The 354,241-nt window shown below is 60.8% G+C and carries 320 protein-coding genes, 2 tRNA genes, 1 other RNA gene, 2 pseudogenes and 1 riboswitch (1 of these 326 only partly in view); of the genes and pseudogenes, 182 read left to right on the top strand and 143 right to left on the bottom strand.

Annotated features, from left to right (window positions below; translation table 11 throughout):
* Positions 1-497 precede the first annotated feature (497 nt).
* The 5 genes from LJD17_RS16100 to LJD17_RS16080 all read left to right on the top strand — a co-directional run bounded on the left by LJD17_RS16100 (position 498) and on the right by LJD17_RS16080 (position 4,730).
* On the top strand, positions 498-1,238 hold the full coding sequence (locus LJD17_RS16100; protein ID WP_227385194.1) for a hypothetical protein: 741 nt from the start codon (positions 498-500) through the stop codon (positions 1,236-1,238).
* A 64-nt stretch (positions 1,239-1,302) separates the two neighbouring features.
* The gene (locus LJD17_RS16095) at positions 1,303-1,710 is read left to right on the top strand and encodes a PilZ domain-containing protein (protein WP_227385193.1); all 408 of its coding nucleotides are present in this window, start codon (positions 1,303-1,305) and stop codon (positions 1,708-1,710) included.
* A 355-nt stretch (positions 1,711-2,065) separates the two neighbouring features.
* The gene (recA, locus tag LJD17_RS16090; RefSeq protein ID WP_227385192.1) at positions 2,066-3,109 is read left to right on the top strand and encodes a recombinase RecA; all 1,044 of its coding nucleotides are present in this window, start codon (positions 2,066-2,068) and stop codon (positions 3,107-3,109) included.
* Positions 3,110-3,534: 425 nt separating this feature from the next.
* Positions 3,535-3,920, top strand: a transfer-messenger RNA (tmRNA) gene (gene ssrA / locus LJD17_RS16085).
* A gap of 39 nt (positions 3,921-3,959) precedes the next feature.
* The gene (locus LJD17_RS16080) at positions 3,960-4,730 is read left to right on the top strand and encodes a hypothetical protein (RefSeq protein ID WP_227385191.1); all 771 of its coding nucleotides are present in this window, start codon (positions 3,960-3,962) and stop codon (positions 4,728-4,730) included.
* Between the two features lie 111 nt (positions 4,731-4,841).
* Here the strand turns inward: LJD17_RS16080 and LJD17_RS16075 are convergent, their stop codons facing one another.
* Together LJD17_RS16075 and LJD17_RS16070 are read right to left on the bottom strand one after the other, a co-directional pair.
* Positions 4,842-5,081, bottom strand: a complete 240-nt coding sequence (locus LJD17_RS16075; RefSeq protein ID WP_227385190.1) for a BrnA antitoxin family protein — start codon at positions 5,079-5,081, stop codon at positions 4,842-4,844.
* A 236-nt stretch (positions 5,082-5,317) separates the two neighbouring features.
* Positions 5,318-5,998 (bottom strand): spermidine synthase, encoded by a 681-nt coding sequence (locus tag LJD17_RS16070; RefSeq protein ID WP_227385221.1) that lies wholly within the window; start codon positions 5,996-5,998, stop codon positions 5,318-5,320.
* Between the two features lie 347 nt (positions 5,999-6,345).
* Between LJD17_RS16070 and LJD17_RS16065 the strand changes: the two genes are divergently transcribed.
* The 3 genes from LJD17_RS16065 to LJD17_RS16055 all read left to right on the top strand — a co-directional run bounded on the left by LJD17_RS16065 (position 6,346) and on the right by LJD17_RS16055 (position 9,285).
* Positions 6,346-6,765: a CopG family transcriptional regulator gene (locus LJD17_RS16065; RefSeq protein ID WP_227385189.1), complete on the top strand. Its 420-nt coding sequence runs from the start codon at positions 6,346-6,348 to the stop codon at positions 6,763-6,765.
* Positions 6,766-6,867: 102 nt separating this feature from the next.
* A complete protein-coding gene (locus LJD17_RS16060) occupies positions 6,868-8,109 on the top strand; it encodes an extracellular catalytic domain type 1 short-chain-length polyhydroxyalkanoate depolymerase (RefSeq protein ID WP_227385188.1) in 1,242 nt (413 codons plus the stop codon).
* A 513-nt stretch (positions 8,110-8,622) separates the two neighbouring features.
* Positions 8,623-9,285: a DUF6766 family protein gene (locus LJD17_RS16055; RefSeq protein WP_227385187.1), complete on the top strand. Its 663-nt coding sequence runs from the start codon at positions 8,623-8,625 to the stop codon at positions 9,283-9,285.
* Positions 9,286-9,489: 204 nt separating this feature from the next.
* Here LJD17_RS16055 and LJD17_RS16050 read toward each other — a convergent pair whose 3' ends face one another.
* A complete protein-coding gene (locus LJD17_RS16050) occupies positions 9,490-10,383 on the bottom strand; it encodes an SUMF1/EgtB/PvdO family nonheme iron enzyme (RefSeq protein WP_227385186.1) in 894 nt (297 codons plus the stop codon).
* 62 nt (positions 10,384-10,445) lie between these two features.
* On the bottom strand, positions 10,446-11,570 hold the full coding sequence (gene nirK / locus LJD17_RS16045) for a copper-containing nitrite reductase (RefSeq protein ID WP_227385185.1): 1,125 nt from the start codon (positions 11,568-11,570) through the stop codon (positions 10,446-10,448).
* Positions 11,571-12,640: 1,070 nt separating this feature from the next.
* Between nirK and LJD17_RS16040 the strand changes: the two genes are divergently transcribed.
* From LJD17_RS16040 to LJD17_RS15995, 10 genes are all read left to right on the top strand, one after another.
* On the top strand, positions 12,641-13,597 hold the full coding sequence (locus LJD17_RS16040) for an ATP-grasp domain-containing protein (protein WP_227385184.1): 957 nt from the start codon (positions 12,641-12,643) through the stop codon (positions 13,595-13,597).
* Between the two features lie 154 nt (positions 13,598-13,751).
* On the top strand, positions 13,752-14,564 hold the full coding sequence (locus LJD17_RS16035; protein ID WP_227385183.1) for a GntR family transcriptional regulator: 813 nt from the start codon (positions 13,752-13,754) through the stop codon (positions 14,562-14,564).
* Between the two features lies 1 nt (position 14,565).
* Positions 14,566-16,068: an ABC transporter substrate-binding protein gene (locus LJD17_RS16030; protein WP_227385182.1), complete on the top strand. Its 1,503-nt coding sequence runs from the start codon at positions 14,566-14,568 to the stop codon at positions 16,066-16,068.
* A gap of 20 nt (positions 16,069-16,088) precedes the next feature.
* Complete coding sequence (locus tag LJD17_RS16025) at positions 16,089-17,018, top strand: ABC transporter permease (RefSeq protein ID WP_227385181.1); 930 nt, start codon at positions 16,089-16,091, stop codon at positions 17,016-17,018.
* Entirely contained in the window at positions 17,015-17,881 is an 867-nt protein-coding gene (locus tag LJD17_RS16020; RefSeq protein ID WP_227385180.1) for an ABC transporter permease, read from the top strand. The genes LJD17_RS16025 and LJD17_RS16020 overlap by 4 nt, the downstream gene beginning before the upstream one ends.
* A 7-nt stretch (positions 17,882-17,888) precedes the next feature.
* A complete protein-coding gene (locus tag LJD17_RS16015) occupies positions 17,889-18,680 on the top strand; it encodes an SDR family NAD(P)-dependent oxidoreductase (RefSeq protein WP_227385179.1) in 792 nt (263 codons plus the stop codon).
* Positions 18,677-19,585: a polysaccharide deacetylase family protein gene (locus LJD17_RS16010; RefSeq protein ID WP_227385178.1), complete on the top strand. Its 909-nt coding sequence runs from the start codon at positions 18,677-18,679 to the stop codon at positions 19,583-19,585. The genes LJD17_RS16015 and LJD17_RS16010 overlap by 4 nt, the downstream gene beginning before the upstream one ends.
* Positions 19,585-21,141 carry a gamma-glutamyltransferase gene (locus LJD17_RS16005; protein WP_227385177.1) on the top strand — a complete coding sequence of 519 codons (1,557 nt, stop codon included), beginning with the start codon at positions 19,585-19,587 and terminating at the stop codon, positions 21,139-21,141. The genes LJD17_RS16010 and LJD17_RS16005 overlap by 1 nt, the downstream gene beginning before the upstream one ends.
* A complete protein-coding gene (locus LJD17_RS16000) occupies positions 21,131-22,132 on the top strand; it encodes an ABC transporter ATP-binding protein (RefSeq protein ID WP_227385176.1) in 1,002 nt (333 codons plus the stop codon). The genes LJD17_RS16005 and LJD17_RS16000 overlap by 11 nt, the downstream gene beginning before the upstream one ends.
* A complete protein-coding gene (locus LJD17_RS15995) occupies positions 22,129-23,115 on the top strand; it encodes an ABC transporter ATP-binding protein (RefSeq protein WP_227385175.1) in 987 nt (328 codons plus the stop codon). Before LJD17_RS16000 ends, LJD17_RS15995 begins: the two co-directional genes overlap by 4 nt.
* 554 nt (positions 23,116-23,669) lie before the next feature.
* Here the strand turns inward: LJD17_RS15995 and LJD17_RS15990 are convergent.
* Positions 23,670-24,680, bottom strand: coding sequence for a LacI family DNA-binding transcriptional regulator (locus LJD17_RS15990; protein ID WP_227385174.1), 1,011 nt, complete (start codon positions 24,678-24,680; stop codon positions 23,670-23,672).
* Positions 24,681-25,026: 346 nt separating this feature from the next.
* Between LJD17_RS15990 and LJD17_RS15985 the strand changes: the two genes are divergently transcribed.
* The 6 genes from LJD17_RS15985 (at position 25,027) to uxuA (ending at position 33,200) form a co-directional block, all read left to right on the top strand.
* On the top strand, positions 25,027-26,307 hold the full coding sequence (locus LJD17_RS15985; RefSeq protein ID WP_227385173.1) for an ABC transporter substrate-binding protein: 1,281 nt from the start codon (positions 25,027-25,029) through the stop codon (positions 26,305-26,307).
* Between the two features lie 66 nt (positions 26,308-26,373).
* Positions 26,374-27,411: a carbohydrate ABC transporter permease gene (locus tag LJD17_RS15980; protein ID WP_406600822.1), complete on the top strand. Its 1,038-nt coding sequence runs from the start codon at positions 26,374-26,376 to the stop codon at positions 27,409-27,411.
* Positions 27,412-27,418: 7 nt separating this feature from the next.
* Positions 27,419-28,468: a carbohydrate ABC transporter permease gene (locus LJD17_RS15975; protein WP_227385171.1), complete on the top strand. Its 1,050-nt coding sequence runs from the start codon at positions 27,419-27,421 to the stop codon at positions 28,466-28,468.
* A 13-nt stretch (positions 28,469-28,481) separates the two neighbouring features.
* Entirely contained in the window at positions 28,482-29,558 is a 1,077-nt protein-coding gene (locus tag LJD17_RS15970; RefSeq protein ID WP_406600825.1) for an ABC transporter ATP-binding protein, read from the top strand.
* Between the two features lie 22 nt (positions 29,559-29,580).
* Positions 29,581-31,959, top strand: a complete 2,379-nt coding sequence (locus tag LJD17_RS15965) for a glycoside hydrolase family 31 protein (protein WP_227385169.1) — start codon at positions 29,581-29,583, stop codon at positions 31,957-31,959.
* 41 nt (positions 31,960-32,000) lie between these two features.
* The gene (uxuA, locus tag LJD17_RS15960) at positions 32,001-33,200 is read left to right on the top strand and encodes a mannonate dehydratase (protein ID WP_227385168.1); all 1,200 of its coding nucleotides are present in this window, start codon (positions 32,001-32,003) and stop codon (positions 33,198-33,200) included.
* 186 nt (positions 33,201-33,386) lie between these two features.
* Here uxuA and yut read toward each other — a convergent pair whose 3' ends face one another.
* From yut to LJD17_RS15920, 8 genes are read right to left on the bottom strand one after another with little or no spacing between them, the layout of a single operon-like run.
* A complete protein-coding gene (gene yut / locus LJD17_RS15955; protein WP_227385167.1) occupies positions 33,387-34,403 on the bottom strand; it encodes an urea transporter in 1,017 nt (338 codons plus the stop codon).
* Between the two features lie 60 nt (positions 34,404-34,463).
* Positions 34,464-35,414 carry an urease accessory protein UreD gene (locus LJD17_RS15950; RefSeq protein WP_227385166.1) on the bottom strand — a complete coding sequence of 317 codons (951 nt, stop codon included), beginning with the start codon at positions 35,412-35,414 and terminating at the stop codon, positions 34,464-34,466.
* Entirely contained in the window at positions 35,411-36,055 is a 645-nt protein-coding gene (gene ureG, locus LJD17_RS15945; protein WP_227385165.1) for an urease accessory protein UreG, read from the bottom strand. The genes LJD17_RS15950 and ureG overlap by 4 nt, the downstream gene beginning before the upstream one ends.
* Positions 36,056-36,067: 12 nt before the next feature.
* On the bottom strand, positions 36,068-36,796 hold the full coding sequence (locus tag LJD17_RS15940) for an urease accessory protein UreF (protein WP_227385164.1): 729 nt from the start codon (positions 36,794-36,796) through the stop codon (positions 36,068-36,070).
* Positions 36,768-37,367 (bottom strand): urease accessory protein UreE, encoded by a 600-nt coding sequence (gene ureE, locus LJD17_RS15935; RefSeq protein ID WP_227385163.1) that lies wholly within the window; start codon positions 37,365-37,367, stop codon positions 36,768-36,770. The genes LJD17_RS15940 and ureE overlap by 29 nt, the downstream gene beginning before the upstream one ends.
* 12 nt (positions 37,368-37,379) lie before the next feature.
* Entirely contained in the window at positions 37,380-39,101 is a 1,722-nt protein-coding gene (locus tag LJD17_RS15930) for an urease subunit alpha (protein WP_227385162.1), read from the bottom strand.
* 51 nt (positions 39,102-39,152) lie between these two features.
* On the bottom strand, positions 39,153-39,602 hold the full coding sequence (locus LJD17_RS15925) for an urease subunit beta (protein ID WP_227385161.1): 450 nt from the start codon (positions 39,600-39,602) through the stop codon (positions 39,153-39,155).
* Positions 39,603-39,635: 33 nt separating this feature from the next.
* Positions 39,636-39,938 carry an urease subunit gamma gene (locus LJD17_RS15920; protein ID WP_227385160.1) on the bottom strand — a complete coding sequence of 101 codons (303 nt, stop codon included), beginning with the start codon at positions 39,936-39,938 and terminating at the stop codon, positions 39,636-39,638.
* 479 nt (positions 39,939-40,417) lie between these two features.
* Between LJD17_RS15920 and LJD17_RS15915 the strand changes: the two genes are divergently transcribed.
* Positions 40,418-41,014, top strand: coding sequence for a HupE/UreJ family protein (locus LJD17_RS15915; RefSeq protein ID WP_227385159.1), 597 nt, complete (start codon positions 40,418-40,420; stop codon positions 41,012-41,014).
* 273 nt (positions 41,015-41,287) lie between these two features.
* Positions 41,288-42,730, top strand: a complete 1,443-nt coding sequence (locus tag LJD17_RS15910; protein ID WP_227385158.1) for a GntP family permease — start codon at positions 41,288-41,290, stop codon at positions 42,728-42,730.
* 277 nt (positions 42,731-43,007) lie between these two features.
* On the opposite strand, the gene LJD17_RS15905 is transcribed toward LJD17_RS15910, so the two are convergent.
* Entirely contained in the window at positions 43,008-43,910 is a 903-nt protein-coding gene (locus LJD17_RS15905; RefSeq protein WP_227385157.1) for a hypothetical protein, read from the bottom strand.
* 777 nt (positions 43,911-44,687) lie between these two features.
* Positions 44,688-45,065: a hypothetical protein gene (locus LJD17_RS15900; protein ID WP_227385156.1), complete on the bottom strand. Its 378-nt coding sequence runs from the start codon at positions 45,063-45,065 to the stop codon at positions 44,688-44,690.
* A gap of 320 nt (positions 45,066-45,385) precedes the next feature.
* Here LJD17_RS15900 and LJD17_RS15895 point away from each other — a divergent pair, with 320 nt between their 5' ends.
* Positions 45,386-45,979: a DUF3611 family protein gene (locus LJD17_RS15895; protein ID WP_227385155.1), complete on the top strand. Its 594-nt coding sequence runs from the start codon at positions 45,386-45,388 to the stop codon at positions 45,977-45,979.
* Between the two features lie 29 nt (positions 45,980-46,008).
* On the top strand, positions 46,009-46,131 hold the full coding sequence (locus tag LJD17_RS24100) for a hypothetical protein (RefSeq protein ID WP_264478420.1): 123 nt from the start codon (positions 46,009-46,011) through the stop codon (positions 46,129-46,131).
* Between the two features lie 37 nt (positions 46,132-46,168).
* Here LJD17_RS24100 and LJD17_RS15890 read toward each other — a convergent pair whose 3' ends face one another.
* Positions 46,169-46,801, bottom strand: a complete 633-nt coding sequence (locus tag LJD17_RS15890) for a response regulator (protein ID WP_227385154.1) — start codon at positions 46,799-46,801, stop codon at positions 46,169-46,171.
* A 352-nt stretch (positions 46,802-47,153) separates the two neighbouring features.
* On the opposite strand from LJD17_RS15890, the gene LJD17_RS15885 reads away from it, so the two are divergent.
* From LJD17_RS15885 to LJD17_RS15850, 8 genes are read left to right on the top strand one after another with little or no spacing between them, the layout of a single operon-like run.
* Entirely contained in the window at positions 47,154-47,723 is a 570-nt protein-coding gene (locus LJD17_RS15885) for a DUF1269 domain-containing protein (protein WP_227385153.1), read from the top strand.
* Between the two features lie 35 nt (positions 47,724-47,758).
* Positions 47,759-48,031, top strand: a complete 273-nt coding sequence (locus tag LJD17_RS15880) for a hypothetical protein (RefSeq protein ID WP_227385152.1) — start codon at positions 47,759-47,761, stop codon at positions 48,029-48,031.
* Between the two features lie 48 nt (positions 48,032-48,079).
* Positions 48,080-48,304, top strand: coding sequence for a hypothetical protein (locus tag LJD17_RS15875; RefSeq protein WP_227385151.1), 225 nt, complete (start codon positions 48,080-48,082; stop codon positions 48,302-48,304).
* A gap of 19 nt (positions 48,305-48,323) precedes the next feature.
* A complete protein-coding gene (locus LJD17_RS15870) occupies positions 48,324-49,490 on the top strand; it encodes an efflux RND transporter periplasmic adaptor subunit (RefSeq protein WP_227385150.1) in 1,167 nt (388 codons plus the stop codon).
* Complete coding sequence (locus LJD17_RS15865; protein ID WP_227385149.1) at positions 49,487-52,654, top strand: efflux RND transporter permease subunit; 3,168 nt, start codon at positions 49,487-49,489, stop codon at positions 52,652-52,654. Before LJD17_RS15870 ends, LJD17_RS15865 begins: the two co-directional genes overlap by 4 nt.
* A gap of 36 nt (positions 52,655-52,690) precedes the next feature.
* Entirely contained in the window at positions 52,691-52,894 is a 204-nt protein-coding gene (locus tag LJD17_RS24095; RefSeq protein WP_319799703.1) for a universal stress protein, read from the top strand.
* Positions 52,887-53,555 carry a universal stress protein gene (locus tag LJD17_RS15855; RefSeq protein ID WP_264478419.1) on the top strand — a complete coding sequence of 223 codons (669 nt, stop codon included), beginning with the start codon at positions 52,887-52,889 and terminating at the stop codon, positions 53,553-53,555. Before LJD17_RS24095 ends, LJD17_RS15855 begins: the two co-directional genes overlap by 8 nt.
* Before the next feature lie 45 nt (positions 53,556-53,600).
* A complete protein-coding gene (locus LJD17_RS15850; RefSeq protein WP_227385148.1) occupies positions 53,601-53,987 on the top strand; it encodes a DUF1622 domain-containing protein in 387 nt (128 codons plus the stop codon).
* Between the two features lie 461 nt (positions 53,988-54,448).
* Here the strand turns inward: LJD17_RS15850 and LJD17_RS15845 are convergent, their stop codons facing one another.
* Together LJD17_RS15845 and LJD17_RS15840 are read right to left on the bottom strand one after the other, a co-directional pair.
* Positions 54,449-55,366, bottom strand: a complete 918-nt coding sequence (locus LJD17_RS15845) for a carbon-nitrogen hydrolase family protein (protein WP_227385147.1) — start codon at positions 55,364-55,366, stop codon at positions 54,449-54,451.
* Positions 55,367-55,440: 74 nt separating this feature from the next.
* Entirely contained in the window at positions 55,441-56,184 is a 744-nt protein-coding gene (locus LJD17_RS15840) for an SDR family NAD(P)-dependent oxidoreductase (RefSeq protein ID WP_227385146.1), read from the bottom strand.
* Positions 56,185-56,308: 124 nt separating this feature from the next.
* On the opposite strand from LJD17_RS15840, the gene LJD17_RS15835 reads away from it, so the two are divergent.
* The 7 genes from LJD17_RS15835 to LJD17_RS15805 all read left to right on the top strand — a co-directional run bounded on the left by LJD17_RS15835 (position 56,309) and on the right by LJD17_RS15805 (position 65,497).
* Positions 56,309-57,118: a FadR/GntR family transcriptional regulator gene (locus tag LJD17_RS15835; RefSeq protein WP_227385145.1), complete on the top strand. Its 810-nt coding sequence runs from the start codon at positions 56,309-56,311 to the stop codon at positions 57,116-57,118.
* A 257-nt stretch (positions 57,119-57,375) separates the two neighbouring features.
* Positions 57,376-58,839 carry an ABC transporter substrate-binding protein gene (locus tag LJD17_RS15830; protein WP_227385144.1) on the top strand — a complete coding sequence of 488 codons (1,464 nt, stop codon included), beginning with the start codon at positions 57,376-57,378 and terminating at the stop codon, positions 58,837-58,839.
* A 25-nt stretch (positions 58,840-58,864) separates the two neighbouring features.
* Entirely contained in the window at positions 58,865-59,806 is a 942-nt protein-coding gene (locus tag LJD17_RS15825) for an ABC transporter permease (RefSeq protein ID WP_227385143.1), read from the top strand.
* On the top strand, positions 59,806-60,690 hold the full coding sequence (locus LJD17_RS15820) for an ABC transporter permease (protein ID WP_227385142.1): 885 nt from the start codon (positions 59,806-59,808) through the stop codon (positions 60,688-60,690). The genes LJD17_RS15825 and LJD17_RS15820 overlap by 1 nt, the downstream gene beginning before the upstream one ends.
* A 4-nt stretch (positions 60,691-60,694) precedes the next feature.
* Entirely contained in the window at positions 60,695-62,527 is a 1,833-nt protein-coding gene (locus LJD17_RS15815) for an ABC transporter ATP-binding protein (RefSeq protein ID WP_227385141.1), read from the top strand.
* A gap of 583 nt (positions 62,528-63,110) precedes the next feature.
* The gene (locus LJD17_RS15810) at positions 63,111-64,436 is read left to right on the top strand and encodes an alanine racemase (protein ID WP_227385140.1); all 1,326 of its coding nucleotides are present in this window, start codon (positions 63,111-63,113) and stop codon (positions 64,434-64,436) included.
* A 470-nt stretch (positions 64,437-64,906) separates the two neighbouring features.
* The gene (locus LJD17_RS15805) at positions 64,907-65,497 is read left to right on the top strand and encodes a TetR/AcrR family transcriptional regulator (RefSeq protein ID WP_227385139.1); all 591 of its coding nucleotides are present in this window, start codon (positions 64,907-64,909) and stop codon (positions 65,495-65,497) included.
* Positions 65,498-65,520: 23 nt separating this feature from the next.
* Here LJD17_RS15805 and LJD17_RS15800 read toward each other — a convergent pair whose 3' ends face one another.
* The 3 genes from LJD17_RS15800 to LJD17_RS15790 all read right to left on the bottom strand — a co-directional run bounded on the left by LJD17_RS15800 (position 65,521) and on the right by LJD17_RS15790 (position 70,499).
* A complete protein-coding gene (locus tag LJD17_RS15800; protein ID WP_227385138.1) occupies positions 65,521-65,985 on the bottom strand; it encodes a hypothetical protein in 465 nt (154 codons plus the stop codon).
* Positions 65,986-66,053: 68 nt separating this feature from the next.
* Complete coding sequence (locus LJD17_RS15795; protein WP_227385137.1) at positions 66,054-69,260, bottom strand: efflux RND transporter permease subunit; 3,207 nt, start codon at positions 69,258-69,260, stop codon at positions 66,054-66,056.
* A gap of 30 nt (positions 69,261-69,290) precedes the next feature.
* Positions 69,291-70,499, bottom strand: coding sequence for an efflux RND transporter periplasmic adaptor subunit (locus LJD17_RS15790; protein ID WP_227385136.1), 1,209 nt, complete (start codon positions 70,497-70,499; stop codon positions 69,291-69,293).
* A 798-nt stretch (positions 70,500-71,297) separates the two neighbouring features.
* Here LJD17_RS15790 and LJD17_RS15785 point away from each other — a divergent pair.
* Genes LJD17_RS15785 through LJD17_RS15755 form a run of 7 tightly spaced genes read left to right on the top strand, consistent with a single transcriptional unit; the run spans position 71,298 to position 78,199 of the window.
* Positions 71,298-71,789 (top strand): GNAT family N-acetyltransferase, encoded by a 492-nt coding sequence (locus LJD17_RS15785; RefSeq protein WP_227385135.1) that lies wholly within the window; start codon positions 71,298-71,300, stop codon positions 71,787-71,789.
* A gap of 44 nt (positions 71,790-71,833) precedes the next feature.
* Complete coding sequence (locus LJD17_RS15780; RefSeq protein ID WP_227385134.1) at positions 71,834-72,856, top strand: glycoside hydrolase family 3 N-terminal domain-containing protein; 1,023 nt, start codon at positions 71,834-71,836, stop codon at positions 72,854-72,856.
* Positions 72,857-72,904: 48 nt separating this feature from the next.
* Positions 72,905-74,557: an ABC transporter substrate-binding protein gene (locus LJD17_RS15775; RefSeq protein ID WP_406600821.1), complete on the top strand. Its 1,653-nt coding sequence runs from the start codon at positions 72,905-72,907 to the stop codon at positions 74,555-74,557.
* Positions 74,558-74,606: 49 nt separating this feature from the next.
* A complete protein-coding gene (locus tag LJD17_RS15770; RefSeq protein WP_227385133.1) occupies positions 74,607-75,584 on the top strand; it encodes an ABC transporter permease in 978 nt (325 codons plus the stop codon).
* Between the two features lies 1 nt (position 75,585).
* Entirely contained in the window at positions 75,586-76,476 is an 891-nt protein-coding gene (locus LJD17_RS15765) for an ABC transporter permease (RefSeq protein WP_406600820.1), read from the top strand.
* Positions 76,473-77,294 carry an ABC transporter ATP-binding protein gene (locus LJD17_RS15760; RefSeq protein ID WP_227385132.1) on the top strand — a complete coding sequence of 274 codons (822 nt, stop codon included), beginning with the start codon at positions 76,473-76,475 and terminating at the stop codon, positions 77,292-77,294. Before LJD17_RS15765 ends, LJD17_RS15760 begins: the two co-directional genes overlap by 4 nt.
* Positions 77,294-78,199: an ABC transporter ATP-binding protein gene (locus LJD17_RS15755; RefSeq protein WP_227385131.1), complete on the top strand. Its 906-nt coding sequence runs from the start codon at positions 77,294-77,296 to the stop codon at positions 78,197-78,199. Before LJD17_RS15760 ends, LJD17_RS15755 begins: the two co-directional genes overlap by 1 nt.
* A gap of 92 nt (positions 78,200-78,291) precedes the next feature.
* On the opposite strand, the gene LJD17_RS15750 is transcribed toward LJD17_RS15755, so the two are convergent.
* The 3 genes from LJD17_RS15750 to LJD17_RS15740 all read right to left on the bottom strand — a co-directional run bounded on the left by LJD17_RS15750 (position 78,292) and on the right by LJD17_RS15740 (position 80,468).
* Entirely contained in the window at positions 78,292-78,636 is a 345-nt protein-coding gene (locus LJD17_RS15750) for a hypothetical protein (RefSeq protein WP_227385130.1), read from the bottom strand.
* A gap of 87 nt (positions 78,637-78,723) precedes the next feature.
* On the bottom strand, positions 78,724-79,677 hold the full coding sequence (locus LJD17_RS15745; protein ID WP_227385129.1) for a phosphoribosylaminoimidazolesuccinocarboxamide synthase: 954 nt from the start codon (positions 79,675-79,677) through the stop codon (positions 78,724-78,726).
* A gap of 614 nt (positions 79,678-80,291) precedes the next feature.
* Positions 80,292-80,468 carry a hypothetical protein gene (locus LJD17_RS15740; RefSeq protein ID WP_227385128.1) on the bottom strand — a complete coding sequence of 59 codons (177 nt, stop codon included), beginning with the start codon at positions 80,466-80,468 and terminating at the stop codon, positions 80,292-80,294.
* Positions 80,469-80,859: 391 nt separating this feature from the next.
* Between LJD17_RS15740 and LJD17_RS15735 the strand changes: the two genes are divergently transcribed.
* From LJD17_RS15735 to LJD17_RS15680, 12 genes are all read left to right on the top strand, one after another.
* Positions 80,860-81,891, top strand: a complete 1,032-nt coding sequence (locus LJD17_RS15735; RefSeq protein ID WP_227385127.1) for an amino acid ABC transporter substrate-binding protein — start codon at positions 80,860-80,862, stop codon at positions 81,889-81,891.
* Positions 81,892-81,913: 22 nt separating this feature from the next.
* The gene (locus LJD17_RS15730; RefSeq protein ID WP_227385126.1) at positions 81,914-84,079 is read left to right on the top strand and encodes an ABC transporter permease subunit; all 2,166 of its coding nucleotides are present in this window, start codon (positions 81,914-81,916) and stop codon (positions 84,077-84,079) included.
* A gap of 20 nt (positions 84,080-84,099) precedes the next feature.
* Complete coding sequence (locus tag LJD17_RS15725; RefSeq protein WP_227385125.1) at positions 84,100-84,948, top strand: HpcH/HpaI aldolase/citrate lyase family protein; 849 nt, start codon at positions 84,100-84,102, stop codon at positions 84,946-84,948.
* Between the two features lie 47 nt (positions 84,949-84,995).
* A complete protein-coding gene (locus LJD17_RS15720) occupies positions 84,996-86,198 on the top strand; it encodes a pyridoxal phosphate-dependent aminotransferase (protein ID WP_227385124.1) in 1,203 nt (400 codons plus the stop codon).
* A 528-nt stretch (positions 86,199-86,726) separates the two neighbouring features.
* A complete protein-coding gene (locus LJD17_RS15715) occupies positions 86,727-87,359 on the top strand; it encodes a response regulator (RefSeq protein ID WP_227385123.1) in 633 nt (210 codons plus the stop codon).
* A 153-nt stretch (positions 87,360-87,512) separates the two neighbouring features.
* A complete protein-coding gene (locus LJD17_RS15710; protein ID WP_227385122.1) occupies positions 87,513-87,932 on the top strand; it encodes a hypothetical protein in 420 nt (139 codons plus the stop codon).
* A 467-nt stretch (positions 87,933-88,399) separates the two neighbouring features.
* On the top strand, positions 88,400-90,043 hold the full coding sequence (locus LJD17_RS15705) for an arylsulfatase (protein WP_227385121.1): 1,644 nt from the start codon (positions 88,400-88,402) through the stop codon (positions 90,041-90,043).
* A 62-nt stretch (positions 90,044-90,105) separates the two neighbouring features.
* Positions 90,106-92,661, top strand: a complete 2,556-nt coding sequence (locus LJD17_RS15700; RefSeq protein ID WP_227385120.1) for a spermine/spermidine synthase domain-containing protein — start codon at positions 90,106-90,108, stop codon at positions 92,659-92,661.
* Between the two features lie 56 nt (positions 92,662-92,717).
* Positions 92,718-93,989: a hypothetical protein gene (locus LJD17_RS15695; protein WP_227385119.1), complete on the top strand. Its 1,272-nt coding sequence runs from the start codon at positions 92,718-92,720 to the stop codon at positions 93,987-93,989.
* Between the two features lies 1 nt (position 93,990).
* Positions 93,991-95,004, top strand: coding sequence for an HAD family hydrolase (locus LJD17_RS15690; RefSeq protein WP_227385118.1), 1,014 nt, complete (start codon positions 93,991-93,993; stop codon positions 95,002-95,004).
* Between the two features lie 51 nt (positions 95,005-95,055).
* Positions 95,056-96,717, top strand: coding sequence for an arylsulfatase (locus LJD17_RS15685; RefSeq protein WP_227385117.1), 1,662 nt, complete (start codon positions 95,056-95,058; stop codon positions 96,715-96,717).
* Between the two features lie 69 nt (positions 96,718-96,786).
* Positions 96,787-97,857, top strand: a complete 1,071-nt coding sequence (locus tag LJD17_RS15680) for a SphA family protein (RefSeq protein WP_227385116.1) — start codon at positions 96,787-96,789, stop codon at positions 97,855-97,857.
* Between the two features lie 63 nt (positions 97,858-97,920).
* Here LJD17_RS15680 and LJD17_RS15675 read toward each other — a convergent pair whose 3' ends face one another.
* From LJD17_RS15675 to LJD17_RS15645, 7 genes are read right to left on the bottom strand one after another with little or no spacing between them, the layout of a single operon-like run.
* Positions 97,921-98,895 carry a formylglycine-generating enzyme family protein gene (locus LJD17_RS15675; RefSeq protein WP_227385115.1) on the bottom strand — a complete coding sequence of 325 codons (975 nt, stop codon included), beginning with the start codon at positions 98,893-98,895 and terminating at the stop codon, positions 97,921-97,923.
* Positions 98,892-99,590 (bottom strand): tetratricopeptide repeat protein, encoded by a 699-nt coding sequence (locus LJD17_RS15670; RefSeq protein ID WP_227385114.1) that lies wholly within the window; start codon positions 99,588-99,590, stop codon positions 98,892-98,894. Before LJD17_RS15670 ends, LJD17_RS15675 begins: the two co-directional genes overlap by 4 nt.
* A 4-nt stretch (positions 99,591-99,594) precedes the next feature.
* Entirely contained in the window at positions 99,595-100,533 is a 939-nt protein-coding gene (locus LJD17_RS15665; RefSeq protein ID WP_227385113.1) for a vWA domain-containing protein, read from the bottom strand.
* Entirely contained in the window at positions 100,530-101,537 is a 1,008-nt protein-coding gene (locus LJD17_RS15660) for a VWA domain-containing protein (RefSeq protein WP_227385112.1), read from the bottom strand. Before LJD17_RS15660 ends, LJD17_RS15665 begins: the two co-directional genes overlap by 4 nt.
* 1 nt (position 101,538) lies before the next feature.
* Positions 101,539-102,000: a DUF4381 domain-containing protein gene (locus LJD17_RS15655; protein ID WP_227385111.1), complete on the bottom strand. Its 462-nt coding sequence runs from the start codon at positions 101,998-102,000 to the stop codon at positions 101,539-101,541.
* Positions 101,997-102,992, bottom strand: a complete 996-nt coding sequence (locus LJD17_RS15650) for a DUF58 domain-containing protein (RefSeq protein WP_227385110.1) — start codon at positions 102,990-102,992, stop codon at positions 101,997-101,999. Before LJD17_RS15650 ends, LJD17_RS15655 begins: the two co-directional genes overlap by 4 nt.
* A gap of 19 nt (positions 102,993-103,011) precedes the next feature.
* Positions 103,012-103,986: an AAA family ATPase gene (locus LJD17_RS15645; protein ID WP_227385217.1), complete on the bottom strand. Its 975-nt coding sequence runs from the start codon at positions 103,984-103,986 to the stop codon at positions 103,012-103,014.
* Between the two features lie 1,625 nt (positions 103,987-105,611).
* On the opposite strand from LJD17_RS15645, the gene LJD17_RS15640 reads away from it, so the two are divergent.
* Complete coding sequence (locus LJD17_RS15640; RefSeq protein ID WP_227385109.1) at positions 105,612-106,181, top strand: hypothetical protein; 570 nt, start codon at positions 105,612-105,614, stop codon at positions 106,179-106,181.
* A 93-nt stretch (positions 106,182-106,274) separates the two neighbouring features.
* Here the strand turns inward: LJD17_RS15640 and LJD17_RS15635 are convergent.
* Positions 106,275-106,457: pseudogene (locus tag LJD17_RS15635) on the bottom strand (IS5/IS1182 family transposase); the annotation flags it as partial.
* A gap of 96 nt (positions 106,458-106,553) precedes the next feature.
* Between LJD17_RS15635 and LJD17_RS15630 the strand changes: the two are divergent.
* A complete protein-coding gene (locus LJD17_RS15630; protein ID WP_227385108.1) occupies positions 106,554-107,183 on the top strand; it encodes a hypothetical protein in 630 nt (209 codons plus the stop codon).
* Between the two features lie 69 nt (positions 107,184-107,252).
* On the opposite strand, the gene LJD17_RS15625 is transcribed toward LJD17_RS15630, so the two are convergent.
* From LJD17_RS15625 to LJD17_RS15615, 3 genes are all read right to left on the bottom strand, one after another.
* The gene (locus LJD17_RS15625; RefSeq protein ID WP_227385107.1) at positions 107,253-108,956 is read right to left on the bottom strand and encodes an FAD-dependent oxidoreductase; all 1,704 of its coding nucleotides are present in this window, start codon (positions 108,954-108,956) and stop codon (positions 107,253-107,255) included.
* A gap of 70 nt (positions 108,957-109,026) precedes the next feature.
* Positions 109,027-109,515 (bottom strand): phosphate-starvation-inducible PsiE family protein, encoded by a 489-nt coding sequence (locus LJD17_RS15620; RefSeq protein ID WP_227385106.1) that lies wholly within the window; start codon positions 109,513-109,515, stop codon positions 109,027-109,029.
* A 154-nt stretch (positions 109,516-109,669) separates the two neighbouring features.
* Complete coding sequence (locus LJD17_RS15615; RefSeq protein WP_264478418.1) at positions 109,670-112,534, bottom strand: ATP-dependent Clp protease ATP-binding subunit; 2,865 nt, start codon at positions 112,532-112,534, stop codon at positions 109,670-109,672.
* A 502-nt stretch (positions 112,535-113,036) separates the two neighbouring features.
* Here LJD17_RS15615 and LJD17_RS15610 point away from each other — a divergent pair.
* The 5 genes from LJD17_RS15610 (at position 113,037) to LJD17_RS15590 (ending at position 118,419) form a co-directional block, all read left to right on the top strand.
* Entirely contained in the window at positions 113,037-113,441 is a 405-nt protein-coding gene (locus LJD17_RS15610; RefSeq protein WP_227385105.1) for an Hsp20/alpha crystallin family protein, read from the top strand.
* 12 nt (positions 113,442-113,453) lie between these two features.
* Positions 113,454-115,865: an endopeptidase La gene (lon, locus tag LJD17_RS15605; protein WP_227385104.1), complete on the top strand. Its 2,412-nt coding sequence runs from the start codon at positions 113,454-113,456 to the stop codon at positions 115,863-115,865.
* 62 nt (positions 115,866-115,927) lie between these two features.
* Positions 115,928-116,305, top strand: a complete 378-nt coding sequence (locus LJD17_RS15600; RefSeq protein WP_227385103.1) for a hypothetical protein — start codon at positions 115,928-115,930, stop codon at positions 116,303-116,305.
* Positions 116,305-117,135 (top strand): SDR family NAD(P)-dependent oxidoreductase, encoded by an 831-nt coding sequence (locus LJD17_RS15595; protein WP_227385102.1) that lies wholly within the window; start codon positions 116,305-116,307, stop codon positions 117,133-117,135. Before LJD17_RS15600 ends, LJD17_RS15595 begins: the two co-directional genes overlap by 1 nt.
* A gap of 186 nt (positions 117,136-117,321) precedes the next feature.
* On the top strand, positions 117,322-118,419 hold the full coding sequence (locus LJD17_RS15590) for an NADH:flavin oxidoreductase (RefSeq protein WP_227385101.1): 1,098 nt from the start codon (positions 117,322-117,324) through the stop codon (positions 118,417-118,419).
* A 189-nt stretch (positions 118,420-118,608) separates the two neighbouring features.
* Here LJD17_RS15590 and LJD17_RS15585 read toward each other — a convergent pair whose 3' ends face one another.
* A complete protein-coding gene (locus LJD17_RS15585; RefSeq protein ID WP_227385100.1) occupies positions 118,609-118,977 on the bottom strand; it encodes a type 1 glutamine amidotransferase family protein in 369 nt (122 codons plus the stop codon).
* Entirely contained in the window at positions 118,958-119,197 is a 240-nt protein-coding gene (locus LJD17_RS15580; protein WP_227385099.1) for a type 1 glutamine amidotransferase family protein, read from the bottom strand. Before LJD17_RS15580 ends, LJD17_RS15585 begins: the two co-directional genes overlap by 20 nt.
* 364 nt (positions 119,198-119,561) lie before the next feature.
* Here LJD17_RS15580 and LJD17_RS15575 point away from each other — a divergent pair, with 364 nt between their 5' ends.
* Complete coding sequence (locus LJD17_RS15575; RefSeq protein WP_227385098.1) at positions 119,562-120,503, top strand: NADPH-dependent F420 reductase; 942 nt, start codon at positions 119,562-119,564, stop codon at positions 120,501-120,503.
* A gap of 77 nt (positions 120,504-120,580) precedes the next feature.
* Here LJD17_RS15575 and LJD17_RS15570 read toward each other — a convergent pair whose 3' ends face one another.
* The gene (locus LJD17_RS15570; protein WP_227385097.1) at positions 120,581-120,781 is read right to left on the bottom strand and encodes a hypothetical protein; all 201 of its coding nucleotides are present in this window, start codon (positions 120,779-120,781) and stop codon (positions 120,581-120,583) included.
* A gap of 785 nt (positions 120,782-121,566) precedes the next feature.
* On the opposite strand from LJD17_RS15570, the gene LJD17_RS15565 reads away from it, so the two are divergent.
* The 12 genes and pseudogenes from LJD17_RS15565 (at position 121,567) to LJD17_RS15510 (ending at position 135,377) form a co-directional block, all read left to right on the top strand.
* A complete protein-coding gene (locus tag LJD17_RS15565) occupies positions 121,567-123,630 on the top strand; it encodes an NAD-dependent epimerase/dehydratase family protein (RefSeq protein ID WP_227385096.1) in 2,064 nt (687 codons plus the stop codon).
* 55 nt (positions 123,631-123,685) lie between these two features.
* The gene (locus tag LJD17_RS15560; RefSeq protein WP_227385095.1) at positions 123,686-124,438 is read left to right on the top strand and encodes a TIGR04290 family methyltransferase; all 753 of its coding nucleotides are present in this window, start codon (positions 123,686-123,688) and stop codon (positions 124,436-124,438) included.
* Positions 124,439-124,713: 275 nt separating this feature from the next.
* Positions 124,714-125,827, top strand: a pseudogene (locus LJD17_RS15555) (NAD-dependent epimerase/dehydratase family protein).
* The gene (locus LJD17_RS15550) at positions 125,824-126,939 is read left to right on the top strand and encodes an SDR family NAD(P)-dependent oxidoreductase (RefSeq protein ID WP_227385094.1); all 1,116 of its coding nucleotides are present in this window, start codon (positions 125,824-125,826) and stop codon (positions 126,937-126,939) included. The pseudogene LJD17_RS15555 and the gene LJD17_RS15550 overlap by 4 nt, the downstream one beginning before the upstream one ends.
* Positions 126,940-126,991: 52 nt before the next feature.
* Positions 126,992-128,107 (top strand): glycosyltransferase family 4 protein, encoded by a 1,116-nt coding sequence (locus LJD17_RS15545; RefSeq protein ID WP_227385093.1) that lies wholly within the window; start codon positions 126,992-126,994, stop codon positions 128,105-128,107.
* The gene (locus LJD17_RS15540; RefSeq protein WP_227385092.1) at positions 128,104-129,216 is read left to right on the top strand and encodes a CgeB family protein; all 1,113 of its coding nucleotides are present in this window, start codon (positions 128,104-128,106) and stop codon (positions 129,214-129,216) included. The genes LJD17_RS15545 and LJD17_RS15540 overlap by 4 nt, the downstream gene beginning before the upstream one ends.
* Positions 129,213-130,307 carry a CgeB family protein gene (locus LJD17_RS15535; RefSeq protein ID WP_227385091.1) on the top strand — a complete coding sequence of 365 codons (1,095 nt, stop codon included), beginning with the start codon at positions 129,213-129,215 and terminating at the stop codon, positions 130,305-130,307. The genes LJD17_RS15540 and LJD17_RS15535 overlap by 4 nt, the downstream gene beginning before the upstream one ends.
* On the top strand, positions 130,304-131,422 hold the full coding sequence (locus LJD17_RS15530) for a CgeB family protein (protein WP_227385090.1): 1,119 nt from the start codon (positions 130,304-130,306) through the stop codon (positions 131,420-131,422). Before LJD17_RS15535 ends, LJD17_RS15530 begins: the two co-directional genes overlap by 4 nt.
* 98 nt (positions 131,423-131,520) lie before the next feature.
* The gene (locus tag LJD17_RS15525) at positions 131,521-132,555 is read left to right on the top strand and encodes a UDP-glucuronic acid decarboxylase family protein (protein WP_227385089.1); all 1,035 of its coding nucleotides are present in this window, start codon (positions 131,521-131,523) and stop codon (positions 132,553-132,555) included.
* Positions 132,556-132,690: 135 nt separating this feature from the next.
* Positions 132,691-133,608, top strand: coding sequence for an MDR/zinc-dependent alcohol dehydrogenase-like family protein (locus LJD17_RS15520; protein ID WP_227385216.1), 918 nt, complete (start codon positions 132,691-132,693; stop codon positions 133,606-133,608).
* Positions 133,605-134,630 carry a Gfo/Idh/MocA family protein gene (locus LJD17_RS15515; RefSeq protein WP_227385088.1) on the top strand — a complete coding sequence of 342 codons (1,026 nt, stop codon included), beginning with the start codon at positions 133,605-133,607 and terminating at the stop codon, positions 134,628-134,630. Before LJD17_RS15520 ends, LJD17_RS15515 begins: the two co-directional genes overlap by 4 nt.
* 138 nt (positions 134,631-134,768) lie before the next feature.
* The gene (locus LJD17_RS15510; protein ID WP_227385087.1) at positions 134,769-135,377 is read left to right on the top strand and encodes a DUF1003 domain-containing protein; all 609 of its coding nucleotides are present in this window, start codon (positions 134,769-134,771) and stop codon (positions 135,375-135,377) included.
* A gap of 369 nt (positions 135,378-135,746) precedes the next feature.
* Here the strand turns inward: LJD17_RS15510 and LJD17_RS15505 are convergent, their stop codons facing one another.
* The 6 genes from LJD17_RS15505 to LJD17_RS15480 form a co-directional block, all read right to left on the bottom strand.
* A complete protein-coding gene (locus tag LJD17_RS15505; protein WP_227385086.1) occupies positions 135,747-137,399 on the bottom strand; it encodes an ABC transporter ATP-binding protein in 1,653 nt (550 codons plus the stop codon).
* Positions 137,392-138,924 (bottom strand): Sapep family Mn(2+)-dependent dipeptidase, encoded by a 1,533-nt coding sequence (locus LJD17_RS15500; protein WP_227385085.1) that lies wholly within the window; start codon positions 138,922-138,924, stop codon positions 137,392-137,394. The genes LJD17_RS15505 and LJD17_RS15500 overlap by 8 nt, the downstream gene beginning before the upstream one ends.
* Positions 138,903-139,844: an ABC transporter permease gene (locus tag LJD17_RS15495; protein ID WP_227385084.1), complete on the bottom strand. Its 942-nt coding sequence runs from the start codon at positions 139,842-139,844 to the stop codon at positions 138,903-138,905. Before LJD17_RS15495 ends, LJD17_RS15500 begins: the two co-directional genes overlap by 22 nt.
* A gap of 1 nt (position 139,845) precedes the next feature.
* Positions 139,846-140,811 carry an ABC transporter permease gene (locus LJD17_RS15490; protein WP_227385083.1) on the bottom strand — a complete coding sequence of 322 codons (966 nt, stop codon included), beginning with the start codon at positions 140,809-140,811 and terminating at the stop codon, positions 139,846-139,848.
* A 56-nt stretch (positions 140,812-140,867) separates the two neighbouring features.
* On the bottom strand, positions 140,868-142,469 hold the full coding sequence (locus LJD17_RS15485; RefSeq protein WP_227385082.1) for an ABC transporter substrate-binding protein: 1,602 nt from the start codon (positions 142,467-142,469) through the stop codon (positions 140,868-140,870).
* Positions 142,470-143,667: 1,198 nt separating this feature from the next.
* Entirely contained in the window at positions 143,668-144,510 is an 843-nt protein-coding gene (locus LJD17_RS15480) for a VOC family protein (protein WP_227385081.1), read from the bottom strand.
* Between the two features lie 510 nt (positions 144,511-145,020).
* Here LJD17_RS15480 and LJD17_RS15475 point away from each other — a divergent pair.
* From LJD17_RS15475 to LJD17_RS15450, 6 genes are read left to right on the top strand one after another with little or no spacing between them, the layout of a single operon-like run.
* Positions 145,021-146,622, top strand: coding sequence for an ABC transporter substrate-binding protein (locus tag LJD17_RS15475; RefSeq protein ID WP_227385080.1), 1,602 nt, complete (start codon positions 145,021-145,023; stop codon positions 146,620-146,622).
* Between the two features lie 2 nt (positions 146,623-146,624).
* Positions 146,625-147,596: an ABC transporter permease gene (locus LJD17_RS15470; protein ID WP_227385079.1), complete on the top strand. Its 972-nt coding sequence runs from the start codon at positions 146,625-146,627 to the stop codon at positions 147,594-147,596.
* Positions 147,597-147,604: 8 nt separating this feature from the next.
* On the top strand, positions 147,605-148,435 hold the full coding sequence (locus tag LJD17_RS15465) for an ABC transporter permease (RefSeq protein WP_227385078.1): 831 nt from the start codon (positions 147,605-147,607) through the stop codon (positions 148,433-148,435).
* The gene (locus LJD17_RS15460) at positions 148,432-150,066 is read left to right on the top strand and encodes an ABC transporter ATP-binding protein (protein WP_227385077.1); all 1,635 of its coding nucleotides are present in this window, start codon (positions 148,432-148,434) and stop codon (positions 150,064-150,066) included. The genes LJD17_RS15465 and LJD17_RS15460 overlap by 4 nt, the downstream gene beginning before the upstream one ends.
* 53 nt (positions 150,067-150,119) lie before the next feature.
* On the top strand, positions 150,120-150,599 hold the full coding sequence (locus LJD17_RS15455) for an L-2-amino-thiazoline-4-carboxylic acid hydrolase (protein WP_227385076.1): 480 nt from the start codon (positions 150,120-150,122) through the stop codon (positions 150,597-150,599).
* A gap of 9 nt (positions 150,600-150,608) precedes the next feature.
* Entirely contained in the window at positions 150,609-152,120 is a 1,512-nt protein-coding gene (locus tag LJD17_RS15450; protein ID WP_227385075.1) for an NAD(P)-binding domain-containing protein, read from the top strand.
* A 424-nt stretch (positions 152,121-152,544) separates the two neighbouring features.
* On the opposite strand, the gene LJD17_RS15445 is transcribed toward LJD17_RS15450, so the two are convergent.
* Positions 152,545-152,856, bottom strand: a complete 312-nt coding sequence (locus LJD17_RS15445) for a hypothetical protein (RefSeq protein ID WP_227385074.1) — start codon at positions 152,854-152,856, stop codon at positions 152,545-152,547.
* Positions 152,857-152,954: 98 nt separating this feature from the next.
* On the opposite strand from LJD17_RS15445, the gene LJD17_RS15440 reads away from it, so the two are divergent.
* The 7 genes from LJD17_RS15440 to LJD17_RS15410 all read left to right on the top strand — a co-directional run bounded on the left by LJD17_RS15440 (position 152,955) and on the right by LJD17_RS15410 (position 160,210).
* Positions 152,955-154,586, top strand: coding sequence for a peptide ABC transporter substrate-binding protein (locus LJD17_RS15440; RefSeq protein ID WP_227385073.1), 1,632 nt, complete (start codon positions 152,955-152,957; stop codon positions 154,584-154,586).
* On the top strand, positions 154,576-155,592 hold the full coding sequence (locus tag LJD17_RS15435) for an ABC transporter ATP-binding protein (RefSeq protein ID WP_264478416.1): 1,017 nt from the start codon (positions 154,576-154,578) through the stop codon (positions 155,590-155,592). The genes LJD17_RS15440 and LJD17_RS15435 overlap by 11 nt, the downstream gene beginning before the upstream one ends.
* Entirely contained in the window at positions 155,589-156,569 is a 981-nt protein-coding gene (locus LJD17_RS15430; protein WP_227385071.1) for an ABC transporter ATP-binding protein, read from the top strand. Before LJD17_RS15435 ends, LJD17_RS15430 begins: the two co-directional genes overlap by 4 nt.
* On the top strand, positions 156,566-157,519 hold the full coding sequence (locus tag LJD17_RS15425; RefSeq protein WP_227385070.1) for an ABC transporter permease: 954 nt from the start codon (positions 156,566-156,568) through the stop codon (positions 157,517-157,519). Before LJD17_RS15430 ends, LJD17_RS15425 begins: the two co-directional genes overlap by 4 nt.
* Complete coding sequence (locus tag LJD17_RS15420) at positions 157,516-158,430, top strand: ABC transporter permease (RefSeq protein ID WP_227385069.1); 915 nt, start codon at positions 157,516-157,518, stop codon at positions 158,428-158,430. Before LJD17_RS15425 ends, LJD17_RS15420 begins: the two co-directional genes overlap by 4 nt.
* Positions 158,431-158,432: 2 nt before the next feature.
* The gene (gene pip / locus LJD17_RS15415) at positions 158,433-159,425 is read left to right on the top strand and encodes a prolyl aminopeptidase (RefSeq protein WP_227385068.1); all 993 of its coding nucleotides are present in this window, start codon (positions 158,433-158,435) and stop codon (positions 159,423-159,425) included.
* 182 nt (positions 159,426-159,607) lie between these two features.
* Entirely contained in the window at positions 159,608-160,210 is a 603-nt protein-coding gene (locus tag LJD17_RS15410) for an RBBP9/YdeN family alpha/beta hydrolase (RefSeq protein WP_227385067.1), read from the top strand.
* Here the strand turns inward: LJD17_RS15410 and LJD17_RS24370 are convergent.
* The 7 genes from LJD17_RS24370 to LJD17_RS15375 all read right to left on the bottom strand — a co-directional run bounded on the left by LJD17_RS24370 (position 160,116) and on the right by LJD17_RS15375 (position 168,195).
* Positions 160,116-160,487, bottom strand: coding sequence for a hypothetical protein (locus tag LJD17_RS24370; protein ID WP_227385066.1), 372 nt, complete (start codon positions 160,485-160,487; stop codon positions 160,116-160,118). The two genes, LJD17_RS15410 and LJD17_RS24370, sit on opposite strands and share 95 nt — an antisense overlap.
* A gap of 54 nt (positions 160,488-160,541) precedes the next feature.
* A complete protein-coding gene (locus tag LJD17_RS24365) occupies positions 160,542-160,766 on the bottom strand; it encodes a hypothetical protein (protein WP_406600819.1) in 225 nt (74 codons plus the stop codon).
* 617 nt (positions 160,767-161,383) lie between these two features.
* Positions 161,384-162,634, bottom strand: coding sequence for an RWP-RK domain-containing protein (locus tag LJD17_RS15395; RefSeq protein WP_227385064.1), 1,251 nt, complete (start codon positions 162,632-162,634; stop codon positions 161,384-161,386).
* 712 nt (positions 162,635-163,346) lie between these two features.
* On the bottom strand, positions 163,347-163,898 hold the full coding sequence (locus LJD17_RS15390) for a hypothetical protein (protein WP_227385063.1): 552 nt from the start codon (positions 163,896-163,898) through the stop codon (positions 163,347-163,349).
* 48 nt (positions 163,899-163,946) lie between these two features.
* Positions 163,947-165,314: an HD domain-containing protein gene (locus LJD17_RS15385; protein ID WP_227385062.1), complete on the bottom strand. Its 1,368-nt coding sequence runs from the start codon at positions 165,312-165,314 to the stop codon at positions 163,947-163,949.
* 327 nt (positions 165,315-165,641) lie between these two features.
* The gene (locus LJD17_RS15380) at positions 165,642-167,603 is read right to left on the bottom strand and encodes an AAA family ATPase (protein ID WP_227385061.1); all 1,962 of its coding nucleotides are present in this window, start codon (positions 167,601-167,603) and stop codon (positions 165,642-165,644) included.
* Between the two features lie 46 nt (positions 167,604-167,649).
* Positions 167,650-168,195, bottom strand: a complete 546-nt coding sequence (locus LJD17_RS15375; RefSeq protein WP_227385060.1) for a GIY-YIG nuclease family protein — start codon at positions 168,193-168,195, stop codon at positions 167,650-167,652.
* Positions 168,196-168,322: 127 nt separating this feature from the next.
* Between LJD17_RS15375 and LJD17_RS15370 the strand changes: the two genes are divergently transcribed.
* Entirely contained in the window at positions 168,323-168,730 is a 408-nt protein-coding gene (locus LJD17_RS15370; RefSeq protein WP_227385059.1) for a hypothetical protein, read from the top strand.
* A gap of 550 nt (positions 168,731-169,280) precedes the next feature.
* On the top strand, positions 169,281-170,108 hold the full coding sequence (locus tag LJD17_RS15365) for a hypothetical protein (protein WP_227385058.1): 828 nt from the start codon (positions 169,281-169,283) through the stop codon (positions 170,106-170,108).
* A gap of 7 nt (positions 170,109-170,115) precedes the next feature.
* On the opposite strand, the gene LJD17_RS15360 is transcribed toward LJD17_RS15365, so the two are convergent.
* Positions 170,116-171,465, bottom strand: coding sequence for a DNA cytosine methyltransferase (locus LJD17_RS15360; protein ID WP_227385057.1), 1,350 nt, complete (start codon positions 171,463-171,465; stop codon positions 170,116-170,118).
* Positions 171,466-171,651: 186 nt separating this feature from the next.
* Between LJD17_RS15360 and LJD17_RS15355 the strand changes: the two genes are divergently transcribed.
* The 4 genes from LJD17_RS15355 (at position 171,652) to LJD17_RS15340 (ending at position 175,594) form a co-directional block, all read left to right on the top strand.
* Positions 171,652-172,881, top strand: coding sequence for a ParB N-terminal domain-containing protein (locus LJD17_RS15355; RefSeq protein WP_227385056.1), 1,230 nt, complete (start codon positions 171,652-171,654; stop codon positions 172,879-172,881).
* Entirely contained in the window at positions 172,881-174,302 is a 1,422-nt protein-coding gene (locus tag LJD17_RS15350) for a DEAD/DEAH box helicase (protein ID WP_227385055.1), read from the top strand. The genes LJD17_RS15355 and LJD17_RS15350 overlap by 1 nt, the downstream gene beginning before the upstream one ends.
* Before the next feature lie 9 nt (positions 174,303-174,311).
* On the top strand, positions 174,312-174,746 hold the full coding sequence (locus LJD17_RS15345; protein ID WP_227385054.1) for a very short patch repair endonuclease: 435 nt from the start codon (positions 174,312-174,314) through the stop codon (positions 174,744-174,746).
* Between the two features lie 176 nt (positions 174,747-174,922).
* Positions 174,923-175,594: a hypothetical protein gene (locus tag LJD17_RS15340; RefSeq protein ID WP_227385053.1), complete on the top strand. Its 672-nt coding sequence runs from the start codon at positions 174,923-174,925 to the stop codon at positions 175,592-175,594.
* A 197-nt stretch (positions 175,595-175,791) separates the two neighbouring features.
* On the opposite strand, the gene LJD17_RS15335 is transcribed toward LJD17_RS15340, so the two are convergent.
* Both LJD17_RS15335 and LJD17_RS15330 read right to left on the bottom strand, forming a co-directional pair.
* Positions 175,792-177,552: a site-specific integrase gene (locus LJD17_RS15335; RefSeq protein WP_227385052.1), complete on the bottom strand. Its 1,761-nt coding sequence runs from the start codon at positions 177,550-177,552 to the stop codon at positions 175,792-175,794.
* Positions 177,553-177,620: 68 nt separating this feature from the next.
* Positions 177,621-177,710: transfer RNA gene (locus tag LJD17_RS15330), tRNA-Ser, on the bottom strand.
* 201 nt (positions 177,711-177,911) lie between these two features.
* Between LJD17_RS15330 and LJD17_RS15325 the strand changes: the two genes are divergently transcribed.
* Positions 177,912-178,235 (top strand): PetM family of cytochrome b6f complex subunit 7, encoded by a 324-nt coding sequence (locus tag LJD17_RS15325; protein WP_227385051.1) that lies wholly within the window; start codon positions 177,912-177,914, stop codon positions 178,233-178,235.
* 84 nt (positions 178,236-178,319) lie between these two features.
* Positions 178,320-178,979: a peptide-methionine (S)-S-oxide reductase MsrA gene (gene msrA / locus LJD17_RS15320; protein ID WP_227385050.1), complete on the top strand. Its 660-nt coding sequence runs from the start codon at positions 178,320-178,322 to the stop codon at positions 178,977-178,979.
* A 35-nt stretch (positions 178,980-179,014) separates the two neighbouring features.
* Here msrA and mepA read toward each other — a convergent pair whose 3' ends face one another.
* Positions 179,015-179,926 (bottom strand): penicillin-insensitive murein endopeptidase, encoded by a 912-nt coding sequence (mepA, locus tag LJD17_RS15315; protein WP_227385049.1) that lies wholly within the window; start codon positions 179,924-179,926, stop codon positions 179,015-179,017.
* Positions 179,927-180,001: 75 nt separating this feature from the next.
* Positions 180,002-181,156: an SDR family oxidoreductase gene (locus LJD17_RS15310; RefSeq protein WP_227385048.1), complete on the bottom strand. Its 1,155-nt coding sequence runs from the start codon at positions 181,154-181,156 to the stop codon at positions 180,002-180,004.
* Positions 181,157-181,350: 194 nt separating this feature from the next.
* Between LJD17_RS15310 and LJD17_RS15305 the strand changes: the two genes are divergently transcribed.
* The 10 genes from LJD17_RS15305 to LJD17_RS15260 all read left to right on the top strand — a co-directional run bounded on the left by LJD17_RS15305 (position 181,351) and on the right by LJD17_RS15260 (position 189,764).
* The gene (locus LJD17_RS15305; protein WP_227385047.1) at positions 181,351-181,761 is read left to right on the top strand and encodes a PRC-barrel domain-containing protein; all 411 of its coding nucleotides are present in this window, start codon (positions 181,351-181,353) and stop codon (positions 181,759-181,761) included.
* Positions 181,762-181,967: 206 nt separating this feature from the next.
* Complete coding sequence (locus LJD17_RS15300) at positions 181,968-182,894, top strand: hypothetical protein (protein WP_227385046.1); 927 nt, start codon at positions 181,968-181,970, stop codon at positions 182,892-182,894.
* 280 nt (positions 182,895-183,174) lie between these two features.
* Positions 183,175-183,333 carry a hypothetical protein gene (locus tag LJD17_RS15295; RefSeq protein ID WP_227385045.1) on the top strand — a complete coding sequence of 53 codons (159 nt, stop codon included), beginning with the start codon at positions 183,175-183,177 and terminating at the stop codon, positions 183,331-183,333.
* 111 nt (positions 183,334-183,444) lie between these two features.
* Entirely contained in the window at positions 183,445-184,311 is an 867-nt protein-coding gene (locus LJD17_RS15290; RefSeq protein ID WP_227385044.1) for a DMT family transporter, read from the top strand.
* The gene (locus tag LJD17_RS15285) at positions 184,308-185,399 is read left to right on the top strand and encodes an ATP-dependent DNA helicase (RefSeq protein WP_227385043.1); all 1,092 of its coding nucleotides are present in this window, start codon (positions 184,308-184,310) and stop codon (positions 185,397-185,399) included. Before LJD17_RS15290 ends, LJD17_RS15285 begins: the two co-directional genes overlap by 4 nt.
* 120 nt (positions 185,400-185,519) lie before the next feature.
* Positions 185,520-186,311, top strand: coding sequence for a sensor histidine kinase (locus LJD17_RS15280; protein ID WP_227385042.1), 792 nt, complete (start codon positions 185,520-185,522; stop codon positions 186,309-186,311).
* 22 nt (positions 186,312-186,333) lie between these two features.
* Positions 186,334-187,851 (top strand): RAD55 family ATPase, encoded by a 1,518-nt coding sequence (locus tag LJD17_RS24260; RefSeq protein WP_227385041.1) that lies wholly within the window; start codon positions 186,334-186,336, stop codon positions 187,849-187,851.
* Positions 187,848-188,204, top strand: coding sequence for a response regulator (locus LJD17_RS15270; RefSeq protein WP_227385040.1), 357 nt, complete (start codon positions 187,848-187,850; stop codon positions 188,202-188,204). The genes LJD17_RS24260 and LJD17_RS15270 overlap by 4 nt, the downstream gene beginning before the upstream one ends.
* Positions 188,205-188,303: 99 nt before the next feature.
* Positions 188,304-188,477 carry a DUF1328 domain-containing protein gene (locus tag LJD17_RS15265; protein WP_227385039.1) on the top strand — a complete coding sequence of 58 codons (174 nt, stop codon included), beginning with the start codon at positions 188,304-188,306 and terminating at the stop codon, positions 188,475-188,477.
* 198 nt (positions 188,478-188,675) lie between these two features.
* A complete protein-coding gene (locus LJD17_RS15260; protein WP_227385038.1) occupies positions 188,676-189,764 on the top strand; it encodes a TRAP transporter substrate-binding protein in 1,089 nt (362 codons plus the stop codon).
* A 48-nt stretch (positions 189,765-189,812) separates the two neighbouring features.
* Here LJD17_RS15260 and LJD17_RS15255 read toward each other — a convergent pair whose 3' ends face one another.
* On the bottom strand, positions 189,813-190,649 hold the full coding sequence (locus LJD17_RS15255; protein ID WP_406600818.1) for a lytic murein transglycosylase: 837 nt from the start codon (positions 190,647-190,649) through the stop codon (positions 189,813-189,815).
* Positions 190,650-190,808: 159 nt separating this feature from the next.
* On the opposite strand from LJD17_RS15255, the gene LJD17_RS15250 reads away from it, so the two are divergent.
* From LJD17_RS15250 to LJD17_RS15240, 3 genes are all read left to right on the top strand, one after another.
* Positions 190,809-191,459 carry a hypothetical protein gene (locus LJD17_RS15250; protein ID WP_227385037.1) on the top strand — a complete coding sequence of 217 codons (651 nt, stop codon included), beginning with the start codon at positions 190,809-190,811 and terminating at the stop codon, positions 191,457-191,459.
* Positions 191,460-191,536: 77 nt separating this feature from the next.
* Positions 191,537-191,965 (top strand): arsenate reductase (glutaredoxin), encoded by a 429-nt coding sequence (gene arsC / locus LJD17_RS15245; RefSeq protein ID WP_227385036.1) that lies wholly within the window; start codon positions 191,537-191,539, stop codon positions 191,963-191,965.
* Between the two features lie 52 nt (positions 191,966-192,017).
* Positions 192,018-192,800: an SDR family oxidoreductase gene (locus LJD17_RS15240; RefSeq protein ID WP_227385035.1), complete on the top strand. Its 783-nt coding sequence runs from the start codon at positions 192,018-192,020 to the stop codon at positions 192,798-192,800.
* A gap of 5 nt (positions 192,801-192,805) precedes the next feature.
* Here the strand turns inward: LJD17_RS15240 and LJD17_RS15235 are convergent, their stop codons facing one another.
* A complete protein-coding gene (locus LJD17_RS15235; RefSeq protein WP_227385034.1) occupies positions 192,806-194,044 on the bottom strand; it encodes an MFS transporter in 1,239 nt (412 codons plus the stop codon).
* A 353-nt stretch (positions 194,045-194,397) separates the two neighbouring features.
* Between LJD17_RS15235 and LJD17_RS15230 the strand changes: the two genes are divergently transcribed.
* Both LJD17_RS15230 and LJD17_RS15225 read left to right on the top strand, forming a co-directional pair.
* Complete coding sequence (locus LJD17_RS15230; protein WP_227385033.1) at positions 194,398-194,562, top strand: hypothetical protein; 165 nt, start codon at positions 194,398-194,400, stop codon at positions 194,560-194,562.
* A 40-nt stretch (positions 194,563-194,602) separates the two neighbouring features.
* Positions 194,603-194,875, top strand: a complete 273-nt coding sequence (locus tag LJD17_RS15225; protein WP_227385032.1) for a DUF6894 family protein — start codon at positions 194,603-194,605, stop codon at positions 194,873-194,875.
* Positions 194,876-194,884: 9 nt separating this feature from the next.
* On the opposite strand, the gene LJD17_RS15220 is transcribed toward LJD17_RS15225, so the two are convergent.
* Together LJD17_RS15220 and lepA are read right to left on the bottom strand one after the other, a co-directional pair.
* Positions 194,885-195,835: a homocysteine S-methyltransferase family protein gene (locus LJD17_RS15220; protein ID WP_227385031.1), complete on the bottom strand. Its 951-nt coding sequence runs from the start codon at positions 195,833-195,835 to the stop codon at positions 194,885-194,887.
* An 89-nt stretch (positions 195,836-195,924) separates the two neighbouring features.
* A complete protein-coding gene (gene lepA, locus LJD17_RS15215) occupies positions 195,925-197,730 on the bottom strand; it encodes a translation elongation factor 4 (protein ID WP_227385030.1) in 1,806 nt (601 codons plus the stop codon).
* 619 nt (positions 197,731-198,349) lie between these two features.
* Between lepA and LJD17_RS15210 the strand changes: the two genes are divergently transcribed.
* Positions 198,350-198,886: a Dps family protein gene (locus tag LJD17_RS15210; RefSeq protein WP_227385029.1), complete on the top strand. Its 537-nt coding sequence runs from the start codon at positions 198,350-198,352 to the stop codon at positions 198,884-198,886.
* Between the two features lie 32 nt (positions 198,887-198,918).
* Here the strand turns inward: LJD17_RS15210 and hrcA are convergent, their stop codons facing one another.
* Entirely contained in the window at positions 198,919-200,010 is a 1,092-nt protein-coding gene (hrcA, locus tag LJD17_RS15205; protein WP_227385028.1) for a heat-inducible transcriptional repressor HrcA, read from the bottom strand.
* Positions 200,011-200,187: 177 nt separating this feature from the next.
* Here hrcA and rph point away from each other — a divergent pair, with 177 nt between their 5' ends.
* From rph to LJD17_RS15190, 3 genes are read left to right on the top strand one after another with little or no spacing between them, the layout of a single operon-like run.
* A complete protein-coding gene (gene rph / locus LJD17_RS15200) occupies positions 200,188-200,904 on the top strand; it encodes a ribonuclease PH (protein WP_227385027.1) in 717 nt (238 codons plus the stop codon).
* 60 nt (positions 200,905-200,964) lie between these two features.
* On the top strand, positions 200,965-201,960 hold the full coding sequence (locus LJD17_RS15195) for a dienelactone hydrolase family protein (RefSeq protein ID WP_227385026.1): 996 nt from the start codon (positions 200,965-200,967) through the stop codon (positions 201,958-201,960).
* 2 nt (positions 201,961-201,962) lie between these two features.
* Entirely contained in the window at positions 201,963-202,607 is a 645-nt protein-coding gene (locus LJD17_RS15190) for a non-canonical purine NTP pyrophosphatase (RefSeq protein ID WP_227385025.1), read from the top strand.
* A 73-nt stretch (positions 202,608-202,680) separates the two neighbouring features.
* On the opposite strand, the gene LJD17_RS15185 is transcribed toward LJD17_RS15190, so the two are convergent.
* The gene (locus tag LJD17_RS15185) at positions 202,681-203,196 is read right to left on the bottom strand and encodes a DUF2852 domain-containing protein (RefSeq protein ID WP_227385024.1); all 516 of its coding nucleotides are present in this window, start codon (positions 203,194-203,196) and stop codon (positions 202,681-202,683) included.
* Positions 203,197-203,278: 82 nt separating this feature from the next.
* The gene (locus LJD17_RS15180; protein WP_227385023.1) at positions 203,279-203,983 is read right to left on the bottom strand and encodes a TetR/AcrR family transcriptional regulator; all 705 of its coding nucleotides are present in this window, start codon (positions 203,981-203,983) and stop codon (positions 203,279-203,281) included.
* 167 nt (positions 203,984-204,150) lie between these two features.
* On the opposite strand from LJD17_RS15180, the gene hemW reads away from it, so the two are divergent.
* Entirely contained in the window at positions 204,151-205,311 is a 1,161-nt protein-coding gene (gene hemW / locus LJD17_RS15175) for a radical SAM family heme chaperone HemW (RefSeq protein WP_227385022.1), read from the top strand.
* Positions 205,312-205,418: 107 nt separating this feature from the next.
* Here the strand turns inward: hemW and gshB are convergent, their stop codons facing one another.
* Positions 205,419-206,366 (bottom strand): glutathione synthase, encoded by a 948-nt coding sequence (gene gshB / locus LJD17_RS15170; RefSeq protein WP_227385021.1) that lies wholly within the window; start codon positions 206,364-206,366, stop codon positions 205,419-205,421.
* A 170-nt stretch (positions 206,367-206,536) separates the two neighbouring features.
* Here gshB and LJD17_RS15165 point away from each other — a divergent pair, with 170 nt between their 5' ends.
* A complete protein-coding gene (locus LJD17_RS15165; protein WP_227385020.1) occupies positions 206,537-207,406 on the top strand; it encodes a lipid kinase in 870 nt (289 codons plus the stop codon).
* Between the two features lie 11 nt (positions 207,407-207,417).
* Here the strand turns inward: LJD17_RS15165 and LJD17_RS15160 are convergent, their stop codons facing one another.
* Complete coding sequence (locus LJD17_RS15160) at positions 207,418-207,711, bottom strand: DUF1127 domain-containing protein (RefSeq protein WP_227385019.1); 294 nt, start codon at positions 207,709-207,711, stop codon at positions 207,418-207,420.
* 216 nt (positions 207,712-207,927) lie between these two features.
* Here LJD17_RS15160 and LJD17_RS15155 point away from each other — a divergent pair, with 216 nt between their 5' ends.
* Entirely contained in the window at positions 207,928-208,800 is an 873-nt protein-coding gene (locus tag LJD17_RS15155) for a LysR substrate-binding domain-containing protein (protein ID WP_227385018.1), read from the top strand.
* Here the strand turns inward: LJD17_RS15155 and LJD17_RS15150 are convergent.
* The gene (locus tag LJD17_RS15150) at positions 208,797-209,174 is read right to left on the bottom strand and encodes a YraN family protein (protein WP_227385017.1); all 378 of its coding nucleotides are present in this window, start codon (positions 209,172-209,174) and stop codon (positions 208,797-208,799) included. The two genes, LJD17_RS15155 and LJD17_RS15150, sit on opposite strands and share 4 nt — an antisense overlap.
* On the bottom strand, positions 209,171-210,109 hold the full coding sequence (gene rsmI / locus LJD17_RS15145) for a 16S rRNA (cytidine(1402)-2'-O)-methyltransferase (RefSeq protein ID WP_227385016.1): 939 nt from the start codon (positions 210,107-210,109) through the stop codon (positions 209,171-209,173). Before rsmI ends, LJD17_RS15150 begins: the two co-directional genes overlap by 4 nt.
* 135 nt (positions 210,110-210,244) lie before the next feature.
* Here rsmI and LJD17_RS15140 point away from each other — a divergent pair, with 135 nt between their 5' ends.
* Complete coding sequence (locus LJD17_RS15140; protein WP_227385015.1) at positions 210,245-211,558, top strand: penicillin-binding protein activator; 1,314 nt, start codon at positions 210,245-210,247, stop codon at positions 211,556-211,558.
* 12 nt (positions 211,559-211,570) lie between these two features.
* Here LJD17_RS15140 and LJD17_RS15135 read toward each other — a convergent pair whose 3' ends face one another.
* The 4 genes from LJD17_RS15135 to LJD17_RS15120 are packed head-to-tail and all read right to left on the bottom strand — an operon-like array spanning position 211,571 to position 214,751.
* Positions 211,571-212,083 (bottom strand): OsmC family protein, encoded by a 513-nt coding sequence (locus LJD17_RS15135; protein ID WP_227385014.1) that lies wholly within the window; start codon positions 212,081-212,083, stop codon positions 211,571-211,573.
* A 29-nt stretch (positions 212,084-212,112) separates the two neighbouring features.
* Positions 212,113-212,901 (bottom strand): ABC transporter ATP-binding protein, encoded by a 789-nt coding sequence (locus LJD17_RS15130; protein WP_227385013.1) that lies wholly within the window; start codon positions 212,899-212,901, stop codon positions 212,113-212,115.
* The gene (locus tag LJD17_RS15125; RefSeq protein WP_406600817.1) at positions 212,901-213,767 is read right to left on the bottom strand and encodes an ABC transporter permease; all 867 of its coding nucleotides are present in this window, start codon (positions 213,765-213,767) and stop codon (positions 212,901-212,903) included. Before LJD17_RS15125 ends, LJD17_RS15130 begins: the two co-directional genes overlap by 1 nt.
* 24 nt (positions 213,768-213,791) lie before the next feature.
* The gene (locus LJD17_RS15120) at positions 213,792-214,751 is read right to left on the bottom strand and encodes an aliphatic sulfonate ABC transporter substrate-binding protein (RefSeq protein WP_227385012.1); all 960 of its coding nucleotides are present in this window, start codon (positions 214,749-214,751) and stop codon (positions 213,792-213,794) included.
* A 28-nt stretch (positions 214,752-214,779) separates the two neighbouring features.
* A riboswitch (SAM riboswitch) is annotated at positions 214,780-214,857 on the bottom strand.
* A gap of 144 nt (positions 214,858-215,001) precedes the next feature.
* On the opposite strand from LJD17_RS15120, the gene LJD17_RS15115 reads away from it, so the two are divergent.
* From LJD17_RS15115 to LJD17_RS15105, 3 genes are all read left to right on the top strand, one after another.
* Positions 215,002-217,752 (top strand): [protein-PII] uridylyltransferase, encoded by a 2,751-nt coding sequence (locus tag LJD17_RS15115; protein WP_227385011.1) that lies wholly within the window; start codon positions 215,002-215,004, stop codon positions 217,750-217,752.
* A gap of 62 nt (positions 217,753-217,814) precedes the next feature.
* Positions 217,815-218,435 (top strand): nucleotide exchange factor GrpE, encoded by a 621-nt coding sequence (gene grpE / locus LJD17_RS15110; RefSeq protein ID WP_227385010.1) that lies wholly within the window; start codon positions 217,815-217,817, stop codon positions 218,433-218,435.
* Positions 218,436-218,577: 142 nt separating this feature from the next.
* Positions 218,578-219,222, top strand: coding sequence for a trimeric intracellular cation channel family protein (locus LJD17_RS15105; RefSeq protein WP_227385009.1), 645 nt, complete (start codon positions 218,578-218,580; stop codon positions 219,220-219,222).
* Positions 219,223-219,245: 23 nt separating this feature from the next.
* Here LJD17_RS15105 and LJD17_RS15100 read toward each other — a convergent pair whose 3' ends face one another.
* The 13 genes from LJD17_RS15100 to dnaK all read right to left on the bottom strand — a co-directional run bounded on the left by LJD17_RS15100 (position 219,246) and on the right by dnaK (position 229,051).
* A complete protein-coding gene (locus LJD17_RS15100) occupies positions 219,246-220,181 on the bottom strand; it encodes a discoidin domain-containing protein (protein WP_227385008.1) in 936 nt (311 codons plus the stop codon).
* Between the two features lie 85 nt (positions 220,182-220,266).
* Positions 220,267-220,836: a hypothetical protein gene (locus LJD17_RS15095; protein WP_227385007.1), complete on the bottom strand. Its 570-nt coding sequence runs from the start codon at positions 220,834-220,836 to the stop codon at positions 220,267-220,269.
* 24 nt (positions 220,837-220,860) lie between these two features.
* On the bottom strand, positions 220,861-221,487 hold the full coding sequence (locus tag LJD17_RS15090; protein WP_227385006.1) for an alpha-ketoglutarate-dependent dioxygenase AlkB family protein: 627 nt from the start codon (positions 221,485-221,487) through the stop codon (positions 220,861-220,863).
* 105 nt (positions 221,488-221,592) lie between these two features.
* The gene (locus tag LJD17_RS15085; RefSeq protein ID WP_227385005.1) at positions 221,593-222,213 is read right to left on the bottom strand and encodes a 2,3-bisphosphoglycerate-dependent phosphoglycerate mutase; all 621 of its coding nucleotides are present in this window, start codon (positions 222,211-222,213) and stop codon (positions 221,593-221,595) included.
* 32 nt (positions 222,214-222,245) lie between these two features.
* Positions 222,246-223,055: a 4-hydroxy-tetrahydrodipicolinate reductase gene (dapB, locus tag LJD17_RS15080; RefSeq protein ID WP_227385213.1), complete on the bottom strand. Its 810-nt coding sequence runs from the start codon at positions 223,053-223,055 to the stop codon at positions 222,246-222,248.
* 5 nt (positions 223,056-223,060) lie between these two features.
* On the bottom strand, positions 223,061-223,642 hold the full coding sequence (locus tag LJD17_RS15075) for a GNAT family N-acetyltransferase (RefSeq protein ID WP_227385004.1): 582 nt from the start codon (positions 223,640-223,642) through the stop codon (positions 223,061-223,063).
* Positions 223,639-223,944, bottom strand: coding sequence for a DUF1330 domain-containing protein (locus LJD17_RS15070; protein ID WP_227385003.1), 306 nt, complete (start codon positions 223,942-223,944; stop codon positions 223,639-223,641). Before LJD17_RS15070 ends, LJD17_RS15075 begins: the two co-directional genes overlap by 4 nt.
* A complete protein-coding gene (locus LJD17_RS15065; RefSeq protein WP_227385002.1) occupies positions 223,944-224,234 on the bottom strand; it encodes a DUF1330 domain-containing protein in 291 nt (96 codons plus the stop codon). Before LJD17_RS15065 ends, LJD17_RS15070 begins: the two co-directional genes overlap by 1 nt.
* 52 nt (positions 224,235-224,286) lie before the next feature.
* Positions 224,287-225,018, bottom strand: a complete 732-nt coding sequence (gene pyrF, locus LJD17_RS15060) for an orotidine-5'-phosphate decarboxylase (RefSeq protein ID WP_227385001.1) — start codon at positions 225,016-225,018, stop codon at positions 224,287-224,289.
* Positions 225,019-225,026: 8 nt separating this feature from the next.
* Positions 225,027-225,650 carry a class I SAM-dependent methyltransferase gene (locus LJD17_RS15055; protein WP_227385000.1) on the bottom strand — a complete coding sequence of 208 codons (624 nt, stop codon included), beginning with the start codon at positions 225,648-225,650 and terminating at the stop codon, positions 225,027-225,029.
* Between the two features lie 65 nt (positions 225,651-225,715).
* On the bottom strand, positions 225,716-226,855 hold the full coding sequence (gene dnaJ / locus LJD17_RS15050) for a molecular chaperone DnaJ (protein WP_227384999.1): 1,140 nt from the start codon (positions 226,853-226,855) through the stop codon (positions 225,716-225,718).
* A gap of 1 nt (position 226,856) precedes the next feature.
* Entirely contained in the window at positions 226,857-227,048 is a 192-nt protein-coding gene (locus tag LJD17_RS15045; RefSeq protein WP_227384998.1) for a YdeI/OmpD-associated family protein, read from the bottom strand.
* A gap of 89 nt (positions 227,049-227,137) precedes the next feature.
* Positions 227,138-229,051 carry a molecular chaperone DnaK gene (dnaK, locus tag LJD17_RS15040; RefSeq protein ID WP_227384997.1) on the bottom strand — a complete coding sequence of 638 codons (1,914 nt, stop codon included), beginning with the start codon at positions 229,049-229,051 and terminating at the stop codon, positions 227,138-227,140.
* Positions 229,052-229,405: 354 nt separating this feature from the next.
* On the opposite strand from dnaK, the gene LJD17_RS15035 reads away from it, so the two are divergent.
* Positions 229,406-229,750 (top strand): DUF3088 domain-containing protein, encoded by a 345-nt coding sequence (locus tag LJD17_RS15035; protein ID WP_227384996.1) that lies wholly within the window; start codon positions 229,406-229,408, stop codon positions 229,748-229,750.
* A 93-nt stretch (positions 229,751-229,843) separates the two neighbouring features.
* Here the strand turns inward: LJD17_RS15035 and LJD17_RS15030 are convergent, their stop codons facing one another.
* Entirely contained in the window at positions 229,844-230,752 is a 909-nt protein-coding gene (locus LJD17_RS15030; RefSeq protein WP_227384995.1) for a methylated-DNA--[protein]-cysteine S-methyltransferase, read from the bottom strand.
* 724 nt (positions 230,753-231,476) lie between these two features.
* Positions 231,477-231,986 carry a DUF2244 domain-containing protein gene (locus LJD17_RS15025; protein WP_227384994.1) on the bottom strand — a complete coding sequence of 170 codons (510 nt, stop codon included), beginning with the start codon at positions 231,984-231,986 and terminating at the stop codon, positions 231,477-231,479.
* A 20-nt stretch (positions 231,987-232,006) separates the two neighbouring features.
* Between LJD17_RS15025 and nth the strand changes: the two genes are divergently transcribed.
* Positions 232,007-232,777 carry an endonuclease III gene (gene nth, locus LJD17_RS15020; RefSeq protein WP_227384993.1) on the top strand — a complete coding sequence of 257 codons (771 nt, stop codon included), beginning with the start codon at positions 232,007-232,009 and terminating at the stop codon, positions 232,775-232,777.
* Between the two features lie 12 nt (positions 232,778-232,789).
* On the opposite strand, the gene LJD17_RS15015 is transcribed toward nth, so the two are convergent.
* Both LJD17_RS15015 and LJD17_RS15010 read right to left on the bottom strand, forming a co-directional pair.
* Positions 232,790-233,023 carry a hypothetical protein gene (locus tag LJD17_RS15015; RefSeq protein WP_227384992.1) on the bottom strand — a complete coding sequence of 78 codons (234 nt, stop codon included), beginning with the start codon at positions 233,021-233,023 and terminating at the stop codon, positions 232,790-232,792.
* A 7-nt stretch (positions 233,024-233,030) separates the two neighbouring features.
* Positions 233,031-233,834 (bottom strand): undecaprenyl-diphosphate phosphatase, encoded by an 804-nt coding sequence (locus LJD17_RS15010; protein ID WP_406600824.1) that lies wholly within the window; start codon positions 233,832-233,834, stop codon positions 233,031-233,033.
* Between the two features lie 171 nt (positions 233,835-234,005).
* Here LJD17_RS15010 and LJD17_RS15005 point away from each other — a divergent pair, with 171 nt between their 5' ends.
* From LJD17_RS15005 to LJD17_RS14995, 3 genes are read left to right on the top strand one after another with little or no spacing between them, the layout of a single operon-like run.
* Positions 234,006-234,698: a glutathione S-transferase family protein gene (locus LJD17_RS15005; protein WP_227384990.1), complete on the top strand. Its 693-nt coding sequence runs from the start codon at positions 234,006-234,008 to the stop codon at positions 234,696-234,698.
* Entirely contained in the window at positions 234,668-235,837 is a 1,170-nt protein-coding gene (gene queG / locus LJD17_RS15000) for a tRNA epoxyqueuosine(34) reductase QueG (protein ID WP_227384989.1), read from the top strand. The genes LJD17_RS15005 and queG overlap by 31 nt, the downstream gene beginning before the upstream one ends.
* Positions 235,834-236,697, top strand: coding sequence for an SDR family oxidoreductase (locus tag LJD17_RS14995; protein ID WP_227384988.1), 864 nt, complete (start codon positions 235,834-235,836; stop codon positions 236,695-236,697). Before queG ends, LJD17_RS14995 begins: the two co-directional genes overlap by 4 nt.
* Here LJD17_RS14995 and LJD17_RS14990 read toward each other — a convergent pair.
* Both LJD17_RS14990 and LJD17_RS14985 read right to left on the bottom strand, forming a co-directional pair.
* Positions 236,694-237,560 (bottom strand): GNAT family N-acetyltransferase, encoded by an 867-nt coding sequence (locus LJD17_RS14990; protein ID WP_227385212.1) that lies wholly within the window; start codon positions 237,558-237,560, stop codon positions 236,694-236,696. The two genes, LJD17_RS14995 and LJD17_RS14990, sit on opposite strands and share 4 nt — an antisense overlap.
* 279 nt (positions 237,561-237,839) lie before the next feature.
* Positions 237,840-239,384: a YifB family Mg chelatase-like AAA ATPase gene (locus LJD17_RS14985; protein ID WP_227384987.1), complete on the bottom strand. Its 1,545-nt coding sequence runs from the start codon at positions 239,382-239,384 to the stop codon at positions 237,840-237,842.
* Positions 239,385-239,821: 437 nt separating this feature from the next.
* On the opposite strand from LJD17_RS14985, the gene LJD17_RS14980 reads away from it, so the two are divergent.
* On the top strand, positions 239,822-240,274 hold the full coding sequence (locus LJD17_RS14980; protein ID WP_227384986.1) for a response regulator: 453 nt from the start codon (positions 239,822-239,824) through the stop codon (positions 240,272-240,274).
* A 19-nt stretch (positions 240,275-240,293) separates the two neighbouring features.
* Here the strand turns inward: LJD17_RS14980 and mutS are convergent, their stop codons facing one another.
* Complete coding sequence (gene mutS, locus LJD17_RS14975) at positions 240,294-243,032, bottom strand: DNA mismatch repair protein MutS (RefSeq protein WP_227384985.1); 2,739 nt, start codon at positions 243,030-243,032, stop codon at positions 240,294-240,296.
* A gap of 154 nt (positions 243,033-243,186) precedes the next feature.
* On the opposite strand from mutS, the gene LJD17_RS14970 reads away from it, so the two are divergent.
* A complete protein-coding gene (locus LJD17_RS14970; RefSeq protein ID WP_227384984.1) occupies positions 243,187-245,475 on the top strand; it encodes an NADP-dependent malic enzyme in 2,289 nt (762 codons plus the stop codon).
* A gap of 13 nt (positions 245,476-245,488) precedes the next feature.
* On the opposite strand, the gene LJD17_RS14965 is transcribed toward LJD17_RS14970, so the two are convergent.
* Together LJD17_RS14965 and LJD17_RS14960 are read right to left on the bottom strand one after the other, a co-directional pair.
* Positions 245,489-246,232, bottom strand: coding sequence for a sulfite exporter TauE/SafE family protein (locus LJD17_RS14965; RefSeq protein WP_227384983.1), 744 nt, complete (start codon positions 246,230-246,232; stop codon positions 245,489-245,491).
* The gene (locus tag LJD17_RS14960; protein ID WP_227384982.1) at positions 246,217-247,419 is read right to left on the bottom strand and encodes a DUF305 domain-containing protein; all 1,203 of its coding nucleotides are present in this window, start codon (positions 247,417-247,419) and stop codon (positions 246,217-246,219) included. The genes LJD17_RS14965 and LJD17_RS14960 overlap by 16 nt, the downstream gene beginning before the upstream one ends.
* 194 nt (positions 247,420-247,613) lie before the next feature.
* Between LJD17_RS14960 and LJD17_RS14955 the strand changes: the two genes are divergently transcribed.
* Entirely contained in the window at positions 247,614-248,231 is a 618-nt protein-coding gene (locus tag LJD17_RS14955) for an HAD family hydrolase (protein WP_227384981.1), read from the top strand.
* A gap of 42 nt (positions 248,232-248,273) precedes the next feature.
* Positions 248,274-250,742 carry an ATP-dependent helicase HrpB gene (hrpB, locus tag LJD17_RS14950; protein WP_227384980.1) on the top strand — a complete coding sequence of 823 codons (2,469 nt, stop codon included), beginning with the start codon at positions 248,274-248,276 and terminating at the stop codon, positions 250,740-250,742.
* Between the two features lie 7 nt (positions 250,743-250,749).
* Here the strand turns inward: hrpB and LJD17_RS14945 are convergent, their stop codons facing one another.
* From LJD17_RS14945 to aroA, 4 genes are all read right to left on the bottom strand, one after another.
* Positions 250,750-251,127: a methylglyoxal synthase gene (locus LJD17_RS14945; RefSeq protein ID WP_227384979.1), complete on the bottom strand. Its 378-nt coding sequence runs from the start codon at positions 251,125-251,127 to the stop codon at positions 250,750-250,752.
* A gap of 11 nt (positions 251,128-251,138) precedes the next feature.
* Complete coding sequence (locus LJD17_RS14940; protein WP_227384978.1) at positions 251,139-251,942, bottom strand: DUF1194 domain-containing protein; 804 nt, start codon at positions 251,940-251,942, stop codon at positions 251,139-251,141.
* A 67-nt stretch (positions 251,943-252,009) separates the two neighbouring features.
* Entirely contained in the window at positions 252,010-252,639 is a 630-nt protein-coding gene (cmk, locus tag LJD17_RS14935; protein WP_227384977.1) for a (d)CMP kinase, read from the bottom strand.
* A 7-nt stretch (positions 252,640-252,646) separates the two neighbouring features.
* Positions 252,647-253,996, bottom strand: a complete 1,350-nt coding sequence (gene aroA, locus LJD17_RS14930; protein WP_227384976.1) for a 3-phosphoshikimate 1-carboxyvinyltransferase — start codon at positions 253,994-253,996, stop codon at positions 252,647-252,649.
* A 165-nt stretch (positions 253,997-254,161) separates the two neighbouring features.
* Here aroA and LJD17_RS14925 point away from each other — a divergent pair, with 165 nt between their 5' ends.
* From LJD17_RS14925 to LJD17_RS14910, 4 genes are all read left to right on the top strand, one after another.
* A complete protein-coding gene (locus LJD17_RS14925) occupies positions 254,162-254,542 on the top strand; it encodes a TIGR02300 family protein (protein WP_227384975.1) in 381 nt (126 codons plus the stop codon).
* Between the two features lie 84 nt (positions 254,543-254,626).
* Positions 254,627-254,702, top strand: a tRNA-Ala gene (locus tag LJD17_RS14920).
* A 234-nt stretch (positions 254,703-254,936) separates the two neighbouring features.
* A complete protein-coding gene (locus tag LJD17_RS14915) occupies positions 254,937-255,227 on the top strand; it encodes a DUF2218 domain-containing protein (protein WP_227384974.1) in 291 nt (96 codons plus the stop codon).
* A gap of 57 nt (positions 255,228-255,284) precedes the next feature.
* Positions 255,285-256,301 carry an NADP-dependent oxidoreductase gene (locus LJD17_RS14910; protein ID WP_227384973.1) on the top strand — a complete coding sequence of 339 codons (1,017 nt, stop codon included), beginning with the start codon at positions 255,285-255,287 and terminating at the stop codon, positions 256,299-256,301.
* Positions 256,302-257,137: 836 nt separating this feature from the next.
* Here the strand turns inward: LJD17_RS14910 and LJD17_RS14905 are convergent.
* The 4 genes from LJD17_RS14905 to LJD17_RS14890 all read right to left on the bottom strand — a co-directional run bounded on the left by LJD17_RS14905 (position 257,138) and on the right by LJD17_RS14890 (position 262,846).
* A complete protein-coding gene (locus tag LJD17_RS14905; protein ID WP_227384972.1) occupies positions 257,138-258,583 on the bottom strand; it encodes a metal-dependent hydrolase family protein in 1,446 nt (481 codons plus the stop codon).
* 294 nt (positions 258,584-258,877) lie between these two features.
* Positions 258,878-259,960 (bottom strand): DUF2218 domain-containing protein, encoded by a 1,083-nt coding sequence (locus tag LJD17_RS14900; protein ID WP_227384971.1) that lies wholly within the window; start codon positions 259,958-259,960, stop codon positions 258,878-258,880.
* Between the two features lie 20 nt (positions 259,961-259,980).
* Positions 259,981-261,951: a Fe(3+)-hydroxamate ABC transporter permease FhuB gene (gene fhuB / locus LJD17_RS14895; RefSeq protein WP_227384970.1), complete on the bottom strand. Its 1,971-nt coding sequence runs from the start codon at positions 261,949-261,951 to the stop codon at positions 259,981-259,983.
* Positions 261,944-262,846, bottom strand: a complete 903-nt coding sequence (locus LJD17_RS14890) for an ABC transporter substrate-binding protein (protein WP_227384969.1) — start codon at positions 262,844-262,846, stop codon at positions 261,944-261,946. Before LJD17_RS14890 ends, fhuB begins: the two co-directional genes overlap by 8 nt.
* A 515-nt stretch (positions 262,847-263,361) precedes the next feature.
* Between LJD17_RS14890 and LJD17_RS14885 the strand changes: the two genes are divergently transcribed.
* The 9 genes from LJD17_RS14885 to LJD17_RS14845 all read left to right on the top strand — a co-directional run bounded on the left by LJD17_RS14885 (position 263,362) and on the right by LJD17_RS14845 (position 274,334).
* Entirely contained in the window at positions 263,362-265,542 is a 2,181-nt protein-coding gene (locus LJD17_RS14885) for a TonB-dependent siderophore receptor (protein ID WP_227384968.1), read from the top strand.
* Positions 265,543-265,582: 40 nt separating this feature from the next.
* Complete coding sequence (locus tag LJD17_RS14880; protein WP_227385211.1) at positions 265,583-266,398, top strand: ATP-binding cassette domain-containing protein; 816 nt, start codon at positions 265,583-265,585, stop codon at positions 266,396-266,398.
* 116 nt (positions 266,399-266,514) lie between these two features.
* The gene (locus tag LJD17_RS14875; protein ID WP_227385210.1) at positions 266,515-268,227 is read left to right on the top strand and encodes an ABC transporter ATP-binding protein; all 1,713 of its coding nucleotides are present in this window, start codon (positions 266,515-266,517) and stop codon (positions 268,225-268,227) included.
* A gap of 333 nt (positions 268,228-268,560) precedes the next feature.
* Positions 268,561-269,550, top strand: a complete 990-nt coding sequence (gene exbB, locus LJD17_RS14870) for a tonB-system energizer ExbB (protein ID WP_406600816.1) — start codon at positions 268,561-268,563, stop codon at positions 269,548-269,550.
* A gap of 4 nt (positions 269,551-269,554) precedes the next feature.
* The gene (exbD, locus tag LJD17_RS14865) at positions 269,555-270,007 is read left to right on the top strand and encodes a TonB system transport protein ExbD (RefSeq protein ID WP_227384967.1); all 453 of its coding nucleotides are present in this window, start codon (positions 269,555-269,557) and stop codon (positions 270,005-270,007) included.
* Positions 270,004-270,906 (top strand): energy transducer TonB, encoded by a 903-nt coding sequence (locus LJD17_RS14860; RefSeq protein WP_227384966.1) that lies wholly within the window; start codon positions 270,004-270,006, stop codon positions 270,904-270,906. Before exbD ends, LJD17_RS14860 begins: the two co-directional genes overlap by 4 nt.
* Before the next feature lie 369 nt (positions 270,907-271,275).
* Complete coding sequence (locus LJD17_RS14855; protein ID WP_406600823.1) at positions 271,276-272,262, top strand: sialic acid TRAP transporter substrate-binding protein SiaP; 987 nt, start codon at positions 271,276-271,278, stop codon at positions 272,260-272,262.
* A 78-nt stretch (positions 272,263-272,340) separates the two neighbouring features.
* Positions 272,341-272,928: a TRAP transporter small permease gene (locus tag LJD17_RS14850; protein WP_227384964.1), complete on the top strand. Its 588-nt coding sequence runs from the start codon at positions 272,341-272,343 to the stop codon at positions 272,926-272,928.
* Positions 272,928-274,334, top strand: a complete 1,407-nt coding sequence (locus LJD17_RS14845; protein ID WP_227384963.1) for a TRAP transporter large permease — start codon at positions 272,928-272,930, stop codon at positions 274,332-274,334. The genes LJD17_RS14850 and LJD17_RS14845 overlap by 1 nt, the downstream gene beginning before the upstream one ends.
* 49 nt (positions 274,335-274,383) lie before the next feature.
* On the opposite strand, the gene LJD17_RS14840 is transcribed toward LJD17_RS14845, so the two are convergent.
* The gene (locus tag LJD17_RS14840) at positions 274,384-275,058 is read right to left on the bottom strand and encodes a GntR family transcriptional regulator (protein ID WP_227385208.1); all 675 of its coding nucleotides are present in this window, start codon (positions 275,056-275,058) and stop codon (positions 274,384-274,386) included.
* A 203-nt stretch (positions 275,059-275,261) separates the two neighbouring features.
* Between LJD17_RS14840 and LJD17_RS14835 the strand changes: the two genes are divergently transcribed.
* From LJD17_RS14835 to LJD17_RS14815, 5 genes are all read left to right on the top strand, one after another.
* Positions 275,262-276,236 carry a TRAP transporter substrate-binding protein gene (locus LJD17_RS14835; RefSeq protein ID WP_227384962.1) on the top strand — a complete coding sequence of 325 codons (975 nt, stop codon included), beginning with the start codon at positions 275,262-275,264 and terminating at the stop codon, positions 276,234-276,236.
* Between the two features lie 69 nt (positions 276,237-276,305).
* Positions 276,306-276,845 carry a TRAP transporter small permease gene (locus tag LJD17_RS14830; RefSeq protein WP_227384961.1) on the top strand — a complete coding sequence of 180 codons (540 nt, stop codon included), beginning with the start codon at positions 276,306-276,308 and terminating at the stop codon, positions 276,843-276,845.
* A 4-nt stretch (positions 276,846-276,849) separates the two neighbouring features.
* Complete coding sequence (locus tag LJD17_RS14825) at positions 276,850-278,130, top strand: TRAP transporter large permease (RefSeq protein ID WP_227384960.1); 1,281 nt, start codon at positions 276,850-276,852, stop codon at positions 278,128-278,130.
* 28 nt (positions 278,131-278,158) lie between these two features.
* A complete protein-coding gene (gene kduI, locus LJD17_RS14820) occupies positions 278,159-278,995 on the top strand; it encodes a 5-dehydro-4-deoxy-D-glucuronate isomerase (protein ID WP_227384959.1) in 837 nt (278 codons plus the stop codon).
* A gap of 29 nt (positions 278,996-279,024) precedes the next feature.
* Positions 279,025-279,369 (top strand): cupin domain-containing protein, encoded by a 345-nt coding sequence (locus LJD17_RS14815; protein WP_227384958.1) that lies wholly within the window; start codon positions 279,025-279,027, stop codon positions 279,367-279,369.
* Between the two features lie 72 nt (positions 279,370-279,441).
* Here LJD17_RS14815 and LJD17_RS14810 read toward each other — a convergent pair whose 3' ends face one another.
* The 7 genes from LJD17_RS14810 to LJD17_RS14780 all read right to left on the bottom strand — a co-directional run bounded on the left by LJD17_RS14810 (position 279,442) and on the right by LJD17_RS14780 (position 286,349).
* On the bottom strand, positions 279,442-280,092 hold the full coding sequence (locus tag LJD17_RS14810; RefSeq protein WP_227384957.1) for a ThuA domain-containing protein: 651 nt from the start codon (positions 280,090-280,092) through the stop codon (positions 279,442-279,444).
* Between the two features lie 22 nt (positions 280,093-280,114).
* Positions 280,115-281,290, bottom strand: coding sequence for a Gfo/Idh/MocA family protein (locus LJD17_RS14805; RefSeq protein WP_227384956.1), 1,176 nt, complete (start codon positions 281,288-281,290; stop codon positions 280,115-280,117).
* Between the two features lie 5 nt (positions 281,291-281,295).
* The gene (locus tag LJD17_RS14800; RefSeq protein ID WP_227384955.1) at positions 281,296-282,063 is read right to left on the bottom strand and encodes a sugar phosphate isomerase/epimerase family protein; all 768 of its coding nucleotides are present in this window, start codon (positions 282,061-282,063) and stop codon (positions 281,296-281,298) included.
* 61 nt (positions 282,064-282,124) lie between these two features.
* The gene (locus tag LJD17_RS14795; RefSeq protein ID WP_227384954.1) at positions 282,125-283,204 is read right to left on the bottom strand and encodes an ABC transporter ATP-binding protein; all 1,080 of its coding nucleotides are present in this window, start codon (positions 283,202-283,204) and stop codon (positions 282,125-282,127) included.
* Positions 283,205-283,207: 3 nt separating this feature from the next.
* Positions 283,208-284,092 carry a carbohydrate ABC transporter permease gene (locus LJD17_RS14790; RefSeq protein WP_227384953.1) on the bottom strand — a complete coding sequence of 295 codons (885 nt, stop codon included), beginning with the start codon at positions 284,090-284,092 and terminating at the stop codon, positions 283,208-283,210.
* On the bottom strand, positions 284,089-285,024 hold the full coding sequence (locus LJD17_RS14785; RefSeq protein WP_227384952.1) for a carbohydrate ABC transporter permease: 936 nt from the start codon (positions 285,022-285,024) through the stop codon (positions 284,089-284,091). The genes LJD17_RS14790 and LJD17_RS14785 overlap by 4 nt, the downstream gene beginning before the upstream one ends.
* 80 nt (positions 285,025-285,104) lie before the next feature.
* Positions 285,105-286,349, bottom strand: a complete 1,245-nt coding sequence (locus LJD17_RS14780) for an ABC transporter substrate-binding protein (RefSeq protein WP_227384951.1) — start codon at positions 286,347-286,349, stop codon at positions 285,105-285,107.
* 159 nt (positions 286,350-286,508) lie between these two features.
* On the opposite strand from LJD17_RS14780, the gene LJD17_RS14775 reads away from it, so the two are divergent.
* Together LJD17_RS14775 and LJD17_RS14770 are read left to right on the top strand one after the other, a co-directional pair.
* The gene (locus LJD17_RS14775) at positions 286,509-287,576 is read left to right on the top strand and encodes a LacI family DNA-binding transcriptional regulator (protein ID WP_227384950.1); all 1,068 of its coding nucleotides are present in this window, start codon (positions 286,509-286,511) and stop codon (positions 287,574-287,576) included.
* A gap of 23 nt (positions 287,577-287,599) precedes the next feature.
* The gene (locus LJD17_RS14770) at positions 287,600-288,595 is read left to right on the top strand and encodes a Gfo/Idh/MocA family protein (protein WP_227384949.1); all 996 of its coding nucleotides are present in this window, start codon (positions 287,600-287,602) and stop codon (positions 288,593-288,595) included.
* Here the strand turns inward: LJD17_RS14770 and LJD17_RS14765 are convergent.
* Positions 288,554-289,999, bottom strand: coding sequence for an aminotransferase-like domain-containing protein (locus tag LJD17_RS14765; RefSeq protein WP_227384948.1), 1,446 nt, complete (start codon positions 289,997-289,999; stop codon positions 288,554-288,556). The two genes, LJD17_RS14770 and LJD17_RS14765, sit on opposite strands and share 42 nt — an antisense overlap.
* Positions 290,000-290,113: 114 nt before the next feature.
* Here LJD17_RS14765 and LJD17_RS14760 point away from each other — a divergent pair, with 114 nt between their 5' ends.
* Together LJD17_RS14760 and LJD17_RS14755 are read left to right on the top strand one after the other, a co-directional pair.
* Positions 290,114-290,977, top strand: a complete 864-nt coding sequence (locus LJD17_RS14760) for a DMT family transporter (RefSeq protein ID WP_227384947.1) — start codon at positions 290,114-290,116, stop codon at positions 290,975-290,977.
* 317 nt (positions 290,978-291,294) lie between these two features.
* On the top strand, positions 291,295-291,762 hold the full coding sequence (locus LJD17_RS14755; RefSeq protein WP_227384946.1) for an RNA polymerase subunit sigma-70: 468 nt from the start codon (positions 291,295-291,297) through the stop codon (positions 291,760-291,762).
* Positions 291,763-291,810: 48 nt separating this feature from the next.
* On the opposite strand, the gene LJD17_RS14750 is transcribed toward LJD17_RS14755, so the two are convergent.
* Positions 291,811-292,305, bottom strand: a complete 495-nt coding sequence (locus tag LJD17_RS14750) for a shikimate kinase (protein ID WP_227384945.1) — start codon at positions 292,303-292,305, stop codon at positions 291,811-291,813.
* A 180-nt stretch (positions 292,306-292,485) separates the two neighbouring features.
* Here LJD17_RS14750 and LJD17_RS14745 point away from each other — a divergent pair, with 180 nt between their 5' ends.
* Entirely contained in the window at positions 292,486-292,743 is a 258-nt protein-coding gene (locus tag LJD17_RS14745; protein WP_227384944.1) for a hypothetical protein, read from the top strand.
* Positions 292,744-292,764: 21 nt separating this feature from the next.
* Here LJD17_RS14745 and LJD17_RS14740 read toward each other — a convergent pair whose 3' ends face one another.
* The 16 genes from LJD17_RS14740 to LJD17_RS14665 all read right to left on the bottom strand — a co-directional run bounded on the left by LJD17_RS14740 (position 292,765) and on the right by LJD17_RS14665 (position 307,344).
* Positions 292,765-293,331, bottom strand: a complete 567-nt coding sequence (locus tag LJD17_RS14740; RefSeq protein WP_319799702.1) for a c-type cytochrome — start codon at positions 293,329-293,331, stop codon at positions 292,765-292,767.
* The gene (locus LJD17_RS14735; RefSeq protein WP_227384943.1) at positions 293,312-294,220 is read right to left on the bottom strand and encodes a cytochrome c oxidase assembly protein; all 909 of its coding nucleotides are present in this window, start codon (positions 294,218-294,220) and stop codon (positions 293,312-293,314) included. The genes LJD17_RS14740 and LJD17_RS14735 overlap by 20 nt, the downstream gene beginning before the upstream one ends.
* Positions 294,217-294,567 (bottom strand): hypothetical protein, encoded by a 351-nt coding sequence (locus LJD17_RS14730; RefSeq protein ID WP_227384942.1) that lies wholly within the window; start codon positions 294,565-294,567, stop codon positions 294,217-294,219. The genes LJD17_RS14735 and LJD17_RS14730 overlap by 4 nt, the downstream gene beginning before the upstream one ends.
* A gap of 7 nt (positions 294,568-294,574) precedes the next feature.
* A complete protein-coding gene (locus tag LJD17_RS14725) occupies positions 294,575-295,174 on the bottom strand; it encodes a cytochrome c oxidase subunit 3 (RefSeq protein ID WP_227384941.1) in 600 nt (199 codons plus the stop codon).
* Complete coding sequence (ctaD, locus tag LJD17_RS14720) at positions 295,171-297,093, bottom strand: cytochrome c oxidase subunit I (RefSeq protein WP_227384940.1); 1,923 nt, start codon at positions 297,091-297,093, stop codon at positions 295,171-295,173. The genes LJD17_RS14725 and ctaD overlap by 4 nt, the downstream gene beginning before the upstream one ends.
* Entirely contained in the window at positions 297,090-298,091 is a 1,002-nt protein-coding gene (gene coxB / locus LJD17_RS14715; protein ID WP_227384939.1) for a cytochrome c oxidase subunit II, read from the bottom strand. Before coxB ends, ctaD begins: the two co-directional genes overlap by 4 nt.
* 8 nt (positions 298,092-298,099) lie before the next feature.
* Positions 298,100-298,660: a c-type cytochrome gene (locus LJD17_RS14710; protein ID WP_227384938.1), complete on the bottom strand. Its 561-nt coding sequence runs from the start codon at positions 298,658-298,660 to the stop codon at positions 298,100-298,102.
* Positions 298,657-299,478: a quinoprotein dehydrogenase-associated putative ABC transporter substrate-binding protein gene (locus LJD17_RS14705; protein WP_227384937.1), complete on the bottom strand. Its 822-nt coding sequence runs from the start codon at positions 299,476-299,478 to the stop codon at positions 298,657-298,659. The genes LJD17_RS14710 and LJD17_RS14705 overlap by 4 nt, the downstream gene beginning before the upstream one ends.
* Positions 299,459-301,261: a methanol/ethanol family PQQ-dependent dehydrogenase gene (locus LJD17_RS14700; RefSeq protein ID WP_227384936.1), complete on the bottom strand. Its 1,803-nt coding sequence runs from the start codon at positions 301,259-301,261 to the stop codon at positions 299,459-299,461. The genes LJD17_RS14705 and LJD17_RS14700 overlap by 20 nt, the downstream gene beginning before the upstream one ends.
* 79 nt (positions 301,262-301,340) lie before the next feature.
* Positions 301,341-302,144 (bottom strand): ABC transporter permease, encoded by an 804-nt coding sequence (locus LJD17_RS14695; RefSeq protein WP_227384935.1) that lies wholly within the window; start codon positions 302,142-302,144, stop codon positions 301,341-301,343.
* The gene (locus tag LJD17_RS14690; protein ID WP_227384934.1) at positions 302,141-302,863 is read right to left on the bottom strand and encodes an ABC transporter ATP-binding protein; all 723 of its coding nucleotides are present in this window, start codon (positions 302,861-302,863) and stop codon (positions 302,141-302,143) included. The genes LJD17_RS14695 and LJD17_RS14690 overlap by 4 nt, the downstream gene beginning before the upstream one ends.
* Positions 302,860-303,774: a PQQ-dependent catabolism-associated beta-propeller protein gene (locus tag LJD17_RS14685; protein WP_227384933.1), complete on the bottom strand. Its 915-nt coding sequence runs from the start codon at positions 303,772-303,774 to the stop codon at positions 302,860-302,862. Before LJD17_RS14685 ends, LJD17_RS14690 begins: the two co-directional genes overlap by 4 nt.
* A gap of 38 nt (positions 303,775-303,812) precedes the next feature.
* Positions 303,813-304,985, bottom strand: a complete 1,173-nt coding sequence (locus LJD17_RS14680; RefSeq protein WP_227384932.1) for an ABC transporter substrate-binding protein — start codon at positions 304,983-304,985, stop codon at positions 303,813-303,815.
* Entirely contained in the window at positions 304,982-305,605 is a 624-nt protein-coding gene (locus LJD17_RS14675) for an ABC transporter ATP-binding protein (protein ID WP_227385206.1), read from the bottom strand. The genes LJD17_RS14680 and LJD17_RS14675 overlap by 4 nt, the downstream gene beginning before the upstream one ends.
* A 2-nt stretch (positions 305,606-305,607) precedes the next feature.
* Positions 305,608-306,357 (bottom strand): ABC transporter permease, encoded by a 750-nt coding sequence (locus LJD17_RS14670; RefSeq protein ID WP_227384931.1) that lies wholly within the window; start codon positions 306,355-306,357, stop codon positions 305,608-305,610.
* 12 nt (positions 306,358-306,369) lie between these two features.
* Positions 306,370-307,344 (bottom strand): ABC transporter substrate-binding protein, encoded by a 975-nt coding sequence (locus LJD17_RS14665; RefSeq protein WP_227384930.1) that lies wholly within the window; start codon positions 307,342-307,344, stop codon positions 306,370-306,372.
* Between the two features lie 255 nt (positions 307,345-307,599).
* Here LJD17_RS14665 and LJD17_RS14660 point away from each other — a divergent pair, with 255 nt between their 5' ends.
* The 4 genes from LJD17_RS14660 to lpdA are packed head-to-tail and all read left to right on the top strand — an operon-like array spanning position 307,600 to position 312,581.
* Positions 307,600-308,832, top strand: a complete 1,233-nt coding sequence (locus tag LJD17_RS14660) for a 3-methyl-2-oxobutanoate dehydrogenase (2-methylpropanoyl-transferring) subunit alpha (protein WP_227384929.1) — start codon at positions 307,600-307,602, stop codon at positions 308,830-308,832.
* 2 nt (positions 308,833-308,834) lie between these two features.
* Positions 308,835-309,848 carry an alpha-ketoacid dehydrogenase subunit beta gene (locus tag LJD17_RS14655; protein ID WP_227384928.1) on the top strand — a complete coding sequence of 338 codons (1,014 nt, stop codon included), beginning with the start codon at positions 308,835-308,837 and terminating at the stop codon, positions 309,846-309,848.
* Positions 309,849-309,850: 2 nt separating this feature from the next.
* A complete protein-coding gene (locus tag LJD17_RS14650; protein WP_227384927.1) occupies positions 309,851-311,179 on the top strand; it encodes a dihydrolipoamide acetyltransferase family protein in 1,329 nt (442 codons plus the stop codon).
* A gap of 4 nt (positions 311,180-311,183) precedes the next feature.
* Complete coding sequence (gene lpdA, locus LJD17_RS14645; RefSeq protein ID WP_227384926.1) at positions 311,184-312,581, top strand: dihydrolipoyl dehydrogenase; 1,398 nt, start codon at positions 311,184-311,186, stop codon at positions 312,579-312,581.
* Positions 312,582-312,608: 27 nt separating this feature from the next.
* Here lpdA and LJD17_RS14640 read toward each other — a convergent pair whose 3' ends face one another.
* From LJD17_RS14640 to trhO, 3 genes are read right to left on the bottom strand one after another with little or no spacing between them, the layout of a single operon-like run.
* On the bottom strand, positions 312,609-313,058 hold the full coding sequence (locus LJD17_RS14640; RefSeq protein ID WP_227384925.1) for a DMT family transporter: 450 nt from the start codon (positions 313,056-313,058) through the stop codon (positions 312,609-312,611).
* A gap of 56 nt (positions 313,059-313,114) precedes the next feature.
* Positions 313,115-313,336, bottom strand: a complete 222-nt coding sequence (locus LJD17_RS14635) for a SlyX family protein (protein WP_227384924.1) — start codon at positions 313,334-313,336, stop codon at positions 313,115-313,117.
* Positions 313,329-314,099 (bottom strand): oxygen-dependent tRNA uridine(34) hydroxylase TrhO, encoded by a 771-nt coding sequence (gene trhO, locus LJD17_RS14630; protein ID WP_227384923.1) that lies wholly within the window; start codon positions 314,097-314,099, stop codon positions 313,329-313,331. Before trhO ends, LJD17_RS14635 begins: the two co-directional genes overlap by 8 nt.
* A 337-nt stretch (positions 314,100-314,436) precedes the next feature.
* On the opposite strand from trhO, the gene LJD17_RS14625 reads away from it, so the two are divergent.
* The 3 genes from LJD17_RS14625 (at position 314,437) to LJD17_RS14615 (ending at position 320,654) form a co-directional block, all read left to right on the top strand.
* The gene (locus LJD17_RS14625) at positions 314,437-315,195 is read left to right on the top strand and encodes a 4'-phosphopantetheinyl transferase family protein (protein ID WP_227384922.1); all 759 of its coding nucleotides are present in this window, start codon (positions 314,437-314,439) and stop codon (positions 315,193-315,195) included.
* Between the two features lie 18 nt (positions 315,196-315,213).
* On the top strand, positions 315,214-319,221 hold the full coding sequence (locus LJD17_RS14620; protein WP_227384921.1) for a Pls/PosA family non-ribosomal peptide synthetase: 4,008 nt from the start codon (positions 315,214-315,216) through the stop codon (positions 319,219-319,221).
* 128 nt (positions 319,222-319,349) lie between these two features.
* On the top strand, positions 319,350-320,654 hold the full coding sequence (locus LJD17_RS14615; protein ID WP_227384920.1) for an NRAMP family divalent metal transporter: 1,305 nt from the start codon (positions 319,350-319,352) through the stop codon (positions 320,652-320,654).
* A gap of 100 nt (positions 320,655-320,754) precedes the next feature.
* On the opposite strand, the gene LJD17_RS14610 is transcribed toward LJD17_RS14615, so the two are convergent.
* The 5 genes from LJD17_RS14610 to LJD17_RS14590 all read right to left on the bottom strand — a co-directional run bounded on the left by LJD17_RS14610 (position 320,755) and on the right by LJD17_RS14590 (position 330,544).
* Complete coding sequence (locus tag LJD17_RS14610; RefSeq protein ID WP_227384919.1) at positions 320,755-321,645, bottom strand: LysR family transcriptional regulator; 891 nt, start codon at positions 321,643-321,645, stop codon at positions 320,755-320,757.
* Positions 321,646-321,766: 121 nt separating this feature from the next.
* Positions 321,767-326,050 carry a translocation/assembly module TamB domain-containing protein gene (locus LJD17_RS14605; protein ID WP_227384918.1) on the bottom strand — a complete coding sequence of 1,428 codons (4,284 nt, stop codon included), beginning with the start codon at positions 326,048-326,050 and terminating at the stop codon, positions 321,767-321,769.
* Between the two features lie 8 nt (positions 326,051-326,058).
* On the bottom strand, positions 326,059-328,044 hold the full coding sequence (locus LJD17_RS14600; protein ID WP_227384917.1) for an autotransporter assembly complex protein TamA: 1,986 nt from the start codon (positions 328,042-328,044) through the stop codon (positions 326,059-326,061).
* A gap of 238 nt (positions 328,045-328,282) precedes the next feature.
* A complete protein-coding gene (locus LJD17_RS14595) occupies positions 328,283-329,815 on the bottom strand; it encodes a UxaA family hydrolase (protein ID WP_227384916.1) in 1,533 nt (510 codons plus the stop codon).
* Positions 329,816-329,863: 48 nt separating this feature from the next.
* On the bottom strand, positions 329,864-330,544 hold the full coding sequence (locus LJD17_RS14590) for a GntR family transcriptional regulator (protein ID WP_227384915.1): 681 nt from the start codon (positions 330,542-330,544) through the stop codon (positions 329,864-329,866).
* Between the two features lie 166 nt (positions 330,545-330,710).
* Between LJD17_RS14590 and uxaC the strand changes: the two genes are divergently transcribed.
* The 9 genes from uxaC to LJD17_RS14545 all read left to right on the top strand — a co-directional run bounded on the left by uxaC (position 330,711) and on the right by LJD17_RS14545 (position 342,937).
* Positions 330,711-332,114: a glucuronate isomerase gene (gene uxaC, locus LJD17_RS14585; RefSeq protein ID WP_227384914.1), complete on the top strand. Its 1,404-nt coding sequence runs from the start codon at positions 330,711-330,713 to the stop codon at positions 332,112-332,114.
* A 50-nt stretch (positions 332,115-332,164) separates the two neighbouring features.
* A complete protein-coding gene (locus LJD17_RS14580) occupies positions 332,165-333,352 on the top strand; it encodes an ABC transporter substrate-binding protein (protein WP_227384913.1) in 1,188 nt (395 codons plus the stop codon).
* Positions 333,353-333,373: 21 nt separating this feature from the next.
* On the top strand, positions 333,374-334,447 hold the full coding sequence (locus LJD17_RS14575) for an ABC transporter ATP-binding protein (protein WP_227384912.1): 1,074 nt from the start codon (positions 333,374-333,376) through the stop codon (positions 334,445-334,447).
* 12 nt (positions 334,448-334,459) lie between these two features.
* Positions 334,460-335,362, top strand: coding sequence for an ABC transporter permease (locus tag LJD17_RS14570; protein WP_227384911.1), 903 nt, complete (start codon positions 334,460-334,462; stop codon positions 335,360-335,362).
* A gap of 6 nt (positions 335,363-335,368) precedes the next feature.
* Positions 335,369-336,211: an ABC transporter permease gene (locus tag LJD17_RS14565; protein ID WP_227384910.1), complete on the top strand. Its 843-nt coding sequence runs from the start codon at positions 335,369-335,371 to the stop codon at positions 336,209-336,211.
* A gap of 7 nt (positions 336,212-336,218) precedes the next feature.
* A complete protein-coding gene (locus LJD17_RS14560) occupies positions 336,219-337,703 on the top strand; it encodes a mannitol dehydrogenase family protein (protein ID WP_227384909.1) in 1,485 nt (494 codons plus the stop codon).
* Positions 337,704-337,721: 18 nt separating this feature from the next.
* Positions 337,722-338,930 (top strand): D-mannonate dehydratase ManD, encoded by a 1,209-nt coding sequence (gene manD / locus LJD17_RS14555; RefSeq protein ID WP_227384908.1) that lies wholly within the window; start codon positions 337,722-337,724, stop codon positions 338,928-338,930.
* A gap of 141 nt (positions 338,931-339,071) precedes the next feature.
* The gene (locus tag LJD17_RS14550) at positions 339,072-340,574 is read left to right on the top strand and encodes a sensor domain-containing diguanylate cyclase (protein ID WP_227384907.1); all 1,503 of its coding nucleotides are present in this window, start codon (positions 339,072-339,074) and stop codon (positions 340,572-340,574) included.
* Between the two features lie 161 nt (positions 340,575-340,735).
* A complete protein-coding gene (locus LJD17_RS14545) occupies positions 340,736-342,937 on the top strand; it encodes a malate synthase G (RefSeq protein ID WP_227385205.1) in 2,202 nt (733 codons plus the stop codon).
* 31 nt (positions 342,938-342,968) lie between these two features.
* Here the strand turns inward: LJD17_RS14545 and LJD17_RS14540 are convergent, their stop codons facing one another.
* The gene (locus LJD17_RS14540; protein ID WP_227384906.1) at positions 342,969-344,018 is read right to left on the bottom strand and encodes a 5-oxoprolinase subunit C family protein; all 1,050 of its coding nucleotides are present in this window, start codon (positions 344,016-344,018) and stop codon (positions 342,969-342,971) included.
* Positions 344,015-344,734 carry a 5-oxoprolinase subunit PxpB gene (gene pxpB, locus LJD17_RS14535; protein ID WP_406600815.1) on the bottom strand — a complete coding sequence of 240 codons (720 nt, stop codon included), beginning with the start codon at positions 344,732-344,734 and terminating at the stop codon, positions 344,015-344,017. The genes LJD17_RS14540 and pxpB overlap by 4 nt, the downstream gene beginning before the upstream one ends.
* 224 nt (positions 344,735-344,958) lie before the next feature.
* On the opposite strand from pxpB, the gene LJD17_RS14530 reads away from it, so the two are divergent.
* On the top strand, positions 344,959-345,744 hold the full coding sequence (locus LJD17_RS14530; RefSeq protein ID WP_227384904.1) for a 3-hydroxybutyrate dehydrogenase: 786 nt from the start codon (positions 344,959-344,961) through the stop codon (positions 345,742-345,744).
* Between the two features lie 27 nt (positions 345,745-345,771).
* Here LJD17_RS14530 and pip (LJD17_RS14525) read toward each other — a convergent pair whose 3' ends face one another.
* Positions 345,772-346,722: a prolyl aminopeptidase gene (gene pip / locus LJD17_RS14525; RefSeq protein ID WP_227384903.1), complete on the bottom strand. Its 951-nt coding sequence runs from the start codon at positions 346,720-346,722 to the stop codon at positions 345,772-345,774.
* A 180-nt stretch (positions 346,723-346,902) separates the two neighbouring features.
* Between pip (LJD17_RS14525) and LJD17_RS14520 the strand changes: the two genes are divergently transcribed.
* The 4 genes from LJD17_RS14520 to LJD17_RS14505 are packed head-to-tail and all read left to right on the top strand — an operon-like array spanning position 346,903 to position 350,819.
* Entirely contained in the window at positions 346,903-347,979 is a 1,077-nt protein-coding gene (locus LJD17_RS14520; protein ID WP_227384902.1) for an extracellular solute-binding protein, read from the top strand.
* A 51-nt stretch (positions 347,980-348,030) separates the two neighbouring features.
* Entirely contained in the window at positions 348,031-349,116 is a 1,086-nt protein-coding gene (locus tag LJD17_RS14515) for an ABC transporter ATP-binding protein (protein WP_406600814.1), read from the top strand.
* Positions 349,113-349,976: an ABC transporter permease gene (locus LJD17_RS14510; protein ID WP_227384901.1), complete on the top strand. Its 864-nt coding sequence runs from the start codon at positions 349,113-349,115 to the stop codon at positions 349,974-349,976. The genes LJD17_RS14515 and LJD17_RS14510 overlap by 4 nt, the downstream gene beginning before the upstream one ends.
* 3 nt (positions 349,977-349,979) lie before the next feature.
* Positions 349,980-350,819, top strand: a complete 840-nt coding sequence (locus LJD17_RS14505; RefSeq protein WP_227384900.1) for an ABC transporter permease — start codon at positions 349,980-349,982, stop codon at positions 350,817-350,819.
* A 7-nt stretch (positions 350,820-350,826) separates the two neighbouring features.
* Here the strand turns inward: LJD17_RS14505 and LJD17_RS14500 are convergent, their stop codons facing one another.
* The 4 genes in view from LJD17_RS14500 to nikC are tightly spaced (at most 29 nt apart) and all read right to left on the bottom strand, a layout consistent with a single transcriptional unit that may run on beyond the window.
* On the bottom strand, positions 350,827-351,894 hold the full coding sequence (locus LJD17_RS14500) for a dipeptidase (RefSeq protein ID WP_227384899.1): 1,068 nt from the start codon (positions 351,892-351,894) through the stop codon (positions 350,827-350,829).
* A gap of 29 nt (positions 351,895-351,923) precedes the next feature.
* A complete protein-coding gene (locus tag LJD17_RS14495; RefSeq protein ID WP_227384898.1) occupies positions 351,924-352,700 on the bottom strand; it encodes an ABC transporter ATP-binding protein in 777 nt (258 codons plus the stop codon).
* 7 nt (positions 352,701-352,707) lie between these two features.
* Positions 352,708-353,547, bottom strand: a complete 840-nt coding sequence (locus LJD17_RS14490) for an ABC transporter ATP-binding protein (protein ID WP_227384897.1) — start codon at positions 353,545-353,547, stop codon at positions 352,708-352,710.
* Positions 353,544-354,241, bottom strand: the 3' portion of a protein-coding gene (gene nikC / locus LJD17_RS14485) for a nickel transporter permease (RefSeq protein WP_227384896.1). 235 nt of this gene lie beyond the right edge of the window; only the last 698 of its 933 coding nucleotides appear in the window; the start codon falls outside the window, past its right edge; its stop codon occupies positions 353,544-353,546. The genes LJD17_RS14490 and nikC overlap by 4 nt, the downstream gene beginning before the upstream one ends.

Below are 354,241 nucleotides of genomic sequence, written 5' to 3'. Positions count from 1 at the left end.
TCAGTAGGTTTATTCATAAATGCCGGGCGAACGTCGTTGCGTCAACGGCAAACGCAAACGGCGCGACTCCGACCCGGTCCTTGTCCAAAGGTGTTGCCCGCTTGCCATACATCAAAACCAGAAATCGGTGAGGGTGCAGAGGCAGTGACGACTCGTGCTTTCTCGGCGACGCCCATCGGGTGTTCAGGGTAGATTGCCGCCGAATGATCATTCGGACGCAAGCTGCAGAATCCGAAAAGGGAGGGCGCGAAGATGGACATTGTGAACGATGTTGAAATGTCATTCTATTTCATGTTTTGGTAATTCTTGTTTCATAGTATCAGTTGGCGAGGCGCTTGGAGCTTTATCGCTCCCTTAAGAGTTAACCTGTCGACTACCTTTCCGACTTAAAGGCGCTTAATCCATTTGCCGATTCAGGATTCGAACTCTAGGTAAGGCGAAGAGTTGTGCTTTCGCCGAGGAGTTTTTGCCAAATGGTTTCAACAAGACGCTTTCTGATGGCTTCTTCTCTGGCACGCCTCATCCGCAAGGAGCGGGGTGGTACACGCGTAACCGAAGGGCATTTTCCCAATCAAACAGACCGCAGTTCATACGTTCACATAGAAGGCGATCAGGGCAGTCTGGTTCTCATCACCAGCGGTCCCGGTGCGCCGGTTGAAGAACGCACGGCGGTTCCTCGTTCGCACGCAGAAGCGCTTCTCGACGTGACTCCCGGTAAAGTCGATTACGTACGGACTGACTTATCGATCGGAACAAGAGAAGTTCAGGTCAGTCGTTTCGTCACTCCAGGTCCTTTGGACCTGATTGTTGTCGAGTTCGAAGATGCCAACGACGCCAAAGATTTTAGGCCGCTGCCGTGGTTTGGACCGGAAGTGACGGCTGAAGCGGTTTATCAGAATCGGTCTATTGCCTTGAACGGCCTTCCGCCGGCACTTGACGTGCCGCTTTCAAATGCGGCCCTGAATAGCTTGCTCGATACGATCGAGAACAGATTCAGCTCATCAAGACAATTTTCTTACGCTCAGCCAATGCCGAGCCACGCAGATGAGGGGCGCCGTCGCCCGGCCAACGCTTCGGAAAGATCTGCGGCTCCCTCTCCGGCCTCGCCATCGGTTAAGCAAAGCCAAACGTCCGCTCATCCTTCGGATGGACCAAACACGAACGATGACCTAAACCTTGATATAGAAGATAGCGTCATTCGGGAATTGGCACGCTCTCTGCGACCTCAGCAGAGGTAAGAGGGCAAAGTTCGCTCAATCTTGCTTGAGCTGATACGCCAATCGCCTAAGAGGGATGATTGTCATGGTTTACTGGCTTGATCAGCGTTGCTTGGACAACCAATTCCGGTCAATGATCCAGGGGCAGGTCATCCTTGACTCGTCCTATTCGCCCATTGCTTGCTCCATAACGGGGCTTTCAGCATCGGGCGCAAGGATTGAGATTTCCGAGCCCCTTAATGTCTCGTCTGAACTGGAGCTCATCGTACCGGCGAAGTTCAACGTGAGGGCGAAAGTGGCATGGTCCGAAGGATCAGATCACGGCCTGACTTTCCTGAAGAGCCTGGAGAACGACATTTCAGCGCTGCCAGAGACATCGGAAATTGCTCAGTTCATCGTCCAGGAAGCCCTGGATGAGGCCCGGCGGAAAATCGCCGCAGCGCTCAATTCTCCCGTGAGCACAATTGCGCTTACGTTTGAAACAGTTCTTTAAAGGGCAGCGCCGCCGTACTGGTCCGAGACACGGACGCTAGACCCTCTCCTTCCGCGAACTGTGTTCACATGACAGATCAAGGGCCGTCTCTGCACCTTGGGAAAGGTGGGGGTTGGCAGATTCATGGTACTGATCAGAATGAAAGCGACCTAATAAGCCCGTGATCTTATGTGGCTTCAACGAAGACAGGCCTTGGCTGGGCGTGAGCCAGGAGCTCGACCATTGTTCACATCATGTGGATGAAAGCTTAGCCTTAGACAGGCTACTCAACTCATCTATGTTCTTATTTTGTTCTGGTATTTAGAGCAGATGTGAGGTAGAGTTAATACTCAGAAATCACAGAAGCGGAGCCGTAATGAGCACGGACAAAAGCAAGGCTATCGAAACAGCGGTAGCCCAAATCGAGCGTGCCTTTGGCAAAGGCTCAATCATGCGCCTTGGCGGCAATCAGGTCGTTGAAGTAGAGGCGATTTCAACCGGCTCTCTGGGGCTCGACATCGCCCTGGGTGTGGGTGGCCTGCCGCGCGGTCGTATCGTTGAGGTCTACGGGCCGGAATCGTCGGGCAAGACGACGCTGGCGCTCCAAACCGTTGCAGAAGCCCAGAAGAAGGGCGGCGTCTGCGGTTTTATCGATGCGGAGCATGCGCTTGATCCGGTTTATGCCCGCAAGCTCGGGGTCAACCTCGACGACCTGCTGATCTCGCAGCCAGACAATGGCGAGCAGGCGCTTGAGATTGCCGATACTCTGATCCGCTCGGGCTCTGTCGATGTGCTGGTCATCGACTCGGTGGCGGCGCTGACCCCCAAGGCCGAGATCGAAGGCGAGATGGGGGAAAGCCGTCCCGGCCTTCAGGCCCGCTTGATGAGCCAGGCCCTGCGCAAGCTCACCGGTTCGATCTCGCGGACCAACACGATGGTGATCTTCATCAACCAGATCCGCATGAAGATCGGCGTCATGTACGGCTCGCCGGAAACGACGACGGGCGGCAACGCGCTCAAGTTCTATGCCTCTGTGCGCCTGGACATCCGCCGCACTTCGACCCTGAAGGACCGTGATGAGCCGATCGGCAATCAGGTGCGCGTCAAGGTGGTCAAGAACAAGGTCGCTCCGCCTTTCAAGCAGGTCGAGTTCGACATCATGTTCGGTGAGGGTATCTCCAAGATGGGCGAGCTGATCGATCTCGGGGTAAAAGCCAACGTAGTGGAGAAGTCCGGTGCCTGGTTCTCCTATGACAGCCAGCGTCTCGGCCAAGGCCGCGAGAACGCCAAGACTTTCCTAAAGGAAAACGCTGAAATCGCAGCTGAGATCGAGGCAAGAATTCGTCAGAATGCTGGCCTGCTGATCGATGCGTTGCAAGCCAACGATACCGCAGATGCTTCGGCGGATGATGCTGCATAAATCTGAATGAGGAACGCCGGTCTTCTAGGCCGGCGTTTCTCATAGCTGCCTCATATCGGCCGTCCTGGTGAAATCGAAGCTGCTCCATATCAGGCGTCGCAGGAGAGACCACTTTCGCGCTTCCCGTCCGGATGGACGTCGAACCAAGCGGCAACGGCCTGGGAAGAACGAGGCAGTGGGGCTGATGTGCCTCATGTATCTGACCAGTCCGAGATCAGGAGAAAGGGTTGGTCAAATGCATTTGGATAGGCATCTCGCGCCCTTCGCCAATAGATTTTCAGCAAATCAACATGCTTTGCCCAAGACGTGTGTGATCGGGTAATAGCTTAGCTCTCGGCATGAGCCAGGTGCGACCTCTCGCGAGAGTATGGTTTGCCGCATATGACAACCCATTTCAGCCTCGACAGGCGTAATTATGGATCCTGAGCCTAGCAATCAGGTCAGCTATCGCTTATATCAAAGGCGTCAGGTTTGCCTGACTATGATCGTAGAGGCAGAGTAGAATAGGCGTTTAGGACGCGGGTTCGATTCCCGCCGCCTCCACCATGAACACATCGGTTGTCCAAGGGCAGCAAGACAGGTTGTCGAGCGGCTGGCCTTTCGTTGAGGCCGGGTAACCATCCTGGTGTGTTCCTGACGGGGGCGACATGGGTTCGACTGGGCGCAATAAAGGCTAGGCTGCGATTAGGCTGAGCTACGGCCTTAATAGTGCAAATTCACAAATGCCAACGACAACGTTGACATGGGTGCGGTGCGCCTCGCGGCGTAACCATCCGGGGCTCGGGAAAGCCTAGCAACAGAAACGGCACCTTCGGGTGCCGTTCCCATTTTCAAATTATCTGTGAAATTCTTGCAGAAGCGCTGGTTTAAACGAAAGAAAGACCCAATCGAGATGTCGGAGATCCAAGTAAATGGCTACGTCCGAGTTCCAAAAGGAACGATGGTTTACCCGACAGGCGATGGGTTAGAGAGACCGTCTACCCGTGATCAGGTGGTCAAGGTCGCCAAAATCCTCGACGTGGACGTCAAGAGCGATAATTTTTACCTGCTTCTACCCGACGAGATGCGGTTGCGCTATTTTGAGGCCAGCGGTGGCAAGCGTCCCATTGATCAGGACATTTTGACGTTTACGGATCGCCTTACGAAAGGTGATTATCGCGCTGTGATGTGGTCGAGCAAGTGGGCGCTGATCGCCAATGTTCAGGCTGCAGAGGCCCCAGCCCGCGCCAAGACTGCAAAGAAAGTCGAGAAGCCGGTCACCAAGCAGCAGCAGGTCGTGGTGGGTTCGGTGTGGCGCTTCACTCAGGATGCGGAACTTCGCTACAAGGTTCGTAATCCTGCATATGCTGCCATGCGCGATGACATCGAGAACGGCCTCCGTCAACTGCCGTCACACGCCCGGACACAAATCGTGGATGCCAAGCTGAGCGAACTCGGAATGACGGATCATCTTGATGAAGCTTGGGGCCATGTGACGGCAGGCGAGACCTTTACGGTCCGCAGCAAACTGACGTCTGGTTTCGCAGGCGAACAGGATGTGCCGATGCTGTTCCGGGGTGAGAAATTCACCTTGCCCTATGCTAGTCTCGAGCCGTTCATTGAGTTGGTCACGGGGCCCTAGAGCATAGGGGCGACTTCAAGATTACTGAGCAGGAGCACTGAAACAGATGCGCATGCCGATGAACCAGCGGCGCATCTCTACTGCGACTGGTCCAACCGCTATTGGGGCGGGTTATTTCCCGGCAGCTTTTCTCAAAGCGTCGTTGATCCTCTCCTGCCAACCCGGCCCATCTTCCTGAAAGTGGTCGAGGACATCCCGATCGATGCGCAAGGTTACACTTTCTTTTGCGCCGGGAATGGAGGGTTTCTTCGGCCGCTCCTCCGCTGCCACAGTGGTCACCTTCTTGAAGGCAGCCTCGGCTGCCTTCCACGGATCACCACTCCCGCGAATTCTATTGGGCGGCTTTGACATAAGGTCTTCTCCTGCAGCATTGGCTTGATCTAGGGCGACCGGGTTCCTCGTACTCGAGTCTCCACTCCAAGTCTGGTGCGACGGTTCGAGGTTCTTATTGATGAGTGCTCTATTCTGATCACGCTTCGGCAGAAAAGTCATCAAAGCAGACAATCCGGCATGGAGCCTCGTGTGACATCCCGGATAGGGCTGGAATCCACGTCGGTTGCCGCTCTCGCCCTGCACATGCGGTGTGGTTAGCCACGTCGCTTGGTCGCAATCCAGATTGTGTGTCTTGCGCCGCCACGTGTTCCGTTGGCTCGCACGCCAACCTCATCCACGCCAAAACCTGCCTTGCGCAGTCGCTGCGTGAAGGCTTTATTGGGTGTCGATGACCAAACGGCGAGGACGCCGCCGGGAGATAAGGCTGTTTGGGCGGCGCTCAGCCCTGACAGGTCGTAGAGACCATCGTTCGCTTTTCGCGTCAGGCCTTCTGGTCCGTTGTCCACATCGAGCAAGATCGCATCATAACTCGAATGACCGGATTTGATCAGACGCCCGACATCCCCTTCATGAATACTGACGCGCGGATCCGTAAGGCTGCCACTGAACACCTCAGCCATGGGGCCTTTGGCCCAAGCCACAACAGCCGGCACTAGCTCGGCCACGGTGATCCGAGCATCGGGCCCGAGTTCGGTCAGCGCAGCGCGAAGCGTAAACCCCATTCCCAACCCGCCGATAAGGATCCGTGGTTGCTCGTGGTCTCGAAGTCTCAGGCAGGACAGTCGGGCAAGCGCCTCTTCGGAGCCGCTGAGGCGGCTGTTCATCAGCTCGTTGCTGCCCAACATGATGGAGAATTCGGCTCCACGCTGCTTAAGGCGCAATTCGCCTGCATCGTTCGGGATTTTTGCCGTGTCGACTAAGACCCAAGGTATCATGAATAGCTCTTCAGACGGTATCATCTATTTCGTGGGACTATGCGCAGTAAAAGACGCCGATTGGAAAGGCCATCCGATATAGTCGCACGCTCATCTAGGCCTTTGGACCAAATGTCATGCTTCCTGTTGCGAGGTGCTCGGGCAGATATGCTGGAAAGTGGGCGCTATAGCCTCCCGCCCGATCGGACCTCACGACAAGATTGGCAGTTTCGCTAAGGACAAGGGCTCCGTTAACACAGGTGCCGAGCAACCATGCTGGAGTTTTAGCGAAACACAAGAGCAGGCCTTGAATGTACCGAACCTCCCATCCATATACCATCCAACGGGATGGTATATGGATGGGAGCCATGGTCAGTAATCTCCATGAATTGCGGCCTAAGGTTACGGATAGCGAGAAGATCACCATCAACCTCGGCTATGTCGACCTGGGCCATATCGATCTGCTCGTCCAGGAGGGCTTTTACTCCAACCGGACCGATTTCATCCGCACCGCCATTCGCAATCAGCTCGACCGACATAACGATGCGGTTACCAAATCCGTTTCACGACACCAGCTCGATCTTGGTCTCCGCCATTACAGCCGCCAGGACCTTGAGGCTGCGCAAAAGGCGGGCGAGGTGTTGCATATCCAAGTGCTCGGACTTGCGAGTATAGCCAACGATGTCACGCCCGAGCTGGCGCGCCAGACAATCGGCTCCCTTCATGTTCTTGGCGCCTTACACGCCAGTCAAGCCGTGAAGGAGGCGCTGAGGGACCGCATTCGCTAACCGCCGGGTTCAGGCCCAGCTCCCCGTCTTCAGGCTGTTCCACTCTCTTCCGGCAGGAAGGGCAGGATCTGCTTTGCCCCACCTTACAACAGGACAGAACCTATGAATGCGGCCCCGAACATCGATATGGTCGAAGTGACTCGCCTCACCCGCGAAGGCCGGCTCGCGGAAGCCATGGCGCTTCTTCGAGATGGGCTTAACGGGTCGAGCCCATCCACGACCTTGCGTGGCACCGACGGAGGTGCAAGCCAGGATTCGGTTGGGCCTGTCGCGCGGATCGCCGCTATGGTGCCGCCGTCAGGAGGAGGGGCTGGGACCAAACCGAATTTCAACCTCCAAAACCATGCCGCGGGCGCTTTCAAGGGCCCTGCTGGAGGTTTGGACCAGCAACGAACGCCAAAAGTGCTGCGGGACTTTCTCGACCGTATGGATCCTGGTTTAGCTCCTGGCCTGGATGGATTGGTTGGACTTGGTCAGGCCCGCAGCTCGGCTCCGCTGCCGGAGGGGGGGCGCTTCGAGGAAAAAAACTTTACCAATGAAGCGGGAAGCCGCGCTTACAAGCTTTACATCCCAAGCGGCTACACGGGTGAGCCGGTGCCGCTCGTGGTGATGCTGCACGGTTGCACCCAATCGCCGGACGACTTTGCCGCCGGCACACGCATGAACGAGCTGGCCGAGGAGCAGACTTTTCTTGTTGCTTACCCGGCCCAGGCCCAGTCAGCCAATGTCTCAAAATGCTGGAACTGGTTCAATGCAGCCGATCAGGAGCGTGATCGGGGCGAACCCTCACTCATCGCCGGCATCACCCGTCAGATCATGCGTGATCTTTCTGTTGCCCCGGGACGGGTCTATGTTGCCGGACTTTCCGCCGGTGGGGCAGCGGCGGCAATCATGGGCTCCGCTTACCCGGATATCTATGCGGCCGTGGGGGTCCATTCCGGGCTGGCATGTGGGGCTGCTCGCGACATGCCATCGGCATTCGCTGCCATGCGACAAGGGGGAACGCCTCATTACGGCGATGCCAAGCGGCCCGTGCCGACCATCGTGTTCCATGGCGATCGGGACACGACCGTAAATGCCGTCAATGGTGACCAAGTCGTTGTTCAGTCGAGGGCGGGTTTGGATCTCCGGACGACGGTCAGCCGCGGGCAGGCTCCTGGCGGGATTCACTACACTCGTACGGTCGAGAGCGACGACAGCGGACATCCCATGCTCGAGCATTGGGTCCTTCATGGGGCGGGCCACGCGTGGTCAGGTGGAAGTCCGAATGGTTCTTACACCGCGCCAAATGGGCCCGATGCCAGCCGCGAGATGATACGGTTCTTCCTTGAACACCCGAAATAGGCAGCCGTATCTCGAGCAGGCACAAGAGCCGACGGTCCTCGTGGCGGTCTGGCGGGTTCTAAGCCGATGTCTGCCCGACCTACCAGACGCGGCTGCAATCGGATTGCGAGGCTGTCCGGCTCTGCAAGCCGGCAAGGAAAGACTGAGAGAGCATCGGTGGCACCCAAGCAATCCACTTATGGATGAGCGGGTCATTTCTCCGACTAAACCTTCATGGGACGCATACTCTCTCGCTTCCGGCCTTAGATTGTCGTCATAGAAGCAATTCACCTCTGGAAATGCGACTCCGCGAAACTCTCTCCTCCAGTCGCGAATGGCGAGCAGATGACAGTTCAATGTGAGAGATAATAGGCTCTCGGAGCGTCTCCCAAGGGCTTATTCCGGACTTAAACAGAATATCGCCTTGGGGTGAGGGCGTCGGATTGCCTGAAAAATGAATGTCTATTGTCCGAAACCAACATTCTCATCCTGCGTTACCCAACCGTAACAGTTTGAATGCGTGAGGTCAGGCGTATGCGGCGGTTCCTGCGTGACAACGGTCTTTCTATAGCGTTGTTTGCTCTCTTCCTGCTATCGCTTATCGGCCAAGCGCTGACCGGATGGCGCGCCCATGCCGAAGAGCTCCGTCTCCACGAACAGGCCTCCATCAGCTTCCTTAGTTACCTGGGCAGCGGTCATTTTATATCCGCGGTATTCGAGAACTGGGAAAGCGAGTTCCTCCAGATGGCAGCGTACGTGCTGCTGACCGTCTTCCTCTTCCAGAAAGGCGCCTCCGAGTCCAAGAAGCCGGATGAGGACAATCCCGAGGATGAAGCTCCGTCCGCTCATCGCAAGGATCCGAAGGCACCTTGGCCCGTTCACCGTGGTGGACTGTTGCTGAAGCTCTATTCGCACTCACTCAGTCTTGCGCTGGTCACGCTGTTCCTCGCCTCGTTCGTGCTCCATCTGGCGGGAAGTACCCGTCGGATGAACGAGGAAGCGCTTCAACACGGGCAACCGCAACAGACGATGATCGGGACCTTGGCAGAGCCGGAATTCTGGTATGAAAGCTTCCAGAACTGGCAGAGCGAATTCCTGTCCATCGGGGTGCTTTTGATTTTGGGCGTTTACCTGCGCGAGCGAGGCTCGCCGGAGTCGAAGCCGGTCGCGGCCCCGCATGCGATGACCGGACACTGACCGACCGGATGACCTGGAAGGTGATCGCGATCCGCCGCGCTCCTACCGTCAGATTCCAGTCGGTTCAGAATACGCAATTGGCTGGACTCAACGATGCCCGGCGCATGGCGTTATGCCAACGGTGGCTGTCCACAAACCGGTGAAGCAAGGAATCGTCCGCCGTGAACAGGAAGCGGCGGCGGTTCTTCTTCTCGCGTGTCGAAGCTATCGAAAGCCGCCGGGCACCAGCTGGAGGAGCCGAAACGTCAGCCGGTCGCGCCAATGAGGCTCCTTGACGAGTCGGAAGCCGAGATTGTCGGGTGGAGTTCCGACTGAGCAACCGCCGCTCTTCGGGTTGCGAATGAAGAATGGCATCATCGTGCGATGCTGACCTTCGATTACATAGATGCCGCAAGTGCTGGTCTCGCTGACGGTGCTGCCATCAGAGCCGAGCGTGACACGGCGCTGGCAACTTTGCGTCCATTCCCAGATATTGCCGGCAACGTCGTAGACGCCATGCTCATTGGCCCCGAAACTGCCGACTGGGCGCGGATTGGGGTCACTCGCCGCCTTTCTGGCAGCCTCGCGCTCATAATCGGCAAGCCAGCGACGGGCAGGGTTCGCTTCTTCCGGATCAAGGCCCCGCGCATCGTCAATGAAACGGGACCCTGCCGCGTGAGCCCATTCCTGATCGGTCGGCAGGCGCCAGACTGCGCCGGTTTCACGCGAGAACCAGGTCGCATAGTCAGTAGCATCGGTGTAGCTGACGCCGACGGCCGGCAGGTCGCCGCGCATTGGCGAAGCATCGGCTTGCTTGCAGGCGCCCGCCGCGACACAGAGAGCATAATCGGCAGCCGTAACCTGGTAGCGCATGACCTCAAGGGGTTGGTGGATCCGCACCGCGACGCGGGGAGCATCGACCGGTTTGCCGGCGCGGTTATAGTCGCCATCAAGCCGGTGCATCAGGGTTGTGGGTGGAATTATCGAGGTCGGTGGCTGAGGAAAGGCCGGTGTCGGCCTGTGCATATGGACAGCAGCGATGAGCGCAGCTGCGCCCGCCATGCAAAGACCGAGAGTGGTCAGCACCCTCTCAGGCGAAAGAACGAGTGTCGTCGCCATAAGGATCGTCCTGTCTTGAAAGAGAATGCCTCCTCGTCAGGACGAGGAGGCGAGGTGGCATGTCACATGCCGACCGGCGCCTGGATCTGCTTCATGAGGTCATCATTCCATTCGCCCTCGACCTTGAAGTGGCCCGCTGCACCGAGTTCAAAAGCCTCAATCAGGTTGTGATTGACGTAGGCGTAGATGCCTGGCTGCAGGAAGGTATAGAGGGCCGCGCCGGCGCACCCGCCGGGAATGAACCAAGTCTCAAGGTCGCGCTCCGGCGGGTTGCGGAACTTGCCGGTGGCCCAGACATAATCGCCATGCCCGCCGATCAGATGAGGACGGGTGTCGCGGTTGGCCTGGGAGTGGATGATCAGCACTGTCTCACCGACCTTGGCGGTCATCGCATTCTTGCCGGTCAAGCCTCCAACCTTGCCATTGAAGACAATGTGGCTGGGTGTCAGGGTGCGCATCGCCTTTTGGGTGTCTTCATACGCTTCGCCGGGACTGGCGTAGCGTTTGAACTTGCCGTGTTCGTCGCGGGGCACGTAGAAATCCTGCTCGCCGACATAGTAGACGCGATCATACTTCAAGGGCTTGCCCTGCTGGTCTTTAAGCCCATCGCGCGGCAGTACCATGAGGGCGCCGTTCATGCCCGCTGTGACGTGCCAAGGAACCATTCCGGGAGGCGCACAGTGATAAACGAAGACGCCAGGGCGGGTCGCCTTCCAGCGCAGCACGACCTTCTCGCCCGGATTGACTTCCGTCAGAGCCCCGCCGCCCAGAGCGCCCGTCGACGCATGGAAGTCGATGTTGTGCATCATCTCGTTCGTAGCGGCGTTGATCAGCGTGAGCTCGACATAGTCGCCCTCATGGACGACCATCAGCGGTCCGGGTACGGTGCCGTTGAAGGTGAAGGCGAAGGTCTCAGTGCCAGCATCATCAAGGACGATCTTCTTCTCTTGAATCGTCATCTCGAATGCGACGACCTTCGGTCCGCCAGCGGCAATCTGCTCATGCGCATGCACGAATGGGGGATTGACCAGGTCGACCTTAACCCGCGGTAGCTTGGCGACATCCGCTGCCGACACCTTGCTCATGGCGGCCTGAGCCGACGCAGGCGCTGTTGCCTGCACGAATGCTCCGCTGGCCGCTGCTCCCACCAGAATGCTGCGGCGGGTCAGTTTGAGGTCTTCACCCATGGTTTGCTTCCTTACTCCGTGACCGAAGGTCATCGGTCTTGAGGAGCTTAACAGGAGGAAGGAACTGCTCTTTGTCGTAGCGCAAATAACTAATTCAGATAGGCGCGCTGGTGGCTGTCGTCTCTGTTTAAGCCCCGCTCATTGCGCTCTCGCTTGTCATCGCCCTTCTTGCGGCTATGCCCTCTTTTTCCGGCGGCCGGTCGATGAGGGCAAAGCCGTCGGCCAAAAGTTCACATTCAACCTGCATTGCGAACTCATCCACAGCGGCTAAGAGAACCCGACGTGGCGTGTGGCTGTGGTGGAAGACCGTCGGCCGGGGCATGTCTGGTCTCGGCACCACGCAGTTCTATGTCCGCCAGAACTTGTTCAGCAATCGCGTCCAGTCCCTGTGTCCAGTACACGATGGGCAATCTCTTCGCGCCCGACTTCGTCAATCCTCATCCGTTCTTTGAAGATAACCGGCAGTTCTTCAATCAAGCTTTCACGACCGGCCGACCGTTCCTGTCCCGCTCAGGGGGGCCGGCCTTGTCGGAGCTGTGTATCCGGCCGACGGTGGGGTCTGCGTGAAGGCCGGCATGCCACGACCAAGAAGATGATCCCGGCAGGAGGTCGTGAGTCCTAGAAGGGGCATCTCACTTTCCAGGATCAAGCCGCGCACATGTTCATGTTACTTCCGACCTGCCGCCAGCCTCAACAATCCGTTGTCGAGGTTGCGTTCCTATAACTGGCAATCTCACCGTTCATCCCGCGTCCTCCGTCCTTGATCGGACGACGCCTTTCTCATCTCGAAGAGATCTGTCCAGCGCGGTGGGGCAAGACTCCATTGGCCCTAGCCCTATCCAATTCCCAGGTCTCCGTTAGGAAGGCCACGCGGGTGAGGGCTGGCGATCCTGGCCGCGACCAGCGTCACGAGCGCTGAGACTCCAGATGAGGATATCGCTCCAACGGTGACTTGCTGTTAGAATTAGCAGATACTTAATGTGATATAAATTTTCAGTTTTAATTTTGATGTTATTTGTGATTGGGTGGGCTAAGGTGGATGTAGAATCCGACAAACCGAGATGCACGCCATGTCCAAGGTCTTTATCATTCATGAAAACAGCACGTGGGTCGAACCGCTGAGACTGGCGTTCGATGAACTGGGAACGCCTTTCGAGGAATGGTTCCTGGATCAAGGGGTGCTGGATCTTCGCTCGCCCCCACCGGAAGGCGTGTTCTACAACCGTATGAGCGCCTCATCGCATACACGCGATCACCGCTATGCAGCGGAATACACGGGCGCCACGCTGGCGTGGCTGGAGCGTCATGGACGCAAGATCGTGAACAATAGCCGTGCTCTTCGGCTTGAGATCAGCAAGGTCGCCCAATACGAAGCCCTGGCGACATTCGGAATCGAAACGCCTGAGACTTTGGCTGTGGTAGGCAAGGGCAACATCGTTCCGGCGGCTGAGCAACTTGGGTTCCCGCTCATTCTGAAGCACAACCGAGGAGGCAAGGGACTAGGGGTGCGTCTGTTTCTCAGTCGCGCCGCGCTCGATGAGCATCTGGCATCGCCGGATTTCGAGGAACCGGTCGACGGCATCACCCTTGTTCAGCGTTATATTCAGGCCCCAGAGCCCTACATCACGCGGCTCGAATTCGTTGGCGGACGCTTCCTCTATGCGGTCCGGGTCGACACAAGCCAGGGTTTCGAGCTCTGTCCGGCGGATGCATGCCAAGTCGATGCAACCGCCATCGGATCGGCCGCCTGTCCGGCGGTCGCGCCGTCGGAAAAATTCCAGGTCATCGAGGGTTATCGGAACCCGTTGATCCCGACCTATGAGCGGTTCCTCGCAGAGAATGGCATTGGTATTGCGGGTATTGAGGTCATCGTCGATGGCACCGGCAGAGCCTTCACTTACGACGTCAATACCAACACCAACTACAATCCGGATGCGGAAGCACGTGCTGGAGTGTTCGGCATGAAGAGCATTGCCCGCCACCTCGATGGATTGCTGAAGCAGAAGTGGGCCGCTCGCGCGGCCTGACGCTTCTGGGCCCACCCCAAACAATAGCCCTCAAATGATCTTCGATCGGCGCCGGCATTCCTGCCGGCGCCTTGGGCAGGCTGCTGAAAACTTGGTCGCGTGAGATGTCACAAATCGTCTTGTGCAATCTTACGAACCATGCTGACCTAACGAAATGTACGACCAGTCCTCGCCCTTCGCCTCGCCTCAACCACCCGGACCGACCGCCAAGAGCGCGATGGCCATCCAGGTCCTGCGGCACGCCATCCTGAGCTGTGAACTGACCCCCGGAGGGGCCTTCTCCGAGATCGAAATCGAAACCCGGTACCGGTTGGCACGCGCCGGCATCCGGTCCGCCTTGCAGGCCCTCGCAGCCGAAGGACTGGTCACGCCGGTTCCCCGGCAAGGCTGGCGGACCCGGCCGATCACCGGAGTCTTCATCAGCGACCTCATCGCCGCGCGCCGGCATATCGAACCAGCCCTTGCGCACGTAAAGATGGGTCCCGCCGAGTGCGAGCGCCTCCAAACCCTTGCGGCGCTCGCCACAACACTTGCGGGACGGCGAGACCCTCAGGCGATCGTCACGGCCCGGGTGACCGACCGGCAGTTCCTCGCCCTTCTCGCCGATCGCGTAGACGGATTCCATAAGAAGTGGCTGCACGAGCTCTGGGATCACTCCCAGCGCGTACTGAACTTTCTTGAGCGCGGCGAGGCTCAGTACCAATCCCCAAGCCGGGAAGATCTTCTGATCGCGCTGAAAGCGTCGGATGTCACAGGAGCGACGGAACAGATTTCTCGTGAGGTCGTCCGTTTCGAGACTTACGTCACACGGGCATGGCTGCGTCATCCGGATGTTCTGAGCGCCCCGGCGCATCAACGAACCGCCCGCCGGTATCGGCCGCAGGGGCAAGCCTCACAGGGGGCGCCGGGTGAGCAGCGCTCCCCATCGATCCATGATGCTCAAGCACGGCAACTGAAGGAGAACTGACATGTTGAGGCGAGGAAGAGGGTGGGCGGCGGCTCTGCTGGGGCTGAGCCTGACGATGGCGCCGGGCGCTTTGATGGCCAAGGACAAGCTGACGGTCGATTTGGTCAACGAGCCGTCATCGCTGGATCCGCAAGTGCAGTGGAACCCGGACAGCTACTATGTCTACCGCAACATCTTCGACAATCTCGTGACCCGCGATGACAAGGGCGAGATCATTCCGCAGATCGCGACTGCTTGGAAACAAACGTCCGAGACCGAGGTCGAATTCACGATCCGCGAGGACGTGACTTTCCACGACGGCCAAAAGCTCAAGGCCGATGACGTGGTTTTTAGTGTGCAACGGATCACCGATCCAAAGTTTGCCAGCCCGCAGCTGGGACAGTTCAACAAGATCGTCAAGGCCGAGGCGACCAGCCCGACAACCGTGAAGCTGACTACCGACGGGCCTTATCCGGCTCTGCTAAGCCAGCTAGTGAAGTTGTCGATCGTGCCTAAGCATGTGGTCGAGGCAGTGGGCAAGGACGCGTTCAACCTGAAGCCGGTAGGCAGCGGGCCGTACAAGTTCGACAGCTGGCAGCGGGGCGTTCAGGTGACGTTGTCGGCCTATGACCGGTATTGGGGCCCCAAGGGCCCGTTTGCGACGGCAGTGTTCCGGGCGGTGCCGGATGCGGCGACGCGGGTGGCGAACCTGCAGGCGGGCACGAGCGACCTTGCGGTGACGCTGGACTCGGATCTGGCGGCGCAGCTGAAGTCCTCGCCCAAGGCCAAGGTGCTGTCCGTCCTCACCGAGCGCGTCGCCTATCTGCGCCTGAACCCGGCAAAGCCACCCTTCGACAACATAAAAGTCCGTCAGGCTGTCGCCTATGCGATCGACAAGGGCGCCATGGTCGACGGGATTCTGGGCGGATACGACCAGCCGGTCCCGGAAATGCTGACCCCGGCTCATGAGGGTTGGGTCGCCGACATTGCGGCGCCGAGCTACGATCTCACGAAGGCGCAGGCTCTGGTGAAGGAAGCGGGTGAGGGTGGCAAGGCCGAGATCGAACTCGCCACGTCGCCGGTCTTCGACCAGCGGATCGTACAGGCGATCCAGCAGATGCTGACAGAGGCCGGACTGAATGTGAAGATCAACATGTCCGACATGGCGAGCTATCTCAAGCGCGCGCAGGGCGGCATCGACGCGACGCCTGCCTTGAGCTTCGGGCGCTGGTCGTGCTCGTGCCAGGACGCGGACGGCGTGCTCTTTCCCCTGCTGCACAAGAGCAGTTCTTGGTCGGTCTACCGCAATCCAAAGGCTGACGAGTTGCTGGAGAAAGCCCGTCAGTCTCTCGATGAGAAGGTCCGGCTCGAGGCCTATCGCGGAGTTCATGAGATCGTCGCACAGGATGTTCCGCTCGTTCCGCTGTACCAGAGCGCGGCCATCTACGGCGCTGCAAAGGGGTTGCAGTGGCAGCCGTCGCCGAGTGAGAGCATGTTCTTGAACCGCATGGCCTGGAAAGACTGAACGGACTCGACGGATCATTCATGCGACGCTTTTTCCTCCGGCGGATCGGGCAGGTCATCGGCACCGTTTTCGGTGTCGTGACGCTGATCTTCTTCCTTCAGCGGCTCACGGGTGATCCAACCTACCTGCTCGTTCCTGAAACTGCGACCCAGGCGGACATCGATGCGATGCGCGCGGCGCTCGGATTCGACCGCCCGCTCTTCGTGCAATACCTGGCCTTCCTGAAGCAGATCGCCAGCTTCGACCTGGGTCGCTCCGTTATTCAGAACATCCCGGTCTGGGATATCATAGCCTCACGCCTGCCCTACACTCTACAGCTGGCCGGCGGCGCCCTATTGGTCGCGTGCGGCCTGGGAATCCCGGTCGGCGTTGTCCTCGCTCTTTATCGCGATCACCCGGCGTCACGGCTTCTCGCAAGCATTGTGCTGGCCGCCCAGAGCATGCCGACCTTCTGGAGCGGCATCATCCTGATTATGATCTTCGCGGTGACGCTCGGCTGGCTCCCCCCATCGTCGACCGGCGGCATCGAACACCTGATCATGCCGTCGCTTGCGCTCGGACTTCTAAGCATGGCGACCTTCGCGCGCATCACCCGCACCTCGCTGCTGGACGAATTGTCCAAGGATTATGTCCGGACGGCCCGCTCCCGCGGTGTGCCGATGACGTTGCTTCTGCGCCGCCACCTGGCACGCAATGCCTCCATTCCGGTGATTACCGTCGCGGCCCTGGAAATCTCCAATCTTCTGGCAGGCGCCGTCATCGTCGAGACCGTCTTCGCTTGGCCCGGTCTCGGTCAAGTTACCGTGCAGTCAATCCTCGCTCGTGATTTTCTGGTGGTGCAGGGGATCGTCATTCTAGGCGCCTTCGTGACGGTTGCTCTCAATCTCGCTGCTGATTTGCTCTACAGCGCAGTCGATCCCCGCATCCGGCTCGACGGAACTCGCCGATGACGTCCGCTGCGGTTTCGGCTTCCCCGCGGCGGAAGAGCCGTGTGCGCCTTTCGCTCGCGCGCTGGGCCCCCATCGCTTTGATCATCGCCTTCATTCTGGCTGCCATCTTCGCACCGCTGATCGCACCTTACGACCCCAATGCTCAGAACCTCCTCGGCCGGATGAAGTCCCCCGGAACGCTATCCCGCAGCTTTCACTATCTGCTCGGCAGCGACGAACTCGGCCGCGACCTGCTCTCACGGCTCATCTATGGGGCGCGGGTGTCGCTCTTCGTTGCCTTCTCGTCGGTCATTCTGTCCGGCGTGGTCGGCGTATTGGTCGGGATGCTGGCAGGCTATCTTCGCGGCTTGGTCGAGGTGATCATCATGCGCCTCGTAGACGTGTTCCTGTCCATTCCGGCGATCCTTCTTGCGATCATCACGGTTGCGGTTCTCGGTCCGGGTCTGATGAACGTAATCGTCGTCCTCGCACTGACGCGTTGGCCACGCTATGCCCGGATTGCCTATGGTCAGACGCTGAGCGTCGCCAACATGCCGTTCGTGCGGTTGGCCGCTTTTATGGGAGCCTCGGCGCCGCGAATCCTTCTTCGTCACATCCTGCCCAACATCATTGGGGCGGTGACGGTGGTAGCAACGCTGGAATTCGGCCTCATGGTCCTGTTCGAGGCCGGCCTGTCGTTCCTCGGCCTTGGCGTCCAGCCGCCCACCGCGAGCTGGGGAGCGATGCTCAGCTCGGGCCGGAATTATCTCGCAACGGCCTGGTGGATCGCCACCTTCCCAGGTCTCTGTCTCTTCCTGCTGGTGCTCGCCGTCAATCTCATCGGCGATGACCTGCGCGATCGCTTCGATCCCCGCTCACATTGAGGTTGCAATGGATTTCTTCTCCGATCTTTCCGGAAAACGAGTGGTCGTCACAGGGGCCTGCGGCGTCGTCGGACGTTGGATCGTCGACGCATTCGTCGCGGCCGGTGCAAGCCTATGCCTCACGGACGCACAGGCTGACGCACTCGATGCCCATGCCGGAAGCGTTGCCCTTGGCCCCGACGGCTTTTCCTACGCGGCGGACCTGACCGAGGAGCGTTCGATCGACGGACTCATCAGCGAAATTGCCGGTCGTTGGGGTGCTGCCGACGTTCTCGTCAACAACGCCGGCATCTACCCGAGCGGCTTCCTGCTCGACATTCCAACCGAAGAGTTCGACAGGATCTTCTCAGTGAACCTCCGAGCTCCCTTCATCCTGACACGCGGGATTGCACGTCAGATGATAGAAACGGGCGTCAAGGGCTCGGTTATCAACATTTCCTCCGGCGCTTCGCGCAAGATGCGGCGCACGGTCGTACCTTACTGCACCTCCAAGACCGCCCTCGATCGTTTGACCAAGGGCTTCGCCATCGAGCTTGCGGAGTTCGGCATTCGCGTGAATGCCCTGGAGCCTGGCTTCGCGGCCGGCAGCTCGGTAAGTTCCCTGACGGACGAACACATCAGCAATACCATTGCGGCTATTCCTCTGGGCCGGCCATCATCGCCGGCGGATGTGGCTAACGGGCTGCTTTATCTTGCGAGCGATGCGTCCGCTTATGTAACCGGAGCCACCCTGACCATCGATGGCGGCAATTCGATCGGGTCTCTCGCCGTCCATCAAGCGAAGAAACATCCCTTATGAATGATATGACTGCGAACCCAATTCCCGGCAAGCCCTATGAATGGCCCGAGAACAAGACAAGCGCGTTCTGCTTCACGGTCGATGTTGACGCAGAAGCTCCTCTCCTCTGGAACCTGAAAGGCGAGACCACGTCCCGCTTCCTCGGACAGATGGAGCAGCGATTGTTCGGCCCGCGGGTCGGCATCTGGCGTATCCTCGATCTCCTGGACCGGTTCGGCATCAAGGGCAGTTTCTATGTTCCCGGGGTGGTGGCAAAGAACCATCCAGATCTCCTTCCGGCTTTCGTCGAGCGCGGACACGAGATCGGCCTTCACGGCTATTTCCACGAGATCGTCACGCAGGTGTCAGACGAGGAGTTCACCGGTGCGCTTGAGGCCTCGCTCGAGGTCTTTCGTGCGCAGGTTGGAATTGTGCCAAAGGGTTTCCGATCCCCAGCATGGGAAATGACCCCGCATATGCTGGGCGAGCTGAAGAAGCGCGGCCTGTACGACAGTTCCCTTTCCGGCTTCGATCATCCCTACACGATCGACGGTGTGACCGAAGTGCCGGTCCAGTGGGCGATCGATGACGCCGTCTATTTCAAATTCGTGGGCGGCGGAGCGGATTCCTGGCCGCCATCGGCGACCGGGCCGATTCTGGACAGCTGGTTGGATGAATGGACGATGCTCCATAAGGAAGGCGGCCTCCTGATGCTCACCATCCACGATTGGATCTCAGGCCGCGCTCATCGCATCCTGATGCTCGAGCGGCTGCTCGAGCGCGTAACGGCCGAGCCGGGAGCCTGGATTGCAACGGTGGGAGAAGTTGCTGCCCATCATGCAGCCTCTGCCAATGCGGACCGGCACAAGGTTCCTGTGAGCGCCCCACAGCTCATTGCCGAGGCCCGTTTCGGAAGGGTACGCTGATGCAGACCTTCACGCTTCGCAAGCCGGAAGTACGCTCCCGTTACGGCCTCGTCGCGGCACAGAATCGCCACGCTGCGGAAGCGGGCGCCGCAGTCTTGGCAAATGGAGGCAATGCAATGGACGCCGCCATCGTGACGGCGCTCGTCCTCAGCGTAGTGGAACCGTGGCTCTCCGGCGTCGGAGGTGGTGGGTTCCTCCTCCATGCGGACGGCATGACCGGTGCCGTAAACACGCTCGATTTCAACGTTACGTCCCCGCAGGGCCTGGATCCTGCCGACTATCCGCTCGCAGGCGCAAAGACCGGAAACTGGTTCGACTGGCCGTCCGTCGAAGGTGATCGCAATATTTCGGGCTATAGCTCCATCTGCGTCCCTGGGGCGGTCGCCGGCTTTGCCGAAGCCCTCGCACGCTTCGGTACGATCTCCTGGGCCGATGCGCTCCAACCGGCCATCGAGCATGCGGAACGGGGCCTTGAGGTGGATTGGTTCACCTCACTGTGCTTGGCGGTCGAGGCTGCTGCGCTGTCGAAACATCCGGCGACTGCAGAAATCTTTCTCGATAACGGCCGAGCCCCGCGGGCCGGCGACCGGGATGGCGCCCAGTATCGACCCATGCCCAACAAGGCAAAGCTCCTCAGGCGGCTTGCCGCAGCAGGCGCACGCGACTTCTACGAAGGCGAGACGGCGCGGGTTCTGGTCGAGGACCTCCGGGCGGGCGGCTCCCGGATCGATGGGAGCGATCTTGCTGCCTATCGGCCGCAATGGCGCGAGCCTCTCATTGCCGCTTACCGCGACCTCGAGATCAACGCGATTCCAGGCTTGAGCGGAGGTCCAACCTTCGTCGACGCTTGCACCCAGCTTGAGGCCTACGACGTTTCGGCAGACGTAGCCATGGCGGATGCGGCTCTCGCCTATGCCACGGTGATCCGCGACGCTTATGAGAAACGCCTGACGATGATGGGGCATGCCGCAACACGGGAGGCAGGTTGCACCACTCACCTCAGTGTTGTGGATTCTACCGGCACGATGGTGTCGCTTACCAACACGCTCTTGTCGCGGTTCGGCTCCAAGGTCGTTCTGCCCAAGGCCGGCATCCTGATGAACAACGGCGTCATGTGGTTTGACCCACGTCCAAACCAGCCGAACTCCATCAAGGGAGGCGTTAAGCCACTAGCCAACATGTGTCCCTTGATCGTCAAGAAGGGCGGCAGCCCAATGCTGGCCATCGGGGCCGCTGGCGGACGAACGATCTTTCCGACGGTGCTGCAGATCATCTCCTATATTGCGGATCGCGGTCTCTCCCTGGAGGAGGCCTTTCACGTGCCGCGCATCGACGCGAGCACGCCGACGATTCGCATTGATGCAAAGGCGGATCCGGCCGTCTCGGCGACCGTCGGGATGCGGTACCCGGTCGAGATCGTCGAAGATACGCTTTATCCGGTAAATTTCGCGATTCCGTCCGCCGTCATGCGGACTGGGGCGGAAAACATCGGCATGGCCCATCCCACCAGCCCTTGGGCTGCGGTCGCGATTGGAACCCTCGCAGATGGTCACTGAAGGCGGGCAGCAGGGACACGACGAGCCGGTCCTCGCAATTAAGGATCTGCGGATCCAGATTGATGGCATCGATGTCGTCGATGGTGTCTCGTTTTCAGCGCATAGGGGGCGCATTCTCGCCATCGTTGGCGAGAGCGGCTGCGGAAAGAGCCTAACCGCCCTGTCGATTCTCCGGCTCCTGCCGAAGGCCGCCAGAATTGTCGATGGCCGGGTCGAACTGGGCGGGATCGATCTCGCGCATCTGCCCGAGAAGGATCTGGAAGACATAAGGGGCAATAAGGCCTCGATCATTTTCCAGGAACCGATCGCGTCCTTAAATCCGTTGATGCGCGTGGGACTGCAGGTGGAGGAGGCGCTTCGCCTTCATCGCGGCCTGTCCCATGCAGAAGCGCAGCGTGAGGCGATTGCGATGCTCTCGAGCGTTGGCATTCCGGATCCTCAAAAGCGGGCCAAGCAATATCCGTTTGAACTCTCCGGCGGCATGTGCCAGCGCGTCATGATCGCGGCGGCGCTGATCTGCCGTCCGCGCCTTCTGATTGCCGACGAACCGACGACTGCGCTCGACGTGACCATCCAGGCGCAGATTCTCGATCTGATGAAACGTTTGCGTGATGAGGTCGCCACGTCCATCATCATCATCACGCATGACATGGGCGTCGTGGCCGAGATGGCTGACGACGTCGCCGTGATGTATGGCGGCAGGGTGGTCGAGCAGGGGCCTGTCGAGACCATCTTTGCAGCTCCGGCCCATCCCTACACCCACCTCTTGCTGGCCACGGTGCCGCGCCTGGACGGGCATCGCAAAAGTGTGCTTCGGACGATCGAGGGCGTCGTTCCGAGTGTCGACCAGTGGCCACAGGGCTGCCGGTTTCGCAGCCGCTGCCCCCTGGCGACGGATCTTTGTGCGCAGCGTCCGCCTCTGGCGCCGGTCGATGCGGCCGGACATGACGCTGCCTGTTGGCATACGGACCGCCTGATGGAGCTTGCATGACCGAACCGGCTTCACCTCTCCTTGGCGTGCGCGACCTCAGGATTCACTTCCCCGTCCGCGGGTCCGACGGCGGCGTGGTCAAAGCTGTCGATGGCATCTCCTTCGATATTCCAGTCGGCCGTACAGTCGCGCTGGTGGGCGAGAGCGGTTGCGGGAAGTCGACGACTGCGTACGGCATCATTGGCCTTGAACAGGTCACCTCAGGATCGATCGCGTTCAACGGGCTTGAGATCTCCCACCTGGGCAAACGTGCTCGCCGTGACCTTGCGACCGATATTCAGATCGTCTTCCAGGACCCGAGTGCGGCGCTCAATCCGAAGATGACGATCGGTGACAGCATCAGCGAACCGCTTGCCATTCAGGGCTGGTCCAGGGACGAAAGACGGCGGCGTGTCGGTGAGCTCCTCGATCGTGTCGGATTGCCCGCGACCTATGCGGAGCGGACGCCCAACGCGCTGTCCGGCGGCCAGCGTCAGCGCGTGGTGATCGCCAGAGCCCTTGCGCTGTCGCCGAAGCTCCTCATCCTTGACGAGCCGGTTTCGGCGCTCGACGTTTCGATCCGCTCCCAGATCCTCAATCTTCTCATGGAGTTGCAGAAGGAGCTTGGCCTTTCCTATCTGTTCATCTCTCATGACTTGTCGGTGGTACGGCATTTGGCCGACGAGGTCGTCGTCATGTATCTTGGGACGGTGGTTGAACAGGGTAAGACCGAGACGTTGTTCGATGCACCTGTGCACCCTTACACGCAGGCGCTGATCTCGGCGATACCACTGCCGGATCCACAAGCTCAGCGCTCGCGGGAGCGCATCATCCTTAAGGGAGATCTCCCAAGTCCCCTCAATCCGCCGGTCGGGTGCCCGTTTGTCGGCCGGTGTCCGATTCGGATCGATCCATGCCGCACCATTCGCCCATCGCTGCAGCCTGTGGCGTGTGGTGCTCATGTGGCATGCCTTGTCCGCGCACCTGCTCCATTGGCAGCTTGACTGGAGATGTCGCAAAGCGCTGGGCAATTGAATTCGGCATGTGCCTTTGGCACGCTCAGAGGTGGAGCAGCCTCAGAAATGCTGCCATTTCAAGGGCTTGACAATCCTGCTCTGGATATCTCCGCCACGATCAAAGGATTGGCGTGATGTGGACGATCCACTGTGAATGCCGCAACCTCCAGCAGTCATTCCCTGGGATCGGACAGAGAAGACTACGCGAGAGTCAACATCACTAGACGATTGCCAGCCGGACCGATCTTAACGCAACCACCTGACATGGCTCCAGCGGCTTTCTGAAGCAATTGCCAACGCTTGTAACCTTTAGCAGAACGCCGGTTTTACCGTCACATCCAGCGTCAACGTCGGCTCACCCGCCATTAATCGGATCTGGCTGAGGACCAAAGCGTGTGCAGGTGAAACCCGCTGGCGCTGGCTGCCCAAACGGTCCGCCGAAATTCTGTGTCGCCATTCAGGGCCGTGAGCGAGTTCGCTGGAAATCCTCGACGAATCCAAGTTAGGGCGAGGTATGGAGAGCGCTTTACTATCAGCCTTCGCTAGCGAACGATGAGTTCGTGCGGCAGAAGTTGTTCGGATCCCGGCTCCCCGGCCCACAAGACCTGCAATTGCTCCACAACTCGATCGCCAAAATCTCCATATGGGATGCGAACCGATGTCAGCCAGGGTGCGATCCAGGCGTTGAGTGTGTTATCGTCGACGCCGATAATACTGCATTCCTTTGGGACCTGAACCTGGTGCTCGGACGCCAAGCGATATGCCCCATAGGCCATGAGATCACTTGGGCAGAATAGCGCCTGAGGCCATGGTCGCCCATCAACCAGGCTCTTGGCCGCCGCATAGCCGACCTCCAGATGCGAAAGGCCTGATGCCCCTGCCTGCCTTACTGCATTCCGGGTCAATCCAAGTTGCTCAAGTCTGGCAATGAAGCCGCCAACCCTATCACGCGTTGCCGATGAGCCTTGTAAGGGGTAAGTGACTGCAAGTTCCCTGAACCCGCGCGACCACAGATGGTCTGCCGCATCTATTCCGGCGCGCCAATTGTCGATCCCGACAAAAGAGCCACCTCCATCGGGATTGCGCCGGCCGACGAACACGATGGGATCTCCCCGGGCTACCGCGGCAGATAGTCCATCACTTTGTACCGCGTTCACGACGACATATCCCTGAACCACCTGCGATCGCATCGCGTGCAGATACTCGTCCTGAAGATCCGCGCGGTCATGTGTGTCGCACAGGATCATCACATAACCCGCGGAGCGCAGCGCCGTCTCCACTGATGCTGCAATCCCCGCCATGGCAGGGTTGTCGAGATTAGGCGACAGCATGGCAACGATCCGGCTTTCTCGGCGACGCAGGGTTCGACCGACGTGATTGGGCCGGTAGCCCAGGGTCGAAATCAGCTTCTGCACCCTCTCGACGGTTTCCGGAGAGGCTCGGCGGGTTTCACCGTTCACGATACGCGACACTGTTGCGATGGACACGCCAGCCTGGGCGGCAACCGTTGCCAGTGAAACCGGCTCCTTCCCGAGCCATCGTTGCTTTGTCATGCCACCTTGTTCGCCAATTTTCCCTATTCTGTCGAGCCCTATAGATGCTCTCCCGGCGGCTATAGTCTAAAGGATGATAGACAGTTTAGGCAAACGTTTGCCAAGTTCCCTTTCGAATGATGGACTTCGTGGGGAATTGGTGCTGGAAGCTGCATAAAAAAAAGCTCTCCGGCTTGTGACGTATGTCCTTGAAAACAAGGCAGAGAGGTCAGTCGCTTCAACATAAAGAGACGTCTGATCGTGCTTTTTGAGGTCCTCCGTGCGGAGGATGCTGCTGAAGCCCTTGTGGTGCCACAGATCCAAGTAAATCTCGACCTTAGAGCGAGAAGACAAGACGGAGGAAACGATGAAGACGACAAAGATGCTCCTGGGCTGCGCACTGTTCGCAGTCGGCTTGGGAATGAGCCAAGCGTATGCCCAAACCACCCTGCGGATGACCTGGTACTCGGACGGCAATGAGGGCGAGGTCATGACCGATCTGCTGCGTCGCTTCGAGGAGCAGAACAAGGATATCAAGGTTGTTCTCGATCAGGTGCCATTCAAAGCCATCAATGAGAACTTGCCGGTTCAGCTTGCAGCAGGGCAGGGGCCTGACCTTGCACGTGTTGCAGACCTTGGCGGTGTGGCGCGGTATATGCTCGACCTCCGCCCCCATCTGAAAGACCCGGCCTATTTCGAAACCAATTTCGGCCCTTTTCTTGAGTGGATGCGTCTTCCCGGCGATTCATCATCCATCCCAGGCTATATGACCCAGCTCACTCTCACGGGTCCTTTCGTCAACAAGACGCTATTCGAGCAGGCGAACGTCCAGATGCCGGGGCCTAAAGCGACTTGGGAAGAGTGGGCGACCGCAGCCAAGAATGTGGCCGCAAAGGTGCAAGCTCCGTTCCCGATCGCCATTGACCGTTCCGGTCACCGGTTCTTCAGCCTTGCGATCACGCAGGGAGCAAAGCTGTTCGACGACAAGGGTGAGCCCGCAGTCGTGGACGAGGGCTTCAAGAGAGGCGCGCAGCTGGTCTTCGATTGGCACAAGAACGGCGTTATGTCGAAGGAGCTTTGGGGCTCCGTGGCGGGCTCAGCCTATCGGGGCGCTAACGACGAGTTCAAGAACGCACAGGTCGTTCTGTATGAGTCTGGCTCTTGGCAGATCGGACAGTTCGACAAAACCATTGGAGACGCTTTCGATTGGGTCGCTGTCCCGACACCGTGCGGGCCGGCTAACTGCTCCGGAATGCCTGGGGGTGCAGCACTCGTCGGCATCAAGACAACGCAGCATCCCAAGGAAGTCGCGCGCCTGATCGAGTATCTCGCCAGCGAGAATGTTGCTGCGGAGTTCTATGAGCGCTCGCTGTTCGTGCCTGGTCATCTTGGCCTTGCCAAGAAAGGTCTGGAGTACAAGAGCGCCTCGCCACAAGGCAAGGCGGCACTCAAGGTGTTCAGCGAAGGCGTGTCGCAACTCTCGCCGGTCGCCAACAAGCTTCAAGGTTACGTCCACAACCGGGTGATCTTCAACGCAGTCATCAGCCGGCTCGGACAGGCTATCGCGGGCGAGTCCTCGCTCGACGAAGCTTACAAGCGCATCGAGGCGGACGTGCAGCAGCAGATCGCTGAACGTACCAAGAAGTAAGTAAATCTTCCGAAACCTGTCCCAGGGCGCAATCCCTGGGGCATCTCCGCTTCGGCTGAACGCAGCATGACCCTTACGTCAAAGACCTCCCCGGCGACATCGCCCGAGCCAGCAGGTGGACACGCCGCATCTCGTAAGACAGGCGCTTCGCTGCGATCAGTGACGCGGATTGTCGACTGGCCCATGTCAAGGCTGCAACGTCTGATTGGCGAGAGGAGGATGCCTTATATCTTCCTACTGCCGAACCTCCTGTTCTTCGGTCTGTTCGTCTTCGTGCCGATCGCGATCAATTTCGTCTACTCGATCACTGGTGGCCCCGCGCTGTTTCCCTCAGATCGCCCTTATGTCGGCGCGGGTCAATATACCTACCTCTTCGAATGTGGATCCTATGTGGATCCAAGCACCTGTCGCGAGGATCATTTCTGGCGCGGCGTCTACAATACACTCTTCTTCACGTTCTTTCAGGTCGCCACGATGGTGGGGCTGTCGCTTCTGACCGCCATCGTGCTGAACATGAAAATCCGCGGGCGTGGTTTCTTTCGAGCAGTCTACTTCTTCCCGGTTCTGCTGTCCCCGGTGGTTGTCGCCTTAATCTGGAAGTGGATTCTACAGCGCGACGGACTTCTGAACGCTGCCATTACCGGGCTCGGCAGCGACAGGATCCTGTTCCTGGCGGAACCAGGCTGGGCCATGTTCTGGGCCATCTTCGTATCGGTCTGGGCGCATATGGGATTCTACACGCTGATTCTTCTGGCGGGTCTCCAGGCCATCCCATCGGATATATACGAGGCGGCCGAAATGGATGCGACACCGCGGTGGCGTGTCTTCTGGCGCTTAACCCTGCCGTTGCTGTGGCCCAACCTGATCGTCGTGGTCGTTCTGTCGCTCATCCGCGCCGTGCAGACCTTCGACGAAGTGTTCGTGCTGACCGGAGGCGGGCCGGGTACGTCCACCCTCATGGTGGTCCAGTATATTTACGAGACCGCTTTCTCGAACCAAGTTCAGAATTTCGGTCTCGCGGCGGCGGCGTCCTTGGTGCTCGGCATCGTGCTCTTCGCTCTGACGCTGGCGCAGCTCGCCTTCACGCAACGCAAGTCCTCGTGAGGCCGTCATGAATCTTTCTCGCCTGGTCACAGCCCGTCGCAATCCCAAAGGTTGGCATTGGACCGATGTTGCAGCCTATGCTTATCTGCTGCTTGGCGTTGTCTTGATGTTCGGCCCGGTGCTGTGGCTCGTTCTATCCTCGTTTAAAACGCAGGCCAGTCTGCTCGAGTTTCCACCCAGCCTTCTGCCTTTGTCGCAGAAGGAGGTCACCGTGCCCGGTTATCCTCAGCCTCTGCTGCTCTTCAAGGTGACCATGGAGGACGGGACGACCCGCGAGCTTGCCCAGATTCGGCGCGTTGGCGTCCAGGCGCAAATGATCAACCCAGCCGACCCAAGCCAGCAGTTCAGAGTCGCCATCGACAAGCGGACGCCTGTGCGCGAGTTCTCTCTGGCGACAAAGAACTATACCGAACCGTTAGAGCGCTTCGCTTTCCCGCGCTTTCTTGCCAATTCCGTCATCGTGACCGTAGTCGCCACCCTGATCACACTTCTGATCAACTCCATGGCGGCCTATGCCCTGTCAATCTACGAGTTCAAGGGAAAGAATGCCGCCATGCTGATGGTGATCGGCACGCTCATGATCCCGATCACCATTATTCTGGTTCCAGTCTATCTGGTCGTCACCAAGCTCGGGCTGGTGAATTCGCTGTGGGCCGTCATTCTGCCGGGTGCGGCGACACCGACAGGTGTGTTTCTCCTGCGCCAATACATGCTGACCCTGCCGCGGGATCTTATCGAGGCTGCGCGGATGGATAAGGCCTCGGAGTGGCAGATCTATTGGCGCATCGTGATGCCTCTGACACTGCCTGCGCTTGCGGTTTTGACGATTTTCTCAATCATGTGGCGCTGGAACGAATTTCTCTGGCCGCTCGCCGTTTTGACGAAGACCGAAGTCTACACCCTGCAGATCGGCCTCAATGCCTTCCAAGGGGAATTACAGACCCAGTGGCAGTATCTCCTCGCAATGACTGTCATGACCCTGACTCCGGTTGCCGTGGTTTTTGTATTCCTGCAACGCTTCATCACTACCGGTATTGCCAATACCGGGATGAAATAATCCGTTTGGTTTAATCATGGCCGATCTCAAGCTCATCGACATCAAGAAGTCCTACGGCGCAGCGGCGATCATTCATGGCGTCGACCTCGCGATCGAAGACGGGGAGTTCGTCGTTTTCGTTGGACCATCCGGGTGTGGAAAATCGACTCTCCTGCGCATCATCGCCGGCCTAGAGCAGGTTAGTGGTGGCGAAATCCAGATCGATGGGCAGAGCGTTACGAATGTTCCAGCCTCCGACAGAGGGCTCGCCATGGTGTTCCAATCATATGCGCTCTACCCGCATATGAGCGTCTATAAGAATATGGCTTTCGCGCTGGAGAACATGGGACTCGGCCGGAACGACATCGATCAGCGCGTGCGCCGCGCTGCTCAGATGCTGCGCCTGACCGACTATCTTGACCGTAAGCCAAAAGCCTTATCGGGCGGCCAGCGCCAGCGCGTTGCTATTGGACGTGCCATCGTCCGGGATCCCAAGATCTTCCTGTTCGACGAACCGCTGTCGAATCTTGATGCCGAGCTTCGTGTCGCCACCCGCAAGGAACTTGCGGCGCTCCACGGAGAGATCGGTGGAACGATGATCTATGTCACCCATGATCAAGTCGAGGCTATGACTCTCGCAGATCGTATCGTGGTTCTGCGCTCCGGGCGGATCGAGCAGGTAGGAACGCCGCTGGAGGTCTACAATCGTCCGGTCAACCTGTTTGTGGCGGGCTTCATCGGCTCGCCCCGGATGAACCTGCTCCCCGGACGCACGACGAGCGCTGGCCGGATCGAGATAGGCGATCAGGCGCTGCCTATTGAAATTCCATCGATGGGGCAAGCAGCCGGTTCCGAGATCACCCTTGGCGTACGCCCTGAGTGTATCGACGTCGTCGATGAGGCGCAGGCTGATCTTGTGATCACGCTCGATCTGATCGAGCAGCTCGGCGGTGAAACCTACCTTTATGGGTCGGCCCCGGCCTTGCCGCAGATAACAGTGCGCCAGGACGGACAAGCGCGATATGAGCGCAACCAGCGCATCGGCCTGCACCTGAAACGCGAGACGCTTCACTTTTTCGATGCGGACGGAAACGCAATCCGCATTCGCTGATATCGCTGAGGAGATAATTTCAATGAAAGCTTTGACCGAGGCCCGCTATCGCGGCCGCGACGGAATTTGGGCCGTGTTCGATCTCAGCTGGAACACGCAGGTGCGCGTCGGCATTCTAGAGCACGATATCGGCCGTGTCGTCATGAGGCGCGACGGCGGCTATCGGCTCGACCGTGGTTGGAGTATCGCACCCGGCGGCTTGGAGCCCTCGTTCGAGGGGCGCTTGCGCGACTCCACGGAAGGTTTCTCCTGCCCTGAAGCATCCGTCCTGGAGCAGGACGGCACCATAAGGCTGGAATCTGCAGGCCTTACGGCGGTGGTGTCGCTATCGCCTTTCGGCATCGCGTGGCATCGGCCCGGAGAAAACGGCCCGTTCCTGCAGGATCGGACGACACAGGCCTATCTCGTATCGCGTAAGACTGGAGCGCTCCAGCATTTCATGGCACGTCACGAGAAGGAGCGCCACTATGGAGTCGGCGATAAGGCGGGCCCGCTCGACCACACGGGTCGCCGCTTCAAGATCGACGCGGTAGATCCATGCGGGTTCGATGCAGAGCTGAGCGATCCTCTCTATAAAATGATCCCGTTCGTCCTCGTCGATGGACCCGCAGGTGCGCACGGGATCTTCTATGACAATCTCGCCGTTGGCGAGATGGATCTCGGCTGCACGATCGACAACTACCATGGGCTGTTTCGCTCTTACAGTGCGCAAAGTGGTGATCTCGACTTCTATGTTCTCGCTGGCCCTGGCGTTCCAGACGTGGTCCGACGTTTCTCATGGCTGACCGGCGGTCAGGCGTTCGCACCCAAGTGGTCGCTCGGGTTCGCTACGACATCGATGACGATCGCGGATGCGCCTGACGCGGATGCACGCATTACCGACTATATCGAGAAGTGCCGTCATTATCGGATTCCATGCGACAGCTTCCATTTTGGCTCCGGTTATACGTCGATCGGCCACCGCCGCTACGCGTTCAATTGGAATCGTGAAAAGTTTCCCGACCCCGCGGCTACGATGGCCCGCCTGAAGGAAGCAGGCATGCAGCCTGTCACTAATCTCAAGCCATGTCTCCTTGATGACCATCCACGGTTGGACGAGGCGAAGGAGCAGAACGTCCTCGTGATGGATAGTCAAAACGGCCAGCCTGCCGTCGCACAATTCTGGGATGGGTTGGGCTTCCATGTTGATTTTACGAGCCCACAAGGCAGAAACTGGTGGCGTAACGGCATTCAGACAGCACTGCTCGACTATGGCGTCACTTCAGTCTGGAACGACAACAACGAATATGAGATCTGGGATGAGGACGCCGTATGCGCTGGTGACGGGCACCCGTTTCCTCAGGTGCTGGCGCGTGCGGCTCAACCGCTTCTCATGACCAAACTCTCGTTCGAGGCGCAGGCGGCACACGCTCCTGGCAAACGTCCTTATGCAATCACCCGTGGTGGGGCGGCAGGCATCTGGCGCTATGCTCAGACCTGGTCCGGAGACAATGAGACTTCCTGGAAGTCCCTCCGGTTCAACTTGACCCAGGGACTCAACATGAGCTTGTCCGGAATGTACAACATTGGACATGACGTTGGTGGCTTCCACGGGCCGAGTCCAAATCCCGAGCTATTCTGTCGTTTCGTCGAATTTTGCTCGCTCTGGCCACGCTTTGTGATGAATTCCTGGAAGGACAATGGGGTCGTCAATCTTCCTTGGATGCACGAAAATGTCATTTCCGAGGTTCGCGACGCAATCACACTGCGCTATAGGTTGATGCCATATATCTACACGCAATTGTGGCGAGCTTCACATGAGAACGAGCCGATGGTGCGTCCTCTGTTCTACGATTTCCTCAACGACCTCTCGGCTCTCGATGTGCAGGACAGCTTCATGCTAGGTCCAGACATCCTGGTCGCTCCCGTCTTGGAAGAGGGGGCCACGAACCGAAAGGTCTATCTGCCGGAGCATTCTGGAGGTTGGTTTGATTTCCACGACGGACGCCAGTTTGAAGGCGGCCGGACAATCACCATCGAGGCTCCCCTCGGCCGTCTTCCCATCTTTGTTCGGTGCGGCGCCATGATCCCCTTGACTCGCCAAACTGACGGGATCGATCCACGCACTGACGCTCTTCGTGAGCTTATCGTCTTTGGTGCTCCTCATGACGGTTCGGAGGCGTACCTCTATGAGGACAACGGAGATACGTCAGACTGGAACGGCGATAGCCGGTTGGAAATTCGCTTCCAATTGCGCCGAAGTGGCAAGGGTCTTGAGCTTTTCCACACATTCGCAGGCTCCTATCGGCCAGCTTTCGACTCTGTAACGGTTCGCCCGGTCGCCATCGAAGGACAAATCCGAATTCAGGAGACGTCGGAGGCCATCAAGGTTATGCAAGGCACCTCGGCGTTCCAAGGTTGAGAACGGCTACGTTGCGGCTGGACAAAGGAAAGATATAAGCCATGAGACAGGCTTGGCGGTGGTTTGGACCTAACGATCCCGTGGCGCTGGACGATATCCGTCAGGCCGGGGCTACGGATATCGTGTCCGCACTCCATCATATCCCCCCAGGCGAGGCGTGGACGCTCCGCGATGTCGAGCGCCACCGCAACCTGATTGAAGACACCCCCTCCGGGCGCACTCCTCTGAAATGGTCGGTAATCGAGAGTATTCCGGTTGCTGACGACATCAAGCGGCATGGTGGTGGCGCGGAGCAGTCCATTGCGGCTTGGATTGCCAGCCTTGAAGCGGCCGCTCAGGGCGGCCTCAAGATCATCTGTTACAACTTCATGCCTGTGGTGGATTGGACCCGGACGGATCTCGATTGGCCGCTTCCAACTGGAGCCACGGCTCTCCGGTTCGACCAGGATGCATTTGCTGCATTCGACCTCTATATTCTCGAACGACCGGGGGCGGAGCTTTCTTACGATCCAGATGCGCGTTCTCGCGCTAAGGCAGTCGCTGACGCACTTGATGACGATGGAGTTGAGCGTTTGACGAGAACCATCGCCGCGGGCCTCCCTGGATCGACGACGGATGCACTGAGTCTTGAGGCATTTCGCGACCGTCTCGCTGCCTACCAGGGAATTGATGCGCAAAAACTGCGCAAGCACCTGATCGAATTTCTTGAGCGAGTAACGCCAGTTGCGGAGAAACTCTCGGTCAAGCTCACCCTTCATCCGGATGATCCACCAAGGCCTCTCTTTGGTCTTCCTCGTGTTGCATCGACGGAAGTAGATTATGCTGCGTTGTTTGATGCTGTGCCGTCACAGGCCAACGGAATGTGTTTCTGCACCGGCAGCCTCGGTGTGCGGCGGGACAATGACCTTCCTGCCATCGCGAGACGTTTTGCATCCCGTATTCATTTCGCTCACTTGAGAGCAACACGACGGGAACAGGACGAATTGAGCTTCTATGAAGCTGATCATCTTGAAGGCGACGTCGACATGGTGGCTGTCCTGGATGTTCTCCTGAAAGAGGACCGCAAGAGGGCCGAAAGCGATAAGATCCCGTTTCGCCCTGATCATGGACATCGGATGCTTGACGATTTGTCCTCAAATCGTCGGATCAATCCAGGGTATACGGCAATCGGGCGCTTGAAAGGACTGGCGGAGCTGCGCGGTGTCATAAAGGCGCTAGATAGTCGGTTCGCTATCAACTGAAATGTAATTGCTCATCAACGCAGTCGCACGCGCACCTAGCCGCCCTGCCACAACTCTCAGCTGTGGTGTTCTAAGTCGGAAAGCGGAGGCAGAGCCACGGCGCTAAGGAGCCTCTTTAGTGTCCAGAACACGTCCGTCAGCGGCAGAAAGGCGACGGCTATACTGTACAGAAAGTTAAAGCGCGCATCACGGCGGGCCGACGTCCATGGCATCCGAGATTGCCGAGGAACCCGACTCGACATAGCTTCGCGGAAGGAAGAACAGCCACGTTACAAGCACGAAAGGCGCAGTAAGGGCTGGGATAGCGAATGGAGTCAAAGCTACGTTCAGGGCAGATTGTGCGATGACCGTGAAGACAGTGCCTATTATCGTGTAAATGACGACACGCCCGCTCGGTTGATAGAATACCGTTCCAAGCGTGACGGCGGTCAGAACCGGGCTGAAACCCAGGAGGCCCCCAGTAATTAATTCGCTCTCAGCTCCAAACAGATGAGCTGTTGCAACCGCGAGTACGGCGCCCATGACAGCGAACACCGCCGCCGCTAGTGAATTCACCGCGAGTCCGGCGAGCAAGATTAAGGCAGCCACACCGCTGGCCTTTAGGAAGACCTGTGAGATGCTCTGGAGAACGCCTCCCGCGAGGTCTATCAGGTGGAGGGGGCTTGCTTGATACGGCTGGAATGGCGCGACAACGCTGCCGGTTGGAAGCGATGTGGCCGTGAGCCCGGAAAAGCTATAGGTCGCCAGCAGCAGAAGCCACGTCACAACAACGAACGGGAATGTCAACGCCGATACACCCCAGGGCTTCAAGGCGATGGCGATTCCGCACATCGCGATGACAGAAACTGCGGCCCCCAGTACGACGTAAGCCCATAGAAATGGCCCAGGTGCGAGAAAGGTCCCTAGCGCGAGTCCCACAAGGACACCATTGTACCCGTAAAGCCCAGCGGCCAGCGACGCTTGATCAAGATGCAGCCAGTATGCCGTCAAGGTCGCAACAACGACGGCCACCAAACCCGCGAGCGCCACGTGCGGAACACCGGACGTATACGAGCCCCAGCCGATAGCCGCCAGAAAGAGTAATCCAGTCAGTGGATTATCTTGCAGCATCACCTGTGCAACGCCACGCAGATTGATATCTACAAAGCGCAAGACGCCGGAGGATTTGCACAGGCTGTTCCAGCTTGCCAGAAGTTTCTGCATTGCCACCTCCACGAAACTGCTGGTCTCCACAATGGGAGATCCCCTGCGAGGTTGGCCGTCTCATCGCCATAGGAATGGAGGCGGAAGGTCGGCGCCGGTAACCTCTTTGCGTACAATTCTCCAGAATTCTCGCACCTTCGCCTTTACCTGCGCCGTATCACGGCCGAGCACTTTGTAGATCAGACCGGCTCCATTCGGCAGCCGACACACTCCAAACGCTACGCCATCAGTCAGCCGAATGTCGGAATCCACCTGCTCGAAGATCCGATCCGCCTTGTCGGGGGGCGTGCAAAGGATCACGTTGCCGAGCACATCATATGTATTCATTACGCCCGTCTGCCGCATCGCAAATCGCTCAGGTTCGATTACGAGCTTCTCCCTGAATAATATACGGCTATCGGGGCGGGCAGCTGCGACCGACAACGATACGATAGTTGCCCCAAAGCACTCGTCAGGATGATGGTGCTTCCGGCCGGGCCGCAGGATCTCTGACAAGAGCAAAGTGGCCGACGGCGCAACACAGATTTGTGTGTTGCTGACAAAGCGGGCATGCCGATGAGGGATGATAGGATCGGGAATAAACTCAAGATAGGCGTCCTCGGCCAGCGTAATAGCCTGGGTCTGGGCTGCGTAATTGGTGTCCATTCCATGAATTTTGGTAGCCGATTGCGAAGTGACGTGCGCCTGCGCTCCTCGGCCGAGCTGTATATCAAGAGCGAGCCGGTCTCCCTGCAGAAGGCAACCCGTCGTAGTGATAAGAAAAATCGAGGCCAAGCCTGGCATTTCCTGATCGCAGTAGAGCGCACGCTGGGCTAGATACGGAACTCGCCGCTCAAGGATCGCCAGGATCGTCCGGCTACCACGGGTTTCGAATCCCAGCCGCAGGTAACCTGTCTTGCCGACAGTGCCGCTCTTCATCTGAGGCGGCTCGTCCTGAAACGCAGCCAGTTCCGGAACAGACGTGCCAAGGGCTTCAGCCGCAGCCCAGGGCGACGAGCCCGTCACAATCATGCCGGCGCCCTCTCAGTCACGTCGATGTCAAACAAGAACTCTCGTTCGATCATTTCGACCAACTCAGGAATCCCCTCTTCCGTCTTGCAGTTGGTGAACAGAAAGGGCTTGTCGCCGCGCATCAGAAGCGAGTCGTTCCGCATCACTTCGAGGCTCGCGCCGACATAAGGGGCCAGATCGGTCTTGTTGATGACCAGGATGTCGGAATGCGTGATGCCGGGTCCGTTCTTCCGCGGGATCTTGTCTCCTGCCGCAACGTCGATGACGTAAATGAAGTAGTCGACAAGCGCTGGCGAAAAAGTGAGGGTTAGGTTGTCGCCTCCACTTTCGATCAGCATCACGTCGCTGTCCGGAAAACGCTCCTCCATGTCCTCGACGGCGGCGAGGTTCATGCTTGGATCCTCACGGACAGCCGTGTGAGGACATGCGCCAGTCTCCACCCCGAGGATACGTTCCTGCAAAAGGACGCCCTTGAGGGAGCGCTGAACGTGTTTTGCATCCTCGGTCGTGACCACGTCGTTAGTGATGATGAGAACCTTGATGCCACGCTCAAGCAAACGTGGGGTAATCGCCTCCACGATCGCTGTTTTTCCCGACCCGACGGGGCCGCCGATACCGATCCGCGTAATTTTCTTGGCCATCGACCTCTCCCATCAATTCATGAACAGGCGTACGTGCGCCTTGATGTGAACCGCGGCCAAGATATCCATGAGAGGCGCGTAGCCGGACATGTCCATCAGGCGAGTCTTAGCGGCCCGCTCATAGGCCGCGTCGAGGTCTTCGCTCAATTCGTAGAGGATCTTCTGCGTATCGAGATGGCTTACCTTCATCAGTCGCAGCGCTGCGCCGAGAATGGGTGCTGCAACCCCGTATTGGTGCACGGCAAAGGTGTGATGCTCGGACAGGTCCTGAACGGCAAAGTTGACCGCCAGGGCGACAGGGTAACATCCAGGTCCTTGCCCCGTCAGAATACAGTCGCGCCACGCGTGAAGCAACGGAGCGCCAAGGACGTGCACGCCCATTTCGGCGAACTTCTTGCCCATACGCACCGACATGGTCCGTGCCTCGTCCGAGAGCTTACGAGCATAAACTGACTCGTCGATGCAAATCAGTTCTTTAACGTCGCCAACCATCGCCGCGCGGTGAGCCGCGATCACGGCAATCCCGTCTCCGCGAGCAGCCTGTTCCGTCGCCGTCCGAGTGAACGCCAACAGGGTCGATACGTCGGTGACAACTCCCTTCTGGACCGCTGATTCCAGCCCGGACGAAAAGGAGAACCCGCCGATTGGAAACATCGAGTCGCCGAATTGCAGCATGCGGGCAAGCGCTGCCACCCGGTCTTTCGTGACAGCATCATCCATGGTGAGGCTCTCGGTGGACATGTGCCGATCGTTCATGTTCATGGACATGCGAATGAACCGGGCCCTCAGCTCCACCGAAGAGCCGACGTGACTCGTGAGGAGTGAGATACGAGATAACCTCCGTCCCAGGTGCGAATTCGAAGTGAATGTGCTCGAAGGCGTGCGTTCTCATCACTGATTCCATCACCTTGCGATCGACCGTCAGCGGCACGTAGACGACATGCCCCTTGACCAGAGCCGGCCAATGCTGGTTGCCCATTGCGTGGCCAAGTTCGATGCAGGTCCGCATAGCCACCTCGGGGGTAGCGTGCATAAGGGCATCTAAATGCACGATCATGACATCGCGCAACTCAATCCTAGCAATGACGGCTAAGGACAGCTGCGGATCCCACAGCATCACATCGCCGTCGCGGATATGAGTGTCCCGGCTGAGAGAAACCGCCAACACCGATCCTTTTCTGGTCGTCTTGCGGAACCGGCTTTTCTGCGCCTCCCATTGATCAAGGTGCAGCACGTCGATTTCGGCATTCTCCAAACGGGTTGCCCATTCCGGATCACAGATATTGCCCAAAACCGTTTCGATGATGACCATGCGACGATCCTGTCAGCTAAAGAAGTATTTCTGGTTCAGGGAGACGGACTTTAGTGGCGGCACGGTTGCATGTTTACCGTCGACGGTGACGGCGAATGTCTCCGGGTTCACTTCGATATTTGGGGTTCCAGTATTGCGAATCATGTCAAGTTTGCTGATCTTGCGCACATTCTTGATCGCATGAACTTGCCGCCTTAACCCCAATCGCTCCTTGATCCCAGCGGCGTGGGCAGCGCCGGACACGAAGGTAATGCATGTCTCGGTCAGAGCATTGCCGAAAGCACCAAACATCGGCCTGTAGTAAACTGGTTGCGGTGTCGGCAGTGATGCGTTCGGATCGCCCATGGCCGACCAGCTGATGAACCCGCCTTTGATGACCATCTTCGGCTTCGCCCCGAAAAATGCGGGCTCCCACAAGACGAGATCCGCAATCTTGCCGACTTCAATGGACCCGAGAATGTCGGCGATGCCATGGGTAATGGCTGGATTGATGGTGATCTTCGCTACATATCGCAGAACCCGATAATTGTCGTTGCCCGCAGCATCCTCCGGCAGTTTTCCGCGCTGCGTTTTCATGGCGTCCGCAGTTTGAATGCACCGCAACCAGCATTCGCCGATCCGACCCATCGCCTGCGAGTCGCTCGAGAACATCGAAATCACACCCATGTCTTGCAGGACGTTCTCCGCCGCGATGGTTTCAGCTCGGATGCGGCTTTCGGTGAAGGCCACGTCAGAGGGAATGTCAGGGCTGAGGTGATGACACACCATGATCATGTCGTATAGCTCAGCCTGAGAGTTGATTCCGTACGGAAGAGTGGGATTCGTCGAGGACGGCAATACGTTGGGGAGGCCGGCGATCTTAATGATGTCCGGGGCGTGGCCGCCTCCCGACCCCTCGGTATGGAAGGAATGTACGGCGCGGCCCTCGAATGCTGCGATCGATTCATCGACGAACCCGGATTCATTGAGTGTGTCAGTATGGATGCACACCTGAATGTCCATTTCGTCCGCGACCGTGAGCGCCGATCGCAAAACCGCTGGTGTGGTTCCCCAGTCCTCATGACACTTGAAGCCGACGGCACCGGCCTCGATCTGTTCGACCAGGGCGGCCTTGCCATGCCCGTGGCCTTTACCGAGAATGCCGACATTGATCGGCCAGTTCTCAAAAGCATGCAGCATCATCGTAATATTTCCGGGCCCCGACGTGACCGTGGTGGCATTTGAGCCGTCTGACGGACCAGTGCCGCCACCTATCAATGTGGTGGTGCCGTTCGAGAGCGCCGCGTGCGCCTGCTGCGGGGAAATAAAATGAATGTGAGAGTCGACCCCACCTGCCGTCAGGATGAGATGCGAGCCTGAAATCGCATCGGTGGCGAGACCGATCTCAAGACCTGGCGTAATGCGGTCCATCGTTTGGGGATTGCCGGACTTGCCAATGGCGCAGATGCGGCCATCCTTTACGCCCACGTCGGCTTTCACCACGCCGAGAACCGCGTCAATAATAGTCACATTGGTGATCACGAGATCGGGGGCCCCGCCCGGACGCGTTACCTGATTGTCGATTCCCATGCCTTCACGCATGCTCTTGCCGCCGCCGAAGACGATCTCGTCACCGTACCCGCCACGGAGATCCTGTTCGATCTCGACGAAAAGGCCCGTATCCCCAAGGCGGATTCGGTCGCCAGTTGTTGGACCGAAAAGTCCGACATACTCTTGTCGCGAGATGGTTGGCATGGGTGTCTCCAGGCAAGAAGAGCGGTGCGAAATCTTGACCGATACGCCGCGTCATGTTTTTCGCGGTGACGACCGGAAACCCCGTTGCTCCGCGAGTGCGACAGCCTTGGACTTGCGGTTCGCAGCGTCCTCGCCGTCCGTCGGGCCGTCGACAAGGTTGTTGAACCCATAGACAGCGCGCTTGCCGCCGTAGGCAACCAGTTGTACTTCGCGCTCATCGCCGGGCTCGAAGCGTGTCGCTGTCGATGATGGAATATTGAGATGTAGACCAAAGGCCGCGGGTCGGTCGAATTCCAAGGCAGGATTGACCTCAAAAAAGTGAAAATGCGACCCGACTTGGATGGGGCGATCGCCAGTGTTGCGCACCTTAAGTGTCGTAACCGGCCTGTCGTCGTCGAAAGTGATCGGTGCCGGGCTGCAAACGTAGCCGCCGACGGGTACGTCGAATGTCGCTGGGTCCACATCGGCTGCAACTGCCGGTCCTGTCTTCAGCCCGCCCATCGCGCCACCTCCACGTTGAACGAAATTTCCTCGTTACTGAATTGGTCTGTGCACGGTTACGAGCCGGCTCCCGTCGGTGAAGATGGCTTCGACCTGTACCATGGGAATGAGATCGGGGACGCCGTCCATGACATCGGCTGCCGTCAATACCCCGCTGGCGTCCTTGGTCACATCCTCAATCGTCTTGCCGGATCGGGCCCCGTCGAGCGCAACAGCGGATATGATTGCGACGGCCTCAGGATAATTGAGTTTCAAGCCCTTGGCTTTCCGTTTCAAGGCGACATCAGCCATCATGTAGATGAGGAGTTTGTCGAATTCTCGAGGGGTGAGCAGCATCGCTTCCTCCAGGCCTTAGACTCCAGGTCACGGACGCTGGGTCACAGGAATCGATGACTGACGTCCGTCTCGCGCTGCATTGTCGCTGGCCAAGAGAGTATCCGGCGGGAGCCGTCCGTCCATCGGGTGTAACCCTGAGCCCGCGTGGGAAATATCCTGAGACGCGCCCTAGAAAATCGGATGTCGTTGATAGAATGCTGTGCGCGTGCGAACGAGAACATGCCGTGCCAGCGGAGCCTGCATTCAACACGAGCCGACTTTCACATAGGCCTTGCTCCGTATTGTCCCTGCGCGATCCAAGGGTTTCTCCTAATAGTCATGTGCCCCGGGAGGCGGGAAGATGCGCCCGCTGCGCAGGACCAATTCGATCACCGGAGATCCGACGTAGGGTCTATCACGGTACATCTGGTCCCCGGTTAGTTCAGTGGGGCAGGGTAGCAGAGGCCACCAAAGTCGTTCTCGGGTGGAAGGAGAAAGTCATGAATCGACCTATCATTGCGGTGCTAGCCGCGGCGTTCATGTTGGCTTCTAACACTACGCTTGCACATACCGGGCACGGCGATACGGCAGGGTTCATGCATGGTGTCGCTCATCCCATCAGCGGGATCGACCATGTCCTGGCTATGGTTGCCGTCGGTGCATTGGCTGCGAGGATTGGCGGGAGATCCTTGTGGTTGCTGCCGTTGACGTTCATTTCCGTCATGGCGTGCGCGGCCGTTCTTGGAATGACTGGGGTCAACCTCCCGTCCTTCGACATTTGGATCGCCGGTTCCATGGTCGCATTCGGCCTTGCTGTCGCTTACCCGTCCTATTTGTCGTCCCTGACGGGCGCAGGCCTCATTGCCCTGTTTGCTGTATTCCACGGTTATGCCCATGGAGCCGAAATGCCCGATGGTGTGCCCGTTCTCACATATGCCGCGGGTTTCCTCACGGGGACGACCCTTCTGATCGGTCTTGGTGCCGGCAGCGCATTGCTGGTCGGCCGCATGGGAGGTCAGATCGGGCATCGTACTGTCCAAATGGGAGGAGCTGCGATCGGACTCTATGGCTTGGTAATTCTGTCGACAATTATCTGAGCAGTACAGTGTGATCACAGGCGGATGCGCTGTCAACGTCGCACGGCAAGGAGCTTCTACGGCGGAACCAGCGATTAAGGATTCTGGAGAGGCCGGAGGATCCAGATCATGGTCCTGGAAAGGTGGAATGGAGACCTCTCCCTTGGGGCGAGCCACTTCGTTGGGGCGATGGCGTGGGCGCCGGCGGCGCGGTGATCGCCTAGCCGACCCGGGTCAGCAGATATGGTGTAGCAGCTCGAACGCCGCAAGCCCGCTTTAGAGGGACGGTAGACCATGGGATTGCTCGGAATACTCGTCGCACTCGGACTGCTCATGTGGCTGGCCTATCGGGGGTGGAGCGTGCTTCTGGTCGCCCCAGCTGCAGCGCTTCTGGCTGCCTTGATCTCTGGTGAGCCGCTGCTTGCGCACTGGACGCAGACCTTCATGGGCGGGGCCGCGCGTTTCGTCGCGCAATGGTTTCCTATGTTCCTGCTTGGCGGATTGTTTGGCAAGCTCATGGATGACAGTGGGTCGATCACTGCGATTGCGCGCTTCCTGACCAAACGGTTGGGAGTGCATCGAACGATCCTTTCCGTCGTGCTGGCCTCGGCCGTCGTCACTTATGGAGGGGTCAGCGTCTTTGTCGCCTTCTTCGTTCTCGTACCAATGGCGCGGGAGATGTTTAAGGCTGCGAACCTCCCGGCCCGATTGATGCCGGCCACCATCGGTCTCGGTGCGTTCACATTCACCATGTCGGTAATGCCGGGAACTCCCTCGGTGAACAACGCCATTCCAATGCCTTACTTCGGAACGACAACCTTCGCGGCTCCCGGGCTAAGTATCATCGCGTCAGCGATTATCTTCGCCTTCGGCATGTGGTGGCTCGGTCGGGCTGAGGCAGCCGCCCGCAAGGCTGGAGAGGGTTATGTTGAGGCGCGAACGGCTTCTGTCGTTGACGAGAAGATTCGTGAGCAGGCGGCGCCGGCGGGCGACTTCGACCCGGCCGAGTTGCCGCATGGCAAGCGAGCCGAGAACGCGCCTCCTTTCTCCCTGGCTGTCCTGCCCCTCGTCGTCGTAATCGTGACGAATTTCTTGATGTCGCTGGTCGTATTTCCACGCCTCGACTTTTCGTTTCTGTCGGATGCTCGGTGGGGCGGCACTACAATCGGGGCCGTGGCCGGTGTTTGGTCGGTCATCGTGGCTCTTGCAGCTGCAAACTTGACCGTTATTCTCGTCAATTTTAGACGCCTGCCATCTCCTCGCGAAAGTCTGGACGCCGGTGCCAATTCCGCAGCCCTCCCGATGCTGATGATCGCTAGTCTGGTCGGCTTCGGCGCGGTAGTTGCCGCATTGCCGGCGTTTGCGATGGTTCGCGATGCGGTATTCTCAATTCAAGGAGGGCCGCTGGTCTCACTGTCCGTCGCCATGAACGTGTTAGCGGGGCTGACTGGTACAGCTTCCGGCGGGATGGCAATCGTGCTCAATGCTTTCGGCGGTGACTTCATGGATCTTGCCAAAGAGCATCACATCGATCCCGAATTGATGCATCGGATCACGACGATGAGTGCGGGGACCTTCGACGCTCTTCCCCATAACGGCACAGTGTTGCTGCTCCTCCAAATCAGTGGCCTGACGCATGGCGAGAGCTATTTGGACATGGTGATGACTGTGATCGTCAGCTGCATTATCGCACTTGTTGCCGTCCTGATACTGGGTTCGATTTTTGGCTCGTTCTGACGGCCGGGTTATCGTGACCGTGGGGAGACCAGCCATGGTGGTAGTACTAGAACGAATCAAAAGGCGCATTTCCGGGCGGGTGTGCCTGTTTGGCTTATGCGTGCTCCCTGTTCTTCCGGCGCCGGAACCATAATGCCAGCACTGTTTGCATAACGTCTTGATGTTCAAGGTTAACGTCAGTGCGACATCCTCCTTCGTGAAGAACCGGCTGTCGGCATATCAGCGTTGAAGCGCGTACCCATTCCTGCCAATGACCTCGGGATTGAGGAATTGTCGATCACTTCAAATGAATGGCTCCCAATCCGAAGCCTGTAGTGCCGCGGGTGAGCCAAATCTCTCCGTCCCCGAGCATCATCCCCTTGTCTCGAACGAAAAGCGTTTCGAAGGTTGATTGGGCGACGATATTCCGAGCGCGGGGATCCATGACCACTTTCTCGGCCGCGATGAATTGGTCGCGATTGCGGATGGTCCGTCTGGACCTTCCCGTGACGGTCAGGGGATAGTGGGTGACGTCGGCGAGGAGTTCGACGTCGCCGGACCGGAAAGCGGCTTTAACACGCCTGAAACCGTAATAGGCCTCTAAGGGATCGAAGTTCTGGGCGCGGTAGTCGGCCTCGATCTCGGGCGTCAGCTTGGGGCGGGAGAAGCCCGTTTCAGGCGGCTTTCCCGGCAGGTCCATGGACCGCCGCAGCTCCCGCGCAAGGAGGTTCAGAGCCCTGTGACGGTCGTAGAGCTGCTGCAGCTCCGGTGAACGGCTTTGCTCAACTCCGGATGCGAGCGATCCCGTGATCTCCGGCATGCTTGCCTTGCCGCCTTCTGTCGACCATCCTTTGCTGGAAGCTGTCGTCTTCTCCAGCTCGTCTTCGAGCTTGCGATGTACGATCCAGATTCGCTCCTCGACCTCGGCGAGGACTTGCGTGTGAGACGGCTTGAAGCCAGGGCTTCTCGCCAGATCAGAGGGCAGCGCTTTCATAGCCTCCTGCGGCTTCGGTCCCTGGGGCTCATTGGACGGATACCGAGGATCGACCTTATAGGTTCTCCCGTAAACCGTGACGAAGAAGGGATCTGCATGAGTCGGCATGGTGCTGATGACAGCCAGCAGGCAGGCGGACATCCCGAGGGCCCAGCGGTGAAGTCGGCCGATGCCACCTCTTGTTCCAAGGGAGACCAGGGGACTCATTTTACCCTCCACGTCCGAGACTGAAAAGCGGCCCGAGGGTGTCAAGGCGATAGGGCGGCTAGCGACTAAGACGATTGGAAAGCTGCCATGGGATCTACTCGATTTGATCGTCCTTTGATCCATTCGGTTAGGCGCAGGACGGTCTTTCAAACCCTCGCTTCGCCGTACCCAAGGCGGCCACGCCTGTAAAGGGCGACCATCGGCGCGTCAGAGCCACATGCCTGTCGGGATATCGAACCTGTCGGTCGCAAGATCAGCCATGGGAAGTTCTCCCCAAGCAGCGGCAATGCTGGATCCCAGCAAGTCATGAGAATACTTGCTCCGGGTTGCGAGACCATCGGGTGTAACCAGGAACTCGCATGACAAATCCTATATATTTGCACCCAAAAATCAACCGGTTGCCGCCATGACTAGACTGCCCGCAAGTAGGATGGACAGCTCTCAATGAGTTCTGGCTGACATGCCGACCGACGTCACGAAAGCGTAACCTCGGCAATAGCGGTGCCCTTTGGTCGCGTGGGCGTAATGGCGGAAACGGCTCAGTTCGGACTGTGCCGGCTACCTGCTTTCTGTGCGCCGTTTAGCCGCCAAGTCGCTATACCGGATTATCGTTTCACGGATCGTCTCGAGTTGTTGAATGAGCAAGCAACGCTCATGATTATGTTGATCGTGAAAGCTGCCTGGAATCTGCACGGACTGAGTGAGAATGACATTACGAAAGATATTTCGCTCGCGCAGCCCGAAGTTCACCTGCAAGTACTTCTCCACCTTCTCATGTCAGTCCGCTCGTCGCCGTTGCCATTCCTCAAAATCGGCATCGCTCTCGACAACGGCGTTGAAGACTTGAGAAATTCCCTCATCAAAGTATGAGGATAGATCGTCCAACGCCCTTTCGATAGCTACGATGCCCTTGAGCTCTGACCTGCCGTTCGCAGCGTAATCCAGCAACCACCACATGATCATGGCGCCGGCCATTGCGACAGCGATGACGAAAGGCAGATATGCGAAAGGACCGTCCGCATCAATCAGGATACCCAGCTTAATCATGCCAACGTCCAGCAGGGCGCCAGCGGCCAGTGTCAAGGACGGTAAGACATAGCGGCGGTGCCCAATGGCGGCGGAGAAGGCGGCCGTGAGTTCCTTAAGCGGTGCCATTCGATCTGTTCCCACAGTGAGGCTATGGAAGAGAGCTCGCCGAATTTCGTGCCATGCACCCCATTTTTTACATTTGCTGCTTGAGAGGCAATTCCTCATGCGCTCATTCTGAACCTCGTTGGTCCATATCATCGTGCCACCCCAGGAGCTGACAGGGGTTGACCAGGGCATTTCTCGCGATGGATCAGGGATTCCCCCGATTGAAAATACGCGCAGGACACGCAAACTCCCTTTCATTCGCAGCGGTGCCGGCCTGATTCAGCTTCCTGCTCAAGCACGTCGGCAACTCCCGAATGTCCCGGAATGAAGGATGTTGCAGGATGAGCGCTCTTGCGAAGGCATTCTTGCGGACGGGCCGGGTTGGCTTCTGGGCGCAGGTCGGCGTCGGCTCCCTATCTGTCGCTGTGGCCATCTCCGCTTTTATCGTGGATCGCAGGACAAGTCTCGGAACACGTGGTACCTTTGTGTTGATCCAGTACCTCACCATTGCAAGTCTGCTCGGGTTGGCGTTCACGACGATCTGGTCTTACCGGTACATCTTGCTGGCGGAGCGCATTGCCGATCCGGCACGCTACCCGTCTATGGCATCGCTGCGTCAAATCGTATGGACGGGCGTCGCGGCGAGTACGCTGAGCCTCATTTTCTCGATGCTCATCATACTGTTCGAGGCTGTGCAATTGTTCATGTATTTTCTCCGTGTGCCGCAAGCCGGCGTTAACGTCATCCAGACAACCGGCGGGCCGGCCACGTGGGTCTCGGCAGGCGATATTCTCAACTTGACGGTTATCATTCTCGCGACCTTCGTTGAGGTTTTCGTGCTCGCACTTGGCCTTTGGCTGCTGTTCACAACAACAGCATACTCAGCCGAAGGTGCTTCTTCCCAGAGCTCAGATGACGAGGTTCTGTTGCGGTAACCCGGACTGACCATGATGAGCCCAGCCGAATGGATTGCCAAGCCATTGCGGAGAACGTCGACAACCTGGCGCTCGCGCATCTCCGCCGGGGGGCCGAGCAGGGTCACGCCAACGGCGTTCTCGATCCCGAGTTCGGACCGGGAATGTCATGAGATGGGTGAAAGGCACCGGGTGACGGGAGGTCGTCGGCTACGGTTCGACCAGCTTATTGCGGATCGCGTAGCGGATGAGATTAGTCGACGAGGTCGCTTTGATCTTGCGCATGGCGGCAGCCCGATGCGTCTCTACTGTTTTAAGGTTGATGCCGAGGAGCTGGGCCGCTTCCTTGTTCGTGCGTCCCTCCGCGATGAGTTGCACCACGCCGCGCTCGCAATGGGTCAGATCATCGCCTCTTGATGGAACATTGGAGAGATACGCGTTCAGCAGAGCCTCCGACACGCGTCCGGTGAAAAAGGGTTCATGGCGGGCCAGGGCCTCAACCGCGGCGATCAGGAAGCGTCGGGCATCCGACTTGAGCAGATAGCCTCTGGCGCCCGCCTCGAGAAGCTCGCGGATCAGAAGCTCGCTTTCGTGCGCAGTGAAGATAAGCACCTCGGTTTGAGGCTGGAGCGCCCGGATCTCGCGGGTCGCAGCAATGCCGTTCATGATAGGAAGCTGGTAGTCGAGAATGGCGACATCTGGCTGCGTCTCGGCCGCCAGCTCGACGGCATGCTTACCGTCCTTGGCCTCGGCGACCACTTCCCATCCCGGCTGGCTGTTCAGGATAGCGTGGAGGCCGGAGCGGACGACGTTATGGTCATCGGCGATCATGAGGCGGATCATGGTCGGGATCGTGCCGTTCGCGGCGATTTTCCTTCATACCCCCGAAGGCCTCCCGTGACACTCGGGTAAAACCCCGAAACCGCCCGGGACGAAGTGCGAACCCGGACTGTTTCAACCGTGTCCTGCAGCATGGCGATGGAACTGCAGGGACCGAAACCCAGCCGGGACACATCCATCACGACGTCCTCGCACTTTGATTGGAGCAATCGGCGCAGGAGCATGGGCGAAATTTTGGTGCGGTCTCAAGACATCCCTCGGTCTGTCTCAGGGTTGTACCCGATAGCCACGCCGCCTGCGGTCGATACTCTCATGGCGTACCCATGCGACCCCGACCGTTTGAGGAGATCGTCCCATGGCTGAGCTGGTGGTCGTCGGGTTCGAAAACCCGACCGATGCGGATCGCGTCCTGACCGAACTGACGCGGCTGCAAAAAGAATACCTGATCGATCTTGAGGATGCGGTTGTAGCCATCCGTAGCCCGGATGGATCCGTACGCATCAAGCAGAGTGTCAACTTGGTGAGCCTTGGGGCCGCGTCCGGCGGATTGCGAGGAGCCCTGTGGGGCAGCCTCATCGGTCTTTTGTTCCTCAATCCGCTGGCCGGCTTTGCCATCGGCGGTGCCGTCGGTGCGGGATCGGGAGCCTTATCCGGCAACATGATCGACTATGGCATCAACGACGACTTCATCAGGTCGATCGGTGACACCCTTAAGCCCGAGACCTCCGCCCTGTTCCTGCTGATCCGAAAGTCGCAGCCCGAAAAGGTTATGGCCGAGCTGTCCGGTTTCAAGGGCCGGGTGATCCGCTCTTCACTGTCACCGGAGCAGGAAGCCAAGCTTCAGGCTGCCCTGTCGCGCGCGCATCCCCCAAGCCCGAGCGATGGTCTTGAGGCGGCGGGCGAGATGGCGCCGCCCGTGAGCTGATAATCCGGTCCCTTCGCGTGTCACGACGGTTGTTCATGAACTGGTTGGTTGGCGCGGCGGTAGCTGCAAGTGTTGGAACCTCGACGACCACAGAGGCAGAGGCCCAGCCGAGCCGTTCGGATTGGCCCAACCGCCCGGGAAGGCCCGGACATCCCGGGCGTCGGCCTCCGGCTCCTCGACCCCGGTTCGAGCGAAGGCCACGCCCCCGTCCAGGCTTTGTGTGGGTGCCCGGACGATGGGTGTGGAGTGGGCGTCGCGGACGCTGGGTCTGGGTGTCGGGATACTGGCGCCGGCGTCGTCGCTGGTAGCGCAGGGCACTGACCGGCCGAAGGAGGGGACTTATGCGGGAGTGACCGATGCGCCTGCGTCTGGGAATGAACGTTTCGGCTCCGCTCCTGTACGGCTTGAGCTGGTTCTTGATAGGCGTCTCGGTCCTGATGGTTGCGCTCGCGGTTGCAACGGCCCTCGGTGTGGAGTCGCTGCCCGCAGCGGCCGGGACGGATGTAATCGCGGCGGCGATCTGCTCTCTGCTTGCTCTTGTCTTTCTTTCACTGGCTCGCAGGCTCGATCACAGGACCTAGCGCCATGGGAAATGCGCCAATGCTCCGTGATCTCGTCATCGCTGCTCTCTTATCGGCGGGAACGGCGGCTCTGGCCCAGGCTCCGTTGCCGGCCGTCGGCATCGCGCCCGTGCAGGTAAAAGATGTCTCTCCGTCATCCGAGTTCGTCGGGCGTGTCGAAGCGGTCAATGCTGTCGACATCCGGGCACGGGTCGAGGGGTTCGTCGAGGCGCGACTCTTCGAGGAGGGCCAGGAGGTTCGGGAAGGGCAGGAGCTCTTCGCCATCGAGAAGGCGGCGTATGAGGCAACCCTCATGGCTGCACGAGCCAGCCTCGCGGGTGCACAGGCGGCCCTGCGGGATGCGGAGGGACGCCTGCAACGGAACCAGGAGCTGCGCCGGACGCAGTCCGTGTCACAGGCTGCCCTCGAGGAGATCCAGGCTGCCCGTGATACGGCGCAGGCCAACGTGATGGCGGCGGAAGCAAGCGTGCGCCAAGCAGAGCTGAACCTGAGCTACACCCGCATCATGGCACCGATTGCAGGACGCATCGGTGTCGCCGCGTTCGCCGTGGGGAGTTTCGTCGGTCCTTTGTCAGGCGCATTGGCCCGCGTGGTGCAGGTCGATCCGATCCGCGTGGTCTTCTCCGTCAGCGACCGCGCTATCCTCAACTTCCGGGGAGCGGCAGGTGATGCCAGCAAAGAGGAGCTTGCCAGGGGATTTGTGCCGACCTTGCGCCTCTCAAACGGCCGCGACTACCTGACCAAGGGCGAGATCGAGTTCGCCGGCAACGAGATCGACCCGGCCACCGGCACGCTCCCGGTCAGAGCCCGCTTTCCAAACCCGGATGCATTGCTGGTGCCTGGCCAGTTCGTGACCGTCGTCATACGTCCCTCGGCTCCGCAACGCCGTCCCGTCGTCCCGATCGGCGCCGTACAGCTCGATCGGGAAGGCCGGTTCGTTCTACTTCTGGATGAGAATGACAAGGTCATGGTGAGGCGCATCCGGACGGGATCGCAACTCGGCCAGGACTGGGTTGTGGACGAAGGCCTGGAGGGTGGAGAGAAGCTGATCGTGCAGGGTCTTCAGAATGCGCGTCCAGGTACTGTCGTTCGGGTCATATCGATGCAGGAACCCGCGCCCGTCGGAGGTGATGCACCAGGACAGATCCCTGCACCTGCAATCGCCAACGGAACAAGCCCGCGATGATCTCCACCTTCTTCATCGACCGACCTCGTTTCGCCATGGTGATCGCGGTGGTCATGACCCTCGCAGGGCTGTTGGCATTGACACAGATCCCAGTGGCGCAGTTCCCTCCGATCACTCCGCCTGAGGTTCAGGTCAATGCCAGCTATCCTGGTGCTAACGCCGAAGTGGTCATGGACAGCATCGGAGCGCCGATCGAGGATCAGGTCAACGGCGTCGAAGATATGCTCTACATGTCCTCGGCGAGCACCAACAATGGCGGCTATTCGCTCACGGTCACTTTCGCGGTCGGCACCGATCCTGCCATTGCTCAGGTGAATGTCCAGAACCGCGTGGCTCTGGCGGTCCCACGGTTGCCGCCCGCCGTTACCCAGACGGGAGTTTCGGTGCGTAGCCGCTCGACCAGCATGCTGATGGGAATTGCGATCTATTCGCCAAAGGGATCGCGAAGCGAGATCTTCCTGAGTAATTACGCGTCGATCAACGTCCGCGATGCCCTCGCCCGGGTGCCTGGCGTAGGTGAAGCCGGGATTTTCGGACCGGTCTACAGTATGCGTGTCTGGATGAATCCCGACCGGATGCAGGCCCTCGGCGTCACGGCTTCGGACCTGATGACCGCGATCCAGGGACAGAACGCCCAGGCCTCGGCCGGCCTGATCGGATCCGCACCATCACAGCCGGGCCAACAGATTCAAATGACCGTCATGGCGCGCGGACGCCTCGCAAGCGCGGAAGAGTTCGCCGATATCGTGGTGCGCACCAACCCCGATGGAGCCATCGTCCGCCTGCGAGACCTGGCGCGGGTTGAGCTCGGGGCCCAATCCTACGATACCGCGTCCAAATTCAATGGGCAGCCCGGTGCGACCGTGGTCGTCTATCAATCGCCGAACGCCAACGCGCTCTCCGTGTCTAACGCCGTGCAGGCGGAACTCGAACGGTTGGCGACCCAGTTTCCAGAAGACCTTGCCTACACGGTGGTGTTCGATACGACCGACTTCGTAACAGAGACGATCCGCGAGATCGTCATCACGCTCATGATTACCTTCGTGCTGGTAGTCCTTGTGACTTACCTATTTCTCCAGGACTGGCGCGCCACTCTCATTCCTACCCTGACAATCCCGGTCTCGCTTATCGGCGGCTTCGCAGTTCTATACCTGCTCGGATACTCCGCCAACACGATCACGCTGTTCGCGATTGTGCTCGCCATCAGTCTCGTCGTCGATGATGCCATCATCGTGGTCGAGAATGTGCAGCGCGTGATGACAGAAGACAAAGTGCTTGTCGCCGAAGCAACCCGCCGGACGATGGGACAGGTCACAGGTCCCATCGTTGCCACAACCCTCGTGCTCGCGGCCTTGTTCGTGCCGATAGCCTTCCTGGCGGGGATCACCGGCCAGCTCTACCGGCAGTTTGCCGTGACGATCCTGATCACCATTACGTTCTCCACCATCAACGCACTCACACTCAGCCCGGCGCTGTGTGCCATGATGCTGCGCGCGCCGCAGGAGGACCGTGGCCGCGTCTTCGGCGTCGTCAATGGCGCGCTGGATAAGTCGCGGTCGTGGTATCTGACCCTGGTGCAACGGCTCGGGCGGCGTCTGGCGCTGGCCCTGGTGGTGCTAATGGCGATCTTTGGCGGAATCTACGGATTGTTTCGCGTGCTGCCGACCGGGTTCATCCCTTCTGAGGACATCGGCTACCTTTTCGTGAATGTCCAGTTGCCGAATGCCGCCTCACTCGAACGCACGAACGCGACCCTCGACGAGGTGGCCAGCATCGTGCGTCAGACGCCGGGCGTCGCCAACGTCATCGGCATTGCGGGCATGAGCATCATCGGCGGTGGCGGTTCCGAGGCAGGCATGGTCATTGTTGCCCTGAAGCCGTGGCAGGAGCGCAGGGACTCAACGGAAAGTATCGACGGGATCCTGACCCATCTGCGCCGGCAATTCGCCGGACTTCCCGCCGCCACCATCGTACCGTTCAACCCCCCGGCGATCCCGGGCCTCGGGACGACAGGAGGATTCGATCTGCGTCTTCAGGCCCGCAACGGCCAGACTCAGGAAGAGCTTGCAGAAGCCATGCGGGGCTTGATTTTCAGGGCCAATCAGACGTCGGGCCTGGCGGGCGTGTTCAGCACCTTCACGGCGGACGTGCCGCAGGTCTTCCTCGACATCGATCGCAAGCGGGCAGAGCTTCTCGGTGTCTCGCCGGCCGCCATTTTCGCGACCTTGCAGGCTCATCTAGGATCGGCCTACGTCGACGACTTCAATATCTTTTCGCGGATCTATCAGGTACGCATTCAGGACGAACCGGCGTTCCGCAGCCGCGCTGATGACATCCTGCGCCTGCATGTGCGCAGTCAGACTGGAGAATTCGTCCCGCTGCAATCGCTCGTGACGGTCTCGACGTCGTTCGGCCCTAACACCATCAGCCGCTACAATCTTTTTCCAGCGGCCTCCGTCAATGGTCAGGCAGCCCCGGGAACGAGCACCGGGCAGGCGTTGATCGCGATGGAGAGTCTGGCGCATGAGAGCTTGCCTGACGGATTCGGCTTCGAGTGGACCGGGCTTGCTTTGCAGGAGCGGCAGGCCGGCAACCAGACCGCCGTCGTTCTCGTCATGGGGATTGTTTTCACCTACCTGTTCCTGGTCGCGCAGTACGAGAGCTGGAGCATTCCGGCCGCCGTCATGCTGTCGGTGTCAGTGGCTGTTCTCGGCGCCCTCGCAAGCCTGGCGATTGCCAGCATTCCCATTGACGTCTATGCCCAGATCGGACTGGTTCTGCTGATCGGCTTGGCGGCCAAGAACGCCATCCTGATTGTCGAGTTCGCTAAAGCGAGGCGCGAGGAGGGGATGGGGATCTACGAGGCTGCCGCAGAGGGCACCAGCCAGCGCTACCGCCCGGTGCTCATGACGGCCTTCGCATCGATCCTCGGCGTAATCCCCCTCGTCATCGCGACTGGCGCAGGCGCAGGCAGCCGTCGCTCTATTGGCATGACGTTGTTCGGCGGCCTGTTGGTTGGGACCCTGATCGGTCTCGTGCTGATCCCAGTTCTCTACGTGATGGTCCAAGGCGCCCGCGAATTGCTGAAGGCACGGCTGTTTGGCCGGCCCGGTGCGCCGGCCCCGGAGCCGGTGCCAAGGCCAAATCTCGTGTCGGGAGAATAACGAGATGGCAGGTTCGACGATCGACCCCCCAGGACGATCCTTCTCGCGACGGACATGAGCGCCCGCTGCGACCGTGCCACCCACAGGGCCGTAGCCCTGGCCGAGGAATGGCAGGCGATGCTGACCGTACTGCACGTTCTTGAAGATGCGGACTCGGGCGGCCTCTACGATCTCGGGCCTGTGCCCTCCTGGCGTCGCCCCCGATCCGGTGGCGGTCGCCAGAGAGCATCTCATGGCTGATCTCGGCCCGACCGTGGTGCGCAGCCGGATCCGCATCCGGGAGGGGGAGCCGGTCGACACGATCCTCGCGACGGCGGAGGCCGAAGGGTGCGACCTCATCGTGACGGGGGTGGCGCAGGATGAGGAGTTCGGCCGCTTCCGCCTCGGGAAGACAGTGGATCGGCTCCTCCACCGCTCCCGCACGCCGCTGCTCGTGGTTCGGAACCGGCCGCGGGGCGCGTACCGCAACATCGTGGCCGCAACCGACTTTTCCGATCCTGCCCGCCACGCCTTCCAGACGACATTGCGCTTCTTCCCGGAGCGGAAGCTTACGCTCTTCCACGCTTATGACGTGCCTCGGCAAACTCTTGCGGATAATCCAACGATGTTGCGCAGGACCTACGAGGATGCCGTGTTGGAAAGGTCTGATCGATTCCTTGAGCAGATGGGACTTCTCGGGTGCGACCGCACGCGCCCGGACGTGCTGGTCGAGGAGGGAAGCCCTGGCCGCCTGCTGCGCGAGTATGTTCGCGTCGGCAAGGTTGATCTCATCGCGCTCGGGACACGCGGAAGCAGCAGCCTTCTCGACCTATTTCTCGGCAGCACCGCCCGGGAGATTGTCGAGATGGTGCCCACCGATGCATTGGTCACGCGCGATCCGGGTGCCCCGGTCGAGACATGACAATGAAATGGACGCCCGCCGTCACCAGGAAGGATGGAGCATCCCGTGCTCAATGAGACGCTCCATGCCATTGCAACCGGCGCCGAGATAGCGGCTGTCGCCGTCATCCTGATCGGCGCGGTTTCCTCAACCTGGATCTTCCTTCGGGACGTCCGGTCGCGAGCAGCGTGGTCGGAGGCTTTCCACCCGTATCGGGCCAACCTGGGGCGTGGCATCCTGTTGGGCCTGGAGTTGCTGGTCGCTGCAGACATCATCGGTACGGTTGCGGTCAAGCCCACGATCGAAAACCTGACCGTGCTGGGACTGATCGTCCTGATCCGCACCTTCCTCAGCTTTGCCCTTCAGGTTGAGATCGACGGCTGCCCGCCCTGGTGGCGGCATATCGTCGAGGCGGAGGCCCATCGCGGTTCGGCAGGCGCGGAGCGTTTATAGAGATTGTCCTGTGCCGCATTCCGATCTGGCAGGCATAAATGAAAGCTGACGTTGTGCCGTAGCCGGGCTCGAAGGCCGTCCGGGTCACGTCCAGGCCGTCGCCCATGGCCGGAAGACAAGGGCGTACGCGCCGATCTCGGAACAGGCGCCGCTGATGGCACGTTCCGGAAGTCAGGCAAAGCTCGGCTCAGAACGGGAACAGCGTATCTTCCTGGAGTGAAACGGCGGGGGCAGACTTAACGTGGGGCTGATCTGCTTCTGCAGATGTGGACCAGAACCCTTGATGGCTCGCTGCATGCTACCAACTGGTATCTTGGCATGATGGACGACAATAGCAGGGCACGCAGGCCGCAAACCGGCTCACTGCCCTACAGAGAGAGTCTCATGCTCTCCTTGCACGCGGCAGAGATTCTCGTGCCAGATGACTTTTTCGGTCTAGCGGCTGCTGCGGGAGTGGTGGATCATCGTTTTTCTCTCGATCGCGCCAGAACCTCGTCCTGAGCCGACGTACAGCGCGCGATATAGGATTCGAAATCAACCAGGGAGAACTCGCCGACGATGTCGTTCATGTCGAGATCTGGGTCAAGCCGGGCTATCGAGAACATGTGTTCATGGCCCAGCGTCTCGACGCGCACCCGATTCCCATATTTCGCCTGAACAGCAAGGATCTTCTCGGCCTGATCGTCGGTGTGAAACCATCGTTTCTGCCGGTCGATGTCTGCTGTCACCAGACGTCCCCAACGGCTTGTCTCTGCGAGGACAGCTCCACTTCGGTCGATGATCCTAGCATAATATGACTGAACGGATGACACGACGGTGTAGCGGTGCAGACAGGCATAGGCCCGCAGGGGGAATCCGCCCTCGAAGGCGGACAAAAAGCATACGATCTCAGCACCTTGATCCTTCATGTCTGTCCAAAGTGCCGGCCAGTTCATGTCGAAACATATCGCGATGCCGATTTTGCCGATATCGGTGTCGAACACATTTGCCACGGCGCCGGGAATGACTCCGTTTTCCAGTTCGCCTTCAGTCGGATGTTTCTTGGTATACGTCCCGATCAGGTTTCCATCTCGGTTGATCAGTACGCCCACATTGATGGCACCACCCTCGACGAACTGGCGCATGCCTGCAACGACATTGATCCTGTTCGCCCGCGCGCGCTCCGCTATCTGTTGAAATGCTGGTCCGCCGGGTTCTTCGGTAGCCTCTGCCGCACGTGAACGCGGCAGGCCGGCATTCGCAAATGTCTCGGGGAGGCAGACCAAATCGGCTTTCTGGGCGCCAGCCGCATCGATCAGTGCAAGGCCACGTGCGAATGTCTCTTTTGGATCTGGGTGGCTCAGGTTGTAAGGAGGCGACCGATTTTCCAAGGTCGCCATCGATGTGGTCGCCAGTCGAATGATTCCGGTCATTGAATTGGTTCCGCTCTCTCGAGATAATCTTGCAACTGTCTTCAGGCCGTGACGCGCATCGACATGCCACCGTCGATCGTCAGGTATTCTCCAGTGATGAAGTCATTACACAAGAGTTCTATCGCGGCGCTGGCAACATCTCCGACCTGACCTTCTCGCCGGAGCGGTATCCGATTGGCGATGTTATGCCGCTTCGCCTCGTCAGTCATGGCGTCATGAAACCGTGTACGGATAATTCCGGGCGCAAGCACGTTCACGCGGATATTCTCGTGGCCGTGATCCATCGCCAGTGCCCGAGCCATCGGAATGAGCGCTCCTTTGACTGTCTGGTAGGCTACCGTTCCCGGACACCCCCGCAGACCCGCGACTGAGGAAATCAACAGTACGGCTCCGCCGCGAAGCGCCAAAGCCTTGTGGGCAGCTCGGAAGAGAAAGAAAACCGGATGAATATGGATATCGAAAGCTGCCTGCCAACTTTCGGCGGACAGATCGAGCACCTTTCCCGGCGCTGGACCACCGGCCGCGTGCACGAGAATGTCCAGTTGGCCGAAGTGCTGGGTTGCACGCTCGATCAGGCCGGTCGCATCGGCAGGGATCGATACGTCGCCGGTTTCCAGTACAACCCTTTGGCGACCATAGCGCTCGATCAAGGCGAGAGCCTCATCTGTGCTGGACCGTCCATTGATGACTACGGTCCCCCCGGCGGCAAGGATGGCGTCTGCAATGGCCAGGCCAATACCGCGTGTGCCTCCGGTCACGACGGCAACCTTCTCTTTGAGATCCATTTCCGCTTGTCTCCTTGCTGCGTCAGCAAGCTCGATCCGCAGCTCAATTGAGTAGTGTCAGCCGAGTGTGTGGGTTAATATCTCATACAATATGAATTTTACGTCAAGGGGGCTCTACCTTTGGATGACGCTCAACGACCCTTCAGGTAAGCTCACGGAAGCAGCGACTTTTCCTCGCGCGGGTATACAAATGAACGATATATCGATCGAAAAGATCAGGCCCATTCTCTCCGCATCCAGCCTCAAATTGCATGTGCGTGTCACAGATCAGCTCGGCTTGGCTATCGTACGTGGAGACTTTCCACCCGGCACGATTCTGCCTGCCGAAGCTCAGTTGTGTGAGATGCTTGGCATTAGTCGGACAGCGATGAGGGAGGCTGTTCGCAGTCTAGCAGCCAAGGGGTTGATTGATGCCCGCCCAAAACGGGGCACGCAGGTCAGGTTGATCGAGGACTGGAACCATCTCGATCCGGACATTCTCAAATGGCGGGTCGAAACCACGGATACCGATACATACCTCAAGAAAATGTTCCAATTACGCCAGGCTACAGAGCCCGCAGCGGCGGCTCTGGCGGCCCTTGAGAGCACCGATCAGGACCGGGAACAATTGTCTACGATCTTCCAGGCGATGATCGATGCCGGTGACGATAATGCCCGCTGGGTGGAAGCCGATCTGCTTTTTCATAAGCAGATCTATCTTTCCACGCATAACGAGTTCTTTTGGCCCATTGGACAATTGTTCAGCTTTGGCCTTCGTCAGATGTTCGAGATAGCGGCACAAGGGCAGCATAGACCTCGGGCGATCGTCGAGCATGGAGACCTCGCCCGTGCAATTATCGAGCGAAAGCCGGATCTTGCCCGCGCTGCGGCGATGACACTGATCGGAAATGCAACTGGCGATGTGAATTTTATCCGCCATGGTGCTTCCGAATAGTCAGGCGTTGCGCGGCTTCAGAGCAAAATCAATCGACCAGCAAAAAAATATATGGTATGAGAAATTAACCGTGGCAGTCTTTGGCCCAGGGGGAGGGCCTTCGATTCCAGCGGAGCGGTCGGATCTCAAGGGAGGAAACTATGATTTCGCGACGCACATTTCTTCAGGCATCGGCAGCCGGTACCGTATTTCTGGCGGCCCCGTATATTGCGCGAGCGAAGGGCGGAGAGGTGCTGCGATTTATCCCGGAATCGGATTTGCCGGTTCTCGACCCGGTCTTTTCGCCAGTGGGTGTCGCGCAGCACCACGGCTACGCTGTCTTCGACACCCTTTACGGCATGGATGAAAACTTCAAGATCCAGCCGCAGATGGCTCAGGGCCACGAGGTTAGTGCCGATGGGCTGACTTGGACGATCAAGCTGCGTGAAGGTCTTCTTTTCCATGATGGCGAGCCGGTACGCGGCCGCGATGTCGTAGCGAGCATCAACCGCTGGAGCAAGGGCGATGCCTTCGGCCAGACTCTGTTCTCGATCGTTCAAGAACTCAGCGCGCCAAGCGACGATACAATTGTCTTTAGACTGAAACGACCGTTCCCCATGCTGCCGAATGCCCTCGGAAAGCCGACGCCAATGCTGCCGATCATGCCGGAGCGGCTGGCGCTGACGGAGCCGTCCAAACAGGTAGCGGAGGTCATTGGCAGTGGCCCGTTCCGCTTTGTCAAAAACGAATGGGTGAGCGGCTCGCGTGTTGTTTACGAGAGGTTCGACCGCTACAAGCCAAGAAGCGAAGCGGGAAGCTTCACCGCGGGGCGGAAGGAGGCCCTAGTCGACCGGGTGGAATGGTCGATCATCCCCGACTCCGCCACGGCGGCCTCTGCGATCATGGCTGGAGAAGTCGATGTCTGGCACAATGCACAGCCCGATTTCATCCAGGCACTAGAGACGAGCGGGACGGTTCGTGTCGAGGTCGGCAAGATTTCCCCGACGACCATATTGCGGTTCAACCAGCTTCAGCCACCATTCAACGATCCAAAGATTCGTCAGGCAGTGTTGCCGGCAATTAACCAGGCCGATGTGATGATCGGCATGCGCGGCGCTGACCCTTCTCGCTGGGTGACCGGCGTCGGCTTCTTCCACCCAATGTCTCCCATGGCCAACTCGGCAGGCATGGATCCGCTGAAAGGGCCTCCAGATCTCGAAAAGGCGCGCAAGCTGCTCGCGGCATCTTCCTATGATGGCAGGCCGATAGTAATTCTCGATCCCGTGGACCAGGCGCATCTGCACGGTGCTTCGCTTGTTATCGGCAAGATGCTGGAAAGGATCGGCTTCAAGGTCGATATGCAGACAATGGATTGGGGCACGCTCGTGCAGCGTCGAACCAACAAGGGACCGGTTCAACAGGGCGGCTGGAATATATTTGTGACTGGCCTCAATGAGATGATGGCCTTCGATCCGGTTGCGAATATCGCCATCCGTGGCAATGGCGAGAAAGCCTATGTCGGCTGGCCGACCTCACAGAAGCTGGAAGATCTTCGCGACAAATGGATCTATGCTCCCGACGACGACGCCCGCAAGGCGGTGGCGCGCGAAATGCAGGCGACAGCCTTCGAAGAACTTCCCTACATACCGCTTGGAAGCCCTGGCGGGTTCGTCGCAATCTCAAAAAAGGTTAGAGGTTTCCCCTCCGAATTTCCGCGCTTCTACAACGTCTCCGTCTCCTGACCATATCATCGACGAGGCTTGCTGAATGCTAACCTATCTCGGGCGTCGCCTGATTGCGTCCATCTTCGTCATATTGATGGTCGCGATATTCGTGTTCAGTCTACTCTATCTGACCCCTGGCGACCCCGCGGCTATCATCGCGGGCGACCAGGCCACGCCTGAGATGGTCGCGCGCATCCGCCAGTCGCTAAAGCTTGACGAGCCTTACCTGGTTCGTTTTAGCGATTGGCTGCTCCAGATCGTGCAAGGCGATCTGGGTAATTCCATTTATACGGGACAGCCCATTCTACAACAGATCGGCCTGCGGTTTGGTCCGACGCTGTCCTTGATGGTGGTGTCCATGACCCTGTCCACTTTGGTCGCTATACCGCTCGGCATCGTTGCGGCTTGGAAGCAGAACTCCCGGGTCGATCGGGGTCTGATGGTGTTTTCCACGCTCGGATTTTCTATTCCTGTCTTCGTCGTGGGTTACCTGCTGGCATATTTCTTTGGGCTCAAGCTCAAGTGGCTTCCCGTGCAGGGTTACGCTCCCTTGTCTAGCGGGCTTTGGAATTGGATGCGTCATCTCATCCTTCCTTCGATAGCGCTCGGATCAGCATTTATTGGCCTGCTGGCCCGCATGACGAGGGCGGCGATGCTGCAGGTCCTGTCGCAGGATTATGTCCGTACCGCCAAGGCCAAGGGTCTCGGGCAAGGGGAAATACTGTTCCGGCATGCCTTAAAGAACGCCGCGGTGCCGATAACGACCGTCGTTGGCCTAGGCATTGCAGGGCTGATCAGTGGCGCGGTGGTTACCGAAAGCGTGTTTGCCTTGCCAGGATTAGGCCGCATGACTGCCGATGCCATCCTCCGCCGCGACTACCCTGTCATTCAAAGCCTCATCCTTCTCTTCAGCCTGAACTATCTGATCGTCAATCTGCTGGTTGATATCACCTACACGTTCTTCGATCCAAGGGTACGATACTAATGGTTGGGGCAAACGATCATTTATCTGTCCTTCCGGTCACGGAAACAGGTGGAAGACGCGCGCGCCGTACGTTCCTTCGTCATTCCGGCGCCGTAGTGGGCGGAAGCATCCTGTTCATCTTCCTGACGATCAGTCTTCTTGCCCCCCTGCTGTGGACCTCCGACCCTCTCTCGGTCGAACCTATGGATCGACTGCAAGGCATGTCCGAGAAGCACTGGTTCGGCACGGATATGCATGGACGCGACCTATATTCGCGAGTCGTATACGGGGGGCGAGTGTCTCTGCTCGTCGGGTTCTCCGTTGCGTTTCTGGCATCCATGATCGGCGGCCTCATCGGGCTTTTCGCAGGATTCATACGCCCCCTGGACGGGCCGTTAATGCGGGTGATGGACGGTTTCATGTCCATCCCGCCGATCATGCTGGCTATCGCGCTGGTCGCCTTAACCCGCGGCTCGATTCAGAACGTGATCATTGCCATCTCGATCGCTGAAATTCCCCGGGTCAGCCGTCTCGTACGGGGTGTGGTCCTGACGCTTCGCGAGCAGCCTTATATAGAGGCGGCGATTTCGATGGGTGCAGGGCCATTGCGCGTTGTCTTCCGGCACATCCTGCCCAATGCTATCGGCCCCATCGTCGTGCAGGCGACCTTCATATGCGCCTCGGCCATGCTGGCGGAAGCCGCCCTATCATTCATCGGCGCGGGCACCCCGCCCATCACTCCAAGCTGGGGCAACATCCTAGCGGAAGGCAGAATGCTCTGGCAGATACATCCGGCCATGGTGTTCCTACCGGCGGCAGCGCTGTCCGTGACGGTATTGGCGGTCAACATGCTGGGCGACGGCCTCAGCGATATCTTCGACCCGCGCGGTTTAGGCAAAAGCTGAAGTCATGCACGCAACTCATGAAGCAAACGCACAGCTACAGCCGACGCTCTCGATACGCGACCTGACGATATCGTTTCGCAGAGATGGCATCTGGACCCCTGCCGTACAGCAGATTTCCTTCAATATCAGTCCGGGCGAGATCGTCGCGTTGGTCGGGGAGTCAGGTTCGGGTAAGAGCGTGACCGCGCTCTCCATTGCTGGCCTTCTCGACGCGAAAGTATCGCGCGTCGAAGGAGAGATCTTCCTCGGCGGGCAGAGCCTGCTGACCCTCCCGGAACGACGAATGTGTGAGTTGCGTGGCAACAAGATTGCCATGATCTTCCAAGAACCGATGACAAGCCTCAACCCCGTGCTAACGATCGGGCGACAGATTTCCGAAGTGCTGGTCAAGCATCGCGGTGTCAGCGAAAAGGAAGCGCTACGTGAGGCCGAGCGCCTTCTGGAACAGGTCAGGATTCCTGACGCGCGCTCCCGTCTCACGCAATATCCCCACAATTTCTCAGGCGGCATGCGGCAACGCGTGATGATCGCCATGGCACTTGCCTGCCGGCCGAAACTGCTGATTGCCGATGAGCCGACGACGGCGCTCGACGTGACGGTTCAGGCGCAAATACTCGACTTGATCAAGGATCTGCAGGCCGATGGCGATATGGCGGTCCTCTTCATTACGCATGACATGGGTGTGGTCGCCCAGATCGCCGACAGGACGGTCGTGATGTATCGAGGTGACATCGTCGAGGAAGGCGCTACGCCGGAGATCTTCCGAGCACCAGCAAGACCCTATACCCGAGCTTTGCTTTCCGCGGTTCCGGTACTCGGTTCGATGGCGGACGAAGCCAATCCGCGCCGCTATCCCATCGTCGATCCGGTGACAGGCAATCCGCAGCCTGCCCCGCCGGGGGCGTTGACTGTCGACACCCGATCGGAACCGCTTCTGGTAGTCAAGAACTTGACGGCGCGTTTTGACGTTAGGACGGGCCTCTTCGGTCGGCTGAGCGGCCGGGTCCATGCCGTGGAGGACGTCAGCTTCGACATCAAGGTGGGCGAGACACTGTCGTTGGTCGGAGAATCCGGCTGCGGCAAATCGACCACCGGGCGTTCGATTATGCGGCTGATCGAGCCGACCGCCGGGGAGATCAGACTGGACGGCCAGGATATCGGCAGCATTAGCGGAGCACAACTCCGAGATCATCGGCGCAATATCCAGATGATCTTCCAAGATCCCTTCGCCAGTCTCAATCCAAGCATGCGGATAGGTTCAGCGATCATGGAGCCGATGATCATCCACGGCAGGGTTAGTAGAACGCAGGCTCATGACCGCGCTGTGGATCTTTTAGAGATCGTAGGATTGAAGCGCGAAACGTTCAACCGGTTCCCTCATGAGTTTTCTGGCGGACAGCGGCAGCGCATCTGCATCGCAAGAGCGCTCGCGCTTGAACCGAAGCTGATCGTCGCCGATGAATCCGTTTCGGCTCTTGATGTTTCGATTAAGGCGCAGATCATTAATCTTATGCTGGAACTGCAGGAGAAGCTTGGGCTCGCCTATCTGTTCATCTCCCACGACATGGCGGTGGTGGAGCGCGTCAGCCATCGCGTTGCCGTCATGTATCTAGGGGAAATCGTCGAAATCGGGCCACGTAGGGCGATCTTCAGCAATCCGCGGCACCCTTACACCCGAAAGCTCCTGTCAGCTGTCCCGGTTCCTGATCCGAGCGTTAGACTGAAGAGCTCGCCCCAGGGCGTTACCGAGTTCAAAAGCCCGATTAGGAGCGTCGGCTATAAGCCGCCTGTTCGCGAATACGTACAGGTGGGAGACGAGCACTACGTACTTTCTTAGGCATCTCGTCCAATCCAGGTTGATCAAAATAGGATGGAAAGTCACAGGTGCGCTAGACAGTCTCTGCCCGCGTGCAAGGCCTCAGTCCGTTCACATGGTGCTGGGACGCCCGCTCGCGCCGGGAACTCGACCATATTTGCATGCTTGTCGATCGCAGTCCGACGTTCAACGACATCGATTCCGCAAGGGTGGGTGTGGACTGAGCCCTGGGCTGCAATTGGTGTGCGGTGCTCTGGGCTCGGAGCGGCAAGGCAATCGATCCGTCCGACATCCTGGAGATCGCGCAGTTTCTCGATGGAGCGGTTTCTGTTTCTGTGCAATGGGGAAATGAACCTCAGTACTATCCCACTCGTCGAGGCCATTGCAGATCTTCGCGGCTGCGCAGCCGCGGGCAGGCACTGGAGGTGATGCGGCATTGTCACAGACTCTGGCTGGAAACCGAACGAAGCAGCAGGGATTTTTAAACGTCATTGTGCCGGGCAGCGCAAATGGCTTGACTGAGCATAGCCGCCAATTACAGGCATACTGCCTGTTCGATACGCATCACGTGGGCCCTCTCGATCCAACGTAAAGGAATATTCTGGTGTTGAATGCACGTACCCAGACGAAATTACTCCATATCCCTTTGCTGCCGGATGTGCGGATCGACAGCCGAACGAAGGGAATGCCTGGAAAGATCGCGGATATGTCGCTTGCCGATATAGGCCAACAGGGCTGGAACATTTTACGGCGTGACCTGCCGACACCGATTGCCGTGCTCGACCGTGGAGCGATCGAAGAAAACAGTCGTTGGATTGCGGCAGTGACAGCCCATTACGGCGTGTCGCTCTGCCCGCATGGCAAGACCACGATGGCGCCGCAACTCTTCCGCAAGCAGCTCGATGACGGCTGCTGGGGCATCACACTGTCAACGCAGCACCACGTCCAGGTGGCGCGTCACTACGGTGTGTCGCGCATTTTTCTGGCAAACCAGATCCTCGATCCCAGTTTCTTATCTTATATTGCCCAGGCGCAGATCGAGGACCCGGCTTTCGACTTCTACTTCCTTGTGGACTCCCTCGAAGGTGCCGAACTTCTCGAACAGGTCGCGGCTAAACATCCCAGTCACAGGCCTTTCCAAGTGCTGATCGAGCTCGGATCACCCTTCGCCCGCAGCGGCTGCCGGACTGAAGCCGATGCGCGCGCCGTCGCCGACTGTCTGATGGGTATGCGGCACGCGGTAGCCCTCGTCGGCATTGAGGGCTTTGAGGGCAGTATCCGTGGGTCAGATCGGGCCGAGATTGAGAGCCGCGTCGCCGACTTTCTTGCCTACATGACGAAGACAGCTAGCAATTTCGCTGCGAATGGCCTGTTCAGTGGACGGGAAATTCTGCTCACAGCCGGCGGCTCGGCCTATTTCGATCTGGTCGCTAAGGCATTGAGCCTTCCTGTCTTCGATAAACCTTCGCGCGTGGTGCTGCGCAGCGGCTGTTACATTTCGCACGACGCCGGCATGTATGAGCGCGAGATCGCCCGCGCCCTTGAGCGTTCGCCAGAATTGGCAAGGCTGGGTGCGAAGCCACGCCAAGCCCTGACGGTTTGGACAACAGTTCAGTCACGGCCAGAGCCCGGCCTTGCCTTTCTCAATGCAGGCCGACGAGACGTCTCCTATGATGCGCATCTGCCGCGACCGCTCCGTTGCGCTTCTGGTGCGGCGCTGACGGTGCGGAACTTGCCGCAAACCTATGAGATTATCATGCTGAACGACCAGCATGCATATCTAAAATGCCCCGAGGATAGCCATCTACGTCCGGGAGATATGGTGGAACTCGGCATCTCTCACCCCTGCACCACCTTCGACAAGTGGGATGTTCTCTGCGTCATCGACGAGAATTTCGACGTGGTCGACGCAGTAAAAACTTTCTTCTAGAGCATCGGAGAGTTAAGCCGATGCATACTTAAGGCAGAGTGTCGGTTTGCCGTCTCGGATGCAGAAAGGTGGACCTCTTCACGCCGGACCTTGACGACGATTTCCTATAAGGAGGCTACACTGACCAGGATATCGTCGGCCGGATCGGCAACGACGTCGCGGACTGCCTAGCCCAATCGCGGATCGCTCTGCGATCACCAGAGATGAACGCAGGCGTCGAGGGGGCCTCCCTTACGCTCGCCTTTCATGGCCGACAGCACATCATGCGGCTCTCCAGTAACGCGCTGACGAACACCACGGCTATCTGTACAGCACCTCGGGGAGACATTGTACCAAATAGACTGCATTGACAGTTGTCTCGCTAAGCCGATGAACTTGAGAAACTCAATAAAGTCACTATTATATCGAATGGTGCAATTTCCGTTGTGCTAAGCATTATTCAATGGTTGCAGCGAGGAGATACGACGTTCATGGGCCGCCACCGGGAATTCGATCCTGACGAGGCGCTGCACATCGCACTTCAGGTGTTTCGGCGTCAGGGCTATGAGGGTACGTCTATCTCCGACCTCACAGATGCCATGGGCATCACCCGCCCGAGCCTCTACGCTGCCTTTGGCAACAAGGAGGACCTTTTCCGCCAAACTCTCGATCTCTACGAGCGCCAACACCTGTGCTTTGCCCATAAGGCCCTTCAGGCGCCAGAGGCGAGGGATTCAGTCGAGCAGCTTCTGCGAGGCTATGCTGACATGCTGACTGATCCCATGAACCCTCCCGGTTGTCTCGGCGTGAACGGAGCCGTGGCGTGCAGTGAAGCGAGCGAAGCTATCCGTGAGGAGCTCATCGCGCGCCGGATGGTCAACGAAAACAATATACGTGATCGACTAGAGCTGGCACGTTCCAACGGTGACTTTCCCAATGAGGAAAATCCTGCTGATTGGGCACGCTATGTCGTGTCGATCGGTCTCGGTATGGCGGTCAAGGCAGCGTCAGGGGCTTCGCGTGAGGAACTCCATCGGGTCGTGGACTTCGCAATGCGGGGCTGGCCAACGATATCAAACTAGAGACTGGATTGCATTTAGAACCCTTAGCTGGACGGTTTAATCTCACAACTAACTGGAAGATTGAATTGGACGGCCGCAGTCCCGACGCTCACTGTAGCTTCGATCTTGCCACCTTGAGGGCTTGGCAGACCGTCAACCTCAATCCAAAGTGCCTTTCCATCGGCAGAAAGGACTTTGCCCGGAGCCACAGGCACAGAATCAAATGTCGTCGTCACCCCACTACCAACGGACGCGATGATCCGTGAGCGCCCGGCACCAGAAATCTCTATTCCGCCAAAGCGGATCCATTCGGCACTGCGATTTTCTAGCACGAACATGATATGGGACCGCTCGCTTGACGTTGCAGAAGAGACACGCACATCCGTTAAAACAACGTCATTGGTGACTTGGTATTCTTCGTCTGCCCTAGCGCTTTCGGAAAGCGTGCTCACCGTGAGCAGTAGGGCGGATGTCAGAGCAGATCTGAGGCTTCTTTGAAATTGACCCATAAATGGCGTTCCATTCCTAGGGTAGGATTGGCAGAGCAACGCTGGCTCCGGCGGTGCCACGCATCCGCTCAGCTCGCCGGTTCCTTCACGGTATGCCCAGGTGAGACCGGTTCCGGTGTGGCCCCCTCGGACCGATGCTGAAGGTGCCGATTCCCCGTCAATTGTCTGAGTAAGACGTAAAAGACGGGGGTGAAGAACAGGCCGAATGCTGTCACACCGATCATCCCTGAAAACACGGCTACACCCATTGCGGCTCGCATCTCAGCGCCAGCGCCCGTCGACATTACGAGCGGGACCACGCCCATAATGAAGGCAAGCGACGTCATGAGGATCGGCCGCAGCCGCAGTCGGCTGGCTTCGACGGCGGCCTCCATCGGGGTGCGACCTTCGAATTCAAGCTCGCGGGCGAACTCCACGATTAGAATCGCGTTCTTCGCCGATAGACCGACGAGAACAATGAGACCAATCTGGGTGAACACGTTATTATCGCCCTGAGTCAGCCAAACACCAGCCAAAGCCGCGAGCAGCGCGAGCGGAACAATGAGAATAATTGAGACTGGAAGCGACAGGCTCTCGTACTGCGCCGCCAACACCAAGAAGACAAGAAGGATGGCAATGGGAAAGACTAGAACACCTGAGTTGCCCGCCAGGATTTCCTGATAGGTCAACTCTGTCCATTCGGCTCTAAAACCTTTCGGCAGTGTCTCCGCTGCGATCCGCTCGACCGCTGCCTGCGCCTGACCTGATGAGTATCCTGGAGCCGCCTGTCCATTGACATCCGCCGAGAGGAAGCCGTTGTAACGCATGGCGCGCTCCGGCCCTACGCTGGACTGAATGTTGAGTAGGGCTGTCAGTGGGACCATATCTCCGGAGATCGACCTGACCTTAAGGTAGCCAACGTCCTCAGCCCGTGCCCGGAAGGGAGCATCAGCCTGGACCCGTACGGTATAGGTTCGCCCAAATTTGTTGAAATCGTTCACGTAGATCGAGCCGAGATAGATCTGGAGCGTGCTGAACACGTCAGAGATGGAAACTCCTAGCTGGCGCGCCTTTGCTCGATCAACATCCGCATAGAGCTGAGGGACGTTGACCGAGTAGCTTGAGAATAGGCCTGCAAGCTCGGGCACTGCCGAGGCCCTGGTCAAGAACTCCTTCGTGACGCGGTCGAGCGCCTCGTAACCGAGGCCAGCTTGATCCTCGATCTGCAGCTTGAAGCCGCCGATCGTTCCCAACCCCTGTACCGGCGGCGGCGGAAACATTGCAATCACGGCCCCCGAGATGGCTGCAAACTGTTGGTTCAGCTGGCCAGCAATTGCTCCAGCAGCGAGGTTGGGGTCCTGACGTTGCTCAAACGGCTTGAGAGTAAGGAATACAATCCCCGCATTCGAACTATTGGTGAACCCGTTGATCGATAGGCCAGGGAACGCCACCGCGTTTTCAACGCCAGGGTGCTTCAGCCCAATATCCGTCATTCGTCGGATAATGTCCTCCGTCCGGTCTAGTGTTGCGGCGTCGGGAAGCTGGGCAAAGCCGACGAGGTACTGCTTATCCTGCCCGGGAACAAAGCCGCTCGGCACCGTCTTGAACAGAAACCCGGTTGCACCCAGAAGTGCGACGTAAACGGCCAGCATCAACGCCTTGATCGAGATTGCACGCGTTACGCCAGTCCCATAGGCCTCGGATCCTCGGTGGAACAACCTGTTGAAGCGGCCGAATAGCCAACCGAACAACGCATCGATAATCCGGGTTAAACGGTCCTTAGGCGCATCATGATCGCGAAGCAAAAGAGCGGCCAACGCGGGAGACAGGGTAAGCGAATTAATCGCTGATATTACCGTGGAGATCGCGATGGTAACTGCAAACTGTTTGTAGAATTGTCCTGTGAGCCCGCTAATGAACGCCAGCGGGATAAAGACGGCAACCAGCACCAGCGCAATTGCAATGATTGGTCCGGAGACCTCCTGCATGGCCCGGTAGGTTGCTTCCCGTGGGCGCAGCCCCTTCTCAATATTCCTCTCTACATTTTCCACCACCACAATGGCGTCGTCGACTACGATGCCAATAGCCAGCACCAAGCCGAACAAGCTCAGAGCATTGATGGAGAATCCCAAGGCATGCAGGACGGCAAATGTGCCGACAATCGATACTGGGACGGCAACGAGTGGGATAATGGAGGCTCGCCAAGTTTGCAGAAATAGAACTACGACAAGCACCACGAGCAGCACGGCCTCAAACAAAGTATGAATCACCGCATCAATCGAAGCTCGTACGAATTGCGTCGTATCGTAGACAATTTGAAAGTCGATGCCTTCTGGCATGTTAGCCTTGATATCTGCCATCTCGGCCCGAACTTTATCTGCGATTTCAATGGCGTTCGATCCTGGCGCTTGCAGAACGGGAATGGCTACAGCCGGTTTGTTGTTCAAGAGGGCTCGCAGAGCATAGTCTGCGGCGCCCAGCTCAATGCGAGCAATGTCGCGCAAGCGCGTGATTTCGCCGTTGACGCTAGTCTTGACGATAATGTCGGCAAATTGCTCCTCGTCCTGGAGGCGTCCTTGCGCATTGATCGACAGTTGATGATCAATTCCCGGCAGGCCGGGAGAGGCGCCAACAACGCCCGCGGCCGCTTGTACGTTCTGAGCCCGGATCTCGTTGACCACGTCGCCAGCGGACAAACCATGTTCTGCAATTTTCTGCGGGTCGAGCCAGATGCGCATGGAATAGTCACCGGATCCAAACAGCTGGACCTGACCGACGCCCTGAACACGGGCGAGCCGGTCCTTGACGTTAAGAGCCGCGTAGTTTCGTAGATATGTGACATCGTAGCGGCTATTTGGCGACAGTAGGTGCACAACCATCATAAGATCAGGTGAGCTCTTCACTGTTGTGACGCCTAAGCGCCGCACTTCCTCGGGAAGCCGAGGCTCGGCCTGAGAGACTCGGTTCTGAACAAGTTGCTGTGCCTTATCGGGGTCGGTGCCGAGAGCGAAGGTTACAGTGAGGGTCAGCACGCCGTCCGTTGTCGCCTGACTGCCCATATAGAGCATATTCTCGACCCCGTTTATGGCCTCCTCGATCGGGGCGGCCACGGTTTCGGAAATAACTTTGGGATTTGCGCCCGGATACTGTGCCCGAACGACCACTTGAGGCGGCACAACCTCAGGATATTCCGAGATCGGCAGGCTCCTCAAGGCCAGCAGTCCGACGACAAAGATGAGCACCGATAGCACCCCGGCAAAGACCGGGCGATCGATGAAGAAGCGGGAGATATTCATGGGAAACGGCCTAAAGCCTCTAACGTGCGATCAGTTTGCGGCGGAGGCTGTGGAATTGCGTGTCTGGAGCGAGGCGGATGCATCATTTTGCGGCGCAATTAGTGCGCCAGGACGAACCTTCTGTAGCCCATCTATGATGATCCGTTCCCCTGGGTTGAGGCCGCTGGTGACGATACGTCCCCCATCAACGGCGGCTCCAAGTTTGACCTCACGGTAAGTTGCCTTTTGATTTGGATCGACGACGAGGACATACTTCTTGTCCTGATCAACTCCAACGGCCCTTTCCGGCACGACCAATGCAGGTGTCGTCTTGGCTTGCCCCAGACGGACGCGGGCGAACTGGCCCGGCATCAGATGATCGCTGGCATTATCGAACACTGCTCGCAATTGGACAGTGCCACTTGCGCCGCTCACGGTATGGTTGATCAGCTGCAACCTGCCGCTTACGATCTTTTCCGCAGGCCCGGAACGCATTTCGACCGGGATGCGTGCTAGATGATCACGCCGGTCACCTTCCGTGGGCAACATCTCCAATGCTCGCAGGACTGTGCGCTCATCGGCATCGAAGCTTACATAGATCGGGTTGGTTGAGACAATCGACGTCAAAACTGGCGCGCCGGATCCACCATTAACAAGATTGCCTGCTGTCACTTCAATTTTGCCGACACGCCCAGAAATCGGTGCTCGCACTTCTGTATAGGACAGGTTGAGACGAGCCGTCGTTACCGCGGCCTTTGCTGCGCGCAAACTAGCTTCCGCCTCGCGCAAATTGTTCTCTCTCGTATCAAGATCGCGCTGAGTGATCGTCTGATTGGCTGTCAATTTCATGCCACGATCCAGCTCACTACGGGCAAATGCAATCCTTGCTTCAGCGGCGCTAACCTGCGCCTCGGCACGCTCGACCTCAACACGATACGGATCAGGGTCGATGGTGAAGAGCAGGTCACCTTGCTTCACCAGTGACCCTTCGCGAAAATGAACGGCTTGGATAGCTCCTGGGACCCGAGGACGTAGATCGACACGATCAATTGCTTCGAGGCGGCCCGAGAACTCCTGCCATAAGGCAAGTTCTTTTGTGTCTAGAGCAACCACGGTTGCAGGTGTGGCAGAGGGCACCGATCTGTTGTCGCTCCCCTGAGTGGTCGCGGTTCCGGTTGTGAGCCAGAGAACCGGTGTGCCAAGGACCAAAGCTATGATCCATTTGGACGGACGTAAAACAGGCTTGAGGAAGACGGTCATTGGCGAGCTATCCATTCGAAGGCTAGGCAATCGGCTTGCTTAGCCCGATTTCGTACCAATTGGTATAATACCGGCCGGTAGCTTTCGAAAGGGGGACCAACATAATTTTAGATCGATCAGTATAAAAAATTAGTCCTCGAGCCTCGTCTCATCGATGCAGATGTGCGCTAGCACACCTGTCAACGTGAACTGGACACTGGCGTGCATGTCTCTGCAGATCGTTGATCCAGATCGCCCTGAGATCCCGTCAAAGGATATAACATGTATGTTTGTGCATAATAGGGAGCGATCTCCGGACGCACTCTGGTATGTCTATATTTCTAGCGACTCAACTTTCCAGACGAAATCACTGTGGTGGCCGTGTGCTGGAACTGCGAAAATACTGGTGCAGCTGATCAGTGGATGCATGTGAGCCTGTTTCAAATGCGAATCCCGATCTTAGTCAGGTGATATTTCTCGAAGACCATCAAGCGCTGCATCGCCGAGAGCCGTGAGGAGTAATCTGGCCGTGTGGTGACTGTGCGCTTCAGTCTACAGTCCTTCGCCCTTACGCTAGTGGGCAAGGTGACCAGGCCGCACCGGGACGACGCCAAGCTCCCCAAGCTTGTGGATTTAATGCCGGTCAAGTCCCGGAGGGGGTCGTCATCATGCACTTGCAACGAACTCATCACCGATGGCTTTGACCAAGCCGCATCAGCCATCTCACGCCCATCCAAAAAACAAGCTTGACGCAGAAAGCGGAGTTGATCCTAATAACATCCACTATAAGAGCATCTATTACTTTATTGTGGAATTGGAATGGGCGACCTTCTTGTCAGTCTATATGCGCAGGAGTTTAGTAGCCCTGAGCCGCGAACTGAAGGAACGGATCTGACGATCCGGCCGGTGCTTGCGCCTGAAAGACACGTTGTACTGGCTTGGATTGAGCGGCATTTCAGCCAAAACTGGGCGAGTGAAGTGGCCATCGCCATTGGCCGTCAACCGTCCTCCTGCCTCATCGCTTTGAGCAACGGCGAACTGGTCGGCTTCGCGTGCTACGATGCGGTCGCGCGTGGCTTCTTTGGGCCGACAGGAGTTGCAGAAGCGCACAGGGGCCAGGGGATCGGCTCCAAACTGCTGCACCAGACACTCCTTGTCATGAAGCATATGGGCTACGCCTATGCCATCATCGGGGATCCTGGTCCCGCTGGCTTTTATGTCGACGTCGTCGGCGCAATCGAGATCCCGTTTCCTGGAAAAGGGATCTACACGGGCATGCTGCGAACGTCCGAACCGGCTGCCTCTAGTTAGGCGCTATCGCACGCAATAGTACTTCACTCCAAGAAATGGGTCCGATGTCTCAAAACGTTCCACTCGCACTCTTCATTGGCATTCCGAATCCGACCCTCAACGCCGATGAGGTTGCGTTGTTTCGTGAAACCAACCCGTATGGCCTCTTCGTCGGACGCCGCAACCTGAAGACGCCTGATCAGGTCAAGAGACTGGTGGCACAGTTTCGGGAAGCGGTAGGACGCGACGATGCACCGGTCTTCACCGATCAGGAAGGGGGACGAGTGCAGCATCTCGACGCCGGGCCGTGGCCGTCGTTCCGATCGTTTCATGATTTCGCGCGACTTGCCAATCACGATTTGGACCTTGCGAAGCACGCCTTGCGTCTCTCCTCACACGCCATGGGCACCGTGATGACTGAACTGGGACTAACGAGCGGATGCTCGCCTGTCCTCGATCTCGTCTTCGACTCGACGAGCGCCGTGATCGGGGCGCGATCCTTCGGTTCTGATCCCGAGCGGGTGGCAGCTCTCGGACGCATCGTAGTCGACAGCCTCCTAGAGGTCGGCAACCTGCCGATCATGAAGCATATTCCCGGCCATGGACGTGCCACCACCGACAGCCACAAGGAGCGACCGGTGGTACGCGAGAGTCGCGCCGTCCTGACTGCGACGGATTTCAAGCCTTTCCTTGATCTGATCGACACGCCGTGGGCGATGGTGTCCCATGTGGTCTATTCCGCCTATGACGCGGAGCGGCCGGCTTCGGTCTCGCCCGTCATCTGCAATGACGTGATCCGCGGCGAACTCGGCTACCAGGGCGTGCTCATATCCGATTGCCTGTTCATGGAGTCGCTGCACGGGCCCTTGCCCGAGCGCGTTCGCCAGACGCTCGATGCCGGTTGCGACATTGCTCTGCACAGCCATGGCACGACAGAGGAAAGCCTCGCGGCCGCCCGGGCCGCCCGGCCGCTGTCGCAGCAAACCTCGGAGCGGATCGAAGCCGGAAAGCGGCGCCTCAGCTCGCACAAGGTCGATGTTCGGCAGCTTCATGCGGAGGTCGAGGACATCTTCACCCGGCTTTCGTAGGCGAGTTGCCCGCGTGCGTAAACAGTTCAATAAAAAGAGGGAAATGCAATGAAACGATCTACCACATTTCTGGCTATGACCATGCTGGGCGCCTTGACCCTACCCGCGGCAGCCCAGTCCGTGCTCACAGTCAACGTCGAGCCCGCGACGACCTGGGTGCGCAACTTCAATCCGTTCAACCAAACGTCAGCGCGGCAGAGCACGCTCGATTTCATCTACGAGCCGCTGATCGTCTTCAACCGACTCGATGACAACAAGCCGAACTATCGCCTTGCCGAGAGCTACAAGCTCGCCGAGGATCTGAAGAGCATTGAATTCAAGTTGCGCGACGGTCTGAAGTGGTCGGACGGGCAGCCGCTGACGACGTCCGACGTCGTTTTCACCTACAACTACATCAAACAGTATCCGGCGCTTGATTTCGTGTCGATCTGGCAGTTTATCAGCGGCGTTGAGCAGGTCGACAAACAGACCGTGCGCTTTACCCTTCGTCAGCCGAGCGCGCTGGCGGTCGACCGCCTTATCGCGCTGCCGATCGTGCCGGAGCATGTGTGGAAGAGCGTCACAGAGCCGGTCACCTTCGCCAACGAGAACCCGGTCGGCAGCGGTCCAATGACGGAGGTGACGCGCTTCACGCCGCAGACCTACGACCAGTGTCGCAATCCGCACTACTGGGATGCCGCGCATCTGTCCGTCGACTGCATGCGCTTCCCGCAGCTTGCGGACAACAACCAGATCCTGGCAGCCTCCGCCGGCGGACAGCTCGACTGGGGTGTGGCCTTCCTACCCGACGTGGAGAAGACATTCGTCGCCAAGGACCCGCAGCATCACAAATACTGGTACGTGGCCGGCAGCATGGTGGAGTTCCTGTTCAACCAGGAAACCTCCAACGAGAACAACCGCAAAGCCTTCAAGGACCTTAACTTCCGGCGTGCCGTCAGCATGACCCTGGACCGCAAGGCTATGGTCGACGTAGCGGGCTACGGCTATCCGACTCTGAACGAAGACCCCACCGCATTCGGCGACGTTTACAAGATGTGGCTCGATCCGAAGGTGAAGGCCGAGTTCGGCAAGTACACCACCTATGATCTGGACGCTGCCAAAGTGCTTCTCGACAAGGCTGGATATGTCGACAAGAACAAAGACGGCTTCCGCGATAATCCAGACGGGACCCCAATCGCCTTCAACATCATCGTGCCGAACTCTTGGAGCGACTGGATCGATACCGTGCAAATCGCCGTCGAGGGCATGCGCGAAGCCGGCATCAATGCCAGCATGGGAACTCCAGAAGAAGCCGTCTGGTCACAAAATCTGATCAGCGGATCATTTGACGCCGCCATCAACAGCATATCGGTCGCGGCCTCGCCCTATTATCTCTATCAGCGCGCCTTCACCAAGTCGGACGCCGGCAAGACTCGCTTCACGGCGCAGCGCTGGTTCAACGACGAGCTCGAAGTCCTTCTGGCTAAGTTCGCCCAGACGCCCGATCAGGCGCAGCAGAAGACCATCATGAACAGCGCCCAGCGCATCGTCGCGGAGAACCTCCCGGTCTTCCCAGTCTATAACAGCGCGACCTGGTATCAGTACAACACCAAGCGCTTCACTGGCTGGGCCAGCGGCGAGAACCCGTTCGTCAATCCGACGATCTCACGTCAGAACCCGGCACGACTGCTCCATCTCCTGGCGCTCAAGCCGGTGAAGTAGTCCAGCGCATCGGGGAAGCGGTCCACCGCTTCCCCGTCTTGAGGTATCGATGGCTTTTCTCTTCAGACGCCTAGCATTTTACCTTGCTGCATTTCTCGCCGCGGCGACGGTCAATTTCTTCCTGCCCCGACTCATGCCTGGCAATCCGGTCGAGATCATGTTCTCGAGCACAGGGAGCGATCTTTCTGTCGAAAATCTTGAGGCCCTGAAACTTACCTTCGGCTTTGTCGATGGACCTCTCTGGCAGCAATATCTGACATATTTGCATAGCGTCTTCACTGGCGATCTGGGCCGATCGATCAAGTATTTTCCTCTGCCTGTGACCGAGTTGTTGGGCCGCGCCCTCGTCTGGACTGTGGGTCTCATGGGGACCGCGACCCTTATCAGTTTCACCCTCGGCACGGTTCTCGGCATTATGGCAGCCTGGAGGCGCGGAAGCACCTTCGACGTCGTCTTTTCAGTCGGCGCCATTGTTGCCACATCAATGCCGGCCATGGTGCTGTCATTGGTCGCCCTGTTCATCTTCGGGTTCGAGCTGAACTGGTTTCCGACCGGCTACGCGGCAGACCCTGCGCTTGATCCAGCTGTCTCATGGCAATATGTCTCCAGTGTCCTCCGGCACGGCATCTTGCCCGTGCTGACCCTGTCGATCGTCCTCACTGGCGGCTTCCTGGTGACGATGCGCAACAACATGATCAATCTTCTGGGAGAGGACTACATTGTCATGGCCCGGGCTAAGGGCCTGTCGGACAGTCGCGTGATGTTCTGGTACGCCGCGCGCAACGCACTTTTGCCGACAGTGAGCAGCCTCGCCATTGCCATCGGAACCGTGCTCGGCGGCTCACTCGTCACGGAAGTTGTGTTCAACTATCCAGGTCTTGGCAACACTCTCTATCAAGCGATACTCGCCCGGGATTATCCCGTGATCCAGGGACAGCTTCTGATCATGACTCTTGCCATGCTCACAGCGAACTTTATCGTTGACGTCAGCTATGTGCTGCTCGATCCACGGCTGCGGAGGGCCTGACGTGAGAGCCGTTCTGCGAAGCTTCGCACACAACAAGAAGGCCTCGATCGGGCTTGTCATTGTCTTCGTCATCGTTGCTTTGGCAATTGCTGCACCTTGGCTGACAGAATACGATCCGACCCGGCGTGTGGGACGTCCTCACCAACCCCCCAATTGGGATCACTGGCTCGGGACGACGCGCATCGGTCAGGATGTGTTTGCACGGCTTCTCTACGGAGCCCGCACATCGTTGGCCGTTGGCTTTGGGGCCGGCATACTCATCACCGCGGTCGGAACCGTCCTCGGCATCGTCGCAGGATATCGGGGAGGGCGCACGGATGAGGTCATCAGCTTTTTCACGAATATGGTGCTCGTTGTGCCGAACCTGCCGCTACTCCTAGTGCTCGCAGCCTTCATCGGGCAGGCAAGCCCCTGGGTGATCGCCCTGATCCTCGGAGCGACGTCGTGGGCTTGGGGGGCACGCGTTACGCGTGCGGAAACCCTGTCCGTGAAACAGAAGGACTACGTAAAATCTGCTGAGATGCTGGGCGAACCCTCGTGGCGCATCATGTCATTCGAGATCTTCCCCAACGTCGTCTCCATCGTGGGGATTAACTTCGTCGGGAGTGTGATCTTTGCAGTCATCACCGAGGCGACCCTCGAATTCCTCGGGCTCGGCGATCCGAAAACCGTCTCCTGGGGCATGATGCTCTTCAACGCACAAAACGCATCCGCGCTGCAGGTGGGAGCATGGTGGGACATTCTGAGCCCGTGTTTCGCGCTGATCGCTTTGGGAGCGGGTCTGTCGTTACTGAATTTCGCAGTCGACGAAATTGCCAATCCCCGCCTGCGCACTGGTAGTACCCTTTCACGGTGGTCTCTGCTCATGCAACGGGGGGAAGGCCGCCTATGACGACCGTGCCGCTTCTGTCCGTGCAGAACCTGACCATCGACTACATCGGAGCGCAGGCCGATTTCCGGGCCGTCGACGATGTCACCTTGGAGATTTTTCCCGGAGAGGTCTTTGGCCTTGCAGGGGAGTCCGGGTGTGGCAAGAGCACCATTGCCTACGCGATCAATCGGCTACACAAACCGCCCGCCCTCATTCGACACGGCAGAATCCTCTTCGAGGGACGAGATGTGCTTGATCTCGACGAAAAGGCTCTGAAGGAGTTCAGGTGGCACAAGGTCGCTATGGTGTTCCAAAGTGCCATGAATTCTCTCAATCCGGTCTTGAGGGTGGAATCGCAATTCCACGATCTGCTGAAACGCCACCGCGGCTACTCGAAGGCGCAGTCGCGGGAGCGCGCGGCCGAGATGCTGAGGCTCGTCGACATTCCTCCTGAGCGTATGCGCGACTACCCCCATCAGTTCTCAGGCGGCATGCGCCAGCGCATCGTCATCGCGATCTGCATGGCACTAGATCCAAAGCTCGTGGTGATGGACGAACCGACCACGGCGCTCGACGTTGTTGTCCAGCGCGAGATCCTGCAGAGGATCGACGAACTGCGCCGCAACCGTGGGTTCTCGGTGCTTTTCATCACACATGATCTCGGATTGATGGTTCAGTTCTGTGACCGGATCGGCATCATGCTGCGGGGCAGCCTGGTCGAACAGGGGACTTCCGAGCAGATCTACCATCAGCCGCAACATGAGTATACGAAGCGGCTTTGGGCCTCATTCCCCTCGCTACACGGCGATCCGATCAAGCTGGAGAGGGCGTTGGGTTGATGGCACAGGAGCCGATCATCGCACTTGAGTGCGTGAGCAAATTCTTCGGACATGGTGAGAAAGCCGTGCGGGCAGCCCATGACATCTCCTGCGCGTTGCATCCAGGTCGAACTGTCGCGCTGGTCGGGGAATCCGGCAGCGGGAAGACCACTTGCGCCCGGATTGTCATGCGCGAGTATCAGCCCGACAGCGGAAGGCTTCTGTTTCGCGGCAACGATGCTACCGACACAGGATCGGTGTGTCCTAAAGAGTACCGGCGTGCCGTCCAGATGATCTTTCAGGACCCCTTTGCATCGCTTAATCCTGCGCATACGGTGGATTACATCCTTCGGCGTCCCCTCGCGCTCGGCCAGCCGCATGTCAAGGGTAGGGCAGCCGACGAGACGATTGCCGATCTCTTGCGGCGCGTAGAGCTTGATCCCGGCACCGTCGCGCGTAAACACCCGCATGAGCTGTCTGGTGGGCAGCGTCAACGCGTCAACATCGCCAGGACGCTGGCCGTGGGCGCCCAGGTCATCGTCGCCGATGAGCCGACTTCGATGCTGGATGTTTCAGTACGGTTAGGTATCCTGAACCTGCTCAACGAGATGAAGCGAGACATCGGGGTCGCCCTGCTCTACATCACCCACGACCTCGCGACTGCCCGGTATGTAGCCGAAGATATCCTGGTGATGTATGCAGGCCAAATCGTCGAGTGGGGCGCGGTCGATCAGGTGCTGACCAATCCGCAGCATCCCTACACGCGGCTTCTCCTGTCAGCCGTGCCCAATCCCGAGATTCGCTTCGACAATCCCGGCGCTCGGCTTGATCCACGCGAGGTGGAGACGATCCGCAGAGAAGCCCGACATCTTCAGAATCGTGTCGTTGAGGTCGGGCCGAACCACTTCACCCGATGTCCCGCCTGACCTCTCACTGATTGGCTTGTCGAAGGCTGAGGAGATCAGAGAGCGCACCGAGGATGCTGTCGAGTTGCGGGACTGATCGCGGACCGGTTCTGTTATGAGGGAAACTGAGGCGATTGAGTCCGGCTGGGGCTGAACCTGATCAGCAGCGCTGGATAGAGGTACACTGAGACCGGGTTAAGCCGGCCGACGTAAAACCCGGGCCGAATCCAAGCGATCTGGACAGTCTGCAGACTTGAAAGCCCAAGAATGCGGTTGAGCGCGCGACCTGCAATGGTAGCCTCCAAGAAGCCTTTCCACTCACCCGTCAGCACGAATGCCCAGATTGTTCCGACCATCGTAGTGGCGAACGGCACTAAGTTCTTAGCATAGGTCATCCTCTGCCGGATGGGCCGCGACAGCAATGCAATAAGCACGACGAAGGGATTCACGATGCTCATTGGTCCAAAAGTCCAACAAGTAAGGGGCAACCATGTTACCCGGGCGTGACTTATAAAACTGAGCTGCTACAACAAGGATGACGCCATTTATGGAAAATACGGCGCTAAGTTGCGTCTGATCCGGGGCACCGGATCCTCGCCCTTTGGGGGATAGGCAAAGGGCTGCCCGGTAATCGTCTCGAAGGCGCGGACATAGACCGCCGAAGTCTGGTCGATCAAGTCCTGCGGGATCGGCGGCAGCGCTTCCTTATAGGGGTCGCAGCGGGCGATCACCCAGTTGCGCACGAAGTCCTTGTCGAAGGATTCGGGCTTCTCACCTGCGGCGAAGCGCTCGGAAAAGCTTTCGGCGAACCAGTAGCGGCTCGAATCCGGCGTGTGGATCTCGTCCGCGAGGACGATGCGGCCCTCGCCGTCGGTGCCGAACTCATATTTGGTGTCCGCGAGAATAAGACCGCGCTCGCGGGCGAGCTTCTGGCCGCGAGCGAAGAGTGCGAGGGCGTAAGCCGTAACTGTGTCCCATTCCTTCTGCGTCAGCAGTCCACCCTCGATAATCTGGCGTTCGGAGAGAGGCTCGTCATGGCCGCCTTCGAAGGCCTTGCTTGTCGGCGTGATGATCGCCTGCGGCAGCTCCTGATTGTCGCGCAGTCCGTCCGGCAAGGTAATGCCGTACATTTCGCGCTGACCCTTCTTGTAGAGTGTCAGGATTGAGGTTCCGGTCGTACCTGCCAGGTAGCCGCGCACAATGACTTCGACCGGCAGGATCTCGAGGCGCTTGCCGACCACGACATTGGGGTCGGGATACTCGACGACGTGGTTGGGGCAGATATCGGCGGTCTGCTCGAACCAGTAGCGCGCTGTCTGCGTCAGAACCTGGCCCTTCAGAGGGATCGAGGCGATCGCACGGTCGAAGGCAGAAAGGCGATCGGTCGAGATCAGGATGCGCCTGCCATCGGATAGATCGTAGTTCTCGCGCACTTTGCCGCGATAGTAGTTCGGCAGTTCCGGAATGACGGCTTCATGAAGAGGTAGATAATCGGACATGGGCGAGCGTGCCTCAGTGATGGAGCGCGAGGGCAGGCGCCGGGGCGCCGTTCAGGCTGCTCTCTTAGAGCGTTTTCGGGCGAGATGGGTACCGGTTCGCGTGAAGAAACACGATTATACAAAAGAGGGAGCATTTTCGGCGATTCAGAGCAACACGGAAAGGTCCGAGGTGCCCGGTTCCAACTGAAAGTGGCCACGCTTGGATCCGCTGCAATGACCTCGGGCGTAAACTGGGTGCAGCCCTGGGGCTCTCGCATATTGCTTGTACGCTCAACTGGGTGACACGCATGTGCCAGCTCTGCCGGGTCCGGGGCTCCGCGTTGGGCACCACACGGAGGTCGCCCGAATCCCGAGGCCTAGCCGCTCTGGCGCGTCCGCGAATGCCTGTGTGGCGCTATAATAGCTGAGATGGGTGAGGGCGGCATCGGCGCTTCCGATGATATCGACGATGCGGTCGCAATCGTCACCGAAAAAAGCAGTGTACTCGGCAAAGCCTTATGAGATCCGCATCTCGAGAGCCTCGGCAAAGAACAAGAGACGATAAACGCCAGCTCTGCAATTACCGTCTCGACCTGTTCGGCTGTGTAATAAGCGCCCTCCTTCTGTCCTGCCCGTCAGAACCGCGAGCCCTGCTGCGAGGCATCGCGGAAAGGTGTAAAGAGCAGCGGATGGAGATGCTGGCAATCCGCCGGGACCAGTGGTTTCGTCCGGTCGAGCAGCACCTCGAGCTGACCCTGCTGATCGAGGGCGTCGATCAGCGGAACTGTTGTAATAATGTAATGGGACTCCACGGCCCGCCAGCATACATCACTTCTCAGATCCCATTCTTCTCAAGGTTTCAAAGTCACTGATCTGAGTGCCACTCAACCTTCTGATGCGATGCGTTTGGCGGAATTCCTCACCCCTGAATGGCTTCATTAATAAGAGATTCTGACCCTCCATTTTGGTTCAGCAGTACTGTTGTGGGCAACCTACCGCGAACTCGTACCCATCTCTCCGATACGATGGTTCATCCGTTATACCAGTATTTGTTCTTTTTTTAGGACAATACGTTTGACATAATGATCTCCACGGCTAAGCTTCATGTGTTCGTCGACTCCTCGGACCTACACTCCGCAGTGAGTGAAAAGGTTCTGCGTTTGTACGGAAGTCGAGACCATAACTGACGGAAAGGCCTACGATATGCCATTAGGATTACTGTCGCGTCTCACTTTGGCGGCAACAGCTTTCGCATGTGTTGCGAATGGGTCCGCATGGGCGGGAACCACAGTCGAGGCGATCAAGGCGCGGGGTGAGTTGATCTGCGGCGTAAGTCAGGGATCGGCCGGATTATCGCTGGCAGACGGCAACGGCGAGTGGAACGGGCTCGATACAGATTATTGCCGCGCGCTTGCTGCTGCTGTGCTCAGTGACGCGAAAAAAGTCCGCTTCGTTCCATTGAGTTCGCAACAACGTTTTACGGCGCTGCAGTCGAAGGAGGTTGATGTTCTCTCCCGTAACACTACGGTTACGGCAAGCCGTGACGCGGGGCTCGGTGTCACCTTTACGGGCATCATCTTTTACGACGGACAGGGCTTTCTCGTTCCGAAGAAGCTCGGTGTGAGCAGCGCCAAAGAACTCAATGGTGCACAAGTTTGCGTCCAGCCGGGTTCGGTCAACGAGCAGAATCTCGTCGACTATTTCAAAGCAAACAATCTCACTTTCCGACCTGTCGTCATCGAGAATCTCGTTGAACTTGAGCAGGCTTTCTACGCGGGCCGTTGCGACGTCTACCTGTCGGATGCATCGACACTTTCTGCAAGCCGCGCTGCGCGGGCACCCAATCCCGATGACTTCGTGATCCTGCCGGAGCGGATTACCAAATCGCCGCTTGCGCCGGCCGTACGCCAGGACGATCCCAACTTTGCAGCCATTGCCCGCTGGACGTTGAATGCTTTGATCGCAGCAGAAGAGCTGGGAATCACGCGGCAAAATATCGATGAGAAGCGAAACGAGAAGAGCGCCGAGACGCGGCGCCTCCTAGGAGTTGAAACTGGGCTCGGAAAGTCGTTCGGGTTGGATGATGCGTGGGCCTATCGGGCGATCAAGGCCGTCGGAAACTATGCAGAGATCTGGAACCGGAATCTCGGCCCGGAAACTCCCTTAAAGCTCAGTCGCGGCCATAACCGACTCTGGAGCGATGGCGGGCTCCTCTACTCACCGCCTTTCCAGTAAGAGCTAGAGGAAGGCTGAACCCGTGAGAGCGTTCACCTTATTGGAGGGGCCGGGCGATCCTCGAGTTGCCCGGCTTGGTGGCTCGGTCCTTTTGGCCGGCGCCACCATCGCCCTTATCGTTCTCATTGTCGGAGTCATCGGCGACGCCCTTGCTGCTCGCGGCATTCGAAGCGGGTTCGGCTTCCTTTTCCAACCCTCGGGCTTTCAGATCGCAGAAAGCTTGTTTCCCGTCGGACCGGATGATCCTTATCTAGCGGTCATCCTCGCGGGGCTTGCCAATACGGCACTCGTCGCCGCGCTCTCGATACCGTTCGCAACGGTATTGGGCGCAATCGTCGCTCTCATACGCTCGTTCGCCCCGCGACCTATTAGGGCGGTAGCGTCATCCTATATCGAGCTCTTTCGCAACACGCCGGTCCTGCTTCAGTTCTTCGTTTGGTATGGCCTGCTGCTGAAGTTGCCTTCTGCGCGGGAGGCCTTCGAGCCGCTTCCAGGCATAATCTTATCGAATCGCGGATTGGCGGTCCCTGGTGTCGTCGGTGGCGCGGCATGGCTTGTGCTGGCCATTGTCGGGATCGTGCTGTTCGTTGCGCTCGGCCGTAAGCGCAGGACGCTCGCTTGGCTGTTCCTGCTGGGTGCCACACTCGCGGCGTGCGTACTGCTGCCCAGTCCAGTTCTTGAGTTTCCGGCTCGTCGTGGATTATCCCTTGCCGGCGGCCAGACGCTCAGCCCCGAGCTTGCTGCCCTGACCTTCGGGCTGATCCTCTTCCATGGCGCCTATATCGCCGAGGTCGCGCGGGCGGCTGTTCTAGCGCTCCCGACCGGACAGATCGAGGCTTCCTACGCTCTCGGACTCGGGCGATGGCAGACTATTTACTGCGTCGCGGCTCCGTACGTACGCCGACTCGCCATACCACCTTTGACCAATCAGTACTTGGCGCTCATCAAGAACTGCTCCCTCGCCGTCGCAATCGGCTACCCCGATCTGATCGCAGTGATCAACACAGTGATCAATCAGACCGGTCAGGCCATCGAAGCGGGTGCCATTGCGGTTGGAGCCTACCTGCTGCTCAGCGTGGCAGTTGCGAGCGCGAGTGACTGGTACGACGCCCGATCAAAAATATGGGGTTTCACCGGAGATCTGACAGAACGCCTGGGCGAACGGCTCTCCCGCCTCCCGCCACGACCCGGGTCGCTGCAGCAGAGGCTAATCCAGGCAGCGCTTGGCCTCGTGGCGGCTCTTCTGATCTTCAGGGTGATTGACTGGGCGATTGTCGACGCAGTTTGGACCGGGAGTGCTCAGGCCTGCTCCGGAGCCACGGGAGCATGTTGGGCAGTTATCCACGACAAGTGGAATCTCTTGATATTTGGCACATTGCCAGCGAGTGCGCGGCCCCGCGCGGTCGTCGCGATGGTGCTTATCATCTTAGGTCTTCTCTTGATGTTAGCCCCACGCATTTCGGCGCTCTGGCGGCCGTGGCTGTCGGTTCCGCCGATCATGGCCGCTCCGCTGATCCTGCATGGCACTGTCGTCGGGCAACCACCTGCCCCTATCGCGACATGGGGCGGCTTGGCCGTCACGATCTTGCTGGCCGTCTACTCGATCCTTTTCGCCGCGATGCTAGCGCTCCCGCTGGCGGTTGCTCGCAAATCGTCGTCCGCTCTGCTTCGCGCGCCAGCGACCGCGGTCATCGAAACAGTACGGGGCGTGCCACTGGTCCTTTTGCTATTCGTGACGGTATCCGTCTTGCCCCTCGTGCTTGGCGGGCTTGAAATCGGGAAGGTCTTCCTGGTGCTTGCCGCGCTCACTCTTCATGCGGCTGCAAACCTTGCGGAAACGTGGCGTGCAGCGCTTTCCGCAGTGCTACCAGGCCAGGTCGAGGGGGCGCGGTCACTTGGGTTAAGCCGTTGGCTTGGATTTCGGCTAGTCGTGTGGCCCCAGGCTTTCCGCATCTCCCTGCCACCAACCGTCGGAACGGTGATCGGTGCCGTCAAGGACACGTCCCTTGTTCTGGTGATCGGCGTATTTGATCTGCTGAGTGCGGCCAAAGCCGCCATCGCGGATACCACCTGGCATCCTTACACGTTCGAAGTCTATGTCTTCGTCGCAGCCTTCTATTTCACTGTCTGCTTCGGCCTCTCGTTGTATGCGGAGCACCTGCGGACACGCCCGTCCCAATCCCGATGATCCTGATGGAGAAACTGACCATGAGCAGCCTGTACACACGTCGGCGTCGCAGCTTTCTGTTCGTACCAGGCCTCAGGCCTGACCGCTTCGCCAAGGCGCTGGAAACCGGTGCCGACGTAGTCTGCATTGACATTGAAGATGCAGTTGCCCCGGCTCGGAAGGACGAGGCGCGGGATCTCTCTCTGCCGTTGTATCACGAGTACCGCGCGGCCAAGGCCGAGAAGGCATTGCGCATCAACAGCGTCCGCACCCCTGAAGGGCTAGCGGATTTGAATGCGTTGTTGAAGCTGGAGACCCTACCAGACGCGATCGTTCTGACGAAAGTTCGTACCGCTGACGAGGTCCGTCTCGTAGCGGACTTGCTCCGTCACCGTCCGGAGGAGGTCGGGATCTACGTCATTATCGAGACGGCGGAAGGCCTGGAGAATGTTGCCGCGATCGCCCAGGCAGATCGGTCCGTTGTGGCCTTATTCATCGGGGCAGTCGATCTCTCGGCGGAGCTGCGCGTGCGTCCGACATGGGACGCACTCTTCTACGCTCGCTCGCGCATTGTTCACGCGGCGGCCCGTGCTGAGATAGACGTGCTCGATGTGCCGTACCTCACGATCGACGACGAGGAGGGACTGCGGCGGGAATCGCAACGTAGCGCAGAACTCGGCTTTACCGGGAAGGCACTTATCCATCCCACCCATATTCAGACGATCCACAACGTCTTTTCCCCCACTCCAGAGGAAGTCGATTATGCTCGGCGGGTGATTGCCGCGTTTCAGGAAAGCACTACGGGACTGGCCGTCGTGGACGGCAAGCTAATTGAGAAGCCGGTTATTCGTGGAGCGGAGCGCATTCTCGCGAATGCAGAGGTTTCCTGAGGGGAGCATTGCATGTCTATATCAACTGTTAATATATGGAGCAGGAATTGATCCGTACCTCTAAGCGGCTTGCTGCCGTTCCGCCCTCTGCGACAGTTGCTACGACCTTTAAGGCGCAGGCTTTGCAGAGGGCTGGCAAGGATGTGATCGGACTTGCAGCCGGCGAGCCGGATTTCGATACACCCGGGCACATCGCGGACGCGGCCAAGCGTGCCATAGATCGAGGCTTGACGCGATATGCCGCTCCTGCTGGCCTGCCCGAGCTGCGGGACGCCATCGCCGGAAAGCTCAAGCGTGACAACAATCTTGACTACCGTTCTGATCAGATTTCAGTCGGCTGTGGTGCGAAGCAGTCACTCTTCAACGTGATGTTGGCAACGCTCGATCCGGGAGATGAGGTCATCGTCCCTGCGCCCTATTGGGTGTCCTATGTCGATATCGCCCGAATTGCTGGTGGGACGCCAGTCATCGTCCCTTGCGGCCGGGGGTCCAGGTACAAGCTCACGCCCGAGGCCTTGGATGCAGCAATCACGCCAAGCACGAAGTGGCTGGTTCTCTGCTCTCCCTCCAATCCGACAGGAGCGATCTATTCCGCTGTCGAGCAACGCAGACTGGCGGAGGTCCTGGCGCGGCATCCGCATGTCGGCATCATCTACGATCATATCTACGAGCACCTCGTATACGGCGCCGAAGCATCGCAGCCGATCAACGCGGTCGCGCCGGAGCTGCATGAACGTACGCTCATCGTCAACGGGCTATCCAAGGGCTACTGCATGACGGGATGGCGGGTTGGCTTCGTCGCTGGTCCGACTCACGTTGTCTCGGCGGTGTCCAACCTTCAGTCACAGTCGACGACTTCGACATCCACCATCAGCCAGTGGGCGGCAGTCGAAGCCCTCAATGGCAGCCGCGGCTTCATGCACAACAACAATGAGATCTTCAAGCAGCGCCGCGATCTGGTCGTGGATCAGATCAACAAGTCCCCCGGCCTGAGTTGCGATGTTCCCGACGGAGCCTTCTACGTGTTCGCGAGTTGCGCAGCCACCATTGGAAAGAAAACCTCCACAGGGCAGACGATCAGATCAGACGGGGACTTCGTCGATTACCTGCTGGACCGTGGCGTTGCAGTGGTGCCAGGTGCTGCATTCGGAATGTCTCCCTTCTTTCGCATCTCCTACGCAGCATCGACCGAAGTCCTGACGCAAGCACTGGCACGGATCCACGAGGCGTGCAGGGATCTCTTGGACTGACGGTGTTTCACGTCGTAGTCGCTTCGCGTTGTTACCTGATGCGGAGGAACGACACTTTGGCCAGTTTGCGGGCGTATGCAGCTGTTCCTGCCGTGCAGAAAACCTCCCAGACTGACCTAGAGCGGTCGTTCGCCAGGTCCGAGAAACAGCTGTGCTGGGCGGGCTGAAGTCTGCGTGGGTGAAATTCACGCCACGCGAGTGCCTGCCCTGATTGTGCCGTGCAGCATATTCTACGTTTTTAGGAATGTCTCGGCCGCAGGGGCGGTCAAGCCGGCCTCGGCCATGATCCGTCGGGCAAGTTCCGCTGCAGACGGCCGCAATTGGCTTGGGGTCCTATCCAGCCAGTATGACACTGAGTTGCTCTTCATTCCATCAAAGACTGGAGTGTGGTCAACGGGAGGGCATCTTGAGAGCCAGGACCGGGCAACCCGGCATGCCAAACGGTGTTCTCCGTGCTGTTTCCGAGGTTTCACTGGTGTCATGGCTGAGCTTCGCGCTATGAAGGGATGTTGGGAGGGAAGCGGTGCCATGACGCGCATCTTGATTGCCGACGACCACGACGTCGTCCGTTCCGGGCTCCACACCATCCTGAGCGCTCAGCCAGGATGGGAGGTTGTCGCAGAGGCCGAGGATGGCCGGCAGGCGGTGCAACTGGCGACCGACACCCAACCCACCGTCGCCATCCTCGATTACCGGCTCCCCTCGCTGAACGGGGTCGACGCCACACGCGAGATCCGAGCGATTGCGCCGCAGACAGAGGTGCTGATCTTCACCATGCACGAGAGCGAGCCGCTGCTGCGCGAGCTGCTCGAGGCAGGTGCTCGCGGCTACCTGCTCAAATCAGATGCCCGCAAGTTCCTGATCGCAGCTGTAGAGTCGCTCGCCCTCCACAAGCCGTTCTTTACCGGGAAGATTTCCGAGACCCTTCTGAGTGCCTACCTATCTCACGGGCACGTGAGTGATGGCGCTCTGACCACGCGTGAACGGAGTGTCGTACAGCTCATCGCCGAGGGGCATAGCAACAAGGAGGTGGCCCAGATGCTGGGCATCAACCCAAAGACCGTGGAAAGTCACCGCGCCACGGCCATGCGCAAGGTCGACGTCACCTCGACTGCCTCCCTGGTGCGCTACGCAATCCGGAACGGGCTGATCGAGCCTTAGGAGTGTCATCTGAGGGTTTATCGTGGCGAAACTCAGGGTTTTCCCCAATTGCGGGACTAGGCCTCAGAAAACAAGCTTCGATCATGACCTGCAATGGCGTCCTGCGGGAAGCCATGCCTAGCACGGAACCCCAACCGACAGGAGAGAGCTTCAATGGCGGCATCCACCAGGATGATAGGCTCCTTCCTAATCGCGGCGGTGCTGCTCGGTTGCGCTGCATTCCCTGCCAGAGCCGCATCCGTCTCCGAACTCCAGGGGGCATGGGTCATCAACTCGGCGGAGTGTTCCGCCGTGTTCACGAAGAAAGGCGGTCGCGTCGCCTTCCGGCCGGGTCGGGCCGATGCCGAAACCAGCTTTATCATCAGCGACAACCGCATCCAGGGCGCGCGGGCATCCTGTACGTTGGTATCCGAGAAGCGGGCCGCGGACGGGCTAAGGGCGGTCCTCGACTGCTCGAGCCGGATGATGGTTGGCGCGTTGCCCATTTCGCTCCGGGTTCCCAACCCGAGTGTGATCGTCAAGTTCGATCCTGACTTCCCCGAGATCGAAACCACCTTTATGCGCTGTGAGTGAACGTTCGTTGTGGCAGCCATGAGAGGCGCGAGGAAGGCAACGCTCGGGCTCGCATTCGGCGTCGCACTCGCCAGACCTGATACCATGGCGCAAGAGACCAACGCACAGAACGGGGCCAACAACCCGCGGACGCCCAAAGTCACGATCAACCCCCACATCCTGTCGCTTAAAGGCCTGCCCGGGCGCGACGCTAACCGGTTCCTGCTGCGGGGGCCAATCCTGCTCAACCTGTTCGATACACCGCAGATCCTGCGTTTCACGCTGCCGATCGCCAACTCCCCGTCCTTCCCGACGAGCAGCCCGACGATACGTTCCCGGCCAGCGATCCGCCGAGGGTCACGCGCATCCCGCGCCGTGGCCACACCATGGGTGACGAGGAAGAGGAGGAAAGCAAGCAAGGTCGCTGACGCGGCCCGTTCATCTGCAGCCGAGGCAAGACCCAAACTTCAAGTCCAGGAGAACAGTGAATGTCCATGTTGACCAGGTTCATGACCACGGCCGCGGCCGCTGTCGTGGGACCGGCCGTCGGGGGCGTGTTGCCCGCGGCGGCCCAACTCCCCGCACCATCGCCGCAGACGGCGGCGCCCGCCCCGACGGGCGCCGCGCAGCAGCGGCCCAACATCCTCGTCATCTTCGGCGACGATGTTGGGCAGGCCAACCTCAGCGCCTATACGCGCGGCCTGATGGGCTACAAGACCCCAAACATCGACCGCATTGCCAATGAGGGCATGCTCTTCACCGACTACTACGCCGAGAATAGCTGCACGGCGGGGCGGTCAACTTTCATCACAGGACAGGCATGCCTGCGAAGCGGGCTTTGCAAGGTTGGCATTCCGGGTGCTCCGGTCGGGATGCAGAAGACCGACATCACGATGGCTGGTGCACTCAAGCCGCTAGGCTATGCGACCGGACAGTTCGGCAAGAACCACCTGGGGGACCGCGACGAGTACCTGCCCACCGCACACGGGTTCGACGAATTCTTCGGCAATCTCTACCATCTGAATGCGGAGGAAGAACCCGAGCGTCCATATTGGCCGAAGGATGATCCCGCCTTCCTCAAGGCGTACGCTCCCCGCGGCGTCCTCAAGACGTCGGTAGACGGCAAAATCGACGACACCGGTCCGCTCACGAGGAAGCGGATGGAAACGATCGACGACGAGACGACCAGCGCGGCGATCGACTTCATGCAGCGCCAGACGAGGGCCAACAAGCCGTTCTACACATGGATGAACTTCACCCGCATGCACATCTTCACCCATGTGCGCGAGTCGATGCGCGGTCAGAGCGGCATGCGCGGCAACGAGTACGCCGACGGTATGGTCGAGATGGACATGAATGTCGGAAAGCTGCTCAAGGCTCTCGACGATCTGGGCATCGCCAACAATACCATCGTGGTATTCACAACGGACAACGGTCCCAATGCGTTCACTTGGCCCGATGCGGCGACGACGCCGTTCCGCTCGGAGAAGGACACGAACTGGGAAGGCGCTTTCCGCGTACCCGCCATGGTTCGCTGGCCCGGCAGGATCAAGGCTGGCGAGGTTGCGACTGGAATCTTCTCCGGTCTCGACTGGTTCCCGACGCTCCTGGCAGCAGTTGGTGACCCAGATGTGAAGGAGAGGCTGGCCAAGGGCTGGCAGCCTGCGGGCAATCCGACTACGTTCCGCAATCACCTCGACGGCTTCAATCAGCTCGACTACCTGACGGGCAGGTCCGACAAGAGCGCGCGGAACGAGTTCTACTACTTCAATGACGACGGTGATCTCGTCGCGATGCGCATCGGCGACTGGAAGCACGTCTTCGAGAAGCAGGAGCAGCCCGGTCAATTCGATGTCTGGGCTCATCCCTTCACGCCATTGCGGGTGCCCGAGCTCTTCAACCTGCGCATGGACCCATACGAGCATGCCGAGATCTCGGGCAGCATGTATGATCAGTGGCGGGTCGAAAATGCCTACCTCCTCGCGCAGGCGCAGATCAAGGCGGCCGAGTTCCTCGAGACCTTCGTGGCATATCCGCCCAGCCAGCGCATCGCGAGCTTCAGCATCGACCAGATCCGTCGAGACGTAGACCGGAAGATCGACGAGTCTTTCAGGAAGCGCGGCCTCGAATGACCGCACCGCCGGCTGCCCCTGCGGCCGGCCCATGTCGAGACACGGGAGGGAGAGACCGAACAGTGACCCAGGCACGCGCCGAGCCTCTCCCGCACCGCGCCCGCAGGCGTGAATACCACCGTTCGGTCGGAGAATCGCAGGAGCGCGGGAGCCATTTGGTGCCCGCACTCCTGCTCGTGTTCTCAGGCACGGTTGCCCTGATCTACCAGATCCTCTGGATCAAGCAGCTGACACTGGTTGTCGGCGTGGAGGTCCATGCGATTGCCACCGGGGTCGGCGCGTTCTTCGCGGGTCTCGGCTGCGGAAGTCTCATCTTGGGCCGGATCGCGGACCGGGCCAGACGCCCCTTACGCCTTTACGCCGTGATCGAGATCGGCGCTGCCATTCTCGGTCTTGGCACGACAGTGCTTCTCGCGCGGGCCGCGCCGCTTTTCGCTCGCCTTGAGGCTGTCAGCACCGCCTTGGCCTGGGCCCTTCCGCTGATCGCGGTCGCGGCGCCGGCGGCACTGATGGGCGGCACGCTGCCCGTTGTGATCCGAACCCTCGCCGGGGCAGGGGGGCGCGCTGCCGCATCCGGAGGCCGCCTCTATGCCGCCAACACCTTTGGGGCGATCATGGGGGCTCTCCTCCCTCCTTTTCTCCTTATTCCCGCGCTCGGGGTCCAGGGTTCGGCCCTGACTGCCGCCGTCATCGGCGTGGCCCTTGGTGGCACGGCCCTGTTCCTGGATAAAGCCGATCCCGGCGGCCCATGGCCTCCCGGCGCGGACAGGAGGCCGCTCCCGGCCTTTGGACGTGACGCGATCGTTGCGTTGCTCCTCTATGGCATCGCTGGAGCGATTGCCCTCGGATACGAGATTGTCTGGTCCCAGGCCATCGTGCCATTCACTAGCACGCGCGCCTTTGCTTTCTCCGTCGTGCTCGCGACCTACTTGATGGGGCTAGCCCTCGGTGCCGCCCTGTTCGCCCGCCATGCCGACCGTGCGCGCGATCCATGGGCCGTGTTCGGGCTCCTCGTCGCGGGGGCCGGCACCCTTGCGCTCCTGGGTATTGCCATGCCCGGAAGGTGGCTCGTGATCGCCCAGACGGGAGCGGAAGCCGCCGCGCTCGCATTGACGGGCAACGACCTCGCCGGCATGTGCGCCCGTTTCGCTGTGGCGGCGATGGCCGTGGTGCTGCCATCGACTATCCTGCTCGGCGCCGCCTTCCCGGCGGCCCTGCGGCTGGTCGCGACGGACGGCCTATCCGGGCAGGGCACTGGAGCCGTCCTGGCGGTCAACACGATCGGCGGCATCGCGGGAACGGCCTTGGCTGGTTTCGTGCTCGTCCCCGCGCTGGGGGTCGTACGCACGCTCGCCGTCTTGGCCGTCCTGGCCGGTGCCGTCGGGGCGGGCGCGGTCCTGTGGGGCGGGCGCAGCCGCGGCCTGAAGGGCGCTGTGCTGATGGCGGCCACTCTCTCTGTCGCCGTTGCCCTGGCCCTGCCGGCCGACGGGCTGGCGAGAGTCTTCCCGGGACTGCGCGGAGGTTCGCTCGCCTTCTACGAGGAAGGACGGGGCGGGACCGTTGCCGTCGTCGAGCGCGGGACCGGCGCGAACCGCTTCCGCCGCCTCTATATCCAAGGCGTCTCGAATTCAGGCGACGCGATGCCGTCGCTGCGCTACATGCGGCTCCAGGCCCTACTGCCGCTCATTGTCCACAATGGGGAACCACGCTCGGCGCTCGTGATTGGCTACGGTACCGGGATCACGGCGGGAGCGATGCTGCGCCATCCCAGTCTCGACCGCCGCGTGGTGGCGGAGCTCCTACCCGCCGTCCTGCGGGCTGCGCCGTTGTTCAAGGGCGCCTATGGGGCCTCATCCGATCCGCGGCTGGACATCCGCCTGCGGGACGGACGGCGCGAGATGCAGCGCTCGGACGAGACCTACGACATGGTGACGCTTGAGCCGCCCCCTCCATCCGCCGCGGGCGTCGTCAATCTCTACTCGAGCGATTTCTACCGCCTCGCCGCATTGCGCCTCCGACCGCAAGGCATCGTCGCCCAGTGGCTGCCGTTGCCGACCCAGAACGAGGCCGACACTCGCTCGCTCGTGCGCAGCTTCCTCGACGTGTTCCCGCATGTCACCCTGTGGACCACCGAGCTGCACGAGATGCTGCTGGTCGGCTCGCCCGATCCGATCACGCTCGATCTCGCCCGCATCCGGCTGCTGGCAACGAACCCCGATGTTGCGTCGGCCCTGGCGGAGGTGGGTGTGCGGTCGCCCGAAGCCCTGTTGGCGACCTATGTCATGGGGCGGGACGGCCTCGTCCGCTTTGCCGGGGATGCGCCGGCCGTGACCGACGATCACCCCCGGATCGAGTATGCCACCTGGGTCCGGCGCGGAGATTTCGGGCTGGTGCTGCAAGACCTGCTGAATCTGCGCGATGATGTTCCCGTCAGCGGAGCCGACGAGGCGGCGCTCGCGGCGATCGCCTCCCGCCGGGAGGAGCTGCTCACCTTCTATCGTGCCGGCATGTATGCCTTCGGGGGCGACCGGATCGGGTGGGCTCGCGACATGCACAAGGTACTCGCGGCGGATCCGGACAATCCCTACTACCGCTGGTTCGTGCGAGGCGAGCCATGACGCAGGCTTTCCGGGCGTTGCCACGAGGGTCTTGGTCGAGAGGTGGATCGGGCTCGATGCGTTTCCTGCCGGCCCTCGGCCTGATCGTCGCCGCGTCGTCGGCCTTGTCTCAGCCGTCGGGCGTCATCGTGAGGACAGCGCTCGATCCTGCCGACAGTGCAGTCGTTGGCCAGTCCGTCAGCCTCTATGTCGACGTCCTGTTCCCCGACATCATGCCGCGGCCGCCGCGGGTCGGGGTTTCGGACGCACCGGGCGCACAGGTGATGCGTTTCGAGAGCCAAGGCCTGACCATCCGCGAGACGATCGGTCAGCGACCTTACGTCGGCCAGCGCTTCACGTTCGCCGTCTATCCTCGCCGCGGCGGGAGGCTGACCGTTCCGGCCCCGCACATCACCCTGCTCGACCCTACCGGCGATGTTGCCGGATCGACCATGGGCAATCCGGTTAGCCTGGACGTCGCCGTCCCGCCGGGCATCGATCCGTCAGGTCCAGTGATCGCCTCGATCCGGGTGTCTGCGAGCCAGGCCTGGTTGCCAGTTCAGGCAACCCGCTTCGAAACCGGCGGCGCCCTCGTCCGGACAGTGACCCGGGAGGCAGTGGACGTGCCCGCACTCGGCATGCCCGACCTCACCTTCGCCGTGCCTGACGGCGTTCGGGTCTATGTCGATCCGCCCGTGAGCGAGGATCGTGTGAATCGCGGCTCGGTCACGGGTCACCGAACCGACAAGGTCACCTACGTGTTCGAGCGCGCCGGCACCTTTACGATCCCAACCCTCACCCAGCCGTGGTGGGATCTCGGCACGAAGTCCGCCCAATTGGTGAATCTTCCCGGCGTGAGCGTGACGGTGAGCGCCGTACCCTCCACGGCAGCTTCCTCCGCAGACGTGCGGCGCAGCCCGCGCAAGTGGCTGAAGATGGCCTTCGGACTTGCCGCAACGCTGTCGGTCCTTGTCCTGGCGGTGCGCTACGGCTGGCCGCGGGTACGCGATGGTTGGCTCGCTTGGCAGCAACGGCAGGCTACATCGGAGATGGCCGCGAGACGGGCCTTGTGCCGGGTCGCCAGGGGCGGGGATGCCGTCGCGACGTATCGGGCATTCGCTGAATGGAAGACGCGACTGTCGCCATCCCAGGTCGAGTGGGTCTCGCAGCATCACGCATTGGCCGCGGCGATGCAACTCGAACGCTCCCTATTCGGCCGTGGTGGGGAACCATGGACGCCGGAACGGGGACGTCGGCTCGCCGAGGCGGCATGGTCCGTCCCGGCTGTACACGCACGTGTCCGGCGTCCGTCCGCATTGCCACCGCTCAATCCCGTCGAGAGATCCTGAGATGCCAATCCCCAGTACCTTCATCCCCACACGCCGTGCACTTCTCGTATTCGCGGCAGTTAACATGCTCGGGCTTACGGCACCGGAGGCCCAGACCCAGACCGATCCCCTGCCGTCCTGGAACGACGGTGCGGCCAAGACTAGAATTATCGATTTCGTGCAACGCGTGACGCGTCAGGCCGGCCCCGACTTCGTGCCGATCGAGGACCGGATCGCCACCTTCGATAACGACGGCACGCTCTGGACGGAACAGCCCAACTACGTCCAGGCCGAATTCGTGGAGGCCCGTGCCAGGGAACTCGCCAACGCCAATCCGGAACTGGCGGGCAGGCAGCCCTTCAAGGCACTCCTGAGCGGCGACAGGGCGACCCTGGCCGCGCTCGGTGAGCAAGGCATCGCGGACCTGATGATTGCTACCCATAGTGGGATGACGACGACGGCCTTCGAGAAGAGCGTTTCGGACTGGCTCGCCACGGCGCGCCACCCGCGCTTCAACCGACCCTACACGGAGCTGATCTACCAGCCGATGGTTGAACTGCTGACGTACCTGAGGGCGAACGGCTTCAAGACCTTCATCGTCTCGGGCGGCGGCGTCGAGTTCATGCGACCGTGGACGGAGAAGGCCTACGGCATCCCGCCCGAGCAGGTGATAGGGTCGAGCGGCAAGACGAGCTACCGTCTTGAGGGCGACACCCCGGTCATTGAGAAGCTACCGACGGTCGAGTTCGTCGATGACGGATCCGGCAAGCCGCTCGGCATCAACCGTTTCATCGGCCGCCGACCGGTCTTCGCTGCCGGTAACTCGGACGGCGATCTCCAGATGCTGCAATGGACGACCCTAAACACGGGCCCACGTTTCGCGCTGATCGTCCATCACACCGACGTGGAGCGCGAGTACGCCTACGATCGGCAGTCGCAGATCGGTCGGCTCGACAAGGCGCTCGACGAGGCGCCGAAGCGAGGGTGGCTCGTCGTCGACATGAAGCGGGATTGGAAGACGATCTACAAGCCATAGCCCCGCAAGCGCTTTCGGCATGCCTTTCGGATAGATCCAGAGGAGTTGGACATGAGCGAGAAGTATCGGAGCAGGGAGCAGCAAGACACCGGGGAGGAGCGGAGCGTCAACCGACGTGACATCCTCCTGTCGGGAACCGCAATTGCCTTGGCATCGATGGCGGGAACCGGAGCATCGGCCCAGGCCCAGCAGCCTCAGCCTGCAACGGCTCCATTGCCCGCTTCCGGACAACGGCCCAACATCCTTGTCATCTTCGGTGACGATATCGGGCAGACCAACATCAGCGCTTATTCCTTCGGGGTGATGGGCTACCGAACGCCCAATATCGACCGCATCGCCCACGAAGGCATGATGTTCACCGACTACTATGCCGAGCAGAGCTGCACGGCAGGCCGCTCGACCTTCATCACGGGCCAATGCACCCTGCGCACCGGTCTGTCGAAGGTGGGCATGCCGGGGGCGACGGTCGGATTGCAAGCAAGGGATGCGACGCTGGCCGAGCTGCTCAAGCCACTCGGCTACGCGACTGGCCAGTTCGGCAAGAACCACCTCGGCGACCGTGACGAATACCTGCCGACGGCCCACGGCTTCGATGAGTTCTTCGGTAACCTCTACCACCTCAATGCGGAGGAGGATCCGGAGAACCACTTTTACCCGCAGGATCCGGAGTTCCGGAAGCGGTTCGGGCCGCGCGGGGTCCTCAAGACCTCCGTCGACGGCAGGATCGAGGATACCGGGCCACTGACGAAGAAGCGCATGGAGACCATCGACGACGAGACCTCGGCCGCGGCCATCGACTTCATGCAGCGTCAGGCCCGGGCGAACAAGCCCTTCTTCTGCTGGTTCAACTCGACCCGCATGCACTTCCGCACCCATGTGCGGCCGGAGCATCGCGACAAGCCTGGCCTGACGTCCCGGACCGAATATGCCGACGGCATGATCGAGCATGATGCGCATGTCGGCCAGGTTCTCAAGGCGGTGGACGATCTCGGCATCGCCGGCAACACCATAGTGCTCTACACCACCGACAACGGACCGCACCAAAATTCCTGGCCGGATGCTGGCACGACGCCGTTCCGCAGCGAGAAGAACACCAATTGGGAAGGCGCCTTCCGCGTGCCTTGCATGATCCGCTGGCCGGGACGGATCCAACCGGGCTCCGTGTCGACTGAATTGATCAGCGGCCTCGACTGGGTGCCCACCCTGATAGCGGCTGCGGGCGATCCAGACATCAAGGACAAGCTGCTGAAAGGTCACCAGGCCGGAACGAAGACCTTCAAGGTCCATCTCGACGGCTACAACCAGCTTCCGTACCTGACAGGCCAGCAGGACAGGAGCGCGCGCAAGGAATTCGTCTATTTCGACGACGACGGTGATCTCGTCGCCCTCCGCTACGAGAACTGGAAGATCGTCTTTGACGAGCAGCGCGCCCAGGGGACGATGCGAATCTGGGCCGAGCCGTTCACCCGCCTGCGGGTGCCGAAGGTCTTCAACCTGCGCTCGGATCCTTACGAGCGGGCGGATATTACGTCGAACACCTATTATGACTGGTTCATGTCGGACGCCGCGGGCGTGTTTCTCGCCGCGCCAACCGTCGTCGGTCAGTTCCTGGCCACCTTCAAGGATTACCCACCCAGCCAACGCGCAGCGAGCTTCAGCATCGATCAGCTCGTGGAGAAGATGCAGCGGAGCTTCGACGCGCCTGCGCAATGACGCGAGCATCGTCCGGCAGAAGGACACGGTCGAACCTTCTGCCGGCCCAACCTGGAAAAGAGGATTGTCATGAGTACTCGGGTATCGAGCCGCAGGCGGGAGACGGCGCACGAATTAGGGAGGGGCCCTGGCAGATGTCGCGTCGGGCGGCATCGTTTTGCGACGATCCTGGCGCTCGGATTATTCGGCAGCCTCGTGGCGGGCACCGCGGAGGCGACGGAGGGCGGGGCCAGCCTCTATCTTCCCGGCTTCCGCGGTCCGGCAGCGGGGATCGTCCCGCCGCCCGGCTTCTACTTCAGCAACGACTTCATGGCCTACTCGGGTGAGCTCAGCGGCGCCCGCCGCATCCAGATCGGCGGCGCAGTGCTGGCGGACGTTGAGGTGGAGATCCGCGCCGACTTCCTGACCGCGACATGGGTCACGCCCCTGGAGGTTCTCGGGGGACGGACGGCCATCAGCGTCAGCTTGCCCGCAGGCGTGCCGCGGGTGAGCGCGGGCGTGCTGATCGAGGCGCCGCGGCTGGGCCGCACCTTCGCGTTCAGCCAGCGCGATGCCTCGTTCGTGCTCGGCGACCCGATCGTAACGGGGCTGGTCGGATGGGATTCGGGCAGGCTCCACTGGTCGGTGGGCGCGAGCGTGAACGTGCCTGCCGGCGGCTACCAGGAAGGGGAGCTCTCCAACCTCGCCTTCAACCGCTGGATCGGGGACGTGTTCGTCGCCGCGACCTGGCTTGATCCGGCGCTTGGGCTCGACATCTCGGGTGCCATCGGCTTCGAGATCAACGGCGAGAACCCGGACACCGACTACGACAGCGGCAATGCCTTCCATGCCGATCTGTCAATCAGCAAGAACCTGACTAAGGAGATCTCCGTCGGACTGCTGGCGGGCTATTACGACCAGGTGTCGGACGACAGTGGGCGGGGTAACCGGATCGGCCCCTACAAGGGACGGGTGGTGGCGGCCGGCGCCTCGATCGGCTACGACTTCACCGTTGCGGGAACCCCGATCACGACCCGCGTCAGGGTGCTGCGTGAGGTCGACGTCGAAAACCGTCCGCAGGGCACCATCGGCCTGTTCACGGTGGCGTTCCCGCTCGGCGGGCAGACGCCTCCGGCCGCACGGGTCGCCGCCAAGTACTGAAGGCCGAACGGGATTTCAGAGTGGCTCGTGCCCCACACGAGCCACAGTGCGCTTGGACGTAGGTCAGGTCGCTTCCTGCCGCTCCCGCCGGACGCAGCGGAAGCCGATGTGGCTCGTCGAAGTATCGACCGGATGCGGATGTCGCGCCGCTGGACGGTAGCGGCGGCAGTAGTTCGGGGCGCAGAGGTGCGAGCCGCCCTTGACTACCTTGCGCGGGATCCTGAAGTTCGGCTGGCGAGGGTCGTAGCTGCCGTCCTCGCGACCGCCTCGCGGGTTTTCTGGGATGCAGCAGGCCTTCGGCGCATCCTCGGGGTGCTTTGGCATGTACCAGTCGTTCGTCCATTCCCAGACATTGCCGATCATGTCGTAAAGGCCGTAGCCGTTGGCCGGGAACGAGCCGATCGGGGAGGTACGCTCGTAGCCGTCGAGCATCGTGTTCTCGAACGGGAATCGTCCCTGCCAAGTGTTGGCCATCTGCCGGCCGTCGGGCGTGAGTTCGTTGCCCCAGGCGAACTCCATACCATCGGTTCCACCCTTGGCAGCGAACTCCCATTCGGCCTCAGTAGGCAGGTCCTTGCCCGCCCATCGGGCGTAGGCAAGGGCGTCGCTGTGGCTGACGTGGACGACGGGATGGTCCTCCAGTCCCTTGAGCTTGCTGTTAGGGCCGTAGGGACGCTTCCAATTCACCCCGAAGGCGAAAGTCCACCACTGACTCCAGTCCCGGAGATCGACCGGATGGGACGGAGGGCTGAAGAGCATGGAGCCGGCCTTCAGCATCTCCCGCTTGGCTCCGGGATAGTCCTTGGCGTCGGGGATCATCTCGGCCGTGGTCACATGGCCTGTAGCTTGGACGAAGGCCTTGAACTGGCGGTTGGTGACCGGAGCCGCGTCCATCCAGAACCCGTCCACGGTGACGCGATGGATGGGAGCCTCTTCCGGATAGTGGTCGTTCGATCCCATCGCGAAGGTGCCGCCGGGAATCCAGACCATGCCGCCGTCGGCGGTCGAGGGCTTCGAGGGAACGGTGGAGTGCTTCATGGGACGCGCCCCGGGTTTGTCGACGGTGTGGACTGGTTCTCGATCTGGTAGGCAAATTTCGCTCGCAGGAAGTCGGCGGGCCGGGTCTGAACACCGCGCAGCCATAGTGCTCTTACCGCCTCGTCCGACATGGGTGTCCCTGCGGCAACCTGTTCGTCCTTGCCTTCACTGCCCTTGGGCTTGGTTGGATCGAAGACGACCTCGTCGGGTCGGGAGTCCGTGTCGCCCATGTCGCCACCCGTCGTCTTCAGGCGTTCCGCCCGCAGCCGCGCCAGGGCCCGGTTGGCCTCGGCCTCGGCCTCGGCCCAACCGGGCCGGAGCTGGAGGGCGCGGTCGTAGCGACCGATGGCGTTGTCGTACTGTCCGAGCATCACGAGGGCATTGCCCTGATCGTAGGCGGCCTCGGCCGTGTCGAGTCCGGACAGGGCTTGGGCCGCGTCCTTGAACGCGCCCGCCCGGAATAGGGCCACGCCACGCCACATGGGATCGATGAATGCGTCGGCGGCTTTCCGAAAGTCGCTCCGGTGCATCGCCCAGGCGCCCCGCTGATCGGGCGTGAGCAGGAGGTTGCGCCACCCGTAGACGGTGCCAAGGATCCCCAGGCCGATCACAACCGCGCCTGCGATGCTCGAGTACGCATGCCGCTCCAGGAACAGGGGCAGGCCTTCGATTGCGTTACGGATCGCATGCGCCATGGCGTCAGCTCCCCAGCACCCAGCCGCGCCGGAACCAGGCAAGGGTGAGGAGCGCAAGCAGGGGTGTCAGCCAGTACCCGGCCTCCTGCCATCTCTCGCCCTCGGCGGCGACGTCGCCGACGGCCGCCGCCCGGTCGAGCCGTGTTGTAATCGCCTGAACATCCGATCGGTCGGGCAGGACAGCTTCGAGTGACGCGTCCAGGGCTGAAGCGCCCGCGTGCAGGTCCTGCGCGCTGTCGAGGCGCGACGGCGGCAGCGCAGCCCAGAGCGTCATCTCGAATGTCGGACCGGAAGCACCGAGGTTCTCGAGGAGCGGCACTTGGTCTGCCGCGATCGCATCGGCCATTACGAGAACCGATCCTCCCTTGCTGCCGTCCCGCAGCACGGCGGAGGCCAAGCGGACCGCCCCGGCGAGGCTGTCGCCTTCCCGGGGCATGATCTCAGGCGATAAGGCCTGCGCCATGGCAACCACCACGTCGTTGTCCGGTGTCGGCGGCAGGACAAGGTGAACCGATCCGGCGTAGGCGACAAGTCCTGTCGCGGCGCCTTCGCGTGCGGTCACTAGATCTGAGAGCTTTTGGACAATCCGGACGAGACGACTCGGGGACAGATCCTCGGCATTCATGGACGGCGTGACCTTGAGGACGACCATGAGGGGTGGCCGGGCATCGGCGAACAGCGAGGGTTCGCGTCTCCAGGTGGGGCCTGCGACCGCGAGGATGCCCGTGATCCAGGCCGCGAACAGAACATCATGGGATGAGAGAGCCGACTTGCGGTCGCTACCCAGCATCAAGGCCCGGAGGATGCCGGGATCGATGACCTGGGCCCAACGGGCGGCCTCGTCGGCGCCTTGCTTCAAATGCCACCAGAGGAACATCGCGGGCATGAGCAGCACGAGCCACCAGGGCCGCAGGAGATGGAAGGATGCGAGCGCCGCAGTCATGGGATGGCTCCCTGCCGCAGGGCGTGAGGACCAGAGTGGTGTCTTCGAATCACGATCACGACGCACGCCCCCATGCTTGTCAGGAGGGCGCCAATAAGGGGGATCCAGTAGAGATCTGACTTCGGCCGAAAGGACACGGTCTCGATCCGCCGGGTCTCGACTTGGTCGAGCCTCTGATAGATCCCGGCGAGTTGCTCCCGGTCGAGCGCGCGGTAGAAGCTACCACCCGTCCTCTCCGCCACGTCCTTGAGCGCGGCCTCGTCGAGCTTGTCCTCGCCAGCGGCCGTCGGGTCGCCGATGGCGACCGTGTGGATGACGATGCCACGGTCCTTGGCGACGCCCGCCGCCTCACCGGGCGGCACCTTGCTGGCGGTGTCGTTGCCGTCGGTCAGAGCGATCATCGTCCTGGCTTTCACCGTCGATTTGTCAAAGAGCGAGATGCCAAGGCCGATCGCATCCCCAAACGCCGTGCGCGGCCCGGCCATGCCGACGACCGTCTCCTGCACGAGCTGACGAGCGAGCTTCAGGTCGGTCGTGAAAGGCACCAGCGCGAAGGGTGCATCGCCGAACACCACTACGCCGATGCGGTCGCCCTGGCGGCGCGCAACAAACTCGTCGAGGACCTGCTTGAGCGCCGTGAGCCGATTGACCGTGTGTCCCTGCGTATCCGTGAAGTCCCTGGTGTCCATGGAACCCGAGAGGTCAACCAGCAGGAGCATATCCCGGGTCGGCACCTCGCGATGGAGGGGAGGTTCGATCCATTGCGGGCGCATGAGTGCCGCGAACGCGAGGAGCCAGCAGACCATGAGGATAGCCGTGCGTCCGGAACTGCGCCGCGCCGTGACGATGCCGCTGCCCGGCACCTGTCCGGTCAGGGTCACGAGCGTTCGGAAGAACGGCACTCTCACACCGGCCCGAAGCTCTACATGCGGCGGCACCAACCAGTACACGAAGATGGGCAGGGGCAGCAGGACAGCGAGCCAGGGATATGCGAAGGTCAGCATGTCAGCCTTCCCGCGCCCGGTGGGATCGCAGCCATCGCCGTGCATCGGCAACGACCGCCGCGCGGTCGTCCGCCGTCATGGCCGCCCGACGCGTGTAGGCCAGTTCGGGAAGGAGCCGGGCTGGACCCGACGTGAAAGCCATCGTGCCGCCCGTCCGGTCGAGGAAGGCCAGAAACGCGTCTCCGCTCAGCGATGCGACCTTCTCGCGGCCATAGGCGACGAGGGCCGCCCGCTTGAGGAGCGGTAGGATCGCCGTCATGTCCGGAGAGGCGCTGAGTTCCCGAAGTGCCTCGCGACGGTAGGCATCGGAGCGGTACCGCTCATACGCCCGCCGGATCATGACGAGAGAGGCAGCAAGAATTCCGAGAAGGATGATCCAGGCGCCCGGGGCCGGTGGCCACAACGGCAAAGGCGGCAGCACGATGTCACGCAGGTTGGTGAGGTCGGCCGGATCGCTAGTCATGATCGAGCTGCCTCCAGGGGCCGCGTGCGGTCGGAATGCGTGACACGGCGTCCCAGCAAGTCGCGGAGCTGGTCAATGGGATCAAGGTCCGCACGGATGGGCAGGACCGGGATCGACCGCTTGCGGGAGAATCGCTCGATCTGTCGACGGCGCTGCGCGAAATCCTGCGAGAAACGGCCCCTCAGGTCGGAGGACGACAGGTTGACTTTGATCTGCTGATCGCTCTCCGCGACGACGACCGGGCCTATTGGCGGCAGGTTGGCCTCGAGGGGATCGTAGACGAATATGCTCAGGACGTCGTTGTGGGCCGTGAGCGTCGTCACGCGTTCGACGGTCTCCCGGTCGGCCCCAGCGGCGTCGGTTATCAGGCACAGGAGGCCGTCATGCTTCAGGAATGGCGCCGCCCGATGCAGGGCCTCGTTGAGTGCCTCCGGCTTGGGGCTGTCCCCGATCCGGCCGGGCAGGGTCTGGCAGGCCCTAGCAACGGCGCCGATGACAGTCATGGCTCCGGCGTCCTGGGCCTGCGGCTTGACCGTCACCACTTCGTTGTCGCTGAACACCACAGCCCCGATACGGTCGCCCTGCGATGTGACGCGCCACGCCGAGGCAGCAGCGACCTCGGCTGCGGCGACCGACTTCGTGGCGCGCCGGCTGCCGAAGAACATCGACAGGCGCTGATCGACGAGCAGCATGACGGCCCGGTCCCGCTCCTCGGTGTAGACGCGGATGAAGGGATCGCGCAGGCGCGCCGTCGCATTCCAGTCGATCGTGCGAGTATCGTCACCCAGATAGTAGGGCCGCAGCTCCTCGAAGTTCAGACCGCGCCCGCGCAGGCGCGAGGCATGACGTCCCGTCAGGATGCTGTGTACGGGCTGGCGCGGCAGGAAGCTGAAGCCCTTGGACTTGTGCCTGAGCCGGATCAGCTCGTCCGCCGTTACCGTGATGCGGCCCTGGTCGGAGGAGGTCCGGCGCGCTGTCGCAGTTGAAGCCATCCGTCGCCTCCATCCTTCCTCAGGCTGCCACCGCGACTTGGCGGATGACCTCGTCGATCACGTCGTCCGGCTTCACACCATCCGCCGTGGCCTCATAGCTCAGGGAGACGCGGTGGCGCAGGCAGTCGTGGGCGACAGCCTGGACATCTTCCGGAACGACGTAGTCGCGGCCCTGGAGCCAGGCGTAGACCCGCGAAGTCCGGTCGAGGGCCAGCGAACCGCGCGGGCTGGCACCGATGGCGATCCATTGCTTGAGTCTGTCTCCAAACTCGGCCGGGCGACGAGTAGCAGCGATCAGTCCTACTATGTACGTCTCGATGGCCTCGGCGGAGGTGACACGGTCGATCTCGCGCCTCGCATCGAGGATCGCCTGCTGCGCGATCTTGAGCGGAGCAGCAGAGGATGAGGCCCCGGCGTTCTCCTCACGGACGAGGCGAAGCACCTTCACTTCGTCGATATCGCTCGGGTAGTCGATGCGCACATGCATCAGGAAACGGTCTATCTGGGCCTCGGGGAGGGAATAGGTACCTTCCTGCTCGATCGGATTCTCGGTGGCGAGCACCATGAACAGCTCGGGCAGCTTGTAGCGCTTGCCCGCCACCGTCACCTGCCGCTCCTCCATGGCCTCCAGCAGCGCAGACTGCACCTTCGCCGGAGCACGGTTGATCTCGTCCGCCAGGATAAGGTTGCCGAACACCGGGCCCTGACGGAACTCGAACGTGCCGCCCCCCTGTCCATCGCTGCGGTAGATCTCGCCACCGGTCACATCGGAGGGGAGGAGATCGGGGGTGAACTGAATGCGGCTGAATTCTGCCTCAAGGTTATGGGCTAGGCTCTTGATGGCGCGTGTCTTGGCGAGGCCCGGCAGTCCCTCGATCAACACATTGCCATTGGCAAGAAGGGTTATGACCAGGCGTTCGACGACCCGCTCCTGGCCGATAATCGCCTGATTCACCCGCGCCCGAAGGTCGAGGATAGCGTCGCGGGGTGCGATGCCTCGCCCTGCCACCACCGGCATGTTCAAGGCCTGTGTCGCTTCATTCACTTGGCCTTGCTCCTCTGTGTTTGATCGGTGCCGTTGGCCACACAGACCATGGTCCGGCCGGACGACGGCGCCGCGGCCCGCGACAATCCCACCCGCCGCCCGGCGGGCTGCCCCATTGCGGCGTCACTGCGCCCTACCGGAAAGGCCCTGGATGGCCGGCCGGGCCATGGTCGGATTGGGGAGGAAGACACCTCGGCAGCATGCAGGGGAACTGACGACCGGACAAGGACGGCGGCTGCGGTCAGCGTAACCAGTCTCATGGCAACCCCTTCGCAGGCGGACAATCCACGGGCTCGGTGTCCCGGAGCGAACCCCAGTTCACGTCCTTCAAAGGTTAGGAGGGCTAGAGCGAAGCGGTATTGGGGAAACACCTGAGAGATGGGCAGGAAACTACTGAGCCCCTGGGCAAGATCGGCCGACACATTTGGGGCGGTCGGCTCGACCGCGAGCCATCGTGCGATGCGGCGGCCAAGAGCAGGAGGAAATGTTCACGGGCTTAGATATCCATGCTGACATCCGTGCAGAACCTTGTCGGCGCCGCATGCGTGATCCCGAAAGCGAAGCTGCTGCAATCTCGGGCCCGGAAACGTGCAGATGGTACGATTAGCTATAGTCCTGGCGCAGGCAATCGTAGATGGGAAACATCGCGGCCACGATCATCGAACCGTCTCTCAGAAAACAGCGTGGAACAGTAATGGCACTTGAGAGGCTCGAAGCAGCGGTCCTAAGACTTTGCGGCTACGATCGACCTTCCTCCGGAGGTCAACCCGAGAGAGGCGCTATCTATGCTCGGTTTGAGCGGTTTGGCCCTCCGCTGCGTCTCTCAGGAGCGCTTGCTCTCAATGGCGCAGCGGTTTCAGTGTCATTGCCCTATCTTGGTGTGCCGCCGAATGAAATTCGGAGAGTTGGCGTCTTTCGTCCCCTCTCACGTTTTAATGATCGAGAATTTCGCGAGCTTCAATCGACATGTGATCGAAGCAGATCCAGATTGCACAGGTCTGATCCTCCATGTTGGAGGTTGTCCCTCATTTGCGACACAGCGCGCTCTTGGTCACATTGCATCAATCCCTCCCGCAACGATCCCATTCTTTCGCTCGTCTGACATTGATGCTGACGGTACATGGATCTTTCGCAAAATCGAAAAAGCTGTGCGCCGACAACTCAAACCGCGCTTATGACGCCCGAGTTGACTTGACTCGATCGACAGCTCATTGGGCAGGTCTGGCACGTACTGGCTAAGAGAAATCATAGCAGTCCGAGCGCTTCTCCCCACTTCGTGTGGGCTGATACGGGCTGTGCTCACGAGGCACAGCCCGTATCAGCCCGCCGCGCATTGAACGGAGACGGATCCCTGGCAGACCGAACCTGAACGGGATGAAGGTGGCCATTCTGGTCACGGAAGGGTTTGAGCAGATCGAACTGCTCAAACCTCGAAGGGGCTTGGATTGAGGCCGGGGCCGAAATCTGGTCGTTTCTCCCAAAGGCGACCGGGCGCGGGGTTGGAGCGGCAGACGGTGGCAAAGGGGCAAACGACACCCGGTTTTGAAGCTGTGTTCACACGTGTGGAGACCAGGTTGGAATTCCGTGCCCACTATCTCCTGCCGAAGAACTGCAGGACGTCGTCAGTAGTCGTGGAGGCCGGCAGGCGCGAGGAGGCCGAGTTCGCAGCCGCTGTCCAATATGAGTTCCCGTCCGGCACCAGGGTTCTTGACGCCAACCCGTACAACATCTACGGGCTCGTCCCAACTGAGCCGAGGCTTGGTCTCTATTGGGAGGTTCGGAAACGGATCGAGCAGGGCTATTACGACGAGTGGCCCCTGGCGCCCGAGGAGCGCTTTCGTCGCAGGTGTCAGTTCTGCAAGGAAGTCGCCGCGATTTTCGGAACCAGGAAGGGGCACGAGCACCTGTTCGAAACGGCGGAGCGGCTGGCGCGCCAGTTCCGGCTAGTCGGCAGGACAACCATTTCCGGCGAAATCACCGCCATCGTGGACCAGCATCCTTTGGTCAACCTGTTGGACTGGTATCAGCAGCTCAAGCTTGTTACCGACAACGTGGCGAAAGCGCCGGCCCGCGGGGATCCGATAGAGGTCGTGACGCCGGTGGACAACCGCGTTGGCTCGCGCGTTCTCAGGAAAACCCGATAGCATTCTGGGGCGAAGGCCAAGGGGGCGGCCGAGCGTCCCGGTGCTCGTGAAGGGCGCTCATGATCACCTGAAATGGCTGTTCACGCTGGCGCGAAACTGCTGCTTGTTGGCATCGACGAGTCTCAGGCTGGCAACCACGGCAAAGCTCTCGCCGCCCATCAGCTCCTCATCTAGGCAACGCTGCGCCATCGTCTCGAATAGATGGCAAAGAGATCACTCTTGCGAAAGCGCCCGTGCCGGTTTCTTGGAAAAGGTAGAGCGGTTCGGCACCTTGCCCGGCTCCTATCGCACGCCATTTAGTTTGGGGGAGCTGAAGGTGTCACGCCGAGGCGGCTCGAAGCCGCCTCTTTCTCGTTCTTGACGGAGACGATCTTGTCGCCTGACTGGATCTCGGCGCTGGCTAACCTTATGACAGGCCTAGCAGCCGTGGTCGCCGGCTGGGCCGGCGTCCGCGGGCTCAATGCCTGGCGGGCCGAGATGGTCGGCCGGCGCAAGACAGAGCTCGCCGAGGAGGTGCTAGCGGGGTTCTACCGGGCCAGGGACATCCTCACATGGGCGCGCTTTCCCGCCTCAGATGACAACGACGGTGGGGAGGATGATCGCCCTAGAACAAGACCGGAGGACGAGGAGCTTGAGCGGGACGAGATCTTCACGCCCGTTGACCGCCTGACCAAGGAGAGCCAAGTGTTTTCCGAGCTCCAAGCGAGTCGGTACCGCTTCATGGCCTATTTCGGAGAGGAAGCCGCCCAGCCCTTCGAGGAGATTCGGGCCATTCACAGCGAGGTCATCGACTCGGCCCACAACCTGATCCGCACCTACGGCCAGGAGCAGACGGGCTCGGAGGAGGCGAGGCGCAACCAATGGGAAGCGGCGATTGGCTGGGGCGAAGGGGGCGGCGACACTCTCAGGAGGCGGCTTGATCTGGCGGTGAAGGCCATTGAGCAGACTTGCCGTCCCTTGATCGAGGAGCGCCATAAAACGCGTCGCAATGGTCCCGTTTGAGGCCTTTGGACATAGTCCAAGGGCTCGGCAATTATGCGTGCGTGATGAGCTGGGGCAAACTGGCGATCATCAGACTCGCTCCCTCCGCTTCTTTGCCGTAGACGGCACAGATGCATTCGACAGAACGGTATGGATCTGAGCCACCACCGCCGCGCCCTCACCAATTGCGGCACCGACGCGCTTAACTGATCCCGCCCGAACATCGCCGACCGCGAACACATTGGCGACTTCCGCTTCCAGCGGAAGAGGACGCCTTAGATCGTTGTCGTCAATCATGCCGGCGGCCGGGAGAGCCGCACCTGTGCGAACAAAGCCGTTGGCGTCCAGGCCCACGCCGCAGCCCTCGAGCCAGCCCGTTGCCGGATCTGCGCCGATGAAGATGAAAACGTTGCGGATTGCCTTCTCCATCTCCGTGCCGGTGACGCGGTTGCGCCACCAGACGCGCTCTAATTGCCCCTCCGGCGAACCCGAGAGGGCGGTGATCTCGGTTTGGGTCAGCACTTCGATGTTGTCCGCAGCCGCAATCCTGTCGATCAAGTATTGCGACATGCTCTCGGCGAGATTGGGTCCACGGACCAACATCCACACCTTTGCGGCAAAGTCCCTCAAAAACACCGCCGCTTGCCCAGCAGAATTGCCGCCGCCCACAAGGGCAACCTCCTCGTTCCGGCACAAGCGCGCTTCGAGGGGCGAGGCCCAGTACCATACGCCGCGCCCCTCGAACTCCCGCAGGCGAGGAATATCAGGCCGCCGATAGCGGGCACCCGAGGCGACAACCACCGTAGAGCCTTTGACCCGCCGGCCGTCAGCGAGTTGAATGCCATACGGCATTTGCGAGCAGTCGAGGCCGACAGCTTCGGCCGGGATCACCATCTCGGCGCCAAATTTCTGCGCCTGGACGAAAGCCCGCGCCGTAAGCTCGCGGCCGGGGACGCCGGTTGGAAACCCCAGATAGTTCTCGATTCGGGCGCTCTCGCCCGCCTGGCCGCCAAACGCCACCGCATCCAGGACAATGACGGACAACCCCTCCGACGCTGCATAAACTGCCGTCGAGAGACCGGCAGGCCCCGCGCCGACGATCACGACGTCATAGGTCCGATTTGGCGCATCGACGGGCACCATGCCGAGGGCCCGCGCAAGGTCCCGCTCGGTCGGGTTCTTAAGGATCGTCCCCTTAGGGCATACGGCGAGCGGGAGGTCCTTCGGATCCGGCGCGTAGCGCTCGACCAGAGACGCCGCGTCACGGTCGCGGGCGGGGTCGAGCACCTGGCAGGGATAGCCGTTGCGGGCCAGGAAACCTTGCAGGCGAACCACGTCAGGATGTGTTTCGGGACCGATCAGGACCGGACCGCCTGCGCCCGTCTCGATCAGCACGACGCGTCGGAGAATGAGCGCCCGCATGATCCTGTCACCCAGCTTGGCCTCGGCGATCAGGAGACTCCGCAGGTTATCGGGCGGAATGAGAAGCGCCTCCACATCGCCGGTGGCGTGAACATCGACCAGCGAGGGGCGGCCGGACAGTTGCCCCACCTCAGCGACGAAGTCCCCGGGTCCCAGCTCGACAATGGGGGACAGATGTCCCAGAGGATCATGCCGGGTGACGCTGACCGAACCGAAAATGAGAGCGAGCATGCCCGGAGCACTGTCGCCTGTGACGAACAGCGGCTCGCCTGCAGTGTAGTGCCTGATCTCGCCAAAGCGGCGCAGGCGCTCAATCTCATCGGGACCGAATTTTGGAAACATCTGCTCGTCGCGAGGATCAATGGCTGGCATGGGGAGCCTTTTTTACGGTAGGAAATGATCCGGCCGGGTGGCCGCACAGAAATTCAGGAGCTGCTCCGGCCTAGTCGGCAGTTCCTTGGGCATGATCCTGCTCGGCGGCATCCTTCCTGTCCTGGTCGCGCACGAGCCAATGGACCGAGCCGAGTGCCAGGATAGCTGCGGCCAGTCCGACGATGGTGAGCGGATCGGTCTTGCTCGCGTCCAGGATAATGAATTTGCGCACCAGTGCCAGCAGGGCTATCAGCAGCACTGTCCGCACCTGCACGATGCTTTCCTTGCGGTGAAGGATGCTGATGATCGAATGGTTGAACTCAAGAGCGATCAGCACCGTGAAGATCATGCCGAAGACCGCCTGGAACACCCCCGTCTCCGCCGGGTCGAGAAGTCCAGACAGCACCAGCATGAGGATGCGTAAGCTCAGGTGAATCACTGCGGCCGCGATCACCAACCCGATAAGGCTGGTCAGCACCAGCGAGACGACCTGCTCGAAACGCTCGTAGGTGCTCAGGCCGGGCCAGGCCTTGCGGGTCTCGCGCAGGGCGCTGTCCATGGCCCTCGCGGGCCGGCCGGTTCCCGTCGTGGAGTGGGGATCGTCTCGCTCCGCTCGGGGGTGGTCTCCCTCGTCCGATAGCTGCCTCATGTGTGATCTGCCGGACTTGGGTGCTTGCGCCGGCGCGCGTGCTGCCCGGTGCGCCTCCTTGCCCTCACTCGGCGGCCGTCCTGCTATCGCCGGCTCCGCGCTGGGCTTCCCGGTCTAGCTCGACCGCATTGCGGTAGTCATCGGTCGCGCCCGCGGCCCTTGTCGCACTCTCTGTCTTGGGCCGAGGCTCCAGTAGTACCCTCTGCTGTTCTCCATCCCAGCGCGCGAGCACCCGGTCACCTTCCTGAACCTCGTTTGCCAGCATTGCGCGGGCAAGCTGGGTCTCTAGCTCGGAGCGAATGAGGCGCCGCAGCTCGCGGGCTCCAAACTCCGGCCGGAAGCCGGCGGACGCCAAGTGGTCGACAAGGCTGCCGTCGATATCAAGCTCGACGCCTTGGCCATGGGCAGTGCGTTTCACCCGCTCCAGCTGGAGTTCGACGATGGAGCGGATCTCGCCCCGCGCCAGGGCATGGAAAACGATGATCTCGTCGATGCGGTTGATGAACTCTGGCCTGAAATGGCCGCGCAGCACATCCATCAACTCGCGCTTCAGACGGGCCTGATCGTCTTCGGCCGTGCCGCGCAGGTTGAGGTGGCGCTGGATGATGTCGGAACCCAAGTTCGAGGTGGCGATCAGGATCGTGTTGGTGAAGTCCACAACGCGACCTTTGCCGTCAGTAAGCCGCCCATCGTCGAACACCTGCAGAAGCACGTTGTAGACGTCCGGGTGAGCCTTTTCGATCTCATCCAGCAACACGACTGAGTAGGGACGCCGGCGCACACGCTCGGTCAGCTGCCCGCCCTCCTCGTAGCCGACGTAGCCGGGAGGCGCACCGATGAGGCGGGCGACCGCGTGGCGCTCCATGTACTCCGACATGTCGAGGCGGATCATCGCGTCTTCCTCACCAAAGACGGTTTCAGCAAGAGCCTTCGCCAGCTCCGTTTTGCCGACACCGGTGGGGCCGAGGAACAGGAAGGTCGCGATGGGTCGGCGCCCCTCCCGCAGGCCAGCGCGCGCCAGACGCACAGCGTCGCTCACCGCCCGGACCGCCTCCTCCTGACCGATCACGCGCTGGTGCAGGCGCTCTTCCATCTTCACGAGGCGGAGGCGCTCCTCGGTCGTGAGTTCGTTGACGGGCACGCCCGTGAGCTTGGACACCACCTGTGCGATATGCTCGGTGCGCACCTCCGTCGAGGCCGAGCCGCGTTCCCGCCGCCAACGTTCGGTCGCGTCCTGGAGATCCTTGTTGCGGGCATCGTGCCGGGCCCGGATGTCCGAGGCGCGGTCGAAGTTCTTGCGGGAGGAGGCGTAATCCTGCTCGCGCTTGAGCTGGCGCACTTCGGCCTCCATTTCCTGCACGTCCACGGGCCGGGCGGTGGCCGAGATCTTCACCCGGGCGGCGGCCTGGTCGATCAGATCAATGGCCTTGTCGGGCAAGAAGCGGCCTGTGATGTAGCGGTCGGACAGCTCCGCCGCCGCGATGATAGCCTCGTCCGTGATCGTGACCTTGTGGTGCGCTTCGAGCGTGTCCCGCAACCCTCGCAGGATCATGATGGTCTGGGCGACCGTCGGCTCGGGCACAAGCACCGGCTGGAAGCGGCGCTCCAGGGCGGCATCCTTCTCGATGTGCTTCTGATACTCGTTCAGCGTCGTCGCGCCGATCAGGTTGAGCTCGCCGCGAGCGAGTGCAGGCTTGAACACGTTGGCGATGTCGAGCCCGCCTTCGCCGCCCCCCTGGCCGGCGCCCACGATGGTGTGGATCTCGTCGATGAACAGGACCAACTCGTCCTCGCGCTCGGTGACCTCCTTGAGGATCTGCTGGACGCGCTCCTCGAACTCGCCCCGGTACTTGGCGCCGGCCACCATGGAGTTGATCGAGAGTTCGACAAGCCGCTTATCCCGAAGGCTCTCGGGCACTTCGCCCGCAACGATGCGCTGAGCAAGACCTTCGACGATGGCGGTTTTGCCGACACCCGGCTCGCCGATGAGGACCGGGTTGTTCTTCTTGCGCCGGGCCAGCACCTCGATGGTGGTCTCGATCTCCTTGGCGCGGCCGATCACCGGATCGAGCTTACCGTCGCGAGCGAGCTTGGTGAGATCGCGCGAGTACTTGTCGAGGTTGGGGGTATTGGTGGGCGCGTCGACGCGCCCTTCCTCGGCACCGCGGCCGACCACCTTGGTGACCTGCTGACGGATGGCCTGCGGCGTGAGACCGTAGCGGTTCAGGATATCAGGTGCGATGCCTTCCCCCTCCTCGGCCAAGCCGATGAGTAAGTGCTCGGGTCCGACATAGGAGTGGCCGAACTCGCCCGAGACCGAGAAGGCGCGCGAGAGGGCGCTCTTGACCCGGGGCGAGACGCCGAGCTCGCCGCCTTCCTCCGGATTGAAATCGCCCCGGGGGCTTTCCTGGATGACCTGGTTGCGCAGGTCATCGAGCGAGACCTTGAACTGGTCGAGGATGGTGCGGACGACGTCGCTTTCGGTCAGAGCGAGCAGGAGATGTTCGGTGTCGACCTCGCGGCGGCCGAACTCGCCGGCCCGCCGGGCAGCCGATTGGAGGATCTCCTCAGCATGCTCGCTCAGACGGTCCGCCACGCCTGCCGCCGCGCCACGGCCGCGGGTGCGACCACGTCCGGGTCGCACCGGATTGGGTGTGCCGCCGTCGCCCGTCTCCGGAGCTTCATCGGCGCGGTCGCTCGGGCTTGCGAGCGGGCTGCCGCCGAAGAAATCATCATTGAAGAAGTCGTCGAAGAGACTGCCGCGCCGGCCGAAGAGAGATTCCAACGGCGAGCTCGAGTGTTGCTGCCGCGCCAAACGCCGGTAATCGACGTCGCACAGCTCCATGGTCTGGCGCTGGCCGTTGCTGACCACCTGCGCTCGAACGGTCGCAGGCCGGACACCACAGATGTCACACAATCCGTTTGCCATGGCATGCCTCCATGCTGGCTATCCCGTGCCGCGGACGGGCGTTCTGTCGTTTCGGCAGACGCTCGCCGCAGCACACCGCTTCGGCGCGATTCGTGGAGGTTAACAGTTGCGAGGGCCTATACGCATACCGGTCGATTCCTGAGGGACGGTACGTGCCGACAAACCAATCGGCGTGAGCCAACCTCCATCAGTCACGCTTACATCGCAGGGCAGCCGATGCCGGTGGTCAGTCGTCTTCCAGGTGGTAACCGCGGCATCTCTTATCGATCGGCCCCGCGATATCGACGCCTGCTGCCGCATCGGTTGGCCTTCAAAGCGAACGCCTCCATCGGTAGCATGCCCGTGACATCGATATCGATACATTCGTTTCGCAATTACGAACCAAACGGTCTGCCGATGCATTGATGAAGCTGCATGCTCCAATCGGTCTTGTTCCCGGAGCGTCCGCGACTCTGACGCGGATGAACAGACACCGGGCGCTGGACCACAAGCTAAGGTATAAGTGGCCATGCGAGATCCGGCAGACTGGATGCTCTCGGAAGCGATTGAGGCCCTTGCCCGCGCCGAGCGCCTGCACCGGCAGATGTTCCAGCCGCCCTCGGCAACCCGCCGACCCGCCTGGGAACCCCCCGTCGACGTGCTTGAGACCGAGCAGGAGGTTCTCATCCTCATTGCTCTGCCCGGCGTGGCACCGGACCAGGTCGAGACTGTGATCGAGGACGGAACCCTCGTGGTCGCCGGCCGCCGCGTTCTGCCGCCGCAACTGCGCACCGCCGTGATCCACCGGCTGGAGCTGCCGCAGGGCCGGTTCGAGCGGCGCATTCCCCTGCCGCCGGGCCACTATGACGCCGTCCGGCGTGCCGCCGGAGACGGGTGCCTGGTTGTCAGCCTCCGCAAAGCGCCCTGAGGAGCATCCGTCATGATCGCTTCACATGATCTCCTACGCGCAGCCGAGGACGGCACAAGCCCTGGTTCGTACAACCCCGCGAATGCTGTTCCGCAGGATGGTTTTCTCATCGTACCCGTGCGCAACACGGTCCTGTTCCCTGGAACCGTGTTCCCCATAGCGCTCGGCCGTGAGCGCTCCATCGCTGCGGCCCAGCAGGCGGTGAGGGAGGAGCGTCAGATCGGCCTCCTGATGCAGCGGGACGCGGAGCTGGCCGACCCGGCCGCGGTCGATCTGCACAGAACGGGCACCGTCGCCAACATCCTGCGCTATGTGAATGCGCCTGACGGCACGCACCATGTCGTTCTCCAGGGCGAGCGGCGCTTCCGGGTCACCGAGTTCATGAAGGAGCGGCCGTTCATTGTGGCGCGGGTTCTCCCGGTCGAGGAGCCGGGAATCCTGACACCGGATATCGAGGCCCGCTTTCTTCACCTCCGGCAGCAGGCACTTGAGGCGCTGCAGCTCCTGCCGCAGGTGCCACAGGAGCTTGTTGGAACGGTGCAGGCCGCCACCACGCCCGGGACTTTGGCTGACCTCGTTGCGGCTTATCTCGATGTCAGTGCCGACCAGAAGCAGGAGCTTCTGGAAACCATCGATCTGACCACGCGGCTCGACAAGGTCGCCCGCCTGCTGGCCGAACGGATCGAGGTCCTGCGCCTGACGCAGGAGATCGGCCGTCAGACCCGGGCCACCCTCGACGAGCGCCAGCGCGAGGTGATCCTGCGCGAGCAGATGGCGGCGATCCAGCGCCAGCTGGGCGAGGGCGACGGGCGCGGCCAGGAGGTCCAGGAACTCACCGAGAAGATCGCGAAAGCCGCCATGCCGCCGGAGGTTGAGGAGCAGGCCCGCCGCGAGCTGCACCGCTACGAGCGCATGCCGGAAGGCGCCATGGAGGCCGGGATGATCCGGACCTACCTCGATTGGCTCGTCGAACTGCCCTGGGCGCTGCCCGAGGAGAAACCCATCGATATCATGGAGGCGCGCCGCATTCTCGACGAGGACCATTTCGGGCTTGAGAAGATCAAGCAGCGCATCATCGAGTACCTCGCCGTGCGCAAGCTCGCCCCGAACGGCAAGGCGCCGATCCTGTGCTTTGCCGGCCCGCCCGGCGTCGGCAAGACGTCCCTTGGACAGTCGATCGCCCGCGCCATGGGGCGGCCCTTCGTGCGGGTCAGCCTCGGCGGCGTCCACGACGAGGCGGAGATCCGCGGCCATCGGCGCACTTATGTGGGCGCTTTGCCGGGCAACATCATCCAGGCGATCAGGAAGGCTGGCGCGCGCGATTGCGTGATGATGCTGGACGAGATCGACAAGATGGGACGCGGCGTCCAGGGCGATCCCTCCGCGGCCATGCTGGAGGTACTGGACCCTGAGCAGAATGCCGCCTTCCGCGACAACTATCTGGGCGTTCCGTTCGACCTCTCGCGCGTGGTGTTCATCGCCACCGCCAACATGCTCGACACCGTTCCGGGTCCCCTGCGCGACCGCATGGAGATCATCACCCTGGCTGGCTATACAGAGGACGAGAAGCTTCAGATCGCCCGGCGCTACCTGGTTCGGCGGCAGCTGGAGGCGAACGGGCTTACGGCCGACCAGGTCGAGATCAGCGACGAGGCCTTGCGCCGGATCATCGGGGATTACACCCGCGAAGCCGGCGTCCGGAACCTGGAGCGCGAGATCGGCCGGGCACTGCGCCACGCCGCCGTGCGGATCGCCGAGGGCAGCGCCGAGCACGTGCGCATCGACGCCGGGGATCTCGCCGCAATCCTCGGTCCGGCGCGCTTTGAGGACGAGGTGGCGATGCGCACCAGCGTGCCCGGAGTCGCCACGGGATTGGCGTGGACGCCGGTGGGTGGCGATATCCTGTTCATCGAGGCCAGCCGCGCGCCAGGCAAAGGCGGCCTTATCCTCACGGGGCAGCTCGGCGACGTCATGCGTGAGAGCGCACAGGCGGCGATGACCCTGGTGAAGAGCCGCGCCGCCTCATTCGGCATCGATCCGACCCTGTTCGAGAAGAGCGACATCCACATCCACGTTCCCGCGGGAGCCACTCCGAAGGATGGCCCAAGTGCGGGCGTGGCCATGTTCACGGCGCTGGTCTCGCTTCTGACGGGCCGGACGGTGCGCAGCGACACGGCCATGACGGGGGAGATCAGCCTGCGCGGGCTTGTGCTGCCGGTGGGCGGAATCAAGGAAAAGGTCACGGCGGCCGCGCGAGCGGGGCTGACCCGGGTCATGCTCCCGGCCCGCAACCGGCGCGACTTCGAGGACGTTCCCGAGGATACGCGGGCCCGGCTCGACTTCATTTGGCTGGAGCGGGTCGATGACGCCATCGCGTCTGCCCTGGAGGACAAGCCGACGAATGTGCCGGATGCTGCCGAGTAGCCGTGGCTTGCCGGACATCGGGCACCCTCCTGTGTTGGCCCGCTCCAGGCGAGAGGCCACGCATGGCGAAAGCACGAAAGCTCTATTGCTGCCCCAATGGTGACCGGTGGTATCTGATCCGGGATGCGTCTGGGGAGGTCTTCGTGCAGCACGAAGCCAACTTGGCGTCGGGAGGCCATGTGGCCCAGATCGAGATTGGGACATTCCTGGGCTCCGGGCGCGGTCTGGAACAGCAGGAGTTGCTTCGTCTGATCGGACCATTGGTGAACGACCCTTGGCATCGGGGCCACGCTGGTGACAGGAAGCTCTTCGGGAACAAAATCTGGCTGGCGCTGGTTGGCGGCCAATTGCCTGACCAATCGGTGGATGGGGGGAGGGGACCAATGATCCGAGCTTCGGATCAACGTGCATCAGCGCTCTCACAGCCAGGATCGGCTTGATGACGACAATCTCCGAACAGCTGGCGGGCAAAGTAGCCATTGTCACGGGAGGTGGACGCGGCCTCGGCCGCTCCATGGTTCTCGGCCTCGTTCGTGCCGGCGCCAGCGTTGTTGCGACCGCCGCGCGCGAGCAAGCGGAGGTCGAGCAGGTGGCACACGAGGCCCAGGCAATGGGCTGTGCGGACCGGGTCCTTCCGCTCACAGCTGACGTGACCCGAGAGGAGGACTGTGTCCGAACCGTCGAGGCTGCTCTCGCGCGGTTTGAGCGTCTGGATGTTCTCGTGAACAACGCCGGGCGGGGCATGAAGTATGTCAGTGAGGCATTCCTTACTGAGCCTACCCGGTTCTGGGAGGTTGCGCCTGAAACCTGGCGGATGGTGATCGATACGAATGTGAACGGGCCATTCCTGATGACCCGGGCTGCCGTGCCGAGCATGCTCCAGGCGGGCTGGGGCCGGATTATCAACATTTCGATGAACCACGAGACCATGCGCCGCCGCGGCTTCTCGCCCTATGGCCCGTCGAAAGCCGCACTCGAATCCGAGACCGTCATCTGGGCACAGGATCTCGCTGGAACGGGCGTGACCGTCAATGCGCTGCTACCGGGCGGCGCCACGCTGACCGGCATGATCCCGCCAGACGTCTCCGACGCTGTGCGTGGGCACCTGCTCGATCCCGACATCGTCATTCCGCCGCTGCTGTGGCTCGCCTCGACCGAGGCTGATGGGGTGATCGGCCGACGACTAGTCGCCAACCGATGGCGTTCTGATCTCGATGGTGCCGCGGCCGCAGAGGCCGCCATGGAAGAGGCTGGATGGGATCCGCCATAGGCTGTTCTCATCAAGCAGAGTGGCACTGCGGTGCTGACCCGAAAGACGATACATCTTTTGCAAGATCATCGAGTTGGCGCCCAGGCCAGAGGACAGTTGTTCCATCATGGTCAGAACCCAAGCAGCCTAAGCAAGGGTACTCGATGTCAGATGCGTTCCGGTCGTCGAAAAAATTGGAGAGTCGCCATGGATGTGCAAACTCTTTTCCAACCGTTCAGCCTCAAATCTCTCAAGCTGAAGAACCGCATCGTCATGGCACCCATGACGCGGTCGTTCTCGCCGAACGGGATCCCGACACCGGACGTTGCGGCCTATTACAGCCGACGGGCCGGGGAGGTTGGACTGATCGTGTCCGAGGGCACGGTGATTGACAGACCAGCCTCGTCGAACGATCCCAACGTGCCGCATTTCTATGGTGAACAGGCGCTGGAGGGCTGGAAGCGGGTCATTGACGAGGTACATGCGGCCGGAGGCGCCATGGCGCCGCAGATCTGGCACATGGGTGTCATGCATCCGCACGCCTCGGGTTGGCAGTCTCCGGCGCCGTTCGAGGGCCCGTCCGGGTACGTGATGCCTGGTGAGCGAACTGGCGTGGAAATGTCTGACAGCGATATCGCCGAGACAATCGCCGCCTTCGGCCGCGCCGCAGGCGATGCCAAGCGGCTGGGCTTCGATGCTGTCGAGATCCACGGGGCTCACGGGTACTTGATCGATCAGTTCCTTTGGGCCGGCCTGAACAAGCGCACCGATGCATGGGGCGGGGCAACCCTGCTCGAGCGCAACCGCTTTGCCGTTGCGGTGGTGAAGGCGGTCCGTGAGGCTGTCGGCGAGGATTTCGTCGTGATCCTGCGGCTGTCGCAATGGAAGCAGCAGGACTTTGCCGTCAAGCTTGCCAAGACGCCGGAGGAGATGGAGGCCTGGCTCACCCCACTGGCAGAGGCCGGGGTGGACACCTTCCACTGCTCGCAGCGGCGCTTCTGGCAGCCGGAGTTCGAGGGTTCGGACCTGAACTTTGCTGGCTGGGCCAAGAAGCTGACCGGCAAGGCAACCATCACGGTTGGATCAGTGGGCCTGTCGGGCGAGTTCATCGCTGCCTTCCAGGGCGAGAGTTCGCATCCCAGCTCACTGGATGAGCTGTTGCGCCGGTTCGGGCGAGGCGACTTCGATCTGGTGGCGGTCGGCCGGGCGATCCTGTCCGATCCGCAATGGCCAACGAAGATCCGCGAGAACCGCAGTGAGCAGCTGCGCGACTTCACGCGAGAGGCTCTTGCGACCCTCCACTGAGCATTGACCATTTCGCACCCGCACGTCTGCGGGCATCGGGCAGCCGCTCTGTTCGTCCAAATGGCTCAAAGGGCAGAGCGAACTGGGAGACCGGCGATCAGGTGCTCGAAATCGACCAGCGGGATTTCGAGCTTCGCATGGGGCAGCAGCGGTCGACGGATCGGGGCGAAGACCCGGCTCACCCGGGCATCACGCTGCGCCTGCCGCAGGACGGCCCCGCCGACCGTGCTTGTCGCTCCGACGAGCATCAGGGTCGTCGTTCAGGTTGCCATCCTGCACCGCAAAGGGATGCCAGTCCGGCCCTCGCTCGAAGCGGCCTCCAATCTCCTTGTGCTGGTCCTCCAGCAGGAAGGGCACCACGGCAGTCAGCCCGACCGCCTCCTCTTCGGTGTTCGTGAAGGCGCTCACCCGGCGACCATCGACGATAGGTCGTCGATCCTGCCGCTTGACCTTTACCAGCCCGGCTGGACCATGGCAGACCGCAGCGACAACCTTGCCCTGATCAAACATCGAACCGATGACCCGAGCCAGCGTCTCGTCATTGGCCGCGTCCCACATCGGCCCATGCCCCCGGGCCTGCGCCAGCCTCAGCCGGCAGGCTGCGAGGGTCCCATGGGGTCGCGTCGCCCTTGATGGACACGAGCGTGACCTGCGCACCTCCGTCGAGCAGAGCGTAGTAGGGCGCGGCGAGTTCCTCCAGCCAGACGCCGGTGCGGTGGCCAGTGGATCCCATCTGATCATGCGAGGTGGCGACAACGAGCACGTTGGGAGCGGGCATGGCGGTTCTTCCGGTGGAGGCGTTACGCCGTCAACTCGAAGCTGCGGGGGATATTCTGACCGGACGGAGGAAAGTCCACTGCTTAGTCCGCCCCGCCCCGATGGGTCTTGCGAATTGGGTTTCAATCCCCACATCAGGGATACCCAGCGGACATCGTATGTGGACATCGAGGCGGCGGGCGTCACCGCCAGTGTCGATGAGGCCGTGTCAGGACGGATGTACTCCGGCCCGGTTTGTTCCTGTGCTCGCCTGACGATGCGAGCGCCCGTCTGATACCCCATCAGCCCAGGCCCGTAGTGCGCGAGGCGGAGATGCGAAGGCATCCTGTCCGTTCGCCCCGGAGCCTGGGCTTTTTCATTTGGGCATGTTGTGGGCCGACAAAGTGACCGCAGATCCGAATGAATGCCCATGGCCGCTCCTGGCATATCCGAGACCAAAGCTGTGGTGCCGTTCACGTTTCAAAAGCGCACCTTGCGAAGGGTGGTTTCCTGGACGTGGCCCAGAGCGTCGGTTTCATCGTCCAGAACGATGTGCAGCAAAGGATCTCGCTCTAAGTTGGGTCTGTGACTTCTGCCAGACGCAGCGAGTTTGCCTTCGCGCGAACCCGCACAGGCCGGAGAACCGCAGCTCAAAGGAGGCAGACATGAAGATCGGCATCATCGGCGCAGGCAATATCGGCGGCAACCTGACCCGTCGCCTCACCACGCTCGGGCACGAGATCTCTGTGGCTAACTCCCGCGGACCCGAGACGCTTGCTTCCTTGGCGCAGGAGACCGGCGCCAAGGCCGTTCCGGTTGCGGAGGCAGTCCGCGACAAAAATCTCATCGTCATCACGATTCCGGAAAAGAACATCCCCGATCTGCCAGCGGGATTATTCGACAGCGTCGGCCCTGACGTCGTCGTCATCGACACCGGCAACTACTATCCGCAGCAGCGTGATGGTCGCATCGAGGAAATCGAGAATGGCATGCCCGAAAGCCGCTGGGTCGAGCGGCAACTGGGCCGGCCGGTGATCAAGGCGTTCAACAACATCTATGCCCGGCACCTGCTCGAGCGGGGTCAGCCGCGAGGCGCCCCCGGCCGTATTGCGCTGCCGGTTGCAGGGGACGATCCGAAGGCCAAGGCCGTCGTGCTTCAACTCGTCGACGAACTCGGGTTTGACGGCATCGATGCCGGAGGACTGGACGAGTCCTGGCGGCAGCAGCCGGGAACGCCAGTATACGGAACCGACCATGATGCCGAGGGCGTCCCTCGCGCCCTGTCCGAAGCCCACCGGGAGCGCACGCCGGACTGGCGCGCCAAGTAAGACTGCAGACTCCTAAGACAGCAAACTCCGCTGTCTGCTTTCACGAGAGGGTGCCGCTATGTCGTTCGGTTCGGCCCCTATGCTTTCGCGAGCCGGTAGGCGCTGCCCAGAAGATCGACAAGGTCGAGCAATCGTGCCGCGTAAGGATCGTGGGCAGTAAAACCTGATGCTTCATGCTCAGCTTGCCATTGACGTTCTAGGGCATCGATCAGGCGCAGCAGATGGCCCTGATGCAGCCATAGCTTTCCGCTGTACCGGATCGGCGAGAATGCCGGCAAACATCAGCCGCGAGGACTGGCCTGATCGTCATGATGCCGGGGTAGCCTGCTTCACGACGACGGCACCGGCCCCAACCGAGAGCAAAGCGGTGGTGATCTCGGCGACGGCCCGCGCGCCAGCGTAGGTCGCTATGGCCGCTTCAAACAGATCCCAGAAGAGTTTTCTCGCGAGAGTTCTTCCGGCCCCGAACAGGTCCGAACGTTCATCACCCTTGCTCTGAAGCGTCGAGCCGGAACTCCGTTCGCTATATCAGCCCCCATCCTGCCTGGGTCAAGAAGGGCATTCCCCCGCGGCTGAGGGTCCCGATGCAATCCTGTCACGAAGTCGAGGTCTGCTTGAGAAGGAGGCTATCGTGGAATGTATTCCCGTTGACACCTGCACCTGCACCAGCATCGTTCATTATGCCGTGATGCAGACGGGATGATGGCTTGCGAAGTCACGCATTCAGTTCTTCCATTTGCTCAACGTTCGTCGGCGCGTGAGCCGATCCGGTCGCAGCCTACTCGGTCAAGACGAGGAGCTCCGGTGAAGACCCTCGTCATCTGTTCTGGCGAACTGGCTTCCGTCACGCTTGCGATTGACGTCAGGAACAAACTTGATCACGCCAAGTTGTCCGTGACTGGGCTCTTATCCAGGCTGCTGGAGTCGTGAGGGTGCGCTCTACCGCAGATGACTTGAAGGCTGCCGCATGGGCTTTCGTCTTGTCCCCGAGCATGAAGGGCTATCGGTGGAGAATTCTCGAGTCCTTGAGGGATCGTGAACAAATGCGGCGAGGCGGTGCATCATGAATGGGCCGCCACTCTCCCTAAGGACCCAGAAGACTTTCGGTTTCGCCGAATGGTTCCGACCCGGAGAGTACGAGCGGACAGAGCAAGCCCTGGAAGCGATGAGACGCACGGGCGCCCGGTATGTTCGAACCCATCTATCATGGGCAGAGTATCACTCCTCTGGCGGCCAGGACTGGTATGATTGGCTCCTGCCGAGGATCAGCCGGCATTTCGTACTTTTACCCTGCATTCATTACACGCCGCCCTCCGTATCGCGGACGGGAACTTCCGCAGGGCCGCCGCACCGTCTTCTCGATTATGCAGACTTCATCGACCACGCGCTGACCCGTTACGGCAGCCACGTGGATGCCGTGAAATTGTGGAACGAGCCGAACAATCTTCTCGATTGGGACTGGCGAGTCGATCCAGACTGGCATCTGTTCTGCGAAATGATCGGCGCTGCCGGTTACTGGGCCCAGGAGCGTGGCTTTCGGACGATTCTGGGCGGACCTTGCCCGTTCGACACCAACTGGCTCCGCCTCATGGGTGAGCGCGGCGTCCTGGACGTCATGTCGGCCGTCGGGTTGCACGGCTTTCCAGGAACGTGGGACAGCGAGGCGGCTAACTGGGATGGCTGGGATCGTCAGATCGCCAGCACGAGGGACATCCTCGACACCTATAATCCGTCCGCCGAAATCTGGATCACCGAGGCCGGTTATTCTACTTGGCGAAGGGACGAGGCCGTGCAGGCCGCTTCGTTCCTGACGGCACTGGAGGCGCCTGCCGACCGGCTCTACTGGTATAGCTGGCAGGACATCGCGGGCGATGTTGCGGTGCAGGAGGGGCTGCGCTTCGACGACCGCCACTATCACATGGGCGTCGTCGATGCCGAGGGGGCGCCCAAGCTCCTGGGACGCCTTCTGATGGAGGGGTGTCCTGCTCAGGTTGCCGATATTCTCTCCTTGTCGGCATCCAGGATCATGAAGCCTGCCGAACCGATCGTCATCATCGGAGGCGCCGGCTTCATCGGCTGCAACCTCGCTGACAGTTTCCTTACCGATGGGCGGGATGTAGTTGTCCTCGATAATCTCAGCCAGGCTGGAGGAGAGCGAAATCTCCAATGGCTCAAAGACCGGCACGGAGATCGAGTGCACACAACAATTGGCGATGTACTCGACGAAGCGACTCTACGGGAAGTCCTGCAGGCGGCGGATTCGGTCTTCCATCTCGCGGCTCAGGCTAACGTCGCTGCGGGTCTGATCCGGCCTGAGAATGACTTCGATGTGCATGCGCGCGGCACACTTAACGTGCTCGAGGCCATCCGGCGCACGAAGAAGCCTATTCCGACGATTTTCGCCTCAACTTCCAAGGTTTATGGGGAACTCCTCGACCTCCCTCTGCTGGAAGGGAATGATCGCTATCATCCTGCCGATCGGACGGTTGCAGAATGGGGCATCGATGAAACGCGGTCTCTCAATCCTTGCACGCCCTATGGCTGCTCACGTGGCTTCGCGGAGCAATATGTGCTGGCTTACGCTCGGTCCTACGGCTTGCCGGCCGTCGTCATGCGAATGAGCAGCACCTATGGCTCACGGAAAACGAATGCCGAGAATGCAGATTGGCTCACGCGCATTCTGATTCAGGCGCTACACGGTGAAACCGTCACGCTGTATGGCGATGGAAAGCAGGTTCGTGATCTGCTGCATGTGAGCGATGCCGTTGCAGCATATCGATCGGCACAAGCCTCGATCAGTAGGGTGAACGGACACGCCTTCAACCTTGGTGGTGGCCCCCGAAATGCCGTCAGCTTGCGGGAGGTTCTAAACGAGATCGAAATGCGTCTGGGCTGTCGGCTCGATGTCGATTTCCGTGAACGGAAACCGGGCGATACGGCCTATTTTGTGGCCGATACGCGCAAGCTGAACAACGCTTTAGGGTGGGAGGCGAGGATCGGCTGGCGGGACGGGTTGGTAAGTCATCATGACTGGCTGCGCGACTGTTTGGGTCCCATCCCTGCGGCAAGAGAGAAGTTCAAGTTCGCGAATCCATCCAAGCGAGCCAATGCGCAAGCTGCCGAATGACATTGAGCGAACTGCGGTCAACGCTTCTCACCGTTCATGAGCAAGAGGTTCTTGCATGTCCCACCCTGCTGATCTCGAACAGCGCATCAAAGCGCTTGCTCCTTGGTTTCACAATATTGAACTGAATGGCATACAAACTGCCCCGGATCACTTCCTGGGAGACTATCCCTCGTTCAAGTGGAAGGGGTTTCGCCATCTCGTTCCGGAGGATTTGCGGGGCCGGACCGTTCTCGATATCGGCTGCAATGGAGGCTTCTATTCCCTTGAGATGAAGAGGCGACGGGCTGATCTGGTGGTTGGCGTAGATTCGGATCCTCGTTGTCTCGCTCAGGCGCGCCTCGCCGCTGAAGCCTCCGGTCTTGATATTTCCTTCCGTCAGTTGTCCGTCTACGAGATTGGCGCTTTGAGGCAACGCTTCGATTTCGTTATCTTTATGGGCGTGCTCTATCACCTGCGTCACCCCTTGCTTGCGTTGGATCTCATTCATGAGCACGTCGTGGGCGATCAGCTTCTCTGCCAGTCCATGCTGCGTGGCAACACGCATGTTCCCGAAGTCGCTTCGAACTATCCTTTCGAGGAGCAGGCGATATTCGAGCAAGAGGGCTACCCACGAATGGTGTTTATTGAACACAACTATGCCGAGGATCCAACTAATTGGTGGGTGCCGAACCGGTCAGGCATGGAGGCGATGCTGCGCAGCGCCGGCTTCAGGATCGTAGGACAGACCGACGACGAAGTGTACTTGTGTCATCGAGAAGAGCGTCCAGCGATGGTGGAGCCTCCGCCGAGGATATCCTTCGATGCGTGATACAGAGCCCTCTCAGGGCCTGATGTCGGCCTGAGCTTCGTCCGGGCTTTTTTCGTTGCCACATCATGATCATTGTCATTTGTATGGCGTGCCGATCTCAGTGGTCCGAGGAACAAACAGCATGATATGGAGTTTTAGTAAGAAGGGTCAAGCTTGTGGCTTGCTGAGCGGATAATTCGAAAGCGCTTTCCTTTTCGCTGCAGGTCATATTTGGACGCTGCACTGCTTCTTCTCTGAATATTGTGTGGTGTAAAGCGACGAACCGGAGGCGTCCCGTGGCGGACACGATCCTCATTACAGGTGGTGCAGGCTTCATTGGTCGATACGTTGCGCGAGCTTGTCTGGAGCGCGGGCACAAGGTCCGCGTTCTCGACAGCCTCATTGAGCAGGTCCATGGCAAAAAGCTCAAGGCTGATGCGCTCGATCCTGAAGTTGAGGTTGTCGTCGGCGACGTGAGGGACGAAACGGCTCTCCTAAGGGCTTTGAAAGGTGCCACGAAGGTCGTTCATCTTGCAGCCGAGGTCGGCGTCGGGCAGAGCATGTACGCCGTAGAGCGCTACGTTTCCGTGAACGATTACGGCACGGCCGTTCTGTTCCAGCAATTGATCCACAATCCGGTCAAGCGGGTCGTCGTCGCCTCGTCTATGAGTGTCTATGGCGAGGGGCTCTACCGGGATGCGAGTGGGCGTATTCGGGAGGATGTGGTCCGTACGCCCCGTAAGAGCGAGGAATAGCCCTGGGATCCACGCGACGAACAGGGGCGGCCGATGGTTCCGGTGCCGACGCCGGAGTGGAAGCGTCCCGCTCTGGCCTCCGTATACGCCATCTCGAAATATGTCCAAGAGAGCCTGACCCTGAGTCTCGCGCCAGCCTACGGCATGGAGGGCGTGGCGCTCAGGCTGTGGAATGCCTACGGTCCGGGCCAGGCCTTGTCGAATCCCTACACGGGCGTTCTCGCGATCTTCGCTTCACGGCTGCACAACGGTCAGCCACCGATGATCTTCGAAGATGGCGAGCAGCGTCGCGATTTCGTTCATGTGGAGGACGTCGCGCAAGCCTTCCTTCTGGCTCTTGAGCACGAGAAGGCTTCCGGCGGCGTGTATAATGTCGGCAGTGGGCGGGATCGGACGGTGACTGAAGTCGCCGAACTCCTGAGCGAGGCCATGAACAGGTCCATGAAACCCGAGATAACCTGCAAGGCCCGCCTCGGTGACATCCGCCACTGTATCGCAGATATCTCCAAGATCCAGCAGGAACTCGGATACGCGCCCCGCAAGGATTTTTCGGAATGGGCTCGCCGAACTGGCCAGATGGGTTGCAAAGCAGGAGGCAACGGACCTCGTCTATGAGGCTCGCAGGGAGCTTGAAGCCAGAGGTCTCGTAGCATGAAGGGTAATGGATATCCCGGAGCGCCAGCCATTCTAGGATGCCGTCCAATCCTCGTGACCGGAGGTGCCGGCTTCATCGGCTCCAACCTTGCAGACCGCTTCGCCCGCGAGGGCCATGACGTTCTCGTCTTCGACCTGCTCGCCCGTCCGGGCGTCGAGCGTAATCTTGACTGGCTTCGGAAACGGCATCCCGACAAGATCTCCGCCATCATTGGTGACGTACGCGATGAGTCTGCTGTGGCCGACGCGACCAGCGAGGCCCAGGCGGTGTTCCATATGGCTGCCCAGGTGGCCGTGACGACAGGCCTTGTTGATCCCCGGGAGGATTTCGAGGTCAACATCCGCGGAACTCTGAATCTGCTCGACGCGCTCCGGCGTAGCAGCGACTCCGTTCCCCTGATCTTCGCCTCTACCAACAAGGTCTACGGCGACCTCGCAGATATCGTTCTCGACAAGACGAAGGACGCTTATCTGCCGCACGACCGGGCAATCCGCGCTACGGGAATCTGCGAGACTCGCTCTCTCAACTTTCATACTCCATATGGCTGCTCGAAAGGCGCTGCCGATCAATACGTTCTCGACTATGCTCGCTCGTTCGGCATTCCCACCTGCGTCTTCCGCATGAGCTGCATCTATGGCCAGAGGCAGATGGGAACGGAAGATCAGGGCTGGGTCGCGCACTTTCTCATCCGCACACTCAACCGCGAGCCCATTTCCATTTACGGCGATGGCTGCAAAGTCCGGGACGTGCTCGACATTTCGGATGCGGTTGAAGCCTATGTACAGGCATGGAGGAAGATCAGCACTGTTCAAGGTCGCGCGTTCAATCTCGGAGGCGGTCCAGAGAATGCAATCAGCCTGAAGCAACTTCTCGCTCATATTCAGGCTATTATCGAACAGCCCGTAGAGACGAACTATTCTGACTGGAGGGCAGGGGATCAGCGCTATTACGTCTCCGACACCCGCCTTGCTTCTCGCGAACTCGGATTGAAAGCGCCGACGCCCTGGCGCCAGGGCGTCGCAGCGCTTGCCCAGTGGCTGCAGGAGGAGCGAAGCTTGACGGCTGCCTCGCGGCAGAACCCGCATCGCCAGATTGAGGAGTCGATGTCATGAGGAGCAGCTGCGACATCTGCAAGGGTCTTGGTCGGCCAGAGGATCTTTGCCCGTGAAAGAGGCCTCACGTCTTCGTGTATTCATGACCGCCGATACCGTGGGCGGTGTCTGGCAATACGCTCTGGACCTGGCCGAGGGTCTGCGTCCGCACGGGGTCGAAGCCGTTCTCGCGATTCTTGGGCCGTCGCCGGATCAGCAGATCTTGGCGGACGCGGCCGGTATTCGGCTCGTTTCGACGGATTTGCCGCTGGATTGGACCGCTTCGAGCCCGGACGAGGTGCTCAAAGCAGGAGAGTGCATCGCCCGCCTAGCGGCGCTGACCTCGCCTGATATCGTCCACCTCAACAACCCTGCGCTTGCCGCCGCCGCAGCATTCCCGGCCCCGGTGGTAGCGGTCTGCCATTCCTGCGTCGCCACCTGGTGGCAGGCGGTGCGGACCGGCCGACTGCCGGATGAGTTCGTCTGGCAGACCGATCTCGTTCGAAAGGGCTACCAGGCGGCTGACAGGCTCCTGGCGCCGAGCGCCGCCTTCGCCCATGCGACGGCAACGACCTACGCGCTCAAAACCCCTCCTTTGGTCATCCACAATGGACGGCGGTTTGTCCAGTCCACCGGAGAGCAGACTCTCGAACCCTTCGCTTTCACGGCCGGGCGGCTGTGGGACGAGGGCAAGGATCTGGCCACCCTCGACCGGGCGGCGGAACGCATCGCGATTCCGGTAATGGCAGCAGGTCCTCTCCAGGGACCTAATGGGGCGCAGGTTGCAGCAAGCCACGTCCAGGCTCCTGGGCGCCTTACGGACGCCGAGGTTGCACGATATCTCGGCCAGAGGCCGATCTTCGTCTCCACGGCCCGATACGAGCCCTTCGGTCTCGCGGTTCTCGAGGCTGCGCAGGCAGGCTGTAGTCTCATCCTGTCCGATATCCCGACCTTCCGCGAGTTGTGGGGCTCCGCCGCTCTTTTCGTCCCGCCGGGAGACGACAAAACGCTCGCGCAAACAATCACACATCTTGCACAGAACCGGCACGAGCGTGATCGCCTTGGCCGCAGAGCCCAAAAGACTGCGCAGGCCTACACCCTCGAGGCCATGAGCATGAAGATGCTCCACGTCTATCGCTCTCTGGTTAGTTTCAAACGAGACATATCCTCGGTCGAGGACGCCGCATGAGGTTCGTTTACTTCACGCACTCACTCACCTCCTGCTGGAACCACGGCAACGCCCATTTTCTTCGGGGGGTTCTGCGTGAACTCAAGAGCCGGGACTACGATGTCGTTGCCTATGAGCCCGAGGGGGCGTGGAGCTTGGAAAACCTACTGAAGGATCACGGAGAAGCAGGATTGGAAGCCTATCGGCGTCTATATCCCGATCTCGACTCTCGCACCATCTCTGCAGAAGCTGATTTGGAGGCGATGCTGACGGATGCGGATGTGGTGATCGTCCACGAATGGAACGAGCCTTGGCTGGTCGCGGCCGTCGGCAAGGTGCGGAGTGGGGGAGGGGCCTTCACACTGCTCTTCCATGACACCCATCACCGCGCGATCAGCGACCCCGATGCCATCCGCAAGTTCGATCTCGATGGTTATGATGGAGTGTTGGCCTTCGGCGAGACCTTGGCCGAAGTCTATCGCCACTGGGGCTGGCGCGGTCGAGTTTATGTTTGGCACGAGGCCGCCGATACACGCCTTTTTCATCCGCCTCTGGAGGAAACGGAACGGCAGGGACTCGTCTGGATTGGCAACTGGGGGGACGACGAGCGAAGCACCGAGCTGGAGAGCTTCCTCTTCAGGCCGGCGCGGACGGTGGGACTGCCGCTTGAGATCTATGGCGTTCGCTATCCGGACCATGCCCTGGCCATGCTGGACCGCTATGGCGTGACCTATCATGGCTGGCTGCCCAACGCACGCGTGCCGGAGGTTTTCGCGCGCTATCTCGCAACGGTCCATGTCCCGCGCAGGTTCTACGTGGACATGCTTCCGGGTATTCCTACCATCCGCATCTTCGAGGCCCTGGCTTGCGGCATTCCTCTCGTGTCCGCCCCATGGCGCGACTCCGAAAATCTATTTAACCCCGGCACGGATTATCTCCTGGCACAGGATGAGGCGCAGATGGAGAGTCACCTCACGGATGTCCGCCACGATCCTGCGCTCAGAGCATCCCTCATTAGAAACGGAATTGCCGCCATTCGCGGCCGTCATTCCTGCGCCCACCGAGTTGACCAGCTTCTCGACATTCTTGCCTCGTGCAGTTCCGCAGCGTCGATGGAGATCAGTGCATGAAGATCGCCTTCTACGGCTCCAGTCTTCTATCGTCCTACTGGAACGGGGCGGCCACCTATTATCGTGGGCTCCTAAATGATCTGTCGCGGCGCGGGTACAGCATCACGTTCTATGAACCCGATGCATTCGACCGTCAGAACCATCGGGACATCGCGCCACCAGACTGGGCCAGGGTGAAGGTCTATCCCGCCACGGAGGAGGCGTTGCGCGACGTCATCGCAGAGGCGGCCCAAGCCGATATTGTGGTCAAGGCTTCCGGGGTGGGCGTCTTCGACGACGAATTGCTGGACGGCGTCGTTGCAGCCTCACGGCCGGATGCGATCCGCATCTTCTGGGACGTGGATGCACCAGCGACCCTAGCCGAGTTGCAGGCTCATCCGGACCATCCGTTGCGCCGGACGATGCCGTCCCTCGATCTGGTCCTGACATATGGCGGTGGATCGCCCGTGGTTGATGCTTATGAGGGCTTCGGAGCTCGCCGCTGTGTGCCGATCTACAATGCTCTCGATCCCTCGACCCATCATCCGGTTCCGGCGGATGATCGGTTCGAGGCCGACCTTTCGTTTCTCGGCAACCGCCTCCCGGACCGGGAGGCCCGCGTGGAGCAGTTCTTCCTGGAGCCAGCAGCGCGTCTGCCGAAGCGTCGCTTCATCATCGGCGGCAATGGCTGGGAGACGAAGGGCATGCCGCCCAATGTCCGTCACATCGGGCACGTCTATACGCGCGATCACAACGCCTTCAACGCGAGTCCCCTGGCGGTCCTTAACATCGCTCGGGATTCCATGGCCTCGATGGGTTTCTCGCCCGCCACCCGCGTCTTCGAGGCGGCGGGTGCCGGCGCCTGCCTCATTACCGACGCATGGGTGGGCCTCGATCTCTTCCTGAAGGAAGGTGAGGAGGTGCTTGTCGCCCGGGACGGCAGGGACGTCGCCTGCCATGTGGAATCGCTGACGCCGGAACGGGCCAAGTGCATCGGCAACGCCGCGCGAGCCAGGATCCTGACCGACCATACCTACAGGCGCCGCGGTGCCGAAGTGGATGCAATCCTGCGGGAGAATGCCGCCCAGAAGCGGGAAAGGAACGTCGCGTGACCTCTCTTCGTGTTGTCGTGCTCGGGTTAAGTCTTTCCTCGTCGTGGGGAAACGGGCACGCAACCACTTTTCGGGCACTGCTGAAGGCGTTCGCACGTCGTGGGCACAACGTGCTTTTCCTGGAGCGCGATGTACCCTGGTACGCGGCGCATCGAGACCTTCTCAAACCTGAGTTCTGCCGCCTGGAATTCTACTCCGACCTGCGGGATCTTGAACGGTATCAGGACGAGATTGCCGCGGCGGATGCCGTCATCGTTGGCTCCTACGTCCCCGAGGGGGGCGAGGTCGGCCGCCTCGTGCAGAATAGGGCACGAGGCGCCGTGGCTTTCTACGACATCGACACACCCGTGACGCTCGCAAAGCTGGAACGGGAGGATTACGAATATCTCAGTCCTGATCTTATTCCGGGCCACGACGTCTATTTCTCCTTCACGGGTGGCCCAACGCTCGATCTGCTGATGCGGCACTACGGTTCCCCGGCCGCACGAGCGCTGTATTGCTCCGTCGATCTCGAAGCTTATCCCAGGCTTGACCGCGAGAAGCGGTGGGATCTCAGCTATATCGGAACCTACAGCCCAGATCGGCAGCCGACCCTCGAAGGACTTCTGATAGAGACAGCGCGCCATGCTCCACATCTGCGGTTTGTCGTGGCGGGGCCGCAATATCCCGCAGATATTCAGTGGCCGAAAAACGTGGATCGGATCGACCATGTACCGCCGAGTGAGCACCCGGCCTTCTATGCCGCGAGCCGCTTCACTCTGAACATCACGCGAGCGGACATGATCCAAGCAGGCTTCAGCCCAAGTGTCCGCATTTTCGAGGCAGCAGCCTCCGGCACGCCTGTCATCTCGGATATCTGGAAGGGCCTTGAAATGCTACTGGTGCCTGGACAAGAGATCATTCTCGCAAGAAGCACGGAGGAGGTTCTCAGCGTTCTCGATACATGGCCCTCCGCCAAATCCGAGGCCATAGGGGAGGCGGCGCAGCAACGGATTCTGGCAGAGCATACGGCGGGCCACCGCGCGCATTCCCTCGAATGCGATCTGATGCAAGCGATTCAGTCGCTTCGTGAGGAGCGCCTGTCAGTAAGGGAGACTCGCGCTTCGTCCTTATGAATAGCTTCTGATCGCGCCTTCGACCTGACGTCAAGCTGCAACGTTTGTTTAGGTACCGCTCCAGTCCGCCTGCGCACCTGATTAGGGAAAGCACCTTCATGAGAAATGGCGACAGTAAACTCGTTCTTATCGCTGGCGGAGCAGGATTCCTCGGATCTCACTTGTGCGATGCTCTCCTAAGCGAAGGTGCACATGTCGTCGCTCTCGACAGTTTTCTCACGGGCCGAAAGCAAAATCTCCGTCATCTCGAGAGGGAGCCGCGGTTCGATCTTGTCGAGGGAGACGTCGTTCGTCCTTTGTCAGAGCTTCTCAAGCTCAAGAAGCTGAAGTTCGATCAGGTTTTCAATCTGGCCTGTGCGGCCTCTCCCCCGCATTATCAGGCCTCTCCCGAGCACACGATGCTGACCAGCGTCGTAGGTACCCATAATCTCCTCACGCTCTCGGAAGACGTCGGTGCACGCTTCTTCCTGGCCTCGACCAGCGAGATCTATGGCGACCCGGAGGTTCATCCCCAGAAGGAAAGCTATTGGGGACATGTCAATCCAACCGGTCCTCGAGCCTGCTATGACGAGGGCAAGCGGGCCGCCGAGACACTGACCTTCGACTTCGATCGCTCCGGACGAGCCGATGTGCGCGTCGCGCGGATCTTCAACACCTACGGTCCCCGGATGCGCGCCGACGACGGGCGCGTCGTGTCGAACATGATTTGTCAGGCGCTAGCCGGAGACGACATTACGATCTACGGGGAGGGAAGCCAGACGCGTTCGTTCTGCTATGTGTCCGACCTCATCGACGGCTTCATGCGCCTGATGAGTTACGAGGGGAAATTCCCGGGAGCCGTGAACCTCGGAAACCCGGTGGAGCTAACCGTGGGCGACCTTGCGAGGTGCGTCCTGTCCATGACAGGCTCCAAGTCACGGATCGTGACGAGACCGTTGCCCGTGGATGATCCCCGCCGTCGGCGTCCAGACATCTCACGAGCGCAGCAGCTCCTGAACTGGACACCTGGCACTTCGCTTGATGCTGGCCTTCGCGAGACGATCAAATGGTTCTCTGGCGAGCAGGAGAGGGAAAACAAGCCTGTTCGCACGCCCATCTCCAGCAAGCCGCCCGTTCCGGCCAGTCCGGCTTGAGCGAGCGACCATATGATGAACGGCGAAGATCCCCTGCTGACAAACACGATCTCTGAAAGCGCACCAATAGGCGGAACGAGTTCTGCCGCTGGGACCATGAAGGCCGCCGTGCTGACCGGGCCGGGCCAGATCTAGATAGTGGATGTGAGCCTTCCTCAGCCGGGACCTCGCCAAGTGCGCCTTCGGCTGGAGGGATGCGGCGTCTGCGCGTCCAATCTGACGCCATGGGCCGGACCTGAATGGATGAGCTACCCGACGGAGCCGGGCTCCCTGGGCCATGAAGGCTGGGGTTTCGTCAACGCGGTCGGAGAGAAGGTCGAGAGCCTCTCGGTTGGCGACAGAGTCGCCGCGCTCTCCTACAAGTCCTATGCGCAATACGATATCGCCGAAGCGGACGCCGTCGTTCGCCTGCCCGACGCGCTGGCCGGCCAGCCATTTCCAGGCGAGCCGCTGGGTTGTGCGATGAACGTCTTCCGCCGCAGCGACATCAGGACGGGCCACACTGTCGCGATCATCGGTATCGGCTTCCTCGGCGCGATTCTGACCAGGCTTGCGACCGACGCGGGAGCACGCGTGATCGCCATCTCCCGGCGCGATTTCTCTCTGGACATCGCTCGCGCGATGGGGGCTTCCGAAACGATCCCGATGGACGATCACAATGGTATCATCGAACGGGTGAAAGGCCTGACGGGTGGCATCTTCTGTGACCGCGTCATCGAGGCGGTAGGCAAGCAATGGCCGCTCGACCTTGCGGCCGAGCTTACGCGGGAGCGTGGCAGGCTCGTCGTTGCCGGCTATCATCAAGATGGTCCGAGACAGGTGAACATGTGGCTCTGGAACTGGCGCGGGCTTGATGTGATCAATGCTCATGAACGCGACCCGAAGGTTTATATGGACGGGATCCGCGAAGCGGTGGATGCCGTCGCATCCGGGCGCCTCGATCCCAGCTCCCTCTATACTCATACCTTTCCGCTGAACCGGTTGGACGATGCTCTCAATGCAACCCGCGATCGGCCAGACGGCTTCCTGAAAGCTCTGGTGACGTTCTCATGACGCAAGCCCTCGATGGAACTCCACCCATGGCATCCATCAAGCGCCTCCGCCTGGGTTTTCTCGGCGTGGGCTGGATTGGCCGACACCGGATGCAGGCGATTCTTCGCACGGGGCTCGTCGAAGTTGCCGCCATTGCCGATCCTTCACCCGAGATGGCGGTCGAGGCCAAGCGTCTGGCACCCGATGCCGGTCTGATGCGGAGTCTGGATGAGCTTCTCGACGAGAAATTGGACGGGGTCGTCATCGCAACGCCGAGCGCGCTGCATGCCGAGCAGTGCATTCACGCCCTTGAGCGGGGTGTGGCTGTGTTCTGCCAGAAGCCCCTCGGCCGTACGGCATCGGAGGTGCAGGCAGTCGTTGATGCCGCACGGACGGCGGACCAGCTTCTCACCACAGATTTCTCCTACCGGTTCACGGATGGCATGCGCCGCATCCGCCACATCATCAGGTCCGGCGAGCTTGGGCCGATTTATGCGGCTGATCTCGTGTTCCACAACGCCTATGGCCCGGACAAGTCGTGGTTCTACGATCCCGCCTTGTCAGGAGGCGGGTGCGTAATGGATCTCGGAGTCCATCTTGTCGACCTTGCGTTGTGGTGCTTGGGCTTCCCGCGAGTTTCCAGCGTCACGAGCTGGCTGTTCGCAGGTGGAGAGCCCTTGCGGCAGCGTCCCGGACAAGTGGAGGATTATGCAATCGCGACCATGGAACTCGACACGGGAGAAGCCGTGCAGTTGGCCTGCTCATGGCGTCTTCATGCCGGGTGCGACGCAATTATATCCGCAACGTTCTATGGGCCAAATGGCGGCGTGTCGCTGCGCAACGTCAACGGCTCCTTCTACGATTTCATCGCGGAGCGCTACCGCGGCACATCCCGCGAAACATTGGCGACCCCTCCGGATGATTGGGGCGGGCGGGCGGCTGCGGATTGGGCGGCACGTCTTGCGGCAGGCGAGGGTTTCGACCCGGAGGCCGAACGCTTTGTCGATGTAGCAAGGATCATAGACCGAATTTATAAACAGTAAGGGTCTTGGCACTTCCGGCTTCCGAAGCTGCCCGGCCACGGAGAAACAGAGGGACCTTCGCTCACGGCCCGAATACATGTCCGTCATACGGTGCAGATAGTCGCCTGAACACTTCTCGCTCTAGGAGATTGACTCTGGTTGAGGGCAAAGGAGTGGCGCATGACACGATCGCAAAGCGAACGGCCGCGGAAGGCAGGCGACCCGGGTGTAAGTACAGATCCCTTCGATCAGGACTCATTCTCTTCGGTCATTGAACGAAACATCGAGGTTCTACACAGGAAGTGGAAGGAGGAGGAGCGCCAAGCCAGCCTGCAGGAAAGGATCGCGGACGTCGTAACTGCCTTCTCAGGCAGTATGGTCTTCGTATACCTCCACCTCGCGATCGTCATCTCATGGGTTCTGGCGAACCTTGGCTGGCTGCCTCTCGTGCCGCAGTTCGATCCAACATTCGTGATCCTCGCGACGGTTGCATCTGTCGAAGCCATTTTCCTGTCGACGTTCGTGCTGATCAGCCAGAACATAGCTGCCAGAAACGCAGAGCGGCGTTCCGAACTGGATCTTCAGACAAACCTGCTCTCCGAGCACGAGATCACGAAGCTTCTCTCCCTCACCTTGGAAATTGCCCGGCATCTCGGAATCGATAAGGCCGGCGATGCAAGTCTCTCCGAACTTGAGCAGCATGTGGCGCCCGAAAAGGTTCTAGATCAAATCTCAGAAAAGCAGCGATCTGATATGCCCTCCGAATGATCTACATAATTGCATAGCCGGTCTATAATAATCACGATTCTTGATTTAATCTTGGCCGGCCCGAATGGGTGATACGGATGTGATGTGAATTCTCTGCCAAGTTGTTTAGCCCAGGTTTGGCCAAGATGTCCGGATGTGGCCCGAAGCGGAAGAATGAACCTTTGCGCGGGAAGTCCCAGACCTTATGAGGCGATTGAGGCAACCGTACCTTTCTGCAAAAAGGTCATCAAAGATTGAACCTAGCGATCAGAGACGGCGCTGTTCAAAATTTGCGAAGCAATCCACTGTAGAAACTGTCGTAACTGTTCAGGAGATGGATACGACGTATGCCTCATTCGAGCTCCGGCAATTACGACAGATAAGTACCGTTCAAGCGGCATTCCCAAGCAATCGCAAACGCTCGCGCCTTCGAGCTGACTGGACACGTGGGTCTAAGGTGGGTGCACTGGCGATCAGTCGCCGGGTATAATCCGCGCTAGGATTCTGCAGCACGTCCTCAACAGGGCCAATTTCTACAGCCTCTCCCTCACGGAGGACCAAAACTCGTTGGCAGAGGCTCCTGACGACAGCGAGATCATGGCTGATAAACAAACAAGCGAACTGGTGTGTCTGTTGCAGATCACACAGGAGCTGCAGCACACCGGCCTGAACCGTCAAGTCGAGGGCTGATGTCGGCTCGTCCGCGATTAACAGGATTGGATCAAGAGCTAAGGCGCGAGCGAGCGCGACCCGTTGCCGCTGCCCTCCTGAAAGCTCCGCCGGCACCCTGTGCCGCCAATCAGAGGGCAGTCCGACCTGCTCAAGCAGCTGACCAACCCGGCTTGCCACCCGCTTCGGGGATAGATCCAAATGGGTCAGGATCGGTTCGGCAATCGACTGTCCAATGGTCAGGCGCGGATTAAGCGAGCCTGCCGGACTTTGAAAAACCGCGCCGATGCGGGATCTTACGCACGTGCCGTCCCGTCGTGACAGCCGATGAAGGTCTTGGCCGTTCAGTCGGATTGCACCATCCGACGGGCGAATGAGGCCCAGGAGGCTGCGCCCGATCGTCGTTTTTCCCGATCCGGACTCGCCAACGAGACCTAGGAACTCCCCGGCTAGGATATCGAAAGAGATGTCCCGCACCACCTCCGTTGATCGGCCGAAACCGGAGGAGTAGGAAAGTGTCAGATTGCGCACCTCAAGCAACGGCGATGAAGGACTCGAAACTTGCGTCGGAGGAGAAGCGCTCGGGAGAGAAGCGAGCAGGCCGCGCGTATAATCTTCACGTGGGCTGTCGAACAGCACTTCCACCGCGGCTGTTTCTACCACACGGCCTTGTCGCATCACCACAACCCTTTGAGCGATATCGGCGACAACGCCCATGTCGTGGGTAATCAACAACACTGCCATCCTCTGGAAGCGATTGAGCTGAGCGAGGAGGTCGAGGATATCTCGCTGCACTGTCACATCCAGCGCGGTGGTCGGCTCATCGGCAATCAGCACCTCTGGCCGTCCAGCGAGTGCCATAGCGATCATGACCCTTTGAAGCTGCCCCCCTGAAAGCTCGTGGGGGTAACGAGAAAGGCGGCTCTCCGCGTTCTCGATCCCGACCTGCGATAGGAGTTCAGTCGCACGTGTCCGCCGAGCCGCACGTCCGAGGCCTGGCTCATGAAGGCGTATCACCTCGTCGATCTGATGACCGATCGAGAAGACCGGATCAAACGCGGCAGCAGGATCCTGGAAAATCATGGCAATCCTGCCACCACGCAGAGCGCTCCATTCTCGGTGGTTAAGTCTAAGAAGATCGGTCCCCTGGAAAACTATTTGGCCAGTGATCTTTGCATCGCCCGGCAAAAGACCGAGCATCGCGAGGGCAGTAACGGATTTGCCAGAGCCCGATTCTCCCACGACGGCAAGTATCTCTGAGGGGAATAGATCAAGTTCGACACCTCGAACAGCTTCCACAGCTCCTACTTCGGTTGTAAAGCCGACTGTCAAATTCTTGACTGACAGAATTGGCACTTGCCCTTGCTCAGACATCGCTAAACTGTCCTGTATCGAGCCAACGGTCGAGGCGTGGCAGTGCGACCGCATAGACACGAAAGGCACGGCGGAGGTTCTCGATGTCCACGAATTCGTCCGGGCCATGTGCAGAACCATGACCATCCGGAATAAAGTCTGGGCGGCGATTGACCGGCTCTCCGTCGAACAGAATATCGGGCATACGTCCGAAGCCTGGTCCAAAAGTGATTGAACGCGGCAGCACGCGAGCATGTGTGCCGCCGCCCATTGAGAACGGCTCCGTCTGTGTTCCCGCGATTGTGTCGAAGGTCGTCTGGAGCAGTTCCACAAGGGAGCTGGTACGATCAATATAGACGGGCTTGGCATGCCGCGCCACGCGCAAGGTTCCGCCGACTGGAGCAATGGCAGCGCCGAGAATTGTCGTCAGCTCTTCGGCATCCGCCGAAATAGGATAACGGATATCGATATGCAGATTGAAACCACCATCGGCGGGAAGGATGATCCCGCCGTTCAAGGTAAGCTTGCCGGTGTCTCGATCTTCTCGGGCAATACCAGCGCCTATGCCCCAGGGGTCTTGGAGGATCCGCGAGACAGTCTCGGTTGCCGCAAGATCAGCACCTTCAACAATGCCGGTAAGGATGAGAGCTCTGAAGAGCAACAAAATGGCGTTGGTCGTGTTCTCTGGGAAGGCGGCGTGACCCGATTGGCCGCGTGCGACCAGAATCGCGTCGCCGTCATCCTCTCGAAGCGACAGAACCGCCCGAAGATCTTCGGGAACACGCAGTAATAGTCGCTCGATGAGGTCTGTAGTCCGGCCCTTGAGCCTAAGGGACGCGGTCGCAGGCACGGCGTTTTCCGCTACTCCGGCGCGGAAATCCGCGAGCAACGGTCCGGTGGGGATATGGAGGACTAGGTTCAGGCCGCCTTTCTGTGCGAAATTGACCGGAAATCCTCCATCGGAAATGATTGACAGCTGTGGGACCGGCGCGTTCTCGGCATAATACTGCATGTCGGCCATGCCGGTTTCTTCGGCTCCGCCATAGATGACACGGATTCTACGCTTGAGCTTGACGCCGAGATCCCGGAATGCCCGCAGCAGATAAAGATCGAGCAGCGCCGGCCCCTTGTTGTCGGATGCGCCGCGGCCAACAACGAAACCATCCCGGGTGAACGGCTCAAAAGGTTCGACTGTCCAGTTCTCCCCTGCTGGGACCACGTCCAGATGCGAGACAAGACCAATGTCCTGCGGCCCCTCGCCAAAGAATACCGAGATCGCGTAGCCGTCATGGCTCTCGGTGGCAAAGTCGAGCTCTTTCGCACAGCGGGCGACATGGTCAAAAATGCGCGCCACCTGCGGGCCGAAAGGTGCGCCCGGCGCCGCGGCGGTCTCATCGCTTATACTCGGAATGCTGACCCACGCGATAAGATCTGCAATGAACTCATCCCTATGCGCGATGAACCACGCATCGATTCGTGCGAGCAGGTTCTGCTCTTCGCGTGTCAGCGCGCCGGTTTGCCGCTCTAAGAGAATCGCGTCGGCCATAGCCGCTCCTTTCGAGTTTGAGAGTTGACGTTTGCGTCTGGTCCGAGATCACGAATCGGAGCCCCCGGACGGGGACTGAGCGCTCGAGAAAGGCTCTCGCCCACGAAATTTATGGCTAGAACCATGAGCACAATGGCCGCGCCTGGCGGGATCCACAGCCACCATTGGTAGGTCAGAACGCGCATGCTTTGCGCGGCTGATAGCATGTTGCCCCAGGAGGGCTGTGGCTGCCGAACGCCAAGCCCCAGGAAGCTCAATGCCGCCTCCGCCAAAATGCTGTTTGCCACGGCGAGCGTCGCATAAACGAGAATTGGCCCGTAGGCATTACGCAGAAGATGATTGAAGATGATCTTGATAGGACTGACGCCCATGGCGCGCGCAGCCAAAACGAACCCGCGCTCACGCAGCGACAGCAATTCTGCACGTACAAGGCGCGCGAGTCCGGTCCAGTGCAGCGCACCGATGATCAGAATGACGTTCCAAACGCTCGCGCCGAATATGGCAGCCAGCGTGATCGCGATAGCATAGAAGGGAAAGCACATAATGACCTCGGTTAGACGCATTACCAAGGCATCCGACAATCCCCCGCGGTACCCCGCGATCGCGCCGAGAGTAGTGCCTATCAGGATCTGTACAAGGGCTGCCGACACTCCGACCAGGACCGAGACGCGCCCGCCATAGATAAGGCGGGAGAATACATCTCGGCCGATCTCGTCGGTTCCGAGCAGATGACCGTCGCCAGGAGGAGCCTCGATCGCGAAGAGGTCGACCTCGTCAGGCGCAAAAGGTGCGATCCACGGAGCAGCCAGCGCGAGCGCAACCAGCACCAGAAGGATAGAGAAACCGACCATAAAGAGTGGATCGGAGAGAAGCTGTCGCCCGAGGCTTCGACGACCTCCTGCCGCAGGAATGACCTCCATGTTATCGCACCAGCCTGACACGTGGATCAACAACGGCATAGAGCAGATCGGCAAGCAGATTGATGGCTAGCGTCACGACTGCCAGAAAAAGGACAATGCCCATGAGCAGTGGGTAATCTCGACCTTGCACGGCCTCGAAGCTGAGGCGTCCGATCCCGGGCCAGTTGAAGATCGTTTCCGTAAGCAATGCGGCTGAGAGAAGACCTGGGATCTCCAGGCTAACGACCGTAATGAGGGGTTTCGCGGAATTGCGGAGAAGGTGCGGAACAATGACCGCACGCCGCGAAAGGCCTTTTGCGAAGAGAGCGCGTACGAAGTCATGATCGATGAGGTCGCTCACGCTGGAGCGCAGATAGCGGTTGAGGATCGCTATATTGGTAATTGCCAGGACCGAAGCAGGAAGAACGATGTGCCTCGCGACATCGCCTATATGAGCCAAGCCGGTATAATTCATTCCCACGGTCACGACCCCCGACGTGGGGAGCAATCGCCACTCTGTTGCAAAAAGCTTGATGAGCACCATGGCAAGGAAGAATGCCGGGATCGACACCAATACGAACGACAGATTCGACAACATCATGTCGGCGACACCAGTGCGGCGCAGGCCCGTGTAGAGGCCAAGGGGCAGGGAAACGGCGAGGGACAGTGCCAGCGCACTTCCTGCAAGCAAAACGGTATTATGCAGCCTCTCGCCGATCAGCACCTGCACTGCAGTGCCATGCTGAATCGAATAGCCAAGATCACCACGTGCCGCGCGACCGAGCCATCGCAAGTACTGCACCCAAACCGGATCAAGGTAACCAATTCGACGCAACATTTCCGCCTTCTCTTCAGGCGTCGTATCTGGGCTTATCATTCCGACGAAGGGGTCGCCTGGTTGCAGATGGACCAGCAAGAATACAGCAAGCGAGATCCCAACAAGCACAGGGACAGCGGTCAGCGCCCTACGGATAAAATAAAGCAACATATTTCTGTGACCCGACGGAACCTGTACGAGGAGGAAGGGGACCTATGCGGCTGAGGTTATTTGCTGACCGTCCAGTTGGCGATGTCGCCGAACGGCTCATACGGATGAGACCTATAGTTTGTTACACGTGGCCCAAGCACATATCCCTCGTTCGGTATATAGAGCCAAGCACGGATCGCCTCATCATTAATGCCGCGGAGCCAGCCAGCGACATTTTCTTTCAGCTTGTTCGGGTCTACCGTTGAGTTGAAAGCTTCTGAATAGCGGGTCAACTCCTCCGAGTTGAAGCGTTCCCACCAAAAGTTGTTGTCATACTGACCTGGTCGGAAGGTTCCTCCCATGAGGACGCCATCGTACCGGCGCTTCGGATCCTGAAGAATGGCAAGTGTCGTATTGAAGTCAGCGGAGACCAGAGCAACTTCAATTCCGACAGCCTTAAGGTTCTGCTGGATGATGGGAGCCGAAAGTTCACGGGTCCGATTTCCGATAGGATAATGCAGAGTGAAGGTGAACTTCTGACCGTTCTTGTCGAGCACGCCGTCGCCATTGGAGTCGCTCCAGCCCGCATCCGCGAGCAACGCCTTCGCTTTCGCCGGATTATAGGGATATATGTTGAGATCCGAAGGATAGTATGGGCTGTCGGGATGTGCGTTGGAGTTGAAAGTCCGACCATGCCCGAAGAGCAGCCGGTCAACGAGCGCTTGCCGGTTGATGGCGTGAATGATTGCCTGACGCACGCGTCTATCGGACAGCTTCGGATCACGTGTGTCAAACGGCAAGTACTGGCCGCTCGTGCCTGCTTCTTCGACAATCCGAATGCCGGCATCGCGAAATGTCTGAAGGTCTCGGTCGTTCCAGGATGAGATCTGGGCGATATCCAGTTCGCCGTTGATCAGCTCACTTTGCGCCGTCTGGGTATTCGAAATCTTAAAGATGATCGTCTCGGTCTTCGGGTGTCCGCCGAAGTAGTCGTCGTTGCGTATGAGCTTGATGTACTGGTCTGGCACGAATTCCACGAACTTGTATGGACCCGTGCCCACCGGCTTCCGCAGAGTGTCGGCCGCCTCGACCCAGTTTTTGATCGGCACTTTCTCCCAGATGTGCCGCGCCAGCACTGGTCTATCGGCAAAGTGTGCAAAGGCGGCAGCGTAAGGCGCCTTAAAGGTGAAGCTCACCGTGCTCGCGTCAATGACCTTGATCCCGTCCAGCACCTGAGACTCGCCGGCGCTGTATTCCTCAAAACCTACGAGGTATTTTACGAAGGCCGGCCGATCTTTCGGGAAGTCAGGATGGGCCTGAGTACCATAGGTGAAGGCCACGTCCTCGGCCGCGAACGGCTGTCCATCATGCCATTTGACATCCTTTCGCAGGTGCAAGGTCAATGTGCGTTCATCTGCCGAGTATTCGTGAGAGAGAGCAAGTGAGGGAACTGGATTCTGCTTCTCGTCGAGCGTGTAGAGACGCCCGTAGACGGAAAAGATCACCGCGCGATCGTAGTCGGTAAAATAGAGCGTTGGGTGAAATGTTCCCTTCGGATTGCTCCAGAGTGCATACCGAATGAGGCTGCCGTGTTCGGCCTTCGATGGAGTTGCATCCTGCGCGACCGCTTCCGAATGCAAGAGCGAAGACAGCGCTATAATCGGCACGATAGCAGTCATCAATCTGTGACGCCTGTGCGGGACGAGACTTCTAAGCATTGAGTTCTCTGACATGTTCGAGTTGCACCGCCTGAGCTGAATTGGGTGTTTCAAGCTGGATCGGTGGATGCATCAATGGCGCGACCGCGGCCTCCAAGAGGGTGCGGTTAGCTGCAGATAGCATTCAGCGATCCACCCAGGGATACTATGATGCGGCGACAGGCGCGCGGCAGTGAGGCAATGCCCTGTCTTTTGTTGGGGAACAAGGAACTTGTGTCACCGACAGGCTGTGTTGCGACGTGGCTGCGGAATAGCGTTCAAGGGTGCTGATAATTTTGGGCATGATCCGATGCGATCTGAGCGGTGCCCAATCGTTCGTTAAAACGATCGCCATTGCAATGGTAAGGTTTTTCGAATTTTTGTTCAGCGGTAGAATTTTGATCCGGGTCGCGCTTTCGCCCCGAAAGAATAATTTGTTTTCATTACGCCGTTACATCTCCCTTGCATTCCACTCATCTTTAAGTGGAAGCGCTATCGCATCCGCCTGCGGGACAGTGAGCTGCCGTTTCGGCTTCTCGGTCGCAGAGAGACTTGACCGCCCTCGATCTGCGGCTGAAATGTTTGAAACTATCGAACGGCAATCAAATTGCCCATCCGACGGGGCACTGTGAATTTTCGACGATTATACACCTGGTAAGGGGGTACGTTGCCATGTGGTCGGGGTTGCGCTGGTACAGGCCGATGATCGTCGCCGGACATCATCGTTTCGTGTTTTAGCCAATTCAGCCGATCGCCCGTATCTTGAGTCGCTTGCAGGGGCGCGCCTGCGTGGAGGGTTGTTGATGAGTGCGAGCGATAAGCCGAGAAACAGCTCGCACTTGTAGCGGATGACGATGACAGCGGCCTCCGCCCACAGCAGCCGATGGCTCTGAAACGTCATGCTGCTTGAGGCGGCGCTGAGCCACTTCGGCTTTGGCACCGCCTCCTGCCCCAAGCTGGAGCGATACTTAAACAACGCACAGGAGCTTGTAATGACGGCTCCGACGCTTGCGGTCCATCCCGCGGCCATCTTACGACAGTCATCGCCGTGAACTCAGTCGGACACGACTTTCAGGAATTCTTCGACTCGCAAGTCTATTGATATCAGAGAGATGGTGCTGACAGTTTGTCTTAGTTATGCCGTGCGAAGGGCTGCTGGCTAGCAGATCTACGGTACCTGCTATTCGACAAAAGCAAGTGCGACACCTCCGGCCTGTTGGTAGGGCACGACGACGCGCCCCGCTTCTGTGCGGATATCCGGGATCCGTCCGGATTTTACGCTTTCATTGACTAGGTCGAGCGAACGTGTCCGTAGTGTTAGGGCTACCATGCGATCACCTCTGCTCGTGTCCACCGATGCTGCTCCTTTATAGCGCCCCTCAACACCATCGGGAGTGAGGAACAGAACAGTCGCGCGACCGGCGCTCAAGGCGAAGCCATCAGGGATTTCCGTAACCGTTTCCGAGCCGAAAATCCTTCGATAGAGATCCGCGGTCCGGGACGGGTCATTGGCCGCGATGACGAACTCAACGATGTCGACGGCGCCATTGGGATGATCGCGCCATTCATTCCGCCAGACGAGATCCGGCGTGAGATGATGGCAGAAGAACACTCGACCATTCGGCACAAGTTCTGAACTGAGCCTCACGACGCGGAATGCAGCGTCTCTTGTGCCCTGCGGGAGATCAACGAGGCGCGAGAATTCGGCAGGATTCTCCACCGGAACGGCTTTATCCACCAGCGTTGAATGGAGCCTGAGCGAGTCCGCGGTCTTGAAGACAAGGCCTGTGAGGCCGGGCGGATGCTTCCAGAGATCGGCGCGTTGTGTCGGACGGCCCGGTTCGAAACCCAATAGTTCGAGGTAGTTCTCTCCAAAAACCGCCAAGTGGTTGCTCGAACCGAGTGTATGATGGCCGCGTTCTGTCAAGTGAAAGCCGAGGCGTCGGTACAGAGCAGCTGCACCGTCAAGCTGGTCCAGCACATTGATAACCACATGGTCCAAAATTGGTGCGAGCTGAGACATTGCAATTTCCTGGAGGATACGCCCGGCCGCCGAAGTGCCAAGAGAGCCAGACGCCAATCGAGGGAAGATGACACAGGGTGGTTGGCAGTAATGAGTTACCTTTGCCATCAAACAAGTCAGACGTGAGAACGGAGTCAATCGGAAAGTTCTATAAAAAGAACAATCTGGCGCGATCGTTGTTAATTTCCTCTTCACCCGTGCGATTCAGATCAGAATTTGCCCTGCAAATAGAGCTGACAGGACAATGGCGACATCTATTCACCTGCTTTTGTGACCTCACATGAGCATTGCTAGGCTGGACCCATTGGCATCGTTCAAGTCATTCTTGGGTTCTTGTGTGAGCCCGGCATGCCCTTGGTGACCTCAAAACGAAAAATCATTCTCTTAGGAAACATATTTGTAGATTAATGTCCTCTTTAAGCGGTGTTCCTTAAAAAGAACATTCCTGTTGACTAGAGCTGCGGGAACGGTACGTTCCAAGCCTTTCCCGATCCTTCAGGACCTCATGCCATGCGGCTTACCCGTCGTGACGCCTTGCTCTCAACGAGTGCTACCCTCTTAAGCACAATCCTTCCGCGCTCTGCCTTCTCACAGGAGAGTCCACGTCGCGGTGGTATTTTGACAGCGCATCTCGGCTCGGAGCAACGAATCCTGAACCCGGCTCTGCGGGCTTCGACAGGCGTTTATCTGATTACGAGCAAGATCATGGAGGCGCTCGTCGATCTTGACGCCGAGGGCAGGCCAGTTCCTATTCTGGCCACCAGCTGGGAAGGGACTCCGGACGGGAAGACCGTCACGTTCAAGCTGCGCGACGGTGTGACTTGGCATGATGGCAAGCCGTTCACGGCAGCCGATGTCCAATACACCGCGATGGAGATGTGGAAGAAGCATCTCAATTACGGCACGCAGCTTCAGCAATATCTCGAGGCCGTCGACACGCCGGATCTGCACACGGCGGTGTTCCGATACTCACGCCCGATGCCCCTCAACCTGCTCCTACGGGCCCTTTGCGATCTCGGTTACATCGCGCCGCGCCACGTGTTCGAGGGAACCAACATTCTGGAAAACCCCGCCAATACGGCGCCGATCGGAACGGGTCCGTTCAAGTTCGTCCAGTACGAGCGCGGCCAGTTCATCATTGCGGAGCGCAATCCGAACTACTGGCGCAAGGATTTTCCCTATCTCGACCGCATCGTCTGGCGCGTAATCACGGACAAGTCGGCCGTGGCCGCCGCGCTCGAAACCGGCCAGATCCAGCTCAGCTCCTATAACGGATTGTCCCTGTCCGATCTCGACCGGCTAAAGGACGACAAGCGCTTCGAGGTCTCGACCCGCGGGATCGAGGCCAATGCCTTCAACAACACGCTTGAGTTCAACACCCGCCGGAAGGAACTCTCGGACGTGCGGGTACGCCGCGCGATCGCTCATGCGATCGATGTGGATTTCTTCATCGAGAACTTTCTCTATGGACAGGGGAAGCCGGCGACGGGTCCGATCCCGTCCTCGTCTCCGGCCTTCTATCCTGGTGGCAAGCCGCCCTATCCATTCGACAAGAAGAAATCCGAAGCACTCCTCGACGAGGCCGGCTACAAGCGTGGCGCCGACGGAACGCGCTTCACGTTGAAGCTCGTTCCGATCATGAACGGAGAGGATGTTCCGCTGCTTGCCACCTACATTCAGCAATCACTGGCCGGCGTAGGCATCAAGGTCGAGATCGTGCAGCTCGACATCGCTGGCGCGCTCACCACCGTCTATCGCGACTGGAATTTCGATCTGGCGACGGGCTGGCATCAATATCGCGGCGATCCGGCCGTCTCCACCACGGTCTGGTATCGTTCCGGCTCGCCGAAGGGGGCGCCCTGGACCAACCAATGGGGCTGGCAGTCCGACAAGATCGACCAGTTGATCGATCAGGCCGCTACGGAGATCGACCCCGAGAAACGCAAGACCCTCTACGCGGAATGGGTGAAGGCCGTGAACGAGGAACTCCCCGTTTGGATGGTCACCGAGCGGCAGTTCTTCGCGGCGACGAGCAAGCAACTCCGGAACCATCACAACACGCAGCGCTGGGATTCCAGCGATTGGCATGACACCTGGATCGCCGCGTCCTGACCATGCGCGTGCTGCTTCTCGCTCTCCGGCGTCTGGCCGCCAGCCTGCCGACACTATTCGTCCTTCTGGTGGGGCTTTTCCTGTTGCTGCAGCTCGCTCCCGGCGATACGGTGGATGCTCTGGTGGCACAGATCGGCGGAGGCGATCCGACGATGATCGAGGAGCTGCGACGGTATTACGGGCTCGATGTGTCCGTGGCCGTGCAGCTCGGACGCTATGTCTGGCGGCTGCTTCAGCTCGACCTCGGATATTCGGCAATCTATGGCAAGCCTGTCGCCGACGTGATCCTGGAGCGTCTTCCGGCGACGCTCCTGTTGATGGGGTCGGCCTTGAGCTTTGCGTTCGCGGCCGGAATGGCGCTCGGCGTGCTCGCAGCGCGTCGGGTCAACCGGTGGCCCGATACGCTGATCTCGACGCTCGGGCTGATCTTCTATGCGACGCCGTCGTTCTGGTTCGGCCTGATGGGCATCGTCATCTTTGCAGTGAAACTCGGCTGGCTGCCCGCTGGCGGGTTTGAAGAGATCGGTGCGGGATATACGGGATTCCGGCGTGTTGCCGACATCGCATGGCACCTGCTTCTGCCGACACTGACCTTGGCCCTCATTTTTTTGGCGACCTATCTTCGCATCATGCGCGCTTCGATGCTGGAAGTGATGAATCTCGACTTCGTGCGCACGGCCAAGGCCAAGGGGTTGAGCCCAGGCCGTGTCATCACCGCCCATGTTCTCCGCAATGCACTTCTGCCGATGGTGACGCTCATCGGCCTTCAGGCCGGGACCATGCTCGGCGGCTCCGTCGTGGTGGAGAGCGTCTTCGCTCTGCCGGGGCTCGGCCGGCTGGCCTATGAAGCGGTCGTGCAGCGTGACCTCAACACCCTTCTCGGCATCGTCTTCGTGTCGGCGCTGCTCGTGATCGTCATCAACTTCATCGTCGACCTGCTGTATGCGCGCCTCGATCCGCGCATCGCGACCTGAGGGCTGCCATGGAAGCCCTGAAACGCCTTGTCAGAAGTCCCGCGGCCATTGCCGGACTTGTCCTCCTCCTCCTGGTGATCGGCATGGCGCTCACTGCGCCGATTCTGTTCCCGAAGGACCCGCTCAGCCTTGCGGGAAGGCCGCTGCAATGGCCATTCACCAACGCCCGCTTCTGGCTTGGAACCGATACCACGGGCCGAGACATTGCAGCCCAAGTCTTCCACGGCGCCCGCGTGTCGCTCCTGATCGGCATTGTCGCCACATTGCTTGCGATCACGATCGGGGTCGTGATTGGTGCCGTCGCCGGCTATTACGGCGGTTTCGTCGACGACGGTCTCATGCGGATTACGGAAGCTTTCCAGACACTGCCGAACTTCCTCCTGCTCCTCGTTCTCGTCGCCGTGTTCGCCTCGGACATCAAGACCGTCACCATCGCCATCGGCCTTGTGTCCTGGCCGGCTGCGGCCCGGCTGACGCGGGCTGAGTTTCTGTCGCTCCGGAGCCGTGAATTTGTCGAGGCTTGCCGGACCCTCGGCATGCGCGACCTTCAGATCATTTTCCGCGAAATCCTGCCCAATGCCCTGCCGCCCGTCATCGTCTATGCCAGCGTCATCATGGCGGTGGCGATCCTGCTGGAGAGCGCGTTGGCCTTTCTGAATCTCTCGGATCCCAACATACCGTCCTGGGGCAATCTGATCGGTACCGGCCGCTCGGTGCTGCGCACCCAATGGTATGTCTCTGCCATTCCGGGTCTCGCGATCCTCTTGACCGTACTGTCGGTGTCCCTGGTCGGACAGGGACTGAACGATGCCTTGAATCCGAGGCTGAAACGGCGATGAAGACCGTACTCTCCATAGAGGGATTGACTGTCGCCCTGCCGCCCGGAGCGGATCGGCCACATGCCCTAGAAGACGTGTCTCTGGCGCTCAGTGCGAACGAGATTCTCTGTGTCGTCGGAGAAAGCGGTTCCGGAAAATCGATGATGACTGGCGCCTTATTGGGCCTTCTGCCGGAGGGCGTTCGGGCGACGGCCGGAAAGATTCTTTTCGACGGCGAAGATCTGCTCACGCTCGGCGACGCGGCGTTGCGGAAAATCCGCGGAGCGCGGATCGGCATGGTCTTTCAGGAACCCATGACCGCGCTCAATCCGTTGCGGACGATCGGCGACCAAATCGCCGAGATGTTTCGGACGCACACGGATTTGGTGTCGGCCGAGATCACGCAGCGGGTGATCGATCTCCTGAGGGATGTCCATATCCCGCATCCGGAGGAAGCACGGCGAGCCTATCCGCATGAACTCTCCGGCGGTCAGCGACAGCGGGCGATGATTGCCATGGCGCTTGCCCTCGAACCACGTGTGCTCATCGCCGACGAACCGACCACGGCGCTCGACGTGACAACTCAAGCACAGATTCTGAAGCTCATCCGGGAGCTTCAGCAGCGGAAGGGAACCGCGGTTCTGTTCATTACCCACGATTTCGGCGTGGTGGCCGAGATTGCGGACCGTGTCGCCGTCATGCAGCGGGGCCGGCTCGTGGAGGCGGGCAGGGCGGAAGATATCCTGAAGCGACCGCAGCACCTATACACCAAGGCATTGATCGCGGCCGTGCCGCCCCTCGTTCCTCCTCCGCCGAAGGCTGTCACGGCGGAGCCGATCCTACGGATCGAGCATGTCTCGAAAACCTATCGCAAGGGTGGGTTGTGGAGCCGCCATCGGCGCGTCACGCATGCCGTGCAGGATGCCAATCTCGTCCTGCCGCGCGGAGGAACCCTTGGGATCGTCGGAGAGAGCGGATCCGGCAAATCCACTCTTGCCCGCTGCATCGTGCGTCTTCTTGATCCGGATTCCGGATCCATCCACCTTGGCGGTACTGACCTCGCGAGGCTGTCCCGCAGCGCGATGCGCGAACAGACCCGCCGCATCCAGATGGTCTTCCAGGATCCGTTCGCCTCACTCAATCCACGGCGCCGGGCCGGCGAGCTGGTTGCGCAGGGACCGATTATCCACGGCGAGACACCCGCGAAGGCTCTGGCCAAAGCCAAGGACATGTTCGCGCTCGTCGGCCTCGATCCTGATGCCACCGAGCGCTATCCGCATGAGTTTTCCGGCGGGCAGCGCCAACGCATTGGTCTTGCCCGCGCCCTTGCCCTCGAACCGGAAGTGCTGGTGGCGGACGAGCCCGTGTCGGCGCTCGATGTGTCCGTCCAGGCGCAGGTTCTGCGTCTGCTCGCGGATCTGCGTAGTCGTCTCGGCCTGTCCGTGGTGTTCATCACCCACGATCTGCGCGTTGCCGCCCAGATCTGCGACCGCATCGCCGTCATGAAAAGCGGCGTCGTGGTCGAGGAGGGCAGGACGGCGGAGGTCTTCGGGGCGCCGCGCCATTCCTATACGCGGGCCCTGCTCGCCTCGGTTCCGGGGCGGGGCTGGACGCCTCCCGAGCGGTCGGATGTTCTGCTGGCCGCACCGTGATCGGATTACCGATACCCTCGCCAAGCCACCTCATTTCAACAAGGAGCACGATCATGGCCCAGCCTCTCCCGATCATCGAACGGCGCCGCATCGAGGCCGAGCTGTTGAAGGAGGTCTATGAAACTCTGTTGGAGCGCTACGGCAGGGACGAGGCCAGGCAGCTCATCTCGGAATCCGTGCGGCGGTCCTCCATTGCACAGGCGGCGCAATTCGCCGCCAAGGCCGAGGGCGGCACCAGCCTCCAGAGCTTCATCGATATCCAGTCGAACTGGACGGCCGAGAACGCCCTCGAGATCGAGCCGGTCTATCGGGACGAGAGCCGCTACGACTTCAATGTCACCCGCTGTCGTTATGCCGAAATGTACAAGGCAATGGGTTTGGGCGAGATCGGCGGTCTTCTATCCTGCAACCGCGACGGCTCGTTCTGTGAAGGCTACGATCCGAATCTGAAGATGACTCGGACGCACACGATCATGGAAGGCGCAAGCCATTGCGATTTCCGCTATCGCTACGAATCCGACGGGCGCGCCTGAGCAGCAGCGATGACACGATACGTCGAAACCGTCGTGGACCAGCATCATATTCCGGCGCGGGACCACGATCTCCACCCCTCGAAGGTAGGGCTCCTCGATCACGAGGAGCGTGTGGCCCGCGATCTGGAGATGCTGGGTTATCCGGCGGCCAATTGGCCGGCCGAGGTGCGATCTCCCGAAGGCGAGCCCGTCACCGATGTCGTGGTCGTCGGCGCTGGAATGAACGGGATCGCCGCTGCGGCCGCTCTTATCTTTAAAGGTGTCCGCAATGTTCGGGTTCTCGATCGCAACCCCGCGGGACGGGAAGGGCCGTGGCTCTCCTTTGCGCGGATGGACACGTTACGATCACCCAAATCGCTTCCGGGTCCGGCCCTCGGTGTCCCGTCGCTGACCTTTCGCGCCTGGTATGAAGCCGCGTTCGGCAAGGATGCCTGGGAGGATCTTTACAAGATCCCGAATGCAGTCTGGGTCGGGTATCTCACGTGGCTGCAACGCGTCTTGAGCCTGCCGGTTGAGCACAAGACCGTCGTCCGAGAGATTGCGCCGGCCGCCGGGCTGCTGAGGATCGAGATTGAAACTCAACGGGGCCTGGACACGCGCCTTGCCCGTCGCGTGGTGCTCGCGACGGGACGGGGAGGGGCAGGAGGTGATCGCATTCCGGAATTCGCCGATCGCGCGCTTTGGCCCGATCTCGCTGCTCACACGAACGAGGCGATCGACTTCGTCCGCCTGCGCGGGAAGAGCATCGCCATCCTGGGGGGCGGCGCCTCCGCCTGGGACAATGCGGCGACGGCGCTAGAGCAGGGAGCCGCGCGAGTGGACATGTATGTTCGCCGCCGGACCCTGCCGCAGATCAACAAGGGCCGCGGCTCGGCCTCGCCGGGCTACTTCTATGGCTGGGGTTCCCTCGATGATGCAGAGCGCTGGTCTCTCTTCGTCTATCTCAACGATGCGCAGGCGCCTCCGCCTCACGAGACCGTGCGCCGCGCCATGCACCAGAAGGGCTTCAACATTCACCTAGGCAAGCCCGTGGAGGCCGCGGCGCGCACAGGCCAACGGGTCCTGGTGCATATTCTTGGCGAGGACATTCCTCGGGAGCACGATTTTCTGATCGTCGGCACCGGCTTCCATGTGGATGCGGCGGCCATCCCGGAACTTGGCGCTTGGTCACGGTCTGTCGCGCGCTGGCGCGACCGCTATGCACCACCCGGCAATCTTCAACGCCCTGACCTCGGCGATTTCCCGTATCTTGGCCCTGGTTTCGAACTCATCGAACGAAATCCGGGCCAGCACCCCGAGCTCTCGCAGATCCATCTCGTCAATCATGGGGCGGCACTCAGTCACGGAGCCATCGCGAGCGATATTCCTGGGGTCAATATTGCAGCGGAGCGGCTCGCGACGGCGATCGTTTCGAGCCTGTTCCGGGAGGATCTCAAAGCGATCCGCCACAATCTGGAGCAATACGACGAGCCTGAGCTCGAAGGAACGCCGTTCTTCGTGCGAGCCGTGCCACGGGACTGAGCCCTGGCATTTTGATCTCCAGAGAGTTTCCTGCCTACCGAGAATGGCCTTCAGTGCAAGAAGGCGAAGTACTCTTTCGAGTCTGAACGATGCCAATGGTATTGTTCTTCACAAAGAACGTAACGTTCCCGCCCCTGCCATCTGTTGCGAATAAAAACGTAATTTTCTGGACGATGGTAAGACTATTCTACCAGCCGAGCACGGAGAGGACGATTTTCTCCACACGGTCGTTCTAAGAAAAGAACGCTTCTATTGACGTGGCCTAAACTTCGAGGCACTCTGTGGCCGTTCCATCGTCAAGCTCTGGTCGGTTGGAACCGCGGTGATTTGAAGTGCACAGCTTGCTCCGCGTCATCAAACGCTAAAGCGTCACGAGGCGTGCTTCGCGCTTCGCGACTTGCAGTCAAAGGATTGCTTGTCATGATCATCGTTCCGTCAATCCCGGCTCCACTGCGCCTGATGCGCCAAATGCGTTCAGGCCATCAGTGTTGTCTCTGCTGAACAAAGAGATCTCCCAGGCAACACCATCATTCGGCGCTGGCTCCTCGGCCAGCGGCAGGAGAGCTTTGCCATGCCGACCGCTCACATCATTGAGATCGAAGGACTCGCCGCAGGCGTAATCGTCGCGACCGCAGGTGGCTTTCGATTCTTCGCCGCTGAAACCGCATTCCGGTCTTTGGATCGGGAAGTATTCCGCAGCATCGCCCATGCCAATCGCGCTGTATGCGAAACTCACGGCAAGCAGCGTACCTCTTCAAGCTCCAAGAAAGGTCTATCTTAATGTTCTCTCCTCAACGATCCTGCAATCGGGGCCTGCGGACAGTGTATACTGTCGTGGCGATCCTGAGCTCGTTCGGAACCGCTTGGGCCGCCAAGGATCAGCTCGTTATCGGCGCCACGCAATATCCGTCGAACCTGAACCCTAACCACGAGGCCATCACCTCGAAGGATTACGTGCTGGGTTTCGTCTATCGTCAGGCAACGGCTTTCAACGGTGAGGGCAAGAATGTCTGCCTTCTCTGCACCGATTTCCCGACCATCGAGAACGGACTTGCCAAGATAGAAACCCACGACGATGGCTCGAAGGGCATCGCTATCACATTCAAGATCCATCCCAAAGCGACCTGGGGCGATGGCGTTCCGGTGACGGCAAAGGACGTGCTCTTCACGTGGAATCTGGGGCGTCAGAAGGAAGCTGGGTTCCTGAGCCTCGATGCTTATGATCGATACGAGAAGATCGACGTCGTCGACGATAAGACGGTTGTTCTTCATACAAAGACGGTGCGCAGCGACTATAATGAGCTCGGCCGGTTCAGGATCTTGCCGGAGCATGTCGAGGGGCCGATCGTCAAGAGTGTCGGCGTTGCCGAATATCCGAAGAATACGGCCTATAACCGCGCCTCGACGACGCCCGGTCTCTATAACGGCCCTTACTTGATCAAGGAGGTCCAGTCGGGCTCCACCGTCGTGTTGGAACCGAACCCGTATTGGTTTGGCAAGGCCCCCTACTTCAAGCGCATCGTTATTCGCACCATCGAGAATTCTGCAGCGCTTCAGGCCAATATCCTGTCGGGCGATGTCGATTTCGCACCGGGAGATGGCGTGGGGCTGACAACCGATCAGGTGCTTGAGCTCGAGAAAGCCCACAGGGATAAGTTCGATTTCATCTACAAGCCAAGCTACACATACGAGCATATCGATCTGCAGAAGAACAATCCTATCCTGCAAGACAAGCGCGTTCGCCAGGCTCTGCTCTTTGCCATCAACCGCAAGGCCCTGACGGACAAGCTCTTCGACAGCCGGGAGCCTGTTGCTGATACGTTCCTCGCGCCGATCAGCCCCTTCTATGACAACAGTGTCCCCAAGTTCACCTATGATCCGAAGAAGGCGGCAGCGCTGCTGGAGGACGCTGGTTGGAAGATTGGACACGACAAGATCAGGGTCAATGCTCAGGGCCAGCGCCTCTCTCTCGATTTCGGTACTACGGCCGGCAACAAAGTGCGCGAGCTGGTGCAGCAGGTCTTGCAAAGTCAGTGGCGCGAGGTCGGCATCGAGGTCGTAATCAAGAATGAGCCTGGACGTACGTTCTTCGGCGAAACGGCACGCAAGCGCACCTATAGTGGTCTTGCCCTCTATGCCTGGACCAGCGATCCGGACGAGCCGCCAGTACGTAACCTCCATACCTCAGCCATTCCTGTCGAAGGCAACAACTGGGCCGGAAACAACATTGCGGCCTTCTCTAACCCGCAATTCGATGCTGCCCTGGACAAGCTCCTCGTCGAGCTTGATCCTGCGGCTCGCAAGCCGCTCTGGTTCGAATTGCAGAAAATTTATGTAGAGGAGCTGCCCGTTCTCCCGCTCTTTTTCCGCGTTCAGCCTTTCGCACTTCCGAAATGGCTGAAGGGCATCGAACCGACGGGCAGCGGCGTCAGCACTCATTGGGCTGAAACCTGGCATGCAATCTGATCGCCCAGAAACTAGGGCTGGGCACATTGCGCCCAGGCCCATTTCCCCTCCAGCGCTCGAAGTCGACGGCCTGTCCGTCGACTTTTCATCTCATGAAGGACCAAGACGTGTGGTCGATGGCGTGAGCTATACGATTGCGCGTGGGCGGACGCTCGGCGTGGTGGGAGAAAGCGGCTGCGGCAAGTCTATGACGGCGCTGGCTCTCTTAGGTCTGGTCCCGAAACCGGCGCACGTGACGGGGCGTATTGTCGTCAGTGGTCAGAACTTGTCAGGAATTGCGGCCGGGAAGTGGCCTGAGATTCGTGGGAAGCGCATTGCGATGGTGTTCCAGGAACCCATGACGGCGCTCAATCCCGGCATGTGCGTCGGCGATCAGATCGGGGAGGTTTTGCATCTTCATGAGTCTTTAGGCTGGAAGGAAGCGCGTGAGCGCGCGGTCGAGGAACTGCGCCTCGTTGGCATTCCGTCGCCCGCCGAGCGCGCGAAGTCATATCCGCATCAGCTCTCGGGCGGCATGCGCCAGCGCGTTGTGATTGCGATGGCATTAGCCTGTCGTCCAGATGTGCTGATTGCAGACGAGCCGACGACGGCACTCGACGTGACGATCCAGGCGCAGATCCTCGAATTGATGCAACGCCTGCAGGACGAGATCGGCATGGCGGTGCAGTTCATCAGCCACAATCTCGCCGTCGTGTCGGAAATCGCGGATGAGGTCATCGTCATGTATGCGGGACAGGTCGTGGAACGCGCGAGCGCCGAAGAACTTTTCTCCAAGCCTCTTCATCCGTATACGCAAGGCCTAATAGCGACCATGCCGATGATCGATAATCGCCAAGAGCAGCTGGCGGTCATTCCCGGCGTAGTCCCGCATCTTGATGGAAACCATAAGGGTTGCCGCTTTGCCGGACGCTGCCATAAAGCGGATTCGGAGTGCCGCGCCCTCGTGCCCGCTTTGATCACAGTCGAGCCCGCGCATGAGGTCGCCTGCCATAAGGCTCGTCCATGACCGCTCTTCTTTCAGTCAAGGATCTCACGATCAGCTTCCCGGTTGGCAGGGTGAATCTGTTCACTGGACATCGTCGCGCGATTCACGCCGTCCAGGATGTGAGCTTCGATATTGCTTCCGGCGAAACCCTGGCGCTCGTGGGCGAGAGTGGCTGCGGCAAGACCACGGCGGGTCGTGCGATTGCTGGCCTCTACAAAGCGCCGAAGGGCGCCATTTCATTTCGAGGCCAGGACATTCTCGATCTCCCGCGTGCGAGCCGAAGGACTGTGCGCCGTGCGATTCAGATGATCTTCCAGGACCCGTTTTCCTCGCTCGACCCACGCATGACCGTGTCGGAAATTCTAAGCGATCCTTTAAAGGTCAATGGCATAGGCAACGCACAGGAAATCCGGGAGCGCGTGCAAGATCTGATCGGGCAGGTCGGCTTGCCGGCGGACACCCTCAACCGCCATCCACACGAATTCTCTGGCGGCCAACGCCAGCGCATTGCGATTGCCAGGGCTCTCGCGCCGGAGCCGCAGATCGTTGTTGCTGACGAGCCGTTGTCTGCTCTCGACGTCTCGGTGCAGAGCCAAGTGCTCAATCTGCTCGGCGCTCTCAAGCGTCAACGCGGACTCAGCTATCTCTTTATCAGCCACGACCTTGCCGCTGTTCATCATATTGCCGACCGTGTCGCGGTTATGTATCTCGGGCGCCTCGTGGAAATCGCCGGACGCGATGCGCTCTTTGCCGCCCCCCGGCATCCCTATACGCAGGGTCTCCTGGCAGCTGTGCCACGTATCGGCCACCGGCGCCGCAGGAGAAGTCTGATTGAGGGCGATCTGCCGGGCCCGTTGGCTATACCCTCGGGCTGTGGGTTCCACCCGCGCTGCCCTCTCGCGAAGGATATCTGTCGCCGAGAACGCCCGGAACTTAAGTCACATGCTGGCGATAGGGCTCATCTCGCGGCGTGCCACTTTGCCGGCGAGGCTCTATGATCATGTTTTTCCTGCGCCGCCTTCTCGGTATGGCCATCGTTCTGCTCGCCATGTCCTTTGTGGTCTATGGCCTTATTGGGCTGATGCCGGGTGATCCCATCGACCTTATGGTCATGTCCAATCCCGGCATAACGGCAGCTGACGCGGATAGGTTGCGTGCCCTGTACAGCCTCGACGAGCCGCTCGTCACCCGTTACGGACACTGGCTGATAGCTGCGTTGCAGGGAGATTTCGGCTTCTCCCGCGTTTATGCCCAACCCGTGCTTGACATCATCGGCCCGGCGCTTTGGCAAACTACGAAGCTTGTGGCGCTGACACTCGTGATCAGCAGCATTCTCGCCACCGCTCTTGGAATCCTGTCAGCTCTGCGTCCAGGCGGCAAGATCGATACGCTCGTGAGCTTCATCAGCTTTGCCGGCATCTCCCTCCCGTCCTTCTGGCTCGCCCTCATCCTTATCCTAACGTTCGCTGTCTGGCTCGGTTGGCTTCCAGCCAGCGGGATGGGGAGACCAGGGGAGGAGGGCTTCTTGGGCAATGCTCGCTTTCTCATTCTTCCCGTGACGACCCTCGTCATCGCGAATATCGGCGGCGTGACACGCTATGCCCGCTCAGCCCTGATCGAAACGTTGCGCATGGACTTCATTCGCACTGCACGGGCCAAAGGTGCACGCGAGCCACGCGTGGTTCTGCGCCATGGCGTTCCAAACGCTCTGTCCTCGGTCATTACCGTAATCGGCATGAACTTTGGCACGCTGTTCTCCGGGGCTCTCATCACCGAGACCATGTTTGCACAACGGGGACTGGGCAAGACCATCTATGACGCAATCCTGGGTAACGATTACAATCTCGCCCTCGTTGCCCTCCTCTTTGCCACCTTCGCAACTCTGATCGGCAATCTCCTGGCCGATCTCGCCTGTGCATGGCTCGATCCAAGGATTTCCGTGATATGAATGCGCTTGCGATTGCCGTGGATAACGCCCCCTGGCAGAGGCGCTGGAGGCGCTTCCGGCGCAATAGGACGGCGCTTTCCGGTCTCTATGTCCTTGTCGCTCTCATCGTTTTTTCCCTGGCCGCAGCCCCCCTGGAGGCCCTGCTCGGGATCGATGCCAACAATGCAGATCTCCTAAGCCGCTTCGATGGACGGTCGGCGACAAATTGGCTGGGTCATGACGAGCTGGGGCGCGATGTCTTGATCCGGCTCATGTATGGCGGACAGGTATCACTAGGGGTCGGCATTGCTGCGACACTGCTCGGTGCAGTGATCGGCATTTCGATCGGCTTGGCGGCTGGCTACTTCGGTGGGAACTTGGATGCGCTGCTGATGCGCTTCACCGATGGCATCATCGCGCTTCCGCTCCTGCCACTTCTCATCGTACTGGCTGCGATCGATCTAACGAAGCTGGGGTTCTCGGCCGACTTCGCACGTTCCAGTGCTGCGAGTTTCTATCGGATCGTCCTGATCATCGCCCTGATCGACTGGACCCGCATCGCGCGCCTCGTGCGCGCTTCCACACTCAGCATCCGCGAGCGAGAGTTCGTGCTGGCGGCGCGTGTTTCGGGGGCAGGTACGGTCCGCATCCTGTTGCGCAGTGTCCTGCCCAACGTGATCGCGCCGATCATCGTCGCATGCAGTCAGGTGCTCGGCAGCGTCATCCTCTTCGAGGCCGTCTTGAGCTTCCTCGGTTTCGGCATCGCCCCGCCGACTCCGAGCTGGGGCAATATGCTCAACAATGCGCAGGAGCTTGTCGCGACCGCGCCGATGCTCGCGATCTATCCCGGCCTTCTCATCTTCATCACCGTCATCGCCGTGAACTTCATCGGTGATGGCCTCCAAGACGCTTTCGATCCGCGAGCAGAATAGGAATGGCAGACGAACCTCTCAAAACGCAGCCGGCGACTCTCGATGATGCGCTCTTTCCGTCCATCGAGCCGTTCGACAGCGGCTATCTGGAGGTCAGTGAGGAGCACCGGATCTATTACGAGCAATGCGGCGATCCCGAAGGCATTCCGCTCGTTCATCTCCATGGCGGTCCCGGAGCGGGTTTCCGTCCGATCAACCGGCGCTATTTCGATCCTGCCATTTGGCGCATCGTTCTCTTCGACCAGCGCGGCTGCGGACGCTCCGAGCCCTATGCCGAACTTGAAGGCAACGCGACGCAGCATCTCGTGTCCGATATCGAGAAGCTCCGCCTTCATCTTGGTGTTGGCCCCTGGGTCGTGAGCGGCGGCTCCTGGGGCAGCTTTCTCGCGCTGGCCTATGCGCAGGCTCACCCCGATGCCGTCTTAGGATTGCTGCTACGAGGCATAGCGCTTGGCCGGAAATTCGAGTTCGATTGGTGGTGGCAGAACGGTATCAGCGCTCTATTTCCCGAATATTGGCGCGCGCTGCGTGACTTTCTTCCCGAGGCAGAGAGGAGCGATGTTCTCGCGGGCTATTACAAAAGGCTCATCGATCCCGATCCCGAAATTCATCTCCCCGCAGCGGTTGCCGTCCGAACGTTTTCGGGAGGGGTTGGGTCGTTCAGGCCGAATGCGTCCTATGTCCAGAGCATCAGCGATTCCAGGCAGGCTCTGACTTCAGCTCGCATCTTCTCGCATTACTGCATCAACGGTTTCTTCGTGCCGGAGAATGCCGTGCTTCGCGGCGTTGAGCGCATCCGTCATCTGCCGTGTGAAATCGTTCAAGGACGCTACGATGTCGTCACGCCTCCTCGCACGGCATGGGATCTGAAGGAGGCTTGGCCCGAGGCCGAGTTCACCATTGTCACTGACTCGAACCATTCCATCGACGAGCCCGATATGGCGGCCGAACTCGTTCGCGCCCAATTCCGTCTCCCGAGCGCAGTTATCAATTGATCATCGTGATGCGAGATCGAAAAACTGTTTCGAGATATGAGCGCGTCGCACCGAAATAAAAGTTTCTGCGTTGAAGCTGTGTCTCCAATTTCCTTCTTCTTTCCGTGTAAAATCGATAGGTTCATTTCATTGACCGATGTTCTATTGCCGATGATACTTCTATTTCGTTGAGGAGTTGGGCCATGACAATTCTTATCGTTCCTGGATTGCATGGCTCTGAGCCGGAGCATTGGCAGAGTCGTTGGGAGGTGGATCTGGACAATGTAGAACGAGTTCGCCAGGACAACTGGGAAGAGCCAAACCTCGAAATTTGGCTTCGAACCTTACTGCATTATGTGGAGAGAAGACCGGGAGCCATCCTGGTCGGCCATAGTCTCGGAACAATCTTGATAGCTCACCTGGCATCTCACTATTCGGATCTGGATATCGCAGGTGCATTGCTTGTAGCTCCTGCCGATCCCGAACTGTTGCAGACACGTATTCCCTGTATCGCGTCCTTTGCTCCGCTGCCGGCTTCCCCTTTTCAATTTCCTGCAACCCTCGTTGCTAGTCGCACCGATCCCTATATGGCTCAAGCGCAGGCGCGCTCCCTCGCTAAAATTTGGGGAGCGACCTTCGTCGATGCAGGTGATGTCGGGCATATCAATGTCGCCAGTGGTCATGGTTCGTGGCCGGAAGGCCTGACGTGGCTTAAGGAAGTAGCTCGACGCCAGCCGAATGTGGGTCATTCAGATTTTGTCGCAGAGCGAGGCGGTGGAGGAATGGGCCTTTGTCGGGCCCGGTGAGCGTCAGGTTCTCGCCTTTGACGCCTGCTGCAAGAGCAGCCGTCATCTCCTCCCGGCTGGCAACGTCGACGCCAATCCCGCACTGGGACGCGGCTTCCAGAAACGTCCCACTTTTATTCGCTTCGAGGCGTAGAGGACGAAGCCTCTCACACCAGCCTCTTTGAAGATGCGCTTGAAAGCCTCTGCGCGCTTCATGAATGCGTTGGGCGGCAGGATATGGCAGGGGAGCCGTATTCTTGAACCAGGTGACGGATGAGATCAGGCTCCGATGCCACAAGACGTCGGCCGAGCCCGTCCAGATGCGGGTTCAGTCGAATAGACGGCAGCATGATCAGAATCCGCCGATCCGATGGCCAATCCCGGCCGTGCGCGCTGCCTGATAAACGGCACCGGCAACGGCGACATCGGTCACAGCGAGGCCGCTGTTATAAGCAAAGACGATCTCATGCGGATTGGTGCGTGCACGCTTGTGTCCGAGCAGAATGTCGGTGAGTTCCGCATCAACTTTGGGGAAGTGGCCGTGATCATCGGCAAGGTCTTTGCCGGTGGTATGCATCTGAGCCTCGCTGGTGGCAAGAACGCGATCCGCTTTCTGAAGCACATCGGGAGCAAGGCCATAGCCAAGCACGATGGCCGTTGGCTCCCGGTTTCAGCATGCGGTGGCTAATGAGTCCGTGAGCCCCAGGACCGCCGGCTCCGATGACAATATCAGCCTGATAGGCTTTTCCGTCGGCACATCTGTGCAAAAGCGAGCCGTGCGCCCGTTTAGGATGCATACTTCAGACCTTAGCCGAAGTTCTGCTTTCAAGCGAAGCGAGGACATGGGTCAAACCGGTGACAGCCCCTACTGCATGGCAACCGGACTGGGTGGTTTTCAGGCGGAGAACGGAGCCAAAGCTGGAGCCTTGGAGGTCCCCTTTGGCCTCCGGAGAACGTCTCTCAGAGAATGGCTGTCCTAAAATTGATAAAAGAAACCCGGCACTTAGGAGAAGGTGCCTGGAAATAGAAAGCTTAATAATATCAGAGACTTAGATAATGGCGGAGGGAGCGGGACACTCCGCCGTTTCAGGCCCAAAGCCCTACGATCCAAGGGTTTGTCCGCAGCCGCGGCCCTGGTTGACTACATATTGATGTACAAATCGCCCGGAAAACGTCAAGGCCGGCGTGGCGATTTCAGGTCGGATCGGTTCCGTCCCGCGGCCGGTCCATTAGGTCGTCCGGCTCCGGAAACAGCTTCTGCTCGGCGAGCGCTGCGGCAAGGCCCAGCGGCTCCAGGCTCGCCTGCAGGGTCCGGATTCGGACTTCTGCCCAGGCCAGCATCCGGCCGACCTCGCCGGGACAATCCGGTCCACTCGACTGCATGCGCGCCAGAAAGCCTTCCAGCTGGCTGATTTCCGCGGCAGCAGCGGCGAGTCGCCCGACAAATTCCTGCCGCCGCTTCTCGCGCTCCTCCCGGGCCCTTGCCAGCGCGCGACGCTGTTCCTGAAGCCGCCACTCCTGCTGCCAGCGCTCGTGTTCCTCGCGTCGCGCTTTGACGCCGGCAAGATACAGGACCATCCCATCGGCGATCTCCTCGATCAGATTTTCAAGGCGCTGGGTCTTTCCGTCCTTCCATACGCGCCGTGCCCCAGTGACATACTGATCAGTGATCCGAATGCCCAGTTCACCAGTCCGGATCGTGTCGGGCTCCGGATATGCCCTTTTCTGACCGTACTCCCAAAGTCCGAGACGGGCGTTACGCTCGTTGCGCCTGAGCCGGCGCTCCTCCTCGGCCAACTCGGCGTCGGTGGGGATATGAGGCCGTGTCTCGGTGCGCTCGATCAGCGCGAACGTCAGCGTATCGCGGCCGATCCCGGTTCGCATCAGGCGTCCCTCCGCATGGAGGGCGAGATCACGGGCATCCAGGGCACGGGCCAAAGCATCAAGGATGCGGATCACCCGCTCGACGCTCGTGATGCCAACCTCGATTCCGCATTCCGCTTCGCCTGAGGCGCTGACGGCTCCGTCGGGCCTGAGTTCCGCCCGGCGCAGTGCCTGAGCTGTGCGTGCAATGCTCGGGTGAATGATCCGAAGCGGCTCAACGGGCTCAAACTCCATAGGCTTCGGACGGCTTGGGCGGGAGACATGCGGCTCCCGGTGGACCTTGATAGCCTCCCGGACTGCCGGCGAGGGAGGGGCAGGCGGACCGTGGATGATGATCTGCTCATCGGCTGGGTCGGCAGTTGCGTAGAACCTCGTTCTCTGAATTGGCTGCCCGCTCTCCTTCTTAGCCCAGTACCCTCGGCCAGGCGTCGGGATGCGATGCCGGTCGCAGATCTTCTTGAGGGCAACATCCGAGATGCCGAGTTCCATCGCGACCGTCGTCATCGGCTTGGACCAGACAAGGTCGTACATGACGCGCCGGGTCGTTTGATACGGATCCATGACCTATGCTCGTTCGGGTCGCCGAAGCCTGTCAACATCAGCCTGATCCGCAATGCTGATGAAGAATGCCGGGAAGTGGATTGGGGAACCATGCAAAATTCCCGTTCGGCCCGTGCGCTCCACTTAGGTTCGTATCGCCGTCGGCGTGCTTCCTGCAGGGATGGGGGCCGGATCTGATAGAAAAACGTACCCTTGGAAAGGCGTTACTTTTTCGCAGAAAAGCGTGTCGATTGTACAGAAAACTGTTTCCAGTTTCCGAGTAGAGCATTTGGATTTCGTTACGTGGAGACTTGGAAAAACGTTACCTTTGCTTGGAGAAATGTGACTTTCCATAAGAGTAACGGGGGGACGAACAAAGCCGCTCGATTTGATGTCCCAGGGGCTTTGCAGGATGCTCTATCCAAACAGGAGCATCCAGAGGGCCCACCTCCCTATGTCACTAGAGCCCGTTCAGAAATCGCCGAAGAATGGGGAGCCGCGCTTCAGGGCGTGGAGATCGTAAACTCTTGCGCTTGCGCAACCTCATAGTTGCACAGCGATATGTTAGTTTGCGCCGGCGACGAGCCTGAATAATACGGGGCGCTCACTGCATCTGAGCGCCCTTTTCAATCATCCAGCGGTAGTGGCTCTCTGTTGCTTTCGTTCAGAGAGCAAACCAGAATTGGTCCATTGAGTATGTTGACCAAGCATCGCTTCCGATCTCTCGGAGGCATTATGCCTGTAAAACGCTTGACCTAACCCAGCCAGACTGGCTCATCGCTGCCAAAACGTCTAAAGCGTTGTCAACATAAGGTGTTGTCTCTGGCTTTAGCTTCAAAGCCATCTGGACTGCTTCCTCACGGGTCTTCGCTTTACCTTCAACTTCAAGGAAGCCAACCGTGGAAGCGAGTTCCAGCGCTCTCCAGTGTTCTGAATTCATTTTTTTGATGAAGTCATTGAACTGTTTGAGTGGCTCGCCGATCTCATCACTAGCCTTTTTCCCCTTGTCTGTTAGCTGGTACACAAATTTCTGAGCTTCGTCAGAGACTGACATTGCCTGCTCTTCAAGCAATCCAACAGTGACGGCTAAGTGCAGGGTATCGGAGAGTTCGCGGCTAAAAGGCCCATAGTGATGATATTCGAAACTTCTCTGGCGAAAGTTTCGAGCGCCTTGCAAGGCTAATAGGTAGGCTTCCTTCTGAATTCGGATTCGCGTCTCGATGGTGCCGCCCGCTTCTCGCACCAAGCTGATCAGGCCGAGCAACGTCGTATCGCTTTCCATCATCTGACTCCGTTGATCTTGATTCTAGTGAACATAGCATGAACATCTTAATTAAGCGTTGTTCGTAAGGCTATCGCGAACTTCAGGGGGCACAATCATCCTGGGGAAATACCGACGGTTCTTGAAGGCTTGAATAATTGTGCTCTCATTGTCGGCTTCGAGCGGAACCGCGTTTTTCCCCCCACCCACGAGCCAAATTGAGTCTTCGGAAGACTCTGGTTTCCAGTCGTAAGTCTTGTAGCTAGTACGGCTTGGCTCGTCGTACATCACGAAGTAATCAACCGCTTCATTCGCAAATGCTGCGTATTGCTTCCTTACTTCTGCCTTTGCGCGCTCCATCCTTTTGTTGGTTCCCTGATAATCCCCAGGGTCCACTGGGAGCGTCTTGAAAAGCCTGCGCTCCAGTAGACGACTGGAGAGTTCTCTAATGATTGGATCCTTATGATCCCGCCAAGTATCCATAAGATGCCACAGATGGAACTCGGAAAAGCGCGCGTAGATCGCGAGATCTATGGCCTGCCCGTGGTCCACTAGCGCTTTTAGGGGAATGTCGTCTCCGCCTGCTCGGAGTATCTGCTTGTCGCCAGATTTATAAAGGTTAACTGCACGACGGAAAAGACTTGTCAGCATCTTCGTCGCCGCCCGAACCGTATGATGATAGTATACTGCTCTGTATAGCTGGTCGAGCGTGACAAGATATGCTTCGATCGACTCGATTGCTCCTCTTTCGACCGCTATTCTTTTGTCGTCATCTGTGGAGAGGAGATCCAGTATTCGCTCCAAGTCGAAGCCATGACCGCGCAACCCAGCAAACGTCGCATCTCGCTGCAAATAGTCGAGCCTGTCAGCATCAAGCTGGCTAGAGACAACTTTGTAAGACCAATGATCCTTCTGGCGTGCCGCTTTATCGAAGAATGGTGTCAATAGCTTCGGGAGTTGTTGGTCAACCTGAACCAGCAACTTGTGAATGCTAGACTGCGGATCCTGAATAAACCTCAGCGTCATAGCCTCATGATGGAAGTTGACGTTTGCCTCTCCCAGGATTTCTTCCATCGTATGGGAGAAAGGGCCATGTCCAATATCGTGAAGCAGGGCGGCAGTGACTGTACGAAGCTCGTCATCTTCGGCCCCAACAATGTTGTTGTTCCGACAGATGCGCTCGAACATGGTTTGAGCAAGGTAGGAAACACCGAGGCTATGAGTAAATCTGGTGTGCTCAGCGCCATGAAACACGAGATTGGCTAGCCCGTTCTGCCGAACAAAACGAAGGCGCTGAAATGCTGGGTCATCGATGACTCTGCGAAGTAGCCAACTCATCCGCTTCGGGAATGGGCCCGCCGGGCAAGCGGCATTCAGATCGACGTCCTCGAAGCGCAGTTGCTGGTGGATCGGATCGCGGAAGAACTTGGGTCGCGCCACAGCCGTCATCCTCCTATGGCCAGTTTGAGCCGGAAAAGGCTGACTGCCTCATTATTGTTCCCTGTCCCATGCTTGGAATGCCATAGCTATGGGGCTGCACATATCGCTAACCCGTACCTCTCAAGTCAACCTGCCAGAGCATCAAATGGTCACATATCGACAGGTTCTTGGCGGTGTCCCGTGCCGTATGGGAGACAGCACGAGACACCACTCCGTGTATTGCCTGAGGGCGTTCCATCAATAAGATGCTCTAGTAAGCTAGAGCATAACCAATAGGCGCTGCTGATGTTCCTGAGGTAGGGAACTCCGGTGCAGCGACGTAGAGCCCTACAAGTTGTCACATAGACGTTCCGCTTCAGGATTCGCTGATGCGATTAGCGCAACTTCGTCCCCTGAGATGCTTCTCTTTGCCAACAACTCTTCCGCAAGTGCCAGGATCGAGGCTCTATTCGCCTCTACAAGACCCTTCGTCTGCACCATAAGCCGTTGCAAATCCCTCTCGACAGCGGCCCTAAGTTTAGGGTCAGCCGCGAGAATATAGGAGACATCGTCCTGTGGAGCCATATAGGAGATCGTTGCTCCCAGCCCATACTGGGCATGGACTGCCGTAATGATTCGTGTCGCATCACGCAGATCGCAGACAGCTCCGGCACTTGCACCTTGGCCTAGGATAATGTCAGAGCAGCGACCGGCAAGAGCGGCCATCACTTGAGCCTCCAATGCAGCCCTAGTGGGTGTCAGTTCTGCAATCCTAAGGCGCGTCGATCCTGATGCCGATTGAGTGGCCATGATCGTTGCTCCCAGAACGGGGATGCCAAGGCGATGGGCCACGATTGCATGGCCAGCCTCATGGATTGCAACACCCCGCACCTGCTCCAGCGGCCGCAAGTCAGCAGGCGCGACCTCCGCGAGCAGATCTTCTAGGATCAAAGACCTGCCAGCAAAGCGTGCCCGCTGTCGAGCAGCACGGATCCAGCCTGCCGCAATAGCACCAGTGGCTCCCTGTCCCAGCCTTGCGACCGGCGTAAGGTCCTCGTTCTTGAGATCGGAGCCGAGATGCAGCCGTAGGATGGCAATCAAACCCTGTTCATCAGGGGGTAGGATCTCGAACTGACGGTCAAACCGCCCGGGGCGTAGCAGCGCACGATCCACCCTTTCGATGTGATTGGTTGCAGCAAGGAGGATGATGCCTGATTTGCTCGCACGAGCCTGATCGATTCTAACCAGAAAATTCGTAATCACCGGTTGCCACCAGTCCGCTCCTCTATTTGATAAGGTCGCTCTATTCGGCAGGGCATCCAGTTCATCCAAGAACCCGACGCAGGGTGCGGCTGCCTGCAAGCTATCAAACCAGGTATTGGTCTGCTTGATGACGGAATCCAGGAAGCCCGCCCCCTGCGCGAAAAAGTCGGCGACTGTAGCCTGTATCAGCGGCAGTTTCGCGGATTTGGCCGCCGCTCGGGCCAAAGTTGACTTGCCGGTGCCCGGGATTCCGAAGAAAACCCCGCTTTCCAGCGCATCAGGACTGAGTTCGCTCCGTCGCACGCGTGCCACATCATCAATGAGGCTCAATGCCCAATCCCGGGCCCGTCCATAACCATGGAGATCCTCAAGGCGTGGGGTGTCGTCGTGGATGCGGATAACGGCACGTGAGCAGGCCGCGCGTCTTAGTCTTTCGATGCAGATGTCCGGCGTAGACCCTGGGCGTAGGCAACTGACAAGATCTGGGAGATCCAAGCCAGAGAGGTCTTCAGCTTTGAGGCCGACTACTCGGGACGAGCCGCACCATACTGCAATGGCCTTGCTCATTACCCTTGGAGCAGGCGCAGTCACGCTGACAAAGAGGTCGGCTGCTCCGCATACCATCTGCGGAAGATAGGTGTCCGGATTCTGCGAGACCGCTATCACTGGAACACGGCGGTCAAAGGCATGGGCGACTTTGGCCTGAACAGTCTCCTCATATCGGCGCTGGTCGGTTTTCGCGAGGAGGATCATCGCCTTGTAGCCCGACAGGCGATTGGCCGCCCGAGAGACTGGCTCGACCCAAGCTGCTGTCGGAACGCGAAGGATCACTACCTGAGGTCCGCCCTTCTTGAGGAGGCGGCGCCCGTTGCGTCCAAGCGCGCTAGACAGAACTAGGTTCGCAATCAGGTCAGACGGAACCGTCAGGTACTCGTCCTTAGCCTTGGATCGGGCATCCGTCGTTTGGGTTTCGGAATCGAATTCGGCAGCGAGGAAGTCAATGGTGTCGCTGTGCTCGTTCTTCAAAGTATCGCTAACGGTCGGCATGAAAGGCTCTCGTCTAAGAGGGGAGGGATCCGGGGAAGATGTTCGATTAGGCGAGCATTGCTTCAGTGCCGGCGGAGCGGCGTGTAGGCCGCAGCCAGGGACAGCCGGCTGCCTTCAAGAGGGTGAGGCCGTAGCGGAGCACCAGATCGAGTTCGAGGCGCCTCGGAGCGCAGAGAGGCTGCAGGATCGGACCCGTGCCCTTGACGAGATGTACAGACGACGTACCGGCCAAAAGCCCTGAAATGCGCTCCTGCAGATAAATGATGTCGGACTTGTCGAAGTCTGTGTTGGTGAGAACAAAGATCTCCTCTGCGAAATTTAGATCCTCATTGCGCCGGTGATCTGGGAGGCGACAGACCGGCTTGCCGGCCTCTCCGACCCGGGCGCAGAGACGCCCTTTCTCGTCGACGCCGACGAGCAGGTACGCGATAGCTCCCTGTAGTTCGGGCAACTGCAGAAGCCTCCTAAGGTCATCCCAGGCGGATCGGACAACGGTCGCTTTCGTGATCTTGCTGGTGAACACCGCGAGGCTGGTGTCTTCGATAGGATAGCTGATTTCGACACGGGGAAGGGGGAGGGGCTCAAGGCTCATGAAAAGCTCCAGGAATGCGCGCGGTCTGTCGCTAGCCATCGAAGGCTGCGCTGCAATGCGCTTAATGCGACGAGCGTGAGGTGTCCGCCGGCACCAGAAGGCCAGCGGATCTCGCGATGAAGGAGGCGTGCGATTAAGCTATCGGTCGCCAGACACGAAGGCTGGCATCAAAGCCAGCCTCCAAGTCGAGGGCGAGCACACCGGCGTCGACAAGGGCGAGTACCGCCGAAATTGGGCGGGGATGATAGGGGATGACGCAGGCGAGGTCGCCGAGCTCGGCGATGACGGCGTTGTCCACGGCCGTGAGCAGGGCAACCTGCACCTCAGGGGTGAGGTCTGGGTGCTCGATGAGGCCCGGGTGCACGGCGGTCGGGCCGGGGCCGGGCGGGACCGGCGGAGTGCCGGCGCTGGCGGGGAGGAGGGCGGCGGCGTGCGGGGCGCACGCGCTGTTGCGCGGAGCAGACGCTCCGGCATAGAAGGGGGTAACCATGTGGTTCTCCTGGGTCTACAGGGGACCGGATGGCCAGGCTGTTGAAGACGGGTCGCAACCGCTTCAACAGCCGCTTGGCTGTCCGGATTGGGAACAGAAGCCCAACGAAAAGTAATCTGTATCGGGGTGGAATAACTTACAAGGCGGCCTGTCGAGCCGCAGATGGCCTTGGTTAATAGATGTTTACCATTTTGGCCTTCCGTTCAATCCTCCAGCCTGGAGCTTGCCTTGAAATGAGATTGCATTCTAGAGAATGCTGTTCGCCTAGCTACCGGTCGCCGAAACAGATATGCACCTAATAAGACTCTGGTCTGCACCGGGGCTGCGATCCTTACGAGCCAGAAGATTCGGACAATGATCCACCAGTTCATGCTGCGGATGCCTCGCGCTCCAGCGTCCTATGGTCCCCACTCCTTGTACAGCAGAGATCATTTTTGAAGCCTTCTACTGGATGTACTCGGATAGCTCTACAAACAGGACGCAGAGCATGGAATGGTTACCGGTTTGATTGCGCCCCGACGCCCGCTTCGTCTTGCAATCTCTGTGCACTTCATACAGTTGCTCGGCGGTTAGGTTTGCAAAGAAGACAACTCAAATGACACAATTTCTCGCCGCAGATGAACTGAAGGACGCTTGCAAGTTTTGCGCAACGTTTGCACGCGGCAAAGTTCAGGAACAATTCAGCCGGGGCATGATCCCGAATGCTAACGATGACACGGCGACCGTCACCTTTATCGAAATCGAAGGTAAGACATACGCTGTGACGGCAAATCATGTCATTGAGGGCTTCCGGGCTCAGGCAGCCGCAGAAGGTTTAGATCCTGAAGGCTATTTCCTGCCCAAGGGTTCGGGCAGGTATCTTCACCCGCCTTTTGTCCAACCTCCGGCTGCCATTCCGTATGCGCGACCAGACATCGCGTTGCGGCCGATAGATCCTCAAGCCGTGGCTAATCTCGACAAAATGATATTCAAGGTTGAGGATATCACACCCACCTTTCCCGTCGCGTATGCGGTGGCTGCGGGCTTTCCTACGACTGCCAAGAGTGGCGCTAGCAGCGCCCCCGGCAGTCAACTGAGCATGGCTGGCTTCTCGGCAGTAGCTGAAGGAGTGTCTTCGGCTGACGGTGATCAGGTCCAGTTTTACAGTGAGGTCGCCTCATCCAGACTGGCTGGTGATGTCAGTGGGATGAGTGGGGGCCCTGTCTTTTGGAGTGATGGGACAAACTTCGGCCTATTAGGCTTCGTAAAAGAAGCCATGGCTGATCAAAGTGCGGCGTCGGGGCTGAGCAGTGTCCACTTTATTTGCCAGCGCGCGGATTACCAAACGCTTGCAGATTGGGCAAACTATACAGACCGTTCATTCCCTCAAAAGAGAGATGCGTTAAACGCGCGTTTGGCAGCACGAAATCGAACCATCTCTTAGCTGTTTACTAAGCGCCCTTGATGCGAGCAAACCGTGCTCGTCGTGACTTCAGGCGCGGCGCCTGAGCAAAACTGACCTTGCGGCGCCGTTCCGAACGGCCATTACGGTTCAACTTCGACTTCACCTTCAGTTGTGCTCTGCGCTCCGCGCGGATTGCTCTTTCGATATGCTTTAGAGCCGCCTCTGCAATTGCTCGGGCGATAGGTGCAGGTACCGCGTTGCCGACCTGCATATACTGCTTGCCGATATTTTGCCCCGCGAACACAAATGCATCTGGGAAACCTTGAAGTCGAGCTGCCTCCCGAACAGAAATAACTCTGTCCTGTGTCGGGTGGATGTAAGCGCCCCAATGGGGATCACACTTAGTTAGAATGGTAGAAGCCAGCCCTTTGCGAGATAGTCGTCCATATCGTTTCGTATGATCGGTTAACTCGGCACGTTGCATTCCGGCGGTGAGCAAGTCGCGTGGGATGTTCCGCCAGTTTCCCCCCTCCGGCACGTGTTGGATGCGCTCTAGCATGAGCGGGCCTAAGGTCTGACAGATATGATTGTAGAGAGCCTTCGCTCCCTTGCGCACCTCGCGTTGGAAACTATTTTTAGCACGAGTTCGTGAGCGTGCCGCAAGCTGTACGCCGCCTCCGTTGGCCAGTGGCGGCAGGTCACCAATGGCTTGGCCAACAGTAACTGGCCTTCTCCGCCCGGAAGCCGTCTCGCTGCGTTTAGAGCTAATAACCCTCGCTGACTTATGTGTGGGTTCCGGAAGCAAGTCATCAGCCTTGCCGACACGGCTGCCAACGATGAAGACCCTTCGCCTGATCTGTGGCGTGCCGAACTCTTCAGCGGACAGTATCCTCACAGCGCTTTCATAGCCCAGTAGCGCGAGTTGGGAGAAGATCTCATTGATGACACTCCGGTTTCCTATAGTGAGAATACCGGGAACATTCTCCATAATGAGTGTCTTCGGCTTTAATCCTTCTACGAGCCGTAAATAATCTTCGAACAGACGTGCGCGCTCGTCATCTGCTGAGCGATTGTGGTTATTGTAGCTAAAGGACTGGCACGGTGGGCCCCCGATTAGGCAGTCGAGCTCACCTGCTTCTAAGCCGCATTCTTCGAGTAGCGCCTCCGCGGTCAGCTGAGAAATCGCCCCCTCGAAGAAGGTGGCCTCAGGAAAGTTTAATCGGAACGTCTCGCCCGCGTCCCGGTCTGCATCATTGGCCGCCAGAATCGCCCAGCCAGCCTGTCGGAAGCCAACCGCCAAGCCACCCGCTCCGGAGAACAGATCAACACACGTCCTGCCTCGGGGTCGAGGAGCGGTACGCTTGTAGATTTGCAACTCTGAGACGTACTCAGGCATAAAACTAACCTAAACGTGCAAAAATCATCAACCAATCTCGGCTCCGAATCGCCAAGGAATTCCTAACGATAACGCGGCTCACGGCACGTTCCGGAATATTAGCTGTGGATAGGTCTTGACAGCCATCCAGTACTTGCCACACTCTGCATGGACTTGCCTGAGCAAGTTGAAACAGAGGAGCATAACGTGACTGAAGCCACCGTAATCGATATGAAGCCGAGGCCGCGAACCTACATCGAAAAAATAGGATCTAAGGAGTGGGAGCTGCCGGAGGCGGATCTCAGCGTCACTGACGATGTGGCTCTCTGGTCAGACAATCCGCGCCTCCAGACGGCATTGATGGCAGGTGTTCACTCCGAAGAAACGTTGGAGGCGGAACTCCAACGCACTAACGGCTATGACGCCCTTCGCCGCTCAATTGAAGACTTGGGACAGATGGAGCCCATCTATGTCTGGCGCGCAGATGACACGGCCAAGTATGTGGTCCTTGAGGGCGCTACACGCGTCTGCATTCTCCGCGAACTCAACCGTAAGCACATGCAGGGCAAAAAGGCTGGCAAGTTCAGTCGGGTGAAGGCAAAGATCTTGCCGCCGCATTTCACCGAAGTTGAACGTGCCATCCTGCTTGCGCGCATCCACGTGCGCGGCTCCGGCGTCCGTGCGTGGGGTCGCTACATTGAAGCAAAGTTCATCTACGAGACCGTTGAGGACCGTGAAGGCCGCCGTGCGCTCATGTCGCCGACTGAGATGGCCGGCTACATGGAAAAGTCGGTCTCCTGGGTTACCCGCCTGCGGGATGCCTATAAGTTCGCGCTCAAGTTCGTCGAGCATGTAGATACGGACGATGCCGAGAGGCTTGCAGCTGAAAATTTCAGCACATTGGAAGAAATCAGCAAGGCGAACACCATTGGTTCCCAGCTCCGCGACTACGACAATGCCAATCACGATGGACTTCGCGCAGATGTGTTCGAGATGGTACGGCACAATGCATTTAAGGAATACCGTGACGCACGCTTTCTAAAGGATTTCCACGACGACCCAGAGAAGTGGAGCCAGCTGAAAAGCGGTGAGAAGCACGTAGCAAGCCGCCTCGCTATGGATGTGAAAACCAACGCTAGCAGCACTAAGGCGAAGATTGCGGCAATCGAAACTCAGGTCCAGCGTGCAATTGAGCGCAAAGACGTTGAGTTTGGAGAGGAGGACGTTGAAGCCCTTCAGCGTACAGCAACACGCATCTACGAGCATGTTCATCCAGGCGTTCGTCCGTTCCACGTGGCGCTGAAGAATGCTAGCCGTGCGCTTGGTGAAGCTACCCTCCTCGATGTGAAGGCATTGAGCCTTGAGACCCTAGCAGAGTTCCGCGAAGCTCTCGATTATTTCGACGGGCTTGTTTCTAGGCACGGAAAGGGCGCGTAATGTCGTTTGAGCTTATGGCCCATCAGAAGGATGGCATCAGCTTTCTGACGGAAGGTCGTGCCGGCCTGTTGGCGTTCGAGCAAGGGCTCGGCAAGACTCTAGTTTCCATTGATTCTTTCCGCAGAGTGTGGCTATCCGGCGAAGCCAAGCGCCTCCTAGTCATTTGCCCCAACTCGTTAAAGCGCAACTGGATGGCTGAGCTCGGGAAATTCGCCCCCGAGCTCAGCGTTGTCATCGCCGAAGGTTCCTCAAAAACGCGGCGAAACACATTTGCCACCACGAACGCCGACGTGGTGGTGACCAGCTATGAGACTGCTCGGTCCGAAGTCACAGCGATCTTGGCGCTTGTCCAGAAGCAACCGACTGCTCTCGTCCTCGACGAGTCGCATGCGGCAAAGAACTGGAGATCTCTCACGTCCACTGCGGCGCGCCATATTGCGCCACACTGTGTGTTCCGCTGGCTTCTCTCCGGCACTCCTGTGACGAACAGTCCGGCCGATTTGCACACTCAGATCGAGATCCTTGCGCCTGGGCAGCACCTCTTGGGCTCTCAGGAAGCTTTTATGGCAACTATAGAGCGCGATCCCGATGCAGGGTTTGCAAAACAGGTTTTCGATCGTTTGATTCTTCGTCGAACAAAGGAAGATTGCCTCGACCTGCCTGACAAAACATTTGTTGACATTCGCGTCGATCTGCCTGCCTGGCAGCGCAAGTTGTACGATGACATGCGGACGCAGATGGTCTGCGACATCCAAGCGATGACAGGCGAGCAGTACCGCGCCTACGCTAGCACCGCTCTCGCGCAACTGACTCGGCTTAGTCAGATCGCGAGCAACCCCGGCCTGCTTTTCCCTGAACTCGAAAGTACCCCAGGCAAATTCGAAGCACTTGAGGGGATCGTGGCAGACATTCTGTCGGTTCCAAGCCGCAAGGTGATCATTTGGTCAAACTACGTGCGCACAATCGACTCCCTTATCGAGCGCTTCCGCGAGTATGGGGTGGTCGCAATCTACGGCGGGACACCCAACAGCGAACGGCAAGGCATCGCCCATCGTTTCCAGACTGACGACTGCACACGCGTGCTGATTGCCAACCCAGCCGCCGCTGGGACTGGCTTCACTCTTACAGCCGCTACTTACACGATATATGAGACACTCTCATGGAGGTACGACCATTACGCTCAGAGTCAGGACCGCAATCACCGAATCGGACAGGACAAGCCCGTAACCTACATTCGCTTGCTGGCTGCCAACACAATTGAGGAAGCTATCATCACGGCACTAGAGCGCAAGACATCGATGGCACGAAGCCTATTAGGAGATGAGGGCGGCGAACCAGGCATAAGTCAGCTCTCTAAAGAGGAGATGTGCGAGCTGCTAACCACCAATCGCCTACCGGAACGGCAATCCACGCCAGCTTAGGAGGAGGTAATGGACATATTCTCGCCGACTAAGCGCTCTGAAGTGATGTCACGGATCCGATCAACGGACACCAAGGCAGAGGTGCGCCTCCGCAAGGCCTTGTTCGCTCGTGGCTTGCGATACCGTAAAAACGTCCGGCAGCTTCCGGGAACTCCGGACATCGTTCTGCCGAAGCATAGATACGCGATCCAGGTGCGTGGCTGCTTCTGGCACGCACACGACTGCAGTAGGGCCAATCGTCCTGCTTCTAACACAGGGTACTGGCTACCGAAGTTAGCACGCAATGTGGAGCGTGATCTGAAAAGTGACGAGGCGCTCCGGCAGCTTGGCTGGCGGGTTCGCATTGTTTGGGAATGTGAGATCTCGTCCGCCAAGTCTCTCGCCACCGTGGCGACGTCAATCGCTTCGGAGTTGCAATCTGGAGCCCCCGGAGGAGTAGCTTGAAAGTCTTTGCTACGCGCGTATGGGGCTTTGACCCACAAAGGTGGCCTGTCATCACGTTTGGTCTTGAAGGAAATAGGAACCTACTTCTTCAAGGGTCTGGGCCTGGGGATAAGATTGTCTTTGCTGCCACTCAGAGAGAGCCCACCCCAGCACCTCTACAGGGTAGGCTACTCGGCATGGCGGAAATTGGAAGGCGGGCAGTCGACACGATGGATGTCGTGCCTAAGGAACACCGGAGAATACACGATTACGACGAATACGGCCGGTTCAGATGGCCAAAAGCCATCCTCATGGTGCGAGCTTGGCGCTTCGAGCCGCAGCCAAAGGTGCTAGACGTCCTGGCCTCGCAATTACCCTACAATGCCACTCCTCAAGCGGTTCTGCTCTCGGATCGAGATGCTGCAGCGGTTCTTCGCCTTAACGCAATTGAAGAAATACTGCCGATGACAGAAGCGTTAGCGAACGCACGCCTCCTTGATGGTGCGCTTGCTGCTGCGCGACCAACTACGGGTCCGACTCCGTCAACGTGGGTTGGAAGCGCAGGTCGGAATGTGAACCGGGATGCATTCACCTATGCCTTGCGCTTCGGAAGAACGAACACTTGGAAGATCGGCCATGCAGTTGATTTAGCCGAACGAGTGCGAGAGGTGAACTGGCATATCCCTCCTGAAGTCGTGCCGAACCCGTGGTTTCCCGTGCTGCAACAGCGATGGCCAGACGAGATCTCAGCCCATGGCATGGAGCAGCGCGTGCTTAAGCTTCTGGAGCGCTACCGGACTGAGGGCGAAAGAGTAAGGTGTTCCGAGGACGAAATCTGGATGGCTTGGAAAGCTGCAATAGGCGTCTGAGCAGCTTAAGTACGGAACGGTGCTTATCCGATGCTGGGAGATTTGCCGGAGAAATGGGCTTGCAACCTGCGAGAGCCAAGGGTTCGCAAGTCTTAGAAAGCACAGGCGCGCCTGAAAGGATCTGACTTCTAACCTCAAATTAGTCGTTGTATGCTGCGACCATCCGCTTGTACCTCATCTCTTCCCATTCATAAGACTTAGCGGGAGATCGGGCTTACAAGCCGCTTCGGTCGGCCACGCGTTGGGCGGTTCGATGCCATAGCATCGAAATCAAGCCCGCGGAAAACCGTAAAATCAATCTCCTTGGGCAGCGGAGCCGTCGCGATCTCGTGCAGTTCGCTCCGGCGCAGCGACCCGCCATACTCCTCATGCACATCGAGCAGCTCATGGCCGACTTGAAGCCGGGTTGTCCGCGGGTCAATCTTGAGATCCCGGTCGAAGTTGATCTTCGCAGCCCGCAGCGAATGGAACGTCTCCAGCAAGTGAGCGGATGCTCCGGCTGCCCGGAACAGCCGCCCCATGCGCTTCTGGGCCGTGTCCGCCGGATCAACGACGCCCTCGTGCAGGGACGGAAAGATGAAGCCCTCGCGCTGGCGTGCCCAGTCGATGAAGCCGATCTCGTCGAGGAAGTTATGCAGCACGAAGGAGCTGAGGCTCTCCTCGGTCTTGTACGGCACGATCTGGTAAGAGCCGTCGACGGTGATCACGTTCGGAGGAATGGCGATCCAGACTCCGTGATACCGCTTGATGTTCTCGCCGCGCAGGAAGGAGAGAAGGCCAATGCGCCGGCCGGTGACGAAGCCGGTCAGTGGAAGCATGGCCTTCGTGAGCTCACCGCTCGCCACACCCTTCGCAAAGATCCGGTTCAGGAGCTCGTAGTCGGGAGCCGTGCGCTGGCGCTTCGGAGGCGAGATCTTTGGGTAGATGAGCCGGATGTCGTCGAGCTGGAATGGGATCTGAGCCTGCCGGCATCCGGCCCGGATGATCGTCTTGATCTTGCCGACATAGTTGGTCTTAAGCGTCGATCGGCTGAGCGGCTTGCGGGCGAGCTTCTTGTTGCCTTCGATGATCTCCCGGATCCGCGCCAGGTCGTAGTCGTCGTCCTTGGAGGCGTTGGCGGGAATATACGCCGCCTGATTGATGAACGCCTGCAGGTCGGCCTGGGTGTAGAGACCGACCGGCTTGTCCTCCATAAGCGCGAGGAACACCTGGGTGCGGTGGCTCAGATAGCTGAGCTCGTCATAGCCCTCGCCGTGGGCGCTGCGGAGGTTGTCCTGATAGGCGCGGCTCGCCTCGCTGAAGAGCGGCCCTCGAGCCTGCTGCTGCGACGCCATGCCGGCGACCTGAGCTTGAAGCGCTGCCTGCGAGGCCATGAGATCCCTGATCATGCTGGCGAGTTCGTCATGCCGGGCGGGCGCGGGCGAGGCGGGAGCAGTCGGCGCCAGCGGGGGCAGCCCGAGATGGGCGCGGGTCGCGCCCTCGTCCGTGACCAGCCTCAGATAATAGCGGTCCAGCACGGGCGCCTCGGCCGCGACGAGGGCGCTCGCCCCGGAGATCCGGTCGGCGGCGATGCCGATGAGCCCGTTGAGGCCGGTCTCGGCCATCCGTCCGGCGATGGCCGCCGAGGATGCCGGCGCGCTGCCGTCGGCGAGCCGGCCGACGCCGTCGAGCCCGCGCAGCACGGGCAGGAGAGCGGTGAGATGATCGCGCACCGCCCGCCCAACATTCTCCTGATCCGTCATGACTGCCATGCCCCCTTCAGCCGCGTTCCGCTGCAGATGTCCGAAGGCGAGATGGGCGGCGCCGGCGAGTTGTGCTGCCAGCCGCCGGGCCTCGCGAATTCGGATCTGTCCTAGGGTCACCCGGATCGGAGCATAGGACAAGCTCGGGTCGAGGGCCTTGGGGATCCTGATCTGGAAGACGAGGCCCGCAGGGGTGCGCGTGAGGTGGTCCGGCATGTGTACAATCCCGTGTACATGCGGGCCGGCGGCACTGAAAAAGCTTGGATTTTCGGCGGGTCAGAAAATGGCGGAGGGAGCGGGATTCGAACCCGCGATACGGTTCCCCGTATACACACTTTCCAGGCGTGCGCCTTCAACCACTCGGCCACCCCTCCACGTCACTGCCCGATGGACTGATTGCTCAGTCTCCGCATCCCTTGAGGTGCAGCGGGCAATAGGCTCTGCCATCGGCAGGTGGGGGTCGTGTAGCTCTAAATAGATGCAAAAGGCAAGATCGAAGTTGCAGATTGATGCCGGCGGCACTTTGCCTTCTTGCGAATTGGCCCTAAAATAACCCCCTCGTTCGGAGAGGACCTTTGTTGAAGTTTTTAGCGCGTATGTCCGGTCTGTTGCTTGTTGCTGCAGGCTTCGTCGGTCTTGTGATCGACGGAACCCGTTCGATTGTCAATAATGTAATATCGTTTACGTCGATTGGGAGTCTCGTTGGGACGTTTGTGCCGGGCGGTATTTCCAACCTTCAGACAAGCGTGGCGGCACGCTTCTCCCCATGGCTCTGGGACACTCTTTTTGTCCACGCTCTTCAGCTCCCCGCATCGATCACGGCATTTTTCGTCGGTGCCTTTCTCCTATGGATCGGCCAGAGGTCGATCGAACCGATTGGATATCTGGCCGGTCGTTAGCGGATTCCCTCACGCGATGGTGACAGGCGGGATCTCCAAGATCGCGAGGGCCGACACCATATAGGGGAAAACGAAAGGCCAGCCATGTTCGGTTTCCGCAAGCGCATTGAACTCCCCACACCCTCCGAAGCTCTGCCTGGCCGAGCCTCGCCGTTGCCGACGGCCGAGACCCATTTCGTCAACGGACGCCGCCTCGTGCCGCCTTATCCCGACGGCTTCGAGAGGGCTTTGTTCGGCCTTGGCTGTTTCTGGGGTGCCGAACGAAAGTTCTGGCAGCTGGGCGACGGTGTATGGGTTACGGCCGTTGGATATACGGCCGGCATCACGCCTCATCCGACCTACGAGGAGGTTTGTTCAGGCTTGACCGGGCATAACGAGGCGGTGTTGGTGGTTTTCGATCCGAAGAAGATTTCCTACGAGGCTCTTCTCAAGACCTTCTGGGAAAGCCATGACCCCACGCAAGGCATGCGCCAGGGCAACGATGTGGGGACCCAGTACCGGTCCGGAATCTATGTGTTCGATGACGCACAGCGCCGCGCGGCAGAGGAATCACGCGACGCTTACTCCAAGGCTCTCGCCGGCCAGGGCTACGGCCCTGCCACCACCGAGATTGTCGAAGCCGGGCCGTTTTACTTCGCCGAGGATTATCACCAGCAGTACTTGGCTAAGAATCCCAACGGTTATTGTGGTCTCGGCGGTACGGGCGTGACGTGCCAGATCGGAACCGGGGTTGCGGCGCAGTAGCGCGGCATTTCCTCGGCGGTTGAAAAGCAAATTCCTTAAGGGGCATTGAGAACCCGGCGGCATTCCCCTGGGAGCTGCGCCAGCGTCAAGGGCGGGCGCGGCTTCCCGGGCTTGGGATGAAGCATTTCCGGCGTGAACCACTGCGCCAGTTCCGCTCCGCAGCCGTCTCCTTGGGGGGGCGGATCCTGATCCGCGCAACCGGAAGAGCCGTCCGGACACGCGAGACGAATGTGGAAGTGGTAGTTGTGCCCGAACATGGGTCTGATCTTGCGCAGCCACGCGCGATCGTCGCCGGCTTCGCGGCACAGCGCTTTCTTGATGGCTGGATTGACGAAGATGCGAGCGACGTTCCGCTCCATCGCAGCTGCCCGGAGAAGCGCCGTATGCTGCGTCGTCCAGATTTTCGGGTCGATATCGAGCCTGTCGGGGCGCACCACATTCGTGGCGGACATTTCCTCCCGCTCCATGCGGGACAAGCGCCGTGACGGCATGGGTGTCAGCCAGATGTCCGCATCCAGGCCGATCTGATGGGACGCATGCCCGGTGATCATCGGGCCGCCCCGGGGCTGGGAGATATCTCCCACGAGGAGACCGGTCCAACCGTTCACCTGCGGGACCTTCGCCGAAAGCTGCTGGAGAAAAGCAATCAACTGAGGATGGCCCCAGTTGCGATTGCGCGACAGGCGCATGACCTGCCACGTTTCTCCGTCGATCGGGATTGCCGACCCTCCTGCCAGACAGCCGCGGGCATAGCCGCCATAGGATTGGGCCGGGAGGGCAGCCGGCTTGTCCTTGCGTCCAAACAATTCCTTCGCGGCGGTCGCCGGATCGTCAGGACGCGACAAAGGGGGCAGGGGCGTCGGGTCCAATGTCCCCTTGTCCTGCGCGAGGGCCGCCGCCGGTAAAAGACAGGCGGCGCTGAAGGCGATGATTCGAATCAGGCTCATGCCCTGAAGCTAGCGTGACTGCACGATCGAAGAAACGGGATGAGAGAGGGCGGATCGGTTGACCCGCCCTCTCGTTCAGTGACGCGGTTGCGGAGGGGCTGTCTCTGGATGACGCTGCGTGAAGTGGCCCGGACCCATCACGCGCTTGTCGTGACCATTGCCCATGCGCCTGCCCATGGAACGATAGGGGGTTGTCGGCCGACGACGTGCCTTGCTCGGGCGCGAGGGCCGAGGGATGAAAAGAGCCGCAATGGCAGCCCCAACACCGGCCAGGACGGCCGCAGTGGTAACGGGATGAAGTTGAGCCTCGAGAAGTAAGGATGTCTTGCGAGGCTCCTGCGGAAGGGATGAGTAGACATCTCCATCCTCGCGCGCGCGGTAAAGATTGTCCCTCATCTGAGGCCGTTCGCGATGGCTGGTCGTCTGCGCGGAGTAACCTGTCCATTCCATGGCACGGTCGACCATCCGCGGAGCAACCTTGCCCATCGCTCCGATCACCCAGCCGCCGAAGCCGATGGTCAGCTCCCTGCGTGGGTTCTCCGCTGCGAAAACAATCGCCTTGGCGACGAGGTTGGGATCGTAGGCCGGGGGAGGCACGGCCGTTTCCGCATCGAGATAGTTTCGCGCGTGTTCCACATAAGGAGTGTCGATCGAGGACGGCTTGATAAGCGTGACCCACACAGGGGCGCCTTCGCTCTCAAGCTCCATGCGAAGGCCGTCGGTAAAGCCTTTCACCGCGTGTTTCGAAGCGGAGTACTGGGTCTGGAGCATCATGGTGCGTTCCGAAAGGACGCTCCCCAGATTGATGATGGTGCCGCCGTGCTTGCGCATCCGATCAGCGGCGATGAGGGAGCCGTTGACGAGGCCCCAATAGTTGATCTCGAAAAGCTGGCGCTGGTCCTGAAGGGGGATCCGGTCGAGCGTTCCGTAAAGAGCGACGGCGGCGTCGTTCACCCAGGTGTCAAAGCTCCCGAACGTATCCAGCGTCGTTTGGGCAACCCGCTCCAGGTCCTCGCGCTTGCTGACATCCGCTGCTACGGCAATGGCGCGGGTGCCCCTGCTGTTCAGCTCCCTTGCAACCTCTTGCAGAGCCTCCTGGTTGCGGGCGACCAGCACAAGGCCCCGCACGCCGCGTTCGGCGAAAAGTCGGGCCGTTGCGAGACCAATGCCGCTCGATGCGCCGGTGATCACGACAATCTGATCCTCAACCGGCTTCTGGTGAAACTTCATCTCCAGCTCCTGATTTCCCTTCGGATCTGCAAAAACGGGTCAACGTGACCGGCAAAGGGGGGTTCCCGGGAGATATCCGGCACAGATGGCGTGCCGTACAGACCTGGAAATCCCGGCAGAGCTTGGGATGCCAACCGGAACCGCCTTTTTCACCAGAGCGTTGCCATGGCATCGATCCACGAAGGGAGAAGACAATGGAGACAACGGCACAGACCGGCGATATCAGGGAAACCCACAGCCTGATCGCCAGCGACAAAGTCGAAGGTACGCCCGTTCGCCGGAGTGACGGCGAAAAGATCGGGACCATCGAACGCGTTATGATCGACAAGCGCTCCGGGAAGGTGGGCTATGCGGTGATGAGCTTCGGTGGCTTCATGGGCCTCGGCGAGGAGTACTACACTCTCCCGTGGGGCGTCCTGAAGTATAATACCGAGCTTGATGCCTACGAGTTGAACCTCACGGAAGATCAGCTTCGCGGGGCGCCCCGGCGCACGGCCGAAGGCCATGACGCCTCCTACGACCGCGAATGGGAGGAGCATGTTCACCGCTACTACAATGCCACCCCCTATTGGGGCGACAGCGATCCGTTGAGCACCGGTCGCTGACCGGCGCCCGCAGCTTTGAGGAGCTGCCTGAAACGACAATCGCCCGGCTTTCGCCGGGCGATTTTTTGCCGGTGCGCCGGGTAGGGGAGGGTTCCTCCATCCGACACACAGAGCAGGTTAAGCCTTAGCGCTTCGACTTCGTCGAACGGCTACGGGAGCTCGAAGAGCGCTTCGATCCCACGGCTCCCGACCTCTTCGTCGAAGAGGTGCGGCTGGTCGCGGCAGCGGCCCGTGCGGGCGACTTGCCAGAGCTGCGGGACTTCGAAGCCGAGCTCTTTGACGTGCTCTTGGACGCCGTCTTTGCAGCGCCGCGAGCCGAGGTCTTCTTTGCGGCCGAACGAGCCGAGGTCTTTGAGCCACCGCGCGCGGCGCTGGAGCGGGATGCGCTCGAACGGGCCGAAGTGGTGCTCTTGGATGCCGGCCTCTTGGCCGTGCTGCGCGAAGTGGACTTCGCCGCCGATTTGGCGGGAGCCTTCCGTGCCGTCGAACGTGATGTCGAGGACTTCGCAGCCGTCTTCTTGGCGCCGGACCGCGAGGCCGTGCTACGGCTCGTCGTCTTGGACGCCGACTTCTTGGCAGAGCTGCGCGAGGTCGTCTTCGCGGCGGACTTCGTCGACTTTGCGGCCGACTTGGTACCGGACTTGGTGCCGGACTTGGTGGCCGACTTAGCGCCGGACTTCGTACCGGCTTTGGAAGCCGTGCTCCGCGAAGCAGTCTTCGAACCGCTCTTGCGGGACGAGGTACCTGCCGATTTCGCGGCGGACTTGCGAGCCGTCGAGGTGCCGCTCTTCTTGGCACCGGACGTTCCGCTCTTCTTGCTGGAAGAGCTGCGGCGAGCGCTGCTCTTCTTCGATTTGGTGCTGGTCGCACCAGAGTCACCCGTGAACAGCATCGTCAGCGGGTTGGACTTGTCGTCTGTCGGCATAGCCGCCTCCTTCAAGGGCCTTCGCGTGCAACCGTCACGCTTCGAAGGCAACGTCGTTATACCAAGGGGGTTCCGATTAACGGAAAGTGTAGAAAGTAAAACCAGCACATTTTCTGTGGATACTTTTCGCGAAGTGCTGCTTTCAAGCTTGCGTACAGAGCGCGAAACGACCGCCGCAATACTAGCCGCGAGTCTCATCCCAACATGATGACGAGCGTGCTCGCGTCGAATTTAAGAATTGAATTTAACGAGCCATAACAATGGTTTAATCGCAAAGTCATTCATGGGCGGTGCGCAGCTTCAAAGCCCTGGCCTCCCCATATGTACAGGTGTGTAAAGCGCAAGCAACGTGATGCGCGACGGCTCTGGAGGTGCCTGCTGCATCATGTCGAAAATTTTCGCGCCATCGCACCTTTGAAAGCGCTCGGAGACCAATTGATCGGTCGTTGCGGCGGTGAATCACCACGGCGTGGGGATCGATCACGCGGATGCAGCTCCGATTTCATCCTCGTGCGAGCCTGCATGAGCATGCCGAGGCGCGGGCATATCGCTGCGTCGACATCACGAAGGCGACGGGCCTGACGGGATGGACAATTGCCGCCGCCATGGGCTGCTCCCGAAGGGTGCCGATGGACCGGATCCGGTAGCGCGATATGCAGTATGTGCCGCAGTTCGATCATGCAAAAGAGCCTTCACGACGGGCGGCGCAGACGTTAATCCAGGGACCTTATACCCCGTGTCCTCCTGGTTCTTGTCCCGTGTCCCACCGCAGCATTCTCGCCGTTGTCCTCTGGATGACCGGCGCACTTCTTTCCTTCTCGGCGACAGCTGTGGCCGTGCGCGCGCTTTCACGGACGCTCTCCGTTTTCGAGATCCTGACAATTCGAAACGGGACCGCGGTTCTCTTCCTCCTCGGGCTTGCCGCATTTCAGCCCAAGCTCCGCCCCGGCCTCGTCTCTCATCAGTTGGGCGCGCATCTGGCGCGCAATGTGCTGCATTTCGCCAGCACCGCAGCCTGGGGTTTCAGCCTTACGATTCTGCCGCTGGCAACCGTTTTCGCCCTTGAATTCACCAGTCCCGCCTGGGTGGCTATTCTGGCCGTGCCGCTCCTCAAGGAGCGTGTGACGCGAGGGCGTCTCGCGGCGGTTCTGCTCGGCTTCGTGGGGGTGCTCGTCATCCTTCGACCAGGCGCGGCGACGGTACAGCCCGCGAGCCTCATGGTCCTGGCCGTCGCTTTCGGCTTCGCGCTGGTGGCGATCATGACGAAGCGGCTTACGGCAACCGACAGCACCTTCTCCATCATCTTTTTCATGAATCTCATGCAGCTCCCCATGAACCTGATCGGCGCAAGCTGGGGCTTCTGGGAGCGTCTGGACCTGTCTCAGACGCTGCCGCTCATCGGGATCTGCGCCGGCGGATTGCTCTCTCACTTTTGTCTGACGAACGCCTACCGGCACGGCGATGCCACCATGGTGGTGCCGCTCGATTTCCTGCGCATCCCGCTGATCGCGTTCGTCGGATGGAGGCTTTACGGTGAGGTCCTCGACCCTTACGTGTTTCTCGGCAGCGCCTGCATTATCACCGGAATCGTTTACTCACTGCGCCGCGAGGCGAAATCATCATGAGTTGGTCTCCCCAACAAGACGCGGCCTTGAAGGCCGTCGCGGAATGGCTCCGGCGCGGCGATCGCCCGGTGTTCCGCCTTTTCGGCTATGCCGGAACAGGCAAGACGACCTTGGCACGGCATATTGCGGAGGGGGTTGATGGCGAGGTGGCATTCGGCGCCTACACGGGCAAGGCTGCGCTTGTGCTGCGCTCCAAAGGCTGCCGCGATGCCTCGACCATCCATTCCATGATCTACCGCTCGCGGGAGTCCGACGAGGGCGGTCCGCAATTCGTCCTGAACCGCCAGAGTCAGGCGGCCAAGGCGGATCTCATCGTCATCGATGAATGCTCGATGGTCGACGAGGAACTGGGACGGGATCTTCTGTCCTTCGGCCAGCCGGTCCTGGTGCTGGGCGATCCTGCTCAGTTGCCGCCGGTCAAAGGCGGCGGCTTCTTCACCGAGGCGGAGCCCGACGTGATGCTGACCGAAGTGCATCGCCAAGCCAAGGACAATCCCATCGTCCACATGTCCATGCAGGTCCGCGAAGGGGGACGTCTGGAACCTGGAACCTATGGAGAGAGCCGCGTCATCCGCCGCCGGGAGATTGACGCCGCGCGGGTCATGGAGGCCGATCAGGTGCTCGTCGGTCTCAATAAGACGCGACGTCTTTATAATACCCGTCTGCGGGAGCTGAACGGCTATCGCGACCCCATGCCCGCCGCCGGCGAAAAGCTGGTGTGCCTGCGGAACGACAAGACCAAAGGGCTTCTCAACGGCGGCACATGGAGCATCCAGGCTCTCCGTGGCATCCGTAATGATTTCGTTCGGATGGATATCCTCCCCGACGACGACGGCCGCCGGAAGGCCGTCGATGTTTCCGTTCACAAGGCATTTTTCGAGGGTGGCGAAGAAGACGTCCCGTTCGCTCTGCGGCGCGAGTCCGACGAGTTCACCTATGGCTATGCTCTTACGGTCCACAAGGCGCAGGGCTCGCAATGGGATGATCTCGTCCTCTTTGACGAGTCCTACGCGTTTCGCGAGCACCGCAGCCGCTGGCTCTATACGGGCCTGACCCGAGCCGCCGAGAAGGCGACCGTGGTCATGTGACGGCATCATCAGAGGTCGAAGTCTCCTGATTGCGCCAACTGCCGTTGATCTCTGCCGCTCCGCACCGTATCGGTATGTCCGGCGCTCACATCAGATAGGAGCACCGGCGGAGAGACCTTGTTGAAGGAAGATCCAGAAGACGCTGTGTTGAACGGCCGGGCGGACGTGGTCGCCAAGGCTCTTGAGCGTGAGGTTCAAGATCTCCGAGAAGCCATCGAGGCTCGAGATGCCTTCCTGGCGGTGGCCGCTCACGAGCTGCGCAATCCGATGACGCCGATTTTGGCCCATGTGCAGAGATTGCGACGCTTGGTCGAGACGTCTGACGCGTCGAAGGACGATCTTGCCCGGAGCCTTGGCCGTTTGGAGACGTTGGTCGAGCATTATGTCCGGCGCGCGACTGCTTTGCTCGAAGTCTCCCGGATGACGACGGGCAGGCGCACCCTGGAAATCCAAACCTTCGATCTGGCCGGTCTCGTGCGCCTTGTCGTGGAAACGTCTCTGCCTGCAGCCCAGTACGTTGGTTCGTCCATTTCCCTTGAGGTGCCCGAGAGCCTTGTGGTTCGCACCGATCCCTTGGCAATGGAACAGATTCTCGACAATCTCCTGTCGAATGCCGTGAAGTATGGTCAGGGACAGCCCATCGACCTGATCCTTCGGTCCGAGCCGCAGGGCGCGGTCCTTGAGGTGCGCGACCGCGGTATCGGGATTTCCGTCGCGGATCAGTCCCGGATCTTCGGTCGTTTCGAGCGTGCCGTCGGACGGGAAGAGGCCTTCGGAGGGTTTGGAGTCGGCTTATGGGTCGTCGGGCAATTGGTCGAAGCGATGGGAGCGGATATTCAGGTTCAGAGTTCCCCCGGCAAGGGGACGACAATGACACTTCGCCTGCCGCATAACAGAATGGAAAAACCATGATCAGCAGCAAGAGGGGCTCCCGGTGAGTGATCGGCGCATCGAGAAGCTGGCAACGGGGATCGAGGGTCTGGACACGATCCTCGAAGGAGGCGTCCTCCGTGGAGGCATCTACATCATTCAAGGAACTCCGGGGGCCGGTAAGACGATCCTGGGGAACCAGCTCTGTTTCAACTATGCGGCGAGGGGCGGTCGCGCCCTCTACGTCACGCTTCTCGCCGAGACGCATGGACGCATGCTGGCGCATATCGGGTCACTGGGGTTCTTCAACGAAGCGGCAATTCCCGATGGCGTCTCATACCTCAGCGCTTTCCGAATTCTGGAAACAGAAGGGTTGAAGGGACTGACGGATGCCCTGCGGCGGGAGATCCGGGCGAGACAGATCAATCTTCTGATTCTCGATGGCCTCGTATCCGCAGAGGAAACCGCCGGGACACCTCGCGAGTTCAAGAAGTTCATTCACGAACTCCAGATCCAAGCCGACCTTGCGGATTGCACGATGATTCTGTTGACGAGCGCCGCAGCCGATCAAGGCTTTGCGTCGGCCGAGCATACGATGGTCGATGGTCTCATCGAGCTGCGAAGCCGGCTCCGCGACCGTCGCGCAGAACGCGACCTGCTCGTCCACAAGATGCGCGGCGGAGGTTTTCTCCGAGGCGTTCATTCATTTCAGGTCACCGATCAGGGCATCAGCGTCCAGCCTCGGATCGAAGCTCTTTTGGCGACACCCAGCCTGCCGACCGCCGCGGATGGTCCGAAGTTGTCGACCGGAGTCCCGATGCTGGACGACATGCTCGGAGGCGGGCTGCACAGGCATTCCTCGACCTTGGTCATGGGGGCGGCAGGCTCGGGCAAGAGCACCATCGGCCACCATTTCCTCGGCGCGCAGAACGAACCCGGCCTTTATTTGAGCTTCGACGAGGATCCCTCCTCCATCCGCTTCAAGGCGCAGTCCCTGAACCTGCCGGTCGCGCCCTTGTACGACAATGGGCAGGTGGACATTCTGTGGCAGCCTTCCACGGAGGGTGTCTTCGACGAGATCTGTCTTCGGCTCCTGGAACGGGTTCGCTCGCGCGGCGTCAAGCGGGTCTTCATCGATGGTATCAACGACTTCGTTCAGATGACGGGAGATCAGAGCCGCATCGGGCCGGCCTTGACGGCTCTTGCCAATGAGTTCCGGGCGCTCGGCGCCGTCATGGTCGGAACTTTCGAGCTCGATTTCAACGGGATCGTGCCCGGTCAGCCTTTGACCGGCTTGCCGATCCTCGGTCTTTCGCCGATCGCCGAGAACATCATCGTCATGCGCTACGCCGCCCTCGGAGCGGACATTCATCGTCTGATCGTGACGCTCAAGGCGCGTGACAACGCCATTCGCCCCGAGTTCAGGTACTATGACATCAAAGCCCATGGGATCGAGATCGATCGGGATGCCGTCCGTGCCAGCCGCATCCTGAACGAGTTGATCCGCAACGGTGGAAACACAGCCGCATCGCTGGCGACGGCTCCCTTCGCTTCCGACAAACCTTCGGGAGCCGGCACGTGAAGACGATCCTTGTTGTTGATGATGAGTGGGCGATTGCCGAAGTTCTGGACGCGCTTCTCGGAGACGAAGGGTTCCGGGTGATCGTCGCCAACAACGGCAAGCAGGGGCTCGAACGATTGGCGGAATGGCCGGCCGATCTCATCATGCTTGATTTCATGATGCCGATCCTGGATGGGCCTTCGACCTTCGCGGCTCTCAAGGCAAATCCCGGAACGGCGGGCATCCCTGTCATCTTCATGAGTTCCCTGCCCGAGGAGACCGTGGCGCAGCGTTGCTCCGGGTATCAGGCCTTCCTGCGCAAGCCCTTCCGGATCGCGGCCGTGCTCGACGCCGTGGAGAAGGTCCTCGGGTAAAACTTTACGCAAGATTCTCTCCGTGTTGACGGGGAGGGAACCTGAAGGACCTGCGGACTTTATGTCTGCGGAGCGACCATTTTCCGGAGGGTGTCGGCAATGCTCAAATGGGCCCTGATCTTTCTCGTGATCTCCCTTGTGGCAGGCGCCTTGGGCTTCACGGGCGTCGCATCCGGCGCGAAAACAATTTCAAAGCTCCTTTTTGGCCTCTTTCTGGCTGTTTTCATCATCCTGCTGCTGTTGGCGTGGAGCGCCGGCGAACTCCTCTTCTGAGCCCGCCGTTCCTTCATCAGACCCTTCATCAACGCCCGCATGCGCTCAGCGCATGAAGTCCCTGCTTCACGGGGGCATGCATCCTTTCGCCAAGGTCGTTATGACAGGCCCCAAATCGAACCGGTACGTTTTCCGACATGTTTTTGAAACAATATGTCCGGCCGCTGGTTCGAAACGCATAGTGTGAAAGGGTTTATCATGAAGCGTCGTACTTTCCTCCAAGCCGCCACGGTTGGAGCTGCTGCCGGGTCAGTCGCCATGCCGGCCATCGCCCAGTCGGCTCCCGAGATCCGTTGGCGTTTGACGTCAGGCTTTCCGAAATCCCTTGATACCCTGTTCGGCGGTGGCGAGCTTTTGTCGAAATATGTTTCGGAGGCGACCGACGGAAAGTTCCAGATCCAGACCTTCGCGGCCGGTGAGATCGTCGGCACGCCGCAGGCGGCCGATGCGGTCGGCAACGGCACGGTCGAGATGGCTCATAGCTGCTCCTATTATTACATCGGCAAGGATCCGACATTCGCGATCGGCACGAACCTTCCCTTTGGTCTGAATTCACGCCAGACTAATGCCTGGCTCTACCATGGCGACGGCAACAAGCTGCTGAACGAGTTCTACGCGAAGTACAATCTCTTCGCCCTGCCTGCAGGCAACACGGGTGCCCAGATGGGCGGCTGGTTCCGAAAGGAGATCAAGACCGTCCAGGACCTGAGCGGCCTCAAGATGCGCATTGCCGGGCTCGCCGGGCAGATCATGGGCAAGCTGGGCGTCGTCCCGCAGCAAATTGCAGGCGGAGATCTCTATCCGTCCCTGGAGCGTGGGACGATCGATGCGGCCGAGTGGGTTGCGCCCTACGATGACGAAAAGCTCGGGCTCAACAAGGTCGCGCCTTACTATTACTATCCGGGTTTCTGGGAGGGCGGACCGGCCATCCACTTCTTCATCAATCTCGAGAAGTGGAACGCCCTGCCGAAATCCTATCAGGCCGCCGTGCAGGCCGCGGCAGGCTATGCCAATGTGGATACGCAGGCGAAATACGATGCCCGCAATCCCGCCGCGCTTCGCAGCCTGATCGGCGCAGGCGCACAATTGCGCCCGTTCTCCGCGGAAATCATGGAAGCGGCCTACAAGGCCGCCAACGAGATCTATGATGAGCTGTCCGCCTCCAACCCCAGCTTCAAGAAGCTGTATGACAGCTACAAGGCTTTCCGGGGCGAGGAATATCTCTGGTTCCAGGTGGCGGAATACGCCTACGACACCTTCATGATCCGCGCCCGCGCCCGGGGCTGAACGAACGAGGGGACAGGCGCATCGCGGCGCCTGTCCCTTCCCGGTCTCTTACTGGCCGATATTGTCGGCCGACGTGTCCCGTCCGGCGAGCTTCGATGCGAAATAGGCCACAGTCTGCGAATAGACCTGGGACTTGTTCCACTGCTTCAGGGCTTCGAAATTGGGCGAGCCGGGCGACCAGTCCGCTCCGCGCACCCAGCCGTGGCCCTTGAGGTAGTTGGCGGTTGATGCCAGCACGTCCGCCGGGCTGTGGAGGAGATCGGCCCGCCCATCGCCGTCAAAGTCGATGGCGTATTTCACATAGGATGAGGGCATGAACTGGGTTTGTCCCAATTCGCCGGCCCATGCGCCGCGCATTTCCCCTGGGCTGAGATCGCCACGCTCCACGATGCGCAGGGCGTCGAACAGGTGGGACTGGAACATCTCCGTGCGCCTGCAATCGTAAGCGAGCGTGGCGACGGAACGGATGGTCGCCATGTTTCCTTTCACGGCTCCGAAGTCGCTTTCAAGGCCCCAGATCGCCACAAGGACAGGGCCCGGAACGCCGAACTGCTGTTCGATTCTGGCAAGCGTACCGGCATGCTTGCGCAGCAGCGCGCTGCCCGTCTTGAGCCGGTAGGAAGAGACCATACGGCCGGCGAACTGCTCGAAGCTCTGTTTGAAGACCCCCTGGCCGCGGTCCTTCCTGATGACGTTCGGATCAAAGGTCACGCCGGCCAGACTCGTATCCACGGCGTTGGCGGAGATTCCCCGTTGGATTGCTTCCTGACGAACATCACCGAGCCATTTTTCAAAACCCGCCGGGTCGCGGCAGGTGGCTGCGAAAGCCTCCCCGGCCATCGTGAGGCTCACTGCGAGGATCGACAGGCGCATCAGGGCGGACATCTGGTTTCTCCTACTTTCGCCAAGTTTCGCACTCATTGAGTTGCTTGGCGACCTAGGGCCGGAACGGAGCAACTCAAGGGGACATCTGGGGACATCTGCGGCAACCAAAGGCTCAGCTCGGCGTTTGTGTGATGAAGCCCTTCGTTTGTGGAGCTTTTGATGCGGATCACAATGGGTTCGATGGCTCCATTGAAAAGCCTTCTGTCCGCCGGCATCCTGATGCTGGCGACGACCCCCGGACATGCGGCCCTGAGTCTCGACAAGGCGCCAGGTCCCATTGCGGTGCGCTTTGATCTCAAGGCGGAACAGACTCGGGTCACTGGCCGTATCGGCGACAATCTCTGTGTGATGCTATCCTTTCCCGATGAATGGCGCCTCGCGGCGGGAGGCGGGTTGCGCGCCGTCGTGGAGGCTTCCCATGGGGGCGAAGTGGAATTGGTCTTTCGCCCGGCCGGAGAGGTCAAGGATCTGCCGCAGGTCGATCTCGCCAGCCGCGATGCGGCGCTTCTTCAGCGGGATCACGAGGAAGTCTTCGGCCGGCCTGCCCAGTCGGCGACCCTCGCGACTTTGACACCCGGGATCAAACGCTGGACGGCCACCTGGTCCGACGTGAACTTGCCCGCGGCATCGGGGCAAATCACTCTCGATACGGTGATTGTCGCGCTATCTGACGAATGGCTGCTCGAACTCTCCTTCTCGGAGATCGGAACCCGTTCCACCTACGAGGCCACAGTGGCCGAGATCCTTTCAAGCTTGAGACTTGACTCCGCAAGCGCCTGCGCGCGGCATGACACGCGCCCGGTGCCATAAGAGGCATTCGCCCCGAGCGTCATAAGCCTGTTTGCTTCCGCCACCGCTCTTCCTCTCCGCCACCAGAGATGCTGCCCATGGACGTGATCGTCTATCATAACCCCGCCTGCGGAACCTCGCGAAACACCATCGGTCTTATTCGAAACGGTGGTATCGAGCCGCACATCGTCGAGTATCTGAAAACGCCGCCCACGCGGCTTCTCCTCCGGCAGCTCATGCGGCGAATGGAAATATCCGCCCGTGATCTCATTCGTGAGAAGGAACCTGTCTTTCACGAGCTCGGCCTCAACGATCCGTCGATCTCCGAGGACGATCTGCTCGATGCCATGGTGGCGCACCCTGTGCTGATCAACAGGCCGATCGTCGTGACGCCGCTTGGCGTCAGATTGTGTCGACCTTCGGAAGCGGTTCTCGAGATCCTGCCCGACAGTCAGCAAGGCGAGTTCCGCAAGGAAGACGGCGAGATCGTGATCGATGCCGCGGGCCGGCGCGCGGGAGTCGCGTAAGCAAGGGATTCCGCAAAACGCTTCTGGCCGATTGCAAACCCGGAGAAGGCATATGGAGCTCGAAGGAAAGGTTGCGTTGATTACCGGAGCAGGCTCGGGGATCGGCAAGGCAGCGGCCCTGCGACTTGCTCGGGAGGGAGCTGCGGTCGGTGCGTTGAGTCATACGGAAAGCGAGGTCCGCCAGACTGTCGAGGAGATCGAGAGACACGGTGGAAAGGCTATGGCGTTGGTGGCCGACGTCGCCGACGAACAGGCGATGCGCAACGCTGTCGACGCCTTGACCGGAGCCTATGGCCGCCTCGATATCGTCTTCGCCAACGCAGGCATCAATGGCGTTTGGGCTCCTATCGACGATCTGAAGCCCCAGGAATGGGACCAGACGATCGCGACCAACCTCCGCGGGACCTATCTGACCCTTCATTACGCGGTGCCGCATCTGAAAAAGGCCGGTGGCGGTTCCATTCTCATCACCGCTTCCATCAATGGCACGCGGACCTTCACCAGTGCCGGCGCCACAGCTTACTCCGCGACAAAGGCCGCCCAGGTCGCCATGGCGCAGATGCTGGCGCTGGAACTCGCCAAGCACCGGATCCGTGTGAATGCCATCTGTCCCGGCAAGATCGACACGCGCATCCCCGACAATACCCATCATCGCAACACACAAGAAGCGCAGGTTCCCGCCGAGTATCCCGACGGCGACATTCCTCTGACAGGCGGTGAGGCCGGGACCAGCGACGAAGTCGCGGACCTGGTTCTCTTTCTCGTCTCGGAGCGCGCCCGGCACGTCACCGGAACGCCGGTTTGGATCGACGGGGGTCAGTCTCTCCTGGTCTGAGGCACCTAGGTGTTCGGCACCAGTTCCGTGCCCACCGGGATCGTGGGCTCGGGAACGAAAGCTTCTTTTTGGTTGTCCTGCGGAGCCGCCCGCTGCCTGATCCGATAGACGCCCCAGGCGGCCATGATCACCTGCGCGACGATGGTTGCATAGGCAAGGCCCCGTGGGCCGAACACGGACATCGCCATGCCGGACAGGACGGGACCTGCCGACGAACCTGCTCCGAGCACGATCAGGAGGCCTCCGGACGCAGCCACGAACTCACCGGGTTCCACCATGTCGTTCACGTGAGCCGTCACGATGCTGTAGGTCGGAATGACGCTTCCGCCGAAAATCGCCACGCAGAGATACAGCACCCAGGCCTCCGGACTCTCGGGGACGAAGGTCAGGAGGGCCAGAAGGATTGCGGCAGCGGTTCCGGCCGCTGCGATAATGACGAAGCGTCGATCCATGCGATCGGACACCCAGCCCAGAGGCCATGTCATGGCGAAGCCTCCGAGGGTGCCGCAGGCCATGAAGATCGCAATCCCTGTCGTATCGAGACCGGCCTCATGGGCAAACAGCGGGCCGAGGGAGAAGAACGATGCGCTTGTCACGCCGCACAGGAAGGCCGCCACGATCCCGAAGGGAGATTGAACATACAGTTTTGGCAGATTGATCTTGGCCTCGCCCGACGCGTGGAGCGGTGCCGTCGCCCGTGAAAGGGCAATGGGCACGAGGGCGAGGGAGATGATCATGGAGACGATGCAGAAAAGCCGGAAGCCCGCCGGATTTCCCGTCGGCAGGAGGAGCTGCCCGCCGATCCCGGCGATCAGGCCCGTCATTCCGTAGAGGCTGAGGATTTGGCCGCGCGTCTGGCCGGTCGCGGAACCGTTGAGCCAGCTTTCCACGACCATGAACAACCCTGCAAAGCAGAAGCCCGTCAGGGCCCGCGCGGCAATCCACACGATGGGATGAACCACCAGGAGATGCAGGAGTGCCGTGGAGGCGGCCACGGCCGCCAGGGCCGCAAACGTCCGGGTATGGCCGACCCTTGCAATGACGGTGCCTGCCCACAATGACCCGAATACGATTCCGGCCCAGAATGCGGCGCCCACGGCACCGATGGCGGTCGGCGAGAAACCTTCGATACCGCCGCGAACGCTCAAAAGGGTGCCTTGGAGCGTATTGCCCATCTGCATTAGCCCGTAGCCAAGAAGGAGGGCGAACAATGTTGGCAGCACGTTGCGCAGGGAAGTAGGCATGAAGCGTCCTCAGGAACGGTGGCGGTTTGCGGTGATGGCTGGACCTTCAAAGGCCGGGCTTGAGGATTTTCGTTGAAACCTTCGCGACCTGAGCCGCCGAAGGGATCCGAAGGGGAGCATCGATGCGCTCCCTCGAACATTGAACTCATCGCCTTGGAGAGGGTTCCGGTGCTGCGGGAAACTCTCGGAACGACAATTATGGAGTATGGCGATGACGAAAGAGGATAGGACTATTTCGCCCGGGCAGTCATGATCTCGCCATAGTCAAATCGATTAATCCGCGCGCTGAATTGCCGAGTTTGGCTTGGCGGTTCTTTCCACGTCGCTACCCAACTGCCGAAGGAGACACGGCGATGGACGCAGACGTCGACAGAATGGATGCCTCGCAGTTTGAGAGCATCCACCTGAATGAGCAGATGTTGCTGCTGACGCTCATGATGCGGGGGCGAGAGAAGGCGATCACGCATGCGATGAGCCGAATGATTGCTTGGGTGCGTCCCCCCGATAGGCGTTCCTGATTTTTTACTGTTTCACTTTTGTCGTTTATCGAGGTCTTCAATGCGTTGCTATTTCAACCTGTCGAATGGTGACAGCTACTTGGCTGATCATGACGGCGTCGAGGTCTCGAGCCTCCTTGAGGCTCATGGCGAGGCTCTCGATGCGATCCGCGAGACATTTCTCCATCAGGACGCCGCAGATGTCGATCTGCAGGGTTGGGCCCTTGATGTCGTCGATCCTTCGGGCAGGGTTCTCCTGTCGATGTCGATCGGAGACGTCGTCGACGCATCCGATCTCGGCGGTTACGACAGTCTCTACGACATCATCCAATAGTGGCGCTGCTTACGCTTGCGGAAGACAGGCCTCGCAGATCGCCTCGATATGGCGATGGTCGGTGCCGCAGCATCCGCCCAGGACGGACAGACGCGGAAGCATGTTCCGCAGATCGCGATACTGACGCGCGAGTTCCGTCGGATCGCCGGAGTCGAGTTCTTCCGCTTCATCGAGCTGGGCGTGGCTTTTTGAGGACGCATTCGCTCGCAGGCCTCTGATCCGCTGCACCCAACTTCCACCCGCCGAGAGCATGCTTTCAATGTGGGTTGGGTGAGCGCAATTGATCATGTAGTAGGCCGGTATCCCGCCCGTTTCCCGATCGCTTTGCTCGATGGCCGATTGCAGGCTCTCGCCGGACGCGAGCTTCCCGTCCGTTTCGACCGTGAATGAGATCACCACCGGGATGGCGGCCTTGGCGGCGGCGCGGGCAATGCCGATCGCCTCTTCGGCATAGTTGATCGTGAAAGCGGTGACCATATCCGCACCTGCGTCACGCAAAGCATCGATCTGGCCGGTGTGGTAGCGTTCCGCTTCCTCCGCGCTCATGCGATAATCCGCCCGGTATCCGTCGCCACGCGGCCCGATGGCTCCGTCGATGAGAAGGGATCGGCCTTCAAGAGCGAAGCTCCTGCCGAGCTCCCTTGCAAAGGCAACGGCTTGGCGGTTGACCTGCGCAAGGTCCTCGGACGTATAGCCGAGTTTTCGGCCCCAATCCGGATTGGCCCGCCACGTGGCCGTATCGAGAATGAAACCGACGCCATGCCGCGAGGCCGTCTGGAGATAGGGTTCGAAGTAGCGCTTCAGAACCTGTCGACCGGACTCATGGCGAAGGAGCGGAAATGACGCGAAACACGGTAGATCGATCCCCTCGATGAACAAAAGGGATGTTTCGAGACCGCCATCGGTCAGGAAGACCGTTTCAAGGTCCGGCTGCGGCAGGGAGGATGGGCGAGACGACATGGGGCCCTCCCTTCGAAAAGGGAAAGACGCACCCCAGCCGGAACCGTATGGTCGATGCGGTCCTCCCGCGTGTCAATGACCCTTGGTGATCAGCTGTCCATCTTCAGGGCGGCGATAAAGGCTTCCTGAGGGATCTCGACCTTGCCGAACTGCCGCATCCGCTTCTTGCCCTCTTTTTGCTTGTCGAGGAGCTTTCTCTTACGAGAAGCATCGCCGCCATAGCACTTGGCGGTCACGTCCTTGCGCAGCGCACGGATTGTTTCGCGGGCGATGATCTTGCCGCCGATTGCGGCTTGAATCGGGATCTGGAACAGGTGCTGCGGGATGAGGTCCTTCAGCTTTTCGCACATCGCGCGGCCACGGCTCTCTGCGCGGGTGCGGTGGACCAGCATCGAGAGGGCGTCCACGGGCTCCGCGTTGACGAGAAGCGACATCTTCACGAGGTCGCCCTCGCGGTAATCGGAGATGTGATAGTCGAAGGAGGCATAGCCCTTCGAGATCGACTTCAGGCGATCGTAGAAATCGAACACCACCTCGTTGAGCGGCAGGTCGTAGACGACCATGGCGCGCTTGCCCACGTAGTTCAGGTCGATCTGAACGCCGCGCCGGTCCTGACAAAGCTTCAGGACGGAGCCGAGATATTCGTCCGGCGTCAGGATGGTGGCGCGGATCCAGGGCTCTTCGATCGCATCGATCTTCATCACGTCCGGCATGTCAGCCGGATTGTGAAGTTCCCTGATCGTCCCGTCGGACATCAGCAGGCGATAAACGACGCTCGGCGCCGTGGAAATGAGGTCGAGATTGAACTCGCGTTCGAGACGCTCCTGAATGATCTCGAGGTGAAGCAACCCCAGAAAGCCGCAGCGGAAACCGAACCCGAGCGCAGCCGAGGTTTCCATCTCGAAGGAGAAACTCGCATCGTTCAGGCGCAGTCTGCCCATGGCGGCGCGCAGGTTCTCGAACTCGGCGGCATCAACCGGGAAAAGGCCGCAGAACACCACAGGCTGAACCGGCTTGAAGCCCGGCAGGGGTTCGGCGGTCGGCTTGCGCTCTTCCGTGATCGTGTCGCCCACGCGGGTATCGGCCACTTCCTTGATCGACGCGGTCAGGAAGCCGACCTCGCCCGGTCCGAGCTGGGCCACATCCTGCATCTTGGGACGGAACACGCCGATGCGGTCGACCCCATAGGTGGCGCCGGTCCCGATCATCTTGATCGTCATGCCCTTCTTGAGCATGCCATCGACGATGCGGACGAGCACCACGACGCCCAGATAAGCGTCGTACCAGGAATCCACGAGCAGGGCCTTCAAAGGAGCCCCTTCGTCTCCCTTCGGAGGCGGGAGCTTGGTGACGATGGCTTCCAGCACGCCCTCGATATTGAGACCCGTCTTGGCCGAGATCGGCACGGCATCGGAGGCATCGATGCCGATCACTTCCTCGATCTGCTCCTTGATGCGATCCGGATCCGCCGCCGGGAGATCGATCTTGTTGAGGACGGTGACGATTTCATGATTGGCGTCGATGGCCTGATAAACGTTCGCCAGGGTCTGGGCTTCCACGCCCTGGGAGGCGTCCACCACCAGGAGCGAGCCTTCACAGGCGGCGAGCGACCGGGATACCTCGTAGGCGAAGTCCACGTGGCCGGGAGTGTCCATCAGGTTCAGGACATAGGTCTTGCCGTCCTGCGCCATGTATTCCAGACGCACCGTCTGCGCCTTGATGGTAATCCCCCGCTCGCGCTCGATATCCATGTTGTCGAGCACCTGCTCCGTCATTTCCCGGGCGGTAAGGGCGCCCGTCGTCTGGATCAGACGGTCGGCAAGCGTCGACTTCCCGTGATCGATGTGGGCAACGATGGAGAAGTTACGGATATTGTCGAAGGTGCGTGCGGTCATAATACTGCAAATATAAGAACTGTCGTGGCCCCATAGCAGGGCGGCCCCTCAAAGCCAAGGGAAGTCGGTGACGCGTCGGCCCGGCCGTGCCTCAGGGATGGCCGGAAAGGGCCTCGCCTCTCCGGGGATCCTTGGAGCGGCCCATCATCGGGAAGAGCTGAGCCAGCTCTTCCCGCCTGGGACGAAAAGGATCCTTTTCTCGACCGGCACCGCTTCACGGGGTTACGGCCGTGCCGGCGCCCAGCCCTCCCGTGTGCCGATTTCCAAGCCTCCCATGAACTCGACCAACAGCGGCGGGCCGGGCCATCGGCTGAAAATTCCGGATCGGAACCGGGAGGTTCCGCCGTCGGCGACCAGGGGAGGGAGAGCGCGGCGGAGACCTGCGCGGCCGTCAGCTTCCGGGGCCGCAGGACGGGGCCGGAAGCAGAGGAGTGGGTAAGGCCATGGGCGGCAACCGCAACGAGGTCCGAGATCCTCTACCGTCAAGCTTCTGTCGTAATGATCATGCTATGGTCATGTGAAAAGCACCGGCAACGCTTTGCCCCGTCATACGTTGTGCCAGTGCTGTCATCCACGGAAGACGTTTCGTCTTCCCATTCTCGCTCACGGAGTGCAAACGATGGCCAAGGTCCGCGCCCTGCCTCAGCGTAAGAAGGTCGGTTCTCTCGATACTCCAACGGATCTGAAGCCGGAGGGCGTGGCGGCCATCGCAAAAGCGCTCAATACGCTGCTGGCGGACACATTCGCCCTCTACATCAAGACCAAGAACTTCCATTGGCATGTGAGCGGACCGCATTTTCGCGATTATCATCTGCTCCTCGACGAGCAGGCCGCGCAGATCTTCGCAACGACGGACGACATCGCCGAGCGCGTACGCAAGATCGGAGGCACGACCCTGCGCTCGATCCGGCAGATCGCGTCGCTCCAGCGCGTTCAGGAGAACGAGGCCGAGTTCGTGCCCCCTCTCGAGATGCTGCGTGAGCTGATGAACGACAACAAGGCATTCGCCGCCAATCTGCGGGAGGCTCACGACATCTGCGACAAGTACGAAGATGTGGCGACTGCGAGCCTCATCGAGAACTGGATCGATGAAACCGAGCGGCGCACCTGGTTCCTGTTCGAGGCCAGCCGCGATGCCGACCGGACGGGACATTAAGCTCAAGGTCGGCGTGCTGAGCCGGCCGGGAATTAGCGTCCCCGCTCCAGAAGCCGCGAGATGACCCTGGCCGTGTAATCGACCATGGGGACGATGCGGGCATAGTTGAGCCGGGTCGGGCCGATCACGCCCAGCACCCCGACGATCTTCTGGCTGCCATCGCGGAAGGGCGCGGCGATCATGGAGGATCCGGACAGCGAGAACAGCTTGTTCTCGGATCCGATGTAAATCCGCACCCCTTCACCGTCCTCGGCCCGGGTCAGGAGGTCGATCACGTCGGTTTGCGTCTCCAGGTCCTCGAACAGAAGTCGAATACGTTCCAGGTCTTCCGCCGCCTTCAGGTCATCCAGGAGGTTCGCCTGTCCCCGGACGATGAGCTGGCGGGAATCGGCGGCCCCCACCGTCGTCGCAAGACCGGCCTCGACGAGCTTGGCCGTGAGCACATCGAGCTCGCGTTCCATGTCGCTGCGCCGGGCCGCGATTTCCTGCTTGAGATCGGACAGCGTCTTGCTTCGGATCCGGGCATTCAGGAAATTGCCGGCCTCGACCAGAGCGCTCGCGGGAAGACCCGCCGGCAGGTTGAGGAGCCGGTTTTCCACCGAGCCGTCCTCGCCGACGAGGACCACGAGGGCTCGGGCGGGATCCAGACGAACGAATTCGATGTGCTTGAGGCGCGCATTCGACTTCGACGTCACGACGACGCCCGCGCCCCGGGACATGCCGGACAGAAGGGCCGAGGCTTCCGCAAGCGCGGTTTCCATGGTGTGGCCGGACGCGGCGACCCTCATCTGGGCCTCGATCCGGGCACGTTCCTCTTGGCTCACATCCCCGATTTCCATCATGGCATCGACGAAGAACCGCAGGCCCGTTTCCGTGGGCAAGCGCCCGGCGCTCGTGTGAGGTGCAAAAATCAGGCCCGCGGCTTCGAGGTCCGACATGACGTTCCGGATCGATGCGGGCGACAGGGGCATGGGAAGGATGCGCGACAGGTTGCGCGAGCCGACCGGCTCCCCGGTGACAAGGTAGCTCTCGACGATGCGGCGGAAAATTTCCCGCGAGCGGTCGTTCAATTCCGCTATTGCCCGGATTTCATTCATGGAAGCGGATGGAGTCTGCCTGTTCATCGAAAATCATGAGGTCCGGTGATCGTCCTGGCCTAACCGCATTATGTGACGATGGAACGGGGCGAACGCAAGTGCGGTTTGCACGGCTCGTTGGGGGCAAACGCCGCGCAGCGGCGGACGAACCTTGCCGTTCCGGACAGAGGCCTTTATGAGCACCGGAGCCTCAGGAGAGACCATATGCGCCCTTCGCAGCGTGCCCCCGATGAACTGCGTCCCGTCACCTTGGAGCGCGGCGTCGCGCGATATGCGGAAGGGTCCTGCCTCGTGTCCTTCGGCAATACCCGGGTGCTGTGCACCGCCTCGCTCGAGGAAAAAGGTCCGCCCTGGCTGCGCGGCTCGGGAAAGGGCTGGGTGACGGCCGAGTATGCCATGCTGCCTCGCGCGACGCACGAGCGGACGCGCCGCGAAGTGAATTCCGGCAAGCCTTCCGGACGCACCCAGGAGATTCAGCGGCTCATCGGCCGCTCCTTGCGCGCGGTCGTCAATCTGCCGGCCATCGGCGAGCGCCAGATCGTGATCGATTGCGACGTGATCCAGGCGGACGGAGGCACGCGCACGGCCTCCATCACCGGGGCCTGGGTCGCGCTTCACGAGTGCTTTGCGTGGATGCAGGGCCGCTCGATCATCTCGATCAATCCGCTCCGTGAACCGGTCGCGGCGATCTCCTGCGGGATCTATCAGGGAACGCCGGTTCTCGACCTCGATTATGCCGAGGATTCCGCTGCGGAAACCGATGCCAATTTCGTGATCACGGGATCCGGTGGTCTCGTCGAGGTTCAGGGGACGGCGGAAGGGAAGCCTTTCTCGGAGGACGAGTTCCTCAGTCTCCTGCGCCTTGCGAAGTCTGGCGTCGCGCAGCTGATCGAGTTGCAGAAGAAGGCTGTCGGCCTGTAAGGAATTCAGTCCGGCCAGGGCGTGGCTGGAATGCATGTCCTTTCACGGCAGGTGCCTCGCATGGTCCGCTTGTTTCTGAGCTTGATTGTCGGGATTGTTGTCTCGTCCGCCGTGGCGGCGGAAGCCGTGACGGATCTGTCCGGAGGACAGGTCGGGTCCATCACGTTCCCGTCGCTCACCCCCAGGGGACCGACGGAACTGATGGCCGGCGGGGGCGCTCCCGCGCCGATCGTCGGCGAGTTGGCGATCCCGGCCACGCATGACGGGCCGGTTCCGGCGATGGTGATCATGCATGGCAGCGGAGGAATTCTCCCCGGCCGCGAGGGTGCTTGGGCCGACCGGTTGAACGCGATGGGTGTCGCGACTTTCGTGGTGGACAGCTTTACGCCGCGAGGATTTTCAGCGACCGGCGACGACCAGAGCCGACTGCCCCTGGCGGCCAGCGTGGCGGATGCCCTGACGGCCCTCAATCTGCTCGCGACACATCCCAAGGTCGATCCGAAGAGGATCGGCATCATGGGCTTCTCGAAGGGCGGGCAGCTCGCCCTCTACACGGCGCTGGAACCGTTTCGTCGGGCGGTGGCCAAGGACGATCTGCGGTTCGCCCTCCATATCGCGTTTTATTCCTCCTGCTCCGTTCCGTACCTTTCAACTCGCACCACCGGCGCCCCGATCGTTTTCCTGCTGGGGCAGGAGGACGACTTCACTCCTGCGGATCATTGCCGCCGCTATGCGGCGTTCTTCGAGAAGCATGGGTCGCCCGTGGGTTTCCATGTCTTTCCTGGTGCCCATCACGGATTTGATCTTCCGACGCCGCTCCGGTTTCTTCCCCGAGCGCAGACGGCCAGGGATTGCGGGCTCGACATCGAGCTCGACCCCAGAATGGTCGCGCGCCGGTGGGTGGACGGAAGCCTCATACCGCCGTCGGAAATTCAGCCCTATTTGAGAGAATGCATGAAGCGTGGAGCGTCCTATGGAGGACATGCGGATGCGCTTGCTGCTGCGATCGAACAGGTTCGAACATCCGTCACCCAGCACTTAACGTACCGGAAATAGCTATGCCCCGCCCGCTGACCGGAAAGGTCGTCATCGCCACTCACAACCCCGGCAAACTGCGCGAGATGAAGGAGCTGTTCGCTCCGTTCGGCGTGGAAGCCGTCTCGGCCGGTGAGCTCGGACTGCCTGTGCCGGCGGAGACCGGGCACATGTTTGCGGAAAATGCCGCCATCAAGGCTCATGCGGCGGCGAAAGCGACGGGCCTGCCGGCTCTGTCGGACGATTCCGGTCTGTGCGTGGATGCGCTCGATGGGGCGCCGGGGCTCTTCACGGCCGACTGGGCCGGTCCGAGCAAGGATTTTCCCGCCGCCATGCAGCGGGTTGAACGGGAGCTGCAGAAGAGGGGCGTCACCCCGACGGGCAACCGGAAGGCCCATTTCGTGTCTGCTCTGGTCATCGCCTGGCCGGACGGCCACGAGGAGCTGTTCGAAGGCCGCGTTTTCGGGCAGGTCGTCTGGCCTCCTCGCGGAAGCCAGGGATTCGGCTACGATCCGCTGTTCCAACCGGAGGGTTTCTCCGAGACGTTCGGCGAGCTGTCGTCGGAGCGCAAGCACGGCATCGATTGGTCGATGCCTGAGCCTCAGGCTTTGTCACACCGCGCCCGAGCCTTCGTAATGCTGGCGCAGGGGTGTCTCGGCAGGTCCTGATAAGGGCCGAGCCCTATGAGAAAAGCGCCCTTTCGGGCGCTTTTCCGCTTTCAGCGTCACAGATTTTGCGGCTTTAAGCCCCTTGCGAACCGTTCCGGTCGGCGCGGCGCTTGGCCATGAACGCGTCGAACTCCTCGCGGTCCTTCGCCCGCTTCAACTCCTCGACGAAGTTGCGGAACTCACGGGCCTCTTCGTCGAGCTTGCGGCGCTCTTCCTCGAGGCGCTCCAGCTCGCTGCGGCGGTAATCGTCGAAGGCCGCGTTGCCCGAGCCGGTTGCGAAGCCGGCGCCCGGCCGGCGATAGGCGAACAGGTCGTCCATCGGACGGCCGAAGTTCTCACGGAAAAAGGCCTTCGCCTCGTCGAATTTTGGATATCCCATGACTTTCCAGACCAGATAAGCGACCGCGAGCGGCCAGAACCAGATAAAGGCCAGGACAATGCCGGCGATCTCCAGGGCGCGGCGGGGCGGACGCCCGCAGCGGTGGTGATGGGTGCCGTTGTTCCAAGGCCCGGAACGACCAGGTCCCGTAGGACCCGAGCCTGGAAAGCCGGAGCCGGAGTTCCAGGCGGTGGAAGCAGAGTCAGACATCGCAGTTCCCGCATGTTAATGCTAACAACATTAACATGCGGATCGATTCCGGCGCTTTCAAGGGGATCAAAGGCGGAAACGATTATTTTTCGCCGGAGGGCTGGCGGCGCTGGAGCGCGCCGTGAACGAGGGCGAGGACGCCCGCCCGGAGCAGCTCGTACTTGTCGGGCAGCCCCGGCCCTCTGGGGAGCTGGCCCGCGGCATCGAGGGTGGCAATGCCATGGGACAGGGCCCAGACCTCGATGGCGATAAAGCGCACATCCACATCCTTGAACCCATCCGGGAAGGTTTCCGACAAAGCCTGAACCAGGAAGTCGAAGGCGCTGCCGGACGAGGGCGCCTCCGTGCCCTTATTCTCCTGGCTCTTGCTCTCCTGGCCCTTGGGGCCCCTGGCCCAGGGCGGCCCGCAGGATTCCGCCTCCACCGCCGGGAGCGGGGAGAACATGGCGGCATAAAAGCCGGGCTCCTGCTCGGCAAAAGCCAGATAGGCTTCTCCCATGCGGGTGAATCGCTCCAGCGGCGTTCCGTCACTCGAGAGTGCCCGGCCCAGCCGCTCCGCGAGCTGCCCGAATCCGCGGAACGCCACCTCGGCGACCAGGGCGTCCCGGCCGCGGAAATGCCGATAAAGGGCGGCCGGAGTGACGCCCACGAGCTTGGCGGCATCGGCCAGCGTGAAGCCTCCAAGGCCACGCTCGGCAATGAATCGCTGCGCCGCCTCGATGAGGGCTTCCTTGAGGTTTCCGTGATGGTAGCCCTGCCGGTCGAACGGGGCGCGCCAATGCCGCATGATGATACCTGTACACTCTTGTCGCCTAGCCTAGGGCCTCCGAAACGGGCAGGCTAGATCGGCTCATGAGGATGAACAGCGCTTGCGCGAAATTGTTCGTGACCGCAAGGGGACTCTGCGGCACGAGGGAGCGTGACGCGCGCGGGCGGAGCTGCCATATACACCCCATGATCGATCATCCGACGCGCGATGTGGGCTTTGGCGTCTATGTCCATTGGCCTTTCTGCGCCTCAAAGTGCCCTTATTGCGACTTCAACAGCCATGTCCGCCATCAGCCGGTGGACCAGGAGCGGTTTCTGTCGGCGTTCCGGCGCGAAATTGCCCATACGGCGGCGCGCATCCCCGGCCGCACGGTCACGAGCGTCTTCTTCGGCGGCGGCACGCCCTCCCTCATGAGGCCGGAAACCGTGGGCGCCATCCTCGATGCGATCGGCGGGGCCTGGACGGTCGATTCCGGCGCCGAGATCACCCTGGAGGCCAATCCGACCAGCGTCGAGGCGGAGCGCTTCCGCGGCTATCGGCAGGCGGGCATCAACCGTGTGTCTCTCGGGGTTCAGGCTCTGAACGATCCCGATCTCAAGCGGCTGGGCCGTATGCATTCGGTGGAGGAGGCGCTCGCGGCCGTGAGGGTCGCGGCTTCCATCTTCGACCGCTATTCCTTCGACCTGATCTATGCCCGTCCCGGCCAGACGCCGCAGGCATGGGCCGCCGAGCTCAGGCAGGCCATCGGTCATGCGGTCGAGCACCTGTCCCTTTATCAGCTCACGATCGAACCGGGGACCTGGTTCGAGCGCCTGTTCAACGCCGGCAAGATCACGATTCCTGACGAGGAGACCGGGCGAGCGCTTTATGACGTGACGCAGGAGACCTGCGAGAAGCACGGGCTTCCCGCATACGAGATTTCCAATCACGCCCGTCCGGGCGCGGAATCACGGCACAACCTGCTTTATTGGCGCTATGGCGAATATGCCGGCATCGGCCCCGGCGCTCATGGACGTCTCGTCACCGGCAACGCGCGGCTTGCCACGTCCACCGAAAAACATCCGGAAACCTGGTTGAGCCTCGTGGAGCGCGAAGGGCACGGCGTGATCGACGAGGAGGTTTTGACCACGGAGGCGGCGGGCGACGAATTTCTGTTGATGGGGCTTCGCCTCAAGGAGGGCATCGATCCGCGCCGCTTCGAGGCCTTCACCGGACGGTCGCTCCAGGAAAGCCGGGTGCTCACCTTGGAGGAGGAGGGGCTCATCCACCGCGATAGCCAGCGCCTGCGCGTCACGCCCACCGGATTTCCGGTCCTGAACGCCGTTATCGCGGAGCTGGCTTCGTGAGCCTGTGATCGTGGCGCCGGCCCGCGTCAAAAGGCCAAGGGGTCCTGCCTTTGGCGCCGGTTTCGCCGGTATCCACCCGGGTGAGGCGGCGCGATGGGGGAAACCCGTCAGCCGCGCCGCACTTTTCCTTCGATCACGTCCCACACCGTCACGGCCAGATCCGGCCCTCCGAGCCGTTTGATGGCGCGAATTCCAGTCGGGGCCGTCACGTTGATTTCGGTCAGGTTGCCGTCGATCACATCGATGCCGACCAGGATAAGGCCCATGCGTTTCAGCTCCGGCCCGATCGTCTCGCAGATCTCGCGCTCGCGGGGCGAGAGATCCGTGGGCTTGGCGGCGCCGCCCCGCACCATGTTGGAGCGAATATCATTGGCGGCGGGCACGCGGTTGACCGCGCCTGCCGCTTCCCCGTCGATCAGGATGATCCGCTTGTCCCCCTCGGTCACTTTCGGCAGGAAACGTTGGATCACCCAGGGCTCGCGGAACGTGGCCGCGAAAAGATCGAACAGCGATCCGAAGTTCGGATCCTCACGGCCGATCTTGAAGACGCTCGCGCCGCCATGCCCGTAGAGCGGCTTCATGACCACGTCGCCGTGTTCGCGGCGGAACTCCTCGATCTCGGCCTTGTCGCGGGAAATCAGGGTCGGAGGCATGAGATGGGGAAAGAGCGTGACGAAGATCTTTTCCGGCGCATTGCGCACGTGAGCCGGATCGTTCACCACGAGGGTCTTGGGGTGAATGCGCTCCAGGAAATGCGTCGCGGTGATATAGGCCAGATCGAAGGGCGGATCCTGGCGCATCAGCACCACGTCCACGCTCGACAGGTCGACCCGCTCCGGCGCGCTCAAGGTGAAATGATCACCCTCGACGTCCCGGGCCTCGACGGTTTCGGCCATGGCGGTCACGACGCCGTCCCGCAGGCTCAGGCGATCCGGCGTATAGTGCAGGACCCGATGCCCGCGCCGTTGCGCCTCCAGCAGCAATGCGAAGCCCGTATCGCCCGCGATCTTGATGCTCTTGATATGATCCATCTGGATCGCAACGGTCAGACTCATGCGTCAGTCTCCAAGGGAAGCGAGGTTATTGGCCGGAAATTCCGCAATGGCAACCATCTGTCTCATGATGGCTGTGCAGGGGAAGGCGCCCCCAGCCCCAAGCTCCTGTTTTCCGGCCGTCTTTGCCGGAGCCCCTTGTAGACGAGGCCACGCTTGCCATTTGATAGGCCATGTCCCGCCGTGCCCTTCTTCTGGTCAATGCCAAGAGCCGTACCGGTGCCTCTCAGTGCGAGAGGGCCATTGCCGTCCTGAAATCCCACGGTATCGAACCGGTTCATCAGGAGTGCGACAGAAGGGAGGATCTGTCTCCGCTGATCGTGAAGCATGCGCAGGAGGTGGATTGCGTCGTGGTCGGAGGCGGCGACGGCACCATGAACGCGGCAGCTCTGGGGCTCATCGAGGCCAACCTTCCGCTCGGCATCCTGCCCCTCGGAACCGCCAACGATCTCGCGCGCACCCTCGATATTCCGTTCGATCTCGACAAAGCGGCCGACATCATCGCAGCCGGGAAGACGCGGCGCATCGATCTGGGCCTCGTGAACGGGCAGCCCTTTTTCAACGTGGCCAGCATCGGTCTTTCGGCGGAACTGGCGCAGAAACTCACCCGCGACATCAAACGCCGTTTCGGGCGCTTCGGCTATGCCCTGGTTGCCGTCAAGGTACTGGCGCAAGCGCGTCCTTTTCGTGCGACGATCATCAGCGATGCCGAGTCCGCGCGCGTGAGAACCCTGCAGATCGCCGTGGGGAATGGGCGCTATTATGGCGGCGGAAACGCGGTCGAGAAGGATGCGGCGATCGATGACGAGCATCTCGATCTCTACAGCCTCGAATTCAACAGAGCCTGGAAACTCGCCCTCATGGCGCGGTCGTTCCGCACCGGCGCCCATGGGGCGTGGCGTGAGGTACGGGCCGTAAGGGCGCAGGAATTCGATATTCGCACACGTTTCCCGCGCCCCGTGAATGCGGATGGAGAGATCGTCACGCGCACGCCCGCGCATTTCTCCATCAAGCCCAGCGCCGTCACGGTTTTCACGCCTTGAGACCAAGGGGTTTAGCGCCACTCGGTCTGAAACGACGGGACCGAGGGACCGTGGCAGTCCGTTGCAAGAGGTTCGACAACGCGCGAGGTGCCCTGAAACGGCCGGCCATAGCGGACCGCATCCTCGATATTCCCACGGGACAGGCCGATATCGTGCAGCGCCGCGTCGCCGAAGGTCGAAAGCTGGCGGAGGTCGCGGCGGATGCGGATCTCCCGTGCGACGAAGGCAACGATCCCGCTCAAAACGGCGGAAAGCGTCGTACCGTTCCGTGAGAATGATGTGGTGCGGGTTAAGGTCAACGACATGGTTTGCTCCTGTTGATCTTCCCGCCGCTGTCGCCTAGGCGAGCGCTCTCCGTCGCCGACCATGGGTCGGACGTGGAAAGAACCTCGGAAAGGCCAGTCGGTCGGTCGATGGAGCCGCCTCTTCAGCGGCGATGGGATAACTTTAGGTCTCCCCCTTGCATAAGGGAAACGAATGTTCATTATGTTGAGAATAAGCATTCATTATTGAGGTCTCCCATGGCCAGAAATCTCGATGTCAGCCTCCTGCGGGCCTTCGTGGCCGTCGCCGACTTGGGCGGCATGACCGCGGCAGCCGGTGCCCTCAACCTCACTCAGGCCGCCGTCAGTCAGCAGATCAAGCGTCTCGAGGAGCTCGTCGGAGATGACCTCATCACCCGGGACAGGCGGGGCATGACGCTCACGGGAGCCGGCGAGCGGCTTTTCGGGAGAGCCAAGCGCCTGTTGGCGCTCAACGATGAGATCTGGACGGAGATGACCACCCCCGAATTCGAGGGTGAAATCCGGCTCGGCATTCCGAGCGACATCATCACGACTTATCTGCCGACCTTCCTGAAGGATTTCGCGCGCTGCTATCCGCGGGTCCAGATCTCCCTTCACAGCGGTTCGAGCGCAAAGCTGCGTTCCGAACTTTCCGCCGGGAAGGTGGACGTGGTGCTGGCCACGGAAATGACCTGCGACCCGGACGGCGAGAATCTCGTCATGGACCGGCTTGTGTGGGTTGGCGCACGCGGTGGGGAGGCGGCGCGGCAAAGGCCGCTGCCGGTGTCGATCGGATGCTCCGATTGCGCCTTCCGCGCCCCGATCCGCGAGGCGCTTCAGCAGGCGGGCATCGCTTGGCGTTCGGCATCGGAAGTGACCAACACGTCGGCGCAGGTGGCAACCGTTGCGGCCGATATCGCCGTGATGGCCTGGATGGCCTCCACGGTGCCGGAGGGGCTTGAGGTGCTCGGGCGGGAATCCGGATTGCCGATGCTGCCGCCCTTCACGGTCAATCTTTACCTGCCGAAGGATGGCGGCAACCACATCGTGCAGGAAATGGCGCGGCATATCCGCGAAGCCGTCACGGAGCGCCGGCGCCTCGTGGCCTAGAGCATTTCCAGTTCGAACGCCGCCTTCACATGTTTCGGCCATCGCCGGGGTGCGAGAAACACCGCGTCGGCTCGCCAAGTCTTGTCGGACGCCCAGGCGTGACGCGCGATCCAGGCGCGGACGGCGCGGGAGAAGCGGCGGCGCTTCGTGGCCGTAATGGCACTGAGCGCATCGTCCATCCGGCCACGGGCCTTCACCTCCACGAAAGCGATGGTGCCGCCTTTGACGAAGATGAGATCGATCTCGCCGCCCGCCGCCGAATACCGATGGGCGAGCGGACGGTAACCTTTGAGGATCATGAACAGGAGCGCGATAAACTCGGCCCGCCGCCCTCGCAAAAAGGTGGTGCGCCGACGCTCCGGAGCCCTCGTCATGAGTCTTTCCGGGCCAGCGTCAGAGCACGCGCATAGGCATCGCGTTTAGGGATGTTGAGTTCCGCCGCGACGAGGGCGGCCGCATCCTTGATCGAGTGATTTTTGAGGGCGGCCTCGAGCTTGTCGTCGATCACCGCGTCGACCTCGGCCGCCTGCATATCCTTGCTGGCTTCACCGATCAGGACCACGATCTCGCCCTTGGGCGGACCTTCCTGCGCGAATATTTCCGCAAGTTCGGGCAAGGTGCCGCGCCGGATGGTTTCGAACATCTTGGTCAGCTCACGCGCGACGACCGCCTGACGTTCGCCGAGAACGGCTGCCGCATCGGCCAGCATCTCGGGCAGCCGGTGCGGACCCTCGAACAGCATGAGCGTACCGGGAATGCCAGCGATCTCCGCAAGCCGTGTCCGGCGCGCCGCGCTTTTCGGCGGGAGAAAGCCTTCAAAGAAGAACCGGTCGGTCGGAAGGCCGGAGACCACGAGAGCCGTCAGAACCGCGGACGGCCCCGGGATGGGGGTGACCGGCAAACCCTCCTCGATGGCGGCCTGAACCAGCTTGTAGCCCGGATCGGAAACCAGCGGCGTTCCGGCATCCGAGACCAGGGCAAGGGCCTGACCTTCCCGGATCCGGTGAACCATACGCTCGCGGACGGCTTCGTTGGAATGCTCGTGATAGGCCACGAGCGGAGTCGTGATGCCGTAGTGAGCGAGCAATGTCTTCGTCACGCGGGTGTCTTCGGCCAGAACGGCATCGGCGGCCGCCAGGACGCTGAGAGCCCGGAAGGAAACGTCCCGCAGATTGCCGATCGGAGTCGCCACGACATAGAGGCCGGGCGGCAGGGGCTCCGCCTCCGCCGCAAGGCCGAAGGCCGTGAAAGTCGCGGCCCGGACCGGGGCCTCCCTGCGCTTCGTTCTGTTGTCGATTCTCTGTGTCATCGTCCGTCACTGTCGCATGAGGGCCTGCTGGGGCAAGGGCTATTCGCCTGAGGCCCGTTTCGAACCCTGAGAACACTGTTTACCATTTTACGGCATCATGCCCCCGGACTTTTGAATTCGGGTCCGGGGGATGGAATGGCGGATCTTCCTTTCGTAGCGGATAGGGCGGCGCGGAGCATCAAGCCCGCAGGGGCGCGTGCATTCCTCGCGCTGAGTCTCGTGAGCACGCTGTTCCTGGCCGGCTGCGTCGGTTCGGGAAGCATGAAACCGCCGCGTCGGAGCAAGCCGCCGGTCGCCGATGCGAAACCGATCTTCGATGCCGATCTTCCCGCAACCGGAGCCGTCGCCGGCCCGCCCGCCGAGACGTCGCCGATGCCGGCCGGCGGCACCCCGGGCGTGACGATCGGCAACGGACCTGTGCGCGTCGGGCTCATTCTGCCCCTGTCGGGCCAGGGACAGGGGGCGGTCGCGGCGCAGAGCATGCGCAATGCTGCCGACCTCGCCCTCAGCGAGGTGCAGGGTTCGCAAGTCACCATCCTGGTGAAGGACGATCGCGGCACGCCCGAAGGCGCGCGCGAGGCGACGAACCAGGCTCTGGCTGAAGGAGCCGAGCTGATCATCGGGCCCTTGTTCGCGGGTTCCGTTCAGGGCGCCGCCCAGATCGCGCGCCAGGCCGGTCGCCCGATCCTCGCCTTCTCGACGGATACGAGCGTTGCCACACGCGGCGTCTACCTCTTGAGCTTCCTGGTTCAGTCCGAGGTGGATCGCATCATCGCCTTCGCGGCGTCGCAGGGACGGCGCTCCGTGGCGGCGCTGATCCCGCAATCCACGTACGGCAGCGTCGCTGAGGCGCAGTTCCGGGAGGCCGCCGCGCAACAGGGTATGCGGGTCGTGGCCGTCGAGCACTATCCGCCCGGCCAGCCGCAGGCCGCGGTCCAGCGTATCGCATCGCTCGTGGCCGGTTCCGCGCCGCAGGCCGACACACTGTTCATTCCCGATAACGGCGATGGCCTGCCGATGGTGGCCCAGGCGCTGCAGACGATCGGGTTCAATCCCCAACGGGTGAAGCCGCTCGGCACCGGGCTGTGGAACGAGCCGCGCGTTTTTGCCCTTCAGGGTCTCCAGGGCGGTTGGTTCTCGGCTCCCGACAATCGCGGCTTCGAGGCCTTCGCGGCCCGATACCGTGCCCGCTTCAACACGGATCCCATCCGGCTCGCCACCCTGTCCTACGATGCGGTGACCTTGGTCGCGACCCTCACCCGGGTGCAGGGATCGCAACGCTTTGCGGAAGGCGTCCTGACGAATCCTGCGGGATTTGCCGGCGCCGACGGCGTCTTCCGCTTCAAGACCGACGGCACGAACAACCGCGCCCTCGCGGTGCAGGAAATCAGAGGAGGCGCGGCTGCGATGATCAGTGCCGCCCCGCGCACGCTTGTCGCCGCCAACTGAGCCCGGCACGTCTCAGGTTCGTCGTGTTGCCGTTGCGCTCAGCTCGGGACGATTGTTGAGCGTCTGGAAAACCACGCAATAACGCTCCGTCAGTTTGAGAAGCTGATCGATCTTGTCCTGGGGCGCGTCGGTGTCGAGTTCGAAGCTCAGGCGAATGGCCGTGAAGCCCACAGGAGCCGCCTTGTCGACGCCGAGGGTGCCACGAAAATCGAGATCGCCTTCCGCCTTGACCGCTCCATGACGCAGATCGATCTCGAGAGCCGTCGCCACGGCCTTGAGGGTGACCCCGGCGCAGGCGACGAGGGCTTCGAGCAGCATGTCACCGGAACAGAGTTCCGCGCCGGAGCCGCCGGTCGCGGGATGCAGGCCCGCAACCGCGAGGGCCCGGCCGGTCTCGACCTTGCAGGCAATGTGCTGGTCGTCGAGAGTGCCCTGGGCCTTCAAGGTGATCACCGCCGAGTCCGGCGAGGAGCGATACTGATCCTTCAGGGGCGCCTGGAGGGCGCGCAGCTGAGTTGCGTCCATGGGATTGTCCTTGAAAACTGTTTCCGATGTCACCACCAGAGCGCAGCCGCTTCCCGGTCGCGCTCCCGTTGCGGCGATGCTTGCACGGGATTGAGGGACTGGTCCAGGGCCGCGAGCACACGTCTCACGGCGGATTCGAACGGCAGGGCCGCCCTGTCGCGGGGACGGGCCAAGGCGAGCGGCAATTCATCGAAAATGCGTCCCGGTTTCGGCTGCATGATGATGGCCCGGTCGGCGAGGGTCACCGCTTCCTGAACGTCGTGCGTCACGAGCACGACGGTGGGGCGCGTTTCCTCCCACAATCCGAGCAGATGCTCGTGCAGGCTTGCCCGGGTGAAGGCATCGAGCGCCGAGAACGGTTCGTCGAGGAGCAGCACTTTCGGGTGCATGACGAACGCCCGCGCGATGGCGACCCGCTGCTGCTGCCCGCCTGAGAGATCACGCGGCCAACGCGTTCCGTGTTCCGCCAAGCCGATCTTCTCGAGAGCATGGGCCACGCGGGCCTTGCGCTCGTTCCTGTCCAGATGATCGAGGCCGAACGCCACGTTATCGGCCACCGTGAGCCAGGGCAGCAGGCGCGGTTCCTGAAACACGATGCCGACCGCAGGGTGCGGTTCGTGGATGGTCTCTCCGTCGAGCCGGATAGCCCCGGCGCTGGCACGATCGAGCCCGGCGATCAGACGAAGCAACGTGGTCTTGCCGCAGCCGGAGCCACCGATCAGCGCGACGATCTCGCTTTCCCGAACGGAGAGATTGATATCCGTAAGCGCCCTCGTTCCATCCGCGTAGGTTTTCGACAGATGCGAGAGGTTCAGCATTACAGGCGCTCCCTGGCAACGTCCTGCCAGCGCACGAGCGGACGCGTGCCGAAGACGAGCAGGCTGTCCGCCGCCTTGCCGAGCAGCGCGAACGCAATGATGGCGGCCAGGATCTGATCGGGTTTGCCCATCTGCTGGCCGTCCACCAGGAGATAACCCAGACCCTCGGACGCTCCCATGAACTCGGCCGCCACCACGAACATGAAGCCGAGCCCGAGACCCGAGCGGAGGGCGATGACGGCTTCCGGCAGAACGGCGGGCAGGAGGATGCGACGGGCGAGCTTGGCGCGGGAAAGGCGAAACACGCGCCCCACCTCCACCAGCTTCCGATCCACGGAAAGAATGGCGCCCGCAATGCCGAGATACACCGGAAAAAACACCCCCACGGCAATGAGCGCGACCTTCGACGCTTCGAAGATGCCCAGCCACAGGATGAACAACGGAACCCAGGCGATGGACGGAATCGCCCGCAGGGCCTGGAGCGTCGGATCCAGAACCCGCCGCAACGTTTCGCTGGAGCCTGACAGGGCGCCGACCGCGATTCCGGCCCCGGCGCCGATGACGAAGCCTGCAAGAATGCGCCACAAGGTGGCCGAGGCGTGGGTCCAGAGTTCGCCCGTCCGGGCAAGGGCCCAGAGCGTCGCGGCGATGCGGCTCGGCGGCGGCACGAGACGTCCCTGGGCAAGGCCGAAATGAACGGCGGCTTCCCACAGAAGTGCGATCCCGACAGGCAAGAAAAAGCCGAGAAGGGCACGCCCATCGAAGGCGCGACGCTTCCCGGCAGGGGAAGGAGCCGCGAGAGCGGCAGCTCCTTGAGGGGAGGACCAGCCTTGGCGCGGAGATTGGATCGTGCCTTGGCCTGTCACGGCGCTCTCCCGTGATGAACGGTTTTAGCGGGATGCCGTGGCAAAGCGGCGATCGACGAGCCCGTCGACGGCGGCCCGTACATCCGTATCGGCCGGAACGACGCCCGCCTGCTGCAGCGCGAGCCCTGCGGCCAGGATGGTGTCGATCTGCTGTTGTCCAATGGCGGAATGGGTGAGTTCCGTACGTTCGAGCTGACGCTCGATCACCGCATCGGGGAGCTTGGTATAGGCCACGAGGCTTTTCTTCAGCTCCGCCGGATTGGCGAGGGCGTAGGCGCGGGCTTCCTCATAGGCCTTCAGGACCCGGGTCACGAGCGCAGGGTTCTCCTTGGCGAAAGCCTCGCTCACATTGAGGATGCCCCAGGTATTGGCCGCGGCATTGCGATAGAACAGCTTCGCGCCGCTCTCGACTTCGGCCGCCGCCATGAGCGGGTCGAGCCCGGCCCAGGCGTCCACGTCGCCGCGCTCGAGCGCGGTGCGTCCGTCCGGATGCTGGAGGAGAACGAGTTTGACATCCTTCTCCGTGAGCTTCGCTTCCTGAAGTGCGCGCACGAGGAAGATGTGCGGATCGGTGCCGCGGGTCACCGCGACGCGCTTGCCCTTGAGGTCCTCGACCTTGGCGATGGGGCTGTCCTTGGCCGTGACGAGGGCCGTCCATTCCGGGCGCGAATAAACGTAGATGGACTTGATGGGATTGCCGTTGATCTTGCCGATCAGCGCGGCGGCTCCGGCGGTCGAGCCGAAATCGATGGAGCCGGCGTTGAGAAATTCGAGAGCCTTGTTCGAGCCGAGCGTTTGCACCCAGCGGACGCCGATGCCGTCCTTCGCCAGTTCCTTTTCCAGAAAGCCCTTGTCCTTGAGAACGAGGCTCACCGGATTGTAGGTGGCGTAATCGATGCGGATTTCCTTCGGCTGGGCGAAGGCGGCCGAGGCCAGGCCGGTCGTAAGGGCGGCGGCGAGGAAGAGACGGCGGGAGAGGCTCATGGAACGCTCCTGGTTGGCGCAGGAGCGTCCTTCTGGCCGCCCGGCGCTTTAGCTGCATTTGTTTCGCGCCCGCAAGCTGCTTGCTCAAATCGGCGCGTGTCCTTTTTATAGGATCGATACGTTTCTTTTGTCAAACGATGGCTTCTAAAACGAACGTCTTAGGGAACTGCGACCTCATCTCCGACGAGAGCCCATGGGCGATGGGCCGGCGAAGTGCTAAGCGATAACGTCAACGAACAAGGTCTGCCCCATGGCTTATCCCAGCCTCGATGCCGTCCTGCCCGACCCGGGCGATGAGCCGCCCCGCGATGCAGCCGATCTGCGGGCAAGGCTCGTTCCCGGGCTGAGACGCTTCCTCGAGGACAGTCGCGCCGCGGCCGAGGCCCGCCTGCTGGAAAAGGGCGACGGCCTTGCCTGCGCCCGCTTTCTGTCGGACCGGATGGACGATCTCGTGCGCCTCGTCTACGAGGCGGTCGTCCGGCATCTTTATCCTGCGGACAATCCCTCCATGGCCGAGCGCCTCGCGGTGGTCGCGACGGGCGGCTACGGGCGCGGAACGCTGGCGCCCGGCTCGGACGTCGATCTGCTGTTTCTTCTCCCTTACAAGAAGACCGCCTGGAGCGAGAGCGTCGTCGAGGCGATGCTTTACGTTCTGTGGGATCTCAAGCTGAAGGTCGGGCACGCCACGCGGTCGGTGGAGGAATGTCTGCGCGAAGGCGCTGCGGACATGACCATCCGCACCTCGCTTCTCGAGGCGCGCTTCATGTTCGGCGACAAGGCTCTCTATGACGATCTCGTGTCCCGCTACGACAAGGAAATCGTCGCTTCTTCGGCGGCCGAATTCGTCGACGCGAAGCTCAAGGAAAGAGATGCCCGCGTCGCGAAGGCCGGAGCGTCGCGCTACCTCGTCGAGCCGAACGTCAAGGACGGAAAAGGGGGCTTGCGCGATCTCAACACGCTCTTCTGGATCTCGAAATACGTCTACCGCGTCCGTGAACCTCAGGAGCTGGTGAAGGCGGGGCTCTTCACGCCGGAAGAGTTCAAGCTTTTCGCCCGTTGCGAGGAATTCCTCTGGCGCGTGCGCTGCCACCTGCATTTCGCGACAGGCCGCGCGGAGGAGCGCCTGACGTTCGATCTTCAGCGGACGATCGCCGAGCGCATCGGTTTCGTCGGCCGTGGAGGATTGTCGGCCGTCGAGCGCTTCATGAAATCGTATTTCCGGATCGCCAAGGATGTGGGCGATCTCACGGCGATCGTGTGTGCGGAGCTCGAAGGGCGTCAGGCGAAGAAGCGTCCGGTTCTGGACCGCATGTTCGGCCGCTTTCGCCGTCGGCGCGGCGGCGCTCTCGAAAACGAGGCCTTCATCATCGACAACAACCGGATCAATCTGCGCAGCGAGGATGCTTTCCAGGACGATCCGGTCAATCTCATCCGTTTGTTCTGGCTCGCGGACCGGCACAACCTGGCGATACACCCGGATGCGACGCGCCTTGCGACCCGCTCGCTTTCGTTGATCGGACCGACCCTGCGCAACAGCCGGGACGCGAACCGGCTCTTTCTCGACATTCTCACATCGAGGAACGCGCCGGAGATCGTGCTGCGGCTGATGAATGAGGCGGGCGTGCTGGGACGCTTCATCCCCGATTTCGGCCGTATCGTGGCGATGATGCAATTCAACATGTATCATCACTATACGGTCGACGAGCATCTGATCCGCTCCATCGGCGTCCTGACGGAAATCGAGAGCGGCGCGGGCAGCGCGGATCACCCGCTCGCGACGCAGATCACCGGAACGATTCACAACCGGCGCGCGCTCTACGTCGCGGTTTTTCTTCACGACATTGCCAAGGGGCGTCCGGAAGACCACTCGACGGCCGGGGCCGCGATCGCACGCAAGCTCGGTCCGCGGTTCGGTCTCAGCGACTCGGAGACCGACACCGTCGCCTGGCTCGTCGAGCACCATCTTCTGGCGTCGAACACCGCACAAAGCCGCGATCTGTCGGATCCCGCGACCATTAAGACCTTCGCCGACACGGTCCAGACCATGGAGCGGCTCAAGCTGCTTCACCTCCTGACGATCGCCGACATCAAGGCCGTGGGGCCGGGCGTCTGGAATGGGTGGAAGGGACAGCTGCTGCGCAATCTCTATCACGAAACGGAAGTGATGTTGGGCGGCGGAGCCGCCGACATCGCCCGGTCCGATCGCGTCCGCCTGGCGCAGGAGGAGCTTCGGGCCGCGCTGCCGGAATGGACGCCGGAAGAGTTCGACGCTTATGCCTCGCGCCATGCGCCGGCCTATTGGCTGAAGACCGATCACACGCGGAGGGTGAAGCAGGCCCATTTCGCCCAGGGCGCGGATCGGGAGGGGCGGACGGTCACCACGTCCTATGAGACGGATCAGTTCCGCGGGGTCACCGAATTCACGATCCTGTCACCGGACCATCCGCGGCTTCTCGCCATCATTACCGGGGCCTGCGCGGCGGCGGGCGGCAACATCGTCGACGCGCAGATCTTCACCACGACGGACGGAATGGCCCTCGATACCATCGTGCTCTCCCGGGCGTTCGACCGGGACGAGGATGAACTGCGCCGGGCCGAGAGGGTGGCGACGGCCATCGAGCGAGCCCTGAAAGGGGAGGTGCGAATCGCCGATCTGGTTGACGGCAAGCGCCCCGCGAAGGAGCGCGCCCGGACCTTCCAGCTCGCTCCGGACGTATCTATCGACAATTCCCTGTCGAGCCGTCAGACCGTGATCGAAGTGTCCGGCCTCGACCGGCCCGGTCTCCTCTATGACCTGACGACGGCCCTCGGGAAGCTCAACCTGAACATTGCCTCCGCCCATATCGTGACGTTCGGGGAAAAGGCCGTGGACGTGTTCTATGTAACGGACCTCACGGGCACCAAGGTCACCCATGCGGGACGCCAGGCCTCCATCCGGAGAGCCTTGCTGGAGGTGTTCAAGGCTGAGGAAACGGAGACGGCCCAGCGCCGTACCGCTTGATTTGTGGGAACAGGGACCTGATATGTGGCCGGACACCCTTTCCTCATCCCAGTAGATTGACGATGAAGCCGCAAGACACGGAAAACCAGACCACGACGCCGCAGGCCGAGCCCACTGCCGAGGCCGCCAACGACGCCGCTCCTCAGGGAACTCCCGATCCGGTGGCCGTCCTTGAAGCCGAAAAGGCCGAGCTCAAGGACAAGATGCTGCGTCTCATGGCCGACATGGAAAACCTCCGCCGCCGCACGGAGCGCGAGATCGCCGACGCCCGGGCCTATGCGGTCACGAGCTTTGCGCGCGATATGCTGAACGTGGCGGATAATATCCGCCGCGCCATCGAGAACGTGCCGGAGGACGCGCGTCAGGCCGCCGAGGGCGCGCTCAAGGGCCTGGTCGAGGGAATCGACCTGACCGAGCGCGATCTGCTCAAGACCCTGGAGCGTCACGGGGTGAAGAAGCTCGATCCCCAGGGCCAGAAATTCGACCCGAACCTGCATCAGGCCATGTTCGAGGTTCCCAATCCCGAGGTGCCGAACGGAACCGTCGTCCAGGTGGTTCAGTCGGGCTACGTGATCGGCGATCGGGTGCTGCGTCCGGCGCTTGTGGGCGTCGCGAAAGGCGGACCGAAAGCTGCCGCCAACGGCGGGGCTCAGGAGGCCGGCAACTCCTCCGCGGCTTCCTGAGGCAGGTAAAGCCGTTGGACCCGGCGGCTGTTTTGCCGAGGACGATCAAGAGCGCCTGTGATCGCAGGCGCTCCCACGGCTGAAGCCGTGATGTAGGATCGGCCATGCCGCACGCCCGCGGCGAAGACCTGAAGGCGTATCCGTGGGCCTGATCTCCACCATTCCCTTTGAAACCATCGGCATTGCCGTCTTTGCCCTCACCGGCGCGCTCGTCGCCGCGCGCCGGGGCATGGACCCTTTCGGCTTCGCGCTCCTGGCCACCGTCACGGGTGTCGGGGGCGGGACGTTGCGTGATCTCCTGATCGGCACCCGCCCGGTCTTCTGGGTCGGCGATCCAAAGGACGTTCTTGTCTGTCTCGTGGTGGCCGGAATCGTCTTCGCCCTTGGTCCCAGGCGGGTCACGGCCCTCGATGGCGGCCGGCGCGGCCGAGCGCTGCTTTGGGCTGACGCCGTGGGCCTGGCGCTCTTTGCCGTCGGCGGCACGGGCAAGGCCCTGGCGGCGGACGTCCCGGCTCTCTCGGCTGTGGCCCTCGGAACCATCACGGCGACCTTCGGAGGAATCATCCGCGACATTCTGGCGGGAACGACGCCGCTCGTTCTGCGCAAGGAAATCTATGTCACGGCGGCTGCCCTGGGCGCGGCCGTCATGGTCGGCGCACGGGCGGCAGGTCTTGATCCGTTCACGAGCGCGGCGGCCGGTTTTACCGGCGCCTTCGGCCTCAGAGCCCTCGCCATTCTGCGGGGCTGGTCCCTTCCGGTCTTTCCACGGCGGGATGCGGACGGCTGACGCCGCCCTAGAAATCGAGCTTCCTAGAAATCGAGCTCGACCTTGTCGATCATCTGACGGAAGCGGGGCAGATAGGTCTGCCGGTCCGCGACCCGCGTCAAACCGACCATCCGGACGTAGCGGCCGCTGTCGAAGCGGATCGTCTGCATCACGACGATGGGCTCGCCCGTGGCCCCATCCTTCGCCCGGGCCACGATCTCATGCCAATCCTGTCCCTGCAGCCGGAACGACTCGGAGCGTTCGATCGTCACATCCTTGAGCATCTGGTTCGAATTCAGAGCAGCCTGTGCGAACTGGTCCCGCCGGTCTCCGTTGAGAGCGATCGGCGCCTGGGAGGCCGCCAGGATCAGGATCGGCTGCTCGACCGCCTTGATCGTATCCTTCGGACCTTCCGTGAACAGCACGGAATTGCCGGAGGTGACGCGGACGGGCCGGAAGCCCGCCTGATCCCGGACCCGGAAGGGCAGCGCCGACATCTGCTCTTCCAGGGTGACCGGGCCGCGCAAGGCGACGCTCTTGAGAGCGGTTCGCATCTCCTGTTCGCTATAGCCGTCATCGCCGCCTTCCACCTGGGCGACCAGGAGAGCGGTCAGATCGGAGCCCTTCAGGGCCAGGACCCATTTGCGCCCCTTGATGGGGCCGGTCATGGCGCCCGAGATGAGCAGGCCCGACTTGCCCTGGATCTTCAGCTGTTCCCGGGCGGTCACGTCCAGTCCCTGGCGCCGCAGGGAATCCTTCGTCATTCCGGAAACGATCTGCTCGTAGGCCTGAGCGGGCAGCTCTGTGATCGTGATGGCAGCCGCCTTTTGCGGGTTTTCAAAGCCCGTGAACCGTTTCGACGGAACCATATCCTCCAGCGGCACGAGCCCGACACGGGAGGCGGGCGGGTAGATCGGCTCGGCGGCGAGGGCTGCTTGGAGCGACAGGAGGAGGCCGAGGGCCGCAGCGGCAAGCTTCATGACCAGAGAGACTCCGCAGGCTATGACAGGTTCTCCTCTATCAATATCGCCTGGGTGACATGGAGCAAGGCCCAATGGCTGCGGATCATGGTCTCAGGTCGATGCTCCGGACGAATGTTCGGAAACGGGGGAGCTCCGCATCCTTTTGCGCGGCAGGCGCCGTCGCCACCATGCGGACGACGCCGTTGGGAAGGAATACCAGGGAAGTCATCCTGACGACGTCCAGGTCGGAGCCGGCCGCCTTTGCTCTGATCACCACGTCGTAGCGCAGGTTGTCGCCGGACTGGGCCGATCCCAAGGACTCAATGGTGGCATCCCGCAGGTCCGGAACGTCGAGGGCGAGCTGGCGCAGGGCTTGATCGCGCCGGGTCTGAGGCAGGTTGCGCAATTCCTGAAGCTGCGGCGCGAGCGATAGGACGATGGTGGCCGCCCGGCGATCGTGAGGCGGCGCGTCGGCCGCTGCGAAAGTCACGGTGTCGTTCAGGACCTGAACGGCCTGAAAGCCCATGGTGTCGCCGACCCGAAAGGGAAGCCGGGAGAGTTGTTGTCCCATATCCGGCTGGGGCCTGACAGCACCCGTCTGTGCCACCGCAAACGAAGACGGGGGCAGGATCGTCAAGACGGTGATGAACGCAGCCGAAAGCGCGGATCTCATGATACGGTTTCATGTAATGTCGTATCATACGATAGAGCCGGGCGAGACCTTTCGCAAGGTGAGATTCAGGCGTCCCCCTTGCGGGAGCAGGTCCGACGTTTCCGGCAGAAGCCGGTCGATGCCGTGATGGATCAGGCGGGCAGGCCCGCCGAACACGATCGCGTCTCCCGAGCGCAGCTTCACCGACCGCGTCGGATCCCGCCGGTCGAGGCCGCCATAGCGGAACAGGGCCGTGGCCCCCAGGGACAAGGACACCACGGGAGCATCGAATTCCTCCTCGTCCTTGTCCTGATGCAGGCCCATCCGCGCCTTGGGCTCGTAGAAGTTGATCAGGCAGGCATCCGGGGGGTGAGGATAGCCGCTGAGCTCCTCCCATGCGCGCAAAGCGATCTCCGGCAGGGGCGGCCACGGGGCGCCGGTTTCGGGGTGGGTCGGCTGGTAGCGATAGCCATCGATGTCCGAAACCCATCCGAGCCTGCCGCAATTGGTCATGCGCACGGAAAACGGTTTGCCGGTTCGCGGCATCCGGGGCACGAAGAGCGGCGCCGCGCGGGTCACGTCCCGCACGGCCTGCAGCAGGGATTCCTGGCCATGGCGGTCCAGGTAATCGGGATAGTAGACCAAGCCGGGACTGAGGGTGATGGCGCTCATGGTCACTCGATCGCGAAGAAGCCGTGGCCGCTCTCAAGAGGAAGGTTCAAGGGATACGGGGCCCTCGAACCCGTCCGGCAGGTAGGAGGCGCAACTGAGGTCCTGCTAGGCCTCAAGCACCTTCTTGGTGGCGACGGTGGTGTCGGCATTGAGGTTGTAGACCAGCGGGACGCCGGTCGCGAGCTCCATCGACGGGATGGTCTCGGGCGTCAGGCCGTCCAGCACCATCACGAGGGCGCGCAGGGAATTGCCGTGGGCCGCGACGAGCACGCGCTCTCCCCGCATGACGCGGGGCAGGATCTCGCGCATGTAGTAGGGCAGAACACGGGCAACCGTATCCTTCAGGCTCTCGCCGCCGGGAGGAGGAACGTCGTAGGAGCGGCGCCACAGATGCACCTGCTCCTCGCCCCATTTAGCGCGGGCGTCGTCCTTGTTGAGCCCCGACAGGTCGCCATAGTCCCGTTCGTTGAGCGCCTGATCCTTGAGGGTCTGGAGGTCCGGCTGGCCGATTTCCTCCAGGATCAGCGCGCAGGTGCGCTGCGCGCGGGACAGGTCGGACGTGAAGGCGATATCGAACCGGATGCCGAGTTCTTTAAGGCGGCGTCCCGCCGCGCGGGCTTCCTCCACGCCGAGATCCGTCAGGCCGGGATCCTTCCATCCGGTGAAAAGGTTCTTGAGGTTCCAGTCGCTCTGGCCGTGGCGAGCAAGGACGAGAAGGCGGTTCATGGATCGGCGTCTCCGGTCGATGAGGGGAACGATTACGAGGAAGAAGTAAGGCCGAGCACATCGGCCATCGTGTAGTAGCCGGGCTTCTTGTCGAAGCCCCACAGGGCGGCCTTGACGGCTCCCCGGGCGAAGATCCCACGATCCTCGGCCCGGTGCGCCAGCTCCAGACGCTCGCCGGCACCCGCGAAGATCACGCTGTGCTCGCCGACGACGGTGCCGCCCCGCAAGGTCGCAAAACCGATATCCCCGGCGCGGCGCGCGCCGGTATGCCCATCGCGGACACGCACCGAGTGATCCTTGAGGGACACTTTCCGCCCTTGAGCCGCGGCCTCGCCGAGGAGAAGGGCCGTACCGGACGGGGCATCCACCTTCATGCGGTGATGCATTTCCAGGATTTCGATGTCGACATCCTCTCCCAGGGTCGCCGCTGCCTGCCGCACGAGCCCGGCCAGGAGATTCACGCCGAGGGACATGTTGCCGGATTGAATGATCCGCGCATGGCGGGCCGCCGCCTCGAGCTTCGCGAAGTCCGGGTCCTGCAGGCCTGTCGTGCCGATCACGTGGACGATCCGGGCCTGCGCGGCGAGGGTCGCGAACTCCACGGTCGCGGCAGGGCCGGTGAAGTCGAGAACGCCGTCGGCCTGGGCGAAGACGGGCAGGGGATCGTCCGTCACGTCCACGTCCAAAAGCCCCGTCCCGGCGACGAGACCGGCATCATGGCCGATGATCTCCGAGCCGGGCCTCGCGATGGCGCCCACGAGGCGGCAGCCCTCGGCCTCGGCCACGGCCTTGATGAGCATTCGCCCCATGCGCCCGGCCGCGCCCACCACGACAAGTCGCATCTCGCTCATGCCCGTGTCTCCTTCGGTCGTCCTGGGTATACCGGCCCGGTCGCGGGCTGCAAGACCGAGACGCTCCGGGTCATCAGAACGCGGCGCTCGGGATCGAAGCCGCCGGCCGCCTCATCGGCGCAGAGAAGCCGCAGCGTCTCCGGAGCCTGGTCGAGGGGGCATTCCGCAAATCCCAGGCGCTCGTAGAAGGGCGCGTTGAAAGGGATGAACCGATCGGTCGTCAGGGCGATGCCCGTAAACCCGGCATCCGCCGCATGCGCGATGGCCCGTTGCATCAGCAGGCGGCCGAGGCCGCGGCGCTGATGGGCGGAATGGACGCTCATCTCCTTCACGAACAGCACCCCGTCGATTGCCGCTGCGGCAAGGAAGCCGACCGGAGCATCGCTCCCGTCCACGCAAACCCAGAGAAGGCCCGCATCGTGGCACGCCTGCAGGATCTCGGGGGGCATCACGTCGGGGAGCCCCGCCCGCTCTCCGAGAGCCGCGAAATAAACCTCCGCCGCGGAGCGCTCCACGTCACCCAGCAGCGCCAGATCATCCTGTCGGCTCGAACGGACGGAAGAGGCCGGATCGGTCATGCAGGCTGGGGCCCGTCATATCCCTCGATCACGATGATCTCGGCGACCGCGTGCCCATCGCGCTCGGCTTTCGCCGCCATGTATTCGGGCGAGTCCCAGCAGGCCAGGGCCGCTTCGTAGGACGGAAATTCGATCACCACGTTCCGGGCGCGCGATCCGCCTTCCACGGCCTTGAACGCGCCGCCGCGCACCAGGAAACGGGCGCCGAACTTCGCAAAGGCCGCCGCATTGGCGCGGACATAGTTCTGATACGCGTCGGGGTTCGTCACGTCGACGCGGCCGATCCAGTATCCCTTGGCCATCACTCCGCTCCTTCCACCAGAACGAATTCGGCGATGCAGGCGCCATCGCGCTTGGCCTTGGCGGCCTGATATTCGGGCGAATGATAATAGCGGCGGGCCTGCTCGACCGAATCGAACTCGATCACCACGTTGCGCGGGCGCGCCTCGCCTTCCAGGGCCTCATGGGCGCCGCCGCGCACGAGCGGGCGTCCGCCATATTGCTTGATCGCCGCCGTCGCGCCTTTCGCATATTCGGCATAGGCCTCGGGGTTCGTGACGGTGACGCGGGCGATGACATAGCCTTTGGGCATGGAGTTCTCTTCCTTGAAGGTGCGGGCAGGGGACGCTGTCGGCGCGGCGCCGTCAAGCCTGACGCGCTTGGCTCATCTCGTCGAGAATGGCCTGCGCGGCCGCGCGCGGATCGGCAGCCTTAATGATGGGACGGGCGACCACGAGATGGGTGGCGCCGGCGCGGATCGCGTCGGCCGGGGTGACGACCCGCTTCTGGTCGCCGGCTTCCGCGCCGGCGGGCCGGATGCCGGGGGTGACGATGAACCGGTCGGGGCCGAGAATGGCCCGGACCCGCTGGGCCTCGGGGGCGGCGCAGACAATTCCGTCGATGCCGATGTCCCGGGCCTGCTTCGCCCGGCGCACCACGAGCTCCGCGGCTGGAACCGGCGCATAACCGGCTTCCTCCAGATCGGAATCGTCGTAGGACGTCAGCACGGTCACGGCGAGAATGTTCAGGGACGACTCCGCCTTGCCCTGCATGGCGGCGCGCATGGTCTGCGGGTAGGCATGCACCGTGAGGAACGTCGCCCCGAGGCGAGCCACCGAGCGGACGCCCTGTTCGACGGTGTTGGCGATGTCGTGAAGCTTGAGATCGAGAAAAACCTTCTTGCCCTGGCCGATCAGCTCCCGGGCGAATTCGAGGCCGCCGGCATAGGCAAGTTGGTAGCCGATCTTGTAGAAGGCGCCCGCATCCCCGACGCGCTCGACGATGGCGCGGGCCTCCTCAACGGTGGAAACATCAAGGCCAATGATCAATCTCTCGCGCATGTCCTCGACCGGAGTGGAAACGGTGCGAAGGGACATGGCGGCGCTCATGGATGCGTGACCTTATTGTAGACCCAGACTCGGGCCGGGGGGAAATTGCGCCAGATCCGGCGGGAGGCGCGGGTGCGATAGGCGTCGGACCGGGCCGGGATCGGCGGCACGACCGCATAGGTGAACTGAATGAAGGGCGCATCGGCATGCATCATGCCCTGCGCCGTTTCGAGGAGGTCCAGGCGCTGGTCCATGGGCTTGGTGAACAGCGGCAGGCTCGACACCGTCGCGGCGGCCGGCTCCTTGAGAATATCCGCGAGAGTCTCGCCGAGATCGTAGGCATCGCCCTGGATGATCGTTGCCTTCGGGAAGCGGCGCTTCAGAAGCTGGCAGAATTCCGGATTGAACTCGATCAGGATCAGCCGGTCCTGCGCGACCCCGCGCCGGACAAGGGCGTCCGTGACCGGACCGGTGCCAGGGCCGAGTTCAAGAATGGGGCCGGGTATCCGCGGATCCACATAAGCCGCCATGGTCCGGGCAAGCGCCTTGCCGGACGGGGTGACGGCGCCCACCACCAGCGGGCGCTCGAGCCAAGATCGCAGAAAGCGGGCTTCGTCTTCAAAGCGGTCTTTGCCGAGGGGCAGTTTTCGAGGCCGAGGCCTTTGGAACGACTGGAGCACGAGGCAGACCCTTTGAGCCGCGGATCAATCAGGTTCTTTAGAACTCAATGAAAACGACCGTCAAGCTAAGTGGATCCACTGAGGCCATCGAAGAACTCGCGTACCCGCGAGAAAAATCCAGTGCTTTCCGGGTGGTTTTCCTTGGAGCATTCCTGCTCGAACTCCATCAGGAGTTCGCGCTGGCGCTTGCTCAGCTTTTGCGGCGTTTCCACAACAACCTGAATGTAAAGGTCGCCGACGTCCCGCGAGCGGAGCACCGGCATGCCCTTGCCGCGCAGCCGGAACTGCTTGCCGGACTGGGTGCCTTCGGGAACTTTCACCTGCGCGTCGGTGCCGCTCAAGGTCGGCACGCTGAACTCGCCTCCAAGGGCCGCCGTCACCAGGGAAATCGGCACGCGGCAGAAGAGATCCGCCCCGTCGCGCTGATAGAAGGGGTGAGGCTTGAGCGAGAGGAAAATATAAAGATCGCCGGCCGGACCGCCCCGCAACCCGGCTTCTCCTTCGCCCGCAAGACGAATGCGCGTTCCGTCCTCGACGCCCGCCGGGATGTTCACGGAGAGGGTTCGCTCCCGCGTGACGCGTCCCGCGCCGCCGCAATTGGGGCAGGGGTCGTCGATGACTTCGCCGCGCCCGTGGCAATTGGGGCAGGTCCGCTCGATGGAGAAGAAGCCCTGCGTGGCCCGAACGCGCCCGGCGCCGCCGCAGGTGGGGCAGGGCTTGGGCTGCGATCCCGCCTTGGCGCCGGTGCCGGTGCAGACCTCGCAGGTCACGGAGGTGGGAATCTTCAGCTCGGCGGTCTTGCCGTGAAAGGCTTCGTCGAGGGAGATTTCGAGATTGTAGCGCATGTCGGCGCCGCGCTCGCGGCCGCCGTTGCCCCGACCCCGGCCGCGCCCGCCCGCATCGCCGAAGAAGTTCTCGAAGATGTCCGACATGAAGTCGGAAAAGTCTCCGCCGAACCCGGGTCCGCCTCCGCCGCCGTTGGCGAAGGCCGCGTGACCGTAACGGTCATAGGCCGCCCGCTTCTGGGAATCGGACAGGGTCTGATAGGCTTCGTTGATCTCTTTGAACTTGATCTCGGCTTCATGATCGCCCGGATTCCGGTCCGGGTGATATTGCATCGCGAGCCTCCGGAAGGCGGATTTCAGCTCCACCTCGGTCACGGTCCGCGAAACGCCGAGAACCTCGTAATAATCGCGCTTCGACATGTCAGGCGCCCCTCGGAGCGGTCAATCGCTCCATCATGCCGACGATCCGTTTCGTTCGCGTTTCCGGTTTTTCCGTCGCGTCGATCCACCGGACGGACTCGCGCCGATGGGACGGCGTCAGGCGCTCGAAAGCGCGAGCGGCATCGCTGTGCTGGACCAGGGCGTCACGGATATCGGTCGGCAGGTCGGTCATTTTTGATTCAAGCCCTTCTGGCCCGTTCATGAAAACGGCACCCGGCGATGAAGCACCGGGTGCCGAATTCGTCAAACCGCGGCCATGGATCAGGCGCGCTTCTTCTTGTCGTCTTCGTCGACTTCCTGGAAGTCGGCGTCGATGACATCGTCCTTCTTCTCTTCCTCGGCGGAGGCGTTCTCGCCGCCTTCGCCCGCCTGCGAGGCCTGATACATGGCCTCGCCGAGCTTCATGGAAGCCTGCATCAGGTCCGTGGTGCGGGCCTTGATGGTCTCCACGTCCTCGGCCTGGAGGGCCTGACGGAGCGCATCGATCGCGGTCTCGATGCCCTGCCTGTCGGATTCGGAGACCTTGTCGCCGTAATCCTTCAGGGACTTCTCCGTGGTGTGGATCAGGCTCTCGCCCTGGTTCCGCGTCTCGACGAGCTCGCGACGCTTCTTGTCCTCGGCCGCATGGGCTTCGGCGTCCTTCACCATCTTCTCGATGTCGGCTTCCGAGAGACCGCCCGAGGCCTGGATGCGGATCTGCTGCTCCTTGCTGGTGGCCTTGTCCTTCGCGGTGACGTTGACGATGCCGTTGGCGTCGATGTCGAAGGTCACCTCGATCTGGGGCATGCCGCGGGGCGCCGGGGGGATGCCCATCAGGTCGAACTGGCCCAGCAGCTTGTTGTCCGCCGCCATTTCACGCTCGCCCTGGAAAACCCGGATCGTCACGGCGTTCTGGTTGTCCTCCGCCGTGGAGAAGACCTGGCTCTTCTTGGTCGGGATCGTCGTGTTGCGGTCGATCAGGCGGGTGAACACACCACCTAGCGTCTCGATGCCGAGCGACAGCGGCGTGACGTCGAGGAGCAGAACGTCCTTCACGTCGCCCTGCAGAACGCCGGCCTGAACGGCGGCGCCGATGGCAACCACTTCGTCCGGGTTGACGCCCTTATGGGGTTCCTTGCCGAAGAACGACTTCACCACTTCCTGGATCTTCGGCATGCGCGTCATGCCGCCGACCAGAACCACTTCGTCGATCTCCCCGGCCGAAAGGCCGGCGTCCTTGAGGGCCTTGCGGCACGGCTCGATGGTCTTCTGCACCAGGTCGTCGACGAGCGACTCGAACTTGGCGCGCGAGAGCTTCATGGCCAGGTGCTTCGGACCGGACGCATCCGCCGTGATGTACGGCAGGTTGATTTCGGTCTGGGCCGCGGAGGACAGCTCGATCTTGGCCTTCTCGGCCGCTTCCTTGAGGCGCTGGAGCGCGAGCTTGTCCTTGGTCAGGTCGATGCCCTGCTCCTTCTTGAATTCGGCCGCAAGATACTCGACCAAACGCATGTCGAAGTCTTCGCCGCCCAGGAAGGTGTCGCCGTTGGTGGACTTCACCTCGAAGACGCCGTCGCCGATCTCGAGGATCGACACGTCGAAGGTGCCGCCGCCGAGGTCATAGACCGCGATCGTGCCGTGCTGCTTCTTGTCGAGGCCGTAGGCCAGTGCGGCGGCCGTGGGCTCGTTGATGATGCGCAGCACCTCGAGGCCCGCGATCTTGCCGGCGTCCTTGGTGGCCTGACGCTGGGCGTCGTTGAAGTAGGCCGGAACCGTGATCACGGCCTGCGTGACCGGCTGGCCGAGATGCGCCTCCGCTGTCTCCTTCATCTTCTGCAGGGTGAAGGCGGAGATCTGGGAGGGAGAATACTGCTTGCCGTCGGCTTCGACCCAGGCGTCGCCGTTCGGACCCTTGATAATGTGATAGGGAACGAGGCCCATGTCCTTCTTGGTCATGGGATCGTCGAAGGTGCGCCCGATCAGGCGCTTGATGGCGAAGAAAGTGCGCTCGGGATTCGTGACCGCCTGGCGCTTGGCCGGCTGGCCGACGAGGCGCTCGCCTTCGTCCGTGAAGGCCACGATGGACGGAGTCGTCCGCGCGCCTTCCGCATTTTCGATAACTTTGGCCTGCGAGCCTTCCATCACGGCGACGCAGGAATTGGTGGTGCCGAGGTCGATACCGATGACCTTACCCATGGCGGGATCCCTCACTTTCAAGCAGACCGCCGGGCCCTAAAAGCAGCCCGGCCCATGGCTTAATGGGTTGAACATATGGACAGGACGCTTCCGTAGCCGGCTGGCTCCCTGTGCTGGCGCTGATATAAGAAGGGGTTTCGAGGGCTGCAAGACGATCTTGGAGCCTTGTTGGCCTCATTCCATAAGAGAACGGCCCTGTTGCAGGTCTGCAATAGGGATAAGGCGCTGAGACTCCTGATGTTTGTCTCTCCGTGCGAGAGCCGTCGCTTCCGGGTTGACGATCCGGGGCTTCATCGACACGCTGCCCGGGCATGCCTATAAGCCCTGGGAACCATATCCTTCGCGGGGCCGCAGATGCGTGACAAGCTTTTTCTTCTTTCCCCCGGCTTCGAGGATCCGGCCTATCCGGGGCAGCGCTTCTATTCCTGGCATTGCGCGCTTCTGGAGGGCGTGATCGCCTCCTTTCCGGCGCTCGCGGACCGGATCGATATCGAGCGCGTTGCGTGGCCGAGACCCCGCCAGGCCGTCATCAGCCTCGTCGGGGAGCAGAACCAGTCGCTGCCCCTGCTCGTGCTGGCCGATGACGCGCCGTCCGAGCTGGCGACCGGCCGGCACGGTTCCGTTCGTTTCGTCGCCGACAAGGACGCGATCCTGGACGTCCTCAGCAGGCGGCACGGCATTCCTGTCCCGCACCCCTGAGGAGGAACCTCATATCCATGCACCGGACGCCGGTGTGTTGGATCTTCCTCTTGCGAGGTCCGACCCGGGGTCGCGATCCGTCGACGAGCGTGCTCAGGCGGCGTCCGCGCCCGAGCTGCATCCCGCTTCCCAGCCGAGGATCGCCTGCTTGCGGGTGAGACCCCAGTGATAGCCGGTGAGTGCGCCGGAGCGCCCGAGCACCCGATGGCAGGGCACCACGAAGGAGACCGGATTCCTGCCCACGGCCGCGCCGACCGCCCGGCAGGCGGAGGGCTTGCCGATATGGCGGGCGATGTCGGAATAGGTGGTGGCTTTGTCCCGGGGGATGCGCAGCAGGGTCTGCCAGACCCGCACCTCGAAATCGGTGCCGATCAGGACGACCCGGAGCGGCTGTTCCGGCTGCCATTGCGAGGGGCTGAAGATCCGGCGGGCCAGGGGCGCGGTGACCGCCTGATCCTCGATGTATTCCGCCTTGGGCCAGCGTCGCGTCAGATCGGCCAGCGCCGCCGCCCGATCGCCCTCGTCCACGAAGCCGAGGCCCGCAAGGCCCCGATCGGTGGCGATCAGAACCGCCTCGCCGAAGGGCGAGGGATGGAACCCATACCGCATGGTCAGGCCTTCGCCGCCGGCTTTGTAATCCCCGGGCGTCATGGCCTCGTGCGTCACGAAAAGATCGTGCAGGCGGGCAGGGCCCGAGAGGCCGAGCTCGTAGGTCGTGTCGAGGACACTGGCCGACGAGGCGAGCAGGGCCTTGGCGTTGTCCAGGGTGATGGCCTGGAGAAACGCCTTCGGGGACAGGCCGGCCCAGCGGCGGAAGAGGTGGTGCACATGGGTGGTCGAAAGACCCACATGCTCGGCGATCGCCTCAAGGGAAGGCTGCTCGCGCCAGCGCTCTGAGATGAAGGCGATGATGGAGCGCACGCGCTCGTAATCCGAACGGGGCTCCTCCGGAATCCGCAGGGCTGCCGGCTCAATGGTGATGTCGCGCAACGTGTTCAGCATGGGCGTGATCCTTTGTGCCGGATCATAGCCGTCTCCCGGGTTTCCGACACCCGTTTCCTGTGGCCGAGGACAGGCCTGTCATTTTTACGTCGGATCTCTCTCTGGCGACAAAGTTCTCATTTTGTTCTTGACTGATGGACTAAGCTGAGCTATATCGTTTCATAGATCAGGTCCTGACGAGGGGCGCACTCGCGAGGCGTCGCAAGAGCGGGACCGGACACGGTCCCGTCCGTGCGGTCACGCAGCCGCACCAGATGGGAGGCCCAGGATGCTTGGGCGGGTTGTCGGGATCGGTCGCAGGCCCCCGTCGCACGAGACGGATCCCGCCTGCGGCGATGCCTGAGCCTTGCCTCTCCTGTCCGCCTAAAAGAACCGTGCGCGAAGAGGCCTCCCGGCTCTTCCCTTCTCATCATCCGCGAGCCGGGCTGCCCGACGCGCCACCCTCGATCGCTTCCCCTCCGGGCTGCCCAGCCCGGAGGACATGGCCCCATGCCGTGACGCGCTCCGCCGTCATTCCGGGGCGAGCCTCAGCGAGAGCCCGGAACCCAGAACCACGACCGTTCAGGAGAAAGAGCCATGGCAGCCGGTGCGTTCTCTTTCCTCACCTTCAGCGCGTATGGGTTCCGGGCTCGCCTGCGGCGCCCCGGAATGACGGGGGTGCTCTATCGTCCCGATCCGCTGCGCGTCCCCGATGACGGCCGGGCGGCAAAAGGTGATGTGATGTTCAATAGCCCCGCTTCACGTCCGAAAGAGCGCGTCCGAACGCTTCGGCGAAGCTTTCCCGCTCGGTCGGCGATAGGTCGTGAGCGATGACGACCTGTTGCCCGCGCGAAACGAGGGTCAGCTCCTGGAGTCCGAATTCGTCGTCGTCCCGGCGGTCGAGCCGGGTCCAGAGGGGATTGAACAACCACTCCCGCGCTTCGCCGCGATGACTGACCTTCTTGAGCAGCAAACGGATGGGCGTCAGGACGAGAATCTCGAAAGATTGCCCCTGCCGGTAGTTGATTCGGAAGGCCAGGTAGAGGCCGAGAAAATCGAGACCGAAAAACCCCGCGACGGGCCAGAAACCCATGATGACGAAAGGCAGGCTCGCGATGATCGAGCAAAGACACAGGAGGATCATGACGATCCTGAAACCCTCCGGTCCGAGCGATCGGTGCGGACGGATCACGGCCTCGAATACGGGCCGCTCCAGCCGATCCAAATCCTCGAATGCCGCTTTGCCGGTGTCCATCGTCTGATTATAACGCTCTCATGTCCGATCTGAAGCGGTCACCCCGCCGCATTTCCAAACCCAAAGCCGCCCTGGTACCCCCGTTGACCGGAAAGGCGAAAGCCGCTCCGAAGGCAACCGGCAAGGCCATCCGGATCCGTATGCCGAAGCCGGTCGACCGCGCGACGTTGACCGAAATCTTCCGGCGTTTCCGCGATCTCAATCCGGAGCCGAAAGGCGAGCTCGACCACACCAATCCCTACACGCTCCTGGTGGCGGTCGCGCTATCGGCGCAATCCACCGACGTGGGTGTCAACAAGGCGACAAGGGATCTCTTTCCCATTGCCGACACGCCCAAGAAGATGCTGGCGCTCGGGGAAGAGGGGCTGCGCCAATACATCAAGACGCTGAACTTCTTCAACACGAAGGCGAAGAACGTGATCGCCTTCTCGAAGCGTCTGGTGGAGGAGTTCGGCGGCAAGGTTCCCAACTCCGTCGAGATCCTGGAGACATTTCCGGGCGTCGGCCGGAAGACCGCCAGCGTCGTGGTCAACATCGCGTTCGGCGATCCGCGCATTGCGGTCGATACGCATATTTTCCGGGTGACGAACCGCATCCCGTTCGCGCTGACCAAAACCCCGCTTGAAACCCAGGAAGCCCTGGAGGCTTTGATGCCGGACGAATTCCGGCTTCATGCCCACCACTGGCTGATCCTGCACGGGCGCTACATCTGCAAGGCGCGAAAACCCGAGTGCTGGCGCTGCCCGATCAGCGACCTTTGCCGCTGTCCCGACAAGACGCCTGCGCCCTAGGGCCCGGGCCGCTCAACGCTTGAGGCACTGCAGAGGGCCCGGCGTGCAGGCGATTCCCGGCGTCGAGCAGGCCGCGCCGTTGGGCCTGCGGCTGCAGATCACGCAGCCGTCCGTCCATTCCTGGCACGAGGCGCCCGGTTCCGTCGCGCGAGGGCTCGACAAGCCGATGAGCATCCCCAGCATCACGGCGGCGAGAGCGGCCGTAATGGCGATGGTGACCGCGAGGGCTTCGCCGGGTGTGCTCATGGCACCCTCAGCCGAACACGATCAGGCCCGCGAGGCCCGCCGCACCGACAATGATCCGCCACCAGGCGAAAGGCGCGAAGCCGTGGCGCGAGATGTAATCCAGGAAAGTCTTCACCACGACCAGCGCCGACAGGAAAGCCGCGATGAACCCGACCACGATCAAGGTGGCGTCGTTGGCCGAGAGAACCTTGTAATTCTTGAGAAGGTCGTAGGCAAAGGCGCCGGCCATCGTCGGCATCGCGAGATAAAAGGAGAATTCCGCCGCCGCGCGCTTGTCGGCGCCGAGCAGCATCGCGCCGACAATGGTCGCGCCGGAGCGGGATACGCCGGGGATCATCGCGAGGCACTGCAGGAATCCGATCTTCAGATACATGGGGAGCGGGAACTTCGTGGCGTCCTTATGGACCGCGGCGAGGGGCATGGCATCCACGAGAAGCAGCACGAACCCGCCGGCGATCAGCATCATGCAGACGATCCAGGGGTTGAACAGCACCTCCTTGATGAACCCATGCAGAACCGCGCCGATGAGAGCCGCCGGAAGAAAGGCGATCAGCACGCCGATGACGAAGCGCCGCGCGTTGGGATCGTAAGGCAGGGCGCGGGCGATGCCCCAGAGCCGGTTGAAGTAGACCGACAGGATCGCCAGGATCGCGCCGAGCTGGATCAGCACTTCGAAGGTTTTGCCGGTCGATTCAAAGCCGAGGAAATGGCCGACGAGCAGGAGATGGCCCGTGGACGAGACCGGCAGGAATTCGGTCAGCCCTTCGATGAGGCCCAGGAAAAACGCCTCGATGATTTGCGACATCGTCAGATACCTTGAAAGCGGCGCCACATGGAGGCGGGGGAGCGCACCTGTCAAGCGGAGCCTGCATGAGGATCGTGCCCCGTTTGCGCCGGGCACATGAGATTCACCACAATTCCTTACCAAGCCTTAACGAAAACCGGCCTTATTCTCGCCGCCTGTTTCGCGTCTGACAGGTTCATGGCCACCCTCCATTATCATCCCTTCTGCCCGCACTCGCGGTTTGTGCGCTTGGTCCTGGCTGAATTGGGCCTCGAACCGGAGATGGTCGAGGAGAAGCCGTGGGAGCGGCGCGTCCCGCTTCTGGAGGTCAATCCGGCCGGGAATCTGCCGTTGTTGATCGATGACAACGGGCTGGCGGTTCCGGGCTCCTCGGTCATCGCGGAGTATCTGGATGAAACCTACGGAGACGGCTTAGGCGATCGCCGCTTCCTGCCCCGGGATGTGAGCCAGCGGGTGGAGGTGCGCCGTCTCGTCGATTGGTTTCTGGTCAAGTTCCACGGGGAAGTGTCGGATTACCTTGCCACAGAAAAGATCTACAAACGGTTCATGCCGGTGGAACTGGGAGGCGGTCCGCCGGACATGGGCGCGATTCGCGCAGCGCGGACCAATGTGCGATACCACTTGAAATATATCGGCTATCTGATCGCGACCCGGAACTGGCTCGCCGGCCAGCATCTGACCTACGCGGATCTGGCGGCGGCCGCTCACCTGTCGATTGTGGATTATCTCGGCGACGTGCCATGGGACGAGGACGAAACAGCGAAGCATTGGTACGCCAGGATCAAGTCCCGGCCGTCCTTTCGCGCGCTCCTGGCGGACCGGGTGCCGGGGATGCCCCCATGGGAGCATTACGACAACCTCGACTTCTAGAGGGTGACGCCCTCAAGCGCGCCTTCATCGCCCGTACCCAGGCTCTCGGGTTCGATGTGGTTCGCATCGCCCGCCCCGACGGGATTCCCCTTGCGCCGGAGCGCCTGAAGGCTTGGCTGGCCGAAGGACACCACGGATCCATGGACTGGATGGTCGAGACGGCGGAGCGCCGGGCCGACCCCCGGACCCTGTGGCCCGACGTGAAGAGCATCATCCTGCTCGGCCTCAATTATGGACCCGCCGAGAACCCGCTCGCCGCGTTGGACATGAAGGATCACGGGGCAATCTCGGTCTATGCCCGCAATCGGGATTATCACGACGTCATCAAGGGCAAGCTCAAGGACGCCGCCGGCATCCTGGCCTCGAAGGGGGGCGCGGACGTCAAGGTGTTCGTCGACACCGCGCCGGTCATGGAAAAGCCGCTCGCGCAGGCCGCCGGCCTGGGATGGCAGGGCAAGCACACCGTCATCGTATCGCGGGAATTCGGCAATTGGCTGTTTCTCGGCGCGATCTTCACGACGGCCGAGCTGCCGGCCGACGCTCCCGAGCGCGATCATTGCGGCTCCTGCCGCCGTTGCCTCGACATCTGCCCGACAAAGGCCTTCCCGGCGCCCTACCGGCTCGATGCGAGACGCTGCATTTCCTATCTGACCATCGAACACAAAGGCCACATCCCGGAGGATCTGCGCAGCGGGATCGGAAACCGGATCTTCGGATGCGATGATTGCCTGGCGGTCTGCCCGTGGAACAAATTCGCCCAAACGGCCAGGGAAACCCGGCTCATGCAGCGGGATGATCTGGCCGCTCTGCCGCTCGCCGACCTCGCGCGGCTCGACGATGCGGAATTCCGCATCCGGTTCGCCGGTACGCCCATCAAGCGGACCGGTCGCGACCGCTTCATCCGCAATGTCCTGATCGCCATCGGCAATTCGGGCGAACGTCGTCTTGCTGCGGAAGCGCTCCGCCTGCTCGACGACAGCTCTACCCTTGTTCGCGCCATGGCCGTCTGGGCGCTCTCGCGATTGCTTTCACCCGAGGAGTTGGCTCACCACGCGGCGAGCCGCCGGGAACAAGAAGAGGATGAGAACGTGCGCCAGGAATGGGATCGGGCCCTTCACCGCGAAGAGGCGGTGGCATGAGATTGTTCGTCTTCGGGCTCGGCTATTCGGCGCATGCGTTCATGCGGGCCGGGATCCCCTGGTCCGGGATCAGCGGCACCGTGCGGCAGGCGGACAAAGCCAGGCGTCTCACGGCCGAGGGCATCGCGGCGCTGTCCCTGGAGGATTGCGATCCCGGCCTCGTCGCCGAGGAGATCGGACGGGCCGACGCACTCCTCGTCTCGGCGCCGCCTTCCGTTGACGGGGATCCCCTGCTGGCAAGGTTCCGGGAGGCCATTGCCGCGTCGCGCTCGACGTGGATCGGCTATCTTTCGACCACCGGTGTTTATGGGGACCGCGGCGGAGCCTGGACGGATGAAACCGTTCCGGCGCGCCCGCAGAGCGTCTCCTCGCAGCGGCGCTGGGCCGCCGAGCAGGATTGGCTCGGCTTGGGAGCCGCCACCGGAAAGCCGATTCATATCTTCCGTCTGTCGGGCATCTACGGGCCGGGACGCAATGCACTGGTCAACCTGTCCCGTGGCACGGCCCAACGGATCGTGAAGCCCGGACAGGTGTTCAACCGTATCCATGTGGACGATATCGCCGCGGTCCTGGTCGCGTCCCTCGGGCGACCTCGGGCGGGCGCCATCTACAATGTGGGAGACGATGAACCGGCGCCGCCGCAGGATGTCGTCGCTTACGCGGCGCAGCTGGCGCACGTGCCGCCGCCGCCTGAAATTCCCTTCGAGAATGCCGATCTCAGCCCGATGGGGCGCAGCTTCTATGAGGAAAACAAGCGGATCGCGAACCGCCTCCTGAAGGAGGAGCTCGGCGTGCGCCTGCGCTATCCGACCTATCGCGAGGGCCTCGCGGCCCTGCATGCAGCCGGTGCGTTTGACTAACTCGCGTGACGGTTCGCCGTCGGGCCGAAATGGTCGATGTAGCGCGGGTTGATCGCCGAAACTGGCAGAATGACCAGAACATCGGTCGTGCCGAACTGCCGGTCGATCACCGCACCCCGACCGAAGCTGGCGCCGAGGCGCAAGTAACCCTTGATCATCGGAGGCAGGGCGTGGAGCGCCGCCTTCGGATCCACGGCTTCCTTGGCAAGAATGTCCATCGCCGTGAAGCGTTCGGGCACGGCGCTCGCCTGCCATTCCGTGGGCGCGGAGGCGTAATGATGTAGGAAGCTGAGTGGGAGGGCGAGATTGCGCGGATCCGTGCCCTCGAGGCTGGCGCAACCGATCATCACGTCGATGCGGTGGTGCAGCACATAGGTCCAGATGCCGTGCCAGAGCAGTTCCACGGTACGCTTGTTCCGGTAGGGCTGCAGCACACAGGAGCGACCGAGCTCGAGAAAGCGCAGGTTGGGATGCGCTTTGATCATCGGGGCGATGTCGTACTCGGCGGCCGTGTAGAAGCCGGAATGGCGATCCGCCACTTCCTGGCGAAGGAGACGGTACGTCCCGACGACCTGGGGCTTGGGCTTGCGGAACGGCTTGGCCTTCGCGTCATGATCCAGAACGAGGAGATGGTCGCAGATCGCGTCGAAATCATCGACGTCCCGCCGGGACAAGAGAGCGGCACCGGTCGGGGCGGCAGACATTTCCTCATAGAAAACCTTGAAGCGCAGCTTCTGAGCGCGGCGGATCTCCTTTGCGGTCGTGGCGAGGCGAACCTCCAGGGATCCGATACGGCCGAGGGCTGGATCGAGGGTCCCGTGATCCCGAACAACTTTGCCGAGGCCTGGAATAAATCGGCTCATTCCCTTGAAGCTTGCTTCTTCGGGTGGCAGGGGCAGCGGCGGGGCAAAAGAAGACACTGCCGTTTCGTCCAGGCGGGAAGACGTCATCAGGACCTCGTTCGATGAAACCGGATCGGACGGGCCGTGGGTAGGACCAATGCCCTTGCGCTGTGACATAAAACTCATTTCGAACGATTTTGTGACAGAGAAGATCAAAGCTCGCGAGGGACTTATCAAGGGTCCTGTAATATTTCTGTCACCTATCCCCAAGTGCTGATGGAAGATTTCGCACAAGCCAGCTCATGCCGATACGGTGTTGTGCTTCCGGTCGCTGTTTGCCCGGTAGGATAGGGCCTCGGCAAGGTGGATTCGGCGGACTCGATCGTCATCGTCGAGATCGGCCAAGGTGCGCGCCACCTTCAGGACCCTGTGAAAGCCTCTGGCCGAAAGGCGCATCGCGTTGGCGGCATCGCGGATCAAGGCTGCGCCGTCCGCGTCCGGCTTCGCGATCTCTTCAAGAACTGGCGGTGGGCATGCGGCATTGGTGGTGATTCCGTCAAGCTTGAGAGCCGCGTAGCGTCTGGTCTGGCGGTCGCGGGCGAGGGCGACCCGGCTTGCGGCCTCCGCCGAGCCTTCCGGCGGCGGCGGCAGGATCAGGTCGGCCGCCGTGACCGCCGGAACATCGATCACAAGATCGATCCGGTCGAGGAGAGGGCCCGAAATCCGCGCCTGATACTGGGCGATGCATCGCTCGTTCGGCTGTCGACGGCAGACGAATCCGGGCTCCGTCCCCTGGCCGCAGCGGCAGGGGTTCATGGCGGCGACAAGCTGGAAGCGGGCCGGATAGGTCACGCGATGATTCGCCCGCGCAATCAGGATCTCGCCCGCCTCGAGCGGCTGCCGCAGGGAATCGAGGACCTGGGGCTGGAATTCCGGCAGCTCGTCCAGGAACAGCACCCCGTGATGCGCCAGCGACGCCTCGCCCGGGCGAGCGTTCAATCCTCCGCCGACAAGCGCCGCCATGGAGGCGGAATGGTGGGGCGCCCGAAAAGGGCGCCGGTTCGTCAACGCGCCATCCGCCAGGAGCCCTGCGACCGACTGGATCATCGAAAGCTCCAACAGCTCCCGCGGCGCAAGGGGCGGCAGAATCGAGGGCAGGCGCTGGGCGAGCATCGATTTCCCGGCTCCCGGCGGACCGCACATCAGGAGGTTGTGGGCGCCCGCCGCGGCGATTTCGAGAGTCCGCTTTGCGCTCTCCTGTCCTTTGATGTCCCGAAGATCCGGCATGGAGCCCGAAGCGGGCATGATGGCCGGTTTCGGGCGCACCATGACTTGGCTGCCCTTGAAATGATTGGCCAGCTGAATCAGCGATAGGGGAGCCAGAATCTCGATGTCGCTACCTGCCCACGCCGCCTCGGCGCCGCAGGCGGCGGGGCAGATAAGGCCCTGCTGGCGCTCGAAGGCCGCGATCGCGGCGGGCAGGACTCCTGCAACCGATGTAATCGATCCGTCGAGGGCCAGCTCACCCAGAACCGTGAATCCGCTCAGGGCGTCGGCCGGAATGGCCCCGATGGCCGCCATGACGCCCAGAGCGATCGGGAGGTCGTAGTGGCTCCCCTCCTTGGGAAGATCCGCCGGCGCGAGATTGACGGTGATTCGCTTGGCCGGAAGAGCCAGGCCCGAAGCAATCAATGCCGAGCGAACCCTCTCCCGGGATTCGGCGACGGCCTTGTCCGGAAGCCCGACGATCATGAAGGCGACATTGCCGGGGGCGATCTGGACCTGCACATCGACCGCACGCGCTTCGATCCCTTCGAAGGCGACAGTGGAAACGCGCATGACCATAGGCTGAAACTCCGTGACGGTCGGAACTTAGCCGATACAGCCTCTTTGCGATAGTATTACGTATCGAGTGCATGAATTCCTGCTGCGGCTAAAGAGTCCGGAACTCAGCCCCTGTTCCGGCGTTGAGTCGCATCAAGGGCAGGTGGCGCCAAGCCGCCTTGCTCATAAGAAGACGGTGGAGAGCAGCGCATCATGAGGGGGGCAAACCGCTTGTGCGGCGGTCAGTCAGGGAGTTCTCGTGCAATGTCGCGTTGCGTTTCGGCAAAGAGAGCTCTGCTGACGGTTGGTTTCCCTTATGATACAGGATCCGCAGAACAGGCAGGCGTGAGCCCGCTCCCATCCTGTTTCTCTTCAGCAGAATTTCTGGTTTCCCCCGTTAGGAGCCGTGCGCGCCTTGCGGATGCGCGGATGCCCGCGCCGGCAAAGGAGACACGGTTTTGAATACCGGTAAGTCGTTGCGTATCCTGATCATCGAAGACGAAATCCTGATCGCTCTGGAGCTCGAGACGCTTCTGCAGGAAGCGGGTCACGATGTGGTCGGCGTTGCGCCCTCTTCGTCCGAAGCCTTGAAGCTCGCACGAAACCTCAAGCCCGATCTTGCCTTTGTGGATATCCATCTGGCCGATGGTCCTACCGGCGTCGACGTGGCGCGCCAGCTGACGTCCCAGCTCGGAACGACCGTTCTGTTCATGACTGCGAACACCAAGCGCATTCCGGAGGACTTCGCCGGAGCCCGGGGTGTCATCTCCAAACCTTACACCGAACGCGGTGTTCGTGAGGCGCTGGCGTATATCCTGGCGGATCGGGAAGACGGTGCCGAGCCAAGCCGCACGGTGACCTTCATTCCTTTCGGAGCGATGAGCCCGGGGGACCGGTCTACCCTTTCCTAGAGGCTCCTAGAAGGCTCGGCTAGCCTGCGCTAGAGTTCTGCGCCTTGAGGCGATACAGAGCCTCGAGAGCCTCGCGCGGCGTCATCTGATCCGGGTCGATGGCCCCGAGTGCATCCCGCAACGGATCCGGAGCGTTGCTTGCCGCCGGTTCCGGCCGCGTCGCCATTGCGAAGAGAGGCAGATCATCCACCAAAGCACGCTTGGGATGCTCCCGGTCGGAGCGTTCGAGTTCGCTCAGGATCGCTTTCGCCCGCTCCACGACGGCGATCGGCAACCCCGCCAGACGAGCAACCTGCAGCCCATAGGATCGGTCCGCCGTCCCCGGCACGACCTCGTGCAGGAAGACCACGTCCCCGTGCCATTCCGTGACCTTCAGCGTTGCATTGGAAATTCGCGGGAGCCGCTCCGACAGGGCCGTCAATTCATGGAAGTGGGTGGCGAACAGAGCGCGGCAACGGTTCGCCTCGTGCAGGTGCTCGATGGCCGCCCATGCGATGGACAACCCGTCGAAGGTTGCCGTTCCTCGTCCGATTTCATCGAGAATGACGAGGGATCGGGCTGTTGCCTGATTGAGGATCGCGGCGGTCTCGACCATCTCGACCATGAAGGTCGAGCGGCCCCGGGCCAGGTCGTCCGCCGCGCCGACCCGTGAAAAGAGCCGGTCGACGACCCCGATATGAGCCTCCCTGGCCGGTACGAACGATCCCATCTGCGCCAGCACCACGATGAGCGCATTCTGGCGCAGATAGGTGGACTTGCCGCCCATGTTCGGGCCGGTGATCAGGAGAATGTGACCGGCATCCTTGCCAGACAGGTCGGAATCATTGGCGATGAAGGCCTCGCCCTGCCGCTTGAGTGCCGCTTCCACAACCGGATGACGCCCGCCCTTGATCTGGAAAGCCAGGCTCTTGTCGATGGTTGGGCGTGTCCAGTCGAGGCGGGTCGCCAGATCGGCGAGCGCGGCCGTCACGTCGACCACGGCGAGCGCCTCTGCGGCCGACGCGATGTCGCTCGACAAGGCAAGAAGCTCCTGCACCATGGCGTCGAACAATCCGAGCTCGATCCGCAGGGCCCGGTCGGCCGCCGAAGCGATCTTCGATTCCAGTTCGCCGAGTTCTACGGTCGAGAAGCGCATCGCTCCGGCCATGGTCTGGCGATGGACGAAAAGCTCCTTCCACGGCTCCTTGAGCAGGTCTTCGCCGACATTCTGCGGCACTTCCACGAAGTAGCCGATCATGTGGTTGTGCTTCACCCGGAGGGCCCGGCATCCGGTATCCGTGGCGTAGCGCGCCTGCAGGGCCGCGATGAACCGTCGGGAATCCTGCTGGAGCTCCCGCAATTCGTCGAGATCGGAATCGTAGCCCGGGCGAATGAAGCCGCCGTCCCGCTTCAGGAGGGGCAACTCGTCGGCCAGCGCGGCCGCAAGCCTGTCGGCTGCGGTGGTATCGAGGGACTTCAGCCGGTCGGACGCCTCGGCCAGCTCTTTGGGCAGGACCGGAGCGATGGCCAGTTCAAGGCCGAGATCCCGGGCGGCCAGCAGGCCATCGCGGACGCAGGCAAGATCGCGCGGGCCACCTCGGCCCAGGCCGAGGCGCGAGAGGGCCCGGGCAAGGTCCGGCGAGCGCTTGAGGATACGGCGGATGCGCTCGCGAAGCTCTCCATTTTCCGCAAGGGCGGCGACCGAGTCCTGACGGTCGCGGATCCGGTCCGGGTCCGTCAGGGGGCCGGCGAGCCGCTCGCCGAGAAGCCGGGCGCCGCCGGGTGTGACGGTGCAGTCGATCGTCGCCAGAAGACTGCCCGCGCGTTCACCGGCAAGGGTCCGGGTGAGTTCGAGGTTCGCCCGGGTCGCCGCATCGATCGCGAGCGCGGCTCCGACGACGTCCCGCGAGGGCGGGTTGAGAACCGGGCGGCTGCCGATCTGGGTCTTCTCGATATAGAAAAGAGCACTTCCGGCCGCCGTGATTTCGGCGCGGCCGAACGATCCGAAGGAATCGAGGGTTGCGATCCCGAAATAGTCCTTCAGGCGCCTTTCCGCGGAAGCCGGGTCGAGGCCTTCCCGTGAGAGGGGGGTGATGGCCGCCTTGGTTTCGCGCCAGAAGGCCGCCAGCTCCGGATCGTCGTGGATCACATCCGGCACGAGGATTTCGCGGGGCTCGAAGCGGGCGATCTCGGCCGAAAGGCCTGTCCCGTCGGTTTCGCTCAGCACGAAATGACCTGTGGAAATGTCGACTGCCGCGAGGCCGTAGCACCATTCCTGATCGGACACGCGGCGCCGGGCGATCGCGAGGAAAAAGTTGGCCCGCCCCGGATCGAGGAGCCGATCCTCCGTGATGGTGCCGGGCGTGACCAGCCGCACGACATCCCGCCGCACGACGGACTTTGCGCCCCGCTTCTTGGCCTCTGCCGGATCCTCGGTCTGTTCGCAGACCGCCACCCGGTGCCCCAGGCCGATGAGACGCTGCAGGTAATCATCCGCCCGCTCGACGGGGACGCCGCACATCGGGATATCCTGCCCCTGGTGCTTGCCCCGTTTCGTCAGGACGATGCCGAGGGCCTGGCTCGCAATCTCCGCATCCTCGAAGAAGAGTTCGTAGAAATCTCCCATCCGGTAGAACAGCAGACTGTCGGGATTGGCGGCCTTGATCTCGATATATTGCGCCATCATCGGCGTGACGCGGCTGTCCGCCGCCGCTTTCGCCGGAACCGGCGCCTCGGATTCAGGGCGATCGGGGGATTGGTATCGGGCTTGTGACGACATCCTGACGTTCCTAGCAAAAGCTGCGCCGTCTTTCACCCGTGGCATAGGGTCAGAGGCCAGGGTGTGGACAAGTCTTGAGGGGAAGCGCGTCCTTGCCTTAAGGTCGCAGGCTCGCCTTTGGAAACGCCCCAATCATAAAAGACGCGAAACAGCAATGACAGATCAGCCGACGACCCGCCGCAGCCGCCCCACTTTCACCGATCAGGAGGCGCTTCAGTTCCATGCGCAGGGACGGCCGGGAAAGCTCGAGATCACACCGACCAAGCCGATGGCGACGCAGCGGGACCTTTCCCTAGCTTACTCGCCGGGCGTCGCGGTCCCCGTCAAGGCAATCGCCGAAAACCCCTCGCTGGCCTTCGATTATACCACCCGCTCCAACATGGTGGCGGTGATCTCGAACGGCACCGCGATCCTTGGCCTCGGCAATCTCGGGGCCCTTGCGTCGAAACCCGTGATGGAAGGCAAGTCCGTCCTGTTCAAGCGCTTTGCCGACGTGGACTCCATCGACCTGGAGGTCGACACGGAGGATCCGGACGCCTTCATCAACTGCGTGCGCTATCTGGGCCCCTCTTTTGGGGGCATCAATCTCGAGGACATCAAGGCGCCCGAGTGCTTCATCATCGAAGAGCGGCTGCGCGAACTCATGGATATCCCGGTTTTCCATGACGATCAGCACGGCACGGCGATCATCGCGGCCGCGGGACTTCTCAACGCCCTGCATCTTACCGGGCGCGACATGGCGAAAACCAGACTTGTGGTCAATGGCGCCGGTGCCGCCGGCATCGCCTGCACGGAACTCCTCAAGGCCATGGGCTTCGCGCCCAACAACGTCATTCTCTGCGATACCAAGGGCGTGATCTACAAGGGCCGGACGGAGGGCATGAATCAGTGGAAATCGGCCCATGCCATCGAAACGAAGGCTCGCACGCTGGCGGAGGCTCTCGATGGAGCGGACGCGGTCTTCGGCCTGTCCGTCAAAGGGGCCTTCACGGATGAGATGATCCGCTCCATGGCCCCCAACCCCATCATCTTCGCCATGGCCAATCCGGATCCCGAGATCACCCCGGAGGAGGTGGCCCGCATCCGGGACGACGTGATCATCGCAACAGGGCGGTCCGATTATCCGAACCAGGTCAACAATGTGCTCGGCTTCCCGTACATCTTCCGCGGCGCGCTCGACGTGCAGGCAACAACGATCAACATGGAGATGAAGATCGCAGCCGCCGAGGCTCTGGCGGATCTTGCCCGCGAGGACGTTCCGGACGAGGTGGCGGCCGCCTATCAGGGCACACGCCCGCGTTTCGGGCGGGAATATATCATTCCGGTGCCGTTCGATCCGCGGTTGATCCATACGATCCCGCAGGCCGTCGCCCAGGCCGCGATGGATACGGGTGTCGCGCGCCGTCCCATCGTCGATATGCGCGCCTACAAGGCGCAGCTCTCCGCCCGCCGGGATCCCGTGGCCGGGACGCTCAACGGCATCTTCGAGCGCGTGCGCCGCTTCCCGAAACGGGTCGTCTTCGCGGAGGGCGAAGAGGAGCAGGTGATCCGCGCCGCGCTGTCGTTCGTCAATCAGGGGCTGGGACGCGCCATCCTGGTGGGACGCGAGGACCGTATCCATGCGACGGCGGAACAGGCAGGGATCGACCTCGAGGGGCGGGAGGGAATCGAGATCCACAACGCCCGCCTTTCTCACCGCAACAGCACCTATGCCCAGTTTCTCTATGAGCGTCTGCAGCGAAAGGGCTTCCTGTTTCGCGATTGCCAGCGCCTGATCAACCAGGATCGCAATCACTTCGCGGCGTCCATGGTGGCGCTCGGCGATGCGGACGCCATGGTGACGGGCGCGACGCGCAATTATTCGACGGCCCTCGCCGACGTGCGCCATGTGGTGGATGCAAAGCCCGGACATCGGGTGATCGGTGTTTCTCTCTGCCTCGCGCGGGGCCGCGCCGTTCTGGTGGCCGACACGGCGATTCATGAGATGCCTGACGCGCAGGAGCTGGCGGAGATCGCCATCGAGGCGGCTGGTGTCGCCCGTCGTCTCGGATACGAGCCGCGGGTGGCCCTTTTGTCGTTCTCGACCTTCGGTCATCCGCGGGCGGAGCGTGCGGAGAAGATCCAGGAAGCGGTTCGCATTCTCGACGGCATGCGCCTGGACTTCGAGTACGATGGGGAGATGTCGGCCGATGTGGCGCTGAACCGGGATGGAATGGCGCAATATCCGTTCTGCCGTCTTACGGGCCCCGCCAACGTGCTGGTCATGCCGGCTTTTCATTCCGCTTCGATCTCGACGAAAATGCTGCAGGAGCTTGGAGGCGCGATGGTGCTCGGGCCATTGGTGGTCGGCCTCGACAGGCCGGTGCAGATCGTGTCCCTCGGCGCAACGGATGCGGACATCGTCAACATGGCGGCGCTGGCCGCCTACAATATCGGCGGTTAGCGCAGCGGTCCGCTCACCGCAGGCCCTGCGCAATCAGAATGGCGCCGCCGCATATGATGGCGGCGTCCAGAATGGCGTTGTGAATATGAATCGGCAGAGCCTCCGTGAGGCGCTTGGCGATGAAGGCGCCTGGGGTCGCCGATAGGCCGACAAGCAGCGCCATGATCCACGACGACAGGGGCAGTGCGCCGAAAGCCTGAAAGGCCCCGGTCTTCGCAACCCCAAGCGTCATGGAAATGACCGCGTCCGTTGCGACGACCGCACGACCGTTCAACCCGGATGCCATGAGGATCGAGAGCAGCACGACGCCGGATCCCGAAGTCCCGCCGACGAGAAGCCCGTATCCGGCGCCCGCTGCGAAGAGGCCTCTGCCTGAAAGCTGGGCGCTGAGCCGTTTCAAGGCGAGGCGCAGCGGCACCATGACTATCAGGAACGAACCGATGAGGATGCTGGCACCCCTGCCGGACAGGAACGTGTACCCGTAGGCGCCGATAAAGCATGTCGGGATCGCCATCACGGCGACGATCAAGGCGCGACGGCGGTCGATGTCGTTCCAAAATGCGACGACGCGGCTGCCATTGGTCAACAGAGCCGAGGCGCCGATGATGGGGACGACCGCATCCGCACCCACGATGGGAGCAAGGACGAGCGGCATCAGGAGACCGGTCCCATAGCCGGCGATTCCCCCAAGGGTTCCGGCTCCCAGAGCACACAGCGCGACAAGCGCGAACTGAATAGCCGTCACTTGGTCAAGCATGGGATCGTCTCATCAATGATGCGGTTGGTCGGAGCGCGACAGGGGATTTCGTCGGGGCTGGTCGGCGTCGGCTCGCCCGGACGGAAGAGGGACATGGTGGCTGCCTTGACGGCCGCAAATCCTTCCGTACCTCTCATGAGTTCGATCTCTCCCCGCTGACCATGCCGAATGGCATGGGCCATCAATCGCAACCGAATGTCGCTTTTTCCATGGAGCGTCTCGTCCGCCATGGCAATCGCTCCCTGGTGGTGATGCGTCATCAGGGAGATAAACAAGGGGGCGAAACCATCGTCGCTCACCCGCCTGAGTTCCCCGATCCGGTCTGCTGAAAGCATCCCCGGCATGGCCCTATGATCCTCGGCGGTGGCCGGCGGAAGCAAGCCGGGAAACCAGCTGCTCCAGAATTGGCGGAAAACCGCGATATCGCCCTTCTGGGAGGCGGCCATCAGGCGGGCGGTATCCCGCAGGTCCGGATCCTGTGCCCGTTCGACCGCCAGAAGCGCCAGTTCGAGCCCTTGATCGTGGTGAGCCGCTATGCGGCGCATGTAGGCCTGGTCATAGACGGCGTCTTGCCCCATCCATGGCAGTTCGCGGTTCTGCCAACCCAAGAACGCGAGAGCGCCCAACACAACCAAGCCAAAGACCGCAAGAAAACTCCAGATTCCGGCAAAGCGTCGATGCGGGGATGGCACCCGGCCCGCCATCCAGTCCCTCAGCCTTGGAAATAGCGGATAGATCGAGGCCGATGTCGCATGAACCAGGAAGCCGATCCAGTAAGGCTGTTCCAAGATAAAGATTGGCTGCCGGAACGGCAGGAGCGGAACGAGGAAAAACCATTCGAGGCTGGATGTGAAAACGGCCCAGGGCAGCGCAAGCAGCAGGAGAGCCCAGGGACCCAGCGAGGCGGTCCACCTGCCGAACAGTCCGAAAAAGACCAGCGCCCAGGAAAAGTCCGCCCATTGATGGAAGAGAATCCCCGCAACGATCGACATCCATGAGGGATCGACATGGATTATCCCTGAGCGGAGCGGAATGGTTGCCACGGTCATCCAATCGACCAGGGCATCCCGTCCGATCCGGGTGGCGGTGAACTGACTCACGAGCGTCGAGAACGTGCTTGAGATCAGGCCCAGAAGCGCGGCGCTGCGCCAATTCAGGCCAATCCTCGGCCATCGGGAACCCGTCATTCTCACGCTCGCCGCACTTGGGAAAACCCTCCGACAACGTCGCAGCCTCGCCGTTGATCCACTCAAGCTTCACCGGAGGTTCAGGAAAAGTTGCTCAGGGATTCGGAAACGGAGGGCAGGGTGCCATTTTTTGAGAATGGCGCTGGAGCTTTCTCCGGAATAAAAGCATCCGAACGAAGCAAAGAAGGGGTATCATGAGCAACCGGAATCCAACGACCGTCGTCTTCGATGTCGGCAACGTCCTTCTGCGCTGGGATCCGCGCAACCTTTACCGGACGATCTTCGAGGACGAGGCCGAGATGGAGTGGTTCCTCTCGACCGTCTGCACCAATCAATGGAATCTTGAGCAGGATCGCGGGCGTGACTGGGACGAGGCCGTAGCCCTCCTGGTGCGGGATTATCCGAGCCACGAAGCGTCGATCCGTGCGTTCCACCACCGTTGGGAAGAAACCGTTTCCGGTATCATCGAGGAGAATGTCGATCTGCTCGGCCGTCTGCGCAACGCGGGTATTCCGAACTACTGCATCACGAATTTCTCCAGCCCCAAATTCACGATCGCGAAGAAGCGCTTCCCGTTTCTGGATGGATTCGACGGCACGATCGTCTCGGGAGACGAGCGGCTTTTGAAGCCGGAGCCCCGGATCTACAATCTCCTGCTCGATCGCTATGGACTTAAGGCCGAGGACTGCATCTTCATCGACGATTCCAAGGCAAACGTGGAGGGCGCCCGCTCCGTCGGAATGCATGCGGTCCATTTCGTGGAGCCGATGGATCTCGCGGCCGAGCTTCGGCGCTATGGGATCGCCGCCTGACAGGCACCTTGCCCTCGGGCTCAGTCTGCGCCATCAGGCAGCATGCGTGCCTTTGAGACCCGACTTCCCATCGATGAGGTGCTCGCCGACCTGACGGCGAGCCTTCGCGTGCGCTCGAACGCGGTTCTTGTGGCTCCTCCCGGCGCCGGCAAGACGACGCGTGTTCCCCTTGCGCTTCTCGAAGAACCCTGGGTCGAAGGGCGCAAGCTCATCGTGCTCGAACCGCGCAGGCTCGCAGCCCGTGCGGCGGCCGACCGGATGGCCCGAACCCTCGGTGAAGCCGTCGGCGAAACGGTCGGGCTTCGGGTTCGTCTCGGCTCCAAGGTCGGCCGAAAGACCCGAATCGAGGTGGTGACGGAGGGTGTGTTCGCGCGAATGATCCTGGGCGATCCCGCCCTCGACGGGATCGCCGCCGTTCTGTTCGATGAATTCCATGAGCGCTCCCTGGATGCGGATTTAGGTCTTGCCCTGGCGCTCGATGCGCAGGCCGGCCTTCGGGAAGATCTGCGCCTTCTGGTCATGTCTGCGACTCTCGACGGCGCGCGGGTCGCCAAGCTCCTTTCAGATGCACCTGTCATCCGGTCCGAGGGGCGGGCCTATCCGGTTGAGACCCATTACCTGGGGCGTGATCCCAACCGGCGAATCGACGAGCTGGTGGCGGAGGCTGTCACGCGCGCCTTGCGGGCGGAAAGCGGGTCGATTCTCGTGTTTCTGCCTGGACAGGGGGAAATCCGGCGCGTCGAGATGCTTCTTCGGGAGCGCATCGCCGATCCGGCTGTCGATATCGCCCCGCTCTACGGGGCTCTCGATCGGGCCGAACAGGACCTGGCGGTGAGTCCGGCAAAGCCCGGCCGTCGGAAGGTCGTGCTTGCGACGTCCATCGCCGAGACATCGTTGACCATCGAGGGCGTTCGTGTGGTTGTCGATTCCGGTCTCGCCCGGGTTCCCGTCTACGAGCCGGGGATCGGCCTGACGCGGCTCGAGACCGTGCGTGTTTCCCGTGCGGCGGCTGATCAGAGACGCGGCCGTGCGGGACGAACCGAGCCCGGCATCTGCTATCGTCTGTGGGAGGAAGCCGCCACCGGCGCGCTCGAGGCTTTTGCTCGCCCTGAAATTCTGTCGGCGGATCTGGCGCCGCTGCTCCTCGATTGCGCGGCCTGGGGCGTGACGGATCCGGCTACTCTCGCGTTCCTCGATCCGCCGCCGCCGCCGGCGCTCAAGGAGGCCCGGGCACTGCTTCAGCAGCTTCATGCTCTCGATGAGGATGGCCGTATCACCGAGACCGGCCGTCACCTGCGCGACCTTCCCTTGCCGCCGCGCCTTGCCCGCATGGTGCTCAAAGCGGGAGAGAGCCGGCAGGGAAGGGAGGCCGCCGATATCGCTGCGGTCCTCGTCGAGCGGGGGCTTGGCGGCGACGGGACGGATCTTGGCGAGCGCGTGGAGCGCTTCCGCCGCGACCGATCGCGGCGTGCCGAGGACATGCGCCGCATGGCTCAAGGCTGGGCGCGCGGCGGAGCGTCCGCGCGCTCTTCCGACGCCGCGCTTTCCCCTGGTGCGCTCCTGACCCTGGCCTACCCTGACCGTTTGGCGAAAGCCCGCGGAAAGCCCGGCGAATACCTCATGGCCAACGGCCGCGGGGCTTCCCTTGAAGCGCACGATCGATTGGCCAAGGAGCCCTACCTGGCCATCGCGGAAATCGCGGGCGGAGCGGCCTCGGCGCGGATCCTCGCGGCGGCGGCGATTGCGCCCGATGAGATCGATGTCATGTTGGGCGATGATATCGAGCGCCGGGACAAGATCGTTTTCGACCGACAGGCCAAAGCGCTCCGGGCCCGTGCGGTCCGGCGTTACGGCGCCCTCGTCCTGAACGAGCGGCCGCTACCGGTTCCGGCAACGGAGGAAAGCGCCAGAGCTCTTGCCACGGGACTGATGGGACTGGGATTATCGGCTCTGCCCTGGTCCAAAGCGCTTGCCCAATGGCGGGAGCGGGTGATGTTCCTCCGGAAAGCCGAGGGAGAGGACTGGCCGGACCTCTCCGATGAGGCTCTCGCCGCAACGGCCGAGGAATGGCTTGCACCGCACCTTGTCGGGAAAACCGGTCTTGCCGATCTCGGCCCGGATCACCTCAGCGAAGCGCTGAGGGGGCTCATGCCCTGGAATCTCCAGCGTCGTCTCGATGCGGAAGCGCCGACCCATCTGGAGGTGCCGACCGGCTCGCAGATCCCGATCGATTATGGCGCGGAGGAAGGGCCTGTTCTGGCGGTGCGCGTTCAGGAGCTGTTCGGGCTCGATCGACATCCGACCCTGGCGGGCGGACGGGTGCCCTTGATCCTGCACCTCTTGTCGCCGGCTCAGCGTCCGATCCAGATCACCCGGGACCTGCCGGGCTTCTGGCGCGGTTCCTGGGCCGCCGTGCGGGCTGACATGCGGGGCCAGTATCCCAAGCATCCCTGGCCGGAGGATCCGCTCACGGCTCCTCCGACGCGACGCGCCAAGCCGCGAGGGACATGAGAGTGCCTTATGGGGCGAAGCTGGCAATCAACCGTTCGGCGGTCGCCCGGTTGAGCGCCATGGGAATGTTGTAGACGAGGGCCAGCCGCATCAGAGCCTTCACGTCCACGTCGTGCGGATGAGGGGACAGCGGGTCGACAAAGAAGAACAGCGCATCGATCCTGCCCTCGGCGATCATCGCGCCGATCTGCTGATCGCCTCCAAGGGGGCCGCTCTTCAGACGTGTCACGGTCAGAGACGGGCACCGTTCCATGACCCGTCCGCCGGTCGTGCCGGTGGCGTAGAGGGTGAAGGGCTGAAGAGCATTTTCATGCATGGCGACGAAATCGGCCATGTCATCCTTTTTGGCGTCGTGAGCCACGAGCGCCAATGTCATTTTCTGCATGAGATCTTAGGTCAGTTGTTCCAGCGATCGCGCCATTGCATCTCGCCGGTCAGACAATTGGCCCGGGGAGGATTCTGGATGCGTTCGATACGGGGGATCTGCGGGGTGAGATTGGCGACTTCGAGGAGGATCTTGGTCTTGATCGCGTTGATGAACTGATCACGCTCGCGAACCGGAACCATGAAAGACCCCTGACCTCCAATGACGCAGTCCCTGTAATAGATGTCGAGTTCGGGAATGTCGAGGTAGCCGGGCTTGCGGAGCATGATCGGCAGCCCGTTGATGATGATGCCCTTCGCAAGCGCGTCATCCCGCGCCTGCTCCACGCCGCGGCCCTGGTTGTTGGGACCATCCCCCGACACGTCGATGACCTGGCGGGTCGCGGTGGCGTCGAGCTCGTCGAAGAGCTTGGAGCTGAAATCGATGGCGCTGGAGATGGAGGTCCGTTGCGCCCGGCTCAACGGTGTCGACGAGATCCGGTCGGCGAAGGCCATCAGGCTCTCGGAATTGTCGAGGACGGTCCAGGGAATGATCACCTTCTGGTCCGAGGCCCCGGCCCATTCCACATAAGTGACGGCAATCCTGCCGACCAGCCCGGCCCGGATCGCCTCGTGGACGAGCGGGGAGCGAAACGCCTGCGCAAACCCCTCGCGCTGCAGAGCCTGCTCTTCCGTGTCCATGGAGAAGGATATGTCGACCGCCAGAACGAGGGCGAGGTCGATCTCCGTCTGCGCCTTGGCCTTCGGCGGGGCGCTGAACAGTCCCAGGACCAGGAAGAGCCCCGCAACGAAACGCATACAGCCGGAACGAACCATCGGTAATCTCCCCTGAGGAGCCGGTCTGGTCCGTTGAAGTGTGCCAGCTTCCTGGCACGACGCAAGGTCAAGTTTTGCTTCGCTTCCTGTCCACAATGGCTAGGGCGGCCTGGAAGGCGCCGTCTGCGTCGAGATTCGTCGTGTCGAGGGTGATCGCGTCGGCCGCAGCCTTGAGGGGGGCGGTTGCCCGGTTGATGTCCCGCTCGTCCCGGCGCCGGATATCCGTGAGGATCGTTTCGTAGGTGACGTCCTCACCTCGCCGGACAAGCTCCAGATGACGGCGACGGGCACGCTCTTCCGGCGTCGCCGTGATGAAGAGCTTGACCTCCGCGTCGGGGCAGACGACCGTGCCGATGTCCCGGCCATCAAGCACCGCGCCCGGCTCCAGGCTCCCGAACTGGCGCTGGAAGGCGAGAAGCGCATCCCGCACCGGCTGGTAGGCCGAGATCACCGAGGCGGACTCGCCCATCGCAGCGCCGCGCAGGTCCGGGGCATCCAGATGGCTGACGTCGAGATTCCGTGCGGCGTCGGCCGCCGCGTCCCGGTCCGTCAGCGGAATGCCCTGTCCGAGGAGGACCGAAGCAACCGCACGGTACAAGAGGCCCGTATCGAGATGGGCGAAGCCCAGATGGTCCGCCAGGCGCTTGCCGAGCGTTCCTTTGCCGGAGGCGGCGGGGCCGTCGATTGCAATAATCATGGATGCATCAGTCGAGGATCGTGGCACCAAGTTCGCGCATGAGCGGGATGAAGGTGGGGAAGCTCGTGGCGATCATGGCCCCATCGTCGACCGTGACAGGCTCCGCCGTCGCCAGGCCCATCACGAGGAACGACATGGCGATCCGGTGGTCGAGATGGGTCGCAACGGGCTTTCCGCCGCCCCGCACCTTTCCGCCGGTTCCATGGACGATGAGATCGTCCTCTTGAATCTCGTGCGGCACGCCAGTCTCCGCGAGGCCGGCCGCGACGGCCGCCAGACGGTCGGATTCCTTGACACGCAGTTCATGAAGGCCCTGCATGCGCGTTGTCCCTTCGGCAAACGAGGCGGCAACGGCCAGGATCGGGTATTCGTCGATCATCGCCGGCGCCCTGTCGGCCGGAACCGTGACGCCGCTGAGACGGCTCGCCCGGACCCGCAGGTCGGCAACCGTTTCGCCGCCTTCGTCGCGTTCGTTCAGGCGCTCGATGGATGCGCCCATCTCCAGGAGGGTCGTGATGAGGCCGGTCCGAAGCGGATTCATCATCACGCCTTCGATCCCCACGTCGGAACCCGGTGTGATCAACGCAGCCACGATCGGGAAGGCGGCCGACGACGGGTCGCTGGGGACGATCACGGTCGTGCCCCGGAGCTCCGGCTGGCCCTCCAGGGTGACGGCACGTCCATGCTGGCCGTGGGGAACAACCTCCACCGTTGCGCCAAAATGGCGCAGCATGCGTTCCGTGTGGTCCCGGGTCGCCTCGCTTTCGATCACGGTCGTCCTTCCGGGCGAGTTGAGGCCTGCCAGAAGAATGGCCGATTTGATCTGGGCCGAGGCTGCCGGCGTCTCGTAGGTGATCGGGATCGTCTCGCGGGGGCCGCGCAGAGTCAGCGGGACCCGTCCTCCCTCCGCTTCGCTCACCACGGTGACGCCCATCTTGACGAGCGGATCCAGGATGCGGCGCATCGGACGTTTGCGCAGCGAGGCATCGCCGTCAAAGGTGGCGCTGATGGGGTGGCTGCCGGCAACGCCCATCATGAGCCGTGACCCGGTGCCCGCATTGCCGAAATCCAGAATCCCGGTGGGCTCGACTAAGCCGCCAATCCCGGCGCCGCGAATCCGCCAGCGGCCGGGCGCTTCCCGGGTGATATGGGCGCCAAGGGCCTTGCAGGCCTCGGCCGTGCGCAGCACATCGTCGCCTTCGAGAAGTCCCTCCACCTGGGTTTCCCCGATGGCGAGCAAGCCGAAGATCATGGACCGGTGGGAGATCGACTTGTCGCCCGGAACCCGAAGGCGCCCCTTCAGGCCCCCGCCGGCGCGGCTGGTGACCGGTGATGCCACTCCATGTGCGTGCCCCATGCTCGCCCCTTTCATCCTTATAACTGGCGGCTCCTAACACGGGCATTCGGTGCCGTCATCCGGGCAGGCGGCCCTGTCTGGACTTCTCCTGCAATTTCTTATTTGACAAGGGGGGCCCTCGCGACTAACGGAGCCTTCCCAACATTCACATTGAGGCATGAACCCGTGGCCAAACCGGAACTCGGCTTGAAGCGCCAGTGCATGAGCTGCGGCGCGAAATTCTACGATCTCAACAGAGATCCCGCCGTCTGCCCGAAATGCGGCACCGTCTTTCAGGTTACGGCACTCAGCCGCGTGGCGGCTCCTGCCGTTGCTCGTTCGACCGAGGATGAGGACGAGACCGAGCTCGAGACGGCCGGCGCCGAGATGGTGTCACTCGACGAGGTCGAGGCTGGCGAGGCCGATAAGGATCTTCCGACCGACGACGATATCGACGTGGCCGATGACGTGGCCGACGACGACACCTTCCTTGAGGATGAAGAGGAAGGGGACGACGATGTGTCGGACCTGATCGACAGTGATCTGGAGGACGATGAAGAGGCTTGAACCTCTGATCGGACCCGACTATAGAAGCGCCGCTGCCTCTCGGCGGCGATCCTTTCCGCGGTGCCCCATCACCGCGGCCAGCGTGGGGCCATAGCTCAGTTGGGAGAGCGCTTGAATGGCATTCAAGAGGTCGGCGGTTCGATTCCGCCTGGCTCCACCAAATATTCCTTCCCAAACATATCTCTTCTTCTGAGTTCCGCGATCCCGCGAGCGGCCCGCCGCCGATCACCGTCCCGCCTCGCATAGGGCTGCGTCCCGAAAGTCAGCGGCCCGGGGTGCATGGCACATATGTTCGCCGCCATTCTGCCGCCCGTTCCCGAAGGTCCCTATTCTTCAGCTCTTCGGTCGTTATCGTCCGATAGTCCCGCGCCGTTGATGGAGAGGAACCGTTTCGATGATCATGTCCCGTTCCGAGGTTCGCACCGAGCACGCCAGCAAGTACCTGACCCAGCTCAGCAAGCATTGGAGCCACCGCTTCCCTGATCTCACCTACAATGCGGAGCGCGCCGACATCCCGCTGCCGAACGGACCCTGCATCCTGGAGGCGGGCCCCGATCACCTGCGCATCACGCTCAGCGGCGCATCGGAGGAGGGGATCTCCCGCATGGAGCAGGTCGTCGCCGATCATCTGCTGCGCTTTGCGTTCCGGGAACCGCTGGAGATCGTGTGGACTCGCGAGGGGTAGACCGGCGATGCTCCGGGGACATTCATGATTCCCTCTCCCTATTGAAAGGTTTACGCTGTGCCGGAACATAACCTCCAGGTCGTCCTCGCCTCGCGCCCGACCGGTCGGCCTTCGCCTGCGAATTTCAACGTCGTGCAAGCTCCGGTTCCGGCTCCGGGAACGGGCGAAGTGCTGCTCAAGATCCGCTATCTCTCGCTTGATCCCTATATGCGGGGACGGATGAGCGATGCGAAGTCCTATGCCGCTCCGGTGGGGATCGGCCAAGTGATGGAAGGCGGTACGGTCGCCGAAGTGATCGAGAGCCGCCATCCGGATTTCGCCGTCGGCGATATCGTCTTGTCGCATTCGGGATGGCAATCCCATGCGGTGTCCGACGGCACGGGATTGCGCAAGCTCGATCCGGAAGCCGCGCCCGTGACGACGGCCCTCGGGGTTCTCGGCATGCCCGGCTTTACGGCCTATGCGGGACTGCTCACCATTGCGCAGCCCAAGCCCGGCGAGACCGTGGTGGTGGCTGCGGCAAGCGGACCGGTCGGTTCGGCGGTGGGGCAGATCGCGCGCCTCAAGGGAGCTCGGGCTGTCGGGATCGCGGGCGGCGCAGACAAGTGCGCCGTGGTGAAGGACGCCTTCGGCTTCGATGCCGCCATCGACCATCGCTCGCCGACTTTCGCCGAGGAGCTCAGGGCCGCCTGCCCGAACGGCATCGACGTCTATTTCGAGAATGTCGGCGGAGCCGTGTGGGATGCGGTTTTCCCCTTGCTCAATCCGTTCGCCCGCATTCCGGTCTGCGGCCTTGTCGCCCAATACAACAGCACCGGACCTTTCGAGGGACCGGACCGGCTGCCGATCCTCATGCGGGACATTCTCACCAAGAGCCTGTTGATCCGCGGTTTCATCCAGAGGGAGTTCGTCGACCAGCGGCCCGCCTTCTACAGGGACATGGCGCAATGGATCGCGGACGGGCGCGTCAGGTACAAGGAAGATATCGTGCAGGGCCTCGAAAGCGCCCCGGACGCGTTTATCGGACTTCTCGAAGGGCGGAACTTCGGCAAGCTGATCGTTCAAGTTTCCTGATCCTTGAAACGGCCCGGGTTCCGGGACGATAGAGCACCCCCGTCATTCCGGGACGGCCCTGCGGGCCGGGCCCGGAACCCAGAGCCGCTGAGGTTTGTGGACGGGTGCGCGGCTGCCATGGCTCCTGATCCGGGATCGTTAGCGGCTCTGGGTTCCGGGCTCTCGCGCGGCTCGCCCCGGAAGGACAGAGCACCACCGTCATTCCGGGGCGCCGCAGGCGAGCCCGGAACCCATACACGCTGAGGGTGCTGGAAAAGAACGCAACGGCTGCCATGGCTCTTTCTCCTGAACGGTCGTGGTTCTGGGTTCCGGGCTCTCGCTGAGGCTCGCCCCGGAATGACGGCGGAGCGCGTCACGGCATGGGGCCATGTCCTCCGGGCTGAGTGGCCCGGAGGGGAAGCGATCGAGGGTGGCGCGTCGGGCAGCCCGGCTCGCGGATGAGGAGAAGGGAAGAGCCGGGAGGCCTCTTCGCGCACGGTTCTTTTAGGCGGACAGGAGAGGCAAGGCTCAGGTCTCGCCGCAGGCGGGATCCGTCTCGTGCGACGGGGGCCTGCGACCGATCCCGACAACCCGCCCAAGCATCCTGGGCCTCCCGTCACTTGCTTCTGCGTAGGAAGCGAGCACGGGACCGTGTCCGGTCCCGCTCTTGCGACGCCTCGCGAGTGCGCCCCTCGTCAGGACCTGATCTGCGTAACGATATAGCTCAGCTTGTCCCGCCAGTCAAGAACAAAATGAGAACAATGATATCGAGGGGCAATCACTGAACGCGCGGGAAAGGCAATTCCGGTCTCACATCGCTGCGCCGACGGCGAAGATCTGCCGTTCGTTTCCCTGCCTCAACCGGCAAGCGTATTCTTATGGATCTTGCCGTCCTTCATGATGAGTCGAAGGTTCGCGTCGGGGTTCTCGATCAGGCTAATGTTCTCGACAGGGTCTCCATCGATCACGAGGAGGTCCGCGAAGGCTCCTTCCTCGATGACTCCCAATTTGCCCGGATAAGGATTGCGCTGATGAGACAGGCCCAGCAGCTCGGCGTTCGTTGACGTCGCCATCCGGAGGATCTCAAGATTGGCGTACCAGCGCGTCAGGTGCGTCAGCATGTTACCCTGACGGGCCGCCATGGTAGCGGAGAAAAGCAGGTCGGAGCCGAACGCCGTCTTGATCTTGTGCTTGCGTGCCAGGGTGTAGGCCATGTCCGTTCCTGCAATGACCTGCCGCAACTTGTCCTGGCTCGGGCCCGTCAGCGGCACGGAATCCTCGGCGCTGAGAAACGGCTGAATGCTCAGCCAAACGCCCTGGTCGGCCATGATCCTCGCGGTGTCCTCATCCATCAGGTGAGCGTGTTCGATGCAGGCGGCGCCGGCGGCGATGGCGCGTCGAATCGTATTCGGAGCATAGGCATGCACCGTCACATAGGTGTTCCAATCCCTGGCGACATCGACGGCGGCGCGCAGGTCGGTTTCACTGAAGGTCGTCATGTCGAGCGGGCTTCGGGGCGATGACACGCCGCCGCCGCCGACTAGTTTCAATTGTGACGCGCCCTGCAGCAGTTGTTCCCGTGTGCGCAGCTGCACTTCGCCGATGCTGTCGGCGATCATGCTGCCACCCAGTGTCTCGATCGAACTGAGCTGGCCGGATCGCCGGGGCAGATCCGTGAGCATGCGCAGGTCGCCATGGCCGCCCGAGGTCGTGATCATCGCGCCGGAAGGATAGATGCGCGGCCCCGGAATGAGCCCGTCGTCGATCGCCTGCTTGAAGGAGAAAACCGGGCCGCCGAGATCGCGGATCGTTGTAAAACCCCGCAGCAGCGTGCGCTCGGCTTCGGCTGTCGCCGCCGTGAAGATATAGCCCGGATCCGCTGCCGCCAGAACCGCCGCCGGAATAGCCGCTAAAAGCGCGTGCCAGTGGGCGTCGATCAATCCCGGCATGAGAACACGATTGCTGCAATCGATAATGACGGCGTCGGATGGCGGCGCGCTGTTGGTCGTGTCGACCGACGCGATCCTGTTCCGCTCGATCAGGACTTGGGTACCTTCCCGTATCGGGTTTGTGCCATCGAACAGACGCAGCTGGCGCAGCAATATCTTGCCGGTTGGGCCCGCAGGTTGCGCGAAGGCCCGAGCCGCGCTTCCGGACGTTGCCAGCGCAGCACCCAGGCCGCTCAGAAATCCGCGCCGCGAGAAGCTTGCCAGCCTGTCCACCACCTGTCGGATCTGCGGACTGTGACAAGGGCAGTCGAGGCCACGAACCATGTGTTGGTACTTCATCCCGACTCGGATCATCGTTGCCTCCTCGGCTCCGATTGACGACCTCGGCGTACGCCGCAGGATCAGCAGGCATGATCTCCCCAAAACCGTACCTGTATTCGGGCCGGAATACTATTGCGGTCAAAGATCGTTGCGACAAACCATTGAGCAGCCCATGCAATATTCACGATTACGGGAAAACACTTGGTTCAGGATGGGGGTTTTACTGAGTTGCGGAAAGCAACGCGGCATGTTTCCGCCGCGGCTGAAACGATACGGGCCTCGCCGCCGTCTCCATCCGGATGTCCGAGAACGTCTCGCCTTGGGCTATCAGTCGAGATTGTCGCCGGAGCAGCCCGCACGCCAATAGGCGGCGATCAGATGCTCGGAGGTCGGGATTTGCCATTCCCTTCGCACGAGCTTCTTCAGGCACAGACAGGTCTCTCTTTCGCAGCCGGCCCAGATGAAGCGGCGCATGTCGCCCGCCGGCACGCCGACCTGACGAATGGCGTCTTCCATCATTGACCGCGTTGCGCCGGGAGAGCCTTTGCGATGGATCCAGCGGATGTCGAGTTTGGCATTGGAGCGGAGAGGCTGCTCTTCTGTCTCGTCCTCCACTTCCACGATCGCCGTCGCCTGGCATCCGGCCGGAAGGGAATTCAGGATCCGGCTGATCGCGGGAAGGGCGGTTTCATCGCCGGCGAACAGATACCAATCCGCCACCGGAACGTCACCGCCTCCGGGGCCCATCACGCCGACCAGGTCGCCCGGCGCGGCCTGTCTGGCCCATGTGGAGCCCGGCGTCGCATCCCCATCGTGCAGAACGATATCGATATCCATTTCGCCGCGCGCCGCATCGATGTGGCGGATCGTGTAGATCCGGATGATCGGGCGATCCTCTCCGGTCGGCCAGACGGGGCGGCCGTCTTCGCCGGTCACGGGCCATGACGGCGCTTGCCCGGCCTTCGGCGGGATCAGGAGGCGCACATGCAATCCGCCCGTTTCAAAGCGTCCGATATCCGGTCCGCTCAATGTGACTCTGCGCATGCGCGGCGTGACGTTGCGCGCGCTCACGACGCGCATCTCGCGAAAATAGGGAAGCGGTGTCCCGGCCGCGCCGTCACCGGTCCAGACGAGACGCGGTTTCTCATCCACGACGAAGGTCGACAGATGTTCCGCAACGCTCATCTTCACGTAGGACAAGGAGGTCGGATCATGCGCTTCGGCGCGAAGATCCAGGCCATTGTCGCCGGCGGTGATCGTGAGCGTTCCAAAGGCCATCGCCAGGCGGGCGGAATGCGCGGTTCTGCTCACTTCGCCGAACTCGGCGAAGTAGTCGCACAACTTGCCCATGACCGCATTCGGCATCGTCAGAGACACGTGGGCATGAGCACTCAGAGATGGCGACGTCACGAAATGGCTCCTTCACGAAATCATCCTGCGCGGCGTGTGCGCAGAAGCCAGATGAGATAGGGCCCACCGATGAGCGATGCGAAGAGGCCCAACGGAAGCTGGTACGGAAAGGTCGCGACCCGGCAGAGCCAATCCGCTCCGACCATCAGGACGGATCCGATGAGGATTGCGGCAAGCACCTGGTTCGCACGCGAGAAGCCTGCAAGTCGCGCCATGTGCGGCGCGACCAGTCCTACGAGACTGAGCGGTCCCACAAGAAGTGAGGCCGCCGCCGTCAGTCCCGAGGACAAAAGAAGCAGGGAAAGATGAACGGAGCGGACCGGCAATCCGACGGCGCGGGCCGAGGCCGACCCGAGCGGCAGGATGTCGAGCCATCGCATCACGAACGGAAGAGGCGCCAGCAACGCCGCCGCGATGACGGCCGATGCACAAGCCTCGCCCCATGTCACCTGTTGGGTCGAGCCGCTGATCCAGGCGAGAAGCTGGAAGGCGCGTGCATCGCCGGTGGCCGTCGCCGCATTGACGATGGCGCTGCAGAACGCCCCGATGGCGATGCCGCTCAGGAGAAGGCGTTCCGGATGCCTTTCCTTTCGTCCGGCGATCGCCAGGAGTGTCGCGAGAACGAGCAGCACCCCTATCAATGCTCCCGCGAGGCGGGACGAAAGCGTCGGAGCCGCCTGGGTGACCAGAACGACGGTCAGGCCGACCCCTGCGCCTGCGCTGACACCGAGAACCTCGGGACCGGCCATCGGATTGCCGGTCAGGCGCTGAAGCATCGCTCCCGCCGCCGCCAGCATGCAGCCCGCCGCTGCCGCCGCCACGACCCGTGGCCCACGGAAGGGGAGAAGATCGTTCAGGAGAGATCCGGTTGCCACATGCCAGCCTTCCGGCCCACGCCCGATCAGAAGCGCCGCAGCCGCGACGGCGGCCGTCAGGCACGCGAGGATCACGAGGGCAGGCCTGGCATGCCGGATGCGGCGCACAGGCGTTGGTGACGGCGCGGCAAGCTGCTGGTGTGACACCCGGATGCGACGGACGAGATAGAGAAGCAGCGGGCCGCCGAGCAAAGCCGTCGCGGCACCGGTCGGAACGATTTCCGCAGAGCCCCGAAAGCCGAGTTGGATGAGGCCGTCCGTGAGCCAAAGCACGATGGCGCCGATCACCGGAGCCGACAGCAGGATGTCCTTGCGCCGACGTGCGCCGCACAGTTTCGCGAAAGTGGGCGCCGCAAGGCCCACGAAGCCGATGATGCCCACTTGTGCCGTCACGGTGGTGGCAAGCGTCACGGCGATAACGAGCGCGAGAAGGCGTAAAGCGAGGAGGTTCGCACCCATGCTCCTTGCGCCCGCATCGCCGAGTTCGAGCACTTCGAGGGGGCGCCTCAGGAGAAAGGCGCCGAGGAGGCAGAGCCCCAGCACCAGAGCGATTGTGCGGGCATGGCTCCAATCCTGCTGCCCGAGCGAGCCGCTTCCCCAGATGAGGAGAGACATCATGTACTCGCCGTTCGCCAGGATCAGCGTTGCGCTCAGAGCGATGGCGATCAGGGAGATCACCATTCCGGCGATCACCACCGTGACGGGCTCCAGTCCCTGTTTCCATGTCAAGGACAGGAGCAGGACCACGACGGCGCTCCCGCCGAAGAAGGCGACCGTTTCACGGCCCGCCTCCATCAGCGCGGGTGCAAACAAGGTCGCGGCCGTCATGGCGAGCTGCGCGCCCGCCGAGATGCCGAGCGTGGAGGGATCGGCAATCGGGTTTCTCAGGACTTGCTGCAGCAACGCGCCGGAGAGCCCGAGCGCCGCACCGGCCAGCAGAGCGACGGCCGCGCGGGGCAGCAGGCTGCTGAACAAGAGAACGCGGTTGAAATCGAAGCTTCCGCTGCTCCCGAGCGGCAGCAATCCGGCGATCTGATGACTGCAGAGTGCCAGGGCACCCACGGCTGCCAACGCCCAGAACACGATGGCGGATCGCGTTGCCGGTGCCTCAACCATCGGACCGTGCTCCTGGCGCCAGAAGGGCCTCCGTCAGGAGCCGGGCGAACCGACGCGCCGCCGGAAGCGCGCCGAACGGGTTGGCCGACGGAATGATCGCGACCCGGCGGTCTCGGACGGCCGGGATCGCTTTCCAAAGGGCGCTGGTGGCGAGAGTGCCCTGCGCGTCCGGAGGGACCGGGGACACGATGACGATGGCCGCGTGCGGCACCTCGGCGAGCGCTTCGAGCGGGATCGGAGCCGTGGCCCCGTAGCTCGTGGGACGGGGCCAGGCATTCTCAAGACCCAGGCGCTGGAGAACATCGCCGAACATGCTGTCGGGACCAAACACCCGAAAATGCCGCGCATCCCCGAGATTGATGAGGAAGATCGGATGAGCCGCCTTGCCGGTCAGCCGTGCTCGCGCCCGTTCGAGCTCCTGTGCGGAAATCTCGATGGCGGCTTGAGCCTGCTGCTGCCGTCCGAGCCGCTCGCCCAGGGCCCGGGTCACCTGCTCCGCGGGCGCATAGGGCGGGCGTCCCGGTTCATAGACGGAATAGGACGCGACGGGCGCGACACGCTCAAGACTCTCTTTCGCCCAGGCGAACCATGGCGAGCTGACGATGAGGTCCGGGTTCGAAAGGCGAAGCATCTCGAAGTTGGGGGATCCGCGCAATCCGAGATCCGCGACCGACGGCGGGAGCGGCGGCTCGAGGGCGATTTTTCCGAACTGAACGAGCTCCGTGGCCGCCACCGGCACGATCCCGATCGCCAGGAGCGTTTCCAGCATCGCCCAATCGACCACCGCGATCCGCTCGGCCGCGCTGCCGCGCGCCGGTGCGACGCATGACGCCCCGAGGGCGGCCCCCAGAAGGGTCCGGCGGCTCAAGGTCGTGAGGTTGCGGGCAGGTGGCATGAATGTCCAGCTCGAAGGAAATTGTTGTCAGGGGTGCCGGGACATTTATACTTTTAGAACTGAAGCCGAATACTGCGTGGATAGAGCACTCATTCGACCAAATGCTTCCATTTTCGCAAGTCGCCGTCAGCAGGCCTCTGCTCAGTCGTCCTCATGAGATCGCGGCACTGAATGAACTGCAATCTCATGATCGTCAATCAAAAAATCGATAAAATTCCATATCGATCATCAACTTGGAAGTTTTCCAAACTACGGCTCGCCGAAAAGAATTCGGTCTGTTCCGCAGGCGCATGCCATGCCTGAGGGCCGCGGGCGGAGCGGCGCAGCACAAATCCTCTAGATTATATCTGTTCTAAATAGAGTTTCTTCATGGGTATTGATTGATAATCTGTAGTTTAGATGAATTCAAAAACATAGTTGTTGCGTATTCAAGAGCATCGCCATAGTCAAAGCGCCCATAGCGGTTTGGGCTCTGTCGAGGGCCGCAATGTTGGCGAAAGGCCGAGGGGCGCGTGATGAGTGGTCGTCATCTGTTGAGCATGGGCGTGAGCCTGTTTTCGCTTGTGGCTGTGATGGGGATCGCCGGTCCGGCTCTCGCGCAGGTCCAAGGGGCATCGGGAGAAATCGCCCTCGATACCGTCACCGTCGAAGGACAGGGCGGATCCGCGACCGGCCCGATCAACGGCTATGTCCCGTCGCGCACCGCGACGGGTTCGAAGACCGATACCCCGATCGAGCAAATTCCCCAGGCCGTCTCCGTGATCGGCCGCGAGGAAATGGAGGATCGCCAGGTTCAGAAGGTCGACGAGGCGCTGCGCTACACCGCCGGTGTCTATGCCCAGCCCTTCGGCCTCGATTCCGATACGGACTGGTTCTACATCCGCGGCTTCGACGCCGGACAGACCGGCGTCTTCCTGAACAATCTGCCACTTTATCAGTACGGCTTCGGCGGGTTCTATATCGACCCGTTCGTTCTCGAGCGCATCGAAGTGCTGAAGGGGCCGGCTTCGGCGCTCTACGGCGGCAGCGCATCCGGCGGCATCGTCAACCTGGTCAGCAAGCGTCCGACCACCGAGCCCCTCCGCTATATCGAGGCCGGCATCAACAGCTGGGGCAACGGCTATGGGGCCTTCGACTTCGGCGGCGCCCTCGACAAGGACAAGATCTGGTCCTACCGCCTCACCGGAAAGCTGTCCGGCGGCGGATGGGAGACCCGCAAGGCCGATGATTTTCGCGGCGTGATCGCTCCCGCCTTCACGCTTCGCCCCAACGCGGGCACCGAGCTGACCCTGCTCAGCTCCTATCAATACATTGATCTCAAGCATACGGGCGGTTTCCTGCCGTATGTCGGTACCGTCGTGCCCGCTCCCTTCGGGCGGATTTCGCGGCGCTTCTACTATGATGAGCCGGGCGTCGATCTTTACCGGCGCCAGCAGGCCATGCTCGGATACGAGTTCAAGCACGACATCAACGATGTGTGGACGGTTCGACAGAATTTCCGCTACGCCCGCACGGACTCCAAGGAGCGCGGGCCTTATCCCTATGGCTATCTGGATCCGGCGACCGGCTTCCCCGGACCTGTTCCCTTCGGCCCCGACTTCCTGCTCTACCGGATCGGCTTCAACCACCATACGGTGGTCAATACCCTGAGCCTCGACAATCAGGCGGAAGCCAAGTTCGGCACCGGTCCCCTCAATCACACATTGCTGCTGGGGTTGGACTACAAATACTACAACATCGATCACATCCAGGCATCGGGCGGCGGGACGCCGATCAGTGCCGTCAATCCCATCTACGGTGCGCCGCAAGGCCCGGCCGTGCCCTACCTGGATCAGAACCTGACCATGAATCAGCTCGGGTTCTATGCGCAGGATCAGATCCGTCTCGGAGGTTGGATCGCGACCCTGAACGGACGCTATGACCGCGTCACTATGAACAGCACGGACAAGGTCGGCGCGGCAAACTTCTCGGAAAACACCGGGGAATTCAGCGGGCGTGCCGGACTGGGATATGAATTCGCCAACGGCCTCGTGCCGTATGTGGCGGTGTCCCGTTCGTTCAACCCACTGATCGGCTCCGATGTGCGCGGCCGCGCGTTCGAGCCGGAGACGGGGCAGCAGTACGAAGTGGGTCTCAAGTACAAGCCGACCTCCTTCGACGGACTGATCACCGCTGCGCTGTTCGACCTGACACGCCAGAACACCCTGACCACGGATCCCACCAACGTGTTCTTCCAGGCCCAGCTCGGCGAAGTCCGATCCCGCGGTTTCGAAATCGAGGGCCAGGCCAACATCGGCAAGGGTCTGAAGGCCGTCGCGTCGGTCACGGCCTATAACATCGAGATCACGAAGGACAGCAACCTTGCCCTGATCGGCAAGCGCCCGAACGTCGTGCCCGAGTTCATCGCGTCGACCTGGCTCGACTACACGGTGCAGGACGGCATGTTCAAAGGCTTGGGCTTCGGGGCAGGCGTCCGTTACAACGGCTTCTCCTACGCGGACAACGAGAACCTGCTGAAGGTCCCGTCATCAACCGTGTTCGATGCCGCTATCCGCTACACCTACGATAACTTTACGATTGCGCTGAACGTCAACAACATTTTCGATCGTGAGTATGTGTCGTCCTGCCAAACGCAGTACACCTGCAATTACGGGGCGGGACGTGTGGCGACCCTGAAGGCAAGCTACAAGTGGTGACGGATCGCCCGTGAACAGCGTCTCCAGGATCAGGACGTTCATGTCGCCCGGCACGAAACAAGCTCCGTCGCCCTCCGGGGCGGCGGTCCTGTTCGAACTCGATTCCGTGAGCTTTGCGGTTCAGGACAGAACCTTGTTGGGGCCCTTGAGCCTGCCCTTGCAGAGACAGCGTGTGATCGGTCTCGTCGGTCACAACGGTTCAGGCAAATCGACCCTTATCAAGCTGCTCGCGCGCCAGCAGGCGCCCACCGGAGGCCGGATCTCGTTCCACGGAAAGGCCCTGCATGAATGGGGCAGCCGGTCCTTCGCCCGAATGGTCGCCTATCTGCCGCAGCAGATGCCTCAGGCATCGGGTCTTCTTGTGAAGGAACTCGTCGCGCTGGGCCGCTATCCCTGGCATGGAGCGCTCGGCAGGTTCGCCGCTGCCGATCGCGAGAAGGTCCTGGAGGCGATGAACCTGACGGGCATCGAGCCCATGGCCGAGCGCCTCGTGGATACCCTGTCGGGAGGCGAGCGCCAAAGGGCCTGGCTTGCCATGCTGGTGGCGCAGGATGCCGAATGCCTGCTCCTCGACGAGCCGATCTCGGCCCTGGACGTGGCTCACCAGGTCGAGGTGCTGTCTCTGGTTCGCCGCTTGTCGGCCGAGCGCGGTTTGAGCGTTGTCGTCGTGCTGCACGATGTGAACATGGCGGCGCGGTTCTGCGATGAGATCATCGCATTGCAGAATGGCCGCCTGATCGCTCGTGGCACGCCGGCGGAAATCGTGACGCCGGCGCAGCTGCAAGTCATTTACGGCATCGCCATGGACGTGATGGCGCATCCCACGACAGGTCAGCCCATCAGTTTCGTCCGCTGACAGAGTTTACTTGCTGGCATCAGCCAACGGCGCTACCTAGTTCTGCCTTCCGCGACGAGGGTGCCTTGCATCCTCGCGGGCCGGATTCCTGATCATCATAGGCCGCCATGCGTTCCGTGCTTCAACGCTTCTTTGAGTATTACCGCCCCCATCGCGGATTGTTCATCCTCGATTTTTCCTGCGCGGTCGCATCCGGTGTCCTCGAGCTTGGCTTCCCAATCGCCGTCAAGCTGTTCATCGATAGCCTGCTGCCGACCGGCGAGTGGGGGCTCATCACACTCGCCTCGGCGGGGCTCCTGGCGATCTACGTCCTCAATGCAGGTTTGATGGCGATCGTGACCTACTGGGGGCACATGCTCGGGATCAACATCGAAACCGAGATGCGGCGCAAGGCGTTCGATCATCTCCAAAAGCTGTCATTCGGGTTCTTCGACAATCAGAAGACCGGTCATCTCGTGGCGCGGCTGACCAAGGATCTCGAGGAGATCGGGGAAGTGGCTCACCACGGACCCGAAGATCTTTTCATTGCCATTATGACCCTTGTGGGCGCGTTCCTCATCATGTTTACGGTGAGCGTGAAGCTTGCACTCATCACGGCGCTCGTGGTGCCGCTCACCGCTTGGCTGACCACCCGTTACGGCGGGCGCATGACCCGGAACTGGCAGGCTCTCTACGGGCGGGTCGGAGACTTCAACGCTCGCATCGAGGAAAATGTCGGCGGCATACGCGTGGTCCAGGCTTTCGCCAACGAGGATCACGAGCGGCGCTTGTTCGCACGGGACAATCAGAGCTACCGCACGACGAAGCTCGAAGCCTACAAGATCATGGCGGCCTCGACCTCCCTCAGCTACCTGAGCATGCGGCTCATTCAGATGACCGTGATGGTGGCGGGCAGTTACTTCGTGATTACCGGAGAGCTCAGCGCCGGAGGCTTTGTGGGCTTCCTGCTCCTGGTCGGCGTCTTTTTTCGCCCGATCGAGAAAATCAATTCGGTGATCGAGACCTATCCGAAAGGCTTTGCGGGTTTTCGGCGATACGTTTCGTTTCTGGAAACGCGTCCCGATATCGCCGACCGGCCGGGCGCGCGGCCGGTCGAAAGGCTGCAGGGAAATATCCGGTACGACGATGTCCGCTTCGCTTATGCGGCAGGCAGGGAGATCCTCGGCGGATTGAACCTGTCCATTCGCGCCGGTGAGACCGTTGCTTTCGTGGGCCCTTCCGGAGCCGGAAAGACGACGATCTGTTCGCTCCTGCCGCGCTTCTACGAGGTCGATAGCGGCGTCATCTCCATCGACGGCATCGATATTCGCGACATGACGCTTCAGTCCTTGCGCAGCCAGATCGGGATCGTCCAACAGGACGTGTTCCTCTTCGCCGGAACGATCCGTGAGAATATCGCCTATGGGCGTCTCGACGCGACCGAAGCGGATATTCTCGACGCCGCGCGCAGAGCGCGCCTTGATCAGGTGATTGCATCCTTGCCGGAAGGGCTCGACACGGTGATCGGCGAGCGCGGCGTCAAACTGTCCGGAGGGCAGAAGCAGCGTCTCGCCATCGCGCGGATTTTTCTCAAGAACCCGCCGATCCTCATCCTCGACGAGGCGACTTCCGCTCTCGACACGGAAACCGAACGGGCCATCCAGCAGGCTCTTGCGGAGTTGTCCCAAGGGCGCACGACCCTGGTCATCGCGCACCGGCTTGCAACGATCGTGAATGCGGACCGGATCGCCGTGATCGACCGGGGCGGCATCGTCGAACAGGGAACGCATGACGCGCTGCTGGCGGCTGGCGGAATATACAAGCGCCTCAGTGAAGCCCAGTTCGGATAAGGCGGTACTCATGGCTGCAGTAGAATGCCGCGTATCGCCGCGATGCTTCAATTCAGCAAGTATCAAGAACATTGCAGTCGCCTCCAGCGTAGCGGCCAGATTTAGCTAGTTTTTAATTGCTCTAAAGCAGCCATTTTAGTTTAGAAGTCCTCTATAGTTCATCGTATATTCGTGAAAATGCTTGAATGCGTCTATCGTGCGGTCTAATTACCCGCTCCAGGATCGAGTTCGTTTCGCAAAGATGGCGAACGCAAGCACGGGAGACCTGCGCAAATATCGCAGCGCTCATCCGCTTGGATCCATTCGCAGTGGATTGCGCGGAGACATTGGACGATGAGGCAGGCGGTACGTTCCCAATCGACCCCCGGCGTAACCGCATCCCAGGCGAAGCAGATGGTGCTGGGGATCCTTCTTGCTGGCCTTGTGGCTTTTCCAGGTGCCGCATCCGCTCAAGGCACTCCGCCGGCTGCGTCTCTCGCGCCGCAAACGGAGCAGGCGGTTCCAGCGACGCCTTCCGCCGAAAGCGTGCCGACCGTCAGTCCATCCGAACCGTCTCGAAACACGCCGAGTGCATCCGCGTCCATTCGCATTCCGCACGATCTTTCCCCGTGGGGCATGTTCCTGGCGGCCGACATCGTCGTAAAGGCCGTCATGTTGGGACTGGCCTTCGCGTCCTTGGTCACATGGACCGTGTGGCTTGCCAAAGGAATAGAGCTGCTCGGCGCCAAGCGCCGCGTCCGTCAGGCAACGGCCCTGCTGAGCAGGGCAGGCGGCCTGGTTCAGGCCAGAGAGCAGGTCGCGGCATCGTCAGGGCGAAAGAGTCCCGTCGCGACACTGATCGAGGCAGCGCATCTCGAGGCCAAGGCCTCGGACAGCCTGCCGCCGGAAGGCATCAAGGAGCGGACTGCCATTTCTCTTTCCCGCATCGAAGCGCGGGCAGGGCGTCAGATGACGCGCGGCACCGGCGTGCTCGCCACCATCGGCTCGACAGCGCCCTTCGTCGGCCTGTTCGGCACGGTGTGGGGAATCATGAATTCCTTCATTGGAATCTCGCAGACGCAAACCACCAATCTGGCCGTGGTGGCCCCCGGTATCGCCGAGGCGCTGCTGGCCACGGCCATCGGTCTCGTGGCGGCAATTCCGGCGGTCGTGATCTACAACGTCTTCGCGCGGGCGATTGCCGGATATCGTGCGCTTCTGTCGGATGCGTCGGCGGACGTCATGCGCCATCTCTCGCGCGATCTCGACCGCCGCATGGTCTCGGCGTCACCCGTCGTGGCGTTCCCGCCGGCCTCCGTGGCCCGAACCCGTCGGGCGGAGTAGATCGATGGGCGTCAGTCTCAAGGACAGCCATGACGACGAGATCGCCGAGGTCAGCGAGATCAACGTCACGCCGTTCATCGACGTGATCCTGGTTCTGCTCATCATCTTCATGGTGGCCGCACCCCTGTCGACGGTTGATGTGTCGGTGGATCTGCCGTCCTCCAATGCACAGCCGCAGCAACGGCCGGACGAACCTCTCTTTCTCACGGTCAAGGGTGACCTCTCGCTGGCGCTCGGCAACGAGGCGGTTGAGAAAGGCGCGTTGGCGACAGCTCTCGACCAGCGGACGAGAGGGGATCGCGACCAGCGCATCTTCCTGCGGGCTGACAAGTCCGTCGCCTACGGCGATCTCATGGACACCATGAATCTTCTGCGGCATGCTGGCTATTTGAAGATCGCGCTCGTTGGCCTTGAAGCAGGGCAGGCTGCCTCCCAGGGAGGCGCGGCGCAGCCATGAGCGCTGGAAGAGGCGAAGCCGGAGATCGTTGGCGCGCATGGCTGCGCTGGGGCGGCGCGGCCGCAATCGTGCTCGCCGCTCACGCGGTGGGTGCGTGGGTCCTTGTCCGGCAGCAGCAGCCTGTGGCGTCCACCGGTGAAGCCGGACCCGCGATCCTCGTTGAGTTGGCCCCGCTTCCTGTCGCCCCCGCCGCGGCGCAGATCGAGCGCGCCCCAACGCCGGATGCCGAGCCCGAGCCTGCGCCCGAACCTCCCGAGACGACCGCGGATGCTGCCCCACCGGAGCCGCAAATGCCGCCCCTGCCGGACGTGGCAAAGCCCGTGTTCGAGGAGCCCGAGCCGGCTCCCGTCGAAACGACACAGCTTCCCCCTCCGCCGCCGCCACCGGTGAAGGAGCCCGACGTCGTGCTTCCGGAGCCGCGGCCCGTTGAAAAAAAGACCCCGCCGAAGCCGCCTGTCCGCGAGGCGAAGAAACAACCGGAGCGCCCGCGCCGTCCTGAGCCGACCAAGGAGCGAAAGGCATCGAAGCCGCGCGCCGAGTCGGCTGCGGCGGCGTCTCCCTCCCAGGCGCCAGCCGCGCCGACACGGGGAACGTCCGAGTCCGCGTCCGTATCGCCCGCCAACTGGCGCGGTGCAGTGTCGGCGCATCTCAATCGGGCCAAGCGCTATCCGGCCGAGGCGCGGCAGCGGCGCGAGGAAGGGACGGTCCGCCTCAGCTTCGTCATCGACCGCTCCGGTCGCGTGTTGAGCTACAAAATCGTCGGAAGTTCTGGATCGGCAGCAATCGACGAGGAAGCGATCGCCATGATCCAGCGGGCATCGCCACTGCCCGCACCTCCCGCGGAAGTGGCTGGTGCGCAAATTCCGCTGACGGTTCCGCTCCAGTTCTACCTCCGCTGACCAGCGAAGGCCCGCTACGATGAGGTTCTGGTCCAAGGACGCAGGGCCACACTTGCAGCTTGCTGCGCGCATCCCATCATCACCCACGCCCCGCGGGCCTGCAGGGTGACGGAGCGGGACGGCGCAGTGGTGTCGGACCTCGTCGTTACTGCAATATTGAAGCAGAGCACCCGGCTCCGGAAAGGAGCCTCACCCCAACTTTCACCACATCCATCTTTTCACTTGTCGCCGGTTTTCAGTGAACTAACATATTAGTTGGCCCGCTGCCGATCAGATCAGGCAAGCGGCCCTGCGTGAGAAAATACTCACGAATAACACAAACCGGCCGCAGAGCCGGAGGCCCAGAGAGGAAACGCCACTATGCCACTGATGACTCGCCGCTTTGCTTTTGGCCTGTTCGCGGCCGCCGCTCTTGCCTTGCCCGCCCTGCCTGCCAGCGCCCAGACGAAACTGAAATGGGCGCATGTCTATGAGACATCGGAGCCGTTCCACACCCAGTCGGTCTGGGCGGCGCAGGAGATCGCGAAGCGCACCAACAACCGCTATCAGATCGATGTCTATCCGGCTTCCCAGCTTGGGAAAGAGAGCGACATCAACCAGGGCCTGTCGCTCGGCACCGTGGACATGATCATATCGGGCCCCAGTTTTGCGGCCCGCAGCTATCCGCCGGTCGGCATCGGGTACTATCCTTACGTTTTCAGGGATGCCGGGCATCTCCTCGCATACGCGAAGAGCGATGTGTTTCGGGAGCTCGCGGCAGGTTACGCCGAGAAGACGGGTAACCACATGGTGGCGCTCACCTATTACGGGATCCGCCAGACATCCACGAACAAGCCTTTCAAGACCTGCGCTGAGATGAAGGGCCTCAAGATCCGCGTGCCGGATGCGCCGGCCTATCTCGCGATGCCGCGCTCCTGCGGAGCCAACACGTCGCCGATAGCGTTCGCCGAAGTGTATCTTGCTCTCCAGAACGGGACCGTCGATGCGCAGGAAAACCCGTTGACGACCATCGAGGCCAAGAAGTTCTACGAGGTTCAGAAGAACATCGTGCTCACCGGCCATATCGTCGATCACCTGGCCACCATCATCTCCAAGCAGCTCTGGGCCAAGCTCTCGGACGAGGACAAGAAGATCTTCGGTGCCGTTGCCGAGGAGGCCGCCGTCCGTGCTTCCGGCGAGATCCTGGCAAAGGAGAAAGAACTGATCGACTCCTTCAAGCAGAAGGGACTGGCGGTCACCGAAGTCAACAAGGACGAGTTCAAGGAGGCGGTCATGAAGAACGTGACCCTTGAGTCCCTCGGCTACAGAAAAGCCGACTTCGACCGCATCCAGGCGCTGAAGTCCGAGGCCATGTAACAGATCCGTCAAGGGGCCGCCGCGAGGCGGCCCCTTCTCGTTCCGCTGGTCGCATCTTCCGAAGATGAAGGTTGCTTCATGACGAAAGACGAAGCTCACATCCAGGTGAGCGCCGAGGAACTGGCGCACACGTTCGACGAAAGTGAACATGCCCCGGTCGATCTCTCGCAATACGCCTTCGAGGATTGGCTGGCGCTCGCCTTGTTCTGGATCATGGCGCTCGCCGTGTTCCTGCAGTTCTTCACCCGCTACGTCCTCAACGATTCCTTCGCCTGGACGGAGGAGATCGCCACCAACCTGAATGTGGCACTGGTGTTCATCGGCTCGGCCATGTGCGTGCGCATGAGCCGTCACATCCATGTCGATTTCCTGTATCGTTATCTACCCTCTCGGGCCGCACGTGTGCTCTCGACGGCCGTCGATCTGACCCGAGTGGCGTTCTTCGGATACGGCTCCATTCTGATCTGGCGCTTCATGAGCATCGTCGACGATGAGCAGATGACCACCATCGCTCTGCCGAAGAACCTGACATACGCGTTTGTGTTCTTGGGCTTCATCCTGATGTTTTTCCGCTCTCTTCAGGTCGCGGCAGCCAACTGGCGACGCGGCTATTCCGTGCTCGAGCGCCCTGAAGAATTCGATGCTCCGTTGGTGGCTGAAACCTGATGTGGATCTTGCTTGGTTCCTTTCTCGTTCTGATGATCCTGGGCCTGCCTGTTGCAATCTCCATGGCGACGGCCTCGCTCCTTTATATTCTGGCGACCGGGATCGTGCCGGATGTGATCGTCGCGCAGCGCATGATCGCCGGCGTCGAGAGCTTTCCGCTTCTCGCCGTTCCGTTCTTCATCCTCGCCGGCAACCTGATGAACATCGCCGGCGTCACCGGCCGGATCTACTCCTTCGCCGTCGCCCTCGTGGGGTGGATGAAGGGGGGACTCGGGCAAGTGAATATCATCGGATCGGTGATCTTCTCGGGCATGTCCGGAACGGCGATCGCCGATGCTGCCGGACTGGGAACCATCGAGATCAAGGCCATGAAGGATCATGGCTATTCCACCGAGTTCTCGGTGGGCGTCACGGCGGCTTCGGCAACCCTCGGGCCGATCATTCCGCCCTCGCTGCCTTTCGTCATCTACGGCATGATGGCCAATGTCTCGATTGGCGCACTGTTTTTGGGAGGACTGATCCCGGGCGTGGTGATGACCCTTCTCATGATGGGAACGGTCGCGTATTTCGCCTATAGGAACGGCTGGGGATCCGACACGCCGTTCTCATGGCGCCAGCTCGGAGCGGCCAGCATCGAAGTCGCCATGGTGATGGCGTTTCCGGTCGCCGTCTGGCTGATGATCCGCATGGGACTGACGCCGAACGTCTCCATCGGCATCGCCCTCGTCGTGCTGCTGGCGCTCGATTGGTATTTCGACTTTTCGGCCGTCATGGCGCTCATGGCGCCGGTGATCCTCATCGGTGGAATGACCCTCGGTCTCTTCACGCCCACGGAAGCAGCCGTTGCCGCCGTCATCTGGTCGCTCTTTCTGGGGCTGGTCCGCTACCGGTCGATGACGTTCAAGAGTCTTGCCAAGGCGACCTTCGATACCATCGAAACGACCGCCTCGGTGCTGTTCATCGTGACGGCCGCGTCCATTTTCGCCTGGCTTCTGACGGTCAGCCAAGCCGCGCAGATCCTCTCCGACGCCATCCTGGGCTTTACTCAGAACAAGTGGGTCTTCCTTCTCCTCGCCAACATCCTGATCCTGTTTGTCGGCTGCTTCATCGACACGATTGCGGCCATCACGATCCTGGTGCCGATCCTGCTTCCGATTGTGCTGAAGCTCGGGATCGATCCGATTCACTTCGGGCTGATCATGACGCTCAACCTGATGATCGGCCTTCTCCACCCGCCGCTCGGCATGGTGCTGTTCGTTCTTGCTCGCGTCGCGAGGCTTTCCGTCGAGCGCACGACGATGGCGATCCTTCCCTGGTTGATTCCCCTCATGCTCGCGCTGATCGCCATCACGTACATTCCCGAGCTGACGCTTTGGCTTCCGCGCCAGGCGGGATTGGGGCGGTAGGGAGCGGGACCGACGGAAATCAACCATCTCGCCCCCGTCGAGGCACCATTCATGAACTGAAAAGTTCCGGGTGTTCCGCTTCGACACGGGGCAGGGCGCGGAGGATTTCCGTAAGGTGCTTCGTCATGGCCGCCGCCGCGGCTTCCTCGTCGCGCCGATCGATAGCCTCAACAATCGCCCGATGCTGGTCGATGAGAGGCAGCATGGCGTCCATGCTGGGCAGGGTGAGCTGGCAGACGCGATCCATATGCGCCTTGATGTCCTGAACCGCTTCCCACGCCAATGGGCAGCCGGCGCCCTCGGCGAGGGCAACATGGAACAGCTCGTCATAGCGCTGGAAGGCGGCGTGGTCGTCCCGGCGTGCGGCTTGATCCTGCATGTCGAGGAGATCGTCGATCCGCTGACGGCTCTGCTGATCGAAGGACGAGCAGGCTCGCCGGACAACGGCGGTCTCGATCGCCTCCCGCACGAAGCGGGCCTCCATCATCTTACGGACGGAGATCTTGACCACCACCGTGCCTCGCTGCGGCAGGATTTCCACGAGCCGCGTACGGGCAAGGCCGATGAGAGCTTCCCGGACGGGTTGACGCGAAACCCCATGACGCTCCGCGATATCCTGCTCGGACAGGCGGCTGCCCGGGGGAAGTTCAAGAGCCACGATCAGGCGGCGCAACTCACTCTCGATGCGCTGGGCGGCCGACCCCTGACTGATGGAAAAGGACATGCTCACGGCGTTTCTCATTCTTTTGGCGAGTTGCGAGATATATTAGTGTATACTACCATACAATTGTCGACCAGTGCTCCATTGGGTGAAACTGGTCAAGCGCCTGCCGGGCCGAACTCGGTCAGGATCCAATCCAGCCCAGCCGAAGAGCCGGGATCTTAACAATAAAGCATTCGAGGAAACCCTAGGAGGATATCTTGTCGATGAAACGCCTGTTAACCGCAGCCGCCTTTGGTCTCTGTGCAGGCCTTTTGAGCGGCGCCGCCGGTGCCCAGACCACCCTTCGCTCCGCCGACATTCACCCGGACGGCTACCCGACCGTCGAGGCCGTCAAGTACTTCGGATCATTGCTGGAGAAGAAGACGAACGGCCGCTACAAAGTCCAGGTCTTCCACTCGGCGCAGCTGGGCCAGGAGAAGGACACGATCGAGCAGACGCGCTTCGGCGTGATCGACCTGAACCGGATCAATATGGGTCCGTTCAACAACCTCATTCCGGAAACGCTCGTCCCGTCGCTGCCGTTCATCTTCCGGTCCGTCGACCATATGCGCAAGACCATGGATGGGCCCGTCGGCGACCAGATCCTGAAGGCGTTCGAGCCGCACGGGCTGGTGGCGCTCGCATTCTACGATTCCGGCGCCAGATCGTTCTATAACTCCAAGCGACCCATCAATACGCCCGCAGATTTGAAGGGAATGAAAGTTCGGGTGATTCAGTCCGATCTTTTCCTCGACATGGTGAACGCTCTCGGGGCGAATGCGACGCCCATGCCTCCCGGCGAGGTTTATTCGGCTCTGCAGACCGGCGTCGTCGATGGCGCGGAAAACAACTGGCCGAGCTATGAATCGTTCCGCCATTTCGAGGTGGCGAAGTTCTACTCCCTCACTGAGCATTCCATGTCGCCGGAAGTGCTGGTGATGTCGAAGAAATCCTTCGACAAGCTTTCCGCCGACGATCAGAAGGCGGTTCGCGAAACGGCGAAGGAATCCATCGTCAAGATGCGTGAACTTTGGGAAGCCCGCGAAAAGGAAGCCGAGAAGAAGATCCGGTCCAGCGGCAGCCAGATCAATGCGGTTGAAAAGCAACCGTTCATCGATGCCATGAAGCCCGTCTACGACAAGTACGCCAAGGATCCGAAGGTGAAGGATCTCGTGGCGCGCATCCAGGCGATCAACTGAGCCGCAACAGGTCGTAACATCGTCGGACCGGCTCGCCGGTCCGCATTTCTCACATGGAGATCGTGACCGATGCGCACTGGCCTTGCGGCGTTCTCTCAAGTCCTGTCCGTCGTGAACAGGGCGGCTCTTTGGATCTCTGGAGCCGGACTCGTTCTCATGACCGTTTTTGTCGCCTGGCAGGTGTTCGGTCGCTATGTTCTCAACCAGTCTCCGAGCTGGACTGAGCCGGCGGCGCTTCTGCTGATGAGCTGGTTCATCCTTCTCGGTTCCGCCGTCGGCGTGCGGGAAGGAAATCATCTCGGTTTCGAAATCGCCCTGCATTACGCGCCGCATGGCATTCGCCGGATCATGCTTGCGGTGACGGAGGTCATGGTCGTGGCGTTCGGTATCGCGATGGCCTGGTACGGCGCGGAGCTCGCCTCCGGGACATGGAGCGCGGCCATGCCCGGCCTCCCGATCCCGCAAGGCATGGATTACGTGCCCCTCGCCGTCGGCGGCGTTCTGATTGCGCTGTTTTCTCTGGAGAAGCTTGTCCGCCTTTTGGCGGCAGGCGAGGAAGTTCCCCTGATCCGCCCCGACGAGCCTCATCTTGTGGCCGTGAAGGACTGACGTCATGGAAATTTGGGTTCTGTTCGGGGTCTTTACCCTTCTTCTGCTGATCGGCATGCCTGTTGCCTTCTGCTTGGGCATCGCATCCCTTGCGACCGTGCTCTATATGGGACTGCCGCCGGTAGTCGTGTTCCAGCAGGTCAATTCCGGCATGAATGCGTTCGCCATGATGGCGATTCCGTTCTTCATCTATGCGGGCGACCTGATGATGCGCGGCGGCATTGCCGACAGGCTTATCCGTCTCGCCGCCGGTTTCGTTGGTCATCTCCGGGGAGGCCTCGGGCAGGTAAACGTGGTTGCCTCCACCCTCTTCGGAGGGATCTCAGGTTCGGCGATCGCGGACGCATCGGCCATCGGCGGCATCATGATCCCGCAGATGGAGAAGCGCGGTTATGCGAAGGATTACAGCGTCAATGTCACCGTGAATGCCGCGATCATCGCGCTTCTGATCCCGCCGTCCCACAACATGATTATCTATTCCATCGCGGCCGGAGGAACGATCTCGGTGGCGGACCTGTTCACGGCGGGTGTCGTTCCGGGCTTGCTCCTTGCCGCAGCGTTGATGATCACCGCCTATTGGGTGGCCGTACGCCGCGGCTACCCGGCGGACCCTTTCCCCGGGTTTCGCTTGCTCGGCCGTTTCTTCGTCTCCGCCGTTCCCGGGATCCTGCTGATCTTCATTATCTTCGGCGGCGTGCGCTCGGGCGTCTTCACGGCTGCCGAGAGTTCATGCGTCGCGGTCGTCTATGCGCTTCTCGTGACGCTCTTCGTCTACCGTGAGCTGGACTGGCAGGGCTTTGTCGAAGCAACCCTCGGCGCCGTTCGGACGACGGCGATGGTGCTTCTCGTCATCGGGACCGCAAGTGCATTCGGCTGGCTGATGGCGTTCCTGCAGGTGCCGCAGGCGACCATCGCCCTCATGAAGACGTTCTCCGACAATCCCATCATCGTCCTCCTCCTCATCAACGTGATCCTTCTTATCCTCGGCACCTTCATGGACATGGCGCCGATGATCATCATCTGCACGCCGATCTTCCTGCCGGTCATCAAGGCTTTCGGGATCGATCCGGTTCACTTCGGCGTCATCCTCATCCTGAATGCCGGTATCGGCCTCAACACACCGCCGGTCGGTTCAGTGCTGTTCGTCGGATGCGCCGTCGGCAAGATCACGATCGGCGAAGCCATGAAGACGATCTGGCCGTTCCTTGGAGCAAGCATCTTCGTCTTGCTCCTGGTCACCTATGTCCCAGGGCTTTCGCTCTGGCTTCCCGCCCTGTTCCACTAGTGTCAGCCCTCAATCGACAGAGGTCATAATGAGCATAGAAGTCCGGCAAGTCTGCCATCCCGAAGCCGTTCGGCATTTCAGTTCCGCGGAACTGCGCCGTCACTTCCTCATCGAATCGCTGTTCGTGCCGGGTCGGATCACGCTTCATTACAGCCATATCGACCGTCTGGTGGTCGGCGGCGCAACACCGACATCCCAGTCGATCGTCCTGGAATCCCATAAGCAGATCGGATCGCCGAATTTTCTTGATCGGCGCGAACTCGGTGTGGTGAACCTGGGCGGCGCAGGCCGCGTTCAGGCGGACGGCGTGACCTACGAGCTGGGCCCGCGCGATGCGCTCTACATGGCCATGGGCACCAAGGATGTGCGTTTCGAGTCCGATGATGCAAATGCCCCGGCAAAGTTCTATCTGGTCAGCACGCCGGCCCACGCACGCTTCGAGACGACCAAGATCGGTCTCGACCGAGCGCGGCGCCTCGACCTCGGTGACGCTGCGAACGGCAATGTCCGGACGATCTTTCAGATGATTCACCCGGAAGTCTGCCGGTCCGCGCAATTGGTTCTCGGCATGACGCAGCTCAAGCCGGGCAGCATGTGGAATACCATGCCGGCGCACGTGCACGACAGACGATCCGAGGTCTACGTCTATTTCGACCTGCAACCGGATGCGCGCGTGTTCCATTTCATGGGTGAGCCGGACGAAACCAAGCATCTGGTCGTCGCCAACGAGCAAGCCATCCTGTCTCCCGGCTGGTCGATCCACTCTGGTGTCGGCACGAGCAACTATGCATTCGTATGGGCGATGGGTGGAGACAACCAGGATTTCGCCGATATGGACATGGTGCCGATGGACGCGCTGCGCTGAGACGGATCGCCCTGACAGGATCTGGAGGAATGATGAACCGCAAAGGCGAGAACTTCGCGCTCGACAGCGAACTCCAATGGGAGCCCGCGGGCGAGGGCATTCGACGCAAGGTCCTGACCTATGACCTGCAGGTGATGATGGTCCGTGTTTCCTTCGAGGCCGGAGCCGTCGGCGCCGCGCACACGCATCCGCACATTCAATGCAGCCTGGTCGAGAAAGGCGTTTTTGACATCACCATATCGGGGCGGACCGAGCGTCTGAAGGAAGGAGACAGCTTTCTCGTTCCTTCGAACGCCGTGCATGGGGCCGTCGCGATCGAGGCGGGCACACTTCTGGATGTCTTCACCCCGATGCGTGAAGACTTCGTGAGCTGACCGGAGCGCGAGCTGCGCGCTCGGCCCCGCGTCATGGAGGATCGAACTTCGTGGACGGCGTGCTGCGAGGTGTCAGGACGCCGCCCGGGCCGCCCAGAGCATCCCGCGCTTGAAGATCGTGCGCATCTGCGGGACGTCGAACTCCTTGGCGACATGCCCAAGGGAGCTGTAGAAGACCCGCCCTTGACCATGATGCCGCTTCCACACGACAGGCATGACGACCCCGTCGATCCAAGAAGCGTGCTCGCCTGAGAATGTCGTTGTGGCGAGAACGTCATTCGATGGGTCCACATGCATGTAGTATTGTTCCGAGCGATAGTCGAAATCATCGATGCCGTGCATAATCGGATCGTCGTGGCGGGTAATGTTCACCCGATAATCGATGATGTTTCCCGGGTGCGCCACCCACTGGCCGCCACACATGAACTGATACTCGACCGCCTCGCGGAATGCATCCCCCATCCCGCCGTGATAGCCTGCAAGGCCGACGCCGCCTTTCACCGCACGGGACAGATTTTCGACCTCGCTCTTCTCGATCTTCGACATGGTGAAGATCGGAACGATCAGGCTCAGCTCTGAAAGCCTCGGATCCGCGAACGCTGCCGTCGAGTTCTCCAATGTCACTTTGAACCCTTCGGACTTCAGCATATCCGCAACGATAGTGGCGCATTGTTCCGGCTCGTGGCCCGTCCAACCGCCCCATACGATCAATGCTTCGCTCATGATCGAACCGTGTTCCCTGGCTTTAAGCGGCTGAAGCGGTCTGCGGCACACCTTTCCAGAGCGCGGCTGCATCCGCGTCCTCCAGAACGGGAGGCCGCTCGAGCGTCGTCGTAATGGCCTTGGGCTGACCGGTCGCGGCGCCCTCCAGAATACTGTGCATGACCTCGAGCACATGGAGGGCGAGGCGCCCCGTGGAGCGATGGGGGGTTCCCTGCAGCGCGGCGCTCGCAAGTTCGGCCAACCCCAAGGCACGATAGTTGGCCCGCGACGGCGCATCGGGCGCCCAGTTCGGAGAGCGCCAGTTCGGCGCGCCCAGCGGCATTTCGCTGGAATCGACCACGCGCCAATCGCCGCCGCGTTCGGTGACTTCCACATGTCCGCCGAAGAAGTTCGGGTCAGGAACGCGCAGCGAGCCTTCGGTGCCGTAAAGCTCGATCGCCGGATGTCCATGTTTCCAGACGTCCCAGCTCATGCAGAAGCTGACCTGTGCTCCGGAGGCGAATTCCAGTAGGGCCGTCACGTGGGTCGGTGTTTCAACCGCGATTCGATGGCCCTTGCGAGGTGATTCGGCGGTCACCACGCGCTCGGGAAATCCAATGCTCGACATGGAGAGGACGCGCTTGACCGGGCCGACGAGGTTGACGAGAGCGCTGAGATAGTAGGGAGCCATGTCGAGGATCGGCCCTCCACCCGGCTTGAAGAAGAACTCCGGATCCGGATGCCAGTGTTCCATGCCGTGAGACATCAGGAATGCACTGCCGGAAAGAACGCGGCCCACGGCCCCATCGTCCACGAGCTTGCGCGCAAGCCGTCCGCCGGCGCCGAGGAACGTATCCGGAGCGCACCCGAGAAGGACGCCTCGCATCTCGGCCTCGTCGACCAGTCGACGGCCCTGCTCGAAATCCACCGACAGGGGCTTTTCCGAAAACACGTGCTTGCCGGCACTGAGCGCCGCGAGAGAGACCCCGAAATGAGCGCTCGGTATCGTCAGATTGACCACGAGGTCGATATCGTCTCGCGCCAGAAGCTCGTCGACGCCAAGAGCCTCGATCCCAAAGCGGGTCGCCTGGGCTTGGGCTGCCTCAGGGCGCATATCTGCGCAGGCACGCAAAGTCAGGCCGTGATAAGCCGGGATGTTCTGGAGATAGATTCCAGAGATGTTGCCGCATCCGATGATGCCGACATTCAAAGAGTTCATGATCGTCAATCCTCAATTCCACGCAGGAAAGCAAAGCTGTTGCGGGCTGTTCGAGCGGGGTCCGCCGGCTTGTCGTGCTCGACCACCATCCATTCGGCTCCCGCCTCGCGGCAAACCTTCCAGAGATCGCGCCAGTCGAGAACGCCGGAGCCGACATCGGCCCAACCGTCCTGATCCTCGTTTTGTCCGGTAGGAGCGATGTCCTTCACGTGGGCGGCCGTGATCCGGTCGCGGTAGCGATCAATCCAGTGCTCCGGATCAGCGCCGCCACGAACGAGCCAGGCGACGTCCACCTGCCATGTCAACGGGCTTCCTCCGGCGGCTTCGAAGATCAGCTCGAGGGCGGTTTTCTCTCCATCCTTCGGCTTCAGCTCCCAGTGGTGATTGTGGTAGCCGAGGCGAACACCGCGACCTTGGAAGTGTTCCGCAATCTTTCCGAGCTCCTTCCCGAGCGATCGCCACCCCGTCGCATCCATGTCCCGTTGCTCAGGTGGGACAGCCGGCATGAAAAGATCCTTGAAGCCCAGCGTCTCGCAGGCGCCGAGAACCGCCTCCGGCTTTTCACGCAGGGCCGCCAAGCTGACATGGCTCGAAGACGCCTTGAGGCCTCTGGCGTCAAGCTTTGACTTTATGGTGGCGGCGTCATCAAGGTGCGACCCAACCATTTCGACGTTGCGATATCCCGCGTCCGCGACCGTGTCGAGAATGCGGTCCAGGTTGTCCATCGCCCGCAACGTATATAGCTGGATCGAGAGAATGTCCGTGACGCTCATAGGAGTCCTCATGAAGAGAAAGTGAGAGGCGGCATATAAAGAGAACGGGACGACCGGTGCTTCACAGCCGCTCGCCTGTCTCGGCGGCAAAGAGGGAAACCTGGGCGGCGTCGACCGTCAGCGACAAACGGTGGCCCGGCGCTGCTTTTCGACTTCCATTGGTGCGGATCTGCAGGGAGCCTTCGCGGTCGCTACACCACAACACGGTGTCCGCACCCATCGGCTCCACAATATCGATGGTGAAGTCGGCCCATGTTCCATCATTCACGATGTCGAGATGTTCAGGGCGGACACCGAGAATGACGTCCTGGGCCGCCGGCCGCCCGTCGTGGAAGAGATAGTCAGACAGCGGCAGACGACGTTGACCGATTACAAACTCGGGAATGTGGTCGTTGTACTCGATGCGGCCCTTGATGAAGTTCATCTGGGGAGAACCGACAAAACCGGCGACGAACAGGTTCGAGGGCCGACGATAGATTTCGTCGGGCGTGCCGATCTGCTGCACCTTCTGTTCCTTCATCACGACGATGCGGTCCGCCAAGGTCATCGCCTCGATCTGGTCATGGGTGACATAGACCATGGTGGTCTTCCCCAAGCGGGCGTGGAGCCTCTTGATCTCGACCCGAAGTTCATTTCTCAACTTGGCATCGAGGTTTGAAAGCGGCTCGTCGAACAAGAACACGGCAGCATCGCGCACGAGAGCCCGGCCGATCGCCACGCGCTGGCGCTGTCCGCCCGATAGCTGGTCGGGACGCCTGTCAAGCAGATGCGTAATCTGCAGGAGTTCAGCGGCGTGCTTGACACGCTTTTCGATTTCCATCTTCGGCGTTTTGGCCATTCTGAGGCCGAAGGACATGTTCTCACGGACGCTCATCCGGGGATAAAGAGCGTAAGACTGGAAGACCATCGCGATGCCGCGATCCTTGGGCTCTTCCCAGGTGACATTCTTGCCGCCGATCCAGATTTGTCCGGAAGCGACGTCAAGGAGGCCCGCAATAGCATTGAGCAGAGTCGACTTCCCGCATCCCGACGGACCGAGAAGAACGATGAATTCTCCCTCCTCGATGTCCAGGTTCAAGCCGTCGAAAACTCGGAACGCTTCGAATGCGACGGTGACGTCGCGAACCGAGACTGCGCCCATGCTCTACCCTTTCACAGCACCTGCGGCGATGCCGCGGACAAACCAACGTCCCGAGACGAAGTACACGACGAGAGGAACCAGAGCGGCGAGCATGGTGGCAGCCATGTCCACGTTGTAGGCTCGCTCCCCCTGGGTGGAATGGACGATGTTGTTGAGCTGGACCGTCATGGGAAGATTCTCGCGGCCAGCAAACGTCAGTCCGAAGATGAAGTCGTTCCAGATCCCGGTGACCTGCAGGATGGTCGCGACGACGAGCATCGGAATCGACATCGGAAGCATCACGCGCAGGAAGATCGTCCAGAACCCTCCGCCATCGATGCGCGCGGCTTTGAAGAGTTCGAGCGGCAGACCGGCATAGTAGTTTCTGAAGAGCAGCGTCATCGTCGGCAACCCGAAAATGACATGGACGATCACGATGCAAGGCAGAGAATTATAAATGCCCGTCATCGAGAAGATACGCACCAGCGGATAAAGAAAGACCTGGTAGGGGATGAAAGCTCCGAGGAGAAGAATGCCGAACAGGACGTTGGCACCCTTGACGCGCCAGAACGACAAGGCATAGCCATTGACCGCTCCGAAGGCGATGGAAAGCACGACCGACGGGATCAGAATTCGAACGGAGTTCCAGAATCCGACGCTGATTCCATTGCATTCGAGTCCGGTGCATGCGGACGACCAGGCTTTCGTCCAAGCCTCCAGGGTAAACGCTACCGGCAGGGCCAGAATGTTTCCGAGCCGGATTTCTTCCATCGGCTTCAAGGATGTGACGATCATGATCCAGAGCGGCAGCAGGAAGAACAGGGCCGCCGAGATGAGAAGGGCGTACACACCCATTCGCCCGGCTGTGAGGCGGCGAGGGCGCCTGCCTTGAGGCTCGGCCGTGTTCATGCATGCCTCCCCTGCGGCCGCACATAGCGGGCATAGACCCAGGGCGCCAGGATGGACACGACGCAGATCAGCATGATGGTCGCGGCCGCGGTTCCAAGCGCGATGTTGTTTCGCTCGAAGAGGTGATCCATCACGAATTTCGCCGGCACCTCGGTTGCGATGCCGGGCCCGCCCATGGTCATGGCCACGACCAGGTCGTAGAGTTTCACGACGCCTGTCGCGAGGAGCACCGTTGCCGTCACGACCATTGGCCTGAGAAGCGGCAGGACGATGGATGTGTAAACCCGCCAAGTCGGGATCCCGTCGACCTTCGCGGCCTTCCAAAGGTCCTCGTCGACACCACGAAGGCCTGCCAGAAGAATGGCCATCGTGAGGCCCGATCCATGCCAGAGGCCGGCAATGACGATGGTGTAGATCGCCATGTCCTGGCTGACGATCCAATCGAAGGTGAAGGATTCGAAGCCAAGGTCCCGGACGACTTTCTGCAATCCGAGGCCGGGATTGAGGAACCACTGCCAAGCAACGCCCGTAACCACGAAGGACATGGCATAGGGGTAAAGAAATACGGTGCGGAAAATGCCTTCCGCACGAACGTTCTGATCGATGAAGACAGCGAGAAGAAAGCCGAGAATGAGACATCCGGCGATGAACAGGATGCCGAAGATGACAATATTCTCCGCCGATGTGACGAACCGGTCATTGGCGAAAAGCCGCGTGTATTGCGTCATTCCGACCCAATCGAGCTTCGGCAAAAGCGTGGAACTCGTAAAGGACAGGCGCACCGTCCATACCATGCAGCCGATATAGACGACGAGAACCACGAGAGCCGTCGGCAAGAGCGCCATCGCCGCGGGCAGGCGTTTTCTGAAGAGGCGCCTGCCGTGAGAGTTCGGCGCCGTAACGGCCGGGGTGGAAATCGAGACCGTACTCATCGCACACCCTTTTCAGGAGAGAGGTAAATCCGGTCGGTGATGGAGTTCACCGGCCGGATCCCGATCGCTGTGCTGCGGCGTCAGCTGGCGTCACGCATGGCGGCGGTGATCTTCTCGATGAAAGCATCGGCCGACATGTTGGGGTTGTTCCAGAACTGCGTGACGGCGTCCTGCATCGCGCCGGAGAAGTTCGGCGTGCTCAGAAGCTCCATGGCCTCCACCTGATTGGCGGGATCGCTGAGAACCGCATGGGATTTCTGGGCGCAGACATCCATGGAGGACACGTCCACATCCATTCGAACCGGAATGGATCCTTTCTTGTTGTTGAACGCGATCTGAGTTGCCGGATCCAGGAGAATCTCGGCGAGTTTGTCCTGGGTGGCGAGCATCGCCTTGTCTTTAGTGGCCGGGAAGACGAAAACATCGCCGCCGATCACGAGCTTTCCGCCCCCTTCGCCGACCAGCGTACACCCATACTCCTTGCCAGGAGTCTGGCCGGCGGCGAGGAATTCACCTTTGGCCCAGTCGCCGTTGAAATGCATGGCTGCCTTGTTGGTGATCACCAGGGCCGTGGCATCATTCCAATTCCGTCCGGGGCTTCCAGGGTCGACAAGAGCCCGCATCTTCCCGAACAGTTCGACGGTTTCCTTCATCTTGGGGCTTTTGGCCGCCGCTTGATCGCGGGATCCATAGACCTTGCGGAAGAGATCGGCTCCGCCATGGCCTACGAGCACGGCACGAAACAGATTGTGCTCCCAGTTCGGCTGGCCGCCGAGGGCAATCGGGATGATCCCTTTGGCTTTCAGCTTCTCGCCGGACTGGATCAGCTCCGGAAACGTCTTTGGTGGCTCAAGTCCAGCGTCGGCGAAGACCTTTGTGTTGTAGAAGAGCCAGTTCTGTCCATGAATATTGACCGGAACGGCATAGAATTTTCCGTTGCGCACGGTCGCGTCGACGATCGGCTTCGGCATCAACTCACGCCATTTTCCCGCTTTTGCCTGACTTTCCATGTCACGCAGGAGATCATTGCTGACGAGTTCGTCGAATTGCTTGCCGGTGTTGAACTGCATCATGGTCGGTGGGTTGCCGCCGACCATCCGGTTGATCCCGGCCGTTCTGGCATTGGCGCCGCCTGCGATGGCATTGTCGACCCAGGTGCCGCCGGCTTTGGTGAACTGATCGGCGAAGACTTTGACCGCCGCCGACTCTCCGGCCGAGGTCCACCAATGCAGGACCTCAGCCTTCATTTGTTGGGCAAACGCTCCCGGACTCCAGACAACGGCAACAGCAAGGGTATACGCAGAAATGCGTGTCTTCAGGCTCATGGCTTCCTCCCAGAAGCGTTTTGATCGACTTTGTAATCGATTACATCTTTAGGTGTAGGTTGAAATCGGCTTGAGAATAAGTCAAGCACCAAGTTGACGTCGGGCGTTTCTTGATAACATAGAGACGACTTTCTTATGTGGCGAAGGGGAGTAACACGAATGAGCCGAAAGCGATGGCGTACAGTTAAGGAGATACGCATCGCCGATGTGGCTCGACTTGCCGGAGTCTCGACCGCTACCGTGAGCCGCGTATTGGCCAATCCCGACATGGTCCGATCGAAAACGCACGATCTCGTGATGGATGCGGTGCGCCGAAGCGGCTACACACCGAACAGTGTCGCACGCAACCTCCGGACGCGCCGCACGATGACCGTGCTGGTCGTGGTGCCGAACCTTGCCAACCCAGTCTTCGCGCAGATCTTACGCGGGATCGATGATGAGCTGACCCAGTCCGGTTACGGTCTTGTCATAGGCAATCTCGACAATTGTACCGAACGGGAGGCGCGCTATGTGGATCTCGTCCGCTCCCGCCAAGTTGACGGTATCCTCTTGATGACCGGCCGCCTTCCTGGAGATGGAACCCGTCACATGGGAGAGGCGGGTCTTCCCATAGTCGCCATGTGTGCGGCGATTCCCGACGGAAGAATACCGAACGTCGTCGTTCAGGATCGTGAAGCGTCACGTGCTGCCGTGCATCATCTGGCGTCCCTGGGTCATAAAAGGCTCGGCTATATTTCGGGGCCGTTGGGCAATGTCATCGAGGGGGAGCGCTTTGCGGGTTTTCTCGAAGGACTTGCCGATGCAGGACTCGGTCAACAGGATTTCGTCCGCTGGGAAGGTCGTTTCATTTTTGCGGCGGGCGTTTCCGCGGCAGAGAACTTCCTGCGCCTGAAGAACCGCCCGACCGGCATTTTCGCCACATGTGACGAGAGTGCGATCGGCTTTCTGAAAACCGTGCGCGCCAACGGCGTGCGCGTTCCGGAGGATGTTTCCATTGTCGGCTTCGACGGGATCGAATTCGCGGACTACACCGAGCCGACCCTGACGACATTTCGCCAGCCGCTGCATGAGCTCGGCAGAGCAGGGGGGCACGTACTCCTGAATATGATGCGCGGCGAGATGAGGCCCGAGGATTGGAACGTGAGGTTGCCGCTTACGCTCCTTGCTCGTGATACGACCGGGCCCGTGTCAGCCGGGGTGCGTCGGCGGCGCATGTCTGAAGCATGATCGTCACTGCATGGGAGAGGTCTATGGAGCCGGTTCGTTGGGGAATTTTAAGCACGGCGCGAATTGGCCGTGTCAGGGTCGTTCCAGGAATTCAGAAAAGTCCGCTCTGCACGATTGCCGCGGTCGCGTCCCGGAATGGAAACGCGGCGCGGCAGATGGCCGAAGAGTTCGGAATTGCGAGAGCTTACGCTTCGTATGAGGAGCTGCTCGCCGATCCGGATGTCGAGGTGATCTACAACCCGTTGCCCAATCATCTTCATGTTCCGATGACTCTTGCGGCGGCTCGTGCGGGCAAGCATGTTCTTTGCGAGAAGCCCATTGCCATCACGGCCTCGGAAGCGGAGCAGCTCCGTGAGGCGCCTTCCGGGATTCTGATCGCCGAGGCTTTCATGGTTCGTCATCAACCACGGTGGCAGCGCGCTCGCGACATGATCCGGGGCGGTGACATCGGTGACCTTCGCATGATTCAGGTTGCGTTCTCATATTTCAACGCGGATCCGCAGAACATCCGCAACAAGCCTGATATCGGTGGCGGCGGCCTGCTCGATATAGGTTGCTATGCTGTGGTTGCCGGACGATATTTCTTCGATGCCGAACCGCTTCGGGTCATCTCGCTGATCGAGCGGGACCCGGCGTTCGACGTGGACCGGACGGCCAGCGCGATCATGGATTTCGGCCAAGGCCGGCAATTGACGTTCTCGGTATCCACTCAAGCCGTGCCGTTCCAACGGGTCAACGTTCTCGGCACTCGAGGTCGGATCGAGATCGAGCTTCCCTTTAATGCGCCAAGCGACCATCCAACGCATATCCTCGTGGATATCCCTGGTTCGGGTGGAAACTCCGTAAGGACCGTAGAATGTCCTGCCAGCGACCAATACCAGCTTCAGGCGGAAGCTTTCGGCCGCGCGGTGCGAGGCTTGGAAGCGCCCGCATACGGCATTGACGATGCGTGCCAGAACATGCGGATCCTGGATGCGCTACGGCGTTCCGAAACCTCCAATGCCTGGGAGACGGTCTAGCCACAACGCGCTGCTGCATTCCCGCATCGCAGCCTGCAGAACGTCGAAGATACGATCATCCAGGCATTGAGCGACGTTGAAGCGCATAAAGCCGTTTGCGGAGCGTGAGAGGCTAAACGCATTTCCTGGTGCCAGGATGACGTTCTGTGCCAACGCTCGGCGGGCCAGCTCGCTGGCGTCCAATCCTTCGGGAAGGCGACACCAGAGGAACATGCCGGCCTGCGGCTTGATCCAGGGCTCGAAGCCCAGTGCCTGAAGCCGAGCGGTCGTCTCGTTCATGGCCCGTGAAAGGCGGAGACGCAACTCCTCCATGTGCTTGCGGTAGCTTCCGTCCCTGAGAAGGGCGAGAACCAATTCGGCGGAAAGCCTTCCGCCCCCAAAGGCGGTCGCAATCTTGAGATTGGTGAGGTCCTCGATCCAGCTGCGCGGCGCCGCAATGAAACCGCAGCGGACGGATGCGGAAAGCGTTTTGGAAAAGCTGCCGATATGCACCACGCGCTCGAAACCATCGAAGGCGGCCAGCCTTGGTGCCGGGGTTTGCTCGAAGTCCGCAAAGATGTCGTCTTCGATGATGGTCAAGCCCGCCGGCTCGGCAAGTTTCAGGAGACGGTGCGCAACGACAGGCGAGAGGACCGCCCCTGTCGGATTGTGAATGGCGGAGTTCGTGACGTAAAGACGGGGACTGTGTTCGACCAGGGCTTTCCCGAACAGGTCGATATCCGGCCCGACGGGTGTGAAGGGAATACAAACGACGTTGACACGATGTGCGCGCAAGAGCGCATGAAAGTTGAAGTAGCAGGGGTCGTCCACCAGAACCGTGTCACCGGGTTCGAGAAGAAAACGGCAAAGAAGGTCGATTGCCTGCGTTCCCGACTCGGTCAGGATGATCTGGTCAGGGGAAGCCTCTATGCCGTGTTCCTCCATTCGCCGCGTCAGAAGTTGCCGCAGCGCTGGCGAGCCGAGAGGCGAGCCGTAATCGGTCAGTGTCGCGTCATCGGCCCGCGCCAAAGCCCGCAATGCACGTCGCAGCCCCGTCTCCCGCATCCAGGATGCAGGAAGCCAGCCGCATCCAGGCTTGAGCATATCCGGTCCCGCTGCCAGGGATTGACGGGACACCCAGAAGGGATCCACCTCCCGATCGAGCTTCGGGCCGATCTCCGTCAGGGAGAGGGGAGCAAGGGGGCTCGAGACATAGAAGCCGGAGCCTGGGCGCGGGCGAATGATGCCTTCCGCAGCCAGGCGCTCGTAGGCTTCGACAACGGTCGAGGTCGATACCTGCATGGCTTTGGCGAAGGCTCGGATCGACGGGAGCCGTGCCCCCGGCGTCAGGCTGCGCGCCGCAATTCGTTGGCGAACGGTCGCCATAAGGCTGGAGACAAGCGTTCCTTCTTTCCGTGCAAGCATTTCCAGCAGACCGTATTGTCCTATCGACCATAACAGTTTGGGGAAACTGTATGGGATTGTCCCTGGAAACGCCATAGCCCCCGGTTCATGACAGATGCGAGGAATGGGGGCACGATGAGTAAAACCACCAGTGGATGGATCAGTGGTCTCGTAGGGGTTCTGATTTTCAGCGGCTCTCTTCCGGCAACCCGCGTCGCGGTGATGGACTTCGATCCGGTTTTCCTGACGGCTGCGCGCGCGGCGATCGCAGGGCTTCTCGCCATCTGCGCTCTGGCTGCTTTTCGCCAGAAATATCCTGAACGCGGTGATCTCGGGTCGCTGATCATCGTTGCATTGGGGGTCGTGGTCGGATTTCCGCTGCTCACCGCCCTGGCGCTCCGGCATGTCACGTCCGCCCATTCGATCGTCTTCATCGGACTGCTGCCCCTCGCAACAGCGATCTTCGGGGTTATCCGTGGTGGGGAGAGACCTCGGCCGATCTTCTGGCTGTTCTCGTGCGCCGGTAGTGCCCTGGTGATCGGCTTTGCTGCAGCGCAAGGACTTTCGGCCGCACCGATTGGAGATCTCCTGATGCTGGCGGCCGTCATCGTCTGCGGCCTCGGCTATGCCGAAGGTGCCAAGCTCTCCCGAAGGCTCGGTGGGTGGCAGGTCATCTCCTGGGCACTCGTGTTGTCCCTGCCATTGATGCTGGGTCTCAGTCTCTGGACGATGCCTCCGACTTTCATGGGGATCGGCGATGCTGCATGGCTGGGCCTCGTTTATGTGTCACTCTTCAGCATGCTGATCGGATTCGTATTCTGGTACCGGGGTCTCGCCTTGGGCGGGATCGCGGCGGTGGGCCAATTGCAGTTGCTCCAGCCCTTCTTCGGCCTCGCACTGGCGGCCACGCTCCTGAACGAACACGTGAGTCCGGGTATGCTCGCCGTCACTCTCGCAGTTGTGTTGTGCGTCGCTGCGGCAAGAAAATTTGCTCGCTGACCAGAGGAAGCAACAAACGCGGCGGCAGCGGCACAGCGAGGGCTTCAGCCCGCGGAACCGCCTTTAATATTACAACGATTCCATTTCCAGACATGCCTCCGTTCATTGAACGCACGGGATCAGGCTTGGCCCAATTCTGTCAGGCCGCTTGAAATACCTGCATCTTTGACCCAATTTCTTCTTCAACGACTATGGTTCGGATGAGTTCGGTCGCGCGCCTGAGGGTGCAAAGGCTCGGGACATCTGCCCATTTCGCATTGTCAAAGGGATCCATGCCACGCCTGCGTATTCGGGTAGGCTTTCGAGGAGTTCGCCTATTGACCACGCTCAAGCAGTTTGAGGAAGCCTTGCGTGAGCAGGGAATGCATATGGCCTTGGCAATCCTGGAGAGGCTCCGACAGCAGGATAAGGAAAAGCGCACTATCGCTCCCGCAAGGCGCGTGTCGGGTCGGAAAATGACGCCGGAATTGGCGCACAAGATCCTGGAACTGCACGCAACGACGGATATGACCCAACAGGAAATCGCCTTCCAGCTTGGAGTCAATCAGGGCCGGGTCAACGAGGTCGTCAAAAGACGACGATGGCTCCAGGACGATCCTGAAGCTCCCGAGGCAATCGCTCGGGATAAGGCGCTGGCCAGAATGGAAAGGGCGAAAACGGAAAGGCCCATCACCGCTCGCGTGCGTCCCGCGGCACGCGCCGATACGGGACAGTCACGAAAATCCAAGCGCAATCCGGATCAGCTGTCGCTTGAGGACTTGATCGGCGCTTCGACGAAGCCCTGAGAGGCGCCAGACCGCCGAAAGAGCATCCGGCTCCGTTCTTTTGGTGGATCATGATGCAGGTGCTCGTCGGATGAGATCCACCGCGCGCGCAGCACTCTCGAGAGGAGTGAGGCCCGTTGTATCCAGGCTGGCGTCGCTGAACGGGCGCGTATGATATCCTTCCCTATACATCTCCAGGATGCGCTGCCTCTCCGAGGCGGCGAGCGTTCGTTCGCCGCGATTCATCAGGGCCACCTCAAGAGGGGGAGCCAACGTCAAAACGAAAAAGCGCGAACCCCTTTTATCGGCCTTGTTGCGGAGACGCTCGTAATCCTGGATCTCCAAGGGATAAGCGACAACCAGAAAAGACCCCCATGCCTTGGCAATTTCGTTCTCTATTCGGGCGAGGGCGGCCTCTACCCGAATGGCAAGAGGCGCGTCATCCGGAGCATCATGATCGTCGCCATCGATGAAGGCCGCGTTCGGCAAGAGATCGGCCAAGGCCTTCCCGACGCTCGTCTTGCCGCTGTTGATGGGGCCATTAACGTGAATGATCGTCAACATGGAAACGCTTCCAAAGGTTCATGCAACAAGGCCGCCACGGCGCTGCTCGGATCAGCCGAACGCCAGGACGTTGGGCTTTCAGGTCTCCCATTGTCAAGGTTGACGATCAAGCGTCCGAAGGGACCGCGTCCCATCGCGTTGGTGATCAACCGACGTTTCATTTGCCAATGGAAAAGCCTCATGACCAGCAGACCGGACAGCCTCAGCAACGAAGCCATTGCGGTATTCGCCTTCGCCATCTTCCATCAGCTCGACAGTGGAGAACCCGTGTCGCATGTCGTCTTGGATGACGGCGCAGGTCATAAGGCTAATGAAAACGCCGTAAAGGAGCTGGTGGAACGCGGTCTTGCGACAACCGACGGATCCCGCTTGGCCTTCAGCGCCGAAGCGGAGCGCATCAAGGATGAGCTGATCGCGGCGATGAAGTCACATTTTTAATGTGACGCTTGTTCGGCGTGTCTAGTCAATCGTATAAAGATAGGCAACGACGTCACGCGCTTCGGCTTGCGAAATGCCTGTGCGGGGCATTGCAGTCTGCGGGTTGATTTGACGAGGGTCGACAATCCATCGCACGAGATTGTCGGGCGAATTCTTCAGGACTCCGGCGATGTAGACGCGCCGTGGCAGAGAGGTGAGGGGCGGTCCCACGAGGCCGTCTGCTCGCGATATGCCGGGGATCGTATGACAGCCGGAGCAGCCATAACGGGCAATCGCAATCTGTCCCTGGTGCGCGCGTCCGCCGACAAGGCGCTCTGCGTGATCCCGTCGATCCTGGAGCGACTGGTAATAAACGCCGAGATACCCGCCTGCGATCAATATGGCCGCAAGAGCTCCTAAGCCCAGGCTTTTCCAAAGGGCGGTGCGTCGAGAGAGCTGCGGTAAAGCGGGAGCTGCGTATATGTCTTGAGGGTCGGGCGAAGCCTTCGCTTTTCGAGTGTCACGACCCCCTCGACGCTTCGCCAGCGCCCAGGCAACCAGGACAGCTCCAAGCGCCATGAAAGGCGGGTTAGCGCGGTAGGGGCGCATGACCTCCTCCTGAGAGTGACGGAATGCTGGATTGGCGGATCCAGATCCCCAGCATGACAAGCGTCGCTGCGGCGTAAACTACCCCTGCGGGCACCCACATAATGAGGCCGGCCAGCTGTTGGTCTTCCAAAGGCATCAGTCCCCATTGCGGAGCGGCCGCTGATTGGCCCGGATAGATCGGCGCGCGCGCAATCGACAGCAGAATGCCGAGAAAGCCGGAGTGAAGAGCCGTGAGGAACAGGTAGAGCGCGGCCACCCCATACCCTCTCACGCGGGCCCGGCCTCTCAGGAGCGACCACCAGAACAGGAGAGCGGTTCCGAAGAAGCTGACATGCTGAAGGCCATGAATTGCGGGATTGGCGAGCGCAGCGTTGAAAAGGACCGGGATGTGCCAGATCCAGACGGCAGCTCCATGAAGGACCGTCGCGACGAGCGGATCGATCAGAACACGCCACAACCGGGCCACCCCTTTGTGCCGGCTGATGCCGCCGATGCTGCGCCGCAGGGCGGGGGGCAGAGCCCACAACATTCCTCCGACGGGACGGGCGATCACCAGAAGAGGGGCCGCCACGGTCATCAGGATTTCGTGCTCCAGCATGTGGGCCGCAAAGAGACGCTCGCCGAGTTCGTGCATCGGAGAAACAAGGGCTATGGCGAGAAGTATCCATCCACAGGCGAAGCTCACGGCCTGCCAGCCACGGACACCGCGACCGGGCTGCAGCTTTCGCCAAAGGCGTATCACGCCACAGGTATAAAGAGCGGCGGATGCAAGAAGGGGGGCCGCCACCCATGCTTCGAGCGACCATGGGGATGCCGGATCGTGGCTACCCCCATGTGCCAAGGCCGGAAGAGGAGCCAGAACGGCAGTCAGGATCAGAACGCGTCTCATCGCTCGCATCCGTGAAAGACTATGCCCGCGGTCCCTTGAACAATGATCACGAGCGCGAACAGAAGCGCCATTCCGATGCCTGTCGCCGCCGTAAACCGGTGGGGTCGTCCCGCTCCGGAGCTGTCGGGCTGGGGTGTGATGCTCGCGCGGTCATAGGCGCGCCACGAGAGAAATCCGCCGAAGAGGCTTAAGGCCGCCATCACGCAAGCCACAAGCGGCACGAGGCGCATATGGTGAGCGCAAATCCAGGGTACGAGTGCGTAGTTGATCTGCGTATTGAGAAGCCAAGCAGAAGGACCGGCAAAAATGCCGGCAGACGGAATACCGCTGCGCAGATACGAGATCATAGGCGCCTCATAGCCTCGGGCCCCAGTAGAGCAGGGCATACATGGGAAGCCACGACAGAACGACGAAGTTCCAGTAGAAGGCATTGTCTCCGACATCGCTGAATCTCTTGCCGTGGCCATGCCGGGTGAACATCAGGGCCGTGAGCACGAGGGTATCGACGACATCGGTAATGATATGGGTGGTGTGTAGACCCAGCAGGGCCCACAGCAGGGAGCCATAGGCGTTCTGGTCCCACTTCACATGGAGGCGTCCGAACTCCAGAAAGCGAATTCCGATGGCCACGAAGCCCAGAACCGACATGACAACGAGATAGACACGAACCTTGGCGAGGTTTTCCTCTTCGCCGAATTTCTGAGTGAGATAGTTCGGGATGATGCTGATGATGAGCAGGATCGTCAGCAGACTCGCCCAAATCAGGTCGGGAGGCGGTACGCTCAAGGGCCATTGGGGATTGAGAAAGGAAAGGTAGAGATACGCGCCGATCGCAATCGCGAAGCCCATCCCCTCCAGCGTGCAGAAGCCCAGCGTTCCCCACCACATCGGGCTGCGGTGCCCGAAGCCATAGGTGGGCAGCTTTGAAACGTCGAGAACGGGGTCGTGCCTCATGCTTCGTCCTCTTTCGCGCCCTTGGGCCAGAACCATGCAATGAGTGCGACGCCGACGATCGCGCTGCCCCACACCACGGCCCATGGCGTGAAGATCGAGGCAATGAACGTCACCCCTGTCGCAATGGCGGCTAGGAGGGGCCAGATCGAAGGCTCGGGCGATGTTTCGCGGATATCGGCGCGGGCTTCGGTGACGGTCGAGACGATCAGCTCACGATTCTCGACGCTTAGACCTGTCGCCACGGGCAGTTTTTCACGCTCGGCCCATAACGGTTCACGGTTGGTGACAACGGGAATGCGGTCGAAGTTCTGCGGCGGTGGAGGCGACGATGTCGCCCATTCCAGGGTCCCTGCATCCCACGGATTGTCTCCGGCCACGGCTCCCGATTTGGCGCTGGAGACCACATTCCAGAGAAACACGACGAAGCTGAAGAAAAAGACGAGGGTGCCGACGGACGAAAGAAGGTTCAGATTGCCCCAGCCCATTTCGGGAAGATAGGTGTAGATCCGCCGGGGCATGCCCATCAGGCCGGTGATATGCATGGGGAAGAAGCCCACGTTGAAGCCGACGAACGCAAGCCAGAAGTGCCATTTCCCGATACGTTCGTCCAAGAGGCGGCCGACGATCTTCGGATACCAGTAGTAAACGGCGCCGAGCAGCGGAAAGACGGCGCCGCCGATCAACACATAGTGAAAGTGCGCCACCACGAAGTAGGTATCGTGAACCTGAGTATCGAGAGGAACCGAGGCGAGGATAAGTCCCGAGAGGCCGCCTGCCACGAAAATAAAGAAGAAGCCAAGGACGAAGAGAAGCGGTGTACGGAAAATGGGCCGTCCGTCCCATAATGTGGCGATCCAGCAGAAGATCTGGATGCCGTTGGGAATGGCGATCAGCATGCTGGATGCCGTGAAGAAACTCGCGCCGAGCTGGGGAAGTCCCGTCGTGAACATGTGGTGCACCCACAGGCCGAACGATAGGAAACCCGTGGCAATCAAAGAGAGCACGAGGGCAAGGTAGCCGAATGTTCTGCGGCGCGAGAACGTCGTGATGATGGCCGACACCATCCCGGTCGCGGGCAGGAAAATGATATAGACCTCGGGATGCCCGAAAAACCAGAAGAGGTGCTGCCAAAGAAGCGCATCGCCCCCTTCGGCGGGGTTGAAAATATGGGTGCCGATCAGGCGGTCGAGGATCAGGAACGTCGAGGCGATCATCACCGCCGGCATGGCGAAGATGATGAGAAAGGACGTAATGAAGACGGACCAGACGAAGAGCGGTATCCTGTCGAGGGTCATTCCTGGCGCGCGCTGCTTGAGCACGGTCACGACGATTTCAACCGCGACGGCCAGAGCGGAAACTTCCGTGAAGGTGATCATCTGCGCCCATATGTCGGCCCGCTTGCCCGGGGAGAATTCCGGGCCGGAGAGCGGCACATAGGCGAACCAGCCGACATCCGCGCCGATGTTGAGCATGAAGGCGACCCAGATCATGAGACCGCCGAAGACATAAACATAGTAGCTGAAGGCGTTCAGGCGCGGAAATGCGATGTTGCGCGTGCCGACCATGAGAGGCACGAGATAAACGGCGAACGCTTCCATCACCGGCACGGCGAACAGGAACATCATGGTTGTCCCGTGCATGGTGAAGAGCTGGTTGTAGAGGTCAGGTCCAATCAGCCTGCTCTCCGGACGCGCCAGCTGCAGGCGCATGGCGACCGCGGCCAGACCGGCGAGAAAGAGAAACAGGAATGCGGTGATGATGTATCGCCGGCCGATGATCTTATGATCGACGGTGGAAAGGGCTCCCAGCAGACCTTTCTCCGTACCCCATGTCTTTGCCAGCCGAGCCGTCAGCTCGGGCCCGCCGATCTGATGATCGCGCAGCTCCTTGGGGTCCGGCGCCGCATAGGCTTCGCTCATTTCAGGCCCTCCAGATAGCTGACGAGCAGGTCGAGATCCTGAGGATTGATCTGCATGAGCGGCATATTGGTCCCCGGCTTGATCCTCTGAGGATCAACGATCCATGCGGCCAGATTGCCTCTCGTGTTCTGAAGCGTGCCGGCAGCGAGGGTCAGGCGACTTCCGACATGGGTCAGATCCGGCCCGACTCTTCCACCGGCCGAAGTGCCGCGCACCGAATGGCACATGACGCAGGGGCTCGTGAAAAAGACCTGCTCGCCGCGCTTTTGCGCATCGTCGGACGGAGGCGAGGCTGATGCGATCTGCTGGTTTTTCCAGTTCTCGAATTCGGCTTTGGGCTTGGCGACAATCAGCATCGCCATATGGGCGTGTTGCCAGCCGCAGAATTCCGCGCATTGACCGCGATACACGCCTTCACGGTCTGCCTGCAGTTCAATGACGTTCTGACGGCCGGGAATATTGTCCATCTTGCCCATGAGGCTTGGAACCCAGAACGAGTGGATGACGTCGCTCGCCTCAAGCTTGAGGCGGACAGGCTCTCCGACCGGGATGTGAATCTCGTTGGCTGTGGTGAAGGTTCGGTTCGGCTGCTCGTCTTCATAATCGACCTGCCACCACCATTGATGTCCCGTCACCTTGATCGTGAGAACGTTCTCCGTCCGATCGAAAAGACGCTTCTGATAAGCGTAGCTAAAGCCGGTCAAGGCCAGCACGGTGACCGCCGTCAGGCCCACAAGCGTCGCGACCGTGCGGGTCATCGTCCGCTCCCTGGTGGCATCGACCGCCAGAGGGTCTGTGGCCGCGTCGCGCCTTGCTCGCAGGGCCACAAGCAAGCCCAGCATCGTCAGGATCCACACGACCGTCAGGATGAAAAGGAAAATCCAGAAGAGCTTTTCAAGGGATGTCGCGCCTGGCCCATGAGTGTCGAGAGCCGATTGCCATCCCTTGCAACCTGCCAGGGGGACCAGAGATGCGATACTGACGATGCGGAGACGCATGTGCCCTCCTATTGAGGGGCTGTGGCCGATGGCGAGGCGCTGCCACCCGGCACCGGCGAACTTGGCGGCATCCGGTTCTCGGATGGAAGCGGATGCATATCGTCGTTCCGGCTGGGCGCCGCCGCTTTCGGCTCGAGGCCGCTCATGGAGCGAACATAGACCGCAAGCTCCCAGATCTGATCATCGGGAAGCTTGCCGCGGAACGACGGCATGCCGTTGGGGCGACCTTCCCGGATCGTCTGAACGATGTTCTCCAGGGAGCTGCCGTAAATCCATCGATCGTCCATCAACGGAGGTCCGGAATCGCCGCCGCCGTTGGCATGGCAACCATTGCAGTTGAACCATGCATAGAGGCGCTTTCCCTGACTCAGGTGATAAGCATTGCCTTCAAAGGAGCGGGCCTTTCCCGAAACCTCCTGTTCGGGCGGAGAACTTCCGGGGGATAGGGATACAAGCGCTGTCTTTTCCTGGCTCTCTTCCGAAACGGGCGCTGTGCGGAAATCCCTCTTCTCCCGCTCACATGCTGCGAGAGAAAAGCCAAGGCAGATGATGAACGGTAACAGCTTCATGGGAAACCTGCCGCATGATGAGCAACGGCATCGAGGCGCGGAACGCCGTAATCCGCCAGAATCATGTCGATCTCGCCACGATGCTGCTGCAGGAAGTCGTCGAGCTCACGGCGCAAGGCATCATCGTCCTTTCGCACGGCGAGGGAGATGTCCCAGACCATGGGAAGTTGCGGACCGTCGAAAGCGGGGCTGACCTTCGCAAGGTCGAGGGCCACTTTCTGTCGCGATGCGAAATATCCTGCGAGAGGCCCCCAGGCGACGGCGATATCGATCTCTCCGTCCGCAACCGCCCTGATGATGCGAGCGGGCGGATCCGGTTCCCGATAATCTCCGTAAAGAGTGTAACCCCGAACATTGTCGGTAATGCCCCGTCGCGCGAGGGCATGGGCAGGCGGCGTGTTCCATCCATCGTCGCCGACGAGCTGGACGCCGATACGGCGCTCACGCAGTAGCGGGTCGTTATAGGATTTCGGCAAGGGTTCCCCTGACCGAACGACGAAAACGTAGCTTGACCGGTAATAGGGGGCCGTCGTGCGCACACCTTCCAGATTGCTCGGCAATCCTGGCACGAGGTCACATTGCTCGGCCTTCAGGGTTTCGCGCAGGAACCCACGGCGTTGCGCACGCCAGACATACGTCACGTCCGCCTCGAGGGAGCGGGCGATAAGATCCACAATCCGGTTTTCGAAACCTTCTTTCGCGGCATTGGAAAAGGGGAGGTTGTTGGGATCGGCACACACGCGCAGCTCCCGCGCCTGAACCTGGCCGCCGACAAGCAAGGCCGCCGCCACGAGAATTCTAGGGAAGCTTGAACACATAGAGCGTTCCTCCCTTCGTGGTGACATTTTTCAAGTCCCGCATGGCGTTGACGAAGCCTTTGGCCGCCGTTCCATCGCGCGGATCGAGATCGTTGGAGACGATGGCGCCCGCCCATCCGCCGACGCCGGAAATGATCGCCACGTACTGCTTGCCGTCGGGACCCCGATAGGTCGTCGGCTGCCCGATGATCCCGGAGTCGGTTTTGAACTGCCAAAGCACTTCACCGGTCCGGGCGTGAACAGCCTTGAACCATCCTTCCATCGTCCCGTAAAAGACGACATCTCCGGCAGTCGCCATTGCGCCGCCCCACGCCGGGAAACGCTCCTTGATGGTCCACACCTCCTTGCCTGCCACGATATCCCAGGCGGAGAATTCACCCATATGCCCGCCCGGGCCGGGGATCATCCTGACTTCTGCGCCGATATAAGGGGTTCCGGCGACGTAGTTGGGCTCGACGCTCTCCCAATCCATGCATAGGTTGTTATGGGGAATATAGAGATATCCGGTTTTGTTCGAGAACGCGGAGGGGCTCCAATCCTTGGCTCCGGGCGCCGTAGGGCAGATGTCTCGAATGACCTTGTTCTGGAGCGGGTATTTGTCCTGATTGATTTTGATCCGGCCAGTTGCCAGATCGACGCCTTGGTGCGCATTGACCGCATGGTAGAAACTGGCGGACAGCACCTCGCCCGTGGTGCGGTCGACGACATAGAGAAGTCCGTTGCGGTCCGGGTGGACGAGAACCTTGCGTCTCTGCCCCTTCCAATCGAGATCGAGGAGAACGTTCTCGTTGATCCCGTCCCAATCGAAAAGATCGTGCGGGTTCCACTGATAAAACCAGTGAGCTTCTCCGGTATCGAGATTGCGCGCGAAGACCCCATTGGTCCATTTGTTGTCGCCGGGCCGCTGGTTCGGATTCCATGGGCCTGGATTGCCGGGGCCGTAAAAGATGAGGTTGAGGTCGGGATCGTACGTGATGAAACCCCATACCGTGCCGCCGCCCTGCTGCCAGGCGTCCGGCGGCCAGGTCGTCACACCGAGATCCTTGCCTTTCTCCGAATCGTAGAATGCCTTGAATGCACTGCCGATCTTCACATCCTGATCGGGACCGGTGCTGTAGGCTTTCCAGACGCTCTTGCCGGAGGCCGCATCCAGCGCCTCGATCCAGCCACGCACGCCGTACTCGCCGCCCGAGATTCCGACGACGACCTTGTCCTTGGCCACCAAGGGCGCCATGGTCATGGTCTCGCCCTTGTTGATGTCACCGATTTTCGTCTTCCAGACTTCCTCGCCCGTGTCGGCATTGACCGCGACCACGTTCGCATCGAGGGTGGTGAAGTAGATCCGGCCGTTGGCGAAAGTCGGACCCCGGTTGACCACATCGCAGCAGGCGACGCCTTGAGCCGCTGAATCGGGTTTCGGATTGTACTGCCACTTCAGCGGCGCGCCCGGCCGGGAGAGATCGAGCGCATAGAGAATGTTGGGGTAGGGAGACAGGATATACATGGTGGAGCCGACAACGATCGGCGACGATTCCTGCCCTTTGTTGACTCCGGTGGAGAACGTGAAGGCGACCTGCAGGTTCTTGACGTTGTCCGTGTTGATCTCGGACAATTCGCTATAGCGCGTTCCTGCGAAATTCTTGGTGGGCATCACCCATTGGCCATCCTCGGACGGGGCCGCAGCTACCGGAGGAGCGGGCTGGGCTGTTTGGGCGGTTGCCGAAGTTATGAGGCCTGACAAAGCAAAAGTTACGCCAAAAATCAGACCAACGAAACGGCACATCAACGCACCCCTGAACGATCGGAGTCTTGGGTCGGCGTGACTCAACGGCTTCGCTTCTCAGAAGTTCCAAGGTCACATTTTATGCGACTGTCCTTTGAGCCCAAAAGCCTCGACCGGGATCATAGCTCCAAGCCGCCAGCCCCAGAAAGAAAAGCAGCAGCGCGGCGCATACCAGGGCCGAGACGGGGGCAAATTGGAGGTAGAGCGAGAAGCGGATTAACTCTACGGCATGAGTGAACGGATTCAGGCGCGCAAGCCATCCCAGCAGAGGATTCACGTCGTCCAGGCGCCACAAGGGATAAAGCGCCGTCGATGCGAAAAACATCGGGAAGATGACGAAGTTCATCACACCGGCAAAGTTCTCAAGCTGACGGATGAGGGACGATATGAACAAGCCGAACGCCCCCAGCATCAGACCTGCCAGAACCAAAGCCGGAAGCGCCGAAGCGTAACCGAGCGTAGGAGGCCGAATGTTCCAGAACCGGGCAAGCAAAAGGAAAAGGTAAACAAGCGGAATGACCGCGAGGGTGTTGGCGATGAGGCGGGCGGTCAGAAGCCACCACCGTGGAAGAGGCGCCGTCAGGAGAACGCGCATCGAGCCCATTTCCCGGTCGTAGACCATGGAGAGCGAGCTCTGAAGGCCATGGAAGAGGAGCATCATGGCGGCGAGGCCGGGCACAATATAGACCTCGTAGAGAATATAGGTTTCATAGGGGGGGATGATCGACAATCCAAGGATGGAGCGGAACCCGGCCGCAAAGAGGCCGAGCCAAACAAGGGGCCGCACGATGGCCGACGCCAGACGTCCCCGCTGATTGAGGATTTTAAAGCACTCGCGCCGCGTGATGCCGCCGAGCGCGCGGAACGCGTGCAAGAGTCTCACGAAGAGTGCTCCGTCAGTCTCAGAAACGCCTTCGACAGATCTTCCTCTTCGCGCGTCATTGCGGCAGCTTGTCCTTGCCAGCGGATCTTGCCGGCATGCAAAAGGACCAAGGGATCGTCCGGTTCGATCTCATCAAGAAGGTGAGTGGCCCATAAAACGCCAAGCTGACGGCTCCGGCATAGCTCCCGGACATAAGCCAGCAGAAGGCGTCGTGCCGCGACATCCAGACCGGCCGTGGCCTCATCCACGATCAGAAGACGTGGCTCATGAATGAGAGCCCGGGCGATTTCGACCCTTCTGCGCATTCCTCCGGACAAGGTGCGGACCTTGTCCGATGAGCGGTCCGTCAGTTGGAGATGATCGAGCTCGATCCTGATGCGCGTGTCGGCGTCCTTGCGCGAGAGACCTCTCAGGGCGGCGTGATAGCGAAGGTTTTCCATCACGCTGAGATCGAGGTCCAACGTCTGCGCCTGAAAGACGACACCGAGTTCTGCCAGCGCCGCCAGGGGCTCGCGGCGCGCGTCATGGCGAAAGATCCGGATCTCCCCGAACTGCGGAGCGTAAAGTCCGGTGATCAGAGAAATCAAGGTCGTCTTTCCGGCTCCGTTGGGACCGAGGAGAACCGTGAACGATCCCGCCTCAACGCACAGACTGACTTCCTGCAGCGCCTGTCGCCGTCCGAAAACATGGCTCAGTCGTGTGACCGCAAGAGCCTTCACGGCGCCACCACAACGCCCCAGGGGGATCGACCGACTCCGATGCTTTTCACGGTTTGCTGCTGCTCCAGGTCAATGAGGGAAACATCGCTCGAATTTCCATTGGCCGTGTAAAGTCGTTTCTCGTCCGGTGACAGCGCGATATGCCAGACCCGCTGGCCCACGAGATATATGCGCAGAACCTGGAACGATTTGGCATCGATTTCGGCGACACGGTTGGCCGGACCCAAAGCCACGTAGGCTTTCGATCCATCCCTCGACAGTTGAATCCCGACGGCCTGAACAAGTTCGCGAGGAACTCCCGGAATTTCGAAATGGAGTTTGGCCAGAAGCTCTCGACTGGCAGCGTCGAAGACCGATACGGTGCCGCGCAGCTCCGATGACACCCATATCTGTTTGTTGTCGGACGAGAATTGCACCACACGGGGTCGAGTGTCGACAAGGATGTTGTCGATCAGCTCAAGGCTCTGCGTGTCAATGAGGTGGATCATGCTCGTCGTTTCGGACGTCGCGACAGCCGTTCTCCCATCTGGGCTGATCCCGACGCCCTCCGGTTCGACTCCGACGTCTATCTCCTGGATGATCTTGTTTTGCGGGAGATCGACAACCGACACTTGGTTATCGTCCTCGTTGGCGATGAAAAGCCGTTGCCCATCGGGATGGAGAGCGAAAAATTCGGGATCGCTTCCCGAGGAAATTTCCCCCGCGACCTTCCGGGTTTCCAAGTCCACGATATCAATGCGGTTGTCGTCTCCGACAGCGACGTAGAGCTTCTTTAGGTCACGGCTGAGAACCAGGCCCCTCGGCCGACGTCCGACCGGAATGGTTGCCGCGAGCGACAGGGTCTTTCCATCGATGACGGAAACCGTGTTGTCCTGCTCATTGGTCACGTAAACCGTTTCGGCTTGGGCCATGGCAGGGAGCATCAACCAGCACAACACACAGGACGCTCTTAGTATGTGCATCGGCTTTCCCCCTTGTCTTGACCGAGAGTGTCGAGTTCGGAACGCTGATGAAGGAACCCCGGCTGTGGCGATACCGAGACGAGCAATCGCGGCCCCGCGATCAGAATGGGTTGACGCATTTGCCCGTCCCAGGGACGAAAACTCTGTCCCTGACCTTTAAAACCCGACAACAGAAAGTCCGGTCCACGCATGTAGGTGGATATTCTTTCTGGGTCTTGCGATCCCGATCTGATTGCAGCTTCGCCCACCGCCCGAACTGCGGACCAGGCCGCATAGTCGATAGTGGTCATGCGGCGCTTCGTCTGCTTGGCGAACCGGGTCTGGAGCTGCGTCGCACCCCATTGCTCGCTGACGGGCGACCAACCGGTCGCCTTCAATCCCTGCGTCCCAGCAACCGGGCGGGGGCGGGCTGTCCGGCCGTCGAGATAGTCGCCGAACTCATCGGTTTCGTCCGCGACGATGAGGACGTCATAGTCTTTCACCTGCGTGAAGGATGGGATCTCCGTCTGCAGAGCGACATGTCCCGTATCGGCGCGCGCATTTCCCTGCGCGAACGTCCACTCTTTCTCCGTGCCGATCTCGGCCCCGAACTTGCGAGCCGAGCGCCGGAGCGCCTCCGCCAGAAGCTTGTCGCCCGAGCCTTTCCCGACAACGAGAAACCATTGTTTCCAGTGCTTCAGGACGAGGTATTGAGCAAGCGCGTCGGCAATCATCGCGCGGCTCGCAATGGTGTGGAGGAGGTTTCGTCGGCAAGCCTCGTTGCGGAGGCTGTCGTCCGGCGCCTGTGCGTTGAGGACCAGCGTGTCGGTCGGCTCCGCCGCTTTCGCGATCGCTGTGGTTTCCGGAGCGTCCGCGAGGGAAACAATGAACCGGATCCCGTCTTGCGTTGCCGAGCGCACGATCTCCGTGGGATCCGTGCCCGCCTTGTAACGACGCTCGACAAGTTGGAAACGTTGACCCGTAAAGCGCCCTGTCGTCGCCGTGTCGGAGAGGCCAAGCCGCGCGCCGGCAAGGCCTTCATCCGTGATAACGTCGTCTAAGGGAGATACAGGCTGGGCCTCTTCCCGATCTTGTTTGATGACGGCAATCGACAGGACATTCTGCTGGGCCACGGCGGGCGACATGCAAAGAAGGGCCGGAAGAAGGATGAGAATTCTCATTCGGCTGCCTTCTTTCTCAGGACGGGCGTGTCGCTGACGATCGTGGCAGGCGAACCGCCGAGGGTCACGGTTCTGTCGACGAGCGCCGCAATGTCGCTCCAGGAATGGGTGACGACCAGCAGGGTCGCCTGAAGCCGCGAGACTTCTTCGCGAACCAAGGCTTGCATGGATCGGGCCGTTTCCTGGTCGAGTGATGAGAAGGGCTCGTCGAGAAGGAGGAGGCGCGGGTTGACGCTAAGCGCTCGTGCAAGTGCGACCCGGCGCGCCATGCCGATGGAGAGGTGGGCCGGATAAGTGTCGGCTGCTTCTTCGAGACCTACTTTCGAGAGCCATTCCTTGGCGATATCGGGAGCATGCGGCAGGACAAGCTGAATGTTCTGCAGGGCGGTCTTCCATGGAAGCAGGCGATGCCCCTGAAAGAGATAGCCGAGTGGTTCCCTGGCGCCGCTGACAGTTCCGTCGAAGTCCTTGTCCAAACCGGCGGCAATCTGAAGAAGGCTCGACTTGCCGATTCCCGTCGGACCTATGATTGCGCACATTTCCCCTGGTTCGAGTCGGATGTCGACGTCCCGCAGAATGCACCTCCCGGTGAATTCCTTTCGCCTGATCGTGATGCGCATCGTCACCGCCGCCACCGTTCGACAGCACGTTCCATCGGCATGAACAGCATCGCCTCGATTGCCAATACGCAAAGGACGAAAGCAAGCGCGTACGCGATGACACGTGGGACATCGAAAAGCTGGAAATATGTTTGCAGTTGAAATCCAACGCCATCCGACCTTCCCAGCAGCTCGGCGACAAGGACGATTTTCCAGACCAGGGACAAGCCGTTCCGCGCCGCGGCGAGAAGATAGGGAGCAAGCTGTGGGAGGATGATCTCGCGCAATCTCTTGAAGAGGCCGAACCGATAGACCTCGGCGACCTCCGCCAGATCACGGTCCAAAGTGCGGGCACCCTCCCTGAGAGTCACGGCAACGCTGGGGATCTTGTTCGCCGCCACAGCCAGAAGAAGCGCAGACTCGGTCAGACCCAGCCAGATATAGGTGAGGATAATGACGACCAGCGCCGGAATATTGAGAAAGACGACGAGCCAGGGGTGAAACCAGCCGTCCGCTTGCTTATGGCGGCCGAGGACAAGCCCAAGGGTCGTGCCGAGAAACATCGCAACGACGAAGGACACTCCGACCCGGGCCAGGGATATTCCAAGATCCCACATGAGCGTACCGTTCGTGATCTCCTGCAGGAGCGCCGACGAAACGATCACGGGACCAGGCAGGAGGCGGCTGCCTGCAAAATACGCTCCCACTTGCCATAGAACAAGGAGCAGGGCGATCGAGGTCAGGTTCTGCCATTGACGAAGACTCGTTGTCACCACCGCTCGCCTTTATCGCTCGCTCGGCGGCCAGAATGTTCCGGGCTCGAGCTTTGTGGCCCGGCCGACAAGCTGTTCGCCGCCGACGTCCACGAGAACCTGATACAGGCGCGCAGCAGAGTGACGTTCCTCTTCGGTCCAGCGATTGATGATACCGGCACGGTAACCCTCCCTGAGGGATGCCTGAACCTTGGGGTCTGACGTGCCGAGGAGAGGCCTTAGGCGCAGCCATTCCGCGTCGGACTCGGCCAGAAGCACCTTTGCCTCTCTCGAAGCCTGCAGGAAACTCTCCAGTTCTTCCGGGTGCTGGGATGCCCATGTCTCGAGGAACGCATAGCCGAGCATGGGAATATCCGAACCGCCACTCAGGCCTTTGACCACATCGGCGACCGGCAGGAGCACCGTTGCGCCAACTGCCTGCAACCTTGCTGCGTAATGCCAGTAGGTGAGAACGGCGTCGATCCGCCCTTGGGCGAGTTCCTCACTCAGCAGAGGGGGAGCACCGAAGACGAGTTGGACCAGCGTGGCGAGATCGCTTCCCGTCTCGCGACGGTTGTAGGCCCTCAGAAGAAGCCAACTCTTGTCGAGGGGGCCCCCTGCAACCCCAACACGCTTGCCTTTCAGATCCGCCAGACGCGTAACAGAAGAACCTGCGGGAACGACGAGCGCTCCGGTGGCTTTGGAGTAGGGAGCAAAACTGAAGCGCGCACCTTCCGCACGTTGGCGGGTCACCCACGGCCAGTCGGTCACGATGAGGTCGACGGCTCCCGCCAGGAGAGCGACTTTGGCGGCCTCGTTGGTTGCGAATTCCATGGCTTTGAGGTGAAAACCGTTCCGTTCGTCCAGTCGGTGGGCCTTGATCGTGTCCATTTCCCAGGAAACCGTCCCGAATTTGAGCAGGCCAAGACGGATCGCCTTCGCTTCCGCCGCATGGGCGGGCCAGCAAAGAACCAGGTAGACGATGACAGGAATGAGCCGGATCACCATAGGCTCTCGCGTTCTGGAACGGAGTTTCGTAACAACGGCCAAGCTGCAAACATGTTCCTTGTTGCCCGGCCTTCAATGAGCTTGCAGAATGGGCCGGTCCGACGTGAAAATCTCGCCCAATATTCAAGAACATGCCGGCCGAGGAATTTCCGCTCTCATGACTGCCAGAGGTTCATATTCTCAGGTGCCTGCACCGAGTCCTATGGTCGAACCGGCTCTGGCCACTAGTTTTCCTGACGGGAGGGCCTAAACAATATGACGTCTTACGAGCCGCTGTCGCTGCACGTTCCCGAGCCTGCCGTCCGGCCAGGGGGAACCCCAGACTTTTCCAATGTGAAGATCCCCAAAGCAGGAGCTGTTCCGCGGCCGGAAGTCGATGCCGACCCGGAGAGCATCCGTGATCTAGCCTATTCGATCATTCGCGTGCTCAATCGCAACGGGGAGGCGGTCGGGCCATGGGCCGGCCTTCTCAGCGACGAAGAGTTGCTCGCGGGGATGCGGCATATGATGACCCTGCGCGCCTTCGATGCCCGCATGCTGATGGCGCAGCGCCAGGGAAAAACCTCGTTCTATATGCAGCATCTCGGCGAAGAGGCGATTAGTTGCGCCTTTAGGATGGCGCTCTCGCCAGGCGACATGAACTTTCCGACCTACCGTCAGGCCGGCCTTCTCATCGCGGGCGGCTATTCGATGGTCGACATGATGTGCCAAGTCTACTCGAACGCGCGCGACCCCCTCAAGGGGCGGCAGCTTCCGATCATGTATTCCGCCAAGGATCATGGCTTTTTCACCATCTCTGGCAATCTCGCGACGCAGTTTGTCCAGGCCGTCGGATGGGCCATGGCGTCGGCGATCAAGAACGACACGAAGATCGCCGCCGCATGGATCGGGGACGGCTCGACGGCGGAGTCGGATTTTCATGCGGCCCTCGTCTTTGCGTCGACCTATAAGGCGCCGGTCATCCTCAATATCGTGAACAATCAGTGGGCCATATCGACGTTCCAGGGGATTGCCCGCGGCGGATCGGGAACGTTCGCGGCTCGCGGCCTGGGTTTCGGCCTCCCGTCTCTTCGGGTGGACGGAAACGATTATCTCGCGGTTTACGCGGTTGCAAAATGGGCCGCGGAACGCGCCCGCCGCAACCTTGGTCCGACATTGATCGAGTATGTCACCTACCGGGTTGGAGCCCATTCCACCTCGGACGATCCTTCCGCCTATCGTCCGAAGACGGAGTCGGATGCTTGGCCTCTCGGCGACCCGGTCATCCGGTTGAAGAACCACTTGATCGGACGAGGCGTCTGGTCGGAGGAGCGGCACAAGCAGGCCGAGGCTGAGATTCTCGAGTCGGTCATCGCCGCTCAGAAGGAAGCGGAGAGTTATGGAACCCTGCATGCGGGCGGTAAGCCTTCCGCGCGAGAGATGTTCGAGGGTGTCTATGCCGAGATGCCGCCGCATCTGCGCAAGCAGCGGCAGCAGGCGGGAGTTTGACCATGGCGAAAATGACGATGGTCGAAGCGATCCGCGACGCGATAGACGTGATGATGGGACGTGACGACAGTGTTGTCGTGTTCGGTGAGGATGTCGGATATTTCGGCGGCGTCTTCCGCACCACGCAAGGACTCCAGCAGAAATACGGAAAGACGCGGTGTTTCGATACGCCGATCAGCGAGGCCGGAATTGTCGGAACGGCGATCGGGATGGCCGCCTACGGGCTCAAGCCCTGCGTCGAAATCCAGTTCGCCGACTACATGTATCCTGCCTATGACCAGATCGTCTCCGAAGCGGCTCGCCTGAGATACCGTTCGAACGGCCAGTTCACTTGTCCGATGGTCGTGCGCATGCCGACTGGCGGCGGCATCTTTGGAGGGCAGACACACAGTCAAAGCCCTGAAGCCCTGTTCACGCATGTTTCGGGACTTAAGACCGTGGTTCCCTCGAATCCTTATGACGCAAAGGGTCTCCTGATTGCAGCGCTCGAGGATCCCGATCCGGTGATTTTCCTGGAGCCGAAGCGCCTTTATAACGGTCCCTTCGACGGCCACCACGATCGTCCGGTTACGCCATGGTCGAAGCATGATCTGAGCGAAGTGCCGAATGGCTACTTTACAGTCCCATTGGGCAAGGCAACGGTTGTCCGGGAAGGGGCTGCCGTGACCGTCCTGACTTATGGGACCATGGTCTACGTGGCTCAGGCCGCGGCAGCCGAGATGAGCATCGACGCGGAGATCATCGACCTGAGAACCCTTCTGCCCCTCGATATGGAAACGATCGTGGCGTCCGTCCGCAAGACCGGCCGGTGCGTGGTTGTGCACGAAGCCACTCTGACGTCCGGGTTCGGCGCTGAACTCGCAGCGCTCGTTCAAGAAGCATGCTTCTTCCATCTCGAGGCGCCGATTGCGCGGGTGACCGGATGGGACACACCTTATCCGCACGCGCAGGAATGGGACTACTTCCCCGGGCCGTCCCGGGTCGGGCGTGCTCTTGTCGACGTGATGGAGGGCTGAAGATGGGTGAGCATATCATCAAGATGCCTGATGTCGGCGAGGGCATCGCTGAAGCCGAACTCGTGGAGTGGCACGTCAAGGTCGGCGATCTCGTGCGCGAGGATACACTTCTTGCCGCAGTGATGACCGACAAGGCGACCGTCGAGATTCCGTCCCCTGTGGAAGGGAGGATTCTATGGCTTGGGGCCGACATCGGCGATGTGGTGGCGATCGGCTCTCCGATCATCCGCCTGGAGGTGGAGGGGGAGGGTAATGCTCAACCCGTCTCGTCCCGGGAAGCCAAGTCAGCAGACGCGAATGGCGGTGTTCCCTCCGCAACGCCGATCCCTCAATCTGCTCCTCGATCGCCAGAGGCCTCAACTTCTCCCGTCCTCCAACGCGAGGTTCCGGCGCCCACCGCTCCCGTGGCGCCTCATCCGACGAGAGAGCGCACCCTTTCCCCTTCTCTTCGAAGCGAAGGGGAAAGCCCCTTGGCGTCGCCAGCGGTTCGGCTGCGCGCAAAGGAAGCGGGCGTGGATTTGCGGCAAGTGCCGGGCTCCGGGCCGGCGGGCCGAATAACCCATGACGATCTCGACGACTTCATGACCCATGGCCGACGAGCGCCGGCGGGGCGGGGCCTTGCCCCCAACACATCCGTTCACGACATCAAGGTCGTCGGCCTTCGGCGTAAAATCGCCGAGAAAATGGCGCTGTCGAAATCGCGCATTCCCCACATCACCTATGTCGAGGAAGTCGACGTCACCGCGCTGGAAGATCTGCGAAGCGTTCTCAATCAGCAGAAGCGTGCGGAACAGCCCAAACTGACCATCCTCCCGTTCCTGATGCGGGCGATGGTCAAGGCTGTTGCTGAGCAGCCGAACCTGAATGCTCTCTTCGACGACGAGGCAGGTGTCGTTCACCAGCATGGGGGCGTGCATATCGGGATCGCGGCACAGACGAGCGCAGGGCTCGTGGTGCCTGTGGTCAAGCACGCCGAGGCGCGTGATCTCTGGAGTTGCGGCGCCGAGGTCAACCGTCTGGCAGAAGCCGCGAAGGCAGGCACGGCCACCCGGGACGAACTCTCGGGCTCGACCATCACCATTACGTCCCTGGGGGCCATGGGGGGTGTCGCGACGACGCCGGTGATCAACTATCCCGAGGTTGCCATTGTGGGCGTCAACAAGATCATGGTGAGACCCGTCTGGGATGGATCATCCTTTGTCCCCCGGAAGATGATGAACCTGTCCTCAAGTTTCGATCATCGCGTGGTGGACGGTTGGGACGCAGCCGTTTTCGTCCAGCGTATCAAGACGCTCCTGGAAACCCCCGCGCTGATCTTCGTAGAAGGCTGACCCGATGAAGGACATTTCCTGCAAGTTGCTCGTCATCGGTGCCGGGCCGGGTGGCTATGTTTGCGCGATCCGGGCCGGACAGCTGGGTATCGACACGGTGATCGTCGAGGCTGGGAAGCCCGGTGGAACCTGCCTGAATATCGGATGCATTCCGTCCAAGGCTTTGATACATGCGGCCGAAGAGTATGAGAAGATCGCTCATTGGGCCGAGCATCAGAGCCCCCTTGGCATCGCGACCGCTAAACCTGTCCTCGACTTCGCCAAAACGGTCGCATGGAAGGATGGAATCGTAGGCCGGTTGAATGGCGGCGTTTCCGGACTTCTGAAGAAGGCCCACGTGAAGGTCGTTCAGGGATGGGCAAAATTCCGCGACGGCAAAACCGTTGAGGTCGAGACGGAAACCGGCCTGCAGGTGATCCGGGCCGAGAATGTGGTTATCGCGACGGGGTCGGCCCCGGTCATGCTTCCCACCTTGCCGTTCGGCGGCCCCGTGATTTCTTCCGCGGAAGCGCTCTCGTTGTCGGAGGTGCCTGATCGGCTCGTGGTCGTCGGTGGCGGCTATATTGGTCTTGAACTCGGAACGGCTTTCGCAAAGTTGGGCGCGAAGGTCACCGTCGTGGAAGCGCAGGCGCGGATTCTTCCCCAATACGACACGGAACTGACGCAACCGGTAGCAAAAAGGCTGCGCCAGCTTGGTGTGGAGGTCCTGACGGGGGCCGCGGCGGCCGGGCTCGATCAGGTGAATTCTGCCCTGGTGATAAAAACCTCCGAGAGCAAGGAAGCACGTCTTCCCGCCGATAAGATCCTCGTGACCGTCGGCAGAAGGCCGGTCACGGATGGTTGGGGTCTCGACCAACTTGTCCTCGACATGGATGGACGCTTCATCCGGATCGACGACAAGTGCCGAACCTCAATGCGGGGAATCTATGCTATCGGTGATGTGACCGGTGAACCCATGCTGGCTCATCGGGCGATGGCGCAGGGTGAGATGGTTGCCGAAATCGTCGCCGGTCATCCGCGATCCTGGGATAAACGGACAATTCCGGCCGTCTGCTTTACGGATCCCGAGATCGTGGCTGTCGGGATCGGACCGGACGAGGCACGGGAAAAGGGTGTCGAGACCAAGGTCGGGATTTTCCCCTTCTCGGCCAATGGACGCGCCATGACGAAGCTAGGCGAGCAGGGCTTCGTGCGCGTCGTAGCTCGTGCGGACAACCATCTGGTTCTTGGCGTGCAGGCCGTCGGGCAAGGCATCTCGGAGATGGCGGCTGCCTTCTCTCTGGCGATCGAGATGGGAGCGCGGCTGGAGGACATTGCCGGCACGATCCATGCCCATCCGACCCAGGGCGAGGGTTTTCAGGAGGCAGCTCTCAAGGCGCTCGGTCACGGCCTTCATATCTGAACGCGACGGCCTTGCGCGGGCAGGATCTCAACCTGCCCGCGACAGGATCAGCCCGCTGAAGATCAAGGCCGCTGCCAGCACTCTTTGCCAGGAGATCCCTTGGACCGGCAGTCCGAAGGCTCCGATGGCGTCCAGAAGCAAAGCGGCCGCCAATTGTCCGAAGACGAGTGCCGCGATCGTGCTGACGGCGCCCAGCTGCGGGACGCCCCAGATAACCACCGCAACGTAAAAGGCGCCGAGCAGGCCTCCGAGCCACGCCCACCACGGGGCCGCTGCGGCTGCGGATCCGGTCGGCCATGCTCCGCGGGCCAAGCTGGCGATGCACAGCACCAGGAAGCCGATGCCGAAAGAAATGCACGCGGCGAGCAGGGTATCTCCCATGGCGCGGGCGAGGGCGGCATTGACGGGTGCTTGCGCAGCCAGCATCACGCCGCCGGCAACGATGCCCAGAATCGGGAGCATGATGGACATGTTCATGAGGCTGTTTCCGTCGAGAGCGGCGTCCGACGCCTGGGAAGGGAGCTTTGGGGCATTCAGTAGTGAGGCGGCGGCGGCTCCGACCCGCGAGGAGTACCGGCCCTTTCTTCGGCCTCCCTAACCTGATCGACGAGATTCGCAAACTGACGAGTCAGGCTGTCGATCTGCTTCCATTGGGCGACAACGGCCTTGTTCAGGTCTTCGATGATACGATCCTGGTGGGCGATCCTTACCTCGAGCGCATCGATACGGGCCTGTGGGTCATTGATATCACTCATCGTCAGCCCTTTCTGCGAGTGTTCCCATGGCGTCAGGGACTTCCGCCAGTCCGTGGCCCAGAGCGACACGTTCATCGAAGACAAAGCAGGAGCCGTTCCAGAGGCTCTCCTTCTCGGGAACTGCCTCCAAGTACTTCAGAATGCCCCCCTTGAGGTGGTAGACCTCCTCAAAACCCTCCGACAGCATGAAAGCGCTCGCCTTCTCGCAGCGGATTCCTCCGGTGCAGAACATGGCGATTTTCTTATGGGTTTTCGGATCGAGCCGACGCCGGACGAAGTCACGGAACTCACTGAAGCGTGCAATCTGGGGGTCGAGGGCGCCTTCAAATGTTCCCATCTCGACTTCGAATTGATTGCGGGTATCGAGCACCACCACATCGGGGTCATCGAGAAGGCTGTTCCAGTCCTGCGCCTCCACATAGGATCCGACCTGCCGGGTCGGATCGATCGAGGTGTCCCCGATCGTAACGATCTCTTTTTTAAGCCGAACCTTGAGACGCTGGAACGGCATCGCAACAGCGGTCGAGAATTTCAGCTCGAGATGATCGAGCCGCCCGCCGAAGAGGGAGCCATTGCGCAGCTCCTCGATGAAGGCGTCAATGGCGTCTCGTTCGCCCGCGATGGTGCCGTTGATTCCCTCGGGGGCGAGCAAAAGGGTCCCCTTGAGGCCCAGCCCCACGCAAAGCGCTTTCAAAGGCTCCTTGAGCTCCACATAGTCTTGGAGCGAGGCAAACTGATAAAGGGCTGCAACTTTGAAGGTCATCGGGGTGCTTTAACAGCCTCTGTGGGCTCAGAAAACCCATCGGGCCGTGTTAGCGGCGGATGGGCCTGGAAGCTTGGCCTCATGACCCAGGCCGAAACGTGCTTCAGGTGCGCCGTGTCACCGACAGGGGTTCCAGCTGCGTCATTCTCGCACAGGTCTTTAGCAAAGAAGATCGAGATCTGATAAGAGCTTCGGAAAATCTTCGGCTTAGTGACTTTGGAACTGCCGTTGCTTCGGTCAGGTCTTTTGTCGCGGGTTATGTTCATCGCTCCTTCATGATGATAGGTCTAGGTTCAGTGTGCTTCCATATATCGTTGAGGAAGTGGCGTCTCCGGTCATGATCCTGCTCTCCACCCTTGCTCTTGCGACAGTGTCGGCACAGGCGCAATCCGCGTATCTGGCAGCGTTCGACGTCGCGGGAGCCACAGAACGGAAGAGAGCTGAACGTTTCGGCCGACAGCTGGATCGTCTCTCATATCAGCTGGCCCACGGGTTCCTCCGCCATGTCCTGGCGCAAGAAGCCGGGTGCGACCCGGAGGAACTTAGGCTCTCCGTTTCGGCGAACGGCAAACCCATCTGCCCGGGTGGGCCGTTTTTCAATATGAGTCATACGGCCGATTGGATTGCGGTAGCCGTATCCTCGTCGAGGGATGTCGGGCTTGATGTTGAAGCTGTGGCTGCCACGGGAGCCCAGGTCCATCGGGTTCCCATGGCGGTCGCCGCGGAAGACGAGGGTGTGCTGCCTCTGCTGGACCGGCGGCGCGAACAGGCCGAGACAATGCTCTGGTCGATCAAGGAAGCCGCCCTGAAGCTCACCGGCGAGGTCATGACCGACCCGGGCCATATGGCGGTTCGGCGTCGCCGCGACGGGCTGTTTCACGTCAGTCCGTCAAGGGCCGCGAGGGCTCCCTTCCACGACGCGTTTGTTCGGCAGGTTCGGCTCGGTGACACGCACGTGCTTTCCCTGGCGACCTATGAGCCGGTTCCGGCCTCGCAAATCACCGTCTCCCCCGAATGCTGGCATGGTCCCCCCGGTCCCAATATCCAGGCGAGGGTTGAGCAGCGATCTCCATCCTTTCTTGATTTTCATCTTTAAGAACCGAAACATACTTCCATGTCCAATCTCCTTCGCGGCTCAGCTCGTCCCGAATTCCTGCGCGACGAGGTCCTCGCCGAAATTTTCGAGGCGACCGTTCAAAGCTCGCCCGAGCAGCTTGCTATCGTCGACGGTGATATCCGGCTGACCTATCGGGCTTTGCACGAACGAGCCGGTGCAATCGCCGGAGGCCTCGTTGCAGCTGGGATCGGGCCTGGAGATGTTCTGGGCCTCTGGTTCCCGCGCGGGTCCGATCTCTTGACCGCGCAGATCGCCATCACCATGGCGGGGGCTGCGTGGCTCCCCTTCGACGCCGAGGCTCCGGTGGAGCGCATTGGCGCCTGTCTTCAGGATGTCGGAGCCAAAGGGATCCTCGTCCTCGAGGGCTGGCAAGAGCGGGTCAAGTCCCTCGGGATTCCGGTCCATACGTCCAAGGCGCTGAGCGCGAAGGCCGCGGCACCGGTAACAGAGGTTCGCGCCTCCGGACTGACGGCCGATCACCCGGCCTACGTGATCTATACTTCCGGATCGACCGGGAAGCCCAAGGGCATCACCATCACGCACCGGAACATTTGTCACTTTTTGCGGGCTGCGAATGCGCTCTACGGCATCCATGGGAACGATATCGTTTTTCAGGGATGTTCGGCCGCCTTCGATCTCTCGATGGAAGAGATTTGGGTTCCCTACCTTGCCGGGGCATGCCTCTGGGTCGCACGTCAGGAACTGCTGAGCGACACGGAGGCTCTTGCCCGAGCCATGCGGGAGGCCGGGGTTTCCGTTATCGACACCGTTCCGACCCTGCTCGCCATGCTCGGCGATGATCTTCCCTCGCTCCGTCTGGTGATCCTCGGGGGCGAGGCTTGCCCGCCGGCTCTGGTGTCGCGCTTTGCCGTAAATGGCCGGCGTCTCTTCAATAGCTATGGGCCGACCGAGGCCACCGTCGTGGCCAGCATGGCCGAACTGAAGCCCGGCGATCCGGTAACCATCGGCCAGCCGATCCCGAACTATACCTGCTATGTCGTCGACGAGACGATGTCGCTCGTGCCGACAGGCACTCAGGGAGAACTCCTGATCGGTGGTCCCGGCATCGCAACAGGCTATGTCGGCCGGGCCGATTTGACGGCGGAAAAGTTCATTGCCAACCCGTTCCCGTCAGATGGGTCCGATCCGGTTCTCTACCGGTCTGGCGATGCGGTCAGCATCGATGAAAACGGGCGTATCGTCTTCCAGGGCCGTATCGACGACCAGGTGAAGATTCGCGGGTTCCGAGTCGAGCTTGGGGAGATCGAAAGCGTTCTGACGAGCTTTCCGGGCATCTCACAGGCCGCTGTAGTCCTGCGAGAGGACGATGGTCTGGATCGCCTCGTTGCCTTCCTCTTGCCTCAGCGCGGGATCGATCCTGATCCGACGCAGCTGCGTCTGGCGCTCCATGAGCGCCTCCCACCCTACATGGTGCCGGCGCATTTCGAGACGGTGACGGATCTGCCGCGCCTTGCGGCCTCCGGGAAGGTCGATCGCAAGGCGCTCAAGGTCCTGCCCCTGACTGCTCCCATCGTGGCCCTTGACCAGGATGAACCGGCGACCCCGACGGAAGAGGCTTTGCTCGCGGCGGCAAAGCGGGTTTTCCCCAATCAGGCCGTTCCGATGGAAGCCGATTTCTTCCTCGACCTCGGCGGTCATTCGTTGCTCGCGGCAAGGTTCGTGTCGTTCGTGCGAGAGAACGCGCGGCTGTCCTCGATCACCCTGCAGGACATTTATACCGGCCGATCTCTGCGCGAGATCGCGGCACGGCTCGACCTGCGCCTTTCCGATGAGAAGGCGGGCGCTGCCGTAGCAGGGTTCGAGCCGCCGCCGCCGCTGCTCCGACGAATCCTCTGCGGAATGGCACAGGCCGCAGCTCTTCCGTTCCTTCTCACACTGATGTCGGCACCCTGGTTGTGCATCTTCATCAGCTATTCTCTCATTACCGGTGACGATGCATCGTTCTTCCTTGATACGAGCTTGATCTTCGCTGCCTATATGATGGTGAACGTCGTCACGACATTTCTGGCAATCGCCGGCAAGTGGCTCATCATCGGCCGCGTCAAGCCCGGCCGGTACCCGTTGTGGGGTGTGTATTATTACCGCCTGTGGCTCGTTCAGCGTCTCCTGAGCCTGGTCCACATGAAATGGTTCCAGGGGTCACCTGCCATTCGGATCTATCTGCGTCTCCTCGGCGCCAAGATCGGCAAAGATGCGCTGATCGCGGAGATCGACGCCGGAGCGGTCGACCTTCTCACCATCGGTGATCACGCAAGCGTCGGTGGAAAGGTGACGATCTCCAATGCTCGCGTCGTGGGTCATGAGCTCATCATCGGTCCCGTGGAGATCGGCCAGGATGTTTCCATCGGCTCATCCTGCGTGATCGAAAATGATGTCGTCATCGGTGAGGGCGCGGAGCTCGCGGATCTGTCGGCACTCACCTCCGGCACCCGCGTCGGTGCCTGGGAGGCATGGCGCGGATCTCCAGGCAAGAAGGTGGCGGATCTCGACCCTGCTCATCTCCCGAAGCCTGCTGAAGCCAGCAAGGCACGTCGCTTGTCCCTGGCTGCTTTCTTCATTGCCATGCTGGTGATTGCGCCTCCGATCGCACTCGTGCCGATCGTCCCGGCCTTCCACCTGATGGAGAAGGTCGATGCCATCATCAACCCGATCATCGGTATCCACTATCTCTACTATATGCCGTTTCTGGCAATGCCAGCGGCCGCGATCATGATCTTCGCGACCGTGCTGCTGATCGCCGCCATTCGTTGGATCGTGCTTCCGCGGTTGCAGGCCGGAGTTTATTCCGTCTACAGCGGTCTTTATGCGCGTAAGTGGGTCGTCGGCTTGGCGACCGAAGTCATGCTCGATGTCCTGTCGTCCCTGTTTGCGACGGTCTACATGCGCGCATGGTATCGCCTCATGGGGGCAAAGATCGGAAAAGGCTCCGAGATTTCCACAAACCTTGCGGGGCGTTTCGATCTGATCGACCTCGGAGATCAGAACTTCATTGCCGATGACGTGGTGCTCGGAGATGAAGAGATGCGCCGCGGGTGGATGACCCTTGGAACGGTCAAGACGGGATCGCGCGTGTTCATCGGGAATGACGCGGTGGTTCCTCCGGGCTATGCCATCGCCAACGGTGCGCTGATCGGCGTGAAGTCAAAGCCGCCGGAGGGGGGCAACGTGGGGGCGGACGAGACGTGGTTCGGATCTCCGCCGATTCAACTTCCGGTCAGACAACGGTTCAACGCGTCCGTCACCGACACTTACGAGCCGCCGAAACGCCTCAAGATCATCCGGGCGCTGTTCGAGGGTTTCAACATAACCTTGCCGACGGCTCTGTTCATCACCTTTGCCACCATGGCGATGGAGGTTCTTGCGCCATCGGTCATTCAGGGGCAGTGGGGCACGGCTTTCATTCTCTGCGTGGTTGCCAGCGTCGTGATCGCCGTCGGTCAGCTCCTGACGGCTGCCGCGTACAAGTGGCTGTTGATGGGCGTGTACAAGCCCACGATGCGCCCCATGTGGTCTTGGTGGGCCCTGCGCACGGAGGCTGTCGCGGTCATGTATTGGGGCATGGCCGGAAAAGGCATCCTCGATCATTTCCGTGGAACGCCGTTCCTCCCTTGGGCTCTTCGCCTCTTTGGGACAAAGACCGGCAAGGGCATTTACATGGATACGACCGACATTACCGAGTTCGATTGCGTGACGATCGGTAGTTACTCGACGATCAATGCCAATGCGTGCCTTCAGACACACCTCTATGAAGATCGCCTCATGAAGGTCGGTTGCGTTCAGGTGGGAGAGGGCGTCACGGTCGGCTCAGGCTCCACCGTTCTTTATGACACGCAGCTTGGAGACTTTTCAAAGCTTGGTCCGCTCACGCTTGTCATGAAGGGCGAGTCCATTCCGGCTGGCGGTGAGTGGTGCGGGTCTCCGGCGCAAGTGCTGGCCCGCGGAGCCGACAGCAGAAGCGCGGTCGTTGAAAAAGAGATTGCCTGACGCTCTTCCGGCGGGCGCATGGAGAGATACAACGGCCTCTCGTGAAACGGAGCCCGGGCATTGGCTCGGCTATTTTCATGCCGAGCCGATGCGGCTAACCTGTTCCGGCGGCCTGGGGTTCGCCTGCAATGGCTTCTGAAGAAAATATCGATCCAGAAGGATTGAGTCCGGCCGTTTCTCCCAGCAAGCCTCGGATTCTCAAGGTGCTTGGGCCGGGACTCATCACCGGCGCCTCCGACGACGATCCCAGCGGGATCGCGACATACAGCCAGGCGGGCGCGCAGTTCGGCTACGGCTTGTCCTGGATGATGCTCTTTAGCTTTCCGCTCATGACGGCGGCGCAGATGATCAGCGCACGTATTGGCCGGACGACAGGTCATGGCATTGCCGGAGTTTTGCGACAGCACTATCCGAACTGGCTGCTCCAGACCATCGTCATGCTGCTGCTTGTCGCCAACACCATCAACCTGGGTGCTGACCTGGGCGCCATGGCGGATGCGGCCAACCTGTTGCTGCCCGGTCCGAAGCCGGCCTATATCCTCATCTTTGCGGGCGTGTGCATCTACATGCAGGTGTTCATGCAGTATGCGCGCTATGTCATGGTCCTGAAGTGGCTCACATTGGCGCTCTTTTCGTATTTCGCCACTCTTATCGCCATTCATGTGGATTGGAGCCGACTGGCTTTCGACCTGATCGTGCCTCAGATCATCTGGCGAACGGATTTCCTGACCACCATCGTCGCCGTTCTGGGTACGACGATCAGTCCATATCTGTTCTTTTGGCAATCGGCAGAGGAAGTCGAGGATCTCGCGGCTTACCCAAAACGGAAAGACCTGATCGATGCACCCGAGCAGGGTAGGGCAGCGCTGCATCGCATCGAGGTCGACACGATCGTCGGAATGGCCCTATCCAATCTGGTGGCCTTGGCGATTCTGGTGACAACGGCTGCCACTCTTCATTCACGCGGCATCTTCAGCATCGAGACATCGGCCCAGGCCGCCGAGGCCCTGGAGCCGATTGCGGGCCGTTTCGCTTTCTGGGTCTTTACGATTGGAATCGTCGGCACGGGTCTCCTGGCGGTTCCGGTGCTGGCGGGATCGGCCGCCTATGCGATCGGCGAAGCACGACGTTGGCCGATCGGCTTTTCCCGCCGGTGGCAGGAGGCAAAGGCTTTCTACGGGACAGTCGCCCTGGCAACGCTGGTCGGGATGGCGTTGAACTTCACCGCGATCAATCCCATCAGGGCATTGTTTTGGAGCGCAGTTCTTAACGGCATCATCGCTGTTCCCGTGATGGTGACGATGATGCTGGTTGCGTCACGGACCGATATTATGGGCCAGTTCGCCGTGAGAGGTTGGCTCGGTCGATGGGGATGGTTCTCGACCTTCGTCATGATGCTCGCGGTTGCCGGGATGGTCGTTACCTCATTCTAAAGTGGGCCCGGTTCAAGGCTCGTTCTTCTTGATGTTTCATCAAGAGGTCCATCTGAAGAGCGTGACCGAGACCCTGTTTCTTTGTCCGTCTTCGGGATCCTTAAAAAGCCCAGCCTTGTGCTTTTGAAACAAGGAAATCGCGGAAGACCTGCACCCGGGCGACCGACCGCATTTCTTCCGGATAAACCAGGTAGGTATCCAAAGACGGCATCTCGATATCACGCAGGATCTGAACGACGTTCGGCTTTCCCTCCATGGCATAGGCTGGCGCCATGCCGATTCCGGCCCCGAACTCGATCGCGTGCCTGAGGGCAAGGCTGTCGTTGACGACCAAATGCCTTGGGCGTGGATCCTTCGTGTCTCTTCCAAGGATCGCGAGTTGATGGACGGCAAGCACGAAAGGTGGCTGGTTGCCGCCCAGACACAGGATCCGATGATTGTCGAGGTCTTCGGGGGTCTTCGGCTCGCCAAAACGCTCAAGATAAGCCACCGATGCGTAGGCGTGATAATGTACCGTAAACAGGCGTCGCTGGATAAGATCGGGTTGCGCAGGCCGTCTCAGGCGAATGGCGACATCCGCTTCTCGCATCGCGAGATCGAGTTCTTCGTTGGTCACGATGAGCTGGATATGAACGTCCGGATAGAGCTCGATGAATTCCGAAACCCTTTGGGCCAACCATATCGCCCCGAGACCAACCGTGGCGGTAACCTTGAGATTTCCTGCCGGTAGTTCGCTGGTTTCCGTCAGCCTGCTGCGGGTGGTTTCCAGACGCAACAACATTTCCTGGGCGGCCTGAAAGAGCACATCCCCCTGTTCGGTCAGCAAGAGGCCCCGCGCATGGCGGTGGAAGAGCGGGACCTTAAGTTCCTGCTCAAGGGCGCTGATCTGGCGGCTAACCGATGACTGGTTGAGGCCGAGATGCTCTCCGGCACGCGTGAAGCTCCCCGCTTCAGCGACCTCGTAGAACAGCCTGATCTTGTCCCAATCCACGACGTTTCTTTAGCCTCTTTTTGTTCGGCGGCAGAAATGCTCAGAATGCATTCCTGGCCCCCTTTCAACCAGATGCAGGCCTTGATCGCAACCACACCTGCCTTCTAGGTGGCATGCTTGGTCAGTATTCCCACTCCGCTCCGATGCCGACCGAGGTGTTGCCATTCGCCCCCACTTCTCCCTGAACACGGATGCGCCGTGTGACATCGATGTCAACGCTCACGCCGCTTTGCTCGGCGGACGCGCCGGCTCGGACGCCCACGCTGATCCGATCGCTGAGGGCCTTGGAAATGCCGATAGTGGGTCCGCCGTCCGCCCCGAACGAGAGGTCGAGGCCCTCCACGCCGAGCGAGCGGCGAAGGGTCTCGAAGACATCGTCGCCGCCACCGCCGGCAAATTGTGCGGCAACCTGCGCCAACTGGACGGCCTGCCCGACTGAGAGGCCACCTGATGCTTTCGAGAAGAGAATGCGCGAGAGAACCTCATCTTGCGGCAAAGCAGGATCGGATGAGAAGGCGAAGCGGGGCTCGCGGGCCGAGCCGGTGACAAAAACCTGTGCGGTGACATCGCCGGCTCGGGTTTCCGCCGCAAAATCAGTTTCGGGCGTAAGATCGCCTGTAAAGGTGAGACGCCCGCGGGTCAGATCGAGGCGTGTTCCCACGATCGTAAACCGGCCATTGCGTAGGTCGAATGCTCCGATCGCGACGGGGTCCGCAAGCGTCCCTGTCAGGCGCAAACTGCCTCCGAGCTCAGCCTGGATCCCCCGACCCCTCACGAAGATGCGGCTCGGGGCCGACACGGTGAGGTCAAGCGCCGCGTTGAATGGCGTCGTCCGACGCGTGCTGGCCTTGGCGCGAGCCGCAAGGGCAAGTCTTGCGGCTGCGGTCGGCGTGGGGCGCACATGCTTCGTGCCTTCAAGTGGACGGATCGTGGTCGCTAGTCTTTCCGGAATTGAGACCTCCATAGACAAAATCCGGATTTCCCCGTTGATGCGGGGATTTTGAGCCAAGGGGCCTGAGAGGAAGATCGAAAGATCCGCAGTCGTCGTCACGATATCATTCGATGCAAGTTCAGCACGAGATCCTGAAATTCGAATGTCACCAGGAAAGCCTGCCGCAGGATCGATACGAATGCGGCCGCTCGCCGTCAGGCTTCCGCCGTTTCGAGTCGAGGCGGTCATCTGCTCGATCGCGATATCGGTTCCCCGGGCTACTACACGTCCGCGGATGTCGGACAGCCGAATCCCCTGCTCGGCATCCGTGAAGCTGCCGCGGGAAAGATTGGCACTTCCCGTCACGAGCGGATTTATCGTGCTTCCTGTGACGCGTGCATCGATGTCAACGGCACCGGTGACACTCCGTCCTGAAATGGACAGATAGTTGTTTGCGACATTCAGGTCGAGGCGTCCTTGCACGGACAGGTCGATGTCGCCCGTCGCTGACAACGGGAGATCCCCGCTGATCTTGAGTGTTCCGGCGCTGCCGGCTCTGACGCTTGCCGCAAGGCTCGTCCGCCCATTGCGCAGCTGGCCATTTGCTGCAACGTCTGTTGCGGGAAGGCCGAAGCTGCGTGTCTGAGGCGTAGCGAGATCAGAGATCTGCAGGCGCCAATTGCCGTCAGGCCGACTGAGAGGTCCGCGGACTTGAGCGCCGCCGTCCAGAATTCCGGAAATATTGAGCCCGGGCGAGAATATGCTCGCTGCGGAAAGCGGTACGGATCGGGCATCGAGCGCGAGATCCAGATTCGATCCAACCCGTCCATTCAAGGTTAGCGAACCACGGTCAACGGCAAGCGACAGACGGCGTACATCGACCGCATCGTCCACGAATACGAGGACGGAAGGCTGTACCAGGGAAATCTGCCGGCGATCACGGCGAGCCGTCAGAGTCGAAAGCTCCAGTCGAACAGGTGTATCGGGCACTAGTCGCGCTGTCGTGGAGAGATCGAAGTTATAGGCCTGTGCTGTGAGGGTGATATCGCTTGCGCTCTTGCTTCCGCGCGCGAGAAATCGGATCTGGGAAACTTCCTGACCGGATAGAACGGCCCGGTCCACGTTAAGCGAGCCGTCGATAACGGGCTTTCCGTAAAGATCTTCGGTCGAGAGTTTGGCCTCGAAACGATCGATGGAGATGTTGGGCAACCTCAACCTGCTGCCCGTTGCATCAAGGTTCGCGCCCTGCCGGTTGCCGTCGGCGTTCAAGACAAGGGTTGCGGCGACGTCTCCGGAAAGGCGTGTCAGGACAAGAGGAGAGAGATCGTCGAGGTTGCGGGCATCGATCATGAGGCGCCCGGCAGCGAGATTGTTGGAACTGAGCGAGAGCTGTCCTGCAATCGTCGCGGTCCCAATTTTGAGATCGAGCGGAGCCAGGATCCAGCCGCCTTCGGCGATCCGGGTTAGATGCAACGCCCCTTCAACGGTCTTGCCGTCAATGACGCCGGACAGTTTTGCCTCGGTTTCCGGATTTCCGGTGAGATCCTTGATCGCCGCATCAAGCGACAAGCGTGAAACAGGTCGGCCGAGAGCTGTTGCATTATGCAGCTGAACATTCGCCTGAGCGTTGAGTTGAGCGAGGGATCCTGTGAGTTGTGCCGCAATCTCTGCGCGTCCGGCCAGTCGGCTGTCGGCCTGCGAGAGATCTGGAAGTCGTGCCGAAGCACTCACCGTCACTTTTTCAGGTGCGGCGTCTCCCGATAGACCGATGTTGAGATAGTGGCCGTTTACGGCAAGCTCCCGAAATCCGAGTCCGCCGTTCGGAAGGGTTTGAACACCGCCCGATAAGGTTACGCGGTTTCCGACCAACTTATCGAGAGTTGAAAGCCCCGTTGCGAAGCGTGTGGCGGCTCCATCGACAACCGCGACCAGCGGTCCTCTCGACAGCAATCCCCCGGTGCTTGCGGTGAGATTGAGTTCTCCCTTCAGTGCCAGAGAAGCAGCATCGGCAAACCGGGAAAGATCGGGTGCCTTGAGAGAGAGCTTTCCGGCTGCATTCTGCGTCCCGACTTGCCCCGTATAGATCGCCTCGACGGTCTGCGTCGTCAGGCGAGCCGTATCGACGTCGGTTGCACCCTCTCGGGCCGCCGAGCCTCGCAATGTCAGCTTGAACTCGGAGCCGACAGCCTTTGCAAGGGCTTCATCGGTCAATGTGACGCCGCTCGCAGCGGCATCGGCCGTGAGAGCGATGCGGGTTGTCTTTTCCGAAAGGGAGCCGTCCGGCTTTGCCGAGAACGTCGCCGAGAGTTTCGCGAGATGTCCGGCAGGCAGTCGCGCATCTTCCGCATCAAGTTTCCCTTCAACTTGGGGTGAGGCCAATGGGCCGACGACCTTGCCATCAAAGGCGAGCTTTCGGATTTCCGCCCTTCCGGCGACGGTTTTGCCCTCCGTCGTCGGAACGGCGCGCGCCGAAACGGAAAGATCGACATTGCTGTCCTTCGTCACACGACCGGATGCATCAAGCCTGGCCGTTTGCGACACCACCGACAATCCAGAGATGTCGACGGTTCCGTCATCGCCAAAGGATGTTTGCGCCCTCAGCTCCGTCGTGCCAGCAAAGATCGGAGCAACTGGAGATGGGAGCAGCCCTTCGATCGTCGCCTTGGTGTCGATATCGAGAAGCCGCGCGGCCCCGGTGCGCCGCAGGGAAGCCTGCCCCCTGGCCCCGATAGAGGGTCCTGCATCGAACGTCAGTTGGGCGTTGAAGGCGTCAAGAGTTCCGGATCCTGCCAGATCGAGCTTGACCGGTGGAAGGCCGGGGATGTTTGCGGCTCTGGCGAGAACGCCCCCTGCGGGCTCGTCGAGGGAGAGGGTGAGCTGGAGATTCTCCGTTGCGTAGAGCAACCGCGCGATCAGCTGCCCAGGAGCGTCCAGGCGCCGTGCATCGAACCGTAAATTCAAACCCTCGGACGGATTGCCAAGAGACGCTGAGCCGGTTGCCGTCAGCCGCGCCGGAACTCCGAGAAGCTGCTGTCCGAGAGATAGCTCTCGTAAAGCGAAATCCTGAATTTGAATCCGAACGGGCGGCTCCGGCAGAAGAGGCTGATCCGCATCGGGAACGGGCTCTTCCGAGGGAAGCGGTCTGCGAAGGACTTCCAGCTGACCGATCTCGAGACGGTCGATTTCCAATCGCCGTGAGAGGAGTGCCAACCGACGCCAGACGAGACGAGCGCTATCGAGCCTGAGCCAAACTCCGTCGCGATCCGCGATCGTGATATTGCGGATCGTGGCGTCGGACGACAAAGCACCTTCCACAGCGCCGATGGAAACTCTCGTGGTTGGCGTCGAGAGGGCGCGAGAGATCAAGCCGGACAGGAACCCGCGATCGGCCTCATCGCTGCGGGATGAGGGCGCCAGCGCCAGCAGGATGACTCCTGCGAGCAGCAGAACCGTAGGGATGAGAAGGCGGCGCATCACCATCATCAGAAAGCTTGCCCGATGCTCACGTAAAGGGAGACCGGTCTGTCGCCCGATCTTGGATTGAGAGGTGTCGCGACATCGAGCCTGATCGGTCCGATGGCCGTGTAATAACGAAGCCCCAGTCCGGCAGAGAGCTGCAATTTCTCTCGGAAGTCAGGATAGCCCGAGTCGAAGGCGTTGCCGGCATCGATAAAAGGAACCAGCCCGATCGTATCGGTAATCTTGATGCGCGCCTCGAGCGAGCCTTCCAGAAGGCTGCGGCCGCCCACGACATATCCGAACGGACCTTGGGGGCCGAGACTGCGATAGCGATAGCCACGTACGGAACCGCCCCCGCCGGCGAAGAAGCGAAAGTTGGCCGGGATCTCATCCAGATCGGCCCCAAGGATAGAGCCAAGGCCAATTCGTCCTGCCAATACATAACGCGCATCTTCATCGAGCGCGTAATAGGTCGATGCTTCAAGTCTTCCGATCGTCATGCCGACTGTCGATCCGAGAAAGCTCGGATAGGGAGTAAGGGAGGCGTTAATACGGGCTCCGCGTGTCGGATCCAGAGGCCGGTCGGTTGAATCGTAGGTCAAGGATGCGGGGAGACCGACAACGAAATAGTCGATCTTGCCGAGAACATCGCTGGTTTGACCCTTCTGCAATTGTGTGCCGAATTGTACCGAGAAGGTCTCGCTGAAACGGTGCCGGATGGCGGCGCGGCCATCGATGAAGCGGCTGGTGTAGCCGCCATAGCGATCTCCTCCGGTCCGGTTCCTCTCGACAAGGCCGTCGATCAAGAGATCGTTGCGCGTTCCTCCGAGAGCAGGTTTGAGGAAGCTTGCGCTGAAGCGGCCGCCGAGGTCCGAAGGCTCCAAGTCTTCAACACGCTTGATCCGCGTTCCGTCGTTGCGGGGGGCCAGAAAGAGATCCGACTCAAGGCGAAGCCTTTCGGCGCCACCAAATAGGTTACGATGCTCCCAATAGCCATGAAGCGCGGGGCCATCGATGGTGGAATAACGGGCCGAGAAACCCACGACGCGAGGCTTGCGCTCCGTGACCTCCACGAAGATCGGGAGACGACCCTCGGAATCGAGCGCTTCGGCCTCTCGGATCCGTACTGACCCGAGGGCCTGAATGGTGCTGATGGATTTACGCGTGTCAGCCAGTGCCTTGGGCGAATAAGGATCGCCAGGTTCGAGATAGATGAACGAGCGGACGACCGCGGGATCCACCGCTTGTGTTCCGGAAACCGAGATCGCGCCAAAAGGCGCAACGGGACCCGGGTCGATGCCATAGGCGACATCCATGATCCGGGCCGGGTGGAAAACAACGGGCTCAGTGGAGACGGCCTTTGCCAAAGGGCGGGACTGACTACGAAAATAGTCCACGATCCGGGCCCTTGCTGCCCGCAGATCCGCCGCGCGTGCGGGATCTCCTGGATTGAGGCCGATGATTTTGCTCGGAAGTTCCTGGGGCGTGAAAGGTCGCCGGCTCCGAGCGTCGTCCACCTCGATCTGACGGAGTGTGAAGAGCGGCCCGGTATTTACCGCAACCCGGATGGGAACCGGCTCGCGGCCCCGATAAGCCTCGGCCGCCCGTGCGGCTGCGGTTGAACTGCCGCCGATTGTCAGAGGCGTTCCGCCGATTTCGAAGACGAGTGTGGCGTTGTAATATCCTGTCCCCCAAAGAGCGTCGAGCATCGGCCCGAAGTCAGCCTCGGCGCGGCGAGCCAGAGAGTCGCCCTCGAGGGGTGGGTCCTGACGGAGTCTGTAGAGCTCGGAGGCGTCCTTAAGCGGCTGTTCAACGGCCTTGCGGTCGCCATCGATATCGAAGGTCAGCGCATAGGGGAGGGAATTTGGGGATGCGGCCGGGGGCTTGTCGTTTGAGCCAAAAAGACCAAAGAAATCAAAAGCTCGCGCATCATGAGAGGGCACCGCGAGGGTGCCGATGACAACGCAGGTCAACAAAGAAGCGGCGCCGCGCCAAGGCCACAAATGCATCCATCACTCCTCGTTTTCCCAACAGCGGCAAGAATGCGGACTTTTTGTGTCTTGCTGGGGCAGCGGAATGGTTCAGATGCGATTTTACCGGCCGAATGCCGATGCTGAAAAACAAATGGCGTTTAGCGTTAACCGGGTGAAACCGGATGGGGGATGTCAACCTCCCGGGTGGCACTTGATGCGCAACGGACGGCTCCGCCCATCTTACGCGCCTGCTCGTCGACTGCCTGAGCTTGCGCTACATCGTTGCTCCGACCTGCCATGGAAGGAACTCCGCATCACCATATCCGAGTTCCTCTGACTTGCTTCGACGTCCGGAGGCGACCTGCAGGACAGTCTCGAAGATTTCCCGGCCTTTCTCCTCAATGGAAACCCCGTCGAGGACATCTCCACAGTTGATGTCCATATCGTCGATCATGCGGCGGTAGATATCGCTATTGGTGGCGAGTTTGATGGATGGCGTCGGCTTGCAGCCATAGGCGGAACCACGGCCTGTGGTGAAGCAGAGAATATTCGCGCCTCCGGCCACTTGGCCGGTCGCCGATACCGGGTCGTAGCCGGGGGTGTCCATGAAGACGAAACCCTTGGCCGTCACCGGTTCCGCATATTCATAAACGGCATTCAACGTTGTCGTCCCGCCTTTTGCGGCAGCACCGAGCGACTTTTCCAAAATCGTGCTGAGGCCGCCGGCCTTATTGCCGGGTGACGGATTGTTGTTCATCTCGCCGCGATTTCGGGAGGTATAATCTTCCCACCAGGCAATACGTTTCAGAAGGGTCTCGCCAACCTCGCGCGTTGCTGCGCGCCGTGTGAGCAAATGCTCTGCTCCGTAGATTTCAGGTGTTTCGGAGAGAATGGCCGTGCCGCCATTGCGGACGAGCAGGTCCGCTGCCGCACCAAGGGCGGGATTGGCCGTAATGCCGGAGTAACCGTCCGAGCCGCCGCATTGCAGCGCCAAGATCAGCTCCGAAGCCGGAACAGTCTCACGTCGCGCTCTCGCGGCCGCCGGAATCATGTCCTTTACGGCAGCGACCCCTGCTTCAACGGTTCTCCGGGTTCCTCCCACATCCTGGATCGTCATGGTGCGGAAATTATCGCCCTCCTCAATCCCGTAGAGTTCCTTCCATTTCGCGATTTGGAACACTTCGCAGCCGAGCCCGACCATCAGAACACCGGCAATATTGGGGTTGGACGCATAGCCCCATTGCGTTCGCTTGAGGATTTCCGATCCCTCGCCCTTGATGTCCATCCCGCAACCCGTTCCATGAACGAGCGAGATGATGCCGTCGATGGAAGGATGGTCTTCAAGGATACCGGATCGCTCCACTTCCCGTGCGATGAAACGTGCAACGGTCGCCGAGCAGTTCACGCTTGTAAGGATGGCGAGGTAGTTTCGAGTGCCGACCTTTCCGTTCGCGCGCCGAAAACCCTCGAAGGTGGCGCGCTCCTCCACGGGCAGGATGGGGGTAGAGGATGCATCCTCCGCGAGATGGTAATCGCGGGAGAATTCATTCATCCTGATGTTATGGTCATGCACCCACGCACCGGGCTCGATGGGCTGCGATGCAAATCCGATGATCTGCCCGAATTTCAGAACCGGTGCATTTTCAGGGATGGCGGTGATTGCAAGCTTATGACCCCGAGGAACACGCTCCCGGACCGCAACTCCATGGATGATATTGCCGGGAGCCAGAGGATCCACGGCCACGATGGTGTTGTCCGTCTCATGGAGGCGAATGGTCCGGGGTTCGGGAATGTGCTTGTCCAACATGCCTTTTTATCTCGGTTGCCGATCGTATTTCGGGACAATATGCCTGTCTCACGCACTCAGAGCGGGAGACGATGCTTCCTCTTCCCACTCGAACAGGTCCGGATATTGCGTTTGCAATTCCGGCAAGGAGCGCAGGATCTCGCTCAAATGGGCCTGCATGGCTGTTTGTGCCGCCAGCGGGTCACCCTCGCGGATCGCACTGACGATAACTTCATGCTGAGCCAGGACCACATGGCGTGGTGTCGCCTGAGTCATATCGAGAAAGCGCACCCGATCCATCTGAGGCTTGACGTCTTCTATCATTTCCCAGGCCGAGAGCCGTCCGGCCGCCTCTGCCAGGAGACGATGAAACTCCTCGTCGAGTGAAAGAAACTCCTCTGTCGATTTCGACCGCTGCGCTCGCCGCTGCCTCCCGATGCTGGCACTTAACTCGGCCAGCATCGTCGGACTTGCTCGAAGGGCGGCTTCGCGGACGACCGCGGTTTCCACCGCTTCGCGAATGAAGCGCGCATTCTCGACCCCGCTTCTCGAGATCTTGACGACCTGGGTCCCCCGCTGGGGTAAAACACGCACGAGACCCGCCTCGCTCAGCTTGATCAACGCTTCCCGCACCGGCGAACGGCTGACCCCAAAGCGCCGCGCCAGATCTTGCTCCGAGAGCATTTCACCGGGGGCAAGCTGCATTGTCACGATAGCTTGGCGGAGGGCACGGGTGACCTGACGGGCCATCGATTCCGAGCGCAGAGTCAATTTGGGGAGCGTTTTTTCACTCATATTTGCTATACTACCATACTAGTAGACCATTGCAAAGTCTTTGGACCCGCTCTAAGGTGGAGGCATTCGGCGCTCGGAACCGGCTGGAAACAAGCTGAAAGAGCTGCCAAGGGAGTACGCCATGCTGATCCATCCGGACCGGCTTTTTCCTGCAGAGGCAGAGGCTCGTGCAGTTGCGCGACGTCTCTATGCATCGGTCCGCGACCTGCCCATCATCTCGCCGCATGGACATACGGATCCGCGATGGTATGCCGAGAACGAGCCCTTTCCGGATCCTGCGACGCTTTTCGTTGTTCCTGATCATTACATCTTCCGGATGCTCTACAGCCAAGGCGTTCGTTTGGAGGAATTGGGCATTTCGGAGCGCGGCGGTCGATCCTCCGGGAGCGATGCGCGGGCGATCTGGCGGCGGTTCGCGGCTCATTATCACCTGTTCCGCGGCACCCCGACGCGTCTGTGGTTGGACCATACCTTCGCGACCCTGTTTGGGATGACGGAGCGTCTTTCTCCGAGTACTGCCGATGACTATTTCGATCGGATCAGCGCCGCTCTGAAAACGCCGGAGTTTCGCCCTCGGGCCTTGTTCGAGCGCTTTGGGATCGAGGTGATAGCGACGACGGAGAGTCCACTCGATCCTCTCAAGTACCACGAGGCCGTTCGCCAATCAGGCTGGAAGGGGCGTGTGGTCACGGCCTACCGTCCTGACCCGGTGGTCGATCCGGATTTCGAGGGCTTTCGTGACAATCTGGTGCGCTTTGGCGAGATAACCGGGTGCGATACGACGACCTGGAAGGGTTATCTCGAAGCGCACCGCAAACGCCGTGCGTTCTTTCGCGGATATGGGGCGACGTCGACGGATCATGGACATCCGACAGCCAGAACGGCGGATTTGTCCTTGAGCGAGGCGGAGGCCCTGTTTCGAAAAGTCTCCACACGCGACGTGGCGCCTGAAGAAGCGGAACTTTTCCGTGCTCAAATGCTGACCGAAATGGCGGCGATGAGCCTTGAAGACAAAATGGTGATGCAGATCCATCCCGGATCTTTCCGCAATCACAACGAGGCAATCTTCGCTCGCTTTGGTCGCGATATGGGAGCGGACATTCCGTCGCGCACGGACTATGTGAGAGCTCTGAAGCCTCTGCTCGATCGTTTCGGCAATGAGCCGGATCTGACGATCATTCTCTTCACGCTCGATGAAACAAGCTATTCGCGTGAGCTCGCGCCGTTGGCGGGACACTATCCTGCATTGAAACTAGGGCCGGCGTGGTGGTTCTTCGATTCTCCTGAAGGAATGAGACGCTTTCGGGAAATGACGACGGAGACGGCCGGGTTCTACAACACTGTCGGCTTCAACGACGATACAAGAGCCTATCTGTCGATCCCGGCGCGGCACGATATGGCGCGCCGTGTGGACTGCGCCTTCCTGGCAAATCTTGTGACAACGCATCGTCTCGATGAAGACGAAGCGCAGGAAGTCGCGCATGATCTCGCCTATCGCCTCGCGAAAGAGGCCTACAAGCTGTGAACTCGAACATGGCTGAAAAGAGCCGTGCTGCACAGAACGGGAGGAAGATAATGACAAATCTGATCACGAGAAGAACGTTTGTCGGCGGCGTTGCCAGCGCCGCGGGCGTGGCCGCGTTCGGTGGGCCAAGTATGGCGCAGCTGGCGCTCCCCAAGGACCCGGTGACGCTCAATGTCATCGATGTCGCGGGAAATCTGGCGCTGACGCAGAAGGCGATCGAAAACTATCGCAAGGCGAAGCCGAACCTCGTTTCGCGGATCACTTTCACCAAGGCGCCTGCTCCTGAACTTGCCGGTAAGATCAAGGCTCAGCAGGATGCGGGTCGAGTCGACATCGATCTGGTTCTGACCGGCACTGACGCCCTCTCCGCCGGCATCGAGCAGAAGCTATGGGTGGAGCTGTTGCCGACGCACGCCGCAACGCTTCCCAAGCTGGATGACATCTATCTTCCGGCAGCCGCCAAGATGCAGACGCTTGCAAAAGGGCAGGGCGTGGTGGTGACCTACTATCCATCAGGCCCGCTCCTCGAGTACATGCCGGACAAGGTCAAGAACGTTCCGACCACGGCGGAGGAGCTCCTCGCATGGGCGAAGGCCAATCCGAACCGGTTGATCTATGCGCGTCCGGCGAATTCAGGGCCGGGACGGACCTTCATCATGGGGTTGCCCTATATTCTCGGCGACAGCAATCCGCAGGACCCGGCCAAGGGCTGGGACAAGACCTGGGCCTATCTCAAGGAGCTTGGTCAGTACATCGAGTATTACCCGTCTGGAACGGGAGCCGTGATGAAGGAGCTCGGCGAAGGTTCGCGGGACATGACGGTCTCAACGACCGGATGGGACATCAATCCTCGTGTTCTCGGTGTCGTGCCAAAGGAAGCCAAGGTCGCGAGCCTGAAAGGCTTCCACTGGGTGGCGGACGCGCACTACATGTGCGTTCCGAAGGGGTTGTCCAACGAAAAGGTCGCGGTACTGCTCGACCTGATGAACTTCCTGCTCACGAAAGAGCAGCAAGCCTACACCTACGACGAGGGCTATTTCTATCCAGGTCCAGCCGTGAAGGGCGTGACCCTCGATATGGCGCCGCCCGACAGTCAGGCTGCAATCAAGGAATTCGGACGTCCCGAATATGAGAAGCTGATTGCGGACAATCCCATCGAACTGCCTCTGCAGCCCGACCAGATGGTCGTTGCGTTCCGGATCTGGGACGAGCAGGTCGGCGGTTCAAAGCGTAAGTAAGAGTCAGGAAGGGAACCCGCGATGGCGATTGCTCTTTCGCAGTTCAATGAGGTGCGGCTCGATCGCGTGAGTCGTGATTTCGGAGCTCTCAATGCACTGCGCGAAATCAACCTGACGATCCAGCGGGGCGAGTTCATCGCGCTGCTTGGCCCGTCGGGTTGCGGGAAATCGACGACTTTGAACTGTATCGCGGGGCTCCTCCCGGTCACAGGTGGCGCGATCTGGCTCGATAAGAGCCGGGTCGACACTCTTAAGCCGGAAGAGCGCGGGTTCGGGATGGTTTTCCAGAACTATGCGCTCTTTCCTCATCTGAACGTGCGCCAGAATATCGGCTTCGGATTGAAAATGCGTGGCACGCCGAAGGCGGAGATGGAGCGCAAAATCGACGAAGCCTTGAATCTGGTCAGGCTCCAGGGACAGGGACATAAACTACCGGGTCAGCTCTCCGGCGGGCAGCAACAACGGGTCGCCATTGCACGCGCCATCGTCATCGAGCCGCCTCTCGTCCTGATGGACGAGCCGCTGTCGAACCTCGACGCAAAGCTTCGATTGGAAATGCGCGCAGAAATCCGACGCATCCACAATGAGCTTGGCGCGACAACGATCTATGTGACCCACGATCAGGATGAGGCTCTCTCCCTTGCGGATCGCATCGTTGTGCTTCGCGATGGCCTTGTGCGGCAGGTTGGAACCCCAAAAGAGCTCTATGAAGCGCCGGAGCATTTAGATGTCGCCGATTTCATGGGCTTCCGGAACAAACTCAAGGGCAAGCTGGTCGCCAGCAGCAACGGTCGTGCAATCGTCGACGTGGAAGGGGCAAGGATCAGCGGTCGGACACGGGAGACGATTCCCGACGGTTCGACAGCATATGTTGCCATTCGCCCGGATGATCTCGTTATTGGGGAGCCAGGCGGCAATGCCCTGGCGGTGAGCGTCGATACGGCGGAATACCGCGGCCGGGAGTTTGTCGGTACGGCTCATACGAAAGGCGGGCTGGAACTCGTTTTCCGCTCTTTCCAAGCGGTGGAGCCGGGAACTGCCGTTCACCTGGTCGCCGGCGAGGACAACACGCTCGTTTTCTCTGAACCGGTCTGACGGAGCGATTGCATGCACGCCACTGTTGCAAGAACGGCTAGCGGGCCCAATTTACGCCAGAAGCTGGCTGCCCGCGGTTTCGACGCCGTCACTCTGCTGGTTCTTCCTGCGGCGATCTTCAGCCTTTGCCTTTTCGTCTATCCATTCGCGTTTGGCCTCATCTTGTCGTTCGAACCGAAGAATGGCGGCTGGCTGGCCAATTACCAGAGATTCTTTGCAGACGCCTATCTCTACGACACGATCTACAAGACTCTGGCCCTCGCGATCCCCGTAACGCTCCTGAATCTGGTTCTCGCCGTACCTGTCGCCTTCCGCGTGCGTCTGATGCGGCACCAGCGTCTTCTGACGACCATTCTGGTTCTTCCGATCACACTCGGGACTGTTCTCGTCGCGGAAGGCCTTTTGAACTATCTTGGGCCGCAAGGCTGGTTCAACCGCACGCTGATGACGCTGGGCATCATCTCCCAGCCTCTCCGGCTGGTGCACAATTACTGGGGTGTCTTTGCATCCCTGGTCATCACGGGTTTTCCCTTTACCTTCCTGCTCACCCTTTCGTATGTGACGGGCATCGATCCCGCGCTTGAACAAGCGGGAGCAACCCTCGGCGCCAGCGCCTGGCAGCGCTTCAGACACATCTATCTGCCGCTGCTGATGCCTGGTTTCGCCATTACGTTTTGCCTTTCGTTCGTGCAAGCATTCTCGGTCTTTCCGTCTGCCGTTCTTCTCGGCGAGCCGGCGGGGCCAACGCGTGTGATCTCGATTGCGGCCTATCAGGCCGCGTTTGAGGAATACGACTACTCTATGGCTTCAGCCGTCGCGATGATCATGGGATTTGTTCAGCTGGCGATCGTCATCGCCGTTCTTGCCTCACGTGGGCTCTTCTATCGTGGGCCGGCGACCGGAGCGAAAGGATAAGACGCGATGATCCGCGATACCACTCTGGGAGCCAAGCTGTGGGCAACCGCCGTATGGGCGATGGTCGGCTTCTTCGTCGTTAACCTGCTTGCCATGATCGGAACGGTGGTCACGAGTTCCTTTGCGACGCGATGGCTTGGAACCTGGCTTCCCATCGGATGGACGACGCGATGGTACTCATCCGCGTGGAATGAATTTCAGCTCGGGGACGTGCTCATCGTCACATTTCAGGTCGTGGGCGTGGTCGTACTCATCTCAGGTGCCCTGGGGGTGACGGCAGCCTATGCCTTGGCTCGGCGCGACTTTCCGGGGAAGCGCCTGCTGGTTCTGCTGTTTCTTCTTCCGCTCCTGATCCCGCCGATCACATTCGGCATCCCCCTTGCGACAGTCCTGTATCGAACCGGCTTGGCCGGCACTTTCTGGGGTGTCGTTGCAGCCAACCTGGTTCCGACCGTACCGTTCGTGATCCTCGTGATGATCCCTTTCATCGAGCAGATTGATCCAAAGCTCGAAGCAGCCGCCCGGGTCTTTGGCGCAAACACCTTCAAGCTGTTTATCCATGTGCTTCTGCCGCTCCTCCTGCCTGGTATCCTGGCGGCGCTCCTTTTGGTTCTCGTTCGGACGATTGCGATGTTCGAGCTGACGTTCCTAGTGGCAGGTCCTACAAGCCAAACTCTCGTTGTGGCGTTGTATTACGCGGTTTTCGCTGCCGGTGTTCGGGCTGTTCAGTCGATTGACGCCATGGCGGTCATCTACATGGTGACAACCCTGATTTGGCTCATCATTGCCCTGCGGTTCGTCAATCCGACCCAAATCGTCACTCGCGCCAAACAACAACCGGCACATTGAGGCAGACATGGTGAACCGTTTGAATCAGGCTGCCATCGGCAGTCTGCCCGGAACGATCATGCGTCCGGACTATGATCGCGCACATCTGACTCCAGGAATCGTTCATTTAGGGATCGGGGCGTTTCATCGCGCTCATCAGGCCGCCTATACGGACGCCGTTCTGGCTCAGGATCCAGGCTGGGGTATTGTGGCGGCAAGCCTCCGCAGCCCCGAGACACGGGATGCCCTCGAGCCTCAGGACGGTCTGTATACCTTGTCCATCCGCTCGCAAGAGGGAGAGGCTCTGAGAGTTGTCGGATCGGTCATGCGCGTCGTTGTGGCAACCGAAGGGTATGAGAAGCTTCTCGCTGTTCTGAGCGATCCCCGGGTCCGGATCGTATCGCTGACGGTGACCGAAAAGGGATACTGCCATGATCCCGCGACCGGGGAGCTGAACGAGAACCATCCCGACATCATCAAGGACCTTTCGGATCCGGCACAGCCCAGGACAGCTCCCGGTCTCATCGTGGAAGCGATAAGGCGTCGCAGAAGCGCGGGCATTGCTCCCTTTGCTGTCATGAGCTGCGATAACCTCCCTTCGAACGGGCATACGGTCAAACGAGTCTTCAGCCGTTACGCAGAGCTTGTGGACCGGGACCTTGGAGCCTTCTTCAAGAATGAAGTGGCCTGTCCATCGACCATGGTCGACCGGATCGTCCCCGCAACGACGGACGAGGACCGGGAGAGAATTGCCAGGTCACTTGGCGTGAAGGACGAATGGCCGGTTATTACGGAACCCTTTACTCAGTGGGTCATCGAAGACCATTTTCCGCAAGGCCGTCCCGCATGGGAAACGGCAGGTGCGGAGTTCGTCGCGGACGTTGCTCCTTTCGAGAACATGAAGCTCCGGCTTCTCAACGGCAGTCACTCGACCCTGGCGTACCTTGGCTATCTCGCCGGCTATGAGACCGTCTCCGACACCATGGCCGATCCTGCCTTTGAGAGACTGGTCCGCGAGTTAATGGAGCAGGAGGTTTCTCCAACGCTGCATATGCCTTCCGGCACGGATCTCAGTGCTTATCGACGTGCCCTCGTCGAGCGTTTCAAAAATCCCGCGTTGAGGCATCGAACCTGGCAGATCGCAATGGATGGATCGCAGAAGCTGCCGCAGCGTCTCCTCGGCACTATTCGGGATCGACTGTCCCAAGGAGGTTCCATCGATCGCCTGGCGCTCGGAGTTGCTGCCTGGATGCGCTATGTGACGGGAATTGACGAGACCGGCGCACCCATAGAGGTGCGAGACCCGATGGCTCAACGCTTGCGCTCCGTTGCTGACGCAGTGGGGAGAAACCCGCCGGAACTTGCTCGTCAGTTCCTCCAAATCACCGAAATTTTCGGCCGCGATCTTCCTGATGATCCTGCCTTCGTCCAACCCGTTACAAGGGCGCTCTCAAGCCTCTACGCAGATGGCGCCAAGGCAACTGTCGAAAACCTGGTCTCCCGTTTCTCGTGATGTCATCCGGATCCTGCCATGAAGATTGAAAAAGCCTATTGCATCGTAACGTGTCCCGGCCGGAACTTCGTCACGCTCAAGATTGTGACGGATCAGGGCGTCTATGGGATCGGTGACGCTACCCTCAATGGCCGCGAGCTGGCTGTCGCGGCCTATCTTGAGGAACACGTCGTTCCCTGTCTGATTGGACGAGACCCGCGGCAGATCGAGGACATCTGGCAGTACTTGGCGAAAGGCGCTTATTGGCGTCGCGGTCCCGTGACAATGTCGGCAATCGCTGCTGTCGATACCGCCCTCTGGGACATCAAGGCCAAGATTGCCGGCCTTCCGCTGTACGAGCTTCTCGGTGGAAAGAGCCGCTCTGGCGTCATGGTCTACGGCCACGCGAACGGACGGGATATTCCCGAGACGGTGGACGCGGTCGGACATTATCTGTCCCTCGGGTACAAGGCTGTACGCGCGCAGGCTGGCGTTCCAGGCTTGGAAACAGCCTACGGAATTGCCCGGGGAAAGTTGTTCTACGAGCCTGCTACGAAGGGACTCCCTGAGGAGCAGATCTGGTCGACGGAGAAGTATCTCAACTTCGCCCCGAAGCTTTTCGATGCTCTGCGCCAAACGCACGGATTCGATTGTCACCTCCTGCATGACGTGCATCACCGGCTCACACCCATTGAGGCAGCCCGCCTCGGGAAGAGCCTCGAGCCATACCGGCTGTTCTGGATGGAAGATCCGACGCCCGCTGAAAACCAGGATGCGCTGAAGCTCATTCGCCAACATACGGTAACGCCCGTTGCCATTGGTGAAGTCTTCAATTCCATTCATGACTGCCGCGAGCTCATTCAGAACCAACTGATCGACTATATCCGGACTACTGTTGTGCACGCGGGCGGCATTACGCAGCTGCGCAAGATCGCAGCCCTCGCAGAGTTGTATCAAGTCAAAACCGGATCTCATGGCGCGACGGATCTGTCGCCCGTATGTATGGGAGCCGCCCTCCACTTTGACCTGTGGGTTCCGAATTTCGGGATCCAGGAATACATGCGCCATACTGACCAAACGGATGAAGTCTTCCCTCACGCCTATACCTTTGCGGACGGGTTCCTTTACCCCGGTGATGTGCCAGGGCATGGGGTGGACATCGATGAGCGTTTGGCCGCCAAGTATCCCTACGAGCGAGCTTACCTTCCAGTAGCGCGGCTCGAAGACGGAACCATGTGGAACTGGTAGATATCGAACTGTTATAACGAATATATACTCTGCCCTGGTCCTCATCAGGGCAGAGTATCGCTGGAAGAAGCCGAAAACTTGCGGTAAAGCGCTGCAAGGTGCCAGATTGCATTGTTTTTCTGCTGGCCTTGCGGATGCTGCATGTCGTCTTCTCACGAGAATCCCGGGATTGGCATCGCCGATCCTCTGAATGACGATGCCGAAATGTTCGATCTCGCGCCCGTATCTTTGTGGCTCGAGGATTATAGCGGCATCAAGATACTCTTCGATGAATGGCGCCGCGCAGGGGTTCGATCGCTGCGCCAATATCTTGAGGAAGATCCGCGACGAGCGGAGGCCTGTTCGAGCCGCATTCGCGTCATCAAGGTGAACCGCAAGACCCTGGCACTGTTCGACGCCACGGATTGCGATCATTTGGTCGAGAACCTCGCCACCATCTTTCAGAATGACATGCTTAAAGCGCATATCGACGAAATGGTGCAGCTTTGGGATGGGGGAACAGAGTTCTTCAGCAATACCGTCAATTACAGTCTGTCGGGGCGCCGTCTCGATATCCAGCTGAAAGGCATGATCCTTCCCGGTTACGAGGGCAGCTGGGAAAGAGTCCTGGTCGCCGTCGAGGATGTGACAGAAAGGGAAACCGCCAGGCGGCAACTTGCCGAAAGTGAGCGATACGCGCGCGGTCTCTTCGAGCATTCACCGATTTCCCTGTGGGTTGAGGACTTCAGCAGCGTCAAGCGCCTTCTGGAGGAGGTGCGCGAAAACGGGATTACCGACTTCCGGGTCTTCACCGACGTTCATCCGGAGTTCGTGGAACGCTGCATGAATGAGATCCAGGTTATCGACGTCAATCACCACACCCTCGAGCTTTTCGCCGCGCCGGACAAGGAAACCCTCCTGAAAAATCTGAGGGAGATCTTCCGGGACGATATGAAGCCGCACTTCAGGGAGCAGCTCATCGATCTTTGGGAGGGGCGGATCTTCCAACGTCGTGAGGTCGTCAATTATTCTCTGCTGGGAGACCAGCTGCACCTTCACTTGCAGTTTTCGGTCCTGCCGGGACACGAGCATGACTGGTCGCTCGTTCAGGTGGCCCTGACGGATATTACCGCACGGAAAAAGGCGGAGGCATATCTTGAGTATCTGGGCAGGCACGACGTCCTGACAAAGCTCTATAACCGCTCGTTTTTTGTCGATGAACTCAATCGCCTCGAACGTAAAGGGCCGTTCCCCGTCACAATCATCGTGGCGGATCTCAACGGTTTGAAAGCCACCAACGATCAGCTCGGGCATGCCGCCGGCGATGCCCTCCTGCGGCGTGCGGGCGAGGTTCTCAACAAGGCCATCCAGAGGCCTTGTTCCGCAGCCCGGATCGGCGGGGACGAGTTCGCGCTCCTCCTTCCAAATACCGACGAACGTGAAGGCGCGGTTCTTACTGAGAGCATCGAAAAACTCGTCGCCGTCAACAATCAGTTCTACTCGAGCCAGCCGTTGAGCTTTGCCATTGGCATGGCCACAGCGATCCCGGGCGAAAGGCTGGAGGACGTGGTGAAGCGAGCGGATCTGGCGATGTACGATGCTAAAAGGGCCTATTACGCGCAAGGGCAGGGGGGCGACCGGCGCGCGACGGGGGCCGGCTCCTAACCGAACCCTGTCTCGCATCATACGGAAGGAGGCCGAGCGGAATGGGGTGAAGTCCCTCGCCCCCGGCCATCTCGACCTTTTGGTGATCCGGCCCCTCCTTTTTCTAAAGCAAGACATTAAGATAAGCTCGGAAGACCTGAATCCGGGAAGAACGGGAAATGATGAACCGCATCCAGAAGCATGGCCTGCAGATCGCGCCGGCTCTCCATGACTTTATCACTGAGGAGACCCTTCAGGGAACGGGCATATCGCCGGAGTCATTCTGGAGCGGACTTGCTGGCCTCGTCCGGGATTTCGCACCGCGTAACCGCGCCCTCCTGGCAGTTCGCGACCAGCTCCAAGAGCAAATCGATGCCTATCATCGGGGAAGGTCAGGGCAGGCGTTCAATCGCGATCATTACGAGAACTTCCTGCGCGAGATCGGCTACCTGCGACCTGAACCGGAGACGTTCTCGGTCACGACCAGGAATGTCGATCGTGAGATCGCCGAAACGGCTGGCCCGCAGCTCGTCGTACCGGTTTCCAATGCCCGGTATGCCCTGAATGCCGCTAACGCCCGCTGGGGATCCCTCTACGACGCCTTGTATGGAACGGACGTTATTTCCGAGGATGAGGGTGCCGGAAAGGGAACGGGATACAACAAGATCCGAGGGGCCAAGGTTGTTGCGTGGGCGCGCGAATTTCTCGATCGCGCCGTGCCGCTGAAGATCGGAAGCCATAAAGATGCGGCGGCATATACGGTAGAGAATGGGGCGCTTCTTGTGCAGCTTCGTGGCGGCACCACAACGGAACTGTCCGATCCCGGGCAGTTTGCCGGATACCAGGGCGATCAAACCCATCCTTCCGGATTGTTGCTGCGCCATAACGGCCTGCACATGGATATTCGCATCGACCGCACAAGTCCGATCGGCGCAGAGGATCCGGCCGGCGTCGCGGATGTGCTTATGGAGGCTGCGCTATCGACGATCATGGATCTGGAAGACAGTGTCGCGGCTGTCGATGCCGACGACAAGGTCGAGGTTTATCGAACCTGGCTCGGACTTATGCGGGGCGACCTTGTCGAGACCTTTGAAAAAGGTGGTCGGACGATCGAGCGCCGTCTCAATGCGGATCGGATCTATACCGCCCCGGGTGGAGGCGAGGTCCGACTGCATGGGCGAAGCCTCATGCTTGTGCGCAATGTGGGGCACCACATGTTCACCGATGCTGTTCTCGACAGTGCAGGTGAGGAGATCCCGGAGACAATTCTTGATGCGGCCGTGACGGCGCTGATAGGTCTTCATGACCTGCATGGGGCCGGACCCTTCCGCAATAGCCGCACGGGCTCGATCTACATCGTGAAGCCCAAGATGCATGGGCCGGATGAGGTCGCGTTCGCCAATGATCTTTTTGCGGCCGTCGAGCAGATGCTGTCTCTGCCGCGAAACACCATCAAAATGGGAATCATGGACGAAGAGCGGCGCACGACTGTGAACCTCAGGGCCGCTATTCAGGCTGCATCGGAGAGAATCTTCTTCATCAACACGGGCTTCCTGGATCGAACCGGAGATGAGATCCACACTTCCATGGAAGCAGGTCCGATGATCCGCAAGAACGACATGAAGACGACTGCTTGGATCAAGGCCTATGAAGACAATAACGTCGATGTGGGCCTTGCCTGTGGGCTGCCCGGCAAAGCTCAGATCGGCAAGGGAATGTGGGCCGCGCCCGATAGGATGGCCGACATGCTTGCGCAGAAGGTTGGGCATCCGCGCTCGGGTGCCAACACGGCCTGGGTTCCATCTCCGACGGCCGCGACGCTGCATGCACTCCACTATCACGAGGTCGACGTGCAGGCGCGCCAGCAGGAGCTCAGGCAGCGCAGTCCCGCCAGGCTTGGCGATATTCTGACCATCCCCGTCTCGCAATCCAACTGGGCTCCCGAGGCGGTCCAGGAGGAGATCGACAACAATTGTCAGGGTATTCTCGGTTACGTCGTGCGTTGGGTCGATCAGGGCGTCGGCTGTTCCAAGGTTCCTGACATTCATGATGTCGGGCTCATGGAAGATCGCGCGACCTTGCGCATCTCAAGCCAGCATTTGGCCAACTGGCTGCGCCACGGTGTCGTGACGCAGGATCAGGTCATGCAGGCTCTGAGGCGAATGGCGGAGGTCGTCGACCGGCAGAACGCGGGCGATCCTCTCTATCGCCCAATGGCCCCCGGCTTCGATGGGCCTGCGTTTCAGGCTGCCTGCGATCTGATCTTCAAAGGCCGTGATCAACCCAACGGTTACACCGAGTGGATCCTTCACCAGCGCCGTCGCGAGGCAAAGGCCAAGGGGGCCGAGAACCGTCTCGATCAAAGCGGCGTTCGCACGGTCTGAATTAGACCCGTCCCGCGTGAAATCCGGTCGATCAGTCGGCGATGCCGGACGAGGCGGATTGATCGACCAGTGGATGCATGGCGTCAATCGCGCCGCTGATGAGATTGGCGCCGAGCAAACGCTCTGTCGTGAGCTCCGGATGAACAGGCGTAAGCCACTGGGGCAGTGACGCGATCCAGTCCTTCCTGGTGCGGGCGGCTGTGACGGCTTCCGCTTGATCGACCGCGCGGAATTGCAGGGTTCCGCCGGGGCGGATCTGCGCGAGCCGATCGAGATCGGCGCTAACGACGGTCGCAATTTTCGGGTAGCCTCCAGCCGTCTGACGGTCTCTCATCAACACGATGAGCTGACCGCTTCCTGGAACCTGGATATGCCCTTCGACGATGCCGTCGGAGACGATGTTGAACCCCTTTGCGTGCTCGATGCGCGGACCTGACAGCTGAAATCCCATACGATCGGCTTGCATGCTCACGGTGAAGGAGCAGGTGAGAAAAGTACGAATAGCCTCAGGGGTGAAGTAGTCGTCCTGTGGCCCCATGATGACCCGAATGGGCCCTTCGTCATCCGTGGGCGGAGCTGCCAGTTGCCGCAGCGATCCGGCCGGAGACGCAGCAAGACATGGCAATCTATCCCCGGCCCGAAGAAGCTCGCCGTCGAGACCACCCATCTTTGATCTCAAGTGAAACGAGAGACTCCCGAGTTGGGGAGAAATCGAGAAGCCGCCACCCACAGCGAGATAGGCGAATGTCCCGGCCTTCGCCGCGCTGATCTCCAGAGTTTCACCATCATTGAGATCGAAAGATGTTCGAGGAGGAATAAGCCGGCCCCCTACCGTCAGCGCGCATTCCGCTCCGGCTAAGGCAAGCTGAAGTTTTCCGCCGCTTGCCGTGAGGCTTCCTCCGAGATGCATGAACTCGATTGCCGCCAACTCCGGCGGATTGCCGACCAAGGCATTCGCCATCGCCAGTGCCCGCCGGTCCATGGCTCCCGATGGGGAGACGCCGAAGCGCTGATACCCGAAACGCCCATGATCCTGAAGCGACGTCATGGGCCCGCAGGAGTTGACGACGAGCTCCGTCATGGCGCGACGAGCTCCGCAACCGGCTCACCGGCCAGGGCCGCCTGTTCCATCTCCTTCCAAAGGGCCGGATCCTTGGGGTCGAAGACGATTTCATCGCCAGCGGCGAACAGGAAGGCGGGCTCACGCTCCGGCGCATAGCTTCGGACAGGCGTTCGACCCAAGATGTGCCATCCGCTGGGACACTCGATGGAAGAGACCGCGGCTTGGGCTCCGCCGATGATGATCGAGCCCGAGGGGATATGGGCCCTCGGCTGCGTTCGACGCGGTGTCGCAAGGCGAGCGTCGAGGCCACCCAGATAGGCGAAGCCCGGCATGAAGCCGATCATGTAGATACGATAGATAGGTTCGCAGTGAAGAGAGATGACAGCCTCGGGAGAAAGCCCATGACGCTCTGACACCTCCTCGAGATCCATTCCATAGGATCCGCCATAGAAAACCGGGACTTTCCAGCGACGACCTGTGGAGGCCTCAGGGTGCAGATGTTTCGCAGCGTCCAGCAACGCTCTTGTCAAGACGTCATAGTCGACGAGGGTGGGATCAAAATGAACCAGCAGGGAGCGATATGTCGGCACGGTTTCCCTAAGGCCGACCGGGGGGCTGGCCCGCAGGGAGGCATCGAGGGCAAGCACTTTGTCGTTGAGGTCTGCATCGATGCTGCTTCCGAACTCGATCGACAGCGCAGTGTCGCCACAGGGAAGGATTCTCGGTTCCTGCACAATGATCCTGCCGTAAGACATTATTGCCGCAAGTCGGCCATCCCACATCGGAGCGCTAGGTTCAATGGTAGCATCTCATCGCAGGATTGCGAAAAGAGCATGCCGACGCATGACCATTGGGAACACTGGCACGTGCCCGTCCCCGTGGACTCCCGCCCTGAGACTGCTTCATGGTATGCCACTTCTCACCTGAGACCGTCATCAGCATATCGGGAGAAAACTTCATGACCTTGAAATCCAAGACGGCCGTCGTCACGGGCTCGACGAGCGGCATCGGCCTTTCGATCGCGCGGGCCTTCGCCAAGGAGGGGGCATCTATCGTCCTGAACGGTTTCGGGGCACCCGAGGAGGTCGAAAAGGCCCGCAAGGCGATCGAGAGCGAGTTCGGCGTCAAGGCCATTCATTCCGCGGCCGACATGACAAAGCCTGAAGAGATCGCAGGGATGATCCGTCTTGCCGAGGAAACCTTCGGAAGCGTTGACATTCTGGTGAACAACGCCGGTATTCAGTTCGTGTCGCCCATCGAGAACTTTCCGGTCGAGAAATGGGATCAGATCATCGCGATCAATCTCTCCTCGGCCTTTCATGCCATCCGCGCGGCGCTGCCAGGGATGAAGGCTCGCAAGTGGGGCCGGATCATCAATACGGCCTCGGCCCACTCCCTGGTGGCATCGCCCTTCAAATCGGCATATGTGGCTGCCAAGCATGGAATCGCCGGCCTGACGAAGACCGCAGCGCTGGAGACGGCGACTTTCGGGATCACAGTGAACTGCATCAGCCCAGGCTATGTCTGGACCCCGCTCGTCGAAAAGCAGATCCCGGACACCATGAAAGCCCGCAACATGACCAAAGAACAGGTCATCAACGACGTTCTGCTGGAGGCGCAGCCGACCAAGCAATTCGTCACCACGGAGCAGGTCGCGGCGCTGGCTGTCTTTCTCTGCACCGATGCGGCGAGCCAGATCACCGGCGCGAATCTTTCCATGGATGGCGGCTGGACCGCCGAGTAGGCCCGAGCCTCGGGCTTCGCGAGGGCCTTAGACCCTCGCGAAAGCATCCGTCGTTTCAATGAGGTGGTGCAGGATTCCGGGCTCGGTAAAGGCATGTCCGGCATCGTCGACCATAATAAACTTGGCCTCCGGCCAAGCCCTGTGCAGAGCCCAGGCGGTCGCAGGTGGCGTGGCGATGTCATAACGCCCTTGGACGATGACGCCTGGGATGCTCTTCAGGCGTCCGGCATTGCGAAGAAGCTGGTCTTCTTCGAAAAAGCCCTCGTTGACGAAATAGTGGTTCTCGATGCGGGCGAAGGCCAATGCGTAGTGGTCATCTCCGAACTGATCCGAGTAATCTTGGCTCGGCAGAAGCGTGATCGTTTCACCCTCCCACAAGCTCCAGGCTTTCGCAGCCTGCCGTTGAACAGCCGGGTCGGGGTCCGTGAGACGCTTGCGATACGCGGAAATCAGGTCGCCCCGCTCCTCCGGCGGGATAGGGGCCAGAAAACCTTCCCATTTTTCCGGGAACATCCAGGAAGCACCTTCCTGGTAATACCAGAGAAGCTCCGCTCGCCTTAAGGTGAAGATCCCTCGCAGGACGAGTTCGCTGACATGCTCAGGGTGGGTTTGAGCATAAGCGAGAGCAAGGGTGCTCCCCCAGGAGCCGCCGAAAACCATCCATGTTTCGGCTCCGATCATCGTGCGGAGCCGCTCGATGTCGGCGACCAGGTGCCAAGTCGTATTGGCCTCCAGGCTGGCATAAGGAGTCGAACGCCCGCAGCCCCGCTGGTCGAAAAGCAGGATCTTGTATTTATCCGGATCAAATAAGCGTCGTTGAGACGGTGAGCATCCGCCTCCGGGGCCGCCATGCAGGAAAACGACGGGCTTCCCGTTGGGATTGCCGCACAATTCCCAATAAACCTTATGCCCGTCACCAACGTCGAGCCAACCATGATCGTAGGGTTCGATGGCAGGATACAATGTACGCACGGTCAAGCTCCATGATGCCCACCTTTCATAGCCCAGCTCCAGGAGATCTGTCAGCTGCCGCAGGGTCAAATTGAGCCGGCTTAGAGACTGGAGTATAAGTCTTTCAGGGCAGTAGCGTGTCGTCTGACTGTCATATAACTTTGCAACTGGGGAACACGGGCCGAACCCGGACCACTTTGGAGGATTATGATGTTGACCAAACGCGCCAGCCTGAAGCTGGCTACGGCTTTCGCCGCTCTGATGATCGCCGGCGGCGCACAAGCCGCCGAGAAGCTCCGCCTCCTCACCTGGGCGGATTATGCGCCGGCCGAAGTTGTCCAGCAATTCACCAAGGAAACGGGAATCGAGGTTGAGATCACGCTCTCCAATAACGAGGAGATGATCTCCAAGCTTCGTGCCACGCAAGGTGCAGGTTTCGACCTCGTCCAGCCCAGTCAGGACCGCATCGCCGGCCCGCAGCAGGAGTTCGGCATCTATAAGCCGCTGGATCTGGCGAAGTTGAAGTCCGACCTCTTTATCGCCTCGATGTTGGAAGCGACGAAGAAGAACACGACGGTGGACGGCAAGGTCTACGGTGTTCCTCACATCTGGGGAACCGACGGTCTCGTGGTCAACACCAAGGCCGCGCCGAGCGTGGCCGATTATCCGGATCTCTGCAGCCAGGCCGTTGCCGGCAAGGCGAGCTTCCGGGCCAAGCGTCCAACCCTGATCGCTTTCGCATTCGCCAATGGAATGGACCCCTTCGCGGCTTACAAGGACCAGAAGGAGTACGCCGCCCTGATGGAGAAGGTCGGCGCAAAGCTCGCCGAATGCAAAAAGAACGTGAAGTTCTTCTGGGACGGTAAGGACCAGCTTCTGAATGCTCTGCGGTCCGGCGAGGTTGTGGCCGCAATGGCTTGGGATACCGGCGGCTGGAAGCTGAACTCCGAAAACCCGGACATCAAGTTCGTCGCGCCGAAGTCAGGTGCGCTGGGTTGGGTCGATACTTTCGCGATTCCCGCGAAGGGCCGTAATGACGACGCAGCCTATAAGTGGATCAACTTCAACATGCGTCCGGAGATTGCCGCGAAGGTTGCTGCGTCTGCCGGCAACTTCACCGCTTCCAATGGCGCCGACAAGCTGATGCAGGGCAAGCTGAAGGACCAGTTCGCCGAAAGCTTCCCGAAGGCGGCGATCGACAACATCAAGTGGTACCCGGCCGTACCGGCCGGCATCGAAGAGATCGAAGGAAAGGTTCTCGACCGCCTCAAGGCCGGCTCCTAACTCCCCTGATGTACAGATCATCCCCCGGCATGACCGGGGGATGACTCTTTTATGCGTGCAGCCATGGCCCCATCCAGCGATCTCGATCTCCTTTCCGTCACCAAGAAGTTCGGCTCACATTCCGCCGTCGACGACGTGTCTTTCTCGGTGACCCAGGGGGACTTCTTTTCCATTCTTGGCCCTTCCGGATGCGGTAAGACCACCCTGATGCGAATGATCGCCGGGTTCGAGCATCCGACCTCCGGCGATATTCGCATTCGGGGCAAATCGATGGTCGGCGTTCCGGCCAATCGGCGCCCGGTCAACATGGTGTTCCAGAGCCTCGCCCTCTTTCCCATGATGAATGTCGGCGAGAATGTCGCGTATGGCCTCACTTGCAGAGGCGTCGGCAAAGCGGAAGCCGAGCAGCGCGCGAACCGGATGCTGGAACGTGTGGGCCTGAAGGGCTTTGCGGAGCGCCGGGTGACCGCCTTATCGGGAGGGCAACGGCAACGCGTGGCAATCGCCCGCTGCCTTGTTCTGGAACCGACGCTGGTTCTGCTCGACGAGCCGTTGGGCGCCCTCGATCTCAAGCTTCGCGAACATATGAAGATCGAGCTGAAGCAGCTGCAGAGCACCTTCAACACGACATTTGTATACATCACACATGATCAATCCGAGGCCTTGGTCATGTCCGATCGCATTGCCGTGATGAACCAGGGACGTTTTGAGCAGGTGGGAAGCCCGCGCGAGCTCTACCATCACCCCGCGACGCCCTTTGTCGCGAGCTTCGTGGGTGAAACCAATCGTTGGACAGGCGAGGGCACAGGAGGCACCCGTATCCGTCTCGCGTCAGGTGGTGAGGTTCAGGGTGTCGAACTCTCTCATGCCAAGTCCGTTGTCTGCTTCGTTCGTCCAGAAGCGATCGCGCTGTCGTCGAGCGAGGAAAGCCTGTCGTCGCTTCCCAATCGCTTTGCCGGCCGGGTATCGGCGGTCCTGTTCGACGGCGCCAATTCCAGCCTGCTTGTCGAGGCGCCGGGCTTCGAACAGCCCCTCCGTGCGGTGCTGCCTCAAGCCGGACCACTCGCCGGCATCGAGGTCGGAGCGCCTGTTCATATTGGCTGGACGGCGGACGCCATGAGGGTGTTCGCTGCATGATGCCGGCTCGCAAGCTCGCTCTTTTCCTTCTCTTGGCACCGGCTGTTCTCTGGCTCGGACTGTTGATCCTTCTCCCGCATGTGGAGATCCTCATTCTGTCCTTCAGCGAGCGGGTGGGACCAAGAGTCTACGCCTTCGGTCTTGGTAACTACCTCGAGTTCTTTACCGAGCCCCTGTACTGGCGGACCTTCGCGCGGACGGCCGTCATGTCGATCCTCGTCACGGCGCTGACTCTCGTTCTTGCCTTTCCGATTGCGCTTTATATCGCGCGTGTCGCCCAAGGTCGCCTGAAGGCGATGCTTCTTCTCCTGTGTCTTCTGCCTTTCTGGGTCTCGGAACTCGTGCGGACCTTGGGATGGATGATGCTGCTGCGCGAGACCGGCCTGATCTCCTACCTGCTCCAACGGGTGGGTCTCGCCAGCCAGCCGGTGGAAATGCTCTACAATGACGGCGCGGTTATCCTCGGGCTTGTTTATGGAGGGCTTCTCTTCATGATCGTGCCGCTTGCAAATGCACTGGAGAGCCTCGAGCCTTCTGTGGTCGAAGCGGGGTATGATCTTGGCGGAAGCCGATGGACGGTCTTGCGCCGGATCGTCATCCCTCATGCGACTCCTGGTATCGTCGCAGGGTCGATCATCGTATTCATGCTGACCGTCGGAAACTTCGCGACGCCGGTTCTGCTTGGAGGAAAGAACGGCCTCTGGTTCACGGAGCAGATCTATGCCCAGTTCATTACACGCTTCAACTGGCCGCAGGGGGCTGCTTTCGGAATGCTTCTGCTCGTGCTGTCATCGGTCATCGTATGGCTTGGATTGCGCCTGAGCGGTCAAAGCCTTGGAACCACCTTGCGGCAGGCTTGATCCATGAGCAAAGCTCCTCTTGTCTGGAAGCTCTATATCGCGGCGTTTTACATCTTCCTGTTTGCGCCGCTGCTTGTCGTCGCGATCTTTGCCTTCAATGCAAGCGCCTTTCCGTCCCCGCCCTGGAAGGGAGGGACACTGGAATGGTTCATTGGCAGCGGTGCTGTCTTTGGGAAACCAGGCGTCCTCATGGACCCGATTTGGCTCACGAGCATCGGCAACAGCTTGAAGGTTGCGGTGCCGGTGGCCGTTCTGGCCGTTCTTCTGGGCACGATCAACGCATGGGTCCTGGAGCGGGCGGAGTTTCGCGGGAAGACGATCGTCGCCATGATGATGCTTTGGCCGCTGGTCATTCCCGGGGTCATCCTCGGTATTTCTATCCTGGCGTTCTTCTCCCGCGTGGCAAACGGTCTTGAGGAGCTTCTTCAGACGGATCTCGATCCGCTGCGGCCGGGGCTGCCACTCGTTGTTCTCGGTCAGCTGTCGTTCATTCTGACGATCGCTACCTTGATCATCGCAGCGCGGCTGCGCAAATTCGACCGCTCGCTCGAGGAAGCGGCACTCGACCTCGGCGCGAGCCGTTCACGTGTCCTGCGCACGGTCACACTGCCCTTCTTGAGGCCGGCCTTGGTTGGAGCTGGGCTGGTGGCGCTTCTGATGTCGTTTGAGAATTTCAACACGACACTGATGCTGGTCGGCTCCGATCCGCCCCTGCCGATCACCATGTATGGGCAGATGCGTGAAGGGGCGACCCCCGCCATCAACGCCGTCAGCCTCTTGCTCATGCTGGGTGTCGGGGGGATCGCCAGTCTCTTCGCGCTGACTTCGAAAGCTCAGAGCTGAGGCGCTGTTAGGCGCCCCAGGTCCGCTCCAGCACATTGAGCCAATTTTCGTAGCAGAGCTTGCGAAGGGTCGCTTCGTCGTAGCCGTGCTTGCGCATGGCTTCGACCAGACGTGGGAGCCCGCGGGCGTCGCCGATCTCCGCCGGGATCGTCGCTCCGTCGAAATCGGAGCCCAAGCCAACGCCGTCGACACCGACTTGAGCGATGAGGTGATCCATGTGGCGGATCATCTCTTCCAGGGTGGTGTTCTCACTCCGCTGGCCGTCAGCCCGAATGAAGGATGTCGCGAAGTTCACTCCGACCATGCCGCGACTCTCGCGGATAGCCGCCAGTTGTTTGTCCGTGAGGTTGCGCGAATGCGGACAGATGGCATGAGCATTTGAATGCGTCGCAACAAGCGGCGCATCGCTCAGCTTCACCACATCCCAGAAACCCTTCTCATTGAGGTGGGACAGATCGATCATGATCTTGAGCCGATTGCAGGCCCGGATCAGCTCCTTGCCGAGTTCCGTCAATCCCGGACCTGTATCAGGGCTTGAAGGATAGCTGAACGGCACGCCATGTCCGAAGATATTGGAGCGACTCCAGACCGGACCGATCGAGCGCAGGCCACTGCCATGAAGCACGTCCAGCATATATAGATCGCCGTCGATGCCCTCAGCGCCCTCGATATGCAGAATTGCCGCGAGCGAGCCGGTCTTCAGGCATTGCCGGATGTCTGCGGCAGAGCGACAAACCTTCACCTTGCCGTCCGACGCGCGCTCGATGCGCAGCAGCAGGGAGGCCATGTGAACGGTGATCTTCTGGCTCGGCTCCAATCGGAGCGGCTCCGGCAGAGGGATGTCGTATTGCGGGCGGGTCATCAGCTCGTCCACATCGAGGCTTCCGCCTTCGGACGGCACGTAGACCGCGAAGAAGCCTCCGGCGAATCCACCTTCTTTCATCCGGGGGAGATCGAGATGGCCGATATTGTCACCCTCGAGGAACGCCTTCTCAGGCTGAATCTTGCCGCGCATCAAGCGCAGCAGAACGTCGTTATGACCGTCAAAGACCGGCATCAGGGTAGAAGAGGACATGGGCTCACGCTGAAGGGTTGGACAATGAACTAAAGGGCGGCGGAAGCGGTCTTGACCGTATCTCTTGAAAAGCCACGGCTCGCTTCGATCAGTTCCTGCGTATAAGCATTGGACGCCCTGCCGGTGCGAAGGGCCACTGCCGTGGTTTCCTCCACCCCCTCGCCATGACGCATGACGAGAAGGCGTTCGCACAGATGCGCCACAACCGCGAGATCGTGGCTAACCAGAATATAGGTCAGACCCATCTTCCGGCGCAGTTCGTCGAGGAGGTTCAAGATCTCCGCCTGCACGGACGCATCGAGTGCCGATGTAGGCTCGTCGAGAAGCAGAACCTTCGGCCGCAGAATCAGAGCGCGGGCGATCGCGATGCGCTGCCGCTGTCCGCCTGAAAGCTGATGCGGGTAGCGGAAACGGAACGAGGGACCCAGTCCGACTTCGCGGAGGGCCTGGAGAATGCGCACTTCCGCATCCCGCTCGCCATGAATTGCCAGCGGCTCCGAAAGGGTGCGGTCGACCGTGTGGCGTGGATGAAGCGACGCGTAAGGGTCCTGAAACACCATTTGTACGGTGCGGTAGAACGCCTTGTCGCGCGGCTCCTTGACTTCCTTGCCGTCCACGAAAACCTGTCCGGCCGAGATAGGCGCGAGGCCGCAGATCGCCCGCAGGACGGTCGACTTGCCCGATCCGGATTCGCCAACAAGGCCATAGGCTGCGCCAGCTTCCACATGGAAGCTGACATCCTTGACCGCATCGACGCGCAGATGACCCGTTCCATAGACGACTTTGAGTTTTTGAATATCGAGCATCGGATCTTTACAGAGCCCAAGCAGGGTCGCGGTTGAGAGTCGGGAGCGGGCGGACATCATCAGCCAGGGTCGGAAGGCAACGCATGAGACCCTGCGTATACGGATGCTTCGCTTCGCGGAGGTTTTTTGCCTCGAGCTCCTCGACCACGCGACCCGCATACATCACCAAGACACGGTCGCAGAAGGACGAAACGAGCTTCAAATCGTGCGAAATGAAGATCAGGCCCATCCCGCGTTCCGAGACGAGTTCGTCAAGAATACGCAGAACCTCCATCGAGACCGTGACGTCGAGCGCCGAGGTGGGCTCGTCCGCGATCAGCAGATCAGGTTCCGTGACGAGCATCATGGCGATCATGGCCCGTTGGCCCATGCCACCTGAAACTTCGTGAGGATAAAGCTCGAAGACCCGAGCCGGATTGCGCATCTTCACCGCTTCCAGCATCGCAAGAGCCCGATCGCGCGCTTCGCTCCGGCTCGCCGATTTGGCATGAGCCCGATAAGCTTCGATGATCTGCTCTCCGATGGTCATAACAGGATTGAGCGAGTACTTCGGATCCTGCATCACCATGGAGATGCGGCCGCCACGCAGATGGCGCAAGGTCCGCCTCGACGCCGTGAGCAGATCGATTCCGTCAAACGTCAGGCGCTTGGCGGTCACTTCACCGGGAGGCGGCGTCAATCCCAGGATGGCGCGGCCCGTCTGCGATTTTCCGGATCCGGATTCGCCCACGATTCCGAGCCGTTCCCGGCCGAGCTGGAATGAAACGCCCCGTACCGCCTCGACAGTACCGGTGCGCAGGTGGAATCGGACCCTCAGGTCCTCGACTTCAAGCAGCGGTGTGGTCATTTCGCAGCCTTCGGATCGAGTACGTCACGCAGGCCGTCGCCGAGCAGATTGAAGCCCAGGCTGACGACGAAGATCGCAAGGCCCGGCATGGCCGCGACCCACCACTGGTCGATCAGGTAATTCCGGCCTGTCGCCACCATCGCGCCCCATTCCGGCATGGGTGGTTGTGCTCCAAGACCCAGGAAGCCCAGCCCGGCGGCCGTAAGGATGATTCCGGCCATGTCGAGCGTCACACGGACGATGACGGAGGAGATGCAGAGAGGGATCACGTGGCCGAAGATGATCCGCGGCGTGGATGCGCCTTGGAGCTTCACGGCGGCGATGAAGTCGCTGTTTCGAATGGTGAGCGTTTCCGCGCGCGCGATGCGAGCATAGGGGGGCCACGAGGTAATCGATATGGCGATGATCGCGTTCTCGATACCGGGTCCCAGCGCCGCCACGAAAGCGAGAGCCAGGATCAGTCTCGGAAACGCAAGAAAGATATCGGTGATCCGCATCAGGACCGTGTCGATCCATCCGCCGTGATATCCCGCGACGGTGCCGATCATGACGCCGATCGGGGTCGCGATCACCGCAACGAGCATGACGACCCAGAGCGTGATCCGCGATCCGTAGACCACGCGGGAGAAGATGTCGCGACCTTGATCGTCCGTACCGAACCAGAATGTGCCGCTCGGCGGCAACAGACGTTCGG

This window comes from Microvirga rosea, assembly GCF_020595095.1.
GTDB classification, from domain to species: domain Bacteria; phylum Pseudomonadota; class Alphaproteobacteria; order Rhizobiales; family Beijerinckiaceae; genus Microvirga; species Microvirga rosea.
Note: the sequence above shows the minus strand (reverse complement) of the source record. Positions and strands in the feature narration are given on the sequence as shown.

Excerpts from the sequence above, each read along its gene's own strand:
- LJD17_RS14880 (WP_227385211.1), top strand. The coding sequence starts at position 265,583 with ATGTCGCCCGGCACGAAACAAGCTCCGTCGCCCTCCGGGGCGGCGGTC.
- LJD17_RS15815 (WP_227385141.1), top strand. The coding sequence starts at position 60,695 with ATGCACGCAACTCATGAAGCAAACGCACAGCTACAGCCGACGCTCTCG.
- LJD17_RS15650 (WP_227385110.1), bottom strand. The coding sequence starts at position 102,992 with ATGGCTTCAACTGCGACAGCGCGCCGGACCTCCTCCGACCAGGGCCGC.
- LJD17_RS15725 (WP_227385125.1), top strand. The coding sequence starts at position 84,100 with ATGAGCAGCCTGTACACACGTCGGCGTCGCAGCTTTCTGTTCGTACCA.
- LJD17_RS15425 (WP_227385070.1), top strand. The coding sequence starts at position 156,566 with ATGATCATGTTTTTCCTGCGCCGCCTTCTCGGTATGGCCATCGTTCTG.
- LJD17_RS14740 (WP_319799702.1), bottom strand. The coding sequence starts at position 293,331 with ATGCGCCCCTACCGCGCTAACCCGCCTTTCATGGCGCTTGGAGCTGTC.
- nth (WP_227384993.1), top strand. The coding sequence starts at position 232,007 with ATGTCCGATCTGAAGCGGTCACCCCGCCGCATTTCCAAACCCAAAGCC.
- LJD17_RS15265 (WP_227385039.1), top strand. The coding sequence starts at position 188,304 with ATGCTCAAATGGGCCCTGATCTTTCTCGTGATCTCCCTTGTGGCAGGC.
- LJD17_RS15495 (WP_227385084.1), bottom strand. The coding sequence starts at position 139,844 with ATGGAGGTCATTCCTGCGGCAGGAGGTCGTCGAAGCCTCGGGCGACAG.
- LJD17_RS14560 (WP_227384909.1), top strand. The coding sequence starts at position 336,219 with ATGGTGAACCGTTTGAATCAGGCTGCCATCGGCAGTCTGCCCGGAACG.
- LJD17_RS14800 (WP_227384955.1), bottom strand. The coding sequence starts at position 282,063 with ATGAGCGTCACGGACATTCTCTCGATCCAGCTATATACGTTGCGGGCG.
- LJD17_RS16100 (WP_227385194.1), top strand. The coding sequence starts at position 498 with ATGGCTTCTTCTCTGGCACGCCTCATCCGCAAGGAGCGGGGTGGTACA.
- rph (WP_227385027.1), top strand. The coding sequence starts at position 200,188 with ATGCGCCCTTCGCAGCGTGCCCCCGATGAACTGCGTCCCGTCACCTTG.
- LJD17_RS15800 (WP_227385138.1), bottom strand. The coding sequence starts at position 65,985 with ATGGGTCAATTTCAAAGAAGCCTCAGATCTGCTCTGACATCCGCCCTA.
- LJD17_RS14530 (WP_227384904.1), top strand. The coding sequence starts at position 344,959 with ATGACCTTGAAATCCAAGACGGCCGTCGTCACGGGCTCGACGAGCGGC.
- LJD17_RS15395 (WP_227385064.1), bottom strand. The coding sequence starts at position 162,634 with ATGGATCCGTATCAAACGACCCGGCGCGTCATGTACGACCTTGTCTGG.
- LJD17_RS14785 (WP_227384952.1), bottom strand. The coding sequence starts at position 285,024 with ATGAGTACGGTCTCGATTTCCACCCCGGCCGTTACGGCGCCGAACTCT.
- LJD17_RS14955 (WP_227384981.1), top strand. The coding sequence starts at position 247,614 with ATGAGCAACCGGAATCCAACGACCGTCGTCTTCGATGTCGGCAACGTC.
- LJD17_RS14915 (WP_227384974.1), top strand. The coding sequence starts at position 254,937 with ATGATCATGTCCCGTTCCGAGGTTCGCACCGAGCACGCCAGCAAGTAC.
- LJD17_RS15600 (WP_227385103.1), top strand. The coding sequence starts at position 115,928 with ATGGCGAAAGCACGAAAGCTCTATTGCTGCCCCAATGGTGACCGGTGG.
- LJD17_RS15295 (WP_227385045.1), top strand. The coding sequence starts at position 183,175 with ATGCAGCTCCGATTTCATCCTCGTGCGAGCCTGCATGAGCATGCCGAG.
- LJD17_RS14810 (WP_227384957.1), bottom strand. The coding sequence starts at position 280,092 with ATGAGCGAAGCATTGATCGTATGGGGCGGTTGGACGGGCCACGAGCCG.
- LJD17_RS16050 (WP_227385186.1), bottom strand. The coding sequence starts at position 10,383 with ATGGCGACGACACTCGTTCTTTCGCCTGAGAGGGTGCTGACCACTCTC.
- LJD17_RS15235 (WP_227385034.1), bottom strand. The coding sequence starts at position 194,044 with ATGCCTACTTCCCTGCGCAACGTGCTGCCAACATTGTTCGCCCTCCTT.
- LJD17_RS15305 (WP_227385047.1), top strand. The coding sequence starts at position 181,351 with ATGGAGACAACGGCACAGACCGGCGATATCAGGGAAACCCACAGCCTG.
- LJD17_RS14655 (WP_227384928.1), top strand. The coding sequence starts at position 308,835 with ATGGCGAAAATGACGATGGTCGAAGCGATCCGCGACGCGATAGACGTG.
- LJD17_RS15735 (WP_227385127.1), top strand. The coding sequence starts at position 80,860 with ATGCCATTAGGATTACTGTCGCGTCTCACTTTGGCGGCAACAGCTTTC.
- LJD17_RS14745 (WP_227384944.1), top strand. The coding sequence starts at position 292,486 with ATGACCAGCAGACCGGACAGCCTCAGCAACGAAGCCATTGCGGTATTC.
- LJD17_RS15480 (WP_227385081.1), bottom strand. The coding sequence starts at position 144,510 with ATGTCTCAGCTCGCACCAATTTTGGACCATGTGGTTATCAATGTGCTG.
- LJD17_RS15855 (WP_264478419.1), top strand. The coding sequence starts at position 52,887 with ATGGCTGATCTCGGCCCGACCGTGGTGCGCAGCCGGATCCGCATCCGG.
- LJD17_RS15755 (WP_227385131.1), top strand. The coding sequence starts at position 77,294 with ATGGCACAGGAGCCGATCATCGCACTTGAGTGCGTGAGCAAATTCTTC.
- LJD17_RS16060 (WP_227385188.1), top strand. The coding sequence starts at position 6,868 with ATGAATGCGGCCCCGAACATCGATATGGTCGAAGTGACTCGCCTCACC.
- LJD17_RS14600 (WP_227384917.1), bottom strand. The coding sequence starts at position 328,044 with ATGCATTTGTGGCCTTGGCGCGGCGCCGCTTCTTTGTTGACCTGCGTT.
- LJD17_RS15745 (WP_227385129.1), bottom strand. The coding sequence starts at position 79,677 with ATGTCCGATTATCTACCTCTTCATGAAGCCGTCATTCCGGAACTGCCG.
- LJD17_RS15705 (WP_227385121.1), top strand. The coding sequence starts at position 88,400 with ATGTCCATGTTGACCAGGTTCATGACCACGGCCGCGGCCGCTGTCGTG.
- LJD17_RS14995 (WP_227384988.1), top strand. The coding sequence starts at position 235,834 with ATGAGATTGTTCGTCTTCGGGCTCGGCTATTCGGCGCATGCGTTCATG.
- LJD17_RS14510 (WP_227384901.1), top strand. The coding sequence starts at position 349,113 with ATGATGCCGGCTCGCAAGCTCGCTCTTTTCCTTCTCTTGGCACCGGCT.
- LJD17_RS14765 (WP_227384948.1), bottom strand. The coding sequence starts at position 289,999 with ATGCTTGCACGGAAAGAAGGAACGCTTGTCTCCAGCCTTATGGCGACC.
- LJD17_RS15535 (WP_227385091.1), top strand. The coding sequence starts at position 129,213 with ATGAAGATCGCCTTCTACGGCTCCAGTCTTCTATCGTCCTACTGGAAC.
- LJD17_RS14540 (WP_227384906.1), bottom strand. The coding sequence starts at position 344,018 with ATGACGGAGCTCGTCGTCAACTCCTGCGGGCCCATGACGTCGCTTCAG.
- LJD17_RS15030 (WP_227384995.1), bottom strand. The coding sequence starts at position 230,752 with ATGCTGAACACGTTGCGCGACATCACCATTGAGCCGGCAGCCCTGCGG.
- LJD17_RS15230 (WP_227385033.1), top strand. The coding sequence starts at position 194,398 with ATGGACGCAGACGTCGACAGAATGGATGCCTCGCAGTTTGAGAGCATC.
- LJD17_RS15250 (WP_227385037.1), top strand. The coding sequence starts at position 190,809 with ATGCGGATCACAATGGGTTCGATGGCTCCATTGAAAAGCCTTCTGTCC.
- LJD17_RS16020 (WP_227385180.1), top strand. The coding sequence starts at position 17,015 with ATGACGTCCGCTGCGGTTTCGGCTTCCCCGCGGCGGAAGAGCCGTGTG.
- LJD17_RS15460 (WP_227385077.1), top strand. The coding sequence starts at position 148,432 with ATGAAGACCGTACTCTCCATAGAGGGATTGACTGTCGCCCTGCCGCCC.
- LJD17_RS15785 (WP_227385135.1), top strand. The coding sequence starts at position 71,298 with ATGGGCGACCTTCTTGTCAGTCTATATGCGCAGGAGTTTAGTAGCCCT.
- LJD17_RS15875 (WP_227385151.1), top strand. The coding sequence starts at position 48,080 with ATGCGCCTGCGTCTGGGAATGAACGTTTCGGCTCCGCTCCTGTACGGC.
- LJD17_RS15420 (WP_227385069.1), top strand. The coding sequence starts at position 157,516 with ATGAATGCGCTTGCGATTGCCGTGGATAACGCCCCCTGGCAGAGGCGC.
- LJD17_RS15920 (WP_227385160.1), bottom strand. The coding sequence starts at position 39,938 with ATGCTGCTCACCCCTCGAGAATTCGACAAACTCCTCATCTACATGATG.
- LJD17_RS15070 (WP_227385003.1), bottom strand. The coding sequence starts at position 223,944 with ATGGCCAAGGGATACTGGATCGGCCGCGTCGACGTGACGAACCCCGAC.
- LJD17_RS15525 (WP_227385089.1), top strand. The coding sequence starts at position 131,521 with ATGAGAAATGGCGACAGTAAACTCGTTCTTATCGCTGGCGGAGCAGGA.
- LJD17_RS14760 (WP_227384947.1), top strand. The coding sequence starts at position 290,114 with ATGAGTAAAACCACCAGTGGATGGATCAGTGGTCTCGTAGGGGTTCTG.
- LJD17_RS14780 (WP_227384951.1), bottom strand. The coding sequence starts at position 286,349 with ATGAGCCTGAAGACACGCATTTCTGCGTATACCCTTGCTGTTGCCGTT.
- fhuB (WP_227384970.1), bottom strand. The coding sequence starts at position 261,951 with ATGGTTGAGGCACCGGCAACGCGATCCGCCATCGTGTTCTGGGCGTTG.
- LJD17_RS15365 (WP_227385058.1), top strand. The coding sequence starts at position 169,281 with ATGACACAATTTCTCGCCGCAGATGAACTGAAGGACGCTTGCAAGTTT.
- LJD17_RS15085 (WP_227385005.1), bottom strand. The coding sequence starts at position 222,213 with ATGAACCGCCTTCTCGTCCTTGCTCGCCACGGCCAGAGCGACTGGAAC.
- LJD17_RS16015 (WP_227385179.1), top strand. The coding sequence starts at position 17,889 with ATGGATTTCTTCTCCGATCTTTCCGGAAAACGAGTGGTCGTCACAGGG.
- mepA (WP_227385049.1), bottom strand. The coding sequence starts at position 179,926 with ATGAGCCTGATTCGAATCATCGCCTTCAGCGCCGCCTGTCTTTTACCG.
- LJD17_RS15980 (WP_406600822.1), top strand. The coding sequence starts at position 26,374 with ATGACCCTTACGTCAAAGACCTCCCCGGCGACATCGCCCGAGCCAGCA.
- LJD17_RS15750 (WP_227385130.1), bottom strand. The coding sequence starts at position 78,636 with ATGAGCATCGTGAATCCCTTCGTCGTGCTTATTGCATTGCTGTCGCGG.
- LJD17_RS15560 (WP_227385095.1), top strand. The coding sequence starts at position 123,686 with ATGTCCCACCCTGCTGATCTCGAACAGCGCATCAAAGCGCTTGCTCCT.
- LJD17_RS15220 (WP_227385031.1), bottom strand. The coding sequence starts at position 195,835 with ATGTCGTCTCGCCCATCCTCCCTGCCGCAGCCGGACCTTGAAACGGTC.
- LJD17_RS15180 (WP_227385023.1), bottom strand. The coding sequence starts at position 203,983 with ATGCGGCATTGGCGCGCCCCGTTCGACCGGCAGGGCTACCATCACGGA.
- LJD17_RS15805 (WP_227385139.1), top strand. The coding sequence starts at position 64,907 with ATGGGCCGCCACCGGGAATTCGATCCTGACGAGGCGCTGCACATCGCA.
- msrA (WP_227385050.1), top strand. The coding sequence starts at position 178,320 with ATGTTCGGTTTCCGCAAGCGCATTGAACTCCCCACACCCTCCGAAGCT.
- LJD17_RS15025 (WP_227384994.1), bottom strand. The coding sequence starts at position 231,986 with ATGGACACCGGCAAAGCGGCATTCGAGGATTTGGATCGGCTGGAGCGG.
- LJD17_RS14850 (WP_227384964.1), top strand. The coding sequence starts at position 272,341 with ATGACGAAAGACGAAGCTCACATCCAGGTGAGCGCCGAGGAACTGGCG.
- lepA (WP_227385030.1), bottom strand. The coding sequence starts at position 197,730 with ATGACCGCACGCACCTTCGACAATATCCGTAACTTCTCCATCGTTGCC.
- LJD17_RS15345 (WP_227385054.1), top strand. The coding sequence starts at position 174,312 with ATGGACATATTCTCGCCGACTAAGCGCTCTGAAGTGATGTCACGGATC.
- LJD17_RS14500 (WP_227384899.1), bottom strand. The coding sequence starts at position 351,894 with ATGTCCTCTTCTACCCTGATGCCGGTCTTTGACGGTCATAACGACGTT.
- LJD17_RS16005 (WP_227385177.1), top strand. The coding sequence starts at position 19,585 with ATGCAGACCTTCACGCTTCGCAAGCCGGAAGTACGCTCCCGTTACGGC.
- LJD17_RS15940 (WP_227385164.1), bottom strand. The coding sequence starts at position 36,796 with ATGTCCACCGAGAGCCTCACCATGGATGATGCTGTCACGAAAGACCGG.
- LJD17_RS15915 (WP_227385159.1), top strand. The coding sequence starts at position 40,418 with ATGAATCGACCTATCATTGCGGTGCTAGCCGCGGCGTTCATGTTGGCT.
- LJD17_RS14825 (WP_227384960.1), top strand. The coding sequence starts at position 276,850 with ATGGAAATTTGGGTTCTGTTCGGGGTCTTTACCCTTCTTCTGCTGATC.
- LJD17_RS14650 (WP_227384927.1), top strand. The coding sequence starts at position 309,851 with ATGGGTGAGCATATCATCAAGATGCCTGATGTCGGCGAGGGCATCGCT.
- LJD17_RS14725 (WP_227384941.1), bottom strand. The coding sequence starts at position 295,174 with ATGAGGCACGACCCCGTTCTCGACGTTTCAAAGCTGCCCACCTATGGC.
- LJD17_RS15210 (WP_227385029.1), top strand. The coding sequence starts at position 198,350 with ATGGCCAAGGTCCGCGCCCTGCCTCAGCGTAAGAAGGTCGGTTCTCTC.
- LJD17_RS15870 (WP_227385150.1), top strand. The coding sequence starts at position 48,324 with ATGCTCCGTGATCTCGTCATCGCTGCTCTCTTATCGGCGGGAACGGCG.
- LJD17_RS14705 (WP_227384937.1), bottom strand. The coding sequence starts at position 299,478 with ATGTGTTCAAGCTTCCCTAGAATTCTCGTGGCGGCGGCCTTGCTTGTC.
- LJD17_RS15835 (WP_227385145.1), top strand. The coding sequence starts at position 56,309 with ATGACGCTCAACGACCCTTCAGGTAAGCTCACGGAAGCAGCGACTTTT.
- exbB (WP_406600816.1), top strand. The coding sequence starts at position 268,561 with ATGAGGCAGGCGGTACGTTCCCAATCGACCCCCGGCGTAACCGCATCC.
- gshB (WP_227385021.1), bottom strand. The coding sequence starts at position 206,366 with ATGAGTCTGACCGTTGCGATCCAGATGGATCATATCAAGAGCATCAAG.
- coxB (WP_227384939.1), bottom strand. The coding sequence starts at position 298,091 with ATGCGTCTCCGCATCGTCAGTATCGCATCTCTGGTCCCCCTGGCAGGT.
- LJD17_RS15340 (WP_227385053.1), top strand. The coding sequence starts at position 174,923 with ATGGCGGAAATTGGAAGGCGGGCAGTCGACACGATGGATGTCGTGCCT.
- LJD17_RS14595 (WP_227384916.1), bottom strand. The coding sequence starts at position 329,815 with ATGTTGGACAAGCACATTCCCGAACCCCGGACCATTCGCCTCCATGAG.
- LJD17_RS16075 (WP_227385190.1), bottom strand. The coding sequence starts at position 5,081 with ATGTCAAAGCCGCCCAATAGAATTCGCGGGAGTGGTGATCCGTGGAAG.
- LJD17_RS15485 (WP_227385082.1), bottom strand. The coding sequence starts at position 142,469 with ATGACTGCTATCGTGCCGATTATAGCGCTGTCTTCGCTCTTGCATTCG.
- LJD17_RS15255 (WP_406600818.1), bottom strand. The coding sequence starts at position 190,649 with ATGTCCGCCCTGATGCGCCTGTCGATCCTCGCAGTGAGCCTCACGATG.
- trhO (WP_227384923.1), bottom strand. The coding sequence starts at position 314,099 with ATGACCTTCAAAGTTGCAGCCCTTTATCAGTTTGCCTCGCTCCAAGAC.
- LJD17_RS15260 (WP_227385038.1), top strand. The coding sequence starts at position 188,676 with ATGAAGCGTCGTACTTTCCTCCAAGCCGCCACGGTTGGAGCTGCTGCC.
- LJD17_RS15975 (WP_227385171.1), top strand. The coding sequence starts at position 27,419 with ATGAATCTTTCTCGCCTGGTCACAGCCCGTCGCAATCCCAAAGGTTGG.
- LJD17_RS15130 (WP_227385013.1), bottom strand. The coding sequence starts at position 212,901 with ATGCTGAACCTCTCGCATCTGTCGAAAACCTACGCGGATGGAACGAGG.
- LJD17_RS15115 (WP_227385011.1), top strand. The coding sequence starts at position 215,002 with ATGGCTTATCCCAGCCTCGATGCCGTCCTGCCCGACCCGGGCGATGAG.
- LJD17_RS14570 (WP_227384911.1), top strand. The coding sequence starts at position 334,460 with ATGCACGCCACTGTTGCAAGAACGGCTAGCGGGCCCAATTTACGCCAG.
- LJD17_RS15350 (WP_227385055.1), top strand. The coding sequence starts at position 172,881 with ATGTCGTTTGAGCTTATGGCCCATCAGAAGGATGGCATCAGCTTTCTG.
- LJD17_RS14580 (WP_227384913.1), top strand. The coding sequence starts at position 332,165 with ATGACAAATCTGATCACGAGAAGAACGTTTGTCGGCGGCGTTGCCAGC.
- exbD (WP_227384967.1), top strand. The coding sequence starts at position 269,555 with ATGGGCGTCAGTCTCAAGGACAGCCATGACGACGAGATCGCCGAGGTC.
- LJD17_RS14710 (WP_227384938.1), bottom strand. The coding sequence starts at position 298,660 with ATGAAGCTGTTACCGTTCATCATCTGCCTTGGCTTTTCTCTCGCAGCA.
- LJD17_RS16040 (WP_227385184.1), top strand. The coding sequence starts at position 12,641 with ATGTCCAAGGTCTTTATCATTCATGAAAACAGCACGTGGGTCGAACCG.
- LJD17_RS15880 (WP_227385152.1), top strand. The coding sequence starts at position 47,759 with ATGAACTGGTTGGTTGGCGCGGCGGTAGCTGCAAGTGTTGGAACCTCG.
- LJD17_RS16070 (WP_227385221.1), bottom strand. The coding sequence starts at position 5,998 with ATGATACCTTGGGTCTTAGTCGACACGGCAAAAATCCCGAACGATGCA.
- LJD17_RS15465 (WP_227385078.1), top strand. The coding sequence starts at position 147,605 with ATGGAAGCCCTGAAACGCCTTGTCAGAAGTCCCGCGGCCATTGCCGGA.
- LJD17_RS14790 (WP_227384953.1), bottom strand. The coding sequence starts at position 284,092 with ATGAACACGGCCGAGCCTCAAGGCAGGCGCCCTCGCCGCCTCACAGCC.
- grpE (WP_227385010.1), top strand. The coding sequence starts at position 217,815 with ATGAAGCCGCAAGACACGGAAAACCAGACCACGACGCCGCAGGCCGAG.
- LJD17_RS14840 (WP_227385208.1), bottom strand. The coding sequence starts at position 275,058 with ATGTCCTTTTCCATCAGTCAGGGGTCGGCCGCCCAGCGCATCGAGAGT.
- LJD17_RS15335 (WP_227385052.1), bottom strand. The coding sequence starts at position 177,552 with ATGCCGGACCACCTCACGCGCACCCCTGCGGGCCTCGTCTTCCAGATC.
- ureG (WP_227385165.1), bottom strand. The coding sequence starts at position 36,055 with ATGGCCAAGAAAATTACGCGGATCGGTATCGGCGGCCCCGTCGGGTCG.
- LJD17_RS15410 (WP_227385067.1), top strand. The coding sequence starts at position 159,608 with ATGACAATTCTTATCGTTCCTGGATTGCATGGCTCTGAGCCGGAGCAT.
- LJD17_RS15695 (WP_227385119.1), top strand. The coding sequence starts at position 92,718 with ATGCGTTTCCTGCCGGCCCTCGGCCTGATCGTCGCCGCGTCGTCGGCC.
- LJD17_RS15890 (WP_227385154.1), bottom strand. The coding sequence starts at position 46,801 with ATGATCCGCCTCATGATCGCCGATGACCATAACGTCGTCCGCTCCGGC.
- LJD17_RS14565 (WP_227384910.1), top strand. The coding sequence starts at position 335,369 with ATGATCCGCGATACCACTCTGGGAGCCAAGCTGTGGGCAACCGCCGTA.
- LJD17_RS15790 (WP_227385136.1), bottom strand. The coding sequence starts at position 70,499 with ATGACCGTCTTCCTCAAGCCTGTTTTACGTCCGTCCAAATGGATCATA.
- LJD17_RS24100 (WP_264478420.1), top strand. The coding sequence starts at position 46,009 with ATGGATTGCCAAGCCATTGCGGAGAACGTCGACAACCTGGCGCTCGCG.
- LJD17_RS15820 (WP_227385142.1), top strand. The coding sequence starts at position 59,806 with ATGGTTGGGGCAAACGATCATTTATCTGTCCTTCCGGTCACGGAAACA.
- LJD17_RS14890 (WP_227384969.1), bottom strand. The coding sequence starts at position 262,846 with ATGCCACCTGCCCGCAACCTCACGACCTTGAGCCGCCGGACCCTTCTG.
- LJD17_RS15580 (WP_227385099.1), bottom strand. The coding sequence starts at position 119,197 with ATGCCCGCTCCCAACGTGCTCGTTGTCGCCACCTCGCATGATCAGATG.
- LJD17_RS15775 (WP_406600821.1), top strand. The coding sequence starts at position 72,905 with ATGAAACGATCTACCACATTTCTGGCTATGACCATGCTGGGCGCCTTG.
- LJD17_RS15865 (WP_227385149.1), top strand. The coding sequence starts at position 49,487 with ATGATCTCCACCTTCTTCATCGACCGACCTCGTTTCGCCATGGTGATC.
- cmk (WP_227384977.1), bottom strand. The coding sequence starts at position 252,639 with ATGATTATTGCAATCGACGGCCCCGCCGCCTCCGGCAAAGGAACGCTC.
- uxuA (WP_227385168.1), top strand. The coding sequence starts at position 32,001 with ATGAGACAGGCTTGGCGGTGGTTTGGACCTAACGATCCCGTGGCGCTG.
- LJD17_RS14775 (WP_227384950.1), top strand. The coding sequence starts at position 286,509 with ATGAGCCGAAAGCGATGGCGTACAGTTAAGGAGATACGCATCGCCGAT.
- LJD17_RS15100 (WP_227385008.1), bottom strand. The coding sequence starts at position 220,181 with ATGAAGCTTGCCGCTGCGGCCCTCGGCCTCCTCCTGTCGCTCCAAGCA.
- LJD17_RS15760 (WP_227385132.1), top strand. The coding sequence starts at position 76,473 with ATGACGACCGTGCCGCTTCTGTCCGTGCAGAACCTGACCATCGACTAC.
- LJD17_RS14590 (WP_227384915.1), bottom strand. The coding sequence starts at position 330,544 with ATGGCCCGTCAGGTCACCCGTGCCCTCCGCCAAGCTATCGTGACAATG.
- LJD17_RS14990 (WP_227385212.1), bottom strand. The coding sequence starts at position 237,560 with ATGAGCCGATTTATTCCAGGCCTCGGCAAAGTTGTTCGGGATCACGGG.
- LJD17_RS15095 (WP_227385007.1), bottom strand. The coding sequence starts at position 220,836 with ATGAGATCCGCGCTTTCGGCTGCGTTCATCACCGTCTTGACGATCCTG.
- LJD17_RS15015 (WP_227384992.1), bottom strand. The coding sequence starts at position 233,023 with ATGAGCACACCCGGCGAAGCCCTCGCGGTCACCATCGCCATTACGGCC.
- LJD17_RS15285 (WP_227385043.1), top strand. The coding sequence starts at position 184,308 with ATGAGTTGGTCTCCCCAACAAGACGCGGCCTTGAAGGCCGTCGCGGAA.
- LJD17_RS14750 (WP_227384945.1), bottom strand. The coding sequence starts at position 292,305 with ATGTTGACGATCATTCACGTTAATGGCCCCATCAACAGCGGCAAGACG.
- LJD17_RS15185 (WP_227385024.1), bottom strand. The coding sequence starts at position 203,196 with ATGTCTGACTCTGCTTCCACCGCCTGGAACTCCGGCTCCGGCTTTCCA.
- hrpB (WP_227384980.1), top strand. The coding sequence starts at position 248,274 with ATGCGTGCCTTTGAGACCCGACTTCCCATCGATGAGGTGCTCGCCGAC.
- LJD17_RS14635 (WP_227384924.1), bottom strand. The coding sequence starts at position 313,336 with ATGAGTGATATCAATGACCCACAGGCCCGTATCGATGCGCTCGAGGTA.
- LJD17_RS14770 (WP_227384949.1), top strand. The coding sequence starts at position 287,600 with ATGGAGCCGGTTCGTTGGGGAATTTTAAGCACGGCGCGAATTGGCCGT.
- LJD17_RS14620 (WP_227384921.1), top strand. The coding sequence starts at position 315,214 with ATGTCCAATCTCCTTCGCGGCTCAGCTCGTCCCGAATTCCTGCGCGAC.
- LJD17_RS15715 (WP_227385123.1), top strand. The coding sequence starts at position 86,727 with ATGACGCGCATCTTGATTGCCGACGACCACGACGTCGTCCGTTCCGGG.
- recA (WP_227385192.1), top strand. The coding sequence starts at position 2,066 with ATGAGCACGGACAAAAGCAAGGCTATCGAAACAGCGGTAGCCCAAATC.
- LJD17_RS15905 (WP_227385157.1), bottom strand. The coding sequence starts at position 43,910 with ATGAGTCCCCTGGTCTCCCTTGGAACAAGAGGTGGCATCGGCCGACTT.
- LJD17_RS15065 (WP_227385002.1), bottom strand. The coding sequence starts at position 224,234 with ATGCCCAAAGGCTATGTCATCGCCCGCGTCACCGTCACGAACCCCGAG.
- LJD17_RS15655 (WP_227385111.1), bottom strand. The coding sequence starts at position 102,000 with ATGACTAGCGATCCGGCCGACCTCACCAACCTGCGTGACATCGTGCTG.
- uxaC (WP_227384914.1), top strand. The coding sequence starts at position 330,711 with ATGCTGATCCATCCGGACCGGCTTTTTCCTGCAGAGGCAGAGGCTCGT.
- LJD17_RS15660 (WP_227385112.1), bottom strand. The coding sequence starts at position 101,537 with ATGCTGACCTTCGCATATCCCTGGCTCGCTGTCCTGCTGCCCCTGCCC.
- LJD17_RS15665 (WP_227385113.1), bottom strand. The coding sequence starts at position 100,533 with ATGACTGCGGCGCTCGCATCCTTCCATCTCCTGCGGCCCTGGTGGCTC.
- LJD17_RS14515 (WP_406600814.1), top strand. The coding sequence starts at position 348,031 with ATGCGTGCAGCCATGGCCCCATCCAGCGATCTCGATCTCCTTTCCGTC.
- hrcA (WP_227385028.1), bottom strand. The coding sequence starts at position 200,010 with ATGAACAGGCAGACTCCATCCGCTTCCATGAATGAAATCCGGGCAATA.
- LJD17_RS14490 (WP_227384897.1), bottom strand. The coding sequence starts at position 353,547 with ATGACCACACCGCTGCTTGAAGTCGAGGACCTGAGGGTCCGATTCCAC.
- LJD17_RS14730 (WP_227384942.1), bottom strand. The coding sequence starts at position 294,567 with ATGATCTCGTATCTGCGCAGCGGTATTCCGTCTGCCGGCATTTTTGCC.
- rsmI (WP_227385016.1), bottom strand. The coding sequence starts at position 210,109 with ATGACACAGAGAATCGACAACAGAACGAAGCGCAGGGAGGCCCCGGTC.
- LJD17_RS15075 (WP_227385004.1), bottom strand. The coding sequence starts at position 223,642 with ATGACCGATCCGGCCTCTTCCGTCCGTTCGAGCCGACAGGATGATCTG.
- pyrF (WP_227385001.1), bottom strand. The coding sequence starts at position 225,018 with ATGTCCCTTCGCACCGTTTCCACTCCGGTCGAGGACATGCGCGAGAGA.
- LJD17_RS15685 (WP_227385117.1), top strand. The coding sequence starts at position 95,056 with ATGAGCGAGAAGTATCGGAGCAGGGAGCAGCAAGACACCGGGGAGGAG.
- LJD17_RS14675 (WP_227385206.1), bottom strand. The coding sequence starts at position 305,605 with ATGCGCATCACGATCAGGCGAAAGGAATTCACCGGGAGGTGCATTCTG.
- LJD17_RS16030 (WP_227385182.1), top strand. The coding sequence starts at position 14,566 with ATGTTGAGGCGAGGAAGAGGGTGGGCGGCGGCTCTGCTGGGGCTGAGC.
- LJD17_RS15895 (WP_227385155.1), top strand. The coding sequence starts at position 45,386 with ATGAGCGCTCTTGCGAAGGCATTCTTGCGGACGGGCCGGGTTGGCTTC.
- LJD17_RS15035 (WP_227384996.1), top strand. The coding sequence starts at position 229,406 with ATGCGTGACAAGCTTTTTCTTCTTTCCCCCGGCTTCGAGGATCCGGCC.
- LJD17_RS15540 (WP_227385092.1), top strand. The coding sequence starts at position 128,104 with ATGAGGTTCGTTTACTTCACGCACTCACTCACCTCCTGCTGGAACCAC.
- LJD17_RS15845 (WP_227385147.1), bottom strand. The coding sequence starts at position 55,366 with ATGGCGACCTTGGAAAATCGGTCGCCTCCTTACAACCTGAGCCACCCA.
- ctaD (WP_227384940.1), bottom strand. The coding sequence starts at position 297,093 with ATGAGCGAAGCCTATGCGGCGCCGGACCCCAAGGAGCTGCGCGATCAT.
- LJD17_RS14660 (WP_227384929.1), top strand. The coding sequence starts at position 307,600 with ATGACGTCTTACGAGCCGCTGTCGCTGCACGTTCCCGAGCCTGCCGTC.
- LJD17_RS14960 (WP_227384982.1), bottom strand. The coding sequence starts at position 247,419 with ATGACGGGTTCCCGATGGCCGAGGATTGGCCTGAATTGGCGCAGCGCC.
- LJD17_RS14945 (WP_227384979.1), bottom strand. The coding sequence starts at position 251,127 with ATGCAGAAAATGACATTGGCGCTCGTGGCTCACGACGCCAAAAAGGAT.
- LJD17_RS15140 (WP_227385015.1), top strand. The coding sequence starts at position 210,245 with ATGGCGGATCTTCCTTTCGTAGCGGATAGGGCGGCGCGGAGCATCAAG.
- LJD17_RS14605 (WP_227384918.1), bottom strand. The coding sequence starts at position 326,050 with ATGCGCCGCCTTCTCATCCCTACGGTTCTGCTGCTCGCAGGAGTCATC.
- LJD17_RS15795 (WP_227385137.1), bottom strand. The coding sequence starts at position 69,260 with ATGAATATCTCCCGCTTCTTCATCGATCGCCCGGTCTTTGCCGGGGTG.
- LJD17_RS14985 (WP_227384987.1), bottom strand. The coding sequence starts at position 239,384 with ATGGTCATGCGCGTTTCCACTGTCGCCTTCGAAGGGATCGAAGCGCGT.
- LJD17_RS14795 (WP_227384954.1), bottom strand. The coding sequence starts at position 283,204 with ATGGGCGCAGTCTCGGTTCGCGACGTCACCGTCGCATTCGAAGCGTTC.
- LJD17_RS15090 (WP_227385006.1), bottom strand. The coding sequence starts at position 221,487 with ATGAGCGCCATCACCCTCAGTCCCGGCTTGGTCTACTATCCCGATTAC.
- LJD17_RS15505 (WP_227385086.1), bottom strand. The coding sequence starts at position 137,399 with ATGTCTGAGCAAGGGCAAGTGCCAATTCTGTCAGTCAAGAATTTGACA.
- LJD17_RS14680 (WP_227384932.1), bottom strand. The coding sequence starts at position 304,985 with ATGAGAATTCTCATCCTTCTTCCGGCCCTTCTTTGCATGTCGCCCGCC.
- LJD17_RS14845 (WP_227384963.1), top strand. The coding sequence starts at position 272,928 with ATGTGGATCTTGCTTGGTTCCTTTCTCGTTCTGATGATCCTGGGCCTG.
- LJD17_RS14625 (WP_227384922.1), top strand. The coding sequence starts at position 314,437 with ATGATCCTGCTCTCCACCCTTGCTCTTGCGACAGTGTCGGCACAGGCG.
- LJD17_RS14860 (WP_227384966.1), top strand. The coding sequence starts at position 270,004 with ATGAGCGCTGGAAGAGGCGAAGCCGGAGATCGTTGGCGCGCATGGCTG.
- LJD17_RS14575 (WP_227384912.1), top strand. The coding sequence starts at position 333,374 with ATGGCGATTGCTCTTTCGCAGTTCAATGAGGTGCGGCTCGATCGCGTG.
- LJD17_RS15190 (WP_227385025.1), top strand. The coding sequence starts at position 201,963 with ATGCCCCGCCCGCTGACCGGAAAGGTCGTCATCGCCACTCACAACCCC.
- dnaJ (WP_227384999.1), bottom strand. The coding sequence starts at position 226,855 with ATGTCGAAGCGCGATTATTACGAGGTTCTCGGCGTTTCGCGGACCGTG.
- LJD17_RS15575 (WP_227385098.1), top strand. The coding sequence starts at position 119,562 with ATGTTGTGGGCCGACAAAGTGACCGCAGATCCGAATGAATGCCCATGG.
- LJD17_RS15045 (WP_227384998.1), bottom strand. The coding sequence starts at position 227,048 with ATGACCGACCTGCCGACCGATATCCGTGACGCCCTGGTCCAGCACAGC.
- LJD17_RS16010 (WP_227385178.1), top strand. The coding sequence starts at position 18,677 with ATGAATGATATGACTGCGAACCCAATTCCCGGCAAGCCCTATGAATGG.
- LJD17_RS14830 (WP_227384961.1), top strand. The coding sequence starts at position 276,306 with ATGCGCACTGGCCTTGCGGCGTTCTCTCAAGTCCTGTCCGTCGTGAAC.
- LJD17_RS15470 (WP_227385079.1), top strand. The coding sequence starts at position 146,625 with ATGCGCGTGCTGCTTCTCGCTCTCCGGCGTCTGGCCGCCAGCCTGCCG.
- LJD17_RS14940 (WP_227384978.1), bottom strand. The coding sequence starts at position 251,942 with ATGGTTCGTTCCGGCTGTATGCGTTTCGTTGCGGGGCTCTTCCTGGTC.
- LJD17_RS14550 (WP_227384907.1), top strand. The coding sequence starts at position 339,072 with ATGTCGTCTTCTCACGAGAATCCCGGGATTGGCATCGCCGATCCTCTG.
- LJD17_RS14815 (WP_227384958.1), top strand. The coding sequence starts at position 279,025 with ATGATGAACCGCAAAGGCGAGAACTTCGCGCTCGACAGCGAACTCCAA.
- LJD17_RS15390 (WP_227385063.1), bottom strand. The coding sequence starts at position 163,898 with ATGATGGAAAGCGATACGACGTTGCTCGGCCTGATCAGCTTGGTGCGA.
- LJD17_RS15160 (WP_227385019.1), bottom strand. The coding sequence starts at position 207,711 with ATGTCGTTGACCTTAACCCGCACCACATCATTCTCACGGAACGGTACG.
- LJD17_RS15435 (WP_264478416.1), top strand. The coding sequence starts at position 154,576 with ATGCAATCTGATCGCCCAGAAACTAGGGCTGGGCACATTGCGCCCAGG.
- LJD17_RS14965 (WP_227384983.1), bottom strand. The coding sequence starts at position 246,232 with ATGCTTGACCAAGTGACGGCTATTCAGTTCGCGCTTGTCGCGCTGTGT.
- LJD17_RS15780 (WP_227385134.1), top strand. The coding sequence starts at position 71,834 with ATGTCTCAAAACGTTCCACTCGCACTCTTCATTGGCATTCCGAATCCG.
- LJD17_RS15550 (WP_227385094.1), top strand. The coding sequence starts at position 125,824 with ATGAAGGGTAATGGATATCCCGGAGCGCCAGCCATTCTAGGATGCCGT.
- LJD17_RS15680 (WP_227385116.1), top strand. The coding sequence starts at position 96,787 with ATGAGTACTCGGGTATCGAGCCGCAGGCGGGAGACGGCGCACGAATTA.
- LJD17_RS15670 (WP_227385114.1), bottom strand. The coding sequence starts at position 99,590 with ATGGCGCATGCGATCCGTAACGCAATCGAAGGCCTGCCCCTGTTCCTG.
- pip (WP_227385068.1), top strand. The coding sequence starts at position 158,433 with ATGGCAGACGAACCTCTCAAAACGCAGCCGGCGACTCTCGATGATGCG.
- hemW (WP_227385022.1), top strand. The coding sequence starts at position 204,151 with ATGATCGATCATCCGACGCGCGATGTGGGCTTTGGCGTCTATGTCCAT.
- LJD17_RS15770 (WP_227385133.1), top strand. The coding sequence starts at position 74,607 with ATGGCTTTTCTCTTCAGACGCCTAGCATTTTACCTTGCTGCATTTCTC.
- LJD17_RS14905 (WP_227384972.1), bottom strand. The coding sequence starts at position 258,583 with ATGATCCGAGTCGGGATGAAGTACCAACACATGGTTCGTGGCCTCGAC.
- LJD17_RS15910 (WP_227385158.1), top strand. The coding sequence starts at position 41,288 with ATGGGATTGCTCGGAATACTCGTCGCACTCGGACTGCTCATGTGGCTG.
- LJD17_RS15500 (WP_227385085.1), bottom strand. The coding sequence starts at position 138,924 with ATGGCCGACGCGATTCTCTTAGAGCGGCAAACCGGCGCGCTGACACGC.
- LJD17_RS15900 (WP_227385156.1), bottom strand. The coding sequence starts at position 45,065 with ATGGCACCGCTTAAGGAACTCACGGCCGCCTTCTCCGCCGCCATTGGG.
- LJD17_RS15930 (WP_227385162.1), bottom strand. The coding sequence starts at position 39,101 with ATGCCAACCATCTCGCGACAAGAGTATGTCGGACTTTTCGGTCCAACA.
- LJD17_RS14970 (WP_227384984.1), top strand. The coding sequence starts at position 243,187 with ATGACAGATCAGCCGACGACCCGCCGCAGCCGCCCCACTTTCACCGAT.
- kduI (WP_227384959.1), top strand. The coding sequence starts at position 278,159 with ATGAGCATAGAAGTCCGGCAAGTCTGCCATCCCGAAGCCGTTCGGCAT.
- LJD17_RS16055 (WP_227385187.1), top strand. The coding sequence starts at position 8,623 with ATGCGGCGGTTCCTGCGTGACAACGGTCTTTCTATAGCGTTGTTTGCT.
- nirK (WP_227385185.1), bottom strand. The coding sequence starts at position 11,570 with ATGGGTGAAGACCTCAAACTGACCCGCCGCAGCATTCTGGTGGGAGCA.
- LJD17_RS14885 (WP_227384968.1), top strand. The coding sequence starts at position 263,362 with ATGAGTGGTCGTCATCTGTTGAGCATGGGCGTGAGCCTGTTTTCGCTT.
- LJD17_RS15840 (WP_227385146.1), bottom strand. The coding sequence starts at position 56,184 with ATGGATCTCAAAGAGAAGGTTGCCGTCGTGACCGGAGGCACACGCGGT.
- LJD17_RS15375 (WP_227385060.1), bottom strand. The coding sequence starts at position 168,195 with ATGAGCCTTGAGCCCCTCCCCCTTCCCCGTGTCGAAATCAGCTATCCT.
- LJD17_RS15825 (WP_227385143.1), top strand. The coding sequence starts at position 58,865 with ATGCTAACCTATCTCGGGCGTCGCCTGATTGCGTCCATCTTCGTCATA.
- LJD17_RS15450 (WP_227385075.1), top strand. The coding sequence starts at position 150,609 with ATGACACGATACGTCGAAACCGTCGTGGACCAGCATCATATTCCGGCG.
- LJD17_RS15240 (WP_227385035.1), top strand. The coding sequence starts at position 192,018 with ATGGAGCTCGAAGGAAAGGTTGCGTTGATTACCGGAGCAGGCTCGGGG.
- LJD17_RS15150 (WP_227385017.1), bottom strand. The coding sequence starts at position 209,174 with ATGACGAGGGCTCCGGAGCGTCGGCGCACCACCTTTTTGCGAGGGCGG.
- LJD17_RS14505 (WP_227384900.1), top strand. The coding sequence starts at position 349,980 with ATGAGCAAAGCTCCTCTTGTCTGGAAGCTCTATATCGCGGCGTTTTAC.
- LJD17_RS14520 (WP_227384902.1), top strand. The coding sequence starts at position 346,903 with ATGATGTTGACCAAACGCGCCAGCCTGAAGCTGGCTACGGCTTTCGCC.
- LJD17_RS15515 (WP_227385088.1), top strand. The coding sequence starts at position 133,605 with ATGACGCAAGCCCTCGATGGAACTCCACCCATGGCATCCATCAAGCGC.
- LJD17_RS14545 (WP_227385205.1), top strand. The coding sequence starts at position 340,736 with ATGAACCGCATCCAGAAGCATGGCCTGCAGATCGCGCCGGCTCTCCAT.
- LJD17_RS14495 (WP_227384898.1), bottom strand. The coding sequence starts at position 352,700 with ATGCTCGATATTCAAAAACTCAAAGTCGTCTATGGAACGGGTCATCTG.
- LJD17_RS15475 (WP_227385080.1), top strand. The coding sequence starts at position 145,021 with ATGCGGCTTACCCGTCGTGACGCCTTGCTCTCAACGAGTGCTACCCTC.
- LJD17_RS14805 (WP_227384956.1), bottom strand. The coding sequence starts at position 281,290 with ATGAACTCTTTGAATGTCGGCATCATCGGATGCGGCAACATCTCTGGA.
- LJD17_RS15885 (WP_227385153.1), top strand. The coding sequence starts at position 47,154 with ATGGCTGAGCTGGTGGTCGTCGGGTTCGAAAACCCGACCGATGCGGAT.
- LJD17_RS16000 (WP_227385176.1), top strand. The coding sequence starts at position 21,131 with ATGGTCACTGAAGGCGGGCAGCAGGGACACGACGAGCCGGTCCTCGCA.
- ureE (WP_227385163.1), bottom strand. The coding sequence starts at position 37,367 with ATGGTCATCATCGAAACGGTTTTGGGCAATATCTGTGATCCGGAATGG.
- LJD17_RS15195 (WP_227385026.1), top strand. The coding sequence starts at position 200,965 with ATGGTCCGCTTGTTTCTGAGCTTGATTGTCGGGATTGTTGTCTCGTCC.
- LJD17_RS14855 (WP_406600823.1), top strand. The coding sequence starts at position 271,276 with ATGACTCGCCGCTTTGCTTTTGGCCTGTTCGCGGCCGCCGCTCTTGCC.
- LJD17_RS15710 (WP_227385122.1), top strand. The coding sequence starts at position 87,513 with ATGGCGGCATCCACCAGGATGATAGGCTCCTTCCTAATCGCGGCGGTG.
- yut (WP_227385167.1), bottom strand. The coding sequence starts at position 34,403 with ATGCAGAAACTTCTGGCAAGCTGGAACAGCCTGTGCAAATCCTCCGGC.
- LJD17_RS15690 (WP_227385118.1), top strand. The coding sequence starts at position 93,991 with ATGCCAATCCCCAGTACCTTCATCCCCACACGCCGTGCACTTCTCGTA.
- LJD17_RS15135 (WP_227385014.1), bottom strand. The coding sequence starts at position 212,083 with ATGGACGCAACTCAGCTGCGCGCCCTCCAGGCGCCCCTGAAGGATCAG.
- LJD17_RS16025 (WP_227385181.1), top strand. The coding sequence starts at position 16,089 with ATGCGACGCTTTTTCCTCCGGCGGATCGGGCAGGTCATCGGCACCGTT.
- LJD17_RS16095 (WP_227385193.1), top strand. The coding sequence starts at position 1,303 with ATGGTTTACTGGCTTGATCAGCGTTGCTTGGACAACCAATTCCGGTCA.
- LJD17_RS15595 (WP_227385102.1), top strand. The coding sequence starts at position 116,305 with ATGACGACAATCTCCGAACAGCTGGCGGGCAAAGTAGCCATTGTCACG.
- LJD17_RS14615 (WP_227384920.1), top strand. The coding sequence starts at position 319,350 with ATGGCTTCTGAAGAAAATATCGATCCAGAAGGATTGAGTCCGGCCGTT.
- LJD17_RS14700 (WP_227384936.1), bottom strand. The coding sequence starts at position 301,261 with ATGTGCCGTTTCGTTGGTCTGATTTTTGGCGTAACTTTTGCTTTGTCA.
- queG (WP_227384989.1), top strand. The coding sequence starts at position 234,668 with ATGGGAGCATTACGACAACCTCGACTTCTAGAGGGTGACGCCCTCAAG.
- LJD17_RS15490 (WP_227385083.1), bottom strand. The coding sequence starts at position 140,811 with ATGTTGCTTTATTTTATCCGTAGGGCGCTGACCGCTGTCCCTGTGCTT.
- LJD17_RS14685 (WP_227384933.1), bottom strand. The coding sequence starts at position 303,774 with ATGGCCCAAGCCGAAACGGTTTACGTGACCAATGAGCAGGACAACACG.
- LJD17_RS15430 (WP_227385071.1), top strand. The coding sequence starts at position 155,589 with ATGACCGCTCTTCTTTCAGTCAAGGATCTCACGATCAGCTTCCCGGTT.
- LJD17_RS14735 (WP_227384943.1), bottom strand. The coding sequence starts at position 294,220 with ATGAGACGCGTTCTGATCCTGACTGCCGTTCTGGCTCCTCTTCCGGCC.
- dnaK (WP_227384997.1), bottom strand. The coding sequence starts at position 229,051 with ATGGGTAAGGTCATCGGTATCGACCTCGGCACCACCAATTCCTGCGTC.
- LJD17_RS15310 (WP_227385048.1), bottom strand. The coding sequence starts at position 181,156 with ATGAAGTTTCACCAGAAGCCGGTTGAGGATCAGATTGTCGTGATCACC.
- LJD17_RS16035 (WP_227385183.1), top strand. The coding sequence starts at position 13,752 with ATGTACGACCAGTCCTCGCCCTTCGCCTCGCCTCAACCACCCGGACCG.
- LJD17_RS15950 (WP_227385166.1), bottom strand. The coding sequence starts at position 35,414 with ATGATTGTGACGGGCTCGTCGCCCTGGGCTGCGGCTGAAGCCCTTGGC.
- LJD17_RS14835 (WP_227384962.1), top strand. The coding sequence starts at position 275,262 with ATGAAACGCCTGTTAACCGCAGCCGCCTTTGGTCTCTGTGCAGGCCTT.
- LJD17_RS15625 (WP_227385107.1), bottom strand. The coding sequence starts at position 108,956 with ATGCCAGCCATTGATCCTCGCGACGAGCAGATGTTTCCAAAATTCGGT.
- dapB (WP_227385213.1), bottom strand. The coding sequence starts at position 223,055 with ATGCGACTTGTCGTGGTGGGCGCGGCCGGGCGCATGGGGCGAATGCTC.
- LJD17_RS16065 (WP_227385189.1), top strand. The coding sequence starts at position 6,346 with ATGGTCAGTAATCTCCATGAATTGCGGCCTAAGGTTACGGATAGCGAG.
- LJD17_RS15590 (WP_227385101.1), top strand. The coding sequence starts at position 117,322 with ATGGATGTGCAAACTCTTTTCCAACCGTTCAGCCTCAAATCTCTCAAG.
- LJD17_RS15005 (WP_227384990.1), top strand. The coding sequence starts at position 234,006 with ATGGCCACCCTCCATTATCATCCCTTCTGCCCGCACTCGCGGTTTGTG.
- mutS (WP_227384985.1), bottom strand. The coding sequence starts at position 243,032 with ATGTCGTCACAAGCCCGATACCAATCCCCCGATCGCCCTGAATCCGAG.
- manD (WP_227384908.1), top strand. The coding sequence starts at position 337,722 with ATGAAGATTGAAAAAGCCTATTGCATCGTAACGTGTCCCGGCCGGAAC.
- aroA (WP_227384976.1), bottom strand. The coding sequence starts at position 253,996 with ATGGGGCACGCACATGGAGTGGCATCACCGGTCACCAGCCGCGCCGGC.
- LJD17_RS15565 (WP_227385096.1), top strand. The coding sequence starts at position 121,567 with ATGAATGGGCCGCCACTCTCCCTAAGGACCCAGAAGACTTTCGGTTTC.
- LJD17_RS15455 (WP_227385076.1), top strand. The coding sequence starts at position 150,120 with ATGGCCCAGCCTCTCCCGATCATCGAACGGCGCCGCATCGAGGCCGAG.
- lpdA (WP_227384926.1), top strand. The coding sequence starts at position 311,184 with ATGAAGGACATTTCCTGCAAGTTGCTCGTCATCGGTGCCGGGCCGGGT.
- lon (WP_227385104.1), top strand. The coding sequence starts at position 113,454 with ATGATCGCTTCACATGATCTCCTACGCGCAGCCGAGGACGGCACAAGC.
- LJD17_RS15965 (WP_227385169.1), top strand. The coding sequence starts at position 29,581 with ATGAAAGCTTTGACCGAGGCCCGCTATCGCGGCCGCGACGGAATTTGG.
- LJD17_RS15990 (WP_227385174.1), bottom strand. The coding sequence starts at position 24,680 with ATGACAAAGCAACGATGGCTCGGGAAGGAGCCGGTTTCACTGGCAACG.
- LJD17_RS15360 (WP_227385057.1), bottom strand. The coding sequence starts at position 171,465 with ATGCCTGAGTACGTCTCAGAGTTGCAAATCTACAAGCGTACCGCTCCT.
- LJD17_RS15995 (WP_227385175.1), top strand. The coding sequence starts at position 22,129 with ATGACCGAACCGGCTTCACCTCTCCTTGGCGTGCGCGACCTCAGGATT.
- LJD17_RS15620 (WP_227385106.1), bottom strand. The coding sequence starts at position 109,515 with ATGGACAGCGCCCTGCGCGAGACCCGCAAGGCCTGGCCCGGCCTGAGC.
- LJD17_RS14640 (WP_227384925.1), bottom strand. The coding sequence starts at position 313,058 with ATGAACATGTCCATCATGCTCCCGATTCTGGGCATCGTTGCCGGCGGC.
- LJD17_RS15120 (WP_227385012.1), bottom strand. The coding sequence starts at position 214,751 with ATGAGCCTCTCCCGCCGTCTCTTCCTCGCCGCCGCCCTTACGACCGGC.
- LJD17_RS24365 (WP_406600819.1), bottom strand. The coding sequence starts at position 160,766 with ATGCATACCACCGGCAAAGACCTTGCCGATGATCACGGCCACTTCCCC.
- LJD17_RS15380 (WP_227385061.1), bottom strand. The coding sequence starts at position 167,603 with ATGCCGACCGTTAGCGATACTTTGAAGAACGAGCACAGCGACACCATT.
- LJD17_RS14665 (WP_227384930.1), bottom strand. The coding sequence starts at position 307,344 with ATGGTGATCCGGCTCATTCCTGTCATCGTCTACCTGGTTCTTTGCTGG.
- arsC (WP_227385036.1), top strand. The coding sequence starts at position 191,537 with ATGGACGTGATCGTCTATCATAACCCCGCCTGCGGAACCTCGCGAAAC.
- LJD17_RS15985 (WP_227385173.1), top strand. The coding sequence starts at position 25,027 with ATGAAGACGACAAAGATGCTCCTGGGCTGCGCACTGTTCGCAGTCGGC.
- LJD17_RS15585 (WP_227385100.1), bottom strand. The coding sequence starts at position 118,977 with ATGTGGGACGCGGCCAATGACGAGACGCTGGCTCGGGTCATCGGTTCG.
- LJD17_RS15615 (WP_264478418.1), bottom strand. The coding sequence starts at position 112,534 with ATGGCAAACGGATTGTGTGACATCTGTGGTGTCCGGCCTGCGACCGTT.
- LJD17_RS15165 (WP_227385020.1), top strand. The coding sequence starts at position 206,537 with ATGTCCCGCCGTGCCCTTCTTCTGGTCAATGCCAAGAGCCGTACCGGT.
- LJD17_RS15155 (WP_227385018.1), top strand. The coding sequence starts at position 207,928 with ATGGCCAGAAATCTCGATGTCAGCCTCCTGCGGGCCTTCGTGGCCGTC.
- LJD17_RS15925 (WP_227385161.1), bottom strand. The coding sequence starts at position 39,602 with ATGGGCGGGCTGAAGACAGGACCGGCAGTTGCAGCCGATGTGGACCCA.
- LJD17_RS15225 (WP_227385032.1), top strand. The coding sequence starts at position 194,603 with ATGCGTTGCTATTTCAACCTGTCGAATGGTGACAGCTACTTGGCTGAT.
- LJD17_RS15675 (WP_227385115.1), bottom strand. The coding sequence starts at position 98,895 with ATGAAGCACTCCACCGTTCCCTCGAAGCCCTCGACCGCCGACGGCGGC.